At 67.3% G+C, this 447634-nt stretch carries 428 protein-coding genes, 4 tRNA genes and 1 pseudogene (2 of these 433 only partly in view); 219 read left to right on the top strand and 214 right to left on the bottom strand.

Translation table 11 applies throughout. From position 1 onward, the window contains the following. Together AC3WLC_RS02420 and AC3WLC_RS02415 are read left to right on the top strand one after the other, a co-directional pair. Window positions 1-513, top strand: partial view of an ABC transporter ATP-binding protein gene (locus tag AC3WLC_RS02420; RefSeq protein WP_493682340.1) — the 3' portion only. It extends 189 nt beyond the left edge of the window; 513 of the gene's 702 nt are visible here — the last part of the coding sequence; the start codon falls outside the window, past its left edge; the stop codon is at window positions 511-513. Beyond that, window positions 510-1610: an HlyD family secretion protein gene (locus AC3WLC_RS02415; protein WP_493682339.1), complete on the top strand. Its 1101-nt coding sequence runs from the start codon at window positions 510-512 to the stop codon at window positions 1608-1610. Before AC3WLC_RS02420 ends, AC3WLC_RS02415 begins: the two co-directional genes overlap by 4 nt. Before the next feature lie 37 nt (window positions 1611-1647). Here the strand turns inward: AC3WLC_RS02415 and AC3WLC_RS02410 are convergent, their stop codons facing one another. Further along, the gene (locus AC3WLC_RS02410; RefSeq protein ID WP_493682338.1) at window positions 1648-5199 is read right to left on the bottom strand and encodes an autotransporter outer membrane beta-barrel domain-containing protein; all 3552 of its coding nucleotides are present in this window, start codon (window positions 5197-5199) and stop codon (window positions 1648-1650) included. Window positions 5200-5480: 281 nt separating this feature from the next. Between AC3WLC_RS02410 and AC3WLC_RS02405 the strand changes: the two genes are divergently transcribed. The 7 genes from AC3WLC_RS02405 (at window position 5481) to AC3WLC_RS02375 (ending at window position 13018) form a co-directional block, all read left to right on the top strand. Continuing rightward, on the top strand, window positions 5481-5705 hold the full coding sequence (locus AC3WLC_RS02405) for a hypothetical protein (protein WP_493682337.1): 225 nt from the start codon (window positions 5481-5483) through the stop codon (window positions 5703-5705). Window positions 5706-5865: 160 nt separating this feature from the next. After that, window positions 5866-6780: a LysR family transcriptional regulator gene (locus tag AC3WLC_RS02400; RefSeq protein ID WP_291674096.1), complete on the top strand. Its 915-nt coding sequence runs from the start codon at window positions 5866-5868 to the stop codon at window positions 6778-6780. Between the two features lie 214 nt (window positions 6781-6994). After that, the gene (locus AC3WLC_RS02395) at window positions 6995-7465 is read left to right on the top strand and encodes an NAD(P)H-dependent oxidoreductase subunit E (protein WP_493682336.1); all 471 of its coding nucleotides are present in this window, start codon (window positions 6995-6997) and stop codon (window positions 7463-7465) included. Beyond that, window positions 7462-9033: a formate dehydrogenase beta subunit gene (locus tag AC3WLC_RS02390; RefSeq protein ID WP_493682335.1), complete on the top strand. Its 1572-nt coding sequence runs from the start codon at window positions 7462-7464 to the stop codon at window positions 9031-9033. The genes AC3WLC_RS02395 and AC3WLC_RS02390 overlap by 4 nt, the downstream gene beginning before the upstream one ends. Window positions 9034-9043: 10 nt before the next feature. After that, complete coding sequence (gene fdhF / locus AC3WLC_RS02385; RefSeq protein WP_493682334.1) at window positions 9044-11926, top strand: formate dehydrogenase subunit alpha; 2883 nt, start codon at window positions 9044-9046, stop codon at window positions 11924-11926. Further along, window positions 11913-12752 (top strand): formate dehydrogenase accessory sulfurtransferase FdhD, encoded by an 840-nt coding sequence (gene fdhD, locus AC3WLC_RS02380; RefSeq protein ID WP_493682333.1) that lies wholly within the window; start codon window positions 11913-11915, stop codon window positions 12750-12752. Before fdhF ends, fdhD begins: the two co-directional genes overlap by 14 nt. Then, complete coding sequence (locus AC3WLC_RS02375) at window positions 12749-13018, top strand: formate dehydrogenase subunit delta (RefSeq protein WP_493682332.1); 270 nt, start codon at window positions 12749-12751, stop codon at window positions 13016-13018. The genes fdhD and AC3WLC_RS02375 overlap by 4 nt, the downstream gene beginning before the upstream one ends. A 27-nt stretch (window positions 13019-13045) precedes the next feature. Here the strand turns inward: AC3WLC_RS02375 and AC3WLC_RS02370 are convergent, their stop codons facing one another. The 8 genes from AC3WLC_RS02370 to AC3WLC_RS02335 form a co-directional block, all read right to left on the bottom strand. Further along, complete coding sequence (locus AC3WLC_RS02370) at window positions 13046-13813, bottom strand: amino acid ABC transporter ATP-binding protein (RefSeq protein WP_493682331.1); 768 nt, start codon at window positions 13811-13813, stop codon at window positions 13046-13048. Window positions 13814-13823: 10 nt separating this feature from the next. Beyond that, window positions 13824-14468 (bottom strand): amino acid ABC transporter permease, encoded by a 645-nt coding sequence (locus AC3WLC_RS02365; protein WP_493682330.1) that lies wholly within the window; start codon window positions 14466-14468, stop codon window positions 13824-13826. Between the two features lie 10 nt (window positions 14469-14478). Further along, window positions 14479-15141: an amino acid ABC transporter permease gene (locus AC3WLC_RS02360; protein ID WP_493682329.1), complete on the bottom strand. Its 663-nt coding sequence runs from the start codon at window positions 15139-15141 to the stop codon at window positions 14479-14481. A gap of 80 nt (window positions 15142-15221) precedes the next feature. Next, the gene (locus tag AC3WLC_RS02355; RefSeq protein ID WP_493682328.1) at window positions 15222-16052 is read right to left on the bottom strand and encodes an aldo/keto reductase; all 831 of its coding nucleotides are present in this window, start codon (window positions 16050-16052) and stop codon (window positions 15222-15224) included. Beyond that, the gene (aroQ, locus tag AC3WLC_RS02350) at window positions 16049-16483 is read right to left on the bottom strand and encodes a type II 3-dehydroquinate dehydratase (protein ID WP_493682327.1); all 435 of its coding nucleotides are present in this window, start codon (window positions 16481-16483) and stop codon (window positions 16049-16051) included. Before aroQ (AC3WLC_RS02350) ends, AC3WLC_RS02355 begins: the two co-directional genes overlap by 4 nt. A 106-nt stretch (window positions 16484-16589) precedes the next feature. Continuing rightward, window positions 16590-17420, bottom strand: coding sequence for a transporter substrate-binding domain-containing protein (locus AC3WLC_RS02345; RefSeq protein WP_493682326.1), 831 nt, complete (start codon window positions 17418-17420; stop codon window positions 16590-16592). A gap of 132 nt (window positions 17421-17552) precedes the next feature. Continuing rightward, window positions 17553-18458, bottom strand: coding sequence for an NAD-dependent epimerase/dehydratase family protein (locus AC3WLC_RS02340; RefSeq protein WP_493682325.1), 906 nt, complete (start codon window positions 18456-18458; stop codon window positions 17553-17555). Then, window positions 18455-19168: a hypothetical protein gene (locus tag AC3WLC_RS02335; protein ID WP_493682324.1), complete on the bottom strand. Its 714-nt coding sequence runs from the start codon at window positions 19166-19168 to the stop codon at window positions 18455-18457. The genes AC3WLC_RS02340 and AC3WLC_RS02335 overlap by 4 nt, the downstream gene beginning before the upstream one ends. Before the next feature lie 151 nt (window positions 19169-19319). Between AC3WLC_RS02335 and AC3WLC_RS02330 the strand changes: the two genes are divergently transcribed. From AC3WLC_RS02330 to AC3WLC_RS02320, 3 genes are all read left to right on the top strand, one after another. Then, complete coding sequence (locus tag AC3WLC_RS02330) at window positions 19320-20060, top strand: SDR family NAD(P)-dependent oxidoreductase (RefSeq protein ID WP_346360523.1); 741 nt, start codon at window positions 19320-19322, stop codon at window positions 20058-20060. A gap of 10 nt (window positions 20061-20070) precedes the next feature. After that, window positions 20071-20889: a sugar phosphate isomerase/epimerase family protein gene (locus AC3WLC_RS02325; RefSeq protein WP_493682323.1), complete on the top strand. Its 819-nt coding sequence runs from the start codon at window positions 20071-20073 to the stop codon at window positions 20887-20889. 152 nt (window positions 20890-21041) lie between these two features. Next, the gene (locus AC3WLC_RS02320) at window positions 21042-21731 is read left to right on the top strand and encodes a GntR family transcriptional regulator (RefSeq protein ID WP_493682322.1); all 690 of its coding nucleotides are present in this window, start codon (window positions 21042-21044) and stop codon (window positions 21729-21731) included. Between the two features lie 15 nt (window positions 21732-21746). Here AC3WLC_RS02320 and AC3WLC_RS02315 read toward each other — a convergent pair whose 3' ends face one another. The 5 genes from AC3WLC_RS02315 to AC3WLC_RS02295 form a co-directional block, all read right to left on the bottom strand. After that, entirely contained in the window at window positions 21747-22829 is a 1083-nt protein-coding gene (locus AC3WLC_RS02315; protein WP_493682321.1) for an ABC transporter permease, read from the bottom strand. Then, a complete protein-coding gene (locus AC3WLC_RS02310) occupies window positions 22826-23632 on the bottom strand; it encodes an ABC transporter ATP-binding protein (RefSeq protein WP_493682320.1) in 807 nt (268 codons plus the stop codon). The genes AC3WLC_RS02315 and AC3WLC_RS02310 overlap by 4 nt, the downstream gene beginning before the upstream one ends. Window positions 23633-23666: 34 nt before the next feature. Beyond that, a complete protein-coding gene (locus AC3WLC_RS02305) occupies window positions 23667-24719 on the bottom strand; it encodes an ABC transporter substrate-binding protein (RefSeq protein WP_493682319.1) in 1053 nt (350 codons plus the stop codon). 116 nt (window positions 24720-24835) lie between these two features. Next, window positions 24836-26263, bottom strand: a complete 1428-nt coding sequence (locus tag AC3WLC_RS02300; protein ID WP_493682318.1) for an FAD-dependent oxidoreductase — start codon at window positions 26261-26263, stop codon at window positions 24836-24838. A 168-nt stretch (window positions 26264-26431) separates the two neighbouring features. After that, window positions 26432-27289, bottom strand: a complete 858-nt coding sequence (locus AC3WLC_RS02295) for an IclR family transcriptional regulator (RefSeq protein ID WP_493682317.1) — start codon at window positions 27287-27289, stop codon at window positions 26432-26434. A gap of 298 nt (window positions 27290-27587) precedes the next feature. Here AC3WLC_RS02295 and AC3WLC_RS02290 point away from each other — a divergent pair, with 298 nt between their 5' ends. From AC3WLC_RS02290 to AC3WLC_RS02270, 5 genes are read left to right on the top strand one after another with little or no spacing between them, the layout of a single operon-like run. Continuing rightward, window positions 27588-28394, top strand: a complete 807-nt coding sequence (locus tag AC3WLC_RS02290; RefSeq protein WP_493682316.1) for a shikimate dehydrogenase family protein — start codon at window positions 27588-27590, stop codon at window positions 28392-28394. A gap of 8 nt (window positions 28395-28402) precedes the next feature. Further along, window positions 28403-30124, top strand: coding sequence for an FAD-dependent oxidoreductase (locus tag AC3WLC_RS02285; RefSeq protein WP_493682315.1), 1722 nt, complete (start codon window positions 28403-28405; stop codon window positions 30122-30124). Next, window positions 30121-31839, top strand: coding sequence for an FAD-dependent oxidoreductase (locus AC3WLC_RS02280; RefSeq protein ID WP_493682314.1), 1719 nt, complete (start codon window positions 30121-30123; stop codon window positions 31837-31839). Before AC3WLC_RS02285 ends, AC3WLC_RS02280 begins: the two co-directional genes overlap by 4 nt. 21 nt (window positions 31840-31860) lie before the next feature. Continuing rightward, window positions 31861-32475, top strand: a complete 615-nt coding sequence (locus AC3WLC_RS02275; protein WP_493682313.1) for an NIPSNAP family protein — start codon at window positions 31861-31863, stop codon at window positions 32473-32475. A gap of 12 nt (window positions 32476-32487) precedes the next feature. Beyond that, complete coding sequence (locus tag AC3WLC_RS02270) at window positions 32488-33330, top strand: sugar phosphate isomerase/epimerase family protein (protein ID WP_493682312.1); 843 nt, start codon at window positions 32488-32490, stop codon at window positions 33328-33330. Window positions 33331-33454: 124 nt separating this feature from the next. Here the strand turns inward: AC3WLC_RS02270 and AC3WLC_RS02265 are convergent, their stop codons facing one another. Further along, a complete protein-coding gene (locus AC3WLC_RS02265) occupies window positions 33455-34213 on the bottom strand; it encodes an SDR family oxidoreductase (protein ID WP_493682311.1) in 759 nt (252 codons plus the stop codon). A gap of 97 nt (window positions 34214-34310) precedes the next feature. Here AC3WLC_RS02265 and AC3WLC_RS02260 point away from each other — a divergent pair, with 97 nt between their 5' ends. Next, window positions 34311-35279 carry an AraC family transcriptional regulator gene (locus AC3WLC_RS02260; RefSeq protein WP_493682310.1) on the top strand — a complete coding sequence of 323 codons (969 nt, stop codon included), beginning with the start codon at window positions 34311-34313 and terminating at the stop codon, window positions 35277-35279. Here AC3WLC_RS02260 and AC3WLC_RS02255 read toward each other — a convergent pair. Continuing rightward, entirely contained in the window at window positions 35233-36234 is a 1002-nt protein-coding gene (locus AC3WLC_RS02255) for a 4-hydroxyproline epimerase (RefSeq protein ID WP_493682309.1), read from the bottom strand. The genes AC3WLC_RS02260 and AC3WLC_RS02255 overlap by 47 nt on opposite strands. Before the next feature lie 100 nt (window positions 36235-36334). Here AC3WLC_RS02255 and AC3WLC_RS02250 point away from each other — a divergent pair, with 100 nt between their 5' ends. After that, window positions 36335-37369: an Ldh family oxidoreductase gene (locus AC3WLC_RS02250; protein ID WP_493682308.1), complete on the top strand. Its 1035-nt coding sequence runs from the start codon at window positions 36335-36337 to the stop codon at window positions 37367-37369. 220 nt (window positions 37370-37589) lie between these two features. Here AC3WLC_RS02250 and AC3WLC_RS02245 read toward each other — a convergent pair whose 3' ends face one another. Together AC3WLC_RS02245 and AC3WLC_RS02240 are read right to left on the bottom strand one after the other, a co-directional pair. After that, entirely contained in the window at window positions 37590-38549 is a 960-nt protein-coding gene (locus AC3WLC_RS02245) for a dihydrodipicolinate synthase family protein (protein ID WP_493682307.1), read from the bottom strand. 274 nt (window positions 38550-38823) lie between these two features. Then, complete coding sequence (locus AC3WLC_RS02240; RefSeq protein ID WP_493682306.1) at window positions 38824-39528, bottom strand: GntR family transcriptional regulator; 705 nt, start codon at window positions 39526-39528, stop codon at window positions 38824-38826. A gap of 146 nt (window positions 39529-39674) precedes the next feature. Between AC3WLC_RS02240 and AC3WLC_RS02235 the strand changes: the two genes are divergently transcribed. Genes AC3WLC_RS02235 through AC3WLC_RS02210 form a run of 6 tightly spaced genes read left to right on the top strand, consistent with a single transcriptional unit; the run spans window position 39675 to window position 46061 of the window. Beyond that, window positions 39675-40358, top strand: coding sequence for a GntR family transcriptional regulator (locus tag AC3WLC_RS02235; protein ID WP_493682305.1), 684 nt, complete (start codon window positions 39675-39677; stop codon window positions 40356-40358). A gap of 24 nt (window positions 40359-40382) precedes the next feature. Beyond that, window positions 40383-41513, top strand: coding sequence for a mandelate racemase/muconate lactonizing enzyme family protein (locus AC3WLC_RS02230; RefSeq protein WP_493682304.1), 1131 nt, complete (start codon window positions 40383-40385; stop codon window positions 41511-41513). Between the two features lies 1 nt (window position 41514). Further along, window positions 41515-42246 carry an SDR family oxidoreductase gene (locus AC3WLC_RS02225; protein WP_493682303.1) on the top strand — a complete coding sequence of 244 codons (732 nt, stop codon included), beginning with the start codon at window positions 41515-41517 and terminating at the stop codon, window positions 42244-42246. A 57-nt stretch (window positions 42247-42303) separates the two neighbouring features. Beyond that, on the top strand, window positions 42304-43611 hold the full coding sequence (locus AC3WLC_RS02220; protein ID WP_493682302.1) for an MFS transporter: 1308 nt from the start codon (window positions 42304-42306) through the stop codon (window positions 43609-43611). Continuing rightward, window positions 43608-44684 carry an Ldh family oxidoreductase gene (locus tag AC3WLC_RS02215; RefSeq protein WP_493682301.1) on the top strand — a complete coding sequence of 359 codons (1077 nt, stop codon included), beginning with the start codon at window positions 43608-43610 and terminating at the stop codon, window positions 44682-44684. The genes AC3WLC_RS02220 and AC3WLC_RS02215 overlap by 4 nt, the downstream gene beginning before the upstream one ends. 54 nt (window positions 44685-44738) lie before the next feature. Then, window positions 44739-46061 (top strand): MFS transporter, encoded by a 1323-nt coding sequence (locus tag AC3WLC_RS02210; RefSeq protein WP_493682300.1) that lies wholly within the window; start codon window positions 44739-44741, stop codon window positions 46059-46061. Between the two features lie 57 nt (window positions 46062-46118). On the opposite strand, the gene AC3WLC_RS02205 is transcribed toward AC3WLC_RS02210, so the two are convergent. The 5 genes from AC3WLC_RS02205 to AC3WLC_RS02185 are packed head-to-tail and all read right to left on the bottom strand — an operon-like array spanning window position 46119 to window position 52844. Then, window positions 46119-48395, bottom strand: coding sequence for a glycoside hydrolase family 31 protein (locus AC3WLC_RS02205; RefSeq protein ID WP_493682299.1), 2277 nt, complete (start codon window positions 48393-48395; stop codon window positions 46119-46121). A 20-nt stretch (window positions 48396-48415) separates the two neighbouring features. Continuing rightward, window positions 48416-49483, bottom strand: coding sequence for an ABC transporter ATP-binding protein (locus AC3WLC_RS02200; protein ID WP_493682298.1), 1068 nt, complete (start codon window positions 49481-49483; stop codon window positions 48416-48418). Then, on the bottom strand, window positions 49483-50535 hold the full coding sequence (locus AC3WLC_RS02195) for a carbohydrate ABC transporter permease (RefSeq protein ID WP_493682297.1): 1053 nt from the start codon (window positions 50533-50535) through the stop codon (window positions 49483-49485). Before AC3WLC_RS02195 ends, AC3WLC_RS02200 begins: the two co-directional genes overlap by 1 nt. Then, window positions 50532-51560, bottom strand: coding sequence for a carbohydrate ABC transporter permease (locus tag AC3WLC_RS02190; protein ID WP_493682296.1), 1029 nt, complete (start codon window positions 51558-51560; stop codon window positions 50532-50534). The genes AC3WLC_RS02195 and AC3WLC_RS02190 overlap by 4 nt, the downstream gene beginning before the upstream one ends. A gap of 6 nt (window positions 51561-51566) precedes the next feature. After that, window positions 51567-52844: an ABC transporter substrate-binding protein gene (locus AC3WLC_RS02185; RefSeq protein WP_493682295.1), complete on the bottom strand. Its 1278-nt coding sequence runs from the start codon at window positions 52842-52844 to the stop codon at window positions 51567-51569. Between the two features lie 145 nt (window positions 52845-52989). Between AC3WLC_RS02185 and AC3WLC_RS02180 the strand changes: the two genes are divergently transcribed. The 4 genes from AC3WLC_RS02180 to AC3WLC_RS02165 all read left to right on the top strand — a co-directional run bounded on the left by AC3WLC_RS02180 (window position 52990) and on the right by AC3WLC_RS02165 (window position 56138). Then, entirely contained in the window at window positions 52990-54027 is a 1038-nt protein-coding gene (locus AC3WLC_RS02180; RefSeq protein ID WP_493682294.1) for a LacI family DNA-binding transcriptional regulator, read from the top strand. Beyond that, window positions 54024-54404, top strand: coding sequence for a cupin domain-containing protein (locus AC3WLC_RS02175; protein WP_493682293.1), 381 nt, complete (start codon window positions 54024-54026; stop codon window positions 54402-54404). The genes AC3WLC_RS02180 and AC3WLC_RS02175 overlap by 4 nt, the downstream gene beginning before the upstream one ends. 20 nt (window positions 54405-54424) lie before the next feature. Next, a complete protein-coding gene (locus AC3WLC_RS02170; RefSeq protein ID WP_493682292.1) occupies window positions 54425-54805 on the top strand; it encodes a methylglyoxal synthase in 381 nt (126 codons plus the stop codon). Between the two features lie 64 nt (window positions 54806-54869). Continuing rightward, entirely contained in the window at window positions 54870-56138 is a 1269-nt protein-coding gene (locus AC3WLC_RS02165) for an NAD(P)/FAD-dependent oxidoreductase (RefSeq protein ID WP_493682291.1), read from the top strand. On the opposite strand, the gene pgi is transcribed toward AC3WLC_RS02165, so the two are convergent. Both pgi and AC3WLC_RS02155 read right to left on the bottom strand, forming a co-directional pair. Next, window positions 56135-57757 carry a glucose-6-phosphate isomerase gene (gene pgi, locus AC3WLC_RS02160; RefSeq protein ID WP_493682290.1) on the bottom strand — a complete coding sequence of 541 codons (1623 nt, stop codon included), beginning with the start codon at window positions 57755-57757 and terminating at the stop codon, window positions 56135-56137. The genes AC3WLC_RS02165 and pgi overlap by 4 nt on opposite strands. 185 nt (window positions 57758-57942) lie before the next feature. Beyond that, the gene (locus tag AC3WLC_RS02155) at window positions 57943-58752 is read right to left on the bottom strand and encodes an IclR family transcriptional regulator (protein ID WP_493682289.1); all 810 of its coding nucleotides are present in this window, start codon (window positions 58750-58752) and stop codon (window positions 57943-57945) included. A gap of 179 nt (window positions 58753-58931) precedes the next feature. Here AC3WLC_RS02155 and AC3WLC_RS02150 point away from each other — a divergent pair, with 179 nt between their 5' ends. The 9 genes from AC3WLC_RS02150 (at window position 58932) to AC3WLC_RS02110 (ending at window position 68016) form a co-directional block, all read left to right on the top strand. After that, complete coding sequence (locus tag AC3WLC_RS02150; RefSeq protein WP_493682288.1) at window positions 58932-59987, top strand: ABC transporter ATP-binding protein; 1056 nt, start codon at window positions 58932-58934, stop codon at window positions 59985-59987. Further along, complete coding sequence (locus AC3WLC_RS02145; RefSeq protein ID WP_493682287.1) at window positions 59984-60841, top strand: ABC transporter permease; 858 nt, start codon at window positions 59984-59986, stop codon at window positions 60839-60841. The genes AC3WLC_RS02150 and AC3WLC_RS02145 overlap by 4 nt, the downstream gene beginning before the upstream one ends. 5 nt (window positions 60842-60846) lie before the next feature. Continuing rightward, window positions 60847-61641 (top strand): ABC transporter permease, encoded by a 795-nt coding sequence (locus AC3WLC_RS02140; RefSeq protein ID WP_493682286.1) that lies wholly within the window; start codon window positions 60847-60849, stop codon window positions 61639-61641. A gap of 1 nt (window position 61642) precedes the next feature. Continuing rightward, window positions 61643-61933, top strand: coding sequence for a (2Fe-2S)-binding protein (locus AC3WLC_RS02135; RefSeq protein WP_493682285.1), 291 nt, complete (start codon window positions 61643-61645; stop codon window positions 61931-61933). Then, window positions 61930-63330: an FAD/NAD(P)-dependent oxidoreductase gene (locus AC3WLC_RS02130; protein WP_493682284.1), complete on the top strand. Its 1401-nt coding sequence runs from the start codon at window positions 61930-61932 to the stop codon at window positions 63328-63330. The genes AC3WLC_RS02135 and AC3WLC_RS02130 overlap by 4 nt, the downstream gene beginning before the upstream one ends. Next, a complete protein-coding gene (locus AC3WLC_RS02125; protein ID WP_493682283.1) occupies window positions 63327-64484 on the top strand; it encodes an NAD(P)/FAD-dependent oxidoreductase in 1158 nt (385 codons plus the stop codon). Before AC3WLC_RS02130 ends, AC3WLC_RS02125 begins: the two co-directional genes overlap by 4 nt. Window positions 64485-64555: 71 nt before the next feature. Continuing rightward, window positions 64556-65566, top strand: coding sequence for an ABC transporter substrate-binding protein (locus tag AC3WLC_RS02120; RefSeq protein ID WP_493683119.1), 1011 nt, complete (start codon window positions 64556-64558; stop codon window positions 65564-65566). A 207-nt stretch (window positions 65567-65773) separates the two neighbouring features. Then, complete coding sequence (locus AC3WLC_RS02115) at window positions 65774-66829, top strand: sugar phosphate isomerase/epimerase family protein (RefSeq protein WP_493682282.1); 1056 nt, start codon at window positions 65774-65776, stop codon at window positions 66827-66829. An 11-nt stretch (window positions 66830-66840) separates the two neighbouring features. Beyond that, window positions 66841-68016, top strand: coding sequence for a Gfo/Idh/MocA family protein (locus AC3WLC_RS02110; protein WP_493682281.1), 1176 nt, complete (start codon window positions 66841-66843; stop codon window positions 68014-68016). Window positions 68017-68077: 61 nt separating this feature from the next. Here the strand turns inward: AC3WLC_RS02110 and AC3WLC_RS02105 are convergent, their stop codons facing one another. Further along, on the bottom strand, window positions 68078-68503 hold the full coding sequence (locus AC3WLC_RS02105; protein WP_493682280.1) for a DUF1236 domain-containing protein: 426 nt from the start codon (window positions 68501-68503) through the stop codon (window positions 68078-68080). 177 nt (window positions 68504-68680) lie between these two features. Here AC3WLC_RS02105 and AC3WLC_RS02100 point away from each other — a divergent pair, with 177 nt between their 5' ends. Next, a complete protein-coding gene (locus AC3WLC_RS02100; RefSeq protein ID WP_493682278.1) occupies window positions 68681-69427 on the top strand; it encodes a transporter substrate-binding domain-containing protein in 747 nt (248 codons plus the stop codon). A 121-nt stretch (window positions 69428-69548) separates the two neighbouring features. On the opposite strand, the gene AC3WLC_RS02095 is transcribed toward AC3WLC_RS02100, so the two are convergent. The 6 genes from AC3WLC_RS02095 to AC3WLC_RS02070 form a co-directional block, all read right to left on the bottom strand. After that, entirely contained in the window at window positions 69549-70487 is a 939-nt protein-coding gene (locus tag AC3WLC_RS02095) for a threonine ammonia-lyase (protein ID WP_493682277.1), read from the bottom strand. After that, window positions 70484-71524 (bottom strand): succinylglutamate desuccinylase/aspartoacylase family protein, encoded by a 1041-nt coding sequence (locus tag AC3WLC_RS02090; protein ID WP_493682276.1) that lies wholly within the window; start codon window positions 71522-71524, stop codon window positions 70484-70486. The genes AC3WLC_RS02095 and AC3WLC_RS02090 overlap by 4 nt, the downstream gene beginning before the upstream one ends. Before the next feature lie 226 nt (window positions 71525-71750). Beyond that, window positions 71751-72533: a transporter substrate-binding domain-containing protein gene (locus tag AC3WLC_RS02085; protein WP_493682275.1), complete on the bottom strand. Its 783-nt coding sequence runs from the start codon at window positions 72531-72533 to the stop codon at window positions 71751-71753. 42 nt (window positions 72534-72575) lie between these two features. Continuing rightward, a complete protein-coding gene (locus tag AC3WLC_RS02080; protein ID WP_493682274.1) occupies window positions 72576-73307 on the bottom strand; it encodes an amino acid ABC transporter ATP-binding protein in 732 nt (243 codons plus the stop codon). Beyond that, the gene (locus AC3WLC_RS02075; RefSeq protein WP_493682273.1) at window positions 73294-73944 is read right to left on the bottom strand and encodes an amino acid ABC transporter permease; all 651 of its coding nucleotides are present in this window, start codon (window positions 73942-73944) and stop codon (window positions 73294-73296) included. The genes AC3WLC_RS02080 and AC3WLC_RS02075 overlap by 14 nt, the downstream gene beginning before the upstream one ends. Further along, window positions 73941-74600, bottom strand: a complete 660-nt coding sequence (locus tag AC3WLC_RS02070; RefSeq protein WP_493682272.1) for an amino acid ABC transporter permease — start codon at window positions 74598-74600, stop codon at window positions 73941-73943. The genes AC3WLC_RS02075 and AC3WLC_RS02070 overlap by 4 nt, the downstream gene beginning before the upstream one ends. Window positions 74601-74752: 152 nt before the next feature. On the opposite strand from AC3WLC_RS02070, the gene AC3WLC_RS02065 reads away from it, so the two are divergent. The 4 genes from AC3WLC_RS02065 to AC3WLC_RS02050 all read left to right on the top strand — a co-directional run bounded on the left by AC3WLC_RS02065 (window position 74753) and on the right by AC3WLC_RS02050 (window position 78275). Further along, a complete protein-coding gene (locus tag AC3WLC_RS02065) occupies window positions 74753-75538 on the top strand; it encodes an IclR family transcriptional regulator (RefSeq protein ID WP_493682271.1) in 786 nt (261 codons plus the stop codon). 138 nt (window positions 75539-75676) lie between these two features. Next, the gene (locus AC3WLC_RS02060; RefSeq protein ID WP_493682270.1) at window positions 75677-75886 is read left to right on the top strand and encodes a hypothetical protein; all 210 of its coding nucleotides are present in this window, start codon (window positions 75677-75679) and stop codon (window positions 75884-75886) included. A 161-nt stretch (window positions 75887-76047) separates the two neighbouring features. Further along, entirely contained in the window at window positions 76048-76374 is a 327-nt protein-coding gene (locus tag AC3WLC_RS02055) for a polyhydroxyalkanoic acid system family protein (protein ID WP_493682269.1), read from the top strand. A gap of 125 nt (window positions 76375-76499) precedes the next feature. Continuing rightward, window positions 76500-78275, top strand: coding sequence for a cation:proton antiporter domain-containing protein (locus tag AC3WLC_RS02050; protein ID WP_493682268.1), 1776 nt, complete (start codon window positions 76500-76502; stop codon window positions 78273-78275). Window position 78276: 1 nt separating this feature from the next. On the opposite strand, the gene AC3WLC_RS02045 is transcribed toward AC3WLC_RS02050, so the two are convergent. Genes AC3WLC_RS02045 through AC3WLC_RS02035 form a run of 3 tightly spaced genes read right to left on the bottom strand, consistent with a single transcriptional unit; the run spans window position 78277 to window position 81215 of the window. Beyond that, window positions 78277-79212: a site-specific tyrosine recombinase XerD gene (locus AC3WLC_RS02045; RefSeq protein ID WP_493682267.1), complete on the bottom strand. Its 936-nt coding sequence runs from the start codon at window positions 79210-79212 to the stop codon at window positions 78277-78279. Beyond that, window positions 79209-79352, bottom strand: a complete 144-nt coding sequence (locus AC3WLC_RS02040) for a histidine kinase (RefSeq protein ID WP_291679216.1) — start codon at window positions 79350-79352, stop codon at window positions 79209-79211. Before AC3WLC_RS02040 ends, AC3WLC_RS02045 begins: the two co-directional genes overlap by 4 nt. A 30-nt stretch (window positions 79353-79382) precedes the next feature. Further along, window positions 79383-81215, bottom strand: coding sequence for an aminodeoxychorismate synthase component I (locus AC3WLC_RS02035; RefSeq protein WP_493682266.1), 1833 nt, complete (start codon window positions 81213-81215; stop codon window positions 79383-79385). 124 nt (window positions 81216-81339) lie between these two features. Here AC3WLC_RS02035 and AC3WLC_RS02030 point away from each other — a divergent pair, with 124 nt between their 5' ends. Genes AC3WLC_RS02030 through AC3WLC_RS02020 form a run of 3 tightly spaced genes read left to right on the top strand, consistent with a single transcriptional unit; the run spans window position 81340 to window position 84397 of the window. Then, on the top strand, window positions 81340-81930 hold the full coding sequence (locus tag AC3WLC_RS02030; RefSeq protein WP_493682265.1) for a shikimate kinase: 591 nt from the start codon (window positions 81340-81342) through the stop codon (window positions 81928-81930). Continuing rightward, complete coding sequence (gene aroB, locus AC3WLC_RS02025; protein ID WP_493682264.1) at window positions 81927-83072, top strand: 3-dehydroquinate synthase; 1146 nt, start codon at window positions 81927-81929, stop codon at window positions 83070-83072. The genes AC3WLC_RS02030 and aroB overlap by 4 nt, the downstream gene beginning before the upstream one ends. Before the next feature lie 11 nt (window positions 83073-83083). Continuing rightward, window positions 83084-84397 carry an HlyC/CorC family transporter gene (locus AC3WLC_RS02020; protein WP_493682263.1) on the top strand — a complete coding sequence of 438 codons (1314 nt, stop codon included), beginning with the start codon at window positions 83084-83086 and terminating at the stop codon, window positions 84395-84397. A 15-nt stretch (window positions 84398-84412) separates the two neighbouring features. Here the strand turns inward: AC3WLC_RS02020 and AC3WLC_RS02015 are convergent, their stop codons facing one another. The 3 genes from AC3WLC_RS02015 to AC3WLC_RS02005 form a co-directional block, all read right to left on the bottom strand. Further along, window positions 84413-84970 carry a TetR/AcrR family transcriptional regulator gene (locus AC3WLC_RS02015; protein ID WP_493682262.1) on the bottom strand — a complete coding sequence of 186 codons (558 nt, stop codon included), beginning with the start codon at window positions 84968-84970 and terminating at the stop codon, window positions 84413-84415. A gap of 6 nt (window positions 84971-84976) precedes the next feature. Further along, window positions 84977-85450 (bottom strand): nuclear transport factor 2 family protein, encoded by a 474-nt coding sequence (locus AC3WLC_RS02010; RefSeq protein WP_493682261.1) that lies wholly within the window; start codon window positions 85448-85450, stop codon window positions 84977-84979. A gap of 89 nt (window positions 85451-85539) precedes the next feature. After that, on the bottom strand, window positions 85540-86718 hold the full coding sequence (locus AC3WLC_RS02005) for a calcium:cation antiporter (protein WP_493682260.1): 1179 nt from the start codon (window positions 86716-86718) through the stop codon (window positions 85540-85542). 268 nt (window positions 86719-86986) lie between these two features. Between AC3WLC_RS02005 and AC3WLC_RS02000 the strand changes: the two genes are divergently transcribed. Next, the gene (locus AC3WLC_RS02000) at window positions 86987-87262 is read left to right on the top strand and encodes a hypothetical protein (protein ID WP_493682259.1); all 276 of its coding nucleotides are present in this window, start codon (window positions 86987-86989) and stop codon (window positions 87260-87262) included. A gap of 3 nt (window positions 87263-87265) precedes the next feature. Here AC3WLC_RS02000 and AC3WLC_RS01995 read toward each other — a convergent pair whose 3' ends face one another. From AC3WLC_RS01995 to AC3WLC_RS01985, 3 genes are all read right to left on the bottom strand, one after another. Then, window positions 87266-87595, bottom strand: coding sequence for a DUF1330 domain-containing protein (locus AC3WLC_RS01995; RefSeq protein ID WP_493682258.1), 330 nt, complete (start codon window positions 87593-87595; stop codon window positions 87266-87268). A 108-nt stretch (window positions 87596-87703) separates the two neighbouring features. Further along, window positions 87704-88684 carry a TRAP transporter substrate-binding protein gene (locus AC3WLC_RS01990; RefSeq protein WP_493682257.1) on the bottom strand — a complete coding sequence of 327 codons (981 nt, stop codon included), beginning with the start codon at window positions 88682-88684 and terminating at the stop codon, window positions 87704-87706. Window positions 88685-88750: 66 nt separating this feature from the next. Continuing rightward, window positions 88751-90559, bottom strand: a complete 1809-nt coding sequence (locus tag AC3WLC_RS01985; protein WP_493682256.1) for a glucan ABC transporter ATP-binding protein/ permease — start codon at window positions 90557-90559, stop codon at window positions 88751-88753. Window positions 90560-90587: 28 nt separating this feature from the next. On the opposite strand from AC3WLC_RS01985, the gene AC3WLC_RS01980 reads away from it, so the two are divergent. Both AC3WLC_RS01980 and AC3WLC_RS01975 read left to right on the top strand, forming a co-directional pair. Beyond that, the gene (locus AC3WLC_RS01980) at window positions 90588-90737 is read left to right on the top strand and encodes a hypothetical protein (RefSeq protein ID WP_493682255.1); all 150 of its coding nucleotides are present in this window, start codon (window positions 90588-90590) and stop codon (window positions 90735-90737) included. Between the two features lie 8 nt (window positions 90738-90745). After that, a complete protein-coding gene (locus tag AC3WLC_RS01975; protein ID WP_493682254.1) occupies window positions 90746-91498 on the top strand; it encodes a M15 family metallopeptidase in 753 nt (250 codons plus the stop codon). Between the two features lie 19 nt (window positions 91499-91517). Here AC3WLC_RS01975 and AC3WLC_RS01970 read toward each other — a convergent pair whose 3' ends face one another. Then, on the bottom strand, window positions 91518-92000 hold the full coding sequence (locus AC3WLC_RS01970; RefSeq protein WP_493682253.1) for a CAP domain-containing protein: 483 nt from the start codon (window positions 91998-92000) through the stop codon (window positions 91518-91520). 49 nt (window positions 92001-92049) lie between these two features. Beyond that, window positions 92050-94641, bottom strand: coding sequence for a DUF3772 domain-containing protein (locus AC3WLC_RS01965; RefSeq protein ID WP_493682252.1), 2592 nt, complete (start codon window positions 94639-94641; stop codon window positions 92050-92052). 434 nt (window positions 94642-95075) lie between these two features. Here AC3WLC_RS01965 and AC3WLC_RS01960 point away from each other — a divergent pair, with 434 nt between their 5' ends. The 7 genes from AC3WLC_RS01960 to AC3WLC_RS01930 all read left to right on the top strand — a co-directional run bounded on the left by AC3WLC_RS01960 (window position 95076) and on the right by AC3WLC_RS01930 (window position 100808). Next, a complete protein-coding gene (locus AC3WLC_RS01960) occupies window positions 95076-95543 on the top strand; it encodes a (2Fe-2S)-binding protein (protein ID WP_493682251.1) in 468 nt (155 codons plus the stop codon). 79 nt (window positions 95544-95622) lie between these two features. Next, entirely contained in the window at window positions 95623-97818 is a 2196-nt protein-coding gene (locus AC3WLC_RS01955; RefSeq protein WP_493682250.1) for a xanthine dehydrogenase family protein molybdopterin-binding subunit, read from the top strand. Beyond that, on the top strand, window positions 97815-98261 hold the full coding sequence (gene soxX, locus AC3WLC_RS01950; RefSeq protein ID WP_493682249.1) for a sulfur oxidation c-type cytochrome SoxX: 447 nt from the start codon (window positions 97815-97817) through the stop codon (window positions 98259-98261). Before AC3WLC_RS01955 ends, soxX begins: the two co-directional genes overlap by 4 nt. After that, window positions 98224-98718 carry a thiosulfate oxidation carrier protein SoxY gene (locus tag AC3WLC_RS01945; RefSeq protein ID WP_493682248.1) on the top strand — a complete coding sequence of 165 codons (495 nt, stop codon included), beginning with the start codon at window positions 98224-98226 and terminating at the stop codon, window positions 98716-98718. Before soxX ends, AC3WLC_RS01945 begins: the two co-directional genes overlap by 38 nt. Before the next feature lie 4 nt (window positions 98719-98722). After that, window positions 98723-99049, top strand: coding sequence for a thiosulfate oxidation carrier complex protein SoxZ (soxZ, locus tag AC3WLC_RS01940; protein ID WP_137879246.1), 327 nt, complete (start codon window positions 98723-98725; stop codon window positions 99047-99049). Continuing rightward, window positions 99046-99807, top strand: coding sequence for a sulfur oxidation c-type cytochrome SoxA (soxA, locus tag AC3WLC_RS01935; protein WP_493682247.1), 762 nt, complete (start codon window positions 99046-99048; stop codon window positions 99805-99807). The genes soxZ and soxA overlap by 4 nt, the downstream gene beginning before the upstream one ends. A gap of 62 nt (window positions 99808-99869) precedes the next feature. Next, window positions 99870-100808: an alpha/beta hydrolase gene (locus AC3WLC_RS01930; RefSeq protein ID WP_493682246.1), complete on the top strand. Its 939-nt coding sequence runs from the start codon at window positions 99870-99872 to the stop codon at window positions 100806-100808. Between the two features lie 106 nt (window positions 100809-100914). Here the strand turns inward: AC3WLC_RS01930 and AC3WLC_RS01925 are convergent, their stop codons facing one another. Further along, complete coding sequence (locus tag AC3WLC_RS01925; protein ID WP_493682245.1) at window positions 100915-102027, bottom strand: ROK family protein; 1113 nt, start codon at window positions 102025-102027, stop codon at window positions 100915-100917. Between the two features lie 40 nt (window positions 102028-102067). Between AC3WLC_RS01925 and AC3WLC_RS01920 the strand changes: the two are divergent. The 4 genes and pseudogenes from AC3WLC_RS01920 to AC3WLC_RS01905 form a co-directional block, all read left to right on the top strand. After that, window positions 102068-102148: pseudogene (locus AC3WLC_RS01920) on the top strand (twin-arginine translocation signal domain-containing protein); the annotation flags it as partial. Window positions 102149-102208: 60 nt separating this feature from the next. After that, window positions 102209-102688: a DUF2938 domain-containing protein gene (locus AC3WLC_RS01915; protein ID WP_493682244.1), complete on the top strand. Its 480-nt coding sequence runs from the start codon at window positions 102209-102211 to the stop codon at window positions 102686-102688. 39 nt (window positions 102689-102727) lie between these two features. After that, a complete protein-coding gene (locus AC3WLC_RS01910; protein WP_493682243.1) occupies window positions 102728-103963 on the top strand; it encodes a metal-dependent hydrolase family protein in 1236 nt (411 codons plus the stop codon). 6 nt (window positions 103964-103969) lie between these two features. Beyond that, on the top strand, window positions 103970-104695 hold the full coding sequence (locus tag AC3WLC_RS01905) for a spermidine synthase (protein ID WP_493682242.1): 726 nt from the start codon (window positions 103970-103972) through the stop codon (window positions 104693-104695). Here AC3WLC_RS01905 and AC3WLC_RS01900 read toward each other — a convergent pair. Next, window positions 104692-105435 carry an aspartate/glutamate racemase family protein gene (locus AC3WLC_RS01900; RefSeq protein WP_493682241.1) on the bottom strand — a complete coding sequence of 248 codons (744 nt, stop codon included), beginning with the start codon at window positions 105433-105435 and terminating at the stop codon, window positions 104692-104694. The two genes, AC3WLC_RS01905 and AC3WLC_RS01900, sit on opposite strands and share 4 nt — an antisense overlap. A gap of 227 nt (window positions 105436-105662) precedes the next feature. On the opposite strand from AC3WLC_RS01900, the gene AC3WLC_RS01895 reads away from it, so the two are divergent. After that, window positions 105663-105851 carry a DUF3008 family protein gene (locus AC3WLC_RS01895; protein WP_493682240.1) on the top strand — a complete coding sequence of 63 codons (189 nt, stop codon included), beginning with the start codon at window positions 105663-105665 and terminating at the stop codon, window positions 105849-105851. Window positions 105852-105872: 21 nt separating this feature from the next. On the opposite strand, the gene AC3WLC_RS01890 is transcribed toward AC3WLC_RS01895, so the two are convergent. Continuing rightward, window positions 105873-106379, bottom strand: a complete 507-nt coding sequence (locus AC3WLC_RS01890) for a GNAT family N-acetyltransferase (protein ID WP_493682239.1) — start codon at window positions 106377-106379, stop codon at window positions 105873-105875. A gap of 604 nt (window positions 106380-106983) precedes the next feature. Continuing rightward, entirely contained in the window at window positions 106984-107457 is a 474-nt protein-coding gene (locus tag AC3WLC_RS01885; RefSeq protein ID WP_493682238.1) for a hypothetical protein, read from the bottom strand. A 136-nt stretch (window positions 107458-107593) separates the two neighbouring features. Between AC3WLC_RS01885 and AC3WLC_RS01880 the strand changes: the two genes are divergently transcribed. After that, a complete protein-coding gene (locus tag AC3WLC_RS01880; RefSeq protein WP_493682237.1) occupies window positions 107594-107935 on the top strand; it encodes a hypothetical protein in 342 nt (113 codons plus the stop codon). An 81-nt stretch (window positions 107936-108016) separates the two neighbouring features. Here the strand turns inward: AC3WLC_RS01880 and AC3WLC_RS01875 are convergent. After that, window positions 108017-108093, bottom strand: a tRNA-Arg gene (locus tag AC3WLC_RS01875). Between the two features lie 28 nt (window positions 108094-108121). On the opposite strand from AC3WLC_RS01875, the gene AC3WLC_RS01870 reads away from it, so the two are divergent. The 3 genes from AC3WLC_RS01870 to AC3WLC_RS01860 all read left to right on the top strand — a co-directional run bounded on the left by AC3WLC_RS01870 (window position 108122) and on the right by AC3WLC_RS01860 (window position 111373). Next, window positions 108122-108949, top strand: a complete 828-nt coding sequence (locus tag AC3WLC_RS01870; RefSeq protein ID WP_493682236.1) for a hypothetical protein — start codon at window positions 108122-108124, stop codon at window positions 108947-108949. 6 nt (window positions 108950-108955) lie between these two features. Beyond that, complete coding sequence (locus AC3WLC_RS01865; RefSeq protein ID WP_493682235.1) at window positions 108956-110431, top strand: M48 family metalloprotease; 1476 nt, start codon at window positions 108956-108958, stop codon at window positions 110429-110431. Between the two features lie 72 nt (window positions 110432-110503). Continuing rightward, a complete protein-coding gene (locus AC3WLC_RS01860; protein ID WP_493682234.1) occupies window positions 110504-111373 on the top strand; it encodes a dienelactone hydrolase family protein in 870 nt (289 codons plus the stop codon). 61 nt (window positions 111374-111434) lie between these two features. Here the strand turns inward: AC3WLC_RS01860 and AC3WLC_RS01855 are convergent, their stop codons facing one another. The 4 genes from AC3WLC_RS01855 to AC3WLC_RS01840 form a co-directional block, all read right to left on the bottom strand. Beyond that, the gene (locus AC3WLC_RS01855) at window positions 111435-112031 is read right to left on the bottom strand and encodes a CarD family transcriptional regulator (protein WP_493682233.1); all 597 of its coding nucleotides are present in this window, start codon (window positions 112029-112031) and stop codon (window positions 111435-111437) included. 390 nt (window positions 112032-112421) lie between these two features. After that, the gene (gene fdxA, locus AC3WLC_RS01850; RefSeq protein ID WP_092157697.1) at window positions 112422-112757 is read right to left on the bottom strand and encodes a ferredoxin FdxA; all 336 of its coding nucleotides are present in this window, start codon (window positions 112755-112757) and stop codon (window positions 112422-112424) included. 158 nt (window positions 112758-112915) lie between these two features. Then, window positions 112916-113227 carry an RNA-binding S4 domain-containing protein gene (locus AC3WLC_RS01845; RefSeq protein WP_493682232.1) on the bottom strand — a complete coding sequence of 104 codons (312 nt, stop codon included), beginning with the start codon at window positions 113225-113227 and terminating at the stop codon, window positions 112916-112918. 21 nt (window positions 113228-113248) lie between these two features. Continuing rightward, on the bottom strand, window positions 113249-116596 hold the full coding sequence (locus AC3WLC_RS01840) for a helicase-related protein (RefSeq protein ID WP_493683118.1): 3348 nt from the start codon (window positions 116594-116596) through the stop codon (window positions 113249-113251). Between the two features lie 364 nt (window positions 116597-116960). Between AC3WLC_RS01840 and AC3WLC_RS01835 the strand changes: the two genes are divergently transcribed. Both AC3WLC_RS01835 and AC3WLC_RS01830 read left to right on the top strand, forming a co-directional pair. Continuing rightward, window positions 116961-117551, top strand: a complete 591-nt coding sequence (locus tag AC3WLC_RS01835; RefSeq protein WP_493682231.1) for a TetR/AcrR family transcriptional regulator — start codon at window positions 116961-116963, stop codon at window positions 117549-117551. Further along, window positions 117551-118486: a haloalkane dehalogenase gene (locus AC3WLC_RS01830; protein WP_493682230.1), complete on the top strand. Its 936-nt coding sequence runs from the start codon at window positions 117551-117553 to the stop codon at window positions 118484-118486. Before AC3WLC_RS01835 ends, AC3WLC_RS01830 begins: the two co-directional genes overlap by 1 nt. Here AC3WLC_RS01830 and AC3WLC_RS01825 read toward each other — a convergent pair whose 3' ends face one another. Further along, window positions 118487-119377 (bottom strand): alpha/beta fold hydrolase, encoded by an 891-nt coding sequence (locus AC3WLC_RS01825; protein ID WP_493682229.1) that lies wholly within the window; start codon window positions 119375-119377, stop codon window positions 118487-118489. It abuts the gene before it with no gap. Window positions 119378-119567: 190 nt separating this feature from the next. Between AC3WLC_RS01825 and AC3WLC_RS01820 the strand changes: the two genes are divergently transcribed. Continuing rightward, window positions 119568-120749, top strand: coding sequence for a hypothetical protein (locus AC3WLC_RS01820; protein ID WP_493682228.1), 1182 nt, complete (start codon window positions 119568-119570; stop codon window positions 120747-120749). Next, window positions 120746-121420 (top strand): hypothetical protein, encoded by a 675-nt coding sequence (locus AC3WLC_RS01815; protein WP_493682227.1) that lies wholly within the window; start codon window positions 120746-120748, stop codon window positions 121418-121420. The genes AC3WLC_RS01820 and AC3WLC_RS01815 overlap by 4 nt, the downstream gene beginning before the upstream one ends. Window positions 121421-121422: 2 nt before the next feature. Here AC3WLC_RS01815 and AC3WLC_RS01810 read toward each other — a convergent pair whose 3' ends face one another. Beyond that, complete coding sequence (locus tag AC3WLC_RS01810; RefSeq protein WP_493682226.1) at window positions 121423-122253, bottom strand: DUF3108 domain-containing protein; 831 nt, start codon at window positions 122251-122253, stop codon at window positions 121423-121425. A gap of 253 nt (window positions 122254-122506) precedes the next feature. Between AC3WLC_RS01810 and rpmB the strand changes: the two genes are divergently transcribed. Continuing rightward, window positions 122507-122794: a 50S ribosomal protein L28 gene (gene rpmB / locus AC3WLC_RS01805; protein ID WP_377800303.1), complete on the top strand. Its 288-nt coding sequence runs from the start codon at window positions 122507-122509 to the stop codon at window positions 122792-122794. A gap of 180 nt (window positions 122795-122974) precedes the next feature. Here rpmB and AC3WLC_RS01800 read toward each other — a convergent pair whose 3' ends face one another. The 11 genes from AC3WLC_RS01800 to AC3WLC_RS01750 all read right to left on the bottom strand — a co-directional run bounded on the left by AC3WLC_RS01800 (window position 122975) and on the right by AC3WLC_RS01750 (window position 136122). Next, window positions 122975-123988, bottom strand: coding sequence for an esterase-like activity of phytase family protein (locus AC3WLC_RS01800; RefSeq protein WP_493682225.1), 1014 nt, complete (start codon window positions 123986-123988; stop codon window positions 122975-122977). Then, window positions 123985-125880 carry a cobaltochelatase subunit CobT gene (gene cobT, locus AC3WLC_RS01795; RefSeq protein ID WP_493682224.1) on the bottom strand — a complete coding sequence of 632 codons (1896 nt, stop codon included), beginning with the start codon at window positions 125878-125880 and terminating at the stop codon, window positions 123985-123987. The genes AC3WLC_RS01800 and cobT overlap by 4 nt, the downstream gene beginning before the upstream one ends. Next, the gene (locus AC3WLC_RS01790; protein WP_493682223.1) at window positions 125877-126314 is read right to left on the bottom strand and encodes a GNAT family N-acetyltransferase; all 438 of its coding nucleotides are present in this window, start codon (window positions 126312-126314) and stop codon (window positions 125877-125879) included. Before AC3WLC_RS01790 ends, cobT begins: the two co-directional genes overlap by 4 nt. A 10-nt stretch (window positions 126315-126324) precedes the next feature. Beyond that, on the bottom strand, window positions 126325-126675 hold the full coding sequence (locus AC3WLC_RS01785; RefSeq protein ID WP_493682222.1) for a GFA family protein: 351 nt from the start codon (window positions 126673-126675) through the stop codon (window positions 126325-126327). Window positions 126676-126742: 67 nt separating this feature from the next. After that, window positions 126743-127735, bottom strand: coding sequence for a cobaltochelatase subunit CobS (cobS, locus tag AC3WLC_RS01780; RefSeq protein WP_346358281.1), 993 nt, complete (start codon window positions 127733-127735; stop codon window positions 126743-126745). A 159-nt stretch (window positions 127736-127894) separates the two neighbouring features. Next, window positions 127895-129085, bottom strand: coding sequence for a glycosyltransferase family protein (locus AC3WLC_RS01775; RefSeq protein WP_493682221.1), 1191 nt, complete (start codon window positions 129083-129085; stop codon window positions 127895-127897). Next, entirely contained in the window at window positions 129082-130353 is a 1272-nt protein-coding gene (locus AC3WLC_RS01770; protein ID WP_493682220.1) for a glycosyltransferase family 4 protein, read from the bottom strand. Before AC3WLC_RS01770 ends, AC3WLC_RS01775 begins: the two co-directional genes overlap by 4 nt. Continuing rightward, window positions 130350-131015, bottom strand: a complete 666-nt coding sequence (locus AC3WLC_RS01765; protein ID WP_493682219.1) for a class I SAM-dependent methyltransferase — start codon at window positions 131013-131015, stop codon at window positions 130350-130352. Before AC3WLC_RS01765 ends, AC3WLC_RS01770 begins: the two co-directional genes overlap by 4 nt. A gap of 106 nt (window positions 131016-131121) precedes the next feature. Next, window positions 131122-132921 carry an adenylate/guanylate cyclase domain-containing protein gene (locus tag AC3WLC_RS01760; protein ID WP_493682218.1) on the bottom strand — a complete coding sequence of 600 codons (1800 nt, stop codon included), beginning with the start codon at window positions 132919-132921 and terminating at the stop codon, window positions 131122-131124. Window positions 132922-132937: 16 nt separating this feature from the next. Then, complete coding sequence (locus AC3WLC_RS01755; RefSeq protein WP_493682217.1) at window positions 132938-133387, bottom strand: cyclic nucleotide-binding domain-containing protein; 450 nt, start codon at window positions 133385-133387, stop codon at window positions 132938-132940. Continuing rightward, entirely contained in the window at window positions 133384-136122 is a 2739-nt protein-coding gene (locus tag AC3WLC_RS01750) for an ABC transporter transmembrane domain-containing protein (RefSeq protein WP_493682216.1), read from the bottom strand. The genes AC3WLC_RS01755 and AC3WLC_RS01750 overlap by 4 nt, the downstream gene beginning before the upstream one ends. 321 nt (window positions 136123-136443) lie before the next feature. On the opposite strand from AC3WLC_RS01750, the gene AC3WLC_RS01745 reads away from it, so the two are divergent. The 15 genes from AC3WLC_RS01745 to maiA all read left to right on the top strand — a co-directional run bounded on the left by AC3WLC_RS01745 (window position 136444) and on the right by maiA (window position 152588). Continuing rightward, a complete protein-coding gene (locus tag AC3WLC_RS01745) occupies window positions 136444-138324 on the top strand; it encodes an ABC transporter ATP-binding protein (protein WP_493682215.1) in 1881 nt (626 codons plus the stop codon). After that, window positions 138324-140237 carry an ABC transporter substrate-binding protein gene (locus AC3WLC_RS01740; protein WP_493682214.1) on the top strand — a complete coding sequence of 638 codons (1914 nt, stop codon included), beginning with the start codon at window positions 138324-138326 and terminating at the stop codon, window positions 140235-140237. The genes AC3WLC_RS01745 and AC3WLC_RS01740 overlap by 1 nt, the downstream gene beginning before the upstream one ends. A gap of 5 nt (window positions 140238-140242) precedes the next feature. Continuing rightward, window positions 140243-141241, top strand: a complete 999-nt coding sequence (locus AC3WLC_RS01735; protein WP_493683117.1) for an ABC transporter permease — start codon at window positions 140243-140245, stop codon at window positions 141239-141241. Between the two features lie 80 nt (window positions 141242-141321). Continuing rightward, complete coding sequence (locus AC3WLC_RS01730) at window positions 141322-142413, top strand: ABC transporter permease (protein ID WP_493683116.1); 1092 nt, start codon at window positions 141322-141324, stop codon at window positions 142411-142413. A gap of 27 nt (window positions 142414-142440) precedes the next feature. Continuing rightward, the gene (locus tag AC3WLC_RS01725; protein WP_493682213.1) at window positions 142441-143580 is read left to right on the top strand and encodes a glycosyltransferase family 4 protein; all 1140 of its coding nucleotides are present in this window, start codon (window positions 142441-142443) and stop codon (window positions 143578-143580) included. Then, complete coding sequence (locus AC3WLC_RS01720; RefSeq protein ID WP_493682212.1) at window positions 143577-144356, top strand: polysaccharide deacetylase family protein; 780 nt, start codon at window positions 143577-143579, stop codon at window positions 144354-144356. The genes AC3WLC_RS01725 and AC3WLC_RS01720 overlap by 4 nt, the downstream gene beginning before the upstream one ends. Window positions 144357-144450: 94 nt before the next feature. Continuing rightward, window positions 144451-145731, top strand: a complete 1281-nt coding sequence (locus AC3WLC_RS01715) for a glycosyltransferase family protein (protein ID WP_493682211.1) — start codon at window positions 144451-144453, stop codon at window positions 145729-145731. 99 nt (window positions 145732-145830) lie between these two features. Next, the gene (locus tag AC3WLC_RS01710) at window positions 145831-147066 is read left to right on the top strand and encodes a metal-dependent hydrolase family protein (protein ID WP_493682210.1); all 1236 of its coding nucleotides are present in this window, start codon (window positions 145831-145833) and stop codon (window positions 147064-147066) included. Between the two features lie 63 nt (window positions 147067-147129). Continuing rightward, complete coding sequence (locus tag AC3WLC_RS01705) at window positions 147130-147930, top strand: ABC transporter permease (RefSeq protein ID WP_493682209.1); 801 nt, start codon at window positions 147130-147132, stop codon at window positions 147928-147930. A 1-nt stretch (window position 147931) separates the two neighbouring features. Further along, window positions 147932-148987, top strand: coding sequence for an ABC transporter ATP-binding protein (locus AC3WLC_RS01700; RefSeq protein WP_493682208.1), 1056 nt, complete (start codon window positions 147932-147934; stop codon window positions 148985-148987). Window positions 148988-149021: 34 nt separating this feature from the next. Further along, on the top strand, window positions 149022-150071 hold the full coding sequence (locus tag AC3WLC_RS01695) for an ABC transporter substrate-binding protein (RefSeq protein WP_493682207.1): 1050 nt from the start codon (window positions 149022-149024) through the stop codon (window positions 150069-150071). Beyond that, window positions 150068-150937 (top strand): ABC transporter permease, encoded by an 870-nt coding sequence (locus AC3WLC_RS01690; protein ID WP_493682206.1) that lies wholly within the window; start codon window positions 150068-150070, stop codon window positions 150935-150937. The genes AC3WLC_RS01695 and AC3WLC_RS01690 overlap by 4 nt, the downstream gene beginning before the upstream one ends. Window positions 150938-151020: 83 nt before the next feature. After that, window positions 151021-151209, top strand: a complete 189-nt coding sequence (locus AC3WLC_RS01685) for a twin transmembrane helix small protein (protein ID WP_493682205.1) — start codon at window positions 151021-151023, stop codon at window positions 151207-151209. 100 nt (window positions 151210-151309) lie between these two features. After that, entirely contained in the window at window positions 151310-151915 is a 606-nt protein-coding gene (locus AC3WLC_RS01680) for an acyloxyacyl hydrolase (RefSeq protein ID WP_493682204.1), read from the top strand. Window positions 151916-151955: 40 nt separating this feature from the next. Further along, entirely contained in the window at window positions 151956-152588 is a 633-nt protein-coding gene (gene maiA / locus AC3WLC_RS01675; RefSeq protein ID WP_493682203.1) for a maleylacetoacetate isomerase, read from the top strand. A gap of 4 nt (window positions 152589-152592) precedes the next feature. Here the strand turns inward: maiA and AC3WLC_RS01670 are convergent, their stop codons facing one another. Next, complete coding sequence (locus AC3WLC_RS01670; RefSeq protein ID WP_465248166.1) at window positions 152593-152844, bottom strand: hypothetical protein; 252 nt, start codon at window positions 152842-152844, stop codon at window positions 152593-152595. Between the two features lie 113 nt (window positions 152845-152957). After that, a complete protein-coding gene (bla, locus tag AC3WLC_RS01665; protein WP_493682202.1) occupies window positions 152958-153827 on the bottom strand; it encodes a class A beta-lactamase in 870 nt (289 codons plus the stop codon). Window positions 153828-154013: 186 nt separating this feature from the next. On the opposite strand from bla, the gene AC3WLC_RS01660 reads away from it, so the two are divergent. After that, window positions 154014-154904 carry a LysR substrate-binding domain-containing protein gene (locus AC3WLC_RS01660; protein ID WP_493682201.1) on the top strand — a complete coding sequence of 297 codons (891 nt, stop codon included), beginning with the start codon at window positions 154014-154016 and terminating at the stop codon, window positions 154902-154904. 63 nt (window positions 154905-154967) lie between these two features. On the opposite strand, the gene AC3WLC_RS01655 is transcribed toward AC3WLC_RS01660, so the two are convergent. Both AC3WLC_RS01655 and cpdR read right to left on the bottom strand, forming a co-directional pair. After that, a tRNA-Val gene (locus AC3WLC_RS01655) sits at window positions 154968-155042 on the bottom strand. A 134-nt stretch (window positions 155043-155176) separates the two neighbouring features. Then, window positions 155177-155536 carry a cell cycle two-component system response regulator CpdR gene (cpdR, locus tag AC3WLC_RS01650; protein WP_038363805.1) on the bottom strand — a complete coding sequence of 120 codons (360 nt, stop codon included), beginning with the start codon at window positions 155534-155536 and terminating at the stop codon, window positions 155177-155179. A 287-nt stretch (window positions 155537-155823) separates the two neighbouring features. On the opposite strand from cpdR, the gene AC3WLC_RS01645 reads away from it, so the two are divergent. Beyond that, window positions 155824-156744, top strand: a complete 921-nt coding sequence (locus AC3WLC_RS01645) for an N-formylglutamate amidohydrolase (protein WP_465248373.1) — start codon at window positions 155824-155826, stop codon at window positions 156742-156744. Window positions 156745-157116: 372 nt separating this feature from the next. Then, on the top strand, window positions 157117-157899 hold the full coding sequence (gene hisN, locus AC3WLC_RS01640) for a histidinol-phosphatase (RefSeq protein ID WP_493682200.1): 783 nt from the start codon (window positions 157117-157119) through the stop codon (window positions 157897-157899). Here the strand turns inward: hisN and AC3WLC_RS01635 are convergent. Further along, the gene (locus tag AC3WLC_RS01635) at window positions 157804-158859 is read right to left on the bottom strand and encodes an alpha/beta fold hydrolase (protein ID WP_493682199.1); all 1056 of its coding nucleotides are present in this window, start codon (window positions 158857-158859) and stop codon (window positions 157804-157806) included. The two genes, hisN and AC3WLC_RS01635, sit on opposite strands and share 96 nt — an antisense overlap. 178 nt (window positions 158860-159037) lie before the next feature. Between AC3WLC_RS01635 and AC3WLC_RS01630 the strand changes: the two genes are divergently transcribed. Next, window positions 159038-159499, top strand: a complete 462-nt coding sequence (locus tag AC3WLC_RS01630) for an Hsp20 family protein (RefSeq protein WP_346362278.1) — start codon at window positions 159038-159040, stop codon at window positions 159497-159499. 106 nt (window positions 159500-159605) lie between these two features. On the opposite strand, the gene AC3WLC_RS01625 is transcribed toward AC3WLC_RS01630, so the two are convergent. Both AC3WLC_RS01625 and AC3WLC_RS01620 read right to left on the bottom strand, forming a co-directional pair. Further along, on the bottom strand, window positions 159606-160364 hold the full coding sequence (locus AC3WLC_RS01625; protein ID WP_493682198.1) for a hypothetical protein: 759 nt from the start codon (window positions 160362-160364) through the stop codon (window positions 159606-159608). Between the two features lie 102 nt (window positions 160365-160466). Beyond that, the gene (locus AC3WLC_RS01620) at window positions 160467-161525 is read right to left on the bottom strand and encodes a threonine aldolase family protein (RefSeq protein WP_493682197.1); all 1059 of its coding nucleotides are present in this window, start codon (window positions 161523-161525) and stop codon (window positions 160467-160469) included. Between the two features lie 585 nt (window positions 161526-162110). Here AC3WLC_RS01620 and gltB point away from each other — a divergent pair. Together gltB and AC3WLC_RS01610 are read left to right on the top strand one after the other, a co-directional pair. Continuing rightward, a complete protein-coding gene (gene gltB / locus AC3WLC_RS01615) occupies window positions 162111-166847 on the top strand; it encodes a glutamate synthase large subunit (RefSeq protein WP_493682196.1) in 4737 nt (1578 codons plus the stop codon). Window positions 166848-166867: 20 nt separating this feature from the next. Next, the gene (locus AC3WLC_RS01610; protein ID WP_493682195.1) at window positions 166868-168292 is read left to right on the top strand and encodes a glutamate synthase subunit beta; all 1425 of its coding nucleotides are present in this window, start codon (window positions 166868-166870) and stop codon (window positions 168290-168292) included. Between the two features lie 136 nt (window positions 168293-168428). On the opposite strand, the gene mutT is transcribed toward AC3WLC_RS01610, so the two are convergent. The 5 genes from mutT to AC3WLC_RS01585 form a co-directional block, all read right to left on the bottom strand. Then, entirely contained in the window at window positions 168429-168833 is a 405-nt protein-coding gene (mutT, locus tag AC3WLC_RS01605) for an 8-oxo-dGTP diphosphatase MutT (protein WP_152015267.1), read from the bottom strand. Window positions 168834-168839: 6 nt separating this feature from the next. Next, a complete protein-coding gene (locus AC3WLC_RS01600; protein WP_493682194.1) occupies window positions 168840-169355 on the bottom strand; it encodes a carboxypeptidase regulatory-like domain-containing protein in 516 nt (171 codons plus the stop codon). Further along, complete coding sequence (locus AC3WLC_RS01595) at window positions 169352-170284, bottom strand: DMT family transporter (protein ID WP_493682193.1); 933 nt, start codon at window positions 170282-170284, stop codon at window positions 169352-169354. The genes AC3WLC_RS01600 and AC3WLC_RS01595 overlap by 4 nt, the downstream gene beginning before the upstream one ends. Continuing rightward, on the bottom strand, window positions 170253-171506 hold the full coding sequence (gene argJ / locus AC3WLC_RS01590; RefSeq protein ID WP_493682192.1) for a bifunctional glutamate N-acetyltransferase/amino-acid acetyltransferase ArgJ: 1254 nt from the start codon (window positions 171504-171506) through the stop codon (window positions 170253-170255). The genes AC3WLC_RS01595 and argJ overlap by 32 nt, the downstream gene beginning before the upstream one ends. A gap of 130 nt (window positions 171507-171636) precedes the next feature. Further along, window positions 171637-172497: a peptidylprolyl isomerase gene (locus AC3WLC_RS01585; RefSeq protein WP_493682191.1), complete on the bottom strand. Its 861-nt coding sequence runs from the start codon at window positions 172495-172497 to the stop codon at window positions 171637-171639. Window positions 172498-172803: 306 nt separating this feature from the next. Between AC3WLC_RS01585 and secA the strand changes: the two genes are divergently transcribed. After that, entirely contained in the window at window positions 172804-175650 is a 2847-nt protein-coding gene (secA, locus tag AC3WLC_RS01580) for a preprotein translocase subunit SecA (RefSeq protein WP_493682190.1), read from the top strand. Window positions 175651-175686: 36 nt separating this feature from the next. Here secA and AC3WLC_RS01575 read toward each other — a convergent pair whose 3' ends face one another. Next, window positions 175687-176475 (bottom strand): 2-keto-4-pentenoate hydratase, encoded by a 789-nt coding sequence (locus AC3WLC_RS01575; RefSeq protein WP_493682189.1) that lies wholly within the window; start codon window positions 176473-176475, stop codon window positions 175687-175689. Window positions 176476-176511: 36 nt separating this feature from the next. Here AC3WLC_RS01575 and AC3WLC_RS01570 point away from each other — a divergent pair, with 36 nt between their 5' ends. Beyond that, window positions 176512-177189, top strand: coding sequence for a YcxB family protein (locus AC3WLC_RS01570; RefSeq protein ID WP_493682188.1), 678 nt, complete (start codon window positions 176512-176514; stop codon window positions 177187-177189). Here the strand turns inward: AC3WLC_RS01570 and AC3WLC_RS01565 are convergent. After that, a complete protein-coding gene (locus AC3WLC_RS01565) occupies window positions 177179-177748 on the bottom strand; it encodes a 3'-5' exonuclease family protein (RefSeq protein ID WP_493682187.1) in 570 nt (189 codons plus the stop codon). The genes AC3WLC_RS01570 and AC3WLC_RS01565 overlap by 11 nt on opposite strands. Window positions 177749-177766: 18 nt before the next feature. Beyond that, entirely contained in the window at window positions 177767-178972 is a 1206-nt protein-coding gene (locus AC3WLC_RS01560; protein ID WP_493682186.1) for an MFS transporter, read from the bottom strand. A gap of 104 nt (window positions 178973-179076) precedes the next feature. Here AC3WLC_RS01560 and AC3WLC_RS01555 point away from each other — a divergent pair, with 104 nt between their 5' ends. Further along, window positions 179077-179898 (top strand): AraC family transcriptional regulator, encoded by an 822-nt coding sequence (locus AC3WLC_RS01555; protein WP_493682185.1) that lies wholly within the window; start codon window positions 179077-179079, stop codon window positions 179896-179898. A gap of 73 nt (window positions 179899-179971) precedes the next feature. Here AC3WLC_RS01555 and AC3WLC_RS01550 read toward each other — a convergent pair whose 3' ends face one another. The 4 genes from AC3WLC_RS01550 to AC3WLC_RS01535 all read right to left on the bottom strand — a co-directional run bounded on the left by AC3WLC_RS01550 (window position 179972) and on the right by AC3WLC_RS01535 (window position 184562). Continuing rightward, the gene (locus AC3WLC_RS01550; protein WP_493682184.1) at window positions 179972-180886 is read right to left on the bottom strand and encodes a TorF family putative porin; all 915 of its coding nucleotides are present in this window, start codon (window positions 180884-180886) and stop codon (window positions 179972-179974) included. A 213-nt stretch (window positions 180887-181099) separates the two neighbouring features. Further along, window positions 181100-182521, bottom strand: a complete 1422-nt coding sequence (locus tag AC3WLC_RS01545) for a L,D-transpeptidase family protein (RefSeq protein ID WP_493682183.1) — start codon at window positions 182519-182521, stop codon at window positions 181100-181102. 197 nt (window positions 182522-182718) lie between these two features. Then, the gene (locus AC3WLC_RS01540; RefSeq protein WP_346362598.1) at window positions 182719-183672 is read right to left on the bottom strand and encodes an acetyl-CoA carboxylase carboxyltransferase subunit alpha; all 954 of its coding nucleotides are present in this window, start codon (window positions 183670-183672) and stop codon (window positions 182719-182721) included. Between the two features lie 119 nt (window positions 183673-183791). After that, window positions 183792-184562 carry a methyltransferase domain-containing protein gene (locus AC3WLC_RS01535; protein ID WP_493682182.1) on the bottom strand — a complete coding sequence of 257 codons (771 nt, stop codon included), beginning with the start codon at window positions 184560-184562 and terminating at the stop codon, window positions 183792-183794. A gap of 170 nt (window positions 184563-184732) precedes the next feature. Between AC3WLC_RS01535 and gloB the strand changes: the two genes are divergently transcribed. Genes gloB through AC3WLC_RS01520 form a run of 3 tightly spaced genes read left to right on the top strand, consistent with a single transcriptional unit; the run spans window position 184733 to window position 186723 of the window. Continuing rightward, window positions 184733-185497, top strand: a complete 765-nt coding sequence (gene gloB / locus AC3WLC_RS01530) for a hydroxyacylglutathione hydrolase (RefSeq protein WP_493682181.1) — start codon at window positions 184733-184735, stop codon at window positions 185495-185497. 6 nt (window positions 185498-185503) lie between these two features. Next, on the top strand, window positions 185504-185959 hold the full coding sequence (locus tag AC3WLC_RS01525; protein WP_493682180.1) for a cupin domain-containing protein: 456 nt from the start codon (window positions 185504-185506) through the stop codon (window positions 185957-185959). 2 nt (window positions 185960-185961) lie between these two features. Next, complete coding sequence (locus AC3WLC_RS01520) at window positions 185962-186723, top strand: GNAT family N-acetyltransferase (RefSeq protein WP_493682179.1); 762 nt, start codon at window positions 185962-185964, stop codon at window positions 186721-186723. Between the two features lies 1 nt (window position 186724). Here AC3WLC_RS01520 and yddG read toward each other — a convergent pair whose 3' ends face one another. Both yddG and AC3WLC_RS01510 read right to left on the bottom strand, forming a co-directional pair. Beyond that, window positions 186725-187609, bottom strand: coding sequence for an aromatic amino acid exporter YddG (gene yddG, locus AC3WLC_RS01515; RefSeq protein ID WP_493682178.1), 885 nt, complete (start codon window positions 187607-187609; stop codon window positions 186725-186727). A gap of 175 nt (window positions 187610-187784) precedes the next feature. Then, a complete protein-coding gene (locus AC3WLC_RS01510) occupies window positions 187785-188615 on the bottom strand; it encodes an alpha/beta fold hydrolase (RefSeq protein ID WP_493682177.1) in 831 nt (276 codons plus the stop codon). Between the two features lie 122 nt (window positions 188616-188737). Between AC3WLC_RS01510 and AC3WLC_RS01505 the strand changes: the two genes are divergently transcribed. After that, a complete protein-coding gene (locus tag AC3WLC_RS01505; protein WP_493682176.1) occupies window positions 188738-189724 on the top strand; it encodes a GlxA family transcriptional regulator in 987 nt (328 codons plus the stop codon). A gap of 8 nt (window positions 189725-189732) precedes the next feature. Here AC3WLC_RS01505 and AC3WLC_RS01500 read toward each other — a convergent pair whose 3' ends face one another. Then, window positions 189733-190842 (bottom strand): pyridoxal phosphate-dependent aminotransferase, encoded by a 1110-nt coding sequence (locus AC3WLC_RS01500; protein ID WP_493682175.1) that lies wholly within the window; start codon window positions 190840-190842, stop codon window positions 189733-189735. 101 nt (window positions 190843-190943) lie between these two features. Between AC3WLC_RS01500 and AC3WLC_RS01495 the strand changes: the two genes are divergently transcribed. Together AC3WLC_RS01495 and AC3WLC_RS01490 are read left to right on the top strand one after the other, a co-directional pair. Next, window positions 190944-191603 carry a GntR family transcriptional regulator gene (locus AC3WLC_RS01495; protein WP_493682174.1) on the top strand — a complete coding sequence of 220 codons (660 nt, stop codon included), beginning with the start codon at window positions 190944-190946 and terminating at the stop codon, window positions 191601-191603. Between the two features lie 94 nt (window positions 191604-191697). Beyond that, window positions 191698-192900 (top strand): MFS transporter, encoded by a 1203-nt coding sequence (locus tag AC3WLC_RS01490; RefSeq protein ID WP_493682173.1) that lies wholly within the window; start codon window positions 191698-191700, stop codon window positions 192898-192900. A gap of 27 nt (window positions 192901-192927) precedes the next feature. Here the strand turns inward: AC3WLC_RS01490 and AC3WLC_RS01485 are convergent, their stop codons facing one another. The 4 genes from AC3WLC_RS01485 to AC3WLC_RS01470 form a co-directional block, all read right to left on the bottom strand. Continuing rightward, a complete protein-coding gene (locus tag AC3WLC_RS01485; protein ID WP_493682172.1) occupies window positions 192928-193281 on the bottom strand; it encodes a VOC family protein in 354 nt (117 codons plus the stop codon). A gap of 108 nt (window positions 193282-193389) precedes the next feature. After that, window positions 193390-194115, bottom strand: coding sequence for an acetoacetyl-CoA reductase (gene phbB, locus AC3WLC_RS01480; RefSeq protein WP_493682171.1), 726 nt, complete (start codon window positions 194113-194115; stop codon window positions 193390-193392). Window positions 194116-194155: 40 nt separating this feature from the next. Continuing rightward, the gene (locus AC3WLC_RS01475; RefSeq protein ID WP_493682170.1) at window positions 194156-194371 is read right to left on the bottom strand and encodes a DUF1737 domain-containing protein; all 216 of its coding nucleotides are present in this window, start codon (window positions 194369-194371) and stop codon (window positions 194156-194158) included. Window positions 194372-194384: 13 nt separating this feature from the next. Continuing rightward, window positions 194385-195563 carry an acetyl-CoA C-acetyltransferase gene (locus tag AC3WLC_RS01470; RefSeq protein ID WP_493682169.1) on the bottom strand — a complete coding sequence of 393 codons (1179 nt, stop codon included), beginning with the start codon at window positions 195561-195563 and terminating at the stop codon, window positions 194385-194387. Between the two features lie 249 nt (window positions 195564-195812). Here AC3WLC_RS01470 and phaR point away from each other — a divergent pair, with 249 nt between their 5' ends. Further along, window positions 195813-196388 (top strand): polyhydroxyalkanoate synthesis repressor PhaR, encoded by a 576-nt coding sequence (gene phaR / locus AC3WLC_RS01465; protein ID WP_493682168.1) that lies wholly within the window; start codon window positions 195813-195815, stop codon window positions 196386-196388. A gap of 136 nt (window positions 196389-196524) precedes the next feature. On the opposite strand, the gene AC3WLC_RS01460 is transcribed toward phaR, so the two are convergent. After that, a complete protein-coding gene (locus AC3WLC_RS01460) occupies window positions 196525-198222 on the bottom strand; it encodes an EAL domain-containing protein (RefSeq protein WP_493682167.1) in 1698 nt (565 codons plus the stop codon). Between the two features lie 221 nt (window positions 198223-198443). Between AC3WLC_RS01460 and AC3WLC_RS01455 the strand changes: the two genes are divergently transcribed. Next, on the top strand, window positions 198444-198608 hold the full coding sequence (locus tag AC3WLC_RS01455; protein WP_346356802.1) for a hypothetical protein: 165 nt from the start codon (window positions 198444-198446) through the stop codon (window positions 198606-198608). A gap of 78 nt (window positions 198609-198686) precedes the next feature. Here the strand turns inward: AC3WLC_RS01455 and rpmF are convergent, their stop codons facing one another. Further along, window positions 198687-198872, bottom strand: a complete 186-nt coding sequence (rpmF, locus tag AC3WLC_RS01450; RefSeq protein ID WP_057189713.1) for a 50S ribosomal protein L32 — start codon at window positions 198870-198872, stop codon at window positions 198687-198689. Between the two features lie 90 nt (window positions 198873-198962). After that, window positions 198963-199691 carry a monofunctional biosynthetic peptidoglycan transglycosylase gene (gene mtgA, locus AC3WLC_RS01445; RefSeq protein ID WP_493682166.1) on the bottom strand — a complete coding sequence of 243 codons (729 nt, stop codon included), beginning with the start codon at window positions 199689-199691 and terminating at the stop codon, window positions 198963-198965. 122 nt (window positions 199692-199813) lie between these two features. Here mtgA and AC3WLC_RS01440 point away from each other — a divergent pair, with 122 nt between their 5' ends. Further along, window positions 199814-200767, top strand: coding sequence for a polyprenyl synthetase family protein (locus AC3WLC_RS01440; RefSeq protein ID WP_493682165.1), 954 nt, complete (start codon window positions 199814-199816; stop codon window positions 200765-200767). Window positions 200768-200771: 4 nt separating this feature from the next. On the opposite strand, the gene AC3WLC_RS01435 is transcribed toward AC3WLC_RS01440, so the two are convergent. The 3 genes from AC3WLC_RS01435 to AC3WLC_RS01425 all read right to left on the bottom strand — a co-directional run bounded on the left by AC3WLC_RS01435 (window position 200772) and on the right by AC3WLC_RS01425 (window position 204796). Continuing rightward, window positions 200772-202757, bottom strand: coding sequence for a potassium transporter Kup (locus AC3WLC_RS01435; protein WP_493682164.1), 1986 nt, complete (start codon window positions 202755-202757; stop codon window positions 200772-200774). A 160-nt stretch (window positions 202758-202917) separates the two neighbouring features. Further along, window positions 202918-204195, bottom strand: coding sequence for a flavodoxin-dependent (E)-4-hydroxy-3-methylbut-2-enyl-diphosphate synthase (ispG, locus tag AC3WLC_RS01430; RefSeq protein ID WP_493682163.1), 1278 nt, complete (start codon window positions 204193-204195; stop codon window positions 202918-202920). A gap of 67 nt (window positions 204196-204262) precedes the next feature. Further along, window positions 204263-204796 (bottom strand): transcriptional repressor, encoded by a 534-nt coding sequence (locus AC3WLC_RS01425; RefSeq protein ID WP_493682162.1) that lies wholly within the window; start codon window positions 204794-204796, stop codon window positions 204263-204265. A 117-nt stretch (window positions 204797-204913) separates the two neighbouring features. Here AC3WLC_RS01425 and AC3WLC_RS01420 point away from each other — a divergent pair, with 117 nt between their 5' ends. The 4 genes from AC3WLC_RS01420 to AC3WLC_RS01405 all read left to right on the top strand — a co-directional run bounded on the left by AC3WLC_RS01420 (window position 204914) and on the right by AC3WLC_RS01405 (window position 208052). Next, complete coding sequence (locus AC3WLC_RS01420; RefSeq protein ID WP_493682161.1) at window positions 204914-205699, top strand: 3-hydroxybutyrate dehydrogenase; 786 nt, start codon at window positions 204914-204916, stop codon at window positions 205697-205699. Continuing rightward, window positions 205696-206763 (top strand): patatin-like phospholipase family protein, encoded by a 1068-nt coding sequence (locus AC3WLC_RS01415; protein ID WP_493682160.1) that lies wholly within the window; start codon window positions 205696-205698, stop codon window positions 206761-206763. The genes AC3WLC_RS01420 and AC3WLC_RS01415 overlap by 4 nt, the downstream gene beginning before the upstream one ends. Before the next feature lie 140 nt (window positions 206764-206903). After that, complete coding sequence (locus AC3WLC_RS01410; RefSeq protein WP_493682159.1) at window positions 206904-207611, top strand: L,D-transpeptidase; 708 nt, start codon at window positions 206904-206906, stop codon at window positions 207609-207611. 225 nt (window positions 207612-207836) lie between these two features. After that, window positions 207837-208052 carry a DUF1059 domain-containing protein gene (locus AC3WLC_RS01405; RefSeq protein ID WP_493682158.1) on the top strand — a complete coding sequence of 72 codons (216 nt, stop codon included), beginning with the start codon at window positions 207837-207839 and terminating at the stop codon, window positions 208050-208052. 17 nt (window positions 208053-208069) lie between these two features. Here the strand turns inward: AC3WLC_RS01405 and AC3WLC_RS01400 are convergent, their stop codons facing one another. Next, the gene (locus AC3WLC_RS01400; protein ID WP_493682157.1) at window positions 208070-208741 is read right to left on the bottom strand and encodes a class I SAM-dependent methyltransferase; all 672 of its coding nucleotides are present in this window, start codon (window positions 208739-208741) and stop codon (window positions 208070-208072) included. Then, window positions 208738-209892 (bottom strand): glycosyltransferase family 4 protein, encoded by a 1155-nt coding sequence (locus AC3WLC_RS01395; protein WP_493682156.1) that lies wholly within the window; start codon window positions 209890-209892, stop codon window positions 208738-208740. The genes AC3WLC_RS01400 and AC3WLC_RS01395 overlap by 4 nt, the downstream gene beginning before the upstream one ends. Before the next feature lie 143 nt (window positions 209893-210035). On the opposite strand from AC3WLC_RS01395, the gene AC3WLC_RS01390 reads away from it, so the two are divergent. Then, a complete protein-coding gene (locus AC3WLC_RS01390) occupies window positions 210036-211460 on the top strand; it encodes a M20 family metallopeptidase (RefSeq protein WP_493682155.1) in 1425 nt (474 codons plus the stop codon). Between the two features lie 82 nt (window positions 211461-211542). On the opposite strand, the gene AC3WLC_RS01385 is transcribed toward AC3WLC_RS01390, so the two are convergent. Further along, window positions 211543-211851 (bottom strand): hypothetical protein, encoded by a 309-nt coding sequence (locus tag AC3WLC_RS01385; RefSeq protein WP_493682154.1) that lies wholly within the window; start codon window positions 211849-211851, stop codon window positions 211543-211545. 199 nt (window positions 211852-212050) lie between these two features. On the opposite strand from AC3WLC_RS01385, the gene AC3WLC_RS01380 reads away from it, so the two are divergent. Then, window positions 212051-212578 carry a hypothetical protein gene (locus tag AC3WLC_RS01380; protein WP_493682153.1) on the top strand — a complete coding sequence of 176 codons (528 nt, stop codon included), beginning with the start codon at window positions 212051-212053 and terminating at the stop codon, window positions 212576-212578. A 10-nt stretch (window positions 212579-212588) separates the two neighbouring features. Here the strand turns inward: AC3WLC_RS01380 and AC3WLC_RS01375 are convergent, their stop codons facing one another. From AC3WLC_RS01375 to rpsU, 5 genes are all read right to left on the bottom strand, one after another. Then, entirely contained in the window at window positions 212589-213920 is a 1332-nt protein-coding gene (locus AC3WLC_RS01375; RefSeq protein ID WP_493682152.1) for a TRAP transporter large permease, read from the bottom strand. Then, a complete protein-coding gene (locus AC3WLC_RS01370) occupies window positions 213920-214507 on the bottom strand; it encodes a TRAP transporter small permease subunit (RefSeq protein WP_493682151.1) in 588 nt (195 codons plus the stop codon). The genes AC3WLC_RS01375 and AC3WLC_RS01370 overlap by 1 nt, the downstream gene beginning before the upstream one ends. 86 nt (window positions 214508-214593) lie before the next feature. After that, window positions 214594-215709 (bottom strand): TRAP transporter substrate-binding protein, encoded by a 1116-nt coding sequence (locus AC3WLC_RS01365; protein ID WP_493682150.1) that lies wholly within the window; start codon window positions 215707-215709, stop codon window positions 214594-214596. Window positions 215710-215985: 276 nt separating this feature from the next. Then, window positions 215986-216360 carry a DUF6481 family protein gene (locus AC3WLC_RS01360; protein ID WP_244543923.1) on the bottom strand — a complete coding sequence of 125 codons (375 nt, stop codon included), beginning with the start codon at window positions 216358-216360 and terminating at the stop codon, window positions 215986-215988. An 84-nt stretch (window positions 216361-216444) separates the two neighbouring features. Next, entirely contained in the window at window positions 216445-216708 is a 264-nt protein-coding gene (gene rpsU, locus AC3WLC_RS01355) for a 30S ribosomal protein S21 (protein WP_091838241.1), read from the bottom strand. A 210-nt stretch (window positions 216709-216918) separates the two neighbouring features. Here rpsU and AC3WLC_RS01350 point away from each other — a divergent pair, with 210 nt between their 5' ends. The 12 genes from AC3WLC_RS01350 (at window position 216919) to AC3WLC_RS01295 (ending at window position 226973) form a co-directional block, all read left to right on the top strand. Next, window positions 216919-217506, top strand: a complete 588-nt coding sequence (locus AC3WLC_RS01350; protein ID WP_493682149.1) for a hypothetical protein — start codon at window positions 216919-216921, stop codon at window positions 217504-217506. 115 nt (window positions 217507-217621) lie between these two features. Further along, window positions 217622-218761: a glutamate 5-kinase gene (gene proB, locus AC3WLC_RS01345; protein WP_493682148.1), complete on the top strand. Its 1140-nt coding sequence runs from the start codon at window positions 217622-217624 to the stop codon at window positions 218759-218761. 18 nt (window positions 218762-218779) lie between these two features. After that, complete coding sequence (locus tag AC3WLC_RS01340) at window positions 218780-220087, top strand: glutamate-5-semialdehyde dehydrogenase (RefSeq protein ID WP_493682147.1); 1308 nt, start codon at window positions 218780-218782, stop codon at window positions 220085-220087. Further along, complete coding sequence (locus AC3WLC_RS01335) at window positions 220084-220695, top strand: nicotinate-nucleotide adenylyltransferase (RefSeq protein WP_476816722.1); 612 nt, start codon at window positions 220084-220086, stop codon at window positions 220693-220695. Before AC3WLC_RS01340 ends, AC3WLC_RS01335 begins: the two co-directional genes overlap by 4 nt. A gap of 123 nt (window positions 220696-220818) precedes the next feature. Further along, window positions 220819-221175: a ribosome silencing factor gene (gene rsfS / locus AC3WLC_RS01330; protein WP_493683115.1), complete on the top strand. Its 357-nt coding sequence runs from the start codon at window positions 220819-220821 to the stop codon at window positions 221173-221175. 12 nt (window positions 221176-221187) lie between these two features. After that, complete coding sequence (gene rlmH, locus AC3WLC_RS01325) at window positions 221188-221670, top strand: 23S rRNA (pseudouridine(1915)-N(3))-methyltransferase RlmH (protein WP_493682146.1); 483 nt, start codon at window positions 221188-221190, stop codon at window positions 221668-221670. Next, the gene (locus tag AC3WLC_RS01320; RefSeq protein ID WP_493682145.1) at window positions 221667-223034 is read left to right on the top strand and encodes a murein hydrolase activator EnvC family protein; all 1368 of its coding nucleotides are present in this window, start codon (window positions 221667-221669) and stop codon (window positions 223032-223034) included. Before rlmH ends, AC3WLC_RS01320 begins: the two co-directional genes overlap by 4 nt. Beyond that, a complete protein-coding gene (locus AC3WLC_RS01315; protein ID WP_493682144.1) occupies window positions 223034-224404 on the top strand; it encodes a S41 family peptidase in 1371 nt (456 codons plus the stop codon). Before AC3WLC_RS01320 ends, AC3WLC_RS01315 begins: the two co-directional genes overlap by 1 nt. Before the next feature lie 161 nt (window positions 224405-224565). Further along, the gene (locus AC3WLC_RS01310) at window positions 224566-225774 is read left to right on the top strand and encodes a divergent polysaccharide deacetylase family protein (RefSeq protein WP_493682143.1); all 1209 of its coding nucleotides are present in this window, start codon (window positions 224566-224568) and stop codon (window positions 225772-225774) included. Further along, window positions 225771-226274, top strand: coding sequence for an RNA pyrophosphohydrolase (locus AC3WLC_RS01305; RefSeq protein ID WP_493682142.1), 504 nt, complete (start codon window positions 225771-225773; stop codon window positions 226272-226274). The genes AC3WLC_RS01310 and AC3WLC_RS01305 overlap by 4 nt, the downstream gene beginning before the upstream one ends. A 62-nt stretch (window positions 226275-226336) precedes the next feature. After that, window positions 226337-226753: a phosphoribosyl-ATP diphosphatase gene (gene hisE / locus AC3WLC_RS01300; protein ID WP_493682141.1), complete on the top strand. Its 417-nt coding sequence runs from the start codon at window positions 226337-226339 to the stop codon at window positions 226751-226753. Window positions 226754-226896: 143 nt separating this feature from the next. Next, window positions 226897-226973, top strand: a tRNA-Arg gene (locus AC3WLC_RS01295). Window positions 226974-227251: 278 nt separating this feature from the next. Here AC3WLC_RS01295 and AC3WLC_RS01290 read toward each other — a convergent pair. Then, window positions 227252-228217, bottom strand: a complete 966-nt coding sequence (locus AC3WLC_RS01290; protein WP_493682140.1) for a LacI family DNA-binding transcriptional regulator — start codon at window positions 228215-228217, stop codon at window positions 227252-227254. Between the two features lie 214 nt (window positions 228218-228431). Here AC3WLC_RS01290 and AC3WLC_RS01285 point away from each other — a divergent pair, with 214 nt between their 5' ends. The 5 genes from AC3WLC_RS01285 to AC3WLC_RS01265 all read left to right on the top strand — a co-directional run bounded on the left by AC3WLC_RS01285 (window position 228432) and on the right by AC3WLC_RS01265 (window position 234444). Beyond that, window positions 228432-229715, top strand: a complete 1284-nt coding sequence (locus tag AC3WLC_RS01285) for an ABC transporter substrate-binding protein (protein WP_493682139.1) — start codon at window positions 228432-228434, stop codon at window positions 229713-229715. Window positions 229716-229791: 76 nt separating this feature from the next. Next, complete coding sequence (locus tag AC3WLC_RS01280; RefSeq protein ID WP_493682138.1) at window positions 229792-230682, top strand: carbohydrate ABC transporter permease; 891 nt, start codon at window positions 229792-229794, stop codon at window positions 230680-230682. Continuing rightward, window positions 230679-231533: a carbohydrate ABC transporter permease gene (locus tag AC3WLC_RS01275; protein WP_493682137.1), complete on the top strand. Its 855-nt coding sequence runs from the start codon at window positions 230679-230681 to the stop codon at window positions 231531-231533. Before AC3WLC_RS01280 ends, AC3WLC_RS01275 begins: the two co-directional genes overlap by 4 nt. 5 nt (window positions 231534-231538) lie before the next feature. Then, window positions 231539-232675 carry a hypothetical protein gene (locus tag AC3WLC_RS01270; RefSeq protein WP_493682136.1) on the top strand — a complete coding sequence of 379 codons (1137 nt, stop codon included), beginning with the start codon at window positions 231539-231541 and terminating at the stop codon, window positions 232673-232675. Continuing rightward, complete coding sequence (locus AC3WLC_RS01265) at window positions 232675-234444, top strand: glycoside hydrolase family 2 protein (RefSeq protein WP_493682135.1); 1770 nt, start codon at window positions 232675-232677, stop codon at window positions 234442-234444. Before AC3WLC_RS01270 ends, AC3WLC_RS01265 begins: the two co-directional genes overlap by 1 nt. A gap of 202 nt (window positions 234445-234646) precedes the next feature. On the opposite strand, the gene AC3WLC_RS01260 is transcribed toward AC3WLC_RS01265, so the two are convergent. Continuing rightward, a complete protein-coding gene (locus AC3WLC_RS01260) occupies window positions 234647-235339 on the bottom strand; it encodes a response regulator transcription factor (RefSeq protein WP_493682134.1) in 693 nt (230 codons plus the stop codon). Next, complete coding sequence (locus tag AC3WLC_RS01255; RefSeq protein WP_493682133.1) at window positions 235336-236784, bottom strand: sensor histidine kinase; 1449 nt, start codon at window positions 236782-236784, stop codon at window positions 235336-235338. The genes AC3WLC_RS01260 and AC3WLC_RS01255 overlap by 4 nt, the downstream gene beginning before the upstream one ends. Before the next feature lie 580 nt (window positions 236785-237364). Between AC3WLC_RS01255 and AC3WLC_RS01250 the strand changes: the two genes are divergently transcribed. From AC3WLC_RS01250 to AC3WLC_RS01240, 3 genes are all read left to right on the top strand, one after another. Further along, entirely contained in the window at window positions 237365-240691 is a 3327-nt protein-coding gene (locus AC3WLC_RS01250; RefSeq protein WP_493682132.1) for an autotransporter outer membrane beta-barrel domain-containing protein, read from the top strand. 264 nt (window positions 240692-240955) lie between these two features. Next, the gene (locus tag AC3WLC_RS01245; RefSeq protein WP_493682131.1) at window positions 240956-241342 is read left to right on the top strand and encodes a hypothetical protein; all 387 of its coding nucleotides are present in this window, start codon (window positions 240956-240958) and stop codon (window positions 241340-241342) included. Window positions 241343-241772: 430 nt separating this feature from the next. Then, window positions 241773-241985 (top strand): hypothetical protein, encoded by a 213-nt coding sequence (locus AC3WLC_RS01240; RefSeq protein ID WP_493682130.1) that lies wholly within the window; start codon window positions 241773-241775, stop codon window positions 241983-241985. Window positions 241986-242134: 149 nt separating this feature from the next. Here the strand turns inward: AC3WLC_RS01240 and AC3WLC_RS01235 are convergent, their stop codons facing one another. Continuing rightward, the gene (locus tag AC3WLC_RS01235; RefSeq protein WP_493682129.1) at window positions 242135-243145 is read right to left on the bottom strand and encodes a SphA family protein; all 1011 of its coding nucleotides are present in this window, start codon (window positions 243143-243145) and stop codon (window positions 242135-242137) included. 179 nt (window positions 243146-243324) lie between these two features. On the opposite strand from AC3WLC_RS01235, the gene AC3WLC_RS01230 reads away from it, so the two are divergent. From AC3WLC_RS01230 to AC3WLC_RS01145, 18 genes are all read left to right on the top strand, one after another. Next, window positions 243325-243570: a hypothetical protein gene (locus tag AC3WLC_RS01230; protein WP_493682128.1), complete on the top strand. Its 246-nt coding sequence runs from the start codon at window positions 243325-243327 to the stop codon at window positions 243568-243570. Between the two features lie 121 nt (window positions 243571-243691). Continuing rightward, window positions 243692-244501 (top strand): hypothetical protein, encoded by an 810-nt coding sequence (locus AC3WLC_RS01225; RefSeq protein ID WP_493682127.1) that lies wholly within the window; start codon window positions 243692-243694, stop codon window positions 244499-244501. Window positions 244502-244635: 134 nt separating this feature from the next. Next, window positions 244636-246246 carry an arylsulfatase gene (locus AC3WLC_RS01220; RefSeq protein ID WP_493682126.1) on the top strand — a complete coding sequence of 537 codons (1611 nt, stop codon included), beginning with the start codon at window positions 244636-244638 and terminating at the stop codon, window positions 246244-246246. A gap of 88 nt (window positions 246247-246334) precedes the next feature. Next, window positions 246335-247972, top strand: a complete 1638-nt coding sequence (locus AC3WLC_RS01215; protein ID WP_493682125.1) for an arylsulfatase — start codon at window positions 246335-246337, stop codon at window positions 247970-247972. 132 nt (window positions 247973-248104) lie between these two features. Next, window positions 248105-249106 (top strand): HAD family hydrolase, encoded by a 1002-nt coding sequence (locus AC3WLC_RS01210; RefSeq protein WP_493682124.1) that lies wholly within the window; start codon window positions 248105-248107, stop codon window positions 249104-249106. Between the two features lie 2 nt (window positions 249107-249108). Then, window positions 249109-250002 (top strand): polyphosphate kinase 2 family protein, encoded by an 894-nt coding sequence (locus AC3WLC_RS01205; RefSeq protein ID WP_493682123.1) that lies wholly within the window; start codon window positions 249109-249111, stop codon window positions 250000-250002. A gap of 19 nt (window positions 250003-250021) precedes the next feature. Further along, window positions 250022-250984: a formylglycine-generating enzyme family protein gene (locus AC3WLC_RS01200; RefSeq protein ID WP_493683114.1), complete on the top strand. Its 963-nt coding sequence runs from the start codon at window positions 250022-250024 to the stop codon at window positions 250982-250984. Between the two features lie 98 nt (window positions 250985-251082). Then, the gene (locus tag AC3WLC_RS01195; protein WP_493682122.1) at window positions 251083-252063 is read left to right on the top strand and encodes an AAA family ATPase; all 981 of its coding nucleotides are present in this window, start codon (window positions 251083-251085) and stop codon (window positions 252061-252063) included. A gap of 77 nt (window positions 252064-252140) precedes the next feature. After that, window positions 252141-253142 (top strand): DUF58 domain-containing protein, encoded by a 1002-nt coding sequence (locus AC3WLC_RS01190; protein ID WP_493682121.1) that lies wholly within the window; start codon window positions 252141-252143, stop codon window positions 253140-253142. A 26-nt stretch (window positions 253143-253168) separates the two neighbouring features. After that, window positions 253169-253624 carry a DUF4381 domain-containing protein gene (locus AC3WLC_RS01185; protein WP_493682120.1) on the top strand — a complete coding sequence of 152 codons (456 nt, stop codon included), beginning with the start codon at window positions 253169-253171 and terminating at the stop codon, window positions 253622-253624. 2 nt (window positions 253625-253626) lie between these two features. Continuing rightward, a complete protein-coding gene (locus AC3WLC_RS01180; RefSeq protein ID WP_493682119.1) occupies window positions 253627-254643 on the top strand; it encodes a VWA domain-containing protein in 1017 nt (338 codons plus the stop codon). Continuing rightward, a complete protein-coding gene (locus AC3WLC_RS01175; protein WP_493682118.1) occupies window positions 254640-255551 on the top strand; it encodes a VWA domain-containing protein in 912 nt (303 codons plus the stop codon). Before AC3WLC_RS01180 ends, AC3WLC_RS01175 begins: the two co-directional genes overlap by 4 nt. After that, window positions 255548-256180, top strand: a complete 633-nt coding sequence (locus tag AC3WLC_RS01170; protein ID WP_493682117.1) for a tetratricopeptide repeat protein — start codon at window positions 255548-255550, stop codon at window positions 256178-256180. Before AC3WLC_RS01175 ends, AC3WLC_RS01170 begins: the two co-directional genes overlap by 4 nt. Then, complete coding sequence (locus AC3WLC_RS01165; RefSeq protein WP_493682116.1) at window positions 256177-257481, top strand: hypothetical protein; 1305 nt, start codon at window positions 256177-256179, stop codon at window positions 257479-257481. The genes AC3WLC_RS01170 and AC3WLC_RS01165 overlap by 4 nt, the downstream gene beginning before the upstream one ends. Window positions 257482-257640: 159 nt before the next feature. Beyond that, the gene (locus AC3WLC_RS01160; protein WP_493682115.1) at window positions 257641-258972 is read left to right on the top strand and encodes a DUF1214 domain-containing protein; all 1332 of its coding nucleotides are present in this window, start codon (window positions 257641-257643) and stop codon (window positions 258970-258972) included. Window positions 258973-259014: 42 nt separating this feature from the next. Beyond that, on the top strand, window positions 259015-260049 hold the full coding sequence (locus AC3WLC_RS01155; RefSeq protein WP_493682114.1) for a DUF1254 domain-containing protein: 1035 nt from the start codon (window positions 259015-259017) through the stop codon (window positions 260047-260049). A 9-nt stretch (window positions 260050-260058) separates the two neighbouring features. Further along, complete coding sequence (locus tag AC3WLC_RS01150; RefSeq protein ID WP_493682113.1) at window positions 260059-260319, top strand: DUF3302 domain-containing protein; 261 nt, start codon at window positions 260059-260061, stop codon at window positions 260317-260319. Further along, entirely contained in the window at window positions 260316-261257 is a 942-nt protein-coding gene (locus tag AC3WLC_RS01145) for an HlyD family secretion protein (RefSeq protein WP_493682112.1), read from the top strand. The genes AC3WLC_RS01150 and AC3WLC_RS01145 overlap by 4 nt, the downstream gene beginning before the upstream one ends. A 121-nt stretch (window positions 261258-261378) precedes the next feature. Here AC3WLC_RS01145 and AC3WLC_RS01140 read toward each other — a convergent pair whose 3' ends face one another. After that, window positions 261379-261711: a Bug family tripartite tricarboxylate transporter substrate binding protein gene (locus AC3WLC_RS01140; protein ID WP_493682111.1), complete on the bottom strand. Its 333-nt coding sequence runs from the start codon at window positions 261709-261711 to the stop codon at window positions 261379-261381. Between the two features lie 135 nt (window positions 261712-261846). Next, on the bottom strand, window positions 261847-263628 hold the full coding sequence (locus tag AC3WLC_RS01135; protein ID WP_493682110.1) for a hybrid sensor histidine kinase/response regulator: 1782 nt from the start codon (window positions 263626-263628) through the stop codon (window positions 261847-261849). Window positions 263629-263699: 71 nt separating this feature from the next. On the opposite strand from AC3WLC_RS01135, the gene AC3WLC_RS01130 reads away from it, so the two are divergent. Next, complete coding sequence (locus AC3WLC_RS01130) at window positions 263700-264401, top strand: response regulator (RefSeq protein ID WP_493682109.1); 702 nt, start codon at window positions 263700-263702, stop codon at window positions 264399-264401. Window positions 264402-264529: 128 nt separating this feature from the next. On the opposite strand, the gene AC3WLC_RS01125 is transcribed toward AC3WLC_RS01130, so the two are convergent. The 16 genes from AC3WLC_RS01125 to AC3WLC_RS01050 form a co-directional block, all read right to left on the bottom strand. Beyond that, the gene (locus AC3WLC_RS01125) at window positions 264530-265705 is read right to left on the bottom strand and encodes an MFS transporter (RefSeq protein WP_493682108.1); all 1176 of its coding nucleotides are present in this window, start codon (window positions 265703-265705) and stop codon (window positions 264530-264532) included. Between the two features lie 251 nt (window positions 265706-265956). After that, a complete protein-coding gene (locus AC3WLC_RS01120) occupies window positions 265957-267657 on the bottom strand; it encodes a flotillin family protein (protein WP_493682107.1) in 1701 nt (566 codons plus the stop codon). A 4-nt stretch (window positions 267658-267661) separates the two neighbouring features. Then, on the bottom strand, window positions 267662-268312 hold the full coding sequence (locus AC3WLC_RS01115; protein WP_493682106.1) for an OB-fold-containig protein: 651 nt from the start codon (window positions 268310-268312) through the stop codon (window positions 267662-267664). After that, window positions 268312-269436, bottom strand: a complete 1125-nt coding sequence (locus AC3WLC_RS01110) for a PspA/IM30 family protein (RefSeq protein WP_493682105.1) — start codon at window positions 269434-269436, stop codon at window positions 268312-268314. Before AC3WLC_RS01110 ends, AC3WLC_RS01115 begins: the two co-directional genes overlap by 1 nt. 105 nt (window positions 269437-269541) lie before the next feature. Beyond that, window positions 269542-270249, bottom strand: coding sequence for an ABC transporter ATP-binding protein (locus tag AC3WLC_RS01105; protein ID WP_493682104.1), 708 nt, complete (start codon window positions 270247-270249; stop codon window positions 269542-269544). Window position 270250: 1 nt separating this feature from the next. After that, window positions 270251-270994, bottom strand: a complete 744-nt coding sequence (locus AC3WLC_RS01100) for an ABC transporter ATP-binding protein (protein ID WP_493682103.1) — start codon at window positions 270992-270994, stop codon at window positions 270251-270253. After that, window positions 270991-272034, bottom strand: coding sequence for a branched-chain amino acid ABC transporter permease (locus AC3WLC_RS01095; RefSeq protein ID WP_493682102.1), 1044 nt, complete (start codon window positions 272032-272034; stop codon window positions 270991-270993). Before AC3WLC_RS01095 ends, AC3WLC_RS01100 begins: the two co-directional genes overlap by 4 nt. After that, a complete protein-coding gene (locus AC3WLC_RS01090) occupies window positions 272027-272917 on the bottom strand; it encodes a branched-chain amino acid ABC transporter permease (RefSeq protein ID WP_091841638.1) in 891 nt (296 codons plus the stop codon). Before AC3WLC_RS01090 ends, AC3WLC_RS01095 begins: the two co-directional genes overlap by 8 nt. 64 nt (window positions 272918-272981) lie before the next feature. Next, window positions 272982-274163 carry an ABC transporter substrate-binding protein gene (locus tag AC3WLC_RS01085; RefSeq protein ID WP_493682101.1) on the bottom strand — a complete coding sequence of 394 codons (1182 nt, stop codon included), beginning with the start codon at window positions 274161-274163 and terminating at the stop codon, window positions 272982-272984. An 87-nt stretch (window positions 274164-274250) separates the two neighbouring features. Further along, window positions 274251-275054 carry an enoyl-CoA hydratase/isomerase family protein gene (locus AC3WLC_RS01080; protein ID WP_493682100.1) on the bottom strand — a complete coding sequence of 268 codons (804 nt, stop codon included), beginning with the start codon at window positions 275052-275054 and terminating at the stop codon, window positions 274251-274253. A 29-nt stretch (window positions 275055-275083) separates the two neighbouring features. After that, on the bottom strand, window positions 275084-276628 hold the full coding sequence (locus tag AC3WLC_RS01075; RefSeq protein WP_493682099.1) for an AMP-binding protein: 1545 nt from the start codon (window positions 276626-276628) through the stop codon (window positions 275084-275086). Then, window positions 276621-277163, bottom strand: coding sequence for a (2Fe-2S)-binding protein (locus tag AC3WLC_RS01070; protein ID WP_493682098.1), 543 nt, complete (start codon window positions 277161-277163; stop codon window positions 276621-276623). The genes AC3WLC_RS01075 and AC3WLC_RS01070 overlap by 8 nt, the downstream gene beginning before the upstream one ends. Beyond that, a complete protein-coding gene (locus AC3WLC_RS01065) occupies window positions 277151-277978 on the bottom strand; it encodes an FAD binding domain-containing protein (protein WP_493682097.1) in 828 nt (275 codons plus the stop codon). The genes AC3WLC_RS01070 and AC3WLC_RS01065 overlap by 13 nt, the downstream gene beginning before the upstream one ends. Then, window positions 277975-280917, bottom strand: coding sequence for a xanthine dehydrogenase family protein molybdopterin-binding subunit (locus AC3WLC_RS01060; protein ID WP_493682096.1), 2943 nt, complete (start codon window positions 280915-280917; stop codon window positions 277975-277977). The genes AC3WLC_RS01065 and AC3WLC_RS01060 overlap by 4 nt, the downstream gene beginning before the upstream one ends. A gap of 139 nt (window positions 280918-281056) precedes the next feature. Continuing rightward, entirely contained in the window at window positions 281057-281902 is an 846-nt protein-coding gene (locus AC3WLC_RS01055) for a helix-turn-helix domain-containing protein (protein ID WP_493682095.1), read from the bottom strand. Between the two features lie 124 nt (window positions 281903-282026). Further along, entirely contained in the window at window positions 282027-282806 is a 780-nt protein-coding gene (locus AC3WLC_RS01050; protein ID WP_493682094.1) for an SDR family NAD(P)-dependent oxidoreductase, read from the bottom strand. Window positions 282807-282931: 125 nt separating this feature from the next. Between AC3WLC_RS01050 and AC3WLC_RS01045 the strand changes: the two genes are divergently transcribed. The 6 genes from AC3WLC_RS01045 to AC3WLC_RS01020 all read left to right on the top strand — a co-directional run bounded on the left by AC3WLC_RS01045 (window position 282932) and on the right by AC3WLC_RS01020 (window position 288999). Next, window positions 282932-284191, top strand: a complete 1260-nt coding sequence (locus AC3WLC_RS01045) for an ABC transporter substrate-binding protein (RefSeq protein WP_493682093.1) — start codon at window positions 282932-282934, stop codon at window positions 284189-284191. A gap of 115 nt (window positions 284192-284306) precedes the next feature. After that, window positions 284307-285197 (top strand): carbohydrate ABC transporter permease, encoded by an 891-nt coding sequence (locus tag AC3WLC_RS01040; protein WP_493682092.1) that lies wholly within the window; start codon window positions 284307-284309, stop codon window positions 285195-285197. Then, window positions 285190-286050: a carbohydrate ABC transporter permease gene (locus AC3WLC_RS01035; RefSeq protein ID WP_493682091.1), complete on the top strand. Its 861-nt coding sequence runs from the start codon at window positions 285190-285192 to the stop codon at window positions 286048-286050. Before AC3WLC_RS01040 ends, AC3WLC_RS01035 begins: the two co-directional genes overlap by 8 nt. Window positions 286051-286075: 25 nt before the next feature. Next, the gene (locus tag AC3WLC_RS01030; protein WP_493682090.1) at window positions 286076-287173 is read left to right on the top strand and encodes a Gfo/Idh/MocA family protein; all 1098 of its coding nucleotides are present in this window, start codon (window positions 286076-286078) and stop codon (window positions 287171-287173) included. 12 nt (window positions 287174-287185) lie between these two features. After that, window positions 287186-287830 carry a ThuA domain-containing protein gene (locus AC3WLC_RS01025; RefSeq protein WP_091841604.1) on the top strand — a complete coding sequence of 215 codons (645 nt, stop codon included), beginning with the start codon at window positions 287186-287188 and terminating at the stop codon, window positions 287828-287830. A gap of 143 nt (window positions 287831-287973) precedes the next feature. Continuing rightward, entirely contained in the window at window positions 287974-288999 is a 1026-nt protein-coding gene (locus AC3WLC_RS01020) for a LacI family DNA-binding transcriptional regulator (protein ID WP_493683113.1), read from the top strand. An 11-nt stretch (window positions 289000-289010) separates the two neighbouring features. Here AC3WLC_RS01020 and AC3WLC_RS01015 read toward each other — a convergent pair whose 3' ends face one another. The 19 genes from AC3WLC_RS01015 to AC3WLC_RS00925 all read right to left on the bottom strand — a co-directional run bounded on the left by AC3WLC_RS01015 (window position 289011) and on the right by AC3WLC_RS00925 (window position 309320). Beyond that, the gene (locus AC3WLC_RS01015) at window positions 289011-291362 is read right to left on the bottom strand and encodes a xanthine dehydrogenase family protein molybdopterin-binding subunit (RefSeq protein ID WP_493682089.1); all 2352 of its coding nucleotides are present in this window, start codon (window positions 291360-291362) and stop codon (window positions 289011-289013) included. A gap of 173 nt (window positions 291363-291535) precedes the next feature. After that, window positions 291536-292036: a homoprotocatechuate degradation operon regulator HpaR gene (hpaR, locus tag AC3WLC_RS01010; protein ID WP_493683112.1), complete on the bottom strand. Its 501-nt coding sequence runs from the start codon at window positions 292034-292036 to the stop codon at window positions 291536-291538. A 69-nt stretch (window positions 292037-292105) separates the two neighbouring features. Further along, entirely contained in the window at window positions 292106-292519 is a 414-nt protein-coding gene (locus AC3WLC_RS01005) for a 5-carboxymethyl-2-hydroxymuconate Delta-isomerase (protein ID WP_493682088.1), read from the bottom strand. A 19-nt stretch (window positions 292520-292538) separates the two neighbouring features. Further along, complete coding sequence (locus AC3WLC_RS01000) at window positions 292539-293699, bottom strand: pyridoxal-phosphate-dependent aminotransferase family protein (RefSeq protein WP_493682087.1); 1161 nt, start codon at window positions 293697-293699, stop codon at window positions 292539-292541. Between the two features lie 57 nt (window positions 293700-293756). Continuing rightward, on the bottom strand, window positions 293757-294494 hold the full coding sequence (locus AC3WLC_RS00995) for an amino acid ABC transporter ATP-binding protein (protein ID WP_493682086.1): 738 nt from the start codon (window positions 294492-294494) through the stop codon (window positions 293757-293759). 20 nt (window positions 294495-294514) lie between these two features. Further along, complete coding sequence (locus AC3WLC_RS00990; RefSeq protein ID WP_493682085.1) at window positions 294515-295633, bottom strand: amino acid ABC transporter permease; 1119 nt, start codon at window positions 295631-295633, stop codon at window positions 294515-294517. After that, window positions 295630-296814: an amino acid ABC transporter permease gene (locus AC3WLC_RS00985; RefSeq protein ID WP_493682084.1), complete on the bottom strand. Its 1185-nt coding sequence runs from the start codon at window positions 296812-296814 to the stop codon at window positions 295630-295632. Before AC3WLC_RS00985 ends, AC3WLC_RS00990 begins: the two co-directional genes overlap by 4 nt. Before the next feature lie 67 nt (window positions 296815-296881). After that, window positions 296882-297919: an amino acid ABC transporter substrate-binding protein gene (locus AC3WLC_RS00980; protein ID WP_493682083.1), complete on the bottom strand. Its 1038-nt coding sequence runs from the start codon at window positions 297917-297919 to the stop codon at window positions 296882-296884. 169 nt (window positions 297920-298088) lie between these two features. Continuing rightward, window positions 298089-298892 (bottom strand): 2-oxo-hept-4-ene-1,7-dioate hydratase, encoded by an 804-nt coding sequence (gene hpaH, locus AC3WLC_RS00975; RefSeq protein ID WP_493682082.1) that lies wholly within the window; start codon window positions 298890-298892, stop codon window positions 298089-298091. Window positions 298893-298895: 3 nt separating this feature from the next. Further along, window positions 298896-299762 (bottom strand): fumarylacetoacetate hydrolase family protein, encoded by an 867-nt coding sequence (locus tag AC3WLC_RS00970; protein ID WP_493682081.1) that lies wholly within the window; start codon window positions 299760-299762, stop codon window positions 298896-298898. Between the two features lie 209 nt (window positions 299763-299971). Further along, window positions 299972-301252, bottom strand: coding sequence for an aspartate aminotransferase family protein (locus AC3WLC_RS00965; protein ID WP_493682080.1), 1281 nt, complete (start codon window positions 301250-301252; stop codon window positions 299972-299974). Window positions 301253-301279: 27 nt separating this feature from the next. Continuing rightward, window positions 301280-302341: a phosphotransferase gene (locus AC3WLC_RS00960; protein ID WP_493682079.1), complete on the bottom strand. Its 1062-nt coding sequence runs from the start codon at window positions 302339-302341 to the stop codon at window positions 301280-301282. Then, window positions 302338-303366, bottom strand: coding sequence for a histone deacetylase family protein (locus AC3WLC_RS00955; protein ID WP_493682078.1), 1029 nt, complete (start codon window positions 303364-303366; stop codon window positions 302338-302340). Before AC3WLC_RS00955 ends, AC3WLC_RS00960 begins: the two co-directional genes overlap by 4 nt. Window positions 303367-303386: 20 nt before the next feature. Then, complete coding sequence (locus AC3WLC_RS00950; RefSeq protein ID WP_493682077.1) at window positions 303387-304412, bottom strand: ABC transporter substrate-binding protein; 1026 nt, start codon at window positions 304410-304412, stop codon at window positions 303387-303389. Between the two features lie 203 nt (window positions 304413-304615). Next, window positions 304616-305458, bottom strand: coding sequence for an arginase family protein (locus AC3WLC_RS00945; RefSeq protein WP_493682076.1), 843 nt, complete (start codon window positions 305456-305458; stop codon window positions 304616-304618). Beyond that, complete coding sequence (locus AC3WLC_RS00940) at window positions 305455-306276, bottom strand: ABC transporter permease (protein ID WP_493682075.1); 822 nt, start codon at window positions 306274-306276, stop codon at window positions 305455-305457. The genes AC3WLC_RS00945 and AC3WLC_RS00940 overlap by 4 nt, the downstream gene beginning before the upstream one ends. Beyond that, the gene (locus AC3WLC_RS00935) at window positions 306276-307175 is read right to left on the bottom strand and encodes an ABC transporter permease (RefSeq protein ID WP_493682074.1); all 900 of its coding nucleotides are present in this window, start codon (window positions 307173-307175) and stop codon (window positions 306276-306278) included. The genes AC3WLC_RS00940 and AC3WLC_RS00935 overlap by 1 nt, the downstream gene beginning before the upstream one ends. 10 nt (window positions 307176-307185) lie before the next feature. After that, a complete protein-coding gene (locus tag AC3WLC_RS00930; RefSeq protein WP_493682073.1) occupies window positions 307186-308268 on the bottom strand; it encodes an ABC transporter ATP-binding protein in 1083 nt (360 codons plus the stop codon). Beyond that, entirely contained in the window at window positions 308265-309320 is a 1056-nt protein-coding gene (locus AC3WLC_RS00925; RefSeq protein WP_493682072.1) for an ABC transporter substrate-binding protein, read from the bottom strand. The genes AC3WLC_RS00930 and AC3WLC_RS00925 overlap by 4 nt, the downstream gene beginning before the upstream one ends. A 286-nt stretch (window positions 309321-309606) precedes the next feature. On the opposite strand from AC3WLC_RS00925, the gene AC3WLC_RS00920 reads away from it, so the two are divergent. Beyond that, on the top strand, window positions 309607-309933 hold the full coding sequence (locus tag AC3WLC_RS00920; protein WP_152015148.1) for a DUF3870 domain-containing protein: 327 nt from the start codon (window positions 309607-309609) through the stop codon (window positions 309931-309933). Between the two features lie 18 nt (window positions 309934-309951). On the opposite strand, the gene AC3WLC_RS00915 is transcribed toward AC3WLC_RS00920, so the two are convergent. Beyond that, on the bottom strand, window positions 309952-311343 hold the full coding sequence (locus tag AC3WLC_RS00915; RefSeq protein ID WP_493682071.1) for an aminotransferase: 1392 nt from the start codon (window positions 311341-311343) through the stop codon (window positions 309952-309954). Between the two features lie 401 nt (window positions 311344-311744). Between AC3WLC_RS00915 and AC3WLC_RS00910 the strand changes: the two genes are divergently transcribed. The 14 genes from AC3WLC_RS00910 (at window position 311745) to AC3WLC_RS00845 (ending at window position 326581) form a co-directional block, all read left to right on the top strand. Continuing rightward, the gene (locus tag AC3WLC_RS00910) at window positions 311745-312668 is read left to right on the top strand and encodes a hydroxymethylglutaryl-CoA lyase (RefSeq protein WP_493682070.1); all 924 of its coding nucleotides are present in this window, start codon (window positions 311745-311747) and stop codon (window positions 312666-312668) included. 15 nt (window positions 312669-312683) lie between these two features. Then, window positions 312684-313430, top strand: a complete 747-nt coding sequence (locus AC3WLC_RS00905; protein ID WP_493682069.1) for an enoyl-CoA hydratase/isomerase family protein — start codon at window positions 312684-312686, stop codon at window positions 313428-313430. After that, window positions 313427-314581, top strand: coding sequence for a CaiB/BaiF CoA transferase family protein (locus AC3WLC_RS00900; protein ID WP_493682068.1), 1155 nt, complete (start codon window positions 313427-313429; stop codon window positions 314579-314581). Before AC3WLC_RS00905 ends, AC3WLC_RS00900 begins: the two co-directional genes overlap by 4 nt. After that, window positions 314578-315366 carry an enoyl-CoA hydratase/isomerase family protein gene (locus AC3WLC_RS00895; RefSeq protein WP_493682067.1) on the top strand — a complete coding sequence of 263 codons (789 nt, stop codon included), beginning with the start codon at window positions 314578-314580 and terminating at the stop codon, window positions 315364-315366. Before AC3WLC_RS00900 ends, AC3WLC_RS00895 begins: the two co-directional genes overlap by 4 nt. Beyond that, window positions 315363-317000 (top strand): AMP-binding protein, encoded by a 1638-nt coding sequence (locus tag AC3WLC_RS00890; RefSeq protein WP_493682066.1) that lies wholly within the window; start codon window positions 315363-315365, stop codon window positions 316998-317000. Before AC3WLC_RS00895 ends, AC3WLC_RS00890 begins: the two co-directional genes overlap by 4 nt. Continuing rightward, on the top strand, window positions 316997-318004 hold the full coding sequence (locus tag AC3WLC_RS00885; protein WP_493682065.1) for an NAD(P)H-dependent flavin oxidoreductase: 1008 nt from the start codon (window positions 316997-316999) through the stop codon (window positions 318002-318004). Before AC3WLC_RS00890 ends, AC3WLC_RS00885 begins: the two co-directional genes overlap by 4 nt. A 49-nt stretch (window positions 318005-318053) precedes the next feature. After that, window positions 318054-319025, top strand: a complete 972-nt coding sequence (locus tag AC3WLC_RS00880) for a Bug family tripartite tricarboxylate transporter substrate binding protein (RefSeq protein ID WP_493682064.1) — start codon at window positions 318054-318056, stop codon at window positions 319023-319025. A gap of 72 nt (window positions 319026-319097) precedes the next feature. Beyond that, on the top strand, window positions 319098-320531 hold the full coding sequence (locus AC3WLC_RS00875; RefSeq protein ID WP_493683111.1) for an NAD-dependent succinate-semialdehyde dehydrogenase: 1434 nt from the start codon (window positions 319098-319100) through the stop codon (window positions 320529-320531). A gap of 30 nt (window positions 320532-320561) precedes the next feature. Further along, entirely contained in the window at window positions 320562-320957 is a 396-nt protein-coding gene (locus tag AC3WLC_RS00870) for a RidA family protein (protein ID WP_493682063.1), read from the top strand. 4 nt (window positions 320958-320961) lie between these two features. Continuing rightward, window positions 320962-321804 carry an alpha/beta fold hydrolase gene (locus tag AC3WLC_RS00865; RefSeq protein ID WP_493682062.1) on the top strand — a complete coding sequence of 281 codons (843 nt, stop codon included), beginning with the start codon at window positions 320962-320964 and terminating at the stop codon, window positions 321802-321804. Then, complete coding sequence (locus AC3WLC_RS00860; RefSeq protein ID WP_493682061.1) at window positions 321785-322885, top strand: mandelate racemase/muconate lactonizing enzyme family protein; 1101 nt, start codon at window positions 321785-321787, stop codon at window positions 322883-322885. Before AC3WLC_RS00865 ends, AC3WLC_RS00860 begins: the two co-directional genes overlap by 20 nt. 155 nt (window positions 322886-323040) lie before the next feature. Then, window positions 323041-324633 (top strand): ABC transporter substrate-binding protein, encoded by a 1593-nt coding sequence (locus tag AC3WLC_RS00855; protein WP_493682060.1) that lies wholly within the window; start codon window positions 323041-323043, stop codon window positions 324631-324633. A gap of 123 nt (window positions 324634-324756) precedes the next feature. Beyond that, a complete protein-coding gene (locus AC3WLC_RS00850; RefSeq protein ID WP_493682059.1) occupies window positions 324757-325698 on the top strand; it encodes an ABC transporter permease in 942 nt (313 codons plus the stop codon). A 10-nt stretch (window positions 325699-325708) separates the two neighbouring features. Beyond that, on the top strand, window positions 325709-326581 hold the full coding sequence (locus AC3WLC_RS00845; protein ID WP_493682058.1) for an ABC transporter permease: 873 nt from the start codon (window positions 325709-325711) through the stop codon (window positions 326579-326581). 30 nt (window positions 326582-326611) lie between these two features. Here the strand turns inward: AC3WLC_RS00845 and AC3WLC_RS00840 are convergent, their stop codons facing one another. From AC3WLC_RS00840 to AC3WLC_RS00825, 4 genes are all read right to left on the bottom strand, one after another. After that, window positions 326612-327889 carry a c-type cytochrome gene (locus AC3WLC_RS00840; RefSeq protein ID WP_493682057.1) on the bottom strand — a complete coding sequence of 426 codons (1278 nt, stop codon included), beginning with the start codon at window positions 327887-327889 and terminating at the stop codon, window positions 326612-326614. A 5-nt stretch (window positions 327890-327894) separates the two neighbouring features. Beyond that, a complete protein-coding gene (locus AC3WLC_RS00835; protein WP_493682056.1) occupies window positions 327895-328440 on the bottom strand; it encodes a (2Fe-2S)-binding protein in 546 nt (181 codons plus the stop codon). Beyond that, on the bottom strand, window positions 328437-331265 hold the full coding sequence (locus tag AC3WLC_RS00830; RefSeq protein ID WP_493682055.1) for a xanthine dehydrogenase family protein molybdopterin-binding subunit: 2829 nt from the start codon (window positions 331263-331265) through the stop codon (window positions 328437-328439). Before AC3WLC_RS00830 ends, AC3WLC_RS00835 begins: the two co-directional genes overlap by 4 nt. Before the next feature lie 133 nt (window positions 331266-331398). After that, window positions 331399-332271, bottom strand: a complete 873-nt coding sequence (locus AC3WLC_RS00825; protein WP_493682054.1) for a MurR/RpiR family transcriptional regulator — start codon at window positions 332269-332271, stop codon at window positions 331399-331401. Window positions 332272-332368: 97 nt separating this feature from the next. On the opposite strand from AC3WLC_RS00825, the gene AC3WLC_RS00820 reads away from it, so the two are divergent. The 7 genes from AC3WLC_RS00820 to AC3WLC_RS00790 all read left to right on the top strand — a co-directional run bounded on the left by AC3WLC_RS00820 (window position 332369) and on the right by AC3WLC_RS00790 (window position 339450). Beyond that, window positions 332369-333979: an ABC transporter substrate-binding protein gene (locus tag AC3WLC_RS00820; protein ID WP_493682053.1), complete on the top strand. Its 1611-nt coding sequence runs from the start codon at window positions 332369-332371 to the stop codon at window positions 333977-333979. A 30-nt stretch (window positions 333980-334009) separates the two neighbouring features. After that, on the top strand, window positions 334010-334987 hold the full coding sequence (locus AC3WLC_RS00815) for an ABC transporter permease (RefSeq protein WP_493682052.1): 978 nt from the start codon (window positions 334010-334012) through the stop codon (window positions 334985-334987). Beyond that, a complete protein-coding gene (locus tag AC3WLC_RS00810) occupies window positions 334984-335892 on the top strand; it encodes an ABC transporter permease (protein WP_493682051.1) in 909 nt (302 codons plus the stop codon). Before AC3WLC_RS00815 ends, AC3WLC_RS00810 begins: the two co-directional genes overlap by 4 nt. Then, window positions 335889-336872 carry an ABC transporter ATP-binding protein gene (locus AC3WLC_RS00805; RefSeq protein ID WP_493682050.1) on the top strand — a complete coding sequence of 328 codons (984 nt, stop codon included), beginning with the start codon at window positions 335889-335891 and terminating at the stop codon, window positions 336870-336872. Before AC3WLC_RS00810 ends, AC3WLC_RS00805 begins: the two co-directional genes overlap by 4 nt. Beyond that, window positions 336869-337876, top strand: a complete 1008-nt coding sequence (locus AC3WLC_RS00800) for an ABC transporter ATP-binding protein (RefSeq protein ID WP_493682049.1) — start codon at window positions 336869-336871, stop codon at window positions 337874-337876. Before AC3WLC_RS00805 ends, AC3WLC_RS00800 begins: the two co-directional genes overlap by 4 nt. Further along, window positions 337873-338748, top strand: coding sequence for an alpha/beta hydrolase family protein (locus AC3WLC_RS00795; RefSeq protein ID WP_493682048.1), 876 nt, complete (start codon window positions 337873-337875; stop codon window positions 338746-338748). Before AC3WLC_RS00800 ends, AC3WLC_RS00795 begins: the two co-directional genes overlap by 4 nt. Window positions 338749-338820: 72 nt before the next feature. Continuing rightward, window positions 338821-339450: a Rossmann-fold NAD(P)-binding domain-containing protein gene (locus AC3WLC_RS00790; protein WP_493682047.1), complete on the top strand. Its 630-nt coding sequence runs from the start codon at window positions 338821-338823 to the stop codon at window positions 339448-339450. A gap of 2 nt (window positions 339451-339452) precedes the next feature. Here the strand turns inward: AC3WLC_RS00790 and AC3WLC_RS00785 are convergent, their stop codons facing one another. Then, window positions 339453-339629, bottom strand: coding sequence for a cupin domain-containing protein (locus AC3WLC_RS00785; RefSeq protein ID WP_493682046.1), 177 nt, complete (start codon window positions 339627-339629; stop codon window positions 339453-339455). A gap of 130 nt (window positions 339630-339759) precedes the next feature. Between AC3WLC_RS00785 and AC3WLC_RS00780 the strand changes: the two genes are divergently transcribed. Next, window positions 339760-341022 (top strand): NAD(P)/FAD-dependent oxidoreductase, encoded by a 1263-nt coding sequence (locus AC3WLC_RS00780; protein WP_493682045.1) that lies wholly within the window; start codon window positions 339760-339762, stop codon window positions 341020-341022. A gap of 1 nt (window position 341023) precedes the next feature. Here the strand turns inward: AC3WLC_RS00780 and AC3WLC_RS00775 are convergent, their stop codons facing one another. The 6 genes from AC3WLC_RS00775 to leuA all read right to left on the bottom strand — a co-directional run bounded on the left by AC3WLC_RS00775 (window position 341024) and on the right by leuA (window position 349372). Then, window positions 341024-342127: a DUF2218 domain-containing protein gene (locus AC3WLC_RS00775; RefSeq protein WP_493682044.1), complete on the bottom strand. Its 1104-nt coding sequence runs from the start codon at window positions 342125-342127 to the stop codon at window positions 341024-341026. Between the two features lie 28 nt (window positions 342128-342155). Beyond that, window positions 342156-343283, bottom strand: a complete 1128-nt coding sequence (locus AC3WLC_RS00770) for an ABC transporter substrate-binding protein (RefSeq protein WP_493682043.1) — start codon at window positions 343281-343283, stop codon at window positions 342156-342158. After that, window positions 343280-344032: an alpha/beta hydrolase gene (locus AC3WLC_RS00765; protein WP_493682041.1), complete on the bottom strand. Its 753-nt coding sequence runs from the start codon at window positions 344030-344032 to the stop codon at window positions 343280-343282. Before AC3WLC_RS00765 ends, AC3WLC_RS00770 begins: the two co-directional genes overlap by 4 nt. Before the next feature lie 104 nt (window positions 344033-344136). Beyond that, window positions 344137-346317, bottom strand: coding sequence for a TonB-dependent siderophore receptor (locus AC3WLC_RS00760; protein ID WP_493682040.1), 2181 nt, complete (start codon window positions 346315-346317; stop codon window positions 344137-344139). Window positions 346318-346468: 151 nt separating this feature from the next. Continuing rightward, window positions 346469-347353 carry a helix-turn-helix transcriptional regulator gene (locus tag AC3WLC_RS00755; RefSeq protein WP_493682039.1) on the bottom strand — a complete coding sequence of 295 codons (885 nt, stop codon included), beginning with the start codon at window positions 347351-347353 and terminating at the stop codon, window positions 346469-346471. A gap of 351 nt (window positions 347354-347704) precedes the next feature. Next, the gene (gene leuA / locus AC3WLC_RS00750; RefSeq protein WP_493683110.1) at window positions 347705-349372 is read right to left on the bottom strand and encodes a 2-isopropylmalate synthase; all 1668 of its coding nucleotides are present in this window, start codon (window positions 349370-349372) and stop codon (window positions 347705-347707) included. Between the two features lie 303 nt (window positions 349373-349675). Here leuA and AC3WLC_RS00745 point away from each other — a divergent pair, with 303 nt between their 5' ends. From AC3WLC_RS00745 to AC3WLC_RS00730, 4 genes are all read left to right on the top strand, one after another. Further along, window positions 349676-350617 carry an ABC transporter permease gene (locus AC3WLC_RS00745; RefSeq protein WP_493682038.1) on the top strand — a complete coding sequence of 314 codons (942 nt, stop codon included), beginning with the start codon at window positions 349676-349678 and terminating at the stop codon, window positions 350615-350617. Then, window positions 350614-351492, top strand: coding sequence for an ABC transporter permease (locus AC3WLC_RS00740; RefSeq protein WP_493682037.1), 879 nt, complete (start codon window positions 350614-350616; stop codon window positions 351490-351492). The genes AC3WLC_RS00745 and AC3WLC_RS00740 overlap by 4 nt, the downstream gene beginning before the upstream one ends. A gap of 4 nt (window positions 351493-351496) precedes the next feature. After that, window positions 351497-352267: a glycerophosphodiester phosphodiesterase gene (locus AC3WLC_RS00735; protein WP_493682036.1), complete on the top strand. Its 771-nt coding sequence runs from the start codon at window positions 351497-351499 to the stop codon at window positions 352265-352267. 65 nt (window positions 352268-352332) lie between these two features. Then, on the top strand, window positions 352333-353895 hold the full coding sequence (locus AC3WLC_RS00730; protein WP_493682035.1) for an ABC transporter substrate-binding protein: 1563 nt from the start codon (window positions 352333-352335) through the stop codon (window positions 353893-353895). 190 nt (window positions 353896-354085) lie between these two features. On the opposite strand, the gene AC3WLC_RS00725 is transcribed toward AC3WLC_RS00730, so the two are convergent. The 11 genes from AC3WLC_RS00725 to AC3WLC_RS00675 all read right to left on the bottom strand — a co-directional run bounded on the left by AC3WLC_RS00725 (window position 354086) and on the right by AC3WLC_RS00675 (window position 366326). Continuing rightward, a complete protein-coding gene (locus tag AC3WLC_RS00725) occupies window positions 354086-355552 on the bottom strand; it encodes an alkaline phosphatase family protein (RefSeq protein WP_493682034.1) in 1467 nt (488 codons plus the stop codon). A 25-nt stretch (window positions 355553-355577) separates the two neighbouring features. After that, the gene (locus AC3WLC_RS00720) at window positions 355578-356567 is read right to left on the bottom strand and encodes an ABC transporter ATP-binding protein (RefSeq protein WP_493682033.1); all 990 of its coding nucleotides are present in this window, start codon (window positions 356565-356567) and stop codon (window positions 355578-355580) included. Continuing rightward, on the bottom strand, window positions 356564-357589 hold the full coding sequence (locus tag AC3WLC_RS00715; protein WP_493683109.1) for an ABC transporter ATP-binding protein: 1026 nt from the start codon (window positions 357587-357589) through the stop codon (window positions 356564-356566). Before AC3WLC_RS00715 ends, AC3WLC_RS00720 begins: the two co-directional genes overlap by 4 nt. Window positions 357590-357895: 306 nt before the next feature. Beyond that, window positions 357896-358969, bottom strand: a complete 1074-nt coding sequence (locus AC3WLC_RS00710) for an LLM class flavin-dependent oxidoreductase (protein WP_493682032.1) — start codon at window positions 358967-358969, stop codon at window positions 357896-357898. A 6-nt stretch (window positions 358970-358975) separates the two neighbouring features. Continuing rightward, window positions 358976-359896, bottom strand: a complete 921-nt coding sequence (locus AC3WLC_RS00705; RefSeq protein WP_493682031.1) for an ABC transporter substrate-binding protein — start codon at window positions 359894-359896, stop codon at window positions 358976-358978. A 70-nt stretch (window positions 359897-359966) separates the two neighbouring features. Continuing rightward, complete coding sequence (locus tag AC3WLC_RS00700; protein WP_493682030.1) at window positions 359967-360899, bottom strand: ABC transporter substrate-binding protein; 933 nt, start codon at window positions 360897-360899, stop codon at window positions 359967-359969. Between the two features lie 24 nt (window positions 360900-360923). Next, the gene (locus tag AC3WLC_RS00695) at window positions 360924-362726 is read right to left on the bottom strand and encodes an amino acid ABC transporter permease/ATP-binding protein (protein ID WP_493682029.1); all 1803 of its coding nucleotides are present in this window, start codon (window positions 362724-362726) and stop codon (window positions 360924-360926) included. A 39-nt stretch (window positions 362727-362765) separates the two neighbouring features. After that, complete coding sequence (locus AC3WLC_RS00690) at window positions 362766-363299, bottom strand: GNAT family N-acetyltransferase (protein ID WP_493682028.1); 534 nt, start codon at window positions 363297-363299, stop codon at window positions 362766-362768. 50 nt (window positions 363300-363349) lie between these two features. Next, window positions 363350-364693, bottom strand: coding sequence for an LLM class flavin-dependent oxidoreductase (locus tag AC3WLC_RS00685; protein ID WP_493682027.1), 1344 nt, complete (start codon window positions 364691-364693; stop codon window positions 363350-363352). A 17-nt stretch (window positions 364694-364710) separates the two neighbouring features. Next, a complete protein-coding gene (locus AC3WLC_RS00680; protein ID WP_493682026.1) occupies window positions 364711-365715 on the bottom strand; it encodes an MsnO8 family LLM class oxidoreductase in 1005 nt (334 codons plus the stop codon). A gap of 17 nt (window positions 365716-365732) precedes the next feature. Beyond that, window positions 365733-366326, bottom strand: a complete 594-nt coding sequence (locus AC3WLC_RS00675; protein ID WP_493682025.1) for a flavin reductase family protein — start codon at window positions 366324-366326, stop codon at window positions 365733-365735. 774 nt (window positions 366327-367100) lie between these two features. On the opposite strand from AC3WLC_RS00675, the gene AC3WLC_RS00670 reads away from it, so the two are divergent. The 6 genes from AC3WLC_RS00670 to AC3WLC_RS00645 all read left to right on the top strand — a co-directional run bounded on the left by AC3WLC_RS00670 (window position 367101) and on the right by AC3WLC_RS00645 (window position 373799). Continuing rightward, complete coding sequence (locus AC3WLC_RS00670) at window positions 367101-367976, top strand: sugar phosphate isomerase/epimerase family protein (protein ID WP_493682024.1); 876 nt, start codon at window positions 367101-367103, stop codon at window positions 367974-367976. After that, complete coding sequence (locus AC3WLC_RS00665) at window positions 367973-369487, top strand: sugar ABC transporter ATP-binding protein (RefSeq protein WP_493682023.1); 1515 nt, start codon at window positions 367973-367975, stop codon at window positions 369485-369487. The genes AC3WLC_RS00670 and AC3WLC_RS00665 overlap by 4 nt, the downstream gene beginning before the upstream one ends. After that, the gene (locus tag AC3WLC_RS00660; RefSeq protein WP_493682022.1) at window positions 369484-370464 is read left to right on the top strand and encodes an ABC transporter permease; all 981 of its coding nucleotides are present in this window, start codon (window positions 369484-369486) and stop codon (window positions 370462-370464) included. Before AC3WLC_RS00665 ends, AC3WLC_RS00660 begins: the two co-directional genes overlap by 4 nt. Then, a complete protein-coding gene (locus AC3WLC_RS00655; RefSeq protein WP_493682021.1) occupies window positions 370461-371444 on the top strand; it encodes an ABC transporter permease in 984 nt (327 codons plus the stop codon). Before AC3WLC_RS00660 ends, AC3WLC_RS00655 begins: the two co-directional genes overlap by 4 nt. 82 nt (window positions 371445-371526) lie before the next feature. Beyond that, the gene (locus AC3WLC_RS00650; RefSeq protein ID WP_493682020.1) at window positions 371527-372651 is read left to right on the top strand and encodes a substrate-binding domain-containing protein; all 1125 of its coding nucleotides are present in this window, start codon (window positions 371527-371529) and stop codon (window positions 372649-372651) included. 122 nt (window positions 372652-372773) lie between these two features. Then, window positions 372774-373799 carry a LacI family DNA-binding transcriptional regulator gene (locus tag AC3WLC_RS00645; protein ID WP_493682019.1) on the top strand — a complete coding sequence of 342 codons (1026 nt, stop codon included), beginning with the start codon at window positions 372774-372776 and terminating at the stop codon, window positions 373797-373799. Window positions 373800-373801: 2 nt separating this feature from the next. Here the strand turns inward: AC3WLC_RS00645 and AC3WLC_RS00640 are convergent, their stop codons facing one another. The 7 genes from AC3WLC_RS00640 to AC3WLC_RS00610 all read right to left on the bottom strand — a co-directional run bounded on the left by AC3WLC_RS00640 (window position 373802) and on the right by AC3WLC_RS00610 (window position 383329). Next, the gene (locus AC3WLC_RS00640; RefSeq protein ID WP_493682018.1) at window positions 373802-375781 is read right to left on the bottom strand and encodes a hybrid sensor histidine kinase/response regulator; all 1980 of its coding nucleotides are present in this window, start codon (window positions 375779-375781) and stop codon (window positions 373802-373804) included. Window positions 375782-375848: 67 nt separating this feature from the next. Next, window positions 375849-376733: a DMT family transporter gene (locus AC3WLC_RS00635; protein WP_493682017.1), complete on the bottom strand. Its 885-nt coding sequence runs from the start codon at window positions 376731-376733 to the stop codon at window positions 375849-375851. A gap of 85 nt (window positions 376734-376818) precedes the next feature. Further along, complete coding sequence (locus tag AC3WLC_RS00630; protein WP_493682016.1) at window positions 376819-378108, bottom strand: ArgE/DapE family deacylase; 1290 nt, start codon at window positions 378106-378108, stop codon at window positions 376819-376821. Window positions 378109-378245: 137 nt separating this feature from the next. After that, window positions 378246-379853, bottom strand: coding sequence for an ABC transporter ATP-binding protein (locus AC3WLC_RS00625; RefSeq protein WP_493682015.1), 1608 nt, complete (start codon window positions 379851-379853; stop codon window positions 378246-378248). Continuing rightward, complete coding sequence (locus AC3WLC_RS00620) at window positions 379853-380689, bottom strand: ABC transporter permease (RefSeq protein ID WP_493682014.1); 837 nt, start codon at window positions 380687-380689, stop codon at window positions 379853-379855. Before AC3WLC_RS00620 ends, AC3WLC_RS00625 begins: the two co-directional genes overlap by 1 nt. Then, window positions 380686-381663 carry an ABC transporter permease gene (locus AC3WLC_RS00615; RefSeq protein WP_326874367.1) on the bottom strand — a complete coding sequence of 326 codons (978 nt, stop codon included), beginning with the start codon at window positions 381661-381663 and terminating at the stop codon, window positions 380686-380688. The genes AC3WLC_RS00620 and AC3WLC_RS00615 overlap by 4 nt, the downstream gene beginning before the upstream one ends. Before the next feature lie 109 nt (window positions 381664-381772). Further along, window positions 381773-383329: an ABC transporter substrate-binding protein gene (locus tag AC3WLC_RS00610; protein WP_493682013.1), complete on the bottom strand. Its 1557-nt coding sequence runs from the start codon at window positions 383327-383329 to the stop codon at window positions 381773-381775. A 178-nt stretch (window positions 383330-383507) separates the two neighbouring features. Between AC3WLC_RS00610 and AC3WLC_RS00605 the strand changes: the two genes are divergently transcribed. Further along, window positions 383508-384311 (top strand): IclR family transcriptional regulator, encoded by an 804-nt coding sequence (locus AC3WLC_RS00605; protein WP_493682012.1) that lies wholly within the window; start codon window positions 383508-383510, stop codon window positions 384309-384311. Here the strand turns inward: AC3WLC_RS00605 and AC3WLC_RS00600 are convergent. Beyond that, window positions 384308-384739: an Lrp/AsnC family transcriptional regulator gene (locus tag AC3WLC_RS00600; protein WP_493682011.1), complete on the bottom strand. Its 432-nt coding sequence runs from the start codon at window positions 384737-384739 to the stop codon at window positions 384308-384310. The genes AC3WLC_RS00605 and AC3WLC_RS00600 overlap by 4 nt on opposite strands. Before the next feature lie 120 nt (window positions 384740-384859). Here AC3WLC_RS00600 and AC3WLC_RS00595 point away from each other — a divergent pair, with 120 nt between their 5' ends. The 9 genes from AC3WLC_RS00595 to AC3WLC_RS00555 all read left to right on the top strand — a co-directional run bounded on the left by AC3WLC_RS00595 (window position 384860) and on the right by AC3WLC_RS00555 (window position 395625). Next, the gene (locus AC3WLC_RS00595) at window positions 384860-385987 is read left to right on the top strand and encodes a saccharopine dehydrogenase family protein (protein ID WP_493682010.1); all 1128 of its coding nucleotides are present in this window, start codon (window positions 384860-384862) and stop codon (window positions 385985-385987) included. A 145-nt stretch (window positions 385988-386132) separates the two neighbouring features. After that, complete coding sequence (locus tag AC3WLC_RS00590) at window positions 386133-387620, top strand: M81 family metallopeptidase (RefSeq protein WP_493682009.1); 1488 nt, start codon at window positions 386133-386135, stop codon at window positions 387618-387620. Between the two features lie 242 nt (window positions 387621-387862). Then, the gene (locus tag AC3WLC_RS00585; RefSeq protein WP_493682008.1) at window positions 387863-389494 is read left to right on the top strand and encodes an amidohydrolase; all 1632 of its coding nucleotides are present in this window, start codon (window positions 387863-387865) and stop codon (window positions 389492-389494) included. A 135-nt stretch (window positions 389495-389629) separates the two neighbouring features. Beyond that, the gene (locus AC3WLC_RS00580) at window positions 389630-391219 is read left to right on the top strand and encodes an ABC transporter substrate-binding protein (RefSeq protein ID WP_493683108.1); all 1590 of its coding nucleotides are present in this window, start codon (window positions 389630-389632) and stop codon (window positions 391217-391219) included. Between the two features lie 90 nt (window positions 391220-391309). Beyond that, window positions 391310-392245 carry an ABC transporter permease gene (locus AC3WLC_RS00575; protein ID WP_493682007.1) on the top strand — a complete coding sequence of 312 codons (936 nt, stop codon included), beginning with the start codon at window positions 391310-391312 and terminating at the stop codon, window positions 392243-392245. An 8-nt stretch (window positions 392246-392253) separates the two neighbouring features. Further along, on the top strand, window positions 392254-393075 hold the full coding sequence (locus AC3WLC_RS00570) for an ABC transporter permease (protein ID WP_326874359.1): 822 nt from the start codon (window positions 392254-392256) through the stop codon (window positions 393073-393075). 29 nt (window positions 393076-393104) lie between these two features. Continuing rightward, window positions 393105-394067: a succinylglutamate desuccinylase/aspartoacylase family protein gene (locus AC3WLC_RS00565; RefSeq protein WP_493682006.1), complete on the top strand. Its 963-nt coding sequence runs from the start codon at window positions 393105-393107 to the stop codon at window positions 394065-394067. Window positions 394068-394142: 75 nt separating this feature from the next. Beyond that, entirely contained in the window at window positions 394143-394592 is a 450-nt protein-coding gene (gene aroQ, locus AC3WLC_RS00560) for a type II 3-dehydroquinate dehydratase (protein ID WP_493682005.1), read from the top strand. Between the two features lie 553 nt (window positions 394593-395145). Then, a complete protein-coding gene (locus AC3WLC_RS00555; RefSeq protein WP_493682004.1) occupies window positions 395146-395625 on the top strand; it encodes an invasion associated locus B family protein in 480 nt (159 codons plus the stop codon). A gap of 408 nt (window positions 395626-396033) precedes the next feature. On the opposite strand, the gene AC3WLC_RS00550 is transcribed toward AC3WLC_RS00555, so the two are convergent. The 4 genes from AC3WLC_RS00550 to AC3WLC_RS00535 form a co-directional block, all read right to left on the bottom strand. Further along, the gene (locus AC3WLC_RS00550) at window positions 396034-396936 is read right to left on the bottom strand and encodes a T6SS effector amidase Tae4 family protein (protein ID WP_493682003.1); all 903 of its coding nucleotides are present in this window, start codon (window positions 396934-396936) and stop codon (window positions 396034-396036) included. Between the two features lie 124 nt (window positions 396937-397060). Next, the gene (locus AC3WLC_RS00545; RefSeq protein ID WP_493682002.1) at window positions 397061-397990 is read right to left on the bottom strand and encodes a dihydrodipicolinate synthase family protein; all 930 of its coding nucleotides are present in this window, start codon (window positions 397988-397990) and stop codon (window positions 397061-397063) included. A 24-nt stretch (window positions 397991-398014) separates the two neighbouring features. Then, the gene (locus AC3WLC_RS00540; RefSeq protein ID WP_493682001.1) at window positions 398015-398701 is read right to left on the bottom strand and encodes a fumarylacetoacetate hydrolase family protein; all 687 of its coding nucleotides are present in this window, start codon (window positions 398699-398701) and stop codon (window positions 398015-398017) included. Between the two features lie 287 nt (window positions 398702-398988). Then, window positions 398989-399459, bottom strand: coding sequence for an Lrp/AsnC family transcriptional regulator (locus AC3WLC_RS00535; protein ID WP_164547550.1), 471 nt, complete (start codon window positions 399457-399459; stop codon window positions 398989-398991). A gap of 156 nt (window positions 399460-399615) precedes the next feature. Here AC3WLC_RS00535 and AC3WLC_RS00530 point away from each other — a divergent pair, with 156 nt between their 5' ends. The 7 genes from AC3WLC_RS00530 (at window position 399616) to AC3WLC_RS00500 (ending at window position 405586) form a co-directional block, all read left to right on the top strand. Next, the gene (locus AC3WLC_RS00530) at window positions 399616-400632 is read left to right on the top strand and encodes an ABC transporter substrate-binding protein (protein ID WP_493682000.1); all 1017 of its coding nucleotides are present in this window, start codon (window positions 399616-399618) and stop codon (window positions 400630-400632) included. A gap of 13 nt (window positions 400633-400645) precedes the next feature. Then, entirely contained in the window at window positions 400646-401398 is a 753-nt protein-coding gene (locus AC3WLC_RS00525) for an ABC transporter permease (RefSeq protein WP_493681999.1), read from the top strand. Then, window positions 401374-402150, top strand: a complete 777-nt coding sequence (locus AC3WLC_RS00520) for an ABC transporter ATP-binding protein (RefSeq protein ID WP_493681998.1) — start codon at window positions 401374-401376, stop codon at window positions 402148-402150. Before AC3WLC_RS00525 ends, AC3WLC_RS00520 begins: the two co-directional genes overlap by 25 nt. A gap of 190 nt (window positions 402151-402340) precedes the next feature. After that, the gene (locus AC3WLC_RS00515) at window positions 402341-403192 is read left to right on the top strand and encodes a DUF4118 domain-containing protein (protein ID WP_493681997.1); all 852 of its coding nucleotides are present in this window, start codon (window positions 402341-402343) and stop codon (window positions 403190-403192) included. Window positions 403193-403342: 150 nt separating this feature from the next. Next, complete coding sequence (locus tag AC3WLC_RS00510) at window positions 403343-403822, top strand: SRPBCC family protein (protein ID WP_493681996.1); 480 nt, start codon at window positions 403343-403345, stop codon at window positions 403820-403822. 137 nt (window positions 403823-403959) lie between these two features. Beyond that, window positions 403960-405153 carry an O-succinylhomoserine sulfhydrylase gene (gene metZ, locus AC3WLC_RS00505; protein ID WP_493681995.1) on the top strand — a complete coding sequence of 398 codons (1194 nt, stop codon included), beginning with the start codon at window positions 403960-403962 and terminating at the stop codon, window positions 405151-405153. Window positions 405154-405220: 67 nt separating this feature from the next. Beyond that, complete coding sequence (locus tag AC3WLC_RS00500; protein ID WP_493681994.1) at window positions 405221-405586, top strand: hypothetical protein; 366 nt, start codon at window positions 405221-405223, stop codon at window positions 405584-405586. Between the two features lie 122 nt (window positions 405587-405708). On the opposite strand, the gene AC3WLC_RS00495 is transcribed toward AC3WLC_RS00500, so the two are convergent. The 8 genes from AC3WLC_RS00495 to AC3WLC_RS00460 all read right to left on the bottom strand — a co-directional run bounded on the left by AC3WLC_RS00495 (window position 405709) and on the right by AC3WLC_RS00460 (window position 410652). After that, entirely contained in the window at window positions 405709-405954 is a 246-nt protein-coding gene (locus AC3WLC_RS00495) for a DUF2188 domain-containing protein (protein WP_493681993.1), read from the bottom strand. 105 nt (window positions 405955-406059) lie between these two features. Then, window positions 406060-406893 carry an enoyl-ACP reductase FabI gene (fabI, locus tag AC3WLC_RS00490; RefSeq protein ID WP_493681992.1) on the bottom strand — a complete coding sequence of 278 codons (834 nt, stop codon included), beginning with the start codon at window positions 406891-406893 and terminating at the stop codon, window positions 406060-406062. A 29-nt stretch (window positions 406894-406922) separates the two neighbouring features. Continuing rightward, complete coding sequence (locus AC3WLC_RS00485; protein WP_493681991.1) at window positions 406923-407333, bottom strand: type II toxin-antitoxin system VapC family toxin; 411 nt, start codon at window positions 407331-407333, stop codon at window positions 406923-406925. Then, the gene (locus AC3WLC_RS00480; RefSeq protein WP_493681990.1) at window positions 407330-407572 is read right to left on the bottom strand and encodes a type II toxin-antitoxin system VapB family antitoxin; all 243 of its coding nucleotides are present in this window, start codon (window positions 407570-407572) and stop codon (window positions 407330-407332) included. The genes AC3WLC_RS00485 and AC3WLC_RS00480 overlap by 4 nt, the downstream gene beginning before the upstream one ends. A 48-nt stretch (window positions 407573-407620) precedes the next feature. Then, window positions 407621-407914, bottom strand: a complete 294-nt coding sequence (locus AC3WLC_RS00475) for a DUF3303 domain-containing protein (RefSeq protein WP_493681989.1) — start codon at window positions 407912-407914, stop codon at window positions 407621-407623. Window positions 407915-408034: 120 nt separating this feature from the next. Continuing rightward, window positions 408035-409261, bottom strand: coding sequence for a beta-ketoacyl-ACP synthase I (fabB, locus tag AC3WLC_RS00470; RefSeq protein ID WP_493681988.1), 1227 nt, complete (start codon window positions 409259-409261; stop codon window positions 408035-408037). Between the two features lie 119 nt (window positions 409262-409380). Then, window positions 409381-409893 carry a 3-hydroxyacyl-[acyl-carrier-protein] dehydratase FabA gene (fabA, locus tag AC3WLC_RS00465; RefSeq protein WP_326874342.1) on the bottom strand — a complete coding sequence of 171 codons (513 nt, stop codon included), beginning with the start codon at window positions 409891-409893 and terminating at the stop codon, window positions 409381-409383. A gap of 117 nt (window positions 409894-410010) precedes the next feature. Continuing rightward, window positions 410011-410652: a LysE family translocator gene (locus AC3WLC_RS00460; protein WP_493681987.1), complete on the bottom strand. Its 642-nt coding sequence runs from the start codon at window positions 410650-410652 to the stop codon at window positions 410011-410013. 139 nt (window positions 410653-410791) lie between these two features. On the opposite strand from AC3WLC_RS00460, the gene irrA reads away from it, so the two are divergent. Beyond that, on the top strand, window positions 410792-411271 hold the full coding sequence (gene irrA / locus AC3WLC_RS00455; RefSeq protein ID WP_291677982.1) for an iron response transcriptional regulator IrrA: 480 nt from the start codon (window positions 410792-410794) through the stop codon (window positions 411269-411271). A gap of 30 nt (window positions 411272-411301) precedes the next feature. Here the strand turns inward: irrA and AC3WLC_RS00450 are convergent, their stop codons facing one another. Further along, window positions 411302-411838: an SH3 domain-containing protein gene (locus tag AC3WLC_RS00450; protein WP_493681986.1), complete on the bottom strand. Its 537-nt coding sequence runs from the start codon at window positions 411836-411838 to the stop codon at window positions 411302-411304. Between the two features lie 241 nt (window positions 411839-412079). Between AC3WLC_RS00450 and AC3WLC_RS00445 the strand changes: the two genes are divergently transcribed. After that, a complete protein-coding gene (locus tag AC3WLC_RS00445) occupies window positions 412080-413075 on the top strand; it encodes a 2-hydroxyacid dehydrogenase (RefSeq protein WP_092155441.1) in 996 nt (331 codons plus the stop codon). 54 nt (window positions 413076-413129) lie between these two features. On the opposite strand, the gene AC3WLC_RS00440 is transcribed toward AC3WLC_RS00445, so the two are convergent. After that, window positions 413130-413516, bottom strand: a complete 387-nt coding sequence (locus AC3WLC_RS00440) for a winged helix-turn-helix transcriptional regulator (protein WP_493681985.1) — start codon at window positions 413514-413516, stop codon at window positions 413130-413132. 102 nt (window positions 413517-413618) lie between these two features. Here AC3WLC_RS00440 and AC3WLC_RS00435 point away from each other — a divergent pair, with 102 nt between their 5' ends. Then, on the top strand, window positions 413619-414608 hold the full coding sequence (locus AC3WLC_RS00435) for a quinone oxidoreductase family protein (protein WP_493681984.1): 990 nt from the start codon (window positions 413619-413621) through the stop codon (window positions 414606-414608). Window positions 414609-414614: 6 nt separating this feature from the next. Here AC3WLC_RS00435 and AC3WLC_RS00430 read toward each other — a convergent pair whose 3' ends face one another. Beyond that, entirely contained in the window at window positions 414615-415616 is a 1002-nt protein-coding gene (locus tag AC3WLC_RS00430) for a complex I NDUFA9 subunit family protein (RefSeq protein ID WP_493681983.1), read from the bottom strand. A 181-nt stretch (window positions 415617-415797) separates the two neighbouring features. Between AC3WLC_RS00430 and AC3WLC_RS00425 the strand changes: the two genes are divergently transcribed. Beyond that, window positions 415798-415884, top strand: a tRNA-Leu gene (locus tag AC3WLC_RS00425). 253 nt (window positions 415885-416137) lie between these two features. Here the strand turns inward: AC3WLC_RS00425 and hpaR (AC3WLC_RS00420) are convergent. Further along, the gene (hpaR, locus tag AC3WLC_RS00420) at window positions 416138-416569 is read right to left on the bottom strand and encodes a homoprotocatechuate degradation operon regulator HpaR (protein WP_493683107.1); all 432 of its coding nucleotides are present in this window, start codon (window positions 416567-416569) and stop codon (window positions 416138-416140) included. 199 nt (window positions 416570-416768) lie between these two features. Here hpaR (AC3WLC_RS00420) and AC3WLC_RS00415 point away from each other — a divergent pair, with 199 nt between their 5' ends. Genes AC3WLC_RS00415 through hpaD form a run of 3 tightly spaced genes read left to right on the top strand, consistent with a single transcriptional unit; the run spans window position 416769 to window position 419725 of the window. After that, window positions 416769-417164 carry a 5-carboxymethyl-2-hydroxymuconate isomerase gene (locus AC3WLC_RS00415; protein WP_493681982.1) on the top strand — a complete coding sequence of 132 codons (396 nt, stop codon included), beginning with the start codon at window positions 416769-416771 and terminating at the stop codon, window positions 417162-417164. Further along, window positions 417161-418699 carry a 5-carboxymethyl-2-hydroxymuconate semialdehyde dehydrogenase gene (hpaE, locus tag AC3WLC_RS00410; protein ID WP_493681981.1) on the top strand — a complete coding sequence of 513 codons (1539 nt, stop codon included), beginning with the start codon at window positions 417161-417163 and terminating at the stop codon, window positions 418697-418699. Before AC3WLC_RS00415 ends, hpaE begins: the two co-directional genes overlap by 4 nt. A gap of 45 nt (window positions 418700-418744) precedes the next feature. Beyond that, on the top strand, window positions 418745-419725 hold the full coding sequence (gene hpaD, locus AC3WLC_RS00405) for a 3,4-dihydroxyphenylacetate 2,3-dioxygenase (RefSeq protein ID WP_493681980.1): 981 nt from the start codon (window positions 418745-418747) through the stop codon (window positions 419723-419725). 186 nt (window positions 419726-419911) lie between these two features. On the opposite strand, the gene AC3WLC_RS00400 is transcribed toward hpaD, so the two are convergent. The 6 genes from AC3WLC_RS00400 to AC3WLC_RS00375 all read right to left on the bottom strand — a co-directional run bounded on the left by AC3WLC_RS00400 (window position 419912) and on the right by AC3WLC_RS00375 (window position 425859). Beyond that, complete coding sequence (locus AC3WLC_RS00400; protein ID WP_493681979.1) at window positions 419912-421357, bottom strand: GntP family permease; 1446 nt, start codon at window positions 421355-421357, stop codon at window positions 419912-419914. A 61-nt stretch (window positions 421358-421418) separates the two neighbouring features. Further along, window positions 421419-422462, bottom strand: a complete 1044-nt coding sequence (locus AC3WLC_RS00395; protein WP_493681978.1) for an urea transporter — start codon at window positions 422460-422462, stop codon at window positions 421419-421421. Between the two features lie 137 nt (window positions 422463-422599). Then, on the bottom strand, window positions 422600-424303 hold the full coding sequence (gene ureC / locus AC3WLC_RS00390; protein ID WP_493681977.1) for an urease subunit alpha: 1704 nt from the start codon (window positions 424301-424303) through the stop codon (window positions 422600-422602). 1 nt (window position 424304) lies between these two features. After that, complete coding sequence (locus tag AC3WLC_RS00385; RefSeq protein ID WP_346360369.1) at window positions 424305-424616, bottom strand: urease subunit beta; 312 nt, start codon at window positions 424614-424616, stop codon at window positions 424305-424307. Window positions 424617-424625: 9 nt separating this feature from the next. Then, the gene (ureA, locus tag AC3WLC_RS00380; RefSeq protein ID WP_493681976.1) at window positions 424626-424928 is read right to left on the bottom strand and encodes an urease subunit gamma; all 303 of its coding nucleotides are present in this window, start codon (window positions 424926-424928) and stop codon (window positions 424626-424628) included. Between the two features lie 31 nt (window positions 424929-424959). Further along, window positions 424960-425859 carry an urease accessory protein UreD gene (locus tag AC3WLC_RS00375; RefSeq protein WP_493681975.1) on the bottom strand — a complete coding sequence of 300 codons (900 nt, stop codon included), beginning with the start codon at window positions 425857-425859 and terminating at the stop codon, window positions 424960-424962. Between the two features lie 337 nt (window positions 425860-426196). Here AC3WLC_RS00375 and AC3WLC_RS00370 point away from each other — a divergent pair, with 337 nt between their 5' ends. From AC3WLC_RS00370 to AC3WLC_RS00335, 8 genes are all read left to right on the top strand, one after another. Further along, window positions 426197-426781: an urease accessory protein UreE gene (locus AC3WLC_RS00370; RefSeq protein WP_493681974.1), complete on the top strand. Its 585-nt coding sequence runs from the start codon at window positions 426197-426199 to the stop codon at window positions 426779-426781. A gap of 59 nt (window positions 426782-426840) precedes the next feature. Next, complete coding sequence (ureG, locus tag AC3WLC_RS00365; RefSeq protein ID WP_493681973.1) at window positions 426841-427491, top strand: urease accessory protein UreG; 651 nt, start codon at window positions 426841-426843, stop codon at window positions 427489-427491. A 3-nt stretch (window positions 427492-427494) separates the two neighbouring features. Continuing rightward, window positions 427495-428190, top strand: a complete 696-nt coding sequence (locus AC3WLC_RS00360; RefSeq protein ID WP_493681972.1) for an urease accessory protein UreF — start codon at window positions 427495-427497, stop codon at window positions 428188-428190. An 89-nt stretch (window positions 428191-428279) separates the two neighbouring features. After that, window positions 428280-428753, top strand: a complete 474-nt coding sequence (nikR, locus tag AC3WLC_RS00355) for a nickel-responsive transcriptional regulator NikR (protein WP_493681971.1) — start codon at window positions 428280-428282, stop codon at window positions 428751-428753. A 100-nt stretch (window positions 428754-428853) separates the two neighbouring features. Then, on the top strand, window positions 428854-430380 hold the full coding sequence (locus AC3WLC_RS00350) for an ABC transporter substrate-binding protein (RefSeq protein WP_493681970.1): 1527 nt from the start codon (window positions 428854-428856) through the stop codon (window positions 430378-430380). Between the two features lie 12 nt (window positions 430381-430392). Then, window positions 430393-431349 (top strand): ABC transporter permease, encoded by a 957-nt coding sequence (locus tag AC3WLC_RS00345; protein ID WP_493681969.1) that lies wholly within the window; start codon window positions 430393-430395, stop codon window positions 431347-431349. Then, complete coding sequence (locus AC3WLC_RS00340; protein WP_493681968.1) at window positions 431346-432173, top strand: ABC transporter permease; 828 nt, start codon at window positions 431346-431348, stop codon at window positions 432171-432173. Before AC3WLC_RS00345 ends, AC3WLC_RS00340 begins: the two co-directional genes overlap by 4 nt. 68 nt (window positions 432174-432241) lie before the next feature. Further along, window positions 432242-432949, top strand: a complete 708-nt coding sequence (locus AC3WLC_RS00335; RefSeq protein ID WP_493681967.1) for an alpha/beta hydrolase — start codon at window positions 432242-432244, stop codon at window positions 432947-432949. A gap of 21 nt (window positions 432950-432970) precedes the next feature. Here AC3WLC_RS00335 and AC3WLC_RS00330 read toward each other — a convergent pair whose 3' ends face one another. The 15 genes from AC3WLC_RS00330 to AC3WLC_RS00260 all read right to left on the bottom strand — a co-directional run. Next, window positions 432971-433276, bottom strand: a complete 306-nt coding sequence (locus AC3WLC_RS00330; RefSeq protein WP_493681966.1) for a hypothetical protein — start codon at window positions 433274-433276, stop codon at window positions 432971-432973. A gap of 95 nt (window positions 433277-433371) precedes the next feature. After that, window positions 433372-435093 (bottom strand): alpha/beta hydrolase, encoded by a 1722-nt coding sequence (locus AC3WLC_RS00325; RefSeq protein ID WP_493681965.1) that lies wholly within the window; start codon window positions 435091-435093, stop codon window positions 433372-433374. A 62-nt stretch (window positions 435094-435155) separates the two neighbouring features. Next, window positions 435156-436955 (bottom strand): SLC13 family permease, encoded by a 1800-nt coding sequence (locus tag AC3WLC_RS00320; protein ID WP_493681964.1) that lies wholly within the window; start codon window positions 436953-436955, stop codon window positions 435156-435158. A gap of 24 nt (window positions 436956-436979) precedes the next feature. Continuing rightward, window positions 436980-438608 (bottom strand): complex I subunit 5 family protein, encoded by a 1629-nt coding sequence (locus AC3WLC_RS00315; protein ID WP_493681963.1) that lies wholly within the window; start codon window positions 438606-438608, stop codon window positions 436980-436982. After that, window positions 438605-440128, bottom strand: a complete 1524-nt coding sequence (locus AC3WLC_RS00310) for a complex I subunit 5 family protein (RefSeq protein WP_493681962.1) — start codon at window positions 440126-440128, stop codon at window positions 438605-438607. The genes AC3WLC_RS00315 and AC3WLC_RS00310 overlap by 4 nt, the downstream gene beginning before the upstream one ends. Then, a complete protein-coding gene (locus tag AC3WLC_RS00305; protein WP_493681961.1) occupies window positions 440125-440469 on the bottom strand; it encodes an NADH-quinone oxidoreductase subunit K in 345 nt (114 codons plus the stop codon). The genes AC3WLC_RS00310 and AC3WLC_RS00305 overlap by 4 nt, the downstream gene beginning before the upstream one ends. After that, entirely contained in the window at window positions 440466-441395 is a 930-nt protein-coding gene (locus AC3WLC_RS00300) for an MnhB domain-containing protein (protein ID WP_493681960.1), read from the bottom strand. Before AC3WLC_RS00300 ends, AC3WLC_RS00305 begins: the two co-directional genes overlap by 4 nt. Continuing rightward, on the bottom strand, window positions 441395-441688 hold the full coding sequence (locus AC3WLC_RS00295) for a cation:proton antiporter (protein WP_493681959.1): 294 nt from the start codon (window positions 441686-441688) through the stop codon (window positions 441395-441397). Before AC3WLC_RS00295 ends, AC3WLC_RS00300 begins: the two co-directional genes overlap by 1 nt. Beyond that, window positions 441685-441972: a monovalent cation/H+ antiporter complex subunit F gene (locus AC3WLC_RS00290; RefSeq protein ID WP_493681958.1), complete on the bottom strand. Its 288-nt coding sequence runs from the start codon at window positions 441970-441972 to the stop codon at window positions 441685-441687. Before AC3WLC_RS00290 ends, AC3WLC_RS00295 begins: the two co-directional genes overlap by 4 nt. Continuing rightward, window positions 441965-442582, bottom strand: coding sequence for a Na+/H+ antiporter subunit E (locus tag AC3WLC_RS00285; protein ID WP_493681957.1), 618 nt, complete (start codon window positions 442580-442582; stop codon window positions 441965-441967). Before AC3WLC_RS00285 ends, AC3WLC_RS00290 begins: the two co-directional genes overlap by 8 nt. A 33-nt stretch (window positions 442583-442615) precedes the next feature. Next, window positions 442616-443638, bottom strand: coding sequence for an AI-2E family transporter (locus tag AC3WLC_RS00280; protein WP_493681956.1), 1023 nt, complete (start codon window positions 443636-443638; stop codon window positions 442616-442618). A gap of 90 nt (window positions 443639-443728) precedes the next feature. Further along, window positions 443729-444784 carry a patatin-like phospholipase family protein gene (locus AC3WLC_RS00275; protein WP_493681955.1) on the bottom strand — a complete coding sequence of 352 codons (1056 nt, stop codon included), beginning with the start codon at window positions 444782-444784 and terminating at the stop codon, window positions 443729-443731. A gap of 43 nt (window positions 444785-444827) precedes the next feature. After that, window positions 444828-445352 (bottom strand): DUF1269 domain-containing protein, encoded by a 525-nt coding sequence (locus AC3WLC_RS00270; protein ID WP_493681954.1) that lies wholly within the window; start codon window positions 445350-445352, stop codon window positions 444828-444830. A 75-nt stretch (window positions 445353-445427) separates the two neighbouring features. Further along, complete coding sequence (locus AC3WLC_RS00265) at window positions 445428-446561, bottom strand: efflux RND transporter periplasmic adaptor subunit (RefSeq protein WP_493681953.1); 1134 nt, start codon at window positions 446559-446561, stop codon at window positions 445428-445430. Beyond that, window positions 446558-447634, bottom strand: partial view of an efflux RND transporter permease subunit gene (locus AC3WLC_RS00260; RefSeq protein ID WP_493681952.1) — the 3' portion only. 1998 nt of this gene lie beyond the right edge of the window; the window shows 1077 of its 3075 coding nt (coding positions 1999-3075); its start codon lies beyond the right edge, outside the window; its stop codon occupies window positions 446558-446560. The genes AC3WLC_RS00265 and AC3WLC_RS00260 overlap by 4 nt, the downstream gene beginning before the upstream one ends.

The following is a 447634-nucleotide window of genomic DNA, read 5'->3' as shown; positions in this document are numbered from 1 at the left end:
GGCGAGGTCACGGTGATGGGGCGGAAGGTCGCCGCGCTTTCCCCGGCGGAGCGGGCCCGCCTCAGGGCCCGCCATTTCGGCTTCGCCTTCCAGGAGCCGCGCCTGTTCGACGCCCTGACCGCGATCGAGAACGTCCTCGTCGGGCTCGCGATCAGCGGCCATGTCGGCGCCGACGCCACCCGGCGCGCCCAGCAGGCCCTGGCGCTGACCGATATCGCCGACCGCGCCGCATCCTACCCGCGCGAGCTCAGCGGCGGCCAGAAGCAGCGCGTGGCCCTGGCCCGCGCCCTGGCGGGCCAGAGAAGCATCCTGTTCTGCGACGAACCGACCGCCTCGCTCGATGCCGCGGCTGCCAGCGACATCGCCGCGCTGCTGCGCCGGCTGGTCGAGAGCCATGGCTGCGCGGCCCTGATCGTCAGCCATGACCGCCGCTTCCTCTCGGTCGCCCATGAGGGGTTCTCGCTGCAGGACGGCCGCCTGCTCGCGCTCGATACGGAGGGTCCTGGGGCATGAGAACCGTGGTCCGATCGTCGCTCCTGCTGCTTTTGACGGCCTCGGCCGCCGCCACCGCCACGGTTTCGCTCGGGGTCCGGGAGGAGCCGCCCAAATCGGCTGCGCTCCCCGTCCTGCGGGTCGCCGCGCCCGGCTTCGTCGAGCCGCGTCATGGCGAATTGACGATCTCGGCGCGCCAGGCCGGCACCCTCACAGATGTGCTCGTCCAGGAGGGGCAGAGCGTGAAGGCGGGCGAGCCGCTCGTTCGCTTCGACGACCGGCTCGCCAGGACCGTGCTGGCGACGGCCCGGGCGGAACAGGCGGCGGCGCAAGCGGCATTGACCGGCGCCGAGGTCGGGCGGGCGCAGGAGGAGGTCGCGGTGCGGCGCGCCCGGCTGGCGGAAGCCGAGACGCGCGTCTCGGCCGCGCGGCGGCGCATGCAGCGGATCGATCCGCTGCTGGAGAAGGGCATCGTCTCCCGGCGCGACGTCGATGCGGCCGCGGACGAGATCGCCATAGCGGAGGCGCAGGCGGAGGTGGCACGGCGGGAGCTCGAGATCGCCCTGCGAGGCGACCTGCCACACGAGATCGCCAGGGTGCGCGCCCTGCGCGACGCCGCCGCCAGCCGGGTCGCCGAAGCCGAGGGCATCCTCGACGATCATGATCCGCGCGCGCCGCGGGACGGGACGATCCTGCGGCTCCACAAGCGAGTCGGCGAAACCGTGCTGGCCAGCGAGCCTCTGCTCGCCATGGGCGATCTCTCCCGGCGCAGGGTGCGGGCCGAGTTCAGGGACGGCGACATCCTGAAGCTGAAGGCGGGTCAGCCATCGCGCATCCAGGCCGGCTTCGGCGGCTCGACATGCGATGGGAGCGTCGAACGCCTCGGCGTTTCCGCGGTCACCCGCAGCGTCTCGGTCGAGCGCTCGACCGAAAGGATCGACTACCGGGTGGTCGAGGCCTGGATCGCGCTGCCCGCCGACTGCCGGCTCCCGGTGGGAGCCCGCGTCGACGTGCTGGCCTGCCTGGACGAGACGGATCGCGGCTGCAGCAGCCGAACCGATCCCAGCACCAAGCCGCCGGATCATCCGCGTGAACGCGTCGTCGCGGCGGAAAGATAGGCGGCTGGCCGTAACGAGGCGTCCGCTGCGCACCCCTTCAGAACCGCATCTCGACGCGTCCCTTGAGGGCGTGGTCTCTGGAGCGCTCGCCGATGGCGGCGGAGTAGGTCAGGCCGAGAGCGGTGGCCTGGGAGATGCGCCAGTCGAGCCCGGCCTCCGCCACCAGCGCCTCGCGGTCGATCCGGGCGGCGAAGACGCGCGCTGGCGTCGTGCCGGCGACGAAGGCGGTGCGGGCCTGCGGTGTGAGTTCGCCAAAACCATGACGCCAGCCGAGCATGGCGCGGGCGAACAGCGGCATCGCCCCGATCTGCGCCTCTGCGCGCAGGCCGAGCGTGGTGAAGCCGAGCGTCTGGTCGGAGGACAGGATCCGCAGGGCCGCAGCCCCGCCCCGCTCGGTGCCGGCATCGGTGCTGACGCGGATCAGCGCCAACTGGGCGAAGGGCTCAAGCGCGACCCCGCTGAAGGCGAAGGCATAGCCGAGTTCGGCGAACCCTTGCGTCACCGAGCCCGGACGCTGCAGGCGCAACAGGTCGCCGAAGCCGCGGATCGCGACCTGGCGGCGGATGTCGCTCTCCGACCAGCTGTAAGCAGCGCCGGCATCGAAGCGCAGGCTGCCGAAGCGGGCCCCGGCATAGAGCGCGGCATGGCCGCTCTCGAGCCTGCCGCTCGACAGGCGGGCGTCGAGATCAAAGCGCGACTGGCTGTAGCCGCCGGCGACGCCGACCTTGAGCGAGGAGCCGGGCGCGTCGTAGAGCATGACATCGGCCCCGAGCAGGGCACCGCCGCTGCGGCGGCTCAGGCTCGCGGCATTGCCGTCAGCGTCGGTGTTGCCGGTGCTGCCGAAGGCGGTGCCCCAGAACGCATAGCGCGGCTGCGGCAGCGGCGCCGGCATGACGGTCGCGCCCTTGCGGCCGGGCAGATCGGCCGAGAAGCTCGCCGCGACCTGCTGGCCGGGAGCGGTCAAGAGCGGGCCGCGCAGATGGCCCAGAATGGTGTCGCGCACCAGCCGGCTCTCGTCGATCATGACGCTGACGGCTTGCGCATGCGCCTCGCCCGAGAGCAGGTCGAAGCCGGCGCGCGCCTCGGCCGCCGTCGCCGAGATCAGCGCGTCATAGACCGGACTGCCGGCTCCCAGCCGCTCCGCCGCGATCGCGATGAAGCCCTGGTTGCGGGTCTGCGCGATGGATGTGCCCAACCCGTCATCGGGACCGAAGGAGTTGCTGTTGCGGGTCATGGTCAGCGTGACGTTCTGGCTGTCATAAGCCAGCGACGGCGTCAGGAAGGCGAGGTTCGAGGTGACGTTGCTGAAGCTGCCGCTGACCCCGCCCGCAGCGGTCAGGATCGTGTAGTTCGTGCTCGCGGCGTAGTTGCCGTTCTCGGCCAGCACCTGGACCGTGCCTCCCGCGAGCGTTGCCGAGCCCGAGGCGACGATCCTGTCGCTCTGCCCGGCCGCATTGACCTCCACCTGATAGGTCGAGCCCGAAGCGAACGAGACATTGCCCGCCACCGTCAGCGTCCCGATCGAGTTGCCGGGCGCCACCGTCGCGCCGCTGGCCACGCTGACCGCCCCGACCGTGCCGGAGCCGCCGAGCGTGCCGCCGTCGAGCGCCACCGAACTTGCGATCAAGCCGTTCACCACCAGCTTGCCGGCGGTGACCTTGGTGTTGCCGGTGTAACTGTTCGTCCCCGACAAGGTCAGCGTGCCGGTGCCGGTCTTGGTGACACCGCCCGTGCCGGTGATCGAGCCGGAGAAGGTAGTCGACGAATTGTTCGAGCCCGTCGTCAGGTTGCCGCTGCCGAGCGCGACCGTGCCGGCGCCGGCGAGCGAGGCGATCGTCTGGTTGAAGCCGGCGAAGTCGAGCGTCGCGCCTGATGCCACCGTGAAGGCCGAGTTCTGCGAGAACGAGCCGGATTGGCCCGCCCGCAGGGTGCCGCCCGAGACCGTCGTCGCGCCGGAATAGCTGTGGGTGTTCTTCAGCACCAAGGTGCCGGCGCCGGCCTTGGAGAACGAGCCCGTGCCCGAGAAGGACTGGTCGATGGTGAAGCTGTTGCCGGCGTTGGCAATGTCGAAGCCGCCGCCATTGGCGCCGAAGACGATGTCGCGCATCAGCCCGTGCAGTGTCGTCCCAGTCACCTGCAGCACGCCACCATCCAGCGTCAGCTTGCCCGAAGTCGCGCCAAGATTGCTCTCCGACGCGATGCTGATCGCACCGCCTGCGATCGTCGTCCCGCCGGAATAGCTGTTCTCCTGCGTCAGCGTCACCATGCCGCTGCCGACCTTCCGAAGCCCGCCGGCACCGCTGATCATATTGGTGATGGTGACATCGACGCCGCTGCTCTGGTCGAGCGTCAGCATGCCGCCGTTCAACTGGATGGCGCCGAACAGGCGAGCGGTCCCCGCCGTCTCGATCGCCAGCGTGTTGTTGCCCAAAAGCCAGAGGGCCTGGCCGCCGCTGCTGCCATTTCCGCCCGAGATCGAGCCGGTACCGGACAGGATGATGGTCAGGCCTTGGCCGACGACGCCCACTCCGCCAGCGCCCATGCTGCCCGGTATGATGCCCGAGCCTCCAGCGCCGCCATTGCCGCCGCGGACGGCGTCGTAGACCTTGATCGTGCCGCCGTTGACTGCATAGACACCGGCCCCGCCGGCCCCGCCCGCGCCGCCGCCGCCATTGCTGCTGGTGCCTCCCGTCCCGCCAGCGCCACCAATGGCGGGCTGAGAGACTGAGACCGTCGCGCCGCCCGTCACGAGCAGGCCATGTCCGCCGGCGCCGCCACTGCCACCGACGCTGCCGAAGCCAACGGCATTACCGCCATTGCCACCGCGTCCGCCGCGAAGGTCGTTGACGGTGTCCAGTGTCGTTCCGGCACCGCCGGTCACTGCCAGGCCATGGCCGCCGCTGCCGCCGCCGCCAGGGCCGTTTTGACTGTCGCCGCCATTGCCTCCGCTTCCACCGGTCGCTGCAAAATAGAGCGCGCCGAACGTGCCGGTGCCGGTGACCACGGCGCCCCAGCCGCCGGCGCCGCCGCCGCCGCCGCCGGAGGCCACCACTCCGGAGCTACCGCCATTGCCGCCATTGCCGCCAGTCGCTGCGGCAAGCGGTAGCCCTGAGCTGACGCTGCCATGGGCGCCGCCACCGCCGCCGCCGGAACCCGAACCGGGGAAAGCACTGCCCCCGCCATTGCCGCCGGCCCCGCTCGGCGCGGCTCCACCTGTGCCTGCCGAGCCGCCAGCGTAGCCACCAACGCCGCCGGTCTGGCCGGCACCGCCACCGCCACCGCCACCGGAGGTGCCAATACTGCCCGGGCCGCCGGCGGCCGTCTCCGAGTCGCCAGCGCCGAGGCCACCACCACCGCCACCGGCGCCGCCTTCAGCCATGACGGGGGACGTCGTGCCGAGCAGCCCGATACCGGCAGAGAGAAGGGTCAGGCCGACAAGAGCGGTCGATGTCTTGAGCGATCTGCGGCGCTTCGGCAGAGGCTCGTCGCGGAACGGGCGAGCACAGACCGGCAGCGCCGCGGCATCCAACAGACGCGATTTGCGCTGCCGCCGGATGCGTGCGGCCATCGGAACAAAGAAGAACGTCACGGGAATCCCCAGCCCAATTCTATCCGCAGGCTTAGCCAGCATCGCGCGCGAGGCAATGAACAGCCGTTCACATCCAGCCAATCCCGGCCTGCGTTGCAGATTTGCTGCATCCCGCCCCACGGAACGCCAATCTGATGCCGAACGCGACCGGACCGATCCCGCTGCCGTGGCACGGTCTTGCGTAACGGGAATGTGAGCCGTCGCCTGTCGCACGGCCGTTGGAAACTGCGCTGCGGTGACTAGCTCATCCCATGGGCGACTTGATCAGTCAGGAGATTGCCATGCTTTCGCGCAAGATTGCCGCCGTCGCGGCCGCGCTGCTGTTGTCGGGAGCGAGCTCCATGGCCTATGCCACCGAGCTCGGTGCCGAGAGCATCGTGCATGAGCAGATGCAGAACCAGCGTGCCCTCGCCGAGCAGGCGCAGTATCTCGCCTATCACGACCACTTCAAGGGCGTGGAAGGCCAGCCGGGCCGCGGCGCGGGCGTGCTGCCGCATCACAACTGAGCCTGGGACACGCTTCGGAAAAGGGGCCGCCGCAGCGGCCCCTTTTTCATGGCGCCTATCGAAACGCGCCTGAATCTGGAAAGACTGATCGCGGCGCATGCAGGAAGCGGGAACTGAGCCGGAACTGGCGCCGTTCGATAGGAATGCCTGAGATGCGGCCATGATCATCCGCCAGCTCGTCTATCTCGACGCCCTCGCTCGCGAAAAGCACTTCCGCAGGGCGGCCGAGGCCTGCCATGTCTCGCAGCCGACGCTCTCGGCCGCGATCGTCCAGCTCGAAGAGGAGCTCGGCGTGCTGATCGTCGAGCGCGGGCGCCGCTTCCAGGGCCTGACCCGGGAGGGCGAGGTCGTGCTCGCCCATGCCAGGCGCATGCTGGCCGAGGCCGAGCAGATGAAGGGCGCGATCGCCGAATTGCGCGAAGGCGTCAGCGGCAAGATCCGGCTCGGCGCCGTGCCGACTGCGCTGCCGATGATCGCCCACATCACCGCGCCGTTCTCGACGCGCTATCCCGGCGCCTCGCTCACCGTGCTGTCGCTGACCTCGACCGAGATCCAGGACGGCATCGATAATTTCGAGCTCGATGTCGGCCTGACCTATCTCGACAATGAGCCGCTCGAACGCGTCGTCTCCAAGCCGATCTACCAGGAAGCCTATGTGCTGCTGACACGCGAGGACGGCCCCCTCGGTGAACGCGAGACGATCACCTGGGCGGAGGCAGCGGCATTGAAGCTCTGCCTGCTCACCGCCGACATGCAGAACCGGCGCATCATCGACGGCATCTTCCGCTCGGTCGGGCACGCGCCCAAGCCGGCGATCGAGACCAACTCGATCTTCAACCTGTGCTCCCATGCCGGCATCCAGGGCGTCTCTAGCATCGTCTCCTCGCAATTGCTCGAGTTCTTCGGCGTGCCGCTCGGCACCAAGGCGCTGCCACTGATCGAACCCGACGCCAAGCGCACGATCGGCCTGATCATGGCCGATCGCCACCCCGCCGCGCCGCTCGCCCGCAACCTGCTGGCGATGTCCGGCGCAATGGTCGATGCAAGCCTGCCGCGGCGCCCGATCGTTAAATAGCCCGCAACTATCGAACCTGGCAGATGGTGACTGATCTCCACGCCGACGGGTGAAGACGGCCACCGCATCGCGCGGCGCCGGCCGGATTCACGACGAGTTTTGATAGATTGTAACTATCGTATAGTCGGAACAATCGATTTGAAATCATCCTAAACTTCGCCATCCTCCTACGAAACGCGCAGGCCGATTGAACGGTCGGCATGGAGGAGGGACGATGGTCCACTACCCAGCCTGGGACCAGGACGAGGCGCGCTCGATTGTGTCGGGCCTGTCTCATCTCGAAGGAGCCACCTTGCCGATCCTCCACGCGTTGCAGGAGGAGTTCGGCTATGTCGATCCGCAGGCCGTGCCGCTGATCGCCGAGGCGCTCAACCTGTCGCGGGCCGATGTGCACGGCACGATTTCCTTCTATCACGACTTCCGTACCGCTCCGCCGCCACGCAGGATCGTCAAGCTCTGCCGGGCCGAGGCCTGCCAGGCGCTCGGCTGCGACACGGTTGTCGATGAACTGGCGCGCGAGCATGGCATTGTCGTCGACGGTCATGGCGGGCCCGACAAGGCTGTGGTCGAGACCGTCTATTGCCTCGGCAATTGCGCACTCGGCCCCTCCGCTTTGGTCGAGGGCGAACTGCTCGGCCGGGTCGACGCCGACCGCATCGCCTCATTGTGCGGAGTGCAGCAATGAGCGCGGCGATCCGCATCTTCGTTCCGGTCGACGCCGCCGCCCTCTCGGTTGGCGCCGAGGCGGTGGCACAGGCTATCGCCAGGGAGGCGCAGGCACGCGGCACCGCCGTGGAGATCATCCGCAACGGCTCGCGCGGCATGCTCTGGCTCGAGCCGATGGTCGAGGTCGAGACGCCGGAAGGGCGCATCGCCTACGGTCCGGTCGCGGTTCGCGACGTCGCTGCCCTGTTCGAAGCCGGATTCCATGGCGGCGCGGTGCATGCGTTGCGGCTCGGCCCCGTCGATGAGCTCGATTGGCTGAAACGCCAGCAGCGCCTGACCTTCGAACGTGTCGGCGTCACCGATCCGCTCTCGCTCGCCGATTACCGCGCTCATGACGGACTCAAAGGCCTGGAGAAGGCGCTCTCGCTCACCGGTGCCGAGATCGTCGAGGAAGTCAGGCAATCGGGCCTGCGCGGCCGCGGCGGCGCCGGCTTCCCGACCGGGATCAAGTGGAAGACCGTTCACGACGCCAAGGCGACACAGAAATACATCGTCTGCAATGCCGACGAGGGCGATAGCGGCACCTTCGCCGACCGGATGCTGATGGAGGGCGATCCCTTCCTGCTGATCGAAGGCATGGCGATCGCCGCGATCGCGGTCGGCGCGACTAGGGGCTATATCTATCTGCGTTCTGAATACCCGCACGCCCACAAGGCGCTGCAGCGGGCGATCCTCAGGGCGCGCAATGCCGGGGTGCTCGGCGCCTCCGTGCTCGGCTCGGGCAAGGCCTTCGAGCTCGAGGTCCGTCTCGGAGCCGGCGCCTATATCTGCGGCGAGGAAACCTCGCTGCTGGAGAGCCTGGAAGGCAATCGGGCCATCGTTCGGGCGAAGCCGCCGATCCCTGCGCTGCAGGGCCTGTTCGGCAAGCCGACCATCGTCAACAACGTGCTCTCATTCGCCGCCGTGCCCTGGATTCTGACCCATGGCGCCAAGGCTTATGCCGATTACGGCATGGGCCGCTCGCGGGGCACGCTGCCGGTGCAGCTCGGCGGCAATGTCAGGCGCGGCGGGCTGATCGAGCTCGCCTTTGGCATCTCGCTGCGCGAGATCATCGAGGATATGGGCGGCGGCACGCTCTCGGGCCGCCCGATCCGGGCGGTGCAGGTCGGCGGTCCGCTCGGCGCCTATCTGACCGAGAAGCAGCTCGACACCCCGATGGACTACGAGGCGCTGGCCGGCATCAAGGCGATGCTCGGCCATGGCGGCATCGTCGTCTTCGACGACAGCGTCGATATGGCCAGGCAGGCCCGCTTCGCCTTCGAGTTTTGCGCCAAGGAGAGCTGCGGCAAGTGCACGCCCTGCCGCATCGGTGCGACCCGCGGCGTCGAGCTGGTCGACAAGATCATTGCAGGCACCGAGCGGCCGAAGAATCTCGCGGTTCTGCGCGACCTCAACAAGCTGATGACCGACGCCTCGCTCTGCGCCATGGGCGGGCTCACGCCGATGCCGGTGATGAGCGCGCTCAACCATTTCTTCGAGGATTTCGACCGCCCGCCAGCGCCGAAGCTGCCGCTCGCGGCCGAGTGAGGAGACATCGATGAGCCTGATCAAGGAAATCGATTTCGGAACGCCGATCCGGGTCGCCGAGACCACGGTGACTCTGACCATCGACGGCGAGAGCGTCACCGTTCCGGCCGGCACCTCGGTGATGGCGGCGGCGATGAGCCTGGGCACCAAGATCCCGAAGCTCTGCGCCACGGATTCGCTCGAACCTTTCGGCTCCTGCCGGCTCTGCCTGGTCGAGATCGAGGGCCGACGCGGCACACCCGCTTCCTGCACGACGCCGGCCGAGAACGGCATGGTCGTGCGCACCCAGTCGGAGAACCTGGCTTCGCTGCGCAAGGGCGTGATGGAGCTCTACATCTCCGACCATCCGCTCGACTGCCTGACCTGCTCGGCCAATGGCGACTGCGAATTGCAGGACATGGCCGGCAGCGTCGGCCTGCGCGAGGTCCGCTATGGCTATGACGGCGAGAACCACGTCAAGCCGCTGGCGATGGAGGGCTATGCCAACGAGAACTGGCTGCCAAAGGATACCTCGAACCCCTATTTCACCTACGATCCCAGCAAGTGCATCGTCTGCAATCGCTGCGTGCGCGCCTGCGCCGAGGTGCAGGGCACCTTCGCTCTGACGATCACCGGCCGCGGCTTCGACTCGCGCGTCGCGGCGGGGCCGACCGATTTCCTCGGTTCGGAATGCGTCTCCTGCGGCGCCTGCGTCCAGGCCTGTCCGACGGCGACGCTGATGGAGAACAAGGTGATCGAGCTCGGCCAGCCCGAGCATTCCAAGGTCACGACCTGCGCCTATTGCGGCGTCGGCTGCTCGTTCAAGGCCGAGATGCAGGGCGACCGCGTCGTCCGCATGGTGCCCTACAAGGACGGCAAGGCGAACGAGGGCCATAGCTGCGTCAAGGGCCGCTTCGCCTGGGGCTATGCGACCCATCAGGACCGCATGACCAAGCCGATGATCCGCGAGCGGATCATCGATCCCTGGCGCGAGGTCTCGTGGGACGAGGCGATCAACTACGCCGCCAGCGAGTTCAAGCGCATCCAGGCCAAGTACGGCCGGGAATCGGTCGGCGCGATCACCTCGTCGCGCTGCACCAACGAAGAGGTCTATCTCGTCCAGAAGCTGGTGCGCGCCGGCTTCCGCAACAACAATGTCGATACCTGCGCCCGCGTCTGCCATTCGCCGACCGGCTACGGCCTGAAGACGACGCTCGGTACATCCGCCGGCACGCAGGACTTCAAGTCGGTCGAGCAGGCCGACGTCATCCTGGTCATCGGCGCCAACCCGACCGACGGCCACCCGGTCTTCGCCTCCAGGATGAAGAAGCGCATCCGCCAGGGCGCCAAGGTCATCGTCGCCGACCCGCGCCGGATCGACATGGTCAAGTCGCCGCACGTCAAGGCCGAGTACCATCTCCAGCTCAGGCCCGGCACCAATGTCGCGCTGATCAACGCCCTCGCCCATGTCATCGTCACCGAGGGGCTGATCGACGAGGACTATGTCCGCGAGCGCTGCGACCTCAGCGATTTCGAGATCTGGGCCCGCTTCGTCGCCGAGGAGCGCAACTCGCCGGAGGCGAGCGAGCAGTATACCGGCGTGCCAGCGGCCGATCTGCGCGCCGCGGCCCGGCTCTACGCCACCGGCGGCAACGGCGCGATCTTCTACGGCCTCGGCGTCACCGAGCACAGCCAGGGCTCGACCATGGTGATGGGCATGGCCAACATCGCCATGGCGACCGGCAATATCGGGCGCGAGGGCGTCGGCGTGAACCCGCTGCGCGGCCAGAACAATGTCCAGGGCTCCTGCGACATGGGCTCGTTCCCGCATGAGTTCACCGGTTACCGCCATGTTTCGGACGATGCCACGCGCGACATGTTCGAGAAGCTCTGGGGTGTCGAGCTCGATGCCGAGCAGGGCTTGCGCATCCCCAACATGCTCGACGACGCGGTCGGCGGCAGCTTCAAGGGGCTCTATGTCCAGGGCGAAGACATCGCCCAGTCCGATCCGAATACCCAGCACGTCACGGCCGGTCTCGCCGCGATGGAATGCGTCGTCATCCAGGACCTGTTCCTGAACGAGACGGCGAAATACGCCCATGTCTTCCTGCCGGGCTCCTCCTTCCTGGAGAAGGACGGCACCTTCACCAATGCCGAGCGCCGCATCAACCGCGTCCGCCAGGTGATGATGCCGCTCTCCGGCAAGGCCGAGTTCCAGGTCACGATCGACCTGGCGCGGGCACTCGGCCTGGAGATGAACTACAGCCACCCGAGCGAGATCATGGACGAGATCGCCCTGGTGACCCCGACCTTCGCCGGCGTCAGCTACGCAAAGCTCGACGAGCTGGGCTCGGTGCAGTGGCCCTGCAACGACAAGGCGCCGCTGGGCACGCCGCTGATGCATGTCGACCGCTTCGTGCGCGGCAAGGGCAAGTTCATGATCACGGAATACGTGCCGACGCAGGAGCGCACCGGCCCGCGCTTCCCGCTGATCCTGACCACCGGGCGCATCCTCTCGCAATACAATGTCGGCGCGCAGACCAGACGCACCGAGAACCAGGCCTGGCATGACGAGGACGTGCTGGAGATCCACCCGTTCGACGCCGAGAGCCGCGGCATCAAGGACGGCGACCTCGTCGCGCTCGCCAGCCGCTCCGGCGACATCTCGCTGCGCGCCGAGATCTCCGAACGGATGCAGCCGGGCGTGGTCTACACCACCTTCCACCACGCCTCGACCGGCGCAAACGTCATCACCACCGACTTTTCCGACTGGGCGACCAACTGCCCGGAATACAAGGTCACGGCGGTCGAGGTCCGGCGGACGAACTATTACTCGCAGTGGCAGGAGCGCAATCGCGAGGAGGACATCTCGCTGCGCCTGATCGCGGGACGCCTGCCCGATGCCGCGGAATAGCCCGCCCGCCCAGCCGCCGGCGAGCCATGCCGCCGCGGTCCGGATCGTGCGTTTCGACGCAGCCGCCATCGACGCCAGCGCCGAGGTCGCGGTCGAGTCGCCGGTCAACATCGTCTACGGCAACATGCCCTATGCGGTGATGATGACGACGCCGTCCGATCTGGAGGACTTCGTCGCCGGCTTCTCCCTGACCGAGGGCATCATCCGCAGCGTCGACGAGATCAGGGCGATCACGGTGGCGCCGCGGGACGAGGGCATCGTCGCGACCGTCGAACTGGCTCCCGGCCGCTTCCGCGAGCATCTGGCGCGCCGTCGCAACCTCTCCGGCCGTACCGCTTGCGGCCTCTGCGGCGTCGAGACCCTGACCGACCTGCCGACCGCGGAGGCGTCAGGCGGCATAGTCACACCGGTCGCGGCGGAGGCGATCGCCAGGGGGCTCGCCGAGCTGGAACAGCACCAGCAGCTCAACCGCCTGACCCGCTCGGTCCATGCCGCCGCCTGGTGCGATCGCGAGGGTGCGATCCTGGCGGTGCGCGAGGATGTCGGACGCCACAACGCCCTCGACAAGCTGATCGGCGCCCGTCTGCGCGCCGGCCAGGATGCGAGCGAAGGCTTCGTCCTGGTCACCAGCCGCGCCTCCTTCGAGATGGTCGAGAAGGCGGCGATCTTCGGCGCCGGCACCCTGGTCGCGATCTCGGCCCCGACCTCGCTGGCGATCGAGCGGGCGAAGGCGCTCGGCCTGACATTGGTGTGCATCGCGCGTTCTGATTCCGCGACCGTCTTCGCCGGGCGCCTGGCCGACACCGTGGAGAGCGTGACGAGATGAGCGTAGCTGCAAGCAGCGAGGCGACAGCCAAGGATCATGCGGGCGAGAACCTCGCCAAGCTCGCCTTCATGGCGAACCAGATCGGCGACTTCTTCAAGGCCTATCCCGAGGCTGAGGCAGTCGCAGCGATCACCGACCACATCAACCAGTTCTGGACCAAGCGCATGCGCGAGGATTTCCGCACCGGCTTTGCGCAGGATGCGTCGGTGCTGTCGCCGCTCGTGCGACAGGCGCGGGACAAGGTCAGGCCTGCGCCGGTGGCCTGAGCCTCCCGCTCGCGCCATCAGGCGGCGTCAGTGATGCAGGATCTCGCCTAAAAAGGCGCGGGTGCGAGCATGCGCCGGCGCCCGGAAGAAGCTCTCGGGATCGTTCTCCTCGACGATCGCGCCGTCGGCCATGAAGATGACGCGGTCCGCCACCTGCCGGGCAAAGCCCATCTCATGGGTCACGCAGATCATGGTCATGCCGTCCCGGGCGAGCGAGACCATGGTGTCGAGCACCTCCTTGACCATCTCCGGATCGAGCGCCGAGGTCGGCTCGTCGAACAGCATCGCCTTCGGCTCCATGCACAGCGCCCGCGCGATCGCGACGCGCTGCTGCTGGCCGCCGGAGAGCTGCGCCGGGTATTTTGCCGCCTGATCGCCGATCCGGACCCGCTCCAGATATTTGCGGGCAGTCCCCTCCGCCTCGGCGCGCGAGAGGCCGCGCACCCGCATCGGCGCCAGGATGCAGTTCTCCAGCACCGTCTTGTGCGGGAACAGGTTGAACTGCTGGAACACCATGCCGACCTCGCGGCGCACCGCGTCGACCGCCTTCTGGCTGTCGTTCAGCCGATGGCCGGCGACGGTGATCTCGCCGCTCTTGATCGATTCAAGATGGTTGATGCAGCGGATCAGCGTCGACTTGCCCGAGCCCGAGGGGCCACAGAGCACGATCTTCTCGCCCTTGGTCACGTTGAGATTGACGTCCTTCAGGGCATGGAAGGGGCCATAGTATTTCTCGACATGCCGCATCTCGATCATCGGCGCGGCAGCGCCTTTGGTGCTGTTGGGCTCGGTCATGGTCATCACCTCATTTCGCCGCCGCGGCCGCCATCTTTTGCTCGAGCCTGCGGCCCCAGAGCGAGAGCGGCCAGCACAGGGCGAAATACATCGCCCCGACCACGCCGAAGACGAGCAACGGCTTGTAGATCTGGTTGGACACGATCGTGCCGGCCCGGGTCAGCTCGATGAAGCCGACGATCGCGGCGAGCGAGGTCCCCTTGAGCAGCTGCACGAGGAAGCCGACGGTCGCCGGCAGCGACAATTTGAAGGCCTGCGGCATGATCACGTCGAACATGCGGCTGCGGGCCGGGAGGCCGAGTGCATCTGCCGCCTCGCTTTGGCCGCGTGGCACGGCCTGGATCGCGCCGCGCCAGATCTCGCCGAGGAAGGCCGAGGCATGCGCCGTCAGCGCCACCGAGACGGCGGCCCAAGCCGGGAAATCGAAGCCGAGCAGCGGCAGGCCGAAATAGGCGACGAACAATTGCATCAGCAGCGGCGTGCCCTGGAACAGGCCGATCCAGCCGATCGCCGGGATCCGCAGCCAGGGCGAGGCCGAGACCCGCATCAGGGCGACGATGACGCCGAAGATGATGCCGCCGGCGAAGCCGATCGCGGCAAGCAGCAAGGTCCAGAGCAGGCCCTGCAGGAGATAGGTGAGTTCCTGGACGCCCATCCCATCCTCCTCAGCGCTGCGGATAATTGAAGGCGCGCCGGCCGATCGCCGCGAGCAGCCACATCGTCACCAGCGAGATCACCAGATAGATGCCGGTGAGGGTGAAATAGACCTCGAAACTGCGGAAGGTTTCCGCCTCGATGCGCTGGCCGACCGAGGTCAGCTCATAGGCGGAGATCGAGGTGCAGATCGCCGTGGTCAGCGTCAGCAGGATGAACTGGCTCGACAGCGACGGGTAGATCGCCCGCAACGCCGGCTTCAGCACGATCAGCCGGAAGACCTCGTGCTTGTGCAGTCCGAGCGCCAGGCCCGCCTCCGTCTGACCCTTCGGCACGCTCTCGACACCGCCGCGGATGATCTCGATCGCGTAGGCGCCGCCATTGACCCCAAGCGCGAGGATGGCCGTCAGCGTCGGGTTGAGGCGGATGCCGGCGAGCGGCAGGGCGAAGAACAGGAAGAAGATCTGCACCAGGAACGGCGTATTGCGCACGATCTCGATGAAGGCGTTGACCAGGAGCGAGGGCAGCCGCAGCTGCATCCTCAGGATGACCACGCCGAGGACGCCGATGATCATCGCGAGCGCCATGCCCGAGAACGCGAGGAACAGGGTTCCCAGCGTGCCCAGGAGCAGCGATTGCCAGGCGCCGGTCACGACGCTGAAATCGAGTGTCATCGGTCCTCCCCTCCCGCGTAAGCTTTTGTTTTATTGATTTGTCTTCATGCGAGCCGGACGCAGCGTCGCTTGAAGATGCTCTACTCGTCCCAGGCGGGCTCCCACTCGAAGCGGGAATAGCGCTGGCCGCGGGCGAGCCCGTGGATCGCCGCCATGTCCTCCGGCGACAGCTCGAAATCGAATATGTCGAGATTGGCGCGCATGTTCTCCGGGCGGGCCGAACGCGGGATCGCTCCGACCCCGTCCTGCTGGACCAGCCAGCGCAGCGTCACCTGCCCGGCGCTCTTGCCGTATTTGCGCCCGAGCGCCTTGAGCAATTCGTTGTCGAAGACCTTGCCGCGGGCGATCGGCTGGTAGGCGTTGAGCAGCATGCCGGCCTGCCGCATCCGGGCGAGCAGTTTCTGCTGCGACAGGAAGGGATGGTACTCGACCTGGTTGCAGAACAGCTCGGCCTTGTGCACGTCGAGCGCCTCGTCGAGCAGCGCGACCGTGAAATTGCTCACGCCGATCAGGCGGGTCCGCCCCCGGCTCTTCTCCGCGGCGTAGGCCGCCAGAGTCTCGCCGAGCGGGATGTCCTTTGCCGGCCAATGGACCAGCAGGAGATCAACCTGGTCGAGCCCGAGCCGCTCCAGGCTCTCGTCGACGCGCTGATGGACCGTGTCGGGCTGAAGGTCGTTGAACCAGATCTTGGTGGTGACGAAGAGCTCGCCGCGAGGCACGCCCGAAGCCCGGATCGCCCGGCCGACCTCGACCTCGTTGCCATAGCGGATCGCTGTGTCGATCTGGCGATAGCCGAGATCGATCGCAGCGCGGATCGCCGCTTCGCCGGCCAGCCCGGTCAGTTCGAAGGTGCCGAGCCCGAGGGCCGGGATGGCTTCGCCCTGGATCGTCTTCATCATCGGGGACGTCATCGGGTCATCTCCGCCATGGCCCGCAAGGCGAGCCGGTAGCCATAAGCGCCGAGACCGGCGATGACGGCGGTCGCGGTCCGCGAGACCAGGGATTTATGGTAGATGTCCTCGCGCTGATGGATGTTCGAGATATGCAGTTCGATCTTCGGCCGATCGAACATCTTGAGCGCATCGAGGATCGCGATCGAGGTGAAGCTGTAGCCGGCCGGGTTGATGATGATCCCGGCCGCCTTGGTCCGGGCCGCGTGGATCGCCTCGATGATCTCGCCCTCGAAATTCGACTGGCGGAACTCGATCGCGAGGCCGAGCTCGGCCGCATCCGCCTGGCACCAGCCGCGGATCTCGTCCAGCGTCGTGTGGCCGTAGATTTCCGGCTCGCGCTGCCCCAGCAGATTGAGGTTCGGCCCGTTCAGGATGAAGATCGTCCGCATTCCCGTCCTCCGCGACAGCGGTGAGGCCGGCGCGGCGGCGGAAACCGCCGCGCCCATGCCTGTGTTGGCGTATGAGGGCCTTGTTGTGTGAAGGGCTTGGCCGCCCTTACTTGGCGACGGTGAAGGGCACGCCCTCGACCGTGGCGGGGAAGGTCGGCAGCGGCTGGGCCAGCCACTTCTGGCTGATCTTCTCGAGCCGGCCATCGGCAGCGATCTTGTCGATGAACCCATTCAGCCAGGTGTTGATCTCGGCATCGCCAAGCTTGGTGGTGACGCCCTGCCACTGCTCGTTGAAGACGAGCTTCTGCTCGTAATCATTGCCGGGCGAGGCCCTGTCGAGATTGATCTTGTAGGTGGTGTTGCCGCCGATCGCGTCGACCTGCCCGGAGACGAGCGCCTGCATGGTCGAGCTGTCGTCATCGAAGCGGCGGATGTTCGGGACATCGCCGAGCAGCGTGGTGATCGCCTTGTCCTGGGCGGCGCCGCGCGGCACGCCGATGCGCAGGCTGCGGGCGTCCTCGATCTTCTCGATCTTGTTCTTCTTGCTGGAGAGCAGGATGATCTTCAGGCCGGAATAAGGCTTGGAAAACTGCACCGCCTTGGCGCGGTCGGGATACATCCCCATCACCGCCATCTGCAGGTCGACCTTGTTGGTCAGGAGGTTCGGGATGCGGGCGGCGACCGCGTTCGGCACGAACTCGACCTTGACGCCAAGCTCCTCGCCGATCAGCCGGCCGACATCGACGTCATAGCCGATGTTCTGGCCGCTGGCGTCGATCGAGCCCCAGGGCGCCTGCTCGCCCATCACGCCGATGCGGATGACGCCGGCCTTCTTGATCTTCTCAAGCGCCTGCGCGTCGGCCTGGGATACGGTGCCGAAGAGCCCGAGACCCGCGACCATCGCGAGCGCGGCACGGCGCGAAAACTTGCCCAACATGATGTCCTCCTCCGAGTTGTTGTGTCGTCACCAGCTCCTGCCGCCGCGATGGTCTTGTGGTGGCCGCTCCGGGCCCCGTTTTCGCGACGGCAATCTCCTTGATCGGCTTGTGTGCTCTCCCCTCCGGCCCGCTCATGCCGCCGGCGCGAGCGCGCGGTAATGCGCCAGCGTCCGGGCGATGCCGTCTTGCAGCGAGGTCCGCGGGATCGCCCCGAGGACCGCCTCGAACGGGGTCGGCGCGATCTCAGCCGCCATCGGCACCGGCGGCCCGTCGAAGCCGATCCGTGCGCCCGGCACTTCCGCCTCGATCGCCGCGATGACCTCTGTGACGTCAGCGGTACCGCCGATCAGCGAGAAGGCGTGCGCCCCCGTGATCGGCCTCGTCGCCGCCGCCGCGAAGGCCGCGGCGACATCGCCGACGAAGATCAGGTCCTGTGCGCCGGAATAGTCGATAGTGAAGGGCTGTCCGACCGCGGCGGCGCGGCAGGCGAGCGTCGGCCCGGCGGTCAGCCCGATCTCGCGGCCCGGCCCGTAGACGATGGTCGGACGCAGGCCGACGCTGGCGATGCCGTCATCGTGCCAATAGGCGCGGGCGCAGCCCTCGGTGGCGAGCTTGAAGGCGCCGTAATGGGTGATTGGCTCCGGCCTTGCGCCGTCATCCGGCCCGAAGACCGCGCCGCTGCTGGCATAGGCGACCTGCGCGATGCCGTTGGCCTTGGCCGCGGCGAAAACGTTGAGCGTGCCGATCAGGTTGACCTGCGCACCGAGCACGGGGTCTGCCTTGCAGGCCGGCGTCAGCAGGGCGGCAAGATGGATGATGGCGGAGCAGCCGCGCGCCGCCTGCACAAGCGCCGCAGCATCGGTGATGTCGCCCTGGACCCATTCGACCTGCTCGGCCAATTCGCCGGCGATCTCGCGCAGCACGCGCCGATCGGCCGAGCGATCGAAGATCCTGACGGCGTGACCGTCCTGCGCCAGGCGCTTCAGTATCCAGCCGCCGAGGAAGCCGCCGCCACCGGTGACGAGGATGCGCGTCATGTCCGCACCTGCCCGTTTGCGTCCTGCATATCCTCGCTGGTGAGGCTGAAAGCGGTCTCGTAGAGGTCCACCACCGGCGCGGCCAGCGTACCCGTCGCGATCGCCAGGCGCTCGATCTCCGGCCGGGCCGCTTCAAGCCCGGCACGCTGCGAGCCCTCGACCAGGATCACCGCGTCAAAGGCCTTCTCTGCCATCGCGCTGCGTATTTCGGTCTCGCGAGTACGCACGCTCGAAACCTCTGAGCGGGCGATACCGAGATGGACGCAGGACACGCCGGGCAGCGCCAGGATCGCATCGACGAGCGCCTGCGCACGCTCCCTCAATGCGGTCTCGGCGCCCGGATGCGCGAAATCGAAGCGGATGGTCGCCATGCTGCCGCCATCGCCATGGCCGGCGCTCGCGACCCGCTGGCAAGCGACACGCAGAAAATTCTGGAAGCTCGGCGCCACCGCCGCCGTCCACGGCGTCGGATTGTTCAGCCGGGCGAGATAGCCGGGCGAGCGGAAGACCTCGAGGTCATCGCCGGCATAGATCGTGCCGAAGACATAGCGGGCGGCGTCCGGCGCATGCAGGCGCTTGCCCGTCCGGAAGCCCGGCACCGAGAGGCGTTCGGGCATGTGCTCCCGGGTATGCCACTCGATATATTCGCCATGCTGGCCCTCGGCGATGTCGTGCCAGATCGCCAGGAAAGCTGAACCTTTCAGTCCCATCTCGTCCGTCTCTCGAGCCTCCCGCCACCAGCCAGCCTGTACTCGGCAGCTTGACAACGGGACCGTTTCCTCAACAACTAGCCCACTAGAATGTTAGTATGTTGGATGAGTCAAGCGGTTAATCGTTGGCGATCCGACAGGGGAGGAAGACATGCAGGCAGCGGAAACGGCTCGGGTCGCGATCGTGACCGGGGGAGCGGGTGGATTGGGCTTCCCGATCGCCGAGCGGCTCGCCGCCAAGGGGCACAAGGTCGCGATCTGGGATATCGACGCCGGCCGGGCCGAGCAGGCCGCGGCGAAGCTGCCGAACGCCAGGGGCTACAAGGTCGACGTCACCGATGCCGCCGCGGTCAGCGCCGCGACCGAGAAGGTCGTGGCCGATCTCGGCCCGCTCGGCATCCTCGTCACCTGCGCCGGCCATAACGGCCCGCTCGCTCCGTTCGCGGAGTATCCGGCCGAGGGCTGGCGCTTCGTCATGTCGCTCAACCTCGACGCCGTCTTCCATTGCTGCCAGGCGGCGGTGCGCGAGATGCTGAAGACCGGCTATGGCCGCATCGTCAATCTCGCTTCGATCGCCGGCAAGGAAGGCAACCCGAACGCCGTCGCCTATTCCGCCTCGAAGGCCGGCGTGATCGGCCTGACCAAGTCGATCGGCAAGGAGCTGGCCGCGACACCGATCGTGGTGAACTGCGTGACCCCGGCTGCGATCGAGACCGAGATGCTCAACCAGCTGACGCCGGAGTTCAAAGCCTTCGTCACCGCCAAGATCCCGATGGGCCGTCTCGGCCAGGCGGAGGAGGTCGCGGCGCTGGTCGGCTGGCTCGCCTCGGAGGAGTGCTCGTTCTCGACGGGCGCGGTCTTCGACATTTCCGGCGGTCGCGCGACCTATTGAGGATTTCGCCGTGCACCAACGCTACCCCCTGTCGCTCGCTTATCTGACTGTCTTTGGCTGCCCGCCGGTCGAGCATGTGCAGGCCGCCGCCGCGGCCGGATACGACGCCGCCGGCCTCAGGCTGATCGCGCCGCATGGCCTCGAGCTCGCCCACCCGATCGTCGGCGACAAGGCGCTGATCCGGCAGATCACGGCAGCGGCCGCCGATCTCGGCGTCAGCTTCCTCGACGGCGAGGTCTTCACCTTGCTGCCGCAGACCGATGTCGAGACCTGGCTGCCGGTGATCGAGACCGCGGCCGAGTTCGGCATGCCGATCATGCAGATCACCTCGGAAGATCCCGAGACATCGCGCGCCGCCGACAATCTCGGACGGATCGCCGATGTCGCCAGCAGGCACGGCATCAAGATGGCGATCGAGTTCATGCGCTGGCGCGCAGCCGCGACGATCGAGGACGCCGCCGCTCTGGCAAAGGCCTCCGGCCGCGACAATGTCGGCATCCTCCTGGATGCGCTGCATCTGTCGCGCTCGGGTGGCAGTCCGGCAAGCGTCGCGGCGCTGCCCGGAGAGCTCATGCTCTATCTCCAGCTCTGCGATGCGCCGGCCATGCAGCCCGCCAGCGATGCGGACGCCGTCGCCGAGGCGCGCGGCGCGAGGCTGCTACCGGGCGACGGCGATCTCTGGCTGAAAGAGCTGATGGCGCAGCTGCCGCACGACATCTGGATCAGCGTCGAGACCCCGCATGAGAGCGTCGCGGGGCTGAGCTTCACCGAGAAGGCAAAGCGGGGGATGCAGGCGACGCGGGCATTCCTCGATTCGCTTGTGACGTGATCACTTGCAACTTGACAGAAAGCCGCCTGCCGGAAGACCGCTCTTCTGACTGACACTACAGGGTTGCGGATACCGTTCGCCTCGTTCGGGACGAGCCGGCATCCGATGGGGTCGAGGAGGTCCACACAGTGGATGCAAGGCCACGAGGGCTGTTGACGGCGCGCGTCACCGAGCGGTTGCGCCGGGCCATTCTCGACGGCGAGGTCGAGCTCGGTGACGCCTTGTCGGAGGACAAGCTCGCCTCCCGTCTCGGGGTCAGCCGCAGCCCGGTCCACGAAGCGCTGACCGCGCTGGAGCAGGAGGGCCTGATCGACATCCGGCCGCAGCGCGGCAGCTTCGTCTTCCTGCCGACGCGGGAGGATATCCAGAATCTCTGCGAATTCCGCCGCATGGTCGAGGCGGAGGCGCTGAGCCTGGCGATGGCCCGCAAGCGAAGGGAGACCCTCGCCGCCATGACGGCAGCCGCCCGCAAGATGCAGGAGGCGATCCTGGCCGAGGACCACTATGGCAGCGCCAATGCCGACACCGAATTCCACCTCGTGGCGATCGAGAACAGCGCCAATCCCTATCTGATCAACGCCTATCGCCTGATCTCCAGCAAGGTTTCGGCGCTGCGCTCGCACCGCTCGACCGCCTCGGTGAGGAACGAGGCGAGCGCCGAGCATGTCGATATCATCGGAAAGCTTGAGAACGACGACCTGCCGGGTGCCCTGGCGGCCCTCAACACGCATATCCTGAAGATGGCCAAGCGCTACGATGTCGAGCCGATGCCGGGCCGCAGGGCGACGGGGCGCGGGGCCCGCAGCTCCTCGCTCGACCAGTTCAGTCCGCTGCTGGATTGAGCGGCTGCCGAGCCCTCAGCGCTGCCAGGGCATCAGCCGGCGCTGCAGCCATTGCAGGCCGTAGGTCAGCAGCACGCCGAGCGCCATCACCACGACGAGGCCGGCATACATCTTCTCGGGGTTGAGCACCTCCCAATAGTAGAAGGTGATGTAGCCGACGCCCTGCTTGGCTCGCACGAACTCGACCGAGATGATCACGATCATCGCCGTTCCCAGCGCGATGCGCAGACCGGCGAAGATCACCGGCATGGCGCCGGGCAGGATGACATGGCGCAGCATCGACCAGCCGCGCGCCCCGTAATTGCGTCCGGCCATCAGGTAGACGTTGTCGATGCCGCGGACGCCGGCCATCGTGTTGATCGCCATCAGGATGAAGACCGCGAGCGCGACCACGACGATCTTCGGCGCTTCGCCGAACGGATCGGCGAACATCAGCATCACGATCGGGAAGATCGCGATCTTCGGCAGAACATAGATCGCCGACAGCGTCATATCGAGCATCAGCCGCACCGTCTGGTTCATACCCATCACGACGCCGAGCAGCACGCCGGGGATAGCGCCGAGGAGGAAGCCGCCGAGCACGCGCCCGACCGTCGCCAGGAGATGGCTCTCCGATAGAAGCTTCCAGACCCCGGCCATGCCATCGGCAGCATAGACCTCGGGGATCAACCAGGGGCGTCCCAGCAGGCTGGTGCCGGAGAAGCGGTCATAACGCACCGTCAGGTCCCAGAGTCCGGCGGCGATGCGCGAGGGCTGCGGGAACCAGGTGGTGTTGAGCAGGCCGTAATCGCCGGCGAGTTGCCAGGTCAGCAGCACCAGCGCCGGAAAGCCGAAGGCGAGCGTGCGCTCATAGACGCCCCTGCCCCGCACCGGCACGAGCCGGCCGGCACGCTCGCCGATCAGCACCAGCAGGATGAAGCTGAGGCCGATCGCCGGCCAGGCGAAGTCGCGCCACAGCCCGAGGAAGCCGAGCAAGGCATGCGCCGCCAGCCCGCCGGCGACGAGCAGGATCAGGGCGCGCTTGTCGTTGCTGCCGGCGGTAGCGCGCGCGATGGCTTGCTGGCCGGTCTCGATCTCGTTGGCGGAGGTGATGGTCATGGCCGCGCCTCCATCGCCCGTGTCACCTCGGCGCTGAGCTTCTCCCAGATCGCGGCGCGGTATTCGGCGAAGGCCGGCAGGTTGGTCGTCGCGATGCTGCGCGGGCGCGGCAGGTCGATCCTGAAGGTCGCAAGGTGCCGGCCGGGCTGGGCGCTCATCAGGATGACGCGGTCGCCGAGCAGCACGGCCTCGTCGAGACTGTGGGTGATGTAGAGCACGGTCTTGCGCGTTTCCTCCCAGATCCGCAGCAATTCCTCCTGGATGACGACCCGGGTCTGGGCGTCGAGCGCGCCCAGCGGCTCATCCATCAGCAGCACCTCGGGATCATTGGCGAGCGCCCTGACGATGCTGACGCGCTGCTTCATCCCGCCCGAGATCTGGTGCGGATAATAGTCCGCGAATTTGGACAGGCCGACGCGGTCGAGCCAGAAGCGGGCCGTGTCGAGCCTTTGCTTGCGCCCGATGCCACGCATCTGCAGGCCGAAGGCGACATTGTCGGCGAGCGTCTTCCAGGGGAAGATCGCATATTCCTGGAAGACGACGCTGTTCAGCGGCTTACCCGCATCCGCGCCGGGCCGGATCGCGATCGCGCCTTGCGAGATCGATTCCAGTCCGGCGACCATGCGCAGGAAGGTCGACTTGCCACAGCCGGACGGGCCGACGATGCAGACGAATTCGCCATCGGCGACGTCGAGCGAGAAATCCTCCAGCGCGACCATGACCCCATCGACTGTGGGATAATGCTTGCTGACGTTGCGCGCGCCGATCTTCGGCGCGGCCGCGGCCTGAATGACGCTCGTCATCGCATGGCCCTCCAGGCAGGCGGCGGGCCCCTCCTCACTTGGCGGGAGCGGCCTTGCCGAGGGTCTCGATCGCCTTGCCGACGAAGCGCTCGTCGACGACCTTGGCCATGTCGAGCGGCTTCTCGTATTCGGTGCGGCCGTTCTCGCGATGGACGCGCTCGATATCGGCGAGGCCGGAGGTCGGGATCGCCATGTTCGGATCGAAGACGATGGCGCCGCCGCCCTTGATCGCCTCCGCCGTCGACGGCGTGAACTTGAGATAGGCGTCCATATTGGCCTGCGAGAGATAATCGACGCCCTGCATCAGCCGGGCCGCCTCGGCCATCGCCAGCACGAAGCGCTCGGCCACCTCCGGCCGCTCCTTGAGGAACTTGCCGGAAGCGACGAAGGCGACCGTCATCAGCCCGGGCGTGATGTCCTGCACCAGGAGCTTGCCGGTGCCGGCCTTGAGGATCTGGTCGGAATAGGGCGAGGAGGTCAGCACCGCATCGACAGATTTGCCCTCCATCGCCGCCGGCATGTCGGCATTGCCGACATTGAGCAGTTGCGCGTCGCGCAGGGAGAGCTTGGCGCTCTCCAGCGCCTTGCTGACGAAATACTCGCCGCCGCTACCCGGCCCGCCGGCCGCTGCGATGCGCTTGCCCTTGAGGTCGACGACGCTCTTGACCGCACCGCTCTCGATCAGGTCCGTGCGGACGATCAGCTTGGTCGGCCCGTCCGTCATCGGGTCGAGCGCGCCGGGCGCGATCACCCGGATGTCGAGCCCGCGATTCCAGGCCGACCAGAGCGAGGCGACGATCGCGATGCCGCCGACATCGACCGAGCCCTTGTCGAGGAAGGCGATCGCCTCGGTGCCGGACTTGACGCTGTCGAGCTTGACGTCGAGCCCGTATTTCTTGAAGAGCCCGCGCGCCTCGGCGACATAGGCGGTGGCGAACTTGGTGATCGGCACATAGGCGACGCGCACCGCCTGCGGCGGGTCGAGCGGCTTCAATGCCGGCGCCTGCGCCAAAGCGGGCGAGACCCCGGCAAGGCCGAGGAACAGGGCGGCACAGGCGCTGCGCCAGCGGGCAAATCCAAACGACATCCTCAAATCCTCCCTCGGCCGCGGCTTGGTGCCGCCCTCCCATTGATCCCCGACAAGCTTCTTCGGCCTGCTCAGGAGCTCTCGTCAACCACGCGACGGACGCGGCCAGTGGATGCTCATCCCTCCGCCATCGCGGGGACATCGTTGAGATAGACGCCCTGCACCTTCAGCGCGGCCCTGAGATCGGCGATCGGCACCTCGCTCGGCGCCAGCGAGCGGTCGGCAGCGATCGCCGCGGCGATGCCGGCAGCCTGGCCGGTCAGCCAGCATTGCGGGATCTCGCGCATGAAGGAATGGCTGGTGGCGTCGCAGGAGAGATGCCGGCCGGGCGCCAGCAAGCCGTCGACGTCGCGCGGCACGATCGCGCCATAGGGCACCGAGACATTGGGGAATTTCGGCGCAAGCGAGGGCGAGACGCCGATCTCGTCGGGCGCCACCGCGCCGTCCCAGTTCTTGCGCGTCAGCTTGCCGCGCCCGGCGAGCCGCCGGCCATGCCGCACGCCGAGCTGCGAGCCCGACAGCATGATGAAGGCGCCGGAGAAGCCCGGCGCATGGGCGCGGTAGAAGGCAAGGTGCTCCAGCATCAGCCGGTGGCTCCGGATCTCGACCTCGGAGAGGTCCTCGACCTTGAGCGCCGAATAGCCGGCGAAGCGCGGCCCCATGAAGACGGCGATGTCGTCGCGCCAGGACACCGAGGGCTTGTCGAAGAAGCCCAGCGCCTCGCGTCCCTGCGCCATGAACTGGGTGAACTGCTCGGGCGTCTGCGCCCGGAAGCGCAGGAAGGCCTTCATGTCGACGCCGCCGAACAGCCAGGAGGTGTTCATGCAGCCATGGATGTCGCGGCTGTCGACCTCGGTGTCATAGGCCGAGCCTGCGCCGGCATAGAGATCGCCGTCGCCGGTGGCATCGACCGTCACCCGGGCGAGGATGGCGCGCCGCCCCTCCTTGCTCTCGAAGGCGCAGCCGGCGACCCGCCGCCCTTCCATGATCGGGCTCGCGCCCCAGCCGTGGAAGATCGGATGGACGCCAGCCTCCAGCACCATGGCGAGCGATTCCGCCTTGAGCCATTCCGGATCGAGCGTCGGCGCATGGGTCACCGTGCCGTTGAAGGCGGCATTGCGCTGGCCCCAATAGGCGACGCGCTCGGGATCATGCGACCCCCACTCCGCCGGCTCCGGCCCGGCGATCTTGTCGCGGGTCAGGCGCGACAGCACTTCCTCGGCAAAGCCGCGGATGACGTGCCGGCCCTGCCAGTCGCTCATCCGGTCGATCCAGATGACGAGCCCGCCGGTCGAGAGCCCGCCGAGATGGTTGTAGCGCTCGAGCAGCACGACATCGGCGCCGAGCCGTGCTGCCGCGACCGCGGCCGCCGTGCCGGCCGGCCCGCCGCCGACGACCAGCACGTCGCATTCGGTATGGACGGGAAGATCGCGCGCCGACTCCGCGACCGTCTTGTCGGACGGCCTGCGGCGCTCGAATTTCTGCGTGTCGAAGGTCTCGGAGCGGAAGAACAGCCGTCCTCCCTCGCCTTCCATCGATCCCATGATGCGTTTCCCTGGCGGCTCATGACCGGACATCGTCGCGAGATGGTGCGCAGCGCCCGGCGGCGGCCTCATGGCAGCAAGGATAGGGTCGCTGCCGCGCCGCGTTCAAATGAATTTGCGACCGAGGCCGCCCTCTTGCTCTGTCGCAGCGAGGGAAACGCACCGGCTTCAACCGAAGAAAGGCCCCCGCCGCTGATGCGAGACCAGCGTCGGACTCGCCCCCAGCGCCAGCGACAATTCCCGGGCAGCGCCGAGCAGCAGCGGCGCGAAGGCCAGCATCTTCTCCTCGGTCAGGCGGATATGCGGCCCGGCGATCACCAGCGCGCCGATGACATCGCCACCCTGGGCGCTGCGGATCGGCGCCGCCGTCGCGCTCATCCAGGGCGAATAGGTCTGGCTCACCATGCTGAAGCCGCGCTTGCGCGCCTGGCGCAGATATTTGAGCAGAGCGGCCGGCGTCTCCGGCGCCTTCGGGCCGAATTCCTCGCGCGAGCCGTAGCCCTGGCGCTCGACCAGCGCGAGCGCCTCCTCCTCCGGCAGGCAGGACAGCCAGGCATGGCCGCTGGCCGAGCAGGAGAGCCGGCCCGACTGGCCCATATCGGGGTCGTAGCGCAGCCCGAAGGGCGAGCCCTGCGATTTCGCTACCCAGACCAGCTCGCGCCCATCGATCAGGGCAAGGCGCACCAGCTCCGCCGTCTCGCGCGCCAGCTGGTCGAGCACCGGCTGAGCGAGATCGGTGATGCCGCTGCCGGAAAGGAAGCTAAAGGCGAGCGAGGCGATCTTGGCGGTGAGCTGGTACAGGCCGTGATGGCGCTCCTGACGGACATAGCCGCGCTCGACCAGGCTGGTCAGCACACGATGTGTCGCGCTGCGCGGAATGCTGAGCCGTTCGGCGATCTCGTAAAGCGGCAGCCCATGCGCATGCGCCGCCAGCAGCTCGATCACGCCCAGCGTCCGCTCGAGCAGCCCGCTCGGAGCCTGCTCGATCTCGGCCTCTTCCATGTCAGCGACCGGCTTCTTCGCCATGGCCCTATCCGAAGTTAAATTCCCGGCGGCGTCTCTGGCGTGCCGCTGCGTGGACGACAAGGGTCGTACGCACAATGTCCGGCCTCCCGCATTGCCCTCCTTATCTCGCCGGGAGGGCTCGGGGTCAAGGCAATTGGAACAGAATTCCATTCTCTGAAAATAAAACTGGAACTCAATTCCAGTTATGCTAGAGGGTCACCGCCGGCTGCGCATCGCGGCGCCGGCCAATCGAACGTCCTGCGTCGTCGAAACCCGGGACCATCGTAAGCCTGAGGGCTGCCGCCGGAGGATATGACCCGTGAGCATCACCATCACTGGCGCGACGCGCCTCAACGTCATCGTCGGCGAGCCGATCGCGCAGGTGAAGTCGCCGGCCGGCATGACGGCGGCCTTCGCCGCGCGTGAGCATGACGGCATCGTCGCGCCGGTGCGCGTCGCGCCCGAGCATCTCGATGCCTTCCTCGCCGCACTCGACCATGTGCCCAATTGCGACGGCATCATCGTCACCGTGCCGCACAAATTCGCCTGCCATCGCCATTGCGCCAGCGCCACCGAGCGCGGCGACTTCCTCGGCACGGTCAACATCATGCGCCGGCGCAAGGACGGCGCCTGGCATGGCGATATCGTCGACGGGCTCGGCTTCGTCGGCGCGGTCAAGGCCAATGGCGGCGAGCCCGCCGGCAAGCGCGCTTTGCTGGTCGGCGCGGGCGGCGCCGGCTCGGCGATCGCGCTCGCCCTCGTCGATGCCGGCGTGCGTGAGCTCGCCATCCACGATGCCGACGCCGAGCGCCGCGACCGGCTGATCGCCCGCCTCGACGGCCGGGGCGGCGCGAAGGTCACCGCCGGCTCGGCCGATCCGAGCGGTTTCGAGTTCGTCGCCAATGCCTCTCCGGCCGGCATGAAGCCGGGCGACCCGCTGCCGGTCGAGACCGAGAAGCTTGCGCCGGAGACCTTCGTCGGCTGCGTCATCACGGTTCCCGTGATCTCGCCGCTGGTCGAGGCCGCCCGCAAGCGCGGCTGCAAGACCTCGACCGGCAGCGACATGTACCAGGCGCTGCAGAGCGCCATGGTCGACTTCCTGCTCGCCGGCGAGCGCATCGGCTGAGGTCCGCGATGTTCACGACGCTGGCGGCCCTGCCGGAACAGACCTCCTACGACGTCATCGTCGCCGGTTCCGGCGCCGCCGGACTGGCGGCGGCCGTCTTCGCCGCAATCGAGGGTCGCTCGGTGCTGGTCATCGAGCGCACCGACCATGTCGGCGGCACCAGCGCCCTGTCAGCCGCCACGACCTGGGTTCCCAATTCGCTGCATGCCGAGAAGGTCGCGACCGGAGATTCATTCGAGAAGGCCGCCCGCTTCCTCGACGGCGTCGTCGGCAACCATTCCTCGGCCCGGCTACGCGAGGCCTTTTTGCGCGCCGGGCCGCAGGCGATCGCGACGCTGGAAGAGCGCAGCGAGGTGCATTTCCGTCCCTACGCCACCCATCCCGACTATGAATCGGATGTCGAGGGCTCGACCCTGCGCGGGCGCGCGTTGGAGCCGATCCCGTTCGACGGCCGCCGGCTCGGCGCCGATCTCCAGCGCATCCGCCCGCCGATCCTCGAATTCACGTTGTTCGGCGGCATGATGATCGACCGCACCGATATCGGCCATCTCCTCAAGCTCAGGACGTCCTGGGACTCGTTCAAGCACGCGGCAGCCATCCTCGGCCGCTACGGGCTCGACCGCCTGAGCGGCAAGCGCGGCACCCGCCTGGTCATGGGCAACGCCCTGATCGGCGCCCTGCTGCTGACGCTGAAGCAGCATGGCGGCACCGTCCTGCTGAACGCTTCGATCACAGAATTGCAGAACGGGCCGGACGGCGTCAGCGGCGTCGTCGTCGAGCAGGGCGGCGTGACGCGCGCGATCGCGGCCGGGCTCGCCGTCGTGCTCGCCGCCGGCGGCTTCAATCGCCATCCGCAGCGCCGCGGCGCCATGCTCCACAGCCCGACGCCGGCGCTCAGCCCCGCCGCCCCCGGCCATACCGGTGCGATGCAGGACCTCGCGCTCAAGCTCGGCGCGCGCTTCGGCGAGGGCAGCCGCGACAACGCCTATTGGGCGCCGATCTCGACGCGGACGAGGCCGGATGGCTCGACCGCGGTCTTCCCGCATTTCGTGCTCGACCGCAGCAAGCCCGGCACCGTCTGCGTCGACCAGACCGGCCGGCGCTTCGTCAACGAATCCACCTCCTACCACCTGTTCAGCCGCGCCATGTTCGAGGCGAACCAGACGCGCCCGACCATCCCCTGCTGGATCATCACCGACGCCGAGGGTCTCAGGCGCTACGGGCTCGGCATGGTCAGGATGGGGACGCGCGACCTGAAGCCCTTCCTCGCCGACGGCTATCTCGTCGAAGGGGCGAGCATCACCGAACTCGCCGGCAAGCTCGCCATCGATCCGGCGACGCTCACTGAGACCATCGCGCGCATGAACGACCATGCCCGCAAAGGCGTCGATCCGGAGTTCGGCCGCGGCACCACCGATTATCATCGCGTCAACGGCGACGCCTCGCGCGGCCTGCCCAATCCGACGCTCGGCCCGATCGCGACCGCGCCCTTCTACGCGGTCAAGCTGACGCCGGGCGATATCGGCGCCGCGACCGGGCTCGTGATCGACGAGAACGCGCAGGTGCTCGGCGAGGGCGACCGGCCGATCGGCGGGCTCTATGCCTGCGGGAACGAGGCGCAGTCGATCATGGGCGGGACCTATCCGGGCCCCGGCATCACCATCGGCCCGGCCATCACCTTCTCCTGGTGCGCCATCCGCCATGCGCTTGGGGAGCGGGCGGCGGGATGAGCGGTGACCTGCCCAGCTCCTGCGACCTGCTGGTGATCGGCTCAGGCGCCGGCGGGCTGGCGAGCGCCGTCACGGCCGCAATCCTCGGCCTCGATGTCGTCGTGATCGAGAAGGAGCGCCATTTCGGCGGAACCACCGCCTGGTCCGGCGGCTGGATGTGGCTGCCGCGCAACCCGCTCGCGCGGGCCGCCGGGATCGACGAGGACGAGGAGACAGTCCGAACCTATCTTCGCCATGAGCTCGGCGAGAGCTATGACGAGGCCTTCGTCACCATGCTGCTGGAGCAGGGGCCGCGCATGGTCGAGTTCTTCCGGCGCGAGAGCGCGGTCGACTTCATCGACGGCAATCTGATGCCGGATTTCCACGGCAACACGCCCGGCGCCGGCACCGGCGGCCGCTCGCTCTGCGCCAAGCCCTTCGACGGGCGCGAGCTCGGCGTGCGCCTGCAGGATCTGCGTCCGCCACTCGAAGAGATCGCGCCCTTCGGCATGAACATCGCCTCCGGCGCCGACCTCCAGCATTTCCTCAATGCAACGCGCAAGCTGCCCTCCTTCCTGCATGTGCTGCGCCGGCTCGCGCGCCATGTCCTCGACCGCGCCAGCCATGGCCGCGGCCTGCATCTGGTCAACGGCAACGCCCTCGTCGCGCGCCTGCTCAAATCGGCCGATGATCTCGGCATCGTCCTGCTCAAGGAGACCGCCGCGGTCGAGCTGATGCGCGACGGCGAGCGCATCGCCGGCGCGATCGTCGAGCGGCAGGGGCAGCGCCGCACGATCCAGGCGAGGCGCGGCATCGTGCTCGCCACCGGCGGCTTTCCGCATGATCTCGCGCGCAAGTCGGCGCTGTTCCCGCATGCGCCGACCGGCCGCGAACACTGGTCGGCCGCTCCTTGCGCCAATACCGGCGACGGCCTCAGGCTCGGCGAGGCGGCGGGTGGGCGTGTCCGAACCGACCTCGCGCATGCCGGCGCCTGGGCACCGGTCTCGCTGGTGCCGAAGCAGAATGGCCAGCCCGGCCGCTTCCCGCATCTGGTCGAGCGCGCCAAGCCGGGCGCGCTGATGGTGCGCCGCGACGGCAAGCGCTTCTGCAACGAGGCCGACTCCTATCACGACGTCATGCAGGCGCTCTTCGCCACGACGCCGGCCGGGGAACCGGCCGAGGCCTGGCTGCTCTGCGATCACGCCTTCCTGCGCCGCTACGGGCTCGGCCGCGCCCGGCCCCGCCCCTTCCCGATCCGGCCCTGGCTCGGCAACGGCTATCTCAGGCGCGGTGCGACGATCGCCGAGCTTGCGTCGGCCTGCGGCATCGATGCCGCCGGGCTGGCTCGAACGCTCGAAGCCTACAACGCCGCCGCCGCCGAGGGCCGCGACCCCGAATTCGGCCGCGGCGAGACGCCCTATAACCGCATCCAGGGCGCGGCCGACAACCAGCCAAACCCTTGCGTCGCGCCGCTCGGATCGGGGCCGTTCTATGCGGTCAGGATCGTGCCCGGCAGCCTCGGCACTTTCGCCGGCCTCAGGACGGATGCACAGGCGCGCGTGCTCGATGACCGCGATGCGCCGATCCCGGGCCTCTATGCGGTCGGCAACGACATGTCGAGCATGATGGCCGGCCGCTATCCGGCCGGCGGCATCACGCTCGGCCCGGCCATGACCTTCGGCTACGTCGCCGCCCACCATGCCGGCGGCATCCCGCTCGCCAACAACCGTTCCTGATCCCGCGCCCGGAGACCCGCCATGCGCTATGAAATCGCTACCCTCACCGTCCGTCTCGGCAAGGCCGGAGCTGTCGTCGCCGCGCTCGACGCCGCGCTGAAGGCGACGGAGGCGAAGGGCCGCCTGCTCGGTTGCTGGACGAGCGAGATCGGCACGCTCAACCAGGTCATCCTGCTGCGGAGCTTCACGGACGAGGCCGAATTGCTGTCCGAACGCCAGCACCTGCTCGCCAGCGGCAACCCGTTCGGCGCCGGCGAGGACATCGCCAAACTGGCCTTCGACAGCTATGCGCCCTTCCCCTTCCTGCCGCCGGTCCAGCCAGGCAAGTTCGGCGCCGTCTACGAGATCCGCACCTATATGCTCAGGCACGGCGGCGTGCCGGCGACGATCGCGGCCTGGCAGGCGGCGGTGCCGGCGCGCGTCGAGCTCTCGCCGCTCGTCATCGCCATGTACGCGCTCGATGGCCCGCCGCGCTTCACCCATATCTGGCCCTTCGCCAGCCTCGACCAGCGCGCCGCCGTCCGGGCCGACTCCGTCGCCAAGGGCATCTGGCCACCCAAGGGCGGACCGGAATGGCTGACCGGCGAGATGTATTCGACGATCGCGCTACCCACCGCAATCTCGCCGCTCGCCTGAGGGATGCCGACCATGCCGCTGATGTCGCTCGCCTATCTCACCACCGTGCCGCTGAGCCCGCCCGATGCGGTCCGTCTCGCCGCCGAGCTCGGCTATGACGCCGTCGGCCTGCGCGCGCTGCCGGCCGCCCCGGGCGGCGACACCAGCCCGCTGATCGAGGATCCCTCGCTGTTGGCGCAGACGCGGCGTGCCATCGCCGACGGCGTCCCGGTCTTCGATGTCGAGATCATCCGGCTCGGCGCCGATTTCTCCGTCGAGGCGATCAAGCCCTTCCTCGAGGTCTGCGGCGCGCTGCAGGCTCGCGCCGTGCTGGTCGCCGGCGACGATCCCGACGAGAGCCGCCTCACCGCCTCCTTCGCCGCCTTCTGCGCGGCGGCGGCGCCCTATGGCCTCACCGGCGATCTCGAATTCATGCCGTGGACGCAAGTGCCGGACGCCAGCACGGCGCTGCGTATCGTCACCGCCGCCGATCAGCCGAATGGCCGCGTGCTGGTCGATGCGCTGCATACCGGCCGCTCCAGCACCACGCTTGCCGACATCGCCGCGATCCCGGCCGCACGCCTGAGCTATGCCCAGCTCTGCGACGCCCCGGCCGAAATCCCCACCACGACCGCAGGCCTGATCCACACCGCCCGGCAGGCCCGCCTGCTGCCCGGCGAAGGCGGCATCGATCTCGTCGGCATCTTCAGCCAGTTGCCGGCCGAGTTGCCGGTCAGCGTCGAGGTGCCGCATCTCGAACGCGGCGCGCAGCTCGGCGTCCGCGAATGGGCCCGCCAGGCCCTGGCCGCGTCGCGCGCCACCCTGGCCGCCCGCGATGCGGCGGTGGCCAAGGGCGCCTCGCTGCGGACGGACTGACGGCGCGGGCTGGACGGGCGGCCCCAGACCATACCGATCTCATGCGGAATGCGCCGTCTTTCCGGGACTTCGCGCAGCGAAGGGCCCGGAAAGACGGTGCGGCTCTCCAAGAAGCAGGACGGCTCTAACCGCGCCAGCCTCCGGCCATCTCCGCCAGCGCCACCGCATCCGCGCCCGCCGGGAAGTGGAGCCGATCCGAGGCGTCGTTCGCCGCCTGCCAGACGGCTTCGGCGACATCGCTCTCCTTGGTCGTCAAGGCGGGCTTGGCGAACGCGGCGAAGATCGGCTCGGCGAAGGCGGCATAGCTCGCCGGGATCAGGTCCTCGATGCGCACGCCGGCGTTCTCGGTGAAGCGCGTGGTCGGGGCATAGCCTGGCTCGACCAGCTTGGCCCTGATGCCGAAATGGCCGAGCTCATGGGCGAGCGAGCCGGTGAAGCCCTCGATCGCCTGCTTGCTCGCCGTATAGGCCGCCGCCAGCGGCATCGAGATCAGCGTGACGCTGGAGGTGACGTTGACGATCGCGCCGGAGCCCCGCGACCGGAATTGCGGGATCACCGCCTGGCACATCGCCATCGTCCCGAAGGTGTTGGTCTCGAAGATCCTGCGGATATGCTCCATCGGCGTCGCCTCGAAGGCGCCCACCACGCCGATCCCGGCATTGTTGACGAGGACATCGATCGGGCCGGCTTCCGCGAGCGCTGCCGCGATGCTGTCCATATCGGTCACATCGAGCGGCAGGATGCGCAGCGCTGGCGAGCGCGGCAGGATGTCCTCGCGCGGCGTGCGCATGGTCGCGACGACGGTCCAGCCCTGCGCGAGGAAATGGCGGGCGGTCTCCAGGCCGTAGCCCGAGGAGCAACCGGTGATCAGCACCGTCTTCATGATGATGTCCTTGCTGGTTTCGATGCTGCCGTGATACGAGCAGCGCTCAGGACGATCTACGATCGATAGTCCAAATTTGATTTGAGATAGTCCGGACATGATCGACCCGCTCGCCGAGATCATCAGCCTGCTGCGGCCGCGCGCCGTGTTCACCAAGGGCATCAGCGGCGCCGGACGCTGGGCGGTGCGCTATGCCGATTTCGGCCATCCCAGCTTCTGTGCGGTCATCGAAGGCAGCTGCCGCCTCGCCGTCGACGGAGAGGAGGTCCTGACCCTGGCCGCTGGCGATTTCGTGCTGCTGCCGACCACGCCGGGCTTCACCCTGTCCGGCTTCGAGCCGGCGACGCCGGTGCTGATCACGCCCGATCTCGCGCCCTCGCCCGATACCGAGCTGCGCCATGGCGATCGCGAGGGCCCGCCGAATGTGCGCCTGCTCGGCGGCTACTTCACCTTCGATGTCGACGAGGCGGGGCTGCTCGTCTCGCTTCTGCGGACGCAGATCCGGATCCGCGACATCCCCCGGCTCTCGACCCTGGTGCGGCTCCTCACCGAGGAGTCCGCCACGCAGCGGCCGGGCCGGGAGCTGGTGCTCGGCCGCCTCGTCGAGATCCTGCTGGTCGAGGCGCTCCGGCTCACGCCGACAGCGGATGCGCCGGCAGGGTTATTGCGCGGCCTCCGCGATAACAGGCTGGCGGACGCGATCCGCAGCATCCATGCCGAGCCGGCCCGCGCCTGGACGATGGCCCGGCTCGCCCGGGAGGCCGGGTTGTCACGCTCGGCCTTCTTCGAGCGCTTCGCCCGCAATGTCGGCGTGCCGCCGATGGAATATCTGCTGGGCTGGCGGATGGCGCTGGCCAAGGACCTGCTGCGCCGGCGCGACATCGATCTCGCCGAGATCGCCGAGCGGGTCGGCTATGGCTCGGCCAGCACCTTCAGCACGGCTTTCAGCCGCCATGTCGGACAGCCGCCCGGCCGCTATGCCCGCAGCCTGGCGGAGCGGGCCGCCGCGACGGAGCGGCCTACTTCACCACGAAGCCGTGCGCGAACGGGTCGCGGTCGTCGATGAAGATGGTGTTGTAGCCGGTCATCCGGGCCCAGCCGGCGATCGAGGGGATGATCGCCGGACGGTTCGCCACGGTCGTCGCCGCCTCGACCCGGCCCTTGAACAGCGAGCCGATGATCGACTCGTGCACGAATTCGTCGCCGACCCCGAGCTTGCCCTTGGCGGCGAGCTGCGCCATCCGCGCCGAGGTGCCGGTGCCGCAGGGCGAGCGGTCGATCGCCTTCTCGCCGTAGAACACGGCGTTGCGGGCATCGGCGCCGTCCTGCGTGGCCTTGCCGGTCCACTGGATGTGCGACAGCCCCCGGATCTCCGGATGCTCCGGATGGACGAACTCGTACTTGGCGTTCAATGCCGCCCGCAGCTTCGGCGACCAGCCGACCAGCTCGCCGGCGGTATGGTCGGCCATGTCCCGGAAATTCTTCTGCGGCTCGACGATCGCATAGAAATTGCCGCCATAGGCGACGTCGACGGCGATCTCGCCGAGCCCCTCGACCTCGGCGGTCAGCCCTTCAGCATAGAGGAAGCCGGGAACGTTGGTGAGGCGGACCTCCTCGACGAAGCGGCCCTCCTGGCGATAGCTGATGTCGACCTTGCCGGCCGGCGCGTCGATCGAGAGCCTGCCCGGCTCGCGCGGTGTGATCAACCCGTTCTCGATGCCCATGGTGATTGTGCCGATCGTGCCATGGCCGCACATCGGCAGGCAGCCCGAGGTCTCGATGAACAGCACGGCGACGTCGCAATCGGGCCGCGTCGGCGGATAGAGGATCGAGCCCGACATCATGTCGTGCCCGCGCGGCTCGAACATCAGCCCGGTGCGGATCCAGTCGAACTCGCGCAGGAAATGTGCCCGCTTCTCCAGCATGGTCGCACCCTCAAGGCGCGGACCACCGCCCGAGACCAGCCGGACCGGATTGCCGCAGGTGTGGCCGTCGATGCAGGAGAAGGTGTGGCTGGCCATCGATCAGAACCTTGCTGAGGCGCTAAGCCTGCTTGAAGTCATGTCGGCTTTTTGAATACATCATGTATACATAATTGCAACGACAGAGCGAGGCAACGCCATGACCGACATCACGATCCTCAGCATGGAGGTGCTGACGCGCCGGATCGAGGCGGTCTTCCGCAAGGGCGGATTGTCGCCGCTTCATGCCGCGGCGCTGGCCCGCGTGATCGCGGCCGGCGAGCGCGACGGCTGCAAGTCGCATGGCGTCTACCGGGTCGAAGGCTGCCTGCGCACCATCAAGGCCGGCAAGGTCTCGCCCGATGCCGAACCGGTGCTGCAGGATGACGGCTCGGCCGTGCTGCGCGTGTCGGCGGGCGGCGCCTTCTCCTGCGCCGGCTTCGAGCTGGGCGCGCCCGCTCTAGCCGAGCGAGCCAAGGCGCTCGGCCTTGCCGCTCTGGTGATCAACGACTGCACGCATTTCTCGGCGCTCTGGCCGGAGGTCGAAGCGCTCGCCGAGATGGGCGTCGCCGCGCTGGCGATGTGCCCCAGCTACGCCACCGTCGCCCCATCTGGCGGAACCACCGCGCTGCTCGGCACCAATCCGCTCGCTTTCGGCTGGCCGCGCCAGGGCGGGCACCCTTACGTCTTCGATTTCGCCACGAGCGTCGCGGCGCGCGGCGAGATTGAACTGTACCGCCGCGCCGGCAAGCCCCTGCCCGAGGGCTGGGCGCTCGACTCGCAGGGCCAGCCGACCACCGACCCGACCGCAGCACTCGCCGGGGCGATGCTGCCCTTCGGCGGTCACAAGGGCTCGGCGATCTCGACCATGATTGAATTGCTGGCCGGCGTGATGATCGGCGACCTGACCAGCCAGGGTGCGCTCGATTTCCTGGGCACCACGACGCTGGCACCGCAGCATGGCGAGCTGATCCTGGCGTTCTCGCCGGAGCGCTTCGCCGCCGGCCGCCTCGGCGACCCGTTCGCCCGCGCCGAGGTCCTGTTCGAGGCGATCGCCGGCCAGGGCGCGCGCCTGCCCTCGCAGCGCCGCTTCAAGGCCCGCGAGGGCTCGCTGGCCGATGGCATCGCCCTGACCACCGCCGAGATCGAGCAGCTCGACCGGCTGGAGGCGCTGGGGCTCGACGCGGTGGCGTGAGCAGCGAGCCGCGACATACGCACACGCACCCCCCCTTGTGGGGAGGGGTTGGGGTGGGGGTCGCAAAGCCGGAGCGAGCGGCAGAAGTTGACGGCGCCGTCGCTGCTGCCAGCCCTTATTTCTGCGGACAATCACCAGGCGGCACCACCCCCATCCCCATACCCTTCCCCACAAGGGGGAAGGGAGGAACTGGGGCGATCAGCTTCGCGCTCGGCATTCCTCAGGCGGCGTGCTTCAGCGCGCTAGGCTGCTTCGACCACTGCGCATACCAGCCGTCGAACAGCTTGAGCTGCGCCTCGACATAGCCGCGCTGGCTCTCGCCGAGCACGTCGGTCGGGTTGAAGTGCAGCGCGTACTCGGCGTCGCCGTTCAGCACCATCATGTGCTTGAAATAAAGGACGAGCTCCGGCCCTTCGTCGAAAGAGGAGAGCACGGCGAGCGCCGCCTCCAGCTCGAGCGCGAGGCGCCGCGCCTCGACATCACCCTTCGCCGCCGCCTGGCTCAGGCTGACGAGGTGCAGCACCTCCTTCGGCAGCACGCAGCCGATGCCGGTGATCGCGCCGGTCGCGCCGCAATTGACGAAACCGTGGAAGACGCAGGTGTCGACGCCGATCATCAGCGAGACGTCATCGTCGCGGCTGGTGATGTTCTCGGCGGCGTAGCGCATGTCGGCGGCACCGCCGAACTCCTTGAAGCCGACTAGGTTCGGATGCTCGGCCCGCAGCGCGAAGAACAGGTCGGCGCGAGTGGCGAAGCCGTAATAGGGGCTATTGTAGATCACCGCCGGCAGATCGGGCGCCGCGGCGAGGATCGCCTTGAAATGGTGGCGCTGCGCCTCGACTACCGAGCCGCGCGAGAGCACGCGCGGGATCACCATCAGGCCCTTGGCGCCGATTGTCTGGGCATGGGCGGCATGGGCGACGGCGGAAGCGGTGTTGACCGCGCCGGTGCCGACGATCACCGGCACGCCGGCCTTCACCAAGGCCTCGACGCCCTGCATGCGCTGCGCGTCGGTCAGCAGCGGCCAATCGCCCATCGAGCCGCAATAGACCACGGCCGACATGCCGGCGGCGATCAGCTCCTTGCCCTTGCGCACCAGCGCCTCGAAATCCGGGCTGCGGTCGTCCTTGCAGGGGGTCATCAGCGCCGGCATGCAGCCGGAAAAGATCTGGGCCTTCATCACGCGCTCCTCGGGCTGGTGGTTCAACGGGCGGGCTGTCTAGCCGCCTTGATCGACATTCATAATACTCTTTGTATTTTATTTGTCGACAAGAAATTTCGACACACAGAAACTCGTCATTCCGGGGCAGGCCGATAGGCCTGAGCCCGGAACCCAGAACCGATGCCATGGCAAAGGGAACCTGGCCTTTGCCGCGGTTTCTGGACCGCCGGCATCGGCTCTGGATTCCGGGCCCTTCGCTACGCGAAGTCCCGGAATGACGGACGGTTCGGTGCTACAGCGCCAGCGTTTGGCGTCTGTCGCGGGCGATCAATTGCTGGATCTGCTGGACTATCTGGTCGGCATGGGCCTTGGCCAGCCGGTCGGCGGCCTCGACGTCGCGGGCGGCGATCGCCGCGATCATCTCCTCGTGTTCCGCTACATAGCGCTGCGGCAAGCGATCCTCGAAGGAGGAGTAATAGAGCCGCAGGATGCGCCGGCCTTCATCGAGCAGGCGGCAGAACAGCCCAGTGTAATAGGGATTGCGCCCGGCTTCGGCGATGGCCGCGTGGAAATCGCGGTTGGTCGCGATCATGGCGAGCGCATCATGCGCCTCAACGGCCCCGGCGAAGGCGGCCTGCCGGGCGCGGATGACGTCGAGATCGGCAGGCACGTGGAACTCGGCCGCCAGCCTCGTGGTGACGCGATACATCAGCGTGATCGCGTCGAAGAAGGTGTGCAGGTTGAGGAAGTCGATGTTCGACACCACCGTCGAGCGGTTCGGCAGCGTCGTCACCAGCCCCTCGCTCGCCAGGCGCACCAGCGCCTCGCGGATCGGCGTGCGCGACATCGACAGCCGCTCGGCCAGCTGGATCTCGTCGATCGGGCTGCCCGGCGGCAGCACCAGGTCGATGATGTCGTCGCGCAGGATGTCGTAGACGAGCTTGACGCCCTCGCCTCGCTTGCGCTCGGCCGGCGCAGCCATGGTCTTGTCGGTCATGTGCAATCCCTTGTCGACATGACGAATACAGTTCCCACGAGCCTGCGGCAAACAGGGGCGCTTGTCATTTCACAGATCATGCACGATCGGTCATTGACGATCGATGACATCTGCCTGATGATGCTGGGCAAGGGAGGAGGCTGGAGATGATCCGCAAGCCCGTGCTGGCGCGCGTCGCGCTGGTCGATCAGGTGACGGCGCTGCTGATGGAGCGCATCCTCGACCGCGACTACGCGCCGGGCGAGAAGCTCAACATCGATGCGCTGTCGCGCGAGTTCGCGGTCAGCGTCTCGCCGATCCGCGAGGCGCTGACCCGGCTGGCGGGGCTCGGCCTCGTCGCAGCAACCTCCTTCGCCGGGTTTTCCGTCGCGCCCGAGCCGTCGCGCGACTGGTTCGAGCAGCTCCGCGACTTCCGCATCCTCAACGAGGGCTGGGCCGCCAGGCAGCTCGCCCGCAGCCGCGATCCCGATGCCATCGCCCGCATGCGCGACAGCATTGCGGCGATGGAGGCGGACACACCATCGGACCAGGCACCCGACTATGTCGGCGCCAGCCAGGCTGACGAGGCCTTCCACGAGGCGATCCTCGCGGCCAGCGGCAACGAGATCCTGGCCCAGGCGGTGCGCAGCCTGCACCCGCATCTGCACCATGCCCGCCTGTTCAGCCGCATCCCGCACGACATCGGCCCGATGCTGGACGAGCACCGCGCCATCCTCGCCGCGATCGAGCGCGGCGACGAGGACGGCGCGCAGGCCGCCGTAGCGGCCCATCTGACGACCTCATGGCATCGCTACGGTAGCCGGCATGCCGACCAGCCGAACGCACACTGAAACGCCCCGACAAGGAAACCCGGAATGGCCAAGATCGTATCCGTCGAAGTGCTGCAGGCTGACCTCAAGCCCAAGGTCAAGCGCACCGACGCTGTGCAGAGCTTCGAATTGCAGGAAACGCCGCTCGTACGTATCACCGATGCCGACGGCGTCACCGGCACCGGCTACAGCTACACCATCGGCACCGGCGGCTCCTCGGTCTGCAAGCTGATCGACGATCATCTCGCCCCCGTGCTGATCGGCCGCGATGCCGAGGAGATCGAGGGGCTCTGGCGCACGCTGTTCTACCGCGTCCACGCCGCCACGGTCGGCGCCATCACCTCGATCGCGCTCGCGGCGATCGACACCGCGCTCTGGGACCTGCGCGCCCGCAAGGCCGGCCTGCCGCTGCATCGTCTCGCCGGCGGCGCCAAGAACGGCATCGACCTCTACTACACCGAGGGCGGCTGGCTCCACATGGACGAGGCCGAGCTCGTCGCCGAAGCCGTCAAGGCCAAGGAGCGCGGCTTCGGCGGCACCAAGGTCAAGGTCGGGCGCCCGCATGTCGCCGAGGACGTGAAGCGCCTCTCGGCCGTGCGCGACAAGGTCGGCTTCGGTTGGGAGATCATGACCGACGCCAATCAGGGCCTCTCGCTCGACGAGGCGATCCGCCGCGCCCGCCATTACGAGAAGCTCGACGTCGCCTGGTTCGAGGAGCCGATCCACGCCGACGATGTCGGCGGCCATCGCCGCCTGTCGCAGTCCACGACGGTGCCGATCGCGGTCGGCGAGTCCATGTATTCGCTCTCGCAGTTCAAGGACTATCTCGAGGCCGGCGCCTGCTCGATCGTCCAGGTCGATGTCGGCCGCATCGGCGGCATCACACCCTGGCTCAAGGTCGCGCACATGGCCGAGGCCTTCAATGTGCCGGTCTGCCCGCACTTCCTGATGGAGATCCATCTCGGCCTGTGCTGCGCCGTGCCCAACAGCCGCTGGCTCGAATACATCCCGCAACTCGATCTCGTGACCTCTTCGCCGATCCGCATCGAGAACGGCAAGGCGATCCCCTCGGATCAGCCCGGCCTCGGCATCGACTGGGACTGGCAGGCGCTGGAGCGGACGATCGTCCACCGCAGGAGCCATGGCGCGGCGCCTTCGCTCAAGGCGGGCGCCTGAGATGGGCGCGCTCGCAGGACAGGTCGTCGTCATCACCGCGGCGGCGCAAGGCATCGGCCGCGCTACCGCCGAAGCCTTCGACCGCGCCGGCGCCATCGTCTGGGCGACGGACATCAACGAGGGCGCGCTGGCCGCAATCGAGGCCGGGCCGAACTTGCAGCGCCGAAGGCTCGACGTGCTCGATGCCGGAGCCGTCACCGCGTTCTTCGCTGGGATCGGCCGGGTCGATGTGCTCTTCAACTGCGCCGGCATCGTCCAGAGCGGCACGGTGCTGGAGGCAAGCGAGGCCGATCTCGACTTCGCCTACGACCTCAACGTCAAGGCGATGGTGCGCACAATCAAGGCGGCGCTGCCCGGCATGCTCGAGCGCAAGGCCGGCTGCATCGTCAACATGGCTTCGGTCGCCTCCAGCGTGAAGGGCGTGCCGAACCGCTTCGCCTACGGCGTGACCAAGGCCGCCGTCCTCGGCCTGACCAAGTCGATCGCCGCCGACTATGTCGCGCAAGGCATCCGCTGCAATGCGATCTGCCCCGGCACGGTCGAGAGCCCATCGCTGCAGCAGCGGCTAAGCGCGCAGGGCGACTATGAGGCGACCCGCGCCGCCTTCGTCGCCCGCCAGCCGATCGGGCGGATCGGCACGCCGCAGGAGATCGCCGATCTCGTCGTCTACCTGGCGGGCGCGACCTACACCACCGGCCAGGCCCACATCATCGACGGCGGCTGGACGATCTGACCAGCCGAACCGCGCCCACGCAACGAGAACGAGCGGCCGCCCCAGAAGGATACACAGATGACGACACAGGCCTTGCCGCTTGCCACCGACGCAGCCGGGGACGCGCTTTACAAGCGCGTCTACTGGCGGCTCATCCCGCTGCTGATCCTGTGCTTCATCGTGGCTTATTACGACCGGGTCAACATCAGCTTCGCCAAGCTGCAGATGCAGGACGAGCTGAAATTCTCCGACACGGTCTATGGCCTCGGCGCCAGCCTGTTCTTCGTTGGCTACATTCTCTTCGAAGTGCCGAGCAACGTCATCCTGCACAGGGTCGGCGCGCGCAAATGGATCGCGCGCATCATGGTCTCCTGGGGCGTCGCCTCGGCGTTGATGATGTTCGTCGCGACGCCGTTTCAGTTCTACGCCATGCGCTTCATCGTCGGCGCGATGGAGGCAGGCTTCCTGCCGGGCGTGGTGCTCTACTTCACCTACTGGTTCCCGCCGCGGCGCCGCGCCCGGGCGAACTCCTTGTTCATGACGGCGATCTCGTTGTCCGGTGTCACCGGCGGCCCGCTCGCCGGCTGGATCATGACGCATTTCGCCGGACTGAACGGCTGGTCCGGCTGGCAATGGCTCTTCCTGCTGGAAGGCATCCCGGCCGTGCTGCTCGGCTTCGTCGTCTTCTTCTTCCTCGATGATCGTCCGGCGCTTGCAGGCTGGCTGTCGGAATCCGAGAAGCGCACCATCGAGGCCGATATCGCCGCCAATGAATCGGTCGCACCCGCACAGCATTCGCTGATGCGCGCCTTCTCCGATCCACGCGCACTGTTCCTGTCCGGCGTCTATTTCCTGATCCTGGTGGGCCTCGGCGGCGTCACCTTCTGGATGCCGCAGCTCATCAAGAACGCCGGCGGCCTCGACACCCAGACCGTTGGCCTCGTCACGGCGATCCCGTGGCTGATCGGCGGGCTCGGCATGCTGGCGATCGCCTTCAACTCGGACCGCAGCGGCGAGCGCAAATGGCATCTCGCACTCTGCGCCGTCTCCAGCGGCATCGGCTATGCGGTGAGCGCGGCTTTCCCGCACGACCTCATCGTCGCGGTGGCGGGCTTGTCCCTCGCGACGCTCGGCATCCTCGCCATATTCCCCGTCTTCTGGACCGTGCCTTCGACCTTCCTGGGCGGCGTCGCCGCAGCGAGCGGCATCGCCTTCATCAACTCGATGGGCAATCTCGGCAGCGTCTTCAGCCCGACCTTCATCGGCTGGGTCAACGACCGGACGCAGAGCACTCAGCTCGCGATCAACGTCATCGCCGCGATGATGGTGCTGGCCGGCCTCCTGATCGTCGCCTTCTGGCCGAAAAAGGACACGGCAAAGCCATGAGCACCGATGTGAAAAGGCCCGGCGCCCGCTATCGCGCCGAGGAACTCGCAGCTTTGGCACGCGCTCTGGTGGAGCGTGCCGGCCTGCCGCAGGACAAGGCCGGCGACGTCGCTGAAGTCCTGGTCGAAGGCGACCTGCTCGGCAAGTCGACGCATGGGCTCGCTTTGCTGCCGCTCTATCTGCGCGAGATCGAGAGCGGCGGCATGACCGCCGGCGGCGAGCCAGAGATCCTCAACGATATCGGCGCCTGCCAGACCTGGGACGGCCGCAAGCTGCCCGGTCCCTGGTTGGCGCGGCGCGCCACTACCGAGGCGATCGCCCGGGCCAAGCGCTTCGGCCTCGGCGCCGTCGCGATCCAGCGCAGCCACCACACCGCCTGCCTCGGCGCCTATCTCCAGCCGGCGATCGACTCCGGCTGCCTGATGCTGCTGACGCTGACCGATCCCGGCCACAGCAGCGTCGCTCCCTTCGGCGGCGTCACGCCTGTCCTGACCTCGAACCCGATCGCCTTCGGCGCGCCGGCGCCGGATGCACCCATCCTGATCGACATGTCGACGGCGCTGATGACCAATGGCGGCGTCGCCGCCTACCGCCAGCGCGGCGAACACCTGCCGCACCCTTTCCTGATGGACGCGCAAGGCCGTCCATCGACCGATCCGAACGTCATCGCCGCCGACCCACCCGGCACGATCCTGCCGCTCGGCGGGCTGGAAGCCGGCCATAAGGGCTTCTCGATCGGCCTCATCGTCGAGCTCCTCACCGGCTGCCTCGCCGGGCGCGGCCGCGCCGAAGGCGGCGACGGCTGGAGCGCGGCGGTCTTCATCCTGGTGATGGACCCCGCCGCCTTCGGGGGCACCGAGAATTTCAACCGTCAGGTCACCGTCCTGGCAGAGCGCTGTCATGCGGCGCAGCCTCGCCCCGGCTTCGACCATGTCGACCTGCCGGGCGCCCATGGGCTCGCCCGGCGCGAACGCCAATTGCGCGACGGCGTCGAGCTTTCCGCCAGCATCGTCACCGGGCTCAGCGAGAGTGCGGCGCGCTTCGACCTTGCCATGCCGGCTGCCATCACCTGACCGCTAGGCCGCCAACCGTCATCCCAAAGAACAACGAAGCTTCGAGGAAACCCCATGTCGCAGGCGATCGCGGCCGGAACGACACCGGCCGAACAGACGAACATCCGGCGCGCCGTCGCGGCGGCGACGATCGGCACCGTCATCGAATGGTTCGACTACGCGCTCTATGGCGCGGCGGCGGGCCTGATCATCAACAAGCTGTTCTTCCCGCAATTCTCGGATTCGGCCGGCGTGCTCGCAGCCTTCGCGACCTTCGCCGTCGGCTTCTTCAGCCGGCCGCTCGGCGGCATCGTGATCTCGCATATCGGCGACCGCTTCGGCCGCAAGCCGGCCCTGATCTTCACCATCGCCCTGATGGGCGCCTCGACCGTGGCGATGGGCCTGCTGCCGACCTATGCGCAGATCGGCATCTGGGCACCGGTGCTGCTCGTCGTCCTGCGACTGCTGCAAGGCTTCGGCGCCGGCGCCGAATATGCCGGCGCGGTCACGCTCGTCGCCGAATACGTGCCGCCGGAACGCAAGGCCTACTACACCGCCTATCTCCAGGCGGCGACGGTGGTCGGCATCATGCTGGCGACGCTTAGCTTCCTGCTGGTATCGCTGCTCTCGGAGGAGACGCTGTTCGGCTGGGCCTGGCGCGTGCCGTTCCTGGCCTCCGGCCTGCTCTTCTTCGTCGCCCTCTACATCCGCAAGCATCTCGACGAGACGCCGGAATATGTTGCGGCGATGGAGAAGGCGGCCGAGAAGCGCCATGAGGCGCAGGTTCCGCTGCGCGAGCTCATCAGCAAGAGTCCGCGCGAACTGCTCTTCGGCTTCCTGTCGGTCACCGGCCACAACGCCAACGCCTATATCCTCAGCGCCTTCAGCCTGAGCTACATGACCAACACGCTCGGCATGCCCCGCACGGATGCGCTGACCGCTGTGATGATCGCCACCCTGACCGGCATCGTCACCACGCCGATCATCGGCGCCCTCGCCGACCGCGTCGGGCACGCAAAAGTCTACCTGTTCGGGGCGGTCTTCGTGTTCTGCTACGCCTTCCCGATGTTCGCGCTGCTGGACACCAAGAACCTCCTGCTCTGCACGATCGCCCTCAGCATCGGCTACGGCATCGGCTTCGGCGGCCTCGCCAGCGCGCAGGGTGCCTTCCTCGCCAACCTGTTCCCGACCCGCTACCGCTTCTCGGGCATCGCCATGACGCGCGAACTCAACAGCGTCGCGATCGCCGGGCCGACGCCGTTCATCGCGGCCGCGCTCGTCACGGCCGGCGGCGGCAAGCCGACCTATGTCGTCGCCTATCTGATGCTGTGCTGCGCCGTGACGGCGATCGCCGTCCTCGCCGTCCGCTCGCGCTCCTATGAGCGCGGCAGCGAGTGAGGCGGCGCCTCGGATGAGCCTGCGACCCAAGCCGCAGGCTCATTCGGCTTTCCCGATCTACTGCCCGATCTGACGGATCGCGATCTTGTTGAAGCGCGGCTTGGCCTCGCCCTGCTGCTCGATCGCGACCTCGCCATTACGGACCTCGAAGCGCAGCACGGTCGAGCCGGCGCCGCGCCAGTCGGCGGTCTCGCCATCGTCCTCGTAGAGTTCGCCGGACGCGCCCTCGACCACGCCGCAGACCAGTACCTCGCGCTCGGTGCTGATGCCCTTGGCATCGCCGAGCGGGATCAGCGCCCCGGCCCGCACGAACAGCGGCAGCCGGCCAAGCGGCGCCGGAACCGTCACGGTGACGCCGCCAGGATAGTGCTTGCCGTCATGCCAGTCATACCAGCCGCCCCCGTGCTGCGGCAGGTAGGCACTGCGCTCGCGCGCTCCCTCCTCCAGCACCGGCGCGACCAGCACGTCCGGCCCGAGCATGAAGACGTCGTCGACCGCGACGGCGGCGGCGTCCTGTGGGAAATCGTAGAGCAGTGGGCGCACGGCCGGGATGCCGTCGCGGCTCGCCCGCCACATCTGGGTATAGAGATAGGGCATCAGCCGGTAGCGCAGCGAGATCGCCTCGCGCACCTGCGGCACCATTTCCGGATACATCCAGGGCAGGTTGACGACGCCGTCATCGTTCCAGGAGTTCATCACCATGCGCGGCCAGAGCGCACAGAACTCGTTGAAGCGGACGAACAGCTCCGGGCCAGGCGTCGGCCCATGGAAGCCGCCGACATCATGGCCGATCGAGAACATGCCCGACAGGCTCATATTGAGCCCCTGGGTCAGGTTGTAGCGCAGCGTCTTCCAGGCGGTCTCGTTGTCGCCCGACCAGGTCTGGGCATAGCGCGAGATGCCGGCGCAGCCGCCGCGCGTGATCGCATATTGCCGCTTGCCCGGCTCGCGCGCGCTCTGAGCCTCATGGGACAGCTTGGTCATCAGCAGCGGCTGGGCCGGACGCGCCAGCGCTTGCCGGAAGGGCCGGCCGTCGCCGTCGCAGACGGCGTCCTCGTCCCAGATCTCGTATTCGTTGTTGTCGTTCCAGACCGTGGTGAAGCCATGGTCGAGCAGCGCCGTCTCGATGCCGGCCCGCCACCAGGCTCGGCCCTTCGGGTTGGTGAAGTCGATATGGAAACCCAGCCCGTCCCAGAACTGTGCCACCGCCGGCTCGCCAGTCCTGGAATCCTTGACCAGGAAGCCCTGATCCAGCGCCTCCTTGAGGCGGGGATGGTCGTCGAGCAGGCAGGGCTTGAGGTTGGCAACGGTGTGCATGCCGGCCTTGTTCAGCCGCTTCATCGTCGCCAGCGGCTCCGGGAACTTGTCGCGGTTCCAGTTGAAGGCGTAGCGGCGCTGGCCGATCTGGGTATAGCCCGAGCCGAAATGGAAGCTGTCGCAGGGGATGGCGTGCTTGCGGCACTTGGCGACGAAGTCGCTGATGCGGGCATCGGCATCGGGCGCATCGGCGATCGCCATCGAGGTGACGCCGAAGCCGAAGGACCAGCGCGGCGCGAAGGCCTGGCCGCCGGTCAGCCAGGAGAAGCGGCGGACCACGTCCGGCACGGTCGGGCCAGCCATGACGTAATAGTCGAGATCGCCGTCATCGCCTTTCCAGGAGCGGAACAGGCCGTGATAGTTGTCGAGCGTGCAGCCGAGGTCGACGCTGCCGGTCGAGAGGTTGTCGTAGAACACGCCATGGGCGCCCGCCTTCCCGTCGACGATGAAGAAGGGCAGCATCTTGTAGAGCGGGTCGGACAATTCGGCGTCGAAGCCGCAGGGATCGACCGCGTCGATGGCGAAGCGCCGCCCGGTCCGGTCGAGCGGGCCGGCCTTGTCGCCGAGCCCGTAATGCCGCTCGGCATAGTCGCGCGCCATGAAATGGGCGAGCGCACCGGTGCGCGGCGAGATCAGATAAGCCTGCGTCGTGCGGTCCTGCAGGAAAGCTTCCGCCTCGCCCTCGCGCCGCCAGGCGATGCCGAAGGGCGAGAGCGTCACCTCGGCGGAGAGGCCACCGGCCGACAGCGTGACCTTGCCCTCGCCTTCGCTGACGCTCGCCTGCGGGCAGGCGAAGCCGGAAAGATCGTCGCGCGGGCGCCCTTCATAGGGCGGCTCGAGCCCACCCGGAGCGATCGACCAGCCGCGGTCGAGCCGGTAGCCGTCCGCCGGCTTCAGCGTGACACGGCCGATATCGCCTTCGAGGATGCGCACGGCGATCGTCGCGCCGAGGCCGACATCGAACAAGGCGGCTTCGCCGTCGCGGCCGAGATAGCGGCCTTGCGTCAGGGCTTTCATGGGATCTCTCTAGTCAGTCGTCAGGACCGGACGGCCCGGCCGTTCTCGTCGAACAGGTGCAGATGCTGCTGCGGGAAGGCGAGCGCGACGCTGGAGCCGCGCTGGTGCTCGCTCTGGCCGTCGAGGCGGAGCGTGACTTGCGGCAGGCCGGGCGAAGCACCGTAGAGATAGCTCTCGCCGCCGAGGCGCTCGACCAGCTCGATCGCAAGCGGCACGCCGCCACCCGGCGCAGCCAGCGAGAGGTGCTCGGGCCGGATACCGAGCGTGACCGATGCGCCGGTAGCGAGGTTCCCGGTCTGGCAGGCGACCTCGTGCCCGGCCTCGCCGAGCGCGACCGTGCCGGTCCGCGCCACCTTGCCCGGCAGCAGGTTCATGCGCGGAGAGCCGATGAAGCCGGCGACGAACAGGTTGTCCGGCCGGTTGTAGAGCTCCAGCGGCGTGCCGACCTGCTCGATCCGCCCGCCATGGAGCACGACGATGCGGTGCGCCAGCGTCATCGCCTCGACCTGGTCGTGGGTGACGTAGATCATCGTGCCGCCGATCTCGGCATGCAGCGCCGCGAGCTCCTTGCGGGTCGCGACGCGCAGTTCGGCGTCGAGATTCGAGAGCGGCTCGTCGAACAGGAAGATCTTGGGATCGCGCACGATAGCGCGGCCGATGGCGACGCGCTGGCGCTGGCCGCCGGAAAGCGCCTTGGGCTTGCGTTCGAGATAATCGGTCAGGCGCAGCGTGCCGGCGGCGCGCTTGACGCGCTTGTCGATCTCGTCGCGCTTGAAGCCCATATTCTCCAGCGCGAAGGCCATGTTCGCGTAGACGGTCATATGCGGGTAGAGCGCATAGGACTGGAACACCATGGCAAGGCCGCGCTCCGACGCCGGCAGGCCGGTGACGTCGGCGCCGTCGATCGCGATCGTGCCGCCGGTGATGCTCTCCAGCCCGGCGATCGAGCGCAGCAGCGTCGACTTCCCGCAGCCGGACGGGCCGACGAAGACGACGAACTCGCCATCGGCGACATCGAGGTCGATGCCGTGCAGCACCGTGGTCGCGCCATAGCTCTTGCGGACGCCGGAGAGGCTCAGTCCCGCCATTATTTCATTCCCGTATTGGCGATGCCGGTGGTGATGAAGCGCTGCAGGAAGACGAAGACCAGCGCGACCGGAAGCAAGGTCACCACCGTCATCGCGAGCAGGTAGTGCCACTGCGTCTGCAGCTCGCCCTGGAAGGCGTTGAGACCGATCTGCAGCGTATAGGCCTCGGTCTTGGTCAGCACCGCGAGCGGCCAGAGGAACTCGTTCCAGCGCCACATGATCGAGAAGATCGCGAGCACGGCGAGCGCCGGCATGGCCAGCGGCATGACGATGCGCCAGTAGATCTGCCACTCCGAGGCCTTGTCCATGCGCGCCGCCTCGATCAGGTCGCGCGGCAGGGTCAGCATGTACTGGCGCAGCAGGAAGACGCCGGTCGGCGTCGCCGCACCGGGCAGGATCACCGCCCAGAGCGAATTGACCAAACCGAGCTTGGTGATGACGAGATAGACCGGGACGAGGATGATCGTGATCGGGATCATCAGCGTGCCGATCACCATCAGCATCACCGCCGTCTTGCCGCGGAATTCGTAGATCGAGAGCGCATAGGCCGCCATCGAGTTGATCACCAGCGTGATCAGCGTCGCCACCGCGGTGACGAACACCGAGTTCCACAGGAAGCGCATGAAGGCGAAGCGCTCCAGCGGCTCGGTGTAGTTCTCGGTCGCGAGCTTGAACTCGCGCACGGGAACGCGCTTGTCGATCGGCACACGGATGCTCTGGCCGGGATTGGCCGGGTCGACCATCTGCGCCTGGATGCCGATGCGGCGAACCTGCGCCAGCACCCGCTTGCTGCCGTCCTCCATCGTCACTTCGAACAGCGGCAGCGGCTGCGACTGGCCCTCGACCCTGACTTCCTTCTGGGACATTGGCAGCAGCGTCGGCGGGAATTCGAGCAGGCCGGCCTGGGTCTTGAAGGAGGACAGGCCGAGCCAGAGCACCGGGCCGAACATCAGCACGACGCCGAGCGCGAGATAGGCGTAAGCCGCGATGTCGGTCCAGTGCCAGCGGCCGGGATTGCGGCGGGCCGTCGCCATGCGGGCGAGCCTGTTCATGCCGCCCCCTTGCGGCGGCTCGCCGCGAGCTGGGCCAGGGTCAGCGCGAACAGCACGACACCGAGCACGACGGAAGCGGCCGCCGCCAGGCCGAAATTCTGGACCTGATTGGCGAAGGCGGTCTCGTAGATGTAGTGCACTACCATCAGCGTCGCAGTGCCCGGTCCGCCGCCGGTCAGCACGAAGACCTCGTCGAAGGTCTGCACGCCGCGGATCAACGCCAGCACGATGACGACGATCATGTTCGGCCAAAGCAATGGCAAGGTGATGCGCCAGAACACGCGCCAGCGCGACGTCGCATCCATCTCGGCCGCTTCATAGAGATCGGCCGGGATCGCCTGCAGGCCAGCGAGCAGGATCAGCGTGTAGAAGCCCATATGGGCCCAGATCGAGACGAAGACGATCCAGAACATCGCCCAGCTCGGATCGACCAGGAACAGGATGCGCTCGCCGCCGAGCGAGGTGATCGCCGCGTTGAGCAGGCCGTCGCGCTGCAGGATCCACTTCCAGGTCAGCGCCACCACCACCGGCGAGAGCAGCACCGGGAAGAAGTAGACGGCGCGGAAGAAGCCGCGCGCCCGGATCTTCATGTTCAGCACCACCGCCGTCAGCAGCGAGAACAGCACCATCGCCGTGACCTGGAAGACGGTGAAGCGGGCGGTGTTGGAAACGCCGCGCCAGAAATGGTCCTCGCGGCAGGAGGACGGGTCGAGGAAGGAGCCGCAATCGAAGAGATAGGCGTATTGCTGCGCCCCGACGAAAGGCCGCTCCGAGGGGAACAGCCCCGCCCCGCCCGTCACCGAGAAGATGAAGTTGATGACGAGCGGCAGGAAGACGAAGAGCGAGAAGAAAGCGAGATTGGGCAGAAGGAAGACATAGGCCATCCGGCGCTCGCCGATCAGCCGCTGCAGAGCCTGCATCGGCCAGTCGATCAGGCGCATCAGCATCGCGAGCGGCGCAGCGAAGAGGCCCGCTGCGCCGGCGCGATCCGGGCTTGCCGTGGAGACGGGAGCGTCGGAGGCCATGACGGCTTACTTCTTGCGCTCGGCGATCTGCTGGGCGATGTCGGATTCGATCCGCTTGAAGGCCTCGTCGAGGCTGCCTTCGCCCGAGATCGCCTGGCCGAGCCGGCTGATGACCGCGTTGAAGATGACGCGATTGTTGACATAGCCCTGCAGCTGATAGGCGACCGGCGAGAGCTGCGCGACCTGGTCGGAGAAGACCTTGAGCGCGGCCTTGGCCGGGGCGCTGGCGCCCTTGTAGTCAAGGCCCTTGGCGGCGATGCCGAGATGGCCGGGCACGAACAGCGAGCGGGCATAGAACTCGCTCAGCACCGGCTCGCTGGCGAGATAGTCCATCACCTTGGCGACGGCTTCCGGGCTCTTCGTCGTCTTGATCGCGACGAGGCCGGCCCCGCCCGGCATGCCCGAGCAGGCGGCGGCGCCGCAGGGAGCGGGAACCGCGACCCAGTCGAAGGCGTCGCCGACCGTCTTGTCGAACTGGGCGATCTGCCAGGAGCCCGACTGGTACATCACCACCTGGGCGTTCTTGAACTCGTCATTGGCGCCGCGATAGGCCGTGCCGGAGACCGAGCCCCAGAGCTCCTTCTTCATCACGCCGTTGTTGTGCCAGTCATAGACCAGTTTGGCGCCACGCTTGAAGCCGTCGTCGATGACAGCCGGCTCGCCCTTGGCGTCGAACACCTTGGCGCCCTCGGAGATCGCGACCGAGAAGAAGCGGTGGCCGGAGCGGTCCATCGCCAGCGGGAACGGCGCCTGCACCTTGGCGGCGACATCCTTGACCGCCTTGCCCCACTCCTCCCAGGTCGCCTTGGCGCCGGGCATGGCGATGCCCGCCTGCTCGAACAGCGTCTTGTTGACGAAGGGGCCGGAGACGGTGAGCTGCGTCATGAAGCCGGTGATGGCCTTGCTGTCACCCTCCGGACGCATCCAGGGCAGGAACGGCCCGAAATTCTTCTCCCAATAGGCCGCATCCTTGAGATGCGGGCGCAGGTCGAGAGCGTAGCGGGCGATGCCGCCGAGATCGACGACGCGGGCGATGTCCGGGCCCTGGCCGGAGGCGAGCTGGACGGGGAGGTTCTCGGTGATGGCCTTGTAGGGCACCTGGTCGAGCACGACCTTGATGTCCTTGTTCTCAGCCTCGAAGCGCTTGAGCAGGTCGGTGATGACCTCGCCCTCATTGCCGTCGGAATACCAGGCGATGCGGACCGTGGTCTGGGCCTGCGCGATACCGCCCATGACGAGGCCGGCCGTCAAGGCGAGCGCCGAAATCCAATGCTTGCTGTGCATGAGCGTTCCATCCCCGCTTGAAACGACGCCTCAGGGAGCGTCTTGACATTCATTAAGGCAAACGTTTGCCTAGCTTGTCAATCCCGAAGTGAGCCGGCATCTCTTTGAGCCGACTCGCTGGGCGAGCAGCGGGGATGGAAACGCGATGAAGACCAGGGCCGCCAGGGCACATCAGGGTTCGGTATCGCTCACCACGGTCGCGGAGGATACCGGCGTCTCGATCTCGACAGTGTCGCGCATCGTCAACGGCGAGAGCGGGCGCGCATCCCCCGAAACCGTGGCGCGCGTCGAAGAGGCGATCGCGCGGCTGGGCTACCGGCCGAACCCGGTCGGCCGGGCACTGCGCCAGCGCGCCAGCCGGGTCGTGGCGATGCTCTCGCCCAATCTCGACAACCCGGCCATGGCGGCGATCGCGGTCTCGACCGAGGCGGCGCTGCGGGCGGCCGGCTATGTCATGATCCTCTGCGACACGCATGACCGCGCCGAGTTGCAGGACGACTATCTCCAGGCGATGCGCGAGCAGTTCGTAGCCGGCTATGTCATGGTCAGCGCCGTGCGCAGCCGTGGGCTTGAGGAGACTCTGCAGCGCGGCGATCCGATGGTCTTCGTCGCCCGCCACAACCCGCTCGGCGGCGGCGCCTATGTCGGGATCGACAACCGGGCCGCCGGAGCCGACGCAGCCGACTTCATGCTGGCGCGCGGCATCGAGCGCCCGGCGGTGCTGATGGCGGCCCAGAACGTCTCGAGCACGCAGGAGCGCGCCGCCGGCTTCATCGACCGCCTCGTCGAGCGCGGTGTTCCGGAAGACGCGATCCGCCGCGCCAGCGGCCCAGGCCTCTCGCATATCGAGATCGGCTATGCTGCCGCCAAGGCGCTGGTTCAGCAGGGCGGCTGGCCGCAAGGCGCGCTCTGCGTCAGCGATCTGATCGCCTATGGCGCCTATCGGCTGGCGGTCGAAAGCAATGTGCCGATCCCGCAGCGTTGCACGCTGGTCGGGGTCGACGGCAATGCGCTCAACCACTGGATCGCGCCCTGGCTGACCTCAATCCGCATCCCCTATGAGAGCTTCGGCGGGCATGTCGTCGCCCAGCTGCAATCGCTCTGGAGCGGTGAACCGACGTCAGAGGTCCGCATCCCGCATGAGCCGCCGATGGTCGGGCTCGAACAGAAGGCGACGGCATGAGCCTGCTCGATCACGAGACCCAGCCGCTGGAGCAATGGCGCGAGGGCGTTATGACGCTGATGCGCGTCTCCGCGCTGGTGCGCTCCAGCCAGCTCTGCATCTTCGAGCAGTTCTGCGACCCCGGCCTCGGCGCGCCGATCCACCTCCACGCCGTCGAGGAGGTGCTGGAAGTGATGGAAGGCGAAGCCGAGATCACGCTGCGCGGCGAAAGCCTGACCCTGCGCGCCAACCAGTCGATCGTGATCCCCGCCGGCGCGAGGCACGGCTTCCGCAATATCGGCAGCGGCATCCTCAAGGTCCGCGCCACCCTCGCTTCGCCGATCTTCGAGGCGAGCTATGACGACCGCGCCGAGCAGTCGCGGCGCTGGATACCGTGAGGCGATAAAGGAAAACCAAGATGCCGCTGACGATCGGGATGATCGCCCATGACCGCAAGAAGCCTGAGCTGGCGCAATGGGCGAGTGACCATGCCGAGCTGATCATGCGTCACCGCATCGTCGCCACCGCCACCACCGGCTCGGTGCTGAAGGAATCCATGCCCGATCTGGAGATCCGGCTGGTCAAGAGCGGCCCGCTCGGCGGCGACCAGCAGATCGGCGCGATGATCGCGCAGGGCGAGCTCGACGCACTGTTCTTCTTCCCCGACCCGCTGCAGGCGCAGCCGCACGATGTCGACGTCAAGGCGCTGCTGCGGCTGGTCCTGGTCTACGACATCCCCGCAGCCTTCAGCCCGCGCACGGCGACTGCGCTGGCGCAATCGGGCCTGCTGAAGGGTTGATAGGAACCCTCTTCCCGAAAGCCATGCTACAAATGCCTCGTCCTGCCGGAACGAGGGATGGCCGATGAGCGGAGCGCATCATGTCGTGGTGATCGGCGGCGGCTTCGCCGGATTGGAGACCGTGCATCGCCTGGCCGGCGCCGATGTCCGTATCACCATCGTCGACCGGCGCAATCACCACCTGTTCCAGCCGCTGCTCTACCAGGTCGCCACCGCCTCGCTTGCCACCTCCGAGATCGCCTGGCCAATCCGGCACCTGTTCCGCCGCCGCGGCGACGTCACCACGCTGCTGGCCGAGGTCACCGGCATCGACACGAGCCTTCGCGAGGTCGCGCTCTCGACCGGCGAGGTCCTGCATTACGATACGCTCGTCATCGCCACCGGCGCGACCCATGCCTATTTCGGCCATGACGACTGGGAGCCCTACGCACCCGGCCTGAAGACGCTGGAGGACGCGACCACGATCCGCCGCCGCATCCTCACCGCCTTCGAACGCGCCGAGGCGGAGGCCGATCCGGAACGCCGCGCGGCGCTGCTGACCTTCGTGGTCATCGGAGCCGGCCCGACCGGCGTCGAGCTCGCCGGTACCATTGCGGAGCTGGCGCACGCCACCCTGCCGAAGGAATTCCGCCGGGTCGACACCCGCACGACCCGGGTCGTGCTGGTCGAGGCCGGCCCGCGCATCCTGCCCAGCTTCGACGCTGACCTCGCAGCCTATGCCCATCACGAATTGCAGCGCATCGGCGTCGAGGTCCGCACCGGCGCGCCCGTCACCGCCTGCACGCCGGATGGCGTCGTCATCGGCGAGAAGCCCTTGCCCGCGGCGACGGTGATCTGGGCCGCGGGCGTGCGTGCCTCGCCGGCCGGTGCCTGGCTCGCTGCCCCCATGGACCGCGCCGGCCGCGTCGAGGTCGAGCCCGATCTCAGCGTGCCCGGCCACCCGGAGGTCTTCGTGATCGGCGACACCGCCATGGTCAGGGACCAGGACGGCAAGCCCGTGCCCGGCATCGCCCCCGCCGCCAAGCAGCAGGGCCGCCATGTCGCTGCGACGATCAAGCGCCGGCTCGCCGGCGACAAGGCGCCGCGCCCCTTCGCCTACAGCCATGCCGGCAGCCTCGCCACCGTCGGCAAGCGCGTCGCCATCATCGATTTCGGCCGGGTGAAGCTGAAGGGCTGGCTCGCCTGGTGGCTCTGGGGCCTGGCGCACATCTATTTCCTGATCGGCGTGCGCAACCGGCTCAGCGTTGCGCTGAGCTGGCTCTGGATCCACGCCCGCGACCAGCGCAGCGCCAGGCTGATCACCCAGCGCGACGTGAAGCGCGACAGCGCCTAGCGCCCGGTCAAATAACGCGCCAGCCCCGCCGTCGAGGCATCATGCGCCTCGGCCGGCGCCTTGCCCTCGATCACCGGCAGCAGCGCCGTCGCCAGCTCCTTGCCGAGTTCGACGCCCCATTGATCGAAGGCGTTGATGTCGAACACCGCCGCCTCGACGAAGACGCGGTGCTCATAGAGCGCGATCAGCCGCCCGAGCGTGAACGGGTCGAGCTTGCGATAGGCGATGGTCACGCTCGGCCGGTTGCCCGGGAAAACCTTGTGCGGCGCGAGGTGCTCGACCGCCTCCGGCGACAGCCCCTGCTTCGCCAGCTGTGCTCTCGCCTCCTCCAGCGTGCGGCCCTTCATCATCGCCTCGCTCTGGGCGAGGCAGTTGGCGAGCAGCAGGCGGTGCTGATGGGCAAGCTCCGGCTCGTGCCCCTCGGCCGCAATCAGGAACTCGCAGGGGATGATATCGGTGCCCTGGTGCAGCAGCTGGAAGAAGGCGTGCTGACCATTGGTGCCGGGCTCGCCCCAGACCAACGGCCCGGTCGGCCGCGTCACCGCCCCGCCCGCCTTGTGCACGCGCTTGCCGTTCGACTCCATGTCGAGCTGCTGCAGATAGGCCGGCAGCCGTGCAAGGCGCTGGTCATAGGGCAGGACCGCGCGGGCCGGATAGCCGCAGGTCTCGCGATGCCAGAGCCCGATCAGGGCGAACAGCACCGGCAGATTCTGAGCCAACGGCGCGGTACGGAAATGCTCGTCCATCGCATGCGCGCCGGCGAGGAAGGCGCGGAAATTCTCGGGACCGATCGCGATCATCACCGGCAGGCCGATCGCCGACCAGACCGAATAGCGCCCGCCGACCCAGTCCCAGAAGCCGAAGATCCGGTCCGGCTGGATGCCGAAGGCCGCGACCTTGTCGAGCGCAGTCGAGACCGCCGCGAAATGCTTGGCGACCGCGTCTTCGCCGAGCGCCCCGGCGATCCAGCGCCGTGCGGTGGCGGCATTGGTCATGGTCTCGATCGTGGTGAAGGTCTTCGACGCCACGATCACCAGCGTCCGCGCCGGATCGAGCTTTGCCAGCGTGTCGGCGATATGGGCGCCATCGACATTGGAGACGTAATGCAGGCGCGGTCCGTCATGATAGGGCGCCAGTGCCAGCGTCGCCATCACCGGCCCCAGATCGGAGCCGCCGATGCCGATATTGACGACATCGGTGAAGCGTTCCCCATTGGCAGCCGCAATCTTGCCGCTGCGAATACCTTCAGCGAAGGCGGACATCCGCTCGAGGACGGCGTTGACCTCGGGCATGACATCGACGCCGTCGACCTTGACCGGCCGGCCGGACTGGTTGCGCAGCGCCGTATGCAGCACGGCGCGCCCCTCCGTCGTGTTGATCGGCTCACCGGCGAACATCGCGTCACGCTTGGCCTCGACATCCGCCGCCCCGGCGAGCGCCAGCAGCAGCTCGATGGTTTCGGCGTTCACCGCCGTCTTGGAATAGTCGAGCAGCAGATCGTCGAGCCGGGCCGAGAAGCTGGAAAAGCGTTGCGCATCAGCGGCGAAGAGCTCGCGCAGATGCTGCGAGACGGTTCGGGTGCGATGCGCGGAAAGATCCGCCCAGGCCTTCTCCAGCACGATCATTCTCCGTGGCGATTGCGATCGGCCGCCGCAGCGACAAGCCGAGGTAGCATATCGATAGCGGCAAGGTCACGGCGGCAGCCGGGCAGGACGGATATGCAGAGGGAGGATCGTCAGCCCGAACGGGCGAGTTCCGCCCCAGCTCTACCGCTTTCGGGAGATCGACTACGACGCAGATGACGTCATGCCACCGCGCTCAGGCTGCGCGAAGGATGGCGCAAGGCCGTGTCGAACGGGTTGAGCATCGCGCCCAAGGTCGCGGCCTCGGCCTTGAGGATGGCGACGACCCCCGGCAACCGCTCCGGCCGCAGGCGATCCGCCAGCGTGCCGACGCTGAGCGCCGCGACGGCGCGCCCCTGCGCGTCGAAGACCGGCACGCCGAGGCCCGCCATGCCCGGGATCAGCCCGGTGTTGAGATTGACCCAGCCTTGTGCCCGCGCCTTCTCCAATTCGACCCGCAGCGCCGCCTCGTCGAGGAAGCCACGGTCGAGCAGGCGCGGCACGTTGAAGCGGATCACCGCCTCGCGCTCGGCCTCGGGCAGATGGGCGAGGATGGCCAGGCTCCCCTGCCCCAGCCCGAGCGGCACCTTGCCGCCGATGTCGCCGGTGAAGGAGCGGATCGGGAACGGGCCTTCGATCCGGTCGAGGCAGACCGCTTCATAGCCGTTGCGCACCAGCAGGAAGATCGTGTCGGTCAGCGTCGCCGAGAGGCGCAGCAGCACCGGCTTGGCGAGATCGCGCAGGCCGTCGGCATGGCCGGCGCGCGCCGCCAGCACGAAGAAGTCGAGCGCCAGCCGGTAGCGCTTGCCGACCTGCTCGACGAAGCCCTCGGCGGCGAGGTCCTGCAAGGCGCGATGCGCGGTCGGCTGGCTGCAGCCGGCCTGCTCGGCGAGGTCCTTCAGGCGGATGCCGCCGGCATCGGCCGCCCCGACCAGGCGCAGCAGGCCGAGCGCGCGGCGCAGGCTGGAGAGAGACTCGGCAGAATCGGTCATCCGCTCACGCTAATCCGTTCTGGGTAGCGTCGCAATAAATTTCATATGAAGGAATTTATGAGATAAAAATTCTCTCATATGGAATTATCCGTTGACGAAATTCCACCACTCCGGCTTCTGGAACGCACGAGGGCAAAAGATCCCGATGAGTGGGCGGGGCGAGCCAAGCGGGAGAGGTCATGGGCTTCCTGACGCTGGAGAAGCTGAGCAAGGTCTACGGCGATTTCGCCGCGGCTCGCGACATCGACCTCAGCATCGCCAAAGGCGAGTTCGTCTCGTTGCTCGGCCCCTCAGGCTGCGGCAAGACCACGACGCTGCAGATGATCGCCGGCCTGGTCGAGCCGACCACCGGCACGATCACGCTGGATGGCCGCGACATCACCCGCGAGACGCCCAACAAGCGCGGCCTCGGCATCGTCTTCCAGAGCTATGCGCTCTTCCCGCACATGACGGTGGCGCAGAACGTCGCCTTCGGCCTGGAGATGCGCAAGGTCGCCAAGGCCGAGCGCGACGAGCGCGTCGCGGCCATGCTCGGCCTCGTCCATCTCGGCGGCTTCGCCGAGCGCTACCCGCGCCAGCTCTCCGGCGGCCAGCGCCAGCGCGTCGCCATTGCGCGGGCCCTCGTCATCCAGCCGCCGGTGCTGCTGCTCGACGAACCCCTTTCCAATCTCGACGCGAAGCTGCGCGAGGAGATGCAGTTCGAACTGCGCCGCATCCAGCAGCGCGTCGGCACCACCACGATCATGGTGACGCACGACCAGGCCGAGGCGCTCTCGATCAGCGACCGCGTCGTCGTGATGGAGCAGGGCCGGATGACGCAGGTCGACGCGCCCTACCGGCTCTACGAAAACCCGGCGACGCCCTTCATCTCCTCCTTCGTCGGCAAGATGAACCGGCTGGAGGGCACCTGGCGCAAGGGCGCGGCGGAGATCGCCGGCATCGCTTTGCCGGCGGAGGCCAGCGGGCTCGCCGAAGGGCAGGCGATCGCACTCTCGATCCGCCCCGAGAAGCTCGCGCTTAAGGCGGCGGGCCAGGGGCGCATCGACGGCACCGTCGCCAATCGCTTCTTCCTCGGTGGCTCCTGGCTGTTCACGATCGAGACCGCGGCGGGAGCCATCCTGGTCTCGGCCCCGAACGACGGCGAGGAGCCGGCCCGCGAGGGCGCAAAGGTGTCGCTCGACTGGGCTCCAGCCAGCCTGCGCATCGAACCGCTGGCGCAGGGAGCGGCGGCATGAGCGTCGGACGCTCCGCGGCGACACCGTTCTGGCTCGCCGGACCGGGCGCGCTGCTCTTCATCGGGCTGATCATCCTGCCGCTCGTGCTGACGGTGATCCTCTCCTTCCACGTCTATGATCATTCGACCGGCATCAAGAACGAATTCACCCTCGCCCATTACGCACAGGTGCTCTCGGACGATTATTACCTCGGCATTTTCTGGCGTACGCTCAGGCTCGCGGCGCTGACCACGCTGATCTGCGTCATCATCGGCGCGCCCGAGGCCTATATCCTGTCGCGGATGCGCGATCCCTGGCGCTCGGTCTTCCTGCTGGTGATCATCGGGCCGCTGCTCGTTTCGGTCGTCGTCCGCGCCTTCGGCTGGAGCATGCTGCTCGGCTCGACCGGCCTCGTGAACCAGGCATTGCAACTGCTCGGCTTCGACAGCGTCCGCCTGCTCTATACCGAGACCGCGATCGTGATCGCGCTCGTCCACGTCATGCTGCCCTTCATGGTGATCCCGGTCTGGACCGCGCTGCAGAAGCTCGATCCGATGGTCGAGGCCGCCGCCTGGAGCCTCGGCGCCTCACGCTTCACCGCCTTGCGCCGGGTCGTGCTGCCGCAGGTCTCGCTCGGCATGCTCTCCGGCAGCCTGATCGTCTTCGGCCTCTCGGCCTCGGCCTTCGCCATTCCCGGCCTGCTCGGCGGGCGCCGGCTCAAGATGGCGGCGACGCTGGTCTACGACGAATACATGCACGAGCTGAACTGGCCGCTCGGCGCGGCCATCGCGATCATCGTCCTCGCCGCCAATCTCGTGATCATGCTGGCCTATAACCGCGCCGTCGAGACGCGCGCCCGCAAGGCCCTGGGGTAAGCGTCATGCAGAAGAACGGCCCTGTCGCGCTCCTCTTCCACACGCTGGTCGTCAGCTTCGTGCTGGCGCCGCTCTTGGTGATCTGCCTCGTCGCCTTCACCCCGGAGAACACGCTCTCGATCCCGACCACCAGCCTCTCGCTGCGCTGGTTCCGCGCGATCTTCGAGCATCCCGACTTCGTCGCCTCCTTCGTCAACAGTCTCTGGCTGGCGACGCTGGCTGCGACGCTCTCGGTCGCGATCTCGGTGCCGGCGGCGCTCGCCATCGACCGCTACGACTTCCCCGGCCGCAATGCGCTGAACGCGCTTTTCCTCTCGCCGCTGATCATCCCGCATCTCGTGCTCGGCGTCGCCTTCCTGCGCCTCTTCGCCCTGATCGGCGGCACCGGCAGCTTCGGCTGGCTGGTGGCTAGCCATGTCGTGATCATCACGCCCTATGTGCTGCGCCTCGTGATGGCCTCCTTCACCGGGCTCGACCGCTCGGCCGAGCAGGCGGCGATGACGTTAGGGGCCTCGCACTGGACGGTGTTCCAGCGCGTCACCGCACCGATGATCCTGCCCGGCATCACCGGCGGCTGGCTGCTCGCCTTCATCAACAGCTTCGACGAATTGACCATGTCGATCTTCGTGACCTCGCCGCAGACGGTGACCCTGCCGGTGCGGATGTACATGTACGCGACCGAATCCATCGATCCGATGATGGCCGCGGTCTCGGCGCTGATGATCGCGCTCACCGCCGGCGCCATGCTGGTGCTCGACCGTGCCTTCGGCCTCGACAAGATCCTGGTCGGGCAGAAGTGACATGCCGCTCCTGCATCGCCTCGTCCGGGCCGACCATCCGGCCATCCCCTTCACCCTCGACGGCGAGCCTTGCGAGGGCCGTACCGGCGACACCGTGCTGACCGCGATCCTGACCCAGGCCGAGCGTTTGCGCCTCAGCGAGTTCTCGGCCTCGCCGCGCGCCGGCTTCTGCCAGATGGGCGCCTGCCAGGATTGCTGGGTCGTGCTCGAAAGCGGCGAACGGCTGCGCGCCTGCTCGACGGCGTTGACCGCCGGCATGCGCATCCTGACCCGCCGTGCGAGGGCGGCATGAACGGGCATTCAACCAGCGAGCGCCCGCAGCCACTGATCGTCGGTGCCGGCCCGGCCGGCATCCGTGCCGCGCAGGCGCTGGTCGCGGCCGGCCTGCGCCCGCTCGTGGTCGACGAGGCGCCGGCCTGCGGCGGCCAGATCTACCGCCAGCGCCTCGTCCCGGACGGGCGTTCCACCCACGATCTCTACGGCTCGGAAGCGCAGAAGGCCGAGGCTTTGCATCGCCACTTCGCCGTGCTCGACGGCAAGCTCGACTACTGGCCGCAGGCACTGCTCTGGAACCTGCGTGACGGCCGCGCCGACATCATGGTCGAGGGCACCAGCCGGCAGGTCGCCTATGACGGGCTCCTGCTTGCGACCGGCGCGACCGATCGGATCCTGCCGATCCCGGGCTGGACCTTGCCCGGCGTCTTCACCCTGGGTGGCGCCCAGATCGCGCTGAAGAGCCAGGGCTGCGCCATCGGCTTGCGCATCGTCTTCCTCGGCTCCGGGCCGCTGCTCTATCTCGTCGCCTGGCAGTACATGAAAGCCGGCGCCAGGGTCGCGGCCGTGCTCGACACCGCGCCCTTCTCCGCCAAGTTCAACCTGCTGCGCGGCCTGCCGCTCTTCCCGGGAATCGTGCTGCGCGGCATGCGCATGACCGCCGAATTGAAGCTCGGCGGCGTCGCGCTGCATTACGGCGTCGCCGATGTCCGCATCGAGGGCAAGAACGCGGTCGAGGCGATCGCCTGGCGCCAGGACGGGCTGGAGCATCGCCTCGCCTGCGACGGCATCGGCTACGGCCTCGCCCTGCGCTCGGAGACGCAACTCGCCGACCTCGCCGGCTGCCGCTTTACCTTCAACCAGCGCGACCGCGCCGCCCTGCCCGAGCGCGATGCCGCCGGCCGCACCAGCCTGCCCGGCGTCTACCTTGCCGGCGACGGTGCCGGCATCGCCGGAGCGGACGCGGCCGAGCGCTCAGGCGAGCGTGCCGCGCTCGCTTTGCTGCAGGATCGCGGCTTGCCGCACGACGCTGCCCGCGCCGCTGCTTTGGAAGCCGAGCTCGCCCGCATCGGCCGCTTCCGCGACGTGCTGGAAGCCGCCTTCCCCTTCCCGGCGCATTGGGTGAAGGACATCGCCGACACCACCACCCTCTGCCGCTGCGAGGAGATCACGGTCGGCGAGGTCCGCGCGGCGGTCAGCCATTTCGGCGTGCATGAGCTCAACCGGCTGAAGGCGGTGAGCCGCGTCGGCATGGGCCGCTGCCAGGGCCGCATCTGCGGCGCCGCGGCCGCCGAATTGCTGGCGCATGAGACCAATCACCGCATCGACGCCGTCGGCCGCCTGCGCGGCCAGGCCCCGGTCAAGCCGGTGCCGCTGACGCTCGCGCTCGCGGCGCAGCAGGAGGCGGCGGAATGAGCCGGCGCCTTTCCGTCGACGTCGCGATCATCGGCGGCGGCCTCGTCGGCTCCTCGGCCGCGCTGGCGTTGCGCGGCATGGGCTTTTCCGTCGCCTTGCTCGACAAGGGCTTTTGCGGCGCGCAGGCCTCGGGCGTGAACTATGGCGGCGTGCGCCGCCAGGGCCGGCCGATCGAGCAATTGCCGCTGTCGCAGCGCGCCCATGCGGTCTGGCCGCGATTGAAGGCACTGATCGGGATCGACGGCGAGTTCCTGCGCTCCGGCCATCTCAAGCTCGCCCGCAACGAAGCCGACCTGGCCTCGCTCGAAACCTATGCCGAGGCCGTCGCCGAGCAGGGGCTCGACCTCGAATTGATCGGCCACAACGGCCTGCGCGAGCGCTTCGGCTGGATCGGCGACGGCGTCGTCGGCGCCTCCCTTTGTGCCGGCGACGGCCACGCCAATCCGCGCCTGGTCGCGACGGGCTTTGCTGCCGCAGCGCGCCGGGCCGGCGTCGAGGTGCTGGAGAACACGGCGGTCGAAGGCGTGGCCCGTGACGGCGAGGGCTTCGCGCTGGAAGCCGTCGGCAATCTCACGCTGCGCGCCCGCTTCGTCATCAACAGCGCCGGCGCCTGGGCCGGCCCTTTCGCTGAGAGTTTCGGCGAGCCGGTGCCGCTCTCGCGCATCTACCCGTCCATGGTCGTCACCGAGCCGATGGAGCCGGTGATGTCGGTCAATATCGGCATGGAGGGCGGCGGCATCTATGCCCGCCAGGTCGAGCGCGGCAATGTCGTGGTCGGCGGCGAGCGCGCTCTGCCATTGGCGGACATCGACTTCTCGCGGCCGCGCGGCGACGGCGCGACCGCGATCATGAACAACGCCGCTGCGCTGTTCCCGGGCCTGCGCCACGCCCAGGCGATCCGCTTCTGGAGCGGCACGGAAGGGGCGATGCCGGACAGGAACCCGGTGATCGGCTTGAGCCAGACGACGCCCGGCCTGATCCATGCCTTCGGCTTCACCGGCGCCGGCTTCCAGATCGCGCCCGGCGTCGGCGAGGTCCTCGCCGAACTCGTCCGGGACGGCGCAACCGAGACTCCGATCGAAGCGTTCTCGATCGGCCGCTTCAGCGAGACTTCCGCCCGCACCGACGCTGGCTCGGGTGCGGGGCAAAATTAAGAGCCACACAACGCAGGGGAGTTGAGACCATGACCAGCTATCGCACCATCTTGGCAGCCGGCGTCGCCGCTATGGCGCTCGCCGCTTCCGGCAGCGCCTTCGCCCAGTCGAAGACGCTCTATGTCGGCATGAACGGCGGCAATTTCGAGCGCGCCTTCACGCAAGCCGTCTTCCCGGATTTCGAGAAGGCCAACGACGTCAAGGTCGTGGTCGTGCCCGGCACCTCCTCGGACATCCTCGCCAAGGCGACCGCGGCCAAGGACAAGCCGCAGATGCACGTCATGTTCCTCGATGACGGCGTCATGGTCCGCGCCATCGGCGCCGGCCTCTGCGAGAAGCTGAAGCCCGGTCCCGAGCTCGCCGATCTCACGCCCGGCTCGCGCATGAAGGATGACATGGCGGTTGGCATCGACCTCGGCATGACCGGGCTCGGCTACAACAAGAAGCTGTTCGACGAGAAGGGCTGGCCGGCGCCAACCTCGTGGATGGACCTCGCCGACCCCAAGTACAAGGGCAAGGTCGTGTTCCAGTCGGCCTCCGCCTCCTCCTTCGGCCTCCATGCCTTCCTGATGTTCAACCGCATCCAGGGCGGCACCGAGGCCAATGTCGAGCCGGGCTTCACCAAATTCCGCGACACGATCGGCAAGAACGTGCTCGAATTCATCCCGAGCTCGGCCAAGATCGCCGAGATGGCCCAGACCGGCGAGGCCGCGATCTTCCCGCTGACGCCGACCGGCATCGCGACGCTGAAGGAGAAGGGCATCGGCGTCGAATATGCCCAGCCCAAGGAAGGCTCGGTCGTGCTGATGGTCGCCCAATGCGTCATCGCCAACAATTCCGAGCCGGAGCTGGCGCAGAAGCTCGCTGCCTATCTGCTCTCGCCGGAGGCCCAGTCCAAGGCGCTCGCCGCCGGCAACATCGTGCCCTCGAACACCAAGGCCAAGGCCACGACGCCCGAGGCCGAAAAGAAGCTCGAAGCCTTCCACGCCAACATGAAGACAGCGGTCACCCTCGACTGGGACCAGATCAACGCCAAGCGGCCGGAGTGGAACAGCCGCTGGAACAAGATGATCGAGCGCTGAGCTTCGTCCGAACCATCGACACCGCCGTGCAGAAGTGCGGCGGTGTTTTCTCACAATGCCTTGCCGTATAGCCGGATCAGATCTGCACCAATCGGAACCGGTTTGACAGAAAGCCCCGCCCCGCTACATTCCTGCAATCGATTACATCGCCAGTTCGGCGATCGATTGTGAGCTCCGGCAAGGAGCCGCGCTATCGGGAGGGTCGCGATGAAGACGATGAAGGGTCCGGGGCTCTTTCTCGCCCAGTTCGCCGGCGACGAAGCGCCGTTCAACTCGCTCGACGCGATCGGCCGCTGGGCCGCCTCGCTCGGCTATAAGGGCGTGCAGATCCCGAGCTGGGATGCCCGCTTGTTCGACCTCGCCAGGGCCGCCGAATCCGACGCCTATTGCGACGAGGTCAAGGGCACGCTCGACCAATACGGTCTCTCGATCACCGAACTCTCGACCCATCTCCAGGGCCAGCTCGTCGCCGTCCATCCGGCCTTCGACGAGGCCTTCGACGGCTTCGCCGTCCCCGCCGTGCGTGGCAATCCGAAGGCGCGGCAGGAATGGGCGGTCGCGCAGATGAAGCTCGGGGCGAAAGCCTCGCGCCGGCTCGATCTCACGGCCAATGTCAGCTTCACCGGCGCGCTCGCCTGGCCCTTCGTCTATCCTTGGCCACAGCGCCCGGCCGGGCTGGTCGAGACCGCCTTCGCGGAACTCGGCAAGCGCTGGCGCCCGATCCTCGACGCTTATGACGAGGCCGGCGTGGACCTCTGCTACGAGATCCATCCCGGCGAGGACGTCCATGACGGGGCGACCTTCGAGCGCTTCGTCGACGCGGTCGGCGGCCATGCCCGCGCCTGCATCAACTACGACCCCAGCCATTTCCTGCTGCAGCAGCTCGACTATCTCGCCTTCATCGACCTCTACCATGAGCGCATCAAGGCCTTCCATGTGAAGGATGCCGAGTTCAACCCGAATGGGCGCGTCGGCGTCTATGGCGGTTACGAACCCTGGATTGACCGCGCCGGTCGCTTCCGCTCGCTCGGCGACGGCCAGGTCGATTTCGGCGGCATCTTCTCGAAGCTGGCGCAGTACGACTACGATTCCTGGGCGGTGCTCGAATGGGAATGCGCCCTGAAGCACCCCGAGGACGGCGCGCGCGAGGGGGCGGAATTCATCGCCGCCCACATCATCCGCGTCACCGAGAAAGCCTTCGACGACTTCGCCGCGGGGGGCACCGACGAGGCAGCCAACCGGCGCATGCTCGGGCTCGGCTGAAGGAGACGCCCATGGCGATCGAAGCTTCGACGACGCAAAAACTGAATCGCCGCCTGCGGCTCGGCATGGTCGGCGGCGGGCGCGGCGCCTTCATCGGGGCGGTGCATCGCATCGCCGCCCGGCTCGACGATCGCTGGCAGTTCGTCGCCGGTGCGCTCTCCTCCGATCCCGAACGCGGGCGTTTCTCGGGCGAAGACCTGCTGCTCGATCCCACCCGCCTCTATGCCGATGCCACGGAGATGGCGAAGCGCGAGAAGCGCCGCAAGGACGGCATCGATGCGGTCGCGATCGTCACGCCGAACCATGCCCATGCGGCGGCGGCCAAGGCCTTCCTCAAGGCCGGCATCCATGTGATCTGCGACAAGCCGCTGACGACGAGCCTGCGCGAGGCCGAAGCCCTCGCGAAGCTGGCGAAGGAGAGCGGACTGATCTTCGCGGTCACCCACAACTACACCGGCTACCCGCTGGTCCGGCAGGCTCGCGCCATGGTCGCCGAGGGCGCAATCGGAAAACTGCGGGTCGTCCAGGTTGAATATGCGCAGGACTGGCTTGCCACGAAGCTCGAGGAGAGCGGCCAGAAGCAGGCCGAGTGGCGCACCGACCCGGCGCGGTCCGGCCCGGCCGGCGCGATCGGCGATATCGGCAGCCATGCCTTCAACCTCGCCGAATTCATTGCCGGCGAGGAGGTCGAGGCACTCGCTGCCGAAGCGCATGTCTTCGTCGAAGGCCGCCGGCTCGACGACAACGCCCATATGCTGCTGCGCTTCAGGGGCGGCGCGCGCGGCATGCTCTGGTGCAGCCAGGTCGCGGCCGGCCAGGAGAACGGCCTGCGCATCCGCCTCTATGGCGAGAAGGGCGGGCTCGAATGGCAGCAGGAGAACCCCAACCTCCTGATCCACTCGCCGCTCGGCGAGCCGCCGCGGCTGATCCGCCGGAATGGCGCTGGCGCCTATCCGGTCGCGAACGCCGCCTCGCGTATCCCAGCCGGCCATCCCGAGGGCTATCTCGAATGCTTCGCCCAGCTCTACGCCGATATTGCCGAGCAGATTGCCGCCCGGATCGAACACCGCGAACCTGCCCCGTTCTCGACGCTGGTGCCGACCGTCGTCGAGGGCGTGCGCGGCGTTCGCTTCATCGAGGCCGCCGTGAGATCCTCGGCCAAGGGAGCACGGTGGCTGGAGCTCTGACGCCGCGCAAAACGAAAGCGCGGCCCGAAGGCCGCGCTTCCAGGAATCGCACCGGAACCGATCAATCGATGATCTGGACGATCCGGCGCGTCTTCGGCTCGACGATCACCGTGCGGTCGTTGACCATCGTGTAGCGATAGCCCGCCCGCGCGCCGTATTCGCGCGGAACCTCGCGATAGGTGACGCCGCGCGTCGGCAGCACCGTGCCGACCTCGAGCGGTTCCTCATAGGCGTAGGACGGCACGCGGTGCTGGACCACATACTGGCGGAAGCGCGGCTGGGTGTTGTCGCCGATGATCGCACCGGCGACCGCGCCGCCAACGCCACCGACCACCGCACCTACAGGCCCGCCGACCACTGCGCCGCCGACCGCACCGGCTGCGGCACCACCGGCCGCACCGCCCTCGGCGCCGCGCGGATTCTGCTGCGCCATGGCAGCGGTGGAGAACGCGACGATGGCCGTCGCGAGGACAAGTTTCTTCATCATCTGAAATCCTCCTTCCGATGAGAGAACTCTCTCGGCAAACCGCTCATTCCCTGTGTGGTTCCGCAGAAAACGCGTCGTCATGAGGATGCCCTGACTTCGCCGGAAAACCGCCGGCGGGTTGTCTCCTTGCCGCCATGCGGCGCATAAGGACGGGCGCTCGAACGGCAGGGAGAGATCATGGAATTCCGCCCCGATATCGGCCAGCTCTCGCCGACCGTGCGCGAGCATCTGGCACCGGCCAACCTGCTGCGCGCCGGCATCAACCTCTCGAACTTCCTGCTGGTCTCCAGCCGCAGCCCGCAGGGCGAGCCGCAAGGCGTCTCGCCCGACATGGCCCGCGCCCTCGCCGACCTTCTCGGCACCGGCCTGCGCTATGTGCCCTATGAGAATCCCGGGCTGCTCGCCGATGCCGCGCCCTGCGACGAATGGGATGTCGGGCTGATCGGCGCCGAGCCGCAGCGGGCCGAGGCGATCAGCTTCACGCCGGCTTATGCCGAGATCGAGGCGACCTATCTGGTCCGCGAGGGCTCACCGCTGCGCGAGATCGCCGATGTCGATGCGCAGGGCGTCCGGATCGCCGTCAGCGGCCGCGCCGCCTATGGCCTCTGGCTCGACCGCAATATCCGCAAGGCCGAGCTCGTCCGCTCCGGCTCGCTCGACGATTCCGCTGCTGACTATGTCGCCAAGGAGCTCGATGCGCTGGCGGGCCTGCGGCCGCGCCTGCTCAAGGATGTCGTGGCGATCCCCGGCACGCGCATCCTCGATGGCCACTTCATGACCGTGCAGCAGGCAATCGGCGTCCCCAAGGCCAAGGCCGAGGCAGCCGACTACCTGGCGAAATTCGTCGCAGCGGCGAAAGAATCGGGCTTCGTCGCCGCGCTGATCGCCAAGCACGGCGTGCAGGGGCTGAGCGTCGCGCGCTGATGTCAGCCGTCATTCTCGGACGGAGCGCAGCGGAGATGCGAGAATCTCATGACGAGAAGGCGCTGATCGGAACCTCATCCTGCCTGAGATGCTCGGGTCGAGCCCGAGCATGACGGCTGGGTCACGTCCCGTCCGTCCCGGCACCGCAGACCAGCGCGCAGACCTTGCTGCCCGGCGCCGGCACGAAGCGCTTCGCCTGCAAGGCCGCGACCGCAGCCGCGCCGGACAGGTCCGCCGCGATACCAAATTCGAACCAGAGCGACTGCGCCGCCTGCTCCATCTCGGCGTCGCTGACCAGCACGATCTCGTCGACATGTTTCGCGACGGCCTCATAGATCGCCTGGTCGGTGCGCCGGCATGACATCGTCGCCACCCGCGTCTCGAGCTTGTCGAGCGTGACCAGCTTGCCGGCTTCGAGGCAGGCATGCAGCGTCGGCGAGCCATAGGGCTCGATGCCGATGATGCGCGTCTGCGGCCGCAGTGCCTTCACCGCGGTGGAGAGCCCGGTGATCAGCCCGCCGCCGCCGATCGCGACGAGGATGACGTCGACCTCGGGGATCTCGTCGAGGATGTCGAGGCCGAGCGTGCCCTGGCCGGCGACCACCACGGGATCGCTGAACGGATGGGCATAGGTCGCGCCTGTCTCCTTGGCATAGGCGAGCGCCGCGGCATTGGCGTCGTCCCAGACGGCGCCGACGATCTCGACCTCGGCGCCCCACTTCTTCAGCTTGGCGACCTTGTCGGCGACGACATTGGACGGCAGGAAGATCTTCGCCTTGGCGCCGAGCACATGGGCCGAGCGGGCGATGGCGAGCCCGTGATTGCCGCCGGACGCCGTGACGACGCCGCGGGCGAGCTCCTCGGCCGAAAGCGTCAGCAGGCGGTTCATCGCGCCGCGCGCCTTGAACGAGCCGGCCGCCTGCAGCAATTCGAGCTTCAGCGTCACCGTGCCGCCGAAATCCTCGCGCGAGCTAAGCTGGGCATAGGGCAGGGTCGGCGTCTTGCGGACATGCGGCGCGATCCGCCAGCGCGCCGCGCGGATGTCGTCGAGGCCGATCACGACAGCACCCCACGATAGGGCGCCGCGACGATCAGGCAGCAATTACCCGGCCGGACGCGGCCGGGCTGGCGCCTTCCATAGAGGATGCCGTCGGCGGCGTAGTGCAGCGTCTCCGGCGGGCGGGTCGGATCCCAGGTGCAATGGATCCTGCCCGCCGGCTGGCCGGCGCTGACCTTTTCGCCATTCGCATGGAAGGGCTCGAAGACGCCGTCCGCGGTGGCGTAGACGTAGGCGGCGGTGCCCGGCAGTTCGAGGACCTGCCCGTCGCCGCGGCGTGGCTCCGGCTTGTCGCGGGCGACGATGCCGAGATGGTCGAGCACATTCGCCACTCCGCGCCGGCAGAGCTTCAGCGCGTCGAGCGAGACGGTGCCGGCGCCCGCCATCTCGGTGCCGACGGTGACGAGCCCCTGGCGGCAGGCGGTCGCGGTGGCGGTACGCGGCTCGCCGAGATTGGAGATCACCACCGTCATCGGCGCGTCGAAGGCCTGCACGGCCGCGACATTGCGCTTGTGCAGCCCGGGATCATCGCTCGGCTCGACGATCGCGCTCGGGATGATGTCGAGCGAGGAGCCGCCGGAATGCAGGTCGAGGAAGGCGTCGCCCAGCGGCAGGATATGGTCGCTGACGAAGGCCGAGATCTGCTGGGTGATGGTGCCGCGCGGATCGCCGGGGAAGGTCCGGTTGAAATTGAGCCCGTCAACACTTGAGGTCCGCTTGCCCGCGATGACCGCATGGACATTGTTCGCCGGCATCAGGATGAGCCGCCCCTGAACCCGGCCGGGGTCGAGATCGCGGATCAGGTCGCAGATCGCAATCGGGCCCTCGTATTCGTCGCCATGGTTGCCGCCTTCGAGGATCGCAGTCGGCCCCGAGCCGTTCTTGATGATCGCGACGGGAATGCGCGTCGCGCCCCAGGCGTCGTCGTCAGGCGAGTGCGGGATCATCAGGAAGCCGACCTGCTTGCCGTCCTTCTCGGGATCGACGGTGAGGAAGGCACTGGACGGGCGTGGGGTCGGCTTCTGGCGGGGGCTGGTCATGGCGGGGCTCGGGAAAAGCGGGGCTCGGGATTGCAGGCACGAGCGCGGGGAACCCTCTCCCGGAGGGAGAGGGCAGGGTGAGGGGTAGGCAGCCGAACCAGTGAGGCGTTGCGCTCACCGCGCGCTCGGGTTCAGGCCAACGTTTCTGGACCGAACACCTCGCCCCTACCCCTCTCCTTCCAGGAGAGGGGTTCCCCGCGCCTTACGCGGGAAGCCTATTGCCGTTTTACAGCGTCGGCAGCGGGTCCATCGGCATGTCCAGGTACTTCTTGTGCAGCCGGTCGAGCTCGCCGTTCATCGAGGCGTAGAAGATGAAGCTGTCGAGCCACCGCACCAGATTATGCTGGTCCATCTGCACGCCCATATGCGCCGGGCTGCGGCGGATGACGAATTTGCGCTCGAACTCCTTGCTCGGGTTCTGCTTGGCCAGCGCCTGGGCGACGATCGAGTTGGTCGCGAGCAGGTCGGCCTGGCCGGTGATGTAGGCGGCGGCCGCAGTCGCATCGTCTTCGGTGCGCATCACGTTCGCCTTCGGCGCCGATTCCGTGATGGCGAGTTCCTGCGTCGTGCCCTTGGCGGCGGCGACGCGGTTCGAGCCGAGCGTCTCCGGGCTGGTCACATTGGCCGATTTCGCGCCGTAGACGGCGAGGAAAGTGTTGGCATAGGGCGCGGTGAACTGGATCTGCCGGGCGCGCTCCGGCGACAGGCCCATCACCGAGATGACGATGTCGACCTTGTCGGTGAGCAGGAAGGGAATCCGGTTGGCGCCGGTGATCTGCTGCATCTCCAGCTTCACGCCGAGGCCCTTGGCGACCATCTCGGCCAGCTCGATGTCGAAGCCGACAGCCTTGCGGTTGGCGTCCTGCGAGCCGAAGGGCGGCGCGTCGAGCGGCACGCCGATGCGCACCACGCCCTTGGACAGGATGTCCTGGAGCTTGTCGGCCTTGGCCTCGGCCGCTCCGAACGCAGCGATCGCCATCGCCGCCAGGCCTGCAAACAGTTTACGCATGATGTCCTCCCCTCGTGACTGAACTGGAACCGGTTTGTTTCCTCAGTGCAGCACCGCGCTGAGGAAAGTGGTGAGCTCGGGCGTCTTCGGCGCGGCAAGCACCGCCGCGGCCTGGCCTTCTTCGTGGATGCGGCCCTCGTGCATGAAGACGACACGCGAGCCGAACCTGCGGGCAAAACCCATTTCGTGGGTGACGAGCATCATGGTCATGCCCTCCTGCGCCACGGATTCGAGCACTTTCAGCACCTCGCCGGTGAGCTCCGGATCGAGCGCCGAGGTGACCTCGTCGAACAGCATCAGCTTCGGCCGCATGGCGAGCGAGCGCGCGATCGCGACGCGCTGCTGCTGGCCGCCGGAGAGCTGCGAGGGATAGGCGTCGAGCTTGTCCGCCAGCCCGACGCGGGCCAGCACCTCGCGGGCGACCTCGCGCGCCTCCTCCGGCTTCTGCTTCTTCACGACGCGTGGGGCGAGCGTGATGTTGTCGCTGACCGAGAGATGCGGGAACAGGTTGAATTGCTGGAAGACGATGCCGACTTCCTGCCTCAGCTTGCGCAGATCGGTCGCGGGATCGTTGACCTGCACGCCATCGATGCGGATCGTGCCGGCCTGAACCGGCTCCAGCCCGTTGACGCAGCGCAAGAGCGTGCTCTTGCCCGAGCCCGAGCGGCCGATCACGGCGACGACCTCGCCCTTCTCGATGTCGAGCGAGACGCCCTTCAGCACCTGGTTGGCGCCATAGCTCTTGCTGACGCCATGGATTTCAACGAGCGACATCGAGCTTCCGCTCGAGCGAGCGGCTCCATTGCGTGAGGGGGAAGCACATCGCGAAGTAGATGCAGGCGACGGTGATGTAGACGGCGAAGGGCTTGTAGGTGCCGGCCGCGGTGAGCTGGCCTTCGCGGGTGAGCTCGACGAAGCCGATCACCGCCGCGAGCGAGGTGTTCTTGATCAGCTGGACGAGGAAGCCGACCGTCGGCGGGATCGCGATCCGGATCGATTGCGGGATGATCACGCAGCGCAGCTGCTCGGCCAGCGAGAGCCCGAGCGAGGCGCCCGCCTCCCATTGCGTTTTCGCGATCGAGACCAGAGCCCCCCGCCAGATCTCGCCGAGGAAGGCCGAGCCGTAGACCGAGAAGGCGACGGCCGCCGCGATCCAGGGATTGACCGAGATGCCGGCGAGCGGCAGGCCGAAGAAGATCAGGAACAGCCAGACCAAGAGCGGCGTGCCCTGGACCAATTGGATATAGGTCGCCGAGAACCAGCGCAGCGGCGCGACCGGCAGGATCCGCATGATCGCGAGCGCAAGGCCGAGCACTGCCGAGCCGGCGAAGGCGACCGCGGTCAGCGCGATCGTCCAGCGCGCCGCGGCGATCAGGTACATCACGTCGATGAGGCCGAATTCGCGGATCATCGCACGAACACCAGGCGGTAGATCAGGGCGAACAGGCCGCGGAAGCCGATGGCGAGCGCCAGATAGAGCACGCCGATTACCGTATAGACCTCGAAATCCCTGAAGGTGCGCGACTGCACGATCGACGCCGCGTGGAACAGGTCCTGCACCGAGATCTGCGAGGCGACGCTGGTCGCCAGCATCAGCAGCACGAACTGGCTGGCGAGCGCCGGGAACATCGCCTTCAGCGCCGGGAAGACGACGATGTAGCGGAAGACCTGCAGGCCGGAGAGCCCGAGCGAGTGGCCGGCCTCGATCTGCGCCTTCGGCACGGCCTCCAAGCCCGCACGGACGATCTCGGTGGTGTAGGCGCCGAGATTGATCACGAGCGCGATCATCGCCGCCGTCAGCCCATCGAGCCTGACGCCGAAGCTCGGCAGGCCGAAAAAGATCAGGAAGAGCTGCACCAGCAGCGGCGTGTTGCGGATGATCTCGACATAGGCGCCGACGATGCGGCGCAGCCAGGCCGGGCCATAGGTGCGCGCGGCGGCGCAGAGGATGCCGATCAGGAGTCCGCCGACCATCGCGACGGCGGAGAGCAGCAGCGTGATCCAGACGCCGTCGAGAATGGACTGCCAGGCCGCAAAGACGTCGCGAAACTGGAGCCCATACTTCATCGCCGTCAGCCCTTTGGCTGCGGGCCATGGGCCCGCCGTCCGGATACGCTGGACGGATGTTGCGGCGATGCGCTCATGTTTCTCCCTCTTTACCCGGAGGCTAGTTTGGCTTCTTATTTGATGTCAAGCTTCATATATGAAACAGGCGCAGCATGAGCGTTCTTCCCGAAGCCGACCCTGACGAGAAGGCGGCCTATGCGGCCCCTGCCCTGGAGAAGGGTCTCGACATCCTCGAACTCCTGGCAGAGACCGGCGAGCCGCTCTCGACCCGCGTCATCGCCGAGCGATTGCAGCGCTCGAAGAGCGAGATCTTCCGCATGGTCTTCGTGCTGCAGCAGCGCGGCTATCTCGAGCGCGAGCCCGGAACCGACCGGCTCGGCCTGTCGCGGCGCCTGTTCGACCTCGGGATCAGGACACCGGGCGGCAAGCAACTCACTTCGGTCGTGCTGCCGCTGATGGAGCGCTTCAGCGAGGAGAGCGGCCAGGCCGCCCATCTCGTCGTGCTGAGCCGGGCACAGACCGTGGTGCTCGCCACCACTGCCGGCCATCTCGACGCCAGCGTCATCGTCCGCCCCGGCTATGGCCGCCCGGCGCTCGACGCCAATTCCGGCCTGCTGATCCTCGCCTTCCAGTCGGAGGCGCGCCGGCGCGGGCTGATGCGCGAGGCGCCGCCCGAGACCAGGCAGCGGCTCGACGATCCTGAGACCCAGGCCGCGCTCGCCGAGGTCCGGGCGCTGGGCCATCGCATCGCAGCGAGCCGCGACATCCTCGCCGTCACCGACATCGCCTGCCCGGTGATCGGCCCGGCCGGCCATGCCGAGGCGGCGATCCTGGTGCCCTGCCTGCAGCGCCACGGCGTCGAGACGAACGAGGCCGCCATCCTGCTCGCGCTCAAGGCCTGCGCCGCCGAGGCGGGACTGCGCCTGCCCTTTGGCTAGCACTGATCCGGAAAACCCACGAGCTAACCCGGAAAACCCGCGCAATTGCCGCGCAACCACCCGAACACGGCCATACACTCTCCAAGATTGCTGGCGATTTTGCCTCTGATCGCAGCAACCGCCACGGAGGAGGACGATATGGCCGAGACCGCGACGAACCCGCAGACCATGGTGATGACCGATCCGGAGTGGATCGCGCTGGAGAGCATCAGCGAAGAGACACGCCGCTTCATCTTCGGCGAGGCGATGCTGCGCCTGCTTCAGGGTCGCGGCCTGGCTGAGCCCGGCGACGAACTCTGGAAGGTCACCCCCCAGGGCCAGCAGGCGCTCGAAGCCCGCAGCCACTGATCCTCCAATCCAGTTTCACGTCAAACACGTCGTCCCGGGTGCCCTCAACGGTCACTCGGGACGATCTCGTTAAGGCTCGAGTCCGTAGACGGTTGCAAGCACCGGCCGTGCAGCCCATCTCAGCGCTACGCCAGTTCGCTTACGCTTCCGGGACCTGACGCATGAAACGCCCCGTCACCATCACCATCTCGCATTCGCTCGGCCGCGAGGCGGCGCGCCAGCGGTTGCAGGGCGGCGTCGGCAGGGTCCGCGACAAGCTCGGCGGCTTCGGCATGCAACTCGTCGAGGAGAATTGGCAGGGCGACACGCTGCAATTCGGCGTCGCCGCGCTCGGTCATACCGTCAGCGGCAGGATCGAGGTCGAGGACGCTCTGGTCCGCGTCGAGGTGATGCTCCCCCTGATGCTCGCCATCTTCGCCGAGAAGCTGAAGCTCAGCGTCGAGAAGCAGGCCCAGATCCTGCTGGAGCACAAGCCGACCAAGGCCTGACACCTTCCTGACCCATCATGTCGCAGCCTTCCTGCGACTTTTGTTCACCATCGAAGGTTGAATTCCCCCGCCGCGATCCGCAAAGTCGCTGCGCCCCCCTTTTCCCGCCTGCCCACCGGAGACCCATGCATCACGGCCCATTGATCGCCATCATCGTCATGGGCCTCGGCCTCGCCTTCGTGTTCGGGGCGCTGGCACAGAAGTTCAGGGTTTCTCCGCTCGTCGGCTATCTCCTCGCAGGCGTCGCGGTCGGGCCATTCACCCCCGGTTTCGTCGCCGACCAAAACCTCGCCAACGACCTCGCCGAAATCGGCGTGATCCTGCTGATGTTCGGCGTCGGCCTGCATTTCTCGCTGAAGGACCTGCTTTCGGTTAAAGCCATCGCGGTGCCGGGCGCGCTGGTGCAGATCGGCACTGCGACCCTGCTCGGCCTCGGTCTCGCTTTGCTGCTCGGCTGGACCGTGCCCGCCGGCCTCGTCTTCGGCCTGGCGCTCTCTGTCGCCAGTACGGTCGTGCTGCTGCGCGCCCTGCAGGAGCGCCGCATCGTCCAGACCGAGAAGGGCAAGATCGCCGTCGGCTGGCTGATCGTCGAGGACCTCGCAATGGTCCTGGCGCTGGTGATGATCCCGGCGGTCGCGGACGTGCTGAACGGGGGCTCCGGCGCCGCTTCCGGCGGCGGGCCGCTGGCCACCCGTTTCGACCTCGGGCTCTGGGGCGTGCTCGGCCTGACGCTCGCCAAGGTCGCCGCCTTCGTCGCCTTCATGCTGATCGTCGGGCGCCGGCTGATCCCCTGGATCCTGCACTGGGTCGCTCATACCGGCTCGCGTGAGCTCTTCCGCCTCGCAGTGCTGGCGATCGCGCTCGGCGTCGCCTATCTCGCCGCCAGCCTGTTCGGCGTCTCCTTCGCGCTCGGCGCCTTCTTCGCCGGCATGATCCTCAGCGAATCGCCGCTCAGCCATCGCGCTGCTGAGGAATCGCTACCGCTGCGCGACGCCTTCGCCGTGCTGTTCTTCGTCTCGGTCGGCATGCTGTTCGACCCCGGCATCCTGCTGCGCGCGCCACTGCCGCTGATCGCGACCATCGCCATCATCCTGTTCGGCAAGACCCTGGCGGCCTGGCTGATCGTGCGCGCCTTCGGCAAGCCCGATCAGGTCGCGCTGACGATCTCGGCGAGCCTGGCCCAGATCGGCGAGTTCTCCTTCATCCTGGCCGGGCTCGGCGTCTCCCTGAAGCTGCTGCCGGAGCAGGGTCGCGACCTGATCCTCGCCGGCGCGATCTTCTCGATCGTGCTCAACCCGCTGATGTTCAAGCTGGTCGACCGCTTCGCCCCGCCCGACCCTGCGCCGGCCAAGCCCAAGCCGGCCGAAGCCGCGCCCAATCCTCAACCGGAAGCACCAGCCGAAGCGCCGGAACCAGAGCCTACGCCCGCTCTCGAACGCGACATCGTCCCGACCGAACTCTCCGATCACATCATCGTCGTCGGCTATGGCCGCGTTGGCTCGCTGCTCGGCGCCGGCCTTGCGGCCATGGGCGAGAAACTCCTGGTGATCGAGGACCAGGATGACGGCGTCGCCGCCGCCCGCCGCGATGGCGCCGAGGTGCTCGTCGGCAATGCCGCCGACCCCGAAGTGCTCGGCGCCGCAGGCCTTGCGCGGGCAAAGCGCCTTTTCGTCGCCATCCCTGGAAGTTTCGAGGCCGGTCAGGTCTGCGAGCAGGCGCGCAAGCAGAATCCGAACCTGCCGATCATCGCCCGCGCCCACTCGCTGGCCGAGGTCGAGCACCTCAAGGAATGCGGGGCGAGCCGCACCATCATGGGCGAGGCCGAGATCGCCCGCGCCATGCTGGCCCTTTGCGGCAGGAAGGGCGAGGAGCCGGCTCCCAGCACGCCGAATGCGGCTTGAACTAGCTCTCGCCGTCCATCAGCGGGTGCAGGTCGCGCACCATGCTCTTCAGCCGCTCGTCGAGGACATGGGTGTAGATCTGCGTCGTCGCGATGTCGGCATGGCCCAAAAGCTCCTGCACGACGCGCAGGTCCGCGCCGTTCTGCAGGAGATGGCTGGCGAAGGCATGGCGCAGCACATGCGGCGAGACCTTCGCCGGCGACAGGCCGGCTGCGGCCGCCAGCGATTTGAGATCGCGACCGAAGGCCTGGCGGGTCAGATGCCCGCTCTCGCCGTCTGAAGGAAACAGCCAGCGCCCATCTGCTGCGCCGTGCTCGCGTAGCAGAGCAAGATGCGCCGTGGCTGCGATGCGTGCTGCCTCGTTCAGCGGCACCAGCCGGTCCTTGTCGCCCTTGCCGCGTACGACCAGGAAGCGCTCGCGCGTCGTCGCGGCCGAGAGCGGCAGTGCGATCAGTTCGGAGACGCGCAGGCCGGTGGCGTAGAGCATCTCGATCAGGCAGCGCATCCTGACCGTGCGTGCGCGTGCCGCCGGCGAGAGCCCCTCCTGTTCCGCCATCTGCTGGGCCGTGCCGATCAGCTTGTCGACCTCGGCGACGCTGAGCACCTTTGGGAGCGGCCGGCCGAGCCGCGGCCCCTCGATCGCAGCGGTCGGATCGGTGCCGGCGAGGCTTTCCGTGTAGAGGAAGCGATGGAACTGCCTGACGGCCGAGAGCCGACGCGCCGCCGAGGAGGCTTTCAGCCCGCGTTCCGACAGCTCGACCAGATAAGCCCGGATATCGTCCGCCGTAGCCGCGGCCGGGCCACCCTGGCTCGCGGCGAAACCAAGATAGTCATCGAGGTCGCGCTCATAGGCTTCAAGCGTGTTCTTGGCCGCGCCGCGCTCGGCCGCCAGCATGTCGAGGAAGCCGTTCAGCCAGGAGCGCGCCTGCTTGCTCATTTCTGCAGCTTCGAGGGCGGCACGATCTCGACCATCTCACGCGGCTCCGGCTTCACGAAGGTGACCAGCGCGATCATGCCGCCATAGACCAGCCCGGCGATGACAGCCAGGAACGTCAAGAACTTGAACAGCGTCGGCACGGCCGGCGATTCCCCATGCACCCCAATCCGTTATTTCTGATTGGAGGCGTCGGACGCAAGGGCGGAACCGGCGATCTCTGCAAGCTGCAGCCCGCGCAGGCTGTTGCCGACGAACCAGCGGCCGGCCTGCCGGAGGTCGTCGAGCCGCAGTGGCGCCTCGCGCGCAGCACCGGTGTCGATGAGTTCCCGGCGCAGCACGCCCGGCAGCAGGCCATGCTCCAGCGGCGGCGTCAGCAGCACTCCGTCGCGCTCGACGAAAATCGTGCTGCGGCTGGTCTCGGTGACGAAGCCCTGCCGGTTGAGCAGCAGCGCATCGTCGCAGCCTTGCGACATCGCCTCGGCGAAGGCCTGCTCATAGATCGCCCGTCGCGTCGTCTTGTGGCGCAGGAAGGGATCGCCGGCATCGACGCGCTGGCTGGCGATGGCAATGCGGAGCGCATCATCAGCCGCAGGCGGCATCGGCGCCGTGGTGATCTGAAGCGAGCCATCGCGGCGCAGTTCGCAGCGGACGCGACGCTCCTTCCCGGCGGGGAATGACGCTTCAACCTCGGCGAGCTGCGCGAGCACCTTCTCTCGATCGAACCGGAAGTCGAGCGCTGCCGCCGACACGGCCAGGCGTTCGAGGTGTAACGCCAAACGGACATAGCCGCCCGACCAACGCAGTGTCTCGATCAGCCCGTAATCCTCAGCGAGATCGGTCAGCACCCGCGCCTTCAGCCTGCACTCCGCATATTCCTCGGCCGGCCCGGAATCGACGACGATGCCGCCGCCGACGCCATAGACGCCCTCGCCTCCCGGCAGCAGCGTCGCAGTCCGGATCGCCACGTTGAAGCTGAGATCGCCATTCGGCGCGATCATGCCGAGCGAGCCGGTGTAGATATCGCGCGGCACGCCTTCCAGCTCGCGGATGATCTCCATCGCCCGCAGTTTTGGCGCACCGGTGACCGAACCGCAGGGGAACAGCGCCCGCATCTGCTCCAGGAGCGACAATCCTGGCCGCAATTGGCTGGTGACCGTCGAGGTCAGCGTGTGGAACCCCGGATAGGTCTCGACGCTGAACAACGCGGGAACCTTGACCGAGCCCCGCTCGCTGATCCGGCTGAGATCGTTGCGCAAGAGGTCGACGATCATCAGGTTCTCGGCCCGCTGCTTCGGATCGGCGCGCAGCGATGCCTTCGCCACCTCGTCGGCCGGCGCATCGAAGCCGCGTGCAGCTGTCCCTTTCATGGGTCGGGTAGTGGCACGCCCGCCTGCGGTCGCGATGAACAGTTCCGGCGAGACCGAGAGGATATTCGCGTCCCCCGTCGCGACCATGCCACCATGCGCGACCGGCTGGCTCGCCCTGAGCGCACCGTAGAGAGCGAGCGGGTCGCCGGCATAGCGGAAGCGGATCGGGAAGGTCAGGTTGACCTGATAGGCGTCGCCGGCATGGAGATAGTCGAGCACGCGCTGCACCGCCGCAGCATGGCCGGCCTCGTCCAGCCCGAACGTCAAATCCTCGAGCGGCGGCGGGCACCGCGCTGCGAAATCTCGATCGAGCGCCTCCGGCTCGATACTGCGCGGCGCCTCGAACAGGCCGAACCAGAGCAGCGGCAGGCTGCGTTGCGGCGGCATTCGCTCTGCCAGCCGCGGCTCGAAGGCATAGCCGAGCTCATAGGAGAGGAAGCCAGCCGCGTGCAGGCCATGCGCCAGTCCAGCCTCGATCCGGGCGAAAGCATTGGCGATTTCGGAGGGTTCGCTGGCCGCGACGATCTCGGCGGGGTCGGCGAAGAGCAGCGCCTGCCCTGCTCCGCTGCGATCCTCCAGCAGCACGAAGGGCGCCCGCAACGCGGCGATCCCGCAATCCTCTCCGGCCACCGGCATCACGTGCTCACCACCCCCATCGCGGCGCTACGAGCCCGACGAAGCCGTCGAGGTCAAGCCGCAGCGCAAGGCACATGGCGGTACCGCGATCCTCATGCTAGAGCGGGCTCAAGGAATTCATTTGATGACGATGGCGGAAACGATCGAACAGGTGGACCGCATCGCTCTGCGCGCCGCACTCGGCGGGCGAGCCGTGGTGCTGGTGGGCATGATGGGTTCGGGCAAGAGCGCGACCGGCAAGCGCCTCGGCGCCCGGCTCGGCCTGCCCTTCGTCGACGCCGATACCGAGATCGAGACCGCCGCCGGCATGACGATCCCGGAGATCTTCGCCCAGCGCGGCGAGAGCGAGTTCCGCGACGGTGAGCGCCGCGTCATCGCCCGCATCCTGACGACGCGCGCCCCGCTGGTGCTGGCGACCGGCGGCGGCGCCTTCATGAACGCCGAGACCCGCGCCCGCATCGCCGAACTCGGCGTCTCGATCTGGCTCAAGGCCGAGTTCGACGTGCTGATGCGCCGCGTCCGCAAGCGCAGCAACCGGCCGCTGCTGCAAACCGCCGATCCCGAGGCGACCATGCGCCGGATGCTGGCCGAGCGCGAACCGGTCTATGCACTCGCCGACATCACGCTGATCTCGCGCGACGATCCGCACGAAGTCGTGGTCGAAGACGCGATGGCGGCGCTCGATCGCCGCCTGCGCCAGGAAGGCAAGGAATGAACGCTATGGCCCCGGCTGCGCCCGCAGCGGAACGGATCGTCGTGCCGGTCGCGCTGGCCGAGCGCTCCTATGACATCCTGATCGGCCGCCATCAGCTCTGCGAGGCGGCTGAGGTGATCGCGCACCGCTTTCCCGGCGCCCGCGCCGCCATCGTCACCGACGAGAACCTCGCCGCGTTGCATGCGCCGGCGCTCGAATCCTGCCTGCACCAGGCCGGCGTCACCACGACGCGCCTGACCGTGCCGCCTGGCGAGGCGACGAAGTCCTATGCCCGCTTCATCGAGCTCTGCGACGGCCTGCTCGCCGCCAAGATCGAGCGCAACGACCTCGTCATCGCGCTTGGCGGCGGCGTCGTCGGCGATCTCTCAGGCTTCGCCGCCTCGGTGCTGCGCCGCGGCGTGCGGCTGGTGCAGATCCCGACCAGCCTGCTCGCCCAGGTCGATTCCTCCGTCGGCGGCAAGACCGGCATCAATTCCAGCCATGGCAAGAACCTGATCGGCGCCTTCCACCAGCCGGCGCTGGTGGTTTGCGACACCGCCTTGCTCGATACGCTGAGCGAGCGCGAGTTCAAGGCCGGCTATGCCGAGGTGGTGAAGTACGGGCTGATCGACGATCCCGCTTTCTTCGACTGGTGCGAGGTCAACTGGCGCCGCGTCATGGAAGGCGGGCCGGAGCGCGACCATGCGGTCGCGACCGCCTGCCGGGCCAAGGCCGCGGTGGTGGCGCGCGACGAGCGCGAGGATGGCGACAGGGCCCTGCTCAATCTCGGCCACACCTTCGCCCATGCGCTGGAGCGCCTGACCCGCTACGATTCCAGCCGGCTCGTCCATGGCGAGGCGGTCGCGATCGGGCTTTGCCTCGCCTTCCGCTTCTCGCAGCGGCTCGGCCTCTGCCCGGGCCAGGATGCCGGCCGCGTCGCCGCCCATCTTGCCGCCGTCGGCCTGCCGACCCGGCTGCAGGACGTGCCCGGCGGCACCGGCACGGCCGCCGAGATCGTCGAGGCGATGACCCAGGACAAGAAGGTCAAGCGCGGCGCGCTGACCTTCATCCTGGCCCATGGCATCGGCAGGAGCTTCATCGCGCCCGGCGTCGCTGCCGAGGCGGCGCATGACTTCATCGAAAGCGAACTCGCGGGAACCTGAGCGCTTCCTCCATGGTCGCCATCCCGCATCTCGATCCCTGGCTCGCCATCGCCGTCGTCGCGCTCGGCGTGTTCCTGACCGGCTTCCTCGCCGCAGCCGATGCGGCGCTGCATGCGATCTCGCGCGCCAAGCTCGTTCAGCAGGAGAAAGCCGGCAGCCGCCGCGCCGCGATCGCGCTGCGCGTGCTCGGCGATCGCGAGCGATTGAGCGGCGTCTTCCTGCTGGCGCGGACGCTGGTGAAGACCGCGACGGCGAGTTTTGCCGCCTATGCGGCGCTCGCTTCCTTCGGCGTCAGCGGCGCGGCCTGCCTTGCGATCGCGGTCGCGCTGATCGTCGTCGTGCTCGGCGAACTCGCCCCGCGCATGGCTGCGGTCGCGGAGCCTGAGCGGATGGCGCTCAAGCTAGTGCGGCCGGTGGCGCGCCTGCTCGCTTTGCTCGGTCCGCCGGTCCGGCTGATGCAATGGTTCGCCCGCCGTTCGCTCGGCCTGTTCGGCCTGCGGATCGACTCGCAGCGCCCGGTACTGGCGATCGACGAGATCCTGCGCGACCAGGTCGAGCTGATGCGCCAGGAAGGCACCGTCGAGAAGGCCGATGGCGACATGGTCAGCGGCCTGCTCGACCTGAAGCAGCTCGAAGTCGCCGATGTGATGATCCACCGCACCAAGATGCGCACGATCAATCTCGATCTCGGGCCGGAGACGATCGTGCGCGAGGTGCTGGCCTCGCCCTATACCCGCATGCCGCTCTGGCGCGACAAGCCCGAGAACATCGTCGGCATCCTGCACGCCAAGGACCTGCTGCGCGCGCTCGACGCCGCTGGCGGCGACGCCTGCAAGCTCGATGTCGCGCAGATCGCGCTGGAGCCCTGGTTCGTGCCGGTGAACACGCCGCTGCCCGAGCAGCTCAAGGCCTTCCTCGCCCGCAAGACGCATTTCGCCCTTACGGTCGACGAATATGGCGAGGTGATGGGGCTGGTCACACTGGAGGACATCCTCGAGGAGATCGTCGGCGACATCCGCGACGAGCACGACGTCGCCGTGCCCGGCCTGCGCCAGCAGCCGGACGGAGCCGTGATCGTCGATGGCGGCGTGCCGATCCGCGACCTCAATCGGGCGATGGACTGGCAATTGCCCGACGACGAGGCGACGACGATCGCCGGGCTCGTCATCCACGAAGCCCGCGCCATCCCCGACGCCGGCCAGGCCTTCACCTTCCACGGCTTCCGCTTCGAGGTGATGCGCAAGAGCCGCAACCGGCTGACCGCGCTCCGGGTCGCACCGGCCGGCAACGGCACGCATGAGCTGGAGCCTGCGACCGCAGCCTGATGGTCGCCAGATCGCTCAGCCTGCAGGCTGCAGCCTGAGACGCAGCCTTGCGAGCAGCCTTGTGAAGATCCCGGCCTCGTCGCGAGCCCGCGCCAGGACGAGCCCTCCCTGGATCAGGGCCAGGATTTCCTCCGCCACCCCGTCCGGATCGGCATGGCCGCTGCGGGCGAGCGCGCCGGCGAGCGCATCCTGCCAGGCTGCGAAATAGCCGGCGATCCGCGCGGCGAAGCGCTCGCGCGAATCGGCCAGAGCCAGCGCCCCGACCAGGCAGATGCGTCGGCCCGAACGAAAATAGCCATCGACCGCGACGAGCATCGCCTCGATCGCCGCCGCGGCATCCTGGCCCTCGCGCAGAGGCCGGAACACCTTGGTCTCGAACCAGGCGTCGATCTCGTCGAGCACGGCCTTGGCCATCTCCTCCTTTCCCCCTGGAAAGAAGTGATAGAGGCTGCCCTTGCCGAGCCCGGTGCGCGTGCCGATCACCGACAGGCTCGCCGCCTCGAAACCGTGATCGCGAAAGATCTCGCCGAGTATCGGCAGCAGATCGGCCCGCTCGCTGATTCGTCTTGCCATTCGTCCTTATAGGCCGAGATCGCTCAGGCCGGGATGGTCGGCCGGGCGCGGGCCGGAGGCGTCCCAATGGAACTTCCGCGCCGCTTCCGCGATCGGCAGATCGTTGATGCTGGCATGGCGGCGAGCCATCAGCCCGTTCTCAGCGAACTCCCAGTTTTCATTGCCATAGGAGCGGTACCACTGCCCGGAATCGTCGCGCCATTCATAGGCGAAGCGCACGGCGATGCGGTTGCCGGTGAAGGCCCAGAGTTCCTTGATCAACCGATAGTCGAGCTCACGCTGCCATTTGCGGGCGAGGAAGGCTTCGATCGCCGCCCGGCCCTGGAAGATCTCGGCCCGGTTCCGCCAGCGTGAATCTTCGGTATAGGCCAGCGCAACCCGTGCTGGATTACGTCCGTTCCAGCCATCCTCCGCAGCTCTCACCTTGAGGATCGCGGTATCCTCGCTGAACGGTGGAAAGGGCGGCCGTGCTTCGCTCATGGCAAATCTCCTGTACCAATCGGTAAAGATTGTACTGATTGGTACAGATAGAAACCTGCCTCGTCAATGGCAGCCGGCCGGCCTCGCCGTCAGGGGCTGAACACCAGCACCAGGAAGACGAAGAACACCGAGAGGTGCACCGCCCCCTCCAGCATCGTGGTGCGCGTGCCGGTGAAGGTCAGCGTGCTCAGGAACAAGGTCATCGACAGGATGACCATGTTGGTGCCAGAGAGGCCGAGCACGACCTTCTCGTCGGTGAGGACGCCGATGAGCAGGACGGCCGGGACCGTCAGGCCCAAGGTCGAGGCTGCGGCCCCCAGGCAGAGATTGACCGCGCGCTGCAGCTGGTTCGCGTTGATCGCGCGCAGCGCCGCGATGCATTCGGGCGTGAACACCACCATCGCGATCAGGATGCCGCCGAGCGCCGCCGGGGCGCCGAGGCGCACGATGCCGTAATCGAGCACCCCGGCGAGGCTCTTCGCCAGGATCACGATCGGCAGGATGTTCGCGAGCAGCAGCAGGACATGGGAGCGGATCGAACCGTCCGATGGCGCGTGCGACGGCTCGCCCTCTGGCTCAGCGGCGGGCGCAGGCTGCAAGGCCGCCTCGGCCTCGGGCTTCGGCTGCATCCTGGCCCGGGCATAGGCCGCGCCATAGGGCACGTTCGCCTCGCTCGCCGGCTCCATGAAGAAGACGCTGTGCCGGCCCGTCTGCAGGATCAGGAAGACGGCGTAGAGCGACAGAGTGAACAGCGAGAAGGCGATCGACTGGAAGGTCGTCAGCGTGCCGTCAGAGGTCGAGGTGGTGAAGTTCGGCAGCACCAGCGGGATCAGCGTCAGCGGGATGATCACCGCGAGATAGGCGGAGGCGCCCTTGAGGTTGTAGCCCTGCGAGAAATGCCTGAGGCCGCCGATCAGGAGGCCGATGCCGACGACGCCGTTGAGCACGATCATCAGCACCGCGAACATGGTGTCGCGCCCGAGCGTCGGTGCGCCCTTGGCTCCCAGCATGACCGCCGAGATCAGCGCCACCTCGATGATGACGATCGCGAGCGTCAGGATCAGCGTGCCATAGGGTTCGCCGAGCCGGTGCGCCAGCTCCTCGGCCTCGTGCACCACGCCGAAGGCCGACCAGATGATGATGCCCAGCAGCCAGGCGAAGATCAGCAGCGACGGCAGGGGGGTGCCGAGCTGCGCGAGCAGAGTGCCACCGAAAAGCTGGAAGGCTGCGACCGAGGCCCAGGCGCAGGCGAGGCGGGCGATCATCATGTCTGGCAATGGATCCGTCGTTGGAAAAGGAGACCGGCGAATAGATGCCGAAAATGATCTCACAACGGCGGGGTTGTGACACGCGATTGTTGCCTTGTGCCGTCCTGCTCCTCGCAAAGACGCCACAAAGCACAGCGAGACGGACATGATGAGCGCATTCGATCTTCGCCCCGGCTCTCTCGCTGCCCTCGCAAGCGTCATTCTCCTTGCCGGAACGAGCGCGTCGCCAGCTCAGCCCGAACCAACCTTCCGCGCGAGCTGCAGCGAGTTGCGCACCGCACTGAAGTCACTGGCCGGCAAGGAAGGCGAGCTCGTCACGATCGAGGTCGAAGGCCCTCTGACGATGGTCAAGACGGGCGCCGGCGTGACCTATCTCGGCCTTTGCCAGGCACCGAATCCGCAGGTGCTCTGCGTCACCTATGACAGCAATGGTCGCAAGGCCGGCGAACGCGTCGTGGTCAGCGGCAGCTGGGAGCAGGTCGGGCCCGATCATGTGAAGCTCGACCCGTGCCTGCATTTCATACCGGGCGAACCGGAGCCCTGAGGGTCAACCAAGCTTCGCCAGGAAATCGGTCGCCTTGTACCCCTCCGGCACGCCTTCAACCATGATCGCCGCGCTGCGCGAATTGCGCGTCCTGAGCGGCAGGATCGCCTGATAGGCTGGCGAGGCGTACCAGTTGCGCGCCGCCCCGATGTCCGGGAAAGCGATGACCACGAGGTCGCCCTCCCACGGCTCCTCGATGACCTCCGGCGTCACGCCATGGATCAGGAAGCGGCCACCGAACGGCGCGAGGGTCTCGTCGATGCGCCGGATGTAGTCGACGATCTCGGCATTGAGATCGACGTCGCGCAGATGGGCGATGGCATAGGCGGTCATGATGGTCTCCTCGTTCGCGAAACGGCCGATGCGGCCGATGTCCCGGGGACCATGCCCGCCGAGACGCGGCGGGTCGATTACGCCAGGGGTAATCGAAACCGCGCCGCTTCAGCGCTTGGCGAAAGCGTCGAGGATGGCGGCGCCTTCGGCACCAGCCTTGCCGCGCCAATCCTCGACCGCGGCCTTGCCTGCCGTCCCGAGCCGCTGGGTCAGCTCGGCCGGCAGCTTCGCATGGATGGTGACGCCATTGGCGCGCATGCGGGCATAGTTCTCGTCGAGCCGCGTCCGGATCGCCCCCCATTGCCGCCGCTCGGTCTCGGCCGCAGCCTCGTCGACGACCAGCCGGAGATCGGCCGGCAGTGCCTCGTAGGCGGCGAGATTGACCGTCGCCAGCGAGATCGGCAGCGCGTAGTTCACCTCGCTGAAATGCGGCAGGAACTGCCAGAGATTGCGGCCCGCGCCGCCGTCGCCCGAGGACAGCACCGCCGTGACCGAGCCGTCCTTCACCTTCGGCATCGCATCGGCGAAGGACAGGTTGACCGCCTTGGCGCCGGCATTGTCCATCACCGTGGTCGAGGTCGCGTCATAGGTGCGGATCGGCAGGCCAACGAGGTGCTTGGCCGCGATCACCGGCTCCTTCGACCAGATGCCGGAGGCCGGCCAGGGCGTGGTGTAGAGGATAAGCTGGCCATAGCCGGCGAAAACCTTGGCATAGGCCGGCCGGGCGAGATCGGTCAGGCGCCTGGCATCCTCGATCGAGGTCGCCAGGAAGGGCAGCGAAGACAGGCCGAAGAGCGGATGCACGGCGCCGAGCGCCCCGGCGAAGGCATCGCCGGCCGCGACCTTCCCCTCCTGGACGGCGGCGACCATGCCGGCCGACTTGATCCCCTTTGCGGCGTCGAAACTCGGGTTGATCGTCAATCGCCCGCCCGAGCGCTCGTTCACCAGTTTGGCAAAGGTCGTAACGCCTTCGCCCGGGATGGCGCTGGCGGGATACTCGGTCGGCATTTCCCAGACCGTCTGGGCGACAGCGGCGGGCACCGGCGACATGATCAGAGCCAGCGCACAGGCAGGCAAAAAGCGTGTCATGGACGGGCCTCCGTGTTGATCAGGCGGTGGAGCGAGTTTCGCGCGGAATGCCCGGGATCGGCGCGATCAGCCGTCGACGATGCCCTTGCTTGCCAGAGACGACGGCTGGGGCGCGACAGGCTTGTCCGTCACCAGATACTGCGCCCGCGCCAGCGCGGCGAAGCGCCCGCCCTTGGCGACCAGCTCCTCGAAGGAGCCCATCTCGATCACCCTGCCCTGCTCGAACACCAGGATGCGGTCGGCATTGCGGATGGTGGCGAGCCGGTGTGCGATGACGAAGGTGGTACGACCCTTCATCACCTCGTCGAGCGCTTTTTGCAGCTTGACCTCGGTCGCCGCGTCGAGCGCCGAGGTCGCCTCGTCGAGGATCAGGATCGGCGGGTTCTTCAGCAGCGCCCGCGCGATCGACAGGCGCTGGCGCTCGCCACCGGAGAGCGTGCGGCCGCGCTCGCCGACGATGGTGTCGAGCCCGTCGCTCTGGCGCGCCATCACCTCGGTCGCCTGAGCCCGGTCGAGGGCTTCCATCATCTCGGCATCGGTCGCGTCCGGCTTGCCGACGGTCAGGTTCTCGCGGATCGAACGCGCGAACAGCATCGGCTCCTGGAAGACGACGCCGATATTGCGCCGGAGCGAGAGCAGCGAGATATCGCGGATGTCGCGGCCATCGGCGAGGATGCGGCCCGATTGCGGATCGAAGGCGCGATGCAGCAGGCCGAGCGTGGTCGACTTGCCCGAGCCGGTCGAGCCGACGATGGCGATGGTCTCGCCGGGTCTGACCTCGAAGGAGACGTCGGCGACCGCGGCGCGCTTGCCGTCATAGGAGAAGGAGACGTCGTCGAAGGCGATACGGCCCTCGAGCCGGCCGGCATCGGGCGCGCCGGGGACGTCGCGCACCGCCGGCAGCGTGTCGATCACCTCGAAGAACTCGCGCATCTTCGGCGCCTGCATGAAGATGAAGTTCACGAAGGCGACGATCTGCTCGAGCCGACCGACCAGCATGGTCGCGAAGCCCATGAAGGTGACGATCTCGCCGACCGTGGTCAGCCCCTGCATCAGGAGCCAGGTGCCGACGACGAAGATCGAGAGCACGGTCAGCGTCGCCGAGGCGCGGGTGGCGACGGTCGCGACCGCCCACCAGGTCAGCACCGGGATCTGCGCTTCGAGCAGGCTGGTGATCGTATTGCGCAGCCCGCGGACCTCGGCCTCGATCCGGGTGAAGCTCTGGATCACCGGCACGTTGCCGAGCGCGTCGGAGGCGCGTTCGGCGAGGCTGGAATGATAGGCCTCGACATTGCTTTGCAATTTGTCGGTCTTGCGCAGCACGAAGGCGGTGAGCGTGCCGAACAGCACGACGAGGAAGATCAGCACCAGGCCGAGCTGCCAGTTCTTCCAGAGCGTGAACGGCAGGAGGATGAAGAGCGCGACGAAGCTGGCGCAATGCTCGCGGAAGAAGGAGAGCCAGAGCGCCCACATGCCGCTGGTGCCCTCCAGCATCACCTTGAGCACGCGGCCGGAATGGGTCTGCGTGTGATAGGCGAGCGGCAGGGTCAGCGCGTGCTCGAAATAATTCGCCATCACCGCAAGGCGGCGGCGATGCGCCAGCCGGTCGGCGAAGAGCGCAACGAAGACGCCGGCGCCGATATTGAACAGGCCGAAGCCGACCCAGGCGGCGAGCAAGGTGCTGATATCGGCCCAGCCCGGGCGCGTACCGGCGGTCTGCAGGCTGGTCAGCTTGTCGATCAGCGCGCCGAACAGCATCGGCTCGGCGAAGGCGGCACCCGCCAGCGCGATATTGGCGATGGCGAGGATGAGCCCGAGGCGCCGTTCCGGGCCGAGCTCACCGAGGACGCGGGCGTAGATCGCAAGCAGAGACATTGCCGAAAGCTTTAGCCGAGGCTGCGGCGTGAGCAAGCCCTCTGCCTTGACGCTTCATTCATTCGTCGCTCCTTATCGTTTCCGCAAATGGGTGGACACCCTCTATCTCGCCTTCAACGGCCGCGTCGGCATCGTGCTCAAGGCGAACGCGCCGCCGCTCGTCGGCGCCAGGCCCTGAGGCGCGCAATGCCGTGCCCGGCGATCGGTAGACGAGCGCTGGCCGCCGCCTTGCTCGTGTTCGTCTCGCGCCCCGTCAATGCCGAGCCCCTGCCCGCAGGCTTCGTGCGCCTGCGCGAACTCGCACCGGCGATCGTGCAGGACATCCGCTACGCGACACCGTTCAATTTCACCGGGGCGGTCGTGCCCGGCTATGGCCGGGGCGAATGCGTGCTGACGCACGAAGCGGCGGAGGCACTGATCCGCGTCGAGCAGCGGCTCGCCCGGCAGGGCTATGGCTTGAAGCTGTTCGATTGCTACCGGCCGGCCCGGGCCGTCGCCGCCTTCAACGACTGGGTCAAGCGGCCGGGCGCGCCCGATCTCGGCCGCATCTTCCATCCCGGCATCGCCAGGGGCGATCTCGTCGCCAAGGGCTACATCGCCGGCAATTCGAGCCATTCGCGCGGCTCCACCGTCGATATCGGCCTCACCAGTGCCGGCGAGGCCGCCTTGCCGACGCCCACGGATGCCGGTCCCTGCGACGGTCCTCCCGCCATCCGCCCGCGCGAAAGCAGCCTCGATCTCGGCACGAGCTTCGACTGCTTCTCGGAGAAAAGCGCGCTTCGCCATTCCGGCGTCACGGCCGAGGCCCGCCGCAATCGCGAAACCCTCGCCGCCGCGATGAGCGCCGAAGGCTTCCGTGGCTACGGCAAGGAATGGTGGCACTTCACGCTGGCGAAGGAGCCGTTTCCGAGGACGTCCTTCGATTTCGCGATCGACTGACCGCTTCGGTCGCACCCGCTCAGGGCGCGACCACCAGCGCCCAGTAGACCTGGTATTTCGACCCCGGCGCATAGGCGGAGGCGATGCCCATCCGCGTCGCGTTCGGCGCCTTCATCACGCGGTCGTGCTGCGGCGAGTCGCGCCAGCCCGAGAAGGCCTCGGCGAGGCGGCGATAGCCAGCCGAGAGATTGGCCTCGGCGCCGGGCTGCCCGGATCGCGCCAGCCTCGCCTTCACCGCTTCAGCCTGCGCCGGCTTGTCGGCGGCAGCCATGGCGGCAGCCTCCTGCTCGGCCGCCTGCATCAGCTCCGGATCGAGCTTCAGCGCCCCCAGACCAGCGTTGAGCCGATAGGCCGAGATCGTCGCGCGCGCCGCTTCGGCATCGACCCTGGCCGAGGGTGAGCCGAGGTCGCGATAGAAGGCGGGCTGGGTCCGCACCGGCTCGGTGCAGCCGGCGAGGTTCAGCATCGAAAGGGCTGCGGCGAGCGCGGCAGGACAGCTCATCGATCGCAACCGCTGCTGCGCGGAGGGAGCGGAGGGAAGGCGCATCGCATCAGTCCTTGGTCTCGTCCTTGCCGCCCGTCGCGGCCGGTTCTGGTTTGGCGGGCGGCGGGGCCGGAGCCTCCTCCGGCTCGTCCTCGGTCTCGGGCGCCGGGCCCGAGCGCTTGACGCTGACGCGCCCGGCCGCCGGCTTGGCGCGGCGGCCGACTTCCTTCGACACCGCCGCGGCGATCTCGCCGAGCGAGTGCTCGACGCCCTCCAGCCCCTTGACCGTCAGCTCCGTCGCGACCGGCGTCTCCAGTTCGCTGAGGCGCCGGTGGATGACGTAGTTGAGATCGCTGGTGACGCGGCCGACGATGTCGACATCGCCAACCACGCAGATCAGGTCGAAATCCATCGTCGTCGTGCCGAGCTTCTTGAACAGCACGTTCGGCGGCGGCTTCTTCAGCACGTCGCCATGCGCCTCCGCGGCGTCGAGCAGCATGGCCCTGACCTCGGTCGGATTGAGCCGGCGCGGCACGCTGATCGAGATCAGCACACGGCCCGTCCGGTCGGAGCGGACGCGGTTGCGCACCACGCCGGAGACCAGGTTCGAATTCGGCACGATCACCGAGGAGCGGTCGAAGGTTTCGATCTCGGTCGAGCGGACATTGATGCGCTTGACGATGCCCTCGGCGTCGCCGACCAGAACCTGGTCGCCGACCCGGATCGGCCGTTCCCAGAGCAGGATCAGGCCGGAGACAAAGTTCGACACCACCGACTGCAGGCCGAAACCGATACCGACCGAGAGCGCCGAGGCGACGAGGGTGAGCCGTTCCAGGCTGAGGCCCAGCGAGGAGAAGCCGATCGCCGCTGCCGCGGCATAACCGACATAGCCGGCCGCCGTGGTGATCGAGTTGCGCAGACCGGTGTCGAGCGCCGTCGTCGGCAGGAACTTGCCGTCGAGCCAGCGCTGCAGCGAGCGCGTCGCGGCGAGACCGAGCGCGAAGAGCAGGATCGCCACGACGATCGAGGACAGCGAGACCGTGACCCCGCCGACCTGGAAGCCGAAGAAGGCGGCACGCAGCGAGGTCGTCAGATCCGTCGATTCCAGGCCCCAGGGCGCCAGCGCCAGCATGACCGTGACGACGATCAGCACGATCTTGAGGGCGCCGGCGAGCACCACCGCGATCTTCTGCAGCGTCGCGGCGCGCAGGCCGATGCCCGCCCGCAAGGTCAGCGCAAAACGTCCGTCGCCGGTGAGCTGGCTGACGATCCCGAGATCGATCAGCTGCGTCAGCAGCACGAAGACAGCGGCGAGGATGCCGAGCCAGATCACCTGCTCGGTGAGGAAGGTCCCCAGCACGACATAGCCGAGCAGCAGCGAGAGGATGATCGCGATGCCGACGATCCAGCCGAGGATCCGCACTGGCCCGAGGCTGGCGCCATCGACCGGCACATAGGGGCCGAGGCACGCCTCCTGCTCGATCTCCTGATTGTCGCGCAGGCGATAGAGCCCGGCGATCAGGATCAACGCGAAGACGGTGGCGACGACGCCGCGCACGATGATCGAGAGGGTAAGGCCGGCGGCGATCGCCTGCAGCCAGGCCTCCAGCACCTTGCCGATCGCCATCACGATGGCGAGCGAACCGGCGAGCCGCGTCACGGTCTTCGCGGTCGATTCCATCACGCTGGCGAGGCGCCGCTGCGGCTCGCCGGGGGCGAACAGCGCATCGACCAGCGCCTGGACGAAGGCGAAGAGGGCAAGGCCGAAGACCGCGGCGAGGATCACCGGCTGGATCCGCGGCGGCAGCAGGCCGGCGGTGTTGAGGCCGGCATAGATCAGCCAGCTCGCCAGCGCCGGCGGCGCCGTCCGCGCGACGATGCGGATCAGCGCCCCATAAAGGACATAGCGGGCGCTCGCCTCGCCGTGCACGGCGAGCCGCGCCGTCAGCCGCGGCATGTAGCGGGCCCGCGCCACATAGAGCGCGATCGCGCCGAGGAAGGCGAAGGCGACCAGGACGCCGCGCGGGCTGAACAGGGCAGAGGTGAAGACCGAGAGCCAGTCGCCGAAGATGAATTGCGAGGCGCGCAGGTCGGAGGGGAAGGCCGTCAGCGTCGTCGACCAGACCTCGGGATTGAGGATCGACGGGCCGGCCGCGAACAGCGCCTTGGCGAAGCGGTCGCGCCTGAGGTCGCCGATCGAGCTTTGCAGCTGCTCGGCCTGGAGCAGGGTCGCGCGCCCGATCTTCAGGGTCTCGTCTGCCTCGGCGAAGGTCTTGGTGCGGGTCTCGCGCTCGCGCGCCACGTCCGGCGTCTCGGGCGGCGCATTGGCATCGGGCTTGGCCCCGAGCTGGTCGAGCCTGAGCTTGGCCTGCTCGGTGCGCGGCGCCTGCTCGTCGGTGAGGAGGCGCAGCTGGTCGAGCAGGGGCTGCAAGCGCAGACGTTGGCGTTGCAGCTCGTTGTCGGAGACATTCGGATTGGCGAGCGAGCCCTCGATCTGGGTGAGCTCGCCGCGGATCGAGTCCAGGCGAGCGCGGGGGCTGGTCGTCGTGTCGGCGGTCTGCGCCAGCGCCACCAGCGGCACGACGAGCAGCATCAGCGCGAGCAGCACCGCGCCACCGGAGCGGCGGAAGGCTCGGTCGAGGCCGGAAATCATCGACATTGCGGTCCTGCCGGGCTGATTCGCTTGCTCGCGCAGCCTCGCCATTGCGGGACGACGAAAGCAAGCTTCTCCAGCAAGACGGCGATGCGGCCGGAATCGCAGCTTCGCTGCTCCACCGGACGAAGATCGTATGAAGGCATCACATTCCTGTGAGAGAGCGCCGAGACTGGCGCGACTGCTGCCGCGTGTCTGCGACAGAAAACCGGACAGCATCATGGCGGCGCTGAAGAAACTCGCTTGGAACACCCTGAGCGCACGCTAAAACGGTTCAACGCGACCGTGATCACAGGTGAGCGCACAACCTCTGGCGGCAGCCGCGCTTCTGGGTTTGAATTCTTCCAAGGAACATCCGGCCTCTGATGGGCTGGCTTGATTGAACGGTGAGGCGCGCTGGCTCTCTCGCCGACCTTGGGATCGAAACCGGGAGGTTTGCGGTGGCTAAGCTCAGTATCAATGGCAAGACGATTGAGGTTGCGGTCGAGGACGATACGCCGCTGCTCTGGGTGATCCGCGAACAGATCGGCCTGACCGGGACGAAATATGGCTGCGGCGTCGCCCAATGCGGCGCCTGCACAGTTCACATCGACGGCGTCGCCACCCGCTCCTGCTCGATGCCGGTGAGCGCCCTCACCGCCGAGCAGAAGATCGTCACGATCGAAGGACTCTCGCCCGACGGAAACCATCCGATCCAGAAGGCCTGGATCGAGCACGACGTGCCGCAATGCGGCTTCTGCCAGAGCGGCATGATCATGGCCGCGGCGGCCCTGTTGCAGTCCAATCCCAAGCCGAGCGATGCCGACATCGCCAGCGAAATCACCAATATCTGCCGCTGCGGCACCTATAATCGCGTCAAGGCCGCCATCAAGGACGTCGCCGCCGGCGGCCAGATGAATCGCGGCTGATCCGACCCCACCCATTTCCCAGCGCACGGCTCGAGCGCCACAGCCTCGCCGCAGCGCCATCCGCAATCAGGAGGACGCCATGAGTCTAGCCTCTGTGACCGACACCAAGCTCTCCCGCCGCAGCCTGCTGAAAGGCTCGGCCGCTGCCGCCGGCGCCTTCAGCTTCGGCTTTGCCATCCCCGTCTCCAATGAAGCACAGGCCCAGGGCGCGGTGCCGGAGATCAACGCCTGGGTCGTGGTCCATCCCGACGACAAGGTGGTGATCCGCATCGCCCGCTCGGAAATGGGCCAGGGCACGCTGACCGGCCTCGCCCAGCTCGTCGCCGAAGAGCTCGATTGCGACTGGGCCAAGGTCACCACCGAGTATCCGACGCCCGGCCAGAACCTCGCCCGCAACCGCGTCTGGGGCAATTTCTCGACCGGCGGCAGCCGCGGCGTCCGTGAGTCGCACGAATATGTCCGCAAGGGTGGCGCTGCCGCGCGGATGATGCTGATCCAGGCCGCGGCTGATGGCTGGAAGGTCCCGGTCGCCGAATGCAGCGCCGTCAAGGGCGTGATCACCCATAAGGGCTCCGGCCGCTCGATCCGCTATGGCGAAGTCGCCGCCGCGGCCACGAAGCTCCAGGCCCCGGCGCCGGCCAACGTCCCGCTCAAGGATCCGAAGGACTGGACCATCGCCGGCAAGCCGCTGAAGCGGCTCGACACCGCCGACAAGACCACCGGCAAGAAAATCTACGGCATGGACTTCAAGCTGCCGGGGATGCTCAACGCCGCGATCAAGGACTGCCCGGTCTTCGGCGGCAAGGTGAAGAGCTTCGACGCCGCCAAGATCAAGGACATGCCGGGCGTCAAGCACGTCCTGCCGGTCGGCGACAGCGCGGTCGCCGTCGTCGCCGACAGCTGGTGGCGCGCCAAGACCGCGCTCGATGCCCTGCCGATCACCTGGGACGAAGGCGAGCACGCCAAGGTCTCCAGCGAGAGCATCGCCGCCTGGCTGAAGGAAGGGCTCGACGCGCCGCAGGCCGCGGTCGGCAACCAGAACGGCGACGTCAAGAGCGCCATCGCCAATGCCGCCCGCGTCGTCGAGCAGGTCTATTCCTACCCGTTCCAGAACCATGCCTGCATGGAGGTGATGAACGCGACGGCTCTCTACACGCCCGAGCGCTGCGAGGTCTGGACTCCCACGCAGAACGGCGAAGCCGCGCTCGCTGCCGCATCCGAAGCCTCCGGCCTGCCGCTGGCGAAATGCGAGGCCTACAAGATCGACCTCGGCGGCGGCTTCGGCCGGCGCGGCGCCGTGCATGACTGGGTCCGCCAGGTCGTCGCCATCGCCAAGCAGATCCCGGGCACGCCGGTCAAGCTGATCTGGTCGCGCGAGGAGGACATGCTGCATGGCCGCTTCCACCCGATCACGCAGTGCAAGCTCACCGGCGCGCTCGACAAGGACGGCAACCTGACCGGCCTGCACCTGCGCATCTCCGGCCAGTCGATCGTCGCCGGCATCTTCCCGCAGAACATCCAGAACGGGCGCGACCCCGCGGTGTTCCAGGGCCTCAACCCGCCAGGGCCGGAGGCCTCGATCGGCTATGGCGTGCCGAACCTGCTGATCGACCATGCCATGCGTAACCCGCATGTGCCGCCCGGCTTCTGGCGCGGGGTCAACCTCAACCAGAACACCATCTATCTCGAATGCTTCATCGACGAACTCGCCCATGCGGCGGGCAAGGACCCGCTCGAATTCCGCCGGGCGCTGATGAAGAACCATCCCAAGCACCTCGCCGTGCTCAACGCCGTCGCCGAGAAAGCCGGCTGGGGGACCAAGGCTCCCGATGGCGTCTATCGCGGCATCTGCCAGACCATGGGCTTCGGCTCCTATGTCGCGGCCGTCGCCGAGGTCTCGGTTGCCGCCGACGGCAAGCTCAAGATCCACAAGATCACCGCCGCGACCGATCCCGGCCACGCCGTCAACCCGGCGCAGATCGAGCGCCAGGTCGAGGGTTCCTTCGTCTACGGCCTCTCCGCCGCGCTCTTCGGCGAGTGCACGGTCAAGGATGGGCGCATGGTTGAGGAGAATTTCGACACTTATCCGGTGGTACGCATGGAGGACATGCCGGCAGTCGAGACGATCATCGTGCCCTCCGGCGGTTTCTGGGGCGGCGTCGGCGAGCCGACCATCGCGGTGGCGGCGCCGGCGGTGCTGAACGCGATCTTCGCTGCGACCGGCAAGCGCGTGCGCAACCTGCCGCTGAAGAACACGGATCTGCGCAAGGCGTGAGGCCTGCCGCGATCCGGGCTGCGCTGATCCTGCTGGCGCTCGCGAGCGAGCCAGCAGGCGCACTTGAAGCCTACACCGTCGTCGGCGACGCGATCCCCGCGCCGCTCGGCGGCAAGATCGGCGATCCCGAGCGCGGGCGGGCACTCGTGCTCGACCGTACCCAGGGCAATTGCCTGATCTGCCACCATGTGCCGGAGCCGAACGAGCCCTTCCAGGGCACGATCGGCCCCGATCTCACCGGCGTTGCCACAAGGCTCGATGCCGGCCAGCTGCGCCTGCGCCTCGTCGATGCCAGCCTGCTCAACCCGCAGACGGTGATGCCGCCCTATTTTCGTAACCAAGGATTGCGAGATGTTGCTCCGGCCTTTCGCGATCGGCCGGCGCTGACCGCCCAGGAGATCGAGGATGTCGTCACCTATCTCGCCAGCCTGCGCACGCCCTGAACCCGTGCTCTCGCGGCGCGAGGTCATGGCGGCCGGCGCTGCCGGCCTTGCGCTCGCCACCCTGCCCGCACCCGTGCACGCTGCCGCTCCATCGGCACTCACCGAGCTGATCGCACGCGTGACCGAAGGCGCGGTGCCGGAGCGCGCCAGGATCACCTTCGACATCCCGCAGCTGGTCGAGAACGGCAATTCGGTCGATGTCGCGATCCTGGTTGAGTCTCCCATGACCGAGGCCGACCATGTCCGCTGGATCCATGTCATCGCCGAGAAGAACCCGTTTCCCGACGTCGCCCGCTTCAATCTCACCCCGCGCAGCGGCCGGGCCGATATCCGCGCCACCTTGCGCCTCGCCACCTCGCAGAAGGTCGCAGTCGTCGCGGCGCTGAGCGGTGGCAGCTGTGTCATGGCCGATGCCGACATCGTCGTGACGCTGAGCGCCTGCATCGACGGAGGCTGACCCGATGGCATCGTTCAACGCCCGCATCACCATGCCGGCCGAGGCCAAGGCCGGCGAGATCGTCGAGATCCGCGTCCTCGTCCGCCATCCAATGGATCGCGGCGGTCAGGTCGACTCGGAAGGCCGCGTCGTGCCCCGCAAGATCCTGAACCGGCTGACCGTGACCTATGCCGGCGAACCGGTGTTCCGCTACGACATGCACACCGGCGTCTCCGCCAACCCCTTCGTCAGCTTCACCACTCGCGCGGTCGAGACCGGCGACCTCTTGTTCGAATGGCGCGAGGATGGCGGGGCGACCTTCACCCGCACCGCCCGTCTCGTCGTGACATGAGCGTCAACGGCCACGCCCTTGCGATAGCGCTACTTGCGCTGCCCGGCACAGCATTGGCCGACGGGATCAAGCCGGGCAGCGCCTTCCTCTCGCCGCAGATGCAGCGCCAGCAGGAGGACGAGGCCCGCAATCCCGGCTGGCTCTGGGTCGAGCAGGGCGAGGAACTGTTCAGCCGCCGAGAAGGAGCCGCGCCGAACTGCCTCTCCTGCCATGCCGATCCCAAGCAGAGCCTGCGCGGGGCAGCCGCCCGCTATCCGCAGGTCGACGCCGCCAGCGGCAAGCTGATCAATCTCGAGGGGCGTATCGAGCAGTGCCGGGTCGAACGGCAGAAGCAGCCTGCCTTCGGCTATGAGAGCCAGGACCTGCTCGGCCTCACCGCCTATGTCGCCTCGCTCTCGAAGGGCGTGCCGCTGTCCGTCTCGGCCGAGGGCGCGGCCAAGCCCTTCTACGAAACCGGCAAGGCCTTCTACGAACGCCGTCAGGGCCAGCTCAATCTCGCCTGCACGCAATGCCATGACGGCCTCGTCGGCCAGAAGCTGCGCGGCGACACGATCAGCTACGGCATCGGTACCGGTTATCCGGCCTACCGGCTCGAATGGAATGGACTCGGCTCGCTGCATCGGCGTCTGCGCGCCTGCTCGCTCGGCATCAGGGCGACGCAGTTCGACTACGGCTCCGACGAATACCTCGCGCTCGAGCTCTATCTCGCCGTGCGGGCCAAGGGGCTCGCGCTGGAGGCGCCGGGGCTGCGGCGATAGGCCTTGTTGGCAGCCGCGCGAGCCGTCACGATCCCGGCACAGTCCTGTCGGAGACGTCATGGATGCTTCGCCTGCCTGCCCTCCTCGCCTTCATACTGATTGCCACCGCCGCCATCGCCGAGCCTGATGCCGACCCGCCGGCCTCGGCAGCCGGCGTGACCGCCCCGCCGCCGCCGTTCGTGCTCAAGGGCACCGAGGTCAGGACGATCCGCGCCAAGGCGCTGCAGCGCGACTATGAGATCTTCGTCAGCCTGCCGGAGTCCTATCAGAGCCAGCCGCGGCGGCGCTTCCCGGTGCTGTTCGTCACCGACGCCGACTACGCCTTCCCGCTGGTGCGCAGCATTGCGCGCCGGGTCGGCAACCGGGCCAGGGGGCTGGAGGAGTTCATCCTGGTCGGCCTGTCCTACTCGGTCGGCGACACGCCCGAATACAGCCGCCGGCGTGACTATACGCCGACGCCGAACGGCGAGAAGACGCGCGATCCCTCCGGAAAACCGCCCGTCTTCGGCGAGGCGGAAGGCTATCGTCGCTTCCTCTCCGAGGAGCTGATGCCCTTCGTTGCCGCGACCTACCGCACCGATACGACCCGCAGCATCTATGCCGGCCACTCCTATGGCGGGCTGTTTGGCCTCCATGTCCTGCTGACCGAGCCGAAATTGTTCTCGCACTACATCATCGGCAGCCCCTCTCTCTGGTTCGACCAGAAGGTGCTGTTCCAGCGCGAGCGCACCTATGCCGAGGGCAACAAGGAGCTGAAGGCGAATGTGCTGATGGCGATCGCCTCCTATGAGACGATCGACAAGGCCTCGGGCGATCCGCGCTTCAACGGCAAGACCGACATGATCGCCGATCTCAAGGAGTTCGAGCAGGCGCTGCGCTCGCGCAACTACCCCGGCCTGAAGCTCGCGAGCGAAGTCATTCCCGGCGAGGACCATCTAACCGTCTTCCCGGCGATCGTCACGCGCGGCCTGCTCTGGGCGCTGCCGGCGAAGCGGGACTGAGTTTCGTCATTGCGAGGAACGAAGTGACGAAGCAATCCAGGGAGGCATAGAGCTCTGCCCCTGGATTGCTTCGCTGCGCTCGCAATGACGGAGAGAGCCGCGACGCCTAGGGCTCTTTTCTGCCCTTACCGTCCTTCGGCTTGCCCTTGTCCCGGCTCTTCGGCTTCACCCGGTTCTCGAAGCTGGCATTGCCGAGCCCGGTGCCGATGGTCAGCACCGCCCAGTGCTCGACATCCTGCATGAACGGCAGTTCGCTCAGCCCCTGGACGACGGCGTCGTTATGCATGGTGACGACGGTATCGTGCTCGCCGATCTCCGGAGCCATCTCGCGGATGCTCTCGACCAGGTTGAAGCGGCTGCTCGACCAGTTTCCCGGCAGGTTCTGGGCGCCGCGATCGATTGCGCCGTCCGGCTCGATCAGGCCGGGGCAGCCGACGCCGATGAAGGGAGCGACGCGCAAACCTTCCTTGCCGGCGTGCGCAATCTGCTCGCGCAGCATCTTGCCGAGCCGCTTCACCGCCTCTTCGCGGCTCGGCTCCTCGTCGGCATGGCGCCAGAGCTCGGTTTCCCAGACCCGCGCCTTGCTGAGGTCTGAGGCCTTGTCCTGGCGCAATTCGACGATGCCGGCGCGGATATTGGAGCCGCCGATGTCGACCGCGACCAGGCTGTCATAGGCCTCGAAGATCCATTTCGGCGCGAGATGGGCACTGCCGACCAGCCCGGCTTCATCAGGATGATGGCGCACCGGCACCAGCTCGATCGTATAGCCTTCGGTCTGCAGGATGATGCCGGCCCGCGCGATCGCGAGCTCGCCGATCCGGCTCTGGCGGAAGCCGCCGCCGACGACGATCCGCTCGACCGGGCTCCAGGCCTTCTGGCGCAGGAAGCGCCGGATCACGAAGGCGAGCGACTGGGCGAAGCGCTCGACTGCCGAGAGCACCAGCGCCGCCTCGCGCGCCTCGCCCTCGGTGAGAAGCTTGTCGAGTTCCGATTTGCTCGGCGTCTTGCCGGCCTTCGCCAGCGGGTCCTCGCCAGTTTCGGCCAGATGGCTGCGCAATTCGGCGAGATGATCCATGAAGGCGCTGCGGCTCGCCTTGTCGCCAAGGAAGCCGTCGCCGTCGCGGATTTCGAGATTGTAGCTGGTGACGATGACCGAGGGCAGTTCCTGCGCCCCATGCGGCCCGGTCGCGTTCGTCTTGCTCGCCGTCGCCACTGCCATCGCGTCCCCCGTCTTGAAAGCCCACGAAGAGAACGGCTAGACGCGCCGAGGGTTCCTGCGCCGCGCCGCCGCATGCCCCGCCTGCGCTGCGGGCGGGGACATTCAACCTCCCAGCGATTGACCGCGCCCCGCCGTTTCGCCTCCATAGCCAGCGGCGCGGTTCGCGGCCTGGGGGATAGACATGCTCGAAGTGATCGGCCGCTCGCTCGCGATCGGCATCGGCGCCACCGCCTTGCTCGATCTCTGGGCACTCTTCCTCAACCGCGTCTTCGGCATTCCGCTGGCGAACTGGGCGATGGTCGGGCGCTGGTTCGCCTATCTGCCGCGCGGGCGCTTCATGCACGATACCATCGCCGACACACCGCCGGTCTCGAACGAGCTCGCGATCGGCTGGATCATGCACTACCTGATCGGCGCCCTGTTCGCCGCGATCGTGATCATGATCTGGGGCCTCGACTGGGCCCGCAATCCGACGCTGTTGCCGGCCCTGATCGTCGGCATCGTCACCGTCGGCTGCGGCTGGTTCATCCTGCAGCCCGGCATGGGCTTCGGCCTCGCTGCCAGCAAGCGGCCCAATGCCAACCAGGTCCGGCTGATCGGCCTGATCAACCACGTCGTCTTCGGCTTAAGCCTCTGGCTCGCCGCGCTGCTGATGCGCTGAGCACCACCTCTTCCAACGTTACATCCAAGGACTGAGCCCATGGCCGCGACCCTGTTCCAGAATGCCCGCATCGTCGACGGCACCACCTCCGAACGTGGCGCGCCGGTCTCCGTCCTGGTCGAGGGCGGGCTGATCCGCGAGGTCGGCAAGAGCGTGCGCTCCGACAAGGCCAGGGCGGTCGACCTCAAGGGCCGCACGCTGATGCCCGGCCTGATCGACGCCCATGTCCACGTCATCGCCGGTCTTGCCGATCTCGGCCGCAACGCCGCTTTGCCGGATTCGCTGGTGACGGTTCGTTCGCTGGTGATCATGCGCGAGATGCTGCTGCGCGGCTTCACCACGGTGCGCGATGTCGGCGGCGCCGATTTCGGCCTGAAGCAGGCGACCGGGGAGCACGATTTCCCGACGCCGCGCCTCGTCATCTCCGGCAAGGCGCTGAGCCAGACCGGCGGTCATGCCGATTTCCGTGGCCGCTACGACGACAGGCTCGCGCCGGGCACGCGCCACCGCCTCGGCGCGCTCGGCCGCATCTGTGACGGCGAGGCCGAAGTTCGCCGCGCCGCCCGCGAGGAGCTCAAGGGCGGCGCCGACTTCATCAAGATCATGGCCAATGGCGGCTGTGCCTCACCGACCGACCCGATCCATTTCCTCGGCTTCTCGGTCGGCGAGCTCGAAGCGGTGGTCGAGGAAGCCCGCATGGCCGGAACCTACGTCTCCGCCCACGTCTATACCGACGAGGCGATTCGCCGCTGCGTCGAGGCCGGCGTCCATTCGCTGGAGCATTGCAACCTGATCAAGGCCGAAACCGCCAAGCTCGCCGCCAGGAACGGCGCGGTCGCCGTGCCGACGCTCGTCACCTATGACAAGCTCGCCAGCGAGGGCGGCAAGCTCGGCTTCCCGCCCGATTCCGTCGCCAAGGTTGAGTTCGTTCGCGCCGCCGGCATGGAGTCGCTGGCGATCATGAAGCAGGCCGGGCTCGCCATGGCCTATGGCAGCGACCTGCTCGGCGAGATGCACCGGCACCAGTCGGAGGAGTTCGTCATCCGCGGCCGGGCTCTGCCGGCGCATGAGGTGATCGGCTCCGCCACCCATGTCGCAGCCAAGCTGCTGAAGCTCGAAGGCAAGATCGGCACGATCGCGCCCGACGCCCACGCCGATCTGATCGTGGTCGACGGCGATCCGCTGCAGGACCTCTCGCTGCTGACCCGCCAGGGCCGGCACATGCCCGTCATCATGAAGGCCGGTGCCTTCATCAAGCGCGCCCGGCTGGACTGAAGGCATATGAAGCCCTGGACGCAGCTCGATGCCGCCTCAATCCCCGGCGGCGGCACGCTCAAGCTCATGCGCCGCGGCGAGGACGAGTTCTCGATCACGCTCGGCCATAACGAGCTGATGAACTCGCGCCTCAAGGGTTCGGAAGAGGCGCTGGCGACACTGGCGATCGAGCGGATCGGTCAGCGTCCGGGCCTGCGTCTCCTGATCGGCGGGCTCGGGATGGGCTTCACGCTCCGGGCCGCTCTCGCCGCACTGCCGAAGGATGCCGAGGTCGTCGTCGCCGAATTGATCCCGGCTGTGATCGCCTGGGCACGCGGCCCGCTCGCGCCGATCTTCGCCGGCTGCCTCGACGATCCCCGCGTCAGCGTGCGGGAAGCGGACGTCGTAACCGTCATTCGCGAGGAAAGCAGCCGCTACGACACCATCCTGCTCGACGTCGACAACGGCCCGGACGGGCTGATGGTCGAGGCCAATGACCGGCTCTACGACCATGCCGGTCTTGCTTATGCGAAGGCCGCGCTGCGGCCGGGCGGCGTGCTCGCGGTCTGGTCGGCGGGTCCCGACCGGAACTTTACCCAGCGCCTGCGCCAGGCTGGCTTTACCGTCGAGGAGAAGACGGTGCGCGCCCGCGCCGGAGCCGGCGGCGCCAAGCACATGATCTGGCTCGCCGCTCCTCAAGGAAACGCGGCTGCCGCGCACCCCGCTCGCCCATCAGGAAGCAGGCGCCGCTAGCGCTCGCCCAACAGGCGCGCCAGGCCCGCGGAGAGCCCGGTGCTCGGCACGGCCGCTGGCAAAGCGAGATCGCCCTGAAGCGGCTTCGGCTGCGGATTGCGCGCCGCGTCGAGCACGGCGGCGAAACCGGCCTGCACCGAGCAGATCACCGGCACGCCGACATGGGGTTGCACGCGCGCCGCGAGCCCGGCAAGGCCGGCTCCGCCCAGGATCACCGCCTGCGCCCCATCGCGCTCGACCGTCCGCCGGCAAGCCTGCGCCAGCAGCGCGATCGAGCCATCGGGATCGGCCGCGATGTCGCCGCCGGTCGGCGCCACCGTCTCGACCGCGGCGAGCCTGCCGTCCAGCCCGAGCGCGGCGGTGAATTCGGTCAGGATCGGCCCCCAGCGCTCGCCGCCGGTGACGATCGAGAAACGCCCGCCCTGCGCTGCCGCCTGCCGGCAAGCGGCTTCGGCCATGCCGATCACCGGGATTTCGGCCACCTCCTTCAGCGCCATCAGTCCGGGATCGCCGAAGCAGGCGAGATAGACCGCATCGCACCCGGCGCCGTGCTCGGCGAAGGCATCCAGAGCCGCATGGCCGGCAACGGCGCCGGCGCTGCGGCTGGAAATGTAGCGCGCGCCGAAGCGGCCGGTGGCCGGTACGAGCTCGACATCGGCAGGCGTCATTGGCGCCAGCACGCGCAGGACCAGCTCGGTCATCGCTGCGCTGGTGTTCGGATTGAGAACGAGGATGCGCAAGGTGATCTCAACGGGCGAGAGTTGACGGCCTGGATACTCACCGCTCCGGAGCGGCGGCCCCGAGCTTTGCAGCGCCTGTCCTCCAACGGCAAGGGCACTGGCCCCGCACCCTTCGCATGATCGTCACGCGCAAGGGCAGGCTTGGGATATCACGCTCCGCCCGCTCCGGAACCATCGCACTCCACCCGGGTTGCACGCTCGACGGACCTCATATCGGAGGATGGACGATGCCAGCCAAATCGAAGGCGCAGCAAAAGGCGGCCGGAGCGGCGCTTGCCGCCAAGCGTGGCGAAATCCCCAAGAGCAAGCTCCAGGGAGCCTCGAAATCGATGGTCGAGTCGATGACGGAGAAAGAGCTCGACGAATTGGCCTCGACCAAGCGCAAGGGCAAGCCGGAGCACGTGACGAAGCACTGATCTGCAGAACCGCCCGCTGGTCTAGCTGGCCGGCCGCTCGTGCCGGTAGACCAGATCACCGGGGTCCGGCCTGTCGGCGCCGGCGTCCAGATGCGCCCCGAGGCGCTCCGCCACCGCGATCGAGCGCGGGTTGTGCGGATCGACATAGCTGACCAGCGTCTCGATACCGGGCCGCCCGAAGGCCCAGTCGCGCAGGGCGGCGGCGGCTTCGCTGGCATAGCCCTGCCCCTCATGCCCGGCATAGATCAGCCAGCCCAACTCCATCTCGGGAAAGAGCGGGCCGTGATTGATGCCGACCTGCCCGATGCAAGTCCCGTCCGGCAGGTCGATCATCAGCGCGCCATGGCCGAACAGCGCCCATTGCGCCACGTCATGGCAGAACAAACCCCAGACGCCGCGCCGATCATAGGGGCCGCCCATATGCTGCGCCCGCTCGGAGGCGAGAAAGGCGGCATAATCGGGGAAATCGCCCGCAACCGGCGCCCTCAGGATCAAGCGCTCGGTCAGAATCGTCGGCGGTGCGATCATGGGCAAGGTCGGCCTCGGCAGCGCGGGAAGCGGCTCCGCCGATCGGATCGGCGGCTGGAATCTGCGGCAGGAAAGGAAACTGGCGTCCCGGAAGGGACCAACGAAAGTCAACTATATCAAAAGCTTAAGAATAATTTCGCCACTACATGTGCTGCGTATGTTCCCGTGGGGTCGCCGTCCTGATTTTGGTTGGCGTTGGTTAGACCAAGGTCCGCCTCCGACCCTATGCGGAAGTCGGCGACCGTCCGTCGAGTTCAGCCATGTACCGCTGAATCATACGAGCCGTTGCCGAGGCTTTTTCGATCTGGAGAGGATGGGCGCTTAGGCCCATGTGTTGGCGGGCGGCTATGACCAAATACTGGGTTGCGTCGTCAAGTGACGCACCCCTGCGAAAGCCGCCTGCGACAGCGAGCAGATAGCTGTCATATTCGTCGTCAACGTCGGCTCCCAAGACCTCCTTGAGCTCGGACAGACCAATAGGGTCCCATTCCTTCCACCCGATCTCCCTCAGGACCGATAGCTTGATTGGTGGTAGATCTGCTGGCGTCACAACCTTGCTCCGCAGTTCTGAGATCGACCCATAGCTGACGCGTGGGCTGAGGTGCTACGAACTCACCTCGATCAACACGTCCGGCAGCAAAAATATGCTGTCGGTTTGGCTCTTGATTGCTGCTGCCAAATTAGGCCTCGTCACGGATAGAATGTTCTCCTCAACCGGCTGAGGATTATCGCTGATGTATAAGGCGTAAGGCGTGGGCCAGTTGGAGGTTATCTCTGCGAGCCCCTGCGCAAACGCGCTGAATGCGTCGTCACTGAGTTCATCGGCTACGCCAGCATCGGCAACTAGCCACTCTGGCAACATGTCCAAGTGAAGCGCAAAAGCTGAGTCAGTCAGTGCGTAGACAAATGACCAAGTCGGCCATCGATTGAATGCGCCGCGGAGCCCTAAGTAGTAGTCGTTATCTTCTGGAAGCTCGCGAAGCCAGATGTTATAGTTTTCTCTCTCTAGCAAAAGGCCGGTGACCCTATCGCGTAATGGCAATGAAATCGGCGAACAAACGAGAATATGTGCACTCATAAACGGGCGCCTCGAGCCTTTCAGCCCGGCATCATATCCGAGGCGCATTCGGTAGCAATTGGACCCTGCCGACCGTGACGTCAGAGTCGGCTGCCGACCCATGGCGGACGTTGTGGCAAGACGGTAAGCTCGGCAGATGATGACCGTAAATATTGCTGATCGCGTACGCATCATTCGAGCGCTACCTGGATTCGATGTTCCAGATTGGTGGCTTACCTTTTACCTAACCGGCTCGCAGCCCCGCCTTGCGGTGATGGCCGAAAAGTTGACTGCAATTGATGCGGTCAACCTTGAGGACACTGATGGCGGGTTTCTGTACCCGAAGCTCCCTGGGCAGAGTAACCCGGAGGCCGTGATTGCACTCGTTCAGCATGTCCGAGAGCTTGCCGCAACATCTGAAATTGAGATCATCAATGTCGACGTTGACACTGCTGCCGACGTCCGCCGCTCACGATTCGAGAAACTCGTCCGCTTTTAACTAGGACGTCCGTTTTCGACCCGTGAAAGACGGAAGCCGGCAAGGCGCCGCCGTTCTTAAGTCATTGAAATTACAAAATTTTGGCGTCCCGGAAGGGATTCGAACCCCTGACCTACGGTTTAGGAAACCGTTGCTCTATCCTGCTGAGCTACCGGGACGCACGTCCTTGCGTTTAGCATAAAGCCGATGCGGGTGAAGCCTTCCTTTGCAGTGATCGTGCCGTTACTCCTCGGCATGGCCGTCTCGGCCACCATCGCGAGAGCAGCGGATGACGCTTGCGCGGCGTCGGAAGGGGCCGAGCTGGTCCGTCTCGCCGGCCTCGACCGGCATGGCGACCCGCAGCTCGCCGACGGCCGGACCATCAGGCTCGCCGGGCTGGCGCCGCGGCAGAGCGATGCCGAGCGCGAGCGCTTCGCCACGCAGCTGGCGCGCTGGCATGGGCGCGAGTTCCGGCTGGCGCCGCTCGGCGGTCCGGACCGCTGGGGCCGCCTGCCGGCCCGCTTGCTCGCCGCCGATGACGCCGACTTCGCCGGCCAGCCCGATCTGAGCGCGTCCCTCCTCGCCACAGGCGCTGCGTTGCGACTGCCCGAGCCGGGCCTTGCCGCCTGCAACGAGCTCTGGCGCAAGGCCGAGCCCCGGCCGGCGGTGGCGGGCAAGGCCGGCAGCCCCGCGCCAGCCGCAACCCAGGGGGATTTTGCCGCAGTGGCGCCCCCGATCGTCGACGGTCATGATGCCGCAGCGATGAAAGCACAGGCGGGCCGGATCGTCGTGGTCGAGGGGCGTATCGCTGCCGTCGGAGAGCGGGCGCAGCGGACCTATCTCAATTTCGAGCGGCGTCGCGGCGCCGGCGGCAGCATCGTCCTGTCGCGCGCATTGTGGCGTGACTTGCAGCGTGCTGGCTGGACCGCATCGGCGCTGACGGGTAAACGCGTGCGCGTAAGCGGCGTGATCGAGGGGCGCGATGGCCTCCTGATCGAAGCGCAGACGCGTAGTGCACTGGAATTGGTTGATTAGGGGCCGATGCGGAGAATTCAGCGACATCGTCAGCCGATCCGGGGGCGTCTCATCGCCACGGTGCTGCCGGCCCTGTTGCTGGCGGCTTGCTTCGGCGACCAGAATTCCGTCCTGGCACCGCTCAACCAGCCCGGCGGCGAGCCGGCGCCGCGCGTCGCCAGCCTGCAGCGCGGCACCGATCGCGAGCATCAGCGCCTTCTGGCTGCCTTTGGTGGCGAATACCGCGCCCCGCAGGTCAAGGCCGAGCTGGAGGCGATCATCGCCCGCCTCGCCAAGGCCGGCGAAGGCCAGATCGGCACCTATGAGGTGACGATCCTGAATTCGCCGATCGTCAACGCCTTCGCCTTGCCGACCGGGCGGCTCTACGTCACCCGCGGCCTGCTCGCCCTCGCCAACGATTCCTCCGAGATCGCCTCGGTGATGGCGCACGAGATCGCCCATGTCACCGCGCGCCACGCCGTCGAGCGCGCCGAGATGGAAGCGGAATCGGCGCTGGTCAGCCAGGTCGTGGCGCAGGTGCTGAACGACCCGACGACCGGGGCGGCCGTGCAGCAGAGCTCGAAGCTCTCGCTCGCCCGCTTCTCGCGCCAGCAGGAACTGACCGCCGACCAGATCAGCGTGCGCAACATCGCCCGCGCCGGCTACGACCCCTATGGCGCCGGCCGCTTCCTGGTCTCGCTCGGCCGCAACACCAGCTTCCGCGCCGGCCAGCAAAGCAGCGGCGACAAGAAGCTCGACATTCTCTCCAGCCATCCCTCGACGCCCGAGCGCGTCGCCGCCGTCACCAATGGCGCCCGCCAGATCGGCGCTCCCGGCATCGGCGAGCGCGACGCGGCACGCTGGCTCGGCGTCGTCGATGGCGTCGCCTTCGGCGACGATCCGGCCGACGGTGTCGTACGTGGCCGGCGCTATCTCAACAGCGCGCTGCGCATCGCCTTCACCGCGCCGGATGGCTTCGAGCTCGAAGCAGCCCGCGAGATGGTCGTCGGCGTCAGCAATGACGGCTCGCAGGCGCTGCGCTTCGACTCGGTCGCGCTGAAGGCCGGCCAGACGCTCGAATCCTATGTCGCCTCCGGCTGGATCGACGGCGTCGCCACGGCCGAGGTCCAGTCGCTCACCGTCGGCGGCCTGCCAGCGGCAGTGACGTCCGGCAAGGGCGCCGACTGGACCTTCCGCCTCGCCGCGATCCAGGCCGGGCCGCGCGTCTATCGCTTCATCCTCGCCGCCAAGGGCCAGAACGACCCCGAGCGCGCCATGCGCGCTCTGCTCGACAGCTTCCGCAATCTCAGCGCCAGCGACGCGCAATCGGTCAGCCCCTTGCGGATCCGGCTGGTCACCGCCGGCGCCGGCGATACTCCCGCCAGCCTCGCCGAGCGCATGGCCTCGACCGACCGGCCGCTGGAGCAGTTCCTGATCCTGAACGGGCTGGAGCGCAATGCGAAGCTGACGCCCGGCCAGCGTTACAAGATCGTGAGCGAATAGCGCACCGCGCGCCGCTGCTTTCCTCGCGCCCTGTGCTAGCCTCCCGGCCTTCGTCAGGACAGGGAGGCAGCCATGGCGCTCGATCGCCGCATCGTCGAACTCTACGACGAATACACCCACAAGCCGCTCGACCGGCGCAGCTTCATGAATCGGCTGATCACCATCGCCGGCTCGGCCGCGGCCGCAGAAGCCGCACTCGCCTTGCTTGAGCCGAACTACGCCCAGGCTCAGCAGGTCGCAGCCGACGACGCCCGCATCGAGAGCAGGCGCATCGACGAGACCATCGGCGGCGTCAGGCTCAAGGGCTATCTCGTCACGCCCAAGGCCCAGGCCAAGCGTGGCGGCGTCGTCGTCATCCACGAGAACCGCGGCCTCAACCCGCATATCGAGGATGTCACCCGCCGGGCAGCGCTGGCCGGCTTCAGCGCGCTCGGCGTCGATTTCCTCACCCCGCTCGGCGGCACGCCGGCCGATGCCGACGCAGCGCGTGCCCTGTTCGCGCAGCTCAAGCCCGAGGATGTTGTCGCGCAGGGGCGCGCGGCGCTGGCCTTCCTCAAGGCCCGGCCCGATACGACGGGAAAGGTCGGCGCAGTCGGCTTTTGCTGGGGTGGCGGCGCGGTCAACGATCTCGCCGTGAGCGCACCGGAACTCAATGCCGGCGTCGTCTTCTACGGCCGCTCGCCGGATCTCGCCAAGGTGCCGCAGATCAAGGCGCGGTTGCTGATCCAGCAGGCGGCCCGTGACACCCGCCTGGTCGAGAGCCTGCCGGCCTATGAGGCGGCGCTGAAGGCAGCCGGGGTCAACTATCAGGCGATCGTCTACCCGGATGTCGACCACGCCTTCCACAACGACACCAGCGCCGAGCGCTATAACGCCGCGGCTGCCAAGCTCGCCTGGGAGCGGACGGTCGCTTTCCTGGCGGCCGAGACCGGGGCGGCCTGATACGAAAAAGCCCGGCGGATCGCTCCGCCGGGCTTCTCTTATCCGATAGCGGAAAGCTGCCTCAGGCAGCCTCCTCCTGCAGGTCCTCGTCGCCTTCCTCGGCGTCGGCCGCCTCGGCGGCCTCACCCTTGCCGGCGCGGCGCGGCGACTTGGCGAGTTGGCCCTCGATCTTCTTGAGCGCCTCGGTCTCGGTGATCTCCTCGACCGCCGAGATCTCGCGAGTCATCCGGTCGATCGCAGCCTCGTAAAGCTGGCGCTCGGAATAGGACTGCTCAGGCTGTGCCTCGGAGCGGTAGAGATCGCGCACCACCTCGGCGATGGCGACGAGATCGCCCGAATTGATCTTGGCTTCGTATTCCTGGGCGCGGCGCGACCACATGGTGCGCTTGACACGGGCGCGACCGGTCAGGGTCGAAAGCGCCTTGCCGACGATCTCGCCGTCGGCGAGCTTGCGCAGGCCAACGCTGGCCGCCTTGGCGGTCGGGACGCGCAGGGTCATCTTGTCCTTGGCGAAGCTGACGACGAACAGCTCGAGCTTGAAGCCCGCGACTTCCTGCTCCTCGATCGCCGTGATCTGACCGACGCCATGGGACGGGTAGACGACGAACTCGCCCGTCTTGAAGCCCTGGCGCACAACAGTCTTCTTCGCAGTGGACATGCCGTTTCGACTCCTGCATCTCTCCGCCGGAGCGGAGACGCGACTTTCAACCGCTGGCCGGGATGACCGGCGGCACTCTGCCTGACACGGCGGGGTAAGCCTTCTGGCTCTTGGCCCGGCGCAACACGCTCCCACAGCCGATCGTTTCTTGCGAACCGCCAGACACGAAGACAACCACACCCCGGACATTCTGACCGGTCGTGCGCTGCTGTCGTTTCAGGGGGTGCCCCGTTTGTGTAACCTCGCAGGGGCAGGCGGAACGAACTCGACTGTGGCTTGTGGATACCACAAAAATCGCGCCGAATCAAAGGTAAACGGAATGCAAACGGCGCCGGGCCGCGTTGCGGCCGGCCATGGTTAACCTCGATTCAGCTCTGACGGAGGGTAACCTCAGTCACCTTCGCCCGGATTTGGCGACAAAAGCTCGAGCTTGTTCGGCACGCCGTCGAACTCCTTGGCGTCGGCCGGGGAGTCCTTCTTCTGCGTGATGTTCGGCCAGCTCGCGGCGAACTTCGCATTGAGCTGCAGCCAGCTGTCGAGACCGGGCTCGGTGTCCGGCTTGATCGCCTCGGCCGGGCATTCCGGCTCGCAGACGCCGCAGTCGATGCACTCGTCGGGATGGATGACGAGGAAGTTCTCGCCTTCATAGAAACAGTCGACCGGACAGACTTCGACGCAGTCCATGTACTTGCACTTGATGCAGTTCTCGGTGACCACATAGGTCATGGCGCTGTCCTTCCAATCGGCCGGCGCTTCTTTAGAGCCGGTCGAGAGAATGTTTCAAGGCCCTGTCACGACCGGAAACGAGATCGAACTTCCATCGAAACACGTGTTTCGAGAAGATTTTTCGCAAGGCCACTGACGCGTCCCGCGCAGCTTCCGCGTTATCCCTTCGGCCCCTCCGACGCAAGCGACTGATCGCCGCGTTCGCCGCCGCTCAGGACCTCGTACAGCGCCTGCGCCTGCTCATAGGAGCCTCGCCGCTCGGCGAAGGCGGTGACGCGCACCACCAGCGTCGCATGGGGCAAGGCCAGCGTCAGCACATCGCCCGGCTTCACCCCGAGCGCCGGATTCTCGACCCGCTTGCTTGCAACCCGGACATGCCCCTCCTCCACCAGCCGCACAGCGGTGGGGCGGGTCCGCGCGAAGCGCGCGAACCAGAGCCATTTGTCGAGGCGTTGCCGATCGTCCCGCAAGCAGCCTCCCTACGCTGCCTATCAGCCCTTGCGCCCGTCATTGCCCTCGAGCTGGGCTTTCAGGGCGAGCAGCTTGGCGAAGGGCGAATCCGGATCGGGCTGGCGCTCGGCCGGGCGCGGCCGGGCCGGCTGCTGGAAGCGCTGCTCCTTGCCGCCGCGCTCGTCGCGACGCGGACCGCCGCCGGGGCGGCCGCCATCGCGCTTGAACTCCGGCCGGGGACCGCGCTCGGGGCGCCCGTCGCGCCCCTGGGCGTTGCGACCGGCGCCGTCCTGCGTCGCAGGCCTGCCGCCCTCGCCACCGGCGGGACGCGGACCGTTCCAGCCGCCCTCGCGCCAGCGATTGCGGTTCGGCGGACGCTGCCCGGCGGGCTTGCCCTCGCCGCCCTCGGCAGCCGGAGCCGCCTCGGCAGCACCGGCGCGACGGTCGGGCCGACGTCCGCGCTGCCCCTGCTCGGGACGCCGCCCGCCCTGATGGCGGTGCGGGCGCCAGATCTCGATCAGCTCGGGCTCGGCCGGCGCAGTCGCTTCGGCAGCCGCAGCAGCCTCCGCCGTCGCGGCCTCGGCAGCGACAGGCTCGGCCGTCTCGTTTTCGGTCGAGGGAGTTGCCTCCGCCACAGGCTCGTCGCTCGGCAGGGCCAGCGTCGACATCGCATCGGCCGGCACCGGCTCGACCGGGCTGGCGGGCTCTTCCTCGGCAGGAGCGGTAGCAGCGATCTCCGCATCGGTCAGGATCGGAGCATCCGGAGTTTCGCCCGTCGGGGCAATGCTGTCCGCGCCGTCAGCGGCAGCCTCGACCTCGGCGGAAGGCGCTTCGTTCAGTGCATCAGTTGCCTCGGCCACGGCTTCCGCCGGAACCGCCGGCGTGGTCGCGGCAGGCTCGGGCGCAACAGCGAGCGGCACCGTGATCGCCGGGCCCGGGCGCTTCTGCGAGATATAGCCGAGCGAACGCAGGATCGAGGCGAAATCCTCGCCGGCGCAGCCGACGAGCGAGGTCATCGCACCCGTCGCGACAAAGCCGTCCTGATCGGCAGAGCCCGCCGGCGGCTGGCCGAGCGTAACACCCGGACGATAGGCGATCGCCGGGCGGATCAGGTCGGCGAGGCGCTCCAGGATGTCGACGCGCACGGCCCGCTCGCCGCAGACGCGGTAGCCGGCGGCACGATAGAGCCCCTTCGGGATCTCCTTGTTGGCCGGGAACGAGGTCCGGCCGGAGGAGGCGAGATGCGAGATGTCGTCGAGCCCGGCCGCTTCCGGATTGCCGTGCTTCAGCGCCCAGAGCTGGGCGGCGAGCGCGCGCGGCGCCGGCTTCAGCAGGGCCGGCACATAGAGATGGAAGGCGCCGAAGCGGACGCCGAGCTGGCGCAGGCCCGCCCGCCCCTCCTGATCGAGCGTCTTCATCTCCTCGGCGACCTTGCTGCGCTCGAGCACGCCGAGCGCCTCAGCCGCCTGATAGGCGATGCCGCGGGCGATGCCGGTGACGCTCTCGGCGTTCTCCAGGATCTGGAGCGGGCCGAGCAGCTTGGTGACGTGATGCTTCAGCCAGGCGGCAAGCCTCGTCTCGATCTGCTCGCGGGCCTGGGCCGGCAGGTGATCATCGACCATCAGGCGCAGGCGCGGCTCCAGCACCTTCTCGCCGGCGGTCAGGCGCGCCACCGGCTCACCGATCCAGCGGACCAGCCCGTCATGCGAGAGCACGAAGGCATCATCGCCTGCCAGCACGACGCGCGAGGCGCGCGCTTCCAGCTCGCCGGCCAGCGCCTTCAGCGCCGCCGCGTTCAGTGCCTTCGCTTCCGGACCACCCGCCTTCGGGTCCGCCGTGAAACGGAAGCCTTGCAGCAATCCGACATGCTGACCCTCGACCAGGACATCGCCGGTCGCGGTGACTTCGGCCTCCAACATCGCATTCTCCCGCAGGCGACGCATCAAAACGCTCGTACGCCGATCGACGAATCGGCTGGCGAGCCGTTCGTGCAAAGCATCCGACAGCCTGTCCTCTACAAGACGAGCCACCCCCTGCCAATGCTCAGGATCGGGTAGCCAGTCCGGACGGTTGGCAACATAGGTCCAGGTCCGCACCTGGGCGATGCGCGCCGACAGGGTATCGATCTCGCCGTCGACCCGGTCAAGCGCGGCGAGCTGGCCGGCATACCAGTCGGGATCGAGCCGGCCATGGCGCATCAGACGCAGATACAAGGTCGTCGCCAGCTCGGCATGCTGCATCGGCGCGATCTTGCGATAATCCGGCAGGCCACAGACCTCCCAGAGCCGCGACACCGCCGGCTTGCCCTGCGCCAGCCGCGAGACATCGTGGTCACGCGCCAGGATCTCCAGCGTCGTCATATCTTCGGCGATCAGCGCCCGGGTCAGCCCCTGCTCCTGCGGCTGGACGTTGAGGCTGTCGAGCAGCCCGGGGATCGAGCGCAGGTCGAGATCGGAATTGCGCCACTGCACCTGGCGGACCGATTCGAAGCGGTGATCCTCGATCGCCTCGACCAGCTCCTGATCGAAGGGCGGCGCGCGCCCGGTCGTGCCGAAGGTGCCGTCGCGCAGATGCCGCCCGGCGCGGCCGGCGATCTGGCCGAATTCGGCCGGGTTGAGCTTGCGATAGTGATGACCGTCGAACTTGCTGTCGCCGGCGAAGGCGATGTGGTCGACATCGAGGTTGAGCCCCATGCCGATCGCATCGGTGGCGACGAGATAGTCGACATCGCCCGACTGGTAGATCTCGACCTGGGCATTGCGCGTGCGCGGCGATAGCGCTCCCAGCACCACCGCCGCCCCGCCTTTCTGCCGGCGGATCAGTTCGGCGATGGCGTAGACCTCCTCGGCCGAGAAGGCGACGATCGCCGAGCGCCGCGGCAGGCGGGTGATCTTGCGGTCGCCGGCGAAGGAGAGCTTCGACAGGCGTGGCCGCGAGACGACATTGACGCCTGGGATGAGCTGCTCGATCAGCGGCCGCATCGTGCCGGCGCCGATCAGCATCGTCTCCTCGCGGCCGCGATGGTTGAGCAAACGATCGGCGAAGACATGGCCACGGTCGAGATCGGCAGCGAGCTGAATCTCGTCGATCGCGACGAAATCGACCGGGAGGTCGCGCGGCATCGCCTCGACCGTACAGACCCAGAAGCTCGGCCGCTCCGGCTTGATCTTCTCCTCGCCGGTGACGAGCGCGACGGCATGAGCCCCGACCTTGTCGACGACGCGTTGGTAGACCTCGCGCGCCAGGAGACGCAGCGGCAGGCCGATCATGCCGGTGGGATGCGCGACCATCCGCTCGATGGCGAGATGGGTCTTGCCGGTATTGGTCGGTCCGAGCACCGCCGTGACGCCGCGAGCGCGGAGCGAAGGCGGAAGGGAACGGGGTTGGATCAAGACGCTGGAGCTTTCCTGCAGCCTGCGCGGCGAAATGCCGAGCCAGCCCTAACGGGATGAGCTGCCCGAAGGCAACCCGATCCGTGAACAGAACGAGTCCGGAACGAAGCGAGGCCGAATCGCTGACTCCCGCAGAATCAGGTTTCGTTCACGGCGAGATATCGCGGCAAGCGATTCAAAAACCACAAGATTTTGAATCGACCTCATTTCCATCCTTCGCCGACTTGCGCGCGCGAGGGCCGCTTTCGCTCATGTAGGTCGTTCTGACGCCAGAACGAGAGGCAGGGTACAAGATCAGGACCGAGAACGCCTCATCGGGCTTCGCTTGACAATAATACGTACGTACGTATTATTGTCCGTCATGAGCAAGCCATCCCTTCGCCCCAACCTGATCGCCGCCGGCCACGACCTGTTCTGGCAGAACGGCTATGCCGCCACCGGCGTCCGCGAGATCGTCGCTGCGGCTGGCGCCAGCCCCGGCTCCTTCACCAATCACTTCGCCTCGAAGGAGGACTTCGCCGGCGAGGTGCTGGAGCGCTACTTCGCCTATGTCTGTGGACTGGTGGAGGAAGCACTCGCCGAGGACGGCCTGCCGCCGGCCGCCCGCCTGCGGCGCTATCTCGACATCATCACCGGCAAGCTCGAGGAGGCCGACTGGGCCCGCGGCTGCATGGTCGGCAATTTCAGCCTGGAGACCGCGCCGACCAGCGAGCCGCTACGCGAAAAGCTCGCGGACATCTTCGTGCGCTGGCGCCAGCCCTTCGCCGTCTGCATCGCGCAGGGCCAGGCGAGCGGCGAGATCACCGATGCCTTCAGCGCCGAGGACCTCGCAGACGTCCTGCTCGCCTCCTGGCAGGGCGCGATGCTGCGCATGAAGGTCGAGCACGATCCGGCTCCGCTCGACCGCTTCAAGACCATCATTTTCCCCCTCCTGTTCGGAAAGGCATCGTGATGACTAACGATTCAGAAGCATCGATCGCCGCCACCCGCCACGAGATTCCGGTCCTTGATTCGACCATGTCCTATGTCGAGGCGGGCACGCAGGGGCCGACCGTGCTGCTGCTGCACGGCAACCCGACCTCCTCCCACATCTGGCGGAACATCATCCCGCGGATCGCGCCGGTCGCACGCTGCATCGCGCCCGACCTGATCGGCTACGGCCAGTCCGGCAAGCCCGACATCGCCTATCGCTTCGCCGACCAGGTCCGCTATCTCGACGCCTTCATCGCGGCGGTCGGGCTCGACCGTCTCGTCATCGTCGCGCAGGACTGGGGTACGGCGCTCGCCTTCCACCATGCTTCCCGCCGGCCGCAGAGCATGCTCGGCCTCGCCTTCATGGAGTTCATCCGGCCCTTCGCCGACTGGGAGAGCTTCCATCAGCGGCCGCAGGCACGGGAGCTGTTCAAGGCCTTCCGCACGCCGGGTCAGGGCGAGACGCTGATCCTCAAGGACAACATCTTCATCGAGCGCATCCTGCCGGGATCGGTGCTGCGCCAGATGGCGCCGGAGGAGATGGAGGTCTATCGCCGGCCCTTCCCGACGGCGGCCTCACGCCGGCCGATCCTGAGCCTGCCACGGGAGTTGCCGATCGCCGGCGAGCCGGCCGATGTCTCTGCCATCAGCACCGCCGATCACGCCGCACTGCGGGCCTCGACCTATCCGAAGCTGCTGTTCTCAGGCGATCCCGGTGCGCTGATCTCGCCGCAGCAGGCGCGGGACTTCGCCGCCGGCCTGTCGAATTGCCGCTTGGTCGAGCTCGGCCCTGGGGCGCACTACCTGCAGGAAGATCACCCGATCGCGATCGGCGACGCCGTCCGCGACTGGCTCATCGAGATCGGGGTCGCGCAAGCGGCAGAGGAGCGCGGGCAGCAGGCAGCCGCCAGCTGATCAGTCCGCGAAGACGTCGGCCAGGACCTGCGCGGCCTCATCGGGCGCCTCGACATGGACGAAATGGCCGGCGCTTTCGCAGAAGGTCACTTCCACATCGTCGAAATAATGCGACAGGAAGATCGACCACTCCGATTTCAGGATCGGGTCGTGTCGGCCCCAGTGCACTCTCGTGCGCTGATGGATCGGCACGGACGGCGCCGGATGGCCATCGATCGCGGCGATCCGCGCCGCGTTCTGGCTGCGATACCAGTCGAATCCGCCGCGCAGATTGCCGGGCTTCATGAAATTCTCGACCCAAAGGTCGAAGACCGGCGCGAAGGCCTCCTTGCGGTGGCACCAATGCGTCAGGAAATGCCCGAGATAGAGCGCGCAGGCCTCGCGGCTGGAGCCGATCAGCTGCTCAGCCAGCGGCAATTGCTGGAAGGACTGGTACCAGATCTCGTTGACATGGCCGTCGCGGACCCAGGCCGAACCGACGCTCGGGGTCGGGCAGTTGAAGAACAGCAGCTTCTCGACCCGCTGCGGATGGCGCCGCGCCAGCCCCTGCGCGACATAGGCGCCGACATCATGGCCGACCACGCCGACCGGGCCGGTGCCCAGCGCCTCCAGCAGCGCCGCCATATCGTCGGCATGGGCGTTGGCACCGACATCGCTGCGCGGCGCCGATGATTTGCCGCTGTCGCCGAAGCCGCGCAGATCGGGCGCGATCAACCGGAATTCGCCATGCAACCGGTTCATCACCGGCAGCCAGCTCATCCAGAATTCCGGCCAGCCATGCAGCAGCAGCACCGCCGGCCCGTCACCGACCTCGGCGACGTGGAGGACGGTGTCGCGGACGATGACCTGCCGGTGCCTGAGGCCCGGCGGCAAGGCGAAATCGCTGGACATGACAGCTCCGGAAGCGAATCGCCGGAAAGGCTAGCGCCTCGAACGAGCGTTCCGCAATCCATGGCACGGCAAAGCCTGCATGCGCGGCGAGTTCGATCGCGACTGAAGCGCAGGCGGGGATGGACGGCGATCTTATCCCCGGTGCTTCCGGCGGCCTCAGAATAACGCGCTCCAAACAGGGGAGCACGCCATGCCGGACCAGCCTTATCCTTCAGCCAACGACAGCACATACTGGCGCGAGATCGTCCTTCTGCGCTGCCGCCTCGTCTCGCTGAAAGCGCAGACGCGGCTGCTGCGCCACGAGCTCGCCCGCAAATACAATCCCGACCAGCCGCGCGTGCCGGCCGGCAATACCGGCGGCGGGCAATGGACCAGCGGCGGAAGCGGCGCGACGCCGACCGGAACCGATGGCCTCAGCGATCTCGGCAGTGCCTTCTCGACCGCATTGAACTTCGGCGATGTCGTACCCGATAACAGCGGTGAAGAGAGCTGGGCCTTCTATCAGGACGCCACACGCCCCGACGACTCGCTGGCCGAACGCGCCGTCGTCAACCGCGACGGCTCGACCATCCATTCCGAGTTCGCCGAGCCCAACCGTAAAAGCGACTGGGACGAGCGCCACACTGTCACGACGCCCGAAGGCAGCAAGACGACCTTCGAGACGTCCGACCGGACCCAGACGATCCGCGACGGCGGCCCGGATGGCAAAGTCGTCTCGCGCTCGACCTGGACCGACCGCGGGCCGGAGCGCGAGGCGACGGTGCAGCAGGTGTTTGCTCAGGAAGGAGTTCGCCAAGCCGTCAGCGCTGCGGGCACCATCCTGCTCGGCTGGCTCTCGCCCAGCGACGACATCGACGGTCAGCGAACCGTCATGGGCTTCGTGCCGCGCGAATATCAGCTCGGCAAGCCTGGGCAGTTGGATCTCGCCTTTGTCGGAAAGCCAGGGGCAGAGGAGGTCAAGGATGCCTGCAAAAAACTCGAAATTGTTCAGGAGCTGGCCAATCGCGCTGCCCGTGACGCAGGTGAGCCGGGGAATTTTTCATCCATGGCGACCTACGGCACCAACGTCCACGTTCGCTTCAGGGATTTCGTCAATGACTTCAACGATGAGAATTTTCGCGCCGAGCGATCATTTCTGAAGGAGGTAGCCGATCCGACCAGCAGCAAGGAACTCGCAGCTGGCTATTCTCCCTCTGTACGTGCCGACGCCTACGAGTACCGACCCGGCGACAAAACGCTTTGCGTGTACGATCTCAAAGCCGGTCGACGAGGGCTTTCCATCCCTCGCTCTGATATCCTCGCGACCGCCGTCTATCTCGGTATGAAAGATGTCCGCCGCGTCATCATGCTCGAAATCAGGCCTCGCAAATGACGACGAAAAAGCAGATCAATCGACTTTTGGGCGACTTGGTAGCGCGCAATCCGGATCTTGCTCAATCCGAACGCTTCGTCATCATCAAGCCGCTCCGCCATGTGCTGCGGTCGATCTCGATCGATCGCAGCATTACAGCCGACACCCCACAGTTCCTATGTTCTATAGGTCATTTCTTCGATCCTACGGCCCATCGTCAGGGTATTACCCTCGATCGCATCTTCTTGGCGCGCGGCGCGCCGCATCGCTGGACTGAGCCTGGCATGCCTGCCGCCTTTTTCGAGGCATGCGAGACTCAGGTCCTCCCCAAGATGCGCAGCGTCAAAACGATCGAGGATATGCTTCGTTTCAGAACCCTCAGCTCAAGCGAGTTCAGGGCATCTGTCAGGTTCGTCATCCACCAGATTCACTTCGCCGCCGCCTATGGCCGCTTCGATCGGGCGCTGCGCCGGTTCGAGCGCATCAAGCACTGGGATCGCTCTCGCATGTCCTGGCGGCGGCCAGAATTCGAGCATGTCGCCGATGAGCTCGTACCGTTGATGCGGGCGGATGACCGCGAAGGCGTCATCCGCCTCCTCCATCGCTGGGAAGAGGATCGCGTCCGCCGCTTCAGTCTCGAAGCGATCTACGAACCTACGCCCTTCCCACTCGAACTCGCGGCGGGCGCCTGAGCTCAGTTCCGCGTCGTGGTCGCCGTCACGCCCGGATCGACCTTGAAGCTCGAGGCCTCGATCACCGCGGTGCCGATCATCGTCTTCACGGATATGCGCACCGGCAGCATCATGTTCGTCCCGGCGACGGGGGCGAGCCAGGTCGAGATCTCCTTGTTCTCGGCCATGAACTTGGTCGAGGGCCGCAGCGCCCGGTGGCCGGCGATCGGCACATAGCGCGCCTGGCAGACCGAGACCGGTCCGCTATAGCCGTCGATCTTGATCTCGCGGGTGCCGGAATAGCTCAGCTTGATGTCGTAGCGCGCCGCGCCGTCGAAGATCGCCAGCGTGCGGTTGCAGGCCGCCGCGCCGCCAGTGCGGCCGGAGGTCTCGACCGGCATCAGGAAGGCGCTGAGCGGGTCCATGATGTTGCGCTGGTGCTCGTCCTTGAGCGGGACGCGATCGGGCTTGGGGTCGATCGGCGGCTCGATCGCCAGCGCCTGCACGGCGTTGCCGCCGAGCGCCATGCGTACCGTCCGGCTTTCGCTGGAATTGGCCGAGGACACCGCGAAGGTCGCCGGCGAGAGCCTGCTGCCGTTGAGATTGCCAGTCGCGGTGCCCGAGCCACGCCCGCCGGTGAAGCTGCCGACGAGCCCTGTCAGCTTGGCGTTGGCGTCGAGCTTGTAGCTGCCGCCGTCGATGCCGCCGGCGAGATTGGCCTTGCCGAGCGATAGGCCGAGCAGCGAGACGTCATAGGTCGCGTCGAGCGAGGCCGCCTGCACGGCCGGAACCGGCAATGCGAGCATCAGCGCCGCGGCGAGGGCGCTGCTGGCAGAGGACAAAGCGAGCTTCATCGTGAGGCTCCGGAGCGCGACGGGCATCGTCGCATGCACTGAGATTCGGTCCGAATCGTGACTGGTTATCGCCAGCTTGGCGGGATAATGGTTACCGAGATGTTTCCGGGCCGTTTGCGCGCGGCCTGCCTTGACGGGCTGTCATCGGCCCGTTATAGACCGCCCACTTCAATTTGACTTCCGGTGCTTGCCTGCCGGCACGTCGCGTGTCGGCAATTTGCGTTGAGCATTCGGAGATTTTGGGAACACGATCATGGCCCGCCGTTGCGAACTGACCGGGAAAGCCACCCAGACCGGCCACCTCGTCAGCCACTCGAACCGCAAGACCAAGACGGTCTTCCGGCCGAACCTCGTCAACGTCACGCTGCAGTCGGACACGCTCGGCCGTTCGGTCCGCCTGCGCGTCTCGGCGAACGCCCTGCGCACCGTCGACCATCGCGGCGGCCTCGACGCCTTCCTGGTCAAGGCTCCGGCCGGCGACCTGTCGACCGGCGCGCTGGCGCTGAAGCGCGACATCGAGAAGAAGCTCGCCGCCAACTGAGCGCGGGTTTTTCTCGGGACTGAATGAAGCGGCCGCAAGGCCGCTTTTTTCGTTTGTACCGTGCCCGTCATTCTCGGGCGAAGCGAAGCGCAGGCCCGAGAATCTCCTGACAAGGAGGCGCTGACCTGCGCCTTCGCCGGTCTGAGATGCTCGGGTCAAGCCCGAGCATGACGCAAGCTGCTACTGCGCGAGCTCGAACTCCAGCAGCACGGTCCGCTGCAGGAAGGTCGAGAAGTTGTCGTCCGAGATCAGGGTGATGATGGTCCGCCCATTCTCCTGATGGACGGCCATCCCCTCCATATTATCGATCTCCTGGCCGAGATCGGCCTCGATCAGGATCGGCCCGTCCAGCTTGGCCCCGGGGCGGATCGTGCCGCCGGCGATGCGACGGATGCGCATGCCGACGCCGCGCAGCGGCTTGTACCAGCGCTCCAGCAGCAGCATGTCGCCGCCGGGCAGGAAGGCGAGGTCGGTGATGTCGTAGCCATCATGGCGGATCACCTGCAGCGTGCCCGGCTGGCGCCCACCGAGGATGAAGCCCGTGGTCGGCTCGTCCTCGCGGCCCGAGCGCTCGGAGATCGCGATCAGCGCCCCGGCAAGCGGGTGGCCGGCCGGCAGCACGCCGAGCGCCTCGAAGCCGCGATTGCTCGGCAGGCGCTTCGCTGGCGGCGGCACCGGCACGAGCTGCGCCCGCGCCTCGACACCATGGCGGGCCCAGTCGAAGCGCAGGATGTCATGGGTACGCTCGACGCCGATGTAGGCGGTGCCGCCCTGGATAGCGAGCGATTCGGTGTCGTAATAGCGCGAGCGATGCAGCGGCTTGCCGGATGCGCCGAGAATCGGTGCAAGTTCTGCCTCTTCCAGCCCGGCGAGCTTGCCCTGACTGTTGCGCGCGACCCTTGCGGTCAGCCAGAAGCCGTTGTCGGTGATGGCGACGAGGCGCGCACCGTCGGGCGAGCGCCACAGCCCCGAAAAGCCACCGAAACGAGGGTGGCTGCCGGTGAGCTGGAGCCCGCCGCGGAAGGTCAGCTGGCCGAAACGGGTCTTCGTCGGATTGCCGGGCTGGAAGCTCGCGATCGGCCGGACGGCAATGCCGACCGGGACGCGCCCGGGTTCGAGACTCTGCGCCCGCGCGGGCAGGCCGAGAGCCGCCGCGCCGAGGCCGGCGAGGACGCTGCGGCGGCTCAGGCTCATTGCAGGCGGCGCGAGCCCCGCGAGCTTGCCCCGCCGGCATCCTCCTCGAACAGCTCGGCCAGCTTCTCGGTCATCACGCCGCCGAGCTCCTCGGCATCGACGATGGTGACGGCGCGGCGATAGTAGCGGGTGACGTCGTGGCCGATGCCGATCGCGATCAGCTCGACCGGCGAGCGCGTCTCGATCTCGGCGATGACATGGCGCAGATGCCGCTCGAGATAGCTGCCGGCATTGACCGAGAGCGTGGAATCGTCGACCGGCGCGCCGTCGGAGATCACCATCAGGATCTTGCGCTGCTCGGAGCGGCCGAGCAGGCGCTTATGCGCCCAGTCGAGCGCCTCGCCGTCGATGTTCTCCTTGAGCAGCCCCTCGCGCATCATCAGCCCGAGATTTTTCCGCGCCCGCCGCCAGGGCGCGTCGGCGGCCTTGTAGATGATGTGCCGGAGATCGTTGAGGCGGCCGGGATTGGCCGGCTTGCCCGATTGCAGCCAACTCTCGCGCGAGAGCCCGCCCTTCCAGGCACGGGTGGTGAAGCCGAGCAGCTCGACCTTGACGCCGCAGCGCTCCAGCGTGCGGGCCAGGATGTCGGCGCAGGTCGCCGCCACCGTGATCGGCCGGCCGCGCATCGAGCCGGAATTGTCGATCAGCAGCGTCACCACCGTGTCGCGGAAATTCGTGTCCGATTCCTGCCGGAAGGAGAGCGGCTGGAACGGGTCGATGATGATGCGCGGCAGGCGCGAGGGATCGAGCGCGCCCTCCTCCAGGTCGAACTGCCAGGAGCGGTTCTGCTGCGCCATCAGGCGGCGCTGCAGCCGGTTCGCCAGACGCGCGACGACGCCCTGAAGATGCGCCAGCTGCTTGTCGAGATAGGCGCGCAGCCGCGTCAGCTCCTCGGCGTCGCAGAGTTCCTCGGCGGTGACGATCTCGTCGAACTTCTGGGTATAGGCCTTGTAGTCGGTCTGCGGCCGGTCATTGGCGCGGCTGTCGCGCGGGCGCGGCGCCTCGCCGGCCTCCTCGGCCTCCGAATTCTCGTCTTCCTCGTCCCAGTCGCCGGCCGGCGCGTCGGCGGCCTCGGAGGCGCCTTCCTGCAATTCCTCGGCGGCGTCCTCGCTGGTCTCGGTCTCCGAGCGCTCGCCCTGGCTCTGCTGCTCGGCCTCGCCCTCTTCCTGCTGCTGGTCGTCGGAAGACTGGTCCTGATCGTCCTCGTCCTCCTCGGCATCGTCGCCCTGACTGGTCTGCTCGGCCATGTCGAGCGAGACGAGCAGGTCGCGCACGGTGCGGGCGAAAGCGCGCTGGTCCTCGATCGACTTCGCCAGCCGGTCGAGATCGTCGCCCGCCTTGGCCTCGATCTGCTCGCGCCAGAGATCGACGAGCTTCTCGGCCGCCTTGGGCGGCTTCAGGCCGGTCAGGCGCTCGCGCACCATCAAAGCGAGCGCATCTTCCAGCGGCGCGTCGGCGCGGTCGGTGATCTCCTCATAGCGGCCGCCGCGGTGATAGCGGTCCTCCAGCATCGCCGAGATGTTGCCGGAGACGCCGCTCATCCGGCGCGAGCCGACGCTCTCGACCCGCGCCTGCTCGACCGCGTCGAAGACGGCACGGGCCGCATCGCCCTCGGGCGCGGCGCGGCGATGGACCGCTGCATCGTGGCAGGCAAGGCGCAGCGCCATCGAATCGGCATGGCCGCGCAGGATCGCGACGTCGCCCGCAGTGAGCTTGCGTGGCGGCTCCGGCAGGCGGGCGCGCTCGCCGACCAGCGAGGGTTTGTCGGCGGCGAAGACGATCTCCATCTCCGGCTTGCGCGCGATCGCCTTCATCGCGCCCGAGACCGCCCGCTTCAGCGGCTCGGCCGGCGCTTCCTTCGGGGTTCCGGGCTTGCGATTGGAGATGCTCATAGCGCCTTCATGAAGTGGTGGAAGGTCTGCCCGGCGACGGGATAGCCCTCCATGCGGCCGCATTCGCGATAACCCATGCGCGGATAGAAGCCCGGCGCCTGGATGCTCATCGTGCCCAGATAGACGCCACGCGCGCCATAATCGCGCGCCGCCTGCTCGGCCATCGCCAGCAGAGCTTCGCCATGGCCGGCGCCGCGATGGGCTTCGTCGATCCAGAACAGGTCGACATAGAGCCATTGCCATTTCAGCTCGCCGATCAGGCCGCCGACCATGGCGCCACTCTCGTCGCGCAGGCTGAGCGCCAGGGGCTCGGCCTTGCGCGGCCCGACCCTGGCCTCGTTATGGGCGGAGAGCCCGCGCACCACGGCCTCGCGCGTCGCGGCGACATCCGCCTCGCGCTGGATCGTGGCCTGCTTGCTGTCGGCGGCGCTCACGGCGTGCTCCTCAGCGCGCCCGTCCGTTGTACATCGTCGGGCTCAGCTCGGTGGGCTCGACGCCGGCGAGGCAGCGGACGTTGATCGCGACGGTCGGCGTGCCGTCCGGGGCATTGGCGCGGGCGAAGGATTCCATGCCGCAGGTCTCGCAGAAGAGATGCTGGATCTTCTGTGAATTGAAGCGGTACTCGGTCAGCGCGTCCTCGCCCTTGGTCAGGGTGAAGCTGGTCGCCGGGCTGAAGGCCAGCACCGAGCCGCGGCGCTGGCAATAGGAGCAGTTGCAGGTGATCGTCTTGGCGAGGTCGGCCTCGACCTCGTAGGCGACCCGACCGCAATGACAGGAACCTTCATACCGAGCCATGGCCGGCCTCCTGTTGGTTGAGCCTGGTCCGATCGCAAGAGTGGAGTCCACTCTTGCGGACGATACCTCAGCTCAGGACGACATTGACCGCGCTTTCCGGCAATTCCTTGCCGAAGGAGCGCTGGAAGAACTCCGCCACCAGCGTGCGCTCCATCTCGTCGCACTTGTTGAGGAAGGTGACGCGGAAGGCGAAGCCGACATCGCCGCCGAAGATCGCCGCGTTCTCGGCCCAGGTGATGACCGTACGCGGGCTCATCACGGTCGAGAGGTCGCCGTTCATGAAGGCGTTGCGGGTGAGATCGGCGACGCGGACCATCTTGTTGACGATGTCCTTGCCCTCCGGCGTGGCCTGATAGTGCTTCGACTTGGCGAGCACGATCGCGACCTCGTTGTCGTGAGGCAGGTAGTTCAGCGTGGTGACGATCGACCAGCGGTCCATCTGGCCCTGGTTGATCTGCTGGGTGCCGTGATAGAGGCCCGAGGTGTCGCCGAGGCCGACCGTGTTGGCGGTGGCGAACAGCCGGAACGCGGCGTGCGGGCGGATGACGCGCTTCTGGTCGAGCAGCGTCAGCTTGCCGGACTGCTCGAGCACGCGCTGGATCACGAACATCACGTCCGGGCGGCCGGCATCGTACTCGTCGAAGACCAGCGCTATGTTGTTCTGCAGCGCCCAGGGCAGGATGCCATCCTGGAACTCGGTGATCTGCTTGCCTTCCTTCAGCACGATCGCGTCCTTGCCGACGAGGTCGAGGCGCGAGACGTGGCTGTCGAGGTTGACGCGGACGCAGGGCCAATTCAGCCGGGCCGCGACCTGCTCGATATGGGTCGACTTGCCGGTGCCGTGATAGCCCGAGATCATCACGCGTCGGTTATGGGCGAAGCCGGCGAGGATCGCGATCGTGGTGTCGCGGTCGAAACGGTAGTCCGGATCGAAATCCGGCACATGGGCCTCAGGCTGCGAATAGGCCGGCACCTCCATGTCGGACTCGATGCCGAAGACCTGACGCACCGACAGTTTCATGTCGGGCATGCCGGGGGCGGAGGCAGTCGTCGTTGTCATCATTCTTCTCCGGGCGCAGGACAGGGGCCGGTAAAGACCCGGTGTCCTCGTGAGCCGACCGAAAGGGAGGCGTGTAGAACCTCCTTAGATCGAAAGCAGCGGAGCGGCAATTCGCAAGAGGCATGCCGTCCCTTCGCCGGCATGCATTCACGCACGGGCTCAGGGCCGGCCCGCGAGCAGGCGAGCGATCGCTGCAACGCTGCCCGCCGCGCCGTCGAGATCGACCTTCGCCGCTGGCGGAACGCCTTGCGCCAGCGCCGCTTCGATCGCGGCAGCGAGCCCCTGTGGCCCTTCGGCAAGCTTCACAACGCGCGCCAACCCGGCCTGCTCCAGCGCGGCGGCACGCAAGGCCTGCTCGGTCTCGTTGCCGGCGTCGAAGGGAGCGAGGAGAGCGGGCCGCCCGGCCTGCAGCAGGTCGAGCGCGGTGTTGTAGCCAGCCTGGCTGATCGACAGCGCGCAGGTGGCGAGCAGGGCCGGGAAATCCCGCCGCGCCCATTCGACCCTGGCGTTGTCAGGAGCCGATTGTCGCAGGGAGGCGAAATCGGCCTCGGAGGCGCCGCGGCCGATCAGGAGATGGAAAGGCCGCTGCGGCAGCAATCGAGCTGCAGCGAGCGTGGTCTCGAACAGGGGCAAGGCTGCCGCCGAGCCGCCGCCGGAGACGAGGATGTCAGCATTCCCATCATTGCGAGCGCAGCGAAGCAATCCAGAAGGACTGGACTCATCGGCCCCTGGATCGCTTCGCTGCGCTCGCGATGACGATTGCGCCAGATAGCCCGTATAGACCAGCTTGCCGGCGATCTCCGGCGTCACCGGCCAGGACGCTTCGAGCGGCAGGACGCGCGGGTCGCCATGCATCAGCACCGCATCGAACAGCGTCGCGACCCGCTCGGCCGCCTCCGCCAGCCGATCCGGCCGCTGCGGCGCGACCAGCACGTCGCGGATCGACGACAGGACGAGCGCGCGCGGATTGGCATCGCGTGCCGCCGCGATCAGCGCCAGGAACTCCCCGGCGAGCTGGCGCCGGCCGAAGGGAAAATGCTCGGTGATGACGATATCGGGCGAAAATTCCTGCGCCACCGCGACCAGCTGCTCGCGCCGCGCGGCCAGGCGCTCCGGCGTCGCGGCCTTGCCGTCCTCGTCGAGCAGATTGCGGAAATCGGTGCCTTGGGTGCGCACCGGCGGCAATTGCACGAAGCGGTACCCCGCTGCCACCTTGCCGTCCGGCATGCCACCACTGGCGAGCGTGACCTCATGACCCGCCGCGGCCAGAGCCCGCGCCAGCTGCCGAGCCCGCACCAGATGGCCGATCCCGAGCAGATGCGTGACCGCGATCAGGATGCGCGCGCTCATGGCGCGCCACCGTCTTCGCCCGCGACTACTGCCAGCAGCGCCCGATGCACGCGCTCCAGCCCGGCTTGCGCCGAGAACTCGGTTCGGAGCCTGTCGAAGGCCGCGGCGCCAAGCTTGGCGCGCCATTGCGGATCGCGGGCCAAGCCCTCCAGCGCCTTGGCCAGGGCCGTGACATCGCTCGGCCGCAGCAGCAGCCCTTCGCGGCCATGCTGCACGAATTCCGGGATGCCGGCGAAATCGGTCGCGACGATCGGCAGGGCCTGGCTCGCTGCCTCCATCACCACATTGGGCAAGCCGTCGCGATCGCCATTCTCCGCCTGCTTCGAGGGCAGCACGAAAAGATCGGCCTCGCGCAGCGCCGCGATCACCGCACCTTGTGCCTGCGCGCCGCGCCATTCGATCCGCGAGGCAAGGCCGAGCTTCTCGGCTTGCGCCTGCAAGGCCGCGAGCATCTCGCCGCCGCCGATATGGACAAGGCGCCAGTTCAGCTCCGCCGGCAGGATCGCCAGCGCCGCCAAGAGGTCGTCGAACCCCTTCTTCGCTACCGCTCGCCCGATCGTGATGAACTGCACCGGCTCAGCCGGATCGGAGCCGTCGCGCGATCCGCGCGTTTCGGGCGGAGCCGGAAAGCGCGCCAGATCGAGGCCATGATAAAGCAGCGCGATCTTGTCCGGCCGATCGGCGAGGCGGGTAAGTTCGGCATGACCGTCGCGGGTGCAGGTCACGCCCCAGCGCGCGTCCGTGATCTTCTCGCGCTTCTCCCACTCCGGCGTGGTCCAGATGTCCTTGGCATGGGCGGAGAACGACCAGGAGAGGCCCCGGCTCAGCGCCGCATAGCGGATCACCGAGGCCGGCGTGTGCAAATAGTGGACATGGAGATGGCGGGTGCCGGCCGGCAGTTCATGCGCCATCACACAAGCCTGGCCGAAACGGCGCAGTCGGTTGCGCGTCCGGTCGCGGGAAAGGTCGCGCAAGAAGACCCCGAGCAGCCTGACGATGCTCGGCCGCGAAAAAGCCCTGGCGATCCCGCGCAGCACTCGCGGCCAGTCGTCGTGCAGATACTCCGGCAGATAGTGCAGCGGCACCGAGATCTCCTGGTGCATCATGTGCCGCGCGCCATCGGTCGGATGGCGCAGCGACCAGATCGCGAAGGGCAGGCCGAGCCGCTGCAGGCCAAGCAGTTCCTGGGCGATGAAGGTCTCCGACAGGCGCGGATAGCCCTTCATCGCGATCGCGATCGCCGGCCCCTCGGACTCAGCGTGGCTCATCTGCGGCCGATCAGCATGAAGCGGGTATAGTTCTTCGTCGGCAGCGCCCCAGCGAACCACAATTCCGACAGCCCGGCCTGCGCCTTGAAAGCGTCGAGCGAGGGCACGCAGCTGCGATGGTCGGGCTCGCGGAAATAGTCGTTGGATTGCAGCAGCAGCGGCAATCCGACCGGGAGGCTGGCGATCCAGCCGGGCACGTCATCGAGATGCTCGCAGCTGGTGTTGATCACCACCCCCGGCCGCCCGCCCTCGGCCCTTTCGAAATCGAGGCTCATCATATCGGCCGTCAACGACCGGAAGCGCCCGGTGGCGACATGGCGGTGATTGAGAATCTCGGCGATCGGAGCGCAATCGGGATCGATATCGAGGCTGACCAACTGGGGAATCGCAAGGCGCTCGTCGGCCAGCAGCATCGCCCCGAGCACGCCATGCCAGGCTCCGAGCACCCAGACCGGCCCGTCCGGTTTCGGCAGGACCTCAGCCAAGGTCTCGACCAGCCAGCGCTTCGAAGCGATCTGCTTGGGATTGAAGGCGATCGAGATGTCGGCCCGCACGCCCTTGCCGACCAGCCGGGCGAGATCGGCGACGATGGCGTCGCCTGTCAGCGCCGCAACGCCGCGCAGGATGTCGTGCAGCGCCTCGCGGGAAATCTCGTCGGTCATCGAAGCTCTTGGCAGTGGGCGAAATTCGGGCAGCGGAATTTGGGCGGCGGACCATAGGCAGGCGCACCGGCAATTGCCAGCCGGGCATGCGGGCTACGAATTCGCTCTAGCTGCGATCAGGACCGGGATCGGCCAGATCGGGGCTTGCGTCCTTCGCCGCCGAAACCCAACCGCCGGCTCCGTCCTTGGCCTGCGCTGATTGTCCGGCATCCGCCCTGGCCTCACCCGTCGGCGTGCTGCCGAAGCCGTAGACCTGCATCGGCTTGTCGCGTCCCTTGACCGCGATCTTGTGCGGTACCGTGTCGCGATAGCTGCGGCCGGTCGCGCCCACCGTCTCGGCGGAGACGACGATGTCGGACAGGAGCCGCCGCGTCGCCGCCTCGAGCTGACTCGCGATCATCACGGTTTCGCCGACGGTGATCTCGCGCCGTCCCATACTCTCGTTCTCGACCGCGCCGACGATCGCCTGGCCGCCATGGATGCCGATGCCGATGCGCAGCGGCAATGGCAGCGCGTTGGCGTATTCGCGGTTCAGCGCCTCGACGGCGCGTACCATGTCGCCGGCCGCGGCGATCGCCGCCGCGCCCGCCCGCGCCGGCGTCGTCTCCAGTCCGAACACTGCCATCAGCCCGTCGCCATAGATCGCCTCGATCCGCCCGCCATGCGCCGCGATCGCCTGGGACATCTCGTCATAGAAGCGGTTGAGCAGGGTCATCAGGTCGTGCGGCAATTGCCGCTCGGAGAGCGCAGTGAAGGCTCTGAGGTCCGCGACCATCACCGTCAGCCCCTTCTTGCCGATCCGGTCATCCGGGTCGATCGTCCCGGACGGGCCGGCGCCGCGCTGCTTGGCTGCGAGCAGGATCTGGACCTGGAGGTCGCGCTTGGGCCTGATCTGGCAGGCGAGCCGGACATGGTCGCCGGCCGAGATCCGGCGCAGCAGCCGCGCTTCTGCCGGGCCGGGCGCCGGCAGGTCGTCGGCACCGTCGAGCACCAGCACGCGGCAGGTGGCGCAGCGCGCCCGCCCGCCGCAGAGCGCGGCATGGGGAATGCCGAAGCGGCGGAAGATCTCGAGCAGGGTCGGCCCGGGAATGACGCGGCGCACGCCATGGCCGACGAAGCGCACCGCGATGGCCCCTAACGCCCGCGCCCTGAGCTCGCGCAAGACGACGAAGCCGGCAAAGCCGCCGATCAGGCCGAAGAAGGCGCGCTTGGCCCAGGTCACATGCAGATTGAAGGCATCGACCTGGTTGGCCGTATAGAGCTCGGGCGGGAGCGCCATCATCTGGGCCTCGCGGCCTGCCACCGAGAAGCCTATGATGGCCAGCAGCGGTATCAGGATCGCAACGAGCAGGAACGGATCGCGCCAGCTCGCATAGGCGTCGCGTGCCCGAAAGGTGAAGTGCAGGCCGATCACGCCATGCGTCCAGACGAGCAGGAGCAGGAAGCTCTGCGACAAGGCGAGGCCCGGCCAAAGCCGGCGCAGCACCGCGTGATAGCTCTCGTCCTGGCCGAACAGGGAACCCTGAACCCGGGTGCCGACGATATGGTCGATCAGCAGGAGCGGGATCGCGACGCCGAGGATGATCTGGATCACTTCGCGCATCGGCATGCGGAATGTGCGTCGCTGCGCTACGCGCAGCAGGGCGAAGACCGGATGGACGATGAGCGAGCCATAGAGCGCGACCGTGCCGACCCAGCTGTGCCAGAACCAGTAGCGCCACTCCTGCGCCGCCTCCATCGCCGCAACGCCGAAGATGCCGAGCGCGTGGTTGAGGAAATGCGTGGTCGCGAAGACCATCAGGATGCAGCCGGAGGCGAAGCGCACGTCCCGGCTCCAGGACGACATCTGGTCGAAGCCGGAGGCGGCGGGCCTGCGTCCCGCAGGCGTACTCGGAACCGCTGTCATCGGCGCACCCGGCGCTTCAATGTGTCTTCTCGCCATGCAGGACGGAGTCCGCCAGGCGATAGAGCCGACCGGCAAGATCGCGCGACAGCGCGACCGAGAACTCCGGGATGTTGTCGAGCAGCTCGAAGAATAGTGTCCGCGGCAGCCGCAGCGCCACGACGTCGGTCTTGGCGGTGCAGCGGGCGGCATTGGTCTGATTGCACAGCAGCGGTACGTCGCCGATGATGCTGCCGGTCGCAAGCCGGAAGGACTTCTGCCGGCCATCGGAGAAGTCGTGCGACAGCTCGACCTCGCCCTCCAGCACGCAATAGACCTCCTCCGGTTTGTCGCCCTCTTCCGTGATGACGGTGCCGGCCGGGAAATGCAGCCGCTCGCCCATCAGGGCGAGCAGCTTCAGCCGCGGCCCGGGCAGCCCGCGGAACAGGGGAATGGACTTCAGGCAGCCGATATCGCTCTCGAGCGTCATGTCCTTGCCTCGATCGGAACAGCGCCATTGGGGGGCGGCAGCTCGTCCAGCATCTCGTCCGCTTCGTCGCTGGCTCCGCCCTTGCTGTTCACCCTGGCCACGGCTCCGTTGAAGATGATCTTCTCAGAGATATCGGCAGCCAGCCCCTGATCGGTCAAGAGCAGGAAGGTCGTTCTGTCCTGACAATAATTGGCGATCCGCCGGATGAGGCCGCCAGGATCGGGACAGGTGACGGCGAAGGCGTCGAGGTCGAGCACCAGGATGTCCGGCCGCTTGATCAGCGCCTGGGCCAGCGGCACCATCAGGCGCAGGCGCAGCGGCAGATAGCGGCCGCGCAAACCGACATCGGTGTTGAGCCCGAGCCGATAGGCAGCGGAGTCGAGCCCGGCGCGCGACAGCGCCGCCCGGGCGATCTCCGCGACCTTGCGCCCGGCATCGGGAACGCCGAAGCCGATGCGACCGAACAGCAGGTTGTCGCGCACGCTCGCGCCATGGATCACGTCGGCGGGATCGTAGAACTCGATCTCGTCGGCCTTCTCGCCGGGCAGATAGGTCTTGAAGCTGTGCCGGGCCCGCAGAACCCGGCGGCGCAGGGCGATGTCGAGCAGGTTGAGCCGGTGCTTCGGCTCGATATAGCCGAGCGCGAGCGAAACCAGCTCGCGCTGGACGGTCGGATCGAGCGGGCTGCGCCGGTCGTGCCGCCGCAACGCCTCGGCCAGCTCACCGAGCTTCTCCAGGTCGATCTCGCCGCCGAAGGCGTAGCGCTCGAACAGGGTGTGCCCCTGCGGCAGGCCGGCGAAAATCTCGACCAGTGTCGAGGCGATGCGCCCGCCGATCTCGGCCAGCGGCTCATCCAGCGCCTCGGCCTGCAGCACCGAGCGGGCGTAGGGGTCCTCGAGCAGGAAGTCGGCCGGCTGGCGACCATTGCGCATCGCGCCGAAGACCAGGTTCTCGGCGATCGTCGCATTGGCGTTGTAGCGATCGAGGTCGAAGGTCTCGATCAGCCCGCCGAGCTTGCCCTTGGTCAGCTCGGCCGCCACCACCTTGCGCGCTTCGATGATGCGCTCGGCCGCTCCATCCGCCAGAGGCGCGATCACCTTGGCGTCGAGACCGAGCTCGTAGACCTCGTCGGCGCAGCCGAGCGTGTCGAGCACGGCGAGCACGCGCTCCTCGAGCGCCTCCTCGCCCTCGAGCCCAACGCCTTCATAGTCGTTCCAGTCGGCGGCGAAGGGCAGCGGCGTGTTGCCGGCCCGCAGCGCCTCGATGAAGCGGCGATGCTCATCCTGGTCGACGGCCCGGTCCGGCTTCACCACCGGGCGCCGGCGCTTCAGCGGCAGCAGGATGTTGTCGCGCAAGGAGCCGTTGATGATCTCGATCTCGGGCCCGGCATAGCCGATGATATGGCTGGCGCGCTCGACGCTGATCGCCGAGAGCGGCTCGCCGTCGATCAGGACGCGCCCGCCATAGCTCATCGTCTGCCGGCCGAGGATGCGGCCGAGCGTGTCTCGCCCGCCGCCGGCAGGCCCGATCAGCGCGACCTGGCTGGGCCGCTGGAACGTCGTCGTCAGCAATGCCAGGAGCGGTTGCCCGCGATTGTCGACCATCTCGACCCGGTCGAGCCGGATCTCACCACGCGGCGGCAACGGCGCGATCTCGCCCTTCTCCTCCAGCGTCACCACCTCGCTCGGGCTGAACTGGGCGATCACCTGCTCGTATTTGATGGTGACGTCGTTGCGCTGCTGCTCCCAGTCGATCAGTTCCTTGATCGGCGGCGGCAGGTCGCGATAGGCGGCGATCACCGCGACGAGTTGGCCGATGTCGAGCCGGCCCTGCAAAGCGAAGAAGCCGCCGATCGCGTAGAAGAAGAAGGGCGTGACCTGCGCCATCAGGTTGTTCAGGAACTTGACGGCGAATTTGCGCTTGTAGAGCGCATAGCGGATGTCGAACAGCGCCCCCAGCCGCCCGGCGATGTCGGACTGGATATAGGAGGTCGCGCCATTGCCTTGGATGGTCGGCCCGGCATCGACGATCTCGCCGATCCGCCCGGCGAGCTGGCGCGAGGCGATCTGGCGCTCGCGGCCGAGCCTGAGCTGCTCCTTGCGCAGGATCGGGATGATCACCGCCTGCATCAGCACGATGACCAGCGCGATCGAGCCGAGCCAGACGCTCTGCATCATGATGAAGATCAGCGCGGTCAACGCCTGGCTGAGCAGGAAGGCCGGCTGGATGAAGGCGTCACCGACGAAGCTGCCGATCGGCTCGACCTCGTCCTTGATCATGCTTGCGACCTCGGCCGGCTTGACCGAGCGGATATCCTCCGGCCGGAAGCGCATCAGCTGGCTGAACAGGTCGTAGCGCATGCGCCGGAGCATGCGCTCGCCGAGCACGCCCTTCTGCAGGTTGACGAGATATTTGAAGCCGCCATTGATCAGGACGAGCACGAGGAAATAGAAGCTCAGCGTCAAAAGCAGCCCGAGCTGGCCGACCTTGAAGCCCTCGAAAACCTGGACACTGCCGCCGCCGAGGACCTCCGGCCAGTGCAGCGTCCAGTCGAACACGGTCGCGCTCGTCTTGCCATTCCTGAAGGCGCCGCCCTGGATGGCGTCGTTGACGATGCGCCTGGGCACGTCGAAGGAGAGCCAGTTGAACGGGATCGAGACCAGGATCACGAGCAGAACGATGATCTGCTCCCGGCGGCTCTTCTGCCAGACGTAACGGAAGAGGCTTCTCTCCAAGGGGCTTTCCCATCCCGCATCCGGATGTGCGGACACACCGCCGGCCTGCCCCCATATGTGGGCAGTTCACCACGCGGCGCAACACGTCACGGGGACTCGACAAGTCCGGCGATTTCAAGTTCGGTCGAGACAGGCGGCGCGGCCGGGAGCATCGCCCTGTTGCAAGATCGTCATCGAGACGGGACAAGGACGGCGGGACGGGAAAGCGCAGGCGCCGCACCGCAGCGGGACAGGATGCTTCGGCGGCAAATCGATCCGGCTGGCGGCGCAGATCGTGCAACCGGCAACAGAAACGACAGGGGACGACGGCGGCTGCCGCAGATGAACATTCTCGAGATCAACGACCTTCGGATCGGCTTCACCATCCACGGCTTCGCTCGCGATGTCGTGAAGGGCGTCGACTTCCGGATCCCGGCCGGCAAGACCGTGGCGCTCGTTGGCGAGTCCGGCTCGGGCAAGTCGGTGATCTCGCAGGCGATCATGGGCCTGCTGCCGCGCGCCGGCGCGATCACCGGCGGCAGCATCCTCTTCCGCGATCCCCAGGCGAAAGGCGCCGTCATCGACATCGCCGCCTTGCCGGCCGAGGGCAAGGAGATCCGCGATCTGCGCGGCGGGCGGATCGGCATGATCTTCCAGGAGCCGATGTCCTCGCTCTCGCCGGTCCACACCATCGGCAACCAGATCGAGGAGGCGCTGCAGCTGCACCGGCCGATGCCGAAGCCGCAGGCGCGCGAGCTGATCGAGGCGATGCTGAAGCGCGTCGGCTTCAGGGACCCGGCCCGCGCCTATGATTTCTATTCCTTCGAGCTCTCCGGCGGCCTGCGCCAGCGCGCCATGCTCGCCATGGCGCTGATCTGCCAGCCGGCTTTGCTGATCGCCGACGAGCCGACGACCGCGCTCGACGTCACCATCCAGGCCCAGGTCCTCGACCTGATGCGCGATCTCCAGGCCGAGATGGGCATGGCGATCCTCTTGATCACCCATGATCTCGGCGTCGTCGCCAACATGGCCGACGAGGTCGTGGTGATCTACCATGGCGAGATCATGGAGAGCGGCACGGCCGAGGACATCTTCCGCCGCCCGCAGCACCCCTATCTCAAGGCCCTGCTCAAGGCCTCCCCGCATTTCGACATGCAGGAGGGCGAGCGGCTGGTCGCCCTGCGCGAGGCGCGCCCGCGCGTGCCGGCCGCGCCGAAGGCTGCGCCCCCTCAAAGCCGCGACCAGCAGGCGCCGCTGCTGGCGGTGCGCAATGTCCACAAGAGCTACACCACCCATTCGAGCCGCTTCTTCGGCAAGGGCACGACCTCGACCGTCCACGCCGTCAACGATGTCAGCTTCGATATCGAGCGCGGCGAATGCCTCGGCCTGGTCGGCGAGAGCGGCTGCGGCAAGACCACGCTCAGCAAGGTGATCATGCGGGCGGTGACGCCCGATTCCGGTGAGATCCGCTTCGACGATGGCAAGGATTGCATCGACATCCTCTCGCTGCAGGGCGAGGATCTGCGTCGCTTCCGCCCCAGGCTGCAGATGATCTTCCAGGATCCGGTCTCGTCGCTGTCGCCGCGCATGACCGTGATGAACATCCTGCGCGAGCCGCTCGTGATCCATGAGCGCGGCGACGGCGCCGGCCAGATGGCGCGGGTCAAGGCGCTGATGGACGATGTCGGGCTCGACCAGCGCTTCCTCTCGCGCTATCCGCACTCCTTCTCCGGCGGCCAGCGCCAGCGCATCGGCATCGCCCGCGCGCTCGCGCTCGACCCGGAATTGATCATCTGCGACGAGCCGGTCTCGGCGCTCGACGTCTCCGTCCAGGCGCAGATCCTCAACCTGCTCAAGGACCTGCAGGCCGAGCGCGGCCTGACCTTCCTGTTCATCTCGCACAATCTCGCGGTGGTGAACTACATGGCCGATCGCATCGCGGTGATGGCGAACGGGCGCATCGTCGAGCTCGCGCCGCGCCATACCCTCTTCACCGCGCCGGTCCACCCCTACACCAAGGCGCTGCTGAAATCGGTGCCCTTCGCTGATCTCGACCGCAAGCTCGACTTCAAGCTGGCGGCGCCCGGCGGCGCCTCCGACACCCGCCACTGGCCGGCTTCCTTCAAGCCCGATGCCGACGGCGAGGCGCTCGCCCATCTCGATCTCGGGGCCGGCCATCTCGTCCTCGCCAAGCCCGGCGCCGACGTCAGGGAGCTCGCCTGATGCGGATCGCTCGCCGGAGCTTCCTCCTCGGAACGGGCGCCGCCCTGATCGCACCGCGGCTCGGCCTCGCCGGCGTCGAGACGCTGATCGACAGCCCGGCGCTGGCCGAGAAGGTCGCCGCCGGCAAATTGCCGGCGCTCGTCGAGCGCCTGCCGAAATCGCCGCGTTTGATCGACGTGGCGGCGATGGGCCGCGCGCCCGGCCGCCATGGCGGCGCGATCCGCACGCTGATGGGCGACCAGCGCGACATCCGCATGATGACGATCTACGGCTACACCCGCCTCGTCGTCTACGACGACAAGCTCGAGCTCGCGCCCGACGTGCTGGAGAGCTTCGACGTCGAGCACGGCCGCATATTCACCTTGCGGCTGCGGGCCGGCCATCGCTGGTCGGACGGACATCCCTTCACCGCCGAGGATTTCCGCTATTGGTGGGAGGATGTCGCCAACAACAAGCGGCTCTCGCCCGGCGGCCCGCCGCAGGCGATGCTGATCTCCGGCCAGACCTGCCGCTTCGAGATCCTCGACGACCTGACCCTGCGCTACAGCTGGGCCGAGCCGAATCCGGTCTTCCTGCCGGCGCTCGCCGGCGCGCAGCCGCTCTACATCGCCATGCCGGCGCATTACCTCAGGCAGTTCCACCAGCGCTATGCCGGCAAGGAGGAGCTGGAGCAGAAGATCAAGAGCGCCCGCGTCAAGGACTGGGGCTCGCTGCACGAGCGCTTCTCGCGCCAGTACCGCCCGGAGAACCCCGACCTGCCGACGCTCGATCCCTGGCGCAACACCACGGCGATCCCGGCCGAGCAGTTCAGCTTCGTCCGCAACCCCTATTTCCACCGGATCGACGAGAACGGCCGGCAGCTGCCCTATGTCGACGAGGTCACCATGACCATCGGCAGCGCGGCCCTGATTCCGGCCAAGACGGCCGCCGGCGAGTCCGACCTGCAGGCCCGCTATCTGCGCTTCGACAACTACACCTTCCTCAAGGACGCCTCGAAGCGGATGAACTTCGAGGTCAGGCTATGGAAGCGCGGCGAAGGCGCCTGGTTCGCGCTGATGCCCAATCTCAACGCGATCGACCCGGTCTGGCGCGACCTCAACCGCGATGTGCGCTATCGCCGCGCGCTCTCGCTGGCGATCAACCGGCGCGACATCAACCGCGTGATCTTCTTCGGCCTCGCCAAGGAGAGCGGCAACACCGCGCTGCCGGAGAGCCCGCTCTATGACGAGACGCTGGCGCAGCTCTACATGACGCCGGACCTGGCCGAGGCCAATCGTCTGCTCGACGAGATCGGCCTTGCCAAGCGCGACGGCGAGGGCATCCGCCATTTCCCGGACGGGCGGCGCCTGGAATTCACTGTCGAGACCGCCGGCGCCTCGACCGAGGAGACCGACATCCTCGACCTGATCAAGCAGGATTTCGTCGCGATCGGCATCAAGATCCACCCGCGCTCCAGCCAGCTCGACGTCTTCCGCCGCCGCATCCTCGCGGGCCAGACGATCATGTCGGGCTGGACCGGCATGGACAATGCGCTCGTCGCGGCCGAGATGGAGCCGGACGCGCTCGCCCCGACCTCGCCGGCCCAGTTCAACTGGCCGCGCTGGGGCCAGTATCTGGAAAGCGGCGGGCGCGAGGGCGAGGCGCCCGATATTCCAGAGGCGAAGGAGCTGGTCGCGCTCTACCGGGCCTGGCGCCATTCGACGACGCACCAGCAGCGCCGGGAGATCTGGCAGACGATGCTGAAGATCAACGCCGAGCAATTGTTCACGATCGGGGTGGTCAACGCCACGCTGCAGCCGGTCGTGGTCGCCAGGAGCCTGCGCAACGTGCCGGAAAACGGCCTCTACAGCTTCGAGCCGGGCGCCTTCTTCGGCCGCTACATGCCCGACACCTTCTGGTTCGAGGGGAAGTAGCCGTGCTGCTGAAGTACATCTTCAAGCGCATCCTGGTGATGATCCCGACGCTGTTCGTCACCAGCGTCCTGATCTTCACCGTGATCAACCTGCCCGAAGGCGACTATTTCGAGACGATGGTCGCCGAGATGCAGGCGCAGGGCGAGAAGGCGGATATGAGCCGCGTCGAGTTCCTGAAGAAGGAGTACGGTTTCGACAAGCCGCCGATCGAGCGCTATTTCTGGTGGGCCACCGGCCTGCTGCGCGGCGACATGGGCTACTCCTTCGAGTATCAGCTGCCGGTGCGCGACATCGTCGGCGACCGCCTGCTGCTGACCATGGTGGTGTCGTTCTTCACCATCATCTTCACCTGGATCGTCGCCTTCCCGATCGGCATCTATTCGGCGACGCACCAGTACAGCTGGGGCGATTACGGCCTCACCTTCATCGGCCTGCTCGGCCTTGCCGTGCCGCATTTTCTGCTGGCACTGATTTTCCTCTATTTCGCCAATATCTGGTTCGGCACCTCGATCGGCGGCCTGGTCGACCCGCAATATCTCAACCAGCCGATGAGCTGGGCCAAGTTCAGGTCGGTGCTGGAGCACCTCTGGATTCCCGTGATCATCATCGGAGCCGGCGGCACCGCCGGCATGATCCGCAAGCTGCGCGCCAACCTGCTCGACGAGCTCCAGAAACAGTATTACGTCACCGCGCGCGCCAAGGGCCTGCCGCCGGGCAAGGCGCTGCGCAAATATCCGCTGCGCATGGCGCTCAACTTCTTCATCTCGGATATCGGCGACATCCTGCCCTCGATCGTCTCCGGCGCCGAGATCGTCGCGATCGTGCTCTCCTTGCAGACCACCGGCCCGCTGCTGATCCGGGCCCTGCAGAGCCAGGACATGTATCTCGCCGGCTCCTTCCTGATGTTCCTCTCCTTCCTGACCGTGATCGGCGTGCTGATCTCCGACATCGCGCTCGCCATCCTCGATCCGCGCATCCGCCTGCAGGGGACGGCGACCAAGTGACGACGCCTCCCGCCTCCACCTCCGAGCCGCTGCCGCATCGCTGGTCGACCGCGCCGTTCGAGCCCTATGCGATCGAGAAGATGTCGCCCGAGCAGGAGCGCGTCTATCTCGCCCCGCAGTGGAAGCTGATGTGGTGGAAGTTCCGCAAGCACAAGCTCGCGCTGATCTCCGGCGTCGTCATCATCCTGATGTACCTGTCGGTGGCGTTCGCCGAATTCCTGGCGCCCTATCACTACACCACCCGCAACACCGACTTCATCCGCGCGCCGCGCCAGCCGGTGCACCTTTTCCACGAAGGCCGCTTCATCGGGCCCTTCGTCTATCCCTATACCCAGCGCCTCAACATGGAGAACCTGAAGCGCGAATACGATGTCGACACCACCACGCCGCAGCGCATCCGCTTCTTCTGCCGCGGCGACGGTTATGAGTTCTGGGGCCTCATCCCCGGCAATCTGCACCTGTTCTGCCCGCCGGAGGGCGGCACGCTCTATCTGCTTGGCACCGACCGGCTCGGACGCGACATGTTCTCGCGCATCCTCTATGGCGGGCGGATCTCGCTGACCATCGGCCTGCTCGGCGTCAGCGTCTCCTTCGTGCTCGGCATCATCATCGGCGGCATCGCCGGCTATTACGGCGGCAAGGTCGACCTGATCGTCCAGCGCATCATCGAGATCGTGCAATCACTGCCGCATATCCCGCTCTGGCTGGCGCTCGGCGCGATCATGCCGCCCTCCTGGAGCCCATTGCTGGTCTATTTCGGCATCACCGTGATCCTCGGGCTGATGGACTGGACCGGGCTCGCCCGCGCCGTGCGCTCCAAGCTCTTGGCGCTGCGCGAGGAGGACTATGTCGTCGCCGCCCAATTGATGGGGGCCAAGCCCGCCCGCATCATCGGGCTGCATCTCGTGCCCGGCTTCATGAGCCATCTCATCGCCGCCGCGACGATCACCATCCCCAAGACCATCCTGGGCGAGACCGCGCTTTCCTTCCTCGGCCTGGGCCTGCGCCCCCCCATCACCAGCTGGGGCGTGATGCTGAACGAGGCGCAGAACATCAACGTCGTCGCGCTCTATCCCTGGCTGCTCTACCCCTGCATCCCGGTCATCGTCATCATCCTCGCCTTCAACTTCCTCGGCGACGGATTGCGCGACGCAGCCGATCCCTATCGCTGACGCCTGCCCGCGTTATCCAGGCTTACCGTGAAGATCGCCTTCCACACGCCGCTGAACCGCTATGGTGACGGCGCTCCCTCCGGCGACCGGCTGATGGCGCGCCAGCTGGTGACGCTGCTGGAAGAGCTCGGCCATGCCGTCGAGATCGTCCCGGCCGAGCGCAGCTTCATGCGCGAACCCGATCCGGCGCTGCTCGCCGCGCACCAGCAGGCGGCGCAGGATGTGATCGCATCACTGACCGAACGCTGGCAGGCGCCGGAGGCACGGCCCGACCTCTTCTTCACCTATCACTGCCACTACCGGGCACCCGACCTGATCGGTCCGGCCCTGGCTGAGCGCTTCGACCTGCCCTTCGTCGTCGCCGAGGCCAGTGATGCCCAGAAGCGCTTCATCGGCCCTTGGGCGGAGGCCGCGGCCCTCGCCCGCGCAGCGATCCTGCGCGCCGACCTGCATCTCTGCATGACCGATCGCGACCGCGAGGGGCTGAGCCGGCTCATCCCGGAGCAGGACCGCCTGATCGACCTGCCGCCCTTCCTGCTCGGGGTGGAGGAGGTTCCGGAGCACGTGGCAGCGCGTCGCGCAACCGACGAGCCAGTCCGCCTGATCGCGGTCGCAATGATGCGCCAGGGCAACAAGGCCGCCTGCTACCTTTTCCTGGCTCGCACACTCGCCCGCATCGCCGACCTGCCTTGGACGCTGACGCTGATCGGCGACGGCCCGGAGCGACCTGCCATCGAGGCCGCCTTCGCAAGCCTCCCGCCCGGCCGCGTCCGCTTCCTCGGCCGCCGCGAGCGCGCCGACATCCTCGCCGAGCTCACAATGCACGACCTCTTCGTCTGGCCCGGCCTGAACGAGGCCTATGGCGTGGTCTATCTCGAAGCGCAGGCGGCCGGGCTCCCGGTTGCGGCATTGGACAGCGGCGGCGTCCCTGCAGTGGTCGAGCGCGACCGAACCGCTTTGCTTGCGCCTCATGGCGACGAGGTAGCTCTGGCAACAACGATCACGCGGTTGATCAGCGATGCTGAACTCCGCGCCCATATGGGCAAGGCAGCGCGAGACTTCGCACGGCAGGAGCGCAACGGCGACAGTGCCCGCGCAGTCCTCGCCACGGCCCTGGACGCCGCCATCGCCCGGCATGGACTCAAGGCCAGGGAGATCACGCCATGAGCGACGAAGCCGCCTGGTCCGCTCTGCTGACCGAGCTCGATCGCTGGGCCGCCGCCAGCAAGCGCCTCGAACTCTGGCTGCGCGACGACGACGCGACCATGCCCAGCGACCAGCTCGACCGGCTCGCCGCCCTCGCCGAGCGCTTCGCGATTCCGGTGCTGCTGGCCTCGATCCCGCTGCTGGCTCAGGAGACCCTGGCAAGACGGCTCGAGACTGCCCCCCTCCTGCTACCCTGCCAGCACGGCACCTGGCATCGCAACCACGCGCCGGCCGGCGAGAAGAAGAGCGAGTTCGGCCCGCATCGGCCGCTTCCGGAGATTCTCGGCGAGATCGCCGCCGGCCGGGAGCGGCTGCACGAGCTGTTTGGCTGCTCCGTGCTGCCGGTCTTCGTGCCGCCCTGGAACCGTATTCATCCCGACATCGCGGCTGAGCTGCCTGGCCTCGGCTTCGCTGGCCTGTCCTGTTTCCGCAATTTCGCGCTCGGCTCCACCGATGGTCCGCGTCTGGTCAACACCGATCTCGACCTGATCGACTGGCGCAATGGCCGCGTCGGCCGGCGGCCTGACGACCTCGTGACGGAGATGGCTGCATCGCTCGCTGCCCGCCGCGCAGAACGGGAGGCAAACCAGCCCTTCGGCCTGCTGCTGCACCATCACGATCACGACAGCACGGCCTGGGGCTTCCTCGCGAATCTTCTGGAGCGACTGTCCGGTCATGCGGCCGTCGCATTCTCCGGTCCCGATATGCTCTTCGGCGCGGCGATGGGCTTGGATTGACGCGCCGCCGGCGCTATGGTTTTGGCCAGTTCGGGTGCGTTCTGTGCGTCCCCCGGAGGCCATCTGACCTTCAAGCAGAGGACGCGACGCGCGCATGGGCCTCAGTCTGATCGACGATAGCGGGGTGCGCCGCCCGCCATGCAGCCCGCATGCGCCGCGCGTCCTGATCTATAGCCACGACACCTTCGGCCTCGGCCATATCCGCCGCTGCCGGGCGATCGCCAATTCGCTGGTGGCAAGCTATCCTCATATATCAGTGATCATCGTCTCCGGCTCGTCGATGATCTCCAGTTTCCAGTTCGGCGACGGCGTCGATTATGTCCGCATCCCCGGCATCGAGAAGCAGAGCGACGGCCGCTATCTGCCGCACCATCTCAATCTCGAGCTCGCCGACACGATCCGGCTGCGCACCGACCTGATCAAGCAGACGGTGCTCTCCTTCGACCCGGATATCGTCATCGTCGACAAGGAGCCGATCGGCCTGCGTGGCGAGCTCATCCCCTCGCTGGAGATCCTGCGCCGGCGCGGCGCCCGCATCGTGCTGGGTGTCCGCGACGTGCTCGACGAACCGGCCAAGCTGCACGAGGAATGGCGCCAGAGCGGCGCGCTCGACGCCCTCGCCACCGTCTATGACGATATCTGGGTCTACGGGCTGGAGAGCATCTATCGGCCTCTCGACGGCCTGCCCAACCAGCCGCTCTTCACCAGCAAGATCCGCTATACCGGCTATCTCAAGCGCGCCGTGCCCTCGCCGATGCCGCCGAACCGGCATCCGCGCATCACCAAGGGCCCGTTCATCCTGGTGACGCCCGGCGGTGGCGGCGACGGCGCCGGCGTGATCGACTGGGTGATCTCGGCCTATGAGGCCGATCCGACCATCGAATTGCCGGCGCTGATCGTCTTCGGCCCGTTCCTGTCGCGCGAGAAGCGCAAGGAGTTCACCGACCGTATCGCCAAGCTGCCCAAGCTGGAGAGCATAGGCTTCGAGCCGCGCCTCGAGCTCCTAATGAACCGCGCCCACTGCGTCGTCGCCATGGGTGGCTACAACACCTTCTGTGAGATCCTCTCCTTCGATAAGCCGGCGCTGATTGTGCCGCGCGTCCGGCCGCGCCTGGAACAGGCGATCCGGGCCGAGCGGGCCGACAGCCTCGGCCTGATCGACGTGCTGTTCGATCCGACCCAGACCGGCGCGAGCACACGCGATCCGCTGCAGATGGCCAAGGCGCTGCACGCTCTGCCCAAGCGCCAGCCGCCCTCGCAGGCCTTCCTGCCGGATCTGCTCGACGGCCTGCCGGCGATCAACCGGGTGCTGGCCGACGATCTCTCTCTGCCGGTCCGCGGCCGGGCGCTGGCGCAGAACGCCGCCGCCGGCTGATCAGAAAAGGCGACCCCATCGCGCTGCTGCGCGCATGGCGCGATGGACAGGGCCAGCGAAGCTCGTAATATATCAGGAGTGCCGTTGGGAGACGCCGCCATGACGCAGGTCCTGTTCCGCAATTTCGCGATGCTGGAGCCCGATCACGGCGAGCTGCGCAAGGGCCACGAATTGCTCGTCGAAGGCGAGCTGATCCGCGAGGTCTCCGACAAGCCGATCAAGGCCGACAAGGCTGATGTGATCGACTGCGGCGGGCGCACCCTGATGCCCGGGCTGATCGACAGCCATGTCCACGTCATGCTGTCGGAAGTCTCGATTCCCTTGCTGGAAAAGGTGCCGCTGACGCTGGCCACCGCCCGCGCCGCCCGGCTGATGAAGGGCATGATCGACCGGGGCTTCACCTCGGTGCGCGACACCGGCGGCGCCGACTGGGGCATCAAGGAAGCAGTCGAGAAGGGCGACGTCCCCGGACCGCGCCTGTTCATCGCCGGCGCCGCGATCGGCCCGACCGGCGGCCATAGCGACCCGCGTCGGCGTACCGACTTCGGCGCGCGCTGCCATTGCTGCAACGCGATGGCCTTTACGATGAACGTCTCCGACGGCGTCTCTTCCGTCATCAAGTCGACGCGCGAACAGATGCGGCTGGGGGCCGACCACATCAAGATCATGATGTCGGGCGGCGTCGCCTCGCCTTACGACCCGCTCGACTCCATGCAGTTCACCGTCGAGGAGGTCACCGCGGCCGTCACCGAGGCAAAAGCCTTCGGACGCTATGTCTGCGCCCATGCCTATACGCCCGCGGCGATCACCCGCGCCGCGCAATGCGGCGTGCGCGCCATCGAGCACGGCAACCTGATCGACGAAGCCTCGGCCAAATTGATGGCCGAGAACAACATGTTCCTGACCGCCAATCTCGTCGCCTACTATGCGATGCGCGAGCGCGCCGCCGAGTTCGGCATGAATGCCGACATGCTCGCCAAGAACGATCTCGTCATCGATGGCGGCCTGAAGTCGCTGGAGATCTGCAAGCGCGCCGGGGTCCCGGTCGCCTATGGCTCGGACCTGCTCGGCCAGCTCCAGGTCGATCAGTCGCGCGAGTTCCTGCTGCGCCGCGAGGTGCTGTCACCGATCGAGATCATCCGCTCGGCCACCACGATCGGCGCGCAATTGCTGCGCATGGAAGGCAAGCTCGGCACGCTGCGTGCAGGGGCCTATGCGGATATCATCCTGGTCGATGGCGATCCGCTGAAGAGCCTGGAGCTGTTCCAGGATCAGGGCGCGAAGCTGCCTGTGATCATGAAGGGTGGCGCATTCCACAAGAATACGCTGCATTGAGAACGAGCGGATCGAGAGCACGGACATGACGATGAAGAGGGCCGCAATTTGAGCGCCGCGCGGATGAGCCTGGGACGTTTGGCGCTGAACGGCGCTGCCACGCTCTCGCTCGGCTTCATCCTGCTGCCGCTGTTCTTCGTCTTCTGGCTCGCCTTCTTCCGTCAGGAAATTCCGTCCTTCCCGCCGGAAGGCTATTCGCTGAAATGGTTCCAGGCGGCGGCGAACAACAAGCCCTTCGTCGACGGCTTCATCTTGAGCCTGCAGGTCGGCGTGCTCGCCACCTTGATCGGGCTCCTGCTCGGCGTTCCCGCCAGCCTTGCCCTGATGCGGCACCGTATCGCGCTCGGGCCCGCGATCAACACATTGCTGCTGCTGCCCCTGGTGATGCCTGGCATCGTGCTCGGCACCTCGCTCTATGTCTTCCAGATCGAGACCGAGATCGCCACCGGCCTGCCGGTGATGGGCTCGGCTGGCGGCCTCGTCGCTGCCCACAGCCTCGTTGTCATCCCCTGGGTGGTGAAGCTGGTGACCGCCAGCCTTGCCGGCTTCGACCGCACCATCGAGGAGGCCGCTCAGAATCTTGGCGCCGGCCCTTGGACGACCTTCCGGCGTGTCACCCTGCCGAGCATCCGGCCGGGCCTCGTCGCCGGCTCGCTGTTCGGCTTCGTCACCTCCTTCGGCAATCTCGAGATGAGTCTGTTCCTGGTCGGACCGGGCCGCACGACCCTGCCCATCGCGATCCTGCAATACCTCGAATGGAAGATCGACCCGACAGTGGCGGCCGCCTCGGTCATCCAGATCGTCCTGATCGGAGCGGCGATGATCATCACCGACCGTTACGTCAAGCTGAGCCGGGTGGTCTGATATGGCGAAGCTTTCGATCGAGCATCTGCGCAAGGTCTATGGCGAGTTCACCGCCGTCGACGATTGCAGCATCGACATCGCCGAAGGCGAGTTCCTCGTCCTGCTAGGCCCCTCCGGCTGCGGCAAGACCACGACCCTGCGCATGGTCGCCGGCTTCATCCAGCCGACCGCCGGCAAGATCGCCATCGGCGAGCGCGACGTCACCAACCTGCCGCCCTGGAAGCGCAATTGCGGCCTGGTCTTCCAGTCCTATGCGCTCTTCCCGCACATGACCGTCGCCGAGAACGTCGCCTTCGGCCTGGAGATGCGCAAGATCGCCCCGGCCGATCGGACGTCTCGCGTCGCCGAGGCGCTGCGCCTCGTCCAGCTCACCGGCTTCGACGAGCGCTATCCGCGCCAGCTCTCGGGCGGCCAGCAGCAGCGCGTCGCGCTCGCCCGCGCGCTCGCCATGGAGCCGGACGTGCTGCTGCTCGACGAGCCGCTCTCCAATCTCGACGCCAAACTGCGCCTGGAGGTCCGCGTCCAGATCCGCGACCTGCAGCGCAAGCTCGGCCTGACCACGATCATGGTCACGCACGACCAGGAAGAGGCGCTAACCATGGCCGACCGGCTGGTGGTGATGGAGAAGGGCAAGGTCCGCCAGATCGGCACGCAGCGCGAGCTCTACGAGAAGCCGGCCGACCGCTTCGTCGCCGGCTTCATCGGCCGCAGCGCCTTCCTCGACGGCGCAATGGCGGAGGCCGGGCATTTCCGCAGCGGCGGCGGGCTCGACATCCGCTGCAACGCACCCGCATCCGGCCCGGCTACGCTGGCGCTGCGGCCCGAACGCCTCGCCATCGGCGCTGAAGCTGAAAGCTGCGCCAACCGCTTCCCGGCCCGGGTCGAGCACGTCTCCTATCTCGGCGCGCTGCTCGACATCGACGTCCGGCTGACCGAGCAGGACCGCATCCTGCTGCAACTGCCCAATCGCCAGGGCACGGCCGAGCCGAAGCCGGGCGACATGATCACGATAGGCTGGGCCGAAGACGCCGGGCTCGTCTATCCGCGCGAGCCTTGAAACCGCTCGGCCGGCGTCCAACAGGGGAACGAACATGAAAAAGATCGACAGACGCGATGTCCTGAAGGGCCTGGCCGGCGCTGCGGTCGCGATGCCGGCGCTCGGCAGTCGCGCCCAGGCGCAATCGGCCGGCAAGGTCGTGGTCGGCACCTGGGGCGGCGACTATGCCCGCCTGCTGACCAAGAACATCGAGGACCCGCTGCTCAAGCCCAAGGGCATCGAGGTGCTGCAGGACCAGGCCGGCGACGCGCCGCGGCGCGCCAAGATGGTGGCCGAACGCCGCCTGCCGCGCGGTACCGTCGACATCCAGGGCTTCTCGGCCGCCAACATGTTCGAGATGAACGAGGCCGGCGCGACGGAGCAGCTCGACTACGCCAAGATCCCGAACGCCAAGAACCTCCTGCCGACGATGAAGTATCCGTACGGCATCGGGCACATCTATTCGGGCAATGTCGTCATCTACAATCCCAAGCTGATCAGCCCGGCCCCGGCCGGCTTCAAGGACTGGCTCGACCCGAAATGGGGCTCGAAGATCGGCTTCATCGACATCCAGTACCAGGCGATCATGATCGCCGCCTCGATGGCCGCCACCAATGGCGCCAGCATGAACGACATCGAGAAGGCCAAGGAGGTCCTGCTCGCGGTCAAGAAGGCCGGCGCGCGCGTCTATCCGACCAATGAGGCCTTCGCCCAGGCGATGAAGAACGAGGAAGTCGGCATCAGCGCGATCTGGAAGGCGCGCGTGGTGCAATGGCAGAACGCCGGCATCCCCTGCGAGGCGGTATCGCCGGTCGAGGGCATCCCGGCTTACGTCTCCGGCTTCGTCATCGCCAAGAACGCGCCGAACAAGGACAACGCCTACGCCTATATGAACGCCATGCTGGCGAAGGAGCCGCAGGAGGCCTTCGCGGTCGACATGGGCTATAACGGCACCGTCTCCGGCCTCTCAGTCGCGCCTGACCTACAGAAGCGCATCGGCTTCACGCCCGACGAGGAGAAGCGCATCAAGGATCTCGACTATGCCTTCCTCGCCAAGAACGATTCGGCGATGAAGGAGTGGTGGGACAAGGTGTTCAAGGGGTGAGCGCAGCTCCCGAACCAGTCGCAGGTGCCCGCACCAGCCTTGCCGGGATGCTCGTCATCCCGGCGACGCTCTTCGTCGCGATCGGACTGATCGGCCCGATCGCGATCCTGTTCCGCTACTCGCTCAACCAGTTCATTCCCGGCCAGTTCATGGTCGACGGGCTGACGATCGAGAACTACGTCAAGTTCTTCACCGACGGCTTCTACCTCAACGTGCTCTGGCGCACGGTCCGCGTCGCCGTGGTCTGCACGGTCGTCTGCCTCGTCATGGGCTTCCCGCTCGCCTATGTGCTGGCGCGCACCGAAAGCCGCTTCAAGAACCTGCTGATCATGCTGGTGGTGCTGCCGCTCTTCGTCGGCAACGCCGTGCGCGCCGCCGGCTGGATGACCGCCTTCGGCAGCAAGGGCGCTCTCAACGCCTCGCTGATGGGCCTCGGCCTGATCGACCAGCCGCTCGAGATCATGTTCACCGAGACCGCCGTGATCATCGGCATCATCGCGGTCAACCTGCCCTTCATGGTGCTGACGCTGCAGAGCGTGATCGAGGGCATCAACCGCAATGTCGAGGAGGCCGCCTTCAGCCTCGGCGCCGGTCCGGCCGCGATGTTCCGCCGTGTGCTCTGGCCGCTCGCCATGCCCGGCATCCTCGCCGGCACGATCCTGACCTTCATCCTGGCGATGAACGCCTATGCCACGCCGGTGCTGCTCGGCGGCCCGAAATTCCAGACCATGGGCCCGCTGGTTTACGGCCAGTTCGCCCAGCAGAACAACTGGCCCTTCGGTGGCGCCATCTCCTTCATCCTGATGACGGCGACGCTGCTGCTCACCATCGCCGCCAACCTGATCGTGCAGCGGCGCTATCGCTGACCCCTGAACGTTCTCCACGGCTGTGGCGCTTCGCCGCCGCGGCCGCGCTGGTCAAGCGACATTGCGAGGATTAAAGCACGGCGATGAACGTCTCCTCCGCCCTCGTCCCGATCGCCGTCGGCGCCGTTGCCGTGGTGCTGCTGCTCGGCCTGGTCAACATGCTGCGCGGCGGCAGCTCCAACACCTCGCAGAAGCTGATGCGGCTGCGGGTGGTGCTGCAGTTCATCGCGATCCTGGTGATCCTCGGCGTGCTCTGGTGGCGCTCCGGCTGAGCCTTCCGCGGTGCGCGAAGATTGCACCGTCACATTGCGGCCACCTCTCTCTGCGCTTTACCAATCTTTAACATCTCGCCGAAAGCCCAAGTCGCCCATCATGGTTCGCGTCGCGTCGCTGTTCGCTATCCTCACGGTCCTGTCCGTGCCCGCACTGGCGCAGACCGACCGTGGTGGCACCCGCGCGCTCGGCTATGCCCCGGCGACGGAAGCGCCCACCCCGGCCTGGGAGGCGCGCTTCGGCCTCGGCGCCGCCAATCCCGGCGGGCGCGAGAGCGGTCTTCTGAACTTCGGCGGCGAGCTCCTGACGCCGCGCGTCGCCACCTTGAACGACCGCTTCGCCAACGCCTTCGTGCCGCGCTTCCATCTCGGCTCCAGCCTCAACGTCAACGGCACGCAATACGCCTATGCCGGCGCGACCTGGACCTTCGACGTCTCGCAATCGGTCTTCCTCGAGGCGAGCCTCGGCGCCGCCGTCAACAACGGCAAGACCGGCGCCGTCATCCCCGAGAACCGCCTGAATCTCGGCTGCAACACCGGCGCGCGTGGCGCCGCCGCCCTCGGCTTCCGCCTCAACGACCGCTGGAGCCTGATCGCCACGCTCGAGCATTTCAGCACGACCGGCTGCTCCGACAATCCGCTCGCCAATGCCGGCAATCCGCGCGGCCCCTCGAATTTCGGCGCCCGCCTCGGCTATACCTTCTGAAGCCGGTCGCTTTGAGCCGGCCTTCTCGGGAGGCGGTGTCATGAAGCTGCATGGCTATTTCCGCAGTTCGGCCGCCTGGCGCGTGCGCATCGCGCTCAATCTCAAGGACCTCGCTGTCGAGCACGTCTCGCATCATCTGCGCCATGGCGGGCAGCGCGACCCCGCCTATCTCGCGCTCAACCCGCAGGGGCTGGTACCGACGCTGGAGCTCGACGACGGCACGGTGCTGACCCAGTCGCTCGCCATCATCGAATGGCTCGACGAGACCCGTCCGGAACCGGCCCTGCTGCCGAAGAACCTTCTTGAGCGGGCCAAGGTCCGCGCCTTCGCCCAGGCGATCGCCTGCGACACCCATCCGGTGCAGAACCTCAAGGTGCTGAACCGGCTGCGCGAGCTCGGCCACGGCGGCGACGTGGTCCTGGCCTGGGCGGCAAGCGTCAATCTCGACGGGCTCTCGGCCTGCGAGCAGCTCGCAGTCAACAATCCAGGCCCCTTCTGCTTCGGCCCGGCGCCCGGCCTCGCCGACATCTGCCTGGTGCCGCAGCTCGGCAATGCCCGGCGCTTCAAGGTCGATGTCGCCCAATTCCCGCGCCTGCTGCAGGCGGAAGCGGCTGCGATGGAGCTCGCCGCCTTCCGCGATGCGACGCCGGAGCGTCAGGCCGACGCCGAGTAGGGCTTTACCAGCGCCGATAAGGCCAGGGCCCCCAATACGGGCCATAGAAGCCGGATGCCTCCAGCCTTGCCCGGCGCGAGGCCGACCGGTCGAGATCGACCTCCATCAGGCAGTTGGCGAAGCTCTCTGCTCCCGGCCGGAAACCATAGGAGCGGCAACGCGCTTCATCGGCGCTGCGCTGCTCGGCCGCCGTCATGCAGCCGCCAAGCGCGGCTGCCAGCCCCAATGCGATGAGCCATGTCGCACGCATCGTCAGATCCTCCAGGCCGTGCGGGATTCGCGGAGATCATGCCATGGAAGCGGCGCTTTGACGCTAGTTTTCAGAGGCGGCCTGCGACAACCCGCTGTTTCGGAGGCTTTTCCGCCTTTTCAGAGCGAGGAGGCGAGACGCCCGACTTCCGCCAGCACGGCTTCACGCTCAGGCAAAGCTGCAGACGATTCCGCATAGTAGGCCGTGACGACCAACGCTGCCCGGCCGGGCGGCCAGATCACGCCGACATCATTGGTGGCGTTGTTGTTGCCGGTGCCGGTCTTCTCGCCGATGCGCCAGCCCTTCGGCACGCCGGCCCGCAGGCGCTTGTCACCGGTCTTGTTGGCGACCAGCCAGCCCGTCAATTGCTGGCGTGATGCCGGTGACAATGCCCCGCCGAGCACCGTCTGGCGCAACACGCCGGCCATGGCGACCGGTGTCGTCGTATCACGCGGATCGCCGGTCCTGGCCTCGTTGAGCTCCGGTTCGCGTCGGTCGAGCCGCGAAGCCTCGTCGCCGAGCGAGCGCATATAGGCCGTCAGCCCCTGCGGCCCCCCGAAGGAATCGAGCAAGAGATTGCCGGCGGTGTTGTCGCTCAGCGTCACCGCAGCATCGCAGATCTCGGCTATGGTCAGCCCCTTCTCGACATGCTTCTCGGTCACCGGCGAATAGGTGATCAGATCGCCCTTGCTGTAGTTGACGCGCCGCTCGAGCTCCTCCTCACCGCGGTCGACCCGCGCCAGCGCAAAGGCGGCTGCGACGAATTTGAACGTGCTGCACATGGCAAAGCGCTCCTCACCGCGATGCGCGACGATGCGGCCATTGCCGCTGTCGAGGATGGCGACGCCGAGGCGTCCACCATGCTTGCGGTCGAGCGCGAACAGCGCCTCGCGCACCTTGTCTTCGCGCTCCTGCGCCAGGCTGGGCAGGCCACCCAGCATCGGCGCAGCCATCAGGGAGCCGATCAGCAGCTCTCGGCGTCGGATCATCGCTTGTCTCCATGCGCGAGCCACCGCGCGCGAGCGGCATGCCGGCGCGGAAGGCGGGAATCGATTCGGGGAAGGACGCCGCGTTCAACGCAACGGGGCAGCGCCCGCCGCCGTTCTCGCCGCAAGCTTGCCTAATCACAAACGATGATATCTCTACGGAGCTATTAGAATTTCTAAGGCTTGGCCATGCTTCGCCCGCATCTCCCCTTGAACGCCTTGCGCGCCTTCGAGGCCTCGGCCCGTCATCTCAGCTTCACCAAGGCGGCGATCGAGCTCTGCGTCACCCAAGCCGCGATCAGCCATCAGGTGAAGGGGCTGGAGGAACGGCTCGGCGTCGAGCTCTTCCGCCGCCTGCCGCGCGGCCTGGCCCTGACCGATGAAGGCCGCAGCCTGCTGCCGACATTGCGCGACAGTTTCGACCGCATCGCCGGCCTGCTCGAGCGCTTCGAGACCGGCAGGCCGGTCGAGGTGCTGAATGTCGGTGCGGTCGGCACCTTCGCGCTCGGCTGGCTGCTGCCGCGCCTTGCAGGCTTCCGTGCGACCCATCCCCAGATCGACTTGCGCCTTACCACCAACAACAATCGGGTCGATCTCGCAGCCGAGGGGCTCGACTACGCGCTGCGCTTCGGCGGTGGCGCCTGGCATGGCACGGCGGCATTGCGCCTGTTCGAGGCGCCGATGACGCCGGTCTGCGCCGCCGCCACAGCCCGCGCCCTACAGCAACCCGCCGATCTCGCCGACCATGTTCTGCTGCGCTCCTATCGCGCCGATGAGTGGACACTGTGGAGCGAGGCGGCCGGGATCGAGCCGCTGGCGGCGCGCGGGCCGGTCTTCGACAGCTCGATCGCGCTTGCCGAGGTCGCTGCGGCCGGCGAAGGCGTCGCGCTGGTCCCGGCACTGCTGTTCTCGCGCTATTTCGACGGCGGCAGGCTGATCCGCCCCTTTCCGATCGAGGTCGCGCTCGGCAGCTACTGGCTGACCTGGCTGCAATCGCGCTCGCTCACCCCGGCCATGCTGGCCTTTCGCGACTGGCTCGCAGACGAAAGCCGCAAGGGGACCGCATCGCGAGCGAACTGAACCACCAAAGCAAAACGGCCGCCCTTGAGGGGCGGCCGTCTGTCCTTGGATCCAAGGAGAAAATGGTGGGCGCGACAGGGATCGAACCTGTGACCCCTACGATGTCAACGTAGTGCTCTCCCGCTGAGCTACGCGCCCGTTTTGCCCGAAGGCATCCGGAACGACACCGGCCCGAGGGCGATGTCGCTGCGAGGTGGAGGGGCTATAGCGGACACCTGCGCGCCTTGCAAGGCGCTTCGTCGGCTTCTTTGCAAGAAGCCAACATCAGGCCGTTACGCCGCCAGCAGCTTCTCGACCTCATTGACCAGTTCGCGCAGGTGGAAGGGCTTCGACAGCACCTTGGCATCCTTCGGCGTCTGCGAATCCGGGTTGAGCGCCACCGCCGCGAAACCGGTGATGAACATCACCTTGATGTCGGGATCGAGCTCGGTCGCACGGCGCGCCAGCTCGATTCCGTCCATTTCCGGCATGACGATGTCGGTCAGGAGCAATTCGAACGGCTCTTCGCGCAGCCGGTTATAGGCCGATAGCCCGTTGTCGAACGAGGCGACGTCATAGCCTGCATTCTGCAGCGCCTTCACCAGGAAGCGGCGCATATCGTTGTCGTCTTCGGCCAGGAGGATCTTGGTCATGGCGCCTTGCTTCATCCGTGATGTTGCACCGAGCCCACGCCGCCCTGCCCGTTGGCCGGAAGCCGATTCGCTCGCTCGTCGTCCCTCGTACCGGGTGGCCGTCCCTGCCATTCCGGGTGTCGCCGGTCCAGCCCGGTGCGCGCGAACTCGTCGCTCGCGCACAGCCGGATGGACCAGCCAGTTCTATTTGGCGACATTACGGTAAACAACCAGTGAAGCCGCGCGAGCCAGATGACGAAAGGTCAGGCCCTTCAACCGAGAGCGGCTTTGTGCTTGAGTTCTCCGACATGACGCTGACAGCCGGTTTCTCCTTTCCCCGCCCGGACGACGTGATCGCCGAGATCGAGCGGCCGTTCACGCTCCATCAGCCCGCGCTGCAGGTCGTGCCTGTCATTGTCGACGTGCCCCATGCCGGGCGGCGCTATCCGCGCGCCTTCGTCGAGGGCTCGCGCCTGCCGCTGCGGGCGCTGCGCCGCTCGGAGGACGCCTATGTCGACCTGCTCTTCTCCCATGCGGTCGCGCTCGGTGCCCCCCTGCTCGTCGCCGAGTTCCCGCGCGCCTTCCTCGATGCCAATCGCGAGCCCTATGAGCTCGATCCGCGCATGTTCGAGGGTCGCCTGCCCGGCTTCGCCAACACCCGCTCGCTGCGCGTCGCCGGCGGGCTCGGCACGATCCCGCGCATCGTCGGCGAATCCTATGAGATCTATTCCGGCCGCATCCCGGTCGAGAGCGCGCTGAACCGGATCGAGGCGCTCTACCGACCCTATCATGCCGGCCTGCGCCATCTGGTGAACCGCACGCAAGCCAGCTTCGGCAGCTGCATCCTGGTCGACGCCCATTCCATGCCCTCGACCGGGCTCGACCGCGACGGCGTCGCCAAGGCCGACATCATCCTTGGCGACCGCTTCGGCACCAGCGCCGCGAGCTTCGTGGTCGATGCGGCCGAGGAAGCGTTCGCGCGCGCCGGGCTCACCGTGACCCGCAACCGCCCTTATGCCGGCGGCTTCATTACCGAGCATTACGGCGCGCCCGGCTCCGGGGTGCACGCGTTGCAGATCGAGGTCAGCCGCGGCCTCTACATGAACGAGGCGACGCTCGAGCCCAACAGTGGCTTCCAGGCCCTTCAGCAGGTGATCAGCACTGCCATGGCCGAATGCTTTGCGCGCTGGAGCGGCTGGAGCGACGATTGGCGCCAGGCGGCGGAGTAAGAATCTCCGGCAAGACCTCGGCAGCTCAAAATGCCACCAACTCCCTGGACCAGAAAGAAAAAGGGCCGCGCACTTTCGTGGCGGCCCGAAGTCTAGGGAGGAAACGCCCAAGGAGGGCAACGAAGGTTTGAGGTCATCTCCCCTTCGCAGTGCACAATAGCTCATTGCGCCGCAAAAACGCAAGTCGAAATACAAATCTGGCCATGCATGAAACGCATGACAAATCGCACAATCGTCACACGCTGGCCGATTTCGCTAGACCGACTGAGGCTGAACTGTCCTGACCTGACCGATCTCCGCGCCCACAGCGCTTGTCATCCCATGCGCCGCACAGCATGAAGGCGGCAGGCGGGTGGAGCCAAGGAAAGCCTGATGAGCGCGGTCGATTTCACGAAATTCGTTGCCCGGCTGGCGACCCTGTCGGGCCAGGCGATCCTGCCCTTCTTCCGCGCCCGGCACACCACCGAGGACAAGTCGGGCGGCGGCGTCTTCGATCCGGTCACCGAGGGCGATCGCGCCGGCGAGGATGTGATGCGCAACCTGATCAAGCGCACCTTCCCGGCCCATGGTATTCTCGGCGAGGAGTTCGGCGCCGAGAATGCCGACGCCGACTATGTCTGGGTGCTCGACCCGATCGACGGCACCCGCGCCTTCATCTCCGGCATCCCGGTCTGGGGCACGCTGATCGGGCTGACCCGCAAGGGCGTACCGGTCTACGGCATGATGAATCAGCCCTTCACCGGCGAGCGTTTCTCCGGCGACGGCCGCATGGCGCGCTATGAAGGACCAAACGGCCCGCGCACGCTGCACACCCGCCAGGTGATCCATCTTTCCGAGGCGACGCTGATGACCACGAGCCCGAACCTCTTCGTCGGCGGGCAGAAGGATGCCTACCAGCGCGTCGAAAGCACGGTCCGCCTCGCCCGCTATGGCTGCGACTGCTACGCCTATTGCATGCTCGCCTCCGGCCATATCGATCTTGTCATCGAGAGCGGGCTGAAGCCCTACGACATCGTCGCACTGATCCCGATCATCGAGGGCGCCGGCGGCATCGTCACCTCATGGGACGGCGGCAGCGCCGCCCAGGGCGGCACCATCCTCGCCGCCGGCAACAAGACCCTGCATCAGGCCGCTCTCGCTTTGCTCAACGGCTGAGGCAGGCGCGGTCAGCGCCTCGCCAGGAATGAACGCGTCGAAGGCGGCCCAGAACTGCGCCCGGATCGCGTCGCTCTCCATCAGGATCTCGTGGCGTGCTGTCGGCAGCACCAGGGCGGACCCCGTCTTGAGCCGCGCCGCGAAGCGCTCGATTGCCGGCGTCGACACCACGGGATCGCGCCCGGCAGCGACGACCAGGGTCGGCACCCTGACCTCGACCGGCGCGCGCGGCTGCGCCAGCCGGTCCATCAACTGGAAGGCGGCATGGATCCAGCCGACGCTGGGGTCGCCGATGGCAAGCTCGCGCGCCGCCGCCGACAGGGCAGCGTTGCGGGCATAGCGGACCGGGTCGGAGCTCAGCCGGTTGCCCTCGAACGGCTTGGTGCCGATCGCGGTATCGCCGCCGCCGGGCACGAAGGCCTTGCCGAAACCGAGCCAGTACAGCACCCGCGCCAGCCAGCGGGCACGGCGCGGATTCTCGATCATGCTGATGCCGAGCATCGGCGCGATCGCGACCAGCCGCGCCACCGGCAGCGCCTCGCGCCGGGCGGCATCGAGGCAGAGCGCCGCCCCCATCGAGTGCGCCAGGACAAAATAGGGCGGCGGGAAACGCTCCTGCATCTGCGCCACGATCAAGGCAAGGTCGCGCTCGTAATGCACGAGCCGGCCGACATGCCCCTTGCGCTGCCGGCCGGTGAAGCGCTGCGAGCCGCCCTGCCCGCGCCAGTCGAAGGTCAGGACATGGAAGCCGCGCCGGCGCAGCTCGGCGATGGTCTCGCTGTAACGCTCGATGAACTCGGCCCGCCCCTGCACGACCAGGACCGTGCCTCTCTCCTTGCGCACGCTCGGCCGCCAGCTCGCCAGGCGCAGGCGTGCCCTATCGCTGGTCTCAGCGAACCAGACCTTGCCGTGACCGGGCACCGGGTAGTCCGGCTGGTGGAAGAACTCGGCCTGCGTCATCGGCGCTCCGGCGGACTCGATCGCTCCGTTATGCCCAGCCTGACCCGCTCTTGAAAAGCCGGAAATGCCACCCAGATCATTGGGGCGCAGGCCGTCAAGCGGCTGCGCGAACCCAAACCTGGCCCGCGCTCACGAGGAGGCGGGCTGACACGAATGTCGCTTCCCTTGGAGGACAATCATGCGTTCCTACGATCTCTCCCCGCTCTATCGCTCGACCGTCGGCTTCGACCGCCTGTTCTCGCTGCTCGACCAGGCCGGCAGCGTCGACAACGCCCCGAGCTATCCGCCCTACAACATCGAGCGCACCGCCGAGAATGCCTATCGCATCTCGATCGCGGTCGCCGGCTTCGGTGAGGCCGACCTCTCGATCGAGAGCAAGGAGAACGCCCTAACCGTTCGCGGCGAAAAGAAAGTCGCCGATGACGAGCCGAAGCGCGAAGTCCTGCATCAGGGCATCGCCGCGCGCGCCTTCGAGCGCCGCTTCCAGCTTGCCGACTACGTCCAGGTCACCGGCGCCAGCCTCGAGAACGGGCTGCTCCATATCGACCTCGTCCGCGAGATCCCCGAGGCAAAGAAGCCCCGCCTGATCCCGATCGGCGGCAGCGGCCCCAAGGTGATCGAGGCCAAGAAGGCCGCGTAACCGGAAGGCCCGCGCAAAAGCGCTGCAGGCCTGAAAGAAAGGAACCTCCCCGGGAAACCGGGGAGGTTCTTTTTTGCGCTCGGCATGAACCGGTTCCGCCGGGTGCTCAGGGCACCACCGTGACCGGCGGCACCGTGGTGTCCGGCGTCGGGATGAGGCTCGGCTGCGCCCGCGCCAGCGGCGGGGTGCGATCGGGCTCCTCGGCTCCGCGAACATCCTGCGGGTTGACCAGCTTCGGCTTGCCGATGTCACTCGGCGCGACCGATGGGACCGCTGCCGGCTTCGCCGTGGGCGCATCGGGCTTGGGAGCAGCCGGTGACGGCGGAGCGGTGGTCGCTGGCGCGCTCGCCTCGGCCGGCGGCTGGGCCGGCTTCAAGGCTGCCGGGCGCTCGGGCGGGCGCGGCGTCAGCTTCTTTTGCGCCGGACGCTCCTCCTCGCGCGGATCGAGCCTGACGACACGCGGCGGCGGCTGCAGCACGATCCTGTCGAGCAGCTCGCCACTGAAACGGTCTATGACCAGCCGTTGCCGCGATCCGTTCGTCGCCAGGCCGTCGACGACGAGCACGGAGCCCCTACGCACGGTGCGCTGCACTTCGCGCAGGCCAAGCTCCTGGGCCGAGATCCGTCCGATGGCGCGCGGCGGGATCGGCGCCACCCGACGCGGCGCATAATCGTACTGCGGGGCATAGCCATAGCCGTCGTCATAGTCGTAGCCATAACTATAGCGGGCATAGCGGCCGCCATAGTCGTCGAGCTGCGCCAGGGCCGGGGCACTCGCGCCGGCCACCGCGGCCAGGACGGCAAGGCCGGCCAGCCGGCGGCGCAGGGCGCGCGGCGCAATGGCGGGTGAAACGAAGACTGCCATGGTCTGTCCTCTGTCAGACGAAAATCGCGGTCTTCAGTTCTCGGTAAGGATTGCGGCGCGCTTGCGGCGCGAATCCGCTGCGAAACAGGTGTTTTCCGGCGCTCAGACCGTGGCGAGCACGGCGGCGAGCCGATCGACCTCTTCTGCCCGCGTCGCAAAGGAACAGACGAACCGGCCGACCACCTCGCCGGGCTGCAGCTGCTCCCGTTCCGGCAAAGCGTCGCCCGACCAGGCGATATACTGCACGCCCTGCGCCGCCAGCGTGGCTTGCGCCGGTGGCGGCAGCACCAGGAAGACCTCATTCGCCTCGCAGGCCCATGCCAGCCGAAGCTTGCCTGCCGCTTCGACCGCACTGGCCAATCGCGCGGCCATCGCATTGGCGTGGCGGGCGAGGTCGAGCCAGTGGCCATTGGCCAGCAGACCCTCGAACTGCGCCCCGATCAGACGCCCCTTGGACAGAGTGTGCCCGGCGCGCTTGCGCCGCCACGGCATCTCACTCGCATCGGCCGGATCGAAGACGATTACCGCCTCGGCGGCGAAGGCGCCGTTCTTGGTGCCACCGAAGGAGAGCACGTCAACGCCGGCCTTCCAGGTGACCTGCGCCGGCGCACAGCCGAGCGCCGCGACCGCATTGGCGAAGCGGGCGCCATCCATGTGCAGCTTCAGCCCGCGCGGCGCGATCGCCTGTTTCAGCGCCGCGATCTCGGCCGGCGTGTAGACCAGCCCGCATTCGGTCGCCTGCGTGATCGACAGCAGCTGCGGCTGCACTTGATGCACCGCGCCCGCTCGCATGCGCGCGAGCTGATCCGCGACGACATCCGGCACCAGCTTGCAGCCATCGCCGGGCAGGCCAACGATCTTGGCGCCGCCGGTGAAGAATTCGGGCGCGCCGCATTCATCGGCGGCGACATGCGCCTCGTGATGGCAGAGCACCGCGCCCCAGGGCTGGACCAGGCTCGCCAGTGCCAGGGAATTCGCCGCCGTCCCTGTCGTGACCAGGAAGACTGCGACCTCGCGCTCGAACAGCTCGGCGAACAGGGCCTCGACCCGCTTCGTCCAGGCATCGTTGCCATAGCCGGCGGCGAAGCCGTCATTGGCCGCAGCCATCGCCTGCATCACCGGCGCGCTCGCCCCGGCGAGGTTGTCACTGACGAAGTTCATGATGCTGGCATCCGGCAGGCGCTGATGAGAGGGTCCTGACCGATAAGCAGCCTCCTGCCGCAGCGCAATCGATGCCGGCGCAGAGCAGACCCGATTCCGGTGATAGACAACTTCCGGCTTGGCTCGCCAGCCCGCGTGATGTGAAAATGTCCAGACAAGGAGAGAGATCGCAATAAAATGTCGCCGCAGTGCAAAATCGACGCTTGTGCCCAGATTGGAATTCTGGCAAGGTCAAGGCAATAGGACAGCTATGCTGTCCCATTTTCAGAGTGGGCCTCGCCGAGGCCCCGGCGCTGGCGGATGGAGCGGACGATGACGGGAGGTACGGCGAACAAAGCCAAAGCCAACCGTACGACGCGCGCCGCCCGCAAAACGGCGGCGTGACCAGGCGCGGCAGGGCTTAAAGCCCGAGGCGCCTGCGGAGGACGCGGGCGCAAGACAAGACCGGCGCAAGCAACCTTCGCAAACCGAGAATAAAGCCGGACCGGCCCGATCCTTGCTCGGCAAGGTGGAAGCCGGAGCGGCGGTGGACTTTGGCTGGCTCCCGAGCCGATGCTGCGGGACCGAAGGCGGGCGGAGGCGACGATGAGCGAGGGCAGGAAGGCGAGCGCGATGGCCAACACCACTGCTAAAGTTGCCACCACGACGACGGCCGCTTTCGAGCGTTTCCCGGAGGTGCGCGACCCCGCCATGCCGGAGCGCCAGGGCCTCTACGATCCGTCCTATGAGAAGGATTCCTGCGGCGTCGGCTTCATCGCCGACATGAAGAACCGCAAGAGCCATGCGATCGTCGCGCAAGGCTTGCAGATCCTGCACAATATCGACCATCGCGGCGCCGTCGGCGCCGATCCCAAGCTCGGCGACGGCTGCGGCATCCTCACCCAGATCCCGCATGGCTTCTTCAAGGAAGAATGCGCCAAGATCGGCATCGAGCTGCCCGAGCCCGGCCATTACGCCATCGGCCAGTTCTTCATGCCGCAGGAGGCCGACAACCGCGCTGTCTGCGAGGAGATCGTCGCCCAGACGGTCGAGGAGGAAGGCCTGATCTTCCTCGGCTGGCGCGACGTTCCGGTCGACAACAGCGATCTCGGCGAAGCCGTCAAGGAGACCGAGCCCTGCCATCGCCAGATCTTCGTCGGCCGCCCCGCCGAGATCACCGACGAGGACGAGTTCGAGCGGCAGGTCTATGTCCTCAGGAAGTCGGTCTCGAACAAGGTCTACAAGCGCCATGACCGGGCGACCGCGACCTATTATCCGGTCTCCTTCTCCTGCCGCACCATCGTCTACAAGGGCATGGTGCTGGTCACCCAGCTCGGCGCCTATTTCAAGGACCTGACCGACGAGCGCTTCGAGAGCGCGCTCGCCCTCGTTCACCAGCGCTTCGCCACCAACACCTTCCCGTCCTGGCGCCTCGCCCACCCCTACCGGATGGTCGCCCATAACGGCGAGATCAACACGCTGCGCGGCAACGTCAACTGGATGGCGGCCCGCCAGGCCTCGGTCGATTCCGAGCTCTTCGGCGCCGACATCTCCAAGCTCTGGCCGATCTCCTATGAGGGCCAGTCCGACACCGCCTGCTTCGACAACGCCCTCGAATTCCTGGTCCAGGGCGGCTATTCGCTCGCCCACGCCATGATGATGCTGGTGCCGGAGGCCTGGGCCGGCAACCCGCTGATGGATGAGAGCCGGCGCTCCTTCTATGAATACCACGCCGCGCTGATGGAGCCGTGGGACGGCCCGGCCGCGATCGCCTTCACCGACGGCCGCCAGATCGGTGCGACGCTCGATCGCAACGGCCTGCGCCCCGCGCGCTATCTCGTCACCGACGACGGCCTCGTCGTGCTCGCCTCGGAATTCGGCGTGCTGCCGATCCCGGAGGAGAAGATCGTCCAGAAGTGGCGGCTCCAGCCCGGCAAGATGCTGCTGATCGACCTCGACCAGGGCCGGATCATCGGCGACGACGAGATCAAGAGCACGCTCTGCCTCGCCAACCCCTACAAGGACTGGCTGAAGCGCACTCAGATCGTGCTGGAGGACCTGCCTCCGGTCGAGGCGCGCGCCTCGCGCACCGACGTCGCTCTGCTCGATCGCCAGCAATCCTTCGGCTACACCCAGGAAGACACCAAGATCCTGATGGCGCCGATGGCGGTGACCGGTCAGGAAGCCGTCGGCTCGATGGGCACGGATACCCCGATCTCGGCGCTCTCCTCGAAGTCGAAGCTGCTCTACACCTATTTCAAGCAGAACTTCGCCCAGGTCACCAACCCGGCGATCGACCCGATCCGCGAGGAGCTCGTGATGAGCCTCCTCTCCTTCATCGGGCCGCGGCCGAACATCCTCGACCTCGAGGGCACCTCGCGCCGCAAGCGCCTGGAAGTGCGCCAACCGATCCTGACCAATGACGATCTCGAGAAGATCCGCTGCATCGGTCACTATGAGGACCGCTTCGACACCAAGACGCTCGACATCACCTATCCGACGCGCGAAGGCGCGGCCGGCATGGCAGGCGCGATCGAGCGCCTGTGCGAGCGCGCCGAAGCGGCCGTCCATGGCGGCTACAACATCATCATCCTCTCCGACCGCCAGGTCGGGCCGGACCGCATCCCGATCCCGGCGCTGCTGGCGACCGCGGCGGTCCATCATCACCTGATCCGCAAGGGGTTGCGCACCTCGGTCGGCCTCGTCGTCGAGTCCGGCGAGCCGCGCGAGATCCATCACTTCGCCTTGCTCGCCGGCTTCGGCGCCGAGGCGATCAACCCCTATCTCGCCTTCGAGACCATGGAGGCGCTGCTGGAAGCCGGCGAATTCCCGCCGGAGGTCGACCGCTACGAGGTGGTCAAGCGCTTCATCAAGTCGATCGGCAAGGGCCTGCTCAAGGTCATGTCGAAGATGGGCATCTCGACCTACCAGTCCTATTGCGGCGCGCAGATCTTCGACGCCGTCGGCCTGCGGACCGAGTTCATCGACAAGTACTTCACCGGCACCATCTCCTCGATCGAGGGCGTCGGCCTCGCCGAGATCGCCGAGGAGACCGTGCGCCGCCATCGCGACGCCTTCGGCGACTCGCCGGTCTATCGCGATGCGCTCGACATCGGCGGCGAATACGCCTTCCGCCTGCGCGGCGAGGCGCATGCCTGGACGCCGGAGAACATCGCGCTGCTCCAGCACGCCGTGCGCGGCAATGCCCGCGACAAGTTCAAGGCCTATTCCGAGCTGGTCAACGACCAGAGCGAGAAGCTTTCGACCATTCGCGGCCTGTTCCATGTGAAGATGGCCGATGAGCTCGGCCGCACGCCGATCCCGCTCGACGAGGTCGAGAGCGCAGCCTCGATCGTCAAGCGCTTCTCCACCGGCGCCATGTCCTTCGGCTCGATCAGCCATGAGGCCCATTCGACGCTGGCGCTGGCCATGAACGCGATCGGCGGCAAGTCGAACACCGGCGAGGGCGGCGAGGAGCCGGAACGCTTCAAGCCGCTGCCGGATGGCCGCTCGATGCGCTCGGCGATCAAGCAGGTCGCCTCGGGCCGCTTCGGTGTCACCACCGAATACCTCGTCAACTCGCAGATGATGCAGATCAAGGTCTCGCAGGGCGCCAAGCCCGGCGAGGGCGGCCAGCTGCCAGGCCATAAGGTCGATGCCCGCATCGCCAAGGTCCGGCATTCGACCCCGGGCGTCGGCCTGATCTCGCCGCCGCCGCATCACGACATCTATTCGATCGAGGATCTCGCCCAGCTGATCTTCGACCTGAAGAACGTCAACCCGGCCGCGGACGTCTCGGTCAAGCTCGTATCGGAGCTCGGCGTCGGCACCGTCGCCGCCGGCGTCGCCAAGGCGCGGGCCGACCACATCACCATCGCCGGCTATGAGGGCGGCACCGGCGCCTCGCCGCTGACCTCGATCAAGCATGCGGGATCGCCCTGGGAGATCGGCCTCGCCGAGACCCACCAGATCCTGGTGATGAACAAGCTGCGTGGCCGCATCGCCCTGCAGGTCGACGGCGGCCTGCGCACCGGCCGCGACATCGTCGTCGGCGCGCTGCTCGGCGCCGACGAGTTCGGCTTCGCCACGGCGCCGCTGATCGCCGCCGGCTGCATCATGATGCGCAAGTGCCATCTCAACACCTGTCCGGTCGGCGTCGCCACCCAGGACCCGGTGCTGCGCAAGCGCTTCAAGGGCCAGCCCGAGCACGTCATCAACTTCTTCTTCTTCCTCGCCGAGGACGTGCGCGAGATCATGGCGGAGATGGGCGTCAAGAGCTTCGACGAACTCGTCGGCCGCTCCGACTGGCTCGACAAGAAGCAGGCGATCGACCACTGGAAGGCCAAGGGGCTCGACTTCGCCCGGATCTTCCACAAGCCGGAGCCTGCTGCGGGCGTCGCCATCCGCAATGTCGAGCGCCAGCACCACCCGATCGAGTCGGTGCTCGACCGCACCCTGATCGCCAAGGCCGGCGCCTCTCTCGATACGGCTGCGCCAGTGGTGATCGAGAGCCCGATCCGCAATGTCGATCGCTCGACCGGCGCGATGCTCTCGGGCGAGATCGCCAAGCGCCACGGCTCGATCGGCCTGCCTGAGGACACCATCACGGTGAAGCTCACCGGCACCGCCGGCCAGAGCTTCGGCGCCTGGGTCGCCGGCGGCCTGACGCTCGACCTCACCGGTCAGGCCAACGACTATGTCGGCAAGGGCCTGTCGGGCGGCAAGCTGATCATCCGGCCGGATGCCAAGTCGCGCGCCGTCGCCGAGGAAGCGATCATCGTCGGCAACACCGTGCTCTATGGCGCGATCTCCGGCGAATGCTACTTCCGCGGCGTCGCCGGCGAACGCTTCGCCGTGCGCAATTCCGGCGCGATCGCGGTGGTCGAGGGCACCGGCGACCATGGCTGCGAATACATGACCGGCGGCGTCGTCGTCGTGCTCGGCCAGACCGGCCGCAACTTCGCGGCCGGCATGTCCGGCGGCATCGCCTATGTGCTCGACGAGGACAAGAGCTTCGCCAAGCGCTGCAACCTCTCAATGGTCGATCTCGAGCCGGTGCCGGAGGAGGAGGAGCTGACCCAGCGCCTCTACCACCATGGCGGCGACCTCGAGTTCAAGGGCCGCATCGATGTCATGGCCAACATGTCCGGCTACGACGCCGAGCGCCTGCACCAGCTCATCGCCAACCACCTGAAATACACCGGGTCGGCGCGGGCGCAGGCGATCCTGGAGAACTGGGCGGAGTACCTGCCCAAATTCGTCAAGGTCATGCCGGTCGAATACCGGCGGGCCCTTATGGAAATCGAGCGGGCCCAGGCCGGCGTCTCGGTCGCGGCCGAGTAATCGAACAGGCGGATGAGACGATGGGCAAGGTAACCGGCTTTCTCGAGATCGACCGCCGCGACCGGAAGTATCTTCCGGCCTCGGACCGTATCCGGAACTACAAGGAATTCGTGATCCCGCTCGGCCGGGAAGCGACCCGCGACCAGGCGGCGCGCTGCATGAACTGCGGCATCCCGTATTGTCACAATGGCTGCCCGGTCAACAACCAGATCCCGGACTGGAACGACCTCGTCTACAACGACAAGTGGCAGGAGGCGCTGACCAACCTGCACTCGACCAACAACTTCCCGGAGTTCACCGGCCGCGTCTGCCCCGCCCCGTGCGAGGCGTCGTGCACGTTGAACCTCGAGGACACCCCGGTCACCATCAAGTCGATCGAGTGCGCGATCGTCGACAAGGGTTGGCAGGAAGGTTGGATCAAGCCCGAGCCGGCTTCGACGAAGACGGGCAAGAAGATCGCCATCATCGGCTCCGGCCCGGCGGGCCTTGCCGCCGCCCAGCAGCTCGCGCGCGCCGGCCATGAAGTCCATGTCTATGAGCGCCAGGGCCGCGCCGGCGGCCTGCTGCGCTACGGCATCCCCGACTTCAAGATGGAGAAGTCGCATGTCGACCGGCGTGTCGCCCAGATGGAGGCCGAGGGCGTCGTCTTCCATTACGGCGTCAATGTCGGCGTCGATATCGAGCCGCAGGAGCTGCTCGCCCAGTACGACGCGATCGGCTTGACCGGCGGCGCCGAGAAGCCGCGCGACCTGCCGATCGAGGGCCGCGACCTCGACGGCGTCCAGTTCGCCATGGATTTCCTGCCGCAGCAGAACCGCCGCAATGGCGGCGAACCTGACACCACCGGCAATGCCCGGCCGATCCTCGCCGGCGGCAAGCATGTCGTCGTCATCGGTGGCGGCGACACCGGCTCCGACTGCATCGGCACCTCGGTGCGCCAGGGTGCGCTCTCGGTCACCCAGCTCGAGATCATGCCGCAGCCGCCGGAGAAGGAGAACAAGCAGCTGACCTGGCCGAACTGGCCGCTGAAGCTGCGGACCTCCTCCAGCCATGAGGAAGGCGCCGAGCGCGACTTCGCCGTCGGCACCGTCAAGTTCACCGGCGAGAACGGCAAGGTGAAGACGCTGCACTGCGCCAAGGTCGACGCCCAGTTCAAGCCGATCGAGGGCAGCGAGTTCCAGCTCAAGGCCGACCTCGTCCTGCTCGCCATGGGCTTCGTCTCGCCGGTGCATGACGGACTCATCGCCAAGCTCGGCGTCAAGCTCGACGGACGCGGCAATGTCGAGGCCAACATGCTGGCCTACAAGACCACGGTCGAGAAGGTCTTCGCCGCCGGCGACATGCGCCGCGGCCAGTCGCTGGTGGTCTGGGCGATCCGTGAGGGCCGCCAGATGGCGCACTCGATCGACAAGCACCTGATGGGCGAGACCATCCTGCCGCGCTGAGCGGCAGGCAGGCTAACACGCGTCATGCTCGGGCTTGCCCCGAGCATCTCAGGCCGGAAGAGGCGCCATCTAGCGCCTTCTTGTCACGAGATTCTCGGGTCGTCGCTGCGCGCCGCCCGAGAATGACGGCTGGCTCTCAGGCCCCCAGCAGATCGACCAGCGGCGGGATCAGCGGCTCGTCGGCCGGCGGCATGGCGAGATCGCGCAGCTTGCCGGGACGCACCCATTTCAGCGCCTGCCCCTCGCGCGACATCGCCGTCCCTTCCCAGCGCCGGCAGATGTAGAGCGGCATCAGAAGATGGAACTCCGGATAGGCGTAGCTGGCGAAGGTCAGCGGCGCCAGGCACGCTTCCTTGACGGTGATGCCGAGCTCCTCGGCAAGCTCGCGGATCAGCGCCGGCTCCGGCCGCTCGCCGGCCTCCAGCTTGCCGCCGGGAAACTCCCAGAGGCCTGCCAGGGCCTTGCCCTCGGGACGTTGGGTGACGAGCACGCGATTGTCGGAATCGACCAGCGCGCAGGCGACGACGAGCAGCAGTTTCACGAAAGGCTAATGTCCCGAGAGGATGACCTCGACCGGCTCGGTTTCCTTGCCGGTCAGCGTGACCTCGTCATAGACCGTGCCGCCCTCGCGGAAAACCTGGTCCTCCTCGCCCCAGATCACCTGGGTCGAGACGAAATAGGTGCCGGGCGCAACCTTGTCGAAGCTGAACTTCCCTCGCGCCGTCGTCTTGGTCGTGCGGGTGAGCTCGGCATAGCGCGGATCGACCTGCTCGTTCGGATAGCGCCAATGCGGCAGGAACTTGGCCTTGCCGAAGACACGGGCAAAGCGCTCGCGGGCATAGGCCGTCGCCGGGATCAGCCGGACGACCTCGCCGGCAGCGTTCACCACCTGCCCCTTGGAGCGCGTCCGGAAGGCGTGGCCCTCGATCACGCCGGTCCCGGGCTTTCGGATGAAGGCCGCCTCCTCCGCCGAGAAGGAGGAGGCCGTCGGCGACGACGGCCCCTGCGCGACGCAGGCTCCCAACAGGGCCGCAAGGCCCAGCACGAACGCTATCCTGATCATCTGGCTCGTCCCCCCGCAGACGCCGTCGACACCAGGAAGACGCCTGCGAGGATGATGCAACCTCCGATAATCTGCCGCAACTCCAGCGTTTCGCCGAGGACCAGCACACCCATGGCGGCAGCGACCGCCGGCACGAGGTAACCGGTCATCGCCGCCCGCGTCGGCCCGGCGGCGCGGATCAATCGCATGAAGAACGTCACCGGCAGTGCCGTCGCGAACACGCCGAGCGCCAGCACGGCCTGCCAATGCGGTGTCAGCGCCGCCAGCGCGCCCCAGCCGGAGAAGATCAGCGTCAGCAGCAGCGCGCCCGAGCCCGAGACCATCTGCTGGCCGAGCGCGAGCCGGATCGGATCGCCCGCCCGCGGCGGCACCGCGCGCGTATAGAGATTGGCGCAGGCATAGGACAGCGTCGCGCCGACCATGGCGAGCAGGCTGAGCGCCGTGCCGCCGCCCTCGGCCAGGCGCGGCCCGATCAGGATGGCGACGCCGGCCATGCCGACCAGGATGCCGCCGAGCCGGCGCCGGCTCAGCCGCTCCTCAGAGAACAGGAAATGCGCGAACAATGCCGTGACCAGCGGCCCCGCCGCCTGGATCATCGCCGCCGGCCCGCTGGCGAGCTGGATCAGCGCATAGGCGACGAGCACGTTCGGCAGCCAGCCATTGCAGGTGCCGAGCACCAGCCAATGCCGGAGCTCGTGACGTCGCGGCAGCGGGCTCTGGCCGCGCGCCGCGACGAAGAGCGCCAGCGTCGTCGCGCCAAGCAGGCCACGCCCGGCGGCGATCGCCCAGGGGGCGACCTCACCAGCCATCAGCTTGATGAACAGATAGCTTGAACCCCAGAGGAACGAGCAGACGGCAAGGTTGCTGACGATGAACGCCTTGCTCGGTCCCGAGGGCTCAGGACCTGTAGTCGCCGTTGATCTCGACATAGGCCTTGGTCAGGTCGCAGGTCCAGACGGTAGCCTTGCCGCGGCCGAGGCCGAGATCGGCGGTGATGACGATATGCTCGCCGGTCATGTAGTCGGAGACGGCCTGCTCGTCATAGGAGCCGGCACGCGCTCCGGCTTCCGCCACCTTGATCGCGCCGAAGGAGATGTCGAGCCTGTCGCGATCGGCCGGCTCGCCGGCCTTGCCCACCGCCATGACGATGCGGCCCCAATTGGCGTCCTCGCCGGCGATCGCGGTCTTGACCAGCGGCGAATTGGCGATCGAGAACGCGACCCTCTTGGCCGAGCGCGCCGACTGCGCCCCGACGACGCGGACCTCGACGAATTTGCGGGCGCCCTCGCCGTCCTTGCAGACCAGATGCGAGAGCTCCAGCAGCAGGGCGTTCAGCGCCCGCTTGAAGCCGGAGAGCCGGGCATCGCCGGGATCGGTGATCTCCGGCACGCCGCGCGCCTTGGCCTTGCCCGTCGAGAACAGCATCAGCGTGTCGGAGGTCGAGGTGTCGCTGTCGACCGTGATCGCGTTGAACGATCCCTTGACGCCCTTCGACAGCAGGGCCTGCAGCACGGGAGCCGCAATCGGCGCATCGGTGAAGACGAAGGAGAGCATCGTCGCCATGTCGGGCGCGATCATGCCGGCGCCCTTGGCGATGCCGGCGATGACGACCTCGTGCCCGTCGATCTTGGCCTTGCGCGACACCGCCTTGGGGAAGGTGTCGGTGGTCATGATCGCCTTGGCGGCGTCGAGCCAGGGACCATCGGCGGCGCGCTTGGCGCAATCGGCCAGCACGCCCTCGAACTTGCTCGCGTCGAGCGGCTCGCCGATCACGCCGGTCGAGGCGATAAAGACCTCCTCCGGCTTGCAGCCGGCGGCCTTGGCCGCGATCGTCGCGGTCAGAGCCACCGAGTCGCGCCCTTTGAGGCCGGTGAAGGCGTTGGCGTTGCCGGAATTGACGACGATGGCGCGGGCCTTGCCCTGCGCCAGGTTCTCCCGGCACCAATCGACCGGCGCCGAGGGGCATTTCGAGCGGGTGAAGACGCCGGCGGCCTGCGAGCCCTCGTCGAGCAGGACGAGCACCACATCGGTGCGGCCCTTGTAGCGGATGCCGGCCTCGGCGGTGGCGAAGCACACGCCCGGCACGGCCGGGACCTTGGGCTGGCGCTTCGGCGCGAGCGGAGAAACGGGAACATCCTTGCCGGCCATCATGCGCCTCCTCGTATGGTTGGCCCGATGTGCCGCAGCGGCGGGGCGAAGACAAGAGTCCAAGCCCCTGCAAAAGCAAACGCCCGGGCATGGCCCGGGCGCATCACGACGATACGATGAAGCTTCGGCTCGATCAGGGCTTCTTCGGCTCGGCCGGAGCCGGGGTCGCCGGCGCGGGCGTCGCCGGGGTGGCCGGCTTGTCGAGGCGCTCGACCTTGGCCTTGTCGCGCAGCCCGACGATGATGTCCTGCTGCGCCTTGCGGACCAGGTACTGGTCGATCTGCGGCTTGACCTCGTCGAAGCTCGGCAGCGGCTTGGTGCGCTTGTCCTCGAGCTTGATGACGTGCCAGCCGAACTGGCTCTTCACCGGCTCGGAGAGCTGGCCCTTGTCCAGCTTGAAGGCGGCCTCGGCGAACTCAGGCACCATCCGATCCTTGGCGAACCAGCCGAGATCGCCGCCTTCCTTGCCCGAACCCGGATCCTTGGAGAGCTCGGCCGCGACCTTGGCGAAGTCCTCGCCCTTCTTCAGCCGCTCCAGCGCCGCCTTGGCCTGCGCCTCCTCGGGCACCAGGATATGGCGGGCGTGGACCTCTTCCTCCGGCTTCATCGCCTTGACGGTGTCGTCGAACAGCTTCTTGGCCGCTTCCGGCGTCGCCGCCTTCTTGGCTTCGCTCGTCAGGTATTCGTCGAGCAGCAGCTTGTCGCGATTATATGCGAGGCGCTTGGCGAAGTCCGGCCCCTCGCCGACCTTGGCAGCGGCCGCAGCCTTGGCGCCGAGCTTGAGATCGACCAGATAGTTGATCACCTCCTCGCGCTTGCGGTCTTCCGGCATCTGCGCAGTGCGCTCACCGAGATCCTCCTCGGCCAGCTTGAGGTCGCCCTCGGTGATGGTGATGCCGTCGACCTTGGCGACGGGCTTGTCCTGCTGCGCGAGGGCCGGCACGGCGGCCAGCGCGAAGCCAAGCGACAGCATGGCGAGACGGGAGGACAACATCGGTGCGGCCTTTCGACTGGACGGCGCGAAGATCGATCTCGCCGGCTGAGTGCCAGCAGAACGCGGCCTTGGCAAGACGGCGCCTCGCACATCAACGCGAGCCGGCAAGCATGGTTCACTGTTCTGCAGCCGACGGGGCCGCATCCCGTGCCTCTTGGAACCCGCCTCGCCGGACCCCACATGCGCGCGGATAAGCGCGTGCTGGACCACGCGCCTGCGCCCGTCTAAACACGCGCGTGAATTCTAGAGGTTACCGCTTCGGCCGCGCGGTCTGCGCCGGCCGGATTCGCTATTGAAAGGCCAGACATGCTTGGCGCGCTTGCAAAGAAACTCTTCGGCTCGTCGAATGATCGACGGGTGAAGGGCTACCAACCCCGCGTCGCGGCGATCAACGCGCTCGAGGCCGAGGTCTCCCAGCTCTCCGACGAGGCCCTTCGCGCACGCACTGAGACCTTCAAGCAGCAGCTCGCCGACGGCGCCAAGCTCGACGATCTCCTGGTGCCGGCCTTCGCCACCGTGCGCGAGGCCGCCAAGCGCGTGCTCGGCCAGCGCCATTTCGACGTCCAGCTGATCGGCGGCATGGTGCTGCACGAGGGCGCGATCGCCGAGATGAAGACCGGCGAAGGCAAGACCCTGGTCGCGACCCTGCCGGTCTATCTCAACGCGCTCGCCGGCAAGGGCGTCCACGTCGTCACCGTCAACGACTACCTCGCCCGCCGCGACGCCGAGTGGATGGGCAAGATCTACAATTTCCTCGGGCTCAGCTTCGGCATCATCGTCCATGGCCTCGACGACGAGGAGCGCCAGCGCGCCTATGCCAGCGACATCACCTACGGCACGAACAACGAGTTCGGCTTCGACTATCTGCGCGACAACATGAAGTACGAGGTCGCGCAGATGAGCCAGCGCGGCCACCATTTCGCGATCGTCGACGAGGTCGACTCGATCCTGATCGACGAAGCCCGCACCCCGCTGATCATCTCCGGCCCGCTCGACGACAAGTCGGACCTCTATGTCGCGATCGACAAGGTCCTGCCTGGCCTGATCAAGACCGATTACGAGGTCGACGAGAAGCAACGCACTGTCGCCCTGACCGAGGCCGGCAACGAGCATATCGAGCAGCTGCTGCGCGAGGCCGACCTGCTGAAGGAGGGCGACCTCTACGACTCCGTCAACGTCACCCTGGTCCACCACGTCAACCAGGCGCTGCGCGCCCATTCGCTGTTCACGCGCGACAAGGACTACATCGTCCGCAATGACGAGGTGGTGATCATCGACGAGTTCACCGGCCGCATGATGCCGGGCCGGCGCTATTCGGAAGGCCTGCACCAGGCGCTCGAGGCCAAGGAAGGCGTCACCGTCCAGCCCGAGAACGCGACGCTCGCCTCGATCACCTTCCAGAACTATTTCCGCCTCTACAAGAAGCTCGCCGGCATGACCGGCACCGCCGGCACCGAGGCTGACGAGTTCGAGCAGATCTACAAGCTCGAAGTGGTCGAGATCCCGACCAACGTCCCGGTCGCCCGTATCGACGACGACGACGAGGTCTATCGCAGCTTCCCGGAGAAGGTGAAGGCGATCATCAAGGAGCTGGAGCGCGCCAGCGAGCGCCTGCAGCCCGTCCTGGTCGGCACCGCCTCGATCGAGAAGTCCGAGCAGATCGCCGAAATGCTGGTCGCCGCCGGCTTCAAGCAGATCGACTTCGGCCAGCCCGGCGCACTGGATACGCTTTACGCCGCCGCTCGCACCGGCAAGAGCACCAAGCAGTTCGCGGTGCTGAACGCCCGCTTCCACGAGCAGGAAGCCTTCATCGTCGCCGAGGCCGGCGTACCCGGCGCGATCACCATCGCCACCAACATGGCCGGCCGCGGCACCGACATCAAGCTCGGCGGCAATGTCGAGATGCGCGTCTCGATCGAGACCGCCGGTATGGAGGACGGGCCGGAGAAGGACGCCAAGATCAAGGAGATCGAGGCCGAGGTCGCCCGCTTCAAGGAGATGGTCCTAAACGCCTCCGAGACCATCGAGCTCGAGCCAGCCAAGGGCTCGCGCCCGGCCAAGACCATGACCCGCCCCGGCGGCCTTTACATCATCGGCACCGAGCGCCATGAGAGCCGGCGCATCGACAACCAGCTGCGCGGCCGCGGCGGCCGCCAGGGCGACCCCGGCCGCTCCAAGTTCTTCCTGTCGCTGCAGGACGATCTGATGCGCATCTTCGGCTCCGACCGGATGGACGGCATGCTGCAGAAGCTCGGCCTGCAGGAGGACGAGGCGATCGTCCATCCCTGGATCAACAAGGCGGTCGAGAAGGCGCAGGGCAAGGTCGAGGCGCGCAACTTCGACATCCGCAAGAACATCCTGAAATACGACGACGTCATGAACGACCAGCGCAAGGTCGTGTTCGAGCAGCGCCGCGACTTCATGCGCGAGGCGAGCGTGCGCGAGACCATCGACGACATGCGCCACGGCGTCGTCGAGGACACCGTCTCGCGCCGCATCCCCGAGGACGCCTATCCCGAGCAGTGGGATGCCGCCGGCCTGCGCGAGGACGTCGCGACCTATCTCAACCTCGAATTGCCGATCGAGGACTGGGCCAAGGAAGAGGGCATCGCCGACGCCGAACTGCGCGAGCGCATCCGCAAGATCGCCGACGAGGACTATACGGCGCGCATCGAGCGCAACACCGAAGAGGTGATGACCTATATCGAGAAGCAGGTGCTGCTTCAGACGCTCGACCATCTCTGGCGCGAGCACCTGGTCACGCTCGATCATCTGCGCCAGGTCATCGGCTGGCGCGGCTATGCCCAGCGTGACCCGCTGAACGAGTACAAGCAGGAGGCCTTCGAGCTGTTCGACAGTTTGATCGGCCGCCTGCGCGAGCAGGTCACCGGCAATCTGATGCGCGTCGAGGTCCGCTTCGAGCAGCCGTCGGAAGAGGGCCAGCTGATCGACCAGAGCGGCGGCGACGCCCTGCCTCCGCCGCCCGCCGGCTTCTTCGCCGCCCAGCCGCAATTCGCCGCGACCGATGGCGATCTCGCCGTCGCCGAACGCAACCCGGCCGATCCCGCGAGCTGGGGCAAGGTCGGCCGCAACGAGCTTTGCCCCTGCGGCTCCGGCAAGAAGTTCAAGCACTGCCACGGCCAGTTCGTCTGACCGCGGCGGCGCCGGAGCGATCATCCGGCGCGGACGTCAGGCAAAGCCGGCCTCGACCGCGCCGAGCGCCTCGATCTCGATCCGGACGCGCGCGCGGGCATTGACCCATTGGGTCCGGACGAGGCTGCCGAGCAGGACGACCTCGCCGGCCCGCAATGGCACCCCGCGCTCGCAAGCGTGCTCTGCCAGCCAGGCCAATGCCGCATAGGGATGGCCGAGCACATCGGCACCGATGCCGGCGCCGGCTTCGGTCCCATCGATCAGGATCCGACCGCGGAGCGTCGCCAGATCCGGCAGCATGGCCGGATCATGCTCGCGGCCAAGCACCGACCCGGCCGCGAAGAAATCATCAGCGACCAGCATCGGCGTGCCCGTGCTCTGCCAGTCGACATAGCGGTCATCGACGATCTCGATCGCCGCCATCACCGCTCCCACCGCAGCTCTCACGCTCGCCGGCGTGAATGGCCCCTCCGGCAGATCGCTCGCCAGCCGCACCGCGATCTCGCACTCGACGCCGACCCTGATGAAATCGCCGTGCAGGAGCCTAGCGTCGCCGCGATGCGTGGTGCCGGCGAAGAGCCCGGCCGCGCAGGGATGGGCGATGCCGAGATAAGCCTGCATCACCGGTGTGGTGCAGCCGATCTTCCAGCCGATCCTTGCGCCGAAGCGGCTTTCGGCGAGGCGTGCATGGACCGCATCGCGCACCGCATAGGCATCCGCGAGGTCGCGCGGGGCAGCGCCAGGGATTGGCGGCGCCAGAGGCGTCAGGCTCAGCCGTGCAGTGGTGATCGCATCGGCGGCAGCGGCGACGGCAGTTTCGGACAAGGCAGAACTCCGATTGTCGGAAACTGGCAACCTGCCATGCCGGGGCTCCTGCTGGCCACCGGCAAGAGAGCGGGGGTCGCGAGACCTGCTCTCGCCATGGCAAGGGAATGCCGACTCCCGATTGCGAGGCCGCTGGCCATGCCGACCACAGACGAAGCCGCCGAACGAGCGCCTATCGCACTCACGCTCGACTATACCGAGGAGGAACTCGCTCGCTTCGACGCAGTTCTGGCGCAGGAGACGCTCGCCGAGGCAAGGCCGACGATCTGGGAAGGCTGGCCCGCCTTCATCGGGCTGGGCCTCGCAGTGGCGATCGCAGCGACCTTGCTCGCCATTGCCGGCGGGATCGCTACGCCCCGTTCCGGCGCCGGCATCGCCGCGCTCTGCTTCGGAGCCTATTGGGTCGGCATCAGCGCGCCGGGCCTGGCCATGGGCATCGCCGACAAACGGCGGCGCAAGGCCGTCTACGACGCCTTCCAGACGGAGTGGAACGGCACGCGCATGTTGGCGACGCAGCGCGGCATCTGGTTCCGCCGCGATGGCTTGCGCAGCTTCATCGGGCGCAGTGCGATCCGCAAGGCCAGCAGCGCCGACGACTTGTTGCTGCTGCATCTGCGCGCTGGCCAGCCGACCATGATCCCGCTGCGTCTGCTAACGGCCGAACAGCGGGACTTCCTCACCTCACTTGCCCGTAGCGATCAACTCACCGGGTGAAGAAGCGCAGCAGGTTGGCATAGCCGCGGGCGTCGTCGATCGCCCGATGCGTATGCGCGACCGAGCCCAGCCATTCGGCCGGATAGCGCTCGACATCGCACTCCCATTGCCCGCGCCCGGTCTTGCCGGCGACGAAGGACATCAGGCACAGCGGCGCGTGCTTGAAGATGCGGCTCTGGACCCATGGCCCTTCGAGCAGCGGGCGCCCGATGAAGCGGCGCAGATAATAGTCGAACCACGGTCCGTCGAGTGCGAGCGGATGGGAGGCAAAGATCGGCTCGCCCTCGATCGCGCCGATCCAGTCGACGAAGCGCCGCATCACCGCGGATGGCGGCTCGGGATTCTCCGTCGCCGCGGCCCAGGCCTGCGGATGGCGCGCCCAGAACGCCATGGTGGCCTCGTCACGCACGGCGCCGTCGAGCGGCGCCAGCACCGCCTCGAACTCGCCGATGATGGCGCCATCGGCTGCGACGGCGACGGAGCCGAAGGAGAGCATCGAATTGACGCCCGGCGTCGGCCCGTCGAACTCGCAATCCGTCACGACGTAGAATGGCGACATGCGACCCCGTCGAACTCCTCAGCCATGCGCTCGCCGAGGCAGCCGCGGCAGCAGGATCGTCAATAGCCCCAGCAACGGCAGGTAGGAACAGACCTTGTAGACGAAGGTGATGCCATAGGCGTCGGCGAAGCCGCCGAGGAAGGCGGCACCGAGCCCGCCTGCGCCGAAGGCGAAGCCGAAGAACATGCCCGCGATCAGGCCGACGCGACCTGGCACCAGCTCCTGCGCGAACACCACGATCGCCGAGAAGGCCGAAGCGAAGACCAATCCGATCATCACGCTCAGCACTCCGGTCCAGAACAGGTTGGCGTAGGGCAGCAGCAGCGCAAACGGGATGACGCCGAGGATCGAGAACCAGATCACGAAGCGCGCTCCGAAACGGTCGCCGATCGGCCCGCCGACGAAGGTGCCGACCGCCGCCGCGCCGAGGAACAGGAACAGCATCAATTGCGCATCGCGGAAGCCAAGCTGGAACTGCTCGATCACATAGAAGGTGAAGTAGCTGGAGATGCTCGCCATGTAGACATTCTTGGTCGCGGTCAGCAGCACCAGCACGAACAAAGCGAAGGCGACGCGCCCGCCCGGGAGCGGCAGCGTACGGCTCGCCGGCGGACGACCGGCCTGCGCCCGGCGATGGGCGGCATACCAGGACCCGACCCGGGTCAGGACGACGACGCCGGCCATGGCGATGACCGAGAGCCAGGCGACACTGCCCTGGCCGAAGGGCAGGACGATGAAGGCCGCCAGCAGCGGCCCCAGCGCCGAGCCGAGATTGCCGCCGACCTGGAACAGCGACTGGGCCAGGCCGTGCCGCCCGCCCGAGGCGAGCCGCGCGACTCGCGACGCCTCCGGATGAAAGATCGCCGAGCCCAGGCCGATCAGGCAGGCCGCGATGATCAACACCGCGAAATTATGGGCATTGCCGAGCAGGATCAGGCCGCCGAAGGTCGAGGCCATGCCGGCCGGCGCCGAATAGGGCATCGGCCAGCGATCGGTCACCATGCCGACGACCGGCTGCAGCAGCGAGGCCGTGACCTGGAAGGCCATGGTCAGCAAGCCGATCTGGACGAAGTCGAGGGCGTAGTTGGCCTTCAACAGCGGGTAGAGCGAGGCCAGCAGCGACTGCATGACATCGTTGAGCAGGTGGCAGAAGCTCACCGCCAGCAGGACGGAGATCGTCGTCTTCTCGAAACGGGGCCGGCTCCCCTCGATCGTTGCAACCATGGCGGTATCCCTGCGCACGAACTCTCGGCGGCGCTCCTTCTACAGGGCTTGTCCGTGACCTGCTTTCGTGTTCCGGTCTAATTCTTTCGCGTTCGGGCCAATCGATGAAAAAGCTGCCGCGGCAACAGGTCGACGCCCTCCATTCCGGCCATCGCCAGCTTCATGGCATGGTTGCCGACGCGGATGGCGATGTCCTGGTCCGCATTTCCGACAATCCCGCCGGCTATACAATACCGCCACATAGCCACCGTCAGATCCAGCTCCTCTGCGCCTTCTCCGGCGTGGTGCAGATCAACACCGAGCGGGGCAGCTGGATGATCCCGCCGGGCCATGGCCTCCTCATCCCGGCCCGGCTGCAGCATTCGGTGGAGATGCTGAGCGATGTCAGCATCAAGTCGGTCTATCTCGTCAGCGGGCATGACGACCTCACGGAGCGCATGCTGCAGGTGCTCGGCGTCACCGAGCTCGCCCATGCGCTGATCGTCGAGGCGATCAACCTGCGCGACGCCCCGCCCGGCCAGCGCAAGCTCGCGCTCGTCCTGGAATTGCTGACGGCCGAGATCGCCGCGCTGCCGATCCGGCCGCTCGGCCTGCCCATCCCGGCCGACAGGCGGCTTTCCGCCCTCTGCCGCGCCTATATGGCCGCCCCCTCGGTGAATGAGCGTCTCGACGATTGGGCCGCGAAGCTGGCGATGAGCCGCCGGACCTTCACCCGGCTCTTCCAGCGCGAGACCGGCCTCAGCTTCGTCGCCTGGCGCCAGCAGGCCAGCCTGTTCGCCTGCCTGCCCCGGCTGGCGGAAGGCATGCCGGTCACGCAAGCCGCAATGCTGGCGGGCTATGACAATGTCGCAGCGTTCACGACCATGTTCAGGCGGCGGCTGGGCACTGCGCCACGCAACTACATGAAAGCCTCGCTGGCGCGATAGCTTCGCCCTGGCTGGCATGAAAAAGGGCCGCTCTCGCGAGCGGCCCTCGAAACAGTCCGTGCAACCGAAAAGGTCACTTCGGCGCGAAGATGCCGACGCTGCTGGCGGTGATGTCGAAGGAGAGCGTCGCCACAACCGTCGGATTGCACCATTTCGAACGGCCGGAGCCCGACGAGATGCCGCGCGGATCGGCGGTCAGCGCGAAGCACTCGGTCTTCGACAGGTTGGTGTCGTGATAGCGCACATCCGCCGTCAGGTTCTTCCAGGTGTAGGACACGCCGGCGTTCCAATAGGTGTAGTTCGGCAGGTTGGTCGGCGGGTTGGTCGACCAGATCGCGAGATTGGTCGTGCCGAGCCAGTAATGCCCGAGCTCGCCCGAGACCGAGAGCCCCTCGAGGAAGGGCAGGTTGTACTTCACCGTGGCCGAGGCATAGGTGCCGCTCGCGCCGGTGCCGAGCCAGTCCCAGGCATAGAAGACGTTGGCGCCGAGGATCAGCTTGTCCTCGAAATTATAGCTGACCTTGCCGTAGACCTCGGTGTAGTCGGTGTTCCGCGGGGTCCAGTAGACGCCGGCCGTGTCGATGTACTGCTTCTCGCCAGGATAATAGTACTGCCAGACGCCGACATCGACGGTGACCGGGCCAAATTTCGGCCGGATACCGGCATAGAAATCGATCTCGGCCGGCGGGCTGGTGGCGAGGTCGACATTCGAGGCGTAGACGCCGGCATAGACCAGGTTGTCGTAGAACTGCAGCTCGGCCCCGCCCTGGATCGCCGGCTTGCGGTCGGTCTGCGAGATGCCGCGGAAATTATAGTCCGTCATGCCCTTCACGCTGACGGCGATGTCGAACCAGGTGATGCTCGGCGCCACCGGCACCGGCGGTGCGCCCTTGCGGCTCGGCAGGTCGGAGGCGAGCGCCGCGCCGGACGCGGCAAGCGCCATTGACAGCGCAAAGCCCGTCAGCAAGCCAGAGGTCTTGAAGGCCATCGCGAACTCCATCGAGGTTCCTGCACGATTCTCGTCATGCATTCGCCATGATTAGGCCTTCGCAGGCGCGACATCGGCAAGGCGAGGTTTTTTGCAACCTGCCCGCGCAGTGAGCAATACCGGCAGAATCCGCTGTTCCGGCGCCTAGAAAAGCGCCCGCGGCCATTGCTGGCCGCGGGCGTGACTTTTCTGCATCAGTGATTTGCGGGCCGTTCAGCGCGCCGTGGGCTGGCTGGCATAGGCCGCGTCGGGCTGCAGCTGCGAGGTCCGCAAGGTCGAGGAGCGGCGCGGCGGCAGCGGCGCAGTCACGGTCTGCGGGGTCTCCGGCACGGTCGAGGCGATCGGTGCCTGCTCCTTCGGCTCGGAGGAGGAGCCGCCGAGCAGCGGCACGAAGCTCAGCGCGCGCTGGTAGAAGGAGGGCTGCGCCGGCTCGGCCGCAGCAGTCTGGATCGGCTCCGATGTCGCGGCGCCGGCCGTCGCCTTGGCGACCTGCGTCGCCGCATCGCTTGCCGGCTTGGCGGCGGGCTGGGCTGCGGTCGGCTTGGCCGGCGCGGCAGCGGTGACCACGGGCTTGGCTTCCTCCGCCTGCGCGCTGCTGACGGCGGCGAGCACGGCGTCGTTCTCGGCCGATTCGGCCCGGACGGTCGCCTTGGTGCGGCCCTTGTCGTCGAGCACGACGACGCGCGGGCCGATCAGCGAATCGACGCGGCTGATGCCGACATCGCGCGAGCCCCAGGCGACCGACCTGTTGAGCGAATCGGCGCCGGACTGGGCGAGCTGGCGCTTGAACGAGGAATGCTGGTCGCCGTCGTCATAGATCAGCTTGACCGCGGGGGTGCCCTTGGACACCAGCGCCGCGACCTGGATCTCGTCCTGCTGGCGCTTTTCGGCGAGAGCCTGCGTCAGCGAGGAATCGACCTGGACGCCGTCGCGGTTGAAGGCATAGCGACCGCCGACCACCGAGACCGAAGGCTCGTCCTTGGCCACCTCGAAGAAGTCCGAGCCTTCCTTCAGGTTCTTCCAGAAGGCGATGTTCGGGTCGAGCCGGTGCTTGGCGAGGTTCTCCGGCGTCATCCGGAAGGGGAAGGCCTGCATCTGCACGGCGCGCTGCCCGCCATTCTGGGCCTCGCGCACCAGCGCATAGATCTCGCCGATCTGGTCGTCGGTCATCGAATAGCAGCCGGCCGAGGAGCAGGCGCCGTGCACCATCAGATGCGCGCCGGTGCGGCCATGCGCCCGGTCATAGGCGTTGGGATAGCCCATGTTGAACGAGACGTAATAGGATGAGTTCGGGTTCATCTGCGCCGGGCTGATGGCGTAGAAGCCTTCCGGCGCCATGCGGTCGCCCTCCCGCACCTTCGGGCCGAGCTGGCCCGACCAGCGGCACATCGGGAAGGTCTTGAGCAGGGCATATTTGCCGTCGGCGCGCTTCTTCCAGATCTCGAGCTCCGACTCCTTCTTATAGGAGCGAATCACGATCGGCTGGCTCTTGCTCATGCCCTTCTCGGACATCAGCGTGTAGGTCGCCGACGGAATCGGGATGTTGTGGCGCGCGGAGCCGCGATAGCGATCTTCTTCGCAAGCTGCCAAACTGAGGCCAAGGAGCGCCGCCAGCGCGAAATGTCTCACAGCCACGTCGTCAATCCCATCTCGCGCGGACGCGTCAGACCCGACAGATCACCACGCAACAAGGCCAAATTATGCCCGTTGCCCGGTTGTAGGACCGTTAGCCTTGACCGTTCCTTACCACAGGGGCCTCACAGAAGGCCATATGGTGAAGCCGCGGTAAAGCGCCCGCCGGACCGAACGCCCGGTTGCGCACAATCGGCGGGCTACAGCGCCCGGCCGACCGCCAGATATTTTTCCGCCCGCCGGTCGACGATCTCGTCGGCGCTGAGCCCGGCGAATTCGGACAATGCCGCCTCGATCGCCGCACCGGCTCGCTCGATCGCAGCCTGGGGATCGCGATGGGCGCCGCCGGTCGGCTCGGTGACGATCCGGTCGATCACGCCGAAGCGCAGCAGGTCCTGGGCGGTGATCTTCATACCGGTCGCGGCATCCTGGGCGCGGGCCGTGTCACGCCAGAGGATCGAGGCGGCGCCCTCCGGCGAGATCACCGAATAGATCGCATGCTCCAGCATCAGTACCCTGCTGGCAGCGGCGATGGCGATGGCGCCGCCCGAGCCGCCCTCGCCGATCACCAGCGCGACGCTCGGGGTGCGCAGGGCGAGGCAGGTCTCGGTCGATCGCGCGATCGCCTCGGCCTGGCCACGCTCCTCGGCCTCGATGCCGGGATAGGCGCCGGCGGTGTCGATGAAGCTCAGCACCGGCAGGCCGAACCGGTCGGCCAGCTCCATCAGGCGCACCGCCTTGCGGTAGCCTTCGGGCTTGGGCATGCCGAAATTGTGCCGGATGCGGGTCTCGGTCGAGTTGCCCTTCTCCTGGCCGATGACGCAGACCGGCTCGCCACGGAAGCGACCGAAACCGCCGACGATCGCCTCGTCCTCGCCGAAGGCACGGTCGCCCGCCATCGGCGTGAACTCGTCGATCAGGGCCGAGCAATAGTCGAGGAAATGCGGTCGCTGGGGATGGCGCGCCACCAGCGTCTTCTGCCAGGGCGTCAGCGCGCCGTAGAGGTCCTTCAGCGCCTGCGAGGCCTTGGCCTCGAGCTTGCCGACCTCCTCGGCGAGGGAATAGCCGTCACCCTTGCCGTCGAGCGCGCGCAGTTCATCCGCCTTCGCCTCCAACTCGGCAACCGGCTTTTCGAAATCGAGATAGCTTCGCATCGACATCCAGATCAGGTCCCGCTTTCCCAGGGGAGAGGCGGCAGCATCGGCCGCCAGGGGTCGCGGCGACGGAACGGTCAAAAAAGGCGGCGGACCTTGGCCGCGCCCCGGCGAAATTGTCAACCCGCCGGCATCGCCGCCTCGTCCTGCCGTGGCAATCGACTTGAAGGGTGAGCCTGCGGCAGCAAAACCGGCCGGAAGGCGAAGCTGCGCCGCGTCGCGCGCAAGGGCGCGCGCCGGTAGAACTGCTTGGTCGCATCGATGATGTAGACGCCGGCGAAGGGCAGCGACAGGCCGGCGCCGACCTTCTCCCAGGCCATGGCCGAGCGCATGAACAGGCGCCGGCGCAGCGGCGGCACATAGAGCGCCTCGGCCCAGTGCTCGGGCGAGAACATCGCACGGCGCATCAAGGCCTCGATCTGCGAGCGGCTGAACGGCCGGCCATGGCCGAAGGGCGTCGTATCCATCCGCGCCCACAGGCCACGCCGGTTCGGGACGACGACGATCAGGCGTCCGCCCGGGCTCAGCACCCGCGAAATCTCTTCCAGCAGATCCTCCGGGCTCTCGGTCTCTTCCAGCGCATGCACCAGCAGCACCCGGTCGATCGAGGCGGTCGGCAGCGGCAGCAGAGTCGGCTCGACCAAAGCCGAGGCGGAAAGCCCGGGCGAGGGCCAATTCACCACGCCCTGCGCCGCCGGCATGAAGGCGATCACCCGCTCGGCCTCGCCGCCGAGCAGCGGCAGATAGGGCGTCGCGTATCCCAGGCCGAGCAGGCGCTGGCGCCGGCAATCCGGCCAGAGCCTCAGCATCACCCGACCGACGGTCCGCCGCGCCACATGCCCGAGCGGGCTGGCATAGAAGCTGCGCAGGTCGACGACGTCCAAGGCCATGCCGACGGAGATGGCGCAGCGGGGGCAGGAGCGCAAGGGTGGACGGCAGTCGGCAATCGGCAGTAGGCAGTCGCCGCCCTGACTTGATAGATTGCCGCCTCGATCCGCACCGGCTCGGATTCTCCGACTGCCGACTGCCGACTGCCCATTGCCGACTGCCGGAGCTTCCCATGCCGCTCGACATCCACGTCTTCCGCACGCTCAGCGACAATGCCGGCGCGCTGCTACGCGACCCCGGCACGGGCGCCTGCGCCGCCGTCGACGTTCCCGATGCCGGCGAGGTGCTCGCCGCCGCCAAGGCCAAGGGCTGGACGATCAGCCAGGTGCTGGTGACGCATGAGCATGCCGACCATGTCCAGGGCATCGCCGCGCTGAAGCAGGCGACCGGCGCCAAGGTGTTCGCACCAGAAGCCGCACGCGCCGGCGCACCGGTCGACGTCGTCATCAGCGAAGGCGACCGCGTCTCGGTCGGCAGCTACGAGTTCGAAACCTGGGCGACGCCCGGCCATGCCGAGGGCCATGTCAGCCTCGTCAGCCAGAAGGCGAAGCTCGCTCTCGTCGGCGACGTCGTTTTCGTCATGGGCTGCGGGCGCGTCATGCCGGGCCGGATGGAGGCGATGTGGACCTCGCTGTCGCGGGTCATGGCGCTGCCGGACGCGACCACGCTGATCACCGGCCACGACTACACGCTCTCGAATGCCCGCTTCGCCGCGGCCATGGACCCGAGCAACGCCGCCGTTGCGGCGCGTCTCGCCGAGGCCGAGGCGGCGAAGTCCGAAGGCCGCTTCTGGGCCGTGACCTCGGTCGGCGAGGAGCGGGCGACCAATCCCTTCTTCCGCTCCGAAGAGCCGGCGCTGGCTGCGACGCTCGGCATCGTCGGCAAACCGGCCGGCGAGGTCTTCGCCGCGCTGCGCGAGGCCAAGAACAGGTTCTGAAGTCAGATGAACACGTTGAGCGGCCTCAGCGCCGCCGAGGTCATCCGCCTGCTGGAGCTGAAGCCCCATCCCGAGGGCGGGCATTATCGCGAGACCTTCCGCGACCCCGCCGGGCCGGAAGGGCGCGGCTTCTCGACCGCGATCTACTATCTGCTCGATGTCGGCGAGACCTCGGAATGGCATCGCGTCGACGCCGCCGAGATCTGGCACCACTATGCCGGCGCACCGCTGGTGATCACGCTCTCGCCCAACGGCCATGACGCCTCGGCCCATCATCTCGGCAAGGACCTTTCCGCCGGCCAGCGCCCGCAGATCGTCGTGCCGGCCGGGCATTGGCAGAGCGCAACCTCGCTCGGCGCCTGGACGCTGGTCGGCTGCACGGTCGCGCCGGGCTTTGCCTTTTCCGGCTTCGAGATGGCGCCGCCGAACTGGCGGCCGACGCCGCGGCCGGCCGGAGGCTGAGAGTGGACAAGCCTGTCACCGATATAGCGCTGGTCGGCGCCTGCGAGACCCGCATCGTCAATGCCTGGCCGGCGCCGACCACGCTCGTCGTCGACCAATGGGTCGTCCGCTTCGCCAGCGGCTATTCCGGCCGCGCCAACTCGGCCTCCTCGCTCCGCGAAGGCGGCGACATGGACGAGGCGACGCTGGCCTTCGTCGAGAACCTCTATCGCCAGGCCGGCCTGCCGCCGCGCATCCGCTTCACCCCGCTGGTCGCCGAGGATGCCCGCCGCCGTTTCGCCGAGCGCGGCTACCGGATCGAGACCGCCTCCTTCGGCATGGTCGCCGAGCTCGACCCTGGCCTGCACCGGCCCGTTCCCGGCATGGTCACGACCGCGCAGGTGAACGACGCCTGGATCGACGGCGTCTGCAGCCATCAGACCGGCAACAAGCGCAATCGCGAACACCTCGCCGCGATCGTCAGCGGCGTGCGCGCCCCCGCCGCCTTCGCGACCTTGATGCATGAAGGACGCCCGGCGGCCTATGCGATGAGCGTCGCCGAGCGCGGCATGGCCGAAATCGGTGCGGTGATCGTCGACGAAGCCTTGCGCGGCAAGGGCCTCGGCAAGCAGATGATGGCGGGTCTGATGGGCTGGGCTGCGGCGCAGGGCTGCAGCTTCGCCTATCTCCAGGTCGACCAGAGCAACGGCCTCGCCTTCGAGATGTACAAGCGCCTCGGCTTCCGCACGGTCTACGCCTACGAGACGCGGATTCTCGAGATCTGAGTTAGCCGCCAGCAGCCTTCGGCGCGGCAGCCCGCGCAGCCGGCCCGAAGCTCGCGACCAGCGCGCCGACGACGATCAGGACGCAGGACACCGCCAGCAGCCAGCTCGCCGGCGCATAGCCGGCAATCACCAGGATCACGGTCGAGAGCACCGGCGCCGCATAGGAGGCGACCCCGAGGAAGGCGACGTCGCCCTTCTTCATGCCAATGTCCCAGCAGATGAAGGCGAGCCCGATCGAGCCGAGGCCGAGGCCGAGCACGCCGCCCCATTCGATCGCGCTCGGCGCCCACAAGGTCGCCTCGAAGGCGAGATGGCAGGCGAAGGCGGGAATCGCGCAGCCAAGCATGGTGATGGCGAGACTCTCCGACGGCACCCCGGCGAAACGCCGCGACAGTACCGAATAGCTCGCCCAGACGAAGGCGCCGAGCGCAGCCAGCACATGGCCGAGCTGAATGCCGACGCCCGAACCGAGGCTGCCGGAGATCAGCAGCGCCGTCGCGGCAAGTCCGATCAGCGCCCCGACGAGGTGGCGGGCCTTGAGCCTCCCGCCTGGCAGCAGCGCCGCGAACAGCACGATCAGCAGCGGCCAGAGATAATGGATCAGGTTGGCCTCGGCCGCCGGTGCCGTCTTCACCGCGGCATAATAGAGCGCGGTGTCGCCGAACGGCCCGTAGAGCCCGAGCAGGAAGGAGCCCGGCGTCGGCCGCGCCAGATGCAGGCGGCCGCGCGCTGCCGCGATCGCCAGCACCAGCGCGCCGCCGATGACGAAGGTCATGCCGACGAGCTGAAAGGGCGGCACCCGTCCGGACATGGCGGTGAACAACGCCAGGGTCGACCAGAGCAGGATCGCGATGGCGCCGGTCGCAGTGGCGGTGCGGGAGGTCATGGGGAAGTTTCAGCGTGACGACTGGAGACCCGTTAAGCGCTGCGTTGCGTCATCGCCAGCCCATTCACCATCAGCAGCCGGCATACACGGGAAAAAGCCGGCAGGGCCAATCAGGCTGCCCTGCCGGCGAACTGTCGGAACGAGTGGAGGCCGATGGCTCGACCTCCGCGCCGCCTCAGCCCTTGATGAAGGCGAGCAGGTCGGCGTTGATCACCTCGGGATGGGTGGTGCACATGCCATGCGGCAGGCCGGCATAGGTCTTCAGCGTGCCGTTCTTCAGCAGCTTGACCGAGAGCGGGGCGGAGTCGGCATAGGGGACGATCTGGTCGTCATCGCCATGCATCACCAGCACCGGCACCTCGATCGCCTTGAGGTCCTCGGTGAAGTCGGTTTCCGAGAAGGCCTTGATGCAGTCGTAATGGGCCTTGGTGCCACCCATCATGCCCTGGCGCCACCAATTGTCGATGACGCCCTGCGAGACCTTGGCGCCCTCGCGGTTGAAGCCGTAGAACGGGCCGGCGGGGACATCGATGTAGAACTGGGCGCGGTTGGCGACCAGCGCGGCGCGGAAGCCGTCGAAGACCTCGATCGGCAGGCCGCCCGGGTTCTTGTCGGACTTGACCATGATCGGCGGCACCGCGCCGATCAGCACCGCCTTGGCGACACGGCCGGGCTCGGCGCGGGCGACATAGTGAGCGACCTCGCCACCGCCGGTGGAATGGCCGATATGGACGGCGTTCTTGAGGTTCAGATGCGCGGCGAGCTCGGCGACATCGGCGGCGTAGGTGTCCATCTCGTTGCCGGTCGCGGTCTGGCTGGAGCGACCATGGCCGCGGCGGTCATGCGCGATCACCCGGAAGCCCTGATGCAGGAAGAACAGCATCTGGTTGTCCCAGTCGTCGGCGCTCAGCGGCCAGCCATGGTGGAAGACGATCGGCTGCGCCTCCTTCGGGCCCCAGTCCTTGTAGAAGATCTCGGTGCCGTCCTTGGTGGTGATCGTGCTCATCTGTCGCTTCCCTCGGCTTTTTGAGCGGCGGGATCGTCGCCCTTCGATGTGGACGGTTATAGGCGGGGTATTGCATGCTGCCGCTTGGCGGAACCGACAATCAGCAGGGCAAAACTGACAGCATGACGACGGGACAGCAGATAGTCGCAGAGATCGGGCTCCTGCTCTATCCGGATGTGCAGCTCGCGGCGGTCTACGGCCTGACCGACCTGTTCCGGATTGCCGGCGAGATAAGCCAGGAGCGCGGCGGCCCGAACGCGCCCGCGATCCGCGTCAGCCATTGGCGCCAGGGGGCGGACGGCGCCGATGTGGAGTGCGTCTTCGACAGCCACCCCGGCCCTGGACACGATCCGAGCCATCTGATCGCGCCGCCGAGCCTGATCATGCCGGCGAAGATGCAGAAGATGAACGGCCTCGCCAGCTGGCTCGCCGAACGTCATGGCGCGGGCACGACGCTCTGCTCGGTCTGCGCCGGCGCATTCCTGCTCGGCGAGGCCGGGTTGCTGGAAGGCCGCGAGGCGACGACCCATTGGGCCTTCGCTAAGGAGCTGGCGGCGCGCTTTCCGGCTGCGAAGGTCGATACCGACCGCATGGTGATCGACGACGGCGACATCATCACCGCCGGCGGCATCCTGGCCTGGACCGATCTCGGCTTGACGCTGGTCGAGCGCCTCCTCGGCCCAAGCGTAATGCTGGAGACCGCGCGCTTCCTGCTGATCGATCCGCCCGGACGCACGCAGCAGCCCTATGGCCATTTCGTGCCGCGGCTCGACCATGGCGACGCGGCGATCCTCAAAGTGCAGCACTGGCTGCAGGCGAGAGGGGCCAAAGATCACGACGTGCCGGCGCTGGCCAAGCGCGCCGGGCTGGAGGAGCGCACCTTCCTGCGCCGCTTCCGCAAGGCGACGGGCCTGCGCCCGACCGAATACGCCCAGCAGATCCGCATCGCCAAGGCGCGCGAAGCGCTGGAACTGAGCCGCCGACCGGTCGCTCAGATCGCCTGGGATGTCGGCTATGAGGACGCTTCGGCCTTCCGCAAACTGTTCCAACGCATCACCGGGCTCGCCCCGGCCGATTACCGCCGCCGCTTCGGTGTCGCCGCAGCCTGAACAGGCTGCTACAGGCGGAGCGCCGCACCGACGCGGTTGCCAAGCCCGCGCAGGCGCTCGACAGGTTCGTTGGCATAGACGAAGCGGATATATTGCGCGCCATGCGTCTCGCCCCAGCCGGCCATGGCGGTGGCGCAGACGCTCTGTTCGAGCAGCCGCTCCGACATCGCGGCGCCGTCCAACCCGAACTCCGAGACGCGCAATAGCAGCGACCAGCCGCCGCCGGGGATGCCGACCGGCAGGCCGTGCAATTCCTCGAGCACGCAATCGCGCCGAGCCTGCAGCTCATCGACATAGGGCGTGAGCGTCGTCGCGGAATTCTCCAGCGCGGTCGCGACCGCATTTTGCCCGATACCGACCGGCACAACGACATTGGCCAGCGAGACGGCGACGAGATCGGGCATGAAGGCCTCCGGCGCCACGATCCAGCCGACGCGCCAGCCGATCATCCGCAGCTCCTTGGCCGAGGAGCCGACCGTGATCGTCCGCTCCTCCATGCCGGGCAAGCCAGCCGGATGCAGCACCGGCCTGCCGTCGAAGACCAGCCGCTCCATCGCCGTATCGACGATCAGCAAGAGGTCATGCGCGACGCAGAGCTCGGCGACGAGCGCCCAGTCGCCGGCGTCGAGGCAGCCGCCGGAAGGCATAGACGGCGACATCAGCAGCATCGCCGTGGTCTTCGGCCCGATGCTGGCACGCAACGCCTCGCGGTCGAGCCGCCATTCGCCGCCCGGCTCGAAGACGAAGGGCGTGAAGCGCGGCACGCCGCCGGCGAGCCTGATGCGGTTGATCAGCCCGGCATAGGTCGGATCGGTGACGATCACCTCGTCGCCGAGCTCGATCGTCGCCAGCAGCACGTTGAGGATGCCGGAGAGACCGCCGGCCGAGATCACGCAATGGCGCTCGCCACGATAGCTCACGCCGGACATTGCCGAGACATGCCGCGTCGCGACCTCGCGCAACCGCGCCTGGCCAATGAAGGGCAGATAGCTGTTGTCAGCATCCTCGCTGGCAGCCCGAATTGTGCGCGCGATCGCCGCCGGATCAGGCGGAATGTCGGTGTCGAGATTCTCCAGCCGCAGGAAATCCTTGCCCGACGCGTCGGCGATTGATCCCATGCGGTCGACGCCGATTCCAGCGATATGGCGCAGGCGATCTGGACGAGAACGTATCATCGTGAAACCTCATTTCATATATTATCTATGAAATCATACGAGCCATGAGCTTTCAAGACGAGACCGAGGCCGGCGCCTCGCTGACGAGCCGCATCGCCGGCAACCTGTCGCAGCGCATCCTCACCGGGGACCTGGCGCCCGGAACCGCCGTGCGGCAGGACCATGTCGCGGCCGAATTCGGCGCCAGCCATGTGCCGGTGCGCGAGGCCTTCCGCACGCTGGAGGCACAGGGCCTGCTCGTCAGCGAGCCGCGGCGCGGCGTGCGGGTCGCGCCGCTGGAGCCGGAGCTGGTGCTGGAGGTGACGGCGATGCGCGCCGCGCTGGAGGTCCTCGCCCTGCGCCGCGGCTTCCCGAGGCTCGCGGCAGCCGATCTGGAGGAAGCAGCGTCAGCGATCGCCGAGGCCGAGGCGAGCCAGGAGATCCTGGTCTGGGAGGCGGCCAACCGGCGCTTTCATCACGCGATCACAGCCCCCTGCGGCATGCGGCGCCTGCTCGCGACGATCGCGGATCAGCAGCGAACGAGCGCGCGCTTCCTGTTCGCGGCCTGGCGGGATCTCGACTGGCAGCCGCGCTCGGACGCGGAGCACCGGCAGATCCTCGCCGAACTCCAGGCGGGCCAGATCGAGCCCGCCGCTCTGGCACTGGAAACGCACATCCTGGACGCGGGCGAAGCGCTGGCGGCCAAGCTGCTGGCGTCGCCGTGACGCAGCTTCGGCGCGCGCGTGTGCGATAGCCGCCATGCAACCTGTACGTCGTGCGGCGATTGACCGCGCCCGCGCGCAGGCGCATGCGTGCGCCATGACCACGCTCCCTCTGCCGACCGCTGCCCGCCCGCTGATGCCGGTCCTCGCGGCTCTCAGCGTCGCCCATCTGCTCAACGACCTCATCCAGTCGATGATCCCGGCGGTCTACCCGCTGATCAAGCAGACCTATCAGCTCGACTTCGTGCAGATCGGCTTGATCACGCTGGCCTTCCAGGTCACGTCTTCGCTGCTGCAGCCGCTCCTCGGCTATGTCACCGACAAGAAGCCCTGGCCCTATGCGATGGTCGCCGGTATGGGCGCGACGCTGGCCGGCCTGCTCTCGCTCGCCTTCGCCCACAGCTACGGCATGGTGCTGATCGCCGCCGCCCTGGTCGGCACCGGCTCGGCCGTCTTCCATCCCGAGGCGACCCGCATGGCCCGCCATGCCGCGGCGGGGCGACAGGGGCTGGCGCAGGGCGTCTTCCAGGTCGGCGGCCATGCCGGCTATGCGATCGGCCCGTTGCTCGCCGCCGCCGTGGTCGTCCCCAATGGCCAACAGAGCCTGTCCTGGTTCTCCGGCATCGTCCTAGTCGCCATGCTGCTGATGGCCTGGATCGGCTCGCGCTATTCCGCCTTCCGCAAGGAGCAGGTCGCCGCCAAGGCGCATGCCGACGACATCGCCTCGCATGGCATGTCGCGCGGCAAGGTGCTGCTCGCCATGGCGGTGCTGATCGTCATCCTGTTCTCGAAGAACGCCTATTCGGCCGCCTTCACCTCCTATTACACCTTCTACCTGATCGAGCGCTTCCAGGTCTCGCTGCAGCTCTCGCAGATCCTGCTCTTCCTCTATCTCGTCGTCGGAGCCTTCGGCGTGATCATCGGCGGCATGATCGGCGACCGGATCGGCCGCCACCGCGTGATCTGGCTCTCGATCCTCGGCTGCCTGCCCTTCACGCTCGCTTTGCCCTATGCCGACCTCATGTGGACCGCGATCCTCAGCGTGATCATCAGCTTCATCATGGCGAGCGCCTTCTCGGCGATCCTGATCTACGCCATCGACCTGGTGCCGCATCGCGTCGGGCTGGTCGGCGGGCTGTTCTACGGTCTCGCCTTCGGCCTCGGCGGCCTGGCCGCGGCCGGCCTCGGCGCGCTCGCCGACAAGATCGGCATCATCCAGGTCTTCTGGCTTTGCGCCTGGCTGCCGGCCTTCGGCCTGCTCACCTTCCTGCTGCCGAAGGAAGCCCGCCGGGAGAAGTGAAGGCCCCGCCTTCCTCCTGATGACACCTCAACGGCAAACCATCACGACATTGCCGTCGGGGTCGCGGAAGGTGAACCAATGGCCAGCTTGCGGCGGCGTGACGATCTCCGCCCCAAGCGCGACCACGTGCTTATAGGCTTCGTCCAAATCGTCCGCGTTGAAATGGAAAAGCGGAGCGTCCCGAATCGGACCTGGGACGAAAATCTTCGCGTCCAGTACCAAGCGCGTATCCCGCTCTACCGCCGGGAAGACGGCCAGATGCCCGTGAACGGTGTCCGGCGGGGACGGGAGTGCCAGAAGCCGTGCATACCACGCCTTGGCGCGCTCGATATCGGCGACGGGCACGAACACCGCGCCGATACTGCCCTTTATCGCTGTCATAAAACCCGAATCCGCCGGCCTGCCATTCGCAGGCCCGGCCACTGGCCATCGCATTTCGGGTAAATTGCGGCCGCCGGCATCGTGATGCCGGCGGCAGCCGGGCCCATGTCACGCCATGTACTGGCCGCCATTGGCGGAAAGGGTCGAGCCGGTAATGAAGCCGGCCTCGTCGCTGGCTAGGAACACCACCGCGCGCGCGATCTCTGCGGGTTCGCCGAGGCGTCCGACCGGGATATGCGGCAGGATCGACTTCTCGATCACAGCCGGATCGATCGCCTTGACCATCTCGGTCGCGATATAGCCGGGGCAGATCGCATTGACCGTGATGCCGGCCCGTGCGCCCTCCTGCGCCAGCGCCTTGACGAAGCCGATATCGCCGGCCTTGGCGGCGGAGTAGTTGACCTGCCCCATCTGGCCCTTCTGGCCGTTGATCGACGAGATGCAGATGACGCGGCCGAACTTGCGGGCGCGCATGCCCTCCCAGACCGGGCGGGTCATGTTGAAGAGCGAGTTGAGGTTGGTGTTGATGACCGCGTCCCACTGCTCCTTGGTCATCTTGTGGAACATGCCGTCGCGGGTGATGCCGGCGTTGTTGACGAGCACGTCGACCGGGCCGAGCTCGGCCTCGACCTTGGCGATCCCGGCGACGCAGGACTCATAGTCCGAGACGTCCCATTTATAGGTCTTGATGCCGGTCTCGGCTGTGAACTTGGCCGCCGCCTCGTCGTTGCCGGCATAACTCGCCGCCACGGTGTAGCCGGCCGCCTTCAGGCCCTTCGAGATCGCCTCCCCGATACCGCGGGACCCACCCGTCACCAATGCAACCTTAGCCATCGTCGTCTTCTCCCTCTTAGACGCGGCTATGAAGGCCGCGTTATTCTTTGCTGAGATCGAGACCGGGCTCGTAAGTCCGGTCGACATCCTTGATGATCGCCTGGCCGCAGATCACCCGCCCCGCCTTCTCGTCATAGGTCAGGGTCGGGTGGCCATAGAGCACCCAGCCACGGCTCAGCGCCTCCGAGACCCGATGACAGAACGAGGCGTCATCGGGGCCGGTGAGATAGCGATAGAGCGTGGTCTGCTTGGGCATGGCGAGGCGCTGCTCAGCGCTCCACCGCCAGGGCGATGCCCATGCCGCCGCCGATGCACAGCGTGGCGAGGCCCTTCTTGGCGTCGCGCTTGGCCATTTCGTGCAGCAGCGTCACCAGCACGCGCGCCCCGGACGCGCCGATCGGATGGCCGATCGCGATGGCGCCACCGTTGACGTTGACGATCGCAGGATCCCAGCCGAGGTCCTTGTTCACAGCCAGCGCCTGCGCCGCGAAGGCCTCGTTAGCCTCGACGAGGTCGAGATCGCCGACCTTCCAGCCGGCCTTCTCCAAGGCCTTGCGGGTCGCCGGGATCGGGCCCGAGCCCATGATCGCCGGATCGACGCCGGCCGTCGCCCAGGAGGCAATGCGGGCGAGCGGGGTCAGGCCGCGCTTGCTCGCTTCCTTCGCCGTCATCAGCACGAGCGCGGCGGCCCCGTCATTGAGACCCGAGGCATTGCCGGCGGTCACCGTGCCGTCCTTCGAGAAGGCGGGCTTGAGCTTGGCCATCGCCTCCAGCGTCGCGCCGTCGCGGATGTATTCGTCGGTGTCGACGATGATGTCGCCCTTGCGCGTCGAGAGCGTGATCGGCGCGATCTCATCCTTGAAGCGGCCGGCCTTGCGGGCGGCCTCGGCCTTGTTCTGCGAGCCAACGGCGAAGCGGTCCTGCTCCTCGCGGCTGATCTGCCATTTGGCGGCGACGTTCTCCGCCGTGGTGCCCATATGGTAGCCGTGGAAGATGTCCCAGAGGCCGTCCTTGATCATCGTGTCGATGAACTTGACGTCGCCCATCTTGGTGCCGGCGCGCATATGCGCGGCGTGGGCCGAGAGCGACATCGATTCCTGGCCGCCGGCGACGATGATGTCGGCGTCGCCATTGGCGATCTGCTGCATGCCGATCGAGACCGCGCGCAGGCCCGAGCCGCAGACCTGGTTGAGGCCCCAGGCGGTCGAGCCCTGCGGCACGCCGGCATCGACGGCCGCCTTGCGGGCGGGGTTCTGGCCCTGCGCCGCCGTCAGCACCTGGCCGAGGATGACCTCGTCGACCTCGCCGGCATCGACCTTGGCACGCTTCAGCACCTCCTTGATCACCGCCGAGCCGAGATCGTGAGCCGGCGTGTTGGCGAAAGCGCCGTTGAAGGAGCCGACCGCCGTGCGCGCGGCGCCGACGATCACGATGTCATTCTCAGCCATGGGCTCATCCTCCGGTTCTCCCGCCGGCCACGCGGCGCAGCGGCTTGTCCAGCCCACCTTCGAAGGGTGAAACGACGCCGTCAAGCCGGCTGAGCGACCAAGCTCATCTTCGAGGCAGACTCGGCCCGATCTCGTCTCGCGCTCAAAAAACTTGCAGCAGGCGGCCGAAGAGTTATCGTTCCTCCCGGGACCGTTCTCCGGCCTTGCCCGAACCCTCGGGCATGGCCGCAACAAGCCGTGTGGGTGTCGATGGCCAGCGACAAAGAACCGACTGTCATCAAGAAATACGCCAATCGCCGGCTATACCATACGGGTACGAGCTCCTACGTGACGCTGGAGGATCTGGCCGGGCTGGTGCGCAAGGGCGAGGACTTCGTCGTCTACGACGCCAAGAGCGGCGAGGACATCACCCGCTCGGTGCTCGCCCAGATCATCTTCGAGGAAGAGAGCAAGGACGGGCAGAACCTCCTGCCGATCGCCTTCCTGCGCCAGCTGATCCGCTTCTACGGCGACAGCATGCAGGCGCTGGTGCCGCGCTATCTCGAATTCTCGATGGAGCATCTGACGCAGGATCAGAACAAGATCCGCGAGCAGATGAGCAAAGCCTTCGGCACCGGCGCGATCGATGCGCTCCAGGCCCAGACCCGCGCCAATATGGCGATGTTCACCGAGGCCTTCCGCCTGTTCAACCCGTTCGCGGCGGCTGCCGCCGCAAAGGGCAAGGGTGAAGCGCCGGCCCAAAGCGAGAACGGCGAGCTCAGCAACCTCAAGCGCGAGCTCAATGAGATGCGCGAGCGGCTCGACAAGCTCGCCAAGGACAAGTGAACGGCGGCTCCTGGTACATCGAACCGTAAAGTGGGATCCACTTTACGGAAGAATCCGATGCATCGCTAAAGAACTGGATCGTCACTTTGCGCCCGAAAGGGTGCGGGCGATCCAGTGGAGCTGATCGCCCGCGATATCAGCCCGCCGCGCGCAGCGGCGGGTCGTTCTCCTGCAGGCCGTCCGACGCGGCCAGCTCGGCCTTGCCGACCAGGTGCCCCTGCAGATAGGTGACGCCCCAATCGCACAGCATCGAGGCTTGCAGCTCGTCGTCGACCCATTCGGCGACGGTCTCGACACCGAGATGATGGGCGAGTTCGAGCAAGGTGCGCACGAAGAAGCGGTCGTCGGTCGAGCGCAGCAGGTTCTGCGTGAAGGCGCCGTCGAGCTTGAGGATGTCGATCGGGAAGGCGCGCAGGTGCCGCAGCGAGGTGTGGCCCGCGCCGAAATCGTCGATCGCGACCCGGGCACCGCGCTGCTTGATCCTCGTCAGCAGCTTGGCCATTCGGCTGGGATCTTCGATCGTCGCCGTCTCCGTGACCTCGACGATCAGGCGCTTCACAGCGATCGGGTTCGCCCGGGCACTCGCCTCGAAGCCGTCGATCCAGTCCGCTTCCGCCAGCGTGCGCGGCGAGACGTTGATCGACAGCACCGCATCCTGCCGCTCCGCCAGATGCGTCATGGCAAGCTCGAGCACGCGATGGTCGAACAGGTTCATCAGCCCCCGGCGCTCGAGCAGGGGCACCAGCTCGGCCGCGGCGAGGAAGCCGCCCTGCGGGCGTTCGACCCGCAAGAGCGCCTCGTTGAAGGCCAGCGCCCGTCCCCTCGCCGCCACCACCGGCTGGAAGGCCAGCCTGACCTTGCGCTCGTTCAACGCGGCGACGGCTTCGAGGTCGAGCCGCGGCGCGGCGCCGCCAGCCTCAGCCGTGGCAGACCGGCGCGCGATCATGGCAGTGTCGAGCCCCGTTGCCTCGGCTCCGGCGAGCGCATTCTCGGCCGCCTTGACCAGCACCGAGCCATGGCGCGACAGGTCCGGGGCGATCGCGGCGCCGACGCGCAGCCGGGCCAGCGCGATCCCGCGTGAGGTCTCGACCGCCGAACGCGCCACCGCCTTGATGAAGCGCTGCGCCGCCGCCTCGATCTGGTTCGCCGGGCAGCCGCTGAGCAGGATGGCGAAACGGTTGCCGGAATAGTGCATCAGCTGGTCGCGCCGGCGCATCACCGAATGCAGGCGCTGGCGGACCTCTTCGATGATCTCCTCGGTGCCCTCATGGCCGAAATCGCCGTTGAGGCGCGCAAGCTCGCCGATCGCCGCGATCAGCAGGACGACGGACCGCTCCGCCGGAAGATGCTCGGCCAGGGCCTCGTCGACCCGCTCGACCAGCACATTGCGATCGCAAAGATCGCTGTCGGTCGCGGAGAGCTCCTCCGGCCGCACCGCCCGCTCCAGCCTGAGCACGCCGCGCGCGCGGCTGGGGCGGCCGTCGATCCCGGCGAACCAGCGCCCGGCATCCTCGATCCACATCTTGCGGCCGGCGAGATCGGCGGCATAGCGCGTGCGATAGACCGCGCCGTCGCCGAAATCATGCCCGCCCGAGGAGAAGATCGCGTCGTAGCGGCTGCGCCCGCTGCCGGGCTCGACCAGCCCTGCGAAGGACAGGCCACGCTGCAGAACCGCGGCCGACACCGGCCCCAGCACCTCGGCCGCATTCGGGCCCCAGCTCAGCGTGTCGGCACCGATGTCCCAGCTATAGGCCACTTCGCCGATCGACGAGAGCAGGCTGCGCGGCTCGACGATCCTCTCGTCGCGGGAACCGAACAGGGACGGCGCAGACATGGTGCGGCTGCCTCGGACCACGGGTTGGAGGACCGCCCCGTTCTGATTGCGGAAGGGCTGAAAATTGTCCCGAAACGATGCAGGCGGCGGCGTTAACGGCCGGTTAAGGCCGGCGCCCGGATTGCAAGGATTCGCTCCCGAACCCCCAGATGTTCCGGAGCGGCACGATGGTCGAGGCACAATCGCCCCCTGAAGCAGCCTTCGCAGATCGAGAGCAGCCCTTGCCGCGCGTCCCCGCGGCCTTCCTCGTCCAGCTCGCCGCGAGCCAGGCCGGGATCGGCCCCTTCGCCGGCCGCGACCGCGAGACGCCCTTCATCGGCGCCCGCCGCTATTACGAGGGGATGGCGCAGCGCCAGCCGCCGCGCAGGCTCCTGCACTCGGCCTAAGGCGCAAACGCAAAAAGGCCGGCCTTGCGGCCGGCGCTCTTCGGTCTCGAAGACGAGGCCCCGCAGGGCCCTGCCATATCAGGCCTCGGTCTTGGCCTTCAGCACCTGACGGCCGCGATACATGCCGGACTTCAGGTCGATATGGTGCGGACGGCGCAGCTCGCCCGAGTTCTTGTCTTCGATATAGGTGGGCTGCTTCAGCGCGTCGGCCGAGCGGCGCATGCCGCGCTTCGACGGCGAAGTCTTTCTCTTCGGAACGGCCATCGGTACTCTCCATCATGCCTTCGCGCGAGGCGGGGCATTTCACCCGCACCACTGTCGCGACGACGTCACATTCGTGATGAGGGCTGGCCTTTACACGCTCATGCGCGCTCTGGCTAGACCATGCAGCGGAAAAAATGGTGCCTGCGCCGCCGAAGCCGTCGGCAATGCACAGTTGGCGAGCGGGCCGAGCTGGTTCATCCGCCGTTGCACCCGCCCCGCTGCCGCCTGCAAGGCCCGGCTCGGCCGCGACGGGTTGCGCAGGATCGGGTTCGGCAGGGCACCTGCGAGCCTGGCAGCCTCGGCCGGCGTAAGGCGCGCGGCCGGCTTGCCGAAATGGCGCTGGGCCGCCGCTTCCGCCCCGAAGACGCCGTCTCCCCATTCGGCGATGTTGAGATAGACCTCGATCACCCGCCACTTCGGCCAGGCGAGGTCGATCGCCAGAGCGATCGGGAGCTCCAGCCCCTTGCGCAGATAGGAGCGGCCCGGCCAGAGGAAGAGGTTCTTGGCGGTCTGCATCGTCAGCGTCGAGGCGCCGCGGCTCGGCCCGTCCTCGTCCTGCAGCACGGCGTTGAGCTCGCCCCAGTCGACGCCCTTGTGCGAGCAGAAGCGCTGGTCCTCCGAGGCGATCACGGCGCGGATCAGATAGGGTGAGATCTGCGACAGCGGCACCCAGTCGCGCTCCACCGTGCGGAAAGTAAGCCAGCGGCCGAGCATCAGCGTCGAAGGCGGCGGCACGAAGCGGTAGAGCAGCAGCAGGCCGGCAAAGACGATCGCCAGCAGCAGCGCCAACCGGATCAGGGCACGAGCAATCCGCCCCACGAGGCTCCCGCGTCGCGGAGCTGGATTGTCTGCCATCTGCGTCATGCCCCACGCTTGACGATTACGACCGCCTCCGGCAAGCCCCGCGCCAAGTTTCGGCCAGCCAACGCGAGAGACGATTGATGAGTTCCGTCGAACGGACCGCCCCCGCCACGGCACTGGCCAGCGCCTTGTCGGAGGCGGCAGAAGCGATCCAAGCCCTGCTCGATACCTTGCTGCAGGACAAGTCCGAGGCCGGCGAGATCCATCGCCCGGCTCGACTCCTCGCCGCCATGCGCCATGGCGCGCTCGGCGGCGGCAAGCGGCTGCGGCCCTTCCTCGTCGTCGAGACCGCCCGGCTCTTCGGCGTGCCGCCCGAGCGGGCGCTGCGCGCCGGCGCCGCCGTCGAGCTCGCCCACTGCTATTCGCTGGTCCATGACGACCTGCCGGCCATGGACGATGACGACACCCGCCGCGGCCGCCCGACCGTGCACAAGGCCTATGACGAGGCGACCGCGATCCTCGCCGGCGACGGCCTGCTGACCCTCGCCTTCGACGTCATCGCCGATCAGAGGACCCATCCGGACGGCGAGACCCGCGCCGCGATCATCCTGCTCTTTTCCCGCGCGCTCGGCCTCGGCGGCATGGTCGGCGGCCAGATGCTCGATCTTGCCGCCGAAGGGCGCTTTGCTGCGGATGGCGCGGCGGAGAAGCTCGACGAGGCGCAAATCCGCCGGATGCAGGCAATGAAGACCGGTGCGCTGCTCGCCGGCAGCGTCCTGATCGGCGCCCGCCTCGGCCAGGCCGATCCCAAGCGGATGGCCGCGCTGGAGCGCTACGGCAAGGCGCTCGGCGCCGCCTTCCAGGTCGCCGACGACATCCTGGACATCGAAGCCAGCCCCGAGCAGATGGGCAAGGCGACTGCCAAGGACGACGCCAAGGGCAAGGCGACGCTGGTCACCGCGCTGGGGCTCGACGTGGCCAAAAGCGAGCGCGACCGGCTGAGCGACGAGGCGATCGCCGCGCTTGCCGGTTTCGGACCGGAGGCGGCGATGCTGCGCGCGGCCGCGCAGTTCACTGCGCAGCGCAAGAGCTGACCCGTCAGACCGTGACCTGCGTGCCGACCTCGACGACGCGGCCGGTCGGGATCTGGAAGAAGTTGGTGGCGTCGGTCGCGCTCTTGGTCAGGCCGATATAGAGATTATCCTGCCAGATCGGCATGCCCGATTGCGGCGAGGGCTTGATCGAGCGGCGCGACAGGAAGAACGAGGTCGACATGATGTCGAACTTGAAGCCCTGCTTGCGCAGGATGGCCAGGCCCTTCGGAACGTTGGGGCTTTCCATGTAGCCGTAGACCATCTCGACACGCCAGAAATCGTCGGTGATGCGCGAGAGCCTGACGCGCTCGCTCTCGGCGACGCGCGGGGTATCGGCCGAGCGCACGGTGAGGATGACGTTGCGCTCGTGCAGCACCTTGTTGTGCTTGAGGTTGTGCAGCAGCGAGGCCGGCGCGGTCTCGGGGTCGCTGGTCAGGAACACCGCCATGCCCTTGACCCGGTAGGGCGGGCTCTTGGTCAGCATGCCGACCAGCTCGAGCAGCGGCACGTCGGTCTTGCGGGTCTTGTCGAACAGGATCTTGGTACCGCGCACCCAGGTCCACATCAGCACGATCAGCGCGAAGGCGAACAGCACCGGCACATAGCCGCCACTGAACAGCTTCAGCAGGTTCGCCGAGAAGAAGGCGACGTCGATGATCAGGAAGGGCAGGATCACCGCCGCGGCGGTTACCAATCCCCAGCGCCAGCCCCTCCAGATCACGATGAAAGCGAGCAACGAATCGACCAGCATCGCCCCGAACACCGAGATGCCATAGGCGTGCGACAGGTTGGACGAGGTCTTGAAGGTCCAGACCAGCAGCAGCACCGTGAACAGCAGCAGCACGTTGATGCGCGGGATGTAGATCTGGCCGGAAGTGTGCTCGGAGGTGTGGCGGATCTCGAGGCGCGGCAGCAGGCCGAGCTGGATCGCCTGCCGGGTCAGCGAATAGGCGCCGGTGATCACCGCCTGGCTGGCGATGATGGTCGCGAGCGTCGCCATGATCACCAGCGGCAGGATCAGCGCCGGCGGCGCGAGCTTGTAGAACGGATTGTCGATCGCGGTCGGGTCGGACAGGATCAGCGCGCCCTGGCCGAGATAGTTGAGCCAGAGCGCCGGGAAGACCAGGAAGATCCAGGCGCTGCGGATCGGCCCGCGGCCGAAATGGCCCATATCGGCATAGAGCGCCTCGGCGCCGGTCACCGCGAGGCAGACGCTGCCGAGCACGGCGAGCGACAGCCCGGGATGGTCGAAGAAGAAGCGCACCCCATAATACGGGTTAATCGAGGCGAAGACGCCGAGATCGTCGGCGATATGGTAGATGCCGAGCCCGCCCAGCGTCAGGAACCAGATCGTCATGATCGGGCCGAAGAAGTTGGCGACCTTGCCGGTGCCGCGGCTCTGCACCAGGAACAGCGCGATCAGGATCACCGAGGCGATGGTGATGACGTAGTCGTCGAACAGCGGCGTCACCAGCTTCAGGCCTTCGACCGCCGAGAGCACCGAAATCGCCGGCGTGATCACCGCATCGCCGTAGAACAGCGCAGCGCCGGCCATGCCGAGGAAGAGCACGATGCCGCCGCGCGTGCGTCCCAGCGCGCGCTGCGCCAGCGCGACCAGGGTCAGCGTGCCGCCCTCGCCGTTGTTGTCGGCCCGCAGCAGCAGCACGACGTATTTCAGTGTCACCACGACGACCAGCGACCACAGGATCAGCGAGAGCACGCCGATCACCGCCGCGCGCGGCAGCGGGCCGCTCAGGACGACCTCCGCGCCGCCGCCATGCCCGCCGGAAGCCGCGCCGGTCGCAGCCAGGATCGTTTCGCGCAACGCGTAGAGCGGGCTGGTGCCGATATCGCCGTAGACGACGCCGAGCGCCCCGAGTGCCAAAGCGGCATAGCTCTGCGTGGAATGGCCGTTGCCGGCCGGCTCGTCGAGCCCGAAGCGATCCCCATCCGGCTTGGCGGCCGGCGGGTGCTGCTGGTCATGACCCATCAGGGCGCTCCGCGGGTGCTGCAATGCAGCGAAAGGCCGGGGCCTCTAGCACGGCATGTCTGTCAGGCAAAGACGCTAGAGCATGTTCCCGCAGCAGGGCAGCCACTTTCACGCAGCGCGCGCCGGAAATCGCTTCAAACGATTGAATAATCGCCTGCGCCTATTCGGCCGCGGCGGCGCGGGCGCCATAGCGCCGCTCGACGTAAGTCTCGACCATCGCCTTGAACTCGGCGGCGATCGACGGTCCGCGCAGGGTCGCAACCTTCTTGCCGTCGACGAAGACCGGCGCAGTCGGCGTCTCGCCCGTGCCCGGCAGCGAGATGCCGATATCGGCATGCTTGGATTCGCCGGGTCCGTTGACGATGCAGCCCATCACCGCGACGTTGAGCGCCTCGATGCCCGGATAGCGCGTCTTCCATTCGGGCATGGAGGTGGAGATCCAGCTCTGGATATCCATCGCCAGTTCCTGGAACACCGTCGAGGTCGTGCGCCCGCAGCCCGGGCAGGCCGCGACCAGCGGCACGAAGGCGCGGAAACCCATGGTCTGCAGCAATTCCTGCGAGGCCTTGACCTCGAGCGTGCGGTCGCCCCCAGGTTCCGGCGTCAGCGAGAAGCGGATGGTGTCACCGATCCCGTCCTGCAGCAGCACGCCGAGCGCCGCCGAGGAGGCGACGAGGCCCTTCGAGCCCATGCCGGCCTCGGTCAGGCCGAGATGGATGGCATAATCGCTCCGCTCAGCCAGCATGCGGTAGACCGCGATCAGGTCCTGCACGCCCGAGACCTTGGCCGAGAGGATGATCTTGTCCTTCGAAAGACCGATCTCCTCGGCGCGCTCGGCCGAGAGCAGGGCAGACTGCACCATCGCCTCGCGCATCACGGCGCGCGCATCCAGCGGCTTTGGCGCGGCCGCGTTGATGTCCATCAGCGAGGTCAGCAGTTCCTGGTCGAGCGAGCCCCAGTTCGCGCCGATCCGCACGCTCTTGCCGTGCTTGATCGCAAGCTCGACGATCTGGCCGAACTGCTTGTCCTTCTTGTCCTTGAAGCCGACATTGCCGGGGTTGATCCGGTATTTCGCCAAGGCTTCGGCGCAGGCAGGATGATCGCTCAGCAGCTTGTGGCCGATATAGTGGAAATCGCCGACCAGCGGCACGTCGATGCCGAGGATGTCGAGCCGCTCGCGGATATGCGGCACCGCCGCCGCCGCCTCGTCGCGGTCGACGGTGATCCGCACCAGCTCCGAGCCCGCCCGCGCCAGTGCAGCGACCTGCCCGACCGTCGCCGGAATGTCGGCGGTGTCGGTGTTGGTCATCGACTGCACCACGATCGGCGCACCGCCACCGACCTGCACATGGCCGACCATCACCGGCACGGTGCGCTTGCGCGGCGCCGGTGCGGCGTCGGGCCCCTCAGGCAGGCAGGTCAGCGGCTGATCGCTCATGGAATGGTCCGGATCCTTTGCCGGCAGCGGCTCGTCGCGGCTGCACTGCGCCCTTGCATGATGATCGTCAAGCTGCGGCAGCGTCGCGACAATGCTCGCAGCGGCCGACGATCTCGACCACCTGATAGGAGATCTGGAAGCGCCTTCCCTCGGCCATGCCCCGGATCGCCTGGCGCATCGCCGGCGAGGCATCCTCGTCGACGCCACCGCAGATTTCGCAGATCAGGAAGGCGACCGCCTCGTTGGCGCCATGGCCGTGCGGGCAGGCGATGAAGGCATTGCGCGAGCTCAAGCGGTGCACGAAGCCCTGTTCGACCAGGAAGTCGAGCGCCCGATAGATCGAGATCGGCGCCAGCCGACGCCCACCCGGTGGCGAGATCCGGTCGGCGAGGTCATAGGCGCCGACAGGCTTGTGGTCGGCATAGAGCGCCTCCAGCGCCTTGCGCCGGATCGGCGTCAGCCGCAGGCCGCGCTCGCGGCAGACCTTCTCGGCCCGCGCCAATCCGGCGGCGGCATGGCGCGAATGGTCGTGCGCATGCTGGCAGAGACCATGCTCGTGATCGTGATGATGAGCGTCGCTTGCAGGCTGCATTTTCGTCATGTTGCGTTGCAATAGCACATCGGGCACCGTCCTGGTGACCGACGCTCCCTCGCTGGCGCCCTGCCAGCCTCCGCCGGTAAGCTAAGCGTTCTCAGGCCAAATGTCAGGAGCCGCCCCATGTTCCTCAAAGATCGTACCGCCCTCGTCACCGGCTCCACCTCCGGCATCGGCCTCGCCTACGCCCGCGCGCTCGCAGCCGAAGGTGCCAATGTCGTGATCAACGGCTTCGGTGATGCCGACGCGATCGAGAAGGAGCGCAGCGCGATCGAGGCCGACTTCAAGGTCAAGGCACGCTACTCGGCCGCCAACATGATGAAGCCCGACGAGATCGCCGCCATGGTCGCCGAGGCCGAGACCGAATTCGGCGCCATCGACATCCTCGTCAACAATGCCGGTATCCAGCATGTCGCCCCGGTCGACGAGTTCCCGATCGAGAAATGGGACCAGATCATCGCGATCAACCTGTCCTCGGCCTTCCACACCACCCGTGCCGCCCTGCCGAAGATGAAGGCGAAGGGCTGGGGCCGGATCATCAACACGGCCAGCGCTCACGCTTTCGTCGCCTCGCCGTTCAAGTCGGCCTATGTCTCGGCCAAGCATGGCATCGCCGGCTTCACCAAGACGGTGGCGCTGGAGGTCGCGACCAATGGCATCACCGTCAACGCCATCGCGCCCGGCTATGTCTGGACGCCACTGGTCGAGAAGCAGATCCCCGACACGATGAAGGCCCGTGGCCTGACCAAGGAGCAGGTCATCAACGACGTACTGCTGCTGGCCCAGCCGACCAAGGAATTCGTCACCGTCGAGCAGGTCGCGGCGCTTGCCGTCTTCCTCTGCACCGACGCGGCCAAGTCGATCACCGGCGCGACCTTGCCGATGGACGGCGGCTGGACTGCCGCGTGACCGGCCGCAAGCGCAGCCGCGTCCCGCAGGTCAAGGGCCTGGCGGGACCGAAGGCCGAGAAATCGGTCAACCTCGCGCTTCAGGGCGGCGGCGCGCACGGCGCCTTCACCTGGGGCGTGCTCGACGAGATCCTCGCCGATGGCCGCATCGCCATCGAGGCTATGACCGGCGCCAGCGCCGGCGCGATGAACGCGGTGGTGCTGACGGAGGGCTGGCTCGACGGCGGCATCGACGGCGCCCGCACGGCGCTGGAGAACTTCTGGCGCCGGATCAGCGTCGACGGCAAATATGGCGGCTCGGAACGCTCGCTGCTCGACACCATGCTCGGCGCCTGGACCGATGGGCGCCCGCCGGGGCTGATCTGGTTCGAGCTGCTCTCGAAGGTCGCGAGCCCCTACGACGTCAACCCGCTCAACATCAACCCGCTGCGCGGCGTGATCGCCGATCTGATCGACTTCGGCAAGGTCCAGGGCTGCGCCGACGTCAACCTCTTCATCTCGGCGACCAATGTCCGCACCGGCAAGATCAAGATCTTCACCCGCCAGGAGCTGACTGCCGACCATCTGATGGCCTCGGCCTGCCTGCCGATGCTGTTCCAGGCGGTCGAGATCGACGGCGAGCCCTATTGGGACGGCGGCTATATGGGTAATCCGCCACTCTTCCCGCTGTTCTACGAAGCCGCCGGCGACGATATCCTGCTGGTGCAGATCAACCCGCTCGAACGCCGCGAATTGCCGACCAATGCCCGCGCGATCCAGGACCGGCTCAACGAGATCACCTTCAACGCCTCGCTGCTGCGCGAACTGCGCGCCATCGACTTCGTCAACCGCCTGCTCGACGACGGCAAGCTCTCGACCGGCGACTACAAGCGCGTGCTGATGCACCGCATCGACGGCGGCCTGCCGCTGGCCCAGCTGACCTCCTCCTCGCGCCTCAATTCCGAGTGGAATTTCCTGCTCAGCCTGCGCGATCTTGGCCGCACCGCCGCCAAGCGCTGGCTGAAGCGCAACTACGCGGCGATCGGCGTGCAGGGAACGCTGGATTTGAAGGAAGCGATTTCGTAAGGCATCAAGCCGAAAATGCAGCGAAGCTCGAGCTTGCCAGCCGTGCCATGTGCCGGCAATCTCCGCCACGCCAAGACGTTCAGCAGATGTATGCCGGAGTATTCTCTCGTCGGGCAGCAGGACATGGGAAGTCCAGGAACATGATCATCGACGATAGCAAGGCCGATGCCCGCAAGATGCACGAGATCGCCCTGCTCGGGCGCCCGGCGGGCCTCCTTGGCCGCCGCTCCTTCCTGGCCGGCTCGGCCGCCGGCCTCGGCGCGCTCGCGCTCGGCGGCTGCAGCACCGACGGCATGAGCCTCGCCGAGGCGCAGAAGCTCTACGGGCCGGTGCCGGAGGAGAAATTCCCGATCCCGGCGATCGACGTCACCCATGTCGATCCGAAATATTTCCGCAAGACGGTCGCCTACAACACCAAGGAAGCGCCGGGCACGATCATCGTCGATCCCGGCAATTACTACGTCTACCGCGTCGAGGACGGCGGAAACGCAACCCGCTATGGCGCCAATGTCGGCCGCGACGGCTTCCGCTGGAATGGCGACGCCTATGTCGGGCGCAAGTCCGAATGGGCGACCTGGACGCCGCCCAAGGAGATGATCAAGCGCCAGCCGGAAGCCGCCAAATACGCCCGCGGCATGCCCGGCGGCCTCGACAACCCGCTCGGTGCGCGCACGCTGCATCTCTACCAGAACGGCGCCTACACGCTCTATACGATCTACGCGTCGCTCGACGCGGAATCGATCGGAAACGGCATCACCAGCGGCTGCATCGGCCTGCTCACGCAGGACATGATCCACCTCTACAACAACACGCCGGTCAAGACGAAGGTGGTCGTGCTGCCTGCTTGAGGCGGGATCATCGCGCTTTCGGTAAGGGCGCTGCCGGTGACGGCGGCGCCCTTTTTTCATGTGCGGCGAGCCCACTGATCGATGGCGCCAGTAGACCGAATAGTCACTCCTGCCGCCATCGTAGGGCCGCATATCGCTTTTGCGGCCATCGCGCCCGGGCGTATTGTGAGCCAGGCAGCCCTTCGACCTGAAGGGCGCCGGATCTTCCAATCCGGGAGGATTGCCATGGGACGCAAATTCATCGACTGCCGTGAATTCCCGAGCGAAATGAACTGCTCGATCGCGATCGGCGCCGATTCCGAAGGCGAGCTGCTGGAAGCGGCCGTCCAGCATGCCGTTAGGGTTCACGGGCATCAGGATACGCCCGAATTGCGGGATATGCTCAGGAGCGTCATCAAGGACGGCATTCCCCCGGAGCAAGCGCCGAGCCGGGCTGCCTGAGCGGAAGCTTCCGCCCTCTAGCGCCCCTCGCCTGCCAGCTGCCACACCGAGCTCTTCTTGATCTCGGCGTCCTCCAGCGCGCGCGTCACCGGCACCTGATAGGTCGCGACCTCGGCGAGCCGGTCCTTCGGCAGGTAGCTCCGGCCGGGGTCGCCGATCAGTACGGTCGCGCCGCGCTGCGACAGGCTTGAAAGCCAGTCGATCACCTGCGCCGCCAGTTCCCGCTCATAGCAGATGTCGCCGGCCAGGATGACCTCCCAGCCCTGGTCGAGGCCGAGGAGGTCGTCGAGCCGCGCCTCGATCGAAACGCCATTCGCCTTCGCATTGAGCCCGATCGCGGCAGCGGCAAAGGCGTCGATATCGGCTGCGATCACCTCTGCCGCCCCCGTCTTGGCCGCAGCGATGGCGACGAGGCCGGAGCCGCTGGCGAAATCGAGCACGCGCTTAGCCCGCACGGTCTCGGGATGGTCGAGGATATAGCGCGCCAGCGCCTGTCCGCCGGCCCAGGCGAAGGCCCAGAACGGCGGCGGCAAGCCGATCGTCGCCAGCTCGTCCTCGGTCTTCTGCCAAAGCTCGGTCGCCTCCTCGGCGACGTAAAGTGAAATCTCCGGCGCATGCGGCACCGGCAAGAGCCGCGTATGGGCGCGGATGAAGGCGAGCCGGTCGCTGCTTGCGTCGGCTTCGCTCACGCGACGAGGTCCGCCTGGCGCTGGCCGAGCAGGGAGCGATAGAGCGCCTTGACCCCATCCATGACGTGGCGCTCGGTATAGCCGGCGAGCAGGCGCTCGCGCGCGCTCGTCCCCATGCGCTCGACCTGCCCGGGCGAGGCCGCCAGCGTCACCAGCGCCTGCGCCAGCGCGGCGATGTCGTTGGCCGGCACGACGAAGCCATCCTGGCCGGTGCGGACGAAGGAGCGGCAGCCCGGCACGTCCGTGGTCAGCAGCGCGCGCCCGCAGGCGGCTCCTTCCAGCAAGGTCCGCGGCAGGCCCTCGCCGCCGCGCGAAGGCAGGCAGCAGACATGATGCCCCCGCCAGACACCCTCGATGTCGCGCGTCGGCCCGGCCCAATTGATCCCCGGCCGCGCCGACCACTCCCGCAAGGTCGCCTCCGGCACCGCCTTGGGGTTGGACGGGTCGGGCGCGCCATGCAGGGTCAATTCGACTCGGGCGCCCTGCTTGCGCGCCAAAGTCACCGCCTCGACGGCGAGATCGACACCCTTCGACCAGAGCATGCGCGCGACGAGGGCGACCTTGAGCGGCGGCTGCGGTGGCATCGGCTCGGGCATCAGGATCAGCGGATCGACCCCGGCACCGCCGACGATCGCGACCTTCGCCCCATCGGCCGGATCGAGCCCGAGCGTCAGCGGGTCATCGGGGTTCTCGAACAAGAAGCGCACCAGCGGCCCGTCGACCGCCTCGCGCAGCCAGAACTTCGCCGCCAGACGCGCCGCATCGGCGGCCGCGCCCTCGCGCGCCCCGAGGAAGCCGAGACCGGTCAGCGCATAGACCCGTCGCTCGATCCCGGCGAGCCGCCCGGCAAGGCCGGCGAGCGCGATCGGCTTCAGCGCGATGCAATGCAGGATGTCGGGCTTCTCCCGCTCGAGCAGGCGCTTCAGCGCGATGATCTGCTTGATGAGCGCCACCGGCGAGAGCGAGCGCCGCTCGGCTTCCAGCGCGATCAGCCTTGCACCGGTCGCCTCGATCGCCTTGCGATGGTTGCGCTCCCTTGCGATCACGGCGACGTCGAGCCCCATCTCTGCCGCGGCGCGAGCCATCGGCAGGAAATGCGAGGCGAAGAACCAGTCCTCGGTGGCGACGAACAACAGCTTCTGGCGGGCCATGGCGCGCATCAGGCCGATGCCGCGCCGAAAAGCAAGCGCATAAGAAAGCCAGGAGGCAGCCCCGCCATGCCCTGCGGTTGCTGGACGCCCGAGCCGCCGCTTGCGAAAAGGAGGCGAGTCTTCCTCCTCCAGCGAGACAAGTCATGGACAATCGCAACGACCTCTGGCGTCACGTCGACGCCAGCAAAGAGCGTTTCATCGAACTCAGCGACCGGGTCTGGGCCATTCCCGAGGTCTGCTACACCGAGAAGCGCTCGGTCGCCGAGCATGTCGCCGAGCTCCAGCACCAGGGCTTCCGGGTCACGCAGAATGTCGCCGACATCCCGACCGCGGTGATCGGCGAAGCCGGCGAAGGCGGCCCGGTCATCGCCTTCCTCGGCGAGTACGACGCCCTCCCCGGCCTCAGCCAGGAATCCGGTGTCGCCAAGCACAGCGAGATCGAGACCGGCGGCCATGGCCATGGCTGCGGCCATAATCTGCTCGGCTCGGCCGCCCTGCTCGCCGCGACTGCGATGAAGAACTGGCTCGCCGAGAACAAGCTGCCCGGCCGCGTCCGCTATTACGGCTGCCCGGCCGAGGAAGGCGGCGCCGCCAAGGCCTTCATGGTCCGCGCCGGCGCCTTCAAGGACGCCGACATCGCCATTTCCTGGCACCCGAGCAGCTTCTGGGAGGTCACCCCGCCGCTCTCGCTGGCCAATACCCGCGCCGACTTCATCTTCACCGGCCGCGCCTCGCATGCCGCCGCCTCGCCCGAGCTCGGCCGCAGCGCGCTCGACGCCGTTGAATTGATGAGCGTCGGCGTCAACTATATGCGCGAGCACATGCCGAGCGATGCCCGCGTGCATTACGCCCTGCTCGACACCGGCGGCATCGCCCCCAATGTCGTCCAGGCCCATGCCCGCGTGCGCTATTCGATCCGCGCCCGCGACCTGCCGGGGATGCTGGAGCTGGTCGGCCGGGTCAAGAAGATCGCCGAGGGCGCGGCGCTGATGACCGAGACGACGATGGAGATGAAGATCGTCTCCGCGGTCTCCAACGTCGTCGGCAACGGCCCGCTGGAGCAGGCGCTGCAAGGCATCATGGAAGATCTCGGCCCGCCGCATTTCGACGACGCCGACAAGGAATTCGCCAGGCAGATCCGCGCGACCCTGTCGCAGAAGGACATCGACGCCGTCTGGCGCGCGATCGGCGTATCGAAGACCGATGCCGAACTCGCCGACTTCACCGTGCCGCTCGATTCCCCGCGCAATCCGGCGATCGGCTCGACCGATGTCGGCGATGTCAGCTGGGTCGTCCCGACCGTGCAGGCGCATGCGCCGACGGTCGCGATCGGCACACCTTTCCACACCTGGCAGGTGGTGGCGCAGGGCAAGATGCCGGCCGCGCACAAGGCGATGGTCCAGGTCGCCAAGGCGATGGCCGCGACCGGCGCCGCCGTTCTGACCGATCCCCAGCTGATGGCCGCCGCCAAGGCCGACTTCCAGAAGCGCGTCGCCGCCGATGGCGGCTATACCTCGCCGGTTCCCCCGGAGGTGAAGCCGCCGCTGACCATGTCGACCGGCGGCTGAGACGCCTTCCGACGTGAAAAAGGCCCGCCGGGCGAACCGGCGGGCCAGGATGTCGGGCCGGGGAGGAGGCCCTGGGAGAAACTCAGTCGTAGGTGCGGCAGACGCGGCGGGTGCCGATGACCTCGCCATAGTAGTTGACGCGGTCGACGAAATGGCAGCGGCGAACCGGAGCGTAGGCCGGGACATAGCCATCGTCGTAGTAGCCATAGGCCGGGCCGCTGGCCGCACCGGCGGCAAGGGCACCAAGGGCCAGGGCTCCGACGATGCCGGCACCGACCGCGGCGCCACGATAATAGCGCGGGCGGGCCTCTGCATCAGAGGTGGCGAAAACGGAAGCGCCGATCGCGAGGGCGGCGAGGGCAGCGGCGAAGCTCTTCTTGGTACGGGTCATGTTCGTTCTCCGATCTGGTAGCCGGGTGGCGAACCGTTCGCCATGCCCCGGCCTTGTCGGTCGCAGGAGCGGAATCGCGCGGGTCACATAAAAAATCCCCGAAACGCCGTCAGGTTCCGCTTCACTGCCCGCCAGTGCCCCTTGCCGCGACGCTCGGGATAGCATCGGATCGGCCATCGCCGGCCGAAGGAAACCTGGCATGACGCTCGCACGGCTCGCTCTCGCCATCGGCTTCGCAACCGCGCTGACGACCCCGCTGCGGGCCGAGCCATGGGCGAGCAGCTACACCACCCACGACTACGCGAAATGCCGCAAGGACAAGGGCAATGGCGATCCGGTTTCGGTTCACCGCTGCCCCGGCAAGGCCGGCATCACCGTGGTCTGGACCGCCGGCGACGATTCATCCGCGGTCGCATTCGGCGCCAAGGCGCTGGAGGAGGCGATCACCGACAAGGCCGCCTTCTTCGAGGCCGGCAAGACGATCGAATGGCGCGGCCCGAAGGGCGGAAAGCCGCAGGCGGCGATCCTGCGCTACGCGACTGGCGCGAGCGTCGGCAAGCTCGACGGCAGCCGGCTCGTCGTCCACCGGCTCGCGCCGGATGGCGCCTCCTGCATCATCGGCAGCGTCGATGCCCGCAAGCCGGATGCGAATGCAGCCGCACGCCGCCTTGCGGACGAGAAGGCCGCGGGCTTCCGCTGCGGCCGGGACGCCCGCTCCGAAGACTGAAGCCTGCGCTTCAGCCGTAGAGATATTTCGGCAGCCAGAGCGCGATGCCCGGGAAGACATAGACCAGCACCATCGCGAACACGACGATCGCCAGATAGGGCATCACGCCGGCGAAGATCTGGTTGATCGAGACATGCGGAGGCGCGATTCCCTTGAGGTAGAACGGCGCCATCGCCACCGGCGGCGACAGGAACGAGGTCTGGATGTTCAGGGCGATCAGGATGCCGAAGAACAGCGGATCGATCTTGAAGAACTCCAGCAGCGGCAGGAAGATCGGCACGAAGATCACGATGATCTCGGTCCATTCCAGCGGCCAGCCGAGCACGAAGATGATCAATTGCGCCACGATCAGGAACATGGTCGGCGACAGGTTCATGGCCGTGACCAGCGTCTTGATCGGCTCGTGACCGCCGAGGATGGCGAAGATCGACGAGAAGATGAAGGATCCGACGAAGAGCCAGCAGACCATGGCCGAGGTCCGCGCCGTCAAGATCACCGATTCCTTGACCTTGCCGAAGGTGAGCGAGCGGTAGGCCGCCGCCAGGATCAGGCTGCCGAGCGAGCCGACGGCGGCCGCTTCGGTCGGCGTCGCCAGGCCGAAGAAGATGCAGCCGAGCACCGACATGATCAGGATGGTGAGCGGGAAGAAGCTGGTCAGAAGCGCCCAGAGCACCCGCGTCCACGGCACGTCGGTTTGCTCCTTCGGCAGCTTCGGCGCCAATGCCGGGTTGAGCCAGCAACGGATCAGCACATAGAGCATGTAGAGCGTCGCGAGCAGCAGGCCGGGAAAGAGCGCGCCGGCGTAGAGCTTGGGAACCGAGACGCCGGCGGTCGCGCCATAGAGGATCAGCATCACCGAGGGCGGGATCAGGATGCCGAGGCAGCCGCCGGCGCAGACCACGCCGGCCGAGAGCTTGACGTCGTAGCCGGCCCGCAGCATCGCCGGGAAGGCGAGCAGCCCCATCAGCGTCACCACCGCCCCGACGATGCCGGTCGCGGTCGCGAAGATCGCGCAGGTCGCCAGCGTCGCTATCGCGAGCGAGCCCGGCACGTTGCCCAATGAAAGCTGGATCGAGTGGAACAGCCGGTCGAGGATGTTCGCCCGCTCGATGATGTAGCCCATGAAGATGAAGAGCGGGATCGAGACCAGCACGTCGTTGGCCATCACCGAATAGGTGCGCTGGACCACGAGGCTGAACACGGTGTCGCCCATCGCCCAGTAGCCGAAGCCTACGCCCAGCGCCATCAGCGTGAAGGCGATCGGGAAGCCGAGCATGATGAAGACGATGAACAGGACGAGCATCACCACGCCCAGTTCCGGATTGGAAAGACCGAACAGCATCAGACCGTCTTCCCCGCATCCGGCGCGGCTTGCGCGGCCTGTTCGAGAATGAGCTTCTCGGTTTCCTCGACATCGTGTAGCCGCGGCGGCCACTCACCGGTGCGCAGGCAGATGACGCAGCGCGCCACCTCGGCCAGACCCTGCAGCGTCATCAGCACGCCGGCGATCGGGATCAGGGATTTGAAGTGGTAGAGCGGCGGCCCGTTCGGCGAGTTCGAGGAATGCTCGCCGATCATCCAGGAGAAGGCCGCGAATTTGTAGCCGGCCCAGGCGAGCGCGATGATGCCGGGGAAGAAGAAGAGAAGGTAGAGCGCAAGATCGAGCCTGGCCTGTGTCCGTGGGCTCCAGGCGCGATAGAGAAAATCGCCGCGCACATGCGCGTTGCGGGCGAGCGCATAGGGCCCGGCCAGCATGAACAGCGTGCCGTAGAGGATATAGCTGACGTCGAAGGCCCATTCGGTCGGCGCCCGCAGCGCATAGCGCGAGAACACCTCGTAGCTGATCGCCAGCGTCAGGATCAGGATCGTCCAGCCGGCGAGCTTGCCGATGGCGGTGTTGAATTTGTCGATCGCAAGGATCAGCTTCATCCGCGTGCGTCGCCTGCTGTTCGGATTGGCAAGGAACGCCCGCCACCACGGGGATGGCGGGCGCAGGCTTGGGCGAAGCGGCGGCGTCAGGTCTTGAAGAAGTGGTTGAAGGCGAGATCGCGCGAAGGCTCGTTGAGCCGCTCATAGGACACGGTGCGCTTGACCCAGTCCTTCTGGCTGTCGACCACCTTCTTGAAGAAGGCGTTCTCGGCGCCGAGCTTCTCCAGCACCTTGTCCCAGGCTGCGAGCTGCGCCTTCAGGATCGCCTCCGGCGTCGCGACCACGTTGACGCCTTTGGAGCGCAGCATCTCCAGATCCTTGGAATAGCGGTCGAGCGCCTTCCAGTTCATGTCGGAGGAAGCGGATTCGCCGGCATATTTCACGATCGCCTTGAGCTCGGGCGAGAGCGCATCGAACTTGGTCTTGTTGAAGAGCAGCTCGAAGCTCTCCGCCGCCTGATGGTAGCTCTGCAGCATGTAGACCTTGGCGACGTCCTGGAAGCCGAGGATCGAATCGGAGGACGGGTTGTTGAACTCGGCGCCGTCGATGACGCCGCGCTCCAGCGCCGGCACAATCTCGCCGCCGGCGAGGATGGTGACCGCCGCGCCCATCTCGCGCATCAGGTCGGCGGCAAGGCCGACGGTGCGGTATTTCAGGCCCTTGAAGTCGTCGGCGGTCTTCAGCTCCTTCTTGAACCAGCCGAGCGGCTGGCACGGCATCGGCCCGGAGAAGAAGCCGACCAGGTTGAGCTTGAGCTGGTTCTGGACGAGGTCGTTATAGAGATCATAGCCGCCGCCATGGTTCATCCAGCCAAGGAAATTGGTAGCGTCCCAGCCCAGCGCCGGCGGCGTGCCGAACAGCGAGAACGCCTTGTTCTTGCCGTACCAGTAGGCGGAGACGCCGTGGCCGCCGTCGAGGATGCCGGCCGCGACCGCGTCCTGCATCTGGAAGGCCGGCACGACGGCGCCGGCCGCGAGCACGTCGATCTTCAGGCGCCCGCCTGACATGTCGTTGACGCGCTTGGCGAAGTCGCCGGCGAATTCGTGGAAGATGTCCTTGGTCGGCCAGGTCGACTGGAACTTCCAGGTCACGGTCTGCGCCTGGCTGACTTGCGGCATCGCGATGGCGCCGGCACCGGCAAGGCCCGCAACCTTCAGGAAATTGCGCCTATTGGCGCGCGTCTTCGTCGCTTCGGACGTCATGGTTCTCTCCCCAGAGAAATGGCGCCGTTGAGGCCGGCGAGCATTGTTTTCGGCTCTGATGGCCGGTCGCCCTGACAGTTCCGGCGCTGTGAGGAGATGGCAAGCCGGGAAGTCGTAGCACTTTAGTTGCAAGCAGAACGGATACCGCTCTCAACTGGAACGAGTGCTATTCCGTAGTGGAAAGAAACAGCGCCACGAGCCAGGCGACAAGCAAAAGGCGCCGCACGAGGTGCGGCGCCTTTTGCGATCAAACGAATTCGATCGAGACTTCGTCGGTCAGCGGCGCTTACCGGCGACCCGCATCTCCATGTATTGCACGGCCTCAAGCAGGACGCGGCGCGGCCGCTCGGCATCGCGCTTGGCCTGCTCGGCCTTGCGCTGCACCTCGCGCTCGATTTCGGCCAGGCGCTCGGCTTCCTCGCGCGCAGCCTGCTCGATGGCGGCGATGCGCTCGGCTTCCAGGCGCTCGGCTTCCTTCTTGGCATCGCGCTCGGCCCGCGCAGCGGCGATCGCCTCGCGCTCGGCCCGACGCTGCACCATCACCGGATCGTCTGGTCCGGGACGCTTCTTGAAGCGCTCCAGCAGGGCCTTCTTCGCATTTGCGGAATTGGCCTGGCGATCAGTGAAATGGCGGTCGTTCGGGTTCTTCAAGGTGGGCCTTCTCGGGGTTTACATGGGCGAGGTTGCCGCCCGCGCGCAGCGCTTACGGCAACTCACGGGTTTTGGGTACTGAACTCAGCGCGGGGCCGCTGCGCTGGCAGCGCGGGGCTTCAGCACCTTCGGCTTCGGCGCTGCGATCAGGCCTTCGCGCTGGGCCTGCTTGCGGGCGAGCTTGCGGGCGCGGCGCACGGCCTCGGCCTTTTCGCGGGCGCGCTGCTCGGACGGCTTCTCGTAGGAAGCGCGACGCTTCATCTCGCGAAACACGCCTTCGCGCTGCAATTTCTTCTTCAGAACGCGAATGGCCTGATCGACATTGTTGTCGCGCACGAGAACCTGCATCCGTGTCTCCAGCTTTGCAGGATGGAAGGAAAAAGGGTCAGGCGACGCCCGACCCTTTGGGATTTGTGCGCCGCGGTACCAGAATTCCGCAGCTAGCGCCACCCCTATTGTGTCCCGTTCTGCGCATAACGAACCCGCGGCGCCTTCCACCTCTTGGCATGGAGCAGCCCGCCATGCACCTTGAATTACCTTTCGATCGCATCGGGCATCATGGATCCGCAGGCCGTCAACGAGCTCTTCCCCCATATCCGCATCGTCATCGGCATGGTGATCGGCCTTGCCATCGCCCGGCTGCTGACCGGCATCGCCCGGCTGATCCAGCACCCCAAGCGCTACCGAGTCTCGCTCATCCATTTGCTCTGGGTGTTCTCGCTGCTGGCCGAGCTCGCTCTGTTCTGGTGGTGGGAATTCGCGCTCTCCCGGCTGCCGAGCCTGACCTTCGGCACCTTCATCTTCCTGATCGTCTACGCGCTGACGCTGTTCCTGCTCTGCGCCCTGCTGTTTCCCGAGGATCTCGACGAGTACGCCGACTATGAAGACTACTTCCTCAACCGGCGGCGCTGGTTCTTCGGGCTCTTCGCGCTGATCTTCGTGCTCGACGTCGTCGACACCGCCCTCAAGGGGCCGGCGCGCTGGAACCATTACAGCGCGGATTATCTCATCCAGGTCCCGCTCGGCCTCGGGCTCTGCCTGGTCGCGTCGCTCTGGGCGAACAAGCGCCTGCAGCTCGCAATGGCGCTGCTGCACATCACCTATCAGGTCTACTGGACGGCTCGCGTGCTCACCGCACCGCTCTAGAAGACACCGCGCCCGGCACAACAGCATTGCGCGCACGCTGCTTTACAATGCCGGCAATTTAGCCAAGGAACGGCAGCGGGCGTCATCCCGCCCACCTGAAGCCCGGTCCCGCCTCGTGAACTTGCCTGTCCTCGACCAGTTCCGCCGCATCGTCGTCAAGGTCGGCTCGTCCCTGCTCGTCGACCGGACGCAGGGTCGCCTGCGTCATGCCTGGCTCGCCGCGCTCGCCGAGGATCTCGCCGAACTGCACGCTCGCGGCGCCGACGTCCTCGTCGTCTCCTCAGGCGCGATCGCGCTCGGCCGCACCGTGCTGAAGCTGCCCGCCGGCCCGCTCCGGCTCGAGGAAAGCCAGGCTTCGGCCGCCGTCGGCCAGATCGCCCTCGCCCGCAACTGGTCGGAGGCGCTCGGCCACCACGGCCTCAACGCCGGCCAGATCCTCTTGACCCTCGCCGACACCGAGGAGCGCCGGCGCTATCTCAACGCCCGCGCGACGCTGGGCCGCTTGCTCGACCTGCGCGCCGTGCCGGTCATCAACGAGAACGACACCGTCGCCACCTCCGAGATCCGCTATGGCGACAATGACCGGCTCGCCGCCCGGGTCGCGACCATGGCCGGCGCCGACCTGCTGGTGCTGTTCTCCGACATCGACGGGCTCTACACCGCCCCGCCCCTCTCCAGCCCGGACGCCAGGCATATCCCGGTCATCCCGGCGATCACGCCCGCGATCGAGGCGATGGCCGGCGGCGCGGCGTCCGAACTCTCGCGCGGCGGCATGCGCACCAAGATCGAGGCCGGCAAGATCGCGACCGCCGGCGGCGCCCATATGCTGATCGCCGACGGCCGGGCCAAGAACCCGCTGCGCGCCGTCACCGAAGGGGCCCGCTGCTCCTGGTTCCTCAGTGCCTCGACGCCCGCGACCGCACGCAAGACCTGGATCGCCGGCTCGCTCGAGCCGCGCGGCACGCTGCATGTCGACGACGGCGCCGCGCGTGCCTTGCGCGGTGGCGCGAGCCTGCTGCCGGTCGGCGTCACCCGGATCGAGGGCGCCTTCAGCCGCGGCGACGCGGTGATGATCCGCGCCGGCGACGGCAGCGAGCTCGGCCGTGGCCTCGTCGCCTATGACGCGGACGAGGCGGTGCGCGTGCTCGGCAAGGCCTCCCGCGATATCGAGGCGGTGCTCGGCTATCCCGGCCGCGCCGAGATGATTCACCGGGACGACATGGCGCTGCGCCTCGGCTACGATCCGGGCGAGTGAGGAAACACCAGGCCTGTGATGACCAGCGAAAGCGCAAGGCGCGTCCCCGCGCCCGACAATGAGAACGGCGACATCGCCGCGCTGATGCACGGGCTCGGCCAAGGCGCTCGCGCCGCGGCCCGCCGGGTCGGTACTGCGTCGGCAGAGCAGCGGAACCGTGCCCTCGCCGCGATGGCGACTTCGCTGCGCGAGCGCGCTCCGGCGATCCTCGCCGCCAACCGGCAGGACCTCGCCGACGCCCGCACCGCCGGCCTTGTCCCTTCGTTCATCGATCGCCTCGCTTTGGACGAGGCCCGCCTCGAAGCCATCGCCCAGGCGGTCGCCGACATCGCCGCCCTGCCCGATCCGGTCGGCAAGGTGCTGGCGAGCTGGACGCAACCCAACGGCCTCGTCTTCGAGCGCGTCGCCGCCCCGCTTGGCGTCGTCGCCGTGATCTTCGAGAGCCGTCCCAACGTCACCGCTGATGCCGGCGCGCTCTGCCTGAAGAGCGGCAATGTCGCGATCCTGCGGGCTGGTTCCGACAGTTTCCGTAGCTCCAGCGAGATCGCCGCCGCCATGCAGGACGGGCTCGCGGCCGCAGGCCTGCCGCGCGAGGCGATCCAGCTGGTGCCGAGCCGCGACCGCGCCGCCGTCGGCGAGATCCTGAAAGGGCTCGACGGCAATGTCGACGTCGTCGTGCCGCGTGGCGGCAAGAGCCTGGTGGCGCGGGTGCAGCAAGAAGCGCGCGTGCCGGTCTTCGCTCATCTCGACGGCAACAACCATGTCTATGTCCATGCGCAGGCCGACCTCGCCATGGCCCGCGCCATCCTCGTGAACGCCAAATTGCGCCGGACCGGCGTCTGCGGCGCCGCCGAGACGCTGCTGGTCGACGAAGCCTGCGCCGCAACGCATTTGAAGCCGCTGGTCGCCGCCCTGCTCGACGAGGGCTGCGCCGTGCGCGGCGACGAGGCGACGCTCGCCGTCGACCCGCGCGTCACGCCTGCGAACGAAGAGGACTGGCGCACCGAATATCTCGACCGCATCATCGCGGTGAAGACCGTGCCCGGCCTCGACGCAGCCATCGCCCATGTCGAGACCTACGGCTCGCACCACACCGACGCGATCGTGACGGCGAATGAGGCCGCGGCGACGCGCTTCCTCGCCGAGGTCGATTCGGCGATCGTCCTGCACAATGCCTCGACCCAGTTCGCCGATGGCGGCGAATTCGGCTTCGGCGCCGAGATCGGCATCGCCACCGGCCGCATGCATGCGCGCGGTCCCGTCGGTGTCGAGCAGCTCTGCTCCTTCAAGTACCGCGTCCACGGCCAGGGTCAGGTCCGCCCGTGAGCGCCGAGGAGCTGCGCCTGCCGCCGCACGCCCCCGGTCTGCGCATCGGGCTGTTCGGAGGCACCTTCAATCCGGCCCATGACGGCCACCGCATGGCGAGCCTGACGGCGCTGCGCCGGCTCCAGCTCGATCGCGTCTGGTGGCTGGTCACACCCGGCAACCCGCTGAAGGACAATCACGCGTTGCCGCCGCTGACGCAGCGCATCGCCACGGCCCGCGCCCTCGCCAATCACGGCCACATCAACGTCACCGGCATCGAGGCGACGCTGCGCACCCGCTACACCGCCGACACGCTGCGCCAACTCAAGCGCCGCTGCCCAGGCGTGCGCTTCGTCTGGATCATGGGCTCGGACAATCTGGCGAATTTCCACCGCTGGAACGAATGGCGCGCCATCGCCCGGATGATGCCGATCGCGGTGATCGACCGCCCCGGCTCGACCCATCGCTCGATCGCCTCGCCCGCCGCCAACTGGATGGCGCGCTGGCGTCTGTCGGAGAATCAGGGCGCCGCCCTGCCGGTGCGTACCCCGCCCGCCTGGATCTTCCTGCATGGCCGGCGTTCCGACCTGTCCTCGACCTATCTGCGCGAACTCGCCGAAACCAATTGAACTCGACCCCTCCGGCGCTTAAATTGGGGGTGTCGCGCTGTGAGCGCGTCGTCACGTGAGGATACGGCTCTGAACCGTCAATCGATCGGCGAAGCTGGCACAGAGCCGCTTCCCCCGGCTGCCCTGACCGACAATCCGGCGGCGTCCGGCATCGCGCTCGCCCTGCAGGTCCTGGAGGACATGAAGGCCGAAGACGCCACCGTGATCGATCTTGTCGGCAAGACCTCGCTGGCCGACGCCATGATCATCGCCTCCGGCCGGGTCAATCGCCACGTCGCCTCGATCTCCGACAGCCTCGTCGAAGCCTTCAAGAAGGCCGGCCACGAGACCCCGAAGGTCGAGGGCTTCCCCGCCTGCGACTGGGTGCTGATCGACACCGGCGACCTGATCATCCACATCTTCCGTCCGGAAGTGCGCCAGTTCTACAATCTCGAAAAGATGTGGGGCGCCGACCGGCCGCGCGAGCGTCTCGACGGCTAAGATCTAGCCCTCATGCGTTTGTCAGTCATCGCGGTCGGCCGCCTCAAGGACGGGCCGGAGCGCGATCTCTGCGCCCGCTATCAGGAGCGGGCGCAAGGGCTTGCCCGAGGGCTCGGCTTGAGCGGGCCCGAGGTCATCGAGCTTGCGGAAGGCCGCGGCCGCCGCACCGATGAACGCCGGCGCGAGGAAGCCAAGCTGATCGGCGAGCGCCTGCCACCATCGGGCCTCGTCATCGCCCTGGACGAGCGCGGCCGGAGCATCGACAGCGACGCGTTCGCGAACCGCCTCGCCGCCGCGCGCGATGCCGGCACCCCGGCCGCGATCCTGCTGATCGGCGGCGCCGACGGGCTCGACGCCGAACTGCGCGAGCGCGCCGCACTGGTGCTCTCTTTCGGCGCCCTGACCATGCCGCATCAGATCGTGCGTGCACTCGTGCTCGAACAGCTCTATCGAGCGATGACGATCATGGCCGGACACCCCTATCATCGCGCATGACCCGCCGCTCCCGGCTGATTCGTCTCGCACGCGCGCTCCGGCCCTGGCCGGTGCTGCTCTGCGCGTTCCTGTCAGCCGGCGCAGCCTTGGCCCAGACGCCTCCCGCCCCCGAATCTGAGCAGGCCGCCCGCGACACCGAGCAGAAACGCGAGGAAAAGCGCGCCCGCGAACTGGAACTCAAGACGATCGAGGAGCGGCTCGCCGGCAGCGCCGAGGCCCGCGCCAAACTGGAAGCCGAGATCGCCGGCATCCGCGCCGACCGGACCAAGCTCAACCAGGCCCTGCTCGATACGACCGCCCGCACGCAGGCCGCCGAAGGCCGCATCGCCGGCCTCGAACAGCGCTTGTCCCTGCTCCAGACCAGCGAGACCGCGATCCGGCGCTCGCTGGAGAGCCGCCGCGGGCTGATCGGCGAGGTGCTGGCGGCGCTGCAGCGCATCGGCCGCCGGCCGCCACCGGCCGTGCTTGTCCGCCCGGAGGACATCCTCGAAGCCGTGCGCGCCTCGATGCTGCTCGGCGCCGTCGTGCCGGATCTGCGCCAGGAGATCACCATTCTCGGCACCGACCTCGCCGAGTTGGTCCGCCTGCGCGAGGCCATCGCCGAGGAGCGCAAGAGCATCGCCGGCGAGATGGAAGGGCTGGCGGGCGAGCGCCGGCGGCTGGCATCGCTGATCGAGGCCAGGCGCGCCCGCGAGGCCAGCGCCGCCCAGGACATCGAGGCGCAGCGTGCCGCAGGCGGCGAGCTCGCAGCGCAGGCGAAGACGCTGCGTGATCTCGTCGAGCGCATCGAGAAGGACATTTCCACCGCCAATCGCGCCGCCGAGGCCGCCCGCCGCGCGCTCGAAGCCGAGACACAGGAGCAGCGCCAGCGCATGGCCCAGCTCGCCTTCCGCGACCCGGCCCGACTCGCGCCCAAGGCTGCATTCCAGGAATTGCGCGGCATGCTGCCCTTGCCGGTCGCCGGTTCACAATTGCGTGGATTTGGCGCTGCCGACGAAGTTGGCGCTGCAACCCGTGGAATTTCGCTTTCCACACGTGCCAATGCCGTGGTTTCGTCACCTTCCGATGGCTGGGTGGTTTATGCGGGGCCGTTCCGCTCCTTTGGCCAACTCTTGATCCTCAATGCCGGCAATGGTTACTATATTCTCCTGGCGGGCATGCAGCGCATTGACGTGTCGTTGAACCAATTTGTGCTGGCTGGGGAGCCGGTTGCGGTGATGGGCGAGACCGCGGAAGCGGCCGCGACGAATGTAGGAGCGGGGACCGGCGAGCCGATCCTCTATATCGAGTTCAGGAAAGACGGCGTCTCGATCGATCCGACGCCGTGGTGGACGAAATCGCAAGGCGAAAAGGCTCGCGGATGATGCGCAAGGTTTCTCTCGTTCTGGTCGGCGCCATCGCCGGCGCGGGGCTCACCGGTGTGGTGACCCAGACCAAGCTCTTCTCCTCGACCAGTGCGGTCGCGGCCTCGGCCGAGGTCTATCGCAGCCTCAACCTCTTCGGCGACATCTTCGAGAAGATCCGCACCGACTATGTCGAGAAGCCGGACGAGCAGAAGCTGATCGAGGCCGCCATCAACGGCATGGTCTCCTCGCTCGATCCGCACTCGGCCTATCTCGATGCCAAGAGCTTCCGCGACATGGACATCGACATGCGCGGCCAGTTCGGCGGCCTCGGCATCGAGGTCACCATGGAGAACGAGGTTCTCAAGGTCGCCAAGCCGATCCGCGACACGCCCGCCGCCAAGGCCGGCATCCTGGCCGGCGACATCATCCGCAAGATCGACAATGACGAGGTCAAGGGCCTCAGCCTGAACCAGGCCGTCGAGAAGATGCGCGGCATCATCAACACGCAGGTCAAGCTGACGATCGAGCGCACCGGCAAGGCCGAGCCGCTGGAGTTCACCCTGACCCGGTCCAACATCGTCGTCCCGGCGGTGGAGGAACGCATCGAGGGCGATGTCGGCTATATCCGCATCGGCACCTTCAGCGAGCAGACCTATGAGGGCCTGCGCAAGGCGCTCGACAAGATCAACGCCGAGATCGGCTTCGACAAGGTCAAGGGCTACATCATCGACCTGCGCAACAATCGCGGCGGGCGCCTCGACCAGTCGGTGCTGGTCTCCGACGCCTTCCTCGAGCGTGGCAAGATCGTCTCGACCCGCGGCCGCAACGCCGAGGAGACGCAAGTCTTCAACGCCAAGTCGGGCGACCTGACCAAGGGCAAGCCGATCGTCGTGCTGATCAACGGCTCCTCGGCCTCGGCCGCCGAGATCGTCGCCGGCGCCCTGCAGGACCACAAGCGCGCCACCGTGATGGGCTCGCGCTCCTTCGGCAAGGGTTCGGTGCAGACCGTGATCCGCCTCGGCGACAATGGCGGCCTGCGCCTGACCACGGCGCGCTACTACACCCCGTCCGGCAACTCGATTCAGGCCAAGGGCATCACGCCCGACATCGAGATCATTCAGGACGTGCCGACCGAGCTGAAGGACAAGGTCGAGAACAAGGGCGAGGCCTCGCTCAAGGGCCATCTGCGCAATGGCGACGGCAAGGAAGAGCAGGCCGGCTCGCCGTCCTATGTTCCGATCGACTCGGCCAAGGACACCCAGCTCGCCGCGGCGCTCAACCTGCTGCGCGGCAAGAAGGACGTCGCGCTGCCCGCGACGCCGGCACCCGCCACGCCCGCCCCCGCTCCGGAAGCCGGCAAGACCGACGGAGAGAAAAAGGCGGACTGAGCGGCAGGCTCTTTCCAGCCCAGCTATTCGGCACTTGTGCAACGGCCGCAGGAGATTGTTTTCCCTGCGGCCGATTGACGATTGATTCCAGCCCGAATCATCCGACTCTAGCGCTGCGAACTGATTCGCAGACCTATTGACGTCGAAGAGGACGGCGCCTCTTGGCCGGATTGCCGCTCAGCGAACTCGACCAGCCGCTCGGGCAGGCGAAGCGCGCACGCGCGCCGAAGCCCTATGGGCGCTGGCTCTGGCGCGGCCTCTCCGGCGGGCTGGCGGCTCTCTTCGCCGGCCTCGTCCTCTACGCGGCGTTGAAGCGCGACCCCAATGGCGGCGAGCCGATCGCGACAGCGATGATCCGCGAGCGCCCTGTCGCGCCCGACATCGCCAAGGCTTCGCCCGAACCCGCCCCGAGCGACGACCGGCGCGGCCCCGCCAGCGCCAGCCAGCTCGAGACCGAATCCGGCGTCACCGTCGTCCGACCCGGCTCCGACGCCCCCGGCGCGATCATCATCACCGTTCCCGATGACGGCACGGTCAAGCTCGCTCCGGCGCCGGACAAGCGCCTGGTCGAGCGCACCCGGCACGGCCTGCTGCCGAAGGTCGGCCCTGATGGCGCAACGCCGGCGCAGGTCTATGCCCGTCCGCTCGGCCCCTCCCCCGTCGCTAAGCCGGCCGGCCGGATCGCCATCCTGGTCGGCGGGCTCGGCATCAGCCAGAGCTCGACCAGCGAGGCGATCGCACGCCTGCCCGGCCCCGTCTCGCTCGCCTTCGCCCCCTATGGCGCCGAGCTGGAGAAGACGGTGCAGCGCGCCCGCGGCGAAGGCCATGAGGTCTTCCTGCAGGTGCCGATGGAGCCGTTCGACTATCCCGACAACGACCCCGGCCCACACACCTTGCTCACCGGACCGAAGGGCAGCGACAATCTCGACCGGCTGCAATGGGTGCTCGGCCGCTTCTCCGGCTATGTCGGCATCGTCAACTTCCTCGGCGGCCGCCTCACTGCGGACGACATGGCCCTGACCCCGCTGCTGCGCGAGCTCGCCGGACGCGGGCTGATGGTCGTCGACGACGGCTCCTCGCCGCGCAGCCTGCTCGCCTCGGCGGCGGCGAAGGCGCAGATTCCAGCGCTCAAGGCCGATCTTTCGCTCGATACGGTCCCGCGCCCCGAGACCATCGACAGGGAACTGCAGCGGCTCGAAACGCTCGCCCGTGACCAGGGTGCCGTCGTCGCCACCGCCAGCGCCCTGCCGGTCACGATCGAGCGCATCACCCGCTGGGCCCGCACGCTCGAGGGCAAGAACCTGGTCCTCGTGCCGGTCAGCGCCGCCCGCGGCTTCCGCAACCCCTCCACCACCGGTTCGCTGCGATGATGAAACCTCCCGCCGGCTACCGCCCCTGCGTCGGCCTTGCCCTGTTCAATCCGGCCGGGCTCGTCTTCGTCGGCCGGCGGGCCAATCGCAGCCAGCGCGAGCATACCGCCCCCGGCCATGAATGGCAGATGCCGCAGGGCGGCATCGACGCCGGCGAGCAGCCGATCGAGGCGGCCTATCGCGAGCTGCGCGAGGAGACCAATGTCTCCTCGGTGTCCCTGCTCGCCGAGGCGCCGGACTGGTTGAGCTACGACCTGCCGCGCGAGATCGGCAAGGAAGCCTGGCGCGGCAAATATCGCGGCCAGTCGCAGAAATGGTTCGCCTTCCGCTTCGACGGCGACGAGAGCGAGATCGACATCCTCAGTCCCGGCGGCGGCCACAAGCCGGAATTCGACGCCTGGCGCTGGGTGCCGCTCGCGGAAACCGCGGAGCTGATCATCCCGTTCAAGCGCGACGTCTACCGCGAGGTGGTGCGTCTGTTCGCGGGGGTGGCACGATGAGCACCAGGCGCAGGCGGCGCGACCGTCACGAAACCCTTACATGGCGGCCCGATTCTGCAGCGATGACCGATTCGGTGCAGAGACTCTACGCCGCCGTCCTTGCGGCCCGCAGCCGCGACCCCGCCCGCTCGCGCACGGCCAAGCTCGTCCGCGAGGGCGTGCCGAAGATGGCCAAGAAGCTCGGCGAGGAGGCGGTCGAGGTCGGCATCGAGGCGGTGCAGAACAACCGCCCGGCAGTGGTCCGCGAAAGTGCCGACCTCATCTACAATCTCGTCGTGCTGTGGAGCGAACTCGGCATCACGCCGGGCGAGGTCTGGCGCGAGATGGACCGGCGCGAGGAGCTCTACGGCATCGCCGAGAAACTACCGAAATCACGGCATGGCGGTCATCGCGTTGCTGCGCCGGACAGCGCAGCGAGCGATGACGGCGCGAGGCAGGATACGCTGCAGCCGCTCCTGCTGCACGGCAAGCACGGCTGACGGCAGCTTCGCTCGCTGCGCGCGACTGGGCTCGACAAGAAAGCGAAGGAAGTCGGCAAATCGGGCTTGCCAAGCGCGGCGGGAGCCGTTAAGTCCGCATCCGTCAGCCGATGGCGGCCTTCAAAGACCGCTTCCGTTGTCACGCGCCCGTAGCTCAGCTGGATAGAGCATCAGACTACGAATCTGAGGGTCAGAGGTTCGAATCCTTTCGGGCGCGCCATTTTATTTAAAAGCTTAGCTCGTATGAGAGCCCGCCCCTCCGGCGGGCTTTATCGTTTGCTGCCCGCCAATGAGAAACGTGCCGTTGATGCCTGATCTAGAGCATCGCTCAGTGCCGTGCCGTCACCCACCTCATCGACGACGACGTTGAATCAGCCGGTAGATGCGCATCACATCACAACCGGGGCAACCAGTGCCGCAAACGCTCCAGAATGCGCGGTTTCGGCCGAATCGGTTTCGGCGAGGCGACCTGTCTGAGTTGGCGCTGATGGGGCGTGACTAAGACCGTCGCCTCTCGATCAGCCTGTGAGGCAGAACGCGTTGGCGGCTCTCTCCCGTGCGAATGCTCGTGATGAGTTCGGCAACGGCCTGGCCGAAAGTGCCGTAGGGGATCGATATCGAGGACAGCCAGGGCGCGACCCAGTCGTTGAGCGGATTGTCGTCGAAGCCGTAGATCGGCGGGGCGACCCGGGCGGCGCTTTCCGCGATGAAGCGGTGCGCACCGAAGGCGATGAGATCGCCGGTGCAGATCAGGGCGTCGAACTCGCTGCGATTGCACTGCAGCGTGCCGGCGGCGGCATAGCCGATCGCCAAATGCTCCTTCTCCGCCGGTCCCAGGATCAGGGAAGGCGGGATCGGATACCCCGCCGCAGCAAAGCTCTCGATGATCGCTTCGACGCGGGCTCGCGTCGCCGATGATGCGAGCGGGGCGTGGATGAGCGCAGGGCGCCTGATTCCGTGCGCCAGCGCATCCGCGGCGACATCGCGACCCGCCTGTGCGTTGTCGATGCCGACGAAATCGCTATCGGGGTCGCCGGGGTCACGGCGGTTGACGAAGATGAAAGGCGTGGGGCCGGCCCGCATCAGCTCCAGCATCGGGCTCGCCACCGCCCCGAGAAAAACGATGGCCCGAGCCTGCTGCGCCCGCATCTCGCGCAGATATTCGTCCTGCAGATCCGGATCGTCATGGGTGTCGCAGAGCACCATGACCAGCCCCTGCTTTCGCAGCGCCACCTCGGTCGAGGCGGCGATCGCCGCCATCGTCGGGTTGGCGAGGTTGGCGGCCAGCACCGCCACGAGCCTGCTCTGCTTCTGCCGGAGCGACTTGCCGGCGCTGGAGGGGCGGTAGTCGAGCTCGGCCACCGCCTGCCTGACCTTGGCGACCGTCTCGGACGAGGCCTTGTTCGCGACGCCGTTGAGCACGCGCGAGACGGTCGCGATCGAGACACCGGCCCGTTCGGCCACGTTGGCAATCGATGCCTGCTGAGCATCAGGCGGCTTGAGCGCCGCGCGCCGCATCGTCATCGCCGTCATTCGATCCAAGGCCACAAAACGCTTGCGCTTTTATAGCGGGTCGCCTTAGGTTACAGCAAGGGTAAACGTTTACCCTCAATCGCTCCCGCCTCGCGAGGTGGAGCAGCAGAAGGACGCAGCTCAATAGCGTTCATGGGAGGAAGCCATGGGTTTCTTGAAGAACATCACCGCCGGGACAGCCTTGTTGATGGCGAGTGCGCTGCCCTCCCCGGCGCAGACGCTGACGGTCTGGCACGACCTCGGCGACAACGGTATCAAATGGTTCAACGCGATGTCGGCCGAGTTCGCCAAGCAGCGGCCGGGCGTGACGGTGAAGTCCCTGAGCTTCCCGACCGACCAGTGGTTCGGCCGCGTCATCAGCGCCTTGAACACGGATTCGGCACCGGATCTGATCTTCAACAACTATGAGCGCGTCATCCGCATCCAGGACCAGACAGGCAAGGTCTCGGACCTCAAGCCGCTGCTCGGCAAGGTCACGGACAAGGCCTTCCTGACGCAGGACGATCTCAAGGTCGCCACCTACAAGGACAAACAGATCATCATCCCGATCCAGCGGGTGCAGATGGGCTTTGGCGTCCGCAAGAGTTGGCTCGACAAGGTCGGCGAGAAATTCCCCGAGACCTGGGAGGACGCCAAGCGCGTCGCCGGCAAGTTCCGCGACAATGATCCCGACGGCAATGGCAAGGCCGATACCTTCGGCTTCGCGCTCGAGGCCGCCAAGCCGCGTGACCTCATCCACATCCTCGATCTCTTCACCTTCGGCACCGGCCTACGCCACACGCTTATCGACCCCGACGGCAAGATCACCGTCGACGAGCCAAGCCACGCCGCGGTGCTCGAAGAGTTCCTCAAGACCTATACGGGCTACAAGTTCGTCGCGCCTGACACGATCAACCACTCCTTCACCGAGATGTACCAGGTCATCGAGGGCGGCCGAGGCGGCATGTTCCGGGTCGGCGACTGGAACGTGAAGAAATGGGACGGGGAGAAGGTCCTGAACGGCGACTTCCTCGTCGGCAAATGGCCGAAATTTGCAGCCGACGAGAAGAACTACGTCGTCATCGGCGGCATGCGGGGCGTAGCCGTCCCCGAGAACGCACCCAACAAGGCACTGGCGCAGGAGTTCGCCCAGTTCATGCTGACCAAGGCGGCGCAGCAGGCCTCGCTCGACCATGTCGGCGCGGCCGTGCGCGGTGATCTCGACGTCGCGGCGCTATCCCCGCGCTCGCAGTATTTCGCCAAGGCCGAGGCGCCGCTCATCGCCTATGATTTCCCCGAGGCGGTGCATCCTTTCTATCCCGAGCTCGAAGCGGCCTTTCACAAGAAGCTGCTCTCCGGCATCGCCAATCCGCCGGCGGACTGGAAGCCGTTCATCGCCGAGACGGCCAAGGAGATGCGCGAGCTCGCGGCCAAGTTGAAGGGCAAATAGCCCACTCGTGATCCCGCGATCGCAGGCCGCGGCGGGCGCGGCCTGCCGCCAGGCCTCCTCCCGAAGGGCAGACAGCATGACCATGACCTTTGAAACGGTCTGGCATAACCGGATCTTCTATCTCTTCGTCCTGCCCTTTGCGGTGCTGACGATCCTGTTCGGGATCTGGCCGATCGTGTTGTCGATCACGGTGTCGTTCACCGCGTCGGCGACGGCGCTGCGGCCGAGCCCGACCTATGTCGGCTTTGCCAACTACGCCGCGATCTTCGCCGATCCGGCTTTCCTGGCCTCGCTGCTGCGCACCTTCCTCTATACGGCGGTGGCGGTCGCGGTGAATGTCGGCTTCGCCTTCGGCATGGCGGTGCTGATCGATTCACCGGTGCTGAAGCGCGGCGGTCTTCTCCTGCGCCTCGCGCTGTTCCTGCCAGTGGTGACGCCGGACGTCGCCGGCTACGTCGTCTGGCGCTGGCTCTATGACCGCTCCTTCGGGGCGATCAATGCGCTGCTCGACACTGTCGGCCTGCCCGCCTTCGCCGGGCTGACCACCGGCCCGACGGCGATGATCTCGCTGCTGATCGCCGAGCTTTGGCACCATGCCGGCTTCTATATGCTGATCTTCCACGCCAACCTCGCCATTCGCGACCGGGCGCTGGAAGAGGCGGCGCATGTCGACGGCGCCACGGCCTGGCAGCGCTGGCGCCATGTGATCCTGCCGCAGCTCAAGCCGGCCTTCATCATCAACACCGTCTACGCGCTGATCCAGTTCCTGAAGACCTTCACCGTCGTCGTGGTGATGACGAAAGGCGGACCGAACGAGGCGACCAACTTCGTCTCCTACTACGCCTACCAGCTCTTCGATCAGGGCCGCTACGGCGAGGCGACGGCGATGGCGAGCGTGCTCTTCCTGATCGTGATCGGCGTGTCGCTGAGCATCTATCGCCTCGGCGACAGGGAGGCCGCGCGATGAGCGCCGATGCCCAGATGACTCGGATCAGCCGGCCGCTCCAGGTCGCGGCCTACGCCTTCGCCGGGCTGGTCGGGCTGGCCTTCCTCTATCCCTACTGGTGGATGCTGGTCAGCGCCTTCCGCTCGACGCGGGCAATCATGGACGATCCGCTGCGCCTCCTGCCGGAAACGTTCGATTTCTCGATCTTCTCGGAGATCGCCAGCCTCGGCGGCGTCTCGCTGGCACGCTACATCGCCAACTCACTGGCGATCACCACGGCCTCGACCGTGCTGAGCATCGTCGTCACCGCGCTCGGAGCCTATGCCCTGACGCGCAAGCCGAAGCTCCCGGGCTTCACCGCGCTGCGCTACGGTTTCCTCGTCACCATCATGTATCCCTACATGCTGCTGGTGATCCCGGTCTATCTGGTGATGTTCAAGCTCGGCCTGCTCGGCTCCTATGCCGGCATCGTGCTGTTCCTGGCGCTCGGCCCGATCCAGTTCTTCCTGTTCGAGCAGTTCTTCCGGAAGATCCCGGGCGAGGTCATCGAAGCGGCGATCATCGACGGCGCCAACGAGGTGCAGATCCTCTTCCGCATCGTCCTGCCGATGGCCTCATCGATCACCGCGACCGTGGCGCTAATCACCTTCCTGCTCAATTGGGCCCAGTGGTTTCCGATCCTGGTGATCTCGAAGACGCCGGACACCTACACCCTCCCGGTGGCGCTCCTGTCGATGAACACGGAGCTGGGGGCCAATTTCCAGGGAATCATGGCGCTCTCCGTCATCACCACCCTGCCGGTGGCGGGGCTGTTCCTGCTCGCTCAGAAGCGGGTGATGGCAGGCATGGCCAGCGGGGCCGTAAAGGGATGAGCCTGATGGTCGATACGATATCCGAGGCAAGCTGTATTGCGGCGATCGAGACCGCGAGATTGCGATCGCTCGACTGGCTGGCCGCGATGCAGGTGCCGGGGGAGCCAAGGGGCGTCATGCGCATCTCGGCGGCACAGGACCCGGTCCGCTGGCCGGGCGTGAACCTCTACGGCACCTATAACGGCATCATGTGCCTCGATCTGATCGGTGGGCTCGGCGGCCTCTCCGAAGCCGAGAGGTCGGCGCTCGTCACCTGGCTCGAAGGGCACCGCCGCCTCGACGGTATCGCACGCGTGCCCGGCATGACCGGCGAGGCGGTGTTCAAGAAGCCCGACCGGGACGAGACCTGGCGCTATATCGATTTCCACGTCACCAACTACACGCTCGGCGCCATCGATGCGCTGGAGCCGGGCCGGCGCCCGAACCTGGCCTTCGCCAGGCCCTTCCTCGATCCGCTGAAGCTCAAGGCTTGGCTCGCCGATCGCGATCTCAACGATCCCTGGCAGGAGGGCAACAACATCGTCAATCTGGCGAGCTTCTTCCTGCTGCTGCGGCGGGACGGGGACGCTGCGATGCGGGCGCGCGTCGATGCGTCGCTCGAGATTCTGTATGGCTGGCACGACCGCAACCGCGAGCCGACGACAGGTTTCTGGGGTGTCGGGCAGCTCTCTGACGCGACCCGCCTGCTGCACGCCTTCGCCGGCTCGATGCATAATTTCCACATCTGGTATCATGAGGGCCGCGTCCCGGCGGCCTTCGACCGCTCGGTCGACTATGTCCTCTCGCTGCCGCCGCGTGTCGATTCCGCCTGCATCGACGTCGATGCCGTCGATGTCCTCGTCCACGGCCTCGCGCTGCTCGATCACCGCCATCACGATATCCGCCGCTGGCTCTCGACTCTGCTCGACGCGCTGCTTGCCGACCAGAACGCCGATGGCGGCTTCTGCGACGTGCGCACAGGCATCCGCCGGCAGGATGGCTGGGTGGGGGGCTATGAGGAGCCGCAAGGGCTCTCCAACGGCTTCGCGACCTGGTTCCGCTGGATCGCGATCGCGATGATCGCCGACGTGCTGTTCTCGGGACGTTGGCACTGGCGCTTCCGGCGGATGATCGGCATCGGCTACCGGCTCGGAGCGCCGTGATGGCAGCGGACGATCCCTTCCATCACCTCCACGACGAGGACTACGCTCGGCCCTATCTCGCCGGGTTCGTCGGCGCAGATGCCTATGTGCCGGTCAATGGCCGACCGGTACTGTCGCTCGATGGCGACTGGCGCCTGACACTCGATCTCTTCGACGAAGGCCTGCGCCAGAGATGGTTCGCGCTCGACGAGACGCCGCCCGCGCAATGGTCGCAGCCGCGCGACTACGAGATCGAGGCGGGCGAGCTCGTTCGGGTCCCGTCCTGCTGGAACTTGCTGAAGCCGGAATGGACCTATTTCGAGGGCGCGGCCTGGTATACGCGCCATCTGGAGTGGAAGCGCGGCCCGGCCGGCGAGCGAGCGATCCTCAACATCGGCGCTGCGAATTACGCGGCGCTGGTCTTCGTCAACGGCCGCTATGTCGGCGGCCATCGCGGCGGCTCGACACCGTTCAGCCTCGATGTGACGGAAGTCCTGACCGACGGCCGCAATCGCCTGCAGATCATGGTCGAGAACCGACGCTCTGCGGTCCGCGTGCCGATGCAGCATATCGACTGGTTCAATTATGGCGGTCTCTATCGCGAGATCTCGTTGATGCGCCTGCCGACGGTCTTCATCCGCGAGGCGCGCGCCGCGTTGTTGCCCGGAGGGCGGGAGGTCCGGTTCTCGATCGCGCTCTCCGAAGTGGTGGATACGACGGCGCAGGTCGGCATTCCCGAGCTCGGCCTGTCACTCTCGCTTCCAGTCCGCAGCGGCCAGGGCGAGGCGACGATCCCCTTCACCGGGCAATCATGGTCTCCCGAAGCAGCCCGGCTCTACGATGTCGCATTCTCCTGCGGCACGGACCGGGTCGACGAGCGCATCGGGTTCCGCACGATCGAGGCTCGCGGCACCGACATCCTGCTGAATGGAGAAACGATCCGGTTGAAGGGCGTCTGCGTCCACGAGGACGATCTGGTGCTCGGCAAGGTCTCGACGGAAGACGATGTCCGCCGCCGCTTCCGGCACGTCAAAGAGCTCGGCGGCAATTTCCTGCGCCTGTCTCACTACCCGCACCATGAGCATGTCGCGCGGATCGCCGACGAGATGGGACTGCTGCTCTGGCCCGAGATCCCCGTCTACTGGGCGATCGCCTTCGACAATCCGGACACCTATCGCGACGCCGAGAACCAGCTTCGTGAGCTGATCGCCCGCGACATCAACCGCGCCAGCGTCATCCTCTGGGGCGTCGGCAACGAGAACGCCGACACCGATGCGCGCCTCTCCTTCATGGCGCGACTCGCACAGGCCGCCAGGAACGCCGATCCGACCCGTCTCGTCGGCGCCGCCTGCCTGATCAACCGCGAGACCTTCGCCATCGAGGATCGGCTCGCCGAACACCTCGATGTGATCGGCCTCAACGAGTATTTCGGTTGGTACGAGCCGGATTTCTCAGGCCTTGATCGTCTGCTGGCCAATTCGGATCCAGGCAAGCCGGTGATCGTCTCTGAAACCGGCGCCGATGCACTGCCTGGCCATCGCGGAGCTGGCCGCATCCTCTTCACCGAAGACTGGCAGGCCGAGTTCTATCGCCAGCAGCTCAAACGGCTGGCGGCGACGTCCTATGTCGCCGGGATCGCCGCCTGGCTGCTCTATGATTTCCGGACCGAGCGCCGCCAGACCGGCTTCCAGAAGGGCTTCAACCGGAAAGGCCTGATCGCCGAAGACAAGGCGACCCGCAAGCTGGCCTTCACGGCGCTTTCCGAGCTCTTTGCCGAATGGCGTGGTTAGACATGGGCCCGACAATCGGGCCAGATCGCGAGCATAGCCGTTCGCCCAATGACGGTATCCGCCACCAGCAAGCTCAATCGATCAGGACAAGAGAAGCTGGAGCAAACCTACTTGGTCAGGGCTTGGTTGCTTTTTCAGCCATGGGAGCGATCACCGTTGAGGTGACGCGACGTGTCGCGCATGGCACGATGATCGCCTGGGCTCATAACATGGTGGCAGTCGCCGTAAACGTGTAGCCGACACCGTAGACGACCTTGATCGGCGCCGGCAGGCTGGTGCGTTCCTCGATCTTCCGGCGCAGCCGGCTGACGATGGCATCGAGATGACGGTTGCCGAAGGTCGACCGGGGGCGGGCGAGCGTCTCCATCAGCTCCTCGCGTTGGCAGGTGCCACCGCGGCTGCACAGCGCGCTCATGAAGGCGAATTCGGTCGCGGTCAGCTTGAGCGAACGGTGATTGGGGGCGGTCAGGAACCAGTTGGTGCCGTCCAGCAGCCATTGCTCGCCACTGCCGTTGGCTGAGGCGGACAGGGATCCGTTTCGCCGCAGCAGGCTGCGGGTCGCCGCTTCGATCTCGCGCAGAGTGCTGTGCTTGACGAGATAGATATCGGCGCCGCTCTCGAAGCCCCGGATGCGGTCGTCGCTGTCACCAAGCGCCGTCAGCATGATGATGCCGCAGCGATGGGTCTCGCGCAGCCAGCGCGCGAGCTCGAAGCCGTTGCCATCAGGCAGGCCGACGTCGAGGATGATGACGTCCGGCGCGTGACCTTCCTCCAGGGCCTGCCGCAGCCCATGCGCGGTTGCGACTCCACTGGCGGCAAACCCGCATAGCCCCAGGAAATCGACCAGATCCTTGCGCAGCCTGGTTTCGTCCTCGACGATCAGAATATGCGTCACGCTGTCGTCTCCACTGGCGAATTGGCGCCGGACGCCTCACGCGACGAAGGCAGGCGCACGATGGCGGTCGTGCCTTCCCCGACATTGGAGGCGAGCCGCAGCGTTCCGCCGTGATAGGCCAGGAACCTGTGCGCTGCGTAGAGCCCGAGGCCGGTCCCCGCGCTCGCCTTGGCATTGGACGCCCGAAAGAAACGGCGGCCGATCTTGCTCGCTTCGGCGCCGGGAATGCCGATGCCGCGGTCATGAACCTCAATCACCACGGACCCTGCTTCCTCCCGGGCCTCGATGCGGATCGCAGGGTCGTCCGGCGCGTATTTCAGGGCGTTGTCGATCAGGTTGATCATCACCGTTCCCAGCATTTCCGGATCGGCATGAAGAGAGGCGGCTTCATCCGCCACGACGAAGCGCAGGCGATCGCCGCGCGCTGTCATCTGGAAATGCAGCCGCACATCCCCGATCAGGGCGCCGAGCTGCAGCGGCTCCGGCTGAAAGCCATTCTCCCGGTCATCCGCCATGAACCTGTCGATCAGGGAGAACAGGCGGTTGAGCGCCTCGCCGATGCCCGCGAGGCGCTCTCGGGTCGCCTCGGGAGATCTGTCGCCGACCAGGCCGATCATCTCGACGGCATTGCGGATGATCGCAAGTGGCGTGCGAAACTCGTGGCTGACGACGCGCATGAAATCCGCTTGCTCGTCCCGCGCGGCGCGCTCGGCCTCCAGGCTGGCGTTCAGCCGGCCTTCGAGCTTGCGACGCTCCTCCACTTCCCGCAGCAGCGCATCGTGGTTCCGGCGCAGGTCGGCCGAGAGCCGCGCGCTGACCATGAAGAGCAGGCAGGTGAAGAACGCGATCAGGAACAGCGTGCCCTGCAGCAGATACCAGGCGTTGCGGTCGGCGAGGATCGGGCCGCTGTCGAAATCAGCCGGCAGTCGGTATTCGATGACGCTCTGCAGGATGCTGGCCGCCATGTATTCGGCGAGAAGGCCGATGGTGATCCAGCGCAGCAGCGCAGGCTGCGTCCTGTCGCGCAGCAGCCCCAGGCACATCACCGACATCATGATCACCGTGAAGACGGTCGAGCTGTGGATGCGGATCGCGATGTTGTCGGGGTCGACCGTCACCGCCGCGCCCCAGACGGCGATCTGGAAGACGAGCAGCGAGAGGCCGATCCAGCTATGGCGAGGCTGGCCCAAGAAGCGGGCAAGTCCCTCGGCGAGCAGGACGAGGCCCAGCTTGATGACGGTGTTGTGCACCACGATGGCCAGGGGGCCGGGTTCCGGACCGCGCAGGATCATCAGGAGAAGGCCGGCGGCGATGGCGCCGAAGCCCGCGGCAAGGAATTTCAGCTCGTAGAGATGGCGCCAGGCCCGCCAGACGAAGACCCAGGCAGCGGCCTGCAGGCTCGCGGTCGCCAGCGCCACGACCAGAATGGTTTTGAGATCAAGCATCTCGATGCAGCTTCACGATTCGCCCAGCCAGAAACAGCCGATGTGAGGGATTGATAAATTCCTACCAAATTTATCCGTGCCGGAATGTAGTCGATTTGAACAAAGCATCGCGTTCAATGCCAAAGTATTTTTCAGAATTTCACGAAGAGCATGCGACTCAGCTGTCGATCCGCGCCCATTGTAAGAATCTGTCAGAATTCAACTGAATTCAACGGTGGCACGGCCGGACTCCGGATTCTACTTTGAAGCCGGCTGCTTCGCGGCTTGTCAGGCGGACGGTCAGCAGAGCGATGCCTGGCAAGACGATGCTGAGCATGCCGCGACAAGCGGCAGATGGATTCCAGATCAGGGATTCGTCTGTGCGGCATGGGGGGAGATGATGACGCTTTGCGACCGTGGTTCGCCGATGCGCCTGCCTGGATTCCGGCGCGCCACGGCTCCGTCAACGTCTCCTTCGCGGCTGCTCACCCTCACTCCAAGTGACGGAGCAGGCTCAGGCGCCGTTTCCGGACGACGGAAGAACCTACGCCACACGACGTCCCGTGCCTGCCTGGCCCTCGCCTTGTCGCTCGGTGCGGGATTGCCGCTATGGTCCCAGGCAGCGTCTGCACAGCAGATCACCCAGGGAGGCGGCAACGGCGCGGGCTATTCCTTCGGGAGCGGCGGCATCGCCGGCGGCGGCGGTGGTGGCGGCGACCGCGGCTTCGGCATTGTTGGGAGCGACGGCGGTTCGGCCGCGCAGACGCCCGGCGGATCAGCCTCGGCCGGGAGAGCCGGCGCCAATGACGTCGGCGGGCTTGGCGGAGCGGGCGGGGCGCCGGGCGCTCCCAATAACCTGGCGGCCGGCGGCGGCGGCGGCGGCGGCGTTGGCGGCTTTGATCCCGGATTCCCCGGCAACGGCGGGGCGGGCGGAGCCGGCGGCGGCGGCAACCTCGTCAATACGACCTCCCCGCTGTCCCTCGGCTCGGCCTATGCCGGTGGCGCGGGAGCGGCCGGTTCCTCGGGAGGGCCCTTTGCCGGCGGCGGCGGCGGTGGGGGTGGGGGTGGCGGCCTCGTCCTGACCGGCGCCGGAGTTGCCATGAATACGAATGGCTTCGCTGTCTCGGGCGGCGGCGGCGCTGGCGGCGGCATCGGTGCGGGAGCCGGAGCCGGCGGCGCCGGGCTGGTCCTGCTGGGCGGAGGCACGATCACCGTCGCGGCCGGAGCGGGCGGCACCAGCGTCATCGCCGGCGGCCAGGGCGGTGACGATTATGAGAGCGGGCACGGCGGCGCCGGACTGTTCCTGTACAATGGCGGCAGCTTGTCCCATCAGGCCGGCTCGATCAGCGGCGGCGCGGGCGGGACGGGCGCCTGGGCCGGCTCCGGCGGGGCCGGTGTGCTGAGCAATCTCGGCATCATCGACAACCGGGCCGCGATCACCGGCGGCAAGGGAGGCGATTCGAACGCAGGCGGGACTGGCTACGGCCGAGGCGGCGCCGGCCTGGAAGCCTGGGGCGGCTCGATCGCCAACATGGCGGGCGGCAGCATCACCGGCGGGGCGGGCGGGAACCAGTCCGACCTCAACCCAGTCTATGTCGCGGGGAACGGAGGAGCCGGCATCGTCTTCCGGAGCGGCCAGGCCGCAAGCCTGGACAATGCCGGGACGATTTCCGGCGGCAATGGCGGCACCGCCGCTTCAAGCAGCCATGGCGCGGGCGGTGTCGGCATCGTCGGCGCGGCGAGCGGCGGCATCTCGATCGTCAATTCCGGGACGATCGCGGGTGGGCTGGCCGGGAACGGCGCGACGCGGGCCAACGCGGTCGAGTTCTACGGCAGCAACAACCGCTTCGAGATCCGGGCCGGCTCGACGACCATCGGCAATGTCGTGGTTCAGGGCGGCGGCACCAACAATGTGCTGGCGCTGGGCGGAACAGCGAACGGCACCGTCAATATCGGCAATCTCGTAGCCTCGCATACCGGCTTCACGGCCTATGAGAAGACGGGATCGTCGACCTGGACGCTGTCGGGCAGCGGCAGCCAGCATTGGTCGATCCGGGACGGGACACTCAGCGGCAATTCCTCCAGCATGGCCGGCGACCTGACCTTCGCGACGGGAGCCGGCACGCGCGGCGTCATCTTCAACGAGAGCGCGGGCGGCAGCTATTCCGGGACCATCTCGGGTGATGGCAGCTTCACCTTGACCGGGGGTGGCTCCCTGACCCTGGTCAATGCACAGAGCTACACCGGAACGACGAGCGTCGCTGGCGGCACGCTGATCGTGAACGGCTCGATCGCGGCCTCGTCCGGTGTGACGGTGGCGGCGGGCGCGACGCTCGGCGGCACGGGCATCGTCCCGACGGCGGTGGTGAGCGGCACGCTGTCGCCCGGCAACTCCGTCGGCACGCTGACCGTCCAAGGCAGTGTGACCTTCAACGCGGGCTCGACCTACCGGGTCGAAATCGTCGGCGCGACCTCCGATCTGCTGACGGTGAGCGGCAGCGCCAGCTTGGCCGGCACGATCCAATTGGTGGCGGGCGGCGGCTCCTACAGCTTCAACACGGCCTACACCGTGCTGAGCGCGGCAAGCGTCAGCGGCAGCTTCGGGACCGTCTCGACCGAGGGCTCCTTCGGCGACGGCGTGACCACGACGGTGAGCTACACCAGCAATGACGTGCAGGTGACGCTGACGCCGAAGCGACTGACGCCGGTCGATCCGACCGACAGTTCACCGACGACGCCATCGGGCCCAGGCTTTCTCGGTGTAACGGAACCGAAGAATGCCTACGCGGTCGCCAGGGCCATCGACCAGGCCGTCGAGAGCGGCGGCGATCCGTCCTCGCTGTTCGCGATCTACAACCTGCCGGCCGGATCGATCGCGGCTGCGGTTAACAGCCTGTCGGGCGAGGTGCATACGGCAGCGCCCGCGATGGCGCACATCGCCTCGGATCAGTTCCTGCGGGTGATGCTCGACCCGGCCGCCACGGGCCGGCTCGGTGCCGGCGCTCCCGGGCCGGGCGGCGCAAGCTATTCCGGCTTCGCGCGCAAAGACGCCGACCAGTCCGCCGCATCCTCCCGGCTCGACGCGCCGTTCTACTCCGTCTGGGGGGCGGCCTATGGTTCCTATGGCCGCACCGACGGCAATGCCCATATCGGCTCGGCCAGGCGCAGCATCGACGATGCCCATCTGGCGACGGGCGTCGATGTCAGGCTGATGCCGGGGACGTTCGCCGGCGTCGCGGTCTCCGGCGGCAAGGCGCGGGCCTCCCTGCCGGGGGTGCTCGGCAAGATCGATGCGGATGTCTTCCAGGCTGGCCTCTACGGCATGACGCAACTCGGTCCGGTGAAGCTTGGCGCGGCGCTGAGCTATTCCCGGCTCGAGAACGATGTCAGCCGCAGTATCCCGGTCCTGGGCTCGAGCCTCGCTTCCTCCTACGCGACGACGGCCTGGAGCGGGCGATTGCAGGCAAGCGCTGCGCTGCTGAGCTGGAACGGCCTCTCGCTGTCGCCGCTGGCCGCGATCCAGGGCACGCGAGCCCACAGCCCGGCCGTGATCGAGGCGAACTGGGGAGGAGCCAATGCCGGAGCGCTGGCTCTGGCCAGGCGCAACGACATCACCGCGCGCGGCGAACTGGGCGTACAGGTCGACAGCGACACGGCGCTCGGCGGTGTCCCCATTACCGGTTATGTCCGGGCAGCCTGGGCGCATTACTTTCGCCGCGATGCCGATCTGACGGCGAGCTTGGCCGGCCTGCCTGGAGCGGTGTTCACGGCGACTGGCGCCGAGCCCGACCGCAACAGCGCGCTCGTCAATCTCGGCGTCATAGCCAGGCTCAGCGAGCGCATGACGCTCGGCGTCAGCTTCGACGGGGAGTTCTCCGCCAACAGCAATCGCCTTGGCGGAGCGGCCCAGATCAAGGTGAGCTTCTGACGAGGCGTGGGAGGCGTCCCGGCTGCGCCGAGCCTCGGCGGCGAAGCCGGTGCGGGTGCCCCGAAGGGAGATCTGGTGGAGAAATGAAGCCTGCAACTTGGCTGACGAACTCGGACATTGCCGCTGTAACAGTTACTGCCGCGGACCTGCTACCGGCCTCCTTCATTCCATCCGAAGATATGGTTCATCCGATGCCCGATCGCGGGCGACCGAGCCGGCAAGCCAGCGGGTGGACGCATGAAACGAGATATGAGGCGTCCATTCATGGCGCTGCTCGCCGCTGCCGCTATGGCTATCGGGCATTCCGCGGAGGCGGTCGAGCGGCTGCAAGGCGCGTGGGCGACGAGCGCTGCGAGCTGCGACCAGGTTTTCAGCAAGCGCAACGGCCGGCTGGTCTTCAACAAGCATTCGGCCGAGGGCTGGTCGGGCTTCATTGCGACCGGCAAGCATGTGCGCGGTGCGCATGCCAGCTGCGACGTGATCTCGTCGAAGCAGAAGGGCGATGTGCTGACCATCCTGCTCGGCTGCGAGACCGACATCCTCTTCGAGACGATGACCGTCTCGGTCCGCTCCAAGCCCGACGGCGACCTCGTTCGGTTCGATCCGGATTTTCCGGAGGTGGAGACGAGCTATCATCGCTGCGACAAGTGAGGTGCTGATCGCCTGGCCAGCAAGGCGTCACGCTCCGCGCTTGCCGCATCCCGGACGACTGATGAGCACAGGAGGAGGTGACATGATGTCATTCAACAGCGCGAAGGCTGCGCATCGCCTCCCGGCGGTGCCGATCGCCGGTCTTGTGGCGAAGGCTCTGGCGGCAGCGCTGATGCTTTCACCGCTCCTGCCATACGACGCGCAGGCGCTCACCCTGATTGCGCCGGGACTGCGGAGCGCCGCGCCCGACTTCGTCCAGCCGGTCCAGTACCGCCGGGGATTCGCCAGAGGTGGCGTCGCGGTCGGGCCGAGAGGTGGAGCCATTGCAGGGCGGGGCTATGCTGCGCGCGGGCCGCGTGGAGCCGTCGCCGGCAGAGGCTATGTCGCCCGAGGCCCGAGGGGGAATGTCGTTGCCGGACGAGGTGTGGCCGTGCGCCCTGGCTATCCGGTGCAGCCCTGGGTCCGCCCGGCCGGCTATTGGTGGCATCCGGGGCTGGCGGTGGCGTCGGGAGCGGCGATCGGCTTTGCGACGGCCGCAGCGGCCACAGCCTATGCCAATTCGCGGCCGCCGGCCCCGGGCTATTGCTGGTTCTACACCAATTCCCAGCGCACGCAGGGCTTCTGGGACGTCTGCCCGCCCTGACAACGCGCAGCGCACCACTCGGCGTGGTCCAAGTCGAAGGCTTTCATGTGTCTCGGCGCTCAAGATAGGCCCCTGCTGTTATGGCCTGTGCCAGAGCAGCAGTTGGAGAACTTGGCCTGCCCGCTGAGCGACAGCGATGCGCATGCGCGTCAGTGCTTGAGGACCTTTGCCGGTTGCTCGGCAGCGGGCGCCGGAACATGGCCCAGCGGGAAGGCAAGGCTGACCAGCGCGATCGTGCCCTGCGGCCGGTTCTCGACGCTGACCTCGCGCAGTACCTTGAGCCGCGCCGCGACCGGCGTGCCGGCGACGCTGAAATTATAGCCGATCGAGCCGCCGATGGCCGTGGTGCGCCCCTTGTACGGGCCGAGCGTCGCACCGCTGCCGCTGTCGCCGCTGACCTGCTGGTAATGCGAGGCGATCACGCCGATCGAGAATTCCTTGCTGAGATACTGGGTGATCGCGAGATCGGCGTGGAAGGCGTTGCCGCTGCGATAGTCGGTGTCCTTGTTTCGGCCGTTGATCTCGAAGCCGACCGTGGCGGAGATGTCGAGGCCGATCTTGGGGTCGAGCCAGGTCGCGGCGGCGAAGACGTCGCCGATCCAGCGGTTGAAGGCCATGTTGGAGAGCTCGCCGTCCTGATAGGCGCCAGCCGGGATGCTAAGCGAGCCGCCGACCTGCCAGTGGAAATTGCCGGCATGCCAGCCGATGAAGCTGGAGAGGATGGGGTCGCCGAGATTGAAGGTGGCATCCCGGGTGCTGACGCCGATGGCGCGGCCGAGACGCGGCGCCGCGATCACCGCCCCGGCGCTGATCCGCGGCGTGCCGAACGGCACCGTGACAGCGAAGGCGAGATTGCCTCCGAATATCTCGAGCGGCGTGACCCAGGTCGGGGTCATGAAATTGGCCCGCGCCTCGACCTTGACGTTGGCGAGCACGGCGCCGCCGAGCTGGATTTGCCGTCCAGCCGAGAGGCGGCCGGAGTATGAGTAGAAATCGTTCTCGAAGTAGAAGCCGGGCGGCGGCAGCATGCCGGCCCCTGGCCCGCGCAGTCCCGGAAGATAGAGGCTTGCGCCGCCTTCGGTCGCCGCGAGCTGCGTATGGAGCAGGCTCGCGCCGAGAAGGGTCGTTGCGCCAACCAGAGCGGTTCGGAATCGCCTCATGATCTACGCCCCTCGTCACCATGGCGAAGGGTTCGGTGATTCAACCGGGAGCGTCAAGTCGTAGGGGTAAACACGTCGTTTGCGACCTGGCCGGCGCGGCAACTGTAACCACTGCATCCGCGGCGAGATTCCGGGCGTATATGCTGGCGATACGCCTAACGGTGTAGTGGACACCCGGCATGGAACAGGCGCAAAGACGCGGGCTCGCCCGCCTGATGCTCCGCTGGCCGGACCGGCGCGCGGCCCTGCGCGAGAGATACGGCCGCGATCCTCGTCTGGGGGAATTGTGCGAGGCCTATGAGGCCGCCTGCGAGGCGGCGGCCTACTGGTCGAAATCGCCTTTGGCGGTCGGCCGGGAACGCACTGCGGAATACAACGCGCTCGCGTCGGCGACAGAGCAAGACATCCTCGAAAGAATTTCCTAACCTAGGTGCTCTCGGCGGCGAACGAGCATGCCCGCGCGCCTTGTCAATCCATCTATGGTTGCGCCATTGTTACGTTGATCGGCGAGAGAATTTTTTCGGTCCAGGCTTTGGAGGCGGGGCAATGGACAGAAAGATGTCGGCGCAGGGCGAAGAGCCCCCGCCTGATGAAGTACTATCGGCTCTCCAAACGTTATTGAAGGCGGAAACGCTCCGGATATCCGAGAGAAACAAGCGCTTTCTCGGATTTGTCGTGACGCAGACCATTCACGGGCACGCCGATCGAATCAAAGCCTATTCGATCGGCGTCGATGTCTTCGGGCGAGACGACAGCTTCGATCCGACTGTCGACCCCATCGTCCGGATCGAGGCCACGCGCCTGCGTTCGGCCCTGACCGCCTATTACGACGGCGCCGGCAGTCAGGATCGCGTCAGGATCACGATACCGCGTGGTAGTTATGTCCCGACATTCGTCTGGTCGCCCGGGCTGGCCAATGCTGAGGGAGGCAGCGAGATTGCGGCAGCCCTCGCGCTGGAGGTGACGCCGCTCGCCGTGGTCATCCATGATCACTCAGATTCCGCCGATCCCGAGGTCGAGCTCCGGGGCGAGCTCTTCACCGACGCATTGCTCCCGCTGCTGCGCAAAGCGCGCTTCAAGACGCTGGTCGTGCCCTCAGTCGAACGCAGTGCCGCATCCGGCGCCATCCAGGAACTGTTCGCGCATCCCGGCGAGACCTATTCCCTCGATATCGCGGTGCGCCCGCTGGCTGAACGTCGTCGCTATTCCTGGCGCTTCAGCGATCTGCGCAATGGCGAAGTGTTGGCTTCCGATTTTCGCGACTTCCTGGCGAAGGCGACGCCGTGCTTCGAGCTGATAGACGATCTCGCTGATGCCGCAGTGAAATCGATTTCAGCGGTGGTCGCAGCCCGCTGAGGCTGCGATCCGCCGATACTGTTACAGCCTTAAGCGCCCGATACCCGCATGCGACCTTCCGGCGTCGCGCGCCCGGGCTTGCGCTTTAGAATACGCGCTGTGCCCGGCGACGGATCCGCAACCGGGAGTGTCTCATGGGACGCCAGATATCGGGACGCCATAAATTCCTCGCCGCGGTTGGCCTCGCGGTCGGGCTTGGCCTGTGGGCGATGCCGGCGCAGGCGCAACCCGCGCCCAGCCAGCCGAGCGCGGCCAGGCCGAACATCCTCGTCATCTTCGGCGACGATGTCGGCCAGTCCAACATCAGCGCCTACTCGCACGGCCTCGTCGGCTACCGGACGCCGAACATCGACCGGATCGCCAAGGAAGGCATGATGTTCACCGACTATTATGCGGAGAACAGCTGCACGGCCGGGCGCTCGACCTTCATCACCGGGCAGGTCTGCCTGCGCACCGGCCTGTGCAAGGTCGGCATTCCCGGAGCGACGGTGGGACTGCAGGATCGCGACGTCACGATCGCAGAGGCCCTGAAGCCGCTCGGCTACGCCACCGGACAGTTCGGCAAGAACCATCTCGGCGATCGCGACGAGTACCTGCCGACCCGGCACGGCTTCGACGAGTTCTTCGGCAATCTCTACCATCTCAACGCCGAGGAAGAGCCCGAGCGGCCGTACTATCCGAAGAACGACACGACCTTCGTGAAGGCCAATTCACCGCGTGGCGTCCTCAAGACCTCCGCCGACGGCAAGATCGAGGACACGGGACCGCTGAACCGCAAGCGCATGGAGACGGTCGACGACGAGACGACTGCCGGCGCGATTGACTTCATGCAGCGCCAGGTGAGGGCCAACAAGCCGTTCTTCACCTGGATGAACACGACCCGCATGCACGCCTTCACCCATGTCCGCGACTCGATGAAGGGTCAGAGCGGCATGCCCGGCAACGACTATGCCGACGGCATGATCGAGCATGACGGCGATGTCGGAAAGCTGCTCAAGGCGATCGACGATCTCGGCATCGCCAACAACACCATCGTCATCTACACCACCGACAACGGCCCGAACCAGTGGTCCTGGCCCGACGCCGCGACGACGCAGTTCCGCTCCGAGAAGGACACCAACTGGGAAGGCGCCTTCCGTGTGCCGGCGATGATCCGCTGGCCCGGCAAGGTCAAGGCGGGCGAGGTCTCGAACGAGATGATCTCAGGCCTCGACTGGTTCCCGACGCTGGTCGCGGCGGCAGGCGACGGCGAGATCAAGGACAAGCTCGCCAAGGGGACGGCACTCGGCAGCAAGCAGGCGAAGGTCCACCTCGACGGCTACAACCAGCTGCCGTACCTCACCGGCCAGCAGCCAAAATCGGCCCGCAACGACTTCTTCTACTTCAACGATGACGGCGAACTGGTCTCCTATCGCTACAACGACTGGAAGATCGTGTTCTGCGAGCAGCGCGCACCGGGCGGATTCACGGTCTGGGCCAATCCCTTCACCTGCCTGCGTGCGCCGAAGGTGTTCAACCTGCGCATGGACCCGATGGAGCGGGCCGATATCGTCTCCGATCAATACTATGACTGGCTCGCGAAGAACGCCTACCTGATCCAGTACGGCGTCTACCGGGTCGCGCCCTTCCTGCAGACTTTCAAGGACTTCCCGCCAAGCCAGCGCCCGGCGAGCTTCAGCGTCGACCAGATGGTCGATGCGCTGATGAAGAATCTCGATACGGCCGCGAGTCGGGCCTCGAAATAGCGGTTCTCTCCCAGATGGCCGGGGCGGCGATACGCCGTTCCGGCCGCTTCAATCGAAGAAGAGGTTTTCGCAGCAGAGGAGCAGAGGAATGGACAAGCATCCGACTTCGCAAGAGCAGAGGCCTGCCACCGCCGAACAATCCTCAAGCAATCTCGACCGGCGCAGGATCCTGCTGTCGGGTACGGCCTTCATAACGGCCGCGGCCGTGGGTTCGCAGGCAGAGGCGCAGCAGCCCGCACCGACGCCACAAGCTGCCGCGGGCTCAGGGCGGCCGCCCAATATCCTGGTGATCTGGGGTGATGATATTGGCACCTGGAACATCAGCCACAACAATCGTGGCATGATGGGCTACCAGACGCCGAACATCGACCGCATCGCCAAGGAAGGAGTCTCCTTCACCGACTATTACGGCCAGCAGAGCTGCACCGCCGGCCGCGCTGCCTTCATCGGCGGTAACGTGCCAGTGCGGACCGGTATGACCAAGGTCGGTCTGCCAGGAGCCAAGGAGGGCTGGCAGAAAACCGACGTCACCATGGCGACGGTACTGAAGTCGCGAGGCTATGCGACCGGCCAATTCGGCAAGAACCACCAGGGCGACCGCGACGAGCATCTGCCGACGCAGCATGGGTTCGACGAGTTCCTCGGCAATCTCTATCATCTGAACGCGGAGGAGGAGCCGGAGAACCCCGACTATCCGAAGAGCGCGGAGTTCCGGAAAAAATTCGGACCGCGCGGGGTCATCAAGGCTTCCGCTGACGGCAAGATCGAGGATACCGGACCGCTCACCAAGAAGCGCATGGAGACCATCGACGAGGAAACCCTCGCGGCGGCGAAGGATTTCATCCAACGCCAGGTCCGTGCCAACAAGCCCTTCTTCACCTGGTGGAACGCGACGCGGATGCACTTCCGCACCCACATCAAGCCGGCAAGCCAAGGCAAGTCGGGCCAGGACGACTATTCGGACGGCATGGTCGAGCATGACGGAATGGTCGGCGAACTGCTCAAGCTCGTCGACGATCTCGGCATCGCCAACGATACGATCGTGTTCTATTCGACCGACAACGGCCCCCACTACAACACCTGGCCCGATGCCGGCACCACGCCGTTCCGCAGCGAGAAGAACTCGAACTGGGAAGGTGCCTATCGGGTCCCCGCCTTCGTCCGCTGGCCAGGCAAATTCCCCGCTGGCACGACCCTGAACGGCATCGTGGCGCATGAGGACTGGCTGCCGACCTTTGCCGCCGCAGCGGGCGCAGCGGACATCAAGGAGCAATTGCTCAAGGGTGTGACGCTGAACGGCCGTTCCTACAAGAACCATATCGATGGCTACAACCAGCTCGACTATTTCTCTGGAAAGACCAAGGAATCGGCACGCAAGGAGTTCTGGTACGTCAATGACGACGGCCAGATCGTTGCCGCCCGCTACGAGGACTGGAAGGTCGTATTCCTGGAGAACCGCGGCGAGGCCTTCGGCGTCTGGCGCGAGCCCTTCATCGAACTGCGCACGCCCCTGATCTTCCACCTGCGCCGGGATCCGTTCGAGAAGGCGCAGCACAACGCGAATGTCTACAATGACTGGTTCCTGTCGCGCGTCTTCGTCATCGTCCCGATCCAGGGGCTGGCAGCGCAGTTCCTTCAGACGATGAAGGACTACCCGCCGAGTCAGACGCCAGGTTCGTTCAACCTGAGCAAGATCGAGGAACGGCTGCGCGCGGCCGCCAACTAGCACGCTCTCATCATGGCCGCGGCGTTGCAGCGCCGCGGCCACTGCATTGCAATCCGGGCGTCACCAGCAGCGAGTTCGAGACGAGCGTATAGCGCCGGCTCATATCCGCTTGCCGAGATCGCGGGGAATTCGATGTCGAAGCTACGTACGATTATCGCCATCGCAGTGTTGGCGCTGCTCGGCTTCGCGCCCGCCGGCGTCCTCGCGCAGACCGACCCGCTGCCCTCCTGGAACGACGGCAAGGTCAAGCAGGCGATTCTCGATTTCGTCGGCAAGGTGACGCGCGAGGGTGGCAGCGATTTCGTGCCGCCGGAACAGCGCATCGCGACCTTCGACAATGACGGCACGCTCTGGGCCGAGCAGCCCGCCTATTTCCAGCTCCTCTTCGCCTTCGACGAGGTGAAGCGGCTCGCCGACGCAAATCCCGCGCTGAAGACCAAGGAGCCCTATCGCTCGGTCCTCGCCCGCGATCTCAAGGGGCTGACTGCCGACCACAACAAGGGCTTGATGCAGGTCCTGGCCACGACCCATTCCGGGATGACGACCGAGGATTTCGCGGCGCTCGTGCGCAACTGGCTCGCTTCGGCGCGGCACCCGACGAAGCAGCGGCCCTATGACACCATGGTCTACCAGCCGCAGCTCGAACTGCTGCGCCATCTGCGCGCCAACGGCTTCAAGACCTTCATCGTCTCCGGCGGCGGCGTCGAGTTCATGCGGGTCTTCGCCGAGAAGGCCTATGGCATCCCGCCCGAGCAGGTCGTCGGCTCCTCCGGCGTGGTCAAGTTCCGGGCGGGCGCGAACGGCAAGCCCGATTTGTTCAAGGAAACCAAGGTTGAGTTCGTCGATGACGGGCCTGGCAAGCCGGTCGGCATCAACCGCTTCATCGGCCGCCGCCCGATCCTCGCCTTCGGCAATTCCGACGGTGACCTGCAGATGCTGCAATATACGGCGGCAGGCGACGGGCCGAGACTGGCGCTGATCGTCCATCACACCGACGCCGAGCGCGAATGGGCCTATGATCGCTCCTCGCCGATCGGCAAGCTCGACAAGGCGCTCGACGAGGGCAAGGCCAAGGGCTGGACGATCGTCGACATGAAGGCGGATTGGAAGACCGTCTTTCCGCCGGAGCGATGAGCATGGACAAGGCCGAGATCATCGCCCGCTTCAGAGTGAAGGATGGCGATGGCTTTCGGCTGAAGCGCTTCGATCCCGGAGATACCTGCGGCCTCGACATCGACAAAAGCGAGGCGAAGGAGTTGCTGCAGGATGGCGTCAAGCGGCTGCGCGACCTGCAGGAACAGCTCTATGCCGAGCGGCGCTGGTCGATCCTGATCGTGCTGCAGGCGATCGACACCGCCGGCAAGGACAGCACGATCGAGCACGTCATGTCTGGCGTGAACCCGCAGGGTTGCGAGGTCACCTCCTTCAAGGCGCCGAGCTCGCTCGAGCTGCGTCATGATTTCCTCTGGCGCACCACTTGCGCGTTGCCGGAGCGCGGAGAGATCGGCATCTTCAACCGCTCCTATTACGAGGAGGTGCTGGTCGTGCGCGTCCATGAGGACTTGCTGCGCAAGCAGGGCCTGCCGCCGAAGCTGATCGGCAAGGACATCTGGCAGGAGCGCTATGAGAGCATCCGCGATTTCGAGAAGCATCTCGTCCGCAACGGCACGGTGATCCTGAAATTCTTTCTCAATCTCTCCAGGGACGAGCAGCGCAAGCGCTTCCTGGCGCGGATCGACGAGCCCGACAAGAACTGGAAGTTCGAGCTGGGAGACCTCGCCGAGCGCCGGCATTGGGACGACTATCAGAACGCCTACCAGGCGATGATCGCCAACACCGCGACCAAGCACGCGCCATGGTATGTCGTTCCCGCCGACAACAAATGGTTCACGCGGCTCTTCGTGGCGGAGACCATCGCCGAGGCGCTCGACGGGCTCGCGCTCGACTTCCCGGAAGTCGACGACGAAGCGCGCAAGGCGATGGCCAAGGCCCGCAAGGAGCTGCTGGCCGAGGATGACAAGAAGGGCTGAGCCGCAGGAGATGAAGACGATGGCGGATGCCGCGACGCTTGACAGGCCTGTGCGAACCGAAGGGATGATCTTCGTCCAGGGCGGCAGCTTCCGCATGGGCTCGGACAAGCACTATGCCGAGGAAGCGCCGAGCCATCGCGTCAGTGTCGACGGCTTCTGGATCGACGCGGCACCGGTGACCAACCGCCAGTTCCGCGCCTTCGTCGAGGCGACGGGCTATGTCACCTTCGCCGAGATCCCGCCCGACCCGAAGGACTATCCCGGCGCGCTGCCGCACATGCTGCGGGCTGGCTCGCTGATGTTCGATCCGCCGACCCATCCCGTCGACCTGCGCGACTGGAGCCAATGGTGGACGTTCAAATTCGGCGCGACCTGGCGCAAGCCCTACGGCTCGGGCTCGTCGATCAAGGGCATGGACGACCACCCCGTCGTCCACGTCGCCTATCGCGACGCCGAGGCTTATGCGGCCTGGGCCGGCAAGTCCCTGCCGAGCGAGGCCGAATGGGAATTCGCGGCCTGGGGCGGGCTGGAAGATGCCGAGTTCGCCTGGGGTGATGAGCTCACGCCGGATGGCCGGCATATGGCCAATACCTGGCAAGGCAACTTCCCGCACGAGAACACCAAGGAGGATGGCTGGGCCCGGACCTCGCCCATCCGCAGCTACCCGGCCAACGGCTATGGGCTCTACGACATGATCGGCAACGTCTGGGAGTGGACCACGGATTTCTGGTCGGTGCGCCACGAGGCAGATGCGCCGAAAGCCTGCTGCGTGCCGCAGAACCCGCGAGGGGGCCCGGAGGCCGAGAGTTACGACCTGCGCCAGCCCGCGATCCGCATCCCGCGCAAGGTGTTGAAGGGCGGCTCGCATCTGTGCGCCCCGAGCTATTGCCGGCGTTACCGCCCGGCGGCGCGCCATGCCGAGCCGGTCGATACCTCGACCAGTCATGTCGGCTTCCGCTGTGTCGTTCGCGAGCGCGGCTGAAACCTCCAACGCCACCGTAACCGTAACAGGGCTGACTTCTGGGTGACCTGCAGTCCAAACACGGGATCGGCTGCCTATCGGTGTCTGAGGATCGAGCAATGGACGGAGCCGGATCGAGCGCGCGCGATACCGTCCGGGAGCTCCAGGGCCGGATCAACCAGGACATCATCGGCCAGGAACGGGTCGTCGAGCGCATCGTCATCGCGCTGCTCGCCAACGGCAATGTCCTGCTGGAAGGCTTGCCGGGCCTCGCCAAGACCCGGGCGATCAAGAGCCTGTCGAAAAATCTCGAATCCGAGTTCAGCCGCATCCAGTTCACGCCCGATCTGTTGCCCTCCGACGTGACCGGCGGCGAGATCCTGCGCGCCGACGGCCAGTTCGAGTTCCGCAAGGGACCGGTCTTCGGCAATCTCATCCTCGCCGACGAGATCAACCGAGCTCCGCCCAAGGTGCAATCGGCCTTGCTCGAGGCGATGGAGGAGCGCCACGTCACTGTCGCCGGCAAGCGCTACGACCTGCCGCCGCTCTTCATGGTGCTGGCGACGCAGAACCCGATCGAGCAGGAAGGCACCTATCCGCTGCCTGAGGCGCAGATGGACCGCTTCCTGATGCATGTGCGGATCGACTATCCCTCCGACGCCGACGAGGTGAAGGTGATGCGGCTGGTCCGCTCCGAGAGCGCGGCCTCCGCCGCTTCAGCACAAACTCTCACGAAGATCCCGCAGGCGGCGATCATGCAGGCCAGGGCCGAGATCGACCTGGTCACGACCAAGGAGGTCGTCGAGACCTATATGGTCGCGCTGATCGCCGCGACGCGGCGGCCGGCCGAGTTCGGCGAGCATCTCAAGAGCTGGATCGCGGTCGGTGCGAGCCCGCGCGGCTCGCTCGCACTCGACAAATGCTCGCGGACCTATGCCTGGCTGCAGGGGCGCGATTACGTCACGCCCGAAGATGTGCAGGCGGTGGTGCACGACTGCCTCAGGCATCGTGTTTCGCTCGCCTATGAGGCCGGCGCTGACGGCGTGAATGCGGATGCCGTGCTGGACGAGCTGGTGAAGCAGGTCGCCGTCGCGATCTAGAGCATTTTCGAGCGAAGTGGATACCGGTTCGCGTGAAGACAATGCGATCAAAGCAAATGCTCTAGCGGAGAGGCACCATGGCGCTGATGCGGGAGCGGACAGGGCCAGGCGAGCGCAAGGCAGCGACCGGCGCACGCGCCTTCGTCAGCCTCGACGAGTTGCTTCGCCTCAAGCATCGCGCCCGCGGCTTCAGCTTCCTGCCGCGCCAGCCGGTGCACAGCCTGCTCGCTGGCCGCCACGCCTCGCGGCTGCGTGGGCGCGGGCTGAACTTCGAGGAGTTACGGCACTATTACGAGGGCGACGACACCCGCACCATCGACTGGCTGGCGACGGCGCGGCTCGGCAGCCCGCATGTCCGGGTCTATTCGGAGGAGCGCGACCGGCCGGTGCTGCTGCTGGTCGACCAACGCAGCACGATGTTCTTCGGCAGCCGGCGGATGATGAAGTCGGTGGCCGCCGCGGAGGTCGCGGCGCTCTCGGCCTGGCGCGTGACCTCGCTGGGCGATCGTGTCGGCGCCGTTGTCTTCGGCGATGACGGGATCGTCACAGTGAACCCGCAAGCCCGTGATCATGGTGCGGTCCGTGTCCTCTCCGAGGTCGCCCGCCAGAACGCCGCCCTGAAACCTCCCGCCTCGACCGCGCAGGGCGCAGCGCGGCTCAACGAGGCGCTCGCCGCTGCGGCCCGGATGATCCCCCATGACGGGCTGATCTGCCTGATCTCCGACGCCGCCGGCGCGGATGGTGAGACTCAGCGCCTGGTGACGCGTCTGTGCGCCCATAACGACGTGCTGGCGGCTTTCATCCATGATCCGCTCGAGCAGGCGCTGCCGGACATCGGCCTTTCGATCTTCAGCGCCGGTGCGGCACAGATCGAGGTCGACGTGTCGTCGGCTACGCTTCGCAGGCGGTTCGGCGAGGAACGCGTGCAATGGCGCGCCCGGCTCGCGGCGCTGTCGCGCAACCGGGCCATTCCGGTGCTGCCGATCTCGACCGAGCGCGACGTCGCCACGCAATTGCGCGAGCTGATCGGCCGGCGCCAGGCGCAGAAGCTGGGCCACCTCGGCGGGAGCGCGCCATGAGCAGCGATCCCGGCGATCTCGCCAACATGGCCGATCTGGCCTTGCCGGAGCCGATATCGTTCTGGCCGCCAGCCGCCGGTGTCTGGATCGTCGGCGCGATAACGGCCGCGATGCTCGCCGTGGCGGGCTGGCGCGCGCTGCAGCGCTACCGGGCCGATGCCTATCTGCGGTGCGCCTCCGCGGAGATCGACGCGTTGGCGCCGAGCGATGGTGAAATCGCCGAAGCGGTTTCGGGCATCCTCAAGCGTGCGGCGATCGTCGCTTATGGCCGCGAGGCGGTGGCGGCGCTGACTGGCCCTGGCTGGGCCGCCTTCATCGCGCGGACGACGCCGGCCGGTATGCAGACGGCCGATCTGACGACGCGGCTTGAGGGTCTGTTCGTTCCGAGCACGGCGTCATCCTCGACCGGCACAAGCACGCTCGCCGCAGAGGCCAAAGCTTGGCTCGACGGACAGCGCGGCCGGGCGGCGCGGGAGGCGTGACCATGCTCGCCTTCGCCTATCCCTGGGTCGCGCTGCTTGCCCCGCTGCCGCTTCTCGTCTGGTTCGGCTTGCCGGCGCATGCCGAGCGTCGCGTCGGCCTCGCCGTGCCCTTCTTCAACAGGCTGGCCCGGCTCAGCGGCCAGCAGCCCTTCTCAGGCGGCGTCGTGGCGAGGCGCAAGCCCGGCGGCCTTATTGTGCTGGTGCTGGTCTGGCTGCTGGTCCTGGCGGCGCTCGCCCGGCCGCAATGGATCGAGCCGCCGCTGCATCGCGACCTGCCAACGCGCGACCTGCTCCTGCTGGTCGATCTCTCCGGCTCGATGGACACCCGCGACTTCGTCGACGCATCCGGCAAGACCGTCGACCGGCTGACCGCGGTGAAACAGGTGCTTGACGATTTCCTCTCGCGTCGCAAGGGCGACCGGGTCGGCGTCGTCGTCTTCGGCGATGCGCCGTTCGCGCTCGTGCCTTTCACCACCGATCTCGATCTCTGCCGCGCCATGCTCCAGGATACTGCCGTCGGCATGGCCGGACCGCGCACCGCCTTCGGCGATGCGATCGGCCTCGGCATCGGTCTGTTCGCCCACAGCACGGTCAAGGCCAAGACGATCATCGCGCTGACCGACGGCAACGACACGCTGAGCAAGGTGCCGCCAGCCGAGGCCGCCCGGGTCGCGAAGGACAAGGGCATCACCATCCACACGGTGGCGGTCGGCGACCCGCAGGCGGCCGGAGAGGACAAGCTCGACGAAGCTGCGCTGAAGGAGGTGGCGGCGACGACGGGCGGCGGCTTCTTCCGCGCCCTCGACCGCACCCAGCTCGCGCAGATCTATCTGCGCCTCGACGCGATCGAGACGCGTCGCATCGACAGCGTCAGCTTCCGACCGCGACGCGATGTCTACTGGATGCCGCTGGCCGCCGCCCTTGCCCTGACCTTGCTGGCGCAGGCGTTCGGCGTCGCGCACCGGTATCGCCGCGTGTCACCTACCGGATCGGCCGGGGTGGCGGAGGCGCGGCCATGATGGACGCGCTCGCCGCCCTCCATCTCGAACGGCCGGCCTGGCTGCTGGCGCTGATCCCCGCCGCCCTCCTCTGGTTGGCAGTGCGGCGCAGCTCCGATCCCTTGCTGCAATGGCGTCGTGTCATCGATCCGGAATTGCTTCCCTATCTCCTGACCGGGAACGACCGGCGCAGACGCATCGTCCCGGCGGATTGGCTGTTCGCCGGCTCGATTGTCGGGGCCATCGCAATCGCCGGCCCGGCCTGGCAGCGCGAGCCATCGCCCTTTGCGGACGCCAAGCCGCCGGTCGCGATCGTGCTCAAGGTCACGCCCTCCATGCTGACGGAGGATCTCGCGCCGACGCGGCTCGACCGCGCCCGGCAGAAGCTCGCTGACGTCCTGGCCGCCCGGGAGGGGGCCGCGACCGCGCTGATCGCCTATGCCGGCTCCGCCCATCTGGTACTGCCGCCAACGCCCGACAGCGCCGTCGTGCTCGACCTCGCCAAGGCGCTGTCACCCCAGATCATGCCGAAGCCGGGCGACGATCTCGCCGGCGCGCTTGCTCTGGCCAGGCGCGCCCTCGCAGGCTCTGGCCAGGGTGGATCGATCCTGCTGCTGGCCGATGCGACTCCGCCGGATACGGTTGTGCGGCAAGCTGGCGCGCCAATGCTGACGATCCTCGCATTGCACGGCCCCGGCGCCGCAGCGACCGGGCTCCCTGAGGCGGCAAAGGCGCTCGGCGGCGCGCTGGTCCCGACCACACCCGATCAGGCCGATGTCGCGGCGGTCGTTCGCCGGCTCGACCGCGGCGACAATGCCGCCGGTGTCGCCGGAGAGGGCGAGCATTGGCGCGAGGCGGGCTATTGGCTGGTGCCGATGCTGGCCCTTCTGGCCCTACTCTGGTTCCGGCGCGGCTGGGTGCTGACATGATCCGCTCCCGCCGCCTCTCGCCTTATGCCGTCATCGCCTGCCTCGGAACTCCGGCGCTGCTAGTGGCGTGGTATCAGCTCGGCTTTCGCGATCTGTGGCTGACGCCGGACCAGCGCGGCCGCCTGCTGATGAGCGAGAGCCGTCCAGCCGATGCTGCGAAGACCTTTCGCGATCCGCTCTGGCGCGGCGTCGCGCTGTTCCGGGCGGGGGAATTCAAGGAGGCTGCCCAGTCCTTTGCCGCCCGCGATACGGCCGAAGGCGCCTTCGACCAGGGCAACGCGCTGGTGATGCTCGGCCAGTACGATGACGCGATGAAGCGCTATGATCGGGCGCTGGCGTTGCGCCCTGCCTGGCAGGCCGCGCTGACCAACCGCGAGATCGCCCGTATCCGCGGCGAGCGGAAGAAGCTGCAAGGCGGCGAGACCGGAAACACCGACAACAAGCCCGACGAGATCGTCTTCGACAAGACTAAGAAGGGTGGCGAGGATACGGCGGTCGAGGGCGAGAAGCCAATGTCCGACGAGGCGGTGCGCGCGCTCTGGCTGAAGCGCGTGCAGACGAAGCCGGCGGATTTCCTGCGGGCCAAGTTCGCCTATCAGCTCGGTACGCAGCCGGGAGCGGCGCCATGAGAGCCCTTGCCCTGCTCCTGCTGCTCGCTGTCCCGATGATGGCGATCGCGCAGACCCCGGCCGCGCCGCCGGTCATCCGCATGAGCCTCGATCCCACGGACGGGATCGTCATCGGCCAGCCGGTCCGGCTCAACATCGCCGTGCTGTTTCCGGACGTGATGCCGCATCCGCCGCTGGTTAGCGTGCCCGAAGCTGCTGGAGCCCAGATCCTGCGCTTCGAGACGCAGGCGACGACCTTGAGTGACCGGATCAACGGCCGGGACTATGTCGGCCAGAACTTCGAGTTCGTCGTCTTCCCGCGGCGCGGCGGCGAGATCGCCGTGCCGGCTCCGGCGATCACGCTGCTCGCTCGCAATGGCGATCCGGCGGGATCGGCCACGGGCACAGCGACCCGCTTCAGCGTCAGCGTTCCCGCTGGCATTGACCCGTCAGGCCCGGTGCTCGTCGCCGACAGCGTCAGCGTGAGCGAGACCTGGTCGCCTGAACCGCGAGAGCGCCAATTCCGTGCCGGCGATGCGGTGGTCCGGACGATCCGGCGCCAGGCGGCAGGCGTTCCGGCGCTCGGCATGGCCGAGTTCCGCTTCGAGGCGCCGGACGGCGTGCGAACTTATGTCGATCCACCGGTGATCGAGGACCGCAGCAATCGCGGCAGCGTCGATGGCCAGCGCACCGACAAGGTCACCTATGTCTTCGAGAAGCCGGGCACCGTCGCGCTGCCCGCTCTCGCCCAGCCATGGTGGAGCCTGGCCGACAAGCAGGCGAGGACCGAAACGCTGCCGGGGCTGACCGTGACGGTCGCAACCGCAGCGCAGCCGGCACGGGCGGCTCCGTCCAGTGCTTCCGCGACATGGCATCTCAGCCTCGGCGCAACAGTTCTCGCCCTGATTGGGCTGCTTGCATTCGCCTTGCGTAAACGCCTGAGCGCGGCCTGGAGACAAGCCGCTACCCGGCTCGGCGCTTCAGAAAGGGTTGCGCGCTTGCAGCTATGGCGGGTCGCGCGGAATGGCGAGACCACGGCGAGCTATCACGCCTTTGCAATCTGGCGCAGCAGGCTGCCGGCGGCTGACCGGGAGGCGTTGCGTGGGGATCGGCGCGTGGCGCCGCATCTGACGCAGCTCGAGCGTGCAGTGTTCGGCAGTGGCGGCTGGACCAAACGGAACGGCAGCGAGCTCGCGCGCGCCGTTTCGGCCTGGCGCGCCGACCGACCTCGCCAAAGCACAAGCGGTCCGCTCCCGCCGCTCAACTCGGTTTTGCAAAGCCCGCCACGCGTCACAGCGAGCAGGGCTCATACCTCCAGGTAACTGTTACAGAGTTAAGGCGACGAAGGCGGTATGCGAGCTTGGCGAGACGTTCCTGTCGCCCAATCGGACAGCAATGAGCACGCCTCCGCCCTTGCAGGCCAATCGGCAGAGCTTCTCGACAATCCGGGTCGGCAGCCAACAGCCGCATGGGAGCAAGGCATGTCCGCGAGCCTTCTGAAAACGCTCTTGCTGGCGTTGACACTACTGATGCCGGCCATCGCTACGGCGCGGACCGCAGCACAACCAGCGGCTCCCGACCCGAAGACCGTCGCCGACGCCTATGTCTATCTGCTCGGTCGTGCGCTGGTCATTCGCCAGGAACAGATGGACGGCAAGGCGAAGGACTTCGCCTACAACAAGATCAACTACAACCCGCTGGGCTCGGCCGATTTCGTCAATCCCAACTTCGACGTCGCCTATCTCGAGGCCTGGGTCGCAGTCGACGACAGGACGCCGGTGATCCTCGATGTGCCGGAGGTCAAGGGGCGCTACTACACCGCGCAGATCCTCGACGAATGGGGCGAGGTGATCGCCAACATCAACGAGCGTACCTTCCCGTCGAAACCGTTCGGCAAGTTCGCGTTGGTGAAGCCGGGGTCGACGGTGAGGATTCCGGCTGACGCGGCACGGATCGAACTGCATTCCAGCAAGGCCAAGCTGCTCGGCCGGGTCGAGCTCAAGGGCGATCCCGACGGCGCCGTCAAGCTGCAGCAGGCGTTCAAGCTGACCTCGCTCGGCAAGCCGGTGATCGCCAGGCCGGTGGCATTGCCGATGTTCGAGAACAAGGATCTGATCGGCGCGGCGGTTTTCGACAAGGTCGACGCGACGCTCGCCAGCGCGCTCGATGTCGCGCCGAATGCCGCGGCGATGCAGCAGAAGGTGCGTGCGGTCGCCGCCTATGTCGCCTCCGGCAAGGACGCCCGCGCCGCGATCGACGCACAATTGAAGAAGGTGGTGCCCGAGTTCCAGGAATACGCTTTCACCAAGAGTGCGCCTTACCGCAATCACTGGGTCGGCGGCGCTGCTGTCGGCAATTACGGCAAGGACTATTGGCTGCGCACGACCGTCAACTTCGGTGGCATCTGGGCCAATTCCATTGATGAAGTGACTTATTTCGTCGCCACGCGCGATGCCGACGAGACGCTGCTCAACGGCAGCAACAGCTATGTCATTCATTTTCCTGCCAACCACCTGCCGCAGGCGGCCGTCGACGCGTATTGGTCGGTGATCCTCGTCGGCGTGCCGGATTACCGGGTGGCACCCAACCCGCTCAACCGGTTCAACTTCAATACCTATTCCAAGCTCGCGAGCGAGGCCGATGGCTCGCTCAAGATCGCGATCGGACCGAAGCCGGTCGCCGGCGTGCCGGAGTCGAACCGGCTGCCGGCGCCCGAGGGCAAGACCTTCTCGCTGACCTTCCGGACCTATGTGCCGAAGGAGATCGTCAGGAAGGGCGACTGGCAGCCCGCCCCGGTGACCAGGGTGAACTGACCAAGCTTCCGCAGGCCAAGCCCAACTCGACAGGAGAGCGTCATGAAGGCCAATCCGGCATTGCAGTTCACGCTGTCGCTCGCAATGGCGGGCGCGGCTTTCGCCCAGCAGACCAACGCACCGGGCGGTAGCGTTCCGGTGACGCCCGACAATTTCGTCCGGGCCGAGTCGGACCTATATTTCAGCAACGTCGTCAAGGATGGCGGCCTCGGCAAGTTCGTGCATCGCCGCGAGCCGGCCGCGATCGACAACCAGACCGTCATCCGACTCAACCGCGACACGCTGTATTCGGCGGCCGTGTTCGACTTGGACGCCGGCCCGGTCACGATCACCATTCCGGATACGGGCAAGCGCTTCGTCTCGATGCAGGTCATCGATGAGGATCAGTACACTTCGCAGGTCACCTATGGCGGCGGCAGCCGCACCCTGACGAGAAAGCAGATCGGCACGCGCTATGTCATCGCCGCGGTCCGGACGCTGGTCGACCCCGCCGATCCGAAGGATGTCCAGCAGGTCCATGCCTTGCAGGACGCCATCAAGGTCAGTCAGAAGGGCCCGGGCAAGTTCGAGACTCCGAATTGGGATCACGCCAGCCAGAAGAAGGTGCGTGACGCCCTGCTGGTGTTGGCCTCGACGCTGCCCGACGCCAACCGGATGTTCGGCACCAGGGCGCAGGTCGACCCGGTCCGCCGGGTGATCGGTGCGGCGTCGGCCTGGGGTGGCAATCCCGACAAGGAGGCCATCTACCTCAACATCACGCCGCCGAAGAATGACGGAACGACGCTCTACCGGCTGAGCGTCAAATCGGTTCCGGTCGACGGCTTCTGGTCGATCAGCCTCTACAATGCCGAAGGCTACTACGAGAAGAACCCGCAGAACGCCTATTCCCTCAACAACCTCACCGCGAAGAAGGGCGATGATGGCTCGGTCGCGGTGCAGTTCGGCGGCTGCGACGGCAAGATTCCGAACTGCCTGCCGATCATGAAGGGCTGGAACTACATGGTCCGGCTCTATCGTCCCCGTGCCGAAATCCGCAACGGCAGCTGGAGCTTCCCGCAGGCGCAACCCGTGCAGTGAGCTTGCGCCATGTCCGGTCTCGACATCTTCGCCTGGATCGTCCTGGTCGTGCTGGTCGCCAGCACGGTCTTCGTCATCGTCTTCATGGCGATGTGGCCGGGCATCATCGCCAGGCGCCGCAATCACCCCTGGGCCGAAGCCGTCGCCATCGGCGGCTGGGTCACGCTCTTCCTCGGCTTCGTGCTCTGGCCGGTCGTGCTGATCTGGGCCTATGTCGACGTGCCGGCGATCCCGATGCGCCGCTCAGGCGATGCGGGAGCTGCGCGATGATCGTTGTCCTGCTCAATCTCTACCTGGCCCTGCTCTTCATCCTGGTGAAGCTCAAGATCGTACCGTTCAACCTGTTCTGGAAGGTCTCGCCGGCTCTCGTCTTCCTGCTGTTGCTGATCGGTCTGTTCATCCCGATGGGCTGGGGCGCGCCGCAGGGGCCGGTGCTGGTCGTGCGCAACTCGGTCGCAATCGTGCCGGATGTCGCCGGCGAAGTGATCGAGGTGCCGGTCACGGCCAACACGCCGCTCAAGGCCGGCGACGTGCTGTTCAGGATCGATCCTGTGCCGTTCCAGTCGCAGGTCGACGCGATCGCGGCCCAGCTCGCCTTCCAGGAGACGAGGCTGGCTGAGATGACGCAGCTTCAAACCCGCGGGACCGGCCGGGCCTTCGACGTCGAGGAGCGGCAGGCTTCCGTCGACCAGCTCAGGGCTCAGCTCGTCGGCGCGAAGTGGAATCTGGAGAAGACGACGGTGCGTGCACCGGCCGACGGCTACGTCACCAATCTGGCGCTACGCAAGGGAGCGCGCGTGACCAACCTGCCGCTGGCGCCGGTGATGGCCTTCATCGACACCGCTGACACCATCCTCGGCGTCGAGATCAACCAGATCGACGCCCGCTATGTCGCAGCAGGCCAGCCGGTCGAGCTCGCCTTCAAATGGGCGCCGGGAACGGTGCAGACTGGCAAGGTCGAGAGCGTGCTCCAGGCCGTCGCGACCGGCCAGGTGCAGACCTCCGGCACCGCGGTCGCATCGAAAGCCGTGCAGGCTGCGCCCTTCGTCGTCCGGGTGAAGCTCGACGACGAAGCCTTCGCTCGCTCGCTGCCGGCCGGCAGCGCCGGCGATGCGGCGATCTTCACCGATCGCGTCAAGGTGGCGCATGTGATCCGCAAGGTGCTGCTGCGCCAGATCGCGATCACCAACTACGTCAATCCGTTCTGATATCTCCCTTTGTCTGCTCGAACGTCACGGTCGGTCGCCCCGGCCAGCTGACCCTCGCCCAGACAGCCCGAAGCCCGCTCCGACGGCGACGGCCCCTCCGGCGCGGCTGCTATCATCCGGCTCATTCGACGGTGATGCCGAAGGCGCGGATCAGCTCGGCCCATTTCCTGGCCTCCGTCTCGACGAACGCCGCCGCCTCGGCCGGGTTCATCTTCATCCCCGTCTCGTAGCCGAGGACGCTCAGCTGCTTGCGCACCTCGGCATCGGCCAGGATGTCGGCGATGGCGGCGTTGAGCTTGTCGACGATCTCAGGCGGGGTTCCCTTCGGCGCAAACCAGCTGTTCCAGGGCACCAGGTCGAAATCGCCGAGACCGGCCTCCGCCAGCGTCGGCACGTCGGGGAGCGAGGAGGCGCGGTTGTGGGAACTGACGGCGAGCCACCTGTCGCCCGCCATCGCCCAGAGCGGCTACGCCCAGGCCGGCAGCCTGATCGCAGGAAGCCTATGGGCGCCCACACCGTCGGGACATACGGCATCTGCCGTATTTCGGCGCAGAACCAGCTGATGCTTCGCGGCCGAACGCGATCGCGATCAGTCGGCGCCCGACACGTCCCCTCCAGCGCCGGTGGCCTGATGGATCGCAGTCCGCAGGCGCTCGGGCGCGACCGGCTTGTGCAGCACGATGCGGCTGGTCGCGGAGAGCTCGCGCAGACGCTCCGGCGAGGTGTCGCCGGTCACGATCAGCGCCGGTACGTGGCGGCCGAGATACCCGCTCAGCTGCTCGATCGCCTCGCTGCCGCTCATCCCGCCCGCGAGCCGGTAGTCGGCGATGATCAGATCGATAGGCGGCCCGCCGGCAGCCGCATGGCGGCTGCGGAGTTTCGCGACATCCTGCCCGGCGAACACCTCATGCCCCCAGGCGGCCAGCAGGATCGCAAGGCCGTCGAGAACCTGGGCATCGTCGTCCAGCGCCATGATGCGCAGCGTCGCCGACGGGGCCACCAAGGGCCCAGGCGCCGGATTCGGCCTGGCGGCGGAGGCGACGGGCACCCGCACCCAGAAGATCGAGCCACGACCGGGCACGGACTTCAGCCCGACCTTGTGCCCGAGCAGGTCGCCGAGACGCCGGACAATGGCGAGGCCGAGACCCAACCCCTGCTCGCGGTCACGCTGCGGATTGTCGAGCTGGGTGAACTCCTCGAACACGGCCTGGTGCTCTCCCGCCGGGATGCCCGGTCCGGCGTCGACCACCTGGATCTCCAGCGCATCGCGGCGACGCCGGCAGCCGATCAGGACGCGGCCGGCCGGCGCATAGCGCAGGGCGTTCGACAGGAAATTGTCGAGGATGCGCTTGAGCAGGATGGGATCGCTCTCGATCCAGGCATCGCAGGCGACAAGGCGCAGCGCGACGCCGCGCTCACGTGCCTGCGGCGCATATTCCTCGCCGAGGTTGCTTAGCACCCGCCGCAGATGGATCGGCCCCCGGCTGACCGGCACGAGGCCGGCATCGAGCCGCGACACGTCGACCAGCCCATGCAGCAGGCCGTCGAGCGAGACGAGCGCCGCCTCCAGCTTCCCGGCGATGCCCCTCGCCGCCGCGGCCGTGACATCGCCACGGCGGGCAAGTGTCGCAAGGCTCGCCGTGAACAGCGCGGCCGCATGGATCGGCTGGCGCAGGTCGTGGCTCGCCGCGGCGAGGAAGCGCGTCTTCGCCCGGTCCGCCGCCGTGGCCCGGTCGCGCTCGCGTTCGAGGCCCTCGACCAGGGCCAGGTTCTCGAAGCGCAGCGACACCGTCTCCCGCAGCGCCCGATAGGTGACGAGGCTGTAATAGAGATAGACGCCGAGCAGGCAGGCGGCGAAGCCGAGATAGACCGAATAGATCGCCTCCTCCTGCTGCAGGCAGCGCAGCACGAAAGGCAGCTGCATCGCGACCAGCAGGCCGGCATAGGCCGGCGGATAGGCCGAGAGCGACGGCACCGCCCCGCCCGACATGCCGGTCAGCACGATGCAGACGAAGGCGATCAGATGCGGCTGCTCGGGCACGAAGCCGATCCAGCCGATGGTGCCCCAGAGCAGGCTCGACAGGATCGAGAGCAGCGTGAAGCGATGCGCCCAGGCCAAAGGACCGGCCGCCGCGGCACTGCGCCTGAAATAGCTGCGGGAGACCAGGAGCCGTGCGCCGGTCAACACATAGATCGCACCGATCCAGGCCAGGAGCTGCTGGGCGGGCACTGCCTCGCGCAGCACGTAGGCGACCGGCCAGGGAATGACGAAGTTGGCGAGCAGGATCGCGCGCGACTGCCGGAAGAGCAGGTCGATCAGCCCGGCCTGTACGCGCTCCTCTCGCCCGGCGGGCGCCGGCGTTTCCATCATGCGTTCACCCGGGGTCTGCGATCCCGCCCTGCGACTACCCCGTGTGGATCGGCAGCGCGACAATCCCCGCGATGATTCGCCTCCGCTCTTCGCAAGTCCCGCCCGGAACGAGTCGATCCGGCCTTCGCATCGTCCTCGCGGACGACCATGCCCTGATCCGCGAGGGCCTGAAGCTGCTGATCGCGACGGAGGGCGAGCACGAGGTCGTCGGCGAGGCGGCGGATGGAGCGAGCCTGCTCCAACTGCTGGCGGCGACCGCGCCGGATCTTCTGGTGCTCGATCTCGGCATGCCGGGGCTGACCGGGCTGTCCTATGTCCGCGGCTTGCGCGAACGCTTTCCCCGGCTGCACATCCTGATCCTGACCGCCAACACCGACATGCGGACGGTGGAAGGAGCCCTCGCTGCCGGCGTCGCCGGATATCTCGTCAAGGGCGGCGATCTCGACGAGTTCTTCGCGGCGCTCGCGGCCCTGCAACGACGGGAAACCTATGTCAGCCCACCGCTGGGAGGTGTCCTGCAGCAGGGTGTGCCGCCGCTGGTCGCCGACGGCGGCCCGTTCGACGCACTCTCTCACGTCCCGCTCACCCGCCGGGAGCGCGAACTGCTCGTGCTGATCGCCGGGGGTGCAACGGCCCGCGAGGCCGCCGCGCAGCTCGGCATCAGCCCACTGACCGCGCGCAAGCACCGCGAGAATCTCATGCGCAAGCTCGATCTCCATAGCGCCGCGGAACTGGCGGCCTTCGCGGTTCGGCTCGGGCTTCCCGTGGGCTAGGGAATCGCGGCCGCGATCGCCAGCTTCGCAGGCTTCGGTCATCACGGACAATACGGCAGATATCGTAGTGCCCGGATCCCGGGACCGAGCGGTTAAGGACTTGCCTCTCATTCACGACGAGGATCGCCTCAGCGCCAGCCGCGGCGCCACAACACGAAGACGCCGCAGACGGCCAATTGGGCCGCGACCAGCAGATAGGGCCAGTCAAAGCTCGCCGTCCGGCTGGCGATGAAGGCGAAGATCAGCGGGCCACAGAACGAGCCGGTGAAGCCGAAGAGGTTCGCCGCGGAGGTGACGTCGCCGATCTGCGTGGGCGGCGCCAGCCGCGCCAGCTCGGCCATATAGACCCCGTTCCATCCCAGCGACGTCGCCCCGATGAAGGCGACCGAGCAATACAGGGCCCATGACGGCCCCGCCGCCGACCAGACGAGCAGGACGACCGCAGCGCTCGCGGCGAGCAGGAGCAGGCCCAGCAGGAGCAGGCCCCGGCGCCAGCGATCCGCCAGCCAGCCCAGGGCGATCCGCGAGACCGTGCTGGCGGCAAGCAGGACGGCCATGAAGTAGCCGGCCTCTGCCAGGCTCTTGCCGTGCTGCGTCACCAGATAGGTCGCGGTGAAGGCCTGGACGCTGGTCTGGGCGACCGAGAACGAGATGCCCATGCCGGTGATCAGGGGCAGGGACGGGTGCGAGCGGATGACTTCGGCCGCGCGGCGCAGGGCCGAGGGCGACAGGAACATCAGGGCCCAGCGCCGGTTTGCCGCCCCCCTCTCCACGTCGAGCCGCTTCTGGAACGGCTGAACCGCCAGCAGGCTGAGCAGGACGATGGCCGCGATCAGCCAGATCGTATGGGTAAAACCCAACGCGGCGACGGCCGGAGCCACCGAGAGGCCGGCGATCGTGCCACCAAGGGGAACACCGGCCTGCCGGATCGAGAAGATCAGATTGCGATGGGTGGGCGGCGCCGTGCGCATCAGCATCGTGCTGCCCGCCGGATTGTTCGGCGCGGTGCCGAGGCCGAGCACGAGCGCGCCGGCGAAGCCGAGAGCGGCAATCGGCTGCGACAACAGGATCAGGCCGAGGCACATCGCCGCCAGGCCGATCTGCAAGGTGCGGATCGGGCCGTGATGGTCGAGCATCGGGCCGCCGCAGGCCAGACACCAGCAGATGCCGATCGAGACGGCGGAGGAAACATAGCCGATGCTTTCCGGCGGCAGGTTCCAGCGCTGCGTCAGGATCGGGCCGAGGAGGGGAACGGCGGCTGCGGCGAAGGAGCTCACGACCTGCACGAGGAGCGTCGCGCTCAAGGCGCTCCCCCACAAAGGCAGCTTCAACGCGATCCCTCCCAGCGCCGTCGCCGAACCTCCCAGACAACGGACCGCCCTTCGGCGGCACCTTGCATGATCTCGGCTTATGCTGGTCTTCGGTGAATCCGCCGTTGCGGTCGAGGGCCAGGCACGCCTTGCCTGACCTGCAGGATTTGCATGCAAGCCCGCGAGCCCGAGCCGATGAAGCTCGGGCCCGCCGATCGGTGGGCAACAGAACCCGGCTTGCAGGCTCAGGCGGGCTCGCCGCCGTTCGGCTTAGCGGCAGGCTTGGCGGTCCTGCCTGCGGCGTCTCCGAGCGAGGCGGCGAGGAGCGCCTGCGTAGGATCGGCGCCCTTGAAGCCGGCCTGGGACAGGATCTCGTCGAGGATCGGCTTCTGCGCCGTGAAGCTCAGCAGCTGGCTGGAGAGATCGCCGATCGGGTTGCCGTTCGGCTCGCCAGAACCGCCGCCGAGCGCGCCACCAAGCCCGCCGGTGCTGAAGATGCGGATATCGGAGATCTTCTCGATCGGCTTCATCGCCTGCGCCAGCGCCAGCGGCACGATCTCGACGCGTGCCTTCGCCAGCTCGAAATCGATGATGTTGGCGGCGAGCGCGTTGCGCGCCTCGTTCTTGGCGCGCTCGGCCCGGGCTTGTGCCTCGCCGAGCTCGATCACACCGGTGGCGCGGATCTTGGCCGCCTCGGCTTCGGCTTCAGCCTGAATCTTCACGGCGGCGGCGAGGTCCTCGGCCGCCTGGCGCTCGGCTTCCGCCTTGACGGTCACGGCCGTCGCCTGCTGCTCGGCTTCCTTGCGGGCGTCGATCACGGCGATGCGCTTGGCGCGCTCGGCGATCTCGACGTCGCGGGCCGTGGTCACCTGCTCCTCGGCGGTGATGGCGCTGGCCTTGGCCGCGTCGGCCCTGGCCCGGGCGGCCTGCTCCTCCTCGGTCTTGTGGGCGACGGCGATGGCGGCCTCGATGCGGGCGGTCTCGGTGATCTTGCGCGCCTCGGCCTCGCGCTCGGCAATGCCGCGCTCGGCCGCGATCCGGGCGGATTCGCGGGCCTGGCGCGCCTCGGAATCGCGCTCGGCGATGCCGCGCTCGGTCTCCAGGCGGGCCGTCTCCTCGGCCAGGCGCGCCAGCTGCTCGGCCTTGGCCGCCTCGGCTCGGGTCTCGGCCGTCTTGTTGGCGATGTCGCGTTCCTGCGTCAGCTCGGCGTCGCGCTGCTCGCGCTCGATGGTCAGGCGCCGCAGCGAGGCCTCGCGATCCTTGGTGGCGATCTCGACCTCATTGTCCCTGACGATCTGGTTGCGCTCGCGTTTGCGTTCTTCGGTGATCTTGGTGAGCGCGGTCAGGCCCTCGGCGTCGAAGGTGTTGTTCGGGTTGAAGTGCTTGATGTCGGTCTGGTCGAGCCTTGTCAGCGAGACCGATTCCAGTTCGAGGCCGTTCGATTGCAGATCATGCGCCACGGCCGCCTGCACCGACTTCACGAATTCGGCGCGCTGCTCCTGGAGGTCGCGCAGCGACATGGTCGCGGCGACCGAGCGCAGGCCGTCGACGAACTTGGCCTCGACCAGCGCCTTGAGGGCGTCGGCGTCATTGGTGCGGTCGCCCAAGGTCTGGGCGGCGAGCGCGATGTTTTCCGCATCCGGCTTCACACGGACATAGAACTCGGCGGTGATGTCGGCTCGCATCCGGTCCTTGGTGATCAGCGACTCGTTCTCGGCGCGCTTGACCTCCAGGCGCAGCGTGCTGAGCGAGACCCAGGAATAGGAGTGGAAGATCGGCAGGATGACGGAGCCGCCGTCGAGCACAACCTTCTTGCCGCCGAGTCCGGTGCGGACATAGGCCTTGTCGCGCGTCGCCCGCGTGTAGAGCGACGTCATGATGATGCCGATGACGACGATCGCCACGACGATCACGCCGGCAATGATGCCTACGGAGAGAAAATCCATCTGATCAACCCTCTTTGCTGTCGACGGCGCCGAGTTCCCGCGGCGCGGGAATGGCTTGGAACAGACCATCCGAGCCGTCGACGATCACGACGAGGGCTCCGGTCTCGATGCGGTGGCCCGGCGCGGCCTGGGCGCGCAGGGTGTGGATGTTGTCGTGGCGATCCTTCACGCGGACCGCGCCGGGATTGCCCTGGTCGAGCGGCCCGATCGTGACGCTGCCGATGAGGCCGATGAAATCGGCCTGGCTCAGCGCATTGGTCTCGTCGCGCGGGATGACCTTGGCGATGCCGCGGCTGAGCCAGCGGGTCACGGGCAGGGAAGGCACCAGCGCCAGCGGCGCGGCCACGATGGCAGGCAGCGGGCGCAGGATGCCGGCCGCCAGCCCCTGGATGGCGAAGCCGAAGACGGCGAAGGTCGCGAGCAGGATGACGGCGAGCACCAGGATCGGCACCCCGCCGGCATTCAGCCAGGACATCCAGCCGCCGAGCAGGCCGGCCTCGTGACCGTCCGGGCCGTGATGGCCGATACTGTCGTCGAGCAGGCCGGAGGCCGATAGCCCGAGCACGACCGAGACCAGCTCGACCAGCCCGAGCCCGACCACCACCAGAAGCGCCACCCAGAAGGGCGCGGTGCCCGGCTGGATGATCCCGTCCATCAGCGCTGGCCTTCGCGGAAGGCCTTGAGCCGCGCCTCGATCTCGTCCTCGCGCTGGATCCGGCCGAGTTCCTCGACCTCAGCCGAGCCGTGGACCGGCTTGGCCGGGACGCCCGTCACCCGCTCTACGGCCGAAAGCGCGGCGGCGAGGCGCTGGTCGTTGCGCTGCGAGGGCGTCGCCGCGGCGGGGGCAGCCCGCTCGGCGCGCTTGGCGTCGTCGAGCCGCTTCATCGCATCGGCGCGAGCCGAGGCAATGCTGCGCAAGGTCGCTTCGGTCTCGGCGGTTTCGCCGGCATTCTCGGCGATCGCCTTGGCGAGGGCGGTGCGCTGCGCTTCGAGGTCGATCTGCACGCCGGTCGCCGCCCGGGCGAGGTCCTCGCGGCCCTTCTCCAGCCCGGTCCGGATCTTCGCATCGAGGTCGCGGATCTCGGCGTCGAGATCCTCCGCCTTGCTTTTCAGGCGATGGCCGGCCGCGATCGCAACGCCGAGCGCCGCCCTGGCCTCTTCGGCGATCTTCTCGATCTCGCGCACGGCCTGCTGGGCGATGGCGGTGGGATTGGCCCCCTCCGCGGCATCGACCGCATTGTTGACGACGCCGGCGATGACGCGCCCGAGGCGGGCGAGGATACCTTCATTGGACATGGTGGTCTCCTTCTGGGAATGGAGGCCGGCCTGGACACCGACGAGGACGTTGATCGACGCTCCGCTGAAGCACAAACGGGCTTCGGCAAAATCATCCCAGCCGCCGCGATAGCCATCCACCGAATAGGGGATGACGACGCGGCCACCGACAGTGGCGATGCTCAGGCTGTCCGGGCCCTTGACCGAGAACAGCTTGGAATCGAGCGGGATGTCGTCGATCGGGGCGCCGACCGTGCGTTTGCTGTGGTCGCGCAAGGCGAGCGTCGCCATGCGCGAAGGCAGGCCGGTGCGGGCGCGGATTTCCTCATAGGCTTCCTCGTGAAGCGCGACGAGATTGGCGCCCTTGGTGCCGTCGAGGATCGCCATGGCCTGACGATAGGCGATGAGCGTTCCATGGAGCGCCTCGCGGTCCTCGGGGGATGGCGACAGAACCAGCGCCATCGTGGTGTGCGGCTTTCCGACCATGTCGATAATATAAAGCACTTCTTTAGTGCTTTCAAGACCTGACGGTTGCGCTGCCTTGGAACACTCTACTGCCGGTTACCGCACGGAGCTCCTCGGGCAAGGAGCCCGTGCGGCAAGGCATCGTCACACAGCCAAAGCTGTCAGCAGGCGCGCGCGATCGGCTTCGTCCTCGGCGTCGCCGCTGAGCACGATCCGCCCACGCTCGATCACGACGAAGCGGTCGGTGACCGACAGCGCCTCATGCACGTTCTGCTCGACCAGAAGCACGATGCAGCCGCGCTCGCACAATTCACGCACGATGGCGAAGACCTCGGCGACGATCATCGGCGCCAGCCCCTCGCTGGGCTCGTCGACCAGCACGAGCTTGGGCTCGCCGACCAGCACACGCGCCATGGCAAGCATCTGCTGCTCGCCGCCCGACAATGTCGTCCCGAGCTGGCGACGCCGCTCGCCGAGGCGGGGGAAGCGGTCGTAGATCTGGTCGATGGCGGCGCGCTCGGCTTTGGCGGCCCGGCCCCGCACCTGCAGCAGGCCGAGCTGCAGGTTCTCCTCGACGGTGAGGCCGGGGAAGATGCGCCTGTCTTCCGGCACCAGCCCGACGCCGGAGAGGCAGATCCGGTCGGGCGCGAGCCCGTTCAGGGAGTACCCGCCGAGCGTGATCGCACCCTCGCTCGGCCTGACCCAGCCGGCGATCGTCTTGAGCAGCGTCGTCTTGCCGACGCCGTTGCGGCCGAAGATGCCAATCACCTCGCCGGGCGCCGCCGAAAGGTCGATGCCCTGGATGACATGGCTCAGGCCGTAATGGCTGTGCAGTCCGTTGATCGCGAGCATGTCAGTGATGTCCGAAATAGGCGGCCTGCACGGCTGGGTCGGCCCGCACCACGGCGGGAGGTCCCTCGGCGAGCTTGCGGCCCTGATGCATGACGACGACATGGTCCGAGAGGTCCATGACGAGCCCGATATCGTGCTCGATCAGCAGCACGCTGACGTCGCGACTGAGCTCGCGCACGAGCTTGGCGGTATCGGCCGTGTCGGCATGGCTCATGCCCTGCGTCGGCTCGTCGAGCAGCAGGATCTTCGGCTCCGACGCCAGGCAGACAGCGATCTCGAGCCGGCGCTGGTCGCCATGCGAGAGATTGCCGGCAAGCTCGTCGCGCTTGTGGCCGAGCTGGAAACGCTCGAGCATCTCGCCGGTCTTGGCGAGCGCCCGGGTCGAGCGGCCAAGCGGCAGGAAGGCGCGCGCCTTCGGCTCCAGCACCTGCGCCGCCATGCGCAGGTTTTCCGCCACCGTCAGCTCGAAGAACAGGTTGGTGATCTGGAACGAGCGCGACAGCCCGGCCGCCTTGGTGCGCGCCGGCGAGGCGCCGGTCATGTCGACGCCGTCGATCAGGAGCTGGCCGGATCTCGGCTTGAGCGCCCCGCTGATCAGGTTGAACAGCGTCGACTTGCCGGCGCCGTTCGGCCCGATCACCGTGGTGATCCGGTTGCGCTCTGCGCTGAAGCTGACCCGGTCGACCGCCTTCAGGCCGCCGAAGGCGATGCCGAGATCGCGGGTTTCGAGGACGGGACCGGTCATGGCTTGGCACTCCCCGCTTCGAGCCGGGCCGGGGCGAAGGACGGCGCGGCCGGCTCTTGCGCACCGGCGAGCAGGCGTTCCTCGATGCGCGGCCGGATGAAGCCGACCAGCCCCTTGGGCAGGAACATCACGCAGACCATGAAGATCAGGCCGATTACGATGAGATGGTGCTCGGTCCAGCTGCCGATGATCGACTTCAGCAGGACGAGCAGCACCGAGCCGTAGATCGCGCCGATCAGGGTGCCGACGCCGCCGAGGATGACCGAGATCACCGCATTGCCGGACGTCGCGAAGAACATCAGCTCCGGCGAGACGAAGCCGCGCAGCATCGGATAGAGCGCGCCCGAGAGCCCGGCGATCAGCCCGGCCAGGACATAGGAGAACATCCGCGCCCGCCAGACCGAATAGCCGAGGAAGGGTACGCGCTTCTCATTGGCCTTGAGCGCGGTTAGCACCCGCCCGAACGGCGTGTCGAGCAGATAGGCGGTGAGCCCGTACAGGCCCATGATGATCGTAAGCACGATCAGGAAGAAGCCGACAGGATTGCCGGCCGAGATCGAAACCGGGCCGAAGCCGATCTTGATGACGGGAATGCCGATCATGCCGTCGGAGGCGCCGAGCTCGCGGGTGTTGTAGACGACCTTGGCGACGACCTGCGCCAGGCCGAAGGTGATCAGCGCAAAATAGACGCCGCGCACCCGGTTGGCGATCAGGCCGCCGATGATCGAGGCGACGAGCGTCGCCCCGCCCGCCACCGCCATGGCGAGCCAGAAGGACGGCACCTTCAGCAGGGTCAGCGCCGAGACATAGGCGCCGATGCCGAAATAGAGCGCCTGCCCGAGCGAGAGCGCGCCGGAATAGCCGAGCAGCAGGTCGACCGAAAGCGCGAGCCCGGCGAAGATCAGCGCCTCCGTGCCGAGGCGCAGATAGAAGGTGTCGCCGCTGGCGGCACCGATCGCCGCGAGCGCGAGCGCCGCCGCGACGAAGACAAGGGCGAGCAGATGGCTCGCACGCATCGACAAAGTCAGCCGGTCACGCATGGCCGAGCCTCCCGAACAGGCCCTGTGGGCGGAAAACGAGGAAGGCGACCATGGTCCCGAACACGATCGGATCGGTCCAGACCGGCGAAATCACCAGGCTGGCCAGCGCCTGGACCTGCGTCAGCAGCAGGCCGGCGACGACCGCGCCCCAGATCGAGCCCATGCCGCCGACGATGACGACGGTGAAGGCGAGCAGGATGAAGTCGCGCCCCATGGTCGGGAAGACCGAATAGATCGGCGCGAGCAGGACGCCGGCGAGACCGGCGAGCGCGACACCAAAGGCAAATGTGCCCGCATAGACCAGCGCCACCGGCACGCCGAGCGAGGCCGCCATGTTGCGGTCGAAGGCGGCCGCGCGCACCATCGCGCCGAGACGGGTGCGGTAGACAACATAGGCGACGGCGCTGACGATCGCCGCGCCGACCACGATCAGGAAGAGCCGGTAGTTCGGCACGATGATGCCGGCGAGCTCGGTCGCGCCCGGGATCGGCGTCGGCGGGCGCTGGGTGTTGGGCCCGAAGGCGACCTTGAGCAGGTCCTCGACCACGAGCGCCAGGCCGAAGGTGACGAGCAGCGTGGTGACGTGCCGATCCCGGCTGTCGAAGACCGGCCGGATCAGCAGCCGCTCGGCCGCCATGCCGAGCGGCACCATCAGGACCGGCACTAGCACGAGCAGGAACCAGAAGCTGATCCCGGCCGCGCCCAGAGCCAGGGCCGCATAGGCGCCGATGGCGTAGAACTCGCCATGGCTCATGTTGATGACGTCGAGCATGCCGAAGATGATCGTCAGACCGAGGGCGACCAGCACCACGGCGACCCCGAGCGCGAGCCCGTTGACGACCTGCGGCGCCAGCACGAATTGGAGGTAGTCGAGGGCATTCATGTCATGTGCTTTCGCGAGGGCCGTGTGACCCCTCCCGTGTGAAGGGAGGAGTCGGCGCCTGTCCTCAGAACCGGGTGCAGGCGTCGGGGCCGATCGCCTTGTCGGCATCGACCTTGTCGATGATGTCGAACTTGCCCTTGGCGACGCGCACCACATACATCGGCTGCATCGCCTGGTGGTCGCCGGCGCGGATCGTCTTGGCGCCCTGTGGGGTCTGCCAGCTCAGCCCGCGCAAGGCTTCGCGCACCTTGTCGGTCTCGGTCGAGCCGGCCTTCTCGACGGCGGCCTTGTAAGCGAAGAGCAGGCCGTAGCTGTCGGCGCCGTAGAGGTCGGGATCGGCCTTGTTGGCGGCGCGGAAGGCCGCGACGAAGGCCTTGTTCTCGGGCGTGTCGATCTGCGGGGAATAGCCGACGCCGGTGGCGAAACCCTCGGCCGCCTGGCCGATCGCGCCGATGTTCTGCGAGGTCACGGTGCCTGAGGCGCCGACGACCTGCAGGTTGGTGAGCAGACCGAAATCCTGGAGCTGGGTCAGCAGCCTGACCGTGTCGTTGCCAGCGACGGAGGTATAGAGCACCTGCGGACGCGAAGCGCGAATCTGGCCGAAATACTGGGTGTAGTCCTTGGAATCGAGCGGCGCGAACACCTCGCCGCCAGTCGGCGCGCCGGATTTCTCGGCGCTGCTCTTGAAGGCGGCGACGGTCGAGCGGCCCATCTCGTAGTCGGGGCCGAGATAATAGACCTTGGCCTTCGGCTTCTCCTTGGCGAGCCAGGCGGCGAGCGCGACCGATTGCTGCTCGGCGCGCGCATTCACGCGGAACATGTTCGGCGAGCACTTGTCGGTGGTGATCGAGTCGGCGAAGGAGACCGTCGTCGCCGCGAGCTTGGCGTTGCGTTCGGCCAGCTGGGCGACGGCGAGCGTCGAGCCGGAATTGACCGTGCCGGCGAGGAAGTCGACCTTCTCGACCTGGAACAGCTTCTCGGCCTTCTGCACCGCGACGGCGGGGTTGGCCTCCTCGTCCTCGACGATCAGCGCGACCTGCCGTCCGGCGATGCCGCCGGCGGCATTGATCTCCTTGGCGGCGAGCTCCAGCCCCCAGCGGACCTGCTGGCCGATCGGGGTGTAGGTGCCCGACAGCGGCGTGACGACGCCGATCTTGATCGGGCCAGTTTGGGCGAGCGCGCCGCCGGTGAGCGCCGTCGCGGCGAGCAGCCCGGCGACGGCAGCAAGATATCCGGTCGTCTTCATGGTCGTTCCCTCGGTTCTGGTTGTTGTTCTGCGATGTTGGCTTGGCGGACCCGCGCGAGGCGTTGCTCGCGCAGGTCTTTTGCCGGCTCAGTGACCGGTGAACTTCGGTGCGCGCTTGGCATGGAAGGCCTCGACGCCCTCGCGGAAATCGTCGGACTGGCGCAGGCGGCTGTAGCAATGCCCCTCCAGCTCGATCGCGATCGCCAGCGTCGAGTCCTCGGTGTCGTTGAGCAGCTTCTTGGCGGTGCGCTGGGCGATCGGCGAGAAGGAGCGCAGCTCGTCGACGAGCCGGTCGGTCGCGGCCTCGAGCTCGCCGTCCGGCACGCATTCGGTGGCGATGCCCCAGTCGAGCGCCTGTTGGCCCGAAATGCGCTTGGAACGCATCACGATGTCCTTGGTCCGGGTGATGCCGACGATCTTCTGCAGGCGAGCCGAGCCGCCCGAACCGGGGATCTGCCCGAGCTTCTGCTCCGGCAGGGCGTATTGGCAGGTCTCCGAGACGACGCGGAAATCGCAGGCGAGCGAGATCTCGAAGCCGACGCCGAAGGTGTAGCCGCGATTGGCGACGATCACCGGCTTGGAGCAGCGCGCCGGGGCGGCGATGTTCCAGGCGAGCTTCGAGACATGCTCCGGCGAGGCCTCCAGGAAGCCCTTGATGTAGCCGCCGGAGGAGAAATGCTCGCCCACCGCACGCAGCACGATGATGCGCACGCGGTCGTCTTCGTCGAGCGCCTCGAACACCTTGCGCAGCTGGTCGCGCTGGGCCATCGCGACCGTGTTCATCGGCGGCCGGTCGAGGATGATGTCGGCCCGCTCGCGGGCGGGATCGATCTCGACGCGGAAGCCGTCGAGTCCGGTAAGGCTGGTATGGATCGGTGTGACTGCGTTCATGGCTGTAGCTCTCGGTTGCAGGGTTGGGATCATTCGGCGGCGAGATCGGGTCGCTCGGGCTCGTACTCACCGGCGACGAGCTGGCGGCGCAGCAGCTTGCCGACCGGCGATTTCGGGATCGCCTTGACGAATTCGTAGCGGCGCGGACGCTTGAAATTGGCGAGGCCGGAGACCTTGCAGTGCCGGTCGAGCTCCTCGGCGGTCACGGCCGAGGCGCGTTGCACGAAGGCGACGACGATCTTGCCCCAGCGCTCGTCCGGCAGGCCGACCACCGCGACTTCCGACACGGCCGGGTGCAGCGACAGGCAGCTCTCGATATCGACCGGCGAGACGTTCTCGCCGCCGGTGATGATCATGTCGTCGACGCGGCCGGTGACGAAGAGGTCGCCGTCCCCGTCGAAATAGCCGGTGTCGCCGGTGAAGTACCAACCGTCGCGCAGCGACTTGGCGTCGGCCTCGGGCCTGCGCCAGTAGCCTTCGAAGGCCTCGTCGCTGGCGGCGAGCGCGATGATCTCGCCTTCCTCGCCGGGCCGGGCCAGCTCCGCGGGCGAGGCCGCGCCAAGCCGGACTACGCGGATGAGCTGGTTGAGCCCCGCCTTGCCGGCGCAGCCCGGCTTCGCCGCTGCGTTCTGGTCGATGGTGAAGGTGTAGATCTCCGACGAGCCATAGTGGTTGACGAAGAGCTCGGGCCTGAAAGCCTCGGTCAGCTTGCCGAGCAGCCCGTCTGTCATCGGCGCACCGGCGAAGCCGAGCTTGCGCACTGAGGAGATGTCGCTTTCAGCAAAGCGCGGGTGATGGACGACGTCGTGATAGAGCGTCGGCACGAGATAGAGATTGCTGACGCGCTCGGCCTCGATCAGCTCCAGCGCCCGCGCCGCATCGAAGCGCGGCAGGCAGACGAAGGTGCCGCCGATCAGCGACATTGCCAGCAGCGAGCGCACCCCCATCGTGTGATAGAGCGGCATGACGCCAAGCGTGCATTCGCCGCTGCCGTAGAGATTCTGCGCGACATGGGCGAGCGCGGCCATGCGCTCGGCCCGGTGCCGGCGCGGCACGCCCTTCGGCTTGGCCGTGGTGCCGGAGGTGTAGAGCATCAGCGACCAGTCTTCGGCCGCAGCACGAGGCGCCCCGGTCGGCGCCTCCTTGGCGATCATCTCGCTGAAGCTGAGATCAGCGGGCCCGGCATCGCTGCCGACCCCGATCCGCGGCAGGTCCGCGGCGAGCGCGCTCTCGGCCATGGCAGCGGCGGAGACGGCTTCGAAAGCGATCGCTTTGGCGCCGGCATTCTCCAGCACAAAGTCGATCTCGTCCGGCTTCGCCCGCCAGTTGATCGGAGTCATGATCAGCCCGGCGAACTGGCAGGCCCAGTGCAGGCTCGCCGCTTCCCAGCGGTTCTGCATGATGGTGACAAAATGGTCGCCCGGCTTGAGCCCGATGCCGTCGAAGGCGGCGACGATCGAGGAGATCCGCGCCAGCCATTGCGCATAGCTCAGGCGGACCTCGCCATCGACGATGGCGAGCGCATTCGGAGCGCGGGCCACGCTGGCGGTGAAGCTGGTCCCGAGGTCAAACATCGAGGGATTCCGCGGCGATGGTCTGGACAATGGTCTGGGATTCCCGGCGCAGCTGAGCAGCGGCCTCGCGCGCGGCGGCGATGATCGGGGTGTAGCCGGTGCAGCGGCAGAGATGCCCGCCGACGACCTCGCGCAGCTCCTGCTCGCTCGGCTCCGGCTGCTCGCGCAGGAAAGCGTCGAGCGAGATCAGGATGCCGGCGGTGCAGAAGCCGCATTGCAGCGCATGATGGCGCCGGAAGGCGGCTTGCAGCACCGAAAGGCGATCCTGCGCCGGCGCCAGCCCCTCGACAGTGGTGACCTCCTGGCCTTCGAGCTGAACGGCGAGCGTCAGGCAGGCGCGGGCCGGCGCCCCGCCGATCAGGATGGTGCAGGCGCCGCAGACGCCGTGCTCGCAACCGACATGGGTGCCGGTCGCGCCGATCCCATGGCGCAGTGCATCGGTTGCGAGCAAGCGCGGCTCGGCTTCGACCGAGACGGGCTTGCCGTTCAGCGTGAAGCCGATGGTATGGCGGCTGGCGGCGCTCAGGCGAGGCATCGGCCGGCCTCCTCGATCGTGCTGCGGCCGAGCGTGCGGACGAGGTCGCGGCGCAGCCTGGCGCTGGCGTGCAGGTCCTCGCGCGCGTCGAGCTCCCAGGCGAAGGCGTTGAGCGCGTCGTCCAGCGCCGAACCGTCCAGGCGCGGCCAGCTCCGGCGCTCCGGCTTGTCGGCGACGCCGGCGACGGCGAGATGGATCTGCCCCGCCTCGACCATCGCCGCGCAGCCGACGATGGCGAAGTCGCCATGCCGGCGCGCCACCTCCCTGAAGGCATAGCCAGTGCCGGCTCGGGCCGCCGGGAAGGCGACGGCCTCGATCAGCTCGTCATCGGCCTTCTCGGTCACCATCATGCCGGCGAAGAAGTCAGCGGCCTTGAGCACCCGGCGTTTGCGGCGCGAGCGCAGCCGGATCTCGCCATCGAGCGCGACCAAGCAAAGTGGAATCTCGGCGCTGGGATCGGCGTGGGCGACCGAGCCGCAGACCGTACCGCGCGCCCGGGTCTGGTAGTGGCCGAGCCAGGGCAAGGCGGCGGCCAGCAGCGGCTGCTCGCTGGCAAGGCCCGACCGCTTCAACAGCGCCGCTTGTCGGACGCCGGCCGGCACGACGATCATCTCGCCCTCGCGCCGGACTTCACCGAGACCAGCAACCCCCATGATGTCGACGAGCAGAGCGGGCTTGGCGAGCCGCATGTTCAGCATCGGCAATAGCGACTGGCCACCGGCGATGATGCGCGCCTCGGAGCCATGCTCGGCAAGCGCTGCCAGGGCCTCGTCGAGGTTGCCAGCACGCAGATAGTCGAAGGGCGCGGGCTTCATGCGCGCCTCCCGAACAGGCGGGCGAGCAGGCCAGGCTTGCCCGGAGACGCCTTGCGCGCCAGCGCCGCGAAGAACTGGCCGATGATCGCCTTGGCGGCGCCGTCGAGCAGGCGCCCGCCGATCGCCGCGACCTTGCCGCCGACGGCGGCCTCATAAGCGTAGCCGATCACGGTGCCACCAGCGCCATCAGGCGTCAGCGTCACGCGGCCGGAGCCGCCACCGGTGCCGAGCGCACCGGAGACTGAGCCGGTCAACGTCGCGGCCTTGGGCTCGTCGAGATCGGAGAGCCTGATCTCGGCCTTGTAGCGCCCCTTCACCGGGCCGACGCCGAGCGTGACATCGGCCTTGAAATGCATCTCGGAAAGCTTCTGCACGCCATGGCAGCCGGGGATGATCGAGGCCAGCGTGTCGACGTCGAGCAGCATCGCCCATATCGCCTCGGGTGCCGCGGCGACCCTGGCCTCGCCCTCGCCACGCAGGCTGCGATCGCCTGGCCTGGCGGTAGGCGCCACCGCGCGGCTCATCGCCGGCTGGGCCGTTTCCGGCCCGACGGCGAGTGCTGCGAGCCTGGCCGGGGTCAGCGGCAGGTTGATATCGGAGACGCTGAGGGCGTCGGCGATCGCATTCGCCAGGCAGACCGGCGTCGACATGCAATTGCCCTCGCCGACGCCCTTGGTGCCGAGCGGCGTGAAGGGCGACGGCGTCTCGATGTGCAGGATCTCGATGTCCGGCGTCTCGGTCGCGGTCGGCAGCAGATAGTCGGCGAAGGTGCCGGTCAGGAAGGCGCCGTCCTCGGCATAGGCGAGCTCCTCGTAGAAGGTCGCGCCAACAGCCTGGGCGAAGCCGCCGCGGATCTGGCCCTCGACCATGCCAGGATGCAGCACCCGCCCGCAGTCATGCATGGTGACATAGCGGTCGATCCGCGCCTTGCCATCAGCCGGATCGACCTCGACGCCGGCCATGTCGAAGATGAAGCCATGGCAGAGCGAGGAGTTGATTTCGTCGGCCTCGCTCGGCGCCGTCAGCTGCGGCGGCGTCCAGAAGGCGGTCTCGCGAATGGTCTGGTCGACGCCCTCAGGCAGCAGCGCCGGCGACCAATGGCAGAGCGCCGCGATCCGCCCGAACGGGATGGTCTTGTCGGGGTTGCCCTTGGCGAAGACCGCACCGCCCGCGAGGCCGATCTGCCTGGCTTCAGCCTTAAGCTGGTCCGCGGCGATCAAGGCGAGCTTGTCGCGCAGGCGGGTCGCGGCGAGATGGGCCGCGCCGGCGACCGCCGCAGCGAAGCGGCTGGAATAGTTGCCCGAGGCGATCGACCAGGCATCCTTGCCCGTATCGAGATCGGCCACAACCCTGATGTCGCGATGCGGCAGGCCGAAGACGTCGGCGACGACCTGTGCCAGCACGGTGCGATGGCCCTGGCCCTGCGGCGTCGAGGCGACATGGACGCTGACCGAGCCGACCGGATCGATCGAGACCGTCGCCGTCGCCTGCGCGCCGTTCTTCGGCCCGGCCTTGCGCCGCTCCTCGGCGGTCAGCACCGTGGTGATGTAGCCCATATTGGAGACGCTGGGCTCGACCGCCGCGGCAAAGCCGATGCCGTAGCGCCGCCCGGCGGCTCGCGCTGCGTCGCGGCGCTGTTCGAGCTCGGCGAGGCGGCCGGCGACCGCCAACTCGACCGCCGCCTGATAGTCGCCGGAATCGTAGAGCGCGCCGGTCGCGGTGCGATAGGGAAAGGCGCCGGCCGGGATCAGGTTCCGGCGGATGACGTCGAGCGGATCGAGCTGCAGTTCGACGGCGATGCGCTGCATCAACCGCTCCAGCGCGAAATAGACCTGCGGGCCGCCGAAGCCACGCACCAGCCCGGTCGGCGCCTTGTTGGTCAGGACGACGCGGTTGCGCATCGCGACATGCCGAATGTCGTAGGCGCCGGTCATGTTGCCGTGCATCCGGTAGAGCGTCGCCGGCTCCGGCGCACGCGGATAGGCGCCGCAATCCTCGATCTGGTCCCAGTCGAGCGCGCTGATCCGCCCCTCGCTGGAGACGGCCGCCTTCAGCGTGGTAACGCGGTTGGTCGCCGCCACCGCCGCGCCGAGATGCTCGAGCCGGTCCTCGATCCATTTCACCGGCCGCCCGGCGATCCGCGCGGCGACCCCGATCAGGACGGCATAGGGCGCGACGCCCTGCTTGACGCCGAAGCTGCCGCCGGAGTCTGGCGGCATCCGTAAACGCAGGCGATTGCCGGGCACCTTCAGCGCGCGCGCCAGCACGGTGTGGATGCTGAACGGGCCCTGGAAATTGGCGAGGATGTCGTAGACGTCCTCATGCGGATCGTACTCGGCGACGACGCCGAAGGTCTCCATCGGCGAGCCGGTATTGCGCGGATAGGCGATGCTGACCGAGACGATGCGGGCGGCAGCAGTGAAGGCCGCGGCGGGCTCGCCATAGCGGAAGCGCCGGTCGCTGACGAGGTTGGCGCCGGCCTTCTCGTGCAGGACGGGCGCGCTCTCGCTCATGCTGGCGACGGGATCGACGACCGCCTTCAGCGGCCGGTAGGTTACCTCGATCGCGTCGAGCGCATCCTCGGCGAGATAGCGGTTCTCTGCCACCGCGATCGCGACGGGTTCGCCGACATAACGCACGCGCTCGACGGCCATCGGCCAGTTCTCGGTGGCGATCTTCAGCCCGGCGACCATTGGCGTGGTCAGCTTGGCAAGGTCGCGGCCGGTGACGATCGCCACCACGCCCGGCAGCGTGGCGGCGGCTGCGATCTCGATCGAGAGGATGTCGGCATGGGCGTGCGGCGAGCGCAGGATCGCGGCGTGCAGCGTGCCCGGCCTGGTGCCGAGATCATCGATAAAGCGCCCGCGACCGGTCAGCAGGGCGGCGTCCTCGACGCGCTCCACGGACTGACCCGTCCACGAAATGGTTTCAGCCTTCACCAGCGTTCGGCTCCCATGAGGCGCTCTTACGGAGGCGCCTCATGGGAAGGTTCGGTCATCAGCCGGCTGGGTTCGATCCCGCCCAGTCTCGCGACTTACCGAATAGTCTCAAATTCGAAGGATCGGCCCGATCAGACCACTATCGGCCGAGGCGCGCCACGTTGCGGAACTCGCTCGGCGCCACCGAGCAATGGTCGCGGAAGAAGCGGGTGAAGTGGGCGGGCGCGCTGAAGCCGAGCCGGTCGCCGATCGCGCTGAAGCTCTCATCGCCATCGACGACGGCGCCAACCGCGAGCTCGACCTTCAGCACATTGAGAAAGACATGCGGCGTCACGCCGGTCGAGCTCTCGAACATTCGGAAGAAATGCGCCCGCGACAGGCCGGCCTCGCTGGCCAGCCGCTCGATCGAGAGCGGGGCGGCGGGGTCGGAGCGCATCAGCGAGATCGCCCGGCGCACCCGGAAGTCGACTGCGCTCGAACGCGCGATCTCGCGCAACGAGGCACCGATCGAGCGCCAGGGCGTGAACCGTTCGATCACGGCAATCATCAGCTCGGAGAGCAGCTCCTCCTGGCGGCGGCTGGCGCCGGGCTCGTGCACCATCTCCGCGGCGAGGTCGAGCGCGGTCTGGCGGATATGGGCGCTGACTTCGCCGGCGGAGTGCTCGAAGAAGCCGGGCGAGCCGCTCGCCGCCCAGTTCGGCCGGAAGCTGCGCAGCCACTCCGGCTCGATATAGAGCGCCAGGATCAGGGCGTTCTTGCGCGAGGGATCATGGACATAGGCATGCGTCTCCCAGGCATTGACCAGCACTGCGAGATCATCGGTCAGCGGCGCGACATGGTCCCCGACCAGGAACTGCGTGTCGTCGCCATCGACCTTGAGCAGGACATGGCAATGCGGATGCGCGTGCCGGACGAGGCTGCGATCCATGTCGAGCAGCGCCACCCGGCCGAAAGCTCCGTGCGCGATGCGCAGGGCATCCGACATGCCGTTTCCTCACCCGGTATCGTGTTGTCGCGGCGGCCAGCCGCCTGAACGACGATATTGGACGGCCGGCAAACGTCTTTCAAGGCGGCCCGGGTTGGCCGCTTTGTCGCGGGTGCCGCAGACTTCAGACCCAGCCGCCGTCGACGACATAATGCTGGTTGGTGCAGGCGCCCGCTTCTTCCGAGGCAAAGAACAGGGTCGCGCGCGCGATGTCTTCCGGCACCAGCCGGCGCTTCAGGCATTGGCGCCGCATCAACTCCGCCTCGCTTTCCGGCGTCAGCCAGAGGTCGATCTGGCGCTGCGTCATGATCCAGCCAGGTGCGATCGCGTTGACGCGGATATTGTGCTCGCCGAAATCGCGCGCCAGCGAGCGCGTCAGCCCGAGCACGGCCGATTTCGCCGCCGTATAAGCCGCCATGCCGCCCTGCCCGATCATCCAGGAGGTCGAGCCGAAATTGACGATGGTGCCGCCCTTCCTGGCGATCATGTCGGGCAGCACCGCCTGCGCCGCGAAGAACTGATGCTTCAGGTTCACCGCCATGCGCTCGTCCCAGTATTCGGGCGTGACCGCCAGCGTGTCATGGCGCTCATCATGCGCGGCGTTGTTGATCAGGATGTCGACAGGTCCGAGCGCAGCCCGGATCGCGACGATCGCCTGGCGCAGCGCGGCGATGTCGGTCAGGTCGGCGTGCTCGAAATGCAGGCTCGCCCCGTCGGCGGCGAGCTCTGCCGCGATCATGCGGGACTCCGCGTCCTTGCGATCGATGAAGCCAACCTTCGCGCCCTGCCGGACGAAGGCGCGCACGATCGCCTCGCCGATGCCCGAGCCCCCGCCGGTGACCAGCACCACCTTGCCCGCAAGATCCGGATAAATCGCACCCGCCAAGACTGCCTCCCTCACCATTGCCGCAGATGGGCCGCGGCGCTCGGATTCGAATAGCATCAGTTTTTGAGTTGCGCACCTCAAATTCTGAGGTTACGGTTTGCCCCATCAACGGCCCGCCAGCGGCCGAAACCCGGGAGGACCTCATGGCTCGTTTCAAAGGCCTGCTCGTCGGCGCCATCGCCCTCGCCTTCAACGCAGGTTCGGCCTTCGCCCAGACCACGGTCAAATGGCTGCACATCGAGGCCAATCCCGTCGTGGTGAAGATCTGGGAGGAGGTCGCGCGCGAGTTCGAGGCGAAGAACCCCGGCGTCAAGGTCGAGATGCAGTATCTCGAAAACGAGGCCTACAAGGCCAAGGCGCCGACCCTGCTGCAGTCCAGGGACAGGCCGCACATCATCTACAGCTGGGCCGGCGGCGTGCTGAAGTCGCAGGTCGAGGCCGGCGTCCTCGAGGACCTCACCCCGGCCATGCAGGGCTACAAGGACAATCTCTCCCAGAGCGCGGTCGACGCCTTCACGATCGACGGCAAGATCTACGGCGTGCCCTATGGCGTCTCGCAGGTCGGCTTCATGGCCAACAAGGACCTGCTGGCGAAAGCCGGCGTCGATGCCGGCAAGATCACAGGCTATGACGACTTCCTCGACGCGGTGAAGAAGCTCAAGGCCGCCGGCATCACGCCATTGGCGGTCGGCGGTGCCGACAAATGGCCGGTGCATTTCTACTGGACGCATCTGGCCGTTCGGCTTGGCGGCAAGGCTGCGATGCAGGCGGCGCTGAAGGGGCAGGATGGCGGTTTCGAAGGCGAAACCTTCCAGAAATCCGGTGAGCTGTTCAAGCAGCTCGTCGATCTCCAGCCCTACCAGAACGGTTTCCTCGGCTTCAAGAGCCAGCAGGCCATCGGCCATTTCGGCGACGGCAAGGCGGCGATGCTGCTCGCCATCTCCAGCTTCTACCACACCCAGAAGGTCTTCGCGGTCGACAAGACCGGGATTCCCGACGACAAGCTGGCCTGGATCAATTTCCCGGCCGTCGCCGGCGGCAAGGGCCTGCCGAACGACACGCTGGGCGGCATCAACGGCTGGCTCGTCACCAAGGGCGCACCGAAGGAGGCGGTCGCCTTCCTGAAGCACTTCATCAGCGCCGAGCCGCAGAAGCGCCTCGCCGCCGGCAACTTCATCGTGCCGGTCTACAAGGGCGCCGAAGCGGGCCTCGGCAGCGCCTTCATGCGCAACATCGCCCAGAACATCGCCAATTCGAGCTACCACCAGAACTTCTATGACCAGGATCTCGGCCCCTCCGTCGGCCGCGTCGTCAACGACGCGACCACCGAGATCGCCGCCGGCACGATGACGCCGAAACAGGCGGCCAAGGCGATCCAGGACGCCTTCCGCCAGGGCAACTGACGACCAGCAAGGATGCGGGGGCGCGGCATGCGCCCTCCCCGATCGCAGCGCCGGACGGCGGATCGTCTTCCGCCGACCGACCTCCCCTGCCCGTCCTCCATCGCGCGAGGTGATCATGGCCGCTCTCGCCGGACGCAGAGTCGCCGATGTCGGCAAGCTCTCGACCATCCTGCTGTTCCTGCCGCCGGCACTGCTGCTGTTCACGCTGTTCGTGGTGCTGCCGGTCGGCGAGGCCGCCTGGTATTCGGGTTTCAACTGGAACGGCTTCGGCAAGCCGACCAACTGGATCGGCCTCGACAACTACCGCTTCGTCTTCGACAACCGCGCCTTCGGCACGGCCTTCAAGAACAACCTGCTGATCATTGTCGTCTCGCTGGTGATCCAGCTGCCACTGGCGCTCTCGCTCGCGATCATCCTGGCCGACCGCTTCCGCGGCTCGGTGGCGCTGCGGATGGTATTCTTCCTGCCCTATATCCTGGCGGAGATCGCCACCGGCCTGATCTTCAGCTTCGTCTATGACGGCGATTACGGCCTGCTGGCGGCGATCTACAAGGGCTTCGGGGCAGAGGCGCCGCATCTCCTGGCGAGCCCGCAGACGGCCTTCGCCGCCATCCTCGTCGTCGTCGTATGGAAATATTTCGGCTTCCACATGATGCTGTTCATCGCGGCATTGCAGACCATCGACCGCTCCATGCTGGAGGCGGCCAGGATCGACGGCGCCAGCCGCTGGCAGAGCCTGCGCTATGTCGTCATCCCTGCTTTGGCGCCGACCATCCGCCTCTCGGTCTTCTTCGCCATCGTCGGCTCGCTGCAGCTCTTCGACCTGGTGATGCCGCTGACGCGCGGCGGGCCGTCGGACTCCTCCCACACCATGGTGAGCTTCCTCTACACCTTCGGGATCACGCGCATGCGCGTCGGCTTCGGCAGCGCCGTCGGCGTCATCCTGTTCCTGATCTGCGTGGTGTTCGCCTTCACCTACAAGCGCTGGATCATGCGTGATGAGTGAGCCTGCCTCCTCCGCCCCCTTCAGCGATGACGGCTTCAGTCCCGTCGCGATCGGCAAGGCGCTCTATCTCCTCGCCGTCGTCCTGTTCGTGATGACGCCGCTCATCGCCACGGTCCTCGGCGGCTTCAAGTCGCTCGGTGAATTGCGCACCAACCCGTTCGGCCTCCCGAGCGTCTGGGAATGGAGCAACTATGCCGACATCCTGCTCTCGCGGCGCTACTGGCAGCTCCTCGGCAACTCCTTCGTCATCGCGACGCTGACGGTGGTGCTGACGCTGATCTGCGCATCCATGGCCGCCTTCGTCTTCGCCCATCTGCACTTCTTCGGCCGCGACATGCTGCTGAACTACCTGACGATGGGCCTGCTCTTCCCGGCCGCCACCGCGATCCTGCCGATGTTCATCAAGGTGCGCGATCTCGGCCTGCTCGACAGCCATCTGGGCGTCGTCCTGCCCCAGGTCGCCTTCGCGCTGGCGATGAGCATCCTGCTGCTGCGGCGCTTCTTCAAGGACCTGCCGACCGAACTGCTGGAGGCCGCCCTCGTCGACGGCTGCTCTTATCCCAAGTTCTTCCGCTACGTAACGCTGCCGCTGTCGCGCCCCATCCTGGCGACGGTCGGCACCATCACCTTCGTGCACAGCTGGAACGCCTATCTGATCCCGCTGGTGATGCTGAACAGCGACAGCCTCTACCCCTGGCCGCTCGGCATCATGGTCTACCAGGGCGAATATTCGACCGAGTGGCACCTGATCCTCGCGTTCATCACCCTCACCATCCTGCCCACCATCATCCTCTTCCTCTTCGCCCAGAAGCACATCGTCGCCGGCCTCACCGCCGGCGCGGTGAAAGGCTGAGCACCCGTCTATCAAGGAGCGTTCCATGCGAAAGATCGGCGTCGGCATCATCGGATGCGGCAACATCTCGACGAAATACATGACGGCGATGCAGCAGTTCTCGACCATCGAGCTGCGCGCCGTCGCCGATATGCGCACTGCCCCGGCGGAAGCGCGCGGTGCCGAGTTCGGCGTGCCGGCGATGCGGGTCGATCAGCTCCTCAAGTGCGACGACGTCGAGATCGTCGTCAACCTGACCGTGCCGCTGGCCCATACCGATGTCAGCCTCGCGGCGCTGCGGGCCGGCAAGCACGTCCATTCCGAGAAGCCGCTCGGCGTCAACGTCGCCGAGGCCCGCAAGGTCATGGACCTCGCCCAGGAGAAGGGCCTGCGCGTCGGCTCGGCCCCCGACACCTTCCTCGGCGGTGGCCACCAGACCGCCCGCAAGCTCATCGACGACGGCGCGATCGGCAAGGCCGTCGCCGGCAACGCCTTCTTCGGCTGCCCCGGCCATGAGCGCTGGCACCCGGCGCCCGGCTTCTACTATCTGCGCGGTGGCGGGCCGATGCTCGACATGGGCCCCTATTACATCACCGACCTCGTCAACCTGCTCGGGCCGATCGCTTCCGTCGTCGGCTTCGCGACGCGGCCGAAGGCCGAGCGCCTGGTCACCAGCCAGCCGATGAACGGCACGCTGATCCCGGTCGAGGTCGCGACCCATGTCACCGGCGTGCTCGAATTCGTCTCGGGCGCCGTCGTCTCGATCACCATGAGCTTCGACGTGCCCAAGCACCGCCACAGCCCGATCGAGATCTACGGCTCGGAGGGCAGCCTGTCCGTGCCCGATCCGAACCGCTTCGGCGGCGAAGTCCTGGTCGCCAAGGCCGGCGGCGACTGGCAGGCGCAAGCCCTCAGCCACGGCAACAGCGAGGGCGAGTTCCGCTCGATCGGCGTCGCCGACATGGCCGCGGGCCTGATCTCCGGCCGGCCGCACCGGGCCAGCGGCGCGCTGGCGCTGCATGTTCTCGAAGCCATGGAAGCCTTCCAGACCGCCTCCGACGAGGGACGGCGCGTCACGCTTGCAACCACGGTCGAGCGGCCGGCCATGCTGCCGCCCGGCCTGCCCACCGGCACTCTGGATTGAATGGGGATCGACATGACAAGGACTGCGCTGATCGTCTGGGGCGGCTGGAGCGGCCACGACCCCGACCTCTGCAGCTCGATGATCCGGGGCTGGCTGAAGGCGGAAGGGTTCGACGTGCGCGTCGAGACCGCGACCTCCGTCTTCCTCGATCCCGCGATCCGCGACTATTCGCTGATCGTCCCGATCTACACGATGTCGAAGATCGAGAAGCCGGAAGCCGCCGCCCTGTGCGAGGCGGTCGCCGGCGGCGTCGGCCTCGCCGGCCATCACGGCGGCATGGGCGATGCCTTCCGCGACGCGGTCGACTACCAGTTCATGTGCGGTGGCCAATGGGTCGCCCATCCCGGCGGCATCATCGACTACACCGTCGACATCACCCGCCCAGACGATCCGCTGATGCAAGGCATCGCCAGCTTCGAGCACCGCTCGGAGCAGTATTACATGCATGTCGACCCGGCCAACGAGGTGCTGGCGACCACGACCTTCACCGGCGAGCACGCACCCTGGATCGACGGGGTGGTGATGCCCGTGGTCTGGCGCAAGCGCTACGGCAAGGGGCGGGTGTTCTACTCCTCGCTCGGCCACCGCGCCTATGAGCTCGACGTGCCGGAGATCCGCACGATCATGACGCGCGGCCTGCTCTGGGCGGCGCGCTGATATCGGGGGCACCGGGTTCACCTGGACGGCTGGACTTGAAGCCCCCGCAAATGCCAAGGCCTGCGCGGCCGATTAAGGTGCAAGCCAATCCCGCGGCGCAGATGCAAGGAGAGGTCGTGGAAGACCAGGTGGATCGGATCCGGATGCCGGTCAGGAGGGCGACGCTGGAGGACGTGGCGCGCGAGGCTGGGGTCTCGCTCGCCACGGCCGACCGGGTCGTGAACCAGCGCGACGGGGTCCGCGCCAAGACCGTCGAGAGCGTCAGGCGGGCGATCGCCAAGCTCGACTACCGGGCCAATCCGGCCGCGGCGCGGCTGGCGCGCGGCCAGTCCTTCCGTTTCGCCTTCATCCTGCCCTCCAGCACCAACGCCTTCATGGCCGGGCTGATGCAGCAGGTGCGCCGGATCTCGGATTGGCTCGAACCCCAGAACGCCTTCGTCGATATCCTGCAGCTTGACGTCTTCGATCCCGAGGCGCTGGCGAGCGGGCTAGCCGGCCTCGCAGACCATTTCCACGGCGTCGCCACGGTGGCGCTCGACCATCCCAAGGTCCGCGCCGCCATCGACGATCTCGTCGCGCGCGGCGTTGCGGTCGTCACTTTGGTCTCGGACGCCCCGACATCGCGCCGCGCCCATTATGTCGGCATCGACAATCCGGCAGCGGGGCGCACCAGCGCCTCGCTGATGGGCCGCTTCCTCGGCGGCCGCAGCGGCAAGGTCGGTGTCATCCTCGGCTCGATGTCGCTGCGCGACCATGTCGAGCGGCTCTACGGCTTCCAGCAGGTGCTCTCCGGCGATTATCAGGGCCTGACCCTGCTGCCGGTGCTGGAGGGGCGCGACCAAAGCGAACGCAACGAGGCGGCGGTGACCGAGCTCCTCGCGTCGCATCCCGATCTGATCGGGCTCTACAATATCGGCGCCGGCAATGAGGGCATCGCCGCCGCGCTGGAGGCGGCCGGCAGGCCGCTCGTCTTCATCGCGCACGAGCTGACCGAGGCGACGCGGCGCGGCCTTCTATCGGGCACCGTCGCGGCGGTGATCAACCAGGACCCCGGCCACGAGGCGCGCTCGGCGGCGCGCCTGCTGATGGCGGAGGTCTCCGGCGAGCCGATCCTGCTCGACCAGGAGCGCATCCGCATCGAGATCTTCCTGCGCGACAATATGAGCTGAGGCCGCGCGCCTCAGCCCCGCGCGTGGATGCTCTTCCAGATCGCCAGCGGCGTCGCCGGCATGTCGAGATGGCGCACGCCATGCGGCGCGAGCGCATCGACCACCGCATTCATCACCGAGGGCAGCGAGCCCGCGCAGCCGGCCTCGCCACAGCCCTTGGCGCCGACCCGGTTGGTCGCGGTCGGCACGCCCCGGCTGGCGAAGGAGAAGAAGGGCACGTCGGAAGCGCGCGGCAGCGCATAGTCCATGAAGGAGCCGGTCATGAGCTGGCCGGCCTCGTCATAGGCCGTCATCTCGTAGAGCGCCTGGCCGATGCCCTGCACGACGCCGCCATGAAGCTGGCCTTCGACGATCAGCGGGTTCACCACCACCCCGAAGTCATTGACCATGACGTAGCTGGCGATCTCGACCTGGCCCGTCTCGGGGTCGATCTCGACCTCGGCAATGTGGCAGCCGTTGGGATAGGCCGAGAGCGCCGCCTTGAAGACATGGTCGACGTCGAGGCTCTGCGGCAGGTCGGCCGGCAGGGACGCGCCCGTGCGCAGGATCTCGGCGAGCTGCATGATGCCGATGGCGCGGTCGGTTCCGGCGATCCGGAACTGGCCGGCTACGAATTCGATATCGGCGGCGGCGGCCTCCAGCACATGGGCGGCGAGCAGCTTGCCCTTCTCGATGACGAGTTCGCTCGCCTCGATGATCGCCGAGCCGCTCGCCATCACCGATTTGGAGCCGCCGGTGCCGCCGCCGGCGATCAGTCGGTCGCTGTCGCCCTGGAACAGGCGGATCCTGTCGAAGGGCACGCCGAGCTGGCTCGACAGGATCTGGGCGAAGGGCGTCCAATGACCCTGCCCGTAGTCGAGCGTCCCGGTGACGATGGTGACGCTGCCGTCGGCTTCGAAATGCAGGCCGCCCATCTCGTTGGTCGGCGGTGCGGTCACCTCGAGATAGCAGCCGATGCCGCGGCCGCGCAGCTTGCCGGCCTTGCGGCTCTGGCGCTGCCGCGCCGCGTAGCCCTTCCAGTCGGCGGCTTCGAGCGCTTGCGCGAAGAGGGCTGGGAAATCGCCGCTGTCATAGACGGTGCCGATCGGCGTCGTCCAAGGCAGTTGCCCAGGCTTGACCAGGTTGCGCCGCCGGAGCTCGGCGCTGTCGATCCCCATCTCGCGCGCGGCGGTATCGATCAGCCGCTCCATGAAATAATTGCCCTCGGGCCGCCCGGCACCGCGATAGGCGCCGATCGGCGGGGTATTGGTCACGGCGCATTTCGCGAGAACCTCGACCAGCGGCGTGCGATACATGCCGACGCTGTTCTTGCCGATGTTCAGGCTCGCCATCATTGGCCCGACCGGCGAGAGATAACCGCCCATATTGCCGATGCCGGTGAAGCGCGTCGCCAGGAAGCGGCCGCGCGCATCGAGCGCGAGCTCGGCCTCGAACACCATGTCGCGGCCGTGATGGTCGGCGACGAAGCTCTCCGAGCGCTGATCGGTCCATTTCACCGGCTTCTTCAGCAGGCGCGCCGCGTGCAGCAGCGCGACATGCTCGGGGAAGACCGAGGCCTTCATACCGAAGGAGCCGCCGACATGGCCGGTGACCAGCCGCATCTTCGTAGCCGGTACGCCCATCGCCGCGGCGAGATTGTTGCGCAGGCCGAAGACGCCCTGGCTCGGCGCGTGCAGCGTGTAACGGCCGGCCTTGCGATCATAGCTCGCGATCGCCGAGCGCGGCTCGATCGGGTTGACCACGACGCGATTGTTGACGATCCGCAGCCGGGCGACATGGGCCGCCCCGGCGAAGGCGGCGGCGACCTTCTGCGCATCGCCGGACTGGTAATCGAGGACGAGATTGCCCGGCACCTCGTCATAGAGAAGCGGCGCGCCGGGGGCGAGCGCCTCCTCCCCGGAGGTGACGGCGGGCAGGACCTCAATGTCGAGCCCGACCGCCTCGGCGGCATCGCGCGCCTGAATTGCCGTGCGGGCGACGACGACAGCTACGGGATCGCCAGCGAAGCGAACCTTACCAGCTGCGAGCGCCATCCGGACCGGCTTGCGCATCGGCGTCCCGTCGCGATTGGGCAGATCGATCTGGCATCGCAGCGGGCCATAGCCCTGCCCTTCCAGATCGGCGGCCGTATAGATCGCCACCACACCCTTCATCGCCGTGGCAGCCGAGACGTCGATGCCGTTGAGCAGGCCATGCGCATGCGGGCTGCGGACGAAGGCGGCGTAGAGCTGGCCGTCCAGTGCGAGATCGTCGGTATAGCGCCCCTCGCCACGCACCAGGATCGGGTCCTCCTTGCGTGGCACCGGCTGGCCGATTCCGAACGATGCCGAGGAAAGCTCGGCAGGAGCTGCGCGCATGTTCATGACGAGGCACCACGATGGGATGTTGGGCCGATCGACGAGCGATCCCGCTGCAGAGGGCAGAGCGGCTTGCCTGTCCGATTGTCACATGAAAAGCGGCGGGGTTGTCAAACCCTCCTGGCGGCAGAAGGCCGTCGTGGCAGGCAACCCTGCCATGCGCGACGGGCGAACGGCGCTCAGCCGGCGATCTCCGGCCCGTCCAGGCATTCTTCCAACTGCCGGAGCAAACTCTGCAGTTCGGCGAGGCGCTCGCTGCCATAGCGCCCGGTGATCTCGCGGTAGATGGCTTCCGACTCGGTGCCGGCCCGTTCGATCAGCGCCAGCCCCTGCGGCGAGATCGAGACGAGGCCGCGGCGAAGGTCCGACTTCAATGTCCGGCGCAGGATGAGGCCGCGCTCGTCGAGGTCTTTCAGGATGCGCGAGAGGCTGGGAGGCAGCAGGAAGGTCGCCTCGGCCAGCTCGGTGACTTCGAAGCTCTCGCCCGAGGTCAGCGCCCGCAGCACGCGCCATTGCTGCTCGGTGATGCCGAAGCGCCTAAGGCTCGCCCGGAAATGGCGCATCACCGCCTCGCGCGCCCTGAGCAGCGACATCGGCAGCGATTTCGAGAAATGCCGGATGCGGATGCGGGCTGCGGCAGTGTCAGCGTCGTGCGGCATCGATCGGGGCTTGCCCTGCATAGGTCCAGACATGGAAACTCCCGAACGGCAGCGGCGCGAGCCTGGCATCGCGGCGACGCCGCTTCTGCCTCAGGCTACCACCTTCTCCGGAATGCCGCGCCGCTTCAGATACTCGCGATAATTGCTGGTCTTGAAGTTCAGCGCCTCGTCCGCCTCTTCCATCTGCACGGACAGGCCGAGCGGCCGGGCTGCGATGACCGGTGCGAGGAGGGCTTTGGCCGCCTCGAAGACGCGGCTTGCGCCCGCCTTCTTCTCCTCGTCCGATCGCCCCTTGGCGATGCGCAGCAGCACATGCACGAAGGCGTTGTCGGGATGGCCATCGACGATCAGGTAGCTGGTGACGGGAACGCCGCGGGTCCGGGCCCCGGCGAAGGGGAACACCGTCCCGTCGCCGATGAACGCATCCTGCACCGTCTTGAGCAGGACGGGGATATCGACGCTGGCTTCGAGATTGCTGGAATATTCGACCCAGATGTGAGGCATGGCGGTGTTTCCGTGGTCTTCAGCGCAGGGAGGCGATGGCGGCGGTGACGCCGCAGCCGGGAGACGGAACCTTGTGGCCGAGGGCCGTCAGGCTGAGTTCGAGATAGTGCAGGTCGGTCAGGATGTCGGCTTCGCTGATCTGCCCCATCGTACCGATCCGGACGACCCGGCCACTCAGCTTGTTGCGTGCACCGGCGATGACGGTGTTGTAGGTCTCGTACATGTGCTTGACGATCGCCCCGCCGGTGAGCGGCTCGGGCACGGAGGCGACGACGACGGTGCGCGAGGCCGCGGCGGGATCGCCGAAGGCCGGCAGACCGAGCGCGACGCAGCCGGCGCGCAGGGCATCCGAGAGCCGCTTGTGGCGCGCGAAGACCTGCTCCAGGCCCTCCTCATGGATCGCCCTCAGGGCCTCCTGCATGCCGAACAGCAGCGAGACCGGGCAGGTGAAGGCGGTCTCGTGCTTGTCGACGGTGGCGAGCGCCTTGCGCATGTCGAGATAGAAGCGCGGGCAGCGATCGTCGCGCTCGATCACCTTGCGGGCCTTCTCGCTGACGCTGGCAAAGCCGAGCCCGGGCGGGCACATCAACGCTTTCTGCGAGCCGGTGACGATGATGTCGACGCCCCATTCGTCCTGCCGCAGCTCCATCCCGGCGAGCCCGCTGACGGAATCGACGAGGAAGAGCGTGTCGCGGTCGCGCAGCAGCGCGCCGATCGCGGCTAGGTCCGTCACCGCGCCGGTCGAGCTCTCATTATGGACCGTGATCAGAGCCCGGTAGTTCGCAGTCTCCAGCTTGGCCGCGACCACGGCCGGATCGGGCGCCCAGCCCCATTCGCTCTCGATGACGTCGACCTCGGCGCCGAGCGCGCGGGCGATCTGGGCGTAGCGGTCGCCGAACTGGCCATGCGCCAGCGCCAGCACCTTTTCGCCGGGAGCGAGCACATTGACGAGGCTCGCCTCCATCACGCCGGTGCCGGAGGCGCCGAAGGTCAGCACCGGCGCCGTCGTGCCGAACAATGGCTGGATCAGGTGCTGGATCTCTTCGAGCACCACGCGCATCTCAGGGCCGCGATGGTTGATGATCGGGCGGGCCGTGGCCTGGCGAATGCGCTCGGGAATCGAGATCGGGCCGGGAAGGCGCAGGCGGTAAGGATAGGGGCTGGCGGGCGACGTCGTCACAGGAGGAAGCTCCGGGAGGCTGGGCTTGTCAGAACTGGTTGGCCGGCATGGCGCCAGTCAGTGGATGACCTGCTGGATGAACTGGCGGGCGCGCTCGGTGCGCGGTGCCGAGAAGAAGCTGTCGGGCGTGCCGACCTCGGCGATCGCGCCATCGGCCATGAAGACGACGCGGTCGGCCACGGCGCGGGCAAAACCCATCTCATGGGTGACGCAGATCATGGTCATGCCGGTGCCGGCGAGCTCGATCATCACGTCGAGCACCTCCTTGACCATTTCCGGGTCGAGCGCCGAGGTCGGCTCGTCGAACAGCATCACCTGCGGCTCCATCGCCAGCGCGCGGGCGATCGCGACGCGCTGCTGCTGGCCGCCGGAGAGCTGGTTGGGGAACTTGCGGGCCTGGTGCCCGATATGGACGCGCTCCAGCAGCTCCATGGCGCGCGCCTCGGCGGCGGCACGCGGCACGCGCTTCAGCTTGATCGGCCCGAGCGTCAGATTGTCGAGGATCGACAGATGCGGGAACAGGTTGAAGTTCTGGAAGACCATGCCGACGCGCTGGCGGATCGCCTCGATCCTGTCGTCGTCCTGCGCGACAGGCTCGCCCGCGACGGTGATCATGCCCTGCTCATAGGCTTCGAGGCCGTTGATGCAGCGGATCATCGTCGATTTTCCCGAGCCCGAGGGCCCGCAGACGACGATGCGTTCGCCAGGCTTCACGTCGAGTTCCATGTCCCGGAGGACATGGAACTGCGAGTACCATTTGTTGACGCCGGCGAGCCGGATGAGAGGGGTTTCCATGGCGTGATGACCCGGTGCGTTCAGGAGCGCTCGGCGCGCGCGAAGCCGGCCTCGACGGCGCGGCTGTAGCAGGACAGGCCGAAGCTCATCAGCCAGAAGACCAGGCCGACGATGAAGTAGCCCTCGGCCTGCGAGCCCGCCCAGAGCGGGTCCGAGACGCCGGCCGAGACGATGTTGAGCAGGTCGAACAGTCCGACCACCATGACGAGCGTCGTGTTCTTCAGCAGCGAGATCGTGGTGTTGACCACGCCCGGCACGACCTTGCGGACCGCCTGCGGCAGGATGATGTGCAGCATGGTGCGCCAGTAGCCGAAGCCGATCGCCATCGCCGCTTCGTACTGGCCCTTCGGCAGCGCCTGCAGGCCGCCGCGCACCACCTCGGCCATGTAGGCGGCTTCGTAGAAGATGATGCCGACGACCGCGAGCGCGAGCGGATCCGGCTTCGTGCCCGAGGGCAGGAAGAAGGGCAGCATCACGATCGCCATGAACAGCACGGTCAGGAACGGCACGCCGCGGCAGAACTCGATGAAGCCGATGCAGAACCAGCGGATCAGCGGCATCCGGCTACGCCGGCCGAGCGCGAAGAGCACGCCGAAGGGCAGCGAGAAGGTGATGCCGGAGACCGCGAGGATCATGGTCAGCAGCAGCCCGCCCCATTGGTCGCTCGGGACGATCGACAGGCCGCCGAAGCCGCCATGCAGCAGCAGGAAGGTCACGACCGGCAGCACGACCATCATGAAGAGGGCGGCATGGCGCTTGCCCGGCAGGCGCGGCACCATCAGCCAGATCAGGCCGACGACCAGCAGCGCGAAGGCGATGTTGGCCCGCCAGCGCTCCGCCGGCGGATAGAAGCCATAGACGAATTGCGAGGCCTTGGCCGTGAAGAAGGCCCAGCAGGCTCCCGTGCCGGTGCAGTCGGCGCGGCTGGTGCCGGACCAGGTCGCGTCGAACAGAGCCCAGGGTACGATCGCCCAGGCGATGCCCCCAAGCACCGCCGCCACAGCGAAGGACAAGGCGGCATCGCGCCAGGACGCGAAGATGCGCCGGCGCAGCCAGGACAGGGCTCGGCCGAGCGGGGCGTTCGCGCCCGCGGATGCTGGCCGGGCGCGTCCGACTGGAAGAGTGGCTACATCCGTCACCGCTCGACGATCCGGGTCATGTGGTTGAACAGGTTGATCAGCGCGCCGATCAGCAGGCTGATCGCGAGATAGACCGCCATGGTCATGGTCACGATCTCGATGGCCCGCCCGGTCTGGTTGATGCTGATCCCGGTGAAGACGCCGACGAGGTCGGGATAGCCGATCGCAACCGCGAGCGAGGAGCCCTTGAGGATGTTGAGATACTGGTTCGACAGCGGCGGCAGCAGCACGCGCGTCGCCTGCGGGATGACGATGAAGCGCAGCGTCTGCCACCAGCCGAAGCCGATCGCGGCGGCCGCCTCGCGCTGGCCCGTGTTGACGGATTCGATGCTGGCGCGGACGAGCTCGCCGATGAAGGCGGCATTGTAGATCGCCATGGCGATCACCAGCGCCGACAGTTCCGGCACCAGCACCCAGCCACCGGCGAAGTTGAAGCCCTTTAGCTGCGGCAGCGAGACCCCGAGCTGGGCGCCGCTCAGGCCGACGGCCAGCGCCGGCAGCAGAACGAGGACCGCGAACGAGGGCAGCCAGGCATTGACGCGGCGGCCGCTGCGCTCGGCATAGGCCGTCAAGCTGCGAAAGAGCGCGAGCGCCGCGATCACGGCGACCAAAATCGTAATGGCGAGCAGGCCGGGACGGTCGGTCGTCAAGGCCGGGACGAGGATGCCGCGGTTGGAGAGATAGACGGCGTCGCCGAGGTTGACCGCCGCGCGCGGCGCCGGCAGCGCCCGCAGGGCGACATTGTAGAGGATCAGGATGTGCAGGAGCTGCGGCAGGTTGCGCACGATCTCGACATAGATCCGCGCCGCGCGGGACATCGCCCAATTGCCGGAGAGCTGCGCGATGCCGACGCCGAAGCCGAGCGCGGTCGAGAACAGGATCGCGAGAACCGTGACCAGCAGGGTGTTGGTGATGCCGATCAGGAAGACGCGCCAGTAGTTGTCGCTGGCCGTATAGGGGATGAGGTGGAAGGCGATCTCGAAACCCGCCTCCCGCCAGAGGAAATCGAAGCCGAGCTTGAGGCCGCGCGCCGCGAGATTGTCCTGCAGGTTCCCGATTGCGACGTAGGCCAGGACGGCGAGCGCCGCGACCAGCAGTCCCTGATAGAGCCAGCCCATGACGCGCCGGCGTCCGAAGAGCGGGCGTCTGGTCGGCAGGGTGGCGGCGGGCGTAGAGGTCATCGGTCCTGGCGTCGGAAGTATAGTGATGGGAGGCCGGCAGCTCGTTGCCGGCCTCGGCTGTCCTGTCTCAGCGCAGCAGCGGCGCCGACATCAGGCCCTTGTTGTTCCAGAGATTGTTGAGGCCGCGCTCGAGCTTGATCGGGCTCTTGGCGCCGAGATTGCGCTCGAACATCTCGCCATAATTGCCGACCGCCTTGATCGCGTTGAGGGCCCAGGCGTTGTCGAGGCCGAGCTTGGCCCCGAATTCACCGGTCGCCCCGAGCAGGCGCTGCACTTCCGGCGAGGTCGAGCTCGCCTTCATCTGCTCGACATTGGCCTGGGTGATCCCGAGCTCCTCGGCGGCGATCAGCGCGTTCAGCGTCCAGGCGACGATGTCGCGGAAGCGGCTGTCGTCCTTGCGCACCACCGGGCCGATCGGCTCCATCGAGATCAGCTCCGGCAGCACGACCCAATCGTCGGGCTTGCCGAGCTTCGAGACCGCGCCAGCGAGCGCGCTCAGCACATTGGCGTAGACGTCGCAGCGGCCCGAGGCGAGGTTCTTCTCGTTCTGGTCGCGGGTGTTCGCCGCGACGGGCGTGAACTTCATGCTGTTCTTGCGGAAGAAGTCGGCGAGGTTGAGCTCGTAGTTCGAGCCGGCCGAGACGCAGATCGAGGCGCCCTCGAGCTCCTTGGCGCTCTTCACGCCCAGCGACTTCTTCGCCAGGAAGCCCTGGCTGTCATAGAGATAGACGCCCGGCCATTCGACGTTGAGCTCGATGTCGCGGATGAAGGTGTGCGTCGCGGTGCGGGCGAGCAGGTCGATGCCGCCCGATTGCAGCGTCGCGAAGGCCGTCTTGATCTCGAGCGGCACGAACTTGATCTTGTCGGCGTCGCCGAGGGTGGCGGCCGCGACCGCCCGGCAGAAATCGACCTCGAAGCCCGACCATTTGGCGTTGCTGTCGAGCGTGCTCATGCCGGTCTGGACGCCGCTGGAGACGCCGCAATTGAGGGCGCCGCGTCCCGCGATCGCCTTCTGGGTCGCCCCGCTTTCGGCCGAGGCCGCCGTCGCGGCGAGCATCAGGAAGCCCGCGGCCAGTGCCCCTGTATTGCGCAGATATCCGAGCATTCAGCCCTCCCCAATGCCTGTCGTGAGACGGGCGCGTAGCGTTGTGCCCGCTGCCTGCCAGACAACACGTAACATGTTAATTATCAAGTTAATTATCTGGCGCAACACGGTGGCGGGACAGAAGGTCGCGCCTCCGGCGCCTGGCCGGAACGACGCCCGCCTGGGCGCCTCACTCGAAGAAGCAGCTTACCGTCCCGAGCGGGCCGTAATCGCCGATGATGGTGTCGCCGTGCCGGGCCTCGACCGGGCGGATGAAGGAGCCGGCGAGCACGATCTGCCCCGCCTCGATCCGTCCGCCATAGCTTGCGAGCCGGTTAGCCAGCCAGGCGATGCCGCGCGCCGGATGGTTCAGCACGCCGGCGCCGAGGCCGGTCTCCTCGACCTCGCCATTGCGCGACACGATCGCCCCGACCCAGCGCAGGTCGACCTGGTCCGGGCGCATGGCCCGCCCGCCGGTGACGATGCCGGCATTGGCGGCGTTGTCGGAGATGGTGTCGACGATGGCGCGGGCCTGCTTCGTCTGCGGATCGACGCGCAGGATGCGGGTGTCGAGGATCTCGAGCGCCGGCACGACATAGTCGGTCGCGTTCAGCACGTCGAAGACGGTGACGTCCGGCCCCGCCAGGCCCGCCTTCATCACGAAGGCGATCTCGGCCTCGATGCGTGGCTGGATGAAGCGGTCCTTCGGGATGCGGCAGCCATCCTCGAAGCGCATGTCGTCGAACAGCACGCCGGAATCGGGCGTGTCGATGTTCAGCGCATACTGCATGGCCTTCGAGGTCAGCCCGATCTTCCAGCCGATGACGCGGCGACCAGCGGCACGCTTGCGCTCGACCCAGGCGCCCTGGACCGCATAGGCGTCGTCCATCGACATCTGCGGAAAGCGCAGCGACATCAGCCCTGTCTGCTGGCGGGTCCGCTCGGCCTCGTCGAGGCTGAGGGCGGCGGCAGAGATCTCTTCGGAGGACAGCATCGTTCAGGCCTCGTCTGCGATGGTGTTGCGCAGCAGGCCGATTCCCTCGGCCTCGACCTCGACGACATCGCCGGGCTTCAGCCAGATCGGCGGGTCGAAGCGGGCGCCGGCGCCGGTCGGCGTGCCGGTGATCAGGATGTCGCCAGGGACGAGCGTGGTGAAGGTCGAGATGTAGCTGATGATCTTCCGGAACGAGAAGATCATGCGGCTGGTCCGGTCGCTCTGGCGCAGCTCGCCATTGACCCGGGTCTCCAGCGCGATGTCGCCGATCTGAGCCTCTCCGGTGAAGGGTATCAGCCAGGGGCCGAGCGAGCCGGAACGGTCGAAGTTCTTGCCCTGCGTGACGTTGAACTTGGCGTGACGCACCCAGTCGCGGATCGTCCCCTCGTTCGACAGGGTCAGCGCCGCGATGTGATCGAGGGCATCGCGCTCGGCGATGCGGCGCCCCGCCTTGCCGATCACGATCGCGATCTCGCCTTCATAGTCGAGCTGCACGCTCTCCGGCGGCCGGACCAACGGCTGCTCGTGCGCGGTGAAGGAGCGCAGGAAACGTGGGAACAGCGAGGGATTGGGCGGAGCCTCCTGCCCGTCCTTGTACTCGGCATTTCGGTCGGGGAAGTTCACGCCGACGCAGATGATCTTCTCGGGCGTGAGCGAGGGGATCTCGTAGCGGAGCCCTTCGAGCGGGAGATCGGGCGCCAGCGCCGCGCCCTTCTCCGCCAGGGCCGCGAAAGCCCGGTCGGCGAGGACATGCTGCAGCGTCGGCCATTGCGCCCCGTGCCGGGCGGACAGATCGACGACGCCGGCACCGACGACAAGGCCGTAACGCGTCTCGTCGCCATGGGCAAAACTAACGAATTTCGCGGTCAAGAATCGCTTCCTCATGAATGACGAAGACGATGGGCTGACAAGGCCGGGCATGCGCTGCCCGGCCCCTCGGAGCCTGCCGAACGGGAGCCCGGAAGCGTTACGTTCCCATCATCTAATTATCATGTTAAGCAATTTCCGACGCGCACTGTCAACCCGCAATGGCGCTCGACCCGCGGCCTTATCGCCCCTCGAAAACGAGGACCGATCAGCTAGCGCGGCGTCGCGGCCAAAGTCTGCTTGAGAGTCTCGACCAGCTGGTCGGCATTCTCCTTCGAAAAGACCATCGGCGGGCGGATCTTGAGCAGGTTGCGGCCGCCGCCGGTGATGCCGACAAGGACGCCGCGCTGCATCAGCCCCTCGATCAGCGCACGCGCCATCTCCGGAGCCGCTGCCTGGCTCGCACGATCCCTGACGATCTCGACCCCAGCGAACAGGCCGGTGCCGCGGACATCGCCGACGCGCTCATCCGTCTCCATCAGCTCGGCGAGCCGGCCTCGCAGATAGGCGCCAATCTGCAGCGCGTTCCCCTGCAAGCCCTCATCGCGCAACACGTCGAGCACAGCGATGCCTGCCGCAGCGACGACCTGATTGCCGCCGAAGGTGTTGAAATAGCGCTCCGTCTTGAGGAAGCCTTCGACCAGTTCACGGCGGGTGATGACGACGGCGAGCGGCAGGCCGTTGCCCATCGGCTTGGCCATGGTGACGATGTCAGGCGTGATCCCCGCATGCTGGAAGCCCCAGAAATGCGTGCCCGTCCGACCGAGCGCCGACTGGACCTCGTCGGCGATGATCAGCGCGCCGGATTTGCGAACCTCGGCGATCGCCTCGTCGAGATAGCCGGCCGGCGGGCTGTAGAGGCCGTCGCTGGCGAAGACCGGACAGGCCAAGAGCGCCGCTGGCCGGTGCCCGCGCTCGGCGAGGCCGGCGATCGCCCTGCGATACTGCTCGGCATAGTCCGAGGCCGTCAGCTTCGGCGTCTTGTCGCCAACACCGCGATGCTCGGGCGCCGGCACGGTCGCGACCCAGCTTTGCTGGCGCTCGGCGGGAATCGTCGAGGAATCGAGCGCGCCGATGATCGTCGAATTGCCATGGAAGGCCGAACGGGTGATCAGCGCGCCGCTGCCGCCGGAATTGGCCATCGCGATCCGCCAGGCGAGCTCGTTCGCCTCCGTCCCCGAGCAGACGAACATGCAGACCTTGAGCGGGTCCGGCATGGTTTCGGCAAGGCGCTCGGCATAGTCGACGATCAGCTCGCTGGGATAGCGGGTGTTGGAGTTGAAGGTCGCGAGCTGGCGGCTCGCCGCCTCGACCACGCGCGGATGGCAATGGCCGACATGCGGGACGTTATTGTAGGCGTCGAGATAGCGCTTGCCGCCCTGATCGGTCACCCAGACGCCCTCGCCGCGGACAGGGGCGAACGGAGCCTGGTAGAATTGCTTGTACATCGGCCCGAGCAGGCGGGCGCGGCGTTCCATCAGCGTGTCGTACATGGTGGGCTTCTTTCCGGGGGGAGAATGTCAATGAGTGCCGAGGCCCGCGGCCTCGGCGAGGCGAGCGTGGAGTTTGGTCGGGGAGAGTGCGTCGCAGCGGGCGAGCGCTTCCCAGCCGAAGCGGCTGACATCGTCGCGATAGGAGGTGGTCGCGGCGGGGTTGACCTGGCGACGCCAGGAGACGATGAGCTCGCGGGTCGCGAGCCGCGCCTGAATCAGGACCGGCAGCACTGCGACCTCGTTGGCCTCCAGCGGCACGACCCGAGCATAGCCCTTCACCACCTGCGCCATCGCGCTCAGCGGCTCGGCCTCGCGATAGATGAGATGCGCGGCCGCGATCGCGACCTCGGCGACGCGGATCGTCCTGATCATGTCGCCGAAATCGATGATCCCGGAGACCGAACCGTCCTGCGGCCGCAGCAGCAGATTGTTCTGATTGAGGTCGTTGTGGATGACCTGCCGGGGCAGCGCCGGCAGAAGCGGCGCGACGCGCTCGGCGAAGCGGTCGAGCACGCGCCCCGCCAGAGCCTTGCGCTGGTCGGTATCGAGAAACGTGACCTTCTCGCGCAGACTGGCGAAGTGGACGAGGTCCCAGATGAAGGCCCGGTTCGCGCCGGGATGCTCGAAATCGGCCAGCGCGCGATCAAGCCGCGCCGCCAGCATGCCGATCTCGACGCGCTGGGCCCGTGAGAACGTGCTGCCGAGCGCGGGCTCGCCCGGCAGATAGGTCAGGACGCGCAGCAGATAGCGCTGGCCGCCGCTTTCATGCGCGACGATGGTGCTGCCATCACGTGCGGCGACCACGCGCGGCACCGGCAGGGCCGGATCGGTCCGTGCCAGATGGGTGAGTGCCGCGTTCTGGAAGGCGAGCTCCTCCGCGCTGTCGGAATCGCCGCAGACCTTGAACACGAAGTCTCGGCCATCCGCACCGGCGACATGGAGGTTGAGATCGCGCTCGCCGCTGATCCGCGTAAACGAGCCGCTGATGCCGAAATGCTCGCGCAGCATCCCGGCCAGCTCGTCACCGGCGAACTGGGGCAGCGGCGCCATCAGCGCATCGTCCAGCGTAGCCGCAGCAAGCCCGCTCACGCCATCGCCTCCTGGAAGCCGGTCAGGAAGGCCGCGAGATTGTCGCCCAGCACTGGCGAGGGATAGCCGCCCTCCTGGATGATCACGGTCGGGCGCCGCAAGCTGGCCAGGCTTTCGCCCATGCGCCTGAACCCCTCCGTCGTAACGGCCGTACAGGCGAAGGGGTCGGCTACCGAGGGATCGAGGCCGAGCGCGATCACTAGGACATCGGGCGAGAAAACCTTCGCCTGCTCGACCGCCTGCCGGACAGCGGCAAGATAGACCTCGTCGTCCGCCCGCTCGGGAACCGGCAGGTTGATGTTGAAGCCCTCGCCCGCGCCTGCTCCGATCTCGTCGGCGTAGCCGGCATAGAACGGATAGACAGTCGCCGGATCGGCATGGACCGAGATGGTCTGGACGTCGGCCCGGTCATAGAACAGCTGCTGCGTGCCGTTGCCGTGATGCACGTCGACATCGAGGATGGTGACGCGCGAGGCGTGATCGCGCGCCAATGTCGCCGCCAGCGCGGTGTTGTTCAGGAAGCAGTAGCCGCAGGCCTGGTCGCGATAGGCGTGATGCCCCGGCGGCCGGCACAGCGCATAGGCCGCCCGCTCGCCGTTCAGGACTCGCGCCGTCGCATCGATCGCGGTCGCGCCGCTGGCGAGGATCGCCTGCCAGCTGTCGGCCAGCAGCACGCTCGCCGCATCGGCGATGTAGTAGCCGGCTCGCCCGAGCAGGTCCTGCGGCAGCCGCCGCATATAGGCGTTGGGATGCAGGCTCGGCCGCAACTCCTCGCTCGCCGGGAAACGCTGCTTCCAGGCGGCGAAGCCGGTTTCGAGGAAGGCGAGATAATCGGCGTCATGGACGCGCCGGATCAGCGCCAAGTCAGCCGCCCCAGGCGCGACCACCGCCTCGGTGCAGCCTTCGGCCGCCGCGAGCAGGACGCGAACCCGGTCCGGCACCTCCAGCGCCGTGGTGAGCGCACCGCCCGAGAGCCGGGTGCGGACATGATGACCGTACTGGTCGGGATGGAAGATCGTCTTCATCTCAGGCAGTCCTCAAAGGCTCACTTCGCGATCAGCGCCTGGTAGCGCTCCTGCACACGGGCGATGTTGTCCGCCCACCAGGCGGGCTGGAGCGGTGCCTGGCGATCCTTGTTCTGCGGCGAGGAATTGGCCTTCGCCAGCGCTTCGGCCGAGAACTGCTTGACCGCGAAGGCACGCTCGTTGATCGGCCCGTAATAGGGCAGCAGATCGGGGATGTTGGCCTGGATCTCGGGCGTGACCATCTGCGCGATCATGCGCTGGGCGGCGGCGGCATTGGCGGCGCCTTTGGGGATGCCGAAGCAGCCGAAGCCGAGCAGGGCCTGGTCATAGCTGAAGTCGACCGGAGCGCCGTCGGCCAGCACGCTGGCGACCCGGCTGCCCCAGATCACCATCATGTCGACCTCGCCATCCTTCAGCAGCTGCGCGGCCTGGGCGCCCGATTGCCAGAACACGTCGATCGAGGGCTTCAGCTTGGCCATCGAGGCCAAGGCGCGGTCGGCGTCGAGCGGGTAGAGCTTGTCCTTGTCGACACCGTCGGCGAGGAGCGCGATCTCCATGCTCTCCTGCGGATAGATATGCATGGCCCGCCGGCCCGGGAACGCCTTGGGATCCCAGAAATCCTTCCAGTTGCGTGGCGGCTTGTCCTTGTACTTGTCCTTCTGCCAGGCCAGCACGGTCGAGACGTAATTGCTGCCGATATAGGCCGTTCCGCGCGCCAGCGGCGCGATGCCGGCCGTGTCGATCTTCGAATAGTCGAGCGGCTCAAACAGCCCTTCGCTCTGGCCGCGGGCGCAATCGGCCTCGCCAAGCTGGACGATGTCCCAGCCGGGCTTGCCGGACTGGACCTGCACGCGAACACTGGCGAGCCCGCTATGGCTCTCCTCGCGCACGCGGACACCCAGATTCTTGCCGGCCGGGTCGAACAACGCCTTCCGGACGCTGCCCTGATATTGCCCGCCGAATCCGGCGAAGGTGACCGAATCCTGCGCCGTTGCGATCTGCGCCGAGCCGATCAGCACGGCGGCCGCGAACGTGAAACGCGACATCGTCATACCCGATGAAAACTGTGTCATGTCTCTCCTCCCCATGTGAAAACGGCGCCGCGCACGCGGACGGGGTGTCCGCATGCCGGCGCCGGTTCATCCGCTTCTCCGTGTCCGTCCTTGCGGGAGGGACACCGCGAAATGCCTTGCGACGTCGATGAAAAAGCGGGTCCGGCCAGGCGCCCTAGGCAAGGGCGCGCGGCCGGCTAGCTGGTCTCACATGCGATCACCATGACCGGACAATTCAGGGCGCCGGAAAGCTTGCGCGCCGCGGCTGCCGGCCCCGACAAAGCGAGGCGGTCGAACGGCGCCGTCAGCCCGGCTTCGATATCGACCACGACCGCGCCGGGCGAGAAGCGTCTGATCGCCTCGCAAGCTTCGGCGAGCGCCGCATCGACCGTCTTCTCATCGGCCTCGGCACCGAGGACGAGATTGAGGTTGGCACCTGCAGCATCGTCGCTGCCATGCTCGTCGGCATAGCCGGTGTAGAAGGGATAGCGCTGGGCCGGGTCGCCATGGATCGACAGGCAGAGCACGTCGGAACGCGACAGGAAGATCGACTGGGTTCCGCTGGCATGGTGCTCGCCGAGGCTGAGCACCGCGATGCGCGGCAGGCTCTCGCGCAGATAGGACGCCGCGATCGCCGCATGATTGAGGTGACAGCCATGTGCCGCACGCCCGGCATAGGCATGGCGCCCGCTGCCGGCACAGCGGGTGACGACCTGCCGCTCGCCCGCCGCGATGCGCAAGACGCCGGCCATGACGTTCCGCGCATCACTGAAGGCGTCCGGCCAGGTCGAGGGCGAGACCGCCGTCAGCGCATCCGCGAGATAGAAGCCTGCCCGCGCCTCGATATGCGTGGGCAGGCGCATCCTGTCGCAGCCCGGATGCAGCGTCGCCCTGATCTCGGCGCCCGGCTTCTCCAATGGCGCGAAACGCAGGAACTCCAGATAGGAGGCCTCGTGCACGCCCTGGATCGCATATTGGCAGAGCGAGTCCAGCTCTGCCGCGTCCCTGTCATCACGCTTCGAAACGGATCTCGCAGTCATCGTGATGCTCCTTTCTCCGGCCGCTTCGCGATCTGGACGATGAGCAGCAGCACGATCGAGGCGACGACCAGCACCGAGGAGACCGCCGCGACCAGCGGGTCGACCTGATCGCGGATGTTGGCGAACATCCGGCGCGGCAAGGTCGAGTTCTCACCGCTGGAGATGTAGAGGGCGATCACCACCTCGTCGAAGGCGGCGACGAAGGCGAAGAGCGCTCCGGCCGCGATCGAGCTCTTGATCTGCGGCACGGTCACCGTGAGGAACGCCTTCAGCCTGGTGGCGCCGAGGCTGCGCGCCGCCCGCTCCAGATTGCCGTCGAAGGATTGCAGCCCGCTCGATACCGTCACCAGCACGAAGGGCAGCGCCAGCATGATGCCGACGAGCACGAGGCCGGTGACCGTGTTGTTGAGCCCGAGCTTGGCGAAGACGAAGAAGACGCCGATCGCGACCAGGATATTCGGCACGATCATCGGCAGCAGGAAGGACAGGCGCAGCGGCTTGGTCAATCGCTCCGGCATCTGCGAGAGGCCGTAAGCCGCCGCGGTGCCGATCGGCGTCGCGATCAGCGTGGTCAGTCCGGCGACCCTGAGCGAGAGCCAGAGCGCATCCATCCACTCGGCGGAGTCGAAGAACTCGCGATACCAGCGCAGGCTCCAGGCCCGCGGCGGGAACTCGAGATAGTTCGAGGCCGAGAACGACATCGGTACGATCAGCACGCAGGGCACGATTAGGAAGGTAAAGATCAGCGCGCACAGGCCGTAGAGCCAGAGCCTCTGATAGTGCCGGATCTGCGTAGCGCTGGCGGCGGCGGTCAGCATCAACGCCCCCCGTAGAGCTTGTCGACGCGGAACACCTTGTTCAGCGCGGCGAGGATGGCGATCGTCACGACGAGCAAGAGCACGCCGAGTGCGCTGGCCGCGCCCCAGTTGCTGTAGGTCGAGACATTGGTGGCGATCTGCATCGACCACATGCTGACCCGCCCGCCGCCGAGCAGAGCCGGCGTCAGGTAGAAGCCGAGGCTCAGGATGAAGACGAGCACCGTGCCGGCGAAGAGGCCGGGACGGCTGAGCGGGAAGAACACGTCCCAGAAGGCCCGCATCGGCGAGGCGCCGCAGCTCGACGCCGCCTTAAGATAATCGGTGTCGATGGTCTTCATGCTCGAATAGAGCGGCAGGATCATGAAGGGCAGCAGCACGTGCAGCATGCCGATCGTGGTGCCGATGAAGTTGTTCACCAGCGGGATCGGCTCGTTGATGATGCCGAGGCTGATCAGCCAGTTGTTCACAAGGCCGCGCCGCTGCAGCAGCACGAGCCAAGCATAGGTGCGCACCAGCACCGAGGTCCAGAACGGCAGGATCACGAAGATCATGCAGATCGCCGCCGCCCGCGGGCTGAGCTGCGAGAGCAGATAGGCGACGGGATAGCCGAGCAGGATCGATCCTACAGTCACGATCCCGGCGATCTGGAAGGTCGTCACGAAGGTGATGACATAGACTGGCTGCGCCAGCCTTGCGTAGTTCTCAAGCGAGACGCCGCCATCCTTGCCGATGAAGGAAAGGACGAAGAGCCAGCCGACCGGGACGATCAGCAGGAGTCCGATGACGATGAGCCCGGGCACGGCGAGGAGCGCGAAGGACCAGGCCTCCTTTCGCTCGGCGCGGGCGAAATAGGACGCGTCGGTGCAGCCTGGCGCGGCCGCCGCGATCATGCCGGTCATGGGCCGCGCCTCAGACATCGCCGCTGACCAGGATGCTGTCATTGCGGTGGACGTTGATGTGGATCGGCTGGCCGGGCGTCGGCACGAGGCCGCGATTGGCCTCCTGCGGCACCACTCGCACGGCGATGTTCTGGCCGTCAGGGAAGCCTGCGATCACCAGCAGGCTGTCGCCCTGGAAGATCGTCTCGCGCGCCACGGCGGAGAACGAATTGACCTCGGCCTCCGGACCGGCGGCCGGGCCGATCGCGAGCTTTTCCGGGCGCAGTGCCAGCCAGCTTTCGCGCGAGCTGGCGGTCGACACTCCAGCATGATCGGGCAGGCGCAGAGGCGTGCCGAAGACACTCGCGCCGCCGCTGCCGAGTTCGACCGGCAAGAAGGTCGTCTCCCCCACGAAATCGGCGACGAAGCGTGTCCTCGGCCGATCGTAGATCACCCGCGGCGTGTCGAACTGGATCAGGGCGCCGTTGTTGATCACCGCGATCCGGTCCGACATGGTCAGCGCTTCGCGCTGGTCATGCGTCACGAACACCGTCGTCGTGTGCAGGCGCTCATGCAGGTGGCGCAGCTCGATCTGCATCTGCTCGCGCAATTTCTTGTCGAGCGCCGAGAGCGATTCGTCCATCAGCAGGATGCGCGGCTCGAAGACGATGGCCCGCGCCAGGGCGACGCGCTGCTTCTGCCCGCCCGAGAGCTTGTCGACGGGACGATCGATGAACTGGCTCAGCCTGACCATGTCGAGCGCGCCGCGCACCCTGGTCTCGATCTCGTTCCGCGAGAGGCGGCGGAGCTTCAGCGGATAGGCGACGTTCTCGAACACGTTCATGTGCGGGAACAGCGCATAGTTCTGGAAGACCAGGCCGATCTCGCGCTGGTGCGGCGGCCTCGTCAGCAACTCCTCGCCCGCGACCAGGATGCTGCCGCTGGTCGGGGTGACGAAACCGGCGAGGACCTGCAGCAACGTCGTCTTGCCCGAGCCGGACGGGCCGAGCAGAGTGACGAACTCGCCGGGCGCGATGTCGAGATTGATGTCCTTGAGGGCTTCGAACGACCCGAACTTCTTCGAGAGCCCCCGGATCGAAACCGGGACCTTCATTGCAGGATCGCCGACTTGAAGGCCTCTTCCGCCTTGTCGCCGTTCTTGGCCCACCAGGCCGCATCGATCAGCACCTGCTTGCTGGCGTTCTGCGGCGAGGAATTGGTCTTGGCGAGCTGTTCCGGCGTGAACTTGCGGACCTCATAGGCCTTGGTGTTGACCGGGCCGTAATTGTCCATCTTCTCGATGATGTTGGCCTGGATCTCCGGCGCGACCATCGCCAGCGCGAGCGCCTTCGCCTTGGCGGCATTCTTGGCGCCCTTGGGCACGGCGATGCAGCCATAGCCGAGCAGGCCCTGATCATAGCTGAACTGGACGGCACTGCCGTCCTCGATCACCGGCGAGACCCGGCTGCCATAGATCGCGATCAGGTCGACCTCACCATCCTTGATCAGCTGTGTCGACTGGGCGCCCGTGGTCCAGAACACGCCGATCTGCGGCTTGAGGCGCTTGATCGCGGCAATGGCGCGCTCGACATCGAGCGGGTAGAGCTTGTCCTTGGCAACCCCGTCGGCGAGCAGCGCGATCTCCAGCGTCTCCTGGGCGAGGCCGGCGACGGCACGGCGGCCCGGGAAGGCCTTGGCGTCCCAGAAATCGGCCCAGGATTTCGGCGCCTGCTTCACCTTGTCGGTGCGCCAGGCCATGACCACGGAATAGTAATTGGTCGCGACCCAGCTCTTGCCGCGCGCCGTGGCCGGGATCGCGGCATCGTCGAACTTCGAGAGGTCGAGCGGCTCGAACAGCCCCTCGCTCTCGCCGCGGGCGCATTCGTCACCCCCCAGATGCACGAGGTCCCAGGCCGGTGCGCCCGACTGGACCTGCACCCGGATCGAGGGCAGGTCGCCATGCGTCTCGCTGCGGATCTTCACACCGACCTGCTGCGCCGCCGGATTGACCAGCGCCGCATCGAAGCCCTTGCGCATCGCGCCGCCATAGCCGGCGACGGTCACGCTCTCCTGGGCGTTCGCAGCAGCCGGAAGCATGGCGGAAATCGCCGCGCCGACGATGATGGCGATCTGCCGGCGTCTTGCGCTCTCTGTCCTGTCGGTCATGTCTAACCCCTCGGATTTTGTTCTGCGCCGAGGTGACTGAAACGAAAAAAACCGGCGCTTTCGCCCCAGCCCTTGCGAGCTCGGAGAAAAAGCGCCGGTTCGAATTGTTCCCCTGGAGGCCCGTAACGAAGAGGGCGGCTCCAGCACAAATCACCTAGCCCATTTAGTACGCGCCGGAATTTCGTCGCTGTCAACCGGCTCTTCGCGAACGTCGTTTCACCCCTTGTCAGCTGGTGGGTGAGTGTGAGAGCCGTCAGGCCAAGCAAGCACGAACCGGGGAATCGCCATGGCCGACGTCAAGACCGTTCTGGTGAGCGGCTACTCCGCCGCTCCCAAGGGCACCAGCATGTTCGAGGAGTTCAAGCATGCCGGCGTCGTGCTCGAGATCGACCCGGCGACGAACGTCATCATGGCGGTCGACGCCACCTTCGTGACGCAACTGGCGCGTTCGTTCTACTCGCGCCTGATCGTCGGCTACGACGTCAGCAACGGCATGGCGCCGCTGGAGCGGCTGATCTCCACGGCCGTGCACACGCCGTCGCGCGAGGCTCTGATCGTCGCCACGCGCGCCGCCGTGCAGCGCTATTTCCAGATCCGCGACAATCGCGGCTGAGCTTGGGCCCGGCCGCCCTCAGGCGGCCTTGTCCAGTACGATGCCCTTCGTCGTCAGCAGGTCGAGGCCGAGGTCGAGCGCTTTGGTGAAGCGGTCGACCGCATCGTCGATGCCCTCCGGCGTGATGATCAGCGGCGGCGTCATGATCAGGGTGTCACCGAGCGCCCGCACGATCAGGCCGTTCTCGAAGGCGAGACGCTGGATCTCCAGGCCGAACTTCAGCGAGGGCTCGAAAGCCTGTCGCGTCGCCTTGGAGCGGACGAGCTCGATCCCCCACATCAACCCGACGCCGCGGACCTCGCCGACCAGCGGATGATCCAGCAGCGCCTTGAGGCGCCCTTCCAGCTGGGCTCCCAGCACCTGGGCGCCGGCGATCAGCCCGCGCTCCTCATAGAGTGTCAGCGCCTCCAGGCCGACCGCACAGGCGATCGGATGGCCGCCATAGGTGTAGCCATGGCCGAAGACGCCGATCTTGTCGCCCTGCTCCTTCATCGCCTGGTAGATCGGCTCCGACAGCAGCAAGGCCGAGAGCGGCTGATAGGCCGCGGTCAGCGCCTTGGCGCTGCTGATCATATCGGGCTTGAGATCATAGGTCTGCGTGCCCCACCAGTTGCCGGTGCGCCCGAAGCCGGTGATGACCTCGTCGACGACGAAGAGGACCTCGTATTTCCGCAGGATCGCCTGAACCTTCTCGTAATAGCCCTTCGGCGGCACGACGCAGCCGCCGGTGCCCATCACCGGCTCGGCGAAGAAGGCGGCGACCGTCTCCGGCCCTTCCGCTAGGATCAGGTCCTCGATCTCCTTGGCCAGGCGGTCGGCAAAGGCGTCCTCGCTCTCGCCCGGCAGCCCTTCCCGATAGAAATGCGGGCAGGTGACATGCAGGAAGCCGTCGAGCGGCAGGTTGAAGTCGCGATGGATATGCGGCAGGCCGGTCAGGCTGGCGCTGGCGATCGAGGTGCCGTGATAGGCGCGCTTGCGGGCGATGATCTTGCGCTTCTGCGGCTTGCCGATCGCGTGGAAATAATACCAGGCCAGCTTCACCGCAGTGTCGTTGGCTTCCGAGCCCGAGCTCTGGAACAGCACCTTCGACATCGGCACCGGCGCGATCTCGATCAGGCGCTCCGACAGTGCGATCGCCGGCTCGGAGGTCCGGTGCGCGAAGTTCTGGTAATAGGGCAGCGCCGCGAACTGCTTGGCCGCGGCTTCCGCCAGCCGGTTCTCGCTGAAGCCGAGCGCCGCGCACCACAGGCCGGCCATGGCTTCGAGATAGCGGTTGCCGGCGTCGTCATAGACGTGGAAGCCCTCGCCGCGGGAGATGATCGTCGGGCCGATCTTCTCGTGCAGCGAGAAATTCGTCTGCGGATGGAGCTGGTAGGCGATGTCTCTGGCGTGATTGGAATTGGCGGTCATGGCGCACCTCGCATGCCGGCTCAAGGCAGCCGAAAACCGCCTCGCATCCGCGCAAAATTTCGGGAAGAGCCGGTTCGATCGCTTGTCTGGGCAGCCGTCGAAGCGGCCCATCGCCAATCGCCTGACAGCGCCGAAAATGCCTGCGGGCATGGTGGTTGTCAAACCGGATGGCGCGCATCCGCCATGCTCCGGTGAGGGAGGAACCGGCCACTTGCACGTCAACAGACGTCCCGAATTTCGGCACTTGACGGCGCGCCGGACACGGGCATAGACCTGAAAGCAGCTAGGAGATTTGTGCCCCGACGCCCTTCAAGGCAGCGGGACCACAGCAAATCGGACCGGCACACGCAGGAGCGGAAACCCCGCTCGTCCGTGTGCCGGTTTTTTTTTGGACTGACGCCATGACCGATGCGGTTGTCATCTGCGAATGCTTTGCCCGCGACGGGCTGCAGCATGAGCCCGTCTTCCTGCCGAGCGGTCAGAAGATCGCGCTGATCGACGCCTTCACCGCCCTCGGCTTCCAGCGGATCGAGGCGACCTCCTATTCGAACCCCAAGGTCGTGCGGGCCTTCGCCGACGCCAGCGATGTCCTCGCCGGCATCCGGCGCAAGGACGGGGTTTTCTACAAGGCGACCTGCCCCAATCCGCGCGCCGTCGCCCGCGCCATCGCCGATTCTGAAGCCGGCTATGGGCCCAACGAGATCAGCCTGCTGGTCTCGGCGACGGAGGCGCATAGCGAGCGCAACCTGAAGAGCTCGCGGGCCGACCAATGGGCCAACGTCGAGGCGATGGTCGCCGCCGCGCAGGGTCGCTTCCGCCTGATCGGCACGATCTCGGTCGCCTTCGGCTGCCCGTTCGAAGGACGCGTGGATGCCGGGACCGTCATTGCCGACGCCGCCAGGTTCGCAGCCCTGGGCGTCCGCCACGTCACGCTCGGCGACACCACCGGCCTCGCCGCGCCCCGCACCACCAAGGCCTTATTCCAGGCCGTCGTAGCAGCAGTGCCCGAGCTGACGCTGATCGCGCATTTCCACAACACTCGCGGCACCGGCCTCGCCAATTGCGTCGCGGCTTACGAGGCCGGCATCCGCAATTTCGACAGCGCCTTCGGCGGCATCGGCGGCCACCCGGCCCAGCTCGTCTATGGCGGCGGCTTCACCGGCAATGTCGCGACCGAGGATCTCGTCAACATGTTCGAGGCGATGGGCGTGCCGACCGGCCTCGACCTCACCGCCCTTATCGAGACCGCGCATCGCTGCGAGGAGGTTCTCGGCCGCCAGCTCCATTCGATGGTCGCCCGCTCCGGGCTCGGCCTCGTCGCCTGATCCGAAAGAGGAACCATGTCCCAAACCCCAGCCCCGCTGCTCGTCGAGACTCGCGGCGCCGTCCGCATCCTGACGATGAACCGGCCCGACAAGCTCAATGCGCTCGATACGGCACTGACGCAGGCGCTCTTCGATGCACTGCTGGCAGCGCAGGATGACGAGGCGATCCGGGCGGTCGTCCTGGCTGGCGCCGGGCGCGGCTTCTGCGCCGGCGCCGACCTCAAGGAATTCGCCGATCTCACCCCAGCAAACCAGAAGGCGGTGGTCGCTCGCGCCGATCTGACGACGCGGCTGCACATGCTGCTGCCGGGCCTGTCGAAGCCGATCGTCGCCGCTGTGCAGGGCGTCGCGGTCGGCGGCGGCGCCGGCACTGCGATCGGCTGCGACATGGTCGTCGCCGGCAGCGACCTGAAATTCGGCTATCCCGAGCTGCGCCACAGCATCGTCCCCGCCATCGTGATGACGAGCCTGCAGCGCGCCGTCGGTCGCAAGCTCGCCTTCGAGCTGGTCAGCACCGGGCGGATGGTCGGCGCCGAGGAGGCGCTGCGGCTCGGCTTCGTCAACAAGGTCGTGGCGCCGGAAGACGTCCTGGCCGAGGCCATCGCCATCGCCGAGGGCTGGGCCAAGGTGAAGCCCGTCGCGATGGAGGCGACCAAACGGCTGTTCTACCGCGTCGCCGATCTGCCCTTCGAGGCGGCGATGGCAGCCGGGCGCGACATCAACGCGCTGATGCGCAGCTTCCGCGACGGGGACGGCGCATGAGACCGCTCGACGGCATCACCATCATCGACTTCTCGCGCGTCCTCGCCGGGCCGATGGCGACGATGATCCTGGCCGAGATGGGCGCGAGGGTCATCAAGGTCGAGCGCCCCGGCACGGGCGATGAATCCCGGCAATGGGAGCCACGCGTCGGCGAGGAAAGCGCCTATTTTTTCGCCTTCAACCGCGGCAAGGAATCGATCGCCCTCGACCTGAAGACGCCGGCCGGCCGCGCCGCCGCGAAGACGCTCACGCTTCAGGCCGACGTCGTCCTCGAGAACTTCCTGCCGGGCCAGATGGACAAGATGGGGCTGGGCTATGTCGAGCTCGCAAAGGAGAAGCCCGGGCTCGTCTACGTCTCCAATACCGGCTTCGGCCAGAGCGGTCCCTATCGCGACCGCGTCGGCTACGACACCATCTTCCAGGCATTGAGCGGCGTGATGGCGCTGACCGGCCATCCCGATGGCCCGCCCGCCAAGGTCGGCGTGCCGATGGCCGACCTGACGGCCGGGCTCTGGAACGCTGTCGCTATCCTGACCGGGCTGGTCGGCCGCGCCAGCAGCGGCAAGGGCTGCCATGTCGATCTCTCGATGCTGGATACCCAGATCAGCCTGCTGACCATCGCCGCAGCGCGCCTCTTCGCCCTCGGCGAGGACCCGCAGCGCACCGGCACCGAACATCCCGGCCGCGTCCCTTCCGCCGCCTTCGCCTGCGCCGGCGATGAGTGGCTCCATATCAGCGGAAGCGACCAGCACTGGCAGGCGATCTGCTCGGTCCTCGGGCTCACCGAACTTGCTGCCGACGCAGCCCTCGCCCGCAATGCCGAACGGGTGAAGCAGCGCGAGCGCGTGATGGCGGCGATGCGCGAGGCCCTGGCCGGGCGCAAGCGCGCCGATGTCGCCGAAGCCCTGCGGGCGGCAGGCGTCCCGGCCGGCGAGGTCAACACGGTCGCGCAGGCACTGGCGGACCCGCATGTGCAGGCGCGCGGCATGGTGGCGGAGTTCCAGCATCCGACGGCCGGCGCCTTCCCGGCGCTGCGCAACCCGCTGCGCTTCACCGGCTATGACGCCCCGTCCCTCGGCACCCCGCCGCTGCACGGCGCCGACAGCGCCGCCCTCGCCGCCGAATTCGGGCTGAAGGAGATAGGCGCATGAGCCAGAGCCTGTCCGGCATAACCTTCGAGCGCCTGGCGGTCTCCGCCGACGGCCCGATCCTGCGGGTGACGCTGAACCGTCCCGAAGCACGCAACGCGCTCGACCTGACGATGTGTCGGGAACTGCGTGCCGTGTTCGAGGCGATCGAGGCCGATCCGGCGATCCGCATCGTCCGAGTCGATGGCGCCGGCCCGGTGTTCTGCGCCGGGGCGGACCTCAAGGAGCGCAAGGGCAAGGACGAGATCTGGGTGCGGCAGCGCCGGCTCGCCTCCTTCGCCGCCTATGATGCGATCGAGCGCTCCAGCAAGGCCGTGGTCTGCGTCGTCGATGGACCCGTGGTCGGCTCCGGCGGCGAGATCGCCATGGCCTGCGACTTCATCATCGCCTCCGAGCGCACAAGCTTCACCTTCCCCGAGGCGCATTGGGGCACGGTCGGCGCGACACAACGCCTGCAGCGCGTCGTCGGCAAAAGGCTGGCGAAGGAGCTGCTGTTCACGGCGCGGCGCTGGCCGGTCGAGGACGCCCTGGCCGCCGGCCTCGTCAACCGCATCGTCAAACCGGACGAACTGGAAGCCACCGTCACGGAGCTGCTCGCCGAGATCACCAAGGCGCCGGCACTGGCGCTCACCCTCGCCAAGCAATCGATCGAGCTCGGCGAGAAGACCGATCTCGCTACGGGCATCCGCATCGAGCTCGCCGCGATCGAGCGCGCGCTCGCCGACACCGAATGGCGCAAGGGCCTGGAGGCCTTCGCCGAACGCGACGCACAGGGAAAGAACTCATGAGCGCCAGCGAGCTGCCATCCGATCTGTTCGGCTGCGCCGACACTTTGCCGGAAGCCCTGGCGCGTGCCGTGCGCCTCGCCGGCAAGGAAGAGGCCGTCGTCTGCAATGGCGAACGCATCAGCTATGCCGCCCTCGCCGCGCGGGTCGACGAGGTCGCGACCGCCCTCACCGCACATGGCGTTCGCAAGGGCGATCATGTCGGCATCTGCCTCGGCAACAGCATTCCCTGGATCGTGCTGTTCCACGCCATCGCCCGGCTCGGCGCCGTCACCGTGCCGGTCAACACCAGGCTGAAGGCTGAGGAGATCGCCTACACGCTGCGGCAGTCGGACGTCTCGCTGCTGTTCATGACCGACCGGCTGCTCAAGATCGATTTTGTCGAGATCCTCAGGCAGATCTGCCCGGCGGTCGACAAGGCGCTGCCTGATACGGCCCTGCCCAAGCTGACCCGCGTCGTCGTGCTCGGCGAGACCGTCCCAGTGGGCGCGACGAGCTTCGCCGATTTCCTCAAGGCGGGCGCCGGCCAGCGAGTGCCGGAGCCCGTGCCGACAGCGGATGACCCGCTGCTGATCCAATACACTTCCGGGACCACCTCCTTCCCGAAAGGGGCGGTGCTGACCCATCGCAACATGACCTGGGACGCCTATTCCGCCGGGCGCTTCTTCGGCCTGCGCTCGGGCGAGCGCTATTTCAGCCCCCGCCCCTTCTTCCATGTCGCCGGCAGCACGCTCGCGGTGATCGCCTCGCTGCAGCATCTCGCCTGTCTCGTCAGCTGCGAGCGCTACGAGCCGGGCGATGCCTTGCGCCTGATGGAGGAGGAACGTTGCACGCTGATGTCGGGCAACGACACCATCTTCCTGATGCTGCTCGACCATCCCGATCTGCCCCAGCGCAAGCTCTCCTTGCGCGGCGGCTGGGCAGCGGCGACGCCCTCGGTGATGGAGCGCATCGCGCGTCAGCTCGGCGCAACCGAGATGGCGGTCTGCTACGGGCAGTCGGAAGCTTCGCCGAACATCTGCACCGCCGCCTGGTGGGATCCGCTCGCCGACCGGATCGCCGGCTGGATGCGCATCCATCCCGGCGTCGAGGTCGAAATCCGTGCGACCGAGGACGGCCCTGAACCCGGCCCCGGGGAAGTCGGCGAGATCTATGCGCGCGGCTGGAATGTGATGCAGGGCTATTACGCCAAGCCCGAGGAGACCCGCGCGGTCCTCAGCGAAGATGGCTGGCTGCGCACTGGGGATCTCGGCCGCTTCTCGCCCGATGGCCGGCTCGCCTTCGTCGGCCGAGCCAAGGACATCATCCGGGTCGGCGGCGAGAACGTCGCCTCGGCCGATATCGAGAACGTGCTGCACCGCCATCCCGGCATCCAGCAGGCGCAGGTCGTCGGCGTGCCCGACAAGCGCCTGATCGAGGTGCCCGCCGCTTTCGTGATCCTGGCGAGCGGCACCTCGCTCGCGCCGGACGAGATCATCGCCTGGAGCAAGGAGCATCTCGCCGGCTTCAAGGTGCCGCGCTATGTCGAGATCGTCGAGAGCTTCGACCAGATCGGCATGACCGCGAGCTCCAAGGTCCAGAAGAACAAGCTCGCCGCCCATGCGCGCCAGCTCTTCGGCCTCGAGGCGGTGGCATGAACACGCGTATCGAGAGCCTGCGCATCGAGACGCGCTTCACCCGGCTGGTCGGCATCGACCTGCCGATCGTCCAGGCCGGGATGAGCTGGGCTTCCTCCTGCGCGGCGCTGCCGGCGGCAGTCTCGGGTACGGGCGGGCTCGGCGTCATCGCCGCCGGGCCGATGCGACGCGACGACCTCAAGGCGGCGATCGCCGGCGTTCGCGCCGAGACGGAGCGGCCCTTCGCCGTCAACGTCCCGCTCTACCGCAAGGAGGTCGAGGACATCCTCGCCCTGCTGGTCGAGGAACGTGTCCCGGTCATCATCGCCTCGCAGGGCGGGCCGGATCGCTATCTCGATCGCTTCAAGGCAATCGGCACGCTTTGCCTGCATGTCGTCGCCTCCGAGGTCCATGCCGCAAAGGCAGCGGCCAAGGGCGTCGACGGCCTCGTCGTGGTCGGCGGCGAGGCTGGCGGCCATCCGCCGCCCGAGCTGGTCTCGACACTGGTGATAGGTCGCGCCGTGGCGAAGGCGGTGCCCGAGCTGCCGATCGTGCTCGGCGGCGGCATCGCCGACGGCCAGGGCCTTGCGGCCGCGCTGGCGCTGGGCGCCGACGCCGCGCAGCTCGGCACCCGCTTCATGGCGACGCCGGAGGCGCGTCTGCATGACGGTTACCGCCGCCGCGTCGTCGCGGCTTCGGTCTCCGACACCATGGTGGTCGGCCGCGGCTTCGGCATGATCCGCGTGCTGCGCAACCGCTTCGCCGAGGCGATGGCGGCGGCCGAGCGCACTGGGCGTCCCGACGAGGAACGGCGTGACCTCTTTCAACGCTCCTCGCTCAAGCTCGCCGCCTTCGACGGCGACATCGAGGGCGGCAAGGTCGAGGCCGGGCAGAGCGCCGGGCTCATCGACGACATCGTCCCGGCCGGTGAGCTCGTGGCGCGGATCGCCGGGGAATACCGGGCGACGCTGGCGCGGCTCCCTGCAGCTCAAGCCATTCGCGAGCCCGCCTTGCAGCCTTCGTGACCATCCGCGCCGCCAGAGCCGGAAAACCACAAACAGGAGGAGGATCGAGATGGACAGGCGCAGATTCATGGCGACGGCCGGAGCGGCCATGCTGGCACCGCGCGGCGCCGGCGCGCAGGGCTATCCCGTCAGGCCGATCCGCCTGATCGTCACCTTTGCGGCCGGCGGCCCGGCTGATCTCTTCGCCCGCACACTCGCCAGCGGCATGAGCGCCCGGCTCGGCCAGCAGGTGGTCATCGACAACCGCCCCGGCGGCGCGGCGGGACTGCCGGCCATCGACGCGATCGCCAAGGCCGGGCCGGACGGCTACCAGATCGCTCTTGCCGGCGCGGCCGCGCTCTCGACCGTGCCGTTCATGGTCCCGAAGATGCCGTTCGACTGGGAGACCAGCCTGACGCCGCTTACTCTGGTGTCGCGCGTTCCGGAGGTGATCACCACCAACGCCAAGCTCGGTCTCAAGAGCCTCGCCGACCTCGTCGCCTACGCGAAGAAGAACCCCGGAAAGGTCAATTTCGGCTCGGCCGGGCTCGGCAGCATCACCCATCTCGCCAGCGAGCTGTTCAAGGTCGAAGCGGGGATTGACATCACCCATGTGCCCTATCGCGGCGCCGCGCCGGCCGTGAACGACCTGATCGCCGGCCATATCGACATGGTCACGGCCGATATCCCGGTGTTGCTGCCGCAAATCCAGGCCGGCAGCGTCAACGCCCTGGCCGTCACCACCGAGAGACGAATCAAGGCTCTGCCGGATGTGCCGACCACCGCCGAGGTCGGCTTTCCCAAGGTCGTCTCCGACAATTGGTACGGGCTGGTCGGCCCGGCCGGGATGCCGGCCGAGGTTTCCGGCAAGATCCACGCCGCCGCTTTGGCGACGCTGCGCTCGGACGAGCTGATTAAACAGTTCGAGAGCCAGGAGGCGATCTCCTCGCCGACCTCTCCGGACGAATTCGTCGCCTTCATCAAGGCCGAGCGGGCGAAATGGGGTCCGCTGATCGCCTCGATCGGGGTCAAGCTCGAATAGCGCCCGCACCTCTCACTGACCAATCACCGGACCGCGCAGCAGCGGCCCCAAGCTTCCAACGCAGGATATCGGATCATGCTCGACAAGCCCCTTCTCATTGCCGGCAGCTGGCGCGCGCCATCCGGGTCCCGCACCGGAGACGTCGTCGACCCCGCCACCGGCGCAGTGATCGGCAAGCTCGGCTTCGCCGAGGCGGCCGATATCGACGCCGCCCTGGAGGCTGCGCGGAAGGGCTTTGCGACCTGGCGCACTATGACCGCGCTCGAACGCGCGCGCATCCTGCATCGCGCCGCCGCGCTGGTGCGCGAGCGCGCCGAGGTGATGGCCCAGCATATGACCCGCGAGCAGGGCAAGCCGCTCGCCGAGGCGCGTGGTGAAGCCGCCACGGCACCCGAGCACATCGAATGGTATGCGGAAGAAGGTCGTCGCGCCTATGGCCGGGTGATCCCCTCGCGCATCCCCGGCGCCCGCCAGATCGTGGTCAAGGAACCGGTCGGCCCGGTCGCAGCCTTCAGCCCCTGGAACTTCCCGCTCGCCCAGCTCGTCCGCAAGATCGCCGGGGCGCTGGCCGCCGGCTGCTCGATCATCGCCAAGCCGCCGGAAGAAGCGCCCTCCGCCTGCATCGAGCTCGCCAAATGCTTCCAGGAGGCCGGCCTGCCCGAGGGCGTACTCAACATCCTGTTCGGCGTGCCCGCCGAAATCTCGGAGCGGCTGATCGCCTCGCCGGTGATCCGCAAGGTTTCGTTCACCGGCTCGGTCCCGGTCGGCAAGCATCTCGGCGCGCTGGCGGGGGCACAGGCGAAGCGCGCCACCATGGAGCTAGGCGGCCACGCCCCCTTCATCGTCTGCGACGATGTCGATCTCGACGCGGTGGTGAAGCTCGGCGTCGGCCTGAAATTCCGCAATGCCGGCCAGGTCTGCGCCTCGCCGACGCGCTTCTATGTGCAGGATGCCGTCTATGACGGCTTCCGCGCCGCCTTCACCGAAGCGGCCAAGGCAGTCAAGGTCGGCCCCGGCGCGGCCGAGGGCACGCAGATGGGCCCGCTCGCCAATGCCCGAAGGCTCGATGCCCTCCAGGATTTCGTCGCCGACGCCGTCCAGCACGGCGCCAGGCTCGAAACCGGCGGCCGCCGCATCGGTAATGAGGGCTTCTTCTTCGAGCCGACCGTACTCTCCGATGTGCCCAACAGCGCGAGGATCATGCGCGACGAACCCTTCGGGCCGATTGCGGCGCTGGTGCGGGTCGGCTCGGTCGACGAGGCGATCGAACGCTCCAACGCGCTGCCCTTTGGCCTCGCCGCCTTCGCCTTCACCCGCTCGACGAGGCGCGCCGCGCAATTCGCCGATGGGCTCGAGAGCGGCATGGTCTCGATCAACCATTTCGGCCTCGCCGCAGCCGAGACCCCGTTCGGCGGCATCAAGGATTCCGGCTACGGCAGCGAAGGCGGCACGGAGGGGCTCGAAGCCTATCTCTCGACCAAGTTCGTCAGCCAGGTCGGCGCCTGAGCCCATCCCTTCCAACCGCAAGAGACGACCATGACCACGCTCCAGCACAATCCCGACACGCTCGCGCCGCCCGCCCGCAATCTCTATTCGCACGGGGTCGAGACCCGCGGCCCGGGCCGCCAGCTCTTCATCGCCGGACAGGTCGGCGTCCGGCCCGATGGTTCGATCCCGGAAGCCTTCGACGACCAGGTTCGCCAGATGATGGACAATATCGGCGCGGTCCTCGCCTCGGCCGGCATGAGCTTCGACGACATCGTCAAGATCACCGCCTATTGCCGCAGCGCCGAGGAGATCATCGGCTATGCCGGCATCCGCAACGGCTACTTCTCCGACAAGCCGCCGGCGACGACGGCCTTCGTGGTCGGCGGTCTCGCCAATCCCGCCTGGCTGATCGAGGCCGACGCGATCGCCTTCAAGGCGGACTGAACCAGTGAACGCCGCCCTCTCCCCAAGCCGCTCGGGGCGCGAAGCCCATGTCGATGTCGGCGACGGCGTCCGGCTATGGGTCTGGGATACGGGCGGCGATGGCCCCGCCATCGTCCTGCTGCACGCCTCAGCCGGCAGCGGCGAGTGCTGGAATCTGCAATGGCCGGTCTTCGCCGAAGCCGGCTATCGCGTCATCGGCTATTCCCGGCGCGGGCATTTCGGCTCCGACGATGGCGACGCAGCAGCGATGACGCCGGCCTCGAGCGACCTGCTTGGGCTCGTCGATGCGCTCGGGCTGGAGCGCTTCCACCTGGTCGGCACTGCCGCCGGCGGCATGGTTGCGACCGACTTTGCCGCCTCGCATCCGCAGCGCCTGCTCAGCTTCGTCATCTCCAGCAGCATCGTCGGGCTGGTGGATGACGATTATCAGGCGATGCTGCATAGGCTGCTCCCATCTGAGTTCGAACAGCTCCCGCATGATTTCCGCGAACTCGGACCATCCTACCGGGCGCAATGCCCGGAAGGCCTCGCGCGCTGGAACGCCATGCTGGCGCGCTCCGGTGTCGAGCGCGTTCCCCTGCGCTTCGCCAACCGCGTCCGCTGGGCCGATCTGCAGCGCTTCGACTTTCCGGTCCTCGTCCTGACCGGCGATGCCGATCTCTACGCCCCACCGGCCAATGCGCGCCTGATCGCCAGCCGTATTCCCGGCGCGCGCCTCGCCATCTTGCCCGATTCCGGCCATTCGCCCTGGTGGGAAGTGCCGGAGCTCTACAACCGCGAGATCTTGAATTTTCTCGGCTCGGTGAGCCGCCAGGAGCACCTTGATCATGGCTACCCCATCCGTTGAGGCCGACCGGATCGTCGCCGTCGAGGTCAGGCGCTGCGTCCAGCCGCAGCAGGATCCGGCCTGGCGCTTTGCCTTGGGCGGCATCCCGCGCCTCGACGGGCTGATCGTGACCTTGCGCACAGCGTCCGGCCTCGTCGGCGAGGGGCATGTCGAGGCGATGGCCTTCTATGCCGACGATCTCACGGGATCGGAGGCCGCGATCGAAGTGCTCCGTCCTATTCTGCTCGGCGCCGACCCGTTGCTTTACGCCCAGACGCGGGATCGCCTCGACAAGGCCCTGTCCGGGCACGAGGCGGTCAAGGCCGGCATCGACAGCGCGCTGCATGAGCTGGCGGCGCGGACCCTACGCGTGCCGCTGCATGTGCTGTTCGGCGGCGCGCGGCGTCAGAGCGTCGAGCTCCAGCGCATCCTGCCGCTCAAGGATCCCCCGGGCATGGCCGCCGATGCCGCCAGGCTCGCCGGGCTCGGTTATCGCTGCCTCAAGGTGAAGGTCGACGGTGATGCCGATCTCGCCGAGGCCCGCGTCAGGGCGGTGCGCGAAAGCGTCGGCCCGGCCGTCAGGCTCTCCGCCGATGCCAATCAGAGCTACACGCCGAAGGCCGCGCTGCGCATGATCGAGCGTATCGCCCGTCATGGCGTCGACCTCGTCGAGCAGCCGGTTCCCGCCGCAGACGTCCCGGGTCTCGCTTTCGTCTCGCAGCGCAGCCCGATCGCGGTCGAGGCGGACGAAGCTATTCGTTCGCTGCGCGACATCGTCACGCTGATCGCGGAGGGCGCCTGCGACAGCTTCAACCTGAAGAGCTCGGTGCTTGGCGGGATCGGCAAGGTCTTCATTGCCGCGCAGATCTGCGAAGCGGCGGGGCGGGCCTATCGGGTCGGGACCGCCTATGGCCCCCGCCTGATCGCGGCCCAATGCCTGCACCTGGCTGCGGCGCTGCCGTCCTTCCACTACCCCGTCGAGTTCGCCGAGTTCGATCATCTGCTCGATGATCCCTTCTCCGGCCTGGAGGCTGCGGAGGGCCGGCTCACTCTACCGCAAGGTGTCGGCTCCGGATTGACGCAACTATCGGAGAATGCTTGACATTCCCGAGGCATGGCCTCAGGCTTCAAAGATCAGGCGGTTGGCGATAGCGAGGGTCTCAATCCTCGTTATATCGAGCCTTCCTCACCGACACAGGTCGATCAAACGCCGCAGAGCGCGCGACCCGTGATCTCGTTCAGGTGAGGAGCTCAACAATGAACATCCGGACAAGTTTTGCGCGTGCCCTACGCGCCGCTGGCGTCGTGGTCGCAGCCAGCATGGCGACACTCGCCGTTGCGCAGGACAAGGACACCTTCCGCTTCGCCGCAGCAACCGATCTGCGCGTCATCGATCCGATCTGGTCGCTGGAATACAACAGCCGCAACCATGGCTATCTCGTCTACGACACGCTGTTCGCCTTCGACTCGAAATTCCAGGTCAAGCCGCAGATGGTCGAGACCTGGACCGTCTCGGACGACAAGCTGCGCTACGCCTTCAAGCTGCGGCCGGGCCTGACCTGGCACGACGGCATGCCCGTCACCGCGGCCGACTGCGTCGCCTCGATCAAGCGCTGGGGCCAGCGCGATTCGATCGGCCAGGCGCTGATCGCTGCGGCCGGCGAGATCAAGGCGACCGGAGCCGACAGCTTCGAGATCATCCTGAAGGAGCCGTTCGGCCATGTGCTCTCAGCGCTGGCCAAGACCGGCTCGCCGGTGCCGTTCATGATGCCCGAGCGCATCGCCAAGACCAGCGGCTTCGAGCAGATCAAGGAGACCATCGGCTCGGGCCCCTTCATGTTCGCACGCGACGAATGGATGCCGGGCGACAAGGCGGTCTACAAGAAGTTCAAGGGCTACAAGCCCCGCTCCGAGCCCTCCGATTTCATGTCCGGCGGCAAAATCGCCAATGTCGAGCGCATGGAGTGGGTGTTCATCCCGAGCGGCGCCACCGCCGCCGCCGCGCTGCTGGCCGGCGAGGTCGACTGGCTCGAGCATCCGCCCTCCGACCTGCTGCCGACGCTGCAGAACGACAAGGACATCACCGTCCGCGCCGTCGATCCCTTCGGCATGCAGACGATGATCCGCTTCAACCATATCCATCCGCCCTTCGACAACGAGAAGGTCCGGCGCGCCGTTCTGCAGACGATCGAGCAGGGCGAATATCTGCGCGTCCTCAGCGACGACAAGCGCAGCTGGGAGCCCTGCCGCAGCTTCTATTTCTGCGGCACCCGTTTCGGCCGGGACCTCGCGCCAGACCAGCTGCTGTTCAAGAAGAACCTGGACGAGGCGAAGAAGACGCTCGTGGCCTCGGGCTACAAGGGCGAGAAGGTCGTGCTGCTCGACGCCGTCGACGACGCGATCCTGCATCCGGTCACCGTCGTGCTGTTCGACAACCTCAAGGCGATCGGCATGAATGTCGAGCTCCGGGCGACGGACGGCGCCACCATCTTCGCGCTGATGCTGAAGCAGGAGCCGATCGCGCAGGGCGGCTGGAACATCGGCCCGCAATATGCCGACAGCACCAACTATTCGGTGCCCTTCCTCAACAACGCCCTGCGCGCCGGCGGCGTCGGCAAGGCCTCGATCGGCTGGCCCAAGAACGAGGCGATCGAGACGCTGCGGGCCGCCTTCCTCAAGGCGCCGGAGGCCGAGCAGGGCGCGATCGCCGACAAGATCCAGCAGGAGGCCTACGCCGCCTCGATCTACGGGCTGACCGGCCAGTACAAGCAGCTCACCGCCTACCGCAAATCGGTCGAGGGCCTGATCGACTCGCCGATCCCGCTGTTCTGGAACGTCGGCAAGAAGTGAGCGGCCGGCGGCACGCGCCTCCCGCGTGCGCCGCCTCCCATCTCCAGCAGCCACACATCGCGCCGGCGGCCCGCAAGATCGGCGGCGCGGGACATGGCCTGCCCTGAGGAACGGAAAACATCGATGCTGGCCTATATCCTCAAGCGCCTGCTCGCGACCATCCCGGTGATGGCGACCGTCGCGGTCATCGTCTTCATGCTGCTGCATCTGACGCCCGGCGACCCGGCCGCGCTGATCGGCGGCGACCTCGCGACCCCCGAGGATCTGCGCCGCATCCGCGAGCAGCTCGGCCTGGAGCGCCCGATCGCCGAGCAATTCCTCGGCTGGCTCTGGCAGGTGCTGCAAGGCGATCTCGGGACATCGCTGTTCAACCAGATGCCGGTGGCGCAACTGATCGCGCAGCGGATCGAGCCGACCCTGATCATCGGCCTGACGATCATGACCTTCGCGGTGATCGTCGCGATCCCGCTCGGCGTTATCGCCGCCTGGAAGGCCGGCAGCTGGATCGACCAGCTCATCATGACGCTCGCGGTCATCGCCTTCTCGATGCCGATCTTCCTGATCGGCTATCTCCTGATCTTCAAGTTCTCGGTCGAGCTGAAATGGTTCCCGGTGCGCGGCTACCAGCCGATGTCGGCGGGACCGGCGAAGTTCTTCCCGCATATCGTGCTGCCGAGCCTGACCGTCAGCTTCATCTACATCGCCCTGCTGACGCGGATGACCCGGGCGACGGTGCTCGACGTGCTGAACCAGGACTATATGCGCACCGCCCGCGCCAAGGGCATGGCGACGCCGCGCATCCTTGCCGTGCACGCGCTGAAGAACGCCGCCGTGCCGATCGTCACGATGGTCGGCATCGGGCTCTCCTCGCTGCTTGGCGGCATCGTAGTCACCGAGACCGTCTTCGCCATCCCCGGCATCGGCCGCCTGATGATCGACGCGATCATCCGCCGCGACTTCCCGATCCTGCAGGGGGTGATCCTCGTGCTGTCGGCACTCTACGTGCTGATCAACCTCCTGATCGACCTGTCCTATTCGCTGTTCGATCCGCGCATCCGCTATTGAGGACGAGCCCATGAGCATCGCCATCGAGGCCCCTCGCAAGAGCGCCCGCAGCCGGACTTTGACGTACTGGCTCCGGCGCTACCCTCTCTTCATCCTCGGCTGCATCGGGCTGGCGGCGATCATCCTGCTCGCTGTGTTCGCGCCGCTGATCGCGACGCATGACCCGGTCGCGATCAACCCGGCGGCGAGGCTACGCCCGCCGAGCGATGCCTGGCTGTTCGGCTCCGATCCGTTCGGCCGCGACGTCTTCAGCCGCGTCATCTGGGGCGGACGGGTCTCGCTCACGGTCGGCATCGGCGTCGCCGCCCTGTCTGTCTGCCTCGGCCTCGCCATCGGCATGATCGCCGGCTTCAACCGCGTCGCCGATGCGGTCCTGATGCGGATCATGGACGGGATGATGGCGATCCCCGGCATCCTGCTCGCCGTCGCGCTCGTCGCCATCGTCAAGCCGAGCATCACCACGGTCGTCGTGGCGATCGCGATCCCCGAAGTTCCGCGCGTCGTGCGCCTCGTCCGCTCCGTCGTGCTGAGCATCCGCGAGCAGCCCTATATCGAGGCGGCACGCCTGAGCGGGGTGCGCTTTCCCGGCCTGCTGATCCGGCATGTGCTGCCGAACACGATCGCCCCACTGATCGTGCAGGCGAGCTTCGTCTGCGCCTCTGCCATCCTGTCGGAAGCCTATCTCAGCTTCCTCGGCCTCGGCATTCCGCCGACCACGCCGACCTGGGGCAGCGTGATCTCGGAGGGGCGCAATGTCGTGCAGCTCGCTTTCTGGGTCGTGCTCTATCCGAGCCTCTTCCTCGGAGCGACCGTGCTGTTCATCAACCTGATCGGCGACGGCCTGCGCGACATGCTCGACCCGCGCCTGGCGCGGACCTTGTGAGGCCCACAGGCTGCGCAAGCGCCCTCCGGCTCAGCGCAACCGCTTGACCTCGTCCGCCGTGACGCTCGGCTGCTGCCCGCCCCAGCTCGCCCGCAGCCAGTTCGAGAGATCGGCGACCTGCTGGTCGGAGAGCTGCCCGGCGAAGCCCGGCATCGGCTGCATGCGCTCCAGCCCAGGGAAGCGCTGGGCCGGGATGCCGGTCAGGATGACCTTGTTGAGGTTGCGCGCATCGGCCAGCCGCAGCGAGGCATTGGTCGCTAGCGGCACCACCACATGCGGAATTCCCTGACCTTCGACGCCGTGGCAGCTGGCGCAGACCGCGAGATAGCTGGCGCGTGCGGAAGCCGCGACCTCGGCGGAGACGGCAACCGGCTTGGGCGGCGCCGGCGGGGTCGCGCTCTCCGGCAATTTGTCGAGGTCGAAGAGATAGGCCGCCATCGCGGCGAGATCCTCGGCGGTGAAATACTGCGTCGAGAAGTGGACGACCTCGAACATCTGGTTGGTCATCGCACCCTGCGCCGAGATGCCCGACTTCATGAAACCTGCGAAGACCAGCGGGTCGAAGCCCATCCGCGTCAGCCCGGCCTTGGTGATATCAGGCGCGATCACGCCTTCGAGCTCCGAACCCTGGAGATAGGCGCTCTCCTTCATGCCCATGGCGAGGTTTCGCGGCGTATGGCACTCGCCGCAATGGGCGAGCGCGTCGGTGAGATAGCGGCCGCGATTCCACAGCGCCGAGCGCCCGGCGACCTCGGTCTTCGTGTCTGAGGAGAGGTTGACCAGGTTCCAGAAGGTCAGCCCCTGCCGGATGTTGAGCGGGAACGGCATGTGGTTGGCCTTGTTCGCCACCTTCATCGGCTCGCGGCTCATCAGGAAGGCGTAGACCGCGTCGACATCATCAGCCGTCAGCTTGCGATAGGAGGCGTAGGGCATCGCCGGATAGAGATGACCGTGCTTGCCGACGCCGTCGCGCACCGCGCGGTGGAACTCGGCGCGGCTCCAATTGCCGATGCCATGTTCCTTGTCGGGTGAGATATTGGTCGAGAAGATCGTCCCGAGCGGCGTCTCGAACGGCAGGCCGCCGGCCCAGGGCGCGCCGCCCTTGACGACATGGCAGGCATAGCAATCGGCAGCGACGGCGACATAGGCGCCGCGCTTGGCGAGCCCCTTCATCTGCTCGGCCGATAGCGGCTGCTCGATCTCCTTGGCGACCACGCTGCGCTCGAACAGGCCGAGGAAGACCGCCCCCGCCGCGAGCGCACCGACGACAGCGACCGCCAGGGCGGCCAGAAGCAGCTTCCTCGCCATCAGCCTTACGCCTTCACCAAGCCGGGAGTCCTGAGGACGAGATCGCGCACCGCCTCGAAATAGCGGACATAGCCGGTGCAGCGGCAGATATGGCGGTCGAGCGCCTCGCTGATCACCTGCTCCAGCGCCTCGCGCCTGACCGGATTGCGCTTCAACTGGTCGAGCAGCACCGTCGCGCCGGTGACGAAACCAGGCGTGCAATAGCCGCACTGGAAGGAGAAATGCTCGATGAAGGCCTGCTGGACTGGCGAGAGCTCGGTGATCGCGCCATTGGCATCCCGCTTGGCCTGGCCCTCGATGGTCCTGACCTTGCGGCTGGCGAACCAGTGCGCGCCGGTGATGCAGGTCCGCATCTCCTCGAGCGAGCCGTCCGCCTTCTCCAGCACCACGGTGCAGGCATGGCAGATGCCCTGGCCGCAGCCCATGCGCGAGCCGGTCAGGTTCAGGTACTCGTAGAGGAAGTCCTGCATCATCATCGTCTCGGGCACGTCGATCGGACCGACGGCCTTGTCGTTGATGGTCAGGGAGAGCTGCTTGGTCGGGATCGTCATGCCAGCGCCTCTTTGATCCTCTCCGGCGTGAGCGGCAGGGTGTAGAAGCGCTTGCCGATGGCATGGGCGACGCCGTTCACGATCGCAGGCACGACCGCGATCATCACCACCTCGGCCATGCCCTTGGGCGGGTCGGTGTCCGAGAGCGGCGGCAGCACCTCGGCCGTCTGCTTCCAGACCGCGACATCCCTGGAGGTCGGCAACTCGTAGCGGTTCCAGTTCCAGGTGCCGTCGCCCGGCCCGTCCTCATAGAGCGGCAGGTACTCCTTCAAGGCGTGGCCGATGCCCATGGCGAGCCCGCCCTGGATCTGGCCGGAGACCAGCTCCGGCACGATCTGGTTGCCGCATTCGAGGATGGAGTGGTGCGAGAGCAGGCTGACCTCGCCGCTGGCGGTGTCGACGACGATCTCGGCCAATGTCGCCATCGGCGCGTAATAGGTGACGCCGGCATTGTTGCGCTGCGCCGGCGGATAGGCGACCGAGGCACGCTCGACGAAATGCCAGCCTCCTTCCGTCATCAGCGCCTTGCGCTCGGCCGGCGCCCCGTCGCCATATTTCACCGACAGCGCATCGATGGCGAAGCGCCGACGCCCGGTTCCCGGCAGCTCGAACTCGGCCTCGGCCCATTGCCAGCGATTGAAGCTGTGCACGGTGATGCCGGTGACGAGGCCGAGCCGGTGCGCCTCGGCGGCGACCGCGGCGAAGGACAGCGGCTGCATCGCCGCCGCCGTGATCCCGCCATTGGTGACGCGCAGATCCTCGCGGCGTACCGCTTCCGGCGCCATCTGGCCGCCGCCAATGCCGCGCGACCAGAGCGAGCGTGCCGCCGGCCAAATCGTGAGCTCGATCAGCGCCCGGGCCGCCTCGCGCGTCGCATGGCCGAGATAATAGACGCTGTTGGAGGCGCTCATCGGCGAGGTGAAGCTCGGCGTCCAGCGCGGATTGGCCATCCGCCTGTCTTCTTCCTCCTGCGACAGCGTATAGGGCTCGTCGGTGGTCTCCAGCGGCATTTGCGGCCAGCGCACCTTGCCGAACACGGTCTCGTCGGGCTGCTTGCCGAGGATGGCGGCGGCCATCACCGCCTGCGAGGTCGTGGCGCCCGTGCCGATCTCGTGCGCGACATGCGACAGCTTCAGCCGCCCGCTCGGATCGAATTCGAGCGCGCAGAGCGCAGCCTCGGCACCGGTGCCGTAGTCCTTGTGCACATGGCCATAGCCGACGCCGTATTTCTTGCCGGGGTTGGCCGTCTCGAACTCGGCCTTGCGCTTTTGCCTGCCGGTCCAGAGCGGGTGCTTTTCCGCCTTCGCGAGGATCTCGTCATGACGCAGCGCTCCCGAGGGGATCGCGCCCTGCGAGTTCTTCATGCCGGACTTCAGCGCATTGCGCTTCCGGAACTCCATCGGGTCCAAGCCGAGCGCCTCGGCGGCCTCGTCGACCATCATCTCGGTCGCTGCCATGGTCTGCAGCGTGCCGTAGCCGCGCATCGAGCCGGCATCGACGGCGCGCGAAGACAGGATCGCGGCGGAGAAATCGCTTTTCGGCAGATAATAGATCGACTGCGCCGCCGTCGCCCCGACCGTGCCAACCGAGACCGAGAAGTTCTCGCGCCCGCCGCCGTCGTTCTGGTAGCGCCCGGTCATCGCCCGGAACTTGCCGGTCTTGCGGTCGATCACCATGACCTTCTCCATCTGGAAGGCATGGCGCTTCAGCGCGGTCTGGAACTGCTCATAGCGGTCATTGGCGAGCCGGACCGGCCGGCCCTCGCCATAGAGGCCGGCGAGCACGCAGAAGAACGGGAAGAGCGCGTGGTCCTTGGTGCCGTAGCCGACGGTGTAGCCGATCCTGAGGTCGATGCTCCCGAGCGAGAACTTCGACTTCGCCAGCATATGGGCCGCCATCTCGGCGACCTCATGCGGCGACTGCGTCGCGATCAGCGCATGTAGCGTGCCGGTCCCGCGCTCGTACCAGACATTGCCGTTGTCAGCCTCCATGGCGGAGGCATCGGCCGACTGGGTCGAATAGGAGCGCCGCAGCACCAGCACGTCGTCCCCGGCATTGGCGATCTCGCGCTCGATCTCGGCCGCCGCCGCCATGCCGCGCGCCATCGCGTCGCCCTCGCCGGCGGCAGGCCATTGCGGCTCAGTACCCTTGAAGCCGGCGCGGATCGTCGTGTCCTTCAGCGCGGAATAGCGGTCCTCCGCATCGGGATTGCCGCCGTCGATCCGGACATAGCGCGCCGCGCCATAGGGGCCGGGCGTGGTCGAGGGCCCCTCAGGGCCGTAGCGCACGACCTTGTCGTTGAAGCGCAATTTGCGCTTGGCCGCGTCATAGCGGGCGAAGTCGTGATAGATCAGCATGGCGACGGGCTGGCCGAGCAGCCGCGCCGTCTGTCCCTTCGGCACGAAGAAGACGTCGCCATAGAAGCCCGGCCAGGGCGCCGGCATCGCGACGCCGTCGGTGACGAGGTCTTCCTGCAGCACCAGCCGGTCGGGCTTGAGCTCGTCGCCGAGCAAGGCAAGGTCGACGCCGTCGAAGACGCGGTCGACCCGAGTCGCATGCAGCATGAAGGCGTGCGCCTGCTGCTTCGGCCAGCCGTCGAGATCGCGGGCGCGATAGTCGCGGGTGAAGGTCTTGCCGCCGGTGACCTTGGCGATGGCGTCGAGCCGGTATTTCGGCCTACCACGGGCAGTCAGCCAATCGGCGCCCGGGCGCGGCGGCGTCTCGATCAACTCGGCCTGCGTCACCGAGGGCAGCAGGGAAATCTTGAGGGCAACGCCGGCGGCACCGACCTTGAGGAAGCTTCTGCGCGACAGATCCGCCTTCACGCGGAACCTCCCACTGTCTTTTACGAGCACATCTCGTTTGTCCGAATCATTCTAAAAGCAGACTGCACGGGCGTATACGGGATTGTTGCTCGGACCGGTTGTGTGGGGCAGCGCCGTCGGCCGGCCGCACCGCCTAGTAATGGAAGGTCCAGAGCAGGCTCTCGCTCAAGCCCTTCAGCGCCTCGACCGCGTCGGGCCGCTCGCGCGCCAGCGTGGTGATCAAGGCATCGGCCACGGCGAAGGCCGCGGTCGGCGAGTTCGGCAGGAAGCTGTTGCGCGCCGGGGCGAAGAAAGTCATGTCGGCCAGCGGCACCAATGGCGATGACGGGCTGTCGGTCAGCGCAATCAGGACGGCGCCGCGCTTCTTGGCGAATTTGGCGAGCTCCAGCGTGGCACGCGAATAGCGCGGCAGCGAGATCGCGATGACGACGTCCTGCGACCCGGCCGAGAGCATGTGGCGGACGGCGCGCTCGGGCCCGCCGCGCGAGGAGGCGAAGACGACCTCGGCGTCAAGATAGAGCGCGAGCCCATCCTCCAGGAAGGCGCCGACATAGTGACTGGCGCCCGAGCCGACGATGAAGATGCGGCGCGCCTTCAGCATCAGGGCGATGGTGCGATTGACCGTCGCCTCCTCCAGCGTCGCGATCGCCTCGTCGAGATTGGCGGCCTCGCCCTTCAGCGTCGTCGCCATGGTGGCGAAGACCGAGCCGGCGGCAGCGCGGGCATCCGCCAACCCTTCGACTGGGGCGAGCGCGACCTTGAGCGCCGTCGACAGCGCGGCACGAAAATCGCTGTAGTTACGGTAGCCCAGCGCCCGGACGAAGCGGGTCACGGTCGCGGTCGAGGTGCCGCTCTTCTCGGCCAACCCCTCGATCGTCACTGTCGCCGAGTCGAGCGGGCTCTGCAGCACGAAATCGGCCGCCTTGCGATGGCCCTCGCTCAGCGAGGGGTAGATTCGGGCGATGCGGTTGGCCAGGTCCGTCGTCGGCTTCAGGGCGCGTGACATGGCTCTCCTGCTGATTGACGTCGGATCATTTTCATGTTTGCTACCGCGTGAAAATAAAGCTGTCAAAACGACCAGCTACGGGAACGGAGACCGACCGATGCGTCAGCGCGCGCTCATCACCATCCTGCTCGGCGCCAGCATGCTGAGCGCGCCCGCGATGGCGCAGACCCTGCGCATTGCGCTCGCCTCCGAGCCGACCGCCGTCGACCCGCATTATCACGAGCTGACCCCCAACAACGCGCTCGCAGCGCACATCTTCGACAACCTCGTCCTGCAGGACGAGATGCAGGCGCTGAAGCCGGGTCTCGCCACCTCCTGGGAGAACGACGGCAAGAACCGCTGGACCTTCAAGCTGCGCCAGGGCGTCAAGTTCACCAACGGCCAGCCCTTCGGCGCGCAGGATGTCGTTTTCACCTTCTGCCGCACGCTGAAGAACGAGACCAAGGTCTCCGATTCCTTCGCCGACGTCACCAGCAACTTCGCCAAGGTCGAAACACCCGATGCCAGCACGCTGGTGATCGAGACCAAGGTGCCGGAGCCGCTGCTGCCCAACCTGCTCTCCAGCCTGCCCATCCTCTCGGCTTCGATCGTCCAGCATGGCGAGATCAAATACGACGTCGCCAATAACTGCGGCGTCACCAGCCCCTGGCCGGCAGTCAACAACTTCAACGACGGCACGATGGCGATCGGCACCGGGCCATACAAGCTGAAGTCCTATGTGCGGGGCTCGGCGATCGAGCTCGAGCGCAATCCCGACTACTGGGGCGGCCAGCAGCCCTGGGCCACCGTGCGCTTCCTGCCGGTGACCAATGCCGGCCCGCGCCTCGCCGGCCTGCTCGCCGGCGACTACGACGTGATCGAGAACCCGGCGGCGCGCGACCTTGCCCGGATCAAGAGCGACAAGCGCTTCGGCTCGGTCATCACGCCCTCGACCCGCATCGTCTATTTCCAACTCGACGTCGCCCGCGACGAGAGCCCCTTCGTCAAGGCGCCCGACGGCAAGAATCCGCTGAAGGATGCGCGCGTGCGCAAGGCGATGTCGCTCGCCATCGACCGCGAGGCGATCGTCAAGCGCATCATGGACGGCGCTGCCGAGCCGGCCTACCAGTACCTGCCGACCGGCATGTTCGGCACGCTGCCGAACCCGCCCAAGCTCGCCTATGACCCGGCCGCGGCGAAGAAGCTGCTGGCGGAGGCCGGCTACCCCAACGGCTTCCAGCTGACGCTGTCCTCGACCAATGACCGCTACATCAACGACAGCCAGATCACCCAGGCGGTCGCGCAGTATCTGACCCAGATCGGCATCAAGGCCGAGGTCGACGCGATGACGCGCGCGATCTACTTCCCGCGCCGCGCCAAGAAGGAATTCAGCGTCGCGATCGGCGGCTGGGGCTCGGCGACCGGCGAGGCCGCCTCCTTCCTGCGCCAGTGGCCGCCGACCCCGAACGAGGCCAAGACTCTCGGCGGCTCGAACTATGGCGGCTACAAGAACGACGAGTTCGACAAGGTGATCCGCGCCGCGGTCTCCGAGCTCGACGACAAGAAGCGCGCCGAGCTGCTGCAGCAGGCGATGAAGCTCGTGCTCGACGACGGCGCCTTCATCCCACTCCACTTCGAAAGCGGCATCTGGGCCTTCAAGTCGGAGCTCGCGGTCGCCGGCCGCGCCGACCAGTACATGCTCGCCATGTCGGTGAAGCCGGCGAAGTAAGCCGGCGAACACCCCACCGAGGTTCGGCGCATGACCGCCTTCGTCCTGCAGCGGCTGATCCAGAGCGTGCTCGTACTGCTCGCGGTCTCGATCGTGGTCTTCCTTGCCGTCTATGGCATCGGAGACCCGATCGAGCTCCTGGTCTCGCCCTCGGCCAGTGCAGCCGAGCGCGAGGCACTGATCCGCCGGCTGGGGCTCGATTTGCCGGTCTGGCAGCAATACCTGACCTTCATGGCCAACGCCCTGAAGGGCGATCTCGGCCGTTCCTTCGTGCATGGCGTCCCGGCGCTGCAATTGATCCTGCAGCGACTGCCGGCGACCTTCGAACTGGTGCTGCTGGCGATGGCGCTGGCGCTCGCTGCCGGCATCCCGCTCGGGCTGATGGCGGGCCTCAACCCCGACAGCCGGAGCGCCCGCATCGTCATGGCCAGCACCGTGCTCGGCTTCTCGCTGCCGAGCTTCTGGAAGGGCATGATGCTGATCCTGCTCTTCGCCGTCTGGCTCGGCTGGCTGCCGACGGCAGGGCGCGGCGAGACGGTCTCGCTCCTCGGCATCCAGACCAGCCTTTTGACCTTGGACGGGTTGCAGCACATCGCCTTGCCCGCGCTCAACCTGGCGATCCCGAATCTTGCTCTGATCATCCGGCTCGTCGCGGCCGGTACCACCGAGACGATGACGCTGGATTATGTGAAATACGCCCGCGCCAAGGGCGTTCGGCCCAGGCGCATCGTCAACCGGCACATCCTGCGCAATATCCTGATCCCGGTCGTCACCGTCGTCGGCGTCGAGTTCGGCAGCCTCGTCGCCTTCTCCACGATCACCGAGACCGTCTTCGCCTGGCCGGGCATGGGCAAGCTGCTGATCGACTCGGTCTACCAGCTCGACCGGCCGGTGGTCGTCGCCTACGTCCTGCTGGCGACGCTGCTCTTCGTCACCGTCAACTTCCTGGTCGACGTGCTCTATGCCGCGCTCGATCCGCGGGTGAAGCTCGCCGGAGAGCAGGCATGAGCCTGGACGCTCCCCGCCTCGCCGGCCCCATCAAGGCCGACACGCCCTTGCGCGAGAAGGTGCTGCGCCATCTGCGCAACCGCCCGACCACGCGCGGCGCCGCGATCCTGCTGGGGATCATGGTGGCGCTCGCTCTGCTGGCTCCGTTCATCACACCGCAGAACCCGCATGATCTCGGCTCGCTCAGCGTCATGGACAACCGGCTGGCGCCGGGCGAGCAGGGCATGAGCGGCTTCACCTACTGGCTCGGCAGCGACGCGCAGGGGCGAGACATGCTGAGCGCCATCCTCTACGGCCTGCGCACCAGCCTGCTCGTCGGCCTCGCCTCGACCATCGGCGCGCTCTCGATCGGCATCCTCGCCGGGCTCGCCGCGGCGCAGTTCGGCGGCGTGGTCGACGCGATCATCATGCGCGTCGTCGACTTCATGCTCGGTTTCCCCTCGATCCTGGTCGCGCTGGTGCTGCTCGCCTCGATCGGGCGCGGCGTCGACAAGGTCATCCTCGCCATCGTGCTGGTGCAATGGGCGCAATATGCCCGCCTGATGCGCGCGGCAGCGCTGGTCGAGCGGCGCAAGGAATATATCGAGGCGGCCGTGAATTTCGGCCTGCCGACCCGCCACATCATGCTGGCCCATCTCCTGCCGAACTCGGTCGGCGCCGTGCTCGTCGTTGCCAGCATCAGCATCGCCTCGGCGATCACGCTGGAGGCGACGCTCTCCTTCCTCGGCGTCGGCGTGCCGGTAACGCAGCCCTCGCTCGGCCTGCTGATCGCCAACGGCTTCGAATTCCTGCTCTCCGGCGAATACTGGATCGCCGTCTTCCCCGGCATCGCGCTCGTGCTCCTGATCATGTCGCTCAACCTCGTCGGCGATCGCCTGCGCCGCAGCTTCAACGTGCGCGCATGAGCCAAGCCCCTCTCCTTTCCGTGCGCGGCCTCAAGACCGTGTTCCACGCCCAGGACGGCGCCTGGCCGGCGGTCGACGGCGTCGATTTCAGCGTCGCCAAGGGCGAGGTGCTCGGCCTCGTCGGTGAATCCGGCTCCGGCAAGTCGGTCACCGGCTTCTCGCTGGTGCAATTGATCGACCCGCCGGGCGAGGTCGTCGCCGGCGAAGTGCTGTTCGACGGCGACGATCTGCGCGCCGTCTCGCAGGAGCGGCTGCGGCAACTGCGCGGCGACCGGATCGCGATGATCTTCCAGGATCCGCTGATGACGCTGAACCCGGTGCTCAGCATCGGCGAGCAGATGAGCGAGGCGATCCTCGAGCATCGCGCCTGCAGCCGGCAGGAGGCGCTTGCCAAGGCCGCCAAGGCGCTGGCGCGGGTCGGTATCTCCTCTCCGGAAACGCGCCTCAAGCAGTACCCGCACGAATTCTCCGGCGGCATGCGCCAGCGCGTCGCGATCGCGACTGCGCTTCTCAACGATCCCGACCTGATCATCGCCGACGAGCCGACCACCGCGCTCGACGTCACCATCCAGGCGCAGATCCTCTACGAGGTCCAAAAACTCTCGCGCGAGACTGGGGCCGCGGTGATCTGGATTACCCACGACCTCGCCGTGGTCGCCGAGCTCGCCGACCGGGTGGCGGTGATGTATGCCGGCCGCATCGTCGAGATCGGCGAGATCGAGACCGTGCTCGACCGGCCGCGCCATCCCTATACGCTCGGCCTGCTCAACTCCTCGGCGACGATGGTCGAAGTCGGCGAGCGCCTGCACCAGATCGACGGCATGGCGCCGCGGATCGACTCGCGCCCCTCCGGCTGCCCGTTCCGGCCACGCTGCGAGCGGGCTTTGCCGATCTGTGCCGACAGCGATCCGCAGCCGCAGCCCCATGACGGCCGCACCCTGCGCTGCCACAACCCCGTGCCGGATCGGGTGGCGGCATGAGCGAGACCCTGTTCGAGCTGCGCGGTGTCCGCAAATATTTCCGCGGCAAGGCCAATATCGCCGAGCGCATCCTGACCGCGATCGGCCGGCACGCACCGCCTTCGACCCTGAAGGCGGTCGACGGCGTCGATCTCAGCGTCCGCAAGGGCGAGGTGCTCGGCCTCGTCGGCGAATCCGGTTGCGGCAAGTCGACCCTGGCGCGCATCGCCACCGGCATCCTGCCGCCGACCGAGGGCGAGGTCTTCTACAAGGGGCGCTCCGCCGCGGCGCTGAAAGGCAAGGATCGGCTCGATTATCTGCTGAAGGTGCAGATGATCTTCCAGGACCCCTACGCTTCGCTCGATCCGCGCATGCGGGTCAGCCGCATCGTCGGCGAGGCGCTCTCGGTGCACAAGCTGGTGCCGAAGGCGGAGCTCGATGGCGCGGTCGACCGGGCGCTCTCTGAGGTCGGGCTCGATCTCGCCTATCGCGAGCGCTACCCGCATCAGTTCTCCGGCGGCCAGCGCCAGCGCATCGGCATCGCCCGGGCGCTCGCGGTGAAGCCAGATTTCCTGGTCTGCGACGAACCGGTCTCGGCGCTCGACGTCTCGATCCAGGCGCAGGTGATCAATCTGTTCATGGATGTGCGCGAGCGGCACGGGCTGACCTATCTCTTCGTCAGCCATGATCTCGGACTCGTCCGCCACATCAGCGACCGCGTCGCGATCATGTATCTCGGCCGCATCGTCGAGATTGGCAGCGCGACCGCGATCTTCGCCGAGCCGGCGCACCCCTATAGCACCGCCCTGATCAAGGCGATCCCATCGGCAGCACGGCGCAAGAGCAGCTTCCAGCCGCTCAAGGGCGAACTGCCCTCGCCGCTGGCCCCGCCCCCCGGCTGCCCGTTCCACCCGCGCTGCGAGCACGCCATGGCGGTCTGCCGTGAGGTCCGCCCGGACCTCACGGAGATCGCGCCCGGCCGCAGCGCCGCCTGCCACCTGCACACGACTGCGAAGGCCGCATGAGCACGACGCTTACTCTCGATCCGCCGCAGGGCCGCAGCACCCTGCCCTTCATCGACGCGCGCCACCCGGAGCGGCCGCTCGAGATCAACTTCTACCGGCCAGCGCGGCACCGCTCCGAAGACGAGGTGGTGTTCGTCCAGCATGGCATGCTGCGCAATGGCGACGACTACCGCGATTTCTGGATCGAAGCCGCCGAGAAGCACAAGCTGCTGATCGTCGCGCCGACCTTCGGCAATGAGCACTTCCCCAAGGCCGAGGGCTACAACAACGGCCTCGTCGTCGGTGAGGACGGCACCATCGCCGCGTCTGACGACTGGCTCTACGCGGTGCCAGCTCGCGTGCTGGCAGCACTGCGCCAGGCCGGCGTCACCAGGCGCGACAAGGTCAAGCTGTTCGGCCATTCGGCCGGCGGCCAGTTCGTCCACCGCCTGCTGGCGACGCAGAGCGAGACGCCTTACGAGGTCGCTTTCCCCGCCAATTCCGGTTGGTACACACTGCCGACACTGGAAAGGCGCTTCCCGGAAGGGCTCGGCGGGCTCGGCCTCGGCGAAGCGGAACTCGCGCGCTGGCTCGCCTGGCCGATGGTGATCTTCGCCGGCGACCAGGACATCGTCACGGATGATCCGCACCTGCCGGCTCAACCCGAAGCGTTGGCGCAGGGACCCATGCGCTATGCCCGCGCCCATTTCATGCTCGACTTCGCCAAGGCAGAGGCGGCCAGGCGCGGCCTGCCCTGCAACTGGTCGCTGATCACCGTGCCCGGCATCGGCCATGACGGCGCGGCGATGTCGCGCGCAGCGGCCGCATGGTGGTACGAAGGCCGAATTCCATCGGTAGAGGAGCTGCAACCTCAGGCGACCGCCGTCGCCTGAGATGCTGGAGGCTCGACCGGCCACGTCCCATCTGCGACATCTGGCTCGCAGTGATGGTGGAGGCCGACCGCGATGAAACTGCTGCTCGCGGGTGCGACGGGACTGGTCGGCGGCCATGTTCTGACGCAGGCGCTCGCCGATCCGCGCATCGATGCGGTGATCGCGCCCGTGCGCCGCGCCCTGCCCGCCCATGCGAAGCTTCTGGCGCCGACCGTCGATTTCGAGGCCCTGCCCGAGGATGCGACCTGGTGGGCGGCCGATGCGGCAATCTCGGCGCTCGGCACGACCATCGGCAAAGCCGGCTCGCAGGAGGCCTTCCGGCGGGTCGACCACGATTATCAGCTCGCCGTCGCCAAGCTTGCCGGCCGGCACGGCACACCGGTCTTCGTCCTGAACTCGGCGCTCGGGGCGGACCCGGCGTCGCGCATCTTTTACAACCGGGTGAAGGGCGAGCTGGAGCGTGACCTCGCCGGCCTCGACTTCGCCTCGCTCACCTTTGTCAGGCCGGGCCTGATCGGCGGCGAGCGGCAGGAAAGCCGCCCGGCCGAACGCGCCGCGCTCGTCCTGCTCGGCATCCTCGGCCCGCTGCTGCCGCGCGCCTGGCGCATCAATCCGGCCAGGCGCATCGCCGCCGCCATGATCGAGGCCGCCATCGCGGCAAAGCCCGGGACGCATGTCGTCAGCTCGGCTGAACTGGTCTGAAATCAGGCCGTCTCGCACCAGACCCAGAGCAGGATCGCGTCGATATCGCCGGTCGTGTAGCAGAGATGGGTCAGCCGGCTGTCGAAATAGAGGCTGTCGCCCGGCTTCAGCCTGATCTCGTCATAGGAGCCGCTGCACACCCTGACCGGCGCGACTATCGAATCCGCCCATCCCGACACCGCTGCGAGCCAGGCGGCGCTGATCCTGAAGCACCTGGCGTGAGCAGCCATCGTCTTGCAAAGCACGCCGAATTGAGGCTCGGTGCCGGCGTGCTCGTTTCGGGCCTTTGGAGACGGGCTCGGCCAGACGATGACGACGGCAGGACGACAGGCGGATGTGATCGTGCTCGGCGCCGGCATCGTCGGCGTCAGCATCGCCCTGCATCTGCAGGAGCGCGGCCGCCGCGTCCTGCTGGTCGACCGCGGCGAGCCCGGCGCCGAGACCAGCCATGGTAATGCCGGGCTGATCGAGCGCTCCTCGGTCATTCCGTATGGCTTCCCGCGAGGTCTCGCGACGCTCGCCGCCTTCGCCTCGAACCGCTCGATCGCAGTGCGCTACCGACCTGCGACGCTGCTGCGGATGGCGCCCTGGCTGGCGCGCTATTGGTGGAACTCGGCGCCCGCTCGGCTCGACCGGCTGGGGCAGGCCATCCTGCCGCTGATCGAACGCTGCATCGACGAGCATCGCCACTGGACAAAGGCCGCCGGAACCGAGGCGCTGATCCGCAGCGAAGGCTGGATGGAGCTCTACCGCAGCCACCCCGGCCTGCAGAAGGCGGTGAAGGCGGCAGAAGAGCTCGCGCCCTATCGCCTTGCCTATGATGTCCTCGACGAGGCCGCGCTGCGGGCACGCGAGCCGGGCCTGCTACCGGGCATCGTCGCCGGCGCCGTACATTGGCGCGATCCTGAGACCGTCAGCGATCCCGGCGCGGTGACGCGCGCCTATGCCGCCCTCTTCACCGCGCGCGGCGGCGAGTTGCGACGCGCCGATGCGACCGGCCTGCAGCAGGACGGCGCGGGTTGGAGCTTGTCGGCCGACGGCGAGGACTGGCGCGCGCCCGAAGCCGTCGTCGCACTGGGCCCGTGGTCCAACGATCTCTGCGAACGGCTCGGCTATCGCTTTCCGCTCGGCTTCAAGCGCGGCTATCACATGCATTACGCCAGTGCTGGGGAGACCTGTCCGCAGCACCCGCTCTGCGATGTGCAGGCCGGCTTCGTGCTGACCCCGATGGCGCGCGGCATCCGCCTGACCACCGGCATCGAGCTGGCCGCGCGCGACGCGCCCTCCGATTCCTGGCAGCTCGACCAGGCCGAGCACGTGGCCCGCCGGATCATGCCGCTGGGCCAGCGTCTCGATGCCGAACCCTGGCGCGGTGCGCGGCCCTGCCTGCCCGACATGCTGCCGATCATCGGGCCGGCGCCCCGGCATCGCGGCCTCTGGCTCGCCTTCGGCCATGCCCATCACGGCTTCACGCTCGGCCCTGCCACCGGGCGGCTCTTGGCCGAGATGATGAGGGGGCAGGCGCCGTTCTGCGATCCCGCGCCCTTCGCGGCCACCCGCTTCGGAACCTGACCTAGGCAGCCTTGCGCTTCTCCGCCGCGTGCTGCTCCTCCGAGACGCCGGCACGCCAGTAGCTGACGACGAGGTGCGCATCGATCTCGGAGCGCAGATATTGGCGCGCCGCGGCGCGGATCTGGCGGAAAGCGGCATGCTCGCAGGCAGCCCAGAGATAGAGGCTGCCTTCGCCCGCCGGCCAGTCTAGCGTCGCCAGCGAATCGGTCAGCAGGCTCGTCGAGCCCGGTTCTGCACCGTCGCGATGGAGCCAGCGCAGGCTGACGCCGTCCGGCACCGCGAGAGGCTGACGCTCGGCCGCATCGGCGATCTCGATCAGCGCGAGGCCGGATGCGCCCGCCGGCAGATGCTCCAGCATGCGGGCGAGCGCCGGCAGGCCGGTCTCGTCGGCGAGGAAGATGTAGCGCTCAGCTTGTTTCAGCCCGCGCCCGCCCGGCCCGGCCATGCCGATGCGGTCGCCGACACGCACGCTCGCGGCGAAGGCCGAACCCGGCCCGGCATCGTCATGCAGCACGAAATCGATGGCGAGCGTGCCGGCGGCGGCGTCGATCTCGCGGATCGTATATTTGCGGACGGCCGGCCGCTGCCCCTCGGGCGGCACCTGCAGCAGCCCGTCCACGCCGATCATCGGCCAGACCGGCTCGGCGAGGCCCGCCGGCGGGATGAACAGGCGCACATGCAGCGCCTCCAGCGAATCGTAGCGGGCAAGGTCCTCGCCGCGGAAGCGGATGCGGCGCATATGCGGCGTCAATTGCTCGACGCCGGTCACGCTCAGCACACGGAAATCCGGCGGCAGCATCGGCTCCGTGCCGTCACCGCGCCAGAGGATCGTCGGCGCGGGGTCGGTCGGCGCGAACTCGACGACATGACTCGCAATGGCGAACTTGTTGCCTTGCAGCTGGGCGAGGTCAGGGGCCTCGATCACGACGGACAGAGCGCCTGGCTCCGCGGTCAGCTCCGCCCGGCTGTCGCCGAACCGGATCGTCGTCACGCCGCCAGCTTCGTTCACCTCAGCCTCATGCTCGAGCATGTGCTCGCAGAGCGGGCGCAGCACGGCAGCGGGATCGGGCAGGGCGATACGCGTTTGCGCACGAAGCATGGTCATGGGAGGTATCCTGTCGCTGCCCTTGATCTCAGGGCTTGGCCGGGCCGGCGCCGTCGATCCAGAGCGCGCCGTCGAGCGGGATCGCCGAGAAGCGGCGGGAGATCTCGTCCAGGGTCGCCTGCGGGTCGACATCGGCGAAGCGCTCGGGGTGGAACCAGGTCGCCAGTCGCTCGATCGCGACGATATGGAGCGGGGTGTCGTTGAACAGGTGCCAGAGCCCATAGGCCCGGCGATTGCGCACCGCCGCCAGCGCGGCGATGCCGGGCTTGCCCAGCAGCGCGGCGAAACTCGGCGCCGCGGTCTCGCGGGAGACGCCGAGCCCGAGGACGAGGCCATTCAGCCTGGCCAGATGCGTGCCGCCGGTCGCGACATAGATCGCGGGATCGGCGGCGAGGAGCTGCTCCAGGCTGATCTGCCCGGTCGCGCCGGGCAGGATCGCGGCGGCGATGTTGCGCCCGCCGGCAGCCGTGATGAAGTCGTCGAAGGTGCCCTTGCCCGGCGTCTGGCAGCAATCGAAGCCGCCGGCATGGGCGTGCATGAACACCGAGGGGCGTTCCGCCCCGCGCAGCCGCTCCTCGATCAGGCGCCGGCGCTCCTCGTAGAAGCGGATATAGGCCTCGGCCTGTTCTTCGCGGCCGATCAGCTTGCCGAGGATGCGCAGGCTCGGCAGCGTGTCGCGCATCGGCTGCAGGTAGAAGTCGACCACCGCGACCTTGATGCCGGCTGCCTCGAAGCGCTCGACCAGATCGCCCGGCCCGCGCCGCGTGCCGGCAAGCGAGCTGCTGAGGATGACGAGGTCGGGCGAGAGCGACACCGCCTTCTCGAAGGAGAAGCCGTCCTGCATCCCGCCATCGCCGACGGTCGGCACGCTCTCGATCGCCGGGAATTTGGCGAGATAGCGCGCATAAGCGTCGGGGTTCTGGCGGCGATGATCGGCACCCCAGCCGGCGAGCAGGCTGATTGGATCGGGATGGATCAGGCCGAGCGCATTGAGCTGGCGCCCCTGCGCCAGCACAATGCGCTTGGCCGGAGCCGGCAAGCTCACGCTGCGCCCGAGCAGGTCGGTCACCGTGACCGGCTCGGCACGGGCAGGCAGCGCCAGAGCCGAAAGCAGCGCACCGATCACGAGCAGCAATCGCGACAGCGAAGCGATCATGGCGTGCCCCCTTCGCCGAGCGTGAAAGCGACCGCGCGCGACAGCATGGCCGGAAGGACGGAGATGTGGTTCTCGCCGGGAAAGACGACATGCTCGCATGCGAACCGCCCGGATGCCGCCAGCGCCCCAGCCATCTCGGCGGCGTTGTCGAGCATCCGCGCCATGCGCAGGCGCGCCGCCCGCTGCGGATCACGCTGCTCGTCGCCGCTCTGCTCCTGCCCGCCGACGGTGATCAGCAGGCGCGGCGGCGATACCGCTGCAGGCGAGTTCAGGAAGCGTTCGCGCGTCTTGACGATGGCGCGGTCGTCCCACCAGATCGACGGGCTGCCGGCGACATGACTGCGGAACAGGTCCGGCCGCGCGAACAGCGCGTGGAGAGCGAAGAGCCCGCCGAAGGAATGACCGGCCAGCGACAGCCGCGCCCGGTCGATCGGCGCGAGCCGTTCGACCTGCGTCAGGATCTCGCCTTCGATCAGGTCGAGGAAGCGGTCGGCGCCACCATCCGTCGGCAGGAGGTCGCGCCGGCGCCGCTCGGCATCGAAGGGCGCCGCGCTGGGGTAGCCGATGCCGAGGATCACGGCCGGAGCGACGCCGGTCACCCCGGGACGTCCGCCCTGCAACCGCGCGGCGGACAGCGCCGTCGGGAACAGCGCATCGCCGTCGGTCAGGATCAGGACCGGAAACCCCGCGGCCGGCGCCGGCTCGGGCGGGACGGCTATCAGGAGCCGGTACTCGGCGCCCCCTGACACGGAGAAGGCGAGGCTGTGCGTATGCGGCAGCGCGATCGGCCGAAGAGCCGGGGCCTCATGCCCCCCGAACGCAAACCGCTCCGGCCGCAACATCCCGCCTGCCCTCACCAGCGATAGGACAGGGTCGCCAGCACGGTGCGGCGCAGGCCGAAGGAGCACTGCACGGTGCCGTAGCAGCCGGCGACATAGTCCTTGTCGAACAGGTTCTGGGCGTTGACCTGGACCTTCCAGCCCTTCATCGCGGCATTGGCAGCGCCGAGATCATAGCTGATCGCGGCATCGACCAGCGCGTAGTCGTCGGTGAAGAAGGTATTGCCGGGGTCGCCGGCGCCCTTGCCGACATAGCGCACACCGGCGCCCAGACCGAGCCCTGAGAACAGGCCGGTCTTGAAGGTGTAGTGCGCCCAGAGCGACGCCATATGACGCGGCACCACCGTCGGCCGCTTGCCGAGATCCGCACCCGTGCTCTTCGTCACCTCGGCATCGGTATAGGTATAGGCCGCGACGAGATCGAGAGTGTCGAACACCGTCGCCCTGGCCTCGACCTCGACTCCGCGCGCCCGGACCTCGCCGGTCTGGATCTGGAAGCCGGGATTGTTGAGGTCCGCCACCTGCACATTGGTCTGCGTCAGTTGGTAGACCGCCGCCTGCAGGAAGGCATTGTAGCCCGGCGGCTGGTATTTGAAGCCGGCCTCATACTGCTCGCCCTCGGTCGGCTTGAACGCGACGCCGTTGAAGGTCGTGCCCGCCACCGGGTCGAACGAGGTCGAATAGCTGGCATAGGGCGCAAAGCCGTTGTCGAAATTGTACATCAGCGCAACGCGGCCGGTATTGGCGGTGTCGTCCTGCTTGGTCAGCGCGCCATTGGTCATGTTGTGGGTGCGGGCCATCGCCCGGTCGAAGCGGCCGCCGACCACCAGCGAGAGCCGGTCGAGCTTGATCTGGTCCTGGATGTAGACGCCGTATTGCTGGGCGACCTGGCCCGTCCCCGGGATCGCCGGCACGGCGAAGGGCGTGCGGCCATAGACCGGGTTGAAGGCATCGAGCGTCTGCACGGTGCCACCGGCGCCCGTATAGGCGGTGCCGTCGCTCCAATAGCCATCGACGCCGAAGAGCACCTTGTGGGTCAGAGCGCCCGTGCGGAAATCGGCCTGGAGCTGGTTGTCGATGCCGAAGGTCTGCGCCTTCTCGTTCGAGGCGGTGACGCGGCGCGTCAGGGTGCGCTGGTCGGCCCCGAGCGAGGCGGCCGCGACCGTGCGGAAGCGCGATTGCAGGTCGCTGTAGCGGACGTTCTGGCGAAAACTGAAGACGTCGTCGAAGCGATGCTCGAAGGCATAGCCGAGCGTCAGGTGGTTGCGGCTGTAGCCTTCATAATTCGGCTCGCCCGGGAAGAAATTGCTGCGGATCTTGCCGTTGCGGTTCGGCAAGGCAGTGCCGACCGAGGGGATGAAGCCGTAGAAGCCGGTCTCCGGATCGCGCTGGAACGAGGTCAGCAGCGTCAGGCTCGTCGCCGCATTGGGCTGGAAGGTGACGGAGGGCGCGATGTAGAGGCGCTCTTCCCTGGTGAAGTCGACCTGCGTGTCGGCGGCGCGGCCGAGTCCGACGATGCGGTAGAGGATCGTCTTGTCGGGGGTCACCGGGCCGCCGATGTCGAAGGCGAGCTGCTTGCGCTCGAAGCTGCCGAACTGGACCTGGACCTCGCCATGCGCGACATCGCGCGGGCGCTTGCTGACCATCTCGATCAGACCACCGGGCTTGAGCTGGCCGAACACCACCGAGGCCGGGCCACGGATCACCTCGACCCGTTCGAGCCCCCAGGGGTCGACGCTCGGCACGAGGAAGTTGACGCCGCGTTGCAGCCTGAGACCATCGAGGAAATTGACGAAGCCGGCGCCGGTGCCGGCGCCACCGAAGCCGCGGATGAAGACGCTGTCATAGCGGCCCATCGACAGGCGCGTCTCGCCGAGCACGCTCGCCGAATAGCGCAGCGCCTGGCTGACGCTCTGAACGCCCTGGTCGTCCATCTGCTGGCGGGGGACCACGGTGATCGATTGCGGCGTCTCGATCAGCGGCGTGTCGGTCTTGGTTGCGCTCTCGCTGCGCCTTGCGACATAGCCGTTGACCGGCCCGCTGGCCCGCTCGCCCTGGACCTCGATCGTCTCCAGGCTGACTGTATCGCCGCTCTGCTGCGCAAATGCGATGCCCGGCCAGGCCGCGATGAGTGCGCCTAAGGCGACGCCAGCCGCCAAGGCGGCGCGATTGCCGGTGATCAGAACCCCAGTCATGCCGATACTCTTGCCCCTTCGCCGTCCTGGCGACCCATTGGCTGGGTTCTTTCAGCAAGCGGGCGGGGCGGGCAACGCCGTCGGCTTTCGATTGCGGCAGTATTTCTTTCGGCGCAGTTTCGAGCCTTTCCAGCTCTGAAACAGGCTCTGCTCATCGCAGCGCGCTCGGCGGCATGCCGAAGCGCTTGCGGAACAGGCTGGAGAAATGCGCCGGGGTGTAGCCGACCCGGAAGGCGGCTTCCGCAATGCTCGCCTCGCCTTCGGCGATTAGCGCATGCGCCTGCTGCAGGCGCTGCTCCTGCAGGTAGCCGAAGACGCTCGCGCCGAACTCGGCGCGGAAAGCCGAGGTCAGCTTGGTCGGGTTGAGGCCGGTGGCGCGGGCGAGCTCTGCGAGGCTCGGCGGCTCCTGCATCGCGGCGACCAGCATGTCCCGGACGGCATGGACCTGCTCGCGCGTCCGGGCCGGCAAGCGCGCTGGGCGCAAAGGCGGCTGGCCGACGATCCGGTCGAGCGCCATGGCGGCGAGCTCCAGCGCCTTGCCGGCGAGGTAGAGCCGCCGCAGCGGCGTCGCCACCGGCGTCTCCGCGATCTGGAGGGCGAGCGCGCAGAGCTCGGCATCGGCCGGGCGCACCCAGATGCCGGCATCCCCGGCCCCCGCCAGCGCGAACAATTGCTGCATTGGGGCGGCGAATTCCCGCTCGACGAAATCGAGGTCGAACTGCATCAGCACGCAGCGGACCATGCCGCCGCTAAGACCCGTGCGCTGCTGGACGTGGTCGCCGACATTGGCGGTGACCAGCAGCGCCGGCCCGCGGACCATGACGGCAGGCTGGTCGTCGATCTCCAGGGATTGCCGCCCATCGAGCATGACCGCGATCTTGAGACCTCGGCGCATCGGCCCGACGATGCGCTCGCCCTCGGGAATCGGAAATGTCCCGGCCGACAGCGACAGCTGCCGCGAGAACAGCGGGAGGCCTATCAAGGATTCGGGATTGGGCGAAGCCTGCATCGATTTCACCGGCGCAGCATAGTTCAATCGCCTCCGGCCTCAAGACTTCGCAGCCAGATTGCAGGTCTTCTAAATTTGAGCGGTCGCGAGGCTATGCTCGACTGAACCTCGCAGCACAGCGCGCCTGCACATCGACAATCCTTGCTTGTGCGTTTTACACCCGGTCACGATAGGCGCCGCGCGACTGCAAAGCGCTTTCCAGCATGAGAGATCCGATCGGACACCTCACCCTGTCCTCTCATTGATCCCCGGCTTGTCCGAGATCAGCATTCGAAGCATCGAAGTCGGGTAAAACCGACTTCGATGCAGGAGAGGGCTCCCCGCGCCTCCAACGTCTCCGACCAGGCGAACCGGACGGCTTGGAATAAGGGCGGACCTTCAGCCCTGCTGGCCGGCCATCACCCGCTGCATCCCGCTCAGCACCGCCTTGAGCGAGGCCATGACGATGTTCGGGTCGATGCCGACACCGTGCACGGCACGGCCCTTCTCGTCCTGGAGCTGGACATAGCAGGCGGCGGTCGCATTGGCGCCGCGCCCGACCGCGTGCTCGTGATAGTCGAGGAAGGAGAACTCGACGCCGTAGGTGGTCTTGAGCGCGTCGACGAAGGCATCGATCGGGCCGTTGCCCACGCCCTCGATCGTGCGGATCGCGCCGTCCTGCTTCAGCTCGGCCGTCAGCGTGCGCGAGCCCTGCGCGCCCGGGAAGGTCTTGTGGGCGAGCAGCTCCAACGGGGCGTCGCTCAAGAGGTAGGTCTTGCTGAACAGCGACCAGAGCGCCGCGCTGGTCAGCTCCTTGCCCTCCTCGTCCATCTGCTCCTGGGCGATCTTGGAGAAGGCGATCTGCAGCGGGCGCGGCAGATCGAGGCCGTGATCGGCCTGCAGGATATAGGCGATGCCGCCCTTGCCCGACTGCGAATTGATCCGGATCACCGCCTCATAGTCGCGGCCGACATCCTTGGGGTCGATCGGCAGGTAGGGTACCTGGAAGAGCGGATCGTTGCGCTTCTCCTGCGCGTCGAAGCCCTTCTTGATCGCGTCCTGATGCGAGCCGGAGAAGGCGGTGTAAACAAGCTCGCCGACATAGGGGTGGCGCTCATGCACCGGCAGCTGCGTGCAGTATTCGGCGATGCTGCGAATCTCGTTGACATCGCGCAGGTCGAGCTCGGGATCGACCCCTTGCGTGAACAGGTTCAGCGCCATGGTGACGATGTCGACATTGCCGGTGCGCTCGCCATTGCCGAACAGCGTGCCCTCGACGCGGTCGGCGCCGGCCATCAGCGCGAGCTCGGCGGCAGCCACTGCCGTGCCGCGGTCGTTGTGCGGGTGGATCGAGAGCAGGACGCTGTCGCGGCCGGAGATGTTGCGGCCGAACCATTCGAACTGGTCGGCATGGACGTTCGGCGTCGCCATCTCGACGGTCGCCGGCAGATTGAGGATCAGCTTCTTCTGCGGCGTCGGCTGGATCACCGCCTTGACCGCCTCGCAGATCTCCAGGGCATAGTCGAGCTCGGTGCCGGTGAAGCTCTCCGGCGAATATTCGAAGGTGAAGTTCGTCTCCGGCGCTTGAGCGGCGAGGGCTTTGATCTGGGCGGCCGCATCGGTCGCGATCTTGATGATTCCGGCACGGTCGGAGCGGAAGACCACGTCGCGCTGCAATGTCGAGGTCGAGTTGTAGAAGTGCAGGATGACGTTCTTCGCCCCCTTCACGGCCTCGAAGGTGCGCTCGATCAGCTCGGAGCGGCACTGCGTCAGCACCTGGATCGCGACATCGTCCGGGATCGCGCCGCTCTCGATGATCGAGCGGACGAAATCGAAATCGGTCTGCGACGCCGCCGGGAAGGCGACCTCGATCTCCTTGAACCCCATCTTCACCAGCAGGTTGAACATGCGGTCCTTGCGATCGACGCCCATTGGCTCGATCAGCGCCTGGTTGCCGTCGCGCAGGTCGACGGAGCACCAGATCGGCGCCTTGGTCAGCACCTGCGACGGCCATTTGCGGTCAGGCAGGTTGACCGGCGCATAGGCGCGGTATTTGGAAATTGGCATCGTGGTCATGGGGTAACCCTTCGAAGGATGCAGCGCCTGGTCTGCTCAGGACCCGGCTATGCCGTCATGCGATGGACAGGCCTTCAAATCCCGGCGCGCTCACAGCGCCGGGCGGATAAGTCGAAGGGTCAGGCCCCGGATGGCGGACCGAAATCGCATGGCCGGACATAACCACCCCGGGAGAGGAAGATCAACCTTGCTGCGCCAGCGAATTCCGCGCCGCGCCGGCTGCCCCTGAACTGTCATTCCTTTGTCGCGTAAGCATCGGCACAAGCTCGGCCTTCGATCAACGAGCCCTCGGCGATGCTGCGTTTCCTGGCCCTTCGCATCCTGCGCGCGCTGCTGACGGTCGCGATCTGCGTCTCGGCAGTGTTCCTGGCGTTGCGCCTTGCCGGCGACCCCGCCGACATCATGCTCTCGATCGACACCCCACCGGATGTGCGTGCTCATTACCGCGAGCTCTGGGGACTCGATCGCCCACTCGCCGAGCAGTATCTGCGCTATCTCGCCAGCGTGGCCCGGGGCGATTTCGGCCTCTCCTTCGCCGACGACCGGCCGGCGTTCGCGGCAGTGATCGACGCGCTGCCGAAGACGGTTCTGCTCGGCGCCTGCGCGCTGCTGCTGGCTCTGCTGATCGGCATGCCGCTCGGCGTGCTGGCGGCGCTGCGCCACAACAGTGCGGTCGACCGCTTCGCCATGGCGGTCGCGGTGCTCGGTTATGCGATCCCGATCTTCTTCTTGGGCATCTTGCTGATCCTGCTCTTTGCGTTGAAGCTGCGCGTCCTGCCCTCGGCGGGATCCGAGACGCTCTGGCACCTGATCCTGCCGGTGGTGACGCTGGCCCTGCCGCTCGCCGGGCGCCTCGCCCGCTTCGCACGCACGGCGACGCTCGAAGTGCTCGGCAAGCCGTTCATCCGCGCCGCCCGCGCTCGCGGCGTGATGCCGCTCTCGGTCATCCTGCGCCATGCCTTGCCCAACGCCGCGGTGCCGCTCCTGATGTTCATCGGCATCGAGATCGGCCACATCCTCGCCGGCAGCGCGGTGGTCGAGACGATCTTCGCCTGGCCCGGCATCGGTCGCCTGCTGGTCGACTCGGTCTCGACGCGTGATCTCGCCGTCGTCCAGGCGGTAATCCTGACGGTCACCGTGGTGATGGTTGCCGCCAACCTGCTGGTCGACATCCTGCACATCCTGATCGATCCGCGCCTGGGCGGCTTCTCGCGCAGCCTGGGCAAGCCGGCATGAGCGCGAGCCTCGACATCGGCGCCGCTTCGGCCGCTCGTCCGCGCGGACGCCGCATGTCGCCGGTGGTGAAGCTCTCTGCCGGCTTCCTGATCCTGATCGTGCTCGTCGCGATCCTCGCCGACTGGCTGGCGCCAATCCACTACACCACCCAGAATCTGCTGGCCCGGCTGAAGCCGCCACTGACCCAGAGCGGCGGCATGACCTACTGGCTCGGCACCGACCAGCTCGGCCGCGATATCCTCAGCCGCATGATCTACGCGGTCCGCACCTCGATCCTGATTGCGGTGATGGGCACGCTGATCGGCGCGGTGTTCGGCACGCTGCTCGGCTTCATCGCGGCACGGATGCGCGGCATCGTCGACCAGGCGATCATGATGCTGGTCGATGCGCAGGCGGCGATCCCGGCGCTGTTCCTGGCGCTGACCATGCTCGCCTTCTTCGGCAACAACATCGTGTTGTTCATCATCCTGGTCAGCATCGACGGCTGGGACCGCTATACGCGGCTGGCGCGGGGCCTCGTCGCCTCCGAGCAGGAGAGCGATTACGTCAACGCGGTCGAGGCGCTGGGTGCCAGCACGCCGCGGGTGATCCTACGCCATCTCCTGCCCAACATCGTCGCCGCCCTCGTGGTGCAGGCGACGCTCAACTTCCCCGGCACGATCCTGCTCGAGACCTCGCTCTCCTTCCTCGGCCTCGGCGTGCAGCCGCCTGGCACCTCGCTCGGCCTGATGCTGGGGGAAGGGCGGCGCTATCTCCTGAACGCCTGGTGGATCGCGGTCTTCCCCGGGCTTGTCATCTTCCTGACGACGCTGTCGATGAGCCTGTTCGGCGACTGGCTGCGCGACCGCTTCGACCCGACCAGCGAGCGGCACTGAGACGATGAGCTTCGCCACCCGCAGCATCACCGGTCCCCTCCCGCTCGCTATTGCCCATCGCGGCGGCGCCCTGCTCGCTGCTGAGAACACTGCCAAGGCCTTCGAGCGGGCCAAAGCTGCCGGCGCCGAGATGGTCGAGACCGATGTGCGGCTGTGCGCCGACGGCGCGCTGGTCTGCCTGCACGATGCTGATCTCCAGCGCATCGCCGGTGATCAGCGCCTCGTCGCGGAGATCGGGCTCGCGGAACTGCGCGCGATCCTGCCCGGCCTCCTGACGCTGGACGAGGCGATCGCCGCCTCTGCGCCGCTGGGCTTACTGCTCGATGTGAAGCTCACCGACCCGGCGGTGCTGCCACGGATTCTCGATGCCGTCGCTGCTGCCGATGCCAGCGAGCGCATGTTGCTCGGCCTGCGCTCGCTCGACCTGATCGCAGCGGCGCGTGCCTTGTCCGGGGAGATCGCGATCCTCGCTCTCGTCTCGGACCCGCAGTCCTGCGGGCAGGCGAAGGCCCTCGGCGCGAGCTGGTTCCGCTTCTGGCAAGGCGAGGCGACGGCCGAACGGATTGCGGCCGCGCGCTGCCTTGGCCTGCGGACCGTGGTCATGGTTGGTCAGCCGCGTTCGGTCGCCGAGCCCGGCTATCCGCCCTTTCCGGTCGGGCGGATCGATGCGGAGGGGATCGACCGCGTTCTCGCGCTCGCTCCCGATGCGGTGATGCTCGACGATCCCCGCCAACTGCTCTCGGCCCGTTCCGTCACGGCCCTGTCGTCCAACTGAGGCATGGCAGCGCGATTGCGTGGCAGGCCGGTTCGGCCTCGCCGCCGACAAATGCGAGATATGCCATGATCACCCTTTCCCGCCGCCGCTTCCTCGAAGGTGCCTCCGCCGCCTCGGCGTTGCTCGCCGCCCCGCAGGCCTTCGCCGCCGGCGAGACGCGCCCGAACTTCACCATCGCGGTCGCCGACCTGCCGGCGACGCTGGAGCCGGCCCGCGAGCTCTCCAATGTCGGCACGCGCGTCACCTATTCGATCTTCGACACGCTGATCCGGCGCGACTTCCTCGGCGCCGCCGATGGCGGCGGCTCCGAGTTGAAGCCGCATCTGGCTACGAAGTGGGAGCGCGTCTCGCCGCAGGAGCTGATCGTCACGCTGCGCCAGGGCGTCAAGTTCCACAATGGCGACGAGCTGACCTCGGAGGACGTCGCCTACACCTTCCGCGACGGTCGCCTCTGGGGCGACAAGGCCCAGATCCCCGGCGGCAAGCCGTATTTCGGCATCCTCGCCAGCGTCGAGCCGATCGACCGCTACACCGTGCGCTTCCGCACCAAGGTCGCCGACGTGCTGCTGGAGCAGCGGCTCGCCTCCTGGTGCGCCTGGATCGTCAACAAGCGCGCCTATGAGGCGATGGGTTTCGAGGCCTATTCGCGCAAGCCGGTGGCGACGGGCCCCTATCGCGTCGTCTCGCATTCGGCTGCCGAAGCCACGGTGCTGGAAGCCTTCGACGACTATTTCATGGGCAAGCCGACCGCGAAGCGCGTCACCTTCCGGCGCGTGCCGGAACTGGCGGCGCGCGTCGCCGGCCTCGTCGCCGGCGACTACGACCTGATCACCAATATCCCGCCCGACCAGATGAGCGTGGTCGGCGCCTACAAAGACATCGATGTCCGCTCTGTCGTGCTCGCGAACGTCCATGTCCTCGCCTATAACGAGCAGGACAAGGTCCTGGCCGACAAGCGGGTGCGGCAGGCGCTGAACTACGCGATCGACCGCCAGAAGCTGGTCGATGCGCTCTGGCAAGGCACGGCGCAGGTGCCGGCGAGCCACAACTTCCCCGAATACGGCCAGATGTTCGTCGAGGGCCGCAAGCTGCCTTACGACCCCGCCAAGGCCAAGGCTCTGCTGCAGCAGGCCGGCTACAAGGGCGAGCCGGTCGTCTACCGCACCATGGCCAACTACTACACCAATGCGCTCGAAGCGGCGCAGATCCTGGTCGAGCAGTGGAAGGCCGTCGGCATCAACGCCTCGCTGCAGGTCGTCGAGAACTCCACGCAGATGCGCGGCGCCGGCGCGCAGATCTTCAACTGGTCGAACTCGACGCGCCTGCCCGACCCGCTCGGCGCGATCTGGGTCGCCTGGGGCCCGGCCGGCGAGCATCAGGTCTCGAAGTTCTGGACCTCGACCGAGGCCTTCAACAAGGCCGGCACGGCGCTGGAGGCGGAGGTCGATCCGGCGAAGCGCAAGGCGCTGTTCACGCAGATGCTCGACATCTGGGAGGACGAGGCGCCGGCGACGATCCTCTACCAGCCGAGCGAGGCCTATGCGATCAAGAAGGCGATCGCCTGGCGGCCGACGACCTTCTATTTCATGGACTTGCGCCCGGACAACCTGTCCTTCGCCCGCAGCTGACGGGGCAGAGCCGCATAGTCTTTCCGGGGCAGGCCGAAGGCCTGAGCCCGGAACCCAGAACCGATGCCGCCTCAGAAAACCGCGTCGATCGCAGCGCCATCATCGTAACCGGCATCGGTTCTGGATTCCGGGCTCGACGCTGATGCGTCGCCCCGGAATAACGATGTCGGTTCTGATGAAGTGCCCAGCCTCAGTGTCCGCCGAGGATGAAGCGGCGGCCGTCCTGCTCGGCGAACTCGACCTGCTGGCTGAAGGCGCCGCGCCCAGTCGAAACACGGCGGATGCGCGCTTCCTCCTGCGCCGGGCGCGAGAGGTCGCGGCCGACCATGCTCGGCGCCTTGGCCAGACCGGACAGGCCGAGCACGGTCGGGCCGATGTCGATGATCCCGGCCGGCTCCTGCGAGACGCTGCCCACCTCGCCATTGCCGGTGCCGACGATCAGCACGGTGTTGAGCTCGTGCGGGTTGATGCCGCCATGCATGCCGCCGCCGAGCGGGACATCGCCGGGCGTCATCGCGCCGAGGCCGGGCAGGCCGTACTGGTCGGCCTCCAGAGACGATTTCAGGATGAACATCAGGTCGGGCTGGCGCCCAGCATGGCCGGCGCCGATCAGGTCGAGCGACAAGGTACCGGCGATGTCGCCTTCCTCGCCGCTGCCGCGCGAGAAGACGTGGCCGATGGTCGGCTGCTCCATCAGCCAGGCGGCGATGCGTTCGAGCTGGCTGCGCTCGCCGTTGCGCAGGCGGATCTCGCCGCTGATGCCGCCGGTCGCCAGGAAGGCGGCGCCGTCGACAGCCTTGGCGTTACTGAGGTCGAAACCGGCCTGGCGCGCCGCGTCGAACAGCGGCTCGACCGCGCCGGTCGAGATCTGGCCGTGGTCGGAGGCGGCGATCACCGCGATGCGCTCGCCGTCGGGCTGGGCCTCGACCCAGTCGAGGATGGCGCCGAACGCACGGTCCGCCTGCTGCAGGCCGGCCTTGGCCTCCGGCGAGCCGAGCCCGCGATAATGGAAGGTGGTGTCGGGCTCGTTGAACCAGATCAGCGCGACATCGGGCTTCAGCACAGGCAGCACATGCTCGACCATCACCCGGCCGCCATAGGCGAGCTCGTCGAGACGCGGCAGCTGGCGCTCCGGCAGCGGGCCGAGCCTGGCGATGGCGTCCTCGACCGCCTCCGGCGTCTGCGTCGCCTCGGTGCCGAGCATCGTGAAGGTCCAGTGCCCGTTGGCGCGGGCGCGCGGATTGATGAAATGCGCCGAGCCGGCCGAGCCGGTGTGGACGACGGCGAGCCTCTTGCCCGCCCGCGCCAGCACGTCGCCGAAGGTATCGACCGCGATCAGCCGGCCACCATGATGCGCTTCCGCCCGGCGCAGCATGCCGATGTCGCTGGTGTCGAAGACGCGTTCGGGGATGGCGTCGGCGAGATAGAAGGCGTTGCCGACGATGCCGTGCACGCCGGGGGGTGCACCGGTGGCGATCGCGCTGGTCGCAACCCGGGTCACCGAGGGGAAAACGCTGCGTGCTTGCCGGAACCAGGTACCGCGCGCCGCCAGCCGCAGGATGTTGGGCGTCAGCTCCGGCGTGACCAGATCGGGCCTCAACCCGTCGAAGACCGCAACGATGACGCGTGTGGCGGTGGAGCGATCGTCTTGGGCCATGTCGGTATCCGGTCGGTCGATGGAATCAGGCGGCTGCCGCTGCGGCGTCCGAAGCCAGCGGTACCAGATGGCAGGCGGCGAGTCGCCCGTCGCCGGTGGGACGCAGAACGGGCGCTTCCTCGCGGCAGCGCGCGACGGCGCGGGGGCAGCGCGGATGGAAAGCGCAGCCCGCCGGCCGGTCGACCGGGTTGGGCGGGTCGCCGCGCAGGATGATGCGCTCGGCCGTGCCGCGCTGGAGCGTCGGCACCGCCGAGACCAGCGCCTCGGTGTAGGGATGGGCCGGTGCGTGGAACAGCGCCTCCGGCGGGCCCTGCTCGACGATCCCGCCGAGATACATCACCGCGACCTCGTCGGCGATCTGCCGGACCACTTTCAGATCGTGGCTGATGAAGAGATAGGCCATGCCGAAGCGAGCCTGCAGGTCCTGCAGCAGGTTGATGACCTGGGCGGCGACGGAGACGTCGAGCGCCGAGATCGGCTCGTCGCAGACCAGCAGCTCCGGGCCGAGGATCAGCGCCCGGGCAAGCACTACGCGCTGGCGCTGCCCGCCGGAGAGCTCATGCGGATAGCGCTCGAACAGATCCGGCCGCAGGCCGACCGCCTCGAACAGCTGGAGCGCCTTCTGCCGCCGCGCCTCGGCGCCGGCTTCGAGGCCATGGATGACGAGCGGCTCGACGATCTGCTCGCCGACGGGCAGGCGCCGGTCAAGCGCCGCGAGCGGGTCCTGATGCACCAGCTGCATTCGCCGGCGCAGGGCCCGCCACTGGCGGTCCCGCGTTGCGCTGACCGCTTCGCCGGCGAAGGCGATCCGCCCGCGCGTCGCCGGCAGCAGGCCGAGCACGAGCCGCGCGGTAGTCGACTTGCCGCAGCCGGATTCCCCGACCAGGCCGAGCGTCTTGCCGGCGCTAAGGGAAAAGCTGACGCCGTCGACGGCATGGAGCAATCGCTTCTGCCCACTCGCCGTCGCGACCGGATAATGGCGGGCGAGATCGTCGACGCGCAGGAGTGGGATCATGCGAAGACTCCAGCGGGAGCCGCCTGATGCGCGGCTGGAGCCAGCGCCGTCTCAGCGAGGCGCAGGCAAGCGGCACGCTGGTCCTGTGCCGCCAGCACGAGGGCGGGCGTTTGAGTCCGGCACTCATCGATCGCTAGGGAGCAGCGTGGCGCAAAGGCGCAGCCCGGCGGCATCCGGTCGGGGGCCGGGACGGTGCCGGCGATTGGCGTCAGCCGTTGGCGAGGGCCGCCGAGCGTCGGGAGAGCCGCTAGCAAACCGCGCGTATAGGGATGGCGTGGCCGGCCGAGCAGGTCCTGCGTCGCCGCGGTCTCGACGACGCGGCCGGCATACATTACCGCGACGCGGTCGCAGAGATCGGCGACGACGCCGATATCGTGCGAGATCAGCACCAGCCCCATGCCGCTCTCGCGGCGGATGTCGCGGATCAAATCGAGGATCTGCGCCTGGATCGTCGCGTCGAGTGCGGTGGTCGGTTCGTCGGCGATCAAGACCTCGGGCTCGCCGGCCAGCGCCAGCGCGATCATCACGCGCTGGTTCATCCCCCCGGAGAACTCGTGTGGATATTGCCGCAGCCGCCGCGGCGCATCGGCGATGCCGACGCGATCGAGCAGGCGCAGCGCCTCGCGCTGGGCGGCGTCGCCGCGCAACCCGCGATGCAGGCGCAGGACTTCCATCAGCTGAGTGCCGATGCGCTGGACCGGATTGAGCGAGCTGGTCGGGTCCTGGAAGATCAGCCCGATCCGCCCGCCGCGTACCCTTGCGAGCGCGCGCTCCGGCAGGCGGGTGATGTCCTCGCCGCCGAGCCGAATCGCGCCGGAGATCACGACGCCGCGGCCGAGCAGGCGCAGCGCCGCGAGCCAGGTCACGCTCTTGCCGCAGCCGGATTCTCCGACGATACCGAGCGCTTCGCCGGGCGCGAGCGAGAGGTCGATGCCGCGCACCACGGGAACGGGGCCGCGGGCTCCCGGGAAAGCGACGGAAAAGCTATCCAGCGCCAACAGCGGCGTGGCGGGCGCCTGCATGCCGGGCAGCAGCGCGGCCACCCCGGAGCGATCGCTTGTGATGGGAAGCGTCATCGCAGCGGGATAGACGCGCTTCGATGACCGTGATGTGACGCGGCGGGAATGAAAACCGATCGGCTTGTGCGTCTGTCCGGCTCATTTGGTCGGAGGCGATGGAGAGCGTGGCCCCTCTCCTGCATCGAAGTCGGGTCTACCCGACTTCGACACTTTGAATGCTGATCTCGGGCACGCCCGGGATCAGTGAGAGGGCTGGGTGAGGTGTATTCGGCCTGACCAGTTCTGTGAGAGCCGGCCGCGCGGTCAGGTTCAGGCCAACGTTTCCAATCCGAACACCCCACCCCTGCCCCTCTCCTTCCAGGAGAGGGGTTCCTTGCGCCAGCCGAGCGCCGGCGCGATCAGCGTGGCGAAGTCGGCGATGATCTGCCGATAGTCCGCGATCGAGAAATTGTACGGCAGCTCCAGCCGCAGCGTATCGACCAGCGGCAGGACCGGGTCGGCGTGGAGCCGCTCGACGATCTCGGCCGCCGTGCCGACGAGATCGGGAGTGAACAGCGTCCGGCGCTCGCCCTGCGGCGCCAAGGTCCGCTCATGCCGGCTTACGGCATAGTCGCGATAGCGCTGGCGCGTCGCGGCGTCGGCACTGTCGAGCGGCACGATCACGCGCCCGACCGCGACCTTCGACTCGCCCTCGCCATGCCAATGGGCGCGAAACGTCTCGATATGGCGGCGCTGGGCGACGAAGAAATCATCAGTGTCCTCGCCGGTGTTGAGATTGCCGACGAGTAGGTGGAAGCCGGTCTCGGCAGCCCAGCGGGCCGAACGCAGCGAGCCACCGCCATACCAGAGCCGCTGCCTCAGCCCAGGCGCATGCGGCCGCAGGCGCGGACGATGCTCGCCGGCGGCGGAGCTGATGCGGGCATCGGCCTCGCCGAGCCAATCGCCGTCGAGATTGGCGGCGAGCCTGGCGACGCGGGCATGCGAGAAATCGTAAATCCCCGGGTCGGCGTCGAAGAAGCGCTCGCCCAGCAACTTGCCGAAGGGCGGCGGACCGGCGCTCAGGCCGACATTGAGGCGCCCGCCCGAGAGCACGTCGACCAGCGACAGGTCCTCGGCCAGACGGAACGGATTCTCGTAGCCGATCTGGATCACGGCGGTGCCAAGCCCGATCCGGCTGGTGCGCTGGGATGCCGCGGCGAGAAAAGTCGCGGCCGAGGAGACGCCGGGTTCGAGATGGCGCTGGCGCACCCAGACGCTGTCGAAGCCGAGCGCCTCGCCATGCTCGAAGAGCGCAAGCGTCTCCTCCAGCCCGGCGCGGGGATCGGCGTCGTCGTAATTGCCTGGAGTCAGGAAGGCGATGCGCCGGATGGCGAGCTTGGACATGGGGCCTCAGTATTTCGGCAGACCGGGCGGGTTGGTCTCGGAGCGGTCGAGCGCCTCCTCCTCCAGGCTCCAGCGCGCCAGCGATGCCCGGAACGTGCCGTTGGCGATCAAACCGTTGGTCGCGACGGTCAGCGCATCGACGAGGCCGCTGCCCTTGCGCGTGGTGATCGCGACGTCCGATTTCAGCGGCCAGCCGGCGCTGAGCGTGCCGACGCGCCTGATGTCCTTGTCGCGCGCCGCGATGAAGACGAGCTGGGCATGCGGCTGGACGATGACGTCGACGCGGCCCGAACGCAGCGCGACCAGCCGTCCGGCCTCGTCATCGAAGAGCTGCAGCTCGATCGGCTTCAAGCCAGCGGCGACATTCTGCTTGCTCCATTCAACCAGGATGCGCTCCTGATTGGTGCCGCCGCCGACGCTGATCTTGAGGCCGGCCGCATCCTTCGGCTCGCTGATCCCGGTGACTTTGCTGTCGGCCTTGACGAAGAAGCCGTGCAGCCCCTTGCGATAGGTCGAGAAGTCGAACTTCTCCTTGCGCTGCTCGGTGACGCCGACATTCGAGATGACCGCATCATACTTTCCGGAAGCCAGCCCGAGCGGCCAGTCGGCCCATGCGATCGGCTGCAGATCGAGCTTGAGACCGAGGCTGTCAGCGATCAATTGGGCGAAATCGGCATCGGCGCCGACCACGGTCCTGGCATCGGTGGCATAGGTCGCAAGCGGCGGCCCACCGGGGCTGACCGCGACTGTGAAAACGCCGGGCTCGACGAATTTGAAGCCCTTCGGCAGGGCGGCGATCGCCTCCGGCTGCTTCTCGGCGCGGACCCTCCCCGGCTGCTCTGGCCCGAGATCGAACGGCGCCTGGGCCAAAGCCCGATCCTGCGTTTGGCCAAAGATGGCCCAGCCGCCAAGGAGAAGCGCCAACATGGCACGCGCTCGCAACATCATTGTCTTCCGTCTTCTCTGATGGACTAGGCCGCGACGACGCCCGCCGCCTTCACTTCGCCGGCAGGCCGGGCGGGTTGGTACGCGACTGCTCGATCGCCTCGGCCGCGAGGTTCCAGCGCCCGAGCGCCTTGGCGTAGTTGCCGTTGCCGATCTGGGTGTTGACGGCGTGGGTGATCGCCTCGGCGAGGCCGGCGCCCTTGCGCGTCGTCACGGCGATCTCGGCCAGCAACGGCCAGCCGCCGGAGAAATTGCCGGCGAGACGAGTCTTGTTCTCCTGCGCCGCCTTGAAGCTGAGCAACGCGTTCGGGCCGAGATAGGCGTCGGCGCGGCCGGTCTCCAGCGCGAGATAGAGCACGACATCGTCGTCGTAATACTGGACCTCGGCCGGCTTCAGCCCGTCCTTCACGTTTTGCTCGTTCCAGCGCAGCAGGATCTGCTCCTGATTTGTGCCGGAGCCGACGATGACCTTGAGCCCGGCGACGTCGCGCGGCTCGCGGATCTGGATCTCGTTGTCTTTCTTCACATAGAAGCCGAGCAGGTCCTTGCGGTAGGTCGAGAAGTCGAACTTCTCCTTGCGCTGCTCGGTGACGGTGATGTTCGAGATCGCCGCATCGTATTTCCCGGAGGCGACGCCGAGCGGCCAGTCGGCCCAGGAGACCGGGACGATCTCGAGCTTGCGGCCGAGCGCATCGGCGACGAGCTGGGCGATGTCGGGCTCGGAGCCGACGATGCTCTTGGTGTCGCTCGCATAACCAGCGAAGGGCAACCGGCCGGTAGCGTTGGCGACAGTGAAGACGCCCTCCTTCACGAACTTGGCGTCCTTGCCGATCAGCTTGATCGCGGCGTCGTCGCGCTGCGCCCGCGGCCGGCCGGGCTGCTCGGGCGAAAGATCGATCGCCTGCTGGGCGAGGCCGAGCGAGGGGAGAAGCGCGCCGGCGGAAGCCGCACCGAGCAGAGCGAGCGTGTTGCGTCTGGTGATCATGGGTTGCTCCCAGGGAAATGGTGGTCAGAGGACCTTGGCGAGGAATTCGCGGGTGCGGGGATGGTCGGGTTCGGCCAGGACTCGCGCGGGCGGCCCGACTTCGAGGATGCGGCCGGCCTCCATGAAGACGACCTCGTCGGCGACCTCGCGGGCAAAGCCGATCTCATGGGTGACGATGACCAGCGTCGTGCCGGAGCGGGCGAGCTCCTTGATGACGTCGAGCACCTCGTTGACGAGCTCGGGATCGAGCGCCGAGGTCGGCTCGTCGAAGAGCAGGACCTTGGGCTTCAAAGCGAGCGCCCTTGCGATGGCGACGCGCTGCTGCTGGCCGCCGGAGAGCTGGCGCGGATAGGCATCGGCCTTGTCGGCGAGGCCGACGCGGGCCAGCAGCTCGCGCGCCTCGACCAAGGCCTGCTCGCGGCTGACGCCACGCACCGAAAGCGGCGCCTCGATGACGTTCTCGATCGCGGTGAGATGCGGGAACAGGTTGAAGCTCTGGAAGACCATGCCGACATCGACGCGGCGCTTCAGGATCTCGCGTTCCTTGAGTTCGTAGAGCGTATCGCCGTCCTGGCGGTAGCCGATCAGCTCGCCGTCGATGGCGATGAAGCCCTCGTCGACGCGCTCGAGATGGTTGATCGAGCGCAGCAAGGTCGACTTGCCGGAGCCGGACTGGCCAATGATCGCAGTGACGCTGCCGGGCCGCAGCGCCAGGCTGACATCGTCGAGCACCTTGAGCGGGCCAAAACTCTTCGAGACGTTGCTGATGCGGATCTCGCCGCCGGCACGAGGCGACAGGCTCGCCAGCGAAGGAGCGACCACGGCGGACGAACCCGTCTGTGCCAGCGCGACCTCGGTACGGCGCGCCGCGGCGGCGTCACGCGAGCGGCCGAAGCGGGCTAGTGCCAGGCCGATCAGCGAGGGCGGCGGATTGCGCAGCGCTCCCCGCGAGTAATAGCGCTCGATATGGTGCTGGACGAAGGAGAGAACGCTGAGGATGACGAGGTACCAGACCGTCGCCACCATCAGCAGCGGGATCACCTCGAGATTGCGCCGGTAGATGATCTGGATGGTGTAGAACAGCTCCGGCAGCGCCAGGATGTAGACCTGAGAGGTGCCCTTCGCCAGCAGGATGATCTCATTGAAGCCGTTGGGCAGGATGGTGCGCATCGCCTGCGGCAGCACGATCCGCGAGAACTGGCGTCGTCGCGGCAGGCCGAGCGCGGCCGCCGCCTCGTGCTGGCCCTGGTCGACCGAGAGGATGCCGCCACGCACGATCTCCGAGGAGAAGGCGCCGGCATGCAGGGTGAGGCCGAGCACCGCCGCGAAGAACGGCGTGATCAGCTGCGTCGTCGACCAGCTCGCGAAGGTGATCTCGGTGAAGGGAATGCCGAGCCAGACCGTCGAGTAGAGATAGCCGAGATTGTTGAGGATCAGCAGCAGCACGATCAGTGGGATCGAGCGGAACAGCCAGACATAGGCCCAGGACAGCGAGGCCAGCAGCGGCGAGCCCGAGACGCGCGCCAGGGCAAGGCCGGTGCCCAGCAAGAAGCCCAGCACCGTGCCGAACAGGGTCAGCAGCAGGGTCCGCGCCAGGCCCGCCAGCACCGGTTCGGAGAAGAACCATTCGGCGAAGACGTCCCAGCCCCAGCGCGGATTGGAGAGAACCGAATTCGCGACCGCGAAGATCACCACGACCGCGAAGGCGGTGCCGATCGTGCGGGCCGGATAGCGCGCCGGCACGATGCGGTAGCGGCTGAAATCGCGGGTCGGCGGGGTACTATGGGCGCGCGTCGGCAGGCCCGCGAAATCGCTGGCGAGGCTCATGGCTGGTCTCGTTTTCTGTTGGTGCGACGGGCGGCGCGATCAGGCGGCGCTGACAGGCAACTGCTCTGCGGGCGGCCGTAGCTTGTAGGTCGCGACGGCGAGGTCCTTCTCGAAGGCGAGCTTCTTGTAAACCTCGGGATCGACGGCGGGATCGAACAGGGGCGTGTAGCCGGTGCTGAGGTAGAGGTCCCTCGCCTCGGGTTGGCGGAAGCCGGTCGTCAGGAAGACCCTGCCATAGCCCTGCCGAACGGCCTGCGCCTCCAGCTCCTCGACGACGCGCCGGGCCAGCCCTTGGCGGCGGAAGGCGCTGTCGGTCCACATCCGCTTCAGCTCGGCGGTCTGTGCGTCATAGCGCTTGAAGGCGCCGCCGGCGATGGCGCGACCATCACGCAAGAGCAGGACGAAATTGCCCTCCGGCGGTGCGAACAGCGAAGCGGGATAGCGGCCCATCTCGGCGCCGGGCGGTTCGCCGAAATAGCTGCCATAGCGGGTGGCGTACTCCCAGGTCAGCTGCTCGACCAAGGGCTGGGCGAGCGGATCGAGCGGGGTGGTGTAGAAGAACTCATCGGCCATGGGACAGCCTCTCGGATCGCTGGGTTCTGAAAACGGGTTCTGCGTGGCTTTCAGCCGGCCTTGCGCGGCGCGGATGTGGGAGCTGGGCGTGCATAGCGGCTCTCGCGGCGCGGCAGGCCGAGATGGTCACGCAGGGTCGAACCCGGCAGGTTGCGGTCGTAGACGCCACGCGCCTCCAGCTCCGGGATGACCAGCTCGACGAAATCGTCGAGGCCCTGGCCGATCACCGGGAAGCCCAGGATGAAGCCGTCGGCCGCCTGCTTCTCGACGCGCTCGATCAGGATATCGGCGATTTCCTTGGTGGAGCCGATCAGGTCGGCGCGTGGGGTCGCCGCCTCCAGCGCCGCCTCGCGCAGGGTCTGGCGCTTCAGTGCGGCGGTGCGCTTGATCCGATCGGTGGTCGAGCGGAAGCTGTTCTTGCCGATATCGCCGAGCTCCGGGAAGGGCGCATCGAGCGGATAGGCGCTGAAATCGTGATGGTCGAAATAGCGGCCGAGATAGGCGAGCGCCTCGTCGATCGAGACGAGATCGCGGATCGCCTGGTACTTGTCCTCGGCCTCCTTGCGGGTGCGCCCGACGATCGGCCCAGCGCTCGGGAAGATCTTGACGTCGTCGGCGAGCCGCCCCTGCGCGATCGCACTGGTCTTGATGCTGCGGTAGAAGGCCTGGCCCTCCTCCAGCGAGACGTGGTTGGCGAAGACCGCATCGGCATGGCGGCCGGCGAGGCCGATGCCGGCATCGGAAGCCCCGGCCTGGAACAGCACCGGCTGGCCCTGCGGCGAGCGCTGGATGTTGAGCGGACCCTCGACCTGGAAGAAGCGGCCCTTGTAGCCGAGCGTGTGCAGCTTCTCGCGATCGAAGAAGCGGCCGGCCTCGCGGTCGCGGACGAAGGCGTCGTCGTCCCAGGAATCCCAGAGGCCCTTGGCGATGTCGAGATATTCATGCGCGATCTCGTAGCGCAGCGAGTGCTCGGGATGCGGACGGCCATAGTTGCGGCCCGAGCCTTCCAGCGGCGAGGTCACCGCATTCCAGCCCGCCCGCCCGCCCGAGATCAGGTCGAGCGAGGCGAATTGGCGGGCGATGGTGAAGGGGTCGCTGTAGGAGGTCGAGACCGTGCCGACGAGGCCGAGCTTCTTCGTCGCCGTCGCCAGCGCCGAGAGGATGGTCAGCGGCTCGAAGCGGTTGAGGAAATGCGGGATCGACTTCTCGTTGATGTAGAGCCCATCGGCGACGAAGGCGAAGGCGATGCCGTTCTCCTCGGCCTTGCGGGCGTTGCGGATGAAGAAGTCGAGATTGACGCTGGCATCGGCCGGGTTGCTGGGATGGCGCCAGGCATTCATGTGGCTACCGGGGCCCTGCAGCATCAGGCCGAAGGTGAGACGGGTCTTGCTCATCAAAGTCTCCTGTCGGCTCAGGCGGCGAGCGCCGGCGCGTCGCCGGCGAGCAGCGTGATCGAGGCGAGGCGCTGGGCCGTCGCGGCGGCGGGTGTGTCGATGACGAACTCGGCGATACCGAAGCGGGCCGAGAGTCCGTCGAGCTCGCGCCGGACGTCGGCGGCGGTGCCGGCGAGGATGCTCGGGCGGCGAATTTCGGTGGTATAGGACGCCGCTCCGGCCTGGCGGGCGAACTCGGCCGCCTGCTCCTCGCTGCCGAGATTGACGCTCTGGCCGGTGTCGAGCGTCAGCCTGACGACGCGCAGCGGTTCGGTCAGCGCCCGCGCCTCCTCGGCCGTCGCGGCGGCGAGGGCGGCGAGGCCGAACAACGGCGAATGCTTCGCGCTGGCCTTGGCATAGGCATCGAGGCTGGCCTCGATCGCCTTGGGATCACCATTCAGTTGGCCGGCAAAGACGAAGCGCCAGCCGCGCTCGGCCGCGAGCCTTGCGCTATCCGGACTGGCGCCGAGCAGGAAACGCTCCACTGGCGCAGGCGGCTTCGGCAGGGCCTGCGCGCCGGCGAGCGGATCATCTGCAGCGAGTGGGCTCGAGAGGAAGTTGTCGAGCTCCGCCAGCAGCACCTCGAAGGAGCGGGCGCGCTCCGGATCATGCTGGACACGCAGCGCCCGGGTCGAGAGCGGCAGGCCGCCGGGAGCCTTGCCGATGCCGAGATCGATCCGGTCGGGCGCCAGCGCGGCGAGCAGATTGAAGGTCTCGGCAACCTTGTAGGGGCTGTAATGCTGCAGCAGCACGCCGCCGGAGCCGACGCGGATGCAGCGCGTGCGAGCGATCAGATGCGCCACCAGGATTTCAGGCGCCGAGCTGGCGAGGCCGGGAAAACCGTGATGCTCGGCGAGCCAGAAGCGGCGATAGCCCAGCCGCTCGGCGGCCTGCGCCAATGCGATCGTGCGCTGCAGGGCATCGACCGCGCTCTCGCCGTCGAGGATCGGGCTCTTGTCGAGCAGGCTGAGGGAATAGGCCATGAGGTTCCTCGCCAGGGTCAGATGCCGCGCAGGCCGCAGGCGGTGCGCGCCTCCTCGGCCATCCAGCCGAGGCGTTCGTAATCGCCGCGCCAGTAGACCAGCGCGGCGTCGTCGCCGCCGAGCCGGACCTCGCGCACCCGGCCGATGACGATGGCGTGCGAATGGCGCTCGATCAGCTCCTCGACCTCGCAATCGAGCGCGGCCAGTGCGCCCTCAAGCAAAGGCGCGCCGGTAACGCCTTCGCTCCAGCTCGCGCCGGCATAGCGCGCCTCGCCCTTCTCGCCGCCACGGCCGGCGAAGCGGTCGGCGATCTGCTTCTGCGTGGCGTTGAGGAAGTTGACGCCGAAGCTGCGATGGCGGGCGAGCACCGGAAAGCTCGACGAGCCCAGATTGAGCCCGAACATCACCGTCGGCGGCTCGGCCGAGAGCGAGGACAGCGAGGTGACGGTGAGGCCGGTACGATCGGCTCCCTGCCCGGTCGTGATCACGCTGACGCCACCGGCGAGATGGCGCAACGCCACCCGGAAATTCGGCGCCTCGGCTTGCGCCGACGTAGCGCGGCCGAACGAGCGGGATGCGGATGCTGGAGTGACGAGCGAGACAACGGTCATGAAGGCCTCGGCTGGCGAGAGGTCGCAGCGAGGCGCGCGTCGTCAGGGGACGACGCTTCGGACCGGACAGGCCGGCGCGCTGACACTGCTAGGGAATGACAGATCCTGCGGTCAGGCCGCGGGACGACGGATCAGGAACATCGCAGCAGGCTGCCGGATCGCTCAGGATCGAAAGTATTGCCCGATTTCATCCACGTGTCTCCGTGCTCGGAGCCCACGATTTCATCGTGGTGCTTTTAGCATTGTTGACGCGGTGCAAGCTACTCCAGCAAATCCCGCGATCGGGCGCAGCCATCGGCGCTCGATACTGGCATTCTTCCTGCGAAAACTGGCAGGGTCAATGAAATGTCTTTTCAAAGATGCGGCCGGCCGGAGGCGGAAGCGCCTGCGACGGACGACCGGGATGGGAGAATTCCGTTCCGCCAGCCAACCTCTCGCTGGCGCGCATCGACGATGCCCGAGCCGACATGGCCTGGCGACGACAATCGGGTCGATCGATGGGTTTCGGGCCACCGGCGCCGCCGAAACGGCAACGTCCAAGGATAAAGCGGCGAGCTACAGCCAGGTCACGACCTTTGGGGGGAACGGAGCGTCGCAAACAGCCGGTTGACAGTTTTGCAATCGATTACATAATCACTTTCGAAGCGGCTCCGCAGAATGAGCCATTCTTGGGAGGAGCACCGATCATGCACATCGGCACCGTCGATTCATCGGCATTCTCCGGCGGCGCGACCGCGCTGCGGCTGCGCTGAACGCGCCGCGAAAGCCCAGGCCATGGTCCAGATCGGCTTCAACCTGCTGACCGTCGGCGGCTTCATCGACGAGGCGCACCTGCCCTTGTGCGAGCGCATCCGCGAGATCGGCTACGACGGCGTCGAGCTTCCGGTCTTCGAGGGGGATGTCGGCCATTACGAGCGGCTCGGCCACCGCCTCGATACGATTGGCCTGAAGCGCACCATCGTCTCCATCGTCGCCGAGGACAGCAACCCGCTCTCGCCCGATTCGGCCATTCGCCGCAAAGCACGCGAGCGCCATCGCTGGGCGGTCGAATGCGCCGCGGCACTCGGCGCCAGCGTCATTGCCGGCCCCTACCACTCGCCGGTCGGCGTCTTCACCGGCGAAGGCCCGCACGAGGACGAGCTCGCTCATCTGGCCGAGGCACTTCATGCGATGGCGGATGATGCCGGCAGGGCCGGGATCGCGCTTTCGCTAGAGGCGATCAACCGCTTCGAATGCTACGCGCTGAACACGATGGAGGCCGCGAGCGCGCTGAAAGCGAAGGTCGCGCATCCGAACTTCGGCTACATGTACGACACCTTCCACGCCAATATTGAGGAGCGCGACCCGATCGGCGCCTATATGCGCTACGCGCCCGAGATCAACCACATCCACCTCTCCGAGAATGATCGCGGCATCGTCGGCCGCGGCCATGTGCCCTGGAGCGAGACGTTCCGCGCCATCCGCGCCACCGGCTATGATGGTTGGCTGACGGTCGAGGCCTTTGGCCGGGCCCTGCCCTCGCTCGCCGCGGCAACGCGAGTCTGGCGCGACCTCTTCCCCGACCTCGATACGCTCCTCACCGAGAGCCACGACTTCATCCGGCGCGGCTGGGCCGAGGCAGCTGAGCCGGCCAAGACAGGTGCCGCATGAGCGCGGGCACGCCGGTCCTTTCGATGCGCGGCATCGGCAAGAGCTTCACCGGCGTGCGGGCGCTCGACGATGTCAGCCTCGATTGTCAGGCCGGCGAGGTCCATGCCATTTGCGGCGAGAACGGCGCTGGCAAGTCGACGCTGATGAAGGTCCTGGGCGGCGTCTACCGCCCCGACGAGGGCGAGATCCTGCTCGGTGGTCAGCCCGTCGCCTTCCGGCACCCGGTCGAGGCGCGCCGGGCTGGGATCAGCATCATCCACCAGGAACTCAGCCTGCTGCCCGAGCGCAGCATCGCCGACAACATCTTCCTCGGGCTAGAACCGACCCGCCATGGCCTCCTTGATCGTGCCGCGATGCAAGGTGGCGCGCGCAGACTGCTGGAGCGCGTCGGCGCCAGGGTCCATCCCGGCGCGCTGGTGAAATCGCTCTCGATCGCCGAGCAGCAACTGGTCGAAATCGCCAAGGCGCTGGCGCTCGATGCCCGCATCATCGTCATGGACGAGCCGACCGCGGCGCTCGACGAGCGCGATGCCGGCCGGCTGCTCGAGCTGGTCGGTACGCTCAGGCGCGAGGGCGCCGCGATCCTCTACATCTCCCATCGCATGGCCGAATTGAAGGCGATCGCCGACCGCATCACCGTGCTGAAGGACGGCAAGCTCGTCGCGACGCGCACCGCCGCCGCGCTAACACCGGCGATGATCGTCAGGCTGATGGTCGGCCGCGACCTCGCCGATTTCTTTCCGCCACCGGGCGATCCCGCCAGGCTCGGCCCCACCGTCCTGTCGGTCAAGAAGGGCGGCAACGCCATCCTCTCTGACATCGCGCTCGACCTGCGCGCCGGCGAGATCATCGGCGTCGCCGGGCTCGAAGGCTCCGGCAAGGGCGCGCTCGGCCGCGCCCTGTTCGGCGACGAACCCTTCACGCGCGGCCGCATGGTCGTCGATGGGCAGGACGGCCTGATCGGCTCGCCACGCGCCGCCATTGCTGCCGGCATCGGCTTCCTCTCCGACGACCGCAAGAAGGAGGGCATCGCCCCGCAGCAATCGCTGCGCGACAATGTGCTGATGACGCTGCGCGCCTTTGCGCGTCGCCTGCTGCCGCCGGGTTCCGGCGCGATGGCGCGCGCCGCCGCCGACCGGCAACTGACCGAGGTCGATGTCAGGGCAGCCGGCTTCGCGCAGGAGATCCGCGAGCTCTCCGGCGGCAACCAGCAGAAGGTCGTGATCGGCCGCTGGCTGGCGCGCGACCCCAAGGTCTTGATCTTCCTCGAACCGACCCGCGGCATCGACGTCGCCGCCAAGGCAGCGATCTACCAGCTGATGCGCAGCCTTGCCGATCGCGGCCGCGCCATCCTGATGATCTCCTCCGACCTGCCGGAGATCATCGGCGTCAGCGACCGCATCCTCGTCATGCATGAAGGCCGCATCGCCGGCGAGCTCCAGCGCGGCGCGAGCGAAGAAGACGTGATGCACTTGGCGCTGGGCACCGGAGCGACGGAGGCCGCGGCATGAGCGCCAACGCCGACATCGCAGTCGCCCGCCCGGCACGCGACCTGCCGGTGGCGCCGCTGCTCTTTGCCGGCTCGCTCGCGCTCTATGTCGTGACCGCGCTCGCGACCGGCCAGCATGCTTATCTCACCGGCGAGGGTTTTGTCGGTCTGACTCAGCGCATGGTTGCGCTCGGCATCGTCGCGCTCGGGCAGACACTCACCATCCTGGTCGGCTCGATCGATCTCTCGGTTGCCAATCTGATCAGCGTCTCTGCCGTGCTCGCCTCCTTTATCATGAAGGGCGAGCCGGCGATGATCGCTCCCGCCGTGTTGGCAGTGCTGGCGCTTTCGGCCGCGGTCGGCCTCGTCAATGGGCTGATCATCGCCCGGCTCGACGTCAATCCGCTGATCGCGACGCTCGGCGTCGGGCTGATCCTGCAAGGCCTGCTTTCGGCGAGCTTCAGCAATTTCGCCGGCTCGGTTCCGGCAGCCTTCCAGGCCTTCGCCTATGGCCGGATCGGCCCCCTGCCCTGGTCGGTACTGCTGCTGTTCGTGCTCACCTTCGCGATCTGGCTGCTGCTGAGCCGCACGCGCTTCGGCGCCCATCTCTACGCGACCGGCGGCAATCGCGACGGTGCCCGCCTCGCCGGCATCCGCACCGAGCGCGTGATGATCGGCGCGCATGTGCTGTGCTCGCTGATGGCCGGTCTGACCGGGCTCTATCTCGCCAGCCGCCTGCGCGCCGGCGCGCCCTGGGTCGGCCGCGACGGCGTCTATGATCTCGAATCCATCGCGGTCGTAGTGATCGGCGGCACGCTTCTCGCCGGCGGGCGCGGCGGGGTCTGGGGCACGCTGGCCGGCGTCTTCCTGTTCGCCACGCTCGACGCCGTCTTCAACATGACCGGCATCGACGCCTTCCCGAAACAGGTGCTGCGCGGCGCCATCGTCATCCTCGCGGTCGCCGTCTATGCGGTGCGCAGCAAGGGGCATGTCGCATGAGCGCCGCGGCCGCCCCTGCCAGCCCCTCGGTAGCGCTGCGTTTCGCCCGCGGCATCAATGTCGGCCTCGCCGTCTTCCTCGTGCTCTACGGCACGATCGCCGTGCTGCAGCCGGGCTATTTCGAGGTCGAGGGCCTCCTCAATTTCCTGCGCCGAGCGGCACCGCTGATCATCCTCGCCTGCGGCCAGCTCTTCGTCATCGCCGGCGGCGGCTTCGATCTGTCGATGGGCTCGCTGGTGACGCTGACCGTGCTCGGCGGCTCGATGCTGGCCGGCGGCAATCCCGACAACACCTGGTGGACGATCGGCGTGCTCTATCTGATCGGGCTCGGCGTCGGGCTGGTCAACGGGCTCGTCGTCACCCTGCTCAAGGTGCCCTCGATCATCGCGACGCTCGGCATGCTGCTCTCGCTCAACGGCGCGGCGCTGATGTGGTCGGGCGGGGCGCCGCGAGGCTATCTGCCGGAGAATTTCCGGGCGCTCGGTCGCCTCGTCTATCGCGACGTACCGGTCACCGGGATCATGCCGCTCTCGGTGCTCATCCTGATCGGTTTCGTCGGGATCGCCGCCTGGCTGCTACACGCGACCGTCTTCGGCCGGCAGGTGCTGGCGGTCGGAGACAATCCACGCGCGGCCGAGCTTTCCGGCGTGCCGGTCGGCGCGACGCGGATGCTGGTCTTCGTCATCTCGGCGCTGTCGGCAGTGACCGCGGGCATCCTGCTCGGCGGCTTCGCGGGCGTCTCGACCGCGGTCGGACAAGGGCTGGAGCTGCAGGCGATCGCCGCCTGCGTCATCGGCGGGGCACAATTGCTCGGCGGGCGCGCCAGCGTGACCGGCGCGGTCGCCGGCGCGCTCAGCCTGTTCGCGCTGTTCACCTTGCTCAACCTGATGGGCCTGCCGCAGCCGCTGCGCGAGACCTTGCAAGGCCTGATCCTGATCGCCGCGGTGGCATCGAGCGCCTGGCGCATGCGGCGCGCCTGAGACTGAGAGTTTTCGGAAGCGCGTGATCCCACGCGCTCCGCCAGAGGCCGCCGGCAAGGCGGCGCGACAGAGGGAGGTGAAGATGAAGACGCAGATCGGTTTGACGGCACTGCTGGCGGCGTTGTCGACGGGCGCCATCGCCCAGAACTTCAACGATCCCGCCGAATTCGAGCGCCAGAAGGCGCTGCTGACGGTCGCCCCGCAGGGTCCCGACGGCAAGCCCTGGGAGCAGAACCTCGGCGGCGAGAAGGTCGACACCGCCAAGTACAAGAAGCCCGGCCCCTACAAGCTCTGCTTCTCCAATGCCGGCGTGAACAATCCCTGGCGCGTCGTCGGCTTCACCAACATGCAGGCCGAGGTCGACGCCAACAAGGCCGACATCGCCTCGTTCACCCATGCCGATGCCGAGGGCAAGGACGACAAGCAGATCTCGGACATCAACGCCTTCGTCAACAGCGGCCAGTGCGACGCGCTGATCGTCTCGCCGAACACCACGGCGGCGCTGACGCCGGCGGTCGAGGCCGCCGCGAAGAAGCTACCGGTCGTGGTCTTCGATCGCGGCGTCGACAGCAAGGCCCCGGTCACCTTCATCAACCCGATCGGCGGCTATGGCTTTGGCATCCAGGGCGCGAGCTTCATCGCCGAGAAGATCCCGGCCGGCGGCTCGGTGCTGGCGCTGCGCATCCTGCCGGGCGTCGACGTGCTGGAGAACCGCTGGGCCGCGGCCGAGCGCATCTTCAAGGAGAAGGGCATCAAGGTCGTCGGCGCCGAGTTCACCAATGGCGACAACGCCAAGACCAAGGCGATCGTCGAGGACTACATCAACCGCTTCGGCAAGATCGACGGCGTCTGGATGGATGCGGGCGCCACAGCAGTCGCGGCGCTCGAGGCCTTCGAGGATGCCGGCAAGCCCTATCCGGTGATCAATGGCGAGGACCAGCAGGACTTCCTGCAGAAATGGAAGAAGAACAAGCTCACCGCGATCGCGCCGACCTATCCGACCTATCAGTGGCGCACCCCGGTGATCGCGGCGATCCGCATCCTCAAGGGCGAGCCGGTGGTGGGGCCGACCTGGAAGCTGCCGCAACCGGCGATCACGGCCGAGACCCTCGACAAGTTCGTCAACGACAAGATGCCGCCGCTGCACTATGCGCTCTGCGGCTGCGAGCAGATGGCGAACTATCCGACCCGCTGGGGCGGCAAGTAACAACGAATCCGGGCGCCTGCATGCGGCAGGCGCCCGCCTTTGCCCCAACGGCAGCGATTGCGGCATGATGGGTATCCTGCCTCCTCGTGCCGATTCGCTGCCACGCTTCCAGATCATCCACCTTGCAAGACGCAACCCCAGCCGCTCCGACCATCGCCGAAGTCGCGCGCCTCGCCGGCGTCTCGACCGCGACGGTGTCGCGCACTTTGGCCCAGCCCGAGAAGGTCAAGGCCCGCACTCGCGAGCGCGTGCTCGACGCGGTCAAGGCGACCGGCTTCATCCCCAACGCTCAGGCGCGCAATCTGCGCCTGCAGGCGACGCGCACCGTGATCCTGCTGGTGCGTGACATCAGCAACCCGTTCTATCTTGAGATCTACAAGGGCGTCGAAGAAGCGGCGATCGACGCCGGCTACAAGGTGCTGATGGGCGATGCCCGCGACGATGACGAGCGCATCCTGCGCTATGTCGACATGGTCAGGGAGCGCCACGCCGACGGGCTGATCCTGATGGTCGGCCGCTTCCCCGAGGCACTCGCCAAGCGCAGCCGCCTGCCGCCCATCGTCGTCGCGCTGGAGATGCTGCCCGGGCTGAACCTGCCGACGGTCAAGGTCGACAACCACGCTGCGGCCCGCGCCGCGGTCGCTCATCTCGCCCGGCTCGGCCATCGCAGCATCGCCCATATCGCCGGACCGATGCCGGACCCGATGAGCCTCGATCGCCACGACGGCTACCTCGCCGGCCTGGCCGATGCCGGCATTCCGGCCGATCCGAGCCTCATCGTCGAGGGCGACTTCGGCCTCGCCGCCGGCCGTGCCGCGATCCGCACGCTCGATGAGAGGGGCGTGGCCTACACCGCCATCTTCGCCGCCAGCGACCAGATGGCGGTCGGTGCGATGGGCGAACTGCGCGCCCGCGGCCGCAACGTGCCCGACGACGTCTCCGTCGTCGGCTTCGACGACATCGTGCTGGCGGAGGCGGTCGAGCCGCAGCTCACCACGGTCCACCAGCCGCGCCGCGAGATCGGCCAGGCGGCGATGGCACTGCTGATCGAGCAATTGTCAGGAGGTGGCCGCCGTCCCGATCTCGTGCTGCCGACGCGGCTCATCGAGCGTGCCTCGGCGGCCGCGCCGCCCAAGCAACTCCGATAGGCTCAGGCCGCGGCTGCGGTCGCGCGTCGTGCCATGGCAGCCGCGACCGCCTTTTCCAGATCGGCCTGCCAGAACGGCTTGTTCAGCCGCAATACGCCCGCCCTGGTGCCGGCCGGCAGATCGGCATAGCCGGTCGCGAGAATGACGGGCAGCGTCGGCCAGCGCTCTGCGACCTCCGCAATCAGCTGCGCGCCGGTCATCTGCGGCATGGCATGGTCGGTGATCAGCAGGTCGATCTCGTCATCGCCTTGCAGGATCGCCAGAGCTTCCCGAGCCGAGCTCGCCTCGATCACCCTGTGGCCGAGATCCTCCAGCAGCGCGGTGGTGTTCATCAGCACGAGCGCATCGTCATCGACCGCGAGCACGGTAAGCGGGCGCGGCGCTTCGGCCACCTCCGTCTTCACCTCGACAGGCAATCGAACGGGCTCGGCCATAGCGGCTGCGGCAGCCACCGGCAGCCAGATCTCCACCGTCGTGCCGTGGCCAGGGCGGCTATGCAGCTGCAAACGGCCGCCGAGTTGCTCGGCCATGCCGTGCACCATCGAGAGGCCGAGCCCCGTGCCCTTGCCGACGCCCTTGGTGGTGAAGAAGGGTTCGGTCGCCTGGGCGAGCGTCTTGGCATCCATGCCGCTGCCGGTATCGGCAACCGAGAGCCGGATATAGTCGCCATCCGGCAGGCCGCTCCGATGGCCTCGGGCGACGGACTCGTTCCTGGCTCCGACCCGCAGCACGCCGCCCTCCGGCATGGCGTCGCGGGCGTTGACGGCGAGATTGAGCACGGCGGTTTCGAGCTGGTTCGGATCGGCCGCGGCCATGGCGAGATCGGCAGGGAAATCCGTCTCGATCCGGATCAGCGGCCCCAGCGAGCGCTGCAGCAGATCGCCCATCTCGGCAACGAGTACATCGATGGCCACCGGCTGCAATTCCAACTCCTGCTTGCGGGCGAAGGAGAGCATGCGCTGCGTCAGGGAGATGCCCCGGCTAGCCCCCTTGATCGCATTGTCGATCAAGCCGAGCTGACGCTCATCGCCGATCTGGCGACGGACGAGTTCGAGGCTGCCCAGCACGGCAGTGAGCAGGTTGTTGAAGTCGTGCGCCACGCCACCGGTGAGCTGGCCGAGCGCTTCGATCTTCTGCGCCTGGAACAGCGCCTCGCGCGCTGCATCGAGCTCGGCCTGGACCTTCTGGCGCTCGGTCAGGTCGCGCGTGACCTTGGCGAAGCCAATGATCTTTCCGCCATCGTCGCGGATCGGGTCGATGACGATGCTCGCCCAGAAGGTTTCGCCGTTCTTGCGGACCCGCCAGCCCTCCCTCTCGGCGCTGCCATTGTCGATTGCAGCCTGGAGCGTCTTTTGCGGCTCGCCGCGCTCACGATCCTCAGGCGTATAGAACAGCGAGAAGTGTTTCCCGATGATCTCGTCGGGCGCATAGCCCTTGATGCGCTCCGCACCGAGATTCCAGTTGGTGATGATGCCGTCGGCGTCGAGCATGTAGATCGCGTAGTCGGTCACGCCCTGCACCAACAGGCGGAATTTCTCTTCCGAACGCCGCAGCGCCTCGTCGGCCTGGCGCCGCTCGGTCAGGTCGCGCGTGACCTTGGCATAGCCGAGCACGCGACCGGTCGCCGGATTGAGGATCGGGTCGATGACGACATGGGCCCAGAAGCGCGTGCCGTCCTTGCGGACACGCCAGCCTTCCTTCTCGAAGCGGCCCTCCTCCGCGGCCATGCGCAAGGCACGCTCCGGCAGGCCGGCGGCGCGATCCTCCTCGGTGTAGAAACGCGAGAAGGATTGGCCGATGATCTCGTGATCCTCATAGCCCTTGAAGCGCCGCGCGCCCGGGTTCCAGCTGATCACGGTGCCGCGCGGATCGAGCATATAGATCGCGTAGTCCGTGACGGACTCCACCAGCAATCGATAACGCTCGGCGGTCACCGGACCTTCCGCAATCTGAAGCACGTTTGGAACCTTGGCATGTGACATGTCGAACGCGCTGAACGCGGCGCTGCACAAAAGGTTCCCGGTGGCACAAAGAAAAATTGACCTTGGGTCAACGGCTCGGTTTCGGCGAGACCAGGATCGCTCCTGAAGCCGCGACGACGAGGACAAGTCCGAGCCAATCGCTCGCCGTCGGCCTCTCGCCCAGAAGCAGCACGGAGCCGAGCGCTCCGACGGCCGGAACCATCAGCGTTCCCAGGCTGGCGATCCCGGCCGGCAGACGCGCGATCACGGTGAACCAGAGGAAATAGGCAAGGGCCTGCGCGCCGAGGATATGGAAGGTGAGCGCCGCCGCGACCGGCGGCGAAAGCACCTTTGGGACCGGCACACCTTCGAAGGCGAGCATGCCGATACCGGCGGCCGCCCCGCCGATCAGCAATTGCCAGGCGGCGATCGCCAGCGTCGGCGCCGCGACCGGCCAGCGCTTGGTGACAATCGTGCCGAGCGCCCAGCTGAGGCTGGCGAGGAAGGCGAGCGCGAGCCCCGGCGAGAACTGTCCGGCGCGGATCAGCGGCAGGCCGAGGCAGAGCAGCCCGGCGATGCCCAGCCCCAAGCCGATCAGGCGCGGGCGATCGAAGCGCTCGCCGAGCGCCGGCCAGGCCATCAGCGTCGCCCAGACCGGCATGGTGAAGGTCAGGATCGCGGCGCGCGAGGTCGGCGCCATCAGTTGCGCGAAGGCGAGCAGGATGTTGAAGGCGGCGATCGAGAGGATGCCGGCAACGATCAGCCTCGGCCAGTGCTCTTGCGGCACCCGCAGGCTGATACCGCGTGCCAGCGCGACAGCGACAAGCGCGAGACCGGCGAAGGTCATGCCGCCGGCCCGCAAGGTCCAGGGTGCGATCTCGGTCAGCGAGATCCGCACCGCCGGCCAGTTGAAGCCCCAGAGCAGCCCGAGCAGCGGAACAAGCAGGAGCGAGCGGGTGGGGACAGGCGGCATGGTGCGACTATGCGTGAGGACAGGTCTGTGCCGTCATGCCATTTCGATGGAGGCTCGATGCACGGCAGGCGCGCACGAGCCTGCGTCAGCCCTCGACCGGCTCCACCCCGCACCATTCGGCGACGAAGAGCGCCATCGTACCGGTGATGCGTTTCAGCGAGGCCAGGCTGACGCGCTCGTCGAAGGCGTGGATGTTCTGCGAGATCGGCCCGTAGCAGAGCGCCGGCACCTTGTCGTAGAGCGCGTAGACGCGGGTATCGAGATAGCCGGGGGTCATGAAGCTCTTCAGCGCCTTGCCCGTCGAGGCCTTGTGGGCATTGCCGAGCACGGCCTCGGCCTCGCTGCCGGGCTCCAGCACATAGCCTTCCGACCAGAAGCCGTTGAAGACGACCTTGGGCGGATTGTTGGAGAGGAAGGTGTCGGAGCGCGCGAAGGCGAGCACCTTGGCCTCGATGCGCTTGCCGAGTTCCTCGGCCGACATGCCGGGATAGAGCCCGATGCGGCAATCGACCCGGCACCAGCACGGCACCGAGGAAGCCCAGTCGCCGCCCTCGATCTTGCCGATGTTGAGGTTGATCGGGTGGGCGATGTCCTCGAAATGCTTGCGGCCATGCTTCTCGCGATTGAGCGCGGCTTCGAGCTCACGCAGCGCGCCGATGACGCGATAGGCCGCGTCGATCGCGTTCGCGCCGGCCGCCATCTCGCGCACATGCATCGGCACGCCGCGGACCTCGAACTGGAACCAGAGCACGCCCGTGTTAGCCCGGACCAGCATCTCCTCCTCCGGTTCCGGGATCAGCACGGCATCGGCCTCGTAGCCGCGCAGATGGGTCATCAGCGCACCGTTGCCGGTCGATTCCTCCTCGACCACGGACTGGACATAGACGGTTCCCGCCGGCTGCAGGCCGATGCGCCGGAGCGCGTCGAGACAATGGAGATTGGCAGCGCCACCGGCCTTCATGTCGGCGCCGCCGCGGCCATAGAGCCAGTCGCCATCGATCACCGGATCGAAGGGCGGATGCGTCCAGAGCTCGGCCGGACCGGTCGGCACCACGTCGACATGGGACTGCAGGATCAGCGAGCGGCCCTTTTCCTCGCGCGGATGATGGATGCCGACGACGATCGGTGCATCCGAATGCGTATCCGAGAACGGCGCGCCGCCGGGATGGCGGCCGATCGCCTCGCGATCCATGGCGAAGCGGTCCATGGTGAAGCCGCGCTGCTTCAAGGCCCGGAAGATGAAGTCCTGGACGGTGTGCTCGTCGCCGCGCGTCGAGGGGAAGCGGATCATCTCCTGGGTGAAGGCGATCTGCTCGGCAAAGCCTGCTTCGACGGAAGCGAGAATGCGGTCGCGCAAGGCGGGATCGAGCGGCATGGGGGTCTCCGATACATAGGCAAGCATTCGGCTGGCTCGTCATGGTCGGGCTTGACCCGACCATCTCGGAAACCAGCTATCTGGTCATGAGATTCTCGGTTCTGCGCTTCGCTGCGCCCGAGAATGACGGGTGGGGCTCACCGCCCGAACCGCTCCCCACCGGGAACGGCGGCGAGCAATTGGCGGGTGTAGTCGTGCTGGGGAGAGGCGAAGAGCGCCGCGGTCGGACCGCTCTCGACGATCCGGCCGCGCTGCATCACCGCGATCTTGTCGCAGATCTGCGCGGCGACGCGCAGGTCATGCGTGACGAATAGGATGGCGAGGCCGAGCCGCTGCTGGATGTCCTTGATCAGCTTCAGGATCTGCGCCTGCACGGAGACGTCGAGCGCCGAGACCGCCTCGTCGGCGACGAGCACGTCGGGTTCGAGGGCGAGCGCGCGGGCGATGCCGATGCGCTGGCGCTGGCCGCCGGAGAACTCGTGCGGATAGCGGTCGATCGCATTGGCGGAGAGGCCGACCAGTTCGAGCAGCTCTTTCGCCCGCGCCAGCGCGTCCTTGCGTGACGTGCCGTGCGCGACCGGGCCGTCCGAGATGATCCGGCCGACCGTCTGGCGCGGGTTGAGCGATGCGAACGGGTCCTGGAAGACCATCTGGATGCGCTTGCGGTGCGGGCGGAGCGCCGCGACGCTGAGATCGGTGATGGCGAGATCGCCGAGGATGATACGGCCCGAATCCGGCTCGATCAGGCGCAGGCAGCAGCGCCCGACCGTCGATTTGCCCGAACCGGATTCGCCGACGAGCCCGAGCGTCTCGCCCCGTGCCAGCGTGAAGCTGACGTCGTCGGCGGCCCTGACCTCGCGGCCGGGGCGGAAGAAGGCGCGCTTGCGATAGACCTTGCCGAGCTTCTCGACGGTGAGAACCGGCTTTAAGTCAGGCAGCGCCGGCCGCTCCGGCGGCGTCAGCGAGGGCACGGCGGCGAGCAGCTTCTGGGTATAGGGGTGGCGCGGCGAGCCCAGTACCTGGTCGACCGTGCCCTCCTCGACAAGCACGCCCTTCTCCAGCACGGCGATGCGATCAGCAATCTCGGCGACGACGCCCATGTCGTGGGTGATGAACAAGACCGCCGTGCCGTGCTTATGGCGGAGATTGTCGATCAGCTTGAGGATCTGCGCCTGCGTGGTCACGTCGAGCGCCGTCGTCGGCTCGTCGGCGATCAGCAGCTTGGGTTCGAGCGCGAGCGCCATCGCGATCATCACACGCTGGCGCTGGCCGCCGGAGAGCTCATGCGGGTAGGCGCGCGCCAGCCGCTCCGGCTCCGGCAGGCCGACCTCGGTCAACAGCGCGACGGCCCTCGCATAGCGCTCCGGCTTGCTCAGCAGCTTATGCGCCTCGAAGGTCTCGACGATCTGCTCGGCGACCCGCATCACCGGATTGAGCGAGGTCATCGGCTCCTGGAAGATCATGCCGACCTCGCGGCCGCGCACGTCCTGCATCGCGTCTTCCGACAACGCCAGCAGGTCGCGGCCGGCGAGCTTGATCGCGCCCGCGACTGGCTTCACCGCCCTGGGCAGCAGCCCCATCACCGCATGGGCAATCATCGACTTGCCGGAGCCGGATTCGCCGACGACGCAGAGCGTCTCGCCGGCGGCGATCGCAAGCGTCGCACCCTCGACCGCATAGGGGCGGTCGGCCATGACAGGCAGAGCGAGCTTCAGGCCTTCGATCGAGAGAACGGGCTCGGCCATCATTCCCTCTCCCGGGCGAGGCGCGGGTTCAGCGCGTCGTTCAGCCCCTCGCCGGCGAGGTTGAGCGCCAGCACGGTCAGGAAGATCGCGACACCCGGGAAGAAGCTGATCCACCAGGCGTCGAGCAGGCGCGTGCGGCCGGCGCCAACCATGTAGCCCCAGCTCATCAGATTGGGATCGCCGAGGCCGAGGAAGGAGAGCGAGGATTCCAGCAGGATCGCCGAGCCGATCATCAGCGAGCCCATGACGATGATAGGCGCGATCGTGTTGGGCAGCACCTGGCTCCAGATGATGCGCGCGGTCGGCTGGCCGATGGTGATCGCCGCCTGGACATATTCCCGCGTCTTCAGCGAGAGCACTTCGCCGCGCACCAATCGCGCCACCGGCGGCCAACTGACCACGCCGATGGCGAGCACGATCGAGCCGAGCTTGGGCTGCAGGATCGCGACCAGCACGATCGCGAGCGCGAAGGAGGGAATGGTCTGGAAGAACTCGGTGAAACGCATCAACGCATCGTCGATGAAGCCGCCGGCATAGCCGGCGATGGCGCCGAGCGGCACGCCGATCAGCAATGCGACAATCGTCGAGACCAGCCCGATCGTCAGCGAGACGCGGGCGCCGTGGGCGAGGCCGGAGGCGATGTCGCGCCCGAGCGTGTCGGTGCCGAGCGGGAAGCGCTCCATCACGAAGGGGGCGAGGAAGGGCCGCGCCACCGTTCGCCAGGGCGATTGCGGATAAAGTTGCGGCGCGATGATCGCGAACAGGATCACCACGACCAGGATGGCAAGGCCGATCAGGGCGCCGCGATTGCGGGCAAAGCGCTTGAGGAAGCTCATGACACCGCCTCGATGCGCGGATCGGCCAATCGGTAGACGAGATCGGTCAGGATGTTGAAGCCGACGACCATGGCCGAGGAGATGAAGAAGACGCCGAGCAGCACCGAATAATCGCGCTGCACCAGCGCATCGAACATCAGCCGTCCGATCCCCGGCCAGGCGAAGACCGTCTCGGTCAGCACGGCGCCGCCGACGAGCTGGCCGGCCTGCAGGCCCGCCAGGGTCACCACCGGCAGGATGGCGTTGCGGGCGACATGTCGCCGCGAGACGAGGCCGGGCGCCAGCCCCTTGGCGCGGGCGGTCTTGACGAAATCGGCGCCGGCGACCTCGAGCATCGAAGCCCGCATCATCCGCGCATAGAGCGCGGTGAAGAACAGGCCGAGCGTCAGGGCCGGCAGGACTAGGTGGCTGGCGATGTCGAGCGCGCGGGCGAGCCCGGTATAGTTCGCGCCGATGCTCTCATAGCCGACATTGGGCACCAGGCCGAGCTTCAGCGAGAAGACGATCTGGCTCATCAGCGCGACCCAGAACAGCGGCGTCGCATAGAAGACCAGCGCCAGCGTGGTGATGACGCTGTCCTGCCAGCGGCCGGCGCGGCGGGCGGCAAGAGCGCCCATCAGCGTGCCCAGGCCGAGCGAGACGATGAAGGCGGCGCCGGTCAGCAGCAGCGTCGCCGGCAGGCGGTCGAGGATCAGGCTCAGCACGCTCTGCTGCTGGCGGTAGCTGAAGCCGAGATCGAAGGTGAGATAGCCCTTGAGATAGACCCAGAGCTGGGTCAGCAGCGGCTGGTCGAGGCCGAAGCGCTCGCGCAGCTGGATCAGCAATTGCTCGTCGGCGGCGCCGGCCTCGCCGGCCAGCACCTGCGCCGGATCGCCAGGGGCGGCCCGGATCAGGAAGAAGTTCAGCACCGCGATGGCGAAGAGGACGACGATCCCCTTCGCGAGCCGGCCGGCGAGGAATTGCGCGAGGTTCATTCAGGCTCCGCTGGCGTCATTCTCGGGCGAAGCGCAGCGCAGACCCGAGAATCTCTTGCAGGAGATGCTCGGGTCAGGCCCGAGCATGACGTGATCCTATCGGATCACGTCACTCCTTCCAGGCGTCGCGGAAGCCGTCGTCGACGCCGATGCCGGTGGTGACGAGGTTCTTGACGTTGCAGCGATAGATGGTCGGGAAATCCATCTCGAGCAGCCAGAGCACGGGCAACTCGTCGGCGAGGAGCTTCTGCACCTTGGTGTAGAGCTCCTGGCGTTCCTTGTCGGTCGGCGCCACCGCCGCGTCGGCGAAGAGCTTATCGACCTCGGGGTTCGAGTAGCCACCGACATTGGCGAAGGGATTGCCCTTGGCGATGTTGCTGGTGATGTAGCTGCGCGCCACGCCCATGGCGGGGTCGCCGAGCTGGTAGAGGAAGTTGAAGTTGAGATCGAAGTCCCAGTTGCTGGCCTTCTGGGTCCAGCCGGGCACGTCGGTGTTCTCGACCTGCACCTTGACCCCGACATCCTCGAGGTTCTGCTTGATCGCCTCGGTCCAGCGCGTCCAGGTCTCGCCATAAGGCAGGTTGAGCAGGCGGATCGTCTCGCCCTTGTAGCCCGAGGCCTTGATCAACTCCTTGGCCTTCTTCGGGTCGAAGTCGTATTTCGGCACGTCGCCCGAATAGAACTTGGTCTTCGACGAGATCGGGCCGGTCGGCAGCTTGCCGAGCCCGCCCCAGACCACCTCGCGGCCGAACTCGCGGTCGATCGCGTACATCAGCCCCTGGCGGAACTGCTTGTTACCCAAAATGCCGTTGCGAACGTTCGGCGTCAGCCACGCATGGGGGGCGAACATCTCCCAGCCCTTGGTCGTCATGCAGGTGTTGGGCAGCTTGGAGAGGCGGGCGACGTCGTAGACATCGACCGAGCCGCCGGTCAGCACATCGACCTTGCCGGTCTCGTAGGCAACGGCACGCGCCGCCGCATCAGGGATGATCTGCCAATAGATCTCGTCGAGGTTCGGCTTGCCCTTCAGCCAGTAGTTCTCGTTCTTGACGAGATGGATATAGGAGCCCTTCTTCCACTCCTTCAGCTTGAACGGGCCAGTGCCGATCGGCGTGTTGTTGGCCGGGTTGGCGCGATAGTCGGTGCCGTCATAGATGTGCTTCGGGATCATCGGCGCGGAGGCAACCTCCTGCGTCATGATCATCGGGCCGAAGGGCTGCTTCAGCGTGATCTTCACGGTGAGGTCGTCGACCTTCTCGATCTTCTCGACCTGGGCATTGACGATCGGGCGCCAGCGCGGATGGACCTCGCGCAGGAACTTGTCGAGGGTGAAAACGACATCGTCGGCGGTGAACGGCTTGCCGTCATGCCAGGTCACGCCCTCCTGCAGCTTGAAGGTGTAGACCTTGGCGTCCGGCGAGATCTCCCAGCTCTTGGCCAGCGAGGGCTGCGGATTGAGCTTCTCGTCATAGCGCAGCAGCGATTCGTAGATGTTGCCGGCGACCATGTTGGTCGGGCCGTTCTGGTTGAGCCCCTGCATCAGCATCGGCGGCTCGGGCTGGACGACGACATGGACCGTGCCGCCCTTCTTCGGTTCCTGCGCCTGCGCCACGCCGAGCGCCAGGACGGAGGCGGCGAGCGCCAGGCCAAATTTCAATCCGGTCATCGTCGTTCTCCCCCGTTTGTTCATTGGCAGCCGGTTCGGGCGGATCGCACCTGATCGGGCGCCCGTTGGCAAGCTCGGCGGTCATGAAAGCGAGAGACAAAATCCGTGTCAAGGATTGACATGGCGTGTTATTAGGCGACACGCTCAGCAAACGACCATGGCGCGCGCTTCACTTGCAATGAACCGGACAGACGAGGACAGGACCGCGCAATTGCCGCCGGGCGTGCCGATCGTCCGTGCCGTCGACCGTGCCATCGCTTTGCTCCGGGCTTTCCGCCCGGAACAGCCACGGCTCGGCCTCAGCGAGCTGGCACGGCAGGTCGGGCTCGACAAGGGCACGGCACGGCGCCTGCTATTGACGCTGCAGCTCAACGAGCTCGTCGAATATGACGAGCATTCGCAAAGCTATGCGCTGGCCGTCGGCCTGATCGAGCTCGGCAGCGCCGTGACGACCGGCCGCGAATTGCGCGACATCGCCGGCCCTTACCTCACCGAGATCGCCGAGAAGACCGGCGCCACTGCCTTCATCTGGGTGCATATCGCCGGCCGAGGGCTCTGCGTCGATCGCGTGCGCGCCTCGCTGCCGCATGTCGACGCGACATGGTTCGCGGTCGGCGCGCAAGCGCCGCTCAACTGCGGCGGCGGCCCGCGCGTGCTACTGGCTTTTCTCGATGACGAACAGCGCCGGCTGGCGCTGTCGCTAGACCTGCCCAAGCGCGCCCCGGCGAGCCAGACCGATCCGGAGCTGCTCTGGCGCGAGGCCGACCGTATCCGCGCGCAAGGCTGGGAACTTGCCGCCGACGACTTCTTCATCGGTTTGACCGGTGTCGGCGTGCCGATCTTCGACCGATCGGGTGCGCTCGCCGGCGCGCTCAGCATTTCCTCGCTGACCTCGATCGTCGCGCCGCAAGGACAGCCGGTGCATCTCGACGCGCTGCGCGACGCGGCCGCGCGAATCGGAGCGCGCCTGCTGCCTGGCTAACGCTCGATCCGGGTCGAGAGGATGATCGAGGACATCGTGCGCTCGACGCCTTCGAGCGCGCCAATCCGGTCGATCAACCCGTCAAGCTCGCCGATCGACGGCGCCACCACCACCGCGATCATGTCGAACTGGCCGCTGATCGAATGCAGCGTCCTGATCTCGGGGATGCGGCGCAGCTCCGTCTCGACGCGCGCTGCAAGCTTCGGCAAGGCGGTGATCAGGACATGCGCCTTGACCTGACCCTTCTCGTAATCCTCCGACAGCCGCGCCGTGTAGCCGGCGATCACACCGCGGCGCTCCAATCTCTCGATCCGGCTCTGCACTGTCGTGCGCGACAGGCCGAGCTTGCGGCCGAGCTCGGCCACCGGCGCGCGGGCGTTCTCGGTGAGCAGGGTCAGGAGATGGCGATCAGTCGGGTCTATTGGCATAACGCCGAAAGCTTACGGCGTTTCGCTGAAAAATCCCATATGAATCGTCGCGTCGTCGGCTTCTAACCGACGAAGCCCCGAGCGAATCTGTCTGGCAGAAACAGATTCATCGGGGGAACCATGAAAAACGTGGTCGTCATCGGCGCCGGCAAGATCGGTGCAACCATCGCCGACCTGCTCGGCGCTACCGGGGATTACCGCGTGGTGATCGCCGACCGCTCCAACGAACAGCTCGCCGCGATCAAGACCAGCCCGACGATCTCGACCCGCCGCGTCGACATCACCGACGCCGCCGAGCTCGCAGAGGTGCTGAACGGCGCCTTCGCCGTGCTCTCGGCCGCGCCCTACGACCTGACGACGCGCATCGCCGAAGCCGCCGCGGCGCACGGCGTGCACTATCTCGACCTCACCGAGGACGTCGCCTCGACCCGCCGCGTCAAGGAACTGGCACTGACCGCCAAGGCCGCGCTGATCCCGCAATGCGGGCTGGCGCCGGGCTTCATCTCGATCGTCGCCGCCGACCTCGCCCGCGATTTCGACCAGCTCGACAGCCTGAAGCTGCGCGTCGGGGCGCTGCCGCAATACCCGTCCAATGCGCTGAACTACAACCTGACCTGGAGCACGGACGGGGTCATCAACGAGTACTGCGAGCCCTGCGAAGCCGTGGTCAACGGCGAGCGCGTACTGGTGCCCGCGATGGAAGAGCGTGAGGAATTCTCGCTCGACGGCGTCACCTACGAGGCCTTCAACACCTCCGGCGGGCTCGGCACGCTCTGCGACACGCTCGCCGGCAAGGTGCGCACGCTGAACTACCGCACTATCCGCTATCCCGGCCATTGCGCGATCATGAAGGCACTGCTGCAGGATCTGCGCCTGTCCGAGCGTCGCGACGTGCTGAAGGACATCTTCGAGAACGCACTGCCGAGCACGCTGCAGGACGTGGTCGTGATCTTCGTCACCGCCAGCGGCCGGATGAACGGCCGGCTGACCCAGCAGACCTATGCCAACAAGGTCTACAGCGCCGTGGTCGGCGGCGTGATGCGTAGCGCCATCCAGATCACCACCGCCTCCGGCATCTGCGCGGTGCTCGACCTGCTGGCGGAAGGCAAGCTGCCGCAAAAGGGCTTCGTCAAGCAGGAGGAGATCGGCTTCGACGCCTTCCTCGCCAACCGCTTCGGCCGCGCCTATGCCCGGCCCGAGGATCTCGGCCACGCCCCCGGCGAGACCCACGCGGCACGCGCGGCCTGAGCCGGCCCCAGCATATTCGCCCCTGCCCCGCAAGCGGGCCGATGTGAGGGGACGCATGAACGGGTCCGGGCTGGCAAACACCCGCACCCACGCTACAAGACAAAAAATGGTTCCATAGGGAACGTTTCGGGGAAACGATCGAACGATGGCCAGACGCGTCCTGATCGCGGAATTCATGCATGAGACGAACACCTTCAGTGTTCAGCTCACCGATGAGGCGGTGTTCCGCCATCACGGCGTCTTCCGCGACAACGAGGTCCCCGCCGCCTTCCAGGGCACGCGGACCTCGATGGGCGCCGCCTTCGAAGCGGCCGAGAAGTTCGGCTGGAGCCTCGTCCACCCGCTCGTCACCGGAGCCAACCCGTCAGGCCGCGTCACCGACGCGGCCTTCGACGTCTTTGCCGGCATGATCGTTTCCGCCTGCGAGCGGCTCGACGGTGTGCTGCTGCATCTGCACGGTGCGATGGCGACCGAAAGCTCGGACGATGGCGAAGGCGAGCTGTTGCAGCGCATCCGCGCCAAGGTCGGTCCCGATGTTCCCGTCGTCGCGATCCTCGACCTTCACGCGACGCTGACGCAGCTCATGGCCGACAATGCCAATGCGCTGATCTCCTACCGGACCTATCCGCATATCGACCAATATGAGCGGACCTGGCAGGGCGCGCAGTTGCTGGAGCGGGCGATGAAGGGCGAGATCAGGCCGCGCGTCGCGGTGGCGCGCCGGCCGATCCTCTACGCGCTCGATGGTGGACGCACGACCTCGCCGCCCTTCATGGAGCTGCTGCGCCGCGGCGATGCGTTGGAAGCGGCGGGTGATGCGCTCGTCGTCAGCGTCCAGGCCGGTTTCTCCTCGGCCGATGTCCACGATATCGGCCCCTCCATCGCCGTCACCCATGACGATCGTGGCAAGGCGCAGGTCATCGCCGAGGAGCTGATGGACTATGCCTGGGAGCAGCGGCACTTCTCCTCGATCCACTTCACCCCGCTGAAGGAGGCGATGGCCAGGGCCAAGGGCGGCGAAGGCACGCTCGGCCCGGAGGCCGGCGGCAAGCCGCTGGTGATCTCCGATTATTCCGACAATCCCGGTTCCGGCGCCTATGGCGACGCGACCAACCTGCTGCGCGCCGTGCTCGACGCCGGCCTCAAGAATGTCGGCTTCCATGCGATCCGCGATCCGGAAGCGGCGCTTGCAGCGCAGGCAGCCGGCATCGGCAATCGCATCAAGCTCAAGCTCGGCGGCAAGGTCGATCCGAACACTGGCGGCGGCCCGCTCGATCTCGATGCCCATGTCGTCGCGCTCACCGACGGGCATTTCATCTGCTACGGGCCGATGGGCGGCGGCGTCTGGCGCAATTACGGGCTCTCGGCGCTGCTGCGGGTCGACGATGTCGAGATCATCGTCATCACCCATAACGGCCAGGCCACCGACCTTGCCCAGTTCACCTCGCTCGGCGTCGATCCGACCAGGAAGTCGACCGTCATCGTCAAGTCGATGCAGCATTTCCGCGCCGCCTTCGAGCCGATCGCCCGCGAGGTGATCGAGGTCGACACCGGCGCACTCTCGACCAAGAACTTCAAGGAGCGCCCTTACAAGAAGGTGCGCCGCCCGATCTTCCCGCTCGACGATATCTGAGAGGCAAGGTGCTGACCGATAACCCCGCGGAAATTGGCCCGATCTGCGAAAGGATATGGCCCGCTTGGTCGCACATGATGCCGGATCGCGACATATCGTCTTTGGCGATCAACATGGCGGGTGGGGCTCGAGTGGGCGGTATGAAATCAACGAGTTGCGTTGGCTTTTTTGGCCGGGCGACCGACCTCATCTGAGGGCCGGCCGCAAGGTGTCGACGAAGACAGTATAGGCAGGAGAAGACCATGGTGGTTCAGGCCGATATCGTGTTGCGCAACGGGCCGATCTGGTGCGGGCGCGAGGAGGGCGTGGTCGAGGCGCTGGCGCTCTGGGGCGACAAGGTGCTCGCCGCCGGCAAGGAGGCCGACATCGCCGAGCTGGTCGGGCCCTCGACCAAGGTCATAGACCTCGCTGGCCGGCTGGCGACGCCGGGGCTGAACGATTCCCATCTCCATCTGATCTCGGTCGGCCTGACCATGGACTGGGTCGATGCCCGTCCTGCCGCGGCATCGACGCTGGACGCGTTGCTCGGCCAGATCGCCGCCCGCGCGGCGAAGCTGAAGCCCGGCCAGTGGGTGCTGGCGCGCGGCTACGACCAGACCAAGCTCGACACCGGCCGCCACCCGTTTCGCGAGGAGCTCGACCGCGCCTCGCCGAACAACCCGGTGATGCTGGTCAGGACCTGCGGCCACATCTCGATCTGCAATTCACTGGCGCTCAAGCTCGGCGGCATCGACGAGACCTCGCCGACCCCGCCCGGCGGGCTGATCGAGCAGCAGAACGGCCGGCTCACCGGCCTGCTGGCGGAAAATGCCCGCGCCCCGGTCAAAGCCGCGATTCCGGCGCCGAGCGAGGAGCAACTCCTGGCCGCGATCGAGCGCGGCGGCAATTATCTGCTCTCGCTCGGGATCACCAGCTGCATGGATGCTGCGGTCGGGATGGTCACCGGCTTCAACGAAATCGCGGCCTACCACAAGGCCAAGCGCGACGGCCGCCTGCCGGTCCGCACCTGGCTCGCTCTGCTCGGCGACGAGGGGCGCTCGATCGTGCCGCAATGCCATGACGCCGGCCTGATCTCCGGCACCGGCGACGAGATGCTGATGATCGGCGCGGTCAAGATCTTCCTCGACGGTTCGGCCGGTGGCCGCACCGCCTGGATGAGCGAGCCCTATCTCGGCGAGGACAAGACCACCGGCGTGCAGATGCTCTCGGATGAGGATCTGGAGCGCCAGGTGCTCGACGCCCATGCCAAGGGCTACCAGCTCGCCTGCCACGCCATCGGCGATGCGGCGATCGAGCAGCTGATCACCGCCTATGAGAAGGCGCTCAAGGCCTATCCCGATCCGGATCGGCGCCACCGCATCGAGCATTGCGGCTTCTCGACGCCGCAGCAGCATGAGCGGATGGTCAAGGCCGGCATCTATCCCTGCCCGCAGCAGGTCTTCATCCACGATTTCGGTGATGCCTACGTCAAGGTTCTCGGCGAGGAGCGGGCGCTGCCGAGCTATCCGTTCCGGACCTGGTTCGATCTCGGACTGAAGCCGGCGACCGGCAGCGACGCGCCGGTCTGCGACCCCGATCCGTTCCCGAACTTCCACACCATGCTGACGCGCCAGACCTGGCGCGGCACGGTGATGGATGAGCGCCAGCGCGTCTCGATCGAGGAGGCCCTGCAGGCCTATACCGAATACGGCGCCTTCTCGCAGAAGCAGGAAGCGGTGAAGGGCAAGCTTGTGCCCGGCTTCCTCGCCGATGTCGCCGTGTTCTCGCGCGATCTGCTCTCGGCCACGCCGGGGGAGATCCTCAAGGACACGCGCTGCGATCTCACCATTCGCGGCGGCAAGGTCGTGTACGAGCGTTCGGGCAGCGCGGCCTGAACGTCGCGCTGCACAATCGAAACAAGAAGACAGGGCGTAAAAGCCCGCTAAGGTCTCAGATGGAACGAATATCGGCGCCGGCCAACGGCGCCGACCTCAGAAGAGTTCACCGACAGATTGGGAGGTTTCGACGTGTTGAAAAAGCTTGCCTTCACGACCGCGCTGACATTCGCGGCCTTCACCCTGCAGGCGCAGGCCCAGGAGCCGCGCCGCGGCGGCACCATTCGTTTCACTGCGCCTTACGGCGCGTCCTTCGTCAGCAATGACAGCCATGTCTCGAACCAGATCCAGGACGAGATCTACGGCTATGCGCTGCACGGCATGCTCTACAAATGGGATGCCAAGAACGGCAAGCCGGCGCTCGATATCGCCGAGAGCGTCCAGGTCTCGGCCGACGGCAAGACCTATACCTACAAGCTGCGCGACAATGCGCTGTTCCATAACGGCCGCAAGCTGACCTCCGACGACGTCATCTGGTCCTATACCCGCATCATGGACGGGGCGAAGAACTATCCGGGCGCGCGTTATGTCGCCCGCATCGTCGGCGCGACCGAGGTCCAGAAGGGCCAGGCCAAGGAGATCTCCGGCCTGAAGAAGATCGACGATTCCTCGTTCTCGATGACGCTGACCGACAAGGCTGACCCGGGCTACTTCCTGTTCCAGGCGCAGACCGCGATCCTGCCGGCCAAGGAAGCGCAGCAGCCTGGCTTCTTCGACAAGCCGATCGGCCTCGGGCCGTTCAAGTTCGTCGAGCATGTGCCGGGCTCGCGCATGGCCTTCGAGCGCTGGGACCAGTACTACCTCGCCGGCAAGCCCTATGCCGACAAGCTCGTGATCTCGCCGATGGGCGAGGCGGCGGCGCGCGACGTCGCCTTCCGCAACAAGGAGGTGGATGTCTCGATCCTGGGCTCGACCCAGTACGTCGCCTACAAGGCCGATCCGAACCTGTCGAAGGGCATCCTGGAGGTCGCCGAGGTCTTCACCCGCAACATGGGCATGAACCCGACCTTCAAGCCCTTCTCCGACAAGCGCGTGCGCCAGGCGATCAACTACGCCATCGACAGCGAGCTGATCATCAAGCGCCTCGTCCGCGACAAGGCGTACCGCGCCGCGAGCTGGCTGCCGCTGTCCTCGCCGGCCTTCGACAAGGACGCCAAGCCCTACGCCTTCGATCCGGACAAGGCCAAGAAGCTGCTGGTCGAGGCCGGCTATCCCGATGGCTTCGAGTTCGAATGGACCGCGACCCCGAACGAAAGCTGGGGCGTGCCGATCGTCGAGGCTACGATCCCGATGCTCGCCAAGGTCGGCATCAAGGTGAAGGTCAAGCCGGTCGAGACCTCGGCGCTCGGTGGCGTCGTCGTGGGCGGCGATTTCCAGGCCTATATCTGGTCGAACACCTCGGGCCCGGACTCGCTGACGGCGCTGAAGTGCTTCCACTCCTCGACTCCGCGCTCGTCCTGCAACTACACCACCTTCAAGAACCCGGCCTATGACAAGCTGATCGACGACGCCTCGAACGAGACCGATCCGGCCAAGCAGCTCGACCTCTTGAAGAAGGCCAATGCCTTCTTGCAGGAAGAGGCCCCGGTCTGGTTCTTCAACTACAACAAGGCGGTGCTGGCCTATCAGCCCTGGCTGCACGGCCTCCAGCCGAATTCGACCGAGCTCGCGCTGCAGCGCTATGAGGAGCTCTGGGTCGACACCACCTCGCCCGCAGCGAAGTAATCCCATCGCGAGCCCCCGCCGTCACAAGGCGGCGGGGGCTTGTCCGCCTCCGCCCGTCGGCTGCGCCCCGACGCTCAGGAGCCTATCGTCATGTTGCCTTATGTCTTTCGCCGGCTGCTGCAGGCGATCCCGATCCTGCTGGCGGTCGCCGCGCTGATCTTCGTGATGTTCAGCGTCATTCCCGGCAATTTCGCCACCAGCCAGATGGCCGACGGCCGCAGCAATATCGACGCCGCGACGATCGCGCGGATGAACGAGCAGTTCGGCCTCAACGATCCGCTGCCGCTGCGCTTCGCCAAATATGTCGGCGGGCTCGCGACCTTCGATCTCGGCGATTCCTTCCGCACCCGCCAGCCCGTCACCGCCCTGATCGGCGAGCGGCTCTGGCCGAGTCTGCAGCTCGCGCTCGCAGCGATGCTCTTCGCCATCGTCATCGGCGTGCCGCTCGGCTTCTTCGCAGCGCTGAAACCGGGGAGCTGGGTCGACATGCTCTCCATGGTCTTCGCCGTCTCAGGCCTGTCGCTGCCGATGTTCTGGCTCGGCCTGCTCTTGATGTACGCCTTCGCGCTGACGCTGAACTGGTTCCCGAGCTTCGGCTATGGCAACGGCGATCCCCGCTACATCGTGCTGCCGGCGATCGCGCTCGGCGTCTCGCCGCTGGCCCTGCTGGCGCGCACCTCCCGCGCCGCCGTGCTCGAGATCCTGCACGCCGACTTCGTCCGCACCGCCCGGGCCAAGGGCGCGAGCGCCTATCGCGTCATGCGCTGGCACGTGGCGCGCAACGCACTCGTCATCGTGCTGACCACGCTCGGCCTGCAATTCGGCTCGGTGCTCGGGCAGGCGGTCGTGGTCGAGAAGCTGTTCGCCTGGCCGGGGCTTGGCTCGTTGCTGGTCGACAGCGTCACCTGGCGCGACATCCCGGCGGTGCAGGGCTGCATCCTGACGATCGTGCTCTTCTTCCTCGTCGTGAACATCGCCGTCGATGTGCTCTGCGCCGTCGTCGATCCGCGCATCAAGTACAGCTAGGTCGCCCCATGAAGTTCCGTGCCAACCTCTGGATCGGCGCCACCTGCTTTGCGCTCGTCGTCGCAGGCGGCGTCTTCGCCCCCTGGCTCGCCCATACCGACCCGGTGATGGACGCCAACCTGATGAACGCCGAGATTCCGCCCGGCTCCGAATTCTGGTTCGGCACCGACGCGCAGGGCCGCGACATCTACAGCCGCGTGCTGCATGGCGCCCGCATCTCGCTGACGGTCGGCATCGTCTCGCAATTGATCAACACATGCATCGGCGTCGCGCTCGGCCTCTCCGCCGCCTATTGGGGCGGCTGGTGGGACGATTTCGTCAACGGCCTGACCAATATGATGCTCGCCATCCCCTCGCTGATCTTCGCGCTGGCGATCATGGCGATCCTGCAGCCGGGCCTGACCAGCCTGCTGATCGCGCTCGGCCTGACCAACTGGTCCTTCACCTGCCGGTTGACGCGCGCCGCGACGCTCTCGGTCAAGCAGCTTGGCTATGTCGAGGCGGCTCGCTCGCTCGGATACGGCACCTTCCGGATCATGTTCACGCAGATCCTGCCGAACATCGCCGGCCCGATCATCGTGATCGGCACCCTCGGCATGGGCGGCGCCGTGCTGGCCGAAGCCTCGCTCTCCTTCCTCGGGCTCGGCATCCGCCCGCCCTTCCCGAGCTGGGGCTCGATGCTCTCCGACGCGCGCGACCAGATCTCGACAGCGCCCTGGATCTCGATCTTCCCGGGCCTCGCCATCTTCCTGACCGTGCTCGGGCTCAACCTGCTCGGCGATGGCCTGCGCGACATCCTCGACCCGCACTCGCAGACCCGCAAGGCCTGAGCCTTCCTTCCGACGAAAGACCTATGCCCGTGACTGCCACCGACCTCGACGACGGCCCACTCGAAACCGTCAGCTTCATCGGCTTGAAGCCTGGCCCGAAGCTGATCGTGACCGGTGCCGTCCACGGCAACGAGCCCTGCGGGCCGACCGCGATCCGCCGTGTCATCGAGGAGTGCCGGGCAGGCAAGGTCAAGATCCTGCGCGGCGAGGTCACCTTCCTGCCCGTCACCAATCCCAAGGCCTTCCGCCAGAAGACGCGCGAGGGCGACCGCAACTTCAACCGCGACCTGCGCGAGCGGCCCTTGGCCGGCGATTACGAGGACCGGATCGGCAATCCGGTCTGCGCCCTGCTGCGCCGGCACGATGCGCTGCTCGACATCCACTCCTTCCGGCAGGAGGGCGAACCCTTCGTCTTCTTCGGCCCATCGAACAACCGCGGCGCGCTCGAGCCCTTCGCACGGGCGGAGGAGGAGATGGCGCTCGCTTCCTGTCTCGGCGTTGCGACCGCAATCCATGGCTGGCTCGACAACTATGCCAGGCTGCTCGACATCCGCGCCCGCCTGCCGGTGCCCCGGCTCAACGTCACCGAGGGCTATGGCACGACCGAGTTCATGCGTTTCGTCGGCGGCTATGCGGTGACGCTGGAATGCGGCACGCATGACGATCCCAAGGCCGCCGATATCGGCTATGCCGCGATCCGCAACACGCTGGCGCAATTGCAGCTGGTCGATGCGCCGCTGCCGAAGCCCGCGCTTAACGACGTGATCGAGATGGTCGAGGTCCTGCTTTGCGAACAGGAGGGCGATCGTGCCGAGACAGGCTGGCGCACCGGCGATGCGGTCAAGGCCGGCGCCGTCCTCGCCCACCGTGCCGACGGAACGAAGGTGACGGCGCCTGGAGACGGCTACATCATCTTCCCCAACACCGCGCCCAAGCTCGGCGAGGCGATCTGCCATTTCGGTGTCGCCAGCAGCCGGCGCGTCGGCGGCTGACCTTCGCAAACCAAGAGTCGTTGTTGCTTCATGCGCTGATCGCGGCAACATGCAGCCGCGACCTCAGGAGTTCCCATGTCCCGTCTCGTCTATGTCCTCAACGGCCCGAACCTGAACCTGCTCGGCAAGCGCCAGCCGCACATCTACGGCTCGGAGACGCTGGCCGATGTCGAGGATGCCTGCCGGGCGCTGGGCAACGAACTCGATCTCGAAATCCGCTTCCACCAGTCGAATCGCGAATACGAGATCATCGACTGGATCCATGAGGCGCGCGAGCAGGCCGTCGGCATCGTCATCAACCCCGGTGCCTTCACCCACACCTCGGTCGCGATCCTCGATGCGCTCAACGCCTTCGACGGCACGGTGATCGAGTGCCACATCTCGAACGTGCACAAGCGCGAGAGCTTCCGGCACCATTCCTACATGTCGCTGCGCGCGGATGGCGTCATCGCCGGCTTCGGCACACAGGGCTACCTGCTCTCGCTGCGCCGCGTCGCCAAGCTCGCCGACGAGAAGAAGGCCTGAGCCGGCGGCCCAACCCATCCCCGCATGGCGCCGGCCTGCTTGGCCGGCGCAGGGCGAAGTCATCGTCACAAGCAAGCAGCGACGAAATACTGAGGCAGAGTGGGCCGGGCGGCGCTGCGGCAACCGTCCAGGAAATATGATTTCTCCTTATAATAAATAAAATCATGCTTAGACCGATCGACGCAAAGCAACAAAGCTGATCTTCACTCACAAGAACTTGCTTACGTCAGGCGAATGCCCTAACCGCATCTCGGCCGCGCCGATCGGCCGCCGCGACGAGAACCCTGACGTGACCAAAGCAAATCTTCTTCTCGGGACCGCCCTGCTCGCCGGCTGGATCAGCCTGCCGACGGTCTCCGCCCTCGCCCAGACCGAGCCGCCGACCACTGAGCAAGCCGAGGATACGGAACCGGCTCCGCGCGCGCCAGCTACGCGCCCTGCTCCTTCGAAGCCAGCACCGCCGCGTCCGGCCGTTCCCTCGGCTCGCCAGGCCAACCCTCCGGCGCGTCCCGCCACCGCGCAGGCCCCGGCCGCTACTCCGGCGCCTCCGAACGTGAGCCAGCCTGCCTCCGCGACGGCGCGTCTCCCGAACGGCGCGACGGCGGTCAACGAGGTCTATGGCGACTGGACGGTCGATTGCCGCATCACCGACGGCCAGAAGCTCTGCGTGCTGTCGCAATCGCAAGGCGACAGCCGCACCAACCAGCGCGTCTTCGCGATCGAATTGCGGGCGCCGAAGGATGGCCGCGCCGAGGGCACGATCCTGATGCCGTTCGGGCTCAAGCTCGAGAACGGCGCCGTGCTCAAGCTCGACGAGAAGGATCTCGGTCAGGGTCTGCGCTTTTCGACCTGTGTCCCGTCCGGTTGCCTGCTGCCGGTGTCCTTCCCGACCGTGGCGACCGACGCCATGAAGGGCGGCAAGACGCTGACAGCAGCGGCACTCAACCTGTCGAGCAACGACGTGGTCTCGTTCAACATCGCCCTGAACGGTTTTGGCCCGGCGCTCGACCGGCTGGTACAGCTGGCGAATTGACGGGACAGATCACCGCGGCGCTATGCGTTGCGACGGTCAGCCCGAGCCATTGCTGCAGTTCATGAACGCCATATGCGCGCCGGTGCCGCGCCTGGCGGATCGCCAGCCCATGCGGCCGGGGCGCGCCGGATCTTCGACGATCCGCCCGCCATTGTTGAGCGCACAGGTACAGGATCGCTGATCCCTCATGCTGCGGCATTCCGGATGGACGCCGCCGCGTTGAGCAGAGGCAGGCCCCGACGAGCCGAGAGCGATCAGCGCAGCGCCGCCGAGCAGAAGAGCAAGACGCATATCAACTATCCCCAAGCCGCAGCTCAGGGTTGCATGACGTGGACGTCCGCGTCCACCGTTTCGAAGGCCCCGGACCCGGCGCACGACCTCGCAGCCAGAGCGATCGGCAGCCGCCGCCTATTCCGGGCGCCGACGAGCATAGAGCTGGCCATAATTGTTGGAGTGGCCGTTCATATCGGTCTCGCTGGTCCAGTTGAGGCGGGTGAACTTCTCGACCGTCGCCGGCGTCTTGCCGATCTTGGCCCAGGTGACGATCGGTCCGTGGACCGTGTCGTCCATCACCGCCTTGCCGACATTGGCGGGCGTCTTGGGCGCCGGGGCGCCGCGCGAGGCGACCTTGCTCTTGATATAGGTGACGCGGCCCGACGCGGCGAAGTGGTAATAATAGTAATTGCCATCATAGACCTCCCACCAGCCGGTCAGCCAGCCGGGGAGCGCGCTCCCGCCCGTCGCGGAACCGTCATTGACCTCCCAGAACCAATAGGGAAAGGCGCTGGCGCCGCTGGTGAAGCGCGAATCCATCGCCTGGAGCCATTTGTCGCCGTCCCAGAGCTCGACATGGGCGCTGCCCATCACCAGGATGCCGCGCTTGCCCTTGATGGACGACATGTCGCCCTTGGGGACCGCATCGGTCCGGCCATATTGCCAATCCAGCCAGTCGTGCAATTCGTCGACCGACAGGATCATGTACTGGCCCATCAGATAGGTATTCTGGCGTAGCTTGGCGCCATTTTGCGGCACCGTATCGCCGGTGTTGTTCAGTCCGAGGCTGAGCTGCATCACGCAGGATGTGTTCTTGCCCTTGAGCGGTTTCTTGCCTTTGTCGGGATCGATGCCACTCGCCCTGTTCTGCTGCTCGAGAAGATCATTGTTCTTTTTGATCTCCTCGTTGTCCTTGTCGACCTGATCATTCCAGGTTTTCAGCTGGCCCGTGATCTCGAGCGGGAAATCCTCGGCATTGTAGGTCTTGTAGCCGGCTCTCAACTGGTCCCAGCTCAGCGGAATCTTGGCGTAGGCCATCGCACGCCTCCCGGTAAGAACCGGAGGACGATAATGCATCGCTCGCTGAATTGGCAGTGGCTTCGCCGCCCCGACGGCACCCGGGACAACCGTCCCGGGACCACCATCAGCCTGTTCGCTGCAGTCAGAGCTTGGCGCGCGGATCGCGCTTGGCCAGGCGCCCGAGCAGATAGTCGACCTCGGCCTTGGCCGCAGCGGTCAGGCCGGGACCCGGCTTGCGCTGGGCGTCGCTGGCGAGGATGCCGCGCTTCATCATCACATATTTGCGCACCGCGAGGCCGACGCCCTGCTGCTGCTCATAGCGCAACAGCGGCAGATGCGCGTCGAAGATGTCGTGGGCGTCGTCACGGCGGCCGGCCTTGCTCGCCTTGACCACGTCGATCAGCAATTCCGGGAAGGCATAGCCGGTATTGGCGCCGTCGGCGCCGCGCTCCATCTCGAAATCGAGGAAGAGCCCGCCATTGCCGGTCAGGATCGCGACGCGGCGCAGCGTCCCCTCCGCCTCGAACCTGCGCAGGGTCGAGATCTTCTCCAGCCCCGGCCAGTCCTCGTGCTTCAGCATCACGCAGGACGGGTTGTCCTGGATGATCTTGCGGATCACTGCCGGGGTCATCACCACCGACAGCGTCAGCGGATAATCCTGGATGACGAAGGGGATGTCGCTGCCGATCGCCTCGACGGCCTGGGCGTAATAGCCGGTGATCTGGTCGTCGGTACGCAGATTGGTCGGCGGAGCGATCATCACGCCGCCGGCGCCCAATTCCATCACCTGCCGCGCCAGCGAGCGCATCGCGGCAAAGCCCGGGGCGGAAACGCCGACGATGATCGGCTTGCCGCCCATCCTGGCGACGGCGCGCTTGACCAGGCCGATCGATTCCTCCGGCTCGAGCTTGGGCGCCTCGCCCATGATGCCGAGCACGGTGACGCCGTCCGAGCCGATGCCGTGATAGAACTCGAACAGCCGATCGGCCGAAGTCCAGTCGACGCTGCCGTCGGAGTTGAACGGCGTCGGCGCGATCGGGAACACGCCGGAGGCTTCGGGGGTCAAAGGCATTGCAGTTCTCCTGGAGCTGGCCGCTCAGACGATCTTGGCGCGGACGGTGCCGACACCGGCGATGACGCCTTCGAGCAGATCGCCCTTGACGACGGCGGCGACGCCCTCGGGCGTGCCGGTCATGATCAGGTCGCCCGGCGCCAGCGTGACGAAGCCGGAGAGGTACGAGATCGTCTCCGGCACGTTCCAGATCATCTTGGCGAGATCGGAACTCTGGCGGACCTGGCCGTTGACCTTGAGCTCGATCAGCCCCTTATCGGGGTGGCCGGCCTTGGCCGCCGGGACGAGCTCGCCGATCGGCGCCGAGGAGTCGAAGCCCTTGCCCATGTCCCAAGGCTTGCCAGCCTTCTTGGCAGCGCCCTGCAGGTCGCGGCGGGTCATGTCGAAGCCGGCGGCGTAGCCGAAGACATGGGAGAGCGCGTCGGCCTCGGCGATGTCCTTGCCGCCGGTCCCGATCGCGACGACGAGCTCCATCTCGTGATGGAGATCGGCGGTCTTCGGCGGATAGGGCATGTCGGCCCCGCCGGTCAGCACCGCGTCGGACGGCTTGGTGAAGAAGAACGGCTCCTCGCGATCGGGATCGCCACCCATCTCGCGGGTGTGCTCGGCGTAGTTGCGACCGACGCAGAAGATGCGGCGCACCGGGAAGAGCCCGCCACCGGCCACCGGAATGGCGGCAACCTTCGGCTGATCGATGACATAGCTGGACATGGGCACGCCCTGTTGGAGAAATCCGGGAGCGTTCATGCGGGAGCGGGGCGGCCGGGGCAAGTGCCCTGCGCCGCTTGGTGGGGCTGCGTTGCGGTCATCTGCAACAGCAGGGATGGAAGCGCGGGGAACCCTCTCCTGTAAGGAGAGGGCAGGGTGAGGTGTAGGCGGTTGGGCCAGTTCCGCGAGCGCTCACCGCGCGGCTGCGTTTAGGCCAACGTTTTCAGTCCGAACACCTCGCCTCTGCCCCTCTCCTTCCAGGAGAGGGGTTCCCGCGCCCTATTCGTCGATCACGACGCCTTCGGCAGGTCCGGCACCTTGTAGGCGGTCGTCGCCTTGATCCGCTCCATGGCGAAGCGCGAAGTGACGTTCTTGAGCGGGATCGTCTCGATCAGCTTCTTGTAGAAGGTGTCATAGGCGGCCATGTCGGCGACGACGACGCGCAACATGTAGTCGACGTCGCCGGCCATCCGGTAGAACTCGATCACCTCCGGCATCGCCGCGACGCTCTGCGCGAACTTCTCCAGCCAGGGGCCGGAATGGTCGGCCGTCTCGATCTGGACGAAGACGGTGAGGCCGAGCCCGATCTTCTCCGGCGCGACCAGCGCGACGCGCTTGATGATCACCCCGGTCTGCTCGAGGCGCTGGATGCGCTTCCAGCACGGGGTCTGCGACAGCCCGACCCGATCGGCGAGCTCCGCGATCGAGATATTGGAGTCAGCCTGCAGCACGGTCAGAATCTTGCGGTCGATGGCGTCCATCTCTCGATCCATGGTGAGAGAGAAAAAACTCATTGCCACGCCATGGCAATGGAGAATTTTCTTCTTTTTGAAGGGCAATGCTTGTCTTTAGATAGAAAATCCTTTTATCAGACGTCAATAGCACTGAAAACACACGCCGTCTGGGGAATTACGATCATGGACCGCCGCCAGTTCCTGCTCGCCGGCTCGTCGCTCGCTGCCACGCTGCCGTTCGGTGCTCGCGCCCAGGAGGCGATCCCGGCCCGCATCGGCTACATCCCGATCATCGGCACCGCGCCGATCTTCGTCGCCAATGGCGAGGGCTGGCTGAAGCAGGCCGGTCTCGCGCCGACGTTCACGGTGTTCGAATCCGGCCCGAACATGATCCAGGCACTCGCCTCGGGCACGATCGACCTTTATGTCGCCGGTGTCGCCCCGCTCGCCGTCGCCCGCTCGCGCGGCGTCGACATCCGTGTCGTCGCCTCGACCGCGACCGGCGAGAACGTCTTCGTCGCAGCGCCGGCCCTGGCGAAGTTCTTCACGACGGGCACGAGCGCGGCCGCCGCCTTCAAGGCGCACAAGGCCGCGACCGGCAAGCCGGCGCGCCTCGCCACTCAACCGGCCGGCTCGGTGCCCAACACCGTACTGCAATACTGGCTCTGGGAGGTCGCCAAGGCCGACAAGGCCGATGTCGAGATCGTGCCGATGGGCATCGATGCGACCCAGCAGGCTGTGCTCGCTGGCGCCGTCGAGGGCGCGATCGTGCGCGAGCCGGCCCTGACCATCATCCAGACCCGCAATCCCGGCATCAAGCTGATCGCCGGCGGCGAGGATGTCTTCCCCGGCCAGCCCGGCACGGTGGTCGCCGTCTCCGGCGCCTTCGCCACCAAGAACCCCGACGCGGTGCAGAAGCTGGTCTCCAGCCTGGTCAAGGCCGCCGATGTGCTGATCAGGACGCCCGCCAAGGCCGCGCCCCATGTCGGCGCCGCGCTTGGCAAGGGCATCGTCGATCCCGCTCTGATCGAGAAGGCGCTGACCTCGCCGGCGACCAGGTTCGAGATCGACCCGCGCAAGATCATCGAGCCGGCCCGCGCCATGCAGGCCTATCAGGTCAAGCTCGGCTCGCTCGAAAAGGAACTTCCGTTCGACGGCCTGTTCGAGACGCAGTATTACGAGCGCGCCATCAAGGGCTGACGGGACTACGGATTTGCGTTCATTGCGGGCTCCGGCCCTCGCCCTGGCGGGCCTTGTCGCCTTCCTCCTGCTCTGGGAGGCGATTCCCTATTTCGGCCTGGTCAACCCGGCCTTCCTGCCGGGACCGAGCGCCCTGCCCTCCGCCTTCCTGCGGGAGGTCAAGTCCGGCGCCTGGCTCTCGGCGATCATGGGCTCGCTCGGCCACTACTTCATCGGCCTGTTCACCGGCGCGGGCCTCGGCATCGCGCTCGGCGTTTTCACCGGCATGTCCCGGATCGCCGAGGAAACGACAGCCTGGGTGGTCCGTTTGCTGCGGCCGATCCCGGGCCTCGCCTGGGTGCCGTTCGCGATCATCTGGTTCGGCGTCAACCCGCAGGCGGCGGTGTTCATCATCGCGATCGGCGTGTTCTGGATCGTCTTCTTCGCGGCGCAGGGCGCGATCCGCGGCGTCGACCGCGACCTGATCGAGGTCGCCGATGCCTTCGGCTTCCGCTCGCCGTTCCAGCGCCTGACCAAGATCCTGTTGCCGGCGGCGCTGCCCGGCATCCTGATCGGCGTGCGCACCGCGCTCGGCCAGGCCTGGATGGCGGTGGTCGCAGCCGAGATTTTTGGCGTCGCCGGCGTCGGCCAGCGCATGATGCAGGCCTCCAGCCTGCTCGCGACCGACCTCGTCGTCATCTACATGCTGACCATGGCGGCGCTCTACGGCCTGCTCGACACGCTGTTCGTCGCCTTCCAGGGATGGGTGCTGCGTTGGAAAGCGTGATCGACATCAAGGAGCTGTCGCTCACCTTCACACGCGACGGCGAAGCGACCGAGGTGCTGCACAAGCTCAACCTTTCCGTCGCCCGCGGCGAGTTCCTCGCCATCGTCGGCCCCTCCGGTGTCGGCAAGTCGACCCTGCTGCGCGTCATCGCCGGCCTCGCCCGGCCGAGCGGCGGCGAGGTCGTGATCAATGCCAGGGACAACACCCGCCGGCCGGTCGCATTGGTCTTCCAGGATTCGCGGCTGCTGCCCTGGCGCAGCGTGATCGCCAATGTCGGCTTCGGCCTCGAAGGCCAGGTGCCGAGGGCAGAACGCCTCACCAAGGCGCAGCAGATGCTCGACCTCGTCGGCCTCGGCCATCTCGCCCAGCGCTGGCCGCACCAGCTCTCAGGCGGCCAGCGTCAGCGCGTCTCGCTGGCGCGCGCGCTCGCGGTTGAGCCCGAGATCCTGCTGATGGACGAGCCGTTCTCGGCACTCGACGCGCTGACGCGCGAGACCTTGCAGGACGAATTGATCGAGGTCCGCCGGCGGACGGCTAAGACCGTGTTGTTCGTCACCCACGACATCGACGAAGCCGCCTATCTCGCCGACCGGGTCGTGGTGCTCTCCGGCGCGCCCGGCCAGATCATCGCCGAGCACAGGATCTCGGCGCCGCATCCACGCCGGCGTGGCGCCGAGGCGGAAGCGGAGATCGTGCGGGCGGTGCGCGTCGACCTCGGCGCGGACATCGTCAGCGACGGCGCGGCGATCTGAGAGCCCCGACCATCGGCGGCCACGCCTCGAAAGCGCTTATGCTCGCCTTATGCGGCCCGAAGCTGGATCATATGGCAGCCTGATGCCGTTGTGAGTGATCATTCGCCCTCTCGTCCCGGAGGCCGGATCGCCACCGACGATGCCGCTGCACGCCACGGACGAGAAGGCAATCGCAGAAGGAGACGTCGCGATGAGCGCTCAAAGTTCTCCGCAGGAATTCAAGCTCTTCCCGGAGCCCGGTACGCTGCCCGCCTTGCAGCTGTCGAACACTCCTCTTCCCGTTCGTTATCTCATCGCCTGCGCGATGACCGGCATCGCGACGGTGGTGGCGGTCGGGCTCGACAGCACGGTGACCATTCCGAACCTGTCGCTGGTCTTCGTCGTGCCCGTGCTCATCGCGGCCGTCGCTTTTGGCCTCGGGCCGTCGCTGGCTTCGGCCGTTCTCGGGGCACTCGCCTACAATTTCTTCCTGACCGAGCCGCGCTTCACGCTCCGCGTCGACGATCCCGCGAACATCTGGGCGATCGGCCTGCTCTTCATCGTTGGCGTGATCGCGAGTGCCGTGGCATCGACCGCCCGGCGCAGGGCGGATGATGCCGCGCTTGGCAGGCGACAAGCAGCGCTCGTCCGGTCCTACGGCCGCGAGCTTGCCGCAGCCGATACCCCGGAGGCGATCTTTTCCCGCACCGCCGATTCGCTCGAAGCTCTCTTCAAGGTCCCTGTCGTCCTGATGTCGATGCCGCAGAACGCGGTCGAGCTCACCTTGAGGCGTGGCGGCATCGAGCCCTCCCCGATCGATATCGAGGCGGCGCTTTCATCACTGACGACCCGCAAGGTTGCTCTTGCCGACGTCTACCCGTTCGACGGCTCGCGCTTCGATTTCTGGCCAGTGATGACGTCCGCGGGCAACCCGGCGGTCATCGGCCTGGCCTTCGACCCGGAGGAACGCCCGCCCCAGCCCGGCACGCTCGTCGAACTCGTCGCGAGCCTGATGGCTCTGGCTCTGGACCTTCAGCATATGCGCGAGCACAATCGCGGATAACGACCCGGTGCATGGCCGCCTGCCTTGCGGCCGCGCCGGGTCGTTATCCGCTGCAGTTCCAGCTCGGTTTCGCGCCCGACTTGTTACTCACGACCGTCCGAGGCATCCGACTACGGTTCTCCCCATCGCACCACACGAGAGGAGAACGCCATGACCGACAGCAACTACACCCTCAGCTTCACCGTCCCGCAGTCGCCGGACGCCGTCTTCGCTGCCATCGCCAATGTGCGCGGCTGGTGGTCGCAGGAGATCAGCGGCGGCACCGAGCATGTCGGCGACGTCTTCGCCTACCGCTACCAGGACCTGCATCGCTGCAGCATCGCGATCATGGAGGCGGCCCCCGGCAGGAAGATGGTCTGGCACGTGCTGGACAACTATTTCAGCTTCACCCGGGACGAGACCGAGTGGAAGGGCACGGACATCGTCTTCGACATCGCCAGGAAGGGCGATGGCACCGAGGTCACCTTCACGCATCGCGGCCTGGGACCGACCTACGAGTGCTACGAAGCCTGCTCGCAGGGTTGGCAGATGTATGTCGAACGCAGCCTGCGCGAGCTGATCATGACCGGCAAGGGTCGTCCCAATGTCGGCGAGGCGATGACCGAGAGCGAGCGCACTCTCGCTGCCTGAGGCGTCATGGCTTCACTTTGGGGGACGCCGGGCACCAGTTCGGCGTTCCCCATGCAGAAAATTCGTTCGGCTTTACGAACGCTGATGACAGTGATATTCCCTCCGTCCGTTATACCGAACGAACCGGACGAGATATCATGGCGAACGACGCGACCGGCGCGGCAGCGCTGCATCCCGAAACCCTGCTCGTCCATGCCGGCACGCTGCGCTCGCAATATGGCGAGACCTCGGAAGCGCTGTTCCTGACGCAAGGCCATGTCTATGACAGCGCCGAGCAGGCCGAGGGCCGCTTCCTCAACACCGATCCCGGCTTCCAGTATGGGCGCCTTTCCAATCCCACCGTCGCCATGCTGGAGCAGCGCATGGCCGCCTTCGAGGGCGCCGAGGCTTGCCGTGCCACCGCGACCGGCATGGCCGCCGTCACCGCGGCGGTGATGGCTCCGGTGCGCGCCGGCGACCATGTCGTCGCCGCGCGTGCTTTGTTCGGCTCCTGTCGATACGTCGTCGAGGACCACCTGCCGCGCTATGGCGTCGAGTCGACCCTGGTCGACGGCACCGACCTTGCCGCCTGGCGGGCCGCGATCAGGCCGAACACCAAGCTCTTCTTCCTCGAGAGCCCGGCCAATCCGACGCTGGAGGTGATCGATATCGCCACCGTCGCCGCGATCGCCAAGGAGGCCGGCGTTCTCCTCGTGGTCGACAATGTCTTCGCGACACCACTGTTCCAGCGTCCGCTCGAACTGGGCGCCGATCTCGTCGTCTATTCCGCCACCAAGCACATCGACGGCCAGGGCCGCTGCTTGGGCGGGCTCATCCTTGGCTCGAAGGCGCTGATCGAGGCCGATATCCAGACCTATCTGCGCCAGACCGGCCCGGCTTTGTCGCCTTTCAACGCCTGGGTGATGCTGAAGTCGTTGGAGACGCTGCCCTTGCGCGTCCGCCAGCAGGCGCAGAACGCGACGGCGGTCGCCGCCTGGCTCAAGGGCCGCAAGGACCTGCCGCATGTCGCCTTCATCGGCGATCCCGACCATCCGCAGGCCGAGATCATCGCCAGGCAGATGAGCGGTCCCTCGACGCTGATCGCCTTCGAGGTCGCAGGCGGCAAGGATGCGGCCTACCGCTTCCTCAACCGGCTCAGGCTGATCCGCATCTCCAACAATCTCGGCGACGCCAAGAGCCTGATCGTGCATCCCGCGACGACGACGCACCAGCGCTTCACGCCGGAGGTTCGCGCCAGCATGGGCGTCGGCGACGGGCTGGTCCGCCTCTCGATCGGGCTGGAGCATCCCGACGACCTGATCGCCGACCTGAAACAGGCGCTCGACGGCTGATCGCGGCCGCCGGGATTGAACCCGGCAGGCCCATCCGCGTTGAACCTCGGCAACAACCGAGGTTCACATGCTCAGCAAGATCGCCTGCGCCACCGCTCTGCTTGCCTCTCTCGCGGCTCCCGCCCTCGCCCAGAACGCCGCGCCGGCTTCCCCGGCGCCAGTCGAGAAGCCGTCCTCGCCGGAACTTTCCGCCTGCAAGGCGACCGCGATGGCGGCGCTCACCGCCCGCGAGCCGGAGATCAAGGACATCTATATCGACGAGGACGGGCTGACGATCGCCGTGGCGGAGACCAAGGTCGAGGATACCCCGGTCACCCGCATCATCATGGGCGAAGCGTATCTGAAGACCGACAAATCCGACAAACCGCGCCGCTTCCTCTGCCTGCTCGGCGAGAAGGGCAAGGTGCTGCTGACCTTCTTCACGCAGAGATAAGCGACCATGCGCGCGTCATGCTCGGGCTCGACCCGAGCATCTCAGGCAGGATGAGGCTCCAGCCAGCACCTTCGTGTCAGGAGATTCTCGGATCAGCGCTTCGCGCCGCCCGAGAATGGCACTCACTCGCCGTCGACAATCCGGGTGTTCGGTCGGTCACGGCCATCGGCCAGCTCTTCGTGCCAGTCGCCCTTGGCGTCCTGGTAGACGATGCCGTCGGTGACGCCCGGCCGCTTCTGGCGGGCAGCCGCCTTGTTGGCCGCCTTGAGCGCAGCGTCGTGCGAACGGAAAGTTTCCGAAAGCGCGTCGCCGACCTTGTAGGCCCAGCCGCCATCGTGCTGGACGATCTCGTATTTCACCGTGACCATGAGCGTCCTCCATGGCTCACTGGTCGAACCGGCAGCATGCGCCCCAGGTTCCACCGAAGCGGAGGATAGCCTCGCCTTGCAGGCGGCGAAAGAGCCCTTGAGGGTTCAGTCGCCGTTGCCGGTGTCCGCAGCGCGCAGGCCTTCCAGCACCGGCATCGAGGTGATGTGGTAGCCGGCATCGATATGATGGACCTCGCCGGTCACCCCGCCCGACAGGTCGGAGAGGTAATACAGCGCCGAGCCGCCGATCTCGTCCAGCGTCACAGATTTGCGCAAGGGCGAGTTGGCGCGCTGCCAGGAATACATGGCGCGCGCATCCGAGATGCCGGCTCCGGCGAGCGTGCGCACCGGCCCGGGCGAGAGCGCGTTCACCCGGATGCCCTTGGGACCGTAATCGGCGGCGAGATAGCGCATGCTCGCCTCCAGCGCCGCCTTGGCGACCCCCATGACATTGTAGTTCGGCATGACGCGGTTCGAGCCGCTATAGGTCAGCGTGATCATGCTGCCGCCGTTCGGCATGCGCGCGGCGGCGCGCTTGGCGGCTTCCGTGAAGGAGAAGCAGGAGATCACCATCGTCCGCGAGAAATTCTCGCGGGTGGTGTCGGCATAGAGCCCCTTGAGCTCGTTCTTGTCGGAGAAGCCGATGGCATGGATCAGGAAATCGAGCGTGTTGCGCTCGGGATCGCCGCCCCAGGCCTCGTCGATCGCGGCGAAGGCGGCATCGACCGTCGTGACGTCCTCGACATCGCAGGGGATCACCAGCTTCGAGCCGATGCTCTCGGCCAGCGGCTTGACCCGCTTGCCGAGCGCCTCGCCCTGATAGGTGAAGGCCATCTCGGCGCCATGCGCATGCAGTGTGCGGGCAATGCCCCAGGCGATCGAATTCTGGTTGGCGACGCCCATGACGAGGCCGCGCTTGTTGTGCATCAGGGGGAGCATGCTCGGACAATCCGTCTAACGGTCGAAATTCAGGAAGCGGCGAGGGCGGAACGGAGATCGGTTTGGCTGAAATCCTGCCCTTTGAACAGGATGCGGGCGTTGTGAGCGACCGCACAAGCGTAAGCGAAGCAATCGCCCATGTTGAGCGCCGCCGGATGGCGTCCTTTGCCGAAGCGGTCGAAGGCGGACACGGCAATATCACCCTGGCTCTCGTCGATCGGCGCGACGGCGATGGACATCCGGCTCAAGGTGAGATGGATCGCGTCCTTGGCCGCAGCCGCAGGAATGGCATTGACCCGGGCGATCGCCAGCGACGCTTCGTAGATCGCCAGAGCCGAGGTTATCGCGGAATCGCCCCCGTCGAGGGTACCTGCGAGGGCGGCCGCGTCAGGCTCGCCCAGAATCATGGCAATGATCGCCGAGGCGTCGACATAGATCATTCGTCGCCCGACAGCCAATCGAAGAACGCCTTGTCGGCCTTCAGGCCGGTCTTTGGATAAGCGGCGACGCGCTCCTGAATGTCCCGAATGCGCTCGATCATCGGCCGCTTGTCCTCCTCGAGCTTGGCAAGCTCGCTTTCGACGGCCTCGCGCACCGCCTCGGTCATGCTTACGCCCTTGCGGGCCGCAAGTTGCCGCACGGCCCTGTCGGTTCTCGGATCGCGGATGTGGAACGCCATCGGGATGCTCCGTCTAGACGAGGCATATAATCGTCTAGACGACAGCTGTCACGTCAGATGCTTCCGTACGGCCTCGGCAGTGTCCTTCGAGCTCGCCAGCGGCACGATCTCGAAGCGGGCGAGATCGCCCCAGGCCAGTACCCATTCCTGCAGCTTGGTGACGTCGTCGCACTGCATCACCTGGAAGCAGCGGGAAAAATCCGCCGAGATCCAGCTGTCGATATAGGTGAGGCCTTCGGGCATCATCCGGCCATGCTTGTGGTAGCGGGTGTAGATCTCCTTCACCCGCGCCTGGTCGAAATGCTCGATCACCATGAAGAGCATGGCGGAGAGACCTTCCAAGAATCCGCCAGCGCGAGTCGGCTGGCGTGGTTGCCGAGAACCGGAGCGGAGCGGACTTTTGGTCCGTGAGCACCGGAAGCGCAGGCGACCGCGTTAGACGGCCACGCTGGTAGAATTCTCTCAGGCTTCGAGGCGCTTCATCACGATGGTGGCGTTGGTGCCGCCAAAGCCGAAGGAGTTCGAGAGCACGCAGCCAAGCCCGGCATTGTCGATGCGCTTGCGCACGATCGGCATGTCGGCGAAGGCCGGGTCGAGCTCCTCGATATGGGCGCTCTCGCAGACGAAGTCGTTGTTGAGCATCAGCAGCGAGTAGATCGCCTCCTGCACGCCGGTGGCGCCCAGCGAATGGCCGGTCAGCGACTTGGTCGCCGAGATCGGTGGGCTCTTCTCACCGGCGCCGAAGACCTCGCGGATCGCCTCGATCTCCTTGGCGTCACCGACCGGGGTCGAGGTGCCGTGCGGATTGATGTAGTCGATCTTGGCCTTCACGCCGTCGAGCGCCATGCGCATGCAGCGCACCGCGCCCTCGCCGGAAGGGGCGACCATGTCGTAGCCGTCCGAGGTCGCGCCATAGCCGACGATCTCGCCATAGATGCGGGCCCCGCGGGCCTTGGCGTGCTCCAGTTCCTCCAGCACGACGACGCCGGCACCGCCGGCGATGACGAAGCCGTCGCGCTTCGCGTCATAGGCACGCGAGGCGACAGCAGGCGTCTCGTTGAAGTTGGAGGACATCGCGCCCATGCCGTCGAACAGCACGGAGAGCGTCCAGTCGAGCTCCTCGCAGCCGCCGGCGAAGATCACGTCCTGCTTGCCCCACTGGATCAGCTCATAGGCGTTGCCGATGCAGTGGTTCGAGGTCGCGCAGGCCGAGGAGATCGAATAGTTGACGCCCTTGATCTTGAACCATGTGGCAAGCGTCGCCGAGGCGGTCGAGGACATGCCCTTGGGCACGGCGAAGGGGCCAACCTTCTTGGACGAACCGCTCTCGCGCGCCTTGTCATAGGCGTCGATCAGCGCCCGGGTCGAAGGGCCGCCCGAGCCCATGACGATGCCGGTGCGCTCATGGCTGATCTCTTTCTCCTCGAGCCCCGCGTCGCGGATCGCCTGCTCCATCGCGACTTGGTTCCAGGCCGAGCCGCCGCCATGAAAGCGCATGGCGCGGCGGTCGAGCACGGTCGAAGGATCGAGCGTGGGCACGCCAGCGACGCGGCTGCGGAAGCCATGCTCGGCGAAGTCCTGAGCGAAGGAGATGCCGGACTTGGCCTCGCGCAACGAGGCCAGCACTTCCTGCGTATTGTTGCCGATGGACGAGACGATGCCCATCCCGGTGACCACAACGCGTCTCATGCTGCTTCTCCGGCTCTTTGGTGACGGGCCGGGAGGCCAACCCCGGACCTGTAAATAGATCGCCTACCGCGCAAATGGACCGCGCGGCCGGCGAAGGCAAGGCATCGGGCTGATTTTGCTCAGGCCGCTTCGGGCTTGAACAGGCCGACGCGCATATCGGTCGTGGTATAGATACGCTTCCCGTCGGCTTCGAGCCAGCCATCGGCGATCCCGAGGACGAGCTTGGACTTGAAGACGCGCTTGAAATCGACGCCATAGACGACGTGCTTGACCGTGGGCAGCACCTGGTCGGCGAACTTGACCTCGCCGACGCCGAGCGCCCGGCCACGGCCGGGCAGGCCGAGCCAGCCCAGGAAGAAGCCGGTGAGCTGCCAGAGCGCATCGAGGCCGAGGCAGCCCGGCATCACCGGATCGCCCTTGAAATGGCAATCGAAGAACCAGAGGTCCGGCCGGACGTCGAGCTCGGCGCGTACCATGCCCTTGCCATGCTCGCCGCCGGTCTCGCTGATCTCGGCGATGCGGTCGAACATCAGCATCGGCGGCAGCGGCAGCTGCGCATTGCCTGGCCCGAAGAGTTCGCCGCGCCCGCAAGCGAGGATCTCCTCGTAGCTGAATGACGATTGCCGCTCCATATCCGACTTCACTCCATTCCGGCCGCCCATGATCCGGCAGCCAACTCCCGATGCAACGTGCCTAACACGGTGTCGCTGCGGAACGGAAGGGCGCAAGGTCGGCTGGGCCGTGGATGATCAGCCGGCAAGCCCCCGCCAGCCCTGGACGAGCGTCACAGCGGCAACGACGATCAACAGCACGCCGACCGCGCGCCCAAGGGCAGCCTCGGCCCGGGGATGGCCGGCGAGGGCACCGCGTCCGCCGCCCGCGGCGACGGCCATCCCACCATAGACGCCGAACTGTGTCACGGCGATGATCGCGCCGAGGATCGCCGCCTGCAGCCAGATCCCACCGACCTCCGGCTTGAGGAACTGCGGGAACACGGCGAACATGAACAGATAGGCCTTGGGGTTGAGCAGGCAGGTCAGCATGCCCTGCCGGAACGCCACGGCCGGGACGCGTGATCGCGTGACAGGGATCGCTCCGAGCGAAGCGCCGCTGCGCAGCAGGCAAAGCCCGATCCAGGCAATGTAGAGCGCGCCGGCGAACAGCAGCAGGTTGAACAGGGCCGAAAACAGCTTCAGCACGGCACCGACACCGAGCGCCCCGACCACGACATGCACGACGCCGCCGGCGACGACACCGGCCGTGGCATAGAGTCCCAGCCGGCGTCCGCCCGCCAGTGCATTGGCGAGCACGAAGGCCATGTCCATGCCGGGCACGATGATGATGCCGAAGACGAAGCAGAAGAACAGCCAGAGCAGGGCGGCGTCGGGCATGGGCGGCTCCTGGAGCAAGGCCCGTTTCCTGCCAAGATCAGCTGCCGAACCCTGTCAGCAGCGCCCCTATGCTTGCGGCCAGGTAGCCAAGGCCTTACATCGAATCTAAACGATGGTGTCCCGATGCTGGGACGATCTCATGGAGTCGACGCGCGGCATGGACGGCCAGACGCAGGAGCAGGGCTACGGAGCGGACGCACGGCAGGGCTGCCCCTTCCACGATGTGCGCCAGAAGCTGCGCCGGGTCGGCCTGCGGCCGACGCGCCAGCGCGTCTCGCTCGGTTGGCTGCTTTTTGCCAAGGGCGACCGGCACATTAGCGCCGAGATGCTCTATGAGGAGGCGATGAAGGCGCGCGTGCCGGTCTCGCTCGCGACGGTCTACAATACGCTGCATCAGTTCACGCAAGCAGGCCTGCTGCGCGAGCTCGCGATCGACGGCGCCAAGACCTTCTTCGACACCGACAACAGCGACCATCACCATTTCGTGGTCGATGGCGAGGACAAGGTGATCGACATCCCTGCCTCGGCGGTCGACGTCGCCGAATTGCCGCCGCCGCCCGATGGCTACGAGATCAGCCGGGTCGACGTCGTCGTCAGGCTGCGCAAGGTCGGCGGCTGAGGCGTCCTCGCAGCAAGCGACGCTTGCACGCTACTGCACGGTCTCGTTGGGATAGACGCCCCAGAGCCGGTCCTGCTTGATATAGCCCGACATCTTGCTGACCGTGACGCGGCACCAGGCGTTCTGGCAGGACTGCACATTGGCGATGACGCCGGGCTCCAGCGTCGCCACCACCGAAGCGCCTTCATTGGCGCTCTCGCGCAGCGAGAAGGACTCGCTCTTGTTCTTCGACCAGGGCGAGACCAGCACGGTGCGCCGCCCCGACAGCAGGCTGTGCAGCACCCAGCCCTCGGTGCCATCGGCATCGCGCACCCGGCGCCAGGTCTCGAATTCGGCGGTGATCTCGACCGGCAGGCCGGCGCGCTGGAACACCCAGCTGGTGCGATGCTCCTTCGACGGCCCCTCGCGCAGATTGACCCGGTCCGACTTCAGGCTGACATAGCGCGGCAGCGGCAGGCCCGAGACCGGACCGTTGGCGACCTCCTGGGCCGAACCCGGCATCGCCAGCAGGGTCAGCCCCGTCGCAAACATAAGGCCGAGCGCAACGCGCATCGTCTGAACCGTCATCCCACCACTCCTCGCCTGCCCCGCTTTCGGCGCACTCGCACCGAAGGGTCAGGTTGTGTTCCGCCGCAACGCTGCTAGAGAACGAAACGGCTGCCGCCCGTCGAAACGGCCCGACTCAATTCCTGATGCGCCTCGGTTAATGGGGGGTTGAGGCGGAATGGCGACGCTGCGGCCACTGGTCACGCCTATCGGGCGCTGTACCGGCAATATCGGAGCCTGAGGGGACTTCAAGGAGCCGCCCATGTCGAAGAAAAAGCCCCTGGTCGTGGTCACGCGCAAGCTGCCGGCCGTGGTCGAGACGCGGATGCGCGAGCTCTTCGACGCCAGGCTCAATCTCGACGACACCCCGATGAGCCAGGCCGCCCTGGTCGAGGCGATGAAGACCGCCGACGTGCTGGTCCCGACCGTGACCGACAAGATCGATGCCGGGTTGATCGCCCAGGCCGGCGAGCAACTGCGCCTGATCGCCAATTTCGGTAACGGCGTCGACAATATCGACGTCGCCAGCGCGGTGCAGCGCGGCATCACCGTGACCAACACGCCGGGCGTGCTGACCGACGACACCGCCGACATGACGATGGCGCTGATCCTCGCCGTTGCCCGGCGCATCGCCGAAGGCGCCCGCATCATCACCGACGACGAATGGGCCGGCTGGTCGCCGAACTGGATGCTCGGCCGCCGCATTACCGGCAAGCGCCTCGGCATCGTCGGCATGGGCCGCATCGGCCAGGCCCTGGCCAGGCGCGCCGCCGCCTTCGGCCTGTCGATCCACTATCACAACCGCCGCCGGCTCGATTCGCGCATCGAGGAAGCGCTCGACGCGACCTACTGGGATTCGCTCGACCAGATGCTGGCGCGCATGGACGTCGTCTCGGTCAACTGCCCGCATACGCCGGCGACCTACCACCTGCTCTCGGCCCGCCGGCTCAAGCTGATGAAGCCCGACGCCATCCTGGTGAACACGGCCCGAGGCGAGATCGTCGACGAATCGGCGCTGTCGCGCATGCTGGAAGCCGGCGAGCTCGCCGGCGCCGGGCTCGACGTGTTCGAGCACGAGCCGGCGGTCAATCCGCGCCTGCTCAAGCTCGCCCGCCAGCATCGCGTCGTCGTGCTGCCGCATATGGGCTCAGCCACGCATGAAGGCCGCGCCGACATGGGCGAGAAGGTCATCGTCAACATCAAGACCTTCATGGACGGGCACAAGCCGCCGGATCGTGTCCTGCCCAGCATGCTCTGAGACGTCGACCGGGCGGCCGCCTGATACGCGTTTCGGCTCCCCGCCATATCTCGCTCACGCCGCTTCGGACCGCGCTCCGGGGCGATAGCGGCATTCCGACAGGGTATCGAGCTCGCCAAGGTCGGCGGCGTGCCGGCGCCCCCAGTCGCACAGCGTCGCGATCACCGGGGCGAGGCTCTGGCCGAGCGGCGTCGCCGCATAGTCGACGCGCGCCGGCACCTGCGCGAAGACCTCGCGGCTGACGAGCCCGTGCTCCTCCATCTCGCGCAATTGCTGGATCAGCACCTTCTGGGTGATCGGCGGAATGCGCTTCTGCAGCTCGGACAGGCGCTTGGGGCCGTCGAAGAGCTGATAGAGGATCACGGCCTTCCAGCGGCCGGAGATCACCTTGAGCGCCCGCTCGACGGGCAGCATCGGCAGGCGCTTCATCGGGTCGGCCATGCTCACCTCTTGGTCTGCAGCGAACAAATCGGTGTGTAGCCACCGGCCGGCATCCTAGCCGAGAACGCAGCCCACGCTCATCCCCTTCGCGTGAGGCCTGTCATGAAAGCCATCCAGTACAGCCGCTTCGGTGGCCCAGACGTGCTCGAGGTCGTCGAGATCGCCGCGCCTTCGCCCCGTCCCGGCGAGGTGCTGATCGCGGTCGGTGCCATCGGCGTCAACTTCTTCGAGGTGATGATGCGGCAGGACCGTTATGCCGTGACGCCGTCCCTGCCCTTCATTCCCGGCGTCGAGATCGCCGGCACGGTCGCCGCGCTCGGCGACGGCGTCACCGGCTTCTCGGTCGGCGACCGTGTCGCTGCCGCGCTCTACGTCGCCGGCGTGCAGAGCGGCGGCTATGCCGAACAGGTCGCGATCCGCGCCGATGTCGTCGTGCGCCTGCCGGACGAGATCTCCTTTGCGGCCGCCACGGCGCTGCAGGTCCAGGGCCTGACCGCTCTGCACCTGCTGCGCAGCCACCCGGCGGCAGAGAAGACTGTCTTGATCAGCGCCGCGGCCGGCGGTGTCGGCAGCCTGCTGGTCCAACTGGCCAAGCGCGGCGGCGCGAAGCGGATCATCGCCATGGCGAGCTCGGCCGAGAAACTGGCACTGGCGCAGAAGCTCGGCGCCGATGCCGCCGTCGACTATACGCAGCGCGATTGGCCCGAGCAGGTCCGCGCTCTGACCGACGGTGCGGGTCCCGATCTGGTTTTCGATGCCTCCGGCGGCGACATCCCGGCGCAATGCCTCGCGCTGCTGGCGCCGTTCGGCCGGCTCGTGCTCTACGGCCCGCTCTCGCTCGCCGACTTCCGGCCGGATGCCGAGGCACTGAAGACCCTGATCTTCGGCAACCGGACGATCGCCGGCTTCTCGCTGCTGCCGCATCTGGCGCCCGAACGCCTCGCAGGCGAGTTCGGCGAGCTGTTCAGGCTCGCAATCTCTGGCGAGCTCAGGCTGCTACCCGGCGAGAGTTTTCCACTGGAGCAGGCGAGCGCCGCCCATGCGGCGCTGGAAAGCCGGCGCACGGCCGGCAAGCTGGTGCTGGTGCCCTGAAGTCGCTCAGCTGGCGCGGGCGGTGGCGAACTGGCCGGCCTTGCGGAAGCGCCAGAGATAGCCGGGCACCTCGGCCTCGGCCGAGATCGGGGTGATGCCGAGGCCGTGCAAGGTGCGGCCTTCCTTTTCTGCCGTCGACGAGACGACATTATCGCTCCCGAGCAGGTTGACCTGGTCGCGCGTCAGGATGAGCTCGTTCGGCAGGAGGCCAAGCGTCAGCATGTCGGCGAGTTCGAGGACCTGGCCCTGCAGGCGGGCGAGCCCGAAGGGCATCGGCGCGATCAGGCGCTTGCGGCCGGTGACCTCGCAGACATAGTCGACCAGTTCGCGCAGCGTCTTCACCTCGGGGCCGCCGAGCTCATAGACCTTGCCGGCCTCGACCTTGCCGTCGACGGCGCGCGCGATCGCCTCGGCGACATCGCCGACGAAGACCGGCTGGAACCTGGTCTCGGCCCCGGCGAGCGGCAGCACCGGCAGCATGCGCACCAGCGAGGCGAAGCGGTTGAAGAAGGTGTCCTCCGGCCCGAACATCACCGAGGGGCGCAGCACGATCGCCTGCTTGACTAGGGCATGGGCCGCCGCCTCGCCCTCGGCCTTGCTGCGGGCATAAGCGGATGTCGATTCGGCGTCGGCACCGAGCGCCGAGACCTGGATCAGCCGGTCGACGCCGAAATTGGCGCAGGCCTGCGCCACGGTACGCGCGCCCTGCGCCTGCACAGAGGAGAAATTCTGCCGGCCCTTCTCGCGCATGATGCCGACGAGGTTGATCACCGCATCGGCGCCCTTGACGGCGGCCGCGACCGAATCGGGATAGCGCAGATTGGCCTGGACCGCGGTGACCTGGCCGACGATGCCGAGCGGCTGCAGGAAGCCGGCGAGGTCCGGGCGGCGCACGGCGGCGCGCACGCGATAGCCGCGCCGCGCCAGCGCCCGCACGACATGGCGCCCCAGGAAGCCTGAGCCGCCGAAGACCGTGACGAGTTGCGAAGCGGGAGGCAGGACCGTCATGGCGACGCGAAGCTCCGTTTGGAAGCGCTGAAAACTGGCTCTATTGTGCCTGTCCTAGTGCATAGCAGCGCGGCTGTGAAGGCGGTGAGACGCCGCCCGCAGCGCGGCCGACACGCTATTGTCAAAAAGCCGGCTTCGCCCGTTGACAGGCGCGTTCGGCCCCCGTAAACGAACCGCCGTTGCCCAGGTGGCGGAATTGGTAGACGCACCAGCTTCAGGTGCTGGCGCTCGCAAGGGCGTGGAGGTTCGAGTCCTCTCCTGGGCACCATATTTTCTCGAGGGTTCTACCAAGCCCTTGAGACGGAAGGTGTTTCCTTCCGCATTTGAATGACCTGCCGGCCGCCCGGTGTAGCCGGGCGGCGCAGGTCGTCTTGGGCTGCATTGCCCTGGTAGGCGCTCCGATCCAGCTTTCTCCAGCTTCCCGCCGACGCCTCCAATGGCCGCGCGCTAAGTCGCCGACGCGCGCCGGCGCAGGGTACCCCAGCCCCATAGACAGGTATCATGTACCGTCGCAGCCCCCGTCAATCGGCTGGCGCGTCCGGCCCGTCATTGCCGATGCCGGCCATGGCCTCCTCGAGCTCGGCGAGCAGGTCCTGCAGCTGGCCGAGCCTGTCCTCGCCGAAGCGCTGGCTGATCTCGCGATAGATCGCTTCCGATACCGGCGTGACAGTGTCGATCAGCTCGGTACCGGAGGGGCTGAGCGAGATCATCCAACGGCGCAGATCAGCCGGATCGGGCTCGCGCAGGATCAGGCCGCGCTGGTCGAGATCGACGAGGATCCGCGACAGGCTGGGGCCGAGCAGGAAGGTCGCCCGCGCCAGCTCCGCCACCTCCATCTGCGGCTTGGTGCTGAGTGCGCGCAGCACGCGCCATTGCTGCTCGGTGACGCCGAATTCGCGCAGCGACTTGCGGAAATGCCGCATCACCGATTCGCGCGCCCGCAGCAGCGACATCGGCAGCGACTTGGAGAAATGGCGCAGCCTTAGCCGGGTCGCGGCCGGGCTGGAGGCGCCTATCGTCTTGTTGTCGGTCAAGCGTGAGATCCGTCGGGAATCGGCCGCACCCTAACGATGGTCGCAGGCAAACGCGAGCGAAGGCGCTTGCGACGATAAATTTAACATGTTATCTAATTCGGGCATTGGGAGGTGCGACTTGCCCCATATCGTCATCGAATACTCCGCCAATCTGGAGGACGAGCTCGCCCCGATGCGGCTGGTCGAGGCGTTGCACGCCGCCGCGCTGGAGACCGGCGTCTTCCCGCTGGCCGGCCTCAGGACCCGCGCCGAGCGGCGGGAACTCTATCGGATCGCCGATGGCGACCCCGATCACATCTTCATCGCCGTGACCGTGCGGATCGGCGAGGGGCGCGACGCCGAGACCCGCCGCGGCGTCGCGCAGGCGCTGATGGCGGTGCTGGAGCGCGAGACCGCCGAGATCACCCAGCGCCGGGGCCTGGCGCTCAGCCTCGACGTCTCCGAGATCGACGGAACCGCGTCGCTGAAGACCAACAATCTGCACCAGCGCCTGAAAGCGAGGGCGAAGCCATGACCGCGACCGACACCAAGCTCACCGCCAACCTCGCAAAGGCGAGCCAGGCGATGGCGCGCTTCACGAGCGGGACCGTGCCGCATCTGATCGCAGGCGAGGCCGTTCTCTCGGCCTCCGGCGCGACCTTCGAGACACTCGATCCGACCACCAACGAGCGCCAGGCCGTCGTGGCCGCCGGCGACGGGGCCGAGATCGACCGTGCCGCCACCGCGGCACGCAAGGCGTTCCCCGCCTGGAAGAACGCCTCCGGCGCCAAGCGCCGCGCCGTGTTGCACGCGATCGCCGATGCGATCGAGGCGCGGGCAGAGGAGATCGCTTTGGTCGAGAGCAGCGACAGCGGCCAGGCGATCCGCTTCATGGCGAAGGCGGCGCTGCGCGGGGCGGAGAATTTCCGCTTCTATGCCGACCGCGCGCCGGAGGCCGGCAACGGCCTGTCGCTGCCGGATGAGGGCCACATCAACTACACGCTGCGCCAGCCGATCGGCCCCGTGGGCGTGATCACGCCCTGGAACACGCCGTTCATGCTCTCGACCTGGAAGATCGCGCCGGCGCTCGCCGCCGGCTGCACGGTCGTCCACAAGCCGGCCGAATGGTCGCCGCTCTCGGCCATGCTGCTCGGCGAAATCATGGACGAGACCATCCGCAAGCACGGCTTCCCGGCCGGCGTGGTCAATGTCGTCCACGGGCTCGGCGAGAGCGCCGGCAAGGCGCTGACCGAGCATCCGTGGATCAAGGCGGTCGCCTTCGTCGGCGAGACCACGACCGGCCAACACATCATGCGCCAGGGGGCAGAGACGCTGAAGCGCGTCCATTTCGAGCTCGGCGGCAAGAACCCGGTGATCGTGTTCGAGGATGCCGATCTCGATCGCGCCCTCGATGCGGTGCTGTTCATGATCTACTCGCTCAATGGCGAGCGCTGCACCTCGTCCTCGCGTGCGCTCGTCCAGCGCTCGATCTACGACGCCTTCTCCGCCAAGGTCGCCGAGCGGGTGAAGCGCCTGCGTGTCGGCCATCCGCTCGATCCGGCGACCGAGATCGGGCCGCTGATCCATCCGCGCCATGCGCAGAAGGTGCTATCCTATCCCGCTCTGGCGAAGGGAGAGGGTGCCCGCATCGCCTGCGGCGGCGGTCGCGCGCTCGACGGCGCCGGCAACTATGTCGAGCCGACGCTCTATCTTGATGCCGGCAACAACATGCGGATCGCCCAGGAGGAGATCTTCGGGCCGGTCCTGACCATGATCCCGTTCGAGGACGAGGCAGAGGCGATCGCGATCGCCAATGACGTCCAGTACGGGCTCGCCGGCTATATCTGGACCCGCGATGTCGGCCGCGCTCATCGCGTCGCACGCGATCTCGAAGCCGGGATGATCTGGGTCAATTCGGAGAATGTCCGCCATTTGCCGACTCCGTTCGGCGGGGTGAAGTCATCCGGCATCGGCCGCGATGGCGGCGACTATTCCTTCGACTTCTACATGGAGACGAAGAACGTCGCCGTGGCTTTCGATACCCACCAAGTGCCGCGGCTGGGGGTCTGACGTCGCGGCCAAAGAAGACAACAAGAACGATACTGAGGAGGAACCATGCCCGTCCCGTCCAGCGTCCTCAATCCGCCCTTCCACGTCGTGCGCCTGAACCATGTCGTGCTGACGGTGCGGGACCTCGCCGCCGCCAAGGCGTTCTGGGGCGACACGCTCGGCCTGCAGCTGACGCAGGAGACGCCGAAACGGCTCTATTTCCGGGCGATGGAAGAGCGCGGCCATCACTGCATCGTGCTGGAGAAGGGGGCCGAGCCCAGCGCCCGCCATCTCGGCTTCAAGGTCTTCTCGGAGGAGGATCTCGACAAGGCGCAGCATTTCTTCCGTGCCAAGGGCCTGAAGGCGGAGTTCGTCGAAGAGCCCTATCAGGGGCGGACCCTGCGCACCGTCGATCCGCTCGGCGTACCCCTGGAATTCTACTTCCGCATGGACAAGCTGCCGTCGGTTCACCAGAAATATGCGCTCTACAAGGGCGTGAAACCCCTGCGTATCGACCATTTCAACTGCTTCTCGGACGATGTCGACGCTTCCGTGGCGTTCTACAACGAGATCGGCTTCCGGGTGACCGAATACACCGAGAACGAGGACCGGAGCCGGCTTTGGGCCGCCTGGATGCATCGCAAGGGTGGTGTCCACGACATGGCCTTCACCCATGGCGTCGGGCCGCGCCTGCACCATGTCGCCTTCTGGGTGCCGACGCCGCTCAACATCATCGACCTGCTCGATCTGATGGCGACCACCGGCTATGTCGGCAATATCGAGCGCGGCCCGGGTCGCCACGGCATCTCCAACGCCTTCTTCCTCTATGTCCGCGATCCCGACGGCCATCGCATCGAGATCTATTGCTCGGACTACCAGACGATCGATCCCGATCACGAGCCGATCCGCTGGGACCTGCGCGATCCGCAGCGCCAGACGCTGTGGGGGGCCCCCGCGCCGAAGAGCTGGTTCGAGGAAGGCACCGTCTTCGAAGGCACGCCGCTGCGCCAGCCGGCCTATGCCGCCTCCCCGATCATCGCCGCCTGAGCCGTCTCGGACGCTGGGACGATCCGGCGTCCTGCCGTCGGCCGCAGCGACCGGCAGGCCAAGGCTGCGCGGCCGGGCCGGAGGCGTCGACGCTGCCTGCTCCCCCTGGGCGCGCGCGCTCGCGCCTGGATCATTGATACTGCATCGGTTTCCTCAAAGCCGGGCGCCGCTTTCCGGACCGATGCTCTAGAACGATCCGACGACCGATCCCAGGAAGAGGACGGCGAGCAGCGAGATGATCACGCCGACGATCACCGTCATGACCATGTCCTTGTAGCTCTCGGCATGGGTGAGCTTGCTGATCTGCAGGAGCATCAGCACGGTGCCGTTATGCGGCAGCGCGTCGAGCGTGCCCGCGCTGATCACGGTGATGCGATGCATCAGCGCGGGATCGACGCCATAGGTCGCCGCGAGCTTGAGGAAGTGCTCGCCGAGCGCCGCCAGCGCGATCGCCGAGCCGCCCGAGGCCGTGCCGGTCAGGGCCGCCAGCGCGTTCATCGCGACCGTCAGCGAGATCAGCGGCCCGCCCGGGAGCCCGATGACCGCGTCCCGAACGAGGTTGAATGCCGGTAGGGCAGCGACGATCGCCCCGAAGCCGACGAGGCTGGCGATCGTCAGCATCGGCAGCGCAGCGGAGTTCGCGCCTGCATCGAGGCTTTCGCGGATATTGGGCATCCGCCGGAAGTTCACCGCGATCACCGTCAGGTTTGCCGCCGCCAGCGCCAGCATCACCGACCAGACGCCGCCGACGGTATTGATCGAGGTGCTGCCCCACGCCGGCTCGGTCAGGAAGGCGAAATCAAGCCGCGGAAGCACCACCAGCGCCATCAGAAAGTTCACCACGATGACGACGGCGAGCGGCAGCGCCGCCAGGGCAACCGGCGGGCGCCCATCCGCCCGCTGGCCATGATCGAGCTCGGCAGGATCGAATTCGCCGGCCACGGTCGCCTTCTCGCGCAGCTTCTCGTCGATCGGAGCCGGAACCGCGGCAACCGCCCCGAAGCCCTCGCCCGCGGCCCGCGCCGCCGCTTCCGCCCGCGCAAGCCACCACAGGCCGAAGACCAGGGTGATCAGCGAGGCGATGATGCCGATGCCGGGGGCGGCGAAGGTGGTCGTCCCGAAATACGGCATCGGGATCGCATTGTTGACCGAAGGCGACCCGGGCAAAGCCGTCATGGTGAAGGTGAATGCGCCGAGGCCGATCGTGGCCGGCATCAGGCGGCGCGGAATGTCGGCGGCCTGGAACATCTGCTGCGCCATCGGCACCAGCACGAAGAAGGCGACGAAGACGCTGACGCCGCCATAGGTGACGATGGCGGAGGCCAGCACGACGGAGAGGATGGTCCGCTTGGTGCCGAGGCGCTTGGTCAGATAATCGGCGATCGCGGCGATCGAACCGCTGTCGTCCATCAGCTTCCCGAACAGGCCGCCGAGCAGGAAGATCGGGAACCATTGCGCCACGAAACGGCCGGCGCTCGGCATGAAGGTCTGCGTCCAATGCGCCAGGATCGGCTCGCCGGCGAGGATGGCCGCGGCGAGGCCCGCGATCGGGGCGACCATCAGGATGCTCCACCCGCGATAGGCAAGCCACATCAGCAGCGCCAGAGCGACAAGGATTCCAATCAGTCCCACGGCGAAAACTCCATCTTCGAAAGCATGCGCGCCGGATCGAGGGCGCGGTCGAAACGCGTGTTCAGGCGGCGGCCGCCGCCGAGGCCAAGAGATGGCGCCGCCGGTTGTCCTCCGGCGTCGTCGCCTGCGCCGGCGGGACCGGCACCAGGGCCTTGAAACCGTGCGCCCCGATCAGCATCAGCCAGGTCACGAGCACGAAGGTCGAGGTCAGCACCGGCATGCCGATCGGCTTCAGGAAGATCGCGACGGAGGCCCAGAGCCAGGTCGTCACCACGATGCCGAAGAGCGTGTAGAGAAAGCTGCGCCAGGTCAGGACGAGGAAGAAGCCACCCAGCGCCATCGCCGTGAGGGCGGCGTTGTAGCCGAAGAGACCGTCGCGGATCGCCCCTTCCGGCCCGCCGAAGACCGCGGCGACCGCCGCCGCGAGCCCCGCCCCGAGCAAGGCCATCACGGCGCTGACCCGGGAGTTCACTGCGATGCCGAGCAGGATCAGGTAGCCCGCGATCCAGTTGTCCTGGAAGAAGATCTGCCCGATCGCATTGCCGACGCCCATGTACCAGGTCGGCAGGATGTAGGCGGCAGCCCCGGCGTACTGGTCCGGCGAGACCGGCTTCGCCAGGGGACCTGCCTCGATATTGGCGAATTTCAGCACCGCGAACAGGAACAGCCAGCCCACCAGGACGAAGGGCATGGTCAGCGCCGCGACCTTGTAGGGCTGGAGCAAGGTGCCGAGCGCCGAGAAGACGACGCTGGTCATGGCGGCGGCGAAGACGATGTAGACGAACATCGCCGGCGACGGCACCGCGCCGGTCCGGAAATTCGCGCTGGTGAAGGCGACGAGCGCGAGCCCGACGAGAGCACCGTTGAAGCCGAACAGGCCGTCGGCGATCAGCCCGTCATCGGCATCGAGGGCCCGCGCGGTCAAGGTCGCGACGACCGCCCCGAGCAGGCAGATCACGCCATAGATCCAGGAGTTGAAGAAGAGCGCGCCGAGGATGATCAGCCCGGAGACCGGGTTGTTCTGGAAGACGACCTGCCCGATGCCGCGCAGGACATGGATCGCGAAGGCCGCGCCGGCGTTCCCCTCAAGCTGTCTCGTATCCATGCGAGCGCCCCTTGGACGGCAGGTCCGGCGCATGCCGGTCCGATCGAGCTTCATCGCCCTGCGGGCGTGCGGTCGATCCCGGAGCTGCGCTCCAGGACCGATTGTGGTCGCGGCGAGTCCCCCCTGCCGCCCCTCCCTCAGAACAGGAAGTAGCGCTGCGCCATCGGCAGCGAGGTCGCGGGCTCGCAGGTGATCAGCTCGCCGTCGATGCGGACCTGATAATTCTGCGGATCGACCTCGATCTTCGGCGTCAGCGTGTTGTGGATCATGTCCTTCTTGCGGACGCCGCGGGTGCCCTTCACCGCCACCAGCCGCTTCTGCAGGTGCAGCTTGTCGCCGATCCGGTCGTCGAAGGCCGCCTGCGAGACGAAGGTCACCCCGGTCCTGCCGCGGGCGCGCCCGAGCACACCGTACATCGGCCGGTAGTGGACCGGCTGCGGCGTCGAGATCGAGGCGTTCGGGTCACCCATCGGCGCGATCGCGATCATGCCGCCCATCATCACCAGCGACGGCTTGACGCCGAAGAAGGCCGGCTTCCAGAGCACGAGATCGGCGCGCTTGCCGACCTCGACGGAGCCGATCTCATGGGCAAAGCCATGGGTGATCGCCGGGTTGATCGTGTATTTGGCGACATAGCGCTTGCAGCGGAAATTGTCGTTGCGCGCGCTGTCCTCCGGCAGCGGCCCGCGCTGCACCTTCATCTTGTGCGCCGTCTGCCAGCAGCGCAGCGTCGTCTCGCCGATGCGGCCCATCGCCTGCGAGTCCGACGACATCATCGAGAAGGCGCCGAGATCGTGCAGGATGTCCTCTGCCGCGATCGTCTCCTTGCGGATGCGCGATTCGGCGAAGGCGACGTCCTCGGGAATCTCGGGGCTGAGGTGATGGCACACCATCAGCATGTCGAGATGCTCGTCGATCGTGTTGATCGTGTAGGGACGGGTCGGGTTGGTCGAGGAGGGCAGGATGTTCTCCTGGCCGGCCGCGGTGATGATGTCGGGCGCATGGCCGCCGCCCGCGCCTTCCGTGTGGAAGGAGTGGATGGCGCGCCCCTTCATCGCCGCGAAGGTGTCGGCGACGAAGCCGCTCTCGTTCAGCGTGTCCGAATGCAGCGCGACCTGGATGTCCATCTCGTCGGCGACGGACAGGCAATTGTCGATCGCCGCCGGGGTCGTGCCCCAGTCCTCGTGCAGCTTGAGGCCGATGACGCCGGCCCGAACCTGCTCGCGCAGCGGCTCGGGCAGGCTGGCATTGCCCTTGCCGAGCAGGCCGACATTGATCGGCAGCTCCTCGATCGCCTCGAGCATGCGGTGGATGTACCAGGGGCCGGGCGTCACGGTGGTGGCGAGGGTGCCAACCGAAGGGCCGGTGCCGCCGCCGACCAGCGTCGTCGTGCCACTGGCGAGCGCCTCCTCGGCCTGCTGCGGCGCGATGAAGTGGATATGCGTGTCGATGCCGCCCGCGGTCAGGATCCTGCCCTCGCCGGCGATGACGTCGGTGCCCGGGCCGATGACGATGTCGACGCCGGGCTGGATGTCGGGATTGCCGGCCTTGCCGATCGCGGCGATGCGCCCGTCCTTGACCCCGACATCGGCCTTCACGATGCCCCAGTGGTCGAGGATCACCACATTGGTGATGACGAGGTCGGCGACCTCGGCGGCGTTGCGCTGGCCCTGGCCCATGCCGTCGCGGATGACCTTGCCGCCGCCGAAGGTGACCTCCTCACCATAGACGGTGCGGTCTTCCTCGATCTCGATCAGCAATTCGGTGTCGGCGAGGCGGATGCGGTCGCCTTTGGTCGGCCCATAGAGGGACGCGTAGTTCTCGCGGGTGATGCGCGCCATCTCAGCCTCCCAGCTTTCCCATGACCTTGGCGTTGAAGCCGTAGACCACCCTGTCGCCACCCAGCGCGACCAGCTCGACCGTGCGCGACTGGCCCGGCTCGAAGCGGACGGCGGTGCCGGCCGGAATGTTCAGCCGGAAGCCCTTGGTCTTCTCGCGGTCGAAATGCAGCGCCGTGTTGGTCTCGTAGAAATGATAATGCGAACCGACCTGGATCGGCCGGTCGCCGGAGTTGGCGACGTCGATAGACCGCGTCTCACGGCCGGCGTTGAGGTCGATGCTGCCGTCCTCGATGAAGAACTCGCCCGGGATCATGACGCTGCCTCACGGAATGGGGTTGTGGACGGTGACCAGCTTGGTCCCGTCCGGGAAGGTGGCCTCGACCTGCACGTCGTGGATCATCTCCGGGACGCCATCCATGACGTCGTCGCGCGTCAGCAGCGTCGCGCCGAAGGACATCAGCTCCGCCACGGTGCGCCCATCGCGCGCGCCTTCCAGGATCGCTGCCGACAGATAGGCGACAGCCTCCGGGTAGTTCAGCTTGACCCCTCGGGCTTTGCGCCTCTCCGCCAGCAGGGCTGCGGTAAAGAGCAGAAGCTTGTCTTTCTCACGCGGAAGCAGCTCCATCGCCTTCCCCCTCCTTCGCAGTTCGTCTTGTTCAGGTTGCCCAGATGCGCGGCCTGTCGGCGGCCTTGCCCTGGCCCAGGCTCCGAAGCACGTTCCATGCCCGCACGAACAGCGCCTTGCCGTCCCCGACCCGCGGCCCGAGATAGCGGCAGACCACGGCCTCCTCGAGCTGGCTGACCGAGAAGACGCCGTCGCCGGCAGCGCCGATCGCGGCGCGCACCTGCTCCGCCGCATCGTCGCCGACCGCGCCGGCATAGATCATCGTTCCCCAGGTCGGCTGGCCCGCCAGGGCGAAGGCGGCCTGCATCAGGGGCGAATCGCCCTGCAGCTCCAGGCGTTCGAACCAGACCGGCCTGCCGTCGCGCACGATCTCGATGCGCTGGCTCAGCCGCCCCGTCTCGAACCGCTCGCCGGCGGCCGGGCGGCCGAGGCAGAGGAAGTCCCAGCCGACATAGGTGGCGTCGGAGGCGAGCGACACTTTGGTCTCGATCCGCGCATCGGCCCCGTCGAAGACGATGGTTTCCTGCGGCAGGTATTCGCAGACCGCGCCAGCACCGACCGTGACAGCAGCCGATTGCGCACCGGCGCCGTGCTCGCTGCGATAGAATTTCGTCGCGCCGGGGGTCGTCAGCAGCGCGCGCGCTCCGGCGTCGAGGTGGAAACGCAGATCAAGCCGGTCACCACCTGCCACCCCGCCCGGCGGGTGCAGCAGGTAGACATGGCAAGTCCCATCCTTCTCCGGATGAAACGGCCGCTGCACGACGAGCGGACCGAGATGGCGGCGGCGGACGAGACGGGTCTTGCCGGCGCTCAGCGCGAACCACAGCTCCAGCTCGGCGGGCCATGAACTCGGCTGCGCCGCATAGCGAGCGCGCGCCAGTGAACTTGACTGGGCGGCTTGCGAAGGCGGAATGGGCACGATTGCGTTCATGGGCCGCTCTTCAGTCAAGGCACTTCAAATCAACGCCGATCCAGCCCGGAACGCGGGCCGATTCCCTAGCATGCGCCCGGCAAAGCAGCAAACAGAAAGCTGTTCTGGAGAGTCGCAAGACCATGGCTGTGCCATGCGTCCCAGAAACTATACAATTTATCTCAAACCCTAGCGCGATAATTGTGCTCGATGCCTAAACAATGTCCAGGCGGATACTGGTAGGACAGTGGCGTTTGCGCTAACGCTCGATCCTCTTTCATTGTGAGAGCTTGACTGGACGTCTCCATCGGGCTCGTCACAAGGTGGATGAGCCGACCTTGTCCGAAACGGGTGCACCATGTTGAAAGCGATAGCCGTCAGGCGCAAGACGGACGCCTCCTTGCCCCAGCAGCCGGTGCTCGGCCGCGCCGTCCTCCAGCATGACGAGCGCCATCTGCGCCGGCGCATGATCGAAACCGTCGACGGCGGCAAGGTTCTGATCGATCTCCCCGAGACGGTGGTTCTGGCGGCCGGCGACGCCCTGGCGATCGAAGGCGGCGGCGTGGTCGAGATCGCTGCCGCCGACGAGCCGCTCTACGCGATCAGGGCCAGGGATTCGCTGCATCTCGCCGAGCTCGCCTGGCATATCGGCAACCGCCATCTCGCCGCCGCCATCGCGACCGACCGCATCCTGATCCTGCGCGACCATGTCATCAAGGCGATGCTCGAAGGGCTCGGCGCCGAGGTCGAGGACATCGTCGCAGCCTTCGACCCGGTGCGCGGCGCCTATTCCGGCCACGGCCACAGCCACGCGCATGACCATGGACACAGCCATGACCACGCCCATTCGCACGATCACGGGCACCACCATCACGATCACGAGCATTCGCATCATCACGGGCATTCCCATGGCGACGGGAAGCACGATCACCATCATGGCTGAATCCCGCGCGGGAAGCCTGTAGGCTATCGGCCATATCCATCGTTCGAGGCTCTGCGCTCATGATCTCCAAGAACGGCCCCCTCCGCGTCGGCATCGGCGGCCCCGTCGGCTCGGGCAAGACGATGCTCGCGGAGAAATTGTGCAAGGCGTTGCGGGACGACTACTCCATCGCCGTTGTCACCAACGACATCTACACCAAGGAAGACGCGATGGTCCTGGTGCGCCGGCAGGCGCTGCCGGAGGATCGCATCGTCGGCGTCGAGACCGGCGGCTGCCCGCATACGGCGATCCGCGAGGACGCCTCGATCAACCTGCAGGCCATCGCCGAGCTCAACCGGCGCATTCCCGACCTCGACATCGTCTTCATCGAATCCGGCGGCGACAACCTGGCGGCAACCTTCTCGCCCGACCTTGCCGACCTCACGCTCTATGTCATCTCCGTCTGCCAGGGTGAGGAAATCCCTCGCAAGGGCGGGCCGGGCATCACCCGCTCCGACTTCCTCGTCATCAACAAGAGCGACCTCGCCCCTTACGTGAACGCCGATCTCGACGTGATGCGTAACGATGCGGCGCGGATGCGCGGAACCCGCCCCTTCGGCTTCACCGACCTGACGCGCGGCAAGGGCCTCGACACCATCGTCGAGTTCATCGTCGCGCATGGGGGCTTGCGGGCCGAGCCCGTGAAAGAGGCCGCCCCGGCCGAGGCCTGAGACATGGACGACGTCCCAGCTTCCGGCAGCGACCGGGCAGACGTCCCGCTGCATCTGCTGCGCCTGGTGAGCCAGGGCCTGCCGGTCGGCGGCTTCTCCTATTCGCGTGGGCTCGAAGCGGCCGTCCATGCCGGCTGGGTCACCAATGAGGCGAGCGCGCGCGACTGGATCCTCGGCACGCTCAAAGCCAATGTCGCGCAGCTCGACGGCGCGCTGTTCTGGCGGATGGCGCAGGCGCTGGAGGCAGGCGACCAGGAACGCTTCCGCGTGGCCAATGCGTGGCTCGCGGCCGGGCGCGAAAGCCGGGAATTCCAGCGCGAGGACAGAAGGCAGGGCGAGGCGCTGCTCCGGCTGCTTACCGATCTCGACGTCCCCGCCGCCCGGCAGTATGCCGGCCACGCACTGACCTACGCCGCCGCCTTCGCCCTCGCCGGCCATCACTGGCGCATCGCCCCGGAGGCGGCCCTGAAGGGACTGTTCTGGGTCTATGCCGAGGGGCAGGTGACGGCCGCGATCAAGCTGGTGCCGCTCGGGCATACCGCCGGCCAGCGCCTGCTCATCGAGGCCACCACGGCGATCGACGAGGCCGCTTCCCGGGCCCGCTCGCTCCGCGACGACGAGATCGGCAATCTCGCCCCCGCTCTGGCGATGGCCAGCGCCTGGCACGAAACGCAGTACAGCCGCCTGTTCCAATCGTGAGCGGCCCCAAGAGCAGCCCCAAGCCTCGCAATTCCGGCCAAGCCGACCTATCCTGCGGCAGACAGGAGTCGCCGGAAGCGGGGTCCAGGGTGGAACGGGTCACGATCACCATCGATGCCGACTTGCTGGCATTCGTCGATACGCTGAGCGCGACGAAGGGCTATGGCAGCCGCTCGGAAGCAATCCGGGACATCCTGCGCAAGGCCGCCCGCACTGAACGGCAGGCCGATCCGGACGCACCCTGCTTCGCGACGCTCGCCTATGTCTATGACCACGAGACCCGCGATCTCGCCCGCCGGCTGACCAACCAGCAGCACGATCACCACGATCTCTCGATCGCGACACTGCATGTCCATCTCGACCGGCACGAATGCCTGGAGGTCGCAGTGCTGCGTGGCGCCAGCGGGGCGGTGCGCAGCTTCGCCGACGGGGTGATCAGCCAGCGCGGCGTCCGCCACGGACAGCTCCATCTCCTGCCCGGCGCGCCCGATCCCACGCATGGGCATGGACACGGGCACGATCATGGACCGGGCCACGCACATTCGCACGCGCACGACGACTGAAGCGCGGTAGGCCGCATCGGCTCCGGCGCGGATTCCTGTTTGCTACTGGGGTCTCGCAGCCGTATGATGTTTTCTTGAAAACATCATACGGCGAGCACCCATGGCACGGCCCCTTTTCGCGTCGCTTGCACTCGCCCTCTGCCTGGCCTCTCCGGGCCAGGCCACCGACCGGCAGCCTGCTTTGCGCGTCGCCGAGATCTGGGAGATCGCCACCCTCGATCCGACCCAGGACGGCACGCTGATGAAGGAAAAGGCCATGGTCACCGAGACGCTGGTGACCGGCAGGCCCGATTTCACCCTGGCGCCCGGCCTCGCCACCTCCTGGCGCCGCGACAGCGATACGCTCTGGACCTTCACGCTGCGCCAGGGCGTGCGCTTCCATGACGGCTCGCCGCTGACGGCAAGCGCGGCGGCTGCGAGCCTGACCACGGCGCTCCAGCGGAGCGGCACCGTCAGGAGCTACACCAAGATCGCCGCGCTTACCGCGCGCGACGACCGGACGCTGGAGATCACCACCTCCGAGCCCTTTCCTGCCCTGCCAGCGGTTTTGGTCTATGCCAGCGCCGCGATCGTCTCACCGGCCTCGCCGAAGACGCCGGACGGCATGATCGAGCGGCCGATCGGGACGGGTCCGTTCAAGGTCACGGCCTGGCAGCCGGCGGCGCAGAGCTTCACGGTCGAGCGTTTCGACGGCTATTGGGGCGAGAAGCCCTCGATCCCAGCCATCACCTTCCGCGGCATTCCCGACCCGACGACGCGCTCGCTCGAACTGCAGAAGGGCAGCGTCGATTTCACCGCCGACGTGCCCTATGGCGACCTCGACATGCTCGCCGGCAAGGGCTTCACCGTCTCGCGCAACGTCACCGCCCGCAATTATGTGCTGAGCTTCGGCAGCCTGAAGGAGACGCACTTCGCCGATATCCGGGTCCGCAAGGCCCTGTCGCTCGCCATCGACCGGGAGGAGATCGCGCAATACGTGCTGTTCGGCATGGGCCGGCCCGGCATCGCCCCCTTCCCCGACAGCATGGCCTTCGCTGACAAGTCGATCGCCGCGCCGAGGGCCGACCTCGCCGCGGCCCGCAAGCTGCTCGCGGAAGCCGGCTACGCGCCCGGCTCCGGCGGCGTCATGACGAAGGACGGCAAGCCGCTCGGCTTCACGCTCTACACCTATGCGCAGCGGCCCGGCCTGATGCCGATCGCCGGGGCGCTGCAGAGCCAGCTGCGCAAGCTCGGCGTGCCCGTCGAGATCAAGGTGACGACCTTCGCCGCCATCGAGAAGGAAATGAAGCCCGGCGACGCCCGGCTCGCCGCTTTGGCCTCGGCGATGTATCCGCATCCCGATTTCTACCTGCGCCAAGTCTACCATTCGAAGGGCGCCATCAACGGCTGGGGCTATGCCAACCCGAAGGTCGACGAAGCTCTTGCGGTCGCGATAACGACGCGGGACGAGGCCGAGCGCAAGGCGGCCTATGACCTGGTCCAGCGCATCGCCGCCGACGAGGAGCCCTGCCTGACCATTGCCCATTACGGGGTCAATGTCGTGATGCGGCCGGGCATCACCGACTACGCCTTCAATCCGATCGCCCACGACTACATGCTCGACCCGAAGATGACGATCGCGCACTAGGCCGATCGCGCGATGGCCGCCTATGTCGTGCAAAGGCTCGCGCTTGCCCTCGCGACGGTGCTCGCCGCGACCTTCCTGACCTATGTGCTGCTGCGCCTCGTCCCCGGCGAGCCCGCGCAGGTGATCCTGACCCGCGTCTTCCTGCAGGACCAGACCGCCGCCGTCTCGCAGCAGGACGTCGCCGCCATCGCGAGCCGCTTCGGGCTCGATGCGCCGCTTGTCGTGCAATATGGCCGCTGGCTCGCCGGCGCCGTGACCGGGGACCTCGGCACCTCGATCCGGACCGGGCGCTCCGTCGCGCTCGAACTGGGCTGGCGCCTGTCCGCGACCGGGCTGATCGCGCTGCTCGCGACGCTGCTCTCCCTGGCGCTGACCTTTACGGTCATCACCCTGAAGCGCTCCTTTCCGTCGCGCGCGGCCGCCCGCAGCTTCGAGTTACTCGCCGTCGGCTCGATCGCGCTACCCTCCTTTTTTCTCGGCGTCGCCCTGATCATGCTGTTCGCATTGCGGCTCGACTGGCTGCCGGTCAGCGGCTTCGACAGTTGGGCGCATGTCGTGCTGCCGGTCGCGGTGCTGGCGCTGGGACAGTTCGGCTTCAACGCCATCCTGCTCGACGACACCCTGGGCGAAGCGCTCGCTGCCCCGCATATCGCCACGGCCCGCGCAAAAGGGCTGGACGAGCGGGCGATCCTGTTCAGCCATGCGCTGCCGAACGCCATCCTCCCGCTGATCCCCTATCTCGCCTTGCAGTTCGCCTTCCTGATTGGCGGGGTCGTCATCGTCGAGCGGCTGTTCGCGATTCCCGGGCTCGGCGCCTATCTCGCCGACGCGCTAGACAGCCATGACGGCCCGGCCTTTCTCGGCGCCATCGGCGTCGTCGCCCTGGCAGTGGCGCTGGCGAACCTGGCGGCCGACCTCGCAATCACTCGCCTCGATCCGCGAATCCGGCTGAGGCGAGGCGCCACATGACCGCGCCGCGCCGAAGCGACTGGCTCCTGCTTGCGATCGCGGCGCTGTTCGCCCTCTCGATCGCCTATGGCCTGACGCTGGATCCGATCGAGGCCTCGCTGCGCAACAGCCTGCGCCCGCCGGGACCGGATTTCCCGTTCGGCACCGATCATCTCGGCCGCGACGTGCTGGCCCGGATCGCGCACGGTTTCCTGCGCGATATCGGCCTGTCGCTGACGATCATTGCCTTCTCCCTCATCGTCGGCATCGCCATCGGCATGCTCGCGGCGGAGCTCGCAGGCGCGGTCGACCGGGCCTTGACCTTCGTCATGGACCTCATGACCTCCCTGCCCCAGATCGTCATCGCGTTGATCCTCGCGGCCCATCTCGGCGGCGGCGAGCTCGCGCTCATCCTCGCTCTGTCGCTGACCGGCTGGGTCAAATATGCGCGCATAGCCCGCGCCACGGCCTTCTCATTGCGGGAGCGCGAGTTCGTGACGGCCGCCCGGCTGGCCGGAGGCAGCCGCCTCTATCTCCTGCGGCGGCACATCCTGCCCCATCTGCTGCCGCTGCTCTCCGGGCTGGTCGCGCTCCAGTTCGGGCACAACATCCTGAACATCGCCGCACTCGGCTTCCTGGGCATCGGCGTCCAGCCACCGGCTCCCGAATGGGGCGCGATGATCGCGGAAGCGCGGCCCTATTTCTCGCGGGCGCCCTGGCTCGCCATCGTGCCGGGGATCTACCTGTTCGCCATGACGATGATCGCGCTGATGCTGACGCGCCGCAGCGGCGTCCGGCAGGAGTTGACCGCCACCGATCCGCAACCTGGCCCGGCGACACGCTGATTTGCGCCCGGAATTGTGAGAAGACAAAAAGATAGAGCGCGACGCCGACGACACGAAACACGAGCCGCATGACGACAGAGCCCGAAACCGTCATCCTGCTGCACGGCCTCGCACGCAGCAGCACCTCGCTCCTCCTCATCGAGACGCTGCTCTCGGCCATCGGCTACAAGGTCGTCAACGAGACCTATGCCTCGACCGATCACGCGGTCGAGGATCTGCTGGGCCATGTCGAGACTGCGGTCCAGAACTGCACCGGCGCGCGGCTGCATTTCGTCACGCATTCGATGGGCGGCATCCTTCTGCGCGCCTGGCTGCAGAAAAACCGCCCACCCGGCCTCGGACGCGTCGTCATGCTGGCGCCGCCCAATCACGGTTCCGAGCTGGTCGACGGGCTCGGGCGGCTGCCGGCTTTCGAGCTGATCAACGGCCCGGCAGGCCTGCAGCTCGGAACGAGCCCTGACAGCCTGCCCAACCTCCTGCCGACAGCCGACTACGAGCTCGGGATCATCGCCGGAAGTCTCTCGCTCAACCCGCTGCTGTCGCCCTTCTTCGCCGGCCCGAACGACGGCAAGGTCTCCGTGGAGAGCACGAAGCTCGACGGCATGGCCGACCATATCGTCCTGCCGGTGACCCACACCTTCATGATGAACAACCCGCTGGTCGTCGCCCAGGTCGTGACCTTCCTCCGGACCGGGCGCTTCAATCACGAGCTGACGGTGTCGGAGCTCACCCAGAACGTGATGGCCTATCTCCAGGGTGTGAAGAGCGGTTCCTGAGCCAATCTCGGCTCCGCGCCATCACCAGCGCAGGCGATGGATGTTGGAGACCCGGCCGGTCCGTGCGTTCAGCGTGACCTCGAAGCGATTGCCCCCGCGACGGGCGTGATAGACATAGAAGCGGCCGCGGCAGTCGACGCGGCGGACATCGCGAAATCCCCGGTTCTGCAGCAGGATCTGGCCCTGCCGGCACGAGATCGCCCGGCCATGGTTGAGGCTCGAGCCGATATTGATGGTGATGCTGGCCGCCTCGACCGGGACCGGGGCAGCGATCGGGGCGAGAAGGCCCAAGCCCAGACAGCAGGTTACGACAGCAATGAGACGCATGGCGTGGACTCCTCCCTGAGGTCTTGTTGCAGAACGTCCGAAGCGGACCAGAGCGAGGCCGCTTCATGCTTGTCGCCGGAGCGGAGATCTTCGCCTCAGCCGCCGCGATTGTCGTAGGCACCCTCCTCGCCCTCGCGCTCGTCCGGCTTGCGCTGGGCCTTCTCCCAGAGAAGGCGTTTCAGGGCCGCCAGCTTCTCCTGCGGCCAGCTCTGGATGTTCGCCACCGCGGTCCAGGCCTCGACATAGTGCTGCGGCGCATAGACGTGCCCGTAGCCCATCGGGACCCTGGTCGCGACTGCCATGTCGAGCAGGAGCTGCAGGCCGGTCACCACCGGATACCAGCGGAATTGCGGTGAGACGTCGGGGCCGCGCTGCGGCTTGAGCCAGGCGGGCGGACGGAAGAAGCTGCGGTCGTCGAAGAACGTCACCGCATCGCTGGCATATTGCAGATAGACGATCCGCATGATGCCCCAGGGCGTGTCGGGCGCCACGGTCGGCCCGTTCTGGTTCATGAAGCGGACGGCACGGCCGTCGCGATATTCCGGCAGCCAGGCCGGAGAGCCAGGATTGCGCCGGGCGGTGATGTCGCGCCAGAAGCGGCTGCCGAAGGGCGGCCCGCTCCACAGGGCGCCGTCGATCGGATCGCCGATGAGCTCGAGCAATTCGATGGAGCGCTCCGAGTTCATCGCGCCCAGACTCAGCCCATGCAGATAGAGCCGCGGCCTCGTCGCCTTGGGCAGGCTCGTCCAGTAGCCGTAGACCTCGGCGAACAGCGCCCGCGCCGCCTCGGAGCCGTATTCCGGCTGGGCGAGCAGCGAGAGCGGGCTCGACAGATAGGAGTATTGCAGGGCGACGCTGGCGACGTCGCCGTCGCCGAGATACTCGATCGGGGCGATCGCCGAGGGGTCGACCCAGCCGGTGCCCGTCGGCGTGATCACGACGAGGATGGCGCGGTCGAAGCCGCCGGCGCGCTTCAGCTCCTCCAGCGCCAGCCGCGCCCGCGCCTGCGCCGTCTCGGCGGCGCGCAGCCCGACATAGAGCCGGATCGGCTGCTTGGCCGGCCGGCCCGTCAGCGCCGCGATCTCGGAATCGGTCGGGCGCGATGCCACGAACTCCCGGCCCGCGCGCCCCAGATCCCGCCATCGCACCAGCGATGCCTGGCTGCCCGACTGGAGCGGATCGGTCGGCTGCGGGCTCGCCGGCTCGATCAGGGCGTCGCGCTCGCGGAAGGAGGAATCGAGCATGCGAAAGCCGACGCGAACCAGGAAGCCGCTGGCGAGCGACCAGACCAGCACCGTCGTGATCACGAGGCCGCCGACGAGCGCTACACGCCGCGGCATGAAGGCGAGCGGCCGCCGCGCCAGGAAGAGCGCGACAAGCCGGAACAGCCGCCCGAGCGCCAGCAGCACCACGAAGGTCGCCAGCGCGATCAGGCTGACCCGGAGCGGATGGGCGCTTTTGATCGGCTCCATTCCCATCACGGCCCGGATCGAATTCTGCCAGCCCGCCGCATTCGCCAGGAAGACCGCGGCGACCAGCAGGCAGACCAGCGCGACGGCGATGTTGACGATCCGGCGCACCCGCTCGTTCGGCGCCGGCATCTCCAGATAGGCCCATAGCCAGCGCCAGACTGTGCCGAAACCGTAGCCCGCGGCAAAGCAGACGCCGCCGAGCACGCCTTGCATCACCGCCGTGCGCGGCACGAGCGTCGGGGTGAGCGACGCCGCGAACAGGAAGGTTCCCAGCGCCACGCCGATGCCGGACAGGCCGCGACTCCAGCGCAGCGGCAGGTAAAGGGTTTTGGCGCCGAGGCTCATCATCGTATCCGCTGGCCGCAAGAACGGGTTCGGGTGAAGTCGGAATGATCGCGAGACGGCATTCAGAAGCTCCAGATCATCGGAACGTAGAAAACGGCCATGACGAAGAACCAGAGCATCAACGGCAGTCCCAGCTTCCAGTAGCTGTTGAAGCTGTAGCCGCCGGGGCCCATCACCATCATGTTGGTCGCGGTCGCGATCGGCGTCAGGAACGCGGCCGAGCCGGCGATGCACAGGCTCATCAGCACCGGGCGTGGCGAAACGCCCAGGCCCTCGGCGGCAGCCATCGCGACCGGGATGACCAGCATCGTCGTCGCGGTGTTGCTCATCACCTGGCCGAGGACGGCTGTCAGGACGAAGAGGCCGGCAAGGAAGGCAAGCGGCCCGGCCCCTCCCATCAGCGCCACGAGCTGCGCGGCGACGACCTTGGCCGCACCCGACTGCACCATCGCCGTCGAGAGCGGCATCATCGCGCCGATCAGGATCACCGTCGTCCAGTTGATGGCGCGATAGGCCTGCTCCGTCGTCATGATCCCGGCGAGGAGCAGCGTGCCGGCGGCGAGCAGCCCGGCCACGGCCGGCGGCACGATCCCGGTCGCGAGCATCGCGACGAGCCCGCCCAGCACGGCGAGGGTGATCCCCGCCCCCGCTCCCATCGGCACCGCCTGGCGCCGGACCAGATCGGGCGAATTGACGACGAGCACGTCGGGATCGTCGAGGTGGAGGTCGAGCGCCCTCCAGCTGCCTTCGAGCAGCAGAGTATCGCCGGCGCGCAGGACCTCCCCCGGCGCGATGTCGGCACCGGCCCGCTGCACCGCCAGCACGACGAGGTCGCCGCTGTCGGTCACCATTCCCGGGAACAAGGCGCGGCCGATCAGGGCCGAGCGCGGCGGGATCACCACCTCGGCCAGGCCCGAGCGTTCGCTGAACAGCCCGGCCTGCTCATCCGCACCGCGCAGGGCGAGATGCTTCTCCGCCGCGAAGCTGGCGACGGTCTCGGCATCGCCGCGCACTAGCAGGTAATCGCCCTCGGCGACCGCCCGCTCGCGTATCGGCGCCCCGGTTTCTCCGGCCTGCGCCGCGAGCAGGCTGAGCCGTCCGTCCGTCCCGAGGTCGAGGGCGGACGGGGCAAGGCCGATATAGTCGCAGGTCGGGCGCACGCGCAGCCTGAAGACGCCATCGCTCAGGCCGTAGTGCTCGACCAGAGTCTGGGCGTGCCGGCTGAAATCGGCTGGCAGGCGTGCACTGCTCTCTGCCGGCAGCAGCCGCTTGCCGAGGAGCAGGATGATCGCGATCGTCCCGGCCAGCAGCGGCAGGCCGACAAGGGCGAACTCGGCGAACGCGAAGCCTTTCAGCCCGGCATCCTCCAGCGCCTCGGAAACCAGGATGTTCTTCGGCGCGCCGGTCAGCAGCAGGTTGGCGCCGGCATGCGAGGCGAAGGCGAGCGGCATCAGGAGCTGGGAGGGCGACTGGCGCAGCCGCACCGCCGCCATCACCGCCACCGGCATCAGCGCCGCGATCGCGCCGCTGCCGGTGATAAGTGCGCTCAGGGTGCCGGCCGCAGCCGTCATGATGATCAAGAGGCGAGTCAGCCCCTCGCTGCCAGCCTGGGCGATCAGGTACTGGCCGGCCCAGGCCGTGACACCGGTCTTTTCGAGGGCGGCGCTGACGATGAAGAGGCTGGCGACGAACAGCGTCGCGCGATCGCCGAAGCCGGCGAAGGCCTGGTCGAGCGTGACCACCCCCGTCGCCCACAGCGCCAGCGCCGCACCGACCGCGACCACGACGACCGGCAGCCTGTTCCAGCAGAACAGGACGATCGCGACGACGATGACGAGGGCCGTGCTGGTGATCGGTGTCATCTTGGAGCCTCCCGCGACGCCTCGTCAGGTCCGAAGCATCAAGGCCCCGCCGAGCAGGATGGCAAGAGCGATCAGCCCGAGCCCCGCCATCGGCCAGCGCCGCAGATGGATGTCGATCTCCCCGATGCGGTTCGAGAGCTTGCGCAGGAGCGGTTGCCCGGCCTGCGCCAGGACAACGATGTCGCCTTCCGGAATGGCGCCGAGGCGCCGAGGCCAGCGGTCGAGCAGCAGCATCGCCCCGGCACCGAGCAGAAGCGGCCAGGTCACCTTCCAGAGCGCCTCCGGTTGGAGCAGATAGGCGATCGTCTCGCCGGACACCGCCGGATAGAGCGACCACGGGATGACGAGGGAGGCGGCGACCACGACCAACCAGGGCACGAGCTGCCGGAGCGGCGGCGATGCGGCGGGATTGCCGGCGCTGTCGCGGCGCAAGATCAGCAGCAGATGCATCATCAGCATGGAGCTGCCCGCCCCCGCCAGCGTCATCGCGGCGGCGAGCCAGCCATAGCCGAGCAAGGGCTTGGTCGCGAGCTTGGCCAGCGCGCCGCTGGTCAGCGGCATGCCGCCGAGGCTCAGCGCGAGCACGGCGACGAGCAAGAACAGCAGCCGCAGGCGCCGCCCGCCTGCCTTGGCCAGGAGGCCTATGCCGAGGAAGAGCGCGCCCTTCACCAGCGTGTGGTGGACGGCGTAATAGGCGGTCAGGTCGGCAGCCGTCGGGTCGGCGGTTGCGAGGCCGACACCGAGCAGCACCGCCAGTAGCCCCATCTGGCTCACCGTCGAATAGGCCAGGATCGTCTTGGCCCGCCGCTGGGTGATGCCGACGAGCACGCCGTAATAGGCGGTGACAATGCCAACCCCGATCAGGATCGCACCCCAGAACGACGCCCCGTCCGCGAAGGGCAGGAAGCGGATCAGCCCGATCACGCCGGCCTTGACCACGACCCCGCTCAGCACCGCCGAGGCCGGCGTCGGCGCCGCCGGATGCGCCAGCGGCAGCCAGACATGCAGCGGCACCAGCCCCATCTTGAGCGCGAAGCCGAGGATGAACAGGACGACGATGCCGTCACGCATAGGGGACACCGAGAGATCGGCGACGACGCTGCGGATCTGCGGGTTGGGGTCGGGATGGCTCGCCGCCAGCATGACCAGCGCCATCAGCAGGATCGCCTCGGCGGCCAAGGCGAGCACGACATAGATCGTGCCGGCCCGGTGGGCGGGCGCGCTCTGCTCATGGATGATCAGCCCATAGGCGGACAGGCTCGCCAGGGTGAAGAGCAGGTAGAAGTTCACGACATCGTCGACGACGAACAGGCCGAGGCTGCCGGTCAGCGTCAGCAGCCACCAGGCCGAAAAGCGCGGCGACTCGGCGTCGTGCGCCATCAGCGAGGCGGCATAGGCGCCGGCCGCACTCCAGAGCAGCGCCGCACCGGCGAGCAGGATCGCGCCGGGCTCGTCCAGCACCAGCGTCAGCCGAAACGGCGGTGGGAAGAAGGCGAAGCCGCTTTTCGGCACCAGGATCGCCGCCGCCAGGGCCGGCAACGGGGCAAGGACGAGGATCGACAGGGCCCGCGACCTGAACCAGGCCGACAGGCAGCAGAATGCCAGACCGAGCGGGACGAACAGTGCCGCGGCGAGGAGGATGCCGGCGTTCATGGCAGCCCCGCCATTGCCAAGCCGCCACGGCCGATCTGCAGGATGCCGAAGGGACGCAGCGGCACGAGGCCGAGCAGCACGGCCGCGACCGCGAGGGCGAGCGCCGCGAGCTCGAGACGGCGCGGAACCGCCCGGCGCGACGGCAGCGTGCCCGCGGGGACGGCGAGCGCCCGGTCGATCACGCGGAAGACATAGCCGCCGGCGAGCAGTCCGCCGGCCAGGATGGTCGCCGCCAGCCAGGGATAGCCTTCGATCACCGCCGCGGTCAGCAAGAGGCATTTGGCGACGAAGCCGCCGCTCGGCGGTACGCCCATCAGCGACAGCCCGGCGAGGCCAATGGCGAAGGCGCTGACCGGCAGGACCCGGCCGAAGCCGCCGAGATCGGCGATGCGATCATGGCCATAGACCTCGATGATGACGCCCGCCGCCAGGAACATCGCAGCCTTCGCCAAGGCGTGGGAGATCAGCTGGAGCGCGCCGCCGGTCCAGGCGATCGTTTCCCAGGGTGGCACGCCCGCGCCGCCGGCCGCGAGCGGGAAGACGATGAAGAGATAGCCAAGCTGCGCCACGGTCGAATATGCGATCATCAGCTTGAGCCGCGCCTGCCTGAGCGCCATGACGCTGCAGAACAGGATCGAGGCGGCGCCGAGCACCGCGAGCAATTGGCCCGCGACAGCAGCCGCCTGCGGCGGAGCGACGTCGAGTACCAGCCGCAGGATCAGGAAGACCGGCGCCTTGATCACCAGCGCCGAGAGGACGGCGCTGGCCGGCGCCGGCGCCCCGGCATGGGCCGGCGGCAGCCACAGATGCAGCGGAAACAGCGCCGCCTTGGCCAGGAGACCGACGATCATCAGCGCCAGCGCAACCGACAGCGCCGGATCCGAGCGGCTCAAGCGCGACAGCGCGAGCAGGTCGAGCGTGCCGTACTGGCCGTAGAGCAGGCCGACCCCGAGCAGATAGAGCAGCGAGCCGAGGAGGGCGAAGAGCAGGTAGCGCAAGGCGGCGTTGGCGGTCTCGCTGCGGCCGTCGAGGCAGACCAGCGGCACGGCCGCGAAGGTCAGGAGTTCCAGCGCGACATAGAGGTTGAACAGGTCTTCGCCGATGAAGACGGCGTTCAGCGCGCTCCAGAGCGCGAGCAGCATCAGCCAGAAGGTCGTCTGCGCACGTCCGCCGCCGGCTTCACCCCGGCTCCTGTGCTGGATATGCGCGAACAGCCCGACCGCGACCACGACCAGTGCGGTCATCAGCAGCATCGCCCCCGACAGCCCGTCCGCCCGCAGCGCGATTCCGAGCGGAGGCAGCCAGGCGCCGACGACATAGGTCAGCGCTGCGTCGGTCTGGACCAGCTCAACGACGATCGCGACGGCGATGGCGAGCCCGGCCGCGAGCGTCGCCAGCGCGATCCGCGCCGCGCTGCGCGACCCGCAGGCGAAGATGGCGAGCACAGCGCAGACCGGCAGGATCACCGCCAGGACCAGCAGGAAGCCGCCCGGCGTGGTGGCATGGATCGGCGCCGTCACGGTCCGCCTCGCCGCTCGGCGGTTGCAGTCTCATTGGCCTCGGCCTCCGCCACCGGCTCGACGAGGCGCTTCAGCAGGGCGACGGCTAGGGCGCTGGCCGAGAAGGCAACGACGATGCCGGTGATCACCAGCGCCTGCGGCACCGGGTCGGCCGAGAAGCCCGCGCCGTCGCCGCGTCGCGCCACGGCACCGAAGACGAGGAAGATGCCGGCGCCGAGGATGTTGCAGCCGACGATCCGGCGCAGCAGCCCGGGATGCGTGACGACGCTGAAGAGCCCAATGCCGACGAGCGCCGCGCCGCACAGGCCGAACAGGACGCCGGGTTGCAGTGCCGCCGTCATCGCGTCGGTGCCTTCCGGGCGGGGCCTGCGACCAGCATGGCGAGCGCCGCGGCGACAGACAGGGTCAGCGCCGCTTCGATCGCCAGGATCAGCGGCTTGGCCCATGCCTTGGGATAGGCGAGGAAGCCGTCGGCGATGGCGAAGCCGAGAAAGGCGATCGCCAGGAACAGCACCGGCCCGCCGGCCAGGGCGAGCCGCAGCGGCAGCCCGCCCGTCTGCGGCGGCTGCCGCAAGCCCGCCAGCATCACCAGCAGCCACATCGCCGCGAGCACTGTGCCGGCCTGGAAGGTGCCGCCCGGCGCATCGGCCCCGACCCAGAACATGTAGACGCCGATCACCACGCCGAAGGGCGGCAGGATACGGGCGAGATAGGCGAGCGGCCCCGGGATCTCGCCGGGCCTGACCGCGGGAGCGCCGCCCCAGGCGGCATCGGGCGCCAGCGACCAGACCCCGATCAGGGCGAGCAGCACCACGACCTTTTCCAGCAGCGTGTCGAGCGCGCGATAGGCCAGCAGCACGGCGGTGACGGGATTGCCGAGCCCGGTCGCCGGCAGCGCTTCGGCGGCCGCCGGCGCAAGCGTCGGGGCCGGAGAGGAAAAGCTCAGCACGGCAAAGCCGAGGGCGACGGAGATGGCGGCACAGCCGGCGGCGATGGCGAGCTTGCCGGTGCGCGTCACCGGCTCTTCATGCTTGCCGCGGCCGCGGATCGCAGCCTCCGCCCGCAGCAGCAGGATCCCCGTCCCGCCGCCGCCGATGGCGATCTCGGTCAGGGCGACGTCGGGAGCCGCCAACCGGACCCAGGCGATCCCCAGCAACAGCCCGAGGGAGAGGAAGGCGATGATCGCGCTGCGCTCGTCCGGCTCGGCGACGACATGGAGCGCGAGCGCCAGCAGGCCAGCGACGAGCGCGACATCGACCAGGAGCATCATCGCTCGGTACTGCCGCGCTGGACGGCGCGTGCGAGCAGCTGGCTCGCCGTCGCCGCCGAAAGCTGCGCCAGCAGCCAGATGCAAAGCAGCTTCAGGGCATCGCTGACGCTCGTCGCCTGCGGCAGCAGGCCGAGCACGATCAATCCGAGCCCGAGATTGTCGGCCTTGCTGATCGCATGCAGCCGGCTCAGCGTATCGGGAAAGCGCAGCAGGCCGAGCACGCCGGCCAGGAAGAGCAGCGCCCCCGCCCCAACCAGGACGACGGTGACGATATCGGCGAGACCGCTCATGGCTGCTTCTTCGCCGGATCGCGCCCGGCGGCCGGCTCGGCCGTGCCGAGCGCGAACGCCAGGCAGGAGAAGGCCGCGAACAAGGTAAGCAGCAGCGCGACATCGTTGACAGCGGGAGAGCCAGAGGCCGCTCCCAGCAGCAGGAGCGCCGCCGCCCCGCCGGTTCCGAGCAATTGCAGCGCCATCATCCGTTCGGCCACGACGCGCGAGCGCAGCACCCGCAGCAGCGCGATGATCGTGACCGCCAGGATGAAGAGCGCGGCCGCGGCCAGGATCTCAGCCATCGCGCCGCTCCGCCCCGAGTATCCGGCAGAATGCCGCCTCGTCGGCCGCGACCTGTTCCGCAACGGGCTCGCGCAGATCGAGGCAATGAATCAGCATCGTCCCGTCGGGCGCGGTGGAGACCGGCAGCTTGCCCGGCTGCAGGCTCATCACCGCGCAGGAGGATTCGCGCGCGAGCCCGGCCGGAACGCTGGATCGGCAGGTCGCGAAGCCCGGCTGTAGGTCGGGACGGGGCGCGAAGGCCCGCCTTGCCACGTCGAGCCCGGCAACCGCTGATTGCGGCAGGAAGCGGGCCATGAATCGCAGGAGGCCAATGAACGACAGTCTCCCGCCGGCCGGCCATAGCAGCGTGCTGGCCCAGACACCTGCGGTGCTGGCGGCGAGACCGACCGGCAGATCCTTCGGCGCAGGGCCCATCAGGATCAGCCAGAGCAGCAGCAGGCAGAGCCCGCGGATCAGCAACGCCGGCAGCTGCGCGCGATCGGCAACGCTTGCCTTGTCCATCGTCTCCGCCGCCTCAGGTCGATGCTCCGCCATCCCGGGCTTAAGGGTAGCTAGCGCCTTCACGGGCAACATCAGCCCGCCGTCCCGCAGCTGTGCGCTGCGTCCCATTCTGCCGGGGGTCGCGACGCGCTCCCCGCGATCTCAAGCGCGGCCGGCACCCTCCAGAGCAACGTCGTTCTTCTGCGGCGCGCCGAGCAGTTCGGCCAGCCACCGGCTTGACGGATGCAGGGCGCAGAAGGTGATCAGGGCGATGGTGATCGGCACGCCGATGAAGGCGCCGAACACGCCCCAGAGATAGGTCCAGAAGAAGACCGAGAACAGCACGCTCGCCGGTGAGATCGCCAGCGCGTTGCCGGCGACCCGGGGCTCGATATAGCTGCCGACGATGAACTGGATCAGATTCAGGCAGGCGAAGACCGCGATCACCGCCTGCCACGACCCGAACTGCGTCATCGCGAACAGGGTCGGGAAGACGGTGGCGACCAGCGGCCCCATGAACGGGACATAGTTCAGCAGGAAGGCGATGAAGCCCCATTCCGCCGCCAGGGGCAGGCCGACCGACCTGGCGAAGACCCAGACCAGCAGGCCGGTGATCACGCTCATCAGCGTCCGGACCAGCATGTAGCGCCGGATCTTGGCCGCCGTCGCGATACTGCCGTTGAGGAGCAGCTCGCCCACGGTGCGGTTGCGCATTCCCCTGAGCTTGCGGCCGAAATCCTCGACTTCGAGCAGGCCGAGGAGCACGTAGACGAGCACCACCAGCCAGAAGCTCATCGTGCTGTTCAGCCGGCCGCTGATGGTCTGGACCATGCGCAGGATCCAGGCGGTGCTGAAATTCTCCGACCAGACCGATGCGACGGCGATGCCGTGCCCTTCGAGCCAGAGCGTGACCTGCTCGTAGAAGGCCTGGAAGCGGCCGATGTCGCTGACGATCCAGCGGCCGACGCGGCCGAAGGCCCAGGCGATCAGTGAGCCGAAGGCGACGAAGGCGACGACCATGACGAAGAGGCTGATCGCCAGCGCCAGCAGCCGCGGCAGGATGCCTTGCAGCATCTGCTGCAGCGGCCAGATCAGCGCGATGATGAACAGCGCGAAGGCGACCGGCGCGAAGACCGAGCTCGCGGTCGACAGGGCCGCCACCGCCAAGATGATGGCGATGATCACCTGCGCGGCCTGGTGTGCCCCGCCGCCCGTGACGGAGCCGTTCCGTTCCGTATGTGCAGCGGCGGCGGGATCCTTCTGCGAAAGCACCCGTCAGACCCCCTTGGTGAATTCGGCGAGATCGAGGCTCGAGCGCTTGCCGATCTCGTCGCGATGCGCCCGGTAGAACGCCTCGGCGGAGCGCCGGCCTTCATCGTGGAGCATGGTCAGGAAGTCCCATTCGGCATTGAGCTTCGAGGAATAGCCGAGTTCGGTCATGGCGTCGCTGGCGATGCGATGGACACGCATCCTCGCCCAGCGCGCGCCTTCGCCCGCTCCCGCCAGCGCCTCGCGCTGCAGCAGCGCCATCATGCGCAGCTCCTTCAGCAGCACGGCGTTGAAGGAGACTTCGTTGAGGCGGTTCAGGATGTCGCGCGCCGTCCGCGGCGTGTCCGGCCGCTCGACCGGATTGATCTGGACGAGGATCGTGTCGCGCGCATTGCTCTCCTCGATCAGCGGCGTCATCGTCGGATTGCCGGAATAGCCGCCGTCCCAATAGCTCTCGCCGTCGATCTCGACCGCCTGGAACAGGGTCGGCAGGCAGGCCGAGGCGAGCAGCACCTCCGGCGTGATCTCGGCGTTCCGGAAAATCCGGTTGCGCCCCGTCCTGACATTCGTCGCGGAAATGAAGAGCTTGATCGGGCCCTTCGCGATGGCGTCGAAGTCGATGATCCCGGCGAGGATGTCCGTCAGCGGATTCGCGCCCGACGGGTTGAGGGTGTAGGGCGAGACGACTCGGGACATCATGTCCATCGCCACGAAGAGCGGCGAGGTGTCGAGCGTCCAGCGCCCAAGCAGCACGTCGAGCGGCGAGCGCTGGAACGGGCTGAAGCGCGCCGCCTCGGAGACCTTCCGCCAATATCGGTCGAGCGCGTCCCGCGCCCCCTCGCGTCCCCCGGTGGCGTAGCCGGAGGCCAGCACGGCCGCGTTCATCGCGCCGGCCGAGGTGCCCGAGATCGCCTCGATCGTCAGCCAGTCCTCTTCGAGGATCCGGCACAGCACGCCCCAGGTGAAGGCGCCATGCGCGCCGCCACCCTGCAAGGCGAGGTCGATATCGAGCGGTTCGCGCGTCTCGGCAGCGCGGCTGGAAGCGGAAGGCTTCTTGCTCATCGGAGCACCTCTTTGATTCGCGAAGCCTGCCTTCCGCCAGGACTCACGCCCCGGGAGCGCCGGTTTCGGCCGTACCGGCCTCGGCGGCAGCCGAGAGCGCGGCCCGCAGCGCCGCCTCCTTGGTTTCGTCGAAGGAGGTCTGCATCAGCGTGCCGCCGACGCCCTTCAGATCGGCGAGAACCTTGTCCGTGGTCATCTTGCGGATGAGCAGGAACAGGCCCGCCGTGTTCGGCTGCAGGGCCGCGGCGGCGTCCTTCATGAACTGGTCGTTGATGCCGACATCGCTGAGCTTGCCGCCGAGCGCGCCCGAGGCGGCGCCGATCGCCGTGCCGATCAGGGGATTGAGGAAGATGAAGCCGATCAGCGTGCCCCAGAGCGCGCCTGAAGCAGCCCCCGTCGCGGTCAGATTGATCATCTGGTTGAGCTTGACGTGACCCTTGTCGTCCTTGACCACCACGACCGCGTCGCCGAGCTCGATCAGATATTCGCGCTGCAGGGAGAGGACCTTCTGGCGGACCTCCTCCGCCTTCTGCTCGGTCGGAAAGGCGATGAAGACGAGATCGCTCATGTCGATGGCTCCTTTGTCGAGTTGAGACGAAAGACAAAAAATACGGTCAGCCGCGCGGGCCTGGATGCACCGTCCTCACGGCCGCGCCGGCGCTGCCGCGGCTGTCTGCCTGGGCGGCAGCGGCCTGACGCGCTGACCGGGGTGCAGGGCCTGGATGCCGGCCGACACGATCATCTCGCCGGGCGCCAGCCCCTGCGAGAGGATGATCTTGCCGGCATCGAAGCGCAGCACGTCGATATCGCGGAGGGAGACCGTCGATTTGGCGGGATCGACCACCCAGACCGCAGGCGACTGGCCCTGCTGGGTCAGCGCGCTCGCCGGGATCGAGACGATTGCGGCGGTGCGCAGCTCGACCGTGCCGACCACCGTCGCGCCCAGCTGCATCGCCTCCGGCGGATCCTGCAACCCGACCCGGACCTCGAAGGTGCGGGTCACCGGATCGGCTTGCGGCGCGACTTCCCGGATCGAGCCATAGGCGGCCACCGCAGGAGCGTCGGCCAGCACGACGCGGACCCTGGCATCGCTGAGATGGCTGTCGAGCACGCTCGCCGGCACGTTGAACACCGCGTCGCGGCTGTCGTCGCGGGCGATCTGGACGACGATCTGGCCGGGCTGCACCACCTCGCCCGGCTCGATCCGGCGCGCCGTCACGACACCGGCGACATCCGTGCGCAATTCGGTGAAGCCGAGGCGATCGCGCGCCAGTTCGAGCTGCGCCTCGGCATTCTCCAGCGCGGCCTGGGCCGTCTCCTGCGCCCGCCGGGCCTGGTCGTAGCGCGGGCGGGTGGTGAAGCCCTGCGCCATCAGGCGCTCCTGGCGCTCATAGGTGTTGCGCGTCGTGCTGACCTCGCCGCGCGCCGCTTCCAGCGCCGCCTTGGCCGCCGCCAGTGCGTTCTGTTCGAGGGAGGGCTCGAGCCGGGCGATGACCTGCCCCGCCGCCACCCGATCGCCGACATTGACCGGGCGTTCAAGGACCCGGCCACCGACGCGGAAGGCGAGCCCGACATCCTTCTTCGCCTGGATCTCGCCGCTGAACCGGATGTCGTCGGAGAATTGCCCCGCCTCGACGGTGACGACGCCGACTGGCCGCCCCTCCTGCGGCGGAGCCTGCTCGCTGCCGCAGGAGGCGAGCGTCGCCGCGAGCAGCGTGACGGCCGCCATCCGAGCCGAGAGGATCATCGGCATCCGCCTTGTCGCGATCGCGCTCATGCCAGGGAGCCTCCCGCGCTGGCCGGCCGCTTCGCCTCGCCGCGTGCGGCCCCGAAGACGGCGACATAGAGGACCGGCAGGAGAACCAGGGTCAGCACCGTCGCGACCAGCAGCCCGCCCATGATCGCAAAGGCCATCGGCCCCCAGAACACGGTCGGCGCGATCGGGATCATGCCGAGCACGGTCGAGACCGCGGTCAGCATGATCGGCCGGAAGCGCGTGCCGGCGGCATCGATGGCCGCCTCGACGACGCTTTTGCCGGCCGCGCGCTCATCCTCGATCTGCCCGATCAGGATCACCGCGTTCTTGGTGATGATGCCGATCAGAGCGAGGACGCCGAGCAAAGCGACGAAGCCGAGCGGCTTGCCGGAGAGCAGCAGCGCCGCGACGACGCCGATCAGCCCGAGCGGCGCGATGCTGAGCACGATCGCAAACAGCCTGAAGCTCTTGAGCTGCGCCATCAGCACGGTGAACATGATCAGCAGCATCACCGGCACCACGGCGATGACGGAGGCCTGCGACTTGGCGCTTTCCTCGACAGTGCCGCCGACGGTGATGCCGTAGCCGGCCGGCAGGGTCTTGCGCAGTGCCTCGATCGAGGGTTGCAGCGCCGAGACCACGGCATCCGGCAGGACGCCCGGCGTCACATCGGCCGCGACCGTCAGGTTCGGCACGCGATCGCGCCGCCAGATCAGCGGGGTATCGAGCCCGTAGCTGAAGCTGACGAACTGCGAGACCGGCACCGAGCGGCCGCTCGGCAGCGCCACCTGCATGCTGCGCAGCGTGTCGAGCGAGGCACGCTCGGCGTCCTGGGCCCGCACGACGACGTCGACCAGATAGATGGAATCGCGCACCTGCGTCACGACCGTGCCGGAGACGACCGTGTTGACGATCGCGGCGACGGCGGCCGAGCTCAGGCCAAGCCGGCGCGCCTCGTCCTGGTCGACGCGCAGGCGCAGCTCCCGCGCGGGCTCGATCCAGTCGAAATTGATCTGGCGAGCGTTGGGATTGGCCGCGACGACCTGCGCCAGTCGGAAGGCGATCGAACGGACCTCGGCGGTGTCGGGGCCGCT

The sequence above is a fragment of the Allobosea sp. GW821-FHT03A12 genome, from assembly GCF_058986765.1.
The sequence above is the reverse complement of the archived record's forward strand: the minus strand, read 5'-3'. Positions and strand labels throughout refer to the sequence as shown.

Bases quoted from the DNA above. Each gene is read 5' to 3' on its own strand.
- AC3WLC_RS02415 (WP_493682339.1), top strand. From the start codon at position 510: ATGAGAACCGTGGTCCGATCGTCGCTCCTGCTGCTTTTGACGGCCTCG.
- AC3WLC_RS02405 (WP_493682337.1), top strand. From the start codon at position 5,481: ATGCTTTCGCGCAAGATTGCCGCCGTCGCGGCCGCGCTGCTGTTGTCG.
- AC3WLC_RS02400 (WP_291674096.1), top strand. From the start codon at position 5,866: ATGATCATCCGCCAGCTCGTCTATCTCGACGCCCTCGCTCGCGAAAAG.
- AC3WLC_RS02395 (WP_493682336.1), top strand. From the start codon at position 6,995: ATGGTCCACTACCCAGCCTGGGACCAGGACGAGGCGCGCTCGATTGTG.
- AC3WLC_RS02390 (WP_493682335.1), top strand. From the start codon at position 7,462: ATGAGCGCGGCGATCCGCATCTTCGTTCCGGTCGACGCCGCCGCCCTC.
- fdhF (WP_493682334.1), top strand. From the start codon at position 9,044: ATGAGCCTGATCAAGGAAATCGATTTCGGAACGCCGATCCGGGTCGCC.
- fdhD (WP_493682333.1), top strand. From the start codon at position 11,913: ATGCCGCGGAATAGCCCGCCCGCCCAGCCGCCGGCGAGCCATGCCGCC.
- AC3WLC_RS02375 (WP_493682332.1), top strand. From the start codon at position 12,749: ATGAGCGTAGCTGCAAGCAGCGAGGCGACAGCCAAGGATCATGCGGGC.
- AC3WLC_RS02370 (WP_493682331.1), bottom strand. From the start codon at position 13,813: ATGACCGAGCCCAACAGCACCAAAGGCGCTGCCGCGCCGATGATCGAG.
- AC3WLC_RS02365 (WP_493682330.1), bottom strand. From the start codon at position 14,468: ATGGGCGTCCAGGAACTCACCTATCTCCTGCAGGGCCTGCTCTGGACC.
- AC3WLC_RS02360 (WP_493682329.1), bottom strand. From the start codon at position 15,141: ATGACACTCGATTTCAGCGTCGTGACCGGCGCCTGGCAATCGCTGCTC.
- AC3WLC_RS02355 (WP_493682328.1), bottom strand. From the start codon at position 16,052: ATGACGTCCCCGATGATGAAGACGATCCAGGGCGAAGCCATCCCGGCC.
- aroQ (WP_493682327.1), bottom strand. From the start codon at position 16,483: ATGCGGACGATCTTCATCCTGAACGGGCCGAACCTCAATCTGCTGGGG.
- AC3WLC_RS02345 (WP_493682326.1), bottom strand. From the start codon at position 17,420: ATGTTGGGCAAGTTTTCGCGCCGTGCCGCGCTCGCGATGGTCGCGGGT.
- AC3WLC_RS02340 (WP_493682325.1), bottom strand. From the start codon at position 18,458: ATGACGCGCATCCTCGTCACCGGTGGCGGCGGCTTCCTCGGCGGCTGG.
- AC3WLC_RS02335 (WP_493682324.1), bottom strand. From the start codon at position 19,168: ATGGGACTGAAAGGTTCAGCTTTCCTGGCGATCTGGCACGACATCGCC.
- AC3WLC_RS02330 (WP_346360523.1), top strand. From the start codon at position 19,320: ATGCAGGCAGCGGAAACGGCTCGGGTCGCGATCGTGACCGGGGGAGCG.
- AC3WLC_RS02315 (WP_493682321.1), bottom strand. From the start codon at position 22,829: ATGACCATCACCTCCGCCAACGAGATCGAGACCGGCCAGCAAGCCATC.
- AC3WLC_RS02310 (WP_493682320.1), bottom strand. From the start codon at position 23,632: ATGACGAGCGTCATTCAGGCCGCGGCCGCGCCGAAGATCGGCGCGCGC.
- AC3WLC_RS02305 (WP_493682319.1), bottom strand. From the start codon at position 24,719: ATGTCGTTTGGATTTGCCCGCTGGCGCAGCGCCTGTGCCGCCCTGTTC.
- AC3WLC_RS02300 (WP_493682318.1), bottom strand. From the start codon at position 26,263: ATGGGATCGATGGAAGGCGAGGGAGGACGGCTGTTCTTCCGCTCCGAG.
- AC3WLC_RS02295 (WP_493682317.1), bottom strand. From the start codon at position 27,289: ATGGCGAAGAAGCCGGTCGCTGACATGGAAGAGGCCGAGATCGAGCAG.
- AC3WLC_RS02285 (WP_493682315.1), top strand. From the start codon at position 28,403: ATGTTCACGACGCTGGCGGCCCTGCCGGAACAGACCTCCTACGACGTC.
- AC3WLC_RS02280 (WP_493682314.1), top strand. From the start codon at position 30,121: ATGAGCGGTGACCTGCCCAGCTCCTGCGACCTGCTGGTGATCGGCTCA.
- AC3WLC_RS02275 (WP_493682313.1), top strand. From the start codon at position 31,861: ATGCGCTATGAAATCGCTACCCTCACCGTCCGTCTCGGCAAGGCCGGA.
- AC3WLC_RS02270 (WP_493682312.1), top strand. From the start codon at position 32,488: ATGCCGCTGATGTCGCTCGCCTATCTCACCACCGTGCCGCTGAGCCCG.
- AC3WLC_RS02265 (WP_493682311.1), bottom strand. From the start codon at position 34,213: ATGAAGACGGTGCTGATCACCGGTTGCTCCTCGGGCTACGGCCTGGAG.
- AC3WLC_RS02260 (WP_493682310.1), top strand. From the start codon at position 34,311: ATGATCGACCCGCTCGCCGAGATCATCAGCCTGCTGCGGCCGCGCGCC.
- AC3WLC_RS02255 (WP_493682309.1), bottom strand. From the start codon at position 36,234: ATGGCCAGCCACACCTTCTCCTGCATCGACGGCCACACCTGCGGCAAT.
- AC3WLC_RS02250 (WP_493682308.1), top strand. From the start codon at position 36,335: ATGACCGACATCACGATCCTCAGCATGGAGGTGCTGACGCGCCGGATC.
- AC3WLC_RS02245 (WP_493682307.1), bottom strand. From the start codon at position 38,549: ATGAAGGCCCAGATCTTTTCCGGCTGCATGCCGGCGCTGATGACCCCC.
- AC3WLC_RS02240 (WP_493682306.1), bottom strand. From the start codon at position 39,528: ATGACCGACAAGACCATGGCTGCGCCGGCCGAGCGCAAGCGAGGCGAG.
- AC3WLC_RS02235 (WP_493682305.1), top strand. From the start codon at position 39,675: ATGATCCGCAAGCCCGTGCTGGCGCGCGTCGCGCTGGTCGATCAGGTG.
- AC3WLC_RS02230 (WP_493682304.1), top strand. From the start codon at position 40,383: ATGGCCAAGATCGTATCCGTCGAAGTGCTGCAGGCTGACCTCAAGCCC.
- AC3WLC_RS02225 (WP_493682303.1), top strand. From the start codon at position 41,515: ATGGGCGCGCTCGCAGGACAGGTCGTCGTCATCACCGCGGCGGCGCAA.
- AC3WLC_RS02220 (WP_493682302.1), top strand. From the start codon at position 42,304: ATGACGACACAGGCCTTGCCGCTTGCCACCGACGCAGCCGGGGACGCG.
- AC3WLC_RS02215 (WP_493682301.1), top strand. From the start codon at position 43,608: ATGAGCACCGATGTGAAAAGGCCCGGCGCCCGCTATCGCGCCGAGGAA.
- AC3WLC_RS02210 (WP_493682300.1), top strand. From the start codon at position 44,739: ATGTCGCAGGCGATCGCGGCCGGAACGACACCGGCCGAACAGACGAAC.
- AC3WLC_RS02205 (WP_493682299.1), bottom strand. From the start codon at position 48,395: ATGAAAGCCCTGACGCAAGGCCGCTATCTCGGCCGCGACGGCGAAGCC.
- AC3WLC_RS02200 (WP_493682298.1), bottom strand. From the start codon at position 49,483: ATGGCGGGACTGAGCCTCTCCGGCGTCCGCAAGAGCTATGGCGCGACC.
- AC3WLC_RS02195 (WP_493682297.1), bottom strand. From the start codon at position 50,535: ATGAACAGGCTCGCCCGCATGGCGACGGCCCGCCGCAATCCCGGCCGC.
- AC3WLC_RS02190 (WP_493682296.1), bottom strand. From the start codon at position 51,560: ATGGCCTCCGACGCTCCCGTCTCCACGGCAAGCCCGGATCGCGCCGGC.
- AC3WLC_RS02185 (WP_493682295.1), bottom strand. From the start codon at position 52,844: ATGCACAGCAAGCATTGGATTTCGGCGCTCGCCTTGACGGCCGGCCTC.
- AC3WLC_RS02180 (WP_493682294.1), top strand. From the start codon at position 52,990: ATGAAGACCAGGGCCGCCAGGGCACATCAGGGTTCGGTATCGCTCACC.
- AC3WLC_RS02175 (WP_493682293.1), top strand. From the start codon at position 54,024: ATGAGCCTGCTCGATCACGAGACCCAGCCGCTGGAGCAATGGCGCGAG.
- AC3WLC_RS02170 (WP_493682292.1), top strand. From the start codon at position 54,425: ATGCCGCTGACGATCGGGATGATCGCCCATGACCGCAAGAAGCCTGAG.
- AC3WLC_RS02165 (WP_493682291.1), top strand. From the start codon at position 54,870: ATGAGCGGAGCGCATCATGTCGTGGTGATCGGCGGCGGCTTCGCCGGA.
- AC3WLC_RS02155 (WP_493682289.1), bottom strand. From the start codon at position 58,752: ATGACCGATTCTGCCGAGTCTCTCTCCAGCCTGCGCCGCGCGCTCGGC.
- AC3WLC_RS02150 (WP_493682288.1), top strand. From the start codon at position 58,932: ATGGGCTTCCTGACGCTGGAGAAGCTGAGCAAGGTCTACGGCGATTTC.
- AC3WLC_RS02145 (WP_493682287.1), top strand. From the start codon at position 59,984: ATGAGCGTCGGACGCTCCGCGGCGACACCGTTCTGGCTCGCCGGACCG.
- AC3WLC_RS02140 (WP_493682286.1), top strand. From the start codon at position 60,847: ATGCAGAAGAACGGCCCTGTCGCGCTCCTCTTCCACACGCTGGTCGTC.
- AC3WLC_RS02135 (WP_493682285.1), top strand. From the start codon at position 61,643: ATGCCGCTCCTGCATCGCCTCGTCCGGGCCGACCATCCGGCCATCCCC.
- AC3WLC_RS02130 (WP_493682284.1), top strand. From the start codon at position 61,930: ATGAACGGGCATTCAACCAGCGAGCGCCCGCAGCCACTGATCGTCGGT.
- AC3WLC_RS02125 (WP_493682283.1), top strand. From the start codon at position 63,327: ATGAGCCGGCGCCTTTCCGTCGACGTCGCGATCATCGGCGGCGGCCTC.
- AC3WLC_RS02120 (WP_493683119.1), top strand. From the start codon at position 64,556: ATGGCGCTCGCCGCTTCCGGCAGCGCCTTCGCCCAGTCGAAGACGCTC.
- AC3WLC_RS02115 (WP_493682282.1), top strand. From the start codon at position 65,774: ATGAAGACGATGAAGGGTCCGGGGCTCTTTCTCGCCCAGTTCGCCGGC.
- AC3WLC_RS02110 (WP_493682281.1), top strand. From the start codon at position 66,841: ATGGCGATCGAAGCTTCGACGACGCAAAAACTGAATCGCCGCCTGCGG.
- AC3WLC_RS02105 (WP_493682280.1), bottom strand. From the start codon at position 68,503: ATGATGAAGAAACTTGTCCTCGCGACGGCCATCGTCGCGTTCTCCACC.
- AC3WLC_RS02100 (WP_493682278.1), top strand. From the start codon at position 68,681: ATGGAATTCCGCCCCGATATCGGCCAGCTCTCGCCGACCGTGCGCGAG.
- AC3WLC_RS02090 (WP_493682276.1), bottom strand. From the start codon at position 71,524: ATGACCAGCCCCCGCCAGAAGCCGACCCCACGCCCGTCCAGTGCCTTC.
- AC3WLC_RS02085 (WP_493682275.1), bottom strand. From the start codon at position 72,533: ATGCGTAAACTGTTTGCAGGCCTGGCGGCGATGGCGATCGCTGCGTTC.
- AC3WLC_RS02080 (WP_493682274.1), bottom strand. From the start codon at position 73,307: ATGTCGCTCGTTGAAATCCATGGCGTCAGCAAGAGCTATGGCGCCAAC.
- AC3WLC_RS02075 (WP_493682273.1), bottom strand. From the start codon at position 73,944: ATGATCCGCGAATTCGGCCTCATCGACGTGATGTACCTGATCGCCGCG.
- AC3WLC_RS02070 (WP_493682272.1), bottom strand. From the start codon at position 74,600: ATGAAGTATGGGCTCCAGTTTCGCGACGTCTTTGCGGCCTGGCAGTCC.
- AC3WLC_RS02065 (WP_493682271.1), top strand. From the start codon at position 74,753: ATGAGCGTTCTTCCCGAAGCCGACCCTGACGAGAAGGCGGCCTATGCG.
- AC3WLC_RS02060 (WP_493682270.1), top strand. From the start codon at position 75,677: ATGGCCGAGACCGCGACGAACCCGCAGACCATGGTGATGACCGATCCG.
- AC3WLC_RS02055 (WP_493682269.1), top strand. From the start codon at position 76,048: ATGAAACGCCCCGTCACCATCACCATCTCGCATTCGCTCGGCCGCGAG.
- AC3WLC_RS02050 (WP_493682268.1), top strand. From the start codon at position 76,500: ATGCATCACGGCCCATTGATCGCCATCATCGTCATGGGCCTCGGCCTC.
- AC3WLC_RS02045 (WP_493682267.1), bottom strand. From the start codon at position 79,212: ATGAGCAAGCAGGCGCGCTCCTGGCTGAACGGCTTCCTCGACATGCTG.
- AC3WLC_RS02035 (WP_493682266.1), bottom strand. From the start codon at position 81,215: ATGCCGGTGGCCGGAGAGGATTGCGGGATCGCCGCGTTGCGGGCGCCC.
- AC3WLC_RS02030 (WP_493682265.1), top strand. From the start codon at position 81,340: ATGACGATGGCGGAAACGATCGAACAGGTGGACCGCATCGCTCTGCGC.
- aroB (WP_493682264.1), top strand. From the start codon at position 81,927: ATGAACGCTATGGCCCCGGCTGCGCCCGCAGCGGAACGGATCGTCGTG.
- AC3WLC_RS02020 (WP_493682263.1), top strand. From the start codon at position 83,084: ATGGTCGCCATCCCGCATCTCGATCCCTGGCTCGCCATCGCCGTCGTC.
- AC3WLC_RS02015 (WP_493682262.1), bottom strand. From the start codon at position 84,970: ATGGCAAGACGAATCAGCGAGCGGGCCGATCTGCTGCCGATACTCGGC.
- AC3WLC_RS02010 (WP_493682261.1), bottom strand. From the start codon at position 85,450: ATGAGCGAAGCACGGCCGCCCTTTCCACCGTTCAGCGAGGATACCGCG.
- AC3WLC_RS02005 (WP_493682260.1), bottom strand. From the start codon at position 86,718: ATGATGATCGCCCGCCTCGCCTGCGCCTGGGCCTCGGTCGCAGCCTTC.
- AC3WLC_RS01995 (WP_493682258.1), bottom strand. From the start codon at position 87,595: ATGACCGCCTATGCCATCGCCCATCTGCGCGACGTCGATCTCAATGCC.
- AC3WLC_RS01990 (WP_493682257.1), bottom strand. From the start codon at position 88,684: ATGACACGCTTTTTGCCTGCCTGTGCGCTGGCTCTGATCATGTCGCCG.
- AC3WLC_RS01985 (WP_493682256.1), bottom strand. From the start codon at position 90,559: ATGTCTCTGCTTGCGATCTACGCCCGCGTCCTCGGTGAGCTCGGCCCG.
- AC3WLC_RS01975 (WP_493682254.1), top strand. From the start codon at position 90,746: ATGCCGTGCCCGGCGATCGGTAGACGAGCGCTGGCCGCCGCCTTGCTC.
- AC3WLC_RS01970 (WP_493682253.1), bottom strand. From the start codon at position 92,000: ATGAGCTGTCCTGCCGCGCTCGCCGCAGCCCTTTCGATGCTGAACCTC.
- AC3WLC_RS01965 (WP_493682252.1), bottom strand. From the start codon at position 94,641: ATGTCGATGATTTCCGGCCTCGACCGAGCCTTCCGCCGCTCCGGTGGC.
- AC3WLC_RS01955 (WP_493682250.1), top strand. From the start codon at position 95,623: ATGAGTCTAGCCTCTGTGACCGACACCAAGCTCTCCCGCCGCAGCCTG.
- AC3WLC_RS01945 (WP_493682248.1), top strand. From the start codon at position 98,224: ATGTCGTCACCTATCTCGCCAGCCTGCGCACGCCCTGAACCCGTGCTC.
- soxZ (WP_137879246.1), top strand. From the start codon at position 98,723: ATGGCATCGTTCAACGCCCGCATCACCATGCCGGCCGAGGCCAAGGCC.
- soxA (WP_493682247.1), top strand. From the start codon at position 99,046: ATGAGCGTCAACGGCCACGCCCTTGCGATAGCGCTACTTGCGCTGCCC.
- AC3WLC_RS01930 (WP_493682246.1), top strand. From the start codon at position 99,870: ATGCTTCGCCTGCCTGCCCTCCTCGCCTTCATACTGATTGCCACCGCC.
- AC3WLC_RS01925 (WP_493682245.1), bottom strand. From the start codon at position 102,027: ATGGCAGTGGCGACGGCGAGCAAGACGAACGCGACCGGGCCGCATGGG.
- AC3WLC_RS01915 (WP_493682244.1), top strand. From the start codon at position 102,209: ATGCTCGAAGTGATCGGCCGCTCGCTCGCGATCGGCATCGGCGCCACC.
- AC3WLC_RS01910 (WP_493682243.1), top strand. From the start codon at position 102,728: ATGGCCGCGACCCTGTTCCAGAATGCCCGCATCGTCGACGGCACCACC.
- AC3WLC_RS01905 (WP_493682242.1), top strand. From the start codon at position 103,970: ATGAAGCCCTGGACGCAGCTCGATGCCGCCTCAATCCCCGGCGGCGGC.
- AC3WLC_RS01895 (WP_493682240.1), top strand. From the start codon at position 105,663: ATGCCAGCCAAATCGAAGGCGCAGCAAAAGGCGGCCGGAGCGGCGCTT.
- AC3WLC_RS01890 (WP_493682239.1), bottom strand. From the start codon at position 106,379: ATGATCGCACCGCCGACGATTCTGACCGAGCGCTTGATCCTGAGGGCG.
- AC3WLC_RS01885 (WP_493682238.1), bottom strand. From the start codon at position 107,457: ATGAGTGCACATATTCTCGTTTGTTCGCCGATTTCATTGCCATTACGC.
- AC3WLC_RS01880 (WP_493682237.1), top strand. From the start codon at position 107,594: ATGATGACCGTAAATATTGCTGATCGCGTACGCATCATTCGAGCGCTA.
- AC3WLC_RS01870 (WP_493682236.1), top strand. From the start codon at position 108,122: ATGCGGGTGAAGCCTTCCTTTGCAGTGATCGTGCCGTTACTCCTCGGC.
- AC3WLC_RS01865 (WP_493682235.1), top strand. From the start codon at position 108,956: ATGCGGAGAATTCAGCGACATCGTCAGCCGATCCGGGGGCGTCTCATC.
- AC3WLC_RS01860 (WP_493682234.1), top strand. From the start codon at position 110,504: ATGGCGCTCGATCGCCGCATCGTCGAACTCTACGACGAATACACCCAC.
- AC3WLC_RS01855 (WP_493682233.1), bottom strand. From the start codon at position 112,031: ATGTCCACTGCGAAGAAGACTGTTGTGCGCCAGGGCTTCAAGACGGGC.
- fdxA (WP_092157697.1), bottom strand. From the start codon at position 112,757: ATGACCTATGTGGTCACCGAGAACTGCATCAAGTGCAAGTACATGGAC.
- AC3WLC_RS01835 (WP_493682231.1), top strand. From the start codon at position 116,961: ATGAGCAAGCCATCCCTTCGCCCCAACCTGATCGCCGCCGGCCACGAC.
- AC3WLC_RS01830 (WP_493682230.1), top strand. From the start codon at position 117,551: ATGACTAACGATTCAGAAGCATCGATCGCCGCCACCCGCCACGAGATT.
- AC3WLC_RS01825 (WP_493682229.1), bottom strand. From the start codon at position 119,377: ATGTCCAGCGATTTCGCCTTGCCGCCGGGCCTCAGGCACCGGCAGGTC.
- AC3WLC_RS01820 (WP_493682228.1), top strand. From the start codon at position 119,568: ATGCCGGACCAGCCTTATCCTTCAGCCAACGACAGCACATACTGGCGC.
- AC3WLC_RS01815 (WP_493682227.1), top strand. From the start codon at position 120,746: ATGACGACGAAAAAGCAGATCAATCGACTTTTGGGCGACTTGGTAGCG.
- AC3WLC_RS01810 (WP_493682226.1), bottom strand. From the start codon at position 122,253: ATGAAGCTCGCTTTGTCCTCTGCCAGCAGCGCCCTCGCCGCGGCGCTG.
- rpmB (WP_377800303.1), top strand. From the start codon at position 122,507: ATGGCCCGCCGTTGCGAACTGACCGGGAAAGCCACCCAGACCGGCCAC.
- AC3WLC_RS01800 (WP_493682225.1), bottom strand. From the start codon at position 123,988: ATGAGCCTGAGCCGCCGCAGCGTCCTCGCCGGCCTCGGCGCGGCGGCT.
- cobT (WP_493682224.1), bottom strand. From the start codon at position 125,880: ATGAGCATCTCCAATCGCAAGCCCGGAACCCCGAAGGAAGCGCCGGCC.
- AC3WLC_RS01785 (WP_493682222.1), bottom strand. From the start codon at position 126,675: ATGGCTCGGTATGAAGGTTCCTGTCATTGCGGTCGGGTCGCCTACGAG.
- cobS (WP_346358281.1), bottom strand. From the start codon at position 127,735: ATGACAACGACGACTGCCTCCGCCCCCGGCATGCCCGACATGAAACTG.
- AC3WLC_RS01775 (WP_493682221.1), bottom strand. From the start codon at position 129,085: ATGAGCGCGCGCATCCTGATCGCGGTCACGCATCTGCTCGGGATCGGC.
- AC3WLC_RS01770 (WP_493682220.1), bottom strand. From the start codon at position 130,353: ATGAGCCACGCTGAGTCCGAGGGGCCGGCGATCGCGATCGCGATGAAG.
- AC3WLC_RS01765 (WP_493682219.1), bottom strand. From the start codon at position 131,015: ATGACCGACGAGATTTCCCGCGAGGCGCTGCACGACATCCTGCGCGGC.
- AC3WLC_RS01760 (WP_493682218.1), bottom strand. From the start codon at position 132,921: ATGACAGCGGTTCCGAGTACGCCTGCGGGACGCAGGCCCGCCGCCTCC.
- AC3WLC_RS01755 (WP_493682217.1), bottom strand. From the start codon at position 133,387: ATGACGCTCGAGAGCGATATCGGCTGCCTGAAGTCCATTCCCCTGTTC.
- AC3WLC_RS01745 (WP_493682215.1), top strand. From the start codon at position 136,444: ATGAACATTCTCGAGATCAACGACCTTCGGATCGGCTTCACCATCCAC.
- AC3WLC_RS01740 (WP_493682214.1), top strand. From the start codon at position 138,324: ATGCGGATCGCTCGCCGGAGCTTCCTCCTCGGAACGGGCGCCGCCCTG.
- AC3WLC_RS01730 (WP_493683116.1), top strand. From the start codon at position 141,322: ATGTCGCCCGAGCAGGAGCGCGTCTATCTCGCCCCGCAGTGGAAGCTG.
- AC3WLC_RS01720 (WP_493682212.1), top strand. From the start codon at position 143,577: ATGAGCGACGAAGCCGCCTGGTCCGCTCTGCTGACCGAGCTCGATCGC.
- AC3WLC_RS01715 (WP_493682211.1), top strand. From the start codon at position 144,451: ATGGGCCTCAGTCTGATCGACGATAGCGGGGTGCGCCGCCCGCCATGC.
- AC3WLC_RS01710 (WP_493682210.1), top strand. From the start codon at position 145,831: ATGACGCAGGTCCTGTTCCGCAATTTCGCGATGCTGGAGCCCGATCAC.
- AC3WLC_RS01705 (WP_493682209.1), top strand. From the start codon at position 147,130: ATGAGCCTGGGACGTTTGGCGCTGAACGGCGCTGCCACGCTCTCGCTC.
- AC3WLC_RS01700 (WP_493682208.1), top strand. From the start codon at position 147,932: ATGGCGAAGCTTTCGATCGAGCATCTGCGCAAGGTCTATGGCGAGTTC.
- AC3WLC_RS01695 (WP_493682207.1), top strand. From the start codon at position 149,022: ATGAAAAAGATCGACAGACGCGATGTCCTGAAGGGCCTGGCCGGCGCT.
- AC3WLC_RS01685 (WP_493682205.1), top strand. From the start codon at position 151,021: ATGAACGTCTCCTCCGCCCTCGTCCCGATCGCCGTCGGCGCCGTTGCC.
- AC3WLC_RS01680 (WP_493682204.1), top strand. From the start codon at position 151,310: ATGGTTCGCGTCGCGTCGCTGTTCGCTATCCTCACGGTCCTGTCCGTG.
- maiA (WP_493682203.1), top strand. From the start codon at position 151,956: ATGAAGCTGCATGGCTATTTCCGCAGTTCGGCCGCCTGGCGCGTGCGC.
- bla (WP_493682202.1), bottom strand. From the start codon at position 153,827: ATGATCCGACGCCGAGAGCTGCTGATCGGCTCCCTGATGGCTGCGCCG.
- AC3WLC_RS01660 (WP_493682201.1), top strand. From the start codon at position 154,014: ATGCTTCGCCCGCATCTCCCCTTGAACGCCTTGCGCGCCTTCGAGGCC.
- cpdR (WP_038363805.1), bottom strand. From the start codon at position 155,536: ATGACCAAGATCCTCCTGGCCGAAGACGACAACGATATGCGCCGCTTC.
- AC3WLC_RS01645 (WP_465248373.1), top strand. From the start codon at position 155,824: ATGACGCTGACAGCCGGTTTCTCCTTTCCCCGCCCGGACGACGTGATC.
- hisN (WP_493682200.1), top strand. From the start codon at position 157,117: ATGAGCGCGGTCGATTTCACGAAATTCGTTGCCCGGCTGGCGACCCTG.
- AC3WLC_RS01635 (WP_493682199.1), bottom strand. From the start codon at position 158,859: ATGACGCAGGCCGAGTTCTTCCACCAGCCGGACTACCCGGTGCCCGGT.
- AC3WLC_RS01630 (WP_346362278.1), top strand. From the start codon at position 159,038: ATGCGTTCCTACGATCTCTCCCCGCTCTATCGCTCGACCGTCGGCTTC.
- AC3WLC_RS01625 (WP_493682198.1), bottom strand. From the start codon at position 160,364: ATGGCAGTCTTCGTTTCACCCGCCATTGCGCCGCGCGCCCTGCGCCGC.
- AC3WLC_RS01620 (WP_493682197.1), bottom strand. From the start codon at position 161,525: ATGAACTTCGTCAGTGACAACCTCGCCGGGGCGAGCGCGCCGGTGATG.
- gltB (WP_493682196.1), top strand. From the start codon at position 162,111: ATGAGCGAGGGCAGGAAGGCGAGCGCGATGGCCAACACCACTGCTAAA.
- AC3WLC_RS01610 (WP_493682195.1), top strand. From the start codon at position 166,868: ATGGGCAAGGTAACCGGCTTTCTCGAGATCGACCGCCGCGACCGGAAG.
- AC3WLC_RS01600 (WP_493682194.1), bottom strand. From the start codon at position 169,355: ATGATCAGGATAGCGTTCGTGCTGGGCCTTGCGGCCCTGTTGGGAGCC.
- AC3WLC_RS01595 (WP_493682193.1), bottom strand. From the start codon at position 170,284: ATGTCGAGATCAACGGCGACTACAGGTCCTGAGCCCTCGGGACCGAGC.
- argJ (WP_493682192.1), bottom strand. From the start codon at position 171,506: ATGATGGCCGGCAAGGATGTTCCCGTTTCTCCGCTCGCGCCGAAGCGC.
- AC3WLC_RS01585 (WP_493682191.1), bottom strand. From the start codon at position 172,497: ATGTTGTCCTCCCGTCTCGCCATGCTGTCGCTTGGCTTCGCGCTGGCC.
- secA (WP_493682190.1), top strand. From the start codon at position 172,804: ATGCTTGGCGCGCTTGCAAAGAAACTCTTCGGCTCGTCGAATGATCGA.
- AC3WLC_RS01570 (WP_493682188.1), top strand. From the start codon at position 176,512: ATGCCGGGGCTCCTGCTGGCCACCGGCAAGAGAGCGGGGGTCGCGAGA.
- AC3WLC_RS01565 (WP_493682187.1), bottom strand. From the start codon at position 177,748: ATGTCGCCATTCTACGTCGTGACGGATTGCGAGTTCGACGGGCCGACG.
- AC3WLC_RS01560 (WP_493682186.1), bottom strand. From the start codon at position 178,972: ATGGTTGCAACGATCGAGGGGAGCCGGCCCCGTTTCGAGAAGACGACG.
- AC3WLC_RS01555 (WP_493682185.1), top strand. From the start codon at position 179,077: ATGAAAAAGCTGCCGCGGCAACAGGTCGACGCCCTCCATTCCGGCCAT.
- AC3WLC_RS01550 (WP_493682184.1), bottom strand. From the start codon at position 180,886: ATGGCCTTCAAGACCTCTGGCTTGCTGACGGGCTTTGCGCTGTCAATG.
- AC3WLC_RS01540 (WP_346362598.1), bottom strand. From the start codon at position 183,672: ATGCGAAGCTATCTCGATTTCGAAAAGCCGGTTGCCGAGTTGGAGGCG.
- AC3WLC_RS01535 (WP_493682182.1), bottom strand. From the start codon at position 184,562: ATGGCCTTGGACGTCGTCGACCTGCGCAGCTTCTATGCCAGCCCGCTC.
- gloB (WP_493682181.1), top strand. From the start codon at position 184,733: ATGCCGCTCGACATCCACGTCTTCCGCACGCTCAGCGACAATGCCGGC.
- AC3WLC_RS01525 (WP_493682180.1), top strand. From the start codon at position 185,504: ATGAACACGTTGAGCGGCCTCAGCGCCGCCGAGGTCATCCGCCTGCTG.
- yddG (WP_493682178.1), bottom strand. From the start codon at position 187,609: ATGACCTCCCGCACCGCCACTGCGACCGGCGCCATCGCGATCCTGCTC.
- AC3WLC_RS01510 (WP_493682177.1), bottom strand. From the start codon at position 188,615: ATGAGCACGATCACCACCAAGGACGGCACCGAGATCTTCTACAAGGAC.
- AC3WLC_RS01505 (WP_493682176.1), top strand. From the start codon at position 188,738: ATGACGACGGGACAGCAGATAGTCGCAGAGATCGGGCTCCTGCTCTAT.
- AC3WLC_RS01500 (WP_493682175.1), bottom strand. From the start codon at position 190,842: ATGGGATCAATCGCCGACGCGTCGGGCAAGGATTTCCTGCGGCTGGAG.
- AC3WLC_RS01495 (WP_493682174.1), top strand. From the start codon at position 190,944: ATGAGCTTTCAAGACGAGACCGAGGCCGGCGCCTCGCTGACGAGCCGC.
- AC3WLC_RS01490 (WP_493682173.1), top strand. From the start codon at position 191,698: ATGACCACGCTCCCTCTGCCGACCGCTGCCCGCCCGCTGATGCCGGTC.
- AC3WLC_RS01485 (WP_493682172.1), bottom strand. From the start codon at position 193,281: ATGACAGCGATAAAGGGCAGTATCGGCGCGGTGTTCGTGCCCGTCGCC.
- phbB (WP_493682171.1), bottom strand. From the start codon at position 194,115: ATGGCTAAGGTTGCATTGGTGACGGGTGGGTCCCGCGGTATCGGGGAG.
- AC3WLC_RS01475 (WP_493682170.1), bottom strand. From the start codon at position 194,371: ATGCCCAAGCAGACCACGCTCTATCGCTATCTCACCGGCCCCGATGAC.
- AC3WLC_RS01470 (WP_493682169.1), bottom strand. From the start codon at position 195,563: ATGGCTGAGAATGACATCGTGATCGTCGGCGCCGCGCGCACGGCGGTC.
- phaR (WP_493682168.1), top strand. From the start codon at position 195,813: ATGGCCAGCGACAAAGAACCGACTGTCATCAAGAAATACGCCAATCGC.
- AC3WLC_RS01460 (WP_493682167.1), bottom strand. From the start codon at position 198,222: ATGTCTGCGCCGTCCCTGTTCGGTTCCCGCGACGAGAGGATCGTCGAG.
- rpmF (WP_057189713.1), bottom strand. From the start codon at position 198,872: ATGGCCGTTCCGAAGAGAAAGACTTCGCCGTCGAAGCGCGGCATGCGC.
- AC3WLC_RS01440 (WP_493682165.1), top strand. From the start codon at position 199,814: ATGAGTTCCGTCGAACGGACCGCCCCCGCCACGGCACTGGCCAGCGCC.
- AC3WLC_RS01435 (WP_493682164.1), bottom strand. From the start codon at position 202,757: ATGGGTCATGACCAGCAGCACCCGCCGGCCGCCAAGCCGGATGGGGAT.
- ispG (WP_493682163.1), bottom strand. From the start codon at position 204,195: ATGAGCGATCAGCCGCTGACCTGCCTGCCTGAGGGGCCCGACGCCGCA.
- AC3WLC_RS01425 (WP_493682162.1), bottom strand. From the start codon at position 204,796: ATGACGAAAATGCAGCCTGCAAGCGACGCTCATCATCACGATCACGAG.
- AC3WLC_RS01420 (WP_493682161.1), top strand. From the start codon at position 204,914: ATGTTCCTCAAAGATCGTACCGCCCTCGTCACCGGCTCCACCTCCGGC.
- AC3WLC_RS01410 (WP_493682159.1), top strand. From the start codon at position 206,904: ATGATCATCGACGATAGCAAGGCCGATGCCCGCAAGATGCACGAGATC.
- AC3WLC_RS01405 (WP_493682158.1), top strand. From the start codon at position 207,837: ATGGGACGCAAATTCATCGACTGCCGTGAATTCCCGAGCGAAATGAAC.
- AC3WLC_RS01395 (WP_493682156.1), bottom strand. From the start codon at position 209,892: ATGGCCCGCCAGAAGCTGTTGTTCGTCGCCACCGAGGACTGGTTCTTC.
- AC3WLC_RS01390 (WP_493682155.1), top strand. From the start codon at position 210,036: ATGGACAATCGCAACGACCTCTGGCGTCACGTCGACGCCAGCAAAGAG.
- AC3WLC_RS01385 (WP_493682154.1), bottom strand. From the start codon at position 211,851: ATGACCCGTACCAAGAAGAGCTTCGCCGCTGCCCTCGCCGCCCTCGCG.
- AC3WLC_RS01380 (WP_493682153.1), top strand. From the start codon at position 212,051: ATGACGCTCGCACGGCTCGCTCTCGCCATCGGCTTCGCAACCGCGCTG.
- AC3WLC_RS01375 (WP_493682152.1), bottom strand. From the start codon at position 213,920: ATGCTGTTCGGTCTTTCCAATCCGGAACTGGGCGTGGTGATGCTCGTC.
- AC3WLC_RS01370 (WP_493682151.1), bottom strand. From the start codon at position 214,507: ATGAAGCTGATCCTTGCGATCGACAAATTCAACACCGCCATCGGCAAG.
- AC3WLC_RS01365 (WP_493682150.1), bottom strand. From the start codon at position 215,709: ATGACGTCCGAAGCGACGAAGACGCGCGCCAATAGGCGCAATTTCCTG.
- rpsU (WP_091838241.1), bottom strand. From the start codon at position 216,708: ATGCAGGTTCTCGTGCGCGACAACAATGTCGATCAGGCCATTCGCGTT.
- AC3WLC_RS01350 (WP_493682149.1), top strand. From the start codon at position 216,919: ATGGATCCGCAGGCCGTCAACGAGCTCTTCCCCCATATCCGCATCGTC.
- AC3WLC_RS01340 (WP_493682147.1), top strand. From the start codon at position 218,780: ATGACCAGCGAAAGCGCAAGGCGCGTCCCCGCGCCCGACAATGAGAAC.
- rlmH (WP_493682146.1), top strand. From the start codon at position 221,188: ATGCGTTTGTCAGTCATCGCGGTCGGCCGCCTCAAGGACGGGCCGGAG.
- AC3WLC_RS01320 (WP_493682145.1), top strand. From the start codon at position 221,667: ATGACCCGCCGCTCCCGGCTGATTCGTCTCGCACGCGCGCTCCGGCCC.
- AC3WLC_RS01315 (WP_493682144.1), top strand. From the start codon at position 223,034: ATGCGCAAGGTTTCTCTCGTTCTGGTCGGCGCCATCGCCGGCGCGGGG.
- AC3WLC_RS01305 (WP_493682142.1), top strand. From the start codon at position 225,771: ATGATGAAACCTCCCGCCGGCTACCGCCCCTGCGTCGGCCTTGCCCTG.
- hisE (WP_493682141.1), top strand. From the start codon at position 226,337: ATGACCGATTCGGTGCAGAGACTCTACGCCGCCGTCCTTGCGGCCCGC.
- AC3WLC_RS01285 (WP_493682139.1), top strand. From the start codon at position 228,432: ATGGGTTTCTTGAAGAACATCACCGCCGGGACAGCCTTGTTGATGGCG.
- AC3WLC_RS01280 (WP_493682138.1), top strand. From the start codon at position 229,792: ATGACCATGACCTTTGAAACGGTCTGGCATAACCGGATCTTCTATCTC.
- AC3WLC_RS01275 (WP_493682137.1), top strand. From the start codon at position 230,679: ATGAGCGCCGATGCCCAGATGACTCGGATCAGCCGGCCGCTCCAGGTC.
- AC3WLC_RS01270 (WP_493682136.1), top strand. From the start codon at position 231,539: ATGGTCGATACGATATCCGAGGCAAGCTGTATTGCGGCGATCGAGACC.
- AC3WLC_RS01265 (WP_493682135.1), top strand. From the start codon at position 232,675: ATGGCAGCGGACGATCCCTTCCATCACCTCCACGACGAGGACTACGCT.
- AC3WLC_RS01255 (WP_493682133.1), bottom strand. From the start codon at position 236,784: ATGCTTGATCTCAAAACCATTCTGGTCGTGGCGCTGGCGACCGCGAGC.
- AC3WLC_RS01245 (WP_493682131.1), top strand. From the start codon at position 240,956: ATGGCGCTGCTCGCCGCTGCCGCTATGGCTATCGGGCATTCCGCGGAG.
- AC3WLC_RS01235 (WP_493682129.1), bottom strand. From the start codon at position 243,145: ATGAGGCGATTCCGAACCGCTCTGGTTGGCGCAACGACCCTTCTCGGC.
- AC3WLC_RS01230 (WP_493682128.1), top strand. From the start codon at position 243,325: ATGGAACAGGCGCAAAGACGCGGGCTCGCCCGCCTGATGCTCCGCTGG.
- AC3WLC_RS01225 (WP_493682127.1), top strand. From the start codon at position 243,692: ATGGACAGAAAGATGTCGGCGCAGGGCGAAGAGCCCCCGCCTGATGAA.
- AC3WLC_RS01220 (WP_493682126.1), top strand. From the start codon at position 244,636: ATGGGACGCCAGATATCGGGACGCCATAAATTCCTCGCCGCGGTTGGC.
- AC3WLC_RS01215 (WP_493682125.1), top strand. From the start codon at position 246,335: ATGGACAAGCATCCGACTTCGCAAGAGCAGAGGCCTGCCACCGCCGAA.
- AC3WLC_RS01210 (WP_493682124.1), top strand. From the start codon at position 248,105: ATGTCGAAGCTACGTACGATTATCGCCATCGCAGTGTTGGCGCTGCTC.
- AC3WLC_RS01205 (WP_493682123.1), top strand. From the start codon at position 249,109: ATGGACAAGGCCGAGATCATCGCCCGCTTCAGAGTGAAGGATGGCGAT.
- AC3WLC_RS01200 (WP_493683114.1), top strand. From the start codon at position 250,022: ATGGCGGATGCCGCGACGCTTGACAGGCCTGTGCGAACCGAAGGGATG.
- AC3WLC_RS01195 (WP_493682122.1), top strand. From the start codon at position 251,083: ATGGACGGAGCCGGATCGAGCGCGCGCGATACCGTCCGGGAGCTCCAG.
- AC3WLC_RS01190 (WP_493682121.1), top strand. From the start codon at position 252,141: ATGGCGCTGATGCGGGAGCGGACAGGGCCAGGCGAGCGCAAGGCAGCG.
- AC3WLC_RS01185 (WP_493682120.1), top strand. From the start codon at position 253,169: ATGGCCGATCTGGCCTTGCCGGAGCCGATATCGTTCTGGCCGCCAGCC.
- AC3WLC_RS01180 (WP_493682119.1), top strand. From the start codon at position 253,627: ATGCTCGCCTTCGCCTATCCCTGGGTCGCGCTGCTTGCCCCGCTGCCG.
- AC3WLC_RS01175 (WP_493682118.1), top strand. From the start codon at position 254,640: ATGATGGACGCGCTCGCCGCCCTCCATCTCGAACGGCCGGCCTGGCTG.
- AC3WLC_RS01170 (WP_493682117.1), top strand. From the start codon at position 255,548: ATGATCCGCTCCCGCCGCCTCTCGCCTTATGCCGTCATCGCCTGCCTC.
- AC3WLC_RS01165 (WP_493682116.1), top strand. From the start codon at position 256,177: ATGAGAGCCCTTGCCCTGCTCCTGCTGCTCGCTGTCCCGATGATGGCG.
- AC3WLC_RS01160 (WP_493682115.1), top strand. From the start codon at position 257,641: ATGTCCGCGAGCCTTCTGAAAACGCTCTTGCTGGCGTTGACACTACTG.
- AC3WLC_RS01155 (WP_493682114.1), top strand. From the start codon at position 259,015: ATGAAGGCCAATCCGGCATTGCAGTTCACGCTGTCGCTCGCAATGGCG.
- AC3WLC_RS01150 (WP_493682113.1), top strand. From the start codon at position 260,059: ATGTCCGGTCTCGACATCTTCGCCTGGATCGTCCTGGTCGTGCTGGTC.
- AC3WLC_RS01145 (WP_493682112.1), top strand. From the start codon at position 260,316: ATGATCGTTGTCCTGCTCAATCTCTACCTGGCCCTGCTCTTCATCCTG.
- AC3WLC_RS01140 (WP_493682111.1), bottom strand. From the start codon at position 261,711: ATGGCGGGCGACAGGTGGCTCGCCGTCAGTTCCCACAACCGCGCCTCC.
- AC3WLC_RS01135 (WP_493682110.1), bottom strand. From the start codon at position 263,628: ATGATGGAAACGCCGGCGCCCGCCGGGCGAGAGGAGCGCGTACAGGCC.
- AC3WLC_RS01130 (WP_493682109.1), top strand. From the start codon at position 263,700: ATGATTCGCCTCCGCTCTTCGCAAGTCCCGCCCGGAACGAGTCGATCC.
- AC3WLC_RS01120 (WP_493682107.1), bottom strand. From the start codon at position 267,657: ATGGATTTTCTCTCCGTAGGCATCATTGCCGGCGTGATCGTCGTGGCG.
- AC3WLC_RS01115 (WP_493682106.1), bottom strand. From the start codon at position 268,312: ATGGACGGGATCATCCAGCCGGGCACCGCGCCCTTCTGGGTGGCGCTT.
- AC3WLC_RS01105 (WP_493682104.1), bottom strand. From the start codon at position 270,249: ATGCTCGCGATCAACGGACTGCACAGCCATTACGGCCTGAGCCATGTC.
- AC3WLC_RS01100 (WP_493682103.1), bottom strand. From the start codon at position 270,994: ATGACCGGTCCCGTCCTCGAAACCCGCGATCTCGGCATCGCCTTCGGC.
- AC3WLC_RS01095 (WP_493682102.1), bottom strand. From the start codon at position 272,034: ATGCGTGACCGGCTGACTTTGTCGATGCGTGCGAGCCATCTGCTCGCC.
- AC3WLC_RS01090 (WP_091841638.1), bottom strand. From the start codon at position 272,917: ATGAATGCCCTCGACTACCTCCAATTCGTGCTGGCGCCGCAGGTCGTC.
- AC3WLC_RS01085 (WP_493682101.1), bottom strand. From the start codon at position 274,163: ATGAAGACGACCGGATATCTTGCTGCCGTCGCCGGGCTGCTCGCCGCG.
- AC3WLC_RS01080 (WP_493682100.1), bottom strand. From the start codon at position 275,054: ATGAACGCAGTCACACCGATCCATACCAGCCTTACCGGACTCGACGGC.
- AC3WLC_RS01075 (WP_493682099.1), bottom strand. From the start codon at position 276,628: ATGTTTGACCTCGGGACCAGCTTCACCGCCAGCGTGGCCCGCGCTCCG.
- AC3WLC_RS01070 (WP_493682098.1), bottom strand. From the start codon at position 277,163: ATGCCTCGCCTGAGCGCCGCCAGCCGCCATACCATCGGCTTCACGCTG.
- AC3WLC_RS01065 (WP_493682097.1), bottom strand. From the start codon at position 277,978: ATGAAGCCCGCGCCCTTCGACTATCTGCGTGCTGGCAACCTCGACGAG.
- AC3WLC_RS01055 (WP_493682095.1), bottom strand. From the start codon at position 281,902: ATGTCGGATGCCCTGCGCATCGCGCACGGAGCTTTCGGCCGGGTGGCG.
- AC3WLC_RS01050 (WP_493682094.1), bottom strand. From the start codon at position 282,806: ATGGTGAGGGAGGCAGTCTTGGCGGGTGCGATTTATCCGGATCTTGCG.
- AC3WLC_RS01045 (WP_493682093.1), top strand. From the start codon at position 282,932: ATGGCTCGTTTCAAAGGCCTGCTCGTCGGCGCCATCGCCCTCGCCTTC.
- AC3WLC_RS01040 (WP_493682092.1), top strand. From the start codon at position 284,307: ATGGCCGCTCTCGCCGGACGCAGAGTCGCCGATGTCGGCAAGCTCTCG.
- AC3WLC_RS01035 (WP_493682091.1), top strand. From the start codon at position 285,190: ATGAGTGAGCCTGCCTCCTCCGCCCCCTTCAGCGATGACGGCTTCAGT.
- AC3WLC_RS01030 (WP_493682090.1), top strand. From the start codon at position 286,076: ATGCGAAAGATCGGCGTCGGCATCATCGGATGCGGCAACATCTCGACG.
- AC3WLC_RS01025 (WP_091841604.1), top strand. From the start codon at position 287,186: ATGACAAGGACTGCGCTGATCGTCTGGGGCGGCTGGAGCGGCCACGAC.
- AC3WLC_RS01020 (WP_493683113.1), top strand. From the start codon at position 287,974: ATGCCGGTCAGGAGGGCGACGCTGGAGGACGTGGCGCGCGAGGCTGGG.
- AC3WLC_RS01015 (WP_493682089.1), bottom strand. From the start codon at position 291,362: ATGAACATGCGCGCAGCTCCTGCCGAGCTTTCCTCGGCATCGTTCGGA.
- hpaR (WP_493683112.1), bottom strand. From the start codon at position 292,036: ATGCAGGGCAAGCCCCGATCGATGCCGCACGACGCTGACACTGCCGCA.
- AC3WLC_RS01005 (WP_493682088.1), bottom strand. From the start codon at position 292,519: ATGCCTCACATCTGGGTCGAATATTCCAGCAATCTCGAAGCCAGCGTC.
- AC3WLC_RS00995 (WP_493682086.1), bottom strand. From the start codon at position 294,494: ATGGAAACCCCTCTCATCCGGCTCGCCGGCGTCAACAAATGGTACTCG.
- AC3WLC_RS00985 (WP_493682084.1), bottom strand. From the start codon at position 296,814: ATGACCTCTACGCCCGCCGCCACCCTGCCGACCAGACGCCCGCTCTTC.
- AC3WLC_RS00980 (WP_493682083.1), bottom strand. From the start codon at position 297,919: ATGCTCGGATATCTGCGCAATACAGGGGCACTGGCCGCGGGCTTCCTG.
- hpaH (WP_493682082.1), bottom strand. From the start codon at position 298,892: ATGCTGTCCTCCGAAGAGATCTCTGCCGCCGCCCTCAGCCTCGACGAG.
- AC3WLC_RS00965 (WP_493682080.1), bottom strand. From the start codon at position 301,252: ATGTACGACACGCTGATGGAACGCCGCGCCCGCCTGCTCGGGCCGATG.
- AC3WLC_RS00955 (WP_493682078.1), bottom strand. From the start codon at position 303,366: ATGAAGACGATCTTCCATCCCGACCAGTACGGTCATCATGTCCGCACC.
- AC3WLC_RS00950 (WP_493682077.1), bottom strand. From the start codon at position 304,412: ATGTCGCGTTTCACGTTCGCGGCCGCCGTGCTGATCGGCTCGGCGCAG.
- AC3WLC_RS00945 (WP_493682076.1), bottom strand. From the start codon at position 305,458: ATGACTGCGAGATCCGTTTCGAAGCGTGATGACAGGGACGCGGCAGAG.
- AC3WLC_RS00940 (WP_493682075.1), bottom strand. From the start codon at position 306,276: ATGCTGACCGCCGCCGCCAGCGCTACGCAGATCCGGCACTATCAGAGG.
- AC3WLC_RS00935 (WP_493682074.1), bottom strand. From the start codon at position 307,175: ATGACCGGCATGATCGCGGCGGCCGCGCCAGGCTGCACCGACGCGTCC.
- AC3WLC_RS00930 (WP_493682073.1), bottom strand. From the start codon at position 308,268: ATGAAGGTCCCGGTTTCGATCCGGGGGCTCTCGAAGAAGTTCGGGTCG.
- AC3WLC_RS00925 (WP_493682072.1), bottom strand. From the start codon at position 309,320: ATGACCGACAGGACAGAGAGCGCAAGACGCCGGCAGATCGCCATCATC.
- AC3WLC_RS00920 (WP_152015148.1), top strand. From the start codon at position 309,607: ATGGCCGACGTCAAGACCGTTCTGGTGAGCGGCTACTCCGCCGCTCCC.
- AC3WLC_RS00915 (WP_493682071.1), bottom strand. From the start codon at position 311,343: ATGACCGCCAATTCCAATCACGCCAGAGACATCGCCTACCAGCTCCAT.
- AC3WLC_RS00910 (WP_493682070.1), top strand. From the start codon at position 311,745: ATGACCGATGCGGTTGTCATCTGCGAATGCTTTGCCCGCGACGGGCTG.
- AC3WLC_RS00905 (WP_493682069.1), top strand. From the start codon at position 312,684: ATGTCCCAAACCCCAGCCCCGCTGCTCGTCGAGACTCGCGGCGCCGTC.
- AC3WLC_RS00900 (WP_493682068.1), top strand. From the start codon at position 313,427: ATGAGACCGCTCGACGGCATCACCATCATCGACTTCTCGCGCGTCCTC.
- AC3WLC_RS00895 (WP_493682067.1), top strand. From the start codon at position 314,578: ATGAGCCAGAGCCTGTCCGGCATAACCTTCGAGCGCCTGGCGGTCTCC.
- AC3WLC_RS00890 (WP_493682066.1), top strand. From the start codon at position 315,363: ATGAGCGCCAGCGAGCTGCCATCCGATCTGTTCGGCTGCGCCGACACT.
- AC3WLC_RS00885 (WP_493682065.1), top strand. From the start codon at position 316,997: ATGAACACGCGTATCGAGAGCCTGCGCATCGAGACGCGCTTCACCCGG.
- AC3WLC_RS00880 (WP_493682064.1), top strand. From the start codon at position 318,054: ATGGACAGGCGCAGATTCATGGCGACGGCCGGAGCGGCCATGCTGGCA.
- AC3WLC_RS00870 (WP_493682063.1), top strand. From the start codon at position 320,562: ATGACCACGCTCCAGCACAATCCCGACACGCTCGCGCCGCCCGCCCGC.
- AC3WLC_RS00860 (WP_493682061.1), top strand. From the start codon at position 321,785: ATGGCTACCCCATCCGTTGAGGCCGACCGGATCGTCGCCGTCGAGGTC.
- AC3WLC_RS00855 (WP_493682060.1), top strand. From the start codon at position 323,041: ATGAACATCCGGACAAGTTTTGCGCGTGCCCTACGCGCCGCTGGCGTC.
- AC3WLC_RS00850 (WP_493682059.1), top strand. From the start codon at position 324,757: ATGCTGGCCTATATCCTCAAGCGCCTGCTCGCGACCATCCCGGTGATG.
- AC3WLC_RS00845 (WP_493682058.1), top strand. From the start codon at position 325,709: ATGAGCATCGCCATCGAGGCCCCTCGCAAGAGCGCCCGCAGCCGGACT.
- AC3WLC_RS00840 (WP_493682057.1), bottom strand. From the start codon at position 327,889: ATGGCGAGGAAGCTGCTTCTGGCCGCCCTGGCGGTCGCTGTCGTCGGT.
- AC3WLC_RS00835 (WP_493682056.1), bottom strand. From the start codon at position 328,440: ATGACGATCCCGACCAAGCAGCTCTCCCTGACCATCAACGACAAGGCC.
- AC3WLC_RS00825 (WP_493682054.1), bottom strand. From the start codon at position 332,271: ATGTCACGCGCCCTGAAGCCGACGACGGACCTGGCCAACCGCATCGCC.
- AC3WLC_RS00820 (WP_493682053.1), top strand. From the start codon at position 332,369: ATGCGTCAGCGCGCGCTCATCACCATCCTGCTCGGCGCCAGCATGCTG.
- AC3WLC_RS00815 (WP_493682052.1), top strand. From the start codon at position 334,010: ATGACCGCCTTCGTCCTGCAGCGGCTGATCCAGAGCGTGCTCGTACTG.
- AC3WLC_RS00810 (WP_493682051.1), top strand. From the start codon at position 334,984: ATGAGCCTGGACGCTCCCCGCCTCGCCGGCCCCATCAAGGCCGACACG.
- AC3WLC_RS00805 (WP_493682050.1), top strand. From the start codon at position 335,889: ATGAGCCAAGCCCCTCTCCTTTCCGTGCGCGGCCTCAAGACCGTGTTC.
- AC3WLC_RS00800 (WP_493682049.1), top strand. From the start codon at position 336,869: ATGAGCGAGACCCTGTTCGAGCTGCGCGGTGTCCGCAAATATTTCCGC.
- AC3WLC_RS00795 (WP_493682048.1), top strand. From the start codon at position 337,873: ATGAGCACGACGCTTACTCTCGATCCGCCGCAGGGCCGCAGCACCCTG.
- AC3WLC_RS00790 (WP_493682047.1), top strand. From the start codon at position 338,821: ATGAAACTGCTGCTCGCGGGTGCGACGGGACTGGTCGGCGGCCATGTT.
- AC3WLC_RS00780 (WP_493682045.1), top strand. From the start codon at position 339,760: ATGACGACGGCAGGACGACAGGCGGATGTGATCGTGCTCGGCGCCGGC.
- AC3WLC_RS00775 (WP_493682044.1), bottom strand. From the start codon at position 342,127: ATGACCATGCTTCGTGCGCAAACGCGTATCGCCCTGCCCGATCCCGCT.
- AC3WLC_RS00770 (WP_493682043.1), bottom strand. From the start codon at position 343,283: ATGATCGCTTCGCTGTCGCGATTGCTGCTCGTGATCGGTGCGCTGCTT.
- AC3WLC_RS00760 (WP_493682040.1), bottom strand. From the start codon at position 346,317: ATGACTGGGGTTCTGATCACCGGCAATCGCGCCGCCTTGGCGGCTGGC.
- leuA (WP_493683110.1), bottom strand. From the start codon at position 349,372: ATGCCAATTTCCAAATACCGCGCCTATGCGCCGGTCAACCTGCCTGAC.
- AC3WLC_RS00745 (WP_493682038.1), top strand. From the start codon at position 349,676: ATGCTGCGTTTCCTGGCCCTTCGCATCCTGCGCGCGCTGCTGACGGTC.
- AC3WLC_RS00740 (WP_493682037.1), top strand. From the start codon at position 350,614: ATGAGCGCGAGCCTCGACATCGGCGCCGCTTCGGCCGCTCGTCCGCGC.
- AC3WLC_RS00735 (WP_493682036.1), top strand. From the start codon at position 351,497: ATGAGCTTCGCCACCCGCAGCATCACCGGTCCCCTCCCGCTCGCTATT.
- AC3WLC_RS00730 (WP_493682035.1), top strand. From the start codon at position 352,333: ATGATCACCCTTTCCCGCCGCCGCTTCCTCGAAGGTGCCTCCGCCGCC.
- AC3WLC_RS00725 (WP_493682034.1), bottom strand. From the start codon at position 355,552: ATGGCCCAAGACGATCGCTCCACCGCCACACGCGTCATCGTTGCGGTC.
- AC3WLC_RS00720 (WP_493682033.1), bottom strand. From the start codon at position 356,567: ATGATCCCACTCCTGCGCGTCGACGATCTCGCCCGCCATTATCCGGTC.
- AC3WLC_RS00715 (WP_493683109.1), bottom strand. From the start codon at position 357,589: ATGCAGGCGCCCGCCACGCCGCTGTTGGCGCTGGATAGCTTTTCCGTC.
- AC3WLC_RS00710 (WP_493682032.1), bottom strand. From the start codon at position 358,969: ATGTCCAAGCTCGCCATCCGGCGCATCGCCTTCCTGACTCCAGGCAAT.
- AC3WLC_RS00705 (WP_493682031.1), bottom strand. From the start codon at position 359,896: ATGTTGGCGCTTCTCCTTGGCGGCTGGGCCATCTTTGGCCAAACGCAG.
- AC3WLC_RS00700 (WP_493682030.1), bottom strand. From the start codon at position 360,899: ATGATCACCAGACGCAACACGCTCGCTCTGCTCGGTGCGGCTTCCGCC.
- AC3WLC_RS00695 (WP_493682029.1), bottom strand. From the start codon at position 362,726: ATGAGCCTCGCCAGCGATTTCGCGGGCCTGCCGACGCGCGCCCATAGT.
- AC3WLC_RS00690 (WP_493682028.1), bottom strand. From the start codon at position 363,299: ATGGCCGATGAGTTCTTCTACACCACCCCGCTCGATCCGCTCGCCCAG.
- AC3WLC_RS00685 (WP_493682027.1), bottom strand. From the start codon at position 364,693: ATGAGCAAGACCCGTCTCACCTTCGGCCTGATGCTGCAGGGCCCCGGT.
- AC3WLC_RS00680 (WP_493682026.1), bottom strand. From the start codon at position 365,715: ATGGCCTATTCCCTCAGCCTGCTCGACAAGAGCCCGATCCTCGACGGC.
- AC3WLC_RS00675 (WP_493682025.1), bottom strand. From the start codon at position 366,326: ATGACCGTTGTCTCGCTCGTCACTCCAGCATCCGCATCCCGCTCGTTC.
- AC3WLC_RS00670 (WP_493682024.1), top strand. From the start codon at position 367,101: ATGGTCCAGATCGGCTTCAACCTGCTGACCGTCGGCGGCTTCATCGAC.
- AC3WLC_RS00665 (WP_493682023.1), top strand. From the start codon at position 367,973: ATGAGCGCGGGCACGCCGGTCCTTTCGATGCGCGGCATCGGCAAGAGC.
- AC3WLC_RS00660 (WP_493682022.1), top strand. From the start codon at position 369,484: ATGAGCGCCAACGCCGACATCGCAGTCGCCCGCCCGGCACGCGACCTG.
- AC3WLC_RS00655 (WP_493682021.1), top strand. From the start codon at position 370,461: ATGAGCGCCGCGGCCGCCCCTGCCAGCCCCTCGGTAGCGCTGCGTTTC.
- AC3WLC_RS00650 (WP_493682020.1), top strand. From the start codon at position 371,527: ATGAAGACGCAGATCGGTTTGACGGCACTGCTGGCGGCGTTGTCGACG.
- AC3WLC_RS00640 (WP_493682018.1), bottom strand. From the start codon at position 375,781: ATGTCACATGCCAAGGTTCCAAACGTGCTTCAGATTGCGGAAGGTCCG.
- AC3WLC_RS00635 (WP_493682017.1), bottom strand. From the start codon at position 376,733: ATGCCGCCTGTCCCCACCCGCTCGCTCCTGCTTGTTCCGCTGCTCGGG.
- AC3WLC_RS00630 (WP_493682016.1), bottom strand. From the start codon at position 378,108: ATGCCGCTCGATCCCGCCTTGCGCGACCGCATTCTCGCTTCCGTCGAA.
- AC3WLC_RS00625 (WP_493682015.1), bottom strand. From the start codon at position 379,853: ATGGCCGAGCCCGTTCTCTCGATCGAAGGCCTGAAGCTCGCTCTGCCT.
- AC3WLC_RS00620 (WP_493682014.1), bottom strand. From the start codon at position 380,689: ATGAGCTTCCTCAAGCGCTTTGCCCGCAATCGCGGCGCCCTGATCGGC.
- AC3WLC_RS00615 (WP_326874367.1), bottom strand. From the start codon at position 381,663: ATGAACCTCGCGCAATTCCTCGCCGGCCGGCTCGCGAAGGGGATCGTC.
- AC3WLC_RS00610 (WP_493682013.1), bottom strand. From the start codon at position 383,329: ATGACCGGATTGAAATTTGGCCTGGCGCTCGCCGCCTCCGTCCTGGCG.
- AC3WLC_RS00605 (WP_493682012.1), top strand. From the start codon at position 383,508: ATGAACCGGACAGACGAGGACAGGACCGCGCAATTGCCGCCGGGCGTG.
- AC3WLC_RS00600 (WP_493682011.1), bottom strand. From the start codon at position 384,739: ATGCCAATAGACCCGACTGATCGCCATCTCCTGACCCTGCTCACCGAG.
- AC3WLC_RS00595 (WP_493682010.1), top strand. From the start codon at position 384,860: ATGAAAAACGTGGTCGTCATCGGCGCCGGCAAGATCGGTGCAACCATC.
- AC3WLC_RS00590 (WP_493682009.1), top strand. From the start codon at position 386,133: ATGGCCAGACGCGTCCTGATCGCGGAATTCATGCATGAGACGAACACC.
- AC3WLC_RS00585 (WP_493682008.1), top strand. From the start codon at position 387,863: ATGGTGGTTCAGGCCGATATCGTGTTGCGCAACGGGCCGATCTGGTGC.
- AC3WLC_RS00575 (WP_493682007.1), top strand. From the start codon at position 391,310: ATGTTGCCTTATGTCTTTCGCCGGCTGCTGCAGGCGATCCCGATCCTG.
- AC3WLC_RS00570 (WP_326874359.1), top strand. From the start codon at position 392,254: ATGAAGTTCCGTGCCAACCTCTGGATCGGCGCCACCTGCTTTGCGCTC.
- aroQ (WP_493682005.1), top strand. From the start codon at position 394,143: ATGTCCCGTCTCGTCTATGTCCTCAACGGCCCGAACCTGAACCTGCTC.
- AC3WLC_RS00550 (WP_493682003.1), bottom strand. From the start codon at position 396,936: ATGGCCTACGCCAAGATTCCGCTGAGCTGGGACCAGTTGAGAGCCGGC.
- AC3WLC_RS00545 (WP_493682002.1), bottom strand. From the start codon at position 397,990: ATGCCTTTGACCCCCGAAGCCTCCGGCGTGTTCCCGATCGCGCCGACG.
- AC3WLC_RS00540 (WP_493682001.1), bottom strand. From the start codon at position 398,701: ATGTCCAGCTATGTCATCGATCAGCCGAAGGTTGCCGCCATTCCGGTG.
- AC3WLC_RS00535 (WP_164547550.1), bottom strand. From the start codon at position 399,459: ATGGACGCCATCGACCGCAAGATTCTGACCGTGCTGCAGGCTGACTCC.
- AC3WLC_RS00530 (WP_493682000.1), top strand. From the start codon at position 399,616: ATGGACCGCCGCCAGTTCCTGCTCGCCGGCTCGTCGCTCGCTGCCACG.
- AC3WLC_RS00520 (WP_493681998.1), top strand. From the start codon at position 401,374: ATGGGTGCTGCGTTGGAAAGCGTGATCGACATCAAGGAGCTGTCGCTC.
- AC3WLC_RS00515 (WP_493681997.1), top strand. From the start codon at position 402,341: ATGAGCGCTCAAAGTTCTCCGCAGGAATTCAAGCTCTTCCCGGAGCCC.
- AC3WLC_RS00510 (WP_493681996.1), top strand. From the start codon at position 403,343: ATGACCGACAGCAACTACACCCTCAGCTTCACCGTCCCGCAGTCGCCG.
- metZ (WP_493681995.1), top strand. From the start codon at position 403,960: ATGGCGAACGACGCGACCGGCGCGGCAGCGCTGCATCCCGAAACCCTG.
- AC3WLC_RS00500 (WP_493681994.1), top strand. From the start codon at position 405,221: ATGCTCAGCAAGATCGCCTGCGCCACCGCTCTGCTTGCCTCTCTCGCG.
- AC3WLC_RS00495 (WP_493681993.1), bottom strand. From the start codon at position 405,954: ATGGTCACGGTGAAATACGAGATCGTCCAGCACGATGGCGGCTGGGCC.
- fabI (WP_493681992.1), bottom strand. From the start codon at position 406,893: ATGCTCCCCCTGATGCACAACAAGCGCGGCCTCGTCATGGGCGTCGCC.
- AC3WLC_RS00485 (WP_493681991.1), bottom strand. From the start codon at position 407,333: ATGATCTATGTCGACGCCTCGGCGATCATTGCCATGATTCTGGGCGAG.
- AC3WLC_RS00480 (WP_493681990.1), bottom strand. From the start codon at position 407,572: ATGGCGTTCCACATCCGCGATCCGAGAACCGACAGGGCCGTGCGGCAA.
- fabB (WP_493681988.1), bottom strand. From the start codon at position 409,261: ATGAGACGCGTTGTGGTCACCGGGATGGGCATCGTCTCGTCCATCGGC.
- fabA (WP_326874342.1), bottom strand. From the start codon at position 409,893: ATGGAGCGGCAATCGTCATTCAGCTACGAGGAGATCCTCGCTTGCGGG.
- AC3WLC_RS00460 (WP_493681987.1), bottom strand. From the start codon at position 410,652: ATGCCCGACGCCGCCCTGCTCTGGCTGTTCTTCTGCTTCGTCTTCGGC.
- irrA (WP_291677982.1), top strand. From the start codon at position 410,792: ATGGAGTCGACGCGCGGCATGGACGGCCAGACGCAGGAGCAGGGCTAC.
- AC3WLC_RS00450 (WP_493681986.1), bottom strand. From the start codon at position 411,838: ATGACGGTTCAGACGATGCGCGTTGCGCTCGGCCTTATGTTTGCGACG.
- AC3WLC_RS00445 (WP_092155441.1), top strand. From the start codon at position 412,080: ATGTCGAAGAAAAAGCCCCTGGTCGTGGTCACGCGCAAGCTGCCGGCC.
- AC3WLC_RS00440 (WP_493681985.1), bottom strand. From the start codon at position 413,516: ATGGCCGACCCGATGAAGCGCCTGCCGATGCTGCCCGTCGAGCGGGCG.
- AC3WLC_RS00435 (WP_493681984.1), top strand. From the start codon at position 413,619: ATGAAAGCCATCCAGTACAGCCGCTTCGGTGGCCCAGACGTGCTCGAG.
- AC3WLC_RS00430 (WP_493681983.1), bottom strand. From the start codon at position 415,616: ATGACGGTCCTGCCTCCCGCTTCGCAACTCGTCACGGTCTTCGGCGGC.
- hpaR (WP_493683107.1), bottom strand. From the start codon at position 416,569: ATGTCGCTGCTGCGGGCGCGCGAATCGGTGATGCGGCATTTCCGCAAG.
- hpaE (WP_493681981.1), top strand. From the start codon at position 417,161: ATGACCGCGACCGACACCAAGCTCACCGCCAACCTCGCAAAGGCGAGC.
- hpaD (WP_493681980.1), top strand. From the start codon at position 418,745: ATGCCCGTCCCGTCCAGCGTCCTCAATCCGCCCTTCCACGTCGTGCGC.
- AC3WLC_RS00395 (WP_493681978.1), bottom strand. From the start codon at position 422,462: ATGGATACGAGACAGCTTGAGGGGAACGCCGGCGCGGCCTTCGCGATC.
- ureC (WP_493681977.1), bottom strand. From the start codon at position 424,303: ATGGCGCGCATCACCCGCGAGAACTACGCGTCCCTCTATGGGCCGACC.
- AC3WLC_RS00385 (WP_346360369.1), bottom strand. From the start codon at position 424,616: ATGATCCCGGGCGAGTTCTTCATCGAGGACGGCAGCATCGACCTCAAC.
- ureA (WP_493681976.1), bottom strand. From the start codon at position 424,928: ATGGAGCTGCTTCCGCGTGAGAAAGACAAGCTTCTGCTCTTTACCGCA.
- AC3WLC_RS00375 (WP_493681975.1), bottom strand. From the start codon at position 425,859: ATGAACGCAATCGTGCCCATTCCGCCTTCGCAAGCCGCCCAGTCAAGT.
- AC3WLC_RS00370 (WP_493681974.1), top strand. From the start codon at position 426,197: ATGTTGAAAGCGATAGCCGTCAGGCGCAAGACGGACGCCTCCTTGCCC.
- ureG (WP_493681973.1), top strand. From the start codon at position 426,841: ATGATCTCCAAGAACGGCCCCCTCCGCGTCGGCATCGGCGGCCCCGTC.
- AC3WLC_RS00360 (WP_493681972.1), top strand. From the start codon at position 427,495: ATGGACGACGTCCCAGCTTCCGGCAGCGACCGGGCAGACGTCCCGCTG.
- AC3WLC_RS00350 (WP_493681970.1), top strand. From the start codon at position 428,854: ATGGCACGGCCCCTTTTCGCGTCGCTTGCACTCGCCCTCTGCCTGGCC.
- AC3WLC_RS00345 (WP_493681969.1), top strand. From the start codon at position 430,393: ATGGCCGCCTATGTCGTGCAAAGGCTCGCGCTTGCCCTCGCGACGGTG.
- AC3WLC_RS00340 (WP_493681968.1), top strand. From the start codon at position 431,346: ATGACCGCGCCGCGCCGAAGCGACTGGCTCCTGCTTGCGATCGCGGCG.
- AC3WLC_RS00335 (WP_493681967.1), top strand. From the start codon at position 432,242: ATGACGACAGAGCCCGAAACCGTCATCCTGCTGCACGGCCTCGCACGC.
- AC3WLC_RS00330 (WP_493681966.1), bottom strand. From the start codon at position 433,276: ATGCGTCTCATTGCTGTCGTAACCTGCTGTCTGGGCTTGGGCCTTCTC.
- AC3WLC_RS00325 (WP_493681965.1), bottom strand. From the start codon at position 435,093: ATGAGCCTCGGCGCCAAAACCCTTTACCTGCCGCTGCGCTGGAGTCGC.
- AC3WLC_RS00320 (WP_493681964.1), bottom strand. From the start codon at position 436,955: ATGACACCGATCACCAGCACGGCCCTCGTCATCGTCGTCGCGATCGTC.
- AC3WLC_RS00315 (WP_493681963.1), bottom strand. From the start codon at position 438,608: ATGAACGCCGGCATCCTCCTCGCCGCGGCACTGTTCGTCCCGCTCGGT.
- AC3WLC_RS00305 (WP_493681961.1), bottom strand. From the start codon at position 440,469: ATGACGGCGGCACTGCAACCCGGCGTCCTGTTCGGCCTGTGCGGCGCG.
- AC3WLC_RS00300 (WP_493681960.1), bottom strand. From the start codon at position 441,395: ATGCTCCTGGTCGATGTCGCGCTCGTCGCTGGCCTGCTGGCGCTCGCG.
- AC3WLC_RS00295 (WP_493681959.1), bottom strand. From the start codon at position 441,688: ATGAGCGGTCTCGCCGATATCGTCACCGTCGTCCTGGTTGGGGCGGGG.
- AC3WLC_RS00290 (WP_493681958.1), bottom strand. From the start codon at position 441,972: ATGGCTGAGATCCTGGCCGCGGCCGCGCTCTTCATCCTGGCGGTCACG.
- AC3WLC_RS00285 (WP_493681957.1), bottom strand. From the start codon at position 442,582: ATGGGACGCAGCGCACAGCTGCGGGACGGCGGGCTGATGTTGCCCGTG.
- AC3WLC_RS00275 (WP_493681955.1), bottom strand. From the start codon at position 444,784: ATGAGCAAGAAGCCTTCCGCTTCCAGCCGCGCTGCCGAGACGCGCGAA.
- AC3WLC_RS00270 (WP_493681954.1), bottom strand. From the start codon at position 445,352: ATGAGCGATCTCGTCTTCATCGCCTTTCCGACCGAGCAGAAGGCGGAG.
- AC3WLC_RS00265 (WP_493681953.1), bottom strand. From the start codon at position 446,561: ATGAGCGCGATCGCGACAAGGCGGATGCCGATGATCCTCTCGGCTCGG.